Annotated in this window: 382 protein-coding genes, 19 pseudogenes and 2 riboswitches (2 of these 403 cut by a window edge); of the genes and pseudogenes, 183 read left to right on the forward strand and 218 right to left on the reverse strand. The window is 62.7% G+C overall.

The features are described 5' to 3' along the window. Positions 1–176 carry the 3' end of an anti-virulence regulator CigR family protein gene (locus tag INQ47_RS00730; RefSeq protein WP_404700787.1) on the forward strand. The gene continues 298 nt to the left of window position 1, outside the view, so 176 of the gene's 474 nt are visible here — the last part of the coding sequence; the start codon falls outside the window, past its left edge; it ends in the stop codon at positions 174–176. A gap of 81 nt (positions 177–257) precedes the next feature. Here the strand turns inward: INQ47_RS00730 and INQ47_RS00735 are convergent, their stop codons facing one another. Together INQ47_RS00735 and INQ47_RS00740 are read right to left on the reverse strand one after the other, a co-directional pair. Then, positions 258–1,022 carry a hypothetical protein gene (locus tag INQ47_RS00735; protein WP_252459991.1) on the reverse strand — a complete coding sequence of 255 codons (765 nt, stop codon included), beginning with the start codon at positions 1,020–1,022 and terminating at the stop codon, positions 258–260. 64 nt (positions 1,023–1,086) lie between these two features. Then, positions 1,087–2,364, reverse strand: a complete 1,278-nt coding sequence (locus INQ47_RS00740; RefSeq protein ID WP_252459989.1) for a bifunctional O-acetylhomoserine aminocarboxypropyltransferase/cysteine synthase — start codon at positions 2,362–2,364, stop codon at positions 1,087–1,089. Between the two features lie 223 nt (positions 2,365–2,587). Here INQ47_RS00740 and INQ47_RS00745 point away from each other — a divergent pair, with 223 nt between their 5' ends. Next, positions 2,588–2,746 (forward strand): hypothetical protein, encoded by a 159-nt coding sequence (locus INQ47_RS00745; protein ID WP_404700788.1) that lies wholly within the window; start codon positions 2,588–2,590, stop codon positions 2,744–2,746. 114 nt (positions 2,747–2,860) lie between these two features. Here the strand turns inward: INQ47_RS00745 and INQ47_RS00750 are convergent, their stop codons facing one another. Next, positions 2,861–3,856 carry a 5'-nucleotidase gene (locus INQ47_RS00750; RefSeq protein ID WP_004575390.1) on the reverse strand — a complete coding sequence of 332 codons (996 nt, stop codon included), beginning with the start codon at positions 3,854–3,856 and terminating at the stop codon, positions 2,861–2,863. Between the two features lie 142 nt (positions 3,857–3,998). Here INQ47_RS00750 and INQ47_RS00755 point away from each other — a divergent pair, with 142 nt between their 5' ends. Then, positions 3,999–4,484, forward strand: coding sequence for a hypothetical protein (locus tag INQ47_RS00755; RefSeq protein ID WP_274144325.1), 486 nt, complete (start codon positions 3,999–4,001; stop codon positions 4,482–4,484). Between the two features lie 7 nt (positions 4,485–4,491). On the opposite strand, the gene INQ47_RS00760 is transcribed toward INQ47_RS00755, so the two are convergent. Both INQ47_RS00760 and INQ47_RS00765 read right to left on the reverse strand, forming a co-directional pair. Further along, positions 4,492–5,487, reverse strand: a complete 996-nt coding sequence (locus INQ47_RS00760) for a D-2-hydroxyacid dehydrogenase family protein (protein ID WP_404700789.1) — start codon at positions 5,485–5,487, stop codon at positions 4,492–4,494. Positions 5,488–5,646: 159 nt separating this feature from the next. Next, on the reverse strand, positions 5,647–6,546 hold the full coding sequence (locus INQ47_RS00765; RefSeq protein ID WP_404700790.1) for a LysR family transcriptional regulator: 900 nt from the start codon (positions 6,544–6,546) through the stop codon (positions 5,647–5,649). 94 nt (positions 6,547–6,640) lie between these two features. Between INQ47_RS00765 and INQ47_RS00770 the strand changes: the two genes are divergently transcribed. Then, a complete protein-coding gene (locus INQ47_RS00770) occupies positions 6,641–7,816 on the forward strand; it encodes an MFS transporter (protein ID WP_404700791.1) in 1,176 nt (391 codons plus the stop codon). Between the two features lie 52 nt (positions 7,817–7,868). Here the strand turns inward: INQ47_RS00770 and INQ47_RS00775 are convergent, their stop codons facing one another. Beyond that, complete coding sequence (locus INQ47_RS00775; protein WP_404700792.1) at positions 7,869–8,492, reverse strand: glutathione S-transferase family protein; 624 nt, start codon at positions 8,490–8,492, stop codon at positions 7,869–7,871. Positions 8,493–8,689: 197 nt separating this feature from the next. Here INQ47_RS00775 and INQ47_RS00780 point away from each other — a divergent pair, with 197 nt between their 5' ends. Continuing rightward, the gene (locus INQ47_RS00780; protein ID WP_404700793.1) at positions 8,690–8,992 is read left to right on the forward strand and encodes a DUF3077 domain-containing protein; all 303 of its coding nucleotides are present in this window, start codon (positions 8,690–8,692) and stop codon (positions 8,990–8,992) included. A 79-nt stretch (positions 8,993–9,071) separates the two neighbouring features. Then, complete coding sequence (locus INQ47_RS00785) at positions 9,072–9,794, forward strand: hypothetical protein (protein WP_404700794.1); 723 nt, start codon at positions 9,072–9,074, stop codon at positions 9,792–9,794. Between the two features lie 75 nt (positions 9,795–9,869). Here INQ47_RS00785 and INQ47_RS00790 read toward each other — a convergent pair whose 3' ends face one another. The 3 genes and pseudogenes from INQ47_RS00790 to INQ47_RS00800 all read right to left on the reverse strand — a co-directional run bounded on the left by INQ47_RS00790 (position 9,870) and on the right by INQ47_RS00800 (position 12,662). Continuing rightward, complete coding sequence (locus INQ47_RS00790) at positions 9,870–10,421, reverse strand: WYL domain-containing protein (protein WP_404700795.1); 552 nt, start codon at positions 10,419–10,421, stop codon at positions 9,870–9,872. A 361-nt stretch (positions 10,422–10,782) separates the two neighbouring features. Next, positions 10,783–11,008, reverse strand: a pseudogene (locus INQ47_RS00795) (NAD-dependent DNA ligase); the annotation flags it as partial. 229 nt (positions 11,009–11,237) lie between these two features. Next, a complete protein-coding gene (locus tag INQ47_RS00800; protein ID WP_252459977.1) occupies positions 11,238–12,662 on the reverse strand; it encodes a PLP-dependent aminotransferase family protein in 1,425 nt (474 codons plus the stop codon). 325 nt (positions 12,663–12,987) lie between these two features. Here INQ47_RS00800 and INQ47_RS00805 point away from each other — a divergent pair, with 325 nt between their 5' ends. Next, positions 12,988–14,400: an amino acid permease gene (locus INQ47_RS00805; protein ID WP_021783155.1), complete on the forward strand. Its 1,413-nt coding sequence runs from the start codon at positions 12,988–12,990 to the stop codon at positions 14,398–14,400. 3 nt (positions 14,401–14,403) lie between these two features. Here the strand turns inward: INQ47_RS00805 and INQ47_RS00810 are convergent, their stop codons facing one another. Then, entirely contained in the window at positions 14,404–14,583 is a 180-nt protein-coding gene (locus tag INQ47_RS00810) for a hypothetical protein (RefSeq protein WP_404701224.1), read from the reverse strand. Positions 14,584–14,697: 114 nt separating this feature from the next. Here INQ47_RS00810 and tam point away from each other — a divergent pair, with 114 nt between their 5' ends. Next, positions 14,698–15,474, forward strand: a complete 777-nt coding sequence (gene tam / locus INQ47_RS00815; protein ID WP_021783153.1) for a trans-aconitate 2-methyltransferase — start codon at positions 14,698–14,700, stop codon at positions 15,472–15,474. On the opposite strand, the gene INQ47_RS00820 is transcribed toward tam, so the two are convergent. Together INQ47_RS00820 and INQ47_RS00825 are read right to left on the reverse strand one after the other, a co-directional pair. Continuing rightward, complete coding sequence (locus INQ47_RS00820; protein ID WP_404700796.1) at positions 15,464–15,835, reverse strand: DUF2784 domain-containing protein; 372 nt, start codon at positions 15,833–15,835, stop codon at positions 15,464–15,466. The genes tam and INQ47_RS00820 overlap by 11 nt on opposite strands. A 156-nt stretch (positions 15,836–15,991) precedes the next feature. Next, entirely contained in the window at positions 15,992–16,861 is an 870-nt protein-coding gene (locus tag INQ47_RS00825) for a LysR substrate-binding domain-containing protein (protein WP_252459974.1), read from the reverse strand. 243 nt (positions 16,862–17,104) lie between these two features. Between INQ47_RS00825 and INQ47_RS00830 the strand changes: the two genes are divergently transcribed. The 5 genes from INQ47_RS00830 (at position 17,105) to INQ47_RS00850 (ending at position 23,285) form a co-directional block, all read left to right on the forward strand. Then, positions 17,105–18,421: an MFS transporter gene (locus INQ47_RS00830; protein WP_404700797.1), complete on the forward strand. Its 1,317-nt coding sequence runs from the start codon at positions 17,105–17,107 to the stop codon at positions 18,419–18,421. Positions 18,422–18,435: 14 nt separating this feature from the next. Beyond that, positions 18,436–19,827 (forward strand): FAD-dependent oxidoreductase, encoded by a 1,392-nt coding sequence (locus INQ47_RS00835; RefSeq protein WP_404700798.1) that lies wholly within the window; start codon positions 18,436–18,438, stop codon positions 19,825–19,827. A gap of 97 nt (positions 19,828–19,924) precedes the next feature. Beyond that, complete coding sequence (locus INQ47_RS00840) at positions 19,925–20,638, forward strand: YebC/PmpR family DNA-binding transcriptional regulator (protein WP_252459969.1); 714 nt, start codon at positions 19,925–19,927, stop codon at positions 20,636–20,638. A gap of 138 nt (positions 20,639–20,776) precedes the next feature. Continuing rightward, entirely contained in the window at positions 20,777–21,721 is a 945-nt protein-coding gene (locus tag INQ47_RS00845; RefSeq protein ID WP_252459967.1) for a LysR family transcriptional regulator, read from the forward strand. 151 nt (positions 21,722–21,872) lie between these two features. Continuing rightward, a complete protein-coding gene (locus INQ47_RS00850; RefSeq protein ID WP_404700799.1) occupies positions 21,873–23,285 on the forward strand; it encodes a DOPA decarboxylase in 1,413 nt (470 codons plus the stop codon). Between the two features lie 67 nt (positions 23,286–23,352). Here INQ47_RS00850 and INQ47_RS00855 read toward each other — a convergent pair whose 3' ends face one another. Further along, positions 23,353–24,726, reverse strand: coding sequence for an MFS transporter (locus INQ47_RS00855; RefSeq protein ID WP_252459964.1), 1,374 nt, complete (start codon positions 24,724–24,726; stop codon positions 23,353–23,355). Positions 24,727–25,015: 289 nt separating this feature from the next. Between INQ47_RS00855 and quiC the strand changes: the two genes are divergently transcribed. Continuing rightward, entirely contained in the window at positions 25,016–26,923 is a 1,908-nt protein-coding gene (gene quiC, locus INQ47_RS00860) for a 3-dehydroshikimate dehydratase QuiC (RefSeq protein ID WP_252459962.1), read from the forward strand. Between the two features lie 65 nt (positions 26,924–26,988). Here the strand turns inward: quiC and INQ47_RS00865 are convergent, their stop codons facing one another. Genes INQ47_RS00865 through INQ47_RS00875 form a run of 3 tightly spaced genes read right to left on the reverse strand, consistent with a single transcriptional unit; the run spans position 26,989 to position 29,902 of the window. Continuing rightward, positions 26,989–27,657, reverse strand: coding sequence for a class I SAM-dependent methyltransferase (locus INQ47_RS00865; RefSeq protein WP_404700800.1), 669 nt, complete (start codon positions 27,655–27,657; stop codon positions 26,989–26,991). 11 nt (positions 27,658–27,668) lie between these two features. After that, on the reverse strand, positions 27,669–29,021 hold the full coding sequence (gene chrA / locus INQ47_RS00870; protein ID WP_404700801.1) for a chromate efflux transporter: 1,353 nt from the start codon (positions 29,019–29,021) through the stop codon (positions 27,669–27,671). Positions 29,022–29,038: 17 nt separating this feature from the next. Next, positions 29,039–29,902 (reverse strand): diguanylate cyclase domain-containing protein, encoded by an 864-nt coding sequence (locus tag INQ47_RS00875; protein ID WP_404700802.1) that lies wholly within the window; start codon positions 29,900–29,902, stop codon positions 29,039–29,041. A 254-nt stretch (positions 29,903–30,156) separates the two neighbouring features. Between INQ47_RS00875 and INQ47_RS00880 the strand changes: the two genes are divergently transcribed. Then, positions 30,157–30,642: an isochorismatase family protein gene (locus INQ47_RS00880; RefSeq protein WP_252459956.1), complete on the forward strand. Its 486-nt coding sequence runs from the start codon at positions 30,157–30,159 to the stop codon at positions 30,640–30,642. Positions 30,643–30,668: 26 nt separating this feature from the next. Here the strand turns inward: INQ47_RS00880 and INQ47_RS00885 are convergent, their stop codons facing one another. Together INQ47_RS00885 and INQ47_RS00890 are read right to left on the reverse strand one after the other, a co-directional pair. Beyond that, complete coding sequence (locus INQ47_RS00885) at positions 30,669–33,440, reverse strand: amino acid adenylation domain-containing protein (protein WP_404700803.1); 2,772 nt, start codon at positions 33,438–33,440, stop codon at positions 30,669–30,671. A 206-nt stretch (positions 33,441–33,646) separates the two neighbouring features. After that, entirely contained in the window at positions 33,647–34,345 is a 699-nt protein-coding gene (locus tag INQ47_RS00890) for a pirin family protein (RefSeq protein WP_404700804.1), read from the reverse strand. A gap of 186 nt (positions 34,346–34,531) precedes the next feature. On the opposite strand from INQ47_RS00890, the gene INQ47_RS00895 reads away from it, so the two are divergent. Next, positions 34,532–37,036, forward strand: a complete 2,505-nt coding sequence (locus INQ47_RS00895) for a UvrD-helicase domain-containing protein (RefSeq protein WP_404700805.1) — start codon at positions 34,532–34,534, stop codon at positions 37,034–37,036. A 7-nt stretch (positions 37,037–37,043) separates the two neighbouring features. On the opposite strand, the gene INQ47_RS00900 is transcribed toward INQ47_RS00895, so the two are convergent. Then, positions 37,044–41,933 (reverse strand): NEL-type E3 ubiquitin ligase domain-containing protein, encoded by a 4,890-nt coding sequence (locus tag INQ47_RS00900; RefSeq protein ID WP_404700806.1) that lies wholly within the window; start codon positions 41,931–41,933, stop codon positions 37,044–37,046. Positions 41,934–42,115: 182 nt separating this feature from the next. Between INQ47_RS00900 and INQ47_RS00905 the strand changes: the two genes are divergently transcribed. The 3 genes from INQ47_RS00905 to INQ47_RS00915 all read left to right on the forward strand — a co-directional run bounded on the left by INQ47_RS00905 (position 42,116) and on the right by INQ47_RS00915 (position 45,474). Next, entirely contained in the window at positions 42,116–43,042 is a 927-nt protein-coding gene (locus tag INQ47_RS00905; protein WP_404700807.1) for an alpha/beta fold hydrolase, read from the forward strand. A gap of 75 nt (positions 43,043–43,117) precedes the next feature. Further along, positions 43,118–43,537, forward strand: a complete 420-nt coding sequence (locus INQ47_RS00910; RefSeq protein WP_252459949.1) for a VOC family protein — start codon at positions 43,118–43,120, stop codon at positions 43,535–43,537. A gap of 257 nt (positions 43,538–43,794) precedes the next feature. Further along, positions 43,795–45,474: an MFS transporter gene (locus INQ47_RS00915; RefSeq protein WP_404700808.1), complete on the forward strand. Its 1,680-nt coding sequence runs from the start codon at positions 43,795–43,797 to the stop codon at positions 45,472–45,474. 120 nt (positions 45,475–45,594) lie between these two features. On the opposite strand, the gene INQ47_RS00920 is transcribed toward INQ47_RS00915, so the two are convergent. Both INQ47_RS00920 and INQ47_RS00925 read right to left on the reverse strand, forming a co-directional pair. After that, positions 45,595–46,164 (reverse strand): hypothetical protein, encoded by a 570-nt coding sequence (locus tag INQ47_RS00920; protein ID WP_404700809.1) that lies wholly within the window; start codon positions 46,162–46,164, stop codon positions 45,595–45,597. A 41-nt stretch (positions 46,165–46,205) separates the two neighbouring features. Next, positions 46,206–46,592 carry a VOC family protein gene (locus INQ47_RS00925; protein WP_404700810.1) on the reverse strand — a complete coding sequence of 129 codons (387 nt, stop codon included), beginning with the start codon at positions 46,590–46,592 and terminating at the stop codon, positions 46,206–46,208. Positions 46,593–46,753: 161 nt separating this feature from the next. Between INQ47_RS00925 and INQ47_RS00930 the strand changes: the two genes are divergently transcribed. The 6 genes from INQ47_RS00930 to INQ47_RS00955 all read left to right on the forward strand — a co-directional run bounded on the left by INQ47_RS00930 (position 46,754) and on the right by INQ47_RS00955 (position 51,533). After that, the gene (locus INQ47_RS00930) at positions 46,754–46,939 is read left to right on the forward strand and encodes a hypothetical protein (protein WP_252459943.1); all 186 of its coding nucleotides are present in this window, start codon (positions 46,754–46,756) and stop codon (positions 46,937–46,939) included. 150 nt (positions 46,940–47,089) lie between these two features. Further along, the gene (locus INQ47_RS00935; protein WP_004575413.1) at positions 47,090–48,001 is read left to right on the forward strand and encodes a LysR family transcriptional regulator; all 912 of its coding nucleotides are present in this window, start codon (positions 47,090–47,092) and stop codon (positions 47,999–48,001) included. 127 nt (positions 48,002–48,128) lie between these two features. Continuing rightward, positions 48,129–48,725 carry a paraquat-inducible protein A gene (locus tag INQ47_RS00940; protein ID WP_404700811.1) on the forward strand — a complete coding sequence of 199 codons (597 nt, stop codon included), beginning with the start codon at positions 48,129–48,131 and terminating at the stop codon, positions 48,723–48,725. Next, positions 48,722–49,351, forward strand: coding sequence for a paraquat-inducible protein A (locus INQ47_RS00945; protein WP_404700812.1), 630 nt, complete (start codon positions 48,722–48,724; stop codon positions 49,349–49,351). The genes INQ47_RS00940 and INQ47_RS00945 overlap by 4 nt, the downstream gene beginning before the upstream one ends. After that, entirely contained in the window at positions 49,351–50,991 is a 1,641-nt protein-coding gene (locus tag INQ47_RS00950) for an intermembrane transport protein PqiB (RefSeq protein ID WP_404700813.1), read from the forward strand. Before INQ47_RS00945 ends, INQ47_RS00950 begins: the two co-directional genes overlap by 1 nt. Before the next feature lie 11 nt (positions 50,992–51,002). Further along, complete coding sequence (locus INQ47_RS00955) at positions 51,003–51,533, forward strand: membrane integrity-associated transporter subunit PqiC (protein WP_404700814.1); 531 nt, start codon at positions 51,003–51,005, stop codon at positions 51,531–51,533. 13 nt (positions 51,534–51,546) lie between these two features. Here INQ47_RS00955 and INQ47_RS00960 read toward each other — a convergent pair whose 3' ends face one another. Then, the gene (locus INQ47_RS00960; RefSeq protein WP_252459936.1) at positions 51,547–53,301 is read right to left on the reverse strand and encodes a phosphoethanolamine transferase CptA; all 1,755 of its coding nucleotides are present in this window, start codon (positions 53,299–53,301) and stop codon (positions 51,547–51,549) included. Between the two features lie 213 nt (positions 53,302–53,514). Between INQ47_RS00960 and INQ47_RS00965 the strand changes: the two genes are divergently transcribed. After that, positions 53,515–53,670: a DUF2986 domain-containing protein gene (locus tag INQ47_RS00965; protein WP_252459935.1), complete on the forward strand. Its 156-nt coding sequence runs from the start codon at positions 53,515–53,517 to the stop codon at positions 53,668–53,670. Positions 53,671–53,697: 27 nt separating this feature from the next. On the opposite strand, the gene INQ47_RS00970 is transcribed toward INQ47_RS00965, so the two are convergent. Further along, a complete protein-coding gene (locus INQ47_RS00970) occupies positions 53,698–54,072 on the reverse strand; it encodes a hypothetical protein (RefSeq protein ID WP_028698074.1) in 375 nt (124 codons plus the stop codon). A 199-nt stretch (positions 54,073–54,271) separates the two neighbouring features. Beyond that, the gene (locus INQ47_RS00975) at positions 54,272–54,862 is read right to left on the reverse strand and encodes a biliverdin-producing heme oxygenase (protein WP_404700815.1); all 591 of its coding nucleotides are present in this window, start codon (positions 54,860–54,862) and stop codon (positions 54,272–54,274) included. Between the two features lie 162 nt (positions 54,863–55,024). Between INQ47_RS00975 and INQ47_RS00980 the strand changes: the two genes are divergently transcribed. Further along, the gene (locus INQ47_RS00980) at positions 55,025–55,516 is read left to right on the forward strand and encodes a GNAT family N-acetyltransferase (protein ID WP_404700816.1); all 492 of its coding nucleotides are present in this window, start codon (positions 55,025–55,027) and stop codon (positions 55,514–55,516) included. 86 nt (positions 55,517–55,602) lie between these two features. Here INQ47_RS00980 and INQ47_RS00985 read toward each other — a convergent pair whose 3' ends face one another. Next, on the reverse strand, positions 55,603–56,976 hold the full coding sequence (locus INQ47_RS00985; protein WP_252459930.1) for an 8-oxoguanine deaminase: 1,374 nt from the start codon (positions 56,974–56,976) through the stop codon (positions 55,603–55,605). Between the two features lie 235 nt (positions 56,977–57,211). Continuing rightward, positions 57,212–58,594, reverse strand: a complete 1,383-nt coding sequence (locus INQ47_RS00990) for an APC family permease (RefSeq protein WP_404700817.1) — start codon at positions 58,592–58,594, stop codon at positions 57,212–57,214. A gap of 282 nt (positions 58,595–58,876) precedes the next feature. On the opposite strand from INQ47_RS00990, the gene INQ47_RS00995 reads away from it, so the two are divergent. From INQ47_RS00995 to INQ47_RS01010, 4 genes are all read left to right on the forward strand, one after another. Beyond that, positions 58,877–59,719 carry a helix-turn-helix transcriptional regulator gene (locus INQ47_RS00995; protein ID WP_010953510.1) on the forward strand — a complete coding sequence of 281 codons (843 nt, stop codon included), beginning with the start codon at positions 58,877–58,879 and terminating at the stop codon, positions 59,717–59,719. Between the two features lie 42 nt (positions 59,720–59,761). After that, a complete protein-coding gene (locus tag INQ47_RS01000) occupies positions 59,762–61,144 on the forward strand; it encodes an aspartate aminotransferase family protein (RefSeq protein ID WP_103444580.1) in 1,383 nt (460 codons plus the stop codon). Positions 61,145–61,340: 196 nt separating this feature from the next. Beyond that, positions 61,341–62,834, forward strand: coding sequence for an aldehyde dehydrogenase (locus INQ47_RS01005; RefSeq protein WP_404700818.1), 1,494 nt, complete (start codon positions 61,341–61,343; stop codon positions 62,832–62,834). A 152-nt stretch (positions 62,835–62,986) separates the two neighbouring features. Then, on the forward strand, positions 62,987–65,881 hold the full coding sequence (locus INQ47_RS01010; RefSeq protein WP_404700819.1) for an HD domain-containing phosphohydrolase: 2,895 nt from the start codon (positions 62,987–62,989) through the stop codon (positions 65,879–65,881). A gap of 120 nt (positions 65,882–66,001) precedes the next feature. Here INQ47_RS01010 and INQ47_RS01015 read toward each other — a convergent pair whose 3' ends face one another. Then, on the reverse strand, positions 66,002–67,714 hold the full coding sequence (locus INQ47_RS01015; protein ID WP_404700820.1) for an FAD-dependent oxidoreductase: 1,713 nt from the start codon (positions 67,712–67,714) through the stop codon (positions 66,002–66,004). 193 nt (positions 67,715–67,907) lie between these two features. On the opposite strand from INQ47_RS01015, the gene INQ47_RS01020 reads away from it, so the two are divergent. The 3 genes from INQ47_RS01020 to INQ47_RS01030 all read left to right on the forward strand — a co-directional run bounded on the left by INQ47_RS01020 (position 67,908) and on the right by INQ47_RS01030 (position 70,720). After that, complete coding sequence (locus INQ47_RS01020) at positions 67,908–68,684, forward strand: IclR family transcriptional regulator (protein ID WP_404700821.1); 777 nt, start codon at positions 67,908–67,910, stop codon at positions 68,682–68,684. 138 nt (positions 68,685–68,822) lie between these two features. Continuing rightward, positions 68,823–69,875, forward strand: a complete 1,053-nt coding sequence (locus INQ47_RS01025; protein ID WP_404700822.1) for a Gfo/Idh/MocA family protein — start codon at positions 68,823–68,825, stop codon at positions 69,873–69,875. A gap of 29 nt (positions 69,876–69,904) precedes the next feature. After that, positions 69,905–70,720 carry a sugar phosphate isomerase/epimerase family protein gene (locus INQ47_RS01030; protein WP_404700823.1) on the forward strand — a complete coding sequence of 272 codons (816 nt, stop codon included), beginning with the start codon at positions 69,905–69,907 and terminating at the stop codon, positions 70,718–70,720. A 154-nt stretch (positions 70,721–70,874) separates the two neighbouring features. On the opposite strand, the gene INQ47_RS01035 is transcribed toward INQ47_RS01030, so the two are convergent. The 5 genes from INQ47_RS01035 to INQ47_RS01055 form a co-directional block, all read right to left on the reverse strand. Continuing rightward, complete coding sequence (locus tag INQ47_RS01035; protein ID WP_103469077.1) at positions 70,875–72,200, reverse strand: MFS transporter; 1,326 nt, start codon at positions 72,198–72,200, stop codon at positions 70,875–70,877. Between the two features lie 241 nt (positions 72,201–72,441). Beyond that, positions 72,442–74,130 (reverse strand): FAD-dependent oxidoreductase, encoded by a 1,689-nt coding sequence (locus INQ47_RS01040; protein ID WP_404700824.1) that lies wholly within the window; start codon positions 74,128–74,130, stop codon positions 72,442–72,444. Positions 74,131–74,171: 41 nt separating this feature from the next. Beyond that, positions 74,172–74,492 (reverse strand): NIPSNAP family protein, encoded by a 321-nt coding sequence (locus INQ47_RS01045; protein WP_003250862.1) that lies wholly within the window; start codon positions 74,490–74,492, stop codon positions 74,172–74,174. Then, positions 74,477–76,210, reverse strand: a complete 1,734-nt coding sequence (locus INQ47_RS01050; RefSeq protein WP_404700825.1) for an FAD-dependent oxidoreductase — start codon at positions 76,208–76,210, stop codon at positions 74,477–74,479. Before INQ47_RS01050 ends, INQ47_RS01045 begins: the two co-directional genes overlap by 16 nt. A 4-nt stretch (positions 76,211–76,214) precedes the next feature. Then, positions 76,215–77,024: a shikimate dehydrogenase family protein gene (locus INQ47_RS01055; protein WP_404700826.1), complete on the reverse strand. Its 810-nt coding sequence runs from the start codon at positions 77,022–77,024 to the stop codon at positions 76,215–76,217. A gap of 156 nt (positions 77,025–77,180) precedes the next feature. On the opposite strand from INQ47_RS01055, the gene INQ47_RS01060 reads away from it, so the two are divergent. Continuing rightward, a complete protein-coding gene (locus INQ47_RS01060) occupies positions 77,181–77,951 on the forward strand; it encodes an IclR family transcriptional regulator (RefSeq protein WP_404700827.1) in 771 nt (256 codons plus the stop codon). Positions 77,952–78,077: 126 nt separating this feature from the next. Here INQ47_RS01060 and INQ47_RS01065 read toward each other — a convergent pair whose 3' ends face one another. The 5 genes from INQ47_RS01065 to INQ47_RS01085 all read right to left on the reverse strand — a co-directional run bounded on the left by INQ47_RS01065 (position 78,078) and on the right by INQ47_RS01085 (position 83,881). Further along, a complete protein-coding gene (locus INQ47_RS01065; RefSeq protein ID WP_003250871.1) occupies positions 78,078–78,335 on the reverse strand; it encodes a PAAR domain-containing protein in 258 nt (85 codons plus the stop codon). Then, positions 78,332–79,225, reverse strand: coding sequence for a DUF6708 domain-containing protein (locus tag INQ47_RS01070; RefSeq protein ID WP_404700828.1), 894 nt, complete (start codon positions 79,223–79,225; stop codon positions 78,332–78,334). The genes INQ47_RS01065 and INQ47_RS01070 overlap by 4 nt, the downstream gene beginning before the upstream one ends. Positions 79,226–79,374: 149 nt before the next feature. Beyond that, positions 79,375–80,268, reverse strand: a complete 894-nt coding sequence (locus INQ47_RS01075) for a DUF6708 domain-containing protein (RefSeq protein WP_404700829.1) — start codon at positions 80,266–80,268, stop codon at positions 79,375–79,377. A gap of 2 nt (positions 80,269–80,270) precedes the next feature. Continuing rightward, the gene (locus tag INQ47_RS01080) at positions 80,271–83,261 is read right to left on the reverse strand and encodes a T6SS effector BTH_I2691 family protein (RefSeq protein WP_404700830.1); all 2,991 of its coding nucleotides are present in this window, start codon (positions 83,259–83,261) and stop codon (positions 80,271–80,273) included. 332 nt (positions 83,262–83,593) lie between these two features. Further along, positions 83,594–83,881, reverse strand: coding sequence for a hypothetical protein (locus tag INQ47_RS01085; RefSeq protein WP_176683260.1), 288 nt, complete (start codon positions 83,879–83,881; stop codon positions 83,594–83,596). A 164-nt stretch (positions 83,882–84,045) separates the two neighbouring features. Between INQ47_RS01085 and INQ47_RS01090 the strand changes: the two genes are divergently transcribed. Continuing rightward, positions 84,046–84,474, forward strand: coding sequence for a DUF2231 domain-containing protein (locus tag INQ47_RS01090; protein ID WP_339444145.1), 429 nt, complete (start codon positions 84,046–84,048; stop codon positions 84,472–84,474). After that, on the forward strand, positions 84,471–85,763 hold the full coding sequence (locus INQ47_RS01095) for a PQQ-dependent sugar dehydrogenase (protein WP_404700831.1): 1,293 nt from the start codon (positions 84,471–84,473) through the stop codon (positions 85,761–85,763). The genes INQ47_RS01090 and INQ47_RS01095 overlap by 4 nt, the downstream gene beginning before the upstream one ends. Positions 85,764–85,847: 84 nt before the next feature. Here the strand turns inward: INQ47_RS01095 and INQ47_RS01100 are convergent, their stop codons facing one another. Continuing rightward, positions 85,848–87,980: a TonB-dependent receptor gene (locus INQ47_RS01100; RefSeq protein WP_404700832.1), complete on the reverse strand. Its 2,133-nt coding sequence runs from the start codon at positions 87,978–87,980 to the stop codon at positions 85,848–85,850. Between the two features lie 216 nt (positions 87,981–88,196). Between INQ47_RS01100 and INQ47_RS01105 the strand changes: the two genes are divergently transcribed. After that, positions 88,197–88,778 (forward strand): hypothetical protein, encoded by a 582-nt coding sequence (locus INQ47_RS01105; RefSeq protein WP_252459213.1) that lies wholly within the window; start codon positions 88,197–88,199, stop codon positions 88,776–88,778. 80 nt (positions 88,779–88,858) lie between these two features. On the opposite strand, the gene INQ47_RS01110 is transcribed toward INQ47_RS01105, so the two are convergent. The 3 genes from INQ47_RS01110 to INQ47_RS01120 all read right to left on the reverse strand — a co-directional run bounded on the left by INQ47_RS01110 (position 88,859) and on the right by INQ47_RS01120 (position 91,126). Further along, positions 88,859–89,497: a peroxiredoxin-like family protein gene (locus INQ47_RS01110; RefSeq protein WP_404700833.1), complete on the reverse strand. Its 639-nt coding sequence runs from the start codon at positions 89,495–89,497 to the stop codon at positions 88,859–88,861. A gap of 20 nt (positions 89,498–89,517) precedes the next feature. After that, positions 89,518–90,282, reverse strand: a complete 765-nt coding sequence (locus tag INQ47_RS01115; RefSeq protein ID WP_404700834.1) for a hypothetical protein — start codon at positions 90,280–90,282, stop codon at positions 89,518–89,520. Positions 90,283–90,616: 334 nt separating this feature from the next. Further along, entirely contained in the window at positions 90,617–91,126 is a 510-nt protein-coding gene (locus tag INQ47_RS01120; protein WP_176683267.1) for a MarR family winged helix-turn-helix transcriptional regulator, read from the reverse strand. A 195-nt stretch (positions 91,127–91,321) separates the two neighbouring features. Between INQ47_RS01120 and INQ47_RS01125 the strand changes: the two genes are divergently transcribed. Beyond that, entirely contained in the window at positions 91,322–91,840 is a 519-nt protein-coding gene (locus INQ47_RS01125) for a DMT family transporter (RefSeq protein WP_404700835.1), read from the forward strand. On the opposite strand, the gene INQ47_RS01130 is transcribed toward INQ47_RS01125, so the two are convergent. From INQ47_RS01130 to INQ47_RS01140, 3 genes are all read right to left on the reverse strand, one after another. Continuing rightward, positions 91,841–92,749, reverse strand: a complete 909-nt coding sequence (locus tag INQ47_RS01130; RefSeq protein ID WP_252459217.1) for a LysR family transcriptional regulator — start codon at positions 92,747–92,749, stop codon at positions 91,841–91,843. Positions 92,750–92,911: 162 nt separating this feature from the next. Then, on the reverse strand, positions 92,912–93,241 hold the full coding sequence (locus INQ47_RS01135) for a hypothetical protein (protein ID WP_404700836.1): 330 nt from the start codon (positions 93,239–93,241) through the stop codon (positions 92,912–92,914). Between the two features lie 74 nt (positions 93,242–93,315). Next, complete coding sequence (locus INQ47_RS01140) at positions 93,316–93,966, reverse strand: DUF998 domain-containing protein (protein WP_404700837.1); 651 nt, start codon at positions 93,964–93,966, stop codon at positions 93,316–93,318. Positions 93,967–94,165: 199 nt separating this feature from the next. Between INQ47_RS01140 and INQ47_RS01145 the strand changes: the two genes are divergently transcribed. Further along, positions 94,166–94,915 carry a FadR/GntR family transcriptional regulator gene (locus tag INQ47_RS01145; RefSeq protein WP_003247694.1) on the forward strand — a complete coding sequence of 250 codons (750 nt, stop codon included), beginning with the start codon at positions 94,166–94,168 and terminating at the stop codon, positions 94,913–94,915. Between the two features lie 62 nt (positions 94,916–94,977). On the opposite strand, the gene INQ47_RS01150 is transcribed toward INQ47_RS01145, so the two are convergent. The 11 genes from INQ47_RS01150 to INQ47_RS01200 all read right to left on the reverse strand — a co-directional run bounded on the left by INQ47_RS01150 (position 94,978) and on the right by INQ47_RS01200 (position 107,591). Next, positions 94,978–96,558 (reverse strand): aldehyde dehydrogenase (NADP(+)), encoded by a 1,581-nt coding sequence (locus tag INQ47_RS01150; protein ID WP_404700838.1) that lies wholly within the window; start codon positions 96,556–96,558, stop codon positions 94,978–94,980. Positions 96,559–96,616: 58 nt separating this feature from the next. After that, on the reverse strand, positions 96,617–98,170 hold the full coding sequence (gene garD / locus INQ47_RS01155) for a galactarate dehydratase (RefSeq protein ID WP_404700839.1): 1,554 nt from the start codon (positions 98,168–98,170) through the stop codon (positions 96,617–96,619). 77 nt (positions 98,171–98,247) lie between these two features. Next, positions 98,248–99,612 carry an MFS transporter gene (locus tag INQ47_RS01160; protein WP_404700840.1) on the reverse strand — a complete coding sequence of 455 codons (1,365 nt, stop codon included), beginning with the start codon at positions 99,610–99,612 and terminating at the stop codon, positions 98,248–98,250. 104 nt (positions 99,613–99,716) lie between these two features. Continuing rightward, complete coding sequence (gene kdgD / locus INQ47_RS01165) at positions 99,717–100,628, reverse strand: 5-dehydro-4-deoxyglucarate dehydratase (RefSeq protein WP_209965387.1); 912 nt, start codon at positions 100,626–100,628, stop codon at positions 99,717–99,719. A 372-nt stretch (positions 100,629–101,000) separates the two neighbouring features. Beyond that, positions 101,001–101,810, reverse strand: a complete 810-nt coding sequence (locus INQ47_RS01170) for a gamma-glutamyl-gamma-aminobutyrate hydrolase family protein (RefSeq protein WP_404700841.1) — start codon at positions 101,808–101,810, stop codon at positions 101,001–101,003. 469 nt (positions 101,811–102,279) lie between these two features. After that, a complete protein-coding gene (locus tag INQ47_RS01175) occupies positions 102,280–103,062 on the reverse strand; it encodes an amino acid ABC transporter ATP-binding protein (RefSeq protein WP_289711624.1) in 783 nt (260 codons plus the stop codon). Positions 103,063–103,084: 22 nt separating this feature from the next. Then, positions 103,085–104,329 (reverse strand): FAD-dependent oxidoreductase, encoded by a 1,245-nt coding sequence (locus INQ47_RS01180; protein WP_404700842.1) that lies wholly within the window; start codon positions 104,327–104,329, stop codon positions 103,085–103,087. A gap of 16 nt (positions 104,330–104,345) precedes the next feature. Beyond that, positions 104,346–105,056, reverse strand: coding sequence for an ABC transporter permease subunit (locus tag INQ47_RS01185; protein ID WP_339444160.1), 711 nt, complete (start codon positions 105,054–105,056; stop codon positions 104,346–104,348). Continuing rightward, positions 105,053–105,772 carry an ABC transporter permease gene (locus INQ47_RS01190; protein WP_021781693.1) on the reverse strand — a complete coding sequence of 240 codons (720 nt, stop codon included), beginning with the start codon at positions 105,770–105,772 and terminating at the stop codon, positions 105,053–105,055. The genes INQ47_RS01185 and INQ47_RS01190 overlap by 4 nt, the downstream gene beginning before the upstream one ends. 170 nt (positions 105,773–105,942) lie before the next feature. Further along, positions 105,943–106,695 carry a transporter substrate-binding domain-containing protein gene (locus INQ47_RS01195; RefSeq protein ID WP_021781692.1) on the reverse strand — a complete coding sequence of 251 codons (753 nt, stop codon included), beginning with the start codon at positions 106,693–106,695 and terminating at the stop codon, positions 105,943–105,945. A 23-nt stretch (positions 106,696–106,718) separates the two neighbouring features. After that, the gene (locus INQ47_RS01200) at positions 106,719–107,591 is read right to left on the reverse strand and encodes a MurR/RpiR family transcriptional regulator (protein ID WP_252459205.1); all 873 of its coding nucleotides are present in this window, start codon (positions 107,589–107,591) and stop codon (positions 106,719–106,721) included. Between the two features lie 142 nt (positions 107,592–107,733). Here INQ47_RS01200 and INQ47_RS01205 point away from each other — a divergent pair, with 142 nt between their 5' ends. From INQ47_RS01205 to INQ47_RS01215, 3 genes are all read left to right on the forward strand, one after another. Beyond that, positions 107,734–108,759, forward strand: a complete 1,026-nt coding sequence (locus INQ47_RS01205; protein ID WP_103444273.1) for an Ldh family oxidoreductase — start codon at positions 107,734–107,736, stop codon at positions 108,757–108,759. 163 nt (positions 108,760–108,922) lie between these two features. Next, complete coding sequence (locus INQ47_RS01210) at positions 108,923–110,119, forward strand: amino acid aminotransferase (protein WP_103462591.1); 1,197 nt, start codon at positions 108,923–108,925, stop codon at positions 110,117–110,119. Between the two features lie 259 nt (positions 110,120–110,378). Continuing rightward, complete coding sequence (locus INQ47_RS01215; protein WP_209965391.1) at positions 110,379–111,659, forward strand: serine/threonine transporter; 1,281 nt, start codon at positions 110,379–110,381, stop codon at positions 111,657–111,659. A gap of 71 nt (positions 111,660–111,730) precedes the next feature. On the opposite strand, the gene INQ47_RS01220 is transcribed toward INQ47_RS01215, so the two are convergent. Continuing rightward, entirely contained in the window at positions 111,731–112,918 is a 1,188-nt protein-coding gene (locus INQ47_RS01220) for a Bcr/CflA family efflux MFS transporter (protein WP_404700843.1), read from the reverse strand. Positions 112,919–113,246: 328 nt separating this feature from the next. On the opposite strand from INQ47_RS01220, the gene tpx reads away from it, so the two are divergent. From tpx to INQ47_RS01250, 6 genes are all read left to right on the forward strand, one after another. Further along, complete coding sequence (gene tpx, locus INQ47_RS01225; protein WP_252459202.1) at positions 113,247–113,747, forward strand: thiol peroxidase; 501 nt, start codon at positions 113,247–113,249, stop codon at positions 113,745–113,747. 347 nt (positions 113,748–114,094) lie between these two features. Next, on the forward strand, positions 114,095–115,399 hold the full coding sequence (locus tag INQ47_RS01230) for an MdtA/MuxA family multidrug efflux RND transporter periplasmic adaptor subunit (protein ID WP_252459201.1): 1,305 nt from the start codon (positions 114,095–114,097) through the stop codon (positions 115,397–115,399). Further along, a complete protein-coding gene (locus INQ47_RS01235) occupies positions 115,396–118,494 on the forward strand; it encodes an MdtB/MuxB family multidrug efflux RND transporter permease subunit (RefSeq protein WP_404700844.1) in 3,099 nt (1,032 codons plus the stop codon). Before INQ47_RS01230 ends, INQ47_RS01235 begins: the two co-directional genes overlap by 4 nt. Beyond that, positions 118,491–121,598, forward strand: a complete 3,108-nt coding sequence (locus INQ47_RS01240) for an efflux RND transporter permease subunit (RefSeq protein ID WP_404700845.1) — start codon at positions 118,491–118,493, stop codon at positions 121,596–121,598. Before INQ47_RS01235 ends, INQ47_RS01240 begins: the two co-directional genes overlap by 4 nt. Beyond that, positions 121,595–123,085 (forward strand): efflux transporter outer membrane subunit, encoded by a 1,491-nt coding sequence (locus INQ47_RS01245; RefSeq protein WP_404700846.1) that lies wholly within the window; start codon positions 121,595–121,597, stop codon positions 123,083–123,085. Before INQ47_RS01240 ends, INQ47_RS01245 begins: the two co-directional genes overlap by 4 nt. Positions 123,086–123,214: 129 nt before the next feature. Then, positions 123,215–125,302, forward strand: a complete 2,088-nt coding sequence (locus INQ47_RS01250) for a putative bifunctional diguanylate cyclase/phosphodiesterase (RefSeq protein WP_404700847.1) — start codon at positions 123,215–123,217, stop codon at positions 125,300–125,302. Between the two features lie 51 nt (positions 125,303–125,353). On the opposite strand, the gene INQ47_RS01255 is transcribed toward INQ47_RS01250, so the two are convergent. Beyond that, positions 125,354–125,614, reverse strand: coding sequence for a DUF1652 domain-containing protein (locus INQ47_RS01255; protein WP_176683290.1), 261 nt, complete (start codon positions 125,612–125,614; stop codon positions 125,354–125,356). 405 nt (positions 125,615–126,019) lie between these two features. On the opposite strand from INQ47_RS01255, the gene pgm reads away from it, so the two are divergent. The 4 genes and pseudogenes from pgm to INQ47_RS01275 all read left to right on the forward strand — a co-directional run bounded on the left by pgm (position 126,020) and on the right by INQ47_RS01275 (position 131,662). Continuing rightward, positions 126,020–127,657 (forward strand): phosphoglucomutase (alpha-D-glucose-1,6-bisphosphate-dependent), encoded by a 1,638-nt coding sequence (pgm, locus tag INQ47_RS01260; protein ID WP_404700848.1) that lies wholly within the window; start codon positions 126,020–126,022, stop codon positions 127,655–127,657. 78 nt (positions 127,658–127,735) lie between these two features. Continuing rightward, positions 127,736–128,248: a sigma-70 family RNA polymerase sigma factor gene (locus INQ47_RS01265; RefSeq protein ID WP_404700849.1), complete on the forward strand. Its 513-nt coding sequence runs from the start codon at positions 127,736–127,738 to the stop codon at positions 128,246–128,248. Further along, positions 128,245–129,189, forward strand: coding sequence for a FecR domain-containing protein (locus tag INQ47_RS01270; protein ID WP_404700850.1), 945 nt, complete (start codon positions 128,245–128,247; stop codon positions 129,187–129,189). Before INQ47_RS01265 ends, INQ47_RS01270 begins: the two co-directional genes overlap by 4 nt. 67 nt (positions 129,190–129,256) lie before the next feature. Further along, positions 129,257–131,662 (forward strand): annotated as a pseudogene (locus INQ47_RS01275) (TonB-dependent siderophore receptor). Positions 131,663–131,786: 124 nt separating this feature from the next. Here the strand turns inward: INQ47_RS01275 and INQ47_RS01280 are convergent. Beyond that, positions 131,787–132,725 carry a LysR family transcriptional regulator gene (locus tag INQ47_RS01280; RefSeq protein ID WP_404700851.1) on the reverse strand — a complete coding sequence of 313 codons (939 nt, stop codon included), beginning with the start codon at positions 132,723–132,725 and terminating at the stop codon, positions 131,787–131,789. A 148-nt stretch (positions 132,726–132,873) separates the two neighbouring features. On the opposite strand from INQ47_RS01280, the gene INQ47_RS01285 reads away from it, so the two are divergent. Further along, positions 132,874–133,701 carry an amidohydrolase family protein gene (locus INQ47_RS01285; RefSeq protein WP_404700852.1) on the forward strand — a complete coding sequence of 276 codons (828 nt, stop codon included), beginning with the start codon at positions 132,874–132,876 and terminating at the stop codon, positions 133,699–133,701. A gap of 177 nt (positions 133,702–133,878) precedes the next feature. Continuing rightward, positions 133,879–134,619, forward strand: coding sequence for an SDR family NAD(P)-dependent oxidoreductase (locus tag INQ47_RS01290; RefSeq protein ID WP_252459190.1), 741 nt, complete (start codon positions 133,879–133,881; stop codon positions 134,617–134,619). Positions 134,620–134,725: 106 nt separating this feature from the next. Here the strand turns inward: INQ47_RS01290 and INQ47_RS01295 are convergent, their stop codons facing one another. Then, the gene (locus INQ47_RS01295) at positions 134,726–135,142 is read right to left on the reverse strand and encodes a RidA family protein (protein WP_014590706.1); all 417 of its coding nucleotides are present in this window, start codon (positions 135,140–135,142) and stop codon (positions 134,726–134,728) included. Beyond that, positions 135,142–136,461 carry a flavin-containing monooxygenase gene (locus tag INQ47_RS01300; protein ID WP_404700853.1) on the reverse strand — a complete coding sequence of 440 codons (1,320 nt, stop codon included), beginning with the start codon at positions 136,459–136,461 and terminating at the stop codon, positions 135,142–135,144. The genes INQ47_RS01295 and INQ47_RS01300 overlap by 1 nt, the downstream gene beginning before the upstream one ends. Positions 136,462–136,778: 317 nt before the next feature. On the opposite strand from INQ47_RS01300, the gene INQ47_RS01305 reads away from it, so the two are divergent. Continuing rightward, positions 136,779–137,456 (forward strand): DUF1028 domain-containing protein, encoded by a 678-nt coding sequence (locus INQ47_RS01305; protein ID WP_014590707.1) that lies wholly within the window; start codon positions 136,779–136,781, stop codon positions 137,454–137,456. Next, on the forward strand, positions 137,449–138,609 hold the full coding sequence (gene argE / locus INQ47_RS01310) for an acetylornithine deacetylase (RefSeq protein WP_404700854.1): 1,161 nt from the start codon (positions 137,449–137,451) through the stop codon (positions 138,607–138,609). The genes INQ47_RS01305 and argE overlap by 8 nt, the downstream gene beginning before the upstream one ends. Positions 138,610–138,650: 41 nt before the next feature. On the opposite strand, the gene INQ47_RS01315 is transcribed toward argE, so the two are convergent. From INQ47_RS01315 to INQ47_RS01325, 3 genes are all read right to left on the reverse strand, one after another. Next, a complete protein-coding gene (locus INQ47_RS01315) occupies positions 138,651–139,919 on the reverse strand; it encodes a carbohydrate porin (RefSeq protein WP_404700855.1) in 1,269 nt (422 codons plus the stop codon). Positions 139,920–140,028: 109 nt separating this feature from the next. After that, complete coding sequence (locus INQ47_RS01320; protein ID WP_404700856.1) at positions 140,029–142,446, reverse strand: glucose/quinate/shikimate family membrane-bound PQQ-dependent dehydrogenase; 2,418 nt, start codon at positions 142,444–142,446, stop codon at positions 140,029–140,031. A gap of 262 nt (positions 142,447–142,708) precedes the next feature. Beyond that, positions 142,709–143,059: a cupin gene (locus INQ47_RS01325; protein ID WP_176683302.1), complete on the reverse strand. Its 351-nt coding sequence runs from the start codon at positions 143,057–143,059 to the stop codon at positions 142,709–142,711. 117 nt (positions 143,060–143,176) lie between these two features. On the opposite strand from INQ47_RS01325, the gene INQ47_RS01330 reads away from it, so the two are divergent. Further along, positions 143,177–144,082 (forward strand): LysR family transcriptional regulator, encoded by a 906-nt coding sequence (locus INQ47_RS01330; RefSeq protein ID WP_404700857.1) that lies wholly within the window; start codon positions 143,177–143,179, stop codon positions 144,080–144,082. 106 nt (positions 144,083–144,188) lie between these two features. Then, positions 144,189–145,388 (forward strand): MFS transporter, encoded by a 1,200-nt coding sequence (locus INQ47_RS01335; protein WP_404700858.1) that lies wholly within the window; start codon positions 144,189–144,191, stop codon positions 145,386–145,388. A 48-nt stretch (positions 145,389–145,436) separates the two neighbouring features. Here INQ47_RS01335 and INQ47_RS01340 read toward each other — a convergent pair whose 3' ends face one another. Next, positions 145,437–146,048 carry a LysE family translocator gene (locus tag INQ47_RS01340; protein WP_404700859.1) on the reverse strand — a complete coding sequence of 204 codons (612 nt, stop codon included), beginning with the start codon at positions 146,046–146,048 and terminating at the stop codon, positions 145,437–145,439. Between the two features lie 104 nt (positions 146,049–146,152). Between INQ47_RS01340 and INQ47_RS01345 the strand changes: the two are divergent. After that, positions 146,153–147,165 (forward strand): annotated as a pseudogene (locus tag INQ47_RS01345) (GlxA family transcriptional regulator). Here INQ47_RS01345 and INQ47_RS01350 read toward each other — a convergent pair. The 7 genes from INQ47_RS01350 to INQ47_RS01380 form a co-directional block, all read right to left on the reverse strand. Next, positions 147,132–147,983: a CAP domain-containing protein gene (locus INQ47_RS01350; protein WP_404700860.1), complete on the reverse strand. Its 852-nt coding sequence runs from the start codon at positions 147,981–147,983 to the stop codon at positions 147,132–147,134. The pseudogene INQ47_RS01345 and the gene INQ47_RS01350 overlap by 34 nt on opposite strands. Positions 147,984–148,189: 206 nt before the next feature. After that, positions 148,190–148,801: a cell wall hydrolase gene (locus INQ47_RS01355; RefSeq protein WP_404700861.1), complete on the reverse strand. Its 612-nt coding sequence runs from the start codon at positions 148,799–148,801 to the stop codon at positions 148,190–148,192. A gap of 34 nt (positions 148,802–148,835) precedes the next feature. Continuing rightward, positions 148,836–149,753, reverse strand: a complete 918-nt coding sequence (locus tag INQ47_RS01360; protein WP_404700862.1) for an AEC family transporter — start codon at positions 149,751–149,753, stop codon at positions 148,836–148,838. 135 nt (positions 149,754–149,888) lie between these two features. Next, positions 149,889–150,752: a LysR family transcriptional regulator gene (locus INQ47_RS01365; RefSeq protein ID WP_252459178.1), complete on the reverse strand. Its 864-nt coding sequence runs from the start codon at positions 150,750–150,752 to the stop codon at positions 149,889–149,891. A gap of 93 nt (positions 150,753–150,845) precedes the next feature. After that, positions 150,846–151,694, reverse strand: coding sequence for a proline/glycine betaine ABC transporter permease (locus tag INQ47_RS01370; RefSeq protein ID WP_252459177.1), 849 nt, complete (start codon positions 151,692–151,694; stop codon positions 150,846–150,848). Further along, the gene (locus INQ47_RS01375; protein ID WP_404700863.1) at positions 151,691–152,707 is read right to left on the reverse strand and encodes an ABC transporter substrate-binding protein; all 1,017 of its coding nucleotides are present in this window, start codon (positions 152,705–152,707) and stop codon (positions 151,691–151,693) included. Before INQ47_RS01375 ends, INQ47_RS01370 begins: the two co-directional genes overlap by 4 nt. A gap of 94 nt (positions 152,708–152,801) precedes the next feature. Next, a complete protein-coding gene (locus tag INQ47_RS01380) occupies positions 152,802–154,946 on the reverse strand; it encodes a methyl-accepting chemotaxis protein (RefSeq protein ID WP_401101220.1) in 2,145 nt (714 codons plus the stop codon). A 248-nt stretch (positions 154,947–155,194) separates the two neighbouring features. Here INQ47_RS01380 and INQ47_RS01385 point away from each other — a divergent pair, with 248 nt between their 5' ends. Then, positions 155,195–156,514, forward strand: coding sequence for a Na+/H+ antiporter family protein (locus tag INQ47_RS01385; RefSeq protein WP_252459174.1), 1,320 nt, complete (start codon positions 155,195–155,197; stop codon positions 156,512–156,514). Between the two features lie 13 nt (positions 156,515–156,527). On the opposite strand, the gene INQ47_RS01390 is transcribed toward INQ47_RS01385, so the two are convergent. The 3 genes from INQ47_RS01390 to INQ47_RS01400 all read right to left on the reverse strand — a co-directional run bounded on the left by INQ47_RS01390 (position 156,528) and on the right by INQ47_RS01400 (position 161,293). Continuing rightward, complete coding sequence (locus INQ47_RS01390) at positions 156,528–157,535, reverse strand: FecR family protein (RefSeq protein ID WP_404700864.1); 1,008 nt, start codon at positions 157,533–157,535, stop codon at positions 156,528–156,530. Between the two features lie 273 nt (positions 157,536–157,808). Then, positions 157,809–159,578: an acyl-CoA dehydrogenase C-terminal domain-containing protein gene (locus tag INQ47_RS01395; RefSeq protein ID WP_404700865.1), complete on the reverse strand. Its 1,770-nt coding sequence runs from the start codon at positions 159,576–159,578 to the stop codon at positions 157,809–157,811. 92 nt (positions 159,579–159,670) lie between these two features. Beyond that, entirely contained in the window at positions 159,671–161,293 is a 1,623-nt protein-coding gene (locus INQ47_RS01400) for an acyl-CoA synthetase (protein ID WP_019437073.1), read from the reverse strand. Between the two features lie 195 nt (positions 161,294–161,488). Here INQ47_RS01400 and INQ47_RS01405 point away from each other — a divergent pair, with 195 nt between their 5' ends. The 6 genes from INQ47_RS01405 to INQ47_RS01430 all read left to right on the forward strand — a co-directional run bounded on the left by INQ47_RS01405 (position 161,489) and on the right by INQ47_RS01430 (position 168,534). After that, the gene (locus INQ47_RS01405) at positions 161,489–162,895 is read left to right on the forward strand and encodes a sensor histidine kinase (protein ID WP_404700866.1); all 1,407 of its coding nucleotides are present in this window, start codon (positions 161,489–161,491) and stop codon (positions 162,893–162,895) included. A gap of 9 nt (positions 162,896–162,904) precedes the next feature. After that, positions 162,905–163,537: a response regulator transcription factor gene (locus INQ47_RS01410; protein WP_010954406.1), complete on the forward strand. Its 633-nt coding sequence runs from the start codon at positions 162,905–162,907 to the stop codon at positions 163,535–163,537. Positions 163,538–163,717: 180 nt separating this feature from the next. After that, positions 163,718–164,191 (forward strand): MarR family winged helix-turn-helix transcriptional regulator, encoded by a 474-nt coding sequence (locus INQ47_RS01415; protein WP_010954405.1) that lies wholly within the window; start codon positions 163,718–163,720, stop codon positions 164,189–164,191. A gap of 30 nt (positions 164,192–164,221) precedes the next feature. After that, entirely contained in the window at positions 164,222–165,415 is a 1,194-nt protein-coding gene (locus INQ47_RS01420; RefSeq protein ID WP_404700867.1) for an HlyD family secretion protein, read from the forward strand. Beyond that, positions 165,412–166,947, forward strand: coding sequence for a DHA2 family efflux MFS transporter permease subunit (locus tag INQ47_RS01425; RefSeq protein WP_252459169.1), 1,536 nt, complete (start codon positions 165,412–165,414; stop codon positions 166,945–166,947). The genes INQ47_RS01420 and INQ47_RS01425 overlap by 4 nt, the downstream gene beginning before the upstream one ends. Before the next feature lie 840 nt (positions 166,948–167,787). Continuing rightward, the gene (locus tag INQ47_RS01430) at positions 167,788–168,534 is read left to right on the forward strand and encodes an SDR family oxidoreductase (protein WP_404701225.1); all 747 of its coding nucleotides are present in this window, start codon (positions 167,788–167,790) and stop codon (positions 168,532–168,534) included. Positions 168,535–168,541: 7 nt separating this feature from the next. Here the strand turns inward: INQ47_RS01430 and INQ47_RS01435 are convergent, their stop codons facing one another. From INQ47_RS01435 to INQ47_RS01455, 5 genes are all read right to left on the reverse strand, one after another. Next, positions 168,542–170,608: a PAS domain-containing protein gene (locus INQ47_RS01435; RefSeq protein WP_404700868.1), complete on the reverse strand. Its 2,067-nt coding sequence runs from the start codon at positions 170,606–170,608 to the stop codon at positions 168,542–168,544. Positions 170,609–170,670: 62 nt separating this feature from the next. Continuing rightward, complete coding sequence (locus INQ47_RS01440) at positions 170,671–172,332, reverse strand: PAS domain-containing protein (protein ID WP_404700869.1); 1,662 nt, start codon at positions 172,330–172,332, stop codon at positions 170,671–170,673. Positions 172,333–172,389: 57 nt separating this feature from the next. Further along, positions 172,390–173,799: a GntR family transcriptional regulator MpaR gene (gene mapR / locus INQ47_RS01445; protein ID WP_028697280.1), complete on the reverse strand. Its 1,410-nt coding sequence runs from the start codon at positions 173,797–173,799 to the stop codon at positions 172,390–172,392. A 51-nt stretch (positions 173,800–173,850) separates the two neighbouring features. Then, positions 173,851–175,254: a cytochrome c oxidase accessory protein CcoG gene (gene ccoG / locus INQ47_RS01450; RefSeq protein WP_404700870.1), complete on the reverse strand. Its 1,404-nt coding sequence runs from the start codon at positions 175,252–175,254 to the stop codon at positions 173,851–173,853. Positions 175,255–175,375: 121 nt separating this feature from the next. Next, positions 175,376–175,615 carry a DUF3203 family protein gene (locus tag INQ47_RS01455; protein ID WP_021785646.1) on the reverse strand — a complete coding sequence of 80 codons (240 nt, stop codon included), beginning with the start codon at positions 175,613–175,615 and terminating at the stop codon, positions 175,376–175,378. Positions 175,616–175,751: 136 nt separating this feature from the next. Between INQ47_RS01455 and INQ47_RS01460 the strand changes: the two genes are divergently transcribed. After that, complete coding sequence (locus INQ47_RS01460) at positions 175,752–176,270, forward strand: MgtC/SapB family protein (protein ID WP_404700871.1); 519 nt, start codon at positions 175,752–175,754, stop codon at positions 176,268–176,270. A gap of 532 nt (positions 176,271–176,802) precedes the next feature. Here the strand turns inward: INQ47_RS01460 and INQ47_RS01465 are convergent. The 3 genes from INQ47_RS01465 to INQ47_RS01475 form a co-directional block, all read right to left on the reverse strand. Beyond that, positions 176,803–177,702, reverse strand: a complete 900-nt coding sequence (locus tag INQ47_RS01465) for a hydroxymethylglutaryl-CoA lyase (protein ID WP_404700872.1) — start codon at positions 177,700–177,702, stop codon at positions 176,803–176,805. Between the two features lie 19 nt (positions 177,703–177,721). Then, a complete protein-coding gene (locus INQ47_RS01470; protein WP_003247847.1) occupies positions 177,722–178,120 on the reverse strand; it encodes a MerR family DNA-binding transcriptional regulator in 399 nt (132 codons plus the stop codon). A gap of 75 nt (positions 178,121–178,195) precedes the next feature. Further along, a complete protein-coding gene (locus INQ47_RS01475; RefSeq protein ID WP_404700873.1) occupies positions 178,196–179,074 on the reverse strand; it encodes a helix-turn-helix domain-containing protein in 879 nt (292 codons plus the stop codon). 173 nt (positions 179,075–179,247) lie between these two features. On the opposite strand from INQ47_RS01475, the gene pobA reads away from it, so the two are divergent. From pobA to INQ47_RS01490, 3 genes are all read left to right on the forward strand, one after another. After that, positions 179,248–180,435 (forward strand): 4-hydroxybenzoate 3-monooxygenase, encoded by a 1,188-nt coding sequence (pobA, locus tag INQ47_RS01480; RefSeq protein WP_404700874.1) that lies wholly within the window; start codon positions 179,248–179,250, stop codon positions 180,433–180,435. 150 nt (positions 180,436–180,585) lie between these two features. Then, the gene (gene ggt / locus INQ47_RS01485; RefSeq protein WP_404700875.1) at positions 180,586–182,376 is read left to right on the forward strand and encodes a gamma-glutamyltransferase; all 1,791 of its coding nucleotides are present in this window, start codon (positions 180,586–180,588) and stop codon (positions 182,374–182,376) included. A 44-nt stretch (positions 182,377–182,420) separates the two neighbouring features. Then, positions 182,421–183,302, forward strand: coding sequence for a LysR substrate-binding domain-containing protein (locus INQ47_RS01490; protein WP_404700876.1), 882 nt, complete (start codon positions 182,421–182,423; stop codon positions 183,300–183,302). Positions 183,303–183,576: 274 nt separating this feature from the next. Here the strand turns inward: INQ47_RS01490 and INQ47_RS01495 are convergent, their stop codons facing one another. The 4 genes from INQ47_RS01495 to INQ47_RS01510 form a co-directional block, all read right to left on the reverse strand. After that, the gene (locus tag INQ47_RS01495) at positions 183,577–184,176 is read right to left on the reverse strand and encodes an START domain-containing protein (RefSeq protein ID WP_404700877.1); all 600 of its coding nucleotides are present in this window, start codon (positions 184,174–184,176) and stop codon (positions 183,577–183,579) included. A 97-nt stretch (positions 184,177–184,273) separates the two neighbouring features. After that, positions 184,274–185,110, reverse strand: a complete 837-nt coding sequence (locus INQ47_RS01500; RefSeq protein ID WP_003247865.1) for a bifunctional allantoicase/(S)-ureidoglycine aminohydrolase — start codon at positions 185,108–185,110, stop codon at positions 184,274–184,276. Positions 185,111–185,216: 106 nt separating this feature from the next. Then, positions 185,217–186,608, reverse strand: coding sequence for an LLM class flavin-dependent oxidoreductase (locus tag INQ47_RS01505; RefSeq protein ID WP_404700878.1), 1,392 nt, complete (start codon positions 186,606–186,608; stop codon positions 185,217–185,219). Between the two features lie 16 nt (positions 186,609–186,624). After that, positions 186,625–187,605, reverse strand: a complete 981-nt coding sequence (locus INQ47_RS01510) for an aliphatic sulfonate ABC transporter substrate-binding protein (RefSeq protein WP_404700879.1) — start codon at positions 187,603–187,605, stop codon at positions 186,625–186,627. Positions 187,606–187,864: 259 nt separating this feature from the next. Here INQ47_RS01510 and INQ47_RS01515 point away from each other — a divergent pair, with 259 nt between their 5' ends. Beyond that, positions 187,865–188,755, forward strand: a complete 891-nt coding sequence (locus INQ47_RS01515) for a hypothetical protein (RefSeq protein ID WP_252459096.1) — start codon at positions 187,865–187,867, stop codon at positions 188,753–188,755. Between the two features lie 149 nt (positions 188,756–188,904). Continuing rightward, positions 188,905–189,588 (forward strand): TetR/AcrR family transcriptional regulator, encoded by a 684-nt coding sequence (locus INQ47_RS01520; protein ID WP_252459095.1) that lies wholly within the window; start codon positions 188,905–188,907, stop codon positions 189,586–189,588. A 38-nt stretch (positions 189,589–189,626) separates the two neighbouring features. Here INQ47_RS01520 and INQ47_RS01525 read toward each other — a convergent pair whose 3' ends face one another. Beyond that, a complete protein-coding gene (locus INQ47_RS01525; protein ID WP_252459094.1) occupies positions 189,627–190,634 on the reverse strand; it encodes a GlxA family transcriptional regulator in 1,008 nt (335 codons plus the stop codon). Between the two features lie 161 nt (positions 190,635–190,795). On the opposite strand from INQ47_RS01525, the gene INQ47_RS01530 reads away from it, so the two are divergent. Continuing rightward, the gene (locus INQ47_RS01530) at positions 190,796–191,266 is read left to right on the forward strand and encodes an FAD/FMN-containing dehydrogenase (RefSeq protein ID WP_252459093.1); all 471 of its coding nucleotides are present in this window, start codon (positions 190,796–190,798) and stop codon (positions 191,264–191,266) included. Between the two features lie 103 nt (positions 191,267–191,369). Beyond that, positions 191,370–191,582, forward strand: coding sequence for a PLDc N-terminal domain-containing protein (locus INQ47_RS01535; RefSeq protein ID WP_404700880.1), 213 nt, complete (start codon positions 191,370–191,372; stop codon positions 191,580–191,582). 43 nt (positions 191,583–191,625) lie between these two features. Here INQ47_RS01535 and INQ47_RS01540 read toward each other — a convergent pair whose 3' ends face one another. After that, positions 191,626–191,952, reverse strand: coding sequence for a hypothetical protein (locus tag INQ47_RS01540; protein WP_404700881.1), 327 nt, complete (start codon positions 191,950–191,952; stop codon positions 191,626–191,628). Between the two features lie 275 nt (positions 191,953–192,227). On the opposite strand from INQ47_RS01540, the gene INQ47_RS01545 reads away from it, so the two are divergent. Then, a complete protein-coding gene (locus tag INQ47_RS01545) occupies positions 192,228–192,638 on the forward strand; it encodes a RidA family protein (protein WP_404700882.1) in 411 nt (136 codons plus the stop codon). Positions 192,639–192,745: 107 nt separating this feature from the next. Further along, a complete protein-coding gene (locus INQ47_RS01550) occupies positions 192,746–193,618 on the forward strand; it encodes a DMT family transporter (RefSeq protein WP_404700883.1) in 873 nt (290 codons plus the stop codon). Here INQ47_RS01550 and INQ47_RS01555 read toward each other — a convergent pair. The 6 genes from INQ47_RS01555 to INQ47_RS01580 all read right to left on the reverse strand — a co-directional run bounded on the left by INQ47_RS01555 (position 193,615) and on the right by INQ47_RS01580 (position 200,794). Further along, positions 193,615–194,334: a TorF family putative porin gene (locus INQ47_RS01555; RefSeq protein ID WP_252458426.1), complete on the reverse strand. Its 720-nt coding sequence runs from the start codon at positions 194,332–194,334 to the stop codon at positions 193,615–193,617. The two genes, INQ47_RS01550 and INQ47_RS01555, sit on opposite strands and share 4 nt — an antisense overlap. 81 nt (positions 194,335–194,415) lie before the next feature. Beyond that, positions 194,416–194,667 carry a hypothetical protein gene (locus INQ47_RS01560; protein ID WP_252458427.1) on the reverse strand — a complete coding sequence of 84 codons (252 nt, stop codon included), beginning with the start codon at positions 194,665–194,667 and terminating at the stop codon, positions 194,416–194,418. A gap of 169 nt (positions 194,668–194,836) precedes the next feature. Then, positions 194,837–195,793: a helix-turn-helix domain-containing protein gene (locus INQ47_RS01565; RefSeq protein WP_404700884.1), complete on the reverse strand. Its 957-nt coding sequence runs from the start codon at positions 195,791–195,793 to the stop codon at positions 194,837–194,839. A gap of 150 nt (positions 195,794–195,943) precedes the next feature. Then, a complete protein-coding gene (locus tag INQ47_RS01570; protein WP_404700885.1) occupies positions 195,944–198,028 on the reverse strand; it encodes a hydantoinase/oxoprolinase family protein in 2,085 nt (694 codons plus the stop codon). 13 nt (positions 198,029–198,041) lie between these two features. Continuing rightward, a complete protein-coding gene (locus tag INQ47_RS01575) occupies positions 198,042–199,787 on the reverse strand; it encodes a hydantoinase B/oxoprolinase family protein (protein ID WP_404700886.1) in 1,746 nt (581 codons plus the stop codon). A gap of 152 nt (positions 199,788–199,939) precedes the next feature. Further along, complete coding sequence (locus INQ47_RS01580; RefSeq protein WP_176683339.1) at positions 199,940–200,794, reverse strand: LysR family transcriptional regulator; 855 nt, start codon at positions 200,792–200,794, stop codon at positions 199,940–199,942. A 92-nt stretch (positions 200,795–200,886) separates the two neighbouring features. On the opposite strand from INQ47_RS01580, the gene INQ47_RS01585 reads away from it, so the two are divergent. Further along, a complete protein-coding gene (locus INQ47_RS01585) occupies positions 200,887–201,315 on the forward strand; it encodes a multidrug/biocide efflux PACE transporter (RefSeq protein WP_404700887.1) in 429 nt (142 codons plus the stop codon). A gap of 678 nt (positions 201,316–201,993) precedes the next feature. Here INQ47_RS01585 and INQ47_RS01590 read toward each other — a convergent pair. The 4 genes from INQ47_RS01590 to INQ47_RS01605 form a co-directional block, all read right to left on the reverse strand. Further along, complete coding sequence (locus INQ47_RS01590; RefSeq protein ID WP_176683341.1) at positions 201,994–203,013, reverse strand: branched-chain amino acid aminotransferase; 1,020 nt, start codon at positions 203,011–203,013, stop codon at positions 201,994–201,996. Positions 203,014–203,149: 136 nt separating this feature from the next. Further along, on the reverse strand, positions 203,150–204,727 hold the full coding sequence (locus INQ47_RS01595; protein ID WP_404700888.1) for an ATP-binding cassette domain-containing protein: 1,578 nt from the start codon (positions 204,725–204,727) through the stop codon (positions 203,150–203,152). A gap of 170 nt (positions 204,728–204,897) precedes the next feature. After that, the gene (locus INQ47_RS01600) at positions 204,898–205,260 is read right to left on the reverse strand and encodes a hypothetical protein (RefSeq protein WP_404700889.1); all 363 of its coding nucleotides are present in this window, start codon (positions 205,258–205,260) and stop codon (positions 204,898–204,900) included. After that, positions 205,257–205,409, reverse strand: a complete 153-nt coding sequence (locus INQ47_RS01605) for a hypothetical protein (protein ID WP_392462133.1) — start codon at positions 205,407–205,409, stop codon at positions 205,257–205,259. The genes INQ47_RS01600 and INQ47_RS01605 overlap by 4 nt, the downstream gene beginning before the upstream one ends. A 101-nt stretch (positions 205,410–205,510) precedes the next feature. Then, a riboswitch (cobalamin riboswitch) is annotated at positions 205,511–205,727 on the forward strand. A 99-nt stretch (positions 205,728–205,826) separates the two neighbouring features. Here INQ47_RS01605 and cobW point away from each other — a divergent pair. From cobW to INQ47_RS01625, 4 genes are all read left to right on the forward strand, one after another. Then, positions 205,827–206,894, forward strand: coding sequence for a cobalamin biosynthesis protein CobW (gene cobW / locus INQ47_RS01610; protein WP_404700890.1), 1,068 nt, complete (start codon positions 205,827–205,829; stop codon positions 206,892–206,894). A gap of 3 nt (positions 206,895–206,897) precedes the next feature. Beyond that, entirely contained in the window at positions 206,898–210,659 is a 3,762-nt protein-coding gene (gene cobN, locus INQ47_RS01615; protein WP_404700891.1) for a cobaltochelatase subunit CobN, read from the forward strand. Position 210,660: 1 nt separating this feature from the next. Then, the gene (locus INQ47_RS01620) at positions 210,661–211,683 is read left to right on the forward strand and encodes an ATP-binding protein (RefSeq protein WP_404700892.1); all 1,023 of its coding nucleotides are present in this window, start codon (positions 210,661–210,663) and stop codon (positions 211,681–211,683) included. Positions 211,684–211,760: 77 nt separating this feature from the next. Then, positions 211,761–212,351 (forward strand): VWA domain-containing protein, encoded by a 591-nt coding sequence (locus tag INQ47_RS01625; protein ID WP_404700893.1) that lies wholly within the window; start codon positions 211,761–211,763, stop codon positions 212,349–212,351. Between the two features lie 106 nt (positions 212,352–212,457). Here the strand turns inward: INQ47_RS01625 and INQ47_RS01630 are convergent, their stop codons facing one another. After that, the gene (locus INQ47_RS01630) at positions 212,458–212,724 is read right to left on the reverse strand and encodes a hypothetical protein (RefSeq protein ID WP_103469058.1); all 267 of its coding nucleotides are present in this window, start codon (positions 212,722–212,724) and stop codon (positions 212,458–212,460) included. Between the two features lie 341 nt (positions 212,725–213,065). On the opposite strand from INQ47_RS01630, the gene INQ47_RS01635 reads away from it, so the two are divergent. Continuing rightward, a complete protein-coding gene (locus tag INQ47_RS01635) occupies positions 213,066–214,391 on the forward strand; it encodes a sigma-54 dependent transcriptional regulator (RefSeq protein ID WP_252458437.1) in 1,326 nt (441 codons plus the stop codon). A gap of 284 nt (positions 214,392–214,675) precedes the next feature. On the opposite strand, the gene INQ47_RS01640 is transcribed toward INQ47_RS01635, so the two are convergent. Together INQ47_RS01640 and INQ47_RS01645 are read right to left on the reverse strand one after the other, a co-directional pair. Next, a complete protein-coding gene (locus INQ47_RS01640) occupies positions 214,676–216,676 on the reverse strand; it encodes a U32 family peptidase (RefSeq protein ID WP_404700894.1) in 2,001 nt (666 codons plus the stop codon). Positions 216,677–216,876: 200 nt separating this feature from the next. Further along, positions 216,877–217,257: a RidA family protein gene (locus INQ47_RS01645; RefSeq protein WP_404700895.1), complete on the reverse strand. Its 381-nt coding sequence runs from the start codon at positions 217,255–217,257 to the stop codon at positions 216,877–216,879. 136 nt (positions 217,258–217,393) lie between these two features. Between INQ47_RS01645 and INQ47_RS01650 the strand changes: the two genes are divergently transcribed. After that, positions 217,394–218,086 carry a tRNA (adenine(22)-N(1))-methyltransferase TrmK gene (locus INQ47_RS01650; RefSeq protein WP_021785617.1) on the forward strand — a complete coding sequence of 231 codons (693 nt, stop codon included), beginning with the start codon at positions 217,394–217,396 and terminating at the stop codon, positions 218,084–218,086. A gap of 1 nt (position 218,087) precedes the next feature. Here INQ47_RS01650 and INQ47_RS01655 read toward each other — a convergent pair whose 3' ends face one another. After that, positions 218,088–218,348 (reverse strand): DUF2790 domain-containing protein, encoded by a 261-nt coding sequence (locus tag INQ47_RS01655; protein ID WP_021785616.1) that lies wholly within the window; start codon positions 218,346–218,348, stop codon positions 218,088–218,090. A 114-nt stretch (positions 218,349–218,462) separates the two neighbouring features. On the opposite strand from INQ47_RS01655, the gene INQ47_RS01660 reads away from it, so the two are divergent. Beyond that, a complete protein-coding gene (locus tag INQ47_RS01660) occupies positions 218,463–219,395 on the forward strand; it encodes a LysR family transcriptional regulator (protein WP_014590770.1) in 933 nt (310 codons plus the stop codon). A 116-nt stretch (positions 219,396–219,511) separates the two neighbouring features. On the opposite strand, the gene INQ47_RS01665 is transcribed toward INQ47_RS01660, so the two are convergent. Beyond that, complete coding sequence (locus INQ47_RS01665) at positions 219,512–220,663, reverse strand: acyl-CoA dehydrogenase family protein (protein WP_404700896.1); 1,152 nt, start codon at positions 220,661–220,663, stop codon at positions 219,512–219,514. 16 nt (positions 220,664–220,679) lie between these two features. Further along, positions 220,680–221,753 carry an enoyl-CoA hydratase/isomerase family protein gene (locus INQ47_RS01670; protein ID WP_404700897.1) on the reverse strand — a complete coding sequence of 358 codons (1,074 nt, stop codon included), beginning with the start codon at positions 221,751–221,753 and terminating at the stop codon, positions 220,680–220,682. 328 nt (positions 221,754–222,081) lie between these two features. Here INQ47_RS01670 and mnxG point away from each other — a divergent pair, with 328 nt between their 5' ends. The 20 genes and pseudogenes from mnxG (at position 222,082) to INQ47_RS01770 (ending at position 243,669) form a co-directional block, all read left to right on the forward strand. After that, positions 222,082–227,925, forward strand: a complete 5,844-nt coding sequence (gene mnxG, locus INQ47_RS01675; RefSeq protein ID WP_404700898.1) for a manganese-oxidizing multicopper oxidase MnxG — start codon at positions 222,082–222,084, stop codon at positions 227,923–227,925. 18 nt (positions 227,926–227,943) lie between these two features. After that, a complete protein-coding gene (locus INQ47_RS01680; RefSeq protein ID WP_404700899.1) occupies positions 227,944–229,920 on the forward strand; it encodes a cytochrome D1 domain-containing protein in 1,977 nt (658 codons plus the stop codon). Beyond that, positions 229,917–230,573, forward strand: coding sequence for an SCO family protein (locus INQ47_RS01685; RefSeq protein ID WP_404700900.1), 657 nt, complete (start codon positions 229,917–229,919; stop codon positions 230,571–230,573). The genes INQ47_RS01680 and INQ47_RS01685 overlap by 4 nt, the downstream gene beginning before the upstream one ends. Next, positions 230,570–231,235: an SCO family protein gene (locus tag INQ47_RS01690; RefSeq protein WP_404700901.1), complete on the forward strand. Its 666-nt coding sequence runs from the start codon at positions 230,570–230,572 to the stop codon at positions 231,233–231,235. Before INQ47_RS01685 ends, INQ47_RS01690 begins: the two co-directional genes overlap by 4 nt. A 104-nt stretch (positions 231,236–231,339) precedes the next feature. Then, positions 231,340–232,830 (forward strand): ABC transporter substrate-binding protein, encoded by a 1,491-nt coding sequence (locus INQ47_RS01695; protein WP_252459512.1) that lies wholly within the window; start codon positions 231,340–231,342, stop codon positions 232,828–232,830. Positions 232,831–232,842: 12 nt separating this feature from the next. Next, positions 232,843–233,484, forward strand: a complete 642-nt coding sequence (locus INQ47_RS01700) for a SurA N-terminal domain-containing protein (RefSeq protein WP_101196046.1) — start codon at positions 232,843–232,845, stop codon at positions 233,482–233,484. Positions 233,485–233,733: 249 nt separating this feature from the next. Then, complete coding sequence (locus INQ47_RS01705) at positions 233,734–234,267, forward strand: response regulator (protein ID WP_021785608.1); 534 nt, start codon at positions 233,734–233,736, stop codon at positions 234,265–234,267. Between the two features lie 184 nt (positions 234,268–234,451). Then, the gene (locus INQ47_RS01710) at positions 234,452–236,125 is read left to right on the forward strand and encodes a GspE/PulE family protein (RefSeq protein ID WP_404700902.1); all 1,674 of its coding nucleotides are present in this window, start codon (positions 234,452–234,454) and stop codon (positions 236,123–236,125) included. Beyond that, complete coding sequence (locus tag INQ47_RS01715) at positions 236,109–236,888, forward strand: hypothetical protein (RefSeq protein ID WP_404700903.1); 780 nt, start codon at positions 236,109–236,111, stop codon at positions 236,886–236,888. Before INQ47_RS01710 ends, INQ47_RS01715 begins: the two co-directional genes overlap by 17 nt. A gap of 1 nt (position 236,889) precedes the next feature. Next, positions 236,890–237,432 carry a pilus assembly protein gene (locus INQ47_RS01720; RefSeq protein ID WP_404700904.1) on the forward strand — a complete coding sequence of 181 codons (543 nt, stop codon included), beginning with the start codon at positions 236,890–236,892 and terminating at the stop codon, positions 237,430–237,432. Further along, positions 237,419–237,982: a type 4a pilus biogenesis protein PilO gene (gene pilO, locus INQ47_RS01725; RefSeq protein ID WP_103462565.1), complete on the forward strand. Its 564-nt coding sequence runs from the start codon at positions 237,419–237,421 to the stop codon at positions 237,980–237,982. The genes INQ47_RS01720 and pilO overlap by 14 nt, the downstream gene beginning before the upstream one ends. Continuing rightward, positions 237,982–238,488: a hypothetical protein gene (locus INQ47_RS01730; RefSeq protein WP_252459516.1), complete on the forward strand. Its 507-nt coding sequence runs from the start codon at positions 237,982–237,984 to the stop codon at positions 238,486–238,488. The genes pilO and INQ47_RS01730 overlap by 1 nt, the downstream gene beginning before the upstream one ends. Beyond that, positions 238,485–240,350 carry a secretin N-terminal domain-containing protein gene (locus INQ47_RS01735; protein ID WP_404700905.1) on the forward strand — a complete coding sequence of 622 codons (1,866 nt, stop codon included), beginning with the start codon at positions 238,485–238,487 and terminating at the stop codon, positions 240,348–240,350. The genes INQ47_RS01730 and INQ47_RS01735 overlap by 4 nt, the downstream gene beginning before the upstream one ends. Further along, complete coding sequence (locus tag INQ47_RS01740) at positions 240,347–240,826, forward strand: type II secretion system protein (protein WP_252459517.1); 480 nt, start codon at positions 240,347–240,349, stop codon at positions 240,824–240,826. The genes INQ47_RS01735 and INQ47_RS01740 overlap by 4 nt, the downstream gene beginning before the upstream one ends. A 5-nt stretch (positions 240,827–240,831) precedes the next feature. Continuing rightward, positions 240,832–241,206: a type II secretion system protein gene (locus tag INQ47_RS01745; RefSeq protein ID WP_003247965.1), complete on the forward strand. Its 375-nt coding sequence runs from the start codon at positions 240,832–240,834 to the stop codon at positions 241,204–241,206. Beyond that, positions 241,181–241,708 carry a type II secretion system protein gene (locus INQ47_RS01750; protein ID WP_404700906.1) on the forward strand — a complete coding sequence of 176 codons (528 nt, stop codon included), beginning with the start codon at positions 241,181–241,183 and terminating at the stop codon, positions 241,706–241,708. Before INQ47_RS01745 ends, INQ47_RS01750 begins: the two co-directional genes overlap by 26 nt. Continuing rightward, positions 241,705–242,106: a curli production assembly/transport protein CsgE gene (csgE, locus tag INQ47_RS01755; protein WP_101196051.1), complete on the forward strand. Its 402-nt coding sequence runs from the start codon at positions 241,705–241,707 to the stop codon at positions 242,104–242,106. Before INQ47_RS01750 ends, csgE begins: the two co-directional genes overlap by 4 nt. After that, positions 242,103–242,516, forward strand: coding sequence for a curli assembly protein CsgF (locus tag INQ47_RS01760; protein ID WP_003247970.1), 414 nt, complete (start codon positions 242,103–242,105; stop codon positions 242,514–242,516). The genes csgE and INQ47_RS01760 overlap by 4 nt, the downstream gene beginning before the upstream one ends. A gap of 34 nt (positions 242,517–242,550) precedes the next feature. Then, a complete protein-coding gene (locus INQ47_RS01765; protein WP_252459520.1) occupies positions 242,551–243,402 on the forward strand; it encodes a CsgG/HfaB family protein in 852 nt (283 codons plus the stop codon). A 68-nt stretch (positions 243,403–243,470) separates the two neighbouring features. Next, a pseudogene (locus tag INQ47_RS01770) lies at positions 243,471–243,669 on the forward strand (hypothetical protein). Between the two features lie 258 nt (positions 243,670–243,927). Here the strand turns inward: INQ47_RS01770 and INQ47_RS01775 are convergent. The 8 genes and pseudogenes from INQ47_RS01775 to INQ47_RS01810 form a co-directional block, all read right to left on the reverse strand. Beyond that, positions 243,928–244,200, reverse strand: coding sequence for a PAAR domain-containing protein (locus INQ47_RS01775; RefSeq protein WP_004574333.1), 273 nt, complete (start codon positions 244,198–244,200; stop codon positions 243,928–243,930). A gap of 3 nt (positions 244,201–244,203) precedes the next feature. Continuing rightward, complete coding sequence (locus INQ47_RS01780; RefSeq protein WP_404700907.1) at positions 244,204–245,169, reverse strand: hypothetical protein; 966 nt, start codon at positions 245,167–245,169, stop codon at positions 244,204–244,206. A 3-nt stretch (positions 245,170–245,172) separates the two neighbouring features. Further along, positions 245,173–245,694 carry a hypothetical protein gene (locus tag INQ47_RS01785; RefSeq protein WP_227743093.1) on the reverse strand — a complete coding sequence of 174 codons (522 nt, stop codon included), beginning with the start codon at positions 245,692–245,694 and terminating at the stop codon, positions 245,173–245,175. 422 nt (positions 245,695–246,116) lie between these two features. Further along, positions 246,117–247,208: pseudogene (locus INQ47_RS01790) on the reverse strand (hypothetical protein); the annotation flags it as partial. Between the two features lie 794 nt (positions 247,209–248,002). Further along, complete coding sequence (locus tag INQ47_RS01795) at positions 248,003–248,470, reverse strand: hypothetical protein (protein ID WP_404700908.1); 468 nt, start codon at positions 248,468–248,470, stop codon at positions 248,003–248,005. Between the two features lie 50 nt (positions 248,471–248,520). Beyond that, a complete protein-coding gene (locus INQ47_RS01800) occupies positions 248,521–248,844 on the reverse strand; it encodes a hypothetical protein (protein WP_404700909.1) in 324 nt (107 codons plus the stop codon). Continuing rightward, on the reverse strand, positions 248,841–249,416 hold the full coding sequence (locus tag INQ47_RS01805; protein ID WP_404700910.1) for a DUF4123 domain-containing protein: 576 nt from the start codon (positions 249,414–249,416) through the stop codon (positions 248,841–248,843). The genes INQ47_RS01800 and INQ47_RS01805 overlap by 4 nt, the downstream gene beginning before the upstream one ends. Further along, positions 249,413–251,515, reverse strand: a complete 2,103-nt coding sequence (locus INQ47_RS01810; RefSeq protein WP_404700911.1) for a type VI secretion system Vgr family protein — start codon at positions 251,513–251,515, stop codon at positions 249,413–249,415. Before INQ47_RS01810 ends, INQ47_RS01805 begins: the two co-directional genes overlap by 4 nt. 221 nt (positions 251,516–251,736) lie before the next feature. On the opposite strand from INQ47_RS01810, the pseudogene INQ47_RS01815 reads away from it, so the two are divergent. From INQ47_RS01815 to INQ47_RS01840, 6 genes and pseudogenes are all read left to right on the forward strand, one after another. After that, positions 251,737–252,127 (forward strand): annotated as a pseudogene (locus tag INQ47_RS01815) (CsgG/HfaB family protein); the annotation flags it as partial. 342 nt (positions 252,128–252,469) lie between these two features. Beyond that, positions 252,470–252,706 carry a hypothetical protein gene (locus tag INQ47_RS01820; RefSeq protein ID WP_104887726.1) on the forward strand — a complete coding sequence of 79 codons (237 nt, stop codon included), beginning with the start codon at positions 252,470–252,472 and terminating at the stop codon, positions 252,704–252,706. 343 nt (positions 252,707–253,049) lie between these two features. After that, a complete protein-coding gene (locus INQ47_RS01825) occupies positions 253,050–254,960 on the forward strand; it encodes a sigma-54-dependent Fis family transcriptional regulator (RefSeq protein ID WP_404700912.1) in 1,911 nt (636 codons plus the stop codon). Between the two features lies 1 nt (position 254,961). Next, positions 254,962–256,695 carry an ABC transporter ATP-binding protein gene (locus INQ47_RS01830; RefSeq protein WP_404700913.1) on the forward strand — a complete coding sequence of 578 codons (1,734 nt, stop codon included), beginning with the start codon at positions 254,962–254,964 and terminating at the stop codon, positions 256,693–256,695. After that, positions 256,685–257,362 (forward strand): peptidase S8 and S53 subtilisin kexin sedolisin, encoded by a 678-nt coding sequence (locus INQ47_RS01835; protein WP_103444486.1) that lies wholly within the window; start codon positions 256,685–256,687, stop codon positions 257,360–257,362. Before INQ47_RS01830 ends, INQ47_RS01835 begins: the two co-directional genes overlap by 11 nt. Beyond that, the gene (locus tag INQ47_RS01840; protein WP_404700914.1) at positions 257,355–258,647 is read left to right on the forward strand and encodes an NAD(P)/FAD-dependent oxidoreductase; all 1,293 of its coding nucleotides are present in this window, start codon (positions 257,355–257,357) and stop codon (positions 258,645–258,647) included. The genes INQ47_RS01835 and INQ47_RS01840 overlap by 8 nt, the downstream gene beginning before the upstream one ends. A gap of 52 nt (positions 258,648–258,699) precedes the next feature. Here INQ47_RS01840 and INQ47_RS01845 read toward each other — a convergent pair whose 3' ends face one another. Next, positions 258,700–259,953, reverse strand: coding sequence for an MFS transporter (locus tag INQ47_RS01845; RefSeq protein ID WP_129932243.1), 1,254 nt, complete (start codon positions 259,951–259,953; stop codon positions 258,700–258,702). A 251-nt stretch (positions 259,954–260,204) separates the two neighbouring features. Between INQ47_RS01845 and INQ47_RS01850 the strand changes: the two genes are divergently transcribed. Together INQ47_RS01850 and INQ47_RS01855 are read left to right on the forward strand one after the other, a co-directional pair. After that, positions 260,205–261,929 (forward strand): sigma 54-interacting transcriptional regulator, encoded by a 1,725-nt coding sequence (locus tag INQ47_RS01850; protein WP_404700915.1) that lies wholly within the window; start codon positions 260,205–260,207, stop codon positions 261,927–261,929. A 194-nt stretch (positions 261,930–262,123) separates the two neighbouring features. After that, complete coding sequence (locus INQ47_RS01855; RefSeq protein ID WP_404700916.1) at positions 262,124–263,398, forward strand: carbohydrate porin; 1,275 nt, start codon at positions 262,124–262,126, stop codon at positions 263,396–263,398. 59 nt (positions 263,399–263,457) lie between these two features. Here the strand turns inward: INQ47_RS01855 and INQ47_RS01860 are convergent, their stop codons facing one another. From INQ47_RS01860 to INQ47_RS01880, 5 genes are all read right to left on the reverse strand, one after another. After that, positions 263,458–264,468 carry a zinc-binding dehydrogenase gene (locus INQ47_RS01860; RefSeq protein ID WP_404700917.1) on the reverse strand — a complete coding sequence of 337 codons (1,011 nt, stop codon included), beginning with the start codon at positions 264,466–264,468 and terminating at the stop codon, positions 263,458–263,460. Between the two features lie 10 nt (positions 264,469–264,478). Further along, positions 264,479–265,297: an SDR family NAD(P)-dependent oxidoreductase gene (locus tag INQ47_RS01865; protein WP_021782943.1), complete on the reverse strand. Its 819-nt coding sequence runs from the start codon at positions 265,295–265,297 to the stop codon at positions 264,479–264,481. A 34-nt stretch (positions 265,298–265,331) separates the two neighbouring features. Then, positions 265,332–265,853, reverse strand: a complete 522-nt coding sequence (locus INQ47_RS01870; protein ID WP_021782944.1) for a 2,4'-dihydroxyacetophenone dioxygenase family protein — start codon at positions 265,851–265,853, stop codon at positions 265,332–265,334. A gap of 207 nt (positions 265,854–266,060) precedes the next feature. Next, on the reverse strand, positions 266,061–267,374 hold the full coding sequence (locus INQ47_RS01875) for a hypothetical protein (RefSeq protein WP_404700918.1): 1,314 nt from the start codon (positions 267,372–267,374) through the stop codon (positions 266,061–266,063). A 139-nt stretch (positions 267,375–267,513) separates the two neighbouring features. Next, positions 267,514–269,007, reverse strand: coding sequence for an aldehyde dehydrogenase family protein (locus INQ47_RS01880; protein ID WP_404700919.1), 1,494 nt, complete (start codon positions 269,005–269,007; stop codon positions 267,514–267,516). Between the two features lie 403 nt (positions 269,008–269,410). Here INQ47_RS01880 and peaA point away from each other — a divergent pair, with 403 nt between their 5' ends. The 5 genes from peaA to INQ47_RS01905 all read left to right on the forward strand — a co-directional run bounded on the left by peaA (position 269,411) and on the right by INQ47_RS01905 (position 275,741). Beyond that, complete coding sequence (gene peaA / locus INQ47_RS01885) at positions 269,411–270,976, forward strand: quinohemoprotein amine dehydrogenase subunit alpha (protein WP_029611842.1); 1,566 nt, start codon at positions 269,411–269,413, stop codon at positions 270,974–270,976. 48 nt (positions 270,977–271,024) lie between these two features. Further along, the gene (gene peaB, locus INQ47_RS01890; protein ID WP_129932236.1) at positions 271,025–272,455 is read left to right on the forward strand and encodes a quinohemoprotein amine dehydrogenase maturation protein; all 1,431 of its coding nucleotides are present in this window, start codon (positions 271,025–271,027) and stop codon (positions 272,453–272,455) included. A gap of 1 nt (position 272,456) precedes the next feature. Beyond that, on the forward strand, positions 272,457–272,780 hold the full coding sequence (gene qhpC / locus INQ47_RS01895; RefSeq protein WP_004375838.1) for a quinohemoprotein amine dehydrogenase subunit gamma: 324 nt from the start codon (positions 272,457–272,459) through the stop codon (positions 272,778–272,780). Positions 272,781–272,811: 31 nt separating this feature from the next. Beyond that, positions 272,812–273,933 carry a quinohemoprotein amine dehydrogenase subunit beta gene (gene peaD / locus INQ47_RS01900; protein ID WP_404700920.1) on the forward strand — a complete coding sequence of 374 codons (1,122 nt, stop codon included), beginning with the start codon at positions 272,812–272,814 and terminating at the stop codon, positions 273,931–273,933. Between the two features lie 134 nt (positions 273,934–274,067). Then, positions 274,068–275,741: a fatty acid CoA ligase family protein gene (locus INQ47_RS01905; protein WP_404700921.1), complete on the forward strand. Its 1,674-nt coding sequence runs from the start codon at positions 274,068–274,070 to the stop codon at positions 275,739–275,741. A gap of 782 nt (positions 275,742–276,523) precedes the next feature. Here the strand turns inward: INQ47_RS01905 and mobA are convergent. The 3 genes from mobA to INQ47_RS01920 form a co-directional block, all read right to left on the reverse strand. Further along, complete coding sequence (mobA, locus tag INQ47_RS01910; RefSeq protein WP_404700922.1) at positions 276,524–277,099, reverse strand: molybdenum cofactor guanylyltransferase MobA; 576 nt, start codon at positions 277,097–277,099, stop codon at positions 276,524–276,526. Positions 277,100–277,160: 61 nt separating this feature from the next. Continuing rightward, positions 277,161–280,289, reverse strand: a complete 3,129-nt coding sequence (locus INQ47_RS01915; RefSeq protein WP_404700923.1) for a multidrug efflux RND transporter permease subunit — start codon at positions 280,287–280,289, stop codon at positions 277,161–277,163. Between the two features lie 11 nt (positions 280,290–280,300). Beyond that, positions 280,301–281,476: an efflux RND transporter periplasmic adaptor subunit gene (locus INQ47_RS01920; RefSeq protein WP_252460111.1), complete on the reverse strand. Its 1,176-nt coding sequence runs from the start codon at positions 281,474–281,476 to the stop codon at positions 280,301–280,303. A gap of 244 nt (positions 281,477–281,720) precedes the next feature. On the opposite strand from INQ47_RS01920, the gene INQ47_RS01925 reads away from it, so the two are divergent. Both INQ47_RS01925 and INQ47_RS01930 read left to right on the forward strand, forming a co-directional pair. Beyond that, the gene (locus INQ47_RS01925) at positions 281,721–282,422 is read left to right on the forward strand and encodes a response regulator transcription factor (RefSeq protein ID WP_021782954.1); all 702 of its coding nucleotides are present in this window, start codon (positions 281,721–281,723) and stop codon (positions 282,420–282,422) included. Positions 282,423–282,428: 6 nt separating this feature from the next. Continuing rightward, positions 282,429–283,727: an ATP-binding protein gene (locus INQ47_RS01930; RefSeq protein WP_021782955.1), complete on the forward strand. Its 1,299-nt coding sequence runs from the start codon at positions 282,429–282,431 to the stop codon at positions 283,725–283,727. 34 nt (positions 283,728–283,761) lie between these two features. Here the strand turns inward: INQ47_RS01930 and INQ47_RS01935 are convergent, their stop codons facing one another. From INQ47_RS01935 to nrfB, 4 genes are all read right to left on the reverse strand, one after another. Continuing rightward, complete coding sequence (locus INQ47_RS01935) at positions 283,762–284,853, reverse strand: diguanylate cyclase (protein ID WP_021782956.1); 1,092 nt, start codon at positions 284,851–284,853, stop codon at positions 283,762–283,764. 124 nt (positions 284,854–284,977) lie between these two features. Further along, entirely contained in the window at positions 284,978–285,817 is an 840-nt protein-coding gene (locus INQ47_RS01940) for a DUF4434 family protein (protein WP_404700924.1), read from the reverse strand. Then, the gene (locus INQ47_RS01945) at positions 285,817–288,822 is read right to left on the reverse strand and encodes a phage receptor (protein WP_404700925.1); all 3,006 of its coding nucleotides are present in this window, start codon (positions 288,820–288,822) and stop codon (positions 285,817–285,819) included. The genes INQ47_RS01940 and INQ47_RS01945 overlap by 1 nt, the downstream gene beginning before the upstream one ends. Continuing rightward, positions 288,819–290,993 carry a cyclic di-3',5'-guanylate-activated glycosyltransferase NrfB gene (nrfB, locus tag INQ47_RS01950; protein WP_252460105.1) on the reverse strand — a complete coding sequence of 725 codons (2,175 nt, stop codon included), beginning with the start codon at positions 290,991–290,993 and terminating at the stop codon, positions 288,819–288,821. The genes INQ47_RS01945 and nrfB overlap by 4 nt, the downstream gene beginning before the upstream one ends. 192 nt (positions 290,994–291,185) lie before the next feature. Here nrfB and INQ47_RS01955 point away from each other — a divergent pair, with 192 nt between their 5' ends. Both INQ47_RS01955 and ilvA read left to right on the forward strand, forming a co-directional pair. After that, on the forward strand, positions 291,186–291,617 hold the full coding sequence (locus INQ47_RS01955) for a PACE efflux transporter (protein ID WP_003253887.1): 432 nt from the start codon (positions 291,186–291,188) through the stop codon (positions 291,615–291,617). A gap of 181 nt (positions 291,618–291,798) precedes the next feature. After that, positions 291,799–293,358: a threonine ammonia-lyase, biosynthetic gene (gene ilvA, locus INQ47_RS01960; protein WP_404700926.1), complete on the forward strand. Its 1,560-nt coding sequence runs from the start codon at positions 291,799–291,801 to the stop codon at positions 293,356–293,358. A gap of 79 nt (positions 293,359–293,437) precedes the next feature. Here the strand turns inward: ilvA and INQ47_RS01965 are convergent, their stop codons facing one another. The 3 genes from INQ47_RS01965 to INQ47_RS01975 form a co-directional block, all read right to left on the reverse strand. Beyond that, entirely contained in the window at positions 293,438–294,619 is a 1,182-nt protein-coding gene (locus INQ47_RS01965) for a hypothetical protein (protein WP_404700927.1), read from the reverse strand. A gap of 51 nt (positions 294,620–294,670) precedes the next feature. After that, on the reverse strand, positions 294,671–295,150 hold the full coding sequence (locus INQ47_RS01970) for a VOC family protein (protein ID WP_021782962.1): 480 nt from the start codon (positions 295,148–295,150) through the stop codon (positions 294,671–294,673). Between the two features lie 110 nt (positions 295,151–295,260). Then, a complete protein-coding gene (locus INQ47_RS01975; RefSeq protein ID WP_404700928.1) occupies positions 295,261–296,880 on the reverse strand; it encodes an NADP-dependent glyceraldehyde-3-phosphate dehydrogenase in 1,620 nt (539 codons plus the stop codon). A gap of 455 nt (positions 296,881–297,335) precedes the next feature. Here INQ47_RS01975 and INQ47_RS01980 point away from each other — a divergent pair, with 455 nt between their 5' ends. The 3 genes from INQ47_RS01980 (at position 297,336) to INQ47_RS01990 (ending at position 300,578) form a co-directional block, all read left to right on the forward strand. Further along, on the forward strand, positions 297,336–298,490 hold the full coding sequence (locus INQ47_RS01980; protein WP_404700929.1) for a hypothetical protein: 1,155 nt from the start codon (positions 297,336–297,338) through the stop codon (positions 298,488–298,490). 73 nt (positions 298,491–298,563) lie between these two features. Next, positions 298,564–299,682 (forward strand): glycosyltransferase 61 family protein, encoded by a 1,119-nt coding sequence (locus INQ47_RS01985; RefSeq protein ID WP_404700930.1) that lies wholly within the window; start codon positions 298,564–298,566, stop codon positions 299,680–299,682. A gap of 47 nt (positions 299,683–299,729) precedes the next feature. Beyond that, positions 299,730–300,578, forward strand: coding sequence for an AraC family transcriptional regulator (locus tag INQ47_RS01990; protein WP_404700931.1), 849 nt, complete (start codon positions 299,730–299,732; stop codon positions 300,576–300,578). Here the strand turns inward: INQ47_RS01990 and INQ47_RS01995 are convergent. After that, positions 300,543–301,124 carry a LysE family translocator gene (locus tag INQ47_RS01995; RefSeq protein WP_404700932.1) on the reverse strand — a complete coding sequence of 194 codons (582 nt, stop codon included), beginning with the start codon at positions 301,122–301,124 and terminating at the stop codon, positions 300,543–300,545. The genes INQ47_RS01990 and INQ47_RS01995 overlap by 36 nt on opposite strands. A 291-nt stretch (positions 301,125–301,415) precedes the next feature. Here INQ47_RS01995 and INQ47_RS02000 point away from each other — a divergent pair, with 291 nt between their 5' ends. Next, positions 301,416–302,987, forward strand: a complete 1,572-nt coding sequence (locus INQ47_RS02000; protein ID WP_404700933.1) for a TerC family protein — start codon at positions 301,416–301,418, stop codon at positions 302,985–302,987. Here the strand turns inward: INQ47_RS02000 and rarD are convergent. Both rarD and INQ47_RS02010 read right to left on the reverse strand, forming a co-directional pair. Then, positions 302,950–303,837, reverse strand: a complete 888-nt coding sequence (gene rarD / locus INQ47_RS02005) for an EamA family transporter RarD (protein ID WP_252460093.1) — start codon at positions 303,835–303,837, stop codon at positions 302,950–302,952. The two genes, INQ47_RS02000 and rarD, sit on opposite strands and share 38 nt — an antisense overlap. A 33-nt stretch (positions 303,838–303,870) precedes the next feature. Continuing rightward, entirely contained in the window at positions 303,871–305,457 is a 1,587-nt protein-coding gene (locus tag INQ47_RS02010) for an EAL domain-containing protein (protein WP_404700934.1), read from the reverse strand. Between the two features lie 298 nt (positions 305,458–305,755). Between INQ47_RS02010 and hppD the strand changes: the two genes are divergently transcribed. Then, positions 305,756–306,832, forward strand: a complete 1,077-nt coding sequence (gene hppD, locus INQ47_RS02015) for a 4-hydroxyphenylpyruvate dioxygenase (RefSeq protein WP_028697182.1) — start codon at positions 305,756–305,758, stop codon at positions 306,830–306,832. Between the two features lie 22 nt (positions 306,833–306,854). Here the strand turns inward: hppD and INQ47_RS02020 are convergent, their stop codons facing one another. Then, positions 306,855–307,661: a CSS-motif domain-containing protein gene (locus INQ47_RS02020; protein ID WP_252460091.1), complete on the reverse strand. Its 807-nt coding sequence runs from the start codon at positions 307,659–307,661 to the stop codon at positions 306,855–306,857. A gap of 129 nt (positions 307,662–307,790) precedes the next feature. Then, complete coding sequence (locus INQ47_RS02025; RefSeq protein ID WP_404700935.1) at positions 307,791–308,477, reverse strand: type 1 glutamine amidotransferase domain-containing protein; 687 nt, start codon at positions 308,475–308,477, stop codon at positions 307,791–307,793. A 192-nt stretch (positions 308,478–308,669) separates the two neighbouring features. Between INQ47_RS02025 and INQ47_RS02030 the strand changes: the two genes are divergently transcribed. Continuing rightward, positions 308,670–310,733 carry an ATP-binding protein gene (locus tag INQ47_RS02030; protein WP_404700936.1) on the forward strand — a complete coding sequence of 688 codons (2,064 nt, stop codon included), beginning with the start codon at positions 308,670–308,672 and terminating at the stop codon, positions 310,731–310,733. Positions 310,734–310,739: 6 nt separating this feature from the next. On the opposite strand, the gene INQ47_RS02035 is transcribed toward INQ47_RS02030, so the two are convergent. From INQ47_RS02035 to gspG, 7 genes are all read right to left on the reverse strand, one after another. Beyond that, positions 310,740–312,356 carry a response regulator gene (locus INQ47_RS02035; protein WP_404700937.1) on the reverse strand — a complete coding sequence of 539 codons (1,617 nt, stop codon included), beginning with the start codon at positions 312,354–312,356 and terminating at the stop codon, positions 310,740–310,742. Positions 312,357–312,434: 78 nt separating this feature from the next. Continuing rightward, positions 312,435–313,490, reverse strand: a complete 1,056-nt coding sequence (locus INQ47_RS02040; protein ID WP_252460087.1) for a tetratricopeptide repeat protein — start codon at positions 313,488–313,490, stop codon at positions 312,435–312,437. A 224-nt stretch (positions 313,491–313,714) separates the two neighbouring features. Next, positions 313,715–315,130 carry an efflux transporter outer membrane subunit gene (locus tag INQ47_RS02045; RefSeq protein ID WP_103444471.1) on the reverse strand — a complete coding sequence of 472 codons (1,416 nt, stop codon included), beginning with the start codon at positions 315,128–315,130 and terminating at the stop codon, positions 313,715–313,717. After that, a complete protein-coding gene (locus INQ47_RS02050) occupies positions 315,127–318,306 on the reverse strand; it encodes an efflux RND transporter permease subunit (RefSeq protein ID WP_404700938.1) in 3,180 nt (1,059 codons plus the stop codon). Before INQ47_RS02050 ends, INQ47_RS02045 begins: the two co-directional genes overlap by 4 nt. A gap of 12 nt (positions 318,307–318,318) precedes the next feature. Then, positions 318,319–319,560: a multidrug efflux RND transporter periplasmic adaptor subunit MexE gene (gene mexE / locus INQ47_RS02055; RefSeq protein WP_404700939.1), complete on the reverse strand. Its 1,242-nt coding sequence runs from the start codon at positions 319,558–319,560 to the stop codon at positions 318,319–318,321. A gap of 191 nt (positions 319,561–319,751) precedes the next feature. After that, positions 319,752–320,942 carry a type II secretion system F family protein gene (locus INQ47_RS02060; RefSeq protein WP_404700940.1) on the reverse strand — a complete coding sequence of 397 codons (1,191 nt, stop codon included), beginning with the start codon at positions 320,940–320,942 and terminating at the stop codon, positions 319,752–319,754. Positions 320,943–320,953: 11 nt separating this feature from the next. After that, positions 320,954–321,379, reverse strand: coding sequence for a type II secretion system major pseudopilin GspG (gene gspG, locus INQ47_RS02065; protein WP_404700941.1), 426 nt, complete (start codon positions 321,377–321,379; stop codon positions 320,954–320,956). Positions 321,380–321,564: 185 nt separating this feature from the next. Between gspG and INQ47_RS02070 the strand changes: the two genes are divergently transcribed. The 4 genes from INQ47_RS02070 to INQ47_RS02085 all read left to right on the forward strand — a co-directional run bounded on the left by INQ47_RS02070 (position 321,565) and on the right by INQ47_RS02085 (position 326,976). Then, the gene (locus INQ47_RS02070) at positions 321,565–322,158 is read left to right on the forward strand and encodes a lytic transglycosylase domain-containing protein (RefSeq protein ID WP_252460082.1); all 594 of its coding nucleotides are present in this window, start codon (positions 321,565–321,567) and stop codon (positions 322,156–322,158) included. A 172-nt stretch (positions 322,159–322,330) separates the two neighbouring features. Next, entirely contained in the window at positions 322,331–323,782 is a 1,452-nt protein-coding gene (locus INQ47_RS02075; RefSeq protein WP_252460081.1) for a sensor histidine kinase, read from the forward strand. A gap of 304 nt (positions 323,783–324,086) precedes the next feature. Continuing rightward, positions 324,087–325,580, forward strand: coding sequence for a sensor histidine kinase (locus tag INQ47_RS02080; RefSeq protein WP_404700942.1), 1,494 nt, complete (start codon positions 324,087–324,089; stop codon positions 325,578–325,580). Continuing rightward, complete coding sequence (locus INQ47_RS02085; RefSeq protein ID WP_252460079.1) at positions 325,549–326,976, forward strand: sigma-54 dependent transcriptional regulator; 1,428 nt, start codon at positions 325,549–325,551, stop codon at positions 326,974–326,976. The genes INQ47_RS02080 and INQ47_RS02085 overlap by 32 nt, the downstream gene beginning before the upstream one ends. A 14-nt stretch (positions 326,977–326,990) precedes the next feature. Here the strand turns inward: INQ47_RS02085 and INQ47_RS02090 are convergent, their stop codons facing one another. From INQ47_RS02090 to INQ47_RS02100, 3 genes are all read right to left on the reverse strand, one after another. Beyond that, entirely contained in the window at positions 326,991–327,293 is a 303-nt protein-coding gene (locus tag INQ47_RS02090) for a hypothetical protein (RefSeq protein ID WP_404700943.1), read from the reverse strand. Positions 327,294–327,379: 86 nt separating this feature from the next. Continuing rightward, positions 327,380–328,732: a GntP family permease gene (locus INQ47_RS02095; protein ID WP_103462453.1), complete on the reverse strand. Its 1,353-nt coding sequence runs from the start codon at positions 328,730–328,732 to the stop codon at positions 327,380–327,382. A 112-nt stretch (positions 328,733–328,844) separates the two neighbouring features. Next, entirely contained in the window at positions 328,845–329,384 is a 540-nt protein-coding gene (locus tag INQ47_RS02100) for a gluconokinase (RefSeq protein ID WP_252460077.1), read from the reverse strand. A gap of 206 nt (positions 329,385–329,590) precedes the next feature. On the opposite strand from INQ47_RS02100, the gene INQ47_RS02105 reads away from it, so the two are divergent. Beyond that, positions 329,591–330,610 (forward strand): LacI family DNA-binding transcriptional regulator, encoded by a 1,020-nt coding sequence (locus INQ47_RS02105; protein ID WP_252460076.1) that lies wholly within the window; start codon positions 329,591–329,593, stop codon positions 330,608–330,610. 297 nt (positions 330,611–330,907) lie between these two features. On the opposite strand, the gene INQ47_RS02110 is transcribed toward INQ47_RS02105, so the two are convergent. Next, positions 330,908–331,273: a VOC family protein gene (locus tag INQ47_RS02110; RefSeq protein ID WP_401103044.1), complete on the reverse strand. Its 366-nt coding sequence runs from the start codon at positions 331,271–331,273 to the stop codon at positions 330,908–330,910. Positions 331,274–331,342: 69 nt separating this feature from the next. On the opposite strand from INQ47_RS02110, the gene INQ47_RS02115 reads away from it, so the two are divergent. Next, positions 331,343–332,032: a YafY family protein gene (locus INQ47_RS02115; protein ID WP_209965614.1), complete on the forward strand. Its 690-nt coding sequence runs from the start codon at positions 331,343–331,345 to the stop codon at positions 332,030–332,032. Positions 332,033–332,062: 30 nt separating this feature from the next. Here the strand turns inward: INQ47_RS02115 and INQ47_RS02120 are convergent. Together INQ47_RS02120 and INQ47_RS02125 are read right to left on the reverse strand one after the other, a co-directional pair. Further along, a pseudogene (locus tag INQ47_RS02120) lies at positions 332,063–332,161 on the reverse strand (transposase domain-containing protein); the annotation flags it as partial. A 20-nt stretch (positions 332,162–332,181) separates the two neighbouring features. After that, a pseudogene (locus INQ47_RS02125) lies at positions 332,182–332,515 on the reverse strand (IS66 family transposase zinc-finger binding domain-containing protein); the annotation flags it as partial. A gap of 551 nt (positions 332,516–333,066) precedes the next feature. Here INQ47_RS02125 and INQ47_RS02130 point away from each other — a divergent pair. Both INQ47_RS02130 and INQ47_RS02135 read left to right on the forward strand, forming a co-directional pair. Beyond that, positions 333,067–333,744, forward strand: a pseudogene (locus INQ47_RS02130) (PAS domain-containing protein); the annotation flags it as partial. A gap of 117 nt (positions 333,745–333,861) precedes the next feature. Beyond that, a pseudogene (locus INQ47_RS02135) lies at positions 333,862–334,281 on the forward strand (methyl-accepting chemotaxis protein); the annotation flags it as partial. Here the strand turns inward: INQ47_RS02135 and INQ47_RS02140 are convergent. From INQ47_RS02140 to INQ47_RS02175, 8 genes are all read right to left on the reverse strand, one after another. Then, the gene (locus INQ47_RS02140) at positions 334,256–337,528 is read right to left on the reverse strand and encodes a transporter substrate-binding domain-containing protein (RefSeq protein WP_404700944.1); all 3,273 of its coding nucleotides are present in this window, start codon (positions 337,526–337,528) and stop codon (positions 334,256–334,258) included. The pseudogene INQ47_RS02135 and the gene INQ47_RS02140 overlap by 26 nt on opposite strands. 13 nt (positions 337,529–337,541) lie before the next feature. Beyond that, positions 337,542–338,156 (reverse strand): response regulator, encoded by a 615-nt coding sequence (locus INQ47_RS02145; RefSeq protein ID WP_404700945.1) that lies wholly within the window; start codon positions 338,154–338,156, stop codon positions 337,542–337,544. 221 nt (positions 338,157–338,377) lie between these two features. After that, the gene (locus INQ47_RS02150) at positions 338,378–338,620 is read right to left on the reverse strand and encodes a DUF1272 domain-containing protein (RefSeq protein ID WP_252460068.1); all 243 of its coding nucleotides are present in this window, start codon (positions 338,618–338,620) and stop codon (positions 338,378–338,380) included. Positions 338,621–338,686: 66 nt separating this feature from the next. Beyond that, positions 338,687–339,439 (reverse strand): precorrin-4 C(11)-methyltransferase, encoded by a 753-nt coding sequence (cobM, locus tag INQ47_RS02155; protein ID WP_404700946.1) that lies wholly within the window; start codon positions 339,437–339,439, stop codon positions 338,687–338,689. Between the two features lie 34 nt (positions 339,440–339,473). Then, positions 339,474–339,860, reverse strand: a complete 387-nt coding sequence (locus INQ47_RS02160) for a cobalamin biosynthesis protein (RefSeq protein ID WP_404700947.1) — start codon at positions 339,858–339,860, stop codon at positions 339,474–339,476. Then, positions 339,860–340,546, reverse strand: coding sequence for a CbtA family protein (locus tag INQ47_RS02165; protein ID WP_404700948.1), 687 nt, complete (start codon positions 340,544–340,546; stop codon positions 339,860–339,862). Before INQ47_RS02165 ends, INQ47_RS02160 begins: the two co-directional genes overlap by 1 nt. 9 nt (positions 340,547–340,555) lie before the next feature. Beyond that, the gene (locus INQ47_RS02170; RefSeq protein WP_021783823.1) at positions 340,556–340,744 is read right to left on the reverse strand and encodes a CbtB domain-containing protein; all 189 of its coding nucleotides are present in this window, start codon (positions 340,742–340,744) and stop codon (positions 340,556–340,558) included. 92 nt (positions 340,745–340,836) lie between these two features. Then, a riboswitch (cobalamin riboswitch) is annotated at positions 340,837–341,060 on the reverse strand. A gap of 105 nt (positions 341,061–341,165) precedes the next feature. Further along, complete coding sequence (locus INQ47_RS02175; protein WP_404700949.1) at positions 341,166–341,645, reverse strand: GNAT family N-acetyltransferase; 480 nt, start codon at positions 341,643–341,645, stop codon at positions 341,166–341,168. 124 nt (positions 341,646–341,769) lie between these two features. Between INQ47_RS02175 and INQ47_RS02180 the strand changes: the two genes are divergently transcribed. The 4 genes from INQ47_RS02180 (at position 341,770) to INQ47_RS02195 (ending at position 344,833) form a co-directional block, all read left to right on the forward strand. Continuing rightward, the gene (locus tag INQ47_RS02180; protein ID WP_252460063.1) at positions 341,770–342,399 is read left to right on the forward strand and encodes a LysE family translocator; all 630 of its coding nucleotides are present in this window, start codon (positions 341,770–341,772) and stop codon (positions 342,397–342,399) included. A 21-nt stretch (positions 342,400–342,420) separates the two neighbouring features. After that, positions 342,421–343,293, forward strand: coding sequence for an alpha/beta fold hydrolase (locus INQ47_RS02185; protein ID WP_404700950.1), 873 nt, complete (start codon positions 342,421–342,423; stop codon positions 343,291–343,293). Positions 343,294–343,389: 96 nt separating this feature from the next. After that, positions 343,390–344,277 carry a pirin family protein gene (locus INQ47_RS02190; RefSeq protein WP_404700951.1) on the forward strand — a complete coding sequence of 296 codons (888 nt, stop codon included), beginning with the start codon at positions 343,390–343,392 and terminating at the stop codon, positions 344,275–344,277. Positions 344,278–344,572: 295 nt separating this feature from the next. Then, a complete protein-coding gene (locus INQ47_RS02195; protein WP_252460058.1) occupies positions 344,573–344,833 on the forward strand; it encodes a DUF1652 domain-containing protein in 261 nt (86 codons plus the stop codon). Between the two features lie 123 nt (positions 344,834–344,956). Here INQ47_RS02195 and INQ47_RS02200 read toward each other — a convergent pair whose 3' ends face one another. The 8 genes from INQ47_RS02200 to INQ47_RS02235 form a co-directional block, all read right to left on the reverse strand. Next, positions 344,957–345,244: a hypothetical protein gene (locus INQ47_RS02200; protein WP_404701226.1), complete on the reverse strand. Its 288-nt coding sequence runs from the start codon at positions 345,242–345,244 to the stop codon at positions 344,957–344,959. A 168-nt stretch (positions 345,245–345,412) separates the two neighbouring features. Further along, positions 345,413–346,060, reverse strand: a complete 648-nt coding sequence (alkB, locus tag INQ47_RS02205) for a DNA oxidative demethylase AlkB (protein ID WP_404700952.1) — start codon at positions 346,058–346,060, stop codon at positions 345,413–345,415. 159 nt (positions 346,061–346,219) lie between these two features. Next, on the reverse strand, positions 346,220–347,665 hold the full coding sequence (locus tag INQ47_RS02210) for a curlin (RefSeq protein ID WP_404700953.1): 1,446 nt from the start codon (positions 347,663–347,665) through the stop codon (positions 346,220–346,222). Between the two features lie 15 nt (positions 347,666–347,680). Further along, positions 347,681–348,154 (reverse strand): curlin, encoded by a 474-nt coding sequence (locus INQ47_RS02215; protein ID WP_021783814.1) that lies wholly within the window; start codon positions 348,152–348,154, stop codon positions 347,681–347,683. Between the two features lie 15 nt (positions 348,155–348,169). After that, on the reverse strand, positions 348,170–350,401 hold the full coding sequence (locus INQ47_RS02220) for an Ig-like domain-containing protein (protein ID WP_404700954.1): 2,232 nt from the start codon (positions 350,399–350,401) through the stop codon (positions 348,170–348,172). A gap of 32 nt (positions 350,402–350,433) precedes the next feature. Beyond that, complete coding sequence (locus tag INQ47_RS02225; RefSeq protein ID WP_404700955.1) at positions 350,434–351,762, reverse strand: hypothetical protein; 1,329 nt, start codon at positions 351,760–351,762, stop codon at positions 350,434–350,436. A 302-nt stretch (positions 351,763–352,064) separates the two neighbouring features. Further along, on the reverse strand, positions 352,065–352,901 hold the full coding sequence (locus INQ47_RS02230) for a phosphatase PAP2 family protein (RefSeq protein ID WP_404700956.1): 837 nt from the start codon (positions 352,899–352,901) through the stop codon (positions 352,065–352,067). A 2-nt stretch (positions 352,902–352,903) separates the two neighbouring features. Further along, positions 352,904–353,593, reverse strand: coding sequence for a histidine phosphatase family protein (locus INQ47_RS02235; RefSeq protein WP_404700957.1), 690 nt, complete (start codon positions 353,591–353,593; stop codon positions 352,904–352,906). A 277-nt stretch (positions 353,594–353,870) separates the two neighbouring features. Between INQ47_RS02235 and INQ47_RS02240 the strand changes: the two genes are divergently transcribed. The 8 genes from INQ47_RS02240 (at position 353,871) to INQ47_RS02275 (ending at position 363,062) form a co-directional block, all read left to right on the forward strand. Further along, the gene (locus INQ47_RS02240; protein ID WP_404700958.1) at positions 353,871–354,617 is read left to right on the forward strand and encodes a gluconate 2-dehydrogenase subunit 3 family protein; all 747 of its coding nucleotides are present in this window, start codon (positions 353,871–353,873) and stop codon (positions 354,615–354,617) included. A gap of 3 nt (positions 354,618–354,620) precedes the next feature. Beyond that, a complete protein-coding gene (locus INQ47_RS02245) occupies positions 354,621–356,405 on the forward strand; it encodes a GMC family oxidoreductase (protein WP_404700959.1) in 1,785 nt (594 codons plus the stop codon). Between the two features lie 12 nt (positions 356,406–356,417). Continuing rightward, positions 356,418–357,665, forward strand: a complete 1,248-nt coding sequence (locus tag INQ47_RS02250) for a c-type cytochrome (RefSeq protein WP_404700960.1) — start codon at positions 356,418–356,420, stop codon at positions 357,663–357,665. A 266-nt stretch (positions 357,666–357,931) separates the two neighbouring features. Next, complete coding sequence (gene ptxS / locus INQ47_RS02255) at positions 357,932–358,951, forward strand: transcriptional regulator PtxS (protein WP_404700961.1); 1,020 nt, start codon at positions 357,932–357,934, stop codon at positions 358,949–358,951. A 67-nt stretch (positions 358,952–359,018) separates the two neighbouring features. Beyond that, positions 359,019–359,798, forward strand: coding sequence for a sugar phosphate isomerase/epimerase family protein (locus tag INQ47_RS02260; protein ID WP_392521682.1), 780 nt, complete (start codon positions 359,019–359,021; stop codon positions 359,796–359,798). Further along, on the forward strand, positions 359,791–360,741 hold the full coding sequence (locus tag INQ47_RS02265; protein WP_404700962.1) for a sugar kinase: 951 nt from the start codon (positions 359,791–359,793) through the stop codon (positions 360,739–360,741). Before INQ47_RS02260 ends, INQ47_RS02265 begins: the two co-directional genes overlap by 8 nt. Before the next feature lie 55 nt (positions 360,742–360,796). Continuing rightward, entirely contained in the window at positions 360,797–362,089 is a 1,293-nt protein-coding gene (locus tag INQ47_RS02270) for an MFS transporter (protein ID WP_252460038.1), read from the forward strand. Between the two features lie 10 nt (positions 362,090–362,099). Continuing rightward, positions 362,100–363,062, forward strand: a complete 963-nt coding sequence (locus INQ47_RS02275; RefSeq protein ID WP_404700963.1) for a 2-hydroxyacid dehydrogenase — start codon at positions 362,100–362,102, stop codon at positions 363,060–363,062. A 41-nt stretch (positions 363,063–363,103) separates the two neighbouring features. Here INQ47_RS02275 and INQ47_RS02280 read toward each other — a convergent pair whose 3' ends face one another. The 5 genes from INQ47_RS02280 to INQ47_RS02300 form a co-directional block, all read right to left on the reverse strand. Beyond that, positions 363,104–364,069: an endonuclease gene (locus INQ47_RS02280; protein WP_404700964.1), complete on the reverse strand. Its 966-nt coding sequence runs from the start codon at positions 364,067–364,069 to the stop codon at positions 363,104–363,106. 93 nt (positions 364,070–364,162) lie between these two features. Further along, entirely contained in the window at positions 364,163–365,158 is a 996-nt protein-coding gene (locus INQ47_RS02285; protein WP_404700965.1) for an aldo/keto reductase, read from the reverse strand. Positions 365,159–365,254: 96 nt separating this feature from the next. Further along, positions 365,255–366,106, reverse strand: coding sequence for a LysR family transcriptional regulator (locus tag INQ47_RS02290; protein ID WP_404700966.1), 852 nt, complete (start codon positions 366,104–366,106; stop codon positions 365,255–365,257). A 62-nt stretch (positions 366,107–366,168) separates the two neighbouring features. After that, on the reverse strand, positions 366,169–367,353 hold the full coding sequence (locus INQ47_RS02295; RefSeq protein ID WP_404700967.1) for an MFS transporter: 1,185 nt from the start codon (positions 367,351–367,353) through the stop codon (positions 366,169–366,171). A gap of 92 nt (positions 367,354–367,445) precedes the next feature. Beyond that, positions 367,446–368,327 carry a LysR family transcriptional regulator gene (locus tag INQ47_RS02300; RefSeq protein ID WP_021783794.1) on the reverse strand — a complete coding sequence of 294 codons (882 nt, stop codon included), beginning with the start codon at positions 368,325–368,327 and terminating at the stop codon, positions 367,446–367,448. A gap of 185 nt (positions 368,328–368,512) precedes the next feature. On the opposite strand from INQ47_RS02300, the gene INQ47_RS02305 reads away from it, so the two are divergent. Next, entirely contained in the window at positions 368,513–370,156 is a 1,644-nt protein-coding gene (locus INQ47_RS02305) for an acetolactate synthase large subunit (protein ID WP_004576806.1), read from the forward strand. 125 nt (positions 370,157–370,281) lie between these two features. Here INQ47_RS02305 and INQ47_RS02310 read toward each other — a convergent pair whose 3' ends face one another. Next, the gene (locus INQ47_RS02310) at positions 370,282–372,825 is read right to left on the reverse strand and encodes an HWE histidine kinase domain-containing protein (RefSeq protein WP_404700968.1); all 2,544 of its coding nucleotides are present in this window, start codon (positions 372,823–372,825) and stop codon (positions 370,282–370,284) included. 225 nt (positions 372,826–373,050) lie between these two features. Between INQ47_RS02310 and INQ47_RS02315 the strand changes: the two genes are divergently transcribed. Beyond that, positions 373,051–373,668: a dTMP kinase gene (locus tag INQ47_RS02315; protein ID WP_404700969.1), complete on the forward strand. Its 618-nt coding sequence runs from the start codon at positions 373,051–373,053 to the stop codon at positions 373,666–373,668. A gap of 29 nt (positions 373,669–373,697) precedes the next feature. Here the strand turns inward: INQ47_RS02315 and INQ47_RS02320 are convergent, their stop codons facing one another. After that, the gene (locus INQ47_RS02320; RefSeq protein ID WP_021784634.1) at positions 373,698–374,138 is read right to left on the reverse strand and encodes an Lrp/AsnC family transcriptional regulator; all 441 of its coding nucleotides are present in this window, start codon (positions 374,136–374,138) and stop codon (positions 373,698–373,700) included. A gap of 144 nt (positions 374,139–374,282) precedes the next feature. Between INQ47_RS02320 and INQ47_RS02325 the strand changes: the two genes are divergently transcribed. Next, positions 374,283–377,330, forward strand: coding sequence for an aminotransferase class III-fold pyridoxal phosphate-dependent enzyme (locus INQ47_RS02325; RefSeq protein ID WP_404700970.1), 3,048 nt, complete (start codon positions 374,283–374,285; stop codon positions 377,328–377,330). 78 nt (positions 377,331–377,408) lie between these two features. Here the strand turns inward: INQ47_RS02325 and INQ47_RS02330 are convergent, their stop codons facing one another. Together INQ47_RS02330 and INQ47_RS02335 are read right to left on the reverse strand one after the other, a co-directional pair. Further along, positions 377,409–378,533: a mechanosensitive ion channel family protein gene (locus INQ47_RS02330; protein WP_404700971.1), complete on the reverse strand. Its 1,125-nt coding sequence runs from the start codon at positions 378,531–378,533 to the stop codon at positions 377,409–377,411. Between the two features lie 98 nt (positions 378,534–378,631). Then, positions 378,632–379,102 carry a MarR family winged helix-turn-helix transcriptional regulator gene (locus INQ47_RS02335; protein ID WP_103444434.1) on the reverse strand — a complete coding sequence of 157 codons (471 nt, stop codon included), beginning with the start codon at positions 379,100–379,102 and terminating at the stop codon, positions 378,632–378,634. A 197-nt stretch (positions 379,103–379,299) separates the two neighbouring features. On the opposite strand from INQ47_RS02335, the gene INQ47_RS02340 reads away from it, so the two are divergent. The 5 genes from INQ47_RS02340 to INQ47_RS02360 all read left to right on the forward strand — a co-directional run bounded on the left by INQ47_RS02340 (position 379,300) and on the right by INQ47_RS02360 (position 386,627). Continuing rightward, on the forward strand, positions 379,300–380,130 hold the full coding sequence (locus INQ47_RS02340) for a p-hydroxycinnamoyl CoA hydratase/lyase (RefSeq protein WP_103444433.1): 831 nt from the start codon (positions 379,300–379,302) through the stop codon (positions 380,128–380,130). A gap of 76 nt (positions 380,131–380,206) precedes the next feature. Then, on the forward strand, positions 380,207–381,655 hold the full coding sequence (locus INQ47_RS02345; RefSeq protein ID WP_404700972.1) for an aldehyde dehydrogenase: 1,449 nt from the start codon (positions 380,207–380,209) through the stop codon (positions 381,653–381,655). A gap of 90 nt (positions 381,656–381,745) precedes the next feature. Continuing rightward, positions 381,746–383,629 (forward strand): feruloyl-CoA synthase, encoded by a 1,884-nt coding sequence (locus INQ47_RS02350; protein WP_404700973.1) that lies wholly within the window; start codon positions 381,746–381,748, stop codon positions 383,627–383,629. After that, entirely contained in the window at positions 383,626–384,867 is a 1,242-nt protein-coding gene (locus INQ47_RS02355) for a thiolase family protein (RefSeq protein WP_404700974.1), read from the forward strand. The genes INQ47_RS02350 and INQ47_RS02355 overlap by 4 nt, the downstream gene beginning before the upstream one ends. Before the next feature lie 14 nt (positions 384,868–384,881). Then, a complete protein-coding gene (locus tag INQ47_RS02360; RefSeq protein WP_404700975.1) occupies positions 384,882–386,627 on the forward strand; it encodes an acyl-CoA dehydrogenase family protein in 1,746 nt (581 codons plus the stop codon). On the opposite strand, the gene INQ47_RS02365 is transcribed toward INQ47_RS02360, so the two are convergent. Next, the gene (locus INQ47_RS02365) at positions 386,608–387,633 is read right to left on the reverse strand and encodes a formylglycine-generating enzyme family protein (protein WP_404700976.1); all 1,026 of its coding nucleotides are present in this window, start codon (positions 387,631–387,633) and stop codon (positions 386,608–386,610) included. The genes INQ47_RS02360 and INQ47_RS02365 overlap by 20 nt on opposite strands. Then, positions 387,630–389,294: an arylsulfatase gene (locus INQ47_RS02370; protein ID WP_404700977.1), complete on the reverse strand. Its 1,665-nt coding sequence runs from the start codon at positions 389,292–389,294 to the stop codon at positions 387,630–387,632. The genes INQ47_RS02365 and INQ47_RS02370 overlap by 4 nt, the downstream gene beginning before the upstream one ends. Positions 389,295–389,555: 261 nt before the next feature. Between INQ47_RS02370 and INQ47_RS02375 the strand changes: the two genes are divergently transcribed. Continuing rightward, positions 389,556–390,947, forward strand: coding sequence for an alginate export family protein (locus INQ47_RS02375; RefSeq protein ID WP_404700978.1), 1,392 nt, complete (start codon positions 389,556–389,558; stop codon positions 390,945–390,947). 34 nt (positions 390,948–390,981) lie between these two features. Further along, the gene (gene mhpT / locus INQ47_RS02380) at positions 390,982–392,223 is read left to right on the forward strand and encodes a 3-(3-hydroxy-phenyl)propionate transporter MhpT (protein ID WP_404700979.1); all 1,242 of its coding nucleotides are present in this window, start codon (positions 390,982–390,984) and stop codon (positions 392,221–392,223) included. A 16-nt stretch (positions 392,224–392,239) separates the two neighbouring features. Here mhpT and INQ47_RS02385 read toward each other — a convergent pair whose 3' ends face one another. The 7 genes from INQ47_RS02385 to nikA all read right to left on the reverse strand — a co-directional run bounded on the left by INQ47_RS02385 (position 392,240) and on the right by nikA (position 399,048). After that, positions 392,240–393,298: a diguanylate cyclase gene (locus INQ47_RS02385; protein WP_252461161.1), complete on the reverse strand. Its 1,059-nt coding sequence runs from the start codon at positions 393,296–393,298 to the stop codon at positions 392,240–392,242. A gap of 243 nt (positions 393,299–393,541) precedes the next feature. Then, positions 393,542–393,994 carry a four-helix bundle copper-binding protein gene (locus INQ47_RS02390; RefSeq protein WP_252461143.1) on the reverse strand — a complete coding sequence of 151 codons (453 nt, stop codon included), beginning with the start codon at positions 393,992–393,994 and terminating at the stop codon, positions 393,542–393,544. Between the two features lie 105 nt (positions 393,995–394,099). Next, positions 394,100–394,921: a nickel import ATP-binding protein NikE gene (gene nikE, locus INQ47_RS02395; protein ID WP_404700980.1), complete on the reverse strand. Its 822-nt coding sequence runs from the start codon at positions 394,919–394,921 to the stop codon at positions 394,100–394,102. After that, the gene (nikD, locus tag INQ47_RS02400; protein ID WP_252461141.1) at positions 394,918–395,688 is read right to left on the reverse strand and encodes a nickel import ATP-binding protein NikD; all 771 of its coding nucleotides are present in this window, start codon (positions 395,686–395,688) and stop codon (positions 394,918–394,920) included. Before nikD ends, nikE begins: the two co-directional genes overlap by 4 nt. After that, positions 395,689–396,534 (reverse strand): nickel ABC transporter permease subunit NikC, encoded by an 846-nt coding sequence (gene nikC / locus INQ47_RS02405; protein ID WP_252461140.1) that lies wholly within the window; start codon positions 396,532–396,534, stop codon positions 395,689–395,691. Continuing rightward, positions 396,531–397,472, reverse strand: a complete 942-nt coding sequence (nikB, locus tag INQ47_RS02410; RefSeq protein ID WP_252461139.1) for a nickel ABC transporter permease subunit NikB — start codon at positions 397,470–397,472, stop codon at positions 396,531–396,533. Before nikB ends, nikC begins: the two co-directional genes overlap by 4 nt. A gap of 1 nt (position 397,473) precedes the next feature. Further along, positions 397,474–399,048: a nickel ABC transporter substrate-binding protein gene (nikA, locus tag INQ47_RS02415; RefSeq protein WP_404700981.1), complete on the reverse strand. Its 1,575-nt coding sequence runs from the start codon at positions 399,046–399,048 to the stop codon at positions 397,474–397,476. Positions 399,049–399,135: 87 nt separating this feature from the next. On the opposite strand from nikA, the gene nikR reads away from it, so the two are divergent. Next, the gene (gene nikR, locus INQ47_RS02420; protein ID WP_401098608.1) at positions 399,136–399,552 is read left to right on the forward strand and encodes a nickel-responsive transcriptional regulator NikR; all 417 of its coding nucleotides are present in this window, start codon (positions 399,136–399,138) and stop codon (positions 399,550–399,552) included. 47 nt (positions 399,553–399,599) lie between these two features. Here the strand turns inward: nikR and INQ47_RS02425 are convergent, their stop codons facing one another. From INQ47_RS02425 to INQ47_RS02445, 5 genes are all read right to left on the reverse strand, one after another. Continuing rightward, entirely contained in the window at positions 399,600–401,651 is a 2,052-nt protein-coding gene (locus INQ47_RS02425) for a TonB-dependent receptor (RefSeq protein WP_404700982.1), read from the reverse strand. A 78-nt stretch (positions 401,652–401,729) separates the two neighbouring features. Continuing rightward, positions 401,730–402,137, reverse strand: coding sequence for a DUF2946 family protein (locus tag INQ47_RS02430; protein ID WP_404700983.1), 408 nt, complete (start codon positions 402,135–402,137; stop codon positions 401,730–401,732). Between the two features lie 101 nt (positions 402,138–402,238). After that, on the reverse strand, positions 402,239–402,379 hold the full coding sequence (locus tag INQ47_RS02435; protein WP_404701227.1) for a DUF2474 domain-containing protein: 141 nt from the start codon (positions 402,377–402,379) through the stop codon (positions 402,239–402,241). 12 nt (positions 402,380–402,391) lie between these two features. Next, a complete protein-coding gene (gene cydB, locus INQ47_RS02440) occupies positions 402,392–403,399 on the reverse strand; it encodes a cytochrome d ubiquinol oxidase subunit II (protein ID WP_070096038.1) in 1,008 nt (335 codons plus the stop codon). Between the two features lies 1 nt (position 403,400). Further along, positions 403,401–404,816, reverse strand: coding sequence for a cytochrome ubiquinol oxidase subunit I (locus INQ47_RS02445; RefSeq protein WP_404700984.1), 1,416 nt, complete (start codon positions 404,814–404,816; stop codon positions 403,401–403,403). A gap of 288 nt (positions 404,817–405,104) precedes the next feature. On the opposite strand from INQ47_RS02445, the gene INQ47_RS02450 reads away from it, so the two are divergent. From INQ47_RS02450 to cydB (INQ47_RS02470), 5 genes and pseudogenes are all read left to right on the forward strand, one after another. After that, a complete protein-coding gene (locus tag INQ47_RS02450; protein WP_020193613.1) occupies positions 405,105–405,482 on the forward strand; it encodes a DUF2946 family protein in 378 nt (125 codons plus the stop codon). Positions 405,483–405,648: 166 nt separating this feature from the next. Next, positions 405,649–406,038 (forward strand): DUF2946 family protein, encoded by a 390-nt coding sequence (locus INQ47_RS02455; protein WP_404700985.1) that lies wholly within the window; start codon positions 405,649–405,651, stop codon positions 406,036–406,038. Between the two features lie 77 nt (positions 406,039–406,115). After that, on the forward strand, positions 406,116–406,691 hold the full coding sequence (locus INQ47_RS02460) for a putative natural product biosynthesis protein (protein WP_404700986.1): 576 nt from the start codon (positions 406,116–406,118) through the stop codon (positions 406,689–406,691). Between the two features lie 74 nt (positions 406,692–406,765). After that, positions 406,766–407,011 (forward strand): annotated as a pseudogene (locus INQ47_RS02465) (LysR family transcriptional regulator); the annotation flags it as partial. A gap of 303 nt (positions 407,012–407,314) precedes the next feature. Next, entirely contained in the window at positions 407,315–408,424 is a 1,110-nt protein-coding gene (gene cydB / locus INQ47_RS02470) for a cytochrome d ubiquinol oxidase subunit II (protein ID WP_404700987.1), read from the forward strand. Positions 408,425–408,651: 227 nt separating this feature from the next. Here the strand turns inward: cydB (INQ47_RS02470) and INQ47_RS02475 are convergent, their stop codons facing one another. The 9 genes from INQ47_RS02475 to INQ47_RS02515 all read right to left on the reverse strand — a co-directional run bounded on the left by INQ47_RS02475 (position 408,652) and on the right by INQ47_RS02515 (position 418,683). Beyond that, complete coding sequence (locus INQ47_RS02475; RefSeq protein WP_404700988.1) at positions 408,652–409,083, reverse strand: copper uptake system-associated protein; 432 nt, start codon at positions 409,081–409,083, stop codon at positions 408,652–408,654. 54 nt (positions 409,084–409,137) lie between these two features. Continuing rightward, positions 409,138–411,054 (reverse strand): TonB-dependent receptor, encoded by a 1,917-nt coding sequence (locus tag INQ47_RS02480; protein WP_339444236.1) that lies wholly within the window; start codon positions 411,052–411,054, stop codon positions 409,138–409,140. Positions 411,055–411,164: 110 nt separating this feature from the next. Then, entirely contained in the window at positions 411,165–411,545 is a 381-nt protein-coding gene (locus INQ47_RS02485) for a DUF2946 family protein (protein WP_404700989.1), read from the reverse strand. A gap of 127 nt (positions 411,546–411,672) precedes the next feature. Beyond that, positions 411,673–411,963: a c-type cytochrome gene (locus INQ47_RS02490; RefSeq protein WP_404700990.1), complete on the reverse strand. Its 291-nt coding sequence runs from the start codon at positions 411,961–411,963 to the stop codon at positions 411,673–411,675. A gap of 306 nt (positions 411,964–412,269) precedes the next feature. Continuing rightward, positions 412,270–413,748, reverse strand: coding sequence for a PepSY domain-containing protein (locus INQ47_RS02495; RefSeq protein WP_404701228.1), 1,479 nt, complete (start codon positions 413,746–413,748; stop codon positions 412,270–412,272). A 5-nt stretch (positions 413,749–413,753) separates the two neighbouring features. Beyond that, positions 413,754–415,907: a TonB-dependent receptor gene (locus INQ47_RS02500; protein ID WP_404700991.1), complete on the reverse strand. Its 2,154-nt coding sequence runs from the start codon at positions 415,905–415,907 to the stop codon at positions 413,754–413,756. Positions 415,908–415,978: 71 nt separating this feature from the next. After that, positions 415,979–416,368 carry a DUF2946 family protein gene (locus tag INQ47_RS02505; protein ID WP_404700992.1) on the reverse strand — a complete coding sequence of 130 codons (390 nt, stop codon included), beginning with the start codon at positions 416,366–416,368 and terminating at the stop codon, positions 415,979–415,981. A 127-nt stretch (positions 416,369–416,495) separates the two neighbouring features. Next, positions 416,496–417,779: a DUF2254 domain-containing protein gene (locus tag INQ47_RS02510; protein ID WP_404700993.1), complete on the reverse strand. Its 1,284-nt coding sequence runs from the start codon at positions 417,777–417,779 to the stop codon at positions 416,496–416,498. A gap of 31 nt (positions 417,780–417,810) precedes the next feature. Continuing rightward, complete coding sequence (locus tag INQ47_RS02515; RefSeq protein WP_404700994.1) at positions 417,811–418,683, reverse strand: LysR family transcriptional regulator; 873 nt, start codon at positions 418,681–418,683, stop codon at positions 417,811–417,813. A 101-nt stretch (positions 418,684–418,784) separates the two neighbouring features. Here INQ47_RS02515 and INQ47_RS02520 point away from each other — a divergent pair, with 101 nt between their 5' ends. Beyond that, positions 418,785–419,198, forward strand: a complete 414-nt coding sequence (locus INQ47_RS02520) for a VOC family protein (RefSeq protein WP_021784645.1) — start codon at positions 418,785–418,787, stop codon at positions 419,196–419,198. Between the two features lie 158 nt (positions 419,199–419,356). Then, positions 419,357–420,679 (forward strand): cation:dicarboxylate symporter family transporter, encoded by a 1,323-nt coding sequence (locus INQ47_RS02525; RefSeq protein WP_404700995.1) that lies wholly within the window; start codon positions 419,357–419,359, stop codon positions 420,677–420,679. Here INQ47_RS02525 and folE2 read toward each other — a convergent pair. The 5 genes and pseudogenes from folE2 to INQ47_RS02550 all read right to left on the reverse strand — a co-directional run bounded on the left by folE2 (position 420,676) and on the right by INQ47_RS02550 (position 423,697). Beyond that, complete coding sequence (gene folE2, locus INQ47_RS02530; RefSeq protein WP_404700996.1) at positions 420,676–421,581, reverse strand: GTP cyclohydrolase FolE2; 906 nt, start codon at positions 421,579–421,581, stop codon at positions 420,676–420,678. The genes INQ47_RS02525 and folE2 overlap by 4 nt on opposite strands. A 50-nt stretch (positions 421,582–421,631) precedes the next feature. After that, positions 421,632–421,829, reverse strand: coding sequence for a GTP-binding protein (locus INQ47_RS02535; RefSeq protein ID WP_404700997.1), 198 nt, complete (start codon positions 421,827–421,829; stop codon positions 421,632–421,634). Continuing rightward, positions 421,792–422,030: pseudogene (locus tag INQ47_RS02540) on the reverse strand (GTP-binding protein); the annotation flags it as partial. The gene INQ47_RS02535 and the pseudogene INQ47_RS02540, both read right to left, overlap by 38 nt. 33 nt (positions 422,031–422,063) lie before the next feature. Beyond that, positions 422,064–422,465, reverse strand: coding sequence for a transcriptional repressor (locus INQ47_RS02545; RefSeq protein WP_404700998.1), 402 nt, complete (start codon positions 422,463–422,465; stop codon positions 422,064–422,066). 245 nt (positions 422,466–422,710) lie between these two features. Beyond that, the gene (locus INQ47_RS02550; RefSeq protein WP_404700999.1) at positions 422,711–423,697 is read right to left on the reverse strand and encodes a GlxA family transcriptional regulator; all 987 of its coding nucleotides are present in this window, start codon (positions 423,695–423,697) and stop codon (positions 422,711–422,713) included. Between the two features lie 131 nt (positions 423,698–423,828). Here INQ47_RS02550 and INQ47_RS02555 point away from each other — a divergent pair, with 131 nt between their 5' ends. Next, the gene (locus tag INQ47_RS02555; protein WP_392460684.1) at positions 423,829–425,046 is read left to right on the forward strand and encodes an S-(hydroxymethyl)glutathione dehydrogenase/class III alcohol dehydrogenase; all 1,218 of its coding nucleotides are present in this window, start codon (positions 423,829–423,831) and stop codon (positions 425,044–425,046) included. A 58-nt stretch (positions 425,047–425,104) separates the two neighbouring features. Here INQ47_RS02555 and hemB read toward each other — a convergent pair whose 3' ends face one another. After that, complete coding sequence (gene hemB / locus INQ47_RS02560) at positions 425,105–426,124, reverse strand: porphobilinogen synthase (RefSeq protein ID WP_404701000.1); 1,020 nt, start codon at positions 426,122–426,124, stop codon at positions 425,105–425,107. Further along, complete coding sequence (locus INQ47_RS02565; protein WP_404701001.1) at positions 426,121–426,555, reverse strand: DUF4440 domain-containing protein; 435 nt, start codon at positions 426,553–426,555, stop codon at positions 426,121–426,123. The genes hemB and INQ47_RS02565 overlap by 4 nt, the downstream gene beginning before the upstream one ends. Positions 426,556–426,652: 97 nt before the next feature. On the opposite strand from INQ47_RS02565, the gene hisI reads away from it, so the two are divergent. The 7 genes from hisI (at position 426,653) to INQ47_RS02600 (ending at position 435,230) form a co-directional block, all read left to right on the forward strand. After that, positions 426,653–427,066, forward strand: coding sequence for a phosphoribosyl-AMP cyclohydrolase (hisI, locus tag INQ47_RS02570; RefSeq protein ID WP_404701002.1), 414 nt, complete (start codon positions 426,653–426,655; stop codon positions 427,064–427,066). Beyond that, positions 427,063–428,421, forward strand: coding sequence for a dihydroorotase (locus INQ47_RS02575; RefSeq protein ID WP_404701003.1), 1,359 nt, complete (start codon positions 427,063–427,065; stop codon positions 428,419–428,421). The genes hisI and INQ47_RS02575 overlap by 4 nt, the downstream gene beginning before the upstream one ends. A 36-nt stretch (positions 428,422–428,457) precedes the next feature. After that, positions 428,458–428,862, forward strand: a complete 405-nt coding sequence (gene dksA / locus INQ47_RS02580; RefSeq protein ID WP_404701004.1) for an RNA polymerase-binding protein DksA — start codon at positions 428,458–428,460, stop codon at positions 428,860–428,862. Positions 428,863–429,190: 328 nt separating this feature from the next. Then, entirely contained in the window at positions 429,191–431,173 is a 1,983-nt protein-coding gene (gene hflK / locus INQ47_RS02585; protein WP_404701005.1) for a protease modulator HflK, read from the forward strand. Beyond that, positions 431,170–432,186: a protease modulator HflC gene (gene hflC, locus INQ47_RS02590; protein ID WP_129932976.1), complete on the forward strand. Its 1,017-nt coding sequence runs from the start codon at positions 431,170–431,172 to the stop codon at positions 432,184–432,186. The genes hflK (INQ47_RS02585) and hflC overlap by 4 nt, the downstream gene beginning before the upstream one ends. Next, entirely contained in the window at positions 432,173–433,213 is a 1,041-nt protein-coding gene (gene hflK / locus INQ47_RS02595) for a protease modulator HflK (RefSeq protein ID WP_404701006.1), read from the forward strand. The genes hflC and hflK (INQ47_RS02595) overlap by 14 nt, the downstream gene beginning before the upstream one ends. A gap of 67 nt (positions 433,214–433,280) precedes the next feature. After that, positions 433,281–435,230, forward strand: coding sequence for a heavy metal translocating P-type ATPase (locus tag INQ47_RS02600; protein ID WP_404701007.1), 1,950 nt, complete (start codon positions 433,281–433,283; stop codon positions 435,228–435,230). A gap of 137 nt (positions 435,231–435,367) precedes the next feature. Here INQ47_RS02600 and INQ47_RS02605 read toward each other — a convergent pair. The 11 genes and pseudogenes from INQ47_RS02605 to INQ47_RS02655 form a co-directional block, all read right to left on the reverse strand. After that, a pseudogene (locus tag INQ47_RS02605) lies at positions 435,368–435,734 on the reverse strand (molybdopterin cofactor-binding domain-containing protein); the annotation flags it as partial. A gap of 2 nt (positions 435,735–435,736) precedes the next feature. Then, positions 435,737–436,276 (reverse strand): annotated as a pseudogene (locus INQ47_RS02610) (beta-ketoacyl synthase N-terminal-like domain-containing protein); the annotation flags it as partial. A 71-nt stretch (positions 436,277–436,347) separates the two neighbouring features. Continuing rightward, positions 436,348–437,541 (reverse strand): annotated as a pseudogene (locus tag INQ47_RS02615) (efflux RND transporter permease subunit); the annotation flags it as partial. Then, positions 437,541–437,924 (reverse strand): annotated as a pseudogene (locus INQ47_RS02620) (CinA family protein); the annotation flags it as partial. The pseudogenes INQ47_RS02620 and INQ47_RS02615, both read right to left, overlap by 1 nt. 126 nt (positions 437,925–438,050) lie before the next feature. Beyond that, positions 438,051–438,270: pseudogene (locus INQ47_RS02625) on the reverse strand (transcriptional regulator); the annotation flags it as partial. Further along, positions 438,256–438,489: pseudogene (locus INQ47_RS02630) on the reverse strand (GH32 C-terminal domain-containing protein); the annotation flags it as partial. The pseudogenes INQ47_RS02630 and INQ47_RS02625, both read right to left, overlap by 15 nt. Positions 438,490–439,481: 992 nt before the next feature. Next, a complete protein-coding gene (locus INQ47_RS02635; RefSeq protein WP_103462487.1) occupies positions 439,482–439,913 on the reverse strand; it encodes a DUF6691 family protein in 432 nt (143 codons plus the stop codon). 1 nt (position 439,914) lies between these two features. Beyond that, entirely contained in the window at positions 439,915–440,352 is a 438-nt protein-coding gene (locus INQ47_RS02640; protein ID WP_252461399.1) for a YeeE/YedE family protein, read from the reverse strand. 135 nt (positions 440,353–440,487) lie between these two features. Next, the gene (locus INQ47_RS02645) at positions 440,488–441,378 is read right to left on the reverse strand and encodes a universal stress protein (protein ID WP_404701008.1); all 891 of its coding nucleotides are present in this window, start codon (positions 441,376–441,378) and stop codon (positions 440,488–440,490) included. 180 nt (positions 441,379–441,558) lie between these two features. After that, positions 441,559–443,842: pseudogene (locus tag INQ47_RS02650) on the reverse strand (heavy metal translocating P-type ATPase). Positions 443,843–443,847: 5 nt separating this feature from the next. Further along, positions 443,848–444,102, reverse strand: coding sequence for an outer membrane lipoprotein OprI (locus tag INQ47_RS02655; protein WP_252461396.1), 255 nt, complete (start codon positions 444,100–444,102; stop codon positions 443,848–443,850). Between the two features lie 180 nt (positions 444,103–444,282). Here INQ47_RS02655 and INQ47_RS02660 point away from each other — a divergent pair, with 180 nt between their 5' ends. After that, positions 444,283–444,708: a potassium channel family protein gene (locus INQ47_RS02660; RefSeq protein WP_021784687.1), complete on the forward strand. Its 426-nt coding sequence runs from the start codon at positions 444,283–444,285 to the stop codon at positions 444,706–444,708. Positions 444,709–444,917: 209 nt separating this feature from the next. Continuing rightward, positions 444,918–445,487 (forward strand): GNAT family N-acetyltransferase, encoded by a 570-nt coding sequence (locus INQ47_RS02665; protein WP_404701009.1) that lies wholly within the window; start codon positions 444,918–444,920, stop codon positions 445,485–445,487. 51 nt (positions 445,488–445,538) lie between these two features. On the opposite strand, the gene INQ47_RS02670 is transcribed toward INQ47_RS02665, so the two are convergent. The 3 genes from INQ47_RS02670 to INQ47_RS02680 form a co-directional block, all read right to left on the reverse strand. Then, the gene (locus INQ47_RS02670; protein ID WP_392521809.1) at positions 445,539–446,183 is read right to left on the reverse strand and encodes a hypothetical protein; all 645 of its coding nucleotides are present in this window, start codon (positions 446,181–446,183) and stop codon (positions 445,539–445,541) included. A 74-nt stretch (positions 446,184–446,257) separates the two neighbouring features. Continuing rightward, entirely contained in the window at positions 446,258–447,625 is a 1,368-nt protein-coding gene (locus INQ47_RS02675) for an MBL fold metallo-hydrolase RNA specificity domain-containing protein (protein ID WP_252461393.1), read from the reverse strand. Next, positions 447,616–448,542, reverse strand: coding sequence for a universal stress protein (locus INQ47_RS02680; RefSeq protein ID WP_404701010.1), 927 nt, complete (start codon positions 448,540–448,542; stop codon positions 447,616–447,618). The genes INQ47_RS02675 and INQ47_RS02680 overlap by 10 nt, the downstream gene beginning before the upstream one ends. A gap of 182 nt (positions 448,543–448,724) precedes the next feature. Here INQ47_RS02680 and INQ47_RS02685 point away from each other — a divergent pair, with 182 nt between their 5' ends. Next, positions 448,725–449,273, forward strand: coding sequence for a GNAT family N-acetyltransferase (locus tag INQ47_RS02685; RefSeq protein WP_404701011.1), 549 nt, complete (start codon positions 448,725–448,727; stop codon positions 449,271–449,273). Between the two features lie 29 nt (positions 449,274–449,302). On the opposite strand, the gene INQ47_RS02690 is transcribed toward INQ47_RS02685, so the two are convergent. Continuing rightward, entirely contained in the window at positions 449,303–450,229 is a 927-nt protein-coding gene (locus tag INQ47_RS02690; RefSeq protein ID WP_404701012.1) for a universal stress protein, read from the reverse strand. A 288-nt stretch (positions 450,230–450,517) separates the two neighbouring features. On the opposite strand from INQ47_RS02690, the gene INQ47_RS02695 reads away from it, so the two are divergent. Together INQ47_RS02695 and INQ47_RS02700 are read left to right on the forward strand one after the other, a co-directional pair. Next, positions 450,518–450,766, forward strand: coding sequence for a hypothetical protein (locus INQ47_RS02695; protein WP_252461389.1), 249 nt, complete (start codon positions 450,518–450,520; stop codon positions 450,764–450,766). 2 nt (positions 450,767–450,768) lie between these two features. Further along, on the forward strand, positions 450,769–451,566 hold the full coding sequence (locus INQ47_RS02700; protein ID WP_392521816.1) for a helix-turn-helix domain-containing protein: 798 nt from the start codon (positions 450,769–450,771) through the stop codon (positions 451,564–451,566). A gap of 58 nt (positions 451,567–451,624) precedes the next feature. Here INQ47_RS02700 and paaX read toward each other — a convergent pair whose 3' ends face one another. After that, the gene (gene paaX / locus INQ47_RS02705; RefSeq protein ID WP_252461386.1) at positions 451,625–452,548 is read right to left on the reverse strand and encodes a phenylacetic acid degradation operon negative regulatory protein PaaX; all 924 of its coding nucleotides are present in this window, start codon (positions 452,546–452,548) and stop codon (positions 451,625–451,627) included. A gap of 77 nt (positions 452,549–452,625) precedes the next feature. Continuing rightward, complete coding sequence (gene paaY / locus INQ47_RS02710; RefSeq protein ID WP_404701013.1) at positions 452,626–453,225, reverse strand: phenylacetic acid degradation protein PaaY; 600 nt, start codon at positions 453,223–453,225, stop codon at positions 452,626–452,628. Between the two features lie 347 nt (positions 453,226–453,572). On the opposite strand from paaY, the gene paaF reads away from it, so the two are divergent. The 4 genes in view from paaF to paaI are tightly spaced (at most 34 nt apart) and all read left to right on the forward strand, a layout consistent with a single transcriptional unit that may run on beyond the window. Then, positions 453,573–454,346 carry a 2,3-dehydroadipyl-CoA hydratase PaaF gene (paaF, locus tag INQ47_RS02715; protein ID WP_404701014.1) on the forward strand — a complete coding sequence of 258 codons (774 nt, stop codon included), beginning with the start codon at positions 453,573–453,575 and terminating at the stop codon, positions 454,344–454,346. Positions 454,347–454,380: 34 nt separating this feature from the next. Next, complete coding sequence (gene paaG / locus INQ47_RS02720) at positions 454,381–455,172, forward strand: 2-(1,2-epoxy-1,2-dihydrophenyl)acetyl-CoA isomerase PaaG (protein WP_404701015.1); 792 nt, start codon at positions 454,381–454,383, stop codon at positions 455,170–455,172. A 2-nt stretch (positions 455,173–455,174) separates the two neighbouring features. Next, positions 455,175–456,692 (forward strand): 3-hydroxyacyl-CoA dehydrogenase PaaH, encoded by a 1,518-nt coding sequence (gene paaH, locus INQ47_RS02725; RefSeq protein WP_404701016.1) that lies wholly within the window; start codon positions 455,175–455,177, stop codon positions 456,690–456,692. Then, positions 456,685–456,910 carry the 5' portion of a hydroxyphenylacetyl-CoA thioesterase PaaI gene (paaI, locus tag INQ47_RS02730; RefSeq protein ID WP_392521824.1) on the forward strand. The gene runs 215 nt beyond the window's last position, so only the first 226 of its 441 coding nucleotides appear in the window; it begins with the start codon at positions 456,685–456,687; its stop codon lies beyond the right edge, outside the window. The genes paaH and paaI overlap by 8 nt, the downstream gene beginning before the upstream one ends.

Here is a 456,910-nt window from a genome sequence, read left to right on the forward strand (position 1 = left end):
ACCTGGCCCGCGGCAAGCCCCTGCCACCTGGTATCGCCAAGAAACTGGATGGCCGTCTGCTGGGGCAGCTGCCTCACTATGACGGGTATGAGTGGATGCAGGCAGGCGCAGACCTGATACTGGTCGCCGTGGCGACCGGGATCATCTATGAGGTGTTGAACGGGGCGTTCGACTAAGGCCGCAGGTGCGAGCAGTCCGCTCGGTCCCTGCAGGCGCTGGCGTGCCTGCGATGGGCTGCGCAGCAGCCCAATGGTCTATCAACGCCGTCGCAACAAGGCGGCCAGTCCAATGGTCAGCACCACAGCGCACAGCATGGCCAGCCCGATGGTCACGCCAACGCCCCACGTTTCCAGCAGCCCCGCCAATACCAGATAGAACGCAATCACCCCCACCGCGCCGATCGCATTGCCCCGCACCATCGCCGCCATCCCGGCTCGCCCGCCCTGCACATGCGCGAACACCACCAGCGGCCAGGCAATCACCGGAATCGGCGCCAGCATCCCGCTGGTCGCCGGGCCCAGCCAACTGGCCAGGCTGGTGGTGATCATCAGCAGGGAAGTGGCAGATACCATGCGCAACGGGATTTCCCAGTGCCGGTGCCGGGGACGGGCCAAGGTATCAGGTTTGGGCTCGCGGCCGCTGGCGCGGATCAGCACGCCGATCAGCACCAACGCCACTGCAATCGACAGGTACAGGCTGCCCCAGTGGGTAAAGGCATAGGCGGCCAGGCCATAGAACAGCAACGCCAGCAGTACGGCCACGGCGATGCCGAGTGTGCGCGTGGCCAGCAGGTAGACGGTGTAGGTGGCCTGCACCGCCGCCAGGCCGCCCAGTGCGCCGGGCAATGCGCCCAGGGCGAAGGCCGTGCCCTGTTCCAGGCACAGGAAGGTCATCACCAGCGCCGAGGTGATCGGCAGGCCGGACAGCAAACCGCCTAGCAGGCCTCCCCAGCGCCGGGAGGCGAGGGAGATGGCCCACATCAGCAGGGGGGTGATGGTGAGTTTCAGGTAAAACAGGGTCATTGCGGGTGCATCCAGGCTTGATGAAGGTGCGCCCGCCTTCGACATTGGGTTGGGCGCGGAGGAATCAGCCGCGGCTGGCCTCCAAGGCCTGGGCCAGGTCGGCGATGATGTCGTCACTGTGTTCGATGCCGATCGACAGGCGCACCATGTCCCGTGGCACGCCGGCCTTCTCCAGTTCCTCGTCGTTGAGCTGACGATGAGTAGTGGAAGCGGGATGGCAGGCCAGTGACTTGGCGTCGCCGATGTTCACCAGGCGTACCACCAGTTGCAACGCGTCGATGAAGCGCGCGCCAGCCGCCTGGCCACCCTTGATACCGAACGACAGGATCGACGCCGGCTTGCCGCCGGTGTAGCGCTGGGCCAGTTCATGTTCGGGGTGGTCGGGCAGCCCGGCGAACTTCACCCAGGCCACCTGCTCGTGGGCTTGCAGGTAATGGGCGACCTTTAGCGCGTTCTCGGTATGGCGCTCCATGCGCAGGGCCAGGGTTTCCAGGCCTTGCAGGATCAGGAAAGCATTGAACGGCGACAGCGCGGCGCCCGTGTTGCGCAAGGGCACCACACGGCAGCGGCCGATGAAGGCGGCAGGGCCGAAGGCTTCGGTGTAGGTGACGCCGTGGTAGGACGGGTCGGGGGTGTTGAGCAGGGCGAAGCGTTCCTTGTTCTCGGCCCAGGGGAATTTGCCGGAGTCGATGACGATACCGCCGATGCTGGTGCCGTGGCCGCCGATGTACTTGGTCAGCGAGTGCACGACGATGTCGGCGCCGTGCTCGAATGGCCGGCACAGCACCGGGGTGGCCACGGTGTTGTCGACGATCAGCGGCACCCCGTGGCGGTGGGCGGCCTCGGCCAGCGCAGTGATATCGACGATATTGCCGGCGGGATTGCCGATGGACTCGCAGAATACTGCTTTGGTACGCGCATCGATCAGCGCTTCGAGGGCGGCGATATCGTCATGGGCCGCGAAGCGGGTGTGGATACCCATGCGTGGCAGGGTGTGCGCCAGCAGGTTGTAGGTGCCGCCGTACAGCTTGGCCACCGAGACGATATTGTCGCCGGCTTCGGCGACGGTCTGGATGGCGTAGGTGATAGCCGCCATGCCCGAGGCTACGGCCAGCGCGCCAACCCCGCCTTCCAGGGCGGCCATGCGCTGCTCGAGCACGTCGTTGGTGGGGTTCATGATGCGCGAGTAGATGTTGCCGGCAACCTTCAGGTCAAACAGGTCGGCGCCGTGCTGGGTGTCATCGAAGGCAAAGGAGGTGGTCTGGTAGATCGGTACGGCCACCGCCTTGGTGGTCGGGTCGGGGCTGAAGCCCGCATGGATGGCAAGCGTTTCCAGCTTCATGCAATCGTTCCTTGAGCGTGGGTGGAAGCGTTCGAGCATGCGGCGGCGAGTGGGCATGGGTCAAGGAGGATCATTCTGGCGGTCCCTGCGTGGCGTTTGCGGCCACTGGGTCGACAGTAAAGATATGCAAAGTTTCCCTGTGCCATCACACCGCAGCTCTAGAATCCTGCCGCTGCCCTATCAGCTAAGGCAGGCAGCAGATCTAGCCTTGTGGAGCGTTTCAATGAAGTCGAAAAACCTTTTGCGCGCAGCCTTGGTGGCGGCGCTGGTATCCGCCTTGTCGGGTTGCTGGATGTTCATGCCGCCGGGAGGTGACGGTGGTCATGGTGGGGGTGGCCACGGCGGTGGTTTTGGTGGCCATCAGGGTGGCGGCCCGCGCTAAGCTGACCCCGCGATGGACCGCGCCCTCTCGGCCGGGTTGCAAGCGCGTACCCGGCACGGGCGCATGCACCTTGGTCGCCCGAACCGCGCGTGGCACAGCGCCGGTGTTTGCGCCTTAGGGCATGCAGGATGATGCGCTGATCGGCAGTTGATCCTGCTTCACGTCGGGTTCCTGAGGCGAGCGCACTCTGTTCGCCACCCCAAACGGTACATGCACCATCGGCAGGTTCCCCGCTGGCGATTGCAGGTGCGTGCGCTGGTCGTCGAAAAACACATGCGGCTTCAATATCGATAACACCCTGGGTTTATCCATACCGCCTAGAAAAAAGCACTCATCCGGGGATACGCCCCAATCCTTCAAGGTCGTCACCACTCGCTCATGCGAAGGCGCGTTGCGCGCCGTGACGATGGCAATGCGCAGAATCCGCTGGTACGTCGGGTCCTCGGCCAGCTTGCGGTCCTCCAGCATGCGTATCCGCGATAGTTTGCGGTAAAGGTCTGCCAGTGGCCCCGGCGAATGCGGGGTGCCCTTGTGCATGCGCTCGTGTTCCTGAAAGTCGTCCAGGTTGTCGTTGCGCTTGTAAACACTCTCTGCCTCGTCGTCGGCAATCACGCCATCGAAGTCGAAGGCCACCCGCAGCTCAGTATCGATTTCATCATCGTAGATGCGCGTAGGCAGTACACGCCCGGCAGGGTAGTTGGCGTCGATGGCCTTTTGCACATCTTCCTCGTTGGCGCTGAGGAACAACGAGGCATTGAACGCCGGGATGTATTCGTAGGGCGAGCGGCCCGACATGAATGCCGCGCGGGTGATGTCCAACTGATAGTGGCTGATGGAGCGGAACACCCGCAGGCCAGTTTCCGGCGAGTTGCGCGAGAGCAGCACTACTTCCACCGGCAACTGGTCGGGGAACGCCTTGTTGATGCTCAGGAAGCGGCGAATGAACGGGAGCGCCACCCCCCTGGGGAACGGCTCGTCCAGGTTTTGCTCCTGGTGTTGGCGGTAAGCCTCGACACCTTGTGTCTGGTAGATGTCATCGGAGACGGAGAGGTCGAACAGCGCACTCGAGGCAACGCCGATGACCAGTTTTTCTTCAATGGGGTAGGGCATGAAGCGGCTCCTGCGAGTGGCATGAAGGCAAGTGTACGCGCACGTTCTGACGAAAGCCGTCAATTGCGCGACTGATCAGTGGATCCGGTAATGTCATTTTGATAGCTTCTCGCCCCTTACCGCAGTATCCGGATAGTGATTGATGAACCAGCTACATGAACACGGCACCCTGACTCCGCTTGCCGAGGCGAATGGGAACACGATGCACGAGCCCCAGCATGAGGCAGACGCGTCGGCCCAGCAGGCCCCCGGGCATGACGCACTGCAGGCCAGTATCGAGGCGCTGAACAAAAAGCTCGTGGCAACTACCCTGGCCCGTGTGCAGAAGGAAGGGGCGATTCGCAAGCACCTTGAGCAGTGCCAGCAGCAACTGGCCGCCAGCAATCAGGCTCGGGAGGGGCTGTCCATCACGGTGACAACGGCGCTGAAGAAGCTCGCGCTGGCAGCGAGCACCCAGGCAGACCGTGTGGACAGTGTGGAGGCGCGCTTGACCGGCCTGGCTGAGCGCCAATGTAAATGCGTGGCGCAGTCAGCAGCCGGTTGGCCCGCGTATCTGGAACGTCATGGAGTGTCGTTGGTCGCCTTGGCCGTGGCTGTGTTTACGCTGGGGCTGCACCTGCTTGGGTAGTGCAACCTCAAGGCCGCACTGGGTTCAAGCGTTGAAGTGCCAAAGCTTGCGGGTTGGCGACGTTCTTCGGCACCCCTTCGAAAAACGCCAGCACATTGTCGAAGGCGTCACCGAAGTACAGCTCGTAGCCGTTCTTCTCCACATACCCCAGGTGGGGCGTACTGAGTACACGTGGGTGGCGCAGCAGTGGATGGGCCGGGTCGAGTAACGGCTCTTCCTCATAAACATCCACCGCCGCGTAGCCCGGCCGCCCGGCATCCAATGCCTGCAGTAATGCGCCCGGTGCAATCAGTTCCGCGCGGCTGACGTTCACCAGCAAGGCGTCGGGCTTCATGTGGGACAGGTCGTCGAAGGTCACCCCATGGCGTGTCTGATCCGAAAGGCGCAGGTTCAGGCTGACAATATCCGCCTCGGCAAAAAAAGCCTCACGCGAGGCGGCAGCAGCGTGGCCATCGGCTTTGGCTGCGGCGCGGCTGTTGTCGCTGCCCCACACCAGCACGGGCATGTCGAAGGCCTGCGCATAACGCGCCAGGCGCTGGCCGATCTTGCCATAGCCCCAGATGCCCAGCGTCTGCCCGGCCAGCGCCTGGCCCAGGTTGACCTGCCATTGGCCTTGGCGGAAGGCATCAATGGCCGGCACCAGTTGCCGGCGGGCATTGAGGATCAGCGCCCAAGCCAGTTCGGCAGGCGCTACCGGCGATCCGCGTCCCTCGGTCACGACAATGCCACGCGCGGTGCAGGCAGCCAGGTCGAGGTGGCTGGACACCTTGCCGGTCTGGCTGATCAGCTTGAGGTGGGGCAGGCGGTCGAGCAAGGCGGCGTCGATGCGTGTGCGTTCGCGGGTGAGTACCAGGGCGTCGGCATCGGCAAAACGTGCTGCAAGTTGCTCCAGCGTGGCAGGCGGGTGCTCATGAAGGACGCTGACAGCATGCCCGCTCAGCTTGCCGAAGCAATCGAGCGTACGGATTACATCTTGGTAGTCGTCGGGAATGACAATGCGCATGGTGGTCTGGCCCGGGCGGTACAGGGAAGCGTCGAAGATAACCTAACGGGGGGTATCGGTGTCAGATCAGGCTGCAGTCGCTGCACATCAGCACCGGCTCTGCCGCCCAGTGATGCAACCGCCATGCATTGGCGGCCCTGTCGCGACACGAGGCCGGCTCTACTGGCCACCAGATAGCTGCTCCACCAGAAAGTCCACAAACACCCGCACCCGCGCCGGCATCGCCGGGCCGCCGACGAACACCGCATGAATCGGTTCCCGATCACCAGGGTTGTAAGCCTCCAGCAACGGCACCAGCTGCCCGTTGGCCAGGTCATCGGCCACGGTAAAGGTGCCGATACGCGCCACGCCGGCGCCCAGCCTGGCCAGTTGCGCCAGCGCCTCGCCACTGCTGCATTCGATATTCCCTTTAACCTTCAGTGAGAACGTATGCCCGTCGCGGTGAAACGGCCAGTCGGGCATCGCGCGGCGGAAGTTGAAGCGCAGGCAGTTGTGCCGGGCCAGGTCTTCAGGTGCAAGCGGGGTACCGTAGCGTTGCAGGTATTCGGGTGAGGCCACCACTACCTGGCCGGTCTCGCCAATGGCGCGGGCGCTCAACGAGCTGTCCGGCAGATGACCGAAGCGCAGCGCCACGTCGGCCTGGCCGCTGAGAATGTCGGCCACCTCGTCGCTGAGGGTCAGGTCAACCAGCACTTGCGGGTAGCGTGCGCTGAAGGCCGCCAGCAGCGGCACTACGGTCAACCGGGCATGGCCCAGCGCAGCGCTGACCCGCAAGCGCCCGCGTGGCACGCCTTGGTCAGTGATGGCTTCTTCCACTTCGAGCATGTCCGCCAGCACCCGCCGTGCGCCGCGCAGGTAGGCCTCTCCCTCGGGGGTGAGGGTGAGCGCCCGGGTCGTGCGCAGTAGCAGGCGGGTACCCAGGCGCTGTTCGGTGCGGGCGAGAATGCGGCTGACCGCCGAGGGCGTCAGGCCTAGCGCTCGGGCGGCAGCAGACAGGCTGCCCGCTTGCGCCACCTTGGCAAAAATCTCCATCTCGCCGGATCTGCCACTGAAGTCCATTTGTGCCTCTCAAGCAAAGGTGGTTCGCAAAAATGCAGTCTAGTGCGCATTTTAAACGGATCGTAGCATTTGCGGCATAGATAAGGAGCTTGCCATGCGTATCAATCCACCTCTTGTCGCACTCGCCATCGGTGCCTTCGGCATCGGCGTTACAGAGTTCGCCCCCATGGGCATGTTGCCCAGTATCGCTACCGACCTTGGCGTTTCCATCCCTGCTGCCGGGCTGCTCGTCAGTGCCTATGCCATCGGCGTGCTGATCGGCGCGCCGCTGATGACCCTGGCCACGGTAAAAATCCCACGCCGTTACCTGTTGATCGGGCTGATGGCCATTTTCACCTTGGGCAACCTGATGTCGGCCCTGGCCAGCGACTACGCCAGCCTGCTGGTGGCCCGCGTGGTCACTTCACTCAACCATGGCGCCTTCTTTGGCATCGGCTCGATCGTCGCGGCCAGTGTGGTGCCGCCCGAGAAGCGCGCCGGGGCCGTGGCTGCAATGTTCATGGGTTTGACACTGGCCACCATCGGCGGAGTGCCGTTGGCGACCTGGTTGGGTGAAATGCTGGGTTGGCGCACGGCGTTCTGGGGTATTGCCGGGCTTGGCCTGGTGGCGATGACCACACTCTGGTACGCACTGCCCAATGTTGCGTCGCCCAAGGGCGAGGGTGCCATGGCCGAGATCCGTGTGCTGGGCCGCAGGCCGGTTCTGGCGGCATTGTTGCTGACCGTGGTGGGTTCCAGCGCCATGTTCACGGTGTTCACCTACATTGCGCCGATCCTGCAGCATGAAGCGGCGGCGTCCACCCCTTTCGTGACGGCCATGCTGGTGCTGTTCGGTGTCGGCCTGACCTTGGGCAACGTGTGGGGCGGCAAGGCGGCGGACCGCTCGATCGATCGCACCCTGATCCTGTCACTGGCTGGGCTGATTGCCGTGCTGCTGGTGTTTCCGCTGGTACTGGACTGGCCATTGCCGACCGCCCTGGCGATCCTGGTTTGGGGGGCGGCCAGTTTTGCCCTGGTGCCGCCGCTGCAAATGCGGGTAATGGAAGCGGCCAAGGATGCACCCAACCTGGCCTCGGCGGTGAACATTGGCGCGTTCAACCTGGGCAATGCGATCGGTGCGGCGCTGGGCGGCGCGGTGATCAACGCGGGGCTGGGCTACCCGGCGATTTCCCTGGCGGGGGCTGCGATGGCGGCGCTGGGGCTGGTGTTGGTGCTGCTGTTTGCCTGGCGGGGGCGAGGGAGGGTAGCTGCGCGGCAGGTTGCGCTGTAACAGGCCGGAACCTTGGGGCGCTTTGCGCCCCTCGACACACTTCCTGGCGGTACTACGGAGTACCGTTTCGGCCATGCAAGTGATAGGCAGGGCGCTCGCTGAGTCGCTCGTAATAATCGCGCACAGCAGGCAGGTGCGGGTGCTCGAACGGCGTTTCGAACCAGCGGTTGACCGACAGGCCGATAGGGATGTCGGCCAGGGTGAACTGGCTGCCGGTCACATAGGCACCGGTGCTGGCCAGTTGGCGGTCGAGGATGCGCATGTAGCGTGACCACTCGGCACAACCGGCAGCCAGTGCTTGCGGGTCCTGGTGAGCGGGTGAGTGCCTGACCAGCGACATGAACGCGTAGCTCCATGAGCGGTTCAGGTCCGAGGCCTGCCAGTCGATCCACTGGTCGATCCTGGCCCTCGCCTGAGCCTCGCCGGGATAGAACGCGGTGGCGCCGTAGCGGTTGGCCAGGTAGCGGATGATGCTGTTGGATTCCCACAGGGTGAAGTCGCCGTCCTGGATCACCGGGATCATGGCGTTGGGGTTCAACGCGAGGAACTCGGCGCTGTCAGTGACCTTGAAGCCAGAGCCCCAGTCTTCGCGTTCGAATGCGATCTCGAATTCGGCACAGGCCCACATGACTTTTCGCACATTGATGGAAGAGGCTCTTCCCAGTATCCGCAGCATGGTGTTCGTCCTTGTGTGGGGGAAGTTGATCGTCCGCCACTGCCGGGGGCGGGTCAAGGGGCTGAGCGGTGGCTCGGCGCTCCCTGTGCAGGATTCTTGTAGTCCATTTCCTAAAGTGACCGTTTCCACGCCTTTGTCATTGTAATGGGGTAGGCAGCGGCCTAGCCTCTGCACGCGCCTAACCTTGAGGAATGGACATGGACAGCGAAACGCTGAAAAACAGCAGCAAGCCCTCTGTCGTGCGTGCAGCGAGCCGCTTTGGCAATAGCGATGCCGAACTGGTGCAAATGAAACCGCAGCTGCCAATACGCACCGCACTGATGGAAGCTTCGGGCATCATGGGCTGCATCACCGAAATCACTCGCAAGGCCATCGACAGGCCTGACGACCGCCAGGTGATGATTAAGGCCACGTACTACCTGGCCGGGATGGCCAAGTCACTGATCGACGGCCAGCTGCTGCAGATACGTCAGGCGCGCGAAGGCGAGGGCGAAGCCTAGCCAGGCTTGCCTGGGGGGCGCGAACTTGGCACCCTTGGGCGGTTTTTATCGTCTGTAACACGACAGAAGGAAGCATGCATTGAGCTGGGACAAGGTGGGGAAGCTTCTCGTCGCCGTGCTGATCGGCCTGATGGTCCTGTTGGCCGCCTACGCGTTACTCAGGGGCAATCCACGCCTTGAGGCGTCACTCACCTATGCCTACCTCACTTACCCCAGCCAGTTCAGCGAGCGAATCAGCAAGGCCAGCGAGCAACTGAAGTACGAGCAGTTGCAGGGGCAAATCAACGGTATCGTTCAAGGCCAGCTGGGCCATGATCAGGTCGAGCGGCTCATCGAAATGGCGCAGGCACCTTATGCTCAGCTGTTCGCCAAGCCTTTCGAGGCCGGGCTGGTCGACCACCGTACCGGCCTGCTGGTCGAACTGCACAACAGTGGTGATGCGCAGGTTCGGCAGGTGAAAATCCGCCTGCCAGCCAAGGGCCTGGTGCAGGTGCGTGATGCTGCCGGCAACGACACGCTGCTGGAAACCCCCACCGCCCAGGTTGATATCCCGGCCATCGAGCCAGGTGGCACATGCAAGGTGTGGGTGTATTTCGATGCCGACTACTCGCAGATCCGCCATGGTGGGGTCAGTATCAGCCATGCCGATGGTGAGGCCCATGTGCAGGTGTACCGCGAGGTCATCGGTTTTCCGGCTATGGTGGCCCGTTACAGTCGTGAGCTGATGATACTGCTTGGCATTCTGGCGGCCAGCGTACTGGGCCTGGCTTATGCCTGGCTGGCACGTCGTGACCCGCGGTAAAGCGACCTGAGCCATTCAGGCGTCGCGTTTTGGCGATGCCGTAGCGTATCCCGGAACCTACTGACGCCGTTGGCGTTATTGCTTACAGCTCTCTCCATCATGCAGCGCCAGGCTCTGGCGCAATTGTTCAATCATGGCCGCGCGCAGCGCCTGCGGGGCCTGGATGCGGATCGAACCCGCCTGGGACAGTAGCCAGCCCATCAGCGCACGGTTGTCGTCGACGGTGGCCACCAGCGCGGCACCGCCGCTAGCCTGCGGCGTCAGTTGCATGTCGAGGGACAGTGGTGACTGTTCCAGGCGGCGGGCCAGCGCGTCATCGACCCAGGCATACAGTACAACGTGTGCCGGGGGCGCAAGTGTGTCGGGTTGCAGCTGCTGCGCTTCGCCCAGGCTCAAGCCCGGTTGCCAGTACCAGCCATAAGGCATGCCTTTACTGTTGCACTGTAGCGGGAACAGTGCGGCAAGCTCGACCAGGTCGCGCTCGACGGTGCGTTTGCTGGTGGTATGGCCCACGGCTGTCAGGGCAGCCTGCAACTGGGTGGAGCTCATTCCCGGGTGGCGGCCGGGCAGTAACTTGAGCAGTTGCCACTGGCGGGCGATGGTATGGCGGGTCGGGTGGCTGGGCAAAGGGTTCGTCCTTGAAGACAGGCACCAAGCCTGCCTGGGTAGTGGCGTTTAGCTATTGCTCAGCATACCTTTTCCAGGAATGGGATCCAAGTTCCCGGACGCGCTCTTGGCTTGAGGCGTGTCACTGTCTTGCCACAACTACCAATCCCACAAAGGCTCGCTCCCACATGGTACGCGGACCGCTTGCGCGCTGAGTTTTCTGCGCGACTGCGCAGTCCAAGGGGTTGGGCGATGTCCCACAAAGGCCTCGTCTATCGCGTCGAAGACGAGCGTATCGTTGTAGTGGGTGGTATCGGTTGGCAAGCGCGAGCGTAGCGAGGTCTATCGATCTGCTTAGAAGCGGTGAACGCCATCATGGTCATCAACCAAGCGCCGCACGCTGCCAATGCGCCTCGCTTACAATCGCAATGCTCGCACCCGCTTCCCTGATTTCCACTGCTTTCTTGATCTTCGTGCCATAACTGCTGTGCAGCCACTGCTCGTTGCCAATACTGCCAATGACCAGATAGTGGATCTTCTTGCTCACCCCCCGCGGCGATTGAACCCCCACGTTCGACTACCAGTGCTTCGCATGCCTTGCGAGGCCCCATTCCTTTGTTGTCCGGTTAGTTATGGAGTCATCTGAATCAAGCGTCATGCGCTACTGGTAAAAAAGCCAGGTGTTATTTCACCTTGCCATTGCGCCCCGCGAGCCTCCCCCGGAGGCATGGCTGGAAATGATGAGGTGCAGCGGGGAACCTTCGATATCAAGGAACAAACAAGGCGGACAGCGGGCCCTCACAGGAAGGTGTGGCCCAAAACTGATGTGGAGCGGCCTTACATCCCGCCCCGCCGCACATGCTTCACCAGCACCTTCTCCAACAACTCCCACATCGCCGGGTCCGTACTGAACGCCACGTTGAACCGCATCCACCCGGTCGCCTTGGCGTCGACCATGAACAACTGCCCAGGGCCTAGCATGATGCCTTTCTCCAGCGCATCGTCCAGCAACGCGGCACTGTCGGGAATCGCCGGGTGGCGGGTCCAGATGTACATGCCTTCATCCGACTCGGTGAACAGTTCGAAGCCCAATCGATGCAGATGCCGCCCAACTTCCTGATGCGCCTCGGCCAGGCGCTGGCGCAGGCGCTTGAGGTGCTTGCGCCAGCGCCCGTCGATGATCGCCGCATACACCACGCGCTCCATCACCTGCGAGGTGGTCAGGCCTGAGCGCATCTTCAGGTGCAGCAGTTTTTGCATCAGCTCGGGGTTGGCCAGCATGTAGCCGACCCGCACGTTGGGCGAAATGCTCTTGGAATAGCTGCCCACGTACACCACCTGCTGCAGATGGTCGAGGCTGGCCAGGCATGGCTGCGGCTCGGCGACCATGTCGGCGTACAGGTTGTTCTCCACCAGGCGGAAGCCATGCTGGCTGGCAAGCTGCAGCAGGCGGTGCAACTGCGGCAGCGGGGTGCGCGAGCACGTCGGGCTGTGCAGGTGCGGCTGGGTGAAGAACGCCGTCGGGCGGTGGTGGGTGAGCAATTGCTCCAGCTGGTTCAGGTCGTAGCCGGCCGGTGTACGTGGCACGCCTACCAGGGTTGCGCCTTGGGTGCGCAGGATGCTCATGAGGTTCGGGTAGCCGGGGTCGTCCACCAGCACCACATCGCCTGGGCGCACCAGTGTGCGTGCGGCCAGGTCCAGGGCCTGGCTGGCGCCGTGGGTGAGCATCAGCTGTGCCGGGTTGGCGACGATCGACAGCTCTTGCTGCAGGTTCTGGGCGGTCAGCGCACGCAGCTCCATCAGGCCCATGGGGTCGCCGTACCCGGACAACTCCAGCGGGCTGCCGGCCACCTGGCGCAGGCCGCGGCGCAGGCCGTCTTCGTACATCCAGTCGTTGGGCAGCCAACCGCACCCCGGCTTGTAAGGCAACTGGCGGATTTCGAAGATCTGCTGCAGGTACCACTCGGAGTTGAACATTGGTCGACTGGTGTCGGCCTCGGCGTTGTGCTGCTCCAACAGGTCGCCCGCCGCACGGTTGACGAAGAACCCCGCATTGCCACGGCTCACCAGCAGCCCTTGGGCGACAAGGCGGTCGTAGGCTTCGACCACGGTGAAGGTACTCACCGAATAGCTTGCGGCAAAGGCGCGGATCGACGGGACCTTGGCGCCTGGCTTGAGGGTTTGGTTGTCGATCAGCTCGCGCAGCCCATCGATGATCTGGTTGACCAGCGGGGTAGAGGAGTCTGGATGTAATTCGAACATTCGGGGCCTTCAGGGTGCGTATCGCCTGGCGTCTGCAGGGTGTACTGCATGGGCGACCTATACAGTGCAGTGCGAGATTCATGCCACTGTGCATGGCTCTCTGCGTCGGACATTTTTACATTAGGTGCCGGATATCGCCACATAAAGCATGTTCAGTTCGCCTCAGGCAGTCGCCCTGGGGCGCGTCAGCAGGCCGCCATGGAAGGTCTGCGTGTGTTCGTTCACACCATCCTGCCCGCATTAGCACTGATGTACAGGTGAAATCGCCAGCCATCGGGGTTTCACAGTTTTCCTTGGATAAAAAGAAGCACGGGGTACACAACTGATGGACGCAACATCCACAACCACCACCGCGAAAAGCGGGCACGAGAGCAAGCTCAGTGCCTCGCTGAAGTCGCGCCACCTGACGATGATGTCTATCGCCGGGGTTATTGGCGGCGCCTTGTTCGTCGGTTCCGGCAGCGTGATCCACAGTGCCGGCCCAGCCGCTGTCCTGGCCTACCTGGCAGGCGGCATCCTGGTGGTGCTGATCATGCGCATGCTGGGTGAAATGGCAACTTCCTCGCCTGACACCGGCTCGTTCTCAACCTACGCCGACCGCGCCATTGGCCGTTGGGCCGGTTTTACCATCGGCTGGCTGTACTGGTGGTATTGGGTCATCCTCATGGCCTGGGAAGCCTATGTGGCGGGCAAGATCCTGCATGGCTTCTTCCCCGACGTTAGCGTCAACGTGTTCGTGCTGGCCACGACCCTGTTGCTGATCACCGTCAACTTCTTCAACGTCAAGCACTACGGTGAGTTCGAGTTCTGGTTCGCCTTGATCAAGGTGATTGCGATCGTCTGCTTCCTGATCGTGTGTACCGCTGCCGTGATGAACATCTGGCAGTTCGGTGAAGTGCGTGGCATCAGTCACCTCACCGCCGAAGGCTTCATGCCCAATGGCATCACCACGGTGATCGGTGCCTTGCTCGGGGTGATGTTCGCCTTCCTCGGCGCCGAAATCGTCACCATCGCCGCTTCCGAAGCCAAGGACCCGGCCGCGCAGATCGTCAAGGCAACCAACTCGGTGGTCTGGCGTGTGTGCCTGTTCTACGTCGGTTCGATCTTCCTGATCGTCTGCCTGGTACCGTGGAACGACCCGCACCTGGGTGTTTCTGGCTATGGCGCTTACCGCCGTACCCTGGAACTGCTGGGCGTGCCGTATGCCGAGCTGCTGATGAACTTCGTGGTGCTGACTTCGGTGAGCAGCTGCCTGATCTCTGGCCACTACACCGCATCGCGCATGCTGTTCTCCCTGGCCCAGCGTGGCGACGCGCCGTCGTTCTTCAAGATCACCCGCGCCGGTACCGGTGTACCGGTGTACGCGATCATGGGTTCGTGCGCCGTGGCCGTGGTGTGTGCGTTGATCAACTTCAGCGAGACCCTGCGCCCGAAAGACGTGCTGGACACCCTGATGAACACCACCGGCATGATCGCCCTGCTGGTGTACCTGGTCATCGCCTTCTCGCAACTGCGCATGCGCCGCAAGCTGATTGCCCAAGGCAAGGAAGTACGCCTGAAGATGTGGCTGTTCCCGTGGCTGACCTACCTGGTGATCGCGTTCATCGTGGCTGCCCTGGTCACCATGGCCTTCATGCCTGACTATCAGATCCTGGTCATTTCCACCGGTATCGCTGCGGCGGTCGTGGTGGCGATGGGTGTGGTGCACCAGATCCGCTCTGGTAGCAAGCAGCACTAAGCGTTACTCGCGTCTGGAAACGGCCGGCTCCCTTGGGGACCCGGCCGTTTCGCGTTGTTGGGCCTGGGTTTTTTCTGCGGGCATGTGGAAACGCTGGTTCATCCATGGTGAACCGAGCAGGGCGGCCGCGGCGATCAGGGCCAGGATGGCGAGGGCGATGTAGGTCTTCATGGGCGAGCGCATGGAAGGACTGACTTCAAGCATAGGTGATCAGTTCCGGTGTTATCCCTTCGCAACCGTCCCGCTGGGCGACAGATGGCATATGCTAGACACATTGCCCGCCCAAAGGAGCCGCACATGGCCTGGTCCGCCACCCAGTATTCCCTGTTCGAAGATGAACGCACGCGCGCTGTACGCGACCTGATTGCCGCCATCCCGCCACGGCCGGTGCGCCACGCCACTGACTTGGGGTGCGGCCCCGGCAACTCGACCGAGGTGCTGCTGCAACGTTACCCCGACGCCCAGGTGACGGCACTGGACAGCGACCCGGACATGATCGACAAGGCCCGTGAGCGCAAGCGGCTGTGCATCCCGCGTGTGCGCACGGTCATTGCCGACATTGCCGGCTGGACTGCCCCCGAGCCGCAGGACCTGATCCTGGCCAATGCTTCGCTGCAATGGGTACCTGACCACGCCTTGCTGTATCCGCACCTGGTGCGCCAGCTCAGCGAAGGCGCCAGCCTGGCCGTGCAGACCCCGGACAACCTTGACGAACCGGCCCACCGGCAGTTGCGCGAAATCGCAAGCCAAGGCCCCTGGGCGGCGAAGTTCGCCGACTTGCAGCTGCCGCCACGACACAACGCGGCGTTCTACTATGACTTGCTCAGCCCGCTGTGCGCACGGGTGGACGTTTGGCGCACCACCTATCATCACCCGTTGATGGGGGGCGCCGAAGCGGTGGTGGAATGGTTCAAGGGCTCGGCGTTGCGGCCTTATCTGGCCAGGCTTGATGAGCAGGAGCAGGCTGACTTCCTGCAGATGTACCTGCAGGCCATGCAGCGCGATTACCCGCCAGCCTCTGATGGCAAGGTCCTGTTGCCCTTCCCGCGGTTGTTCGTGATCGCTACCCGCTAGGACGGCGCCAGCACCAGGCCACGTAGCCGTAGATGCCGAGGTTTAGTACCAGCACGAGGGTGCCCAGCAGCAGCTGGGTCTGCGGGGTGAGGCCGGCGGGGTAGATCAGTGGCCAGATGTAGTGCTCGACGAAACCGCCCCGGTAACCTGCGTCACCGGCGGCATTGCGCATGCGGTTTTCCCAGGTGGTGAGCGGGCAGCCCAGATGCAGGCATTCCACCCCCAGGCCCCAGGCCAGGGCCGGCAGGTGCAGCAACAGGGCAGGGCGCCAGCGCAGCACCAGCAGGCCGCCGAACAGCACCAGCAGAATGAAGGCCAGGTGCAGCAGCACCAAGGTGTCGGCGGCAAGGCGGTAGAGCATGGGTGAGTGCCCACGGATTGAGGTTATCCCAGCATAGTTGGGTTGCCTGAACTGGCCCCTTCGCGGGCTCGTCCGCTCCCACAGCTTCATCACAGATTGCGGATACTGCGCAGGACCTGTGGGAGCGGGCGAGCCCGCGAAAAGGCCAGCACAGGCCTATACCCTTTCCTCGACCATCTGCAGGAAAGTCGCCACCACCCGGCGCGTACGCTGCTCGCTCAGGCACACCAGGGTCTCGGTCAAATGCCGCTGGCAATCCACTATCGGCAACGCACACACCCGCGCATCGGCACCAAACTCCGCCGCCGACACCACGCCCACACCAATCCCTACCACCACTGCTTCACGCGCCGCTTCCCGGCCCTCCACCTGGATCGCTGCGCGTATCCGCAACCCGGCGCGTTGCATTTCTTCTTCCAGTGTCTGCCGCGTCACCGAGCCGGGCTCGCGCAGCACCAGTGGCGTGTCGTCCAGGTCGGCCAAGCTGATCGAGCCGCGGCTGGCCCATGGGTGGTGGTGGGAAACGAACGCCACCATCGGGTCACGACGCAGCGGCAGGCAATGCAGGCGCTCATCGTCGACATCCCGCCCCAGCAGGGCCAAGTCGGCCTGATAGCTGAACAGCCGCGCCAACGATTCGTCGGTGTTGCCGGTTTCGATCTTCACCTGGATCCCCGGATAGCGCTGGCAGAAGCGGGCGATCTGCGGCAGCACGTGCACCGGCGCATCCACTGCCAGCACCAGGCTGCCGGTCTGCAGTGCACGCGAGTCATGCAGCAGCTCCTGGGCTTCGGCCTCGCAGGCGAACAGGCGCTGGCTGATGCCCAGCAGCCGCTCGCCAAGGTCGGTGAGCTGCACCGAGCGTTTGTTGCGGTGGAAAAGCAATACGCCGAAGCGCTCCTCCAGTTTGCGCACCTGGTCGGACACCGCAGGCTGGGTAAGAAACAGCTTTTCGGCGGCGCGGGTAAAGCTGCCGTGCACGGCCACCGCGTGGAAAGCCTTGAGTTGGGCGTGGGAAACCGACATGACGACCTCAGTAACAAGCTGGGCTTATGTGTGTAATACGATAAATCGATTTTATTTATCTTACAGCAACTGTTTCCATGGATTTCAGCCCGACGCTGGCACCACGAATGCCGCCAGGGCGATGGTGCCTACTCGGCGCCACCTGACCCGATGACAGCCTCGTCATCGCTGTGCGTAACACAAGAACAAGACAGGCGTTTCTTCACATTCTGCCGGCACACTTGAGCAAGAGGTCAGACTTACATGAATCATTCCCTAGCCGCGTTCAAACGCTGGCGCATCCAGATTTTCGCCATCACCTGGCTGGCTTACGCCGCCTTCTATTTCACCCGCAAAGCCTTCTCGGTGGCCAAGCTGGGCATCGCCGAAGACCCAGGTTTCATGCTCGACAAGGCCGCCATGGCCAACCTGGACGCCATCTACCTGGCCGCCTATGCCGTGGGCCAGTTCACCTGGGGCATGCTTGCCGACCGCTTTGGCCCACGCGTGGTGGTGCTGGGCGGGTTGTTGATCTCTGCGGCGGCGGCAGTCGTGATGGGCAGTTATGCAACCTTCCCGATCTTCGCTACCTGCATGCTGGTACAGGGGCTGGCGCAATCCACCGGCTGGGCCGGCTTGTGCAAGAACATCGGCAGCTTCTTCCCGGCTTCGCAGCGCGGGCGGGTGCTGGGTCTGTGGAGTTCCTGCTATGCCTTCGGCGGCCTGGTGGCCTCGCCGTTCGCAGGATGGTGGGCCTACACCCTGGTCGGCACCTGGCATGCGGCGTTTTTCTCCAGCGCGGTAGTGGTGGCGCTGGTGGCGGTGCTGTTCTTCTTCCTGCAGCGCAACAAACCCGAGGACGTCGGCTTGCCGGCGGTTGAGCCCGAGCCGCAAAGCATGGCCCCGGCCGACAACCTGTGCAGCGTGTGGGCGCCACTGCGGGAAATCCTGCGCAACCGCACGGTGTTGACCCTGGGCCTGGCGTACTTCCTGCTGAAGCCGGCGCGCTACGCCATTTTGCTGTGGGGCCCTGTGATCGTCTTCGAGCAGATGCCCTCGGTCGGCAAGGTGGGCGCGGCAATCATCCCGACCGCTTTCGAACTGGCCGGGCTGCTTGGCCCGATCATGATCGGCCTGGCCTCGGACAAACTGTTTGGCGCCCGGCGCATGCCGGCCTGCGTGATCAGCCTGGTGCTGCTGACCGTGACACTGGCGTTGTTCATGGCGGCCATGCACACCGGCAGCGTGCTGCTGGTGGTGGCCTTGCTGTTCGTCATGGGCCTGACCCTGTACGGGCCAGACTCGATGATCAGCGGCGCGGCGGCCATTGACTTCGGCACCGCCAAGGCCGGCGCCACCGCAGCAGGTTTCGTCAACGGCTGTGGGTCGGTGGGCGCGGTGCTGGGCGGGCTGCTGCCAGGTTATTTCGACGGCGTCACGGTGTTCATCGTGTTCGCTGGCTGCGCGCTGTTCTCGGCGCTGGTGTTGCTGCCGCACTGGAACAGCCGGCCGGCCATCAGCCCGCAAGGCACCGACGTGGCACCGAACACCAGCATGGCAATCAAGCCACTGCGTACTTAAAGGAAAGCGAGCGAATGAGACCCTTCTGGCTGCAACAGGCCCTGGATTCGGCGCAGGAGGCGGTATGCCCGCCGCTGCAAGGCGATACCCGTTGCGATGTGTGCATTGTGGGCGGTGGCTATACCGGTCTGTGGACGGCGCTGATGCTCAAGGAAGCGGTACCGGCCCTGGATGTGGTGCTGATCGAGGCCGACATCTGCGGTGCCGGTGCCAGCGGCCGCAATGGGGGCTGTGCGTTGTCCTGGTCGGCCAAGTACTTCACCCTCGAACGCCTGTTCGGGGGGGCGGAGGCGGTGCGGCTGGTGCGCGAGTCGGAGCGCAGCATCACAGACATCGGTGTGTTCTGCGCAGCCAATGGCATCGACTGCGACTTCCGCCTGGACGGCACGCTGTACACGGCCACCAACGCAGCCCAGGTCGGTGCCACCGACGCGGTGATCGCCGCGCTGGAGCACAAGGGCATCAACTCGTTCCGCCGCTTGCCGCTGGAGCAGGTGCAGCGCCTGGCCGGTTCGGCACGGCACCTGGAGGGCTGGTTCTCGCCGGCCGCCGCCACCGTGCAGCCGGGCAAACTGGTGCGCGGTCTGCGCCGGGTGGCCTTGCAGCGCGGCGTGCGCCTCTACGAAGGCACCGCCATGACCGGCCTGGAGCACGGTGCCCCGGTGCAGGTACGCACGGCCCACGGCACGCTGCGCGCCGACCGTGTAGTGCTGGGCCTCAATGCCTGGATGGCGCGCGTCTTTCCGCAGTTCGAGCGCAGTGTGGCGATCGTTTCCAGCGACATGGTCATTACCGAACCGTGCCCCGAACTGTTGCGCCAGATCGGCCTGGACAGCGGGATCAGCGTGCTCGACTCGCGTATTTTCGTGCACTACTACCACAACACCTCCGATGGCCGGCTGATGCTCGGCAAGGGCGGCAACACGTTTGCCTATGGCGGGCGCATGTTGCCGGTCTTCGACCAGCCGTCGCCGTATCGGCGGTTGCTGGGCGAAAGCCTTGGCGGCTTTTTCCCGGCCTTGGCCGAGGTGCCACTGGCGGCCAGCTGGAACGGGCCGTCGGATCGCTCGGTGACCGGCCTGCCATTCTTTGGCCGGTTGGACGGGCAGGGCAACGTGTTCTACGGCTTCGGTTACTCCGGCAGCGGCGTTGGCCCGTGCCACATGGGCGGGCAGATTCTTTCGTCGCTGGCGCTGGGGCTGGACAACCCGTGGACCCGGTCGCCGCTGGTCAAGGGGCCGCTGGGGCTGTTCCCGCCCGAGCCGATCCGCTACCTGGGCTCGCTGATGGTGCGCAATGCCATCCGCCGCAAGGAGCAGGCCGAAGATCGTGGTGTGCGCCCACGAAGGCTGGATGTGCGGTTGGCGCGGTTTGCCGCGGCGGCGGGCAAAGCCGATAAAGGCTGATGAGATTTCTTGTCGATCCCAGGCTCGAGGGCGTATAAAATGCACCCACTTTTGGCCGGTCGCTTCCTGAACCGGCCGCTGAAACAAGAGAGTCGACATGGGCGCACAGTGGAAAGCCAAACATAGAGAAACAGCGGCCAATGCCAAAGGCAAGATCATGGGCAAGCTGTCCAAGGAAATCCAGATCGCGGCCAAGTCGGGTGCCGATCCCGACATGAACCCGCGCCTGCGCCTGGCCATCGTGCAAGCCAAGAAGGCTTCGATGACCCGCGAGACCCTGGATCGGGCAATCCGCAAGGGCGCAGGCCTGGACGGTGATGCCGTGCAATACCATGCGGTGAGCTATGAAGGTTTCGCACCGCACCAGGTACCGCTGATCGTCGAGTGCCTGACCGACAACATCAACCGCACCGTCGCGCAGATCCGCGTGCTGTTCCGCAAGGGCCAGCTGGGTGCCAGCGGTTCGGTAGCGTGGGACTTCAACCATGTAGGCCTGATCGAAGCCACGCCTGCGAGCGCTGACGCTGATCCGGAAATGGCTGCGATCGAAGCCGGTGCCCAGGACTTCGAGGAAGGTGAAGAAGAGGGCTCGACCCTGTTCATCACCGACACCACCGACCTGGACGCGGTGCAGAAGGCCCTGCCGGAGCATGGCTTCACCGTGACCTCGGCGAAGATCGGCTACACCCCTAAAAACCCGGTAAGCGCGGCCAGCCTGAGTGCAGAAGCACTGGCTGAGGTTGAAGCGTTCCTCGAAGCGATCGACGAGAACGATGACGTGCAGAACGTCTATGTTGGCCTGACCGAGTAACAGTCCGGGCCGCGTTGCGGCCTGTTTTGGGGGCAAGCCCGCTCCCGCAGGTTTTTCACGATGCTGAACGATGTGAGAACCCTGCGGGAGCGGGCTTGCCCGCGAACAGGCCCTTGAATTTCACCGCAGGGAGCCTGCATGAACCCCACCTTCGCCTCCCTCAGCCTCGCCCACCTGCGCACCCTCGACCACCTGTTGCAGCTTAAAAACCTCAGCCACGCGGCCGAGCGCCTGGGCGTCAGCCAATCGGCCCTGAGCCGGCAGCTGGCCCACCTGCGCGAAGCCTTCGATGATCCGTTGCTGGTGCGCCAAGGGCGTGGTTATGTGCTTAGCGAACACGCCGAAGCCCTGGTCGAGCCTTTGCGCCAGGTGCTCGAAGAACTGCACGCGCTGCGCCAACCTGCCGTATTCGACCCGGCCCGCTGCGAGCGGCGCTTCTGCCTGGCGGCCTCGGACTATGTAGCCGAGCACATGCTGCCGTTGCTGGTCACTGCGCTGGAGCACGAAGCGCCCGGCGTATCGCTGGAGTATCGCACCTGGCAAGCCGGCCAGTATGCCTTGCTGGCCAGTGGCGAAATCGATCTGGCGACCACCTTGTTCGACGAGTCGCCGCCCAACCTGCACGGACGGCTGTTGGGTGAGGACCGCGCGGTATGCCTGATGCGCCAGGATCACCCGCTGGCCGCGCAGGCCGCGCTCAGCCAGGCCGACTACCTGGCGTACAAGCATGTGCGCATTTCGGGCGGTGGCGACAAGGACAGCTTCATCGATCGGCACTTGCGTGCACAAGGCCTGCAGCGGCGGGTCAGCCTCGAAGTGCCGTTCTTCTGCGCCACGGTACAAGTGATTGCCAACAGTCAGGCCGTGGCCACGGTCCCCGAGCACATCGCCCGGCAACTGAGCCGTTTGCATGACCTGGCCTGGCGACCACTGGGCTTCATCGACCACAGCCAGCGGTACTGGGTTGTGTGGCACCAGCGCCTGCAGGCCTCGGCCGAGCACCGCTGGTTGCGTAACCGGGTATTCGAGTTGTGGCGCCAGTCGCAGTTTGGTGTGCAGGGCGGGCATGCAGGTTCGCCATAGCAGCTATGCGGGAAGCGGGGTTATTCGGCCGGGGATAGGTGCCTAGACTGGGGGCATTGTGTTGATTGTGCGGCTTCTTCGCGGCTGTAGGAGCGGGTTTACCCGCGAAAGGGCCTGCACAGGCAATGGATAACCCTCCAGGAGAGCTAGCGTGACCCCCGAACAATTTCGCCAGTACGGCCACCAACTGATCGACCTGATCGCCGACTACCGTCAGACCGTCGGCGAGCGCCCGGTCATGGCCCAGGTCGAGCCTGGCTACCTCAAGGCGGCCTTGCCGCAAACCGCGCCCCGCCAAGGCGAACCCTTCGAGGCTATCCTCGATGATGTCAACCAGTGGGTCATGCCCGGCCTGTCCCATTGGCAGCACCCGGACTTCTATGGCTATTTCCCTTCCAACGGCACCCTGTCCTCGGTGCTGGGTGACTTCCTCAGTACCGGTCTGGGTGTGCTGGGCCTGTCGTGGCAATCCAGCCCGGCCCTCAGCGAACTGGAAGAAACCACCCTCGACTGGCTGCGCCAGTTGCTCGGCCTGTCTGGCCAATGGAGTGGCGTGATCCAGGACACCGCCTCGACCAGCACCCTGGTGGCGCTGATCAGCGCCCGTGAACGCGCCACTGACTACGCCTTGGTACGCGGCGGCCTGCAGGCCGAAGCCAAGCCTTTGATCGTGTATGTCAGCGCCCACGCCCACAGCTCGGTGGACAAGGCTGCACTGCTGGCAGGTTTTGGTCGCGACAATATCCGCCTGATCCCCACCGACGAACGCTATGCCCTGCGCTCAGAGGCACTGCAGGCGGCGATCGAACAGGACCTGGCTGCCGGCAACCAGCCCTGCGCCGTGGTTGCCACCACCGGCACCACGACGACCACTGCCCTCGACCCGCTGCGCCCGGTGGGCGAAATCGCCCAGGCCAATGGGCTGTGGTTGCACGTAGACTCGGCCATGGCCGGCTCGGCGATGATCCTGCCCGAGTGCCGCTGGATGTGGGACGGCATCGAGCTGGCCGATTCGGTGGTGGTCAACGCGCACAAATGGCTGGGTGTGGCCTTCGATTGCTCGATTTATTACGTGCGCGATCCGCAGCACCTGATCCGGGTGATGAGCACCAATCCCAGCTACCTGCAGTCGGCGGTGGATGGCGAGGTGAAGAACCTGCGCGACTGGGGCATTCCGCTGGGTCGTCGGTTCCGCGCCTTGAAGCTGTGGTTCATGTTGCGCAGCGAGGGTGTCGACGCATTGCAGACGCGGCTGCGGCGTGACCTGGACAATGCCCAGTGGCTGGCGGGGCAGGTCGAGGCGGCGGCGGAGTGGGAAGTGTTGGCGCCAGTACAGCTGCAAACCTTGTGCATTCGCCATCGACCGGCGGGGCTTGAAGGGGATGCGCTGGATGCGCATACCAAGGGCTGGGCCGAGCGGTTGAATGCGTCCGGGGATGCCTATGTGACGCCGGCTACACTGGACGGGCGATGGATGGTGCGGGTTTCGATTGGTGCGCTGCCGACCGAGCGGGGGGATGTGCAGCGGCTGTGGGCACGCCTGCAGGACGTGATCAAAGGCTGAAGCCTGTACGGTACATGTGTGAGCGGGCTTGACCGCGAAGGGGCTGCAAAGCAGCCCCTGCAATCTATCAGTGACTCACTGCCTGAAAGCTACCTTTACGGCTGGCTTCATAGGCTGCCTTTTCCATCGGCTTGGCCTCTGGGTTGCCCAGGTCTTCCATCGCCAGGCGGTGGGTTTCCGGGGCAATGTAGGCCGCCAGGGCGCACACGCCGGTAATGAAGAAGGCCAGCCCACCAACTACCAGCGGAATGTTGTCCGAGCCAGGTGGGGCAACCATTGCGAACAGCGCGGGCAGCATGGCGGTCAGCATGGTGCCGATGTTCTGCGCGATGGCCATGGCCGTAACGCGGTAGCGGGTGTGGAACAGCTCTGGGTAGAAGCTTGGGAATACCGCGTTGTAACCCTGGTAAACCATGCCCCACATGACGATCGAGGCGGCGAACGCCATTGGCACGTTCTGGATGCTGATCGCATACAGGTAGACGAAGGCCAGCAGGCCTGAGCCCAGACAGCCAGCGATCATGGTCGGGCGGCGGCCTATCTTGTCCGACAGGTTGCCCACGAACGGGATCACCAGCACCGCGACGATGTTACCGACCACCGGAATCCACAGGTAGACGCTCTTGTCGAAGCCGATGCCATACGCCGGCTGTACCGCGTAGGCCGCACCGAAGATGGTGGCCACGACCGGGATCACGTTCATCAGAGCCATGAACATCACCAGCACCATGTGCTTCCAGCTGTGGCGGAAGGCTTCGCTGATGGGCGACTTGACAACCTTGTCCTGTTTCTCTTCTTGAACGAACGCTGGGGTTTCGTGCACTTCCTTACGGATGATGAAGCCGGCAATCAGCACGAAGGCGCTCATCAGGAACGGAATACGCCAGCCCCATTCAGTAAAGGCTTCGCTGGGCATGAAGTAAGCCAGTGGCAGGAATACCGCCGCCGCCAGTACCTGACCCGCTTGCACACCTTGCAGGGTGAAACTGGCGTAGTAGCCTCTTCGGCCAAACGGCGCGTGCTCCATGATCATGGAACTGGCACCCGAAATTTCCCCGGCCACGGCAAAGCCCTGTATCAGGCGCAGCACAACCAGCAAGGCCGGTGCGAGGTAGCCGATGTCGTGGTAGGTGGGTAGCAGGCCGACAGCCATGGTCGACAGGCCCATCAGGAACATGCACAGCAGCAGTACGTTCTTGCGACCGCGGGTGTCACCCCAGTGGCCCAGTACGAAGGCGCCGACCGGGCGTGCCAGGTAGCCCACGCCATAGGTGGCCAGCGAGGCAATGATGGCCATTTTCGGGTCGGTGTTGGGGAAGAAAATCTGCGGGAAAATCAGCGCAGCGGCCTGGGCGTAGATGAAGAAGTCGTAGTACTCGAGTGCCGAGCCTATCCATCCACTGGCGGTCGCTTTCTTTGCTTGCGAGCTGGAGTGAGCCATCGTTGTCTCCGTTGTTATTGTTGTTTGCGCAGGTTCCGCCAGAGGTTATGCCAAGGCAGGAGGCAACGGTCGGTGTGCCTGCGTCTGTGGTCCATGTTGACCACGGGGCCGCGGTCTAGCAATTCGCTAAAACGGGTTTTGTGCGATAATCGAACGCAAAACTAACCATTCCGTACAAAGAGATTGAAGCGTCGACTTTACCTGCGAATAATCGATCGTGCCATAAACTGTGACAGGGTTTGTTTGCCCGAATGGCACCGTATTCCTCCAACAACAAGGAACTCCCGCCATGCAGCGTTCGATCGCTACCGTGTCCTTGAGCGGCACTCTGCCGGAAAAGCTCGAAGCCATCGCCGCCGCCGGTTTTGACGGCGTCGAGATCTTCGAAAACGACCTGCTTTATTACGCTGGCAGCCCGCGCCAGGTACGCCAGATGTGCGCCGACCTGGGCATTGCCATCACCTTGTTCCAGCCGTTCCGCGACTTTGAAGGTTGCCGCCGTGACCGCCTGCAGAAAAACCTCGACCGCGCCGAACGCAAGTTTGACCTGATGCAGGAGCTGGGCACTGACCTGGTGCTGGTGTGCAGCAACGTCCAGGCCGACGCCCTGGGTGACGAGCAACTGTTGGTCGACGACCTGCGCCTGCTGGGCGAACATGCCGGCAAGCGCGGCCTGCGCATTGGTTACGAAGCGCTGGCCTGGGGCCGCCACGTCAACACATACCAGCAAGTGTGGAACCTGGTGCGCCAGGCCGACCACCCGGCACTCGGGGTGATCCTCGACAGCTTCCACACCTTGTCGCTCAAAGGTGACCCCAGCGCGATCCGCGACATCCCCGGCGACAAGATCTTCTTCGTGCAAATGGCCGATGCGCCGATCCTGGCCATGGATGTGCTGGAGTGGAGCCGTCACTTTCGCTGTTTCCCGGGGCAGGGCGAAATGGACATGGCCGGTTTCCTGGCGCCGATCCTCGCCACGGGTTACCGTGGCCCGCTGTCGCTGGAAATCTTCAATGACGGCTTCCGCGCCGCACCGACCCGGCAGAATGCTGCCGACGGCTTGCGTTCGCTGCTGTACCTTGAAGAGCAGACCCGCTTGCGCCTGGAGCAGGAAAACACGCCGATCGAACCTGGCGTACTGTTCACCCCGCCGCCGGCCAGCGCTTATGACGGCGTGGAGTTCCTGGAGTTCGCGGTCGACGAAGCCGTCGGCGCGCGCCTGGGCAACTGGTTGAAGCGCCTGGGCTTTGCCGAAGCCGGCAAGCACCGCAGCAAAGAAGTGCAACTGCTGCGCCAGGGTGATATCAACATTGTGCTGAACGCTGAACCGTACTCCTTCGGCCACAACTTCTTCGAGGCCCATGGCCCGTCGCTGTGCGCCACTGCGCTGCGGGTCAAGGACCAGCAAGCGGCCCTGAAGCGGGCCACCGCTTTCCGTGGCCAGCCGTTCCGCGGCCTGGTCGGCCCCAACGAATGCGAAGTGCCGGCCGTGCGTGCGCCCGATGGCAGCCTGCTGTACCTGGTAGAGCAGGGCACTGCCGGCCACACCCTGTACGACACCGACTTCAGCCTGGACAAGAACGCAGCCGCGACCGGCGGCCTGCGCCGCATCGACCACATGGCCCTGGCCCTGCCGGCCGAGTCGCTGGACAGCTGGGTGCTGTTCTACAAGAGTTTGTTCGACTTCGCTGCCGACGACGAAGTGGTGCTGCCCGACCCGTATGGCCTGGTCAAGAGTCGCGCGCTGCGCAGCCAGTGCGGCACCTTGCGCCTGCCGCTGAATATCTCGGAAAACCGCAACACCGCCATCGCCCATGCGCTTTCAAGCTACCGTGGTTCGGGCGTGCATCACATCGCCTTCGATTGTGACGACATCTTCCGCGAAGTGGCGCGGGCCAAGCTGGCAGGGGTGCCACTGCTGGAAATCCCGCTGAACTACTACGACGACCTGGCGGCGCGTTTCGATTTCGACGACGAGTTCCTCAGCGAACTGGCGTACTACAACGTGCTGTACGACCGCGATGCTCAAGGTGGCGAGCTGTTCCACGTCTATACCGAGCCGTTCGAGGAGCGTTTCTTCTTCGAGATCATCCAGCGCAAGGCAGGGTACGCCGGTTACGGCGCTGCCAACGTCGCGGTGCGCCTGGCAGCCATGGCCAAGGCCCGCAGCGGCGCAGCGCGCAAACCGGTGCTGTAGCCTGCCCCGGCCTGCCTTGTGGGGGCGGGGTGAACCCTGCTCCCACAGGATTATTACGGCCCGAATCAGTGACGCTCAGCCACCATCAACAACGACTGCGGCACCGCGCTTTGCGGGTGCTGCGGCTCCTGCAAACCGACCAGTCGCAATCCCGCCATGTCCAACGCATTCAGCCAACTGGTCAGGGTGCGGAAATACCAAGGCATCGGTTGCCAATCCCCGGCAAACCCGGCAAAAGACTCCTCTCGCCAGCCATCCTGATAGTCCCCACCGGCCACGCTCCACGGGTGCAGGGTCTGGATCTCCAGCGCACCGCCTGGCACCAGCAAAGCACGCATTGCCGATAACAGTTCAATGATGTCCTGGTGCAACAGCGCGAAGTTGGCGCAGATCAGGTCATAGTCCTTGCCAACATGCACCTTTGCCTCAGCCAACTGCGCATAGCTGGCCAGGTGTACCTCACCCGCGCCGGCAGCTCGCGCTGCATCAACCAGCGTTCTGTCGCCGTCGACGCCCACGGCCTCGATACCCCGGTCGGCCAGCGCGCGCAGCAGCCAGCCTTCACCGCAGCCCAGGTCGAGCACCCGTTCGGGCTGGCGGCCAAGGATGGCCAGCAGGATGGCCTGGTCAGTGACCTGGCGACGGCTCTCGATGGCGCCGTTGCGTACGGCGTCGATCCAGGCTTGGGCGTTATGCTGCCAACTCTCGAGCAAGGCGTCTTCAGGGTTGCGCATGATCGGCTCCATCAGCGGAAAAGGTGAAGGGCGAGCCCGGCAACGGCGCAGCCGATCAACACGTGTATCACCCCGCGCTTATAGCGGAACAGCGCCACAGCCGCCGCAAGCGCTATCGCAGCCGAGGACCAGTGGAACGCGCCATCGAACCCGGCCGGCCACAGCACGTGGTAGCCGAAGAACAGCGCGAGGTTGAGGATTACCCCCACCACCGCCGCAGTTATCCCGGTCAACGGGGCCGTGAATTTCAGTTCGTTGTGGGTCGACTCCACCAGCGGCCCTCCGGCGAGGATGAACAGGAACGAGGGCAGGAAGGTGAACCAGGTCACCAGGCTCGCTGCCACTGCGCCCGCGAGGAACGCTTGGTTGGCGCCGAACATCGGCTGCAGGTAGCCGCCGACGAAACCGACGAAGGCCACCACCATGATCAGCGGCCCGGGCGTGGTCTCGCCCAGCGCCAGGCCATCGATCATCTGCGTGGGCGACAGCCAGCCATAGTGGCCGACAGCCCCTTGATAGACATAGGGCAGCACCGCATAGGCACCGCCGAAGGTCAGCAGCGCCGCCTTGGTGAAGAACCAGCCCATTTGCGTCAGTGTGCCGTGCCAGCCAAAGGTCGCTATCAGCAGGCCCATGGGCAGAAGCCAAAGCGCCGCCACTGCCAGCAGCAAGGTCACCAGGCGGCCCCAACTGAAGCGGGCGTGCGCGGGGATCGGGGTATCGTCGTCGATCAGCGCCGGGCGCTGGCGGGTGCTGGCTGCGCTGTGCCCCCCACCGGGCGCGAACTGTGCCGGCAGCACCCGGCCGCCGACATACCCCAGCAGTGCTGCAGCCAGCACGATCAGCGGGAAGGGGACGTCAAGCGCGAAGATGGCCACGAACGAGGCCGCGGCAATGGCCCATAACCAGCCATTCTTTAGCGCCCGCGTGCCAATGCGGTGGGCGGCATGCACGACGATGGCGGTCACGGCCGGCTTGATCCCTGCGAAAATCCCGGCGACCACCGGTACTTCGCTCCAGGTCAGGTACACCCACGACAGGCCGATCAGAATGAACAGCGACGGGAGCACGAACAGAGCGCCGGCAATCACCCCGCCCCAGGTGCGGTGCATCAGCCAGCCGATGTAGGTGGCCAGTTGCTGGGCCTCGGGCCCGGGCAGCAACATGCAGTAGTTGAGGGCATGCAGGAAACGCCGCTCACTGATCCAGCGGCGCCGCTCCACCAGCTCCTGGTGCATGATCGCAATCTGCCCGGCCGGGCCGCCGAAACTGACGAAACCCAGCTTCAGCCAGAACAGCAATGCCTGGCCCAGGCCGACGGAGGCGGGTGTTTGCCCGGCAGTTGCTTGCAGGTGTTCAGCCATGCGGTGTGCCCTTGCTTTCAGCCCGTCGCAGCGCGTTGGCGCTTGATTCGGTACATGTGCCCGTCAGCATGGCGCAGTAACATGTCGGCATCGTTGCCGTCGTCCGGAAAGCGGGCCACGCCAATACTGCAGGACGGTGTATCGATGCCGGAAAACTCGGCGCCGAGCGGCTTGGCCATGACCGCGAGAATGTGCTGTACGTGCGTGGTAATGGCCTCCGGCGACGGGCAATCGGGCAACAGCACGGTGAATTCGTCACCGCCCATCCGCGCTACAGTGCCGGCTGCCCCCACGCAGCTTTCCAGGCGCCGGGCCAGTGTGCACAGTACCCGGTCACCCACGCTGTGGCCGTGGTTGTCGTTGATCTGCTTGAAGTCATTGATGTCGAGGAACAGCAAGGCCAGCTTGCGGTTATGACGCCGGGCCGTGGCCAGGGCGGTGTCCAGCCGTTCATTGAACATGGCGCGGTTGGCCAGCCGGGTCAGTGGGTCATGATGGGCGAGGAAGCGCAGTTCGTCTTCGGCCTCGCGCAGGGCGGTAACGTCCCGTGCCACGCCTATACGCGCCTGGGCCTCGTCGGACCAGCAGGCCGCCCACAGTATGTGCACCACGCTGCCATCCTTGCGAAGGTAACGGTTGCAAAAGTCGTAGTGCGGCTGGCCGTTCATCACCCGCATGATCGAGGCGCGCGTAGCCGGGAGGTCGTCAGGGTGCATGTAGCGGGTGATCGGCGTGCCGATCAGTTCGCAGGCCTCGTAGCCCAGCAGCGTCTTGCAGGCATCACTGACGAACACGATCTGGTTGTCCCTGTCGACCACGAATACCGTGTCCAGCATCAGGTGGATCAGCCTGGGGTACAACGCTTGCAGGTCTACGGGCATGGCTCAGGGTGTCCGCGGCAGGGTGACCGATCATAGCCTGAAGGAATACGTCGCAGCTACGGCAGCCTTCATGGCCAGGGTGCCGATTGTCGTCACAGTCCAGTGCCTTGCAGAAGCTACCTTGTGCTGCTCGCCAAGGTATTTGCCCAACTTGCGCCGGCATTGTCGTTGGGGGGGGGAGCAACGATTGGTGATCAAGGCCCGGCGCCACGCGTTATACTCCGCGCCATTTTGCATGATGGTCGGAGTACGCTATGCGACAGGTTTTGCTCATCGTCGATGTTCAGTCCACCTTCAGCCCGCCCGAGTGGCTGGTCGATGGTTTGCGCCGGTTGTCAGCGAACATTCCCACCATAGCCTCGGTCGAGTTGCATGATGAACAGGTCACGCCGTTCGAGCGCCAGCTCGGCTGGCACCCGGCGGCGGAGGACGAGAGCCTGGTCGAGGCCGACCAGGTGTTCGTCAAGCATGGCTATGGGCAAAGTGCCGAAGCTATCGACTACATCCGGCAACTGGGTGTAGAGCGGGTGCTGGTGTGTGGGTTGCAAACCGAAACCTGCGTGCTGGCCGCCGGTTTTGCCCTGTTCGACGCAGGGCTGATGCCCACGCTGGTGACAGACATGACAATAGGGTCATCGCTGGACCGCTCGGGCAAGCTGGGTACCGACCTGTGGAAGCACCACTTCCGCCAGGTCACCACCTCGGCCGAGGTGCTGGCCGAACTGGCCGGACAAGAGTAGTGCATGCGCTGGCGGCTCATCTTCGCTCAGGCAGAGGTGGCGCGTTCAGCTGGATCGGCTCCACGCGCCTGGTGCTGCTTGCGCCTGCGGGTAAACAGCAGGCGCAACAGGGTGTTCCAGCAATAGCTCACCAGTACCCCTCCAGCGAGTGCCAGGGCCACCTCGAACAACGGGTGCCTGAAAACATGCTCCGCCACCGACTCGAACTGGAAATGCGTCAAGTAAATATACAAGGTTGACGAAGCGATCACCGTACCCGCCCGTGCAACCAGGGCGGGCACTGGCACCGAGCGGAACCAGACAAGCGCCAGTATCGCTGGCAGGGCGATGTCGACATAGTGTGTCAAGGCTTGCCAGCCAACATGGGCAACCGCCATCAGGTCCAGCTCACCCACCACCAGCACGGCCACCGCACTGGCCACCCATTTGCGTGAGGTCGTGTCGGCATGGTGCACGGCCATGCCCAGCACCATCACCGCGAGGAAGTGCTGGGGTACCCGGTTGAGCAGGGCACTGGCATCGAATACGAACTGGTTGAGCAACACATCCAGCGCCACCAGTGCACAGGCAGCGATGATCAGCCAGCGAAACGGGTCGGCAAGCAGCACCTGGCGCACGCGCCTGATCGACAGCACCAGGCCAATGATCACGATCATCTGCACCAACACTTCGATGTACCAATAGTTGAACAGGCTGACCTCGCTGGCGGGGAACCAGTTGGAAACCAGCAGCAGCGATTGCCAGTGCAGGCGGTCGAATACCAGCTGGATCAATGCGGTGTACAACAGTGTTGGCACCACGATGGCTGCCAGTGACCTGAGCAGCGTGCGTGCATCACCGCGCGCTTCGATGGCCTTGAGCTGAAAGCGCGCCAGGGCGATGCCAGAGACCAGGAACAGCACCGAGGTTTCGCCGACGATCAGCCAGTGGTCGAACTCGCCCAGGTGGCCGACCACAATCAGGATGATGGCGAGCATGCGTATGAACACCGGCATTTCCATTACCCGCCACGTGCCCTTGGGCGGCGTACTCAGCTCGGCCAGCTGGCACACCGGCAGGGTTTCCCAACGTTCAGGCAGGTGGCCGATGAGCGCCTCGAGCACGCGCGAGGCCTGCACAAACGACAGCGAGTCGCCGCCCAGCTCGACAAAGCTCAACCTGGCGTCCAGGCGCGGCACCTGGAGGATGCGTGCCCAGGCTGTACTCAGCTTTTCGGCCAGGGGTGACAAGGGTAGGTTGATACTGTCGTCAAATGCAGCAGGCAGCGCGCGTTTGTCGACCTTGCCGTTGGGGGTGAGCGGCAAGGTATCAAGGAACACGAACAGCGCCGGCACCATGTAGTCAGGCAACAGGCCGGCGAGCGCCTGGCGCAGTTCGTCAGCTCGGGTGGGCTGCTGTGCGACGCAATAGGCAACCAGCCGGGTCGATGCACTGTCGTGGTTGGCCAGGACCACGCATTGCCCTATGTGCGGGTGACGGCAGATGGCGTTCTCGATTTCCGCCAGCTCGATGCGATGCCCACGGATTTTCACCTGGCTGTCAGCGCGCCCCAGAAAACTGGCGCTGCCATCGGCCAGGTAGGTGCCCAGATCGCCAGTGCGGTAACAGCGGTCGGCCGCGTCAGCGGTGAACGGGTTGGCGATGAATTTGGCTTCGGTCAGCCCTGGGTCGCCCCAGTAACCCCGCGACAGGTAGGGGCTGCGGATCAGGATTTCGCCTGTCTCGCCCTCGCTGACCAGCTGGTTGGCCGGGTTTATCACCAGCAATTGTGCATCGGCAATGCCTTTGCCCAGGGGCACCCGGGCATTGTCCATTTCCGGGTCGAGGGTGTGGAAAGCCATGGCCTGTGGGGTTTCGGTGGTGCCGTAGAAGTTCACATTGACGGCATTCGGTGCGATGGCGCGGACCTGCTGGTACTGCGTCGGGCTGAGTGCATCGCCACCCCAGAACAGGTAGCGCAGGTGGTCGAGAACCTGGCCGTTCAGGTGTGCGCCAGTTTCGATCAGCTTGCCCAGCGGCGGGGTGAGATGGATCACGCTCACACCGTGCTGGTGAAGCCAGCTGGCCAGCCGTGAGGGGGCGGTCAGGGTCGACTGGGCCGGGCAGGCAATGGTCGCGCCAAGCGACAGTGGCGTGAACACGTCGCGGTATACCGGGTCGTGGCCCAGGCCAGAAAGCAGCGAGAAGGTGTCGGCCTGGGTAAAGCCGTGCTGGCGCACATGCCAGTCGATGAAGTGCACCAGCGGTGCGTGGTGGGTGACGATGCCCTTGGGCTCGCCGGTGCTGCCCGAGGTGAAGGTGATGTAGGCCGGCTGCTCGGGGCTGACAGCGGGCAGCGCGACAGGTTGGCAAGGGAAGGCTTGCAGCGCTTCAGCGGGGGCTTCAGGCACCGTGACGACCATGGGTTGGCCGACGTCGACGGTTGCCTCGGCACAGCGCAGGACCACCGCAGGCTTCAGGGTGCTGACGATTTGCTCGATACGCGCGGCAGGGTAAGCGGCGTCAGCCACGGTGAAGGCCAGGCCGGCACGCAGGCAGCCGAGCATGGCGTACACCAGGGCGGCGCTGCGGTGGGTGACGATGACTACACGATCGGTGCCGCTGGCGGCGTTTTTAACCAGAAACGCGGCAATGCCCGCGCTGATCTGCTCCAGTTGGGAGTAGCTGCAGGTTGTGTGCTGGCCAATGATGGCAATGGCCGCCGGGCAGCGGCTGGCCTGCTTGATAAAAGCGTGGTGAATGGCTTGTTCGGCACGGTACTCCAGGCACAGCGTTGGATTCGGGCGCAGGTCCGGCATGATGATCGAGTGCTCCGCAGGAACGTTGGGCTGGCTGGTAGCACAACGCTAGTGCAGGCTGGCTGATGGCGCCAATGTTTGATGGCTGCCTTGCGATAGCCGGGGAGGTCCAGGGCCGCAAGCCAGCCCCCACAAAACCCTGCTGAACCGGGTTGTTCTATGGGGGCAGCCCTGCGCTGCTACATGGATTGTCGCAGGCCGGGTTATCAGGCCACATCCACAAGTACGATCTCGCTGTCCTCGATGGCGGTTACCCGCAGCACCGCTTCCTGCTCGATCGCCACGCCATCGCGCGCCTTGGCCCGCAGCCCGTTGACTTCTACCAGCCCCTTGGCCGGCACCAGGTAACCCCGGCGTGCGGCATCGAAGCGGTACTCGGCGGTTTCACCCGCCCGCAGGGTGGCAGCCACCAGGCGGGCATCGGTACGGATCTGCAGGCTGTCCTCGTCACCCGTGCGGCCGCTGGCCAGGGTCACGAAGCCTTCGCCGCGCTCGCCTTTGGGAAACGGCCGGCTACCCCACTGTGGTGCTTCACCGGTGCGCTCCGGCACGATCCAGATCTGGAAAATACGTGTGTCGATGTCTTCCAGGTTGTACTCGCTGTGCACGATGCCGGTACCGGCGCTCATCACCTGAACATCACCGGCTTCGGTGCGGCCCTTGTTGCCCAGGCTGTCCTGGTGGCTGATCGCGCCTTCACGCACATAAGTGATGATTTCCATGTCGCGGTGCGGGTGCGGGGGGAAGCCGCTGCCGGCCGCGATCAGGTCGTCGTTCCAAACCCGCAGGTTACCCCAGTGCATGCGTGCCGGGTCGTAGTACTCGGCAAACGAGAAATGGTGGTGGGCGTCGAGCCAGCCATGGTTAGCGTGGCCGAGGCTTTCGAAGGGTCGCAGTTGCAGCATGGTCGTGCTCCTTGAATCAGTGGAATGGCGCCATGATGCGCTAAAGAAACATCGAAAATAAGCGTAAATATCGGCTTAAAACAATCTATTTAGTAGATGTTATTTTTTGCTGCGCTTTATTCGCTTCATCGCCTAATCCACTGATCTGCAAGCATTCGCTGGCGATTTTTCGTCGATGCGGCGAACATGCCTGCTGTTTTGATTTTCAACGGAGTGACCGTGGCCCACGAGCAACCCCTGGCCCCCGCCGACCTTACCCCTCCTGCCCAGCTGCCCTGGTTTCGCCGCCTGGCCGCCCGCCTGTTGGGCCGTGGCCTGACCCGCCTGCAAGCCCAGCACCGCGACTCGTGGTTCCTCGGCCACGTTACAGGCCAGCGCACTGGCCATGCTGATGGCGTGCGTGAAGGGTTCGAGCGTGGTCGGGTGGAGGGCTATGAGGCTGGGCGCCAGGTGCTGGTGATCCGCGATACGCGCCCCGACAGCGCCGCCGTGCCAGGCCAGGATGACAACTTGTTCGACGACTGGCGCCTGCCGTTGACGGCCGAGTTGAAAAAGCGCTTCAAGGCCGATGTCGCCCAGCGCCTGCCTGCCGAAGCCCAGCCCAGCCCCGCGCAATGGAAGCTGATCTTCAGTGACACCCCGTCTACCTGCGTTGTGGCAGGCGCCGGGGCAGGCAAGTCCACGTCACTGGTGCTGCGCATCCTGCTGCTGCGTCATTACCTGGGTTACGAGCTGGATGCGATGACCGTGGTCACCTTCACCCGCGAATCGCGCAAGGACTTCATCAAGCGCCTGCTCCAGGTGTTCGCCCTGTGGCAGATCAACCTGCAGCCTGTGCAGGCCCGCGAGCTGGTCCGCACGTTCCATTCGCGCATCCTGCCGCTGGTGCGCAGCCTGCCGGGCTTCGGCCAGGTGCGTGCATTTGAAACACTGGGCCACGAGATGCCTGCCGGGCGTGAGGCCGAGGCCGACAGCAACCCGTTCGACCTGCGCCTGAACGATGCCCAGCGCCAGCAACTGAACCAGTGCTACAGCAGCTTGCTGGGCGAGAGCTCGCGTTTTGCCGAGCTGGTCGGCCAGTTGCGCAGCGAAGCCTTGCAACTGAAGCCGCTGGACCCGAACAACCCTGATGTGCAGAAGCGCGCACAGGTGACCCAATTGGCCGCCCAGCGCGACGAAGAACTGTGCGACGTGATCGAGGACCTGTGGTTCGCCGCTGGCGTCTGGCCGATCAAGGGCATCGAGCCCTGCCGCGAAACGGTCGACATCCGTGGCAGCCGCTTTTATGTGCATGGCCGCCTGGAAGGCCAGGGGCCTTTGGTGGTGCTGGGTTTCGATCCCGCACAAAGTGCGCAGTACCAGCGCCCCGGCGCCAAGCTGACGGTGCGTGCCGAGTGGGCGGTCAAGCGCACGCTGCTGCAGGCGTTCTGCGACAGGCCGCTGATCTGGCTCGACAACTACGCCATGGCCAGGCGCCTGGCGGCATCGTTGGCGGGCGATGCTGTGGCCGGCCCTGGCTTTGAGTACAAGGTCAAGGGTGAACTGGCCCCGGCGCCGCTGCTGGATGCGTTCGTCAGTGCGGCCAATTTCATCGAAAACCTTGGCTTGGAGGTGAACAAAGCAGTGGCGGCGATGAGCTTCCCGTCTGGCGATAGCGATGCACTGTTCTTCGAGGCCCTGGCACTTTACTGGAAAGCCCTGGAAGCGCACCTGCTGGACCAGTCGCCACCGGTGATGAGCTACAACCGCATGTTCGCCCTGTTTGGCGAGAACAACCCGGAAAACCTGCACCTGCTGCCCGATCCGTTGCTGCGGCCGCTGGCGCACCTGATGATCGACGAGTTCCAGGACGTGTCGCCGCAGATCGTCAGCTGGTTGCGTGCCAGCCTTGCTGAAATACGGCGCCGCGGCCCGGCCATGCACACCGGGCGCCATGCCCAGCATTCGTCGTTGCTGTGCGTGGGTGACGACTGGCAATCGATCTACGGCTGGCGTGGCAGTTCGCCCAAGTATTTCATGGAGTTCACCAAGGCATTCCCGTCGCCGGCCAACACGCGGGTGATGCTGGTCGACAACTACCGATGCCAGCAGCAGGTGATCGATGCGGCCGAACACCTGGTCAAGGGCACCCCGGCGATTGCCGGCAAGAAAGCGCGCGCCAGTGGCCCGGCGGCCGAGTTGCCCGGCTCGCCGGTCAAGGTGTTCGACCGTGACGAGGCTGCTTTGGGCGAAACGCTTGTCGAGCACTACCAGCGGGGAGAGACGGTCATGATGCTGTACCGCAAAGGCAGTGACCGGGCGTTGATGAACGAGCACCTGCAAAGCGTGTTGCACGCCGACGCGGCGCTACCGGCCGAGCAGCGCCGGCTGCGTCAGCTGACCTATCACAGTGCCAAGGGTTTGCAGGCCGATGCGGTGTTCATGCTGGGTGACTGCCAGTACCTGACCAGCTCTCCCTACAAGAACCAGGTATACCGCCAGGCCGGGCTGGGCAAGGCAGGTGATACCCAACCGTTCGATTCGGCACAGAAGGACGAAGTGCAGCGCTTGGCCTACGTGGCGGTGACCCGTGCAGTGCGGCACTGCTATTGGCATGTGGAGGCCGCCAGCGGTGACGCCGCAGCGGCTCCAAGGGCGTCCAGCCAGGTGGATGGCAAGCAGGCCTTCTTCGAAGACCTGCGCGGGCAGTGAGTGGGGTTTAGCGGCCGATTGTTTGCGTCTGGCGGGTGAGACTGGTCAGCAGACCCGTTTCAACCTGCTGCTGCTCGGCAGTCAGCGCGTCCACGCCCTGGCGATACTGCTGCTCGTTGATCACGACGCGACGCAGAACGCCTTGAGCATCAACAGGGCTTTCAGGCATGACCGTGGCCAAGGCTCGGAGCACAGAGCTGTCCAGGGACGTCACCGGGTCGGCGGTTTCATCCAGGCAGTAATAGAGATAATCAAGGCCCGGCCGCCAAAAGTCGGTGATCAGGCTGAACTGTGCCGCATGCTCTCGTTTCAAGTACTCGACCCAGCCCGGCTGCTGGGTCAACCATTGCTCCCGAGCGATGGCATCCCTGTCCAGGGAAAGGACCGCAGCTTTCACCATTTCGATGATTGTGTCGTTGATTCTGGCCGTATTGCGGTACAGCATGCCTCGGCTCGGCTCAGGGTAGTCCAGCGCGCTGGCCAACGACTGGCGCAAGGCCAAGCGTACCTCGACATCGTCCACCAGCCCCGTTTGAAGTTCGCAGTCTGGAAAGGCTGAGGGGTCGTCGAGCTCATCATATGGGGGGAGGTTTTCATCGAAGACCCCGTCGAGCAGCGCCTGTTTGCGCAAGGATCTTCTCCAGCTGATGCGGTCGGCCAGTTGATTGACCTGACTGCGTCGATACAACTTGCCATACAGGCTCAGTAGATCAGCCGCTCGACTACCGGCGACGGCTGCCGCTTCGTGGGCCAGCACTTCTATCTCCAGGGCACTGAACGCGTCGGCACCTGCGTCGCCACAGGTTGGCGGGAAGTCGCCGGCCACGGTGGCGAGGCGTTCACGCAGGGCGGTGTCGTGGGCCGCGTCATCCAACAGCTTCCAGACGCGTGCCCTCAGGGCCTCGGCATCACGCTGCGCTTCGGCCGATTGGGCAAGGCGTTCGAGTACCCCCAGCAGCGCTGCGTTTTCACCTTGGTCGAACAGGTCGCTCCACAGTTGCTCCTCGGCACTGCTCGCCTCGCCACGGAAAATGCCTTGCCACAGTGGCACGTCTTCTGCGTGCTCGAATACGTTGACGCCGCTGCTGCTCAGGCGTGCACGTGTCTGGGCTTCCAGGGTGTTGTAGTTGAACAGCCAGCGGCGCTCCGGCAAGTGCGCGGCGACATCGCGGGCAAAAGGGGTACGCAGCACGCCAGGCAAGTCTGGCAGGGTACGAATGCGGTTGGACGAAAGGTTCAGATAGCGCAGTTGGTACTGGGGCTGGCTCATCAGGACTGTCAGGCTGTCGGGCCATTGCTGCAGTTCGCAACGCTCAAGTTCCAGGTGGACAAGACGCGCCATGAAGCGCAGGTCGGGCGCCAGTCGCAGTGGGTTGCCTGACAGGTGCAGTACAGTGGGGTGGATCATGTCCTGAAACTGGGCGGCAAGGCTTTCGTCGAGGGTGATTTGATTGTGGCCCAGGCCGAGGGCATCAAGGGGCAAGCGCGTCAGGAAGCCCAAACTGGTGGTATCGAGTTGCAGCCGGTTGCGGCTGAGCCACAGTAGCCGCAGGCCGGGCATTGCCCCGATGGCCTGTTGGGCGGTGGGTGAAAGGGTGGTCAAGCCATTGTCTGTCAGGCCCAGTTCGCGTAGCCGCGGTGCAGACCTGAGCGCCTCGAACAATGTTTCGGCATCGATGTCCGGGTTGCCGACGATTTCCAGGGTTTCCAGGTTAGGGAAGTTTGCCAGGAAGCTGCCCTCCAGGTGCCGCATCTGCAGCCCCTCGAGCCTGAGATTGCGGATATGCGGCATGCGTGCATTGAAAGCGGGTAGCGCTTCGAGTTGCATACGGTCCAGTACCAGTGTTTCGGCTTGCACGCCGCCTTCACGGCGCGAAGCACTCATCAGTCGCTCGGTGCATTGCTGGCGATCAAAGCGCTCTTCAAGGGTGCGGGCGGTGCTTACCCAGCGGTTGAGATCCCGGTTGAGGGTACGCTGCTCGACTTCCAGCTGGTTGATGGCGCTACCCAGGTCGCCTCCTCGAGCCAGTTCGGCTTGCAGCCCACTGATTTGCTCGCTGCTTAGTTCAGGGTAGAGCGCCCGGAGCCGACGTGCAGCCGGCAAGGCTCGTCCTTGCAGGCCACGACCGCTCAGGGGATAGCCCAGTTGGCCGTTGGCCAACCGCAAAGGGGAGCGGAATCTGGGGTTGATGGGTTGCTGGCCGAGCAGTGAGGCGCAGTGCTGGCGATCACCAAGGGCGAGTTGCAGTAACCGGGCCGGGTCAGCCTGCGGGTGCGCGGCTTGCAGCGCCTGTTTGATGCGTAGGCTGTCGTCGTTGGCCAGGCTGTGCCTGAACAGGCCGAGGAGGGCGCGGTCAAGCCGCGCTCGAGCTTGCAGAAGGCGTGCTTCCTCGGCAATGCGCAGCGGCACCCGTCCGGTTGTCAGGCGTTCCCGTTCAGCGTTGCTGATGTTGGCAAGCAATTCTTCAAGCGCGCTGTCCGGCAGCCCGGGAAACTGCCGGGCGAGGGTTTGTGCGATTGGCGGGCGTGTGGGACGGCGTCTTTGGTGCAGGCTCTCGAACAGCGCCTTGCGATGCTGTTCCAGGTGTTGCGCGAGCTTGTTGTTCAGTGCGGACGCTCGGTGCTCGGTTGGTGTGTCACCGAGCAACTGCTCAATGGCTTCTTCATCCATCTGATCCAGCACGGTCTGGCTCAACTGGCCATTGTCCAGGTCGGTTCGGGTAACTTCGATTTCCACCTGGCCCAGCGTGTCAGGAGGGCCGTAGCGCACCGATTCGCCCCAGGGTTCTGGCCCTTGGTAAACCTTCAGCACCTTCCCCTCGGGCCACCCCGGCAGGCGCAGCAACTCAGGCAAGGCAAAGTTCTTGTACGCAGCCAGCGGCAACCCATGGCGTACACAGTTGATGATCTGTTGTGTCTGATTGTCCAGTTGCAACCGCTGCAGCGTGTCGAGCAACAAGGCGGGTGGACGCAGGCCCGCCGCCTGGGCACGGCGCAGTACGTCTGGATCTGTACCGGTACTGCGCATGGCATGGTCCAGTTCGCTGTCGTCCAGGCCTGCGCCATGGCTGCCGAGGCGGCGCGCGAGCTGTACACGGTCCCATTCCAGAGGCTGTTCATGGGCCAGTTGCCAGCGGGCATCACCATGATGCAGCAAACGTGGGGCATAGGCCTGCGCATCCTCGGGGTGGCGCACGCGCCACTGCTGATCAGCGTCCTGAAACACCTCGTACAGGGTCCCATCCAGCTTCAGGTAGGTCTTCCCGTCGACGTGCACATGGCCGAGCAAATCGGGTTGAGCCCCCTCAGGAATAGCCACCGTGCTCGCATAGGGTTTCATGTCGGGGTGCCAAAGCACTTCCTTGTCTTCATGCCATACACTCTTCAAAGCATCTACAAAGCCAGAGGCCTGGACAACCCTGGCGCCCGCTGCAAAGCCGGCAATCACCCCCGCGTTGATGGCCAACGATTCCAGCTGTGCCAGTGCCTGACGGGTATCTCCTTCTTCCCAGGCCTCGAACCCGGTGAAAACCGAGCTCATCAGGTCGTAAGCAAAAACGCCTAGCATGACCGTGTTCAGCCCCGGCACGAAGAACGCGGCGACATTCAGCACGTTCATCCCCAGGTCGAACCAGTACTTCAGACGCTCGTGGCGGGCGTTGGCGTCGACTTCGGCGGTAGGCACGGCAATGGTTTTTGCGTCGGCCTTCATGCGCGCAAGGTGTGCGTTGTACAAGGTCGTCCAAGGGTCGATTCTGATTGGCGAGAGCGTGAAAGGGATCACTGGCATGATTCGGGGTTTGCGTATGCCCGCTTCATCCTCTTCGAACAGCGCGATCTCCAGCTTTCCGGCGAGTTCTTTTTGCCTGTCCTTGTAGGCGAAATGCACCAAGGCTCGACGAAACTCGCTTTGCAATAGCCGACTGCGCAGGTGCTTGCCCGCTTCCTGACGAGAAGCGAACTCCCTTATCGGGTGCTCGCTGTCGCCAGGGATATGCATGATGCAGGGGTTCTGGCGGTAAGGGTTGTCTGGCCCAATGAACAGTACTTCGTGGACGGGGACATCGAAGAGGTTGAAGTTCCAGCAATGCAACGCCTCGTTTTCATAGGTGGGGTGAGGGCTGCCGTCGCACAGTTGCGCAAGCGCATCGAGCCCGGCCTTGCTCAGCAGGCCTTTGAGCTTGGCGATCAATGCCTGGACCCTCAACGTCTCACGGTTCGCTGCAATCGACAGGCGCTGGATCTCAGCGCGATTGGCGCCTTCATGGGTTGCAAGCAGATGGTCTTGATAGCGTTTGCCAAGGTCCAGCGCCCGACAATGCCTGACGAAGTCCGCCATCGTCAGGCCTGCCAGCGGCGTGTCGCTGCCTGCGGCGTTGGTGAGCCTGCTGTAGGGGCCGACTTCGTCCAGCCCCTCGAAGTTGTGCAGGGCAGCCTCCAGCAAGCTGCGTGTTTGCGGCTGGCCTACCGGGCGAGTAGCCAGCACATCCGCTTCCACGTCCGGGACCAAAGGTGTTTCCACATCGGGAACGCCGACCCAGATGTTGGCCTCTGACTCAAAGGGCTGGAAGACATATTGCGCCCTGTCTACGGGCACATTCACCTTCAACCGCTCGGTCAGCAGAGGGCTGCAGAACGCAATGATGTCCTTGAACTCGCCCAGCGCCTGTTTGACCTGCGCCAGCCGTTTGTTGCGCGTCTGCAACGCGTTGTGCAATTGCTCACGCGTTGGCTCATCGGCAGTGGCATACCACGAGTAAGGGGTGCCATCGTCATCCAGAAATTCCTTGTGCAGGCCCTGCACCACCTTGCGCGTATGCCTGGGATGGAGCGCCTTGCTCCAGTTCGGTAATGATCGTGTTATCTGGCTTTGATGTAACGGTGTCGGGGTTGTCATGGTAACCATCTCTTTTGTGGGGGAGACAGTCCACGCTGATCAAGGCGTCGGTGTGCGGTAGATAGTTGTTTGGCAGCGGTCGGTCCTGCACATGTGCGGGTCGGTGAGGGGCTGGCGGCGAGGGAGGATCTGCGAGAGGGTGGGGCAGGTCATGGTGCAGGCCTCAGCCAAGGAGAATTGCAATGCGTTCGCTGTGCAGCCCGAAAGACCACCTGCTAGACCTCGATGGTATTGAAATAGCGGTCCGTACCTGGGGGGAAGAAGACGGTATTCCCATATTGGCCTTGCATGGCTGGCTGGATAATGCGGCCTCATTCGAGCGGCTGGCACCGATGCTGGACGGCTGCTTCGTGGTGGCCCCCGACTTGATCGGCCATGGCCGTTCTGGCCATCGTCGCCACGACAGTGGCTATTACCTGTGGGAGCATGCCGAAGACATGCTGGCGGTGACCGACAGCCTGGGCCTGGCGCAATTTCATGTGCTGGCCCATGGTATGGGCACCGGTATAGCGTCGCTGCTGGCGGCCATGACCAGTGGCATTGCCAGCATGACCTTCCTCGACGGCATGGGTGCACCGTTCACGGTTGCCGAGGATGACCGCGTGCAGCACCTGGCGCGGGCCTACCGGCTCAAGCGCATGGTACAGCGCAGCCAGTTGCCGGGTTTTGCCGAGCCCGATGTCGGTCGCTTCGACGATCTGGACACCGCCCTGGCGCAACGCCGCGAGCGGCTGGACACCGAACTGTCGGAAGATGCCGCTCGGCTGCTGGCGCTGCGCGACCTGCTTCAACTGGGCGATGGTTATTGCTGGCGCCACGACCCGCGGCTGGTGTTGCCCGAGCCCATGCCACTGACCGAGCGCGAAGCCTGCGACCTGCTCAGCCAGATCCGCTGCCCGTTGTACCTGCTGTTCGGCCGCCAGGGGGCGTTCACCGGCGAGTCCTTTACACGGCGTCAGGCCGCCTTGCCCAGCCAGGCGAAAGTCTCCTGGCACCCAGGCGGACATCACTTCCACCTGGATGCGCCAGACCGGGCGCTGGTCGACCAACTGCTGCGTATCCTGACGCGCCATGAAGGGGGCGTACTGCAACGTTTGGTGAACGAGTAGCTGATTCTGGTCACGTCGCGTGAACCTGCGCTATGGTGGCGAACGATTTTGCAAACACGCCACAAGGAGCCCGGCATGCGACCGTTCACCATCAAGCACATCGACCACCTTGTGTTGCGGGTCCGTGACCTGCCGCGCAGTGTTGCCTTTTACACCGAGCTGCTCGGCTGCTCGGTCAGCCGCGTGCGCGAAGACTTGGGCATGGTGCATTTGGCCACGGGCGCGGCGATGATCGACCTGGTGACCCTGGATGGCCCGTTGGGGCAGCCAGGTGGGGCGGCGCCGGGGGTGGAGGGGCGCAACCTGCACCATTTCTGCCTGCGCATCGAGCCGTTCGACGAGGCCGCATTGACTGCCTATCTGGAAGCCGCCGGGGTAAAGGTGGAGCCTGCAGAGAAGCGTTATGGTGCCGAAGGCGAGGGGCTTTCGCTTTACTGCTATGACCCGGATGGTAATCAGGTCGAGTTGAAGGGGCCGGTAGTGCTTGGCGGGTGAAACCGCCCTCGCCAGAATCGCCAACCAGATATCGCGCAACACCCGGTCCTGCCGTGTCGTCCAGGCCGCCTTCGTGTGCAGGACCTGGCGGGTGGATATCCAGGCAATCCCGATTATGCTTCATTTACCTTGCTGCGATCCGAGGCGGCCCGCCTCGTCGTGCTTCGCGCAAACAAAGCAAGCTCAAGGGCCTGGGTGCGACGGTGAAGTGGTTGTGGGGTGCTCCGGCCTGCATGACAACATGACGGAGGCAACCCATGGCGGTTCTCGACAGCGCATCCACGGGCAGCAGCGCGCCCCAACGCGGCATCACCAAGGAGGAGCGCAAGGTCATCTTCGCCTCGTCCCTGGGCACGGTGTTCGAATGGTACGACTTCTACCTGTACGGCTCCCTGGCGGCAATCATCGCCAGGCATTTCTTTGCAGGCGTCAATGAAACCACCTCGTTCATCTTTGCCTTGCTGGCCTTTGCCGCCGGCTTTGCCGTCCGGCCGTTCGGCGCCATCGTGTTCGGCCGACTGGGCGACATGATCGGACGCAAGCACACCTTCCTCATCACCATCGTCATCATGGGCCTGTCTACGGCATTGGTGGGCCTGTTACCAAGCTACAGTGTGATCGGCGTAGCTGCGCCGATCATCCTGATCACCTTGCGTTTGCTGCAGGGCCTGGCCTTGGGTGGCGAATACGGCGGCGCGGCCACGTATGTGGCTGAACATGCACCCAAGGGCCGACGCGGCTTTTTCACCGCCTGGATCCAGACCACTGCCACGTTGGGGCTGTTTCTGTCTTTGCTGGTGATCATGGCATGCCGCACGGCCATGGGGACGGAAGTGTTCGAAGCCTGGGGCTGGAGGGTGCCGTTCCTGCTGTCGATCCTGTTGCTGGCGATTTCGGTGTACATCCGCATGCAGCTCAACGAGTCGCCGGTGTTCATGAAGATGAAGGCCGAAGGCAAAGCATCCAAGGCCCCGCTGACTGAGTCGTTTGCCCGCTGGGACAACCTCAAGGTGGTGATCATGTCGCTGCTCGGTGGTACCGCCGGCCAGGCCGTGGTGTGGTACACGGGTCAGTTCTACGCGTTGTTCTTCCTGTTGCAGATGCTCAAGATCGATCCACAGACCGCCAACCTGCTGATTGCCGGCTCGCTACTGATCGGCACGCCGTTCTTCATCATTTTCGGTAGCCTGTCCGACCGGATTGGCCGCAAGAAGATCATCATGGCCGGCTGCATCATCGCCGCGCTGACCTACTTCCCGATCTTCAAGGCCCTGACCGAGTACGGCAACCCGGATGTGTTCGTTGCCCAGGAGCAGAACCCGGTAGTGGTGGTGGCCGACCCAGATCAGTGCGCATTTCAGTTCGACCCGGTGGGCAAGGCCAAATTCACCACCTCCTGCGACATTGCCAAGAGCCTGCTGGCCAAGCGCGCCATTCCCTATACCAACGAAGCGGCTGAACCCGGCAGCGTGGCGCAGATCCGCATAGGTGAGCGAGTACTGCCGAGTTTTGACGGCAGCAGCCTGGCAGCGGCGGACTTCAAGGTGCAGAGCGAAGCGTTTACCGCAGCCTTGAGTGGTGCGTTGAAAGAGGCGGGCTACCCGGAAAAGGCCGACCCGGCGAAGATCCACTACCCGATGGTGCTGTTGCTGCTGACCATTCTGGTGATCTACGTGACCATGGTCTACGGCCCGATTGCCGCCTGGCTGGTGGAGCTGTTCCCGGCGCGTATCCGCTACACCTCGATGTCGCTGCCTTACCACATCGGTAATGGCTGGTTCGGCGGCTTCCTGCCGACCGTGGCGTTTGCCATGGTGGCAGCTACCGGGGATATCTATTACGGCTTGTGGTACCCGGTCGTGATTGCCCTGATGACGGCGGTGCTGGGGATCTTCTTCCTGCCTGAGACCAAGGATCGGGATATCAATCACACCTGAAGGTTGAGTTTGCCTGTGCTGGCCCCTTCGCGGGTGAACCCGCTCCTACACAGCTTTCGAGGCCTGTGCAGTATCTGTAGGAGCGGGTTCACCCGCGAAGAGGCCAGAACAGGCGATCAATCAGTCGAAGTAGCCACGTAGCCCGAATGCATACCCGGTATCCACAGCTGTCGCCTCACCCCGGTTCCAGCGCTTCTTCAACACGAACTCGAACGCCGGCTCGTACAACCCGTCGCGCACCAGTGCGCCCGCCAGCACCTCCACGTCGTACCAGCCATTGTCCAGTTCGATGATCGGCCGCCCTGTCACCTGGTAACGCGCCATCAGGTCACCCAGGGTCTTGGGCGTGAAGTGCTGCAGGATGCGCCAGGTGTACAGCATCAGCGCACCGTGCTCGACCCGCAGTACATAGCCATTGCGCCGGTGCTTCAGACGGCTGCCGGCCTCGCGCAGGGCCGGAGTGTGGTTATCGAGGGTGAACAGGATGCGGTAGGGCAGGTTGTCGACACCGGCCAGCGGCAGCACGACACCTTCGCGCACAGCCTGGTCGCCGCTGTCACCGTGGGTGAACGCACGGGCCAGGTCGTCGGGCAGTTGATGGTCTTGCTTGAAGCGCTCGAGCAACTGGATATCGCCGAGCAGAAAGTAGTCGACCAGGTCGTTGAGCACTTCGCTGAATTCGTGGCGCATCTTTTTTCCTTGTGGGTGCGCATTGGGGTAAGGGCAACCGGCTAGTGCTTCTGGGCAATCTGGATCAGGTTGCCGCACGTGTCATCGAACACCGCCACGGTAACCGGCCCCATTGGGGTAGGTGGCCGGATGAACTTCACACCTGCTGCACATAGCCGCATGTATTCGGCCTGGATGTCACGCACGCCGAATGAGGTGGCGGGGATGCCATCCTGCTTGAGCGCGGCCTTGTACACTTTGGCCGCCGGGTGCGCGTCGGGTTCCAGCAGAAGTTCGACGCCATTGGGGTCGTTGGGCGAAGTCAGGGTCAACCAGCGGTACCGGCCCATGGGGATGTCGTGTCTGGGCTCGAAACCGAGTACGTAGTGGTAGAAAGCCAGGGCCTTGGCCTGGTCGTCGACGAGGATGCTGGTGACCACGATCTTCATTAGCGCACACCGCTTACCTGGGCCGATGACTTTCAGTAAAGACGCTCGGGCGTTTTTGACCAGTGGCTGCAGTGCCTCTGGGGCCTGTTTCCAGCTGCGCGGCAGCAGAAGCGCGACCTATCTTTGGCCTGGCCTTAGCAACCCACCAAGGAGTGAAATGCATGCAAGAAGAACCGATGAAAGACCTGCCAGACGCCCATGATGAGGATCAGGCAGATACCACTGAGCCGCCTGCAACGCTGTCCCGGCGTAAGCGCGGTGCGGCTCCAGTTTGCGGAATGCCCTGTGAATCGGGGTACAAGCAGATTGGTGACGACTGCATTCGGGCGAACCCCGGGTTTGAGTGATGCACCGGGCCGGGGCAACCCGGCCCATACAAAAAACCTGTTCAAGGTATAGGTAAATCCTTCAGCTCTCAGCGCCCGCTCAGCGATAGCCAAGGGTAAAGTGTGAGGCGTGATCCCAGTCTGCCCAGACCAGCGTCAGAGAGGTACCCTGTGGCTGCTTATACCTTGCGACAACTGAAGTACTTCGTCACCACCGTGGAAGCGGGCAGTGTGGCCGAAGCGTCACGCCAGCTGTATATCGCCCAGCCGTCCATTTCCACGGCTATCAAGAGTCTGGAGGAAAGTTTCGGTGTACAGCTGTTCATCCGCCACCACGCCCAGGGCGTGTCATTGACGCCCAGCGGCAAACGCTTCTACGCCAAGACCAAGTCGCTGCTGCAGATGGCCCATGAGTTCGAACAGAACGCCCTGGCCGACAACGATACCGTCGCCGGGCAAATCGACATTGGCTGTTTCGAAACCGTGGCGCCGCTGTACCTGCCTCGCCTGATCGCCGGTTTTCGCCAGCGTTACCCGGGTGTGGACATTCGCCTGCGCGACGGTGAACAGCAGGACCTGATCCAGGGCCTGACCGCCGGTACCTTCGACCTGGCGTTTCTCTATGACCACGACCTGGATGGCACCATCGAGGCCGAACCGCTGATGCCGCCGCAGAAGCCCTATGTGCTGCTACCAGAGAACCACCGCTTTGCCGGCCAGGCCCAGGTCTCGCTGCGCGACCTGTGCCCGGAACCGATGATCCTGCTGGACGTGGCCCCTAGCCGCACCTACTTCGTCAGCTTGTTCAACGAGATGGGCCTGGCACCGAACATCGTCTTCAGTTCGCCGTCGATCGAGATGGTGCGTGGCATGGTGGGTCAGGGTTTCGGTTTTTCGTTGCTGGTAACCCGCCCGCACTCGGAATACACCTATGACGGCCAGCGCCTGGCGATGCTCGACATTGCCGAACCGGTGGCGCTGTCGGGGCTGGCTGCGGCGTGGTTGAAGCGAGTCCAGCTGACCAAACCGGCGCAGTTGTTCGTGGAGTTTTGTCGGGAAGAGCTGGCGAAGTTCCTGAACTGAGCCCGCCTCACAGAATAGTTCGCCTTTGACGCGGTGATGGAAGTTTTGTCCAGATGGGCTACACCAAATATCAGGCGCTGTTCCGATTAGCCGCTTGGCCTGATGCAAGGCTACCTGTGGGCAAACCATGATCCAGACGCAAGATCTGATCATCTGCGAGTATTGCGACACGGTGTACCACCGAGCCCCGCTGCTCAAACATCAACGTGCCCTTTGCCAGCGCTGTGGCGGCGTGTTGTACCGGCACAGGTCACTGACCATCGAGCAGCGGTTGGCATTGAGCGTGACGGGCGGTGTCCTGCTGGTGTTCGCCAACTATTACCCGGTCATGACCATCGGCATGCAGGGGCTGACCCACTCGGCCACATTGTGGGACGCCGTGCAGATCCTCAGTCACGGCAGTATCACCTTCATCGCCCTGGTCATGGCGCTGTCGATCATTTTTGCGCCGCTGCTGCAAATTGCCTTGTTGTGCTGGGTGTTGAGTTTTGCCCTTGCCGGCCAGCGTGCCCCCGGTTTCGCCTTGTGCATGCGTGGCCTGGAAAGCCTGCGGCCCTGGAGCATGCTGGAGGTGTGTCTGCTGGGGGCGATGGTGGCGGTGATCAAGCTGGCGGGGCTGCTCGATGTGATCCCCGGTATCGGCCTGCTGGCCCTGGCTGCGCTGAGCATGTTGATCATCCACATTGCCGGCAAGGACATCCGCGACTTGTGGGAACAGGTATGACTACTCCAGCCAATGCGCACGACCTTGGCTTGTGTCTGTGCCATGGCTGTGGTCAGGCCTGCGACGCGCGCAGTGGCGCGCACACCTGCGACCGTTGCGGCGCCGCCATTCACCGGCGCAAGGCCAATGCCATCAGCCGTGGCTGGGCGTTTCTTCTGGCAGCTCTGATTTTCTACATCCCCGCCAACCTGCTGCCGGTAATGCACACCGAAATGCTCGGCAGTGGTACAGACAGCACCATTGGCGGTGGCGTGCTGGAGTTCTGGGAGGCCGGGGCCTGGGACATCGCGCTGATCATCTTCATCGCCAGCGTGGGTGTGCCTGCCATCAAGTTCTTGTCCCTTGGCCTGCTGCTGTTCACTGCCCAGCGTGGTTCTTCCTGGGCCTGCCGGCAGCGTTCGCAGTTGTACCGCTTCGTCGAACTGATCGGTTACTGGTCCATGCTCGATGTGATGGTAGTGGCGCTGGTGGCTGCGCTGGTGCAGCTGCGTGGGCTGGGCACCATCGAGCCGCGCGTGGGCATCTTGTTTTTTGGCATGGTGGTGGTGCTGACCATGTTCTCTGCGATGAGCTTTGATCCACGCCTGATCTGGGATAGCCATGCCAACGAGGGGAGGCCGCATTGATGGGGCAACAGACTGACAAGCGCGAGGGCCCTGGGCAGGTTGAAGTGCGCACCCGACGTTGGAGTGTGTCGCTGGTATGGATCGTGCCGATCCTGGCAATCCTGATCGGCGCTTCGCTGGTGGTGCGCAACTGGATGCAGGAAGGGCCGGTGATTACCATTTCTTTCCACAGTGGCGAGGGACTGGTGGCGCACAAGACCCAGGTAAAATACCGCAGCGTGGTGATTGGCGAAGTGACCACGGTGGACTTGGCCGACGACAAGAAGAGTGTGGTGGCCAAGGTTCAGCTTTCCAACGATGCCCGTTCGTTTGCTACCCAAGGGGCGCGCTTCTGGGTGGTGCGACCGCGCATCGGCGTCGGCGGGGTTTCCGGGGTGGACACGTTGCTTTCGGGCAGTTTCATCGGGGCCGATTCCGGCGACTCGAAAGAGCCGGAAAAGTCCTTTGTCGGCCTGGAACTGCCACCGCCGATCACCTATGACGAAAAGGGCAAGCGTTTTGTTCTTGTCGCCAGCGACCTGGGCTCGCTGGATATCGGCTCTTCGATCTACTACCGCAAGATCCCGGTTGGCGAAGTAGTGTCCTTTGCGCTCCAGGACGATGGCAAGGGGGTAGAGATTGGCGTATTCGTGCAGGCGCCCTACGACACGTTCGTCACTGCTGACACGCGCTTCTGGAATGCCAGTGGCATCGACATGCAGATTGGTGCCAATGGCCTGAAGGTCGACACCGAATCGCTGTCGTCGATTCTGGTGGGCGGGCTGGCCTTTGGCTCGCCCGATTTCGCCGCGCAAGCCGAGCCTGCTGCTGATCAGGCCCGCTTCCAGCTATTCGCTGACCGCGACAGGGCGCTGGCACCGCCCCATGGCCAGGCGCAGTACCTGCAGTTGCGCTTCGACCAGGCCATGCGCGGCCTGTCGGTGGGCGCACCTGTGGAATTCAAGGGTGTGGAGTTTGGCCGGGTCACCTCGATCCAGCTTGACTACGATGCTGCGCGGCAGACCTTTCCGGTAGTGGTCGATGCGGTGATCTATCCGCAGCGGTTAGGGCCGGTGCACCGCAAGATGCTGGCGGTGTTCAAGCACACCGAGGGTGATATGGAAGGTGCGCGGCAACTGATTGGCACTTTTGTCGAACATGGGCTGCGGGCCCAGGCGCGTAGCGGCAACCTGATCACCGGACAGATGTTCATTTCGCTGGACTTCTACCCGGATGCACCCAAGGTGACCTTCGACATGGCTGCCAACCCCATCACGATCCCGACGCTGCCCGGCAGCCTTGAGCAATTGCAGGAACAGTTGCAGCGGGTAGTGGAGCGCATTGCCAAGCTGCCGCTGGAAAGCATCGCCGGTAACCTGGACGGCAGTCTGCGTGAGCTGCGCGCCAGCCTCAGGCAGTTCAATGGCCAGACACTGCCGGACGTGAACGTGGCGCTGGACGAGGTGCACAAGACCCTGCGTACGGCCAACTCGGCCATTTCCGAAGACTCGCCACAGCGCCAGCGAATGAGCGAAACACTGGACGAGCTGGAGCGCATGTCGCGTTCGCTACGTGACCTTGCCGATTACCTGGGCCGCCACCCCGAGTCGCTGATTCGTGGCCGGCCGAAAGCGGCCGGGGCCGCAGACCTTGAACCCTGAGGAGACAGCCGATGCAACGACTGCGCAATGTATGTGTGGCCAGCCTGCTGGTGTGGCTCGGGGGCTGCAGCAGTACGCCGAACAACTACCACACGCTGGTACCGAGCGAACCGGTGCGTGGCAGCGGCCAGCGCATCCAGGTTATCAGGGTAGCCGTGCCGCCCCAGGTCGACCGCCCACAGTTGGTGGTGCGGCAAGGGCAGAGCGGCCTGGCCATCCTGGAGACGGAGTGGTGGGGCGCCAACCTGGTGGATGAATTCCGCAGCGCCCTGCAGGACCAGTTGGGCGGCCCGGCGGGCGCTGGCAAGGCGTCGCTGCGGGTGGATGTGCAGCGCTTCGACACGGTGCCAGGGCGCTACGCCTCGCTGGAGGCCGTGTGGCGCCTCAAGCAGGAAGGGCAGGCCGAGCTGACCTGCCGTACGTCGGTGCAGACTGCCGCGGACAACAGCATCACCAGCCTGGTGAATGCGCACCAGGCCAACCTGCGCAAGTTGGCCGAGGCGGTGCGGGGGAGTGCCCGGCAGGGAAGCTGCCCTGCATGAACCGTGGCCTCATTTACTGCCGGGTGCTGGCTGTTTCCTGTACCCCGTCGGCCTTGTCCCGCGGTAGCTGATCGAACTCGCGCAAGCCATCCTTGCGGTATGGGTCGCCGATCCAGCGTGGCGCTACCAAGAACTGTGGGCTGACCAGGCTCTTGGCCGGTTCATAGAGGTCATAGCTCAACCCGGCCAGGTCAGACAGGGTGTGAATCAGGTGTGAGCTGCTGTACGGGCGGTTGGCCATTGCCTGCAAGTCACGCGGGTGGTCGGCCTGCCAGCTAGGCGAAGTCCACAGCAGGAACGGGATGGTGTACATCGGCCGGGTCGGTGCGCCTTCGTTGCGCCCCAGGCGGTCGTGGTCACCGGAGCTGTACACGTCTTCACCATGATCGGACAGGTACATCAGGAACCCATTGGGGTTGCCTGCCGAATAACGCTTGATCAGGGTCGACACCACATAGTCGTTGTAGCGCACCGCGTTGTCATAGAAGTTATAGGTTTCTACTTGGTCCGCCGTCAGCGTGCCTGGCACGCCCTGCCTGTCGTTGAAGTGTGCGTAGGCGTCCGGGTAGCGGTAGCGGTAGTCCATGTGCGTGCCCAGCAGGTGCACGATGATGAATTTGTTGGGCGCAGGGTCTTGCAGGGCTTTCTCGAACGGTGCCAGCACCACGTCATCGTACTGGCTGGCATTCTGGTTGCGCTGGTTGTTCAGGTACACCGGCGCGTCCGTCTGCTGCGAGAAAGTGGTAAGCATGGTGTTGCGCTTGGTCATGGTCTGCTGGTTGGTGATCCAGAAGGTCTTGTAGCCTGCCTGTTTCATCAGGTTGATCAGCGATGGGGCGCTGAGGAAGCGGTCCGGGTTCTGCTCGTCGCCGAACGTGAGGATCTGCTGCATCACTTCGATGGTGTACGGGCGTGGCGATACCACGTCGCGGAACACGGTCAGGCCCTTGTCACTGGCGGCCAGCGCGTCGAGGTTGGGCGTGGTGTCGCGGTTATAGCCATACAGGTGCATGTGCTCGCGGGTAGTCGACTCGCCCAGCACCAGTACCAGGGTGCGTGGCGCCTTGCCACTGCTGTCACGCAGGTTTTGCAGCGGTGGCAGTGCGGCATTCTGGGCCAGCAGCTTCTGCATGTTGTCCAGCTGCTGGCGATACTGGCGGTAGCCGACCAGCAACTGCCAAGGTACGGCCGGTTCCATGCGCTGCTGCACTTTTTCGAGCGCATCGGCGAAGTTGCGTTCCTGGGTGACCATCTGCTTGTAGAACGGCCACACCAGGTTGGCCACCAGCAATAGCGCGACCACCGGCAGGCGGCTGCGCAACGGCAGGTTGACCGGGCGCACGCGTCGCCACAGCAGTACCGCAACCAGCGTGTACAGCACCAGTGCCAGGCCCAGCCACACGTTGAAGTATTGGCTGAAGTACTCACCGGCCTCGGCGGTGTTGGACTCGAACATCACAAAGATGACGCTTTGTGAAAACTCCTGGCGATAAATGCCGAAGTAGCTCAGGCCAACCAGCGACGCAGCCCACAGCACCAGGCCGATGATTGCCGCGGTGGCGCGGGTGAAGCGCGGCAGCAACAGGACGGGTGCCAGCCACAGGCTGCTGAGGAATAGCGCATCGCGAAAACCGGCGAAGCCGGTAGTCCCGCTGAACAGTAGTAACGCCTGGGTTACGCCGGAGAAATACCAGAAGAACAGCAAGAGCCAGCCCAAGCCGGCCCAGTCCACGCGCTTGTGCGCGGCGGGGGATGTAGTGTGTGACACGTATGCCTCGTCGTACCTTGGCGGCCAGCGGTCGTGCTCGTGGCCGGAAAGGGCGTGACGCTAATCTGCGGACTGTGAAAATAACGTCAACGCGGCGAATCATGTGTCCTGCTGCGGCCTTGGCAGGCATGAACTTGGCCTTTGCCCGCGTTTTCCCCAGGCTGCCGAGGTATGATGGCGGCAGCTAAACCGTACTGACAGGCCCCGTGGACCATGAACCGTCGTAAGAAGATCAAGCAACTGTTGCAGGCGCATGCCAAGAAGGCCAGTGCCAAACTGGCGCCGCGCAAGCCCAAATACATCTGCAAGGCTGACCGCTTGAAGATGGAGGCAGAGGCGGCGGGCGATGCTCACCAGCTGGCCGACTGACACCGCGTCTGCACGCTCGCATGGGCTTCAACGGCGGTAGTAGCGATGCTCGTCATGATGACGCTGGCGCATAGCGCGCTCATGGCGGCGCTCCCAATCACGGCGCCGTTCCCAGTCGCGCCGCCGCTCCCAGTCCCGCCGGGCTTGTTCACGCCGCCACTGTTCGCGGCGCCAGTCGCTTCGGTGGCCATGCCAGCGATCGTCATCATGCGCCAGCAGCGTGGCCGGCTGTTCAACGGCCGCACTGGCCACCCTGGACCAAGGGTTGCCGGCTGGTTGCAACGGTGATTGAACGGCCGGTGCAACTGCCTCGGTGGCTTTCATTTGTGTTGCCGATGCCGTGCCCACCGCCGCGAACGAGAACAGGCCGAGCAGCACCAACCTTGCGACATGTATTTTCATGAGCGTAGCTAACCTCTGATAACAATTGAGCCATCTGGCCAGCAGGTGTGGGGCGAACCTTGTCTCGCGTTCCGCTACCTTTCTGCGCCTCACACATAGACAGGGAATCAAGAAAAAGTTCGCTGCAGCAACAACTTGAAGAACTTTGCCGGGGTGGCTGGTGCTGGGCAGTACCCGCAACAGGTGCCATTGCGCTCAGTCAACTGCCTGCAAATACCTCACGCAGATGCCCCCGATAACTGTCGAACGCAGCAATCGCGCCTGCCACCACCTCTGCTTCTTCCTGTTCCCCCAGCACCAGGCTGTCCAGCCTGGCAACAAACTCGCGCCAATGCAGCGCTCGGCCATCCGGGTGGGGGGCCAGGTGGCGGGCGCCCTTGTCGCCATCCAGTCCAAGACGTTGTGTGTGCCTGAACAAAAACGCCGCCCCCAGGTTCGAACCTTCACTGCAATACAGCCATCCCAGGGCCTGGGCCGAGCTGACGCAGACCGGTTGGGGGGACGTTGGCAGTGGCAGGCCCAGGTCGAGCAGGTCGGCCTCTACCGCCGCGAAACGCGACAGCGCCGCCAGCCCAGGCAGTTGCTGGTTGAGTTGTTCATCCTGATACAACGCCAGCAGGCTGCCATGAAAGCGGTGCTGCACCTGCAGGAAGCGTCCATAGCGCGCGCGGTTCTCGAAAGGCCGCGCTGCCATCACCAGTTGATCAACGCTGTCATGATCCCTGCTGCTGGCCGCTTTCAGGCGTTTGCAGCGGCTTGGTTCGGTGGTGAGGGAAGTTACAGCGGTCATCGGCGTATCCGTGGCAATAGAGCAAGGCTCCCATGATGCTTGCCGTCCTTGGCAAGCAGCAAGCATCACACGCCCGACCTGAGCGAGTTCGCAATGATGGAGCGCAAGGACGATGCTCATTTATCATGGCGGCTGCCTTTACCATTGCCAAGGATACTTGCCATGAGCGCCCTCCAGTTTCGCACCCCCGTCCCCGCAGATGCCGAGCGTTGCTACGCCATCGAAATTGGCGCCTATGAAGGGGATGAGGCAGCCACGCTGGAGAAAATCCGCACGCGTATCACGCAGTACCCACAAGGCTTCCTGGTGCTGGAAAGTGACGGCGAGATCGTTGGTTTCATCAACAGCGGTTGCGCCCACGAGGTCGTGATGTCCGACGAGGCATTCAAAGAGCTGGTCGGCCATGACCCGGCGGCAGCGAACGTGGTGATCATGTCGGTGGTTGTAGACCCGGCCCACCAGGGCAAAGGCTACGCCAAAGTGTTGATGAACGAATTCATCGGACGCATGCACGCGGCGGGCAAGCAGACCATTCACCTGATGTGCAAGGAGCAGCATGTGGCCCTGTACCAGAAGTTGGGCTACCAGTACGTGAAACCGTCGCCGTCGGACCACGGCGGCATGGCTTGGCATGAGATGGTCATGGACCTTTGAGTGGACATCTCGCTGTGTGACAGCGCAGCCCAAAGGGCTGCGCACTATTTTCATTCAAGCCGGCGATGCCGAGCTGATGCCTGGCATCAAGTGCCACTGACCAACTGATGTGCCAGCTGGTTGTGGCGCTCCAGTACGCGCGGCAGGTCGACAGTGGCCAGTTGGCCATCTTTCACTACGACGCGGCCGTTGATCACGCTGGTATGCACCTGTGTCGGGGTGCAGAACACCAGTGCCGCCAATGGGTCGTGGTGGCCGCCGGCATACGCCACATGGCCTAGGTCGAAGGCGACGAAATCGGCAACCATGCCTGGGGCCAGGGCGCCGATATCATTGCGGTTGAGCACTTTCGCGCCACCCAGGGTGGCAATCTCCAGAGCTTCGCGTGCAGTCATCGCGTCAGGGCCGAAGCCCACCCGTTGCAGCAGCAGGGCCTGACGCACTTCACCGATCATGCTGGCGCCGTCGTTGGAGGCAGAGCCGTCGACCCCAAGGCCCACCGGCACGCCGTGGTCGCGCATCTTGCGCACCGGGGCGATGCCCGAGGCCAGCCGCATGTTCGAGCATGGGCAGTGGGCCACGCCGGTGCCGGTGCGGGCGAACAGCTCGATGCCGTGCTGGTCGAGCTGCACGCAGTGGGCATGCCATACATCGTGGCCGACCCAGCCAAGGTCTTCGGCGTACTCGGCAGGGGTCATGCCGAACTTCTCGCGGCTGTACGCGATGTCGTTGACGTTCTCGGCCAGGTGGGTGTGCAGCGACACCCCATACTGGCGCGCCAGCACGGCAGCTTCGCGCATCAGGTCGCGGCTGACCGAGAACGGCGAGCATGGCGCGACCACGATGCGGCGCATCGAGCCGTGGCTGGCATCGTGGTAGTCCTCGATCAGGCGTTGCGACTCCTTGAGGATGTCGGCTTCCTTTTCCACCACCGAGTCAGGTGGCAGGCCGCCTTGGCTCTGGCCCACGCTCATGCTGCCGCGCGCGGCGTGGAAGCGCATGCCGATCTCGGCAGCCGCGTGGATGCTGTCGTCGAGCTTGCAACCGTTGGGGTAGATATACAGGTGGTCGCTCGAGGTGGTGCAGCCGGAGAGAATCAGCTCGGCCATGGCGGTCTGGGTCGACACCGCGATCATCTCGGGGGTCAGGCGCGCCCAGATTGGGTACAGGTTGGTCAACCAGTTGAACAGTTCGCCGTCCTGAGCTGCCGGTACCACGCGGGTGAGGCTCTGGTACATGTGGTGGTGGGTGTTGACCAGCCCTGGGATGACCACTTTGCCGGCCATGTCCAGAACCACGTCGGCGTGCTGCGGGAGGGTATCGCTGGGGCCGACTTGCCTGATCAGGTTGTCTTCGATGAACAGGCCGCCGTTCTTGATCTCGCGACGCTCGCCGTCCATGGTGACCAGCAGCGCGGCGTTTTTGACGAGTAGCGTTTTTACAGGGTTTGTAGATGACATGGTGCAAGCCTGCGCAATACGCATCGGCGATTACCGATGTCATAGGCGCTAGGTATTGTAAGCAAGCTTTTTGCTGATTGTATACAGCCCGGAGCACCAGTGCCGGCCTCTCAGCAGGTAAGACCGCGAAGCGGCCGGCACAGGTTAAACCCATGAATGCGCGCACTGCCTCGGCGCCCGGCCTTGCGTTCCAGCACCGGTTCCCGCGAGGCAAAGGCGCGCAAGTCGTCAGGTGTCACTCGGCCATCTGCAGCTCTGGCAGCTTCACGCGCAACGCCCGGGTCAGCACCAGTAGCACCAACAGGCCCATGCCCATCCAGCACAGACCGATGGTGAACGACAGGCTGGTCAGGCTGCTCCATAGCCACAGCGTGCTGATAAAGCCCAGCCCGGGAATTACGCCGTACAGCAGGCCGTTGCGGCAACCGCGCAGTTTCTGGTCGACCAGGTAGTGCTTGACCACCGCCAGGTTCACCGCCGAGAAGGCGAACAGTGCACCAAAGCTGATCATGTTGGCCACGGTATCCAGGGTGATCACCAGGGCGATCAGCGACAGCAGGCTGACCACCAGGATGGCAGTGGCCGGCACGCGCTTTTTCGTCACCAGCTGGCCGAATGCCCGCGGCAATGCACCGTCGCGGCCCATGGCGAACAGTACGCGCGACACGCTGGCCTGGGACACCATGGCCGAGGCGAAGCAGCCGGCCACGTAGGTAGCGGTGAAGGCGGTTACCAGCAGCTCGCCGCCCACCCGGCGCATCACGTCCACCGAGGCCGAATCCGGGTCGGCGAAACTGCCCCAGTCGGGGAACACCATCTGTGCGCAATAAGACACCACCAGAAACAGCAGCCCGCCGATCAACGACACCGCAAGAATCGCCACGGGAATGCGGTAGGTCGGGTTGCTGGTTTCCTCAGCCATGGTCGACACCGCATCAAAACCGAGGAACGACAGGCACAGTACGGCGGCACCGGTCATGATCAACGGCACGCTGAAGCCTTCGTGGTGGAAAGGGGCCAGCAGCGACACCGGCTCCGCCTGTCCGCTGAGCTTGAGAATGGACAAGGCGACGAAGACGATGATGAACACCAGTTGCACCACTACCAGTATCCAGTTGACCCGGGTGATCGACTCGATGCCGATCAGGTTGAGGAAGGTGACCAGGGCAATGGAGCCCGCCACCCACACCCAGGCATGGATGGTCGGGAAGTATTCCGACATGTAGATACCGATCAGCAGGTAGCTGAGCAGCGGCAGGAAGATGTAGTCGAGCAGCAGTGTCCAACCGGTGATGAAGCCGATATGGCTACCGAAGGCCTTGCGCGTGTAGGTGTAGACCGAGCCGGAGTAGGGGTGGGCCTGGACCATGCGGCCGTAACTGTAAGCGGTCAGCAGCATGGCGGCGAGCGTGAGCAGGTAGGCGGTGGGCAGGTGCCCTTTGGTCATCTGGGTGACCAGCCCGTAGGTGGTGAATACGGCCAGGGGCACCATGTAGGCCAGGCCAAATAGCACCAGGGCGGTCATGCTCATGGACTTGCGGAAGCGGCCGGTGCTGGTGCCGGGTTGCGAGGGTGCATGCGGGGCGGGGCTATGGGCTGTACTTGTTGTTGTATGCATTGCTAACTCCTGAAAAGGGATGCAGGACACCGCGGCAGGCGAGCGGGCTCGCAACCGTTGGGTGTTGTGCAAGGAGGTCGAGCGGGAAGCTCGCAGCGCTGGGGCAGGTCGATGCTCCCACACCCTGCAGGTACCCGGAATCACCCTTTGGGGTGAGCGGCCACTGCCCTTGCCCGGCTCACCCCAAAGGGTGATTCCGGTGCCAGCAGCGCCGTGGGAGTATCTGCTCAACGACGCACCGCACTGGCGGCGGTGCCACTGAAAAGAAACGGCAGGCCCACAGTGACTAATCAACTGCTTTCAGAACAATGGTTCGAGCACCAGGCCAAGGTCACCGAGGCGATCGGCCGGCCGGGCTTTGCCGCCAGCCTGTTTGCGGCATTGGGTGTGATCCGGCCGATCCAGGCGACCACGGTGTACCTGTACCCGCACGACGGCATGCCCTGTGCGCTGTTCGAGCAGGATGACAAGGCGCCTTGGCAGCCCGAGGGCAATGTCAGCCGCTACCTGTCGGGCTTCTACCTGCTTGACCCGTTCTACGGTGCTTGTGTGGAACAGGTCGAATCCGGCTGTTACGGCCTGTTCGAAGTGGCACCCGATCACTTCGAGGTCAGCGAGTACTACCAATCGTTCTACCGCCACTCGCACCTGGAGGATGAACTCAACTACATCCTGCAGGTGGCGCCCGGGCAAAGCTTGGCGGTGTCGCTGGCCTTCACCGACAAGCTGGATGGGCAAAGCCGCACGCGGTTCGGGCTCATCACGCCTTGGGTGCTGGCGGTACTCGGCAAGCATTTTGCCGGGCTGGACAGCCGCGCAGGCCGCTTCGAGAACATCCTCGAGCAACGTATCCATGCCGCCCTTAACAACTTCGGCAGCTCGCTGCTGACCGAGCGTGAATGCCGTATCGCCCAGCTGATCCTGCGTGGCCACTCGACCAAGTCACTGGCTGAGCGGCTGGGAGTGTCGGAAGACACCATCAAGTCGCACCGCAAGAACGTCTACGCCAAGCTCGACATCGGCACCCAGTCCGAACTGTTCTCCCTGTTCATCGATGCGCTGGCCAATGCCCAGGGCGTGCTGGGCAAGGACCCGCTGGAAAGCTACATGGGCAAGCTGCGCTGAACGCCAGCCGCCCTGCAACCCCACCGCAAAGGAAAACCAACAATGAACGCGCCTTTCGCCCCGCAACGCCAGACCCGTGACTACCAGGCAGCCGATGCAGCCCACCACATTCATGCCTTCCTCGACCAGAAGGCGCTGAACGCCGAAGGGCCGCGTGTGATCGTCGGTGGCGAACGCCTGCACCTGTGGGACAGTGAGGGCAAGCGCTACCTGGATGGCATGTCCGGCCTGTGGTGCACCCAGCTCGGTTATGGCCGCCGTGACCTGACGGCCGCTGCGGCCACGCAGATGGATCAGCTGGCCTACTACAACATGTTCTTCCACACCACCCACCCTGCGGTGATCGAACTGTCCGAGCTGCTGTTCAGCCTGCTGCCGGGGCACTACAGCCACGCGATCTACACCAACTCTGGCTCAGAGGCCAACGAGGTACTGATCCGCACCGTACGCCGCTACTGGCAGGTGGTTGGCCAGCCAAGCAAGAAAATCATGATCGGCCGCTGGAACGGCTACCACGGTTCGACCCTGGCGGCCACGGCGCTGGGCGGCATGAAGTTCATGCACGACATGGGCGGGTTGATTCCGGATGTGGCACACATCGACGAACCCTACTGGTACGCCGAGGGCGGTGAACTGACCCCGGCCGAGTTCGGCCGACGCTGCGCCCTGCAACTGGAGGAAAAGATCCTCGAGCTGGGTGCCGAAAACGTTGCCGGCTTCATTGCCGAACCCTTCCAGGGGGCGGGCGGCATGATCTTCCCGCCGGAAAGCTACTGGCCGGAAATCCAGCGTATCTGCCGCCAGTACGACGTGCTGCTGTGCGCCGATGAGGTGATTGGTGGCTTTGGCCGCACCGGCGAATGGTTCGCCCATGAATACTTCGGCTTCGAGCCCGACACCCTGTCGATTGCCAAGGGCCTGACCAGCGGCTATGTGCCCATGGGGGGCCTGGTGCTGAGCAAACGCATTGCCGAGGCATTGGTGGAGCGCGGCGGGGTCTTTGCCCACGGCCTGACCTATTCCGGCCACCCGGTGGCGGCAGCAGTGGCCATCGCCAACCTGAAGGCGCTGCGTGACGAAGGCATCGTGCGCCAGGTGAAGGACGACACGGGGCCGTACCTGCAGCGCATCCTGCGGGAAGTGTTTGCCGACCACCCATTGATCGGCCAGGTGCAAGGGGCCGGGCTGGTGGCGGCGCTGCAGTTCGCCGAGCACAAGCCGACGCGCAAGCGCTTTGCCAACGAGAACGACCTGGCCTGGCAGTGCCGCACCTTTGGTTTCGAGGAAGGGGTGATCATTCGCTCGACCCTGGGCCGAATGATCATGGCCCCGGCCTTGATCGCCAACCACAGCGAGCTGGATGAGCTGGTGGAGAAAACCCGCATTGCCGTGGACCGCACCGCTCGGTTGGTCGGCAAGCTCTAAGCCGTTGCCAAGGGCAACCGGTTTCCCCTGTGGGAGCGGGCATGCCCGCGAACACCGGCGAAGCCGGTGCCATCCACCGTGTCGCCTGATTCGCGGGCACGCCCGCTCCCACAGAGGAGGCGCGGCGCGCTTGCGGACTGTGTGGTACCTGTTACTTGCGCAAGAAGGACCGCCACGACGGTCGCCTGGAGTACAAATGTACACGCTCGAATTCTGGCAACAACGCGCCTCGGACCTCTACCTTCCGGCCCATGCACTGATCGACGGCAAACCCGTCAACGCACAGGATGGCGCCACCTTCGCAGCCATCAACCCCGCCACCAACAACGTAATGGCACAGGTTACCGCCTGCGGCCATGCCGAGGTCGACCTGGCTGTCGCCAGCGCCCGTCGAGCCTTCGAGCAAGGCCCCTGGCCGCGCATGGCGCCGGGCGAGCGCAAGAAAGTGCTGCTGCGCCTGGCCGAGCTGATCATGGCCCATCGTGAAGAACTGGCCTTGCTGGACTCGCTGAACATGGGCAAGCCTGTGATGGACGCCTACAACATCGACGTGCCGGGTTCTGCCCATGTGTTCGCCTGGTACGGCGAGGCGCTGGACAAGCTGTATGACCAGGTGGCGCCCACTGCTGCCAATGCGCTGGCCACCATCACCCGCGAAGCCCTCGGCGTGGTCGCTGCCGTGGTGCCATGGAACTTCCCCCTCGACATGGCCGCCTGGAAGCTGGCCCCGGCGCTGGCTGCCGGTAACAGCGTGGTACTCAAGCCCGCCGAGCAATCACCGTTCTCGGCCCTGCGCCTGGCCCAACTGGCGCTGGAGGCGGGGTTGCCGGAAGGCGTACTGAACGTGGTGCCAGGCCTTGGCGAGCAGGCCGGGCAGGCGCTGGGCCTGCACCCGGATGTGGACTGCCTGGTGTTCACCGGCTCCACCCAGGTGGGCAAGTACTTCATGCAGTACTCGGCGCAGTCCAACCTCAAGCAGGTGTGGCTGGAGTGCGGCGGCAAGAGCCCGAACCTGGTGTTCGACAACTGCCAGGACCTGGACCTGGCTGCGGAAAAGGCCGCTTTTGGCATTTTCTTCAACCAGGGCGAAGTGTGTTCGGCCAACTCGCGGCTGTACGTGCAGCGTGCCATTCACGATGAGTTCATCGAGCGCCTGCAGGCCAAGGCTCGCCAGTGGCTGCCCGGTAACCCGCTGGATCCGGCGAGCCGCGCCGGGGCCATTGTCGATGCCGGGCAGACCGGTCGCATCGAGGCCGCCATTGTGCGTGCCGGGCAAGAGGGCGCGCGATTGGTGTGTGGCGGCCGACGCCTGACCGTCGAAGGTTCGGACAACTACATCGAGCCGACCATTTTTGCCGGTGTCGAGGGCCGCATGAGCCTTGCGCGCGAGGAGGTGTTCGGCCCGGTGCTGGCGGTCAGCGCCTTCGACACGGAAGAAGAAGCCGTGCGCCTGGCCAACGACAGCATCTATGGCCTGGCAGCCTCGGTGTGGAGCGACGACTTCAACCAGGTGCACCGGGTAGCGCGGGCGTTGAAAGCCGGTACCGTATCGGTGAACACGGTCGATGCGCTGGATGTGACGGTGCCGTTCGGTGGGGGCAAGCAGTCGGGGTTTGGCCGCGATCTGTCACTGCATTCGCTCGACAAGTATTCGCAGCTCAAGACCACCTGGTACCAGTTGCGCGGCTGATGCCCTGATCATGGCCCACGTCGCCTGTGTCGCGGTACAAAGCCTTGCACGCTCGTCTGTAAACGTGTTGCCGGCCCGGCAGAACGCTCACGCGCACTCTACACTGCTGCAGACATCAGCCAAGGCAATGTGCCGCACATGGAGTACCTGGGATGGGCTGCGTGTCGACGAGGCGTGTTGTTGGCAATACAGGACGTGGTATTTCACTGCAGTGGCTGGTGGCGCTGGCTATCGTGCTGGGCATGCTGCTGCTCGGCGCCGCCCTGGCCTGGCAGGGCTATCGCGGTATTCGCCAGACCCTCGTGGCTGCTGCTGGCGATGCTGCCCAGCAGGTTGCCAAGACCATCGATGAGCGCGCCAGGCGCCTGATCGAGCCGGCGCAAAGCAGCATCCGCCTGCTTGCCCACAACACGACGCTTCACACCCAGGCACAGCGCATGGATCGGCTGCCACAGCTGGTGGAAATGCTGGACGCCAATCGCATGCTCAGCGCCGCCTATCTGGGTTACCCCAGCGGCGAGTTCCTGCTGGTACGTCGCCTGCGTGACCCGCAGCTGATGCAGCGTTTCGCCGCTCCACCGGGCACGGCATTTCTGGTGCAGAGCGTCAGCCGTGGCGAGGGCGCGAAGGTGCAGGGCGAGTGGCGCTTTTATGATCGGGCGCTGAAGCTGTTGCAGGCCCGGGCCAAACCGGAATATCGCTTCGATCCACGCCTGCGCCCCTGGTTCGCTGAAGCCACGGTACAATCCGCTACTGTGCTGACCCGCCCTTATGTGTTCTTCACCACCCGCGAGGTCGGCTTGACCATGGCCCAACGTAGCGTCGACGGTGGGGCCGTGATCGGCCTGGACGTTTCGGTCAACGACTTGGCCAGTGAGATTCAGGACCTGCGCATGACCCCGGGTACCGAGATCGTTGTGGTCGATGACCAAGGCGATGTTGTGGCTTATCCGGACCCGCAGCGGGCAATCGTGCACGATGGGCAAGGCGTGCGCCTGTCACGTGTCGCCGAGCTGGGCGCTCCCAGCCTGGCGCGGCTATACGCCGACCTGCCGACGGGCAACCAGCCCCAGCCTTATCAGGTGGATGGCCAGACCTGGTATGGCATTCGTGTGCAGCTGACCACTCTGGCCGGGCACGACTTGCAAGTGCTGATTGCCGTACCTGGCCACGAGCTGCTGGTAGGGGCACGCAAAGTCTTGTTCGAGCAGTTGCTCTGGACCGTGGCGCTGATGGCCGTGTTGCTGGTGCTTGGCGGTGTGCTTGGCCGGCGCATTGGCCGCCCGTTGCGGCTGTTGCGTGAACAGGTTCAAGGCTTGGCCAGCTTTGATTTCAGCCGTGAAGTGGGCGTGCACTCGCGGGTTTCCGAGGTGCGTGAGCTGAGCCGCGTGTTGAGCCGCATGGCCGGTACGATTCGCCACTTTCAGGCGATTACCCTTACGCTCAGCCGTGAGCGAAACCTGGAGCGCATGCTCGACGGCGTGCTGAACCATCTGGTGGAGGCTGCCGGGGGCGACGCCGGCGTGGTGTACCTGTACGACGCCGAACAGGCTTTGCTGCGCCTGGCCGCCTCGTGCCGCGGTGAGCAATACCCAAGCGAACTGGCAGTGGATGAAGGCGCACGCCAGCACTTGGCTTTAGCAGTGACCCGGGCCCTCGGCCTGCATGAGCGCAGTCTGGCCGTGGTGCTGTATGATCGTAGTCAGGCACTGTTGGGCATCCTGGTCCTGCAAATGGACGAAGAGCAGGCGCCGGAGCGGGTGGGTGAGGCATTCCGGCGCTTTGTCGAGGAGTTGTCCGGTGTGGCTGCAGTGGCTATCGAGACCCGCCAGTTGGTCGAAGCCCAGCAATGCTTGCTGGACGCCATGATCAAGCTGTTGGCAGACGCCATCGACGCCAAGAGCCCCTATACCGGTGGCCACTGCGAGCGGGTGCCTCAGCTGGCGCAGATGCTGCTGGATCAGGCAGTGGCAGCCGACAGCGGCCCGTTCGCCAGCTTCAGCATGACCGAGGCAGAGCGATACGAGTTCCGTGTGGCAGCCTGGCTGCACGATTGTGGCAAGGTCACCAGCCCCGAGTACGTGGTGGACAAGGCGACCAAGCTGGAGACCCTGTACAACCGCATTCACGAAGTACGCATGCGTTTCGAAGTGCTGTGGCGCGATGCGGAGCTGGCTTATTGGCAAGGCCTGGCCAGCGGCGTCGACCAGCAGGTACTGAAAGCCGCACTGAGCCGAAGCCAGGCCGAGCTGCAGGACGACTTCGCTTTCGTCGCCCAGGCCAACATCGGCGGCGAGTTCATGCAGGACACTGATATCCAGCGCTTGCAGGTGATCGGCAAGCGTCGCTGGTTGCGCCATTTCGATAACCGCCTGGGCATCTCCCGGGATGAAGCGGAACGCCTTGTCGGCGTGCCGCAGCCTGCACTACCGACAGAGGAGCCATTGCTGGCCGACCGCCCCGAACACTGCGTGCCCTGGGGCACCCGCACGCCGCCGGTGGTCAAGGACGACCCGCGGAATATCTGGGGGTTCGACATGCATCTGCCAGGCCACGCCAGCAACTACGGCGAGCTGTACAACCTGTCGATCCGCCGTGGCACGCTGACTGATGAAGAACGCTTCAAGATCAACGAACACATCGTGCAGACCATCATCATGCTCAGCGCGCTGCCGCTCCCGCGCCAGCTCAAGCGGGTACCCGACATCGCCGGCAACCACCACGAAAAGATGAACGGCAGCGGCTATCCGCGCCGTCTGGGCGGGCAGGACCTGGGCGTTGCCGAGCGGGTGATGGCGATTGCCGATATCTTCGAAGCCCTGACGGCAGCAGACCGGCCTTACAAACCCCCGAAGACACTGTCCGAATCGGTGAAAATCCTGGTGGCCATGGCCCGCGAGGGGCACGTCGATGGCCAATTGCTACAGCTGTTCCTCTGCAGCGGGGTATACCGTCAATATGCCGAGCGCTTCCTGCGCACCGAGCAGATCGACGAGGTGGATGTGGCCTACTGGCTTGAGCAGATTCAGGAGCACAGCGCAGCGTGACCTGTGAGCGGAGGGACGACAACGCTGAAAGATCAGACCGCGTGGCGCTCGATTCAAGCGCCACGGCCTTTCCCTGCGTCCTCCTGAAGCGTGCCGACCACCCGTATATTGTGGATCAGCTCACTCATACCCCTGCACCCCGGCAATGTGCCGCCCGGCGACGTAGCCAAAAGTCAGCGCCGGCCCCAGGTTGATACCGCCCGACGGGTACCAGCCACCAAACACGCTGGCCATGTCGGTACCTGCTGCGTACAGACCTGCGATCGGTTGCCCGGCCTCATCCAGCACACGGGCATTGCCGTCGGTGCGCAACCCGGCAAAGGTGCCAAAGCAGCCGGGCTTTACTTTCACCGCATAAAACGGCCCGTGTTCGATGGGCGCTACGCATGGGTTAGGGCCCTTGTGCCGTGGGTCGCCCTGCTTGCGGTTGAACGGCGTGGAACCGCGGCCAAACGCCGGGTCCTGGCCGTTACGGGCATGGCTATTGAAGTCAGTGACCGTGGCGCGCAGCCCGGACGGGTCAATGCCGCAGGCCTGGGCGAGCTGCTCGAGCGTGGCGCCGCGTTTCAGGTAGCCGTTGCGCACATGCGGCCCTACCGGCAGCGGTGCCGGGCGGGCATGCCCCAGGCCATAGCGGCGCAAGAAGCGATGATCGCAAACCAGCCACGAGCACACCTCCTGACCTTGCGGCACTGCAGCGACCATGGCCGACACATAGTCGTAATAGCCATGCGCTTCGTTGACGAAACGCTTGCCGTTGGCCAGCACGCCGATAACGCCCGGTTTGCCGCGCTCGATAATGTGCGGGAAGTGGCCGACGCTGCCGTCGCGATACGGCACCTGTGAAACCGGTGCCCATGCCACTGGTGACTTCAGGTCGGTAGCAACCACACCGCCGGCGGACTCGCCCAGCCGCAGGCCATCGCCAGAACACCCCTTGGGCGGCAGCGCCAGGTTGTCGTGGCCGCTGGCATCGCGCGGTAACAGTTGCTGGCGCCGGGCGTTGTCATTGGGGAAACCACCTGCCGCCAGCACCACGGCCTTGGCGCGGATCAGTTGCTCGCCCTGTGGCGTCGCGACCCACGCCCCGCGCACCTGGCCATCCTCGATCAGCAGGCGTTTGGCCGGCGCCGACGGTTGCAGGTGTACACCCAGGTCCTGTGCGGATTTAGCCAGGCGCGCCACCAGCGCCACACCGTTGACCAGGTGCATGGCCCGACCATGGCGGGCCAGGTGGTACAGGTGGCGGCCAAAGCGCTTGCACACGTGCAGCAGGGCTTTGGGCGAGCGGGTCATGTTAAGGAAGGCGGCAAGGTCGGCACCGGCCATGATTGGCATGCCCATGAACGAGGTTTCGCGCATGGTCTTGCGCAAGCGTGGCAGCAGGGCGCCAACCTCGCGGGCATCGTAGGGCGCGGCGATCACCTGGTGGCCGCCTAGAGCTGCCCCCGGCGTATCGCCATGCATGTCCGGGATGCCGTTGCCGTCGGCAAACTGCAACGCCGTGTACTTCTCGAAAAACGCCACCATGTGCGGGCACGCCTCAAGGAAGGCATCGACGCGCTCGGCATTGTAGTTTGCCCCCAGCTCATGGCGCAGATAAGTCCGCGGTTGCTCGATGTCTTCCTCGATGCCGGCCCTGCGCGCCAGCGGGTTGCGTGGCACCCAGGCCCAGCCGCCGGACCAGGCGGTGGCACCGCCAAACACCGGTTCTTTCTCCGCCACGATCACCTTCTGCCCATGCCAGGCAGCCGTGACGGCCGCCGCCAGCCCGGCGGCGCCAGAACCTATGACCAGTACATCGCATTCGGTTTCGAGAGGAGCGGAAGGCATTGCGGGTTTCCTGTGCTTTTATTAGAACAATGTTCCACATTCTTATCAGCAACGGGTGGTCCTGCAAGGTCAGGTTGGTCATGTCAGGCAAGAACTGGGCGATCACCGGACATTCGAGGTGGCCCGAGCTGCGCTGGCTAGCGACGATGTGGAATCATCTTCTAGAATCCGCAAAAAATCAGGGACCTGTGACATGGCTGGTAGTCAGATCGAACGCGCCTTCAGTCTTGTAGAAAGCCTTACCGGTGAACCCCAAGGGCTGCCGTTACAAACCCTGGCCGAGCGCCTGGACATTCCCAAAAGCGCTGCCCACCGCATGCTCACTGAGCTGGTGCGGCTGGGCTACGTGCGCCAGAACCGGGAAAACAGCCGCTATCAGCTGTCGGCCAAGCTGGTAGCGCTGGGCTTTCGTTACCTGGCCAGCAGCGGTGCCGACATCATCCAGCCGGTTCTTGACCGCCTGGCCCAGGACAGCGGTGAACTGGTGCGCCTTGGGGTGATCGACGATGCCCGGCAAACCTGGATCGCCAAGTCCCAGGGGGCCCGCTCCGGGCTGCGCTATGACCCGGATATGGGGCGCGACGCGCCGCTGTTCTATACCGCCTCCGGGCATGCCTGGCTGGCCAGCCTGGACGATGAGCAGGCGCTGCAGATGGTGTTGCGCCAGGGTATTGCCGACCCCGACCAGTTCGGCCCGAACGCGCCACGCTCCACCGATGAATTGCTCGCCTACCTGCACCGCGCCCGCGAGCGTGGCTATGCCTGGGTCGAGGAGACCTCCGCCATCGGCACCTCAGCCCTGGCCGCAGTGATACGCCGCCCGCAAAGTGACGAGGTGATCGGCGTGCTGAGCATCGCCGGGCCCAGCGCGCGGCTGGCACAGAGCCGCCTTGCAGCGCTGGCACCGCTATTGCTGGCGGCGGCAGAAGAGCTGTCGGCGGCCAGCCCAGCCAGCGAGCTGTTTGCCTGAGGGGATATTCCGGTCGATTACCGCACAGTCTGTTGCGCCCGTTCTTCTGAAAAGCTGAACTTGGTTCTAAATTGTCGATTATGAATTATGGAACCAGGTTTCAGAATTTCATGACAACAATGACAAGAGGACAGGCTGTTGAACGCACCCCTTCGTATTGCCTTGATTGGCGCCGGCATCATGGGCCGGCAGCATTACCAGCACTTGCGCAATGTGCCGCAAGCCCAACTGTGTGCCGTGGCCGACCCCGGCCCGCAGGCCGAGGCCTTCGCTGCCGAGTGCGGCGTGCCCTGCTTTGCCGACCACCGGCAAATGTTGGAGCGAGTGCGCCCCGAGGCAGTGATTGTCGCCAACCCCAACAACCTGCATGTCGCCACCGCTCTGGACTGTGTCGAGGCCGGGGTGCCGGTGCTGGTGGAAAAACCGGTGGGGGTGCACCTGGATGAAGTGCGTGCACTGGTGGAAGCTTCAAACCGCCAGGGTGTGCCGGTGCTTGTAGGTCACCATCGCCGACACAATCCGCTGATCGCCAAGGCGCACCAGGTGATCAACGAAGGCAAGCTGGGCCGTCTGATCAACGTCACCGCGCTATGGCAACTGCAAAAGCCCGACAGCTATTTCGAAACGCCCTGGCGTCGCGAGCCAGGGGCCGGCTTCTTGCTGACCAACCTTATCCACGACCTTGACCTGTTGCGTTACCTGTGCGGCGAGGTGGTGCAGGTGCAAGCCTTCACCCGCAACGATGTACGCGGTTTTGCCAACGAAGACAGCGCCGCAGTGCTGTTGCAGTTTGCCAACGGTGCCCTGGGCAGCCTGACCGGGTCTGACGCGGTGGCTGCTCCGTGGAGCTGGGAGCTGGACACTGGCGAAAGCCCTGTGTACCCGCGCCAGGATGGCCAGCCGTGCTATCTGCTGGCCGGTACCCAAGGAGCACTGAGCATTCCCCAGCTCAAGCGCTGGCATTACGCCGAGGCAGGCTCGGGCTGGCATACGCCCCTGTTGCAAAGCTCGGAAAGCATCCCCGCCGGCGAGGCATTGACCCTGCAATTGCAGCATTTTGTGCGGGTTGCCCGGGGTGAACAGGCGCCGCTGATCGACGCTGCCGACGGGGGGCGCACACTGGCGCTGATCGAAGCGATACGACAGGCAGCCCAAAGCGGTCGGGCTTGCGCGCCCGAGCACATTGGCTGATGCAACCTTACTATTGCTGGTGATGATAAATGACTGATCGAATTTTTTCCCTCGCGGCCCTGACGGTGCTCGAGCTGTCTCCACCGGACATGGTCGAGGCCGCCGCCCGAGCGGGTTACAGCCATGTCGGCCTACGGCTGGTACCCGCCACCGAACAGGAGCGGCATTTCCCGTTGGTAGCCGATGCCGAACTGCGCCGGCAAACCCAGGCGCGCCTGCGCGACACGGGTATCAAGGTGCTCGACCTGGAGATCCTGCGCCTTGAGCCGGCAACCTGTGTAGCCGATTTCGAAGCGATCCTGGCGGTGGGCGCCGGGTTGGGTGGCACTGAATTGCTGGTAGCGGGCAACGACCCCGACGAAGCGCGCCTGACCGAACGCTTTGCCGCATTGTGCGAGCTGGCGGCGCAATACGGCATTCACCCTCACCTGGAGTTCATGCCCTGGACCGACGTACGCGACCTGCGCCAGGCCATGCGGGTGGTGGCCAACGCCGATTGCGCCAATGGCTGCGTGCTGGTGGATGCCTTCCACTTCAACCGCTCCGGCTCTTCGCTGGACGACCTGGCGCAACTGAAGCCGCAGCGCATGCGCTATGCCCAACTGTGTGACGTTGCTGGCCCGGTACCGGCCGACATGGACGAGATCCTGCGCCAGGCGCGTAACGAGCGACGCTTCCCGGGTGATGGCGATGCCGACCTGGTTGGCCTGTTGCGCGCCTTGCCGCCGAGCGTGCCGCTGAGCCTGGAAATCCCCACGCGGCAATTGCTGGAGCAGGGCATCAGCGGCGAGCAGCGCGCGCGCATGGCGCTGGAGAAAGCCAAGGCGGTGTTGGCCACCGTCTGATCGAGCGAACGTGGCGCATGGCACCGTCTACGTCATGTCCGTGGGTCAACCCGCTCACACACCGAACGCTGCATTGTCGTTGTCCGTTTCTCAAGAAACTCCAAGCCAAAAAAAGGGCCCGCAAGGGCCCCGTAGAGGTAAGTGGCTAGCGCTCTCAGGCGCTCTCGACCTTGCGCGGTGCCATGAAATACATCCACACCAACGCCAGGAAGTACATGGCGGGGATCATGGTAAACAGCACGGCATAGTTGTTGTTGGTAGCGGTCAGCACGCTGCCGACAATCTGCGTCATGAACATCCCGCCAATTGCCGCACACATGCTGCCGAAGCCGAATACGGTGCTCACCAGGTGCTTGGGTGTGTAGTCCATCACCAGGCTCCAGATATTCGCCGTCCACGCCTGGTGCGCGCCTACCGCGATCGAGATGGCCGCCACCGCGACCCACAGTCCACTGGCGTTGGCGGCAAAGATGACGCTGAGCATGGTGCAGGCAAAGATCAGCATGGACACCAAGCGCGCTGTCGTGGCTCGCACGCCACGGCCGATCAGCCACGACGACAGGATGCCTCCGCCGATGCTGCCGAAGTCTGCCGTCAGCCAGATGATGATCAACGGGATCCCCATCTGGGTCACGTTGATGCCCAGGCTGTATTGCTGGTTCAGGAACGGCGGCAGCCAGTACAGGTAGAACCAGAACACCGGTGCGGTCATCGCATAGGCCACTGCAAAAGCCCAGGTGCCACGCAGGCGCAGGATACGGCTGAACGGCACGCGGGTCGGCTCGGGCTCATCATCCTGCTGGATGTACTGCACCTCGCTCTGACGCACGCGGGGGTGGTCTTCAGGGTTGTAGTACTTCAATACCCACAGCACGACCCACACCAGGCCCAGGCTGCCCATGGCGATGAACGCAGCCTGCCAGCCCCACACAGCCAGGATCAGCGGCAACAGCGCGGGGGTGACCATGGCGCCAACATTGGTGCCGGCGTTGAACAGCCCCGTTGCAATGGCCCGCTCACCCGCCGGGAACCACAGGCGCACGGTCTTGACGCAGGCCGGGTAGTTGGCGGCCTCGGTCAGGCCGAGGATGAAGCGGCAGACCATGAAACCTGCCGCCGAGGTGGCCAGGCCGTGGGCACCCGTGGCCAGGCTCCACAGCAGTACAGCGAAGAAGAAGGCCCGTTTGACCCCAACCTTGTCGATCAGCCGGCCTTGCAGCAGAAAGCCGATGGCGTAGCCGACCTGGAACCAGAAATTGATGTTGGCGTAGTCCATCGCCGTCCAGCTCATTTCCTTGGCCAGCACGGGCTGCATGATGCCGAGGGCGGCGCGGTCGATGTAGTTCAGGGTGGTGGCGAAGAACACCAGGGCCAGCATGCCCCAACGGGTCTTGCCGACGCCAAAGGCGCCGCGGAGCTTGTCGCCGATCGAGCCCTGGGACATCCGGGGCGCGGCGGGGGGGATCTTGGAGTGGTTCATAGACTGCTCGTTTCTTGAAATTGTATTCAGCTGCGGTGCTACGGGTACGTGACCGCTTCCCAGGCAGGGGGGCACGCAAGGCCGGTGCATGGTGAGCAGTGAAGACAGCAGCGTCAATTCGAGAGACGGGCTACTGTTCGGTTATCGAACGGTTGCGTTGGCCGGCGGGCGCGGCAGCTATTCACGTCACTGGAGGGTAGAAGGCTTTGGCATTGGTTGCCTGATGGGCGCAAAACCGACATCAATGATGTGCACAGCCCGCGCTCAACGCTCTACCGGCCAGATACCCGAAGGTCATCCCTGGCCCAAGGGTAATGCCGCCGCTCGGGTAGTACCCACCCATCACGCTGTGCATGTCGTTACCCACTGCAAACAACCCAGGTATCGGCTGCCCTGCGTGGTCCAGTACGCGGGCCGAGGCGTCTGTGTCCAGGCCGGCGAAGGTGCCAAGGCTGCCTGGCAGCAGTTTCACCGCATGGAACGGCCCCTTCAGCAACGGCCGAAGCGACGGGTTAGGTGCCTGCTGCGGGTCGCCTTGGGCCTGGTTGTAGGCCGACGCGCCACGCAGAAAGGTTGGGTCTTCACCTTGTGCCGCATGATGGTTGAAACCCTCCACCGTGCGCTGCAACTGCTCGGCGTCGATCCCGCAGCGCTGCGCCAGTTGCGCCAGGGTAGCGCCGCTGTGCAAATAGCCACTGCGCTGATAGAAGCGGGTAGGGAAGGGAAAGGGCTTGGCCCAACCGATGCCATAGCGTCGTTGCGCAGCATGGTCGCAGATCAGCCAGGCCTCCGGCTGCTCAGCCTGCGGCGTGGCGGCGAACAGCGCGTTCATGAAGTCGTGGTAGCAATCGGCTTCGTTGACGAAGCGCCGACCATCGCGGCGCACGGCGATGAAACCGGGCTTCGCGCGGTCGATCAGGTGTGGAAAATGGCCGAAATGGCCATTGCCGCGCGGTACCTGCGATACCGGCGCCCAAGCGCCCCCGTGGGCGCCTGCCGCAGACACCTGGCCACCCGCCTGTTCGCCCAGGCGCAAACCGTCACCGATATTCTCCCTGGGCGCAGCGGAGTAATGCTGGTCACCGTCTGGCGCGTGCGGCATCAGTTGCGAGATACGCTGGCGATCATGTGGGAAACCACCACACGCTAGCACCACACCACGCCGTGCGTAGATCGCTTGGCCATCGGCAAACAGCGCGCCGTTGACCCGTTCTTCGCACAACAACAGACGGTTGGCCGCTTTCTCGGTCAGCAATGTCACGCCACGATCAAGGGCGCTGCGCAGCAGGCGCGCTACCAGCGCGTTGCCATTGACCAGATGCAGGCCGCGACGGTGCAGCAGCAGGTCTCGGCCATGGCGCAGCAGGCGCTTGCCAACATGCAGCGCTGCCTTCGGCGAGCGTGTGGCGTTGAAGAAGGCAGCCATGTCGGCGCCCCCGGCAATGCCCATGCCGGCCAGGCTGACAATGTCCAGCGGCGGGCGCAACTTGTGCAGCCAAGGCCCTAGCCGGCGCCCGTCGTAAGGTAATGCACACAGCGAGCGACCGCCGCGTGCACTGCCATCGCCTTCACGCATGTCGGGCATACGGCTGCCGCACTGGAACTGCACGGCAGTGTGTTGCTGGAAGAACGCCACCATTTCCGGACCATGGCGCAGGAAGGCGCGTTGACGCGGGTCCAGCTCGCGGGTGTGGGTTTGCGCACGCAGATAGCGCTCCGGGGCATCGTCGGCTTCGACGATGCCTTCGGCGATGGCCAGGGGGTTGCGCGGTATCCACAACCAGCCCCCCGACCAGGCGCTGGTGCCGCCCAGCTGGCCGGCTTTTTCCGCGACGACCACTGTCAGGCCATGATGCGCGGCGGTTACGGCGGCAGCCAGGCCAGAGGCGCCGGAGCCGATGACGAGTACGTCACATTCAAGGGGGGGCATGGAAGGGGTCCGCTCGGCTGTTGGAGGAGGTGGCGTGTGGCTTACTGCAGCGGTGAGAAACCGGTCGGGCGCAGCAGCCGCGATTGCAGGCGCAGTACCGCGCCCAGCTCGCGATTGCGTCGCGAGAATTCCGCCCAGCGCGAGTCTGCCGCCATGGCTGCGCGGCGTGCCATGCGGTCGTCGAGGCTGGCATAGCCCCAGATGTGCACCACTTGGTTGACGTCGCCGAACTCGCTGGTGAAAAAGCCCACCAGGTTGCCCAGGTGTTCGCTCTGCACCTCGAGTGCGTGGCTTTGGTACAGGGCCAGCCAGTCGGCCATTTTCAATGGGTCGAGGGTGTAGGTTCTCAGTTCGTAGTACATGCCGGGTTCTCCGTATGGGTAGCCGGCGCCTGCAGGCGCGCGGTGATGTGGTTGGCAGCAAGCCAGCCGAAGGTGAGGGCAGGGCCCAGGGTGATGCCGGGGCCGGGGTAGGTGCCTTTCATCAGTGAGTTCATGTCGTTGCCGACCGCATACAGCCCGGGAATGGGCAAACCGCTGCGGTTCAGCACGTTGGCATCGGCGTTGGTCACCAGGCCACGGGCTGAACCGAGGTCGCCGGTGTGAATGCGGATGGCATAGAACGGCCCCTTGGTAAGGGGTGCCAAGCATGGGTTGGGCGTATGTTGCGGGTCGCCCATGTAACGGTTGTAACTGTTGCCGCCTTTGCCAAATGCGTGGTCGATGCCATTGCTGGCATCGCTGTTGAACTGTGCAAGTGTTTGCGCAAACACCTGTGGATCGACGCCGATGGCCAGGGCCAGTGCCTGCGATGTGGTGGCCCGGTACAGGTAGCCTGCGTCGATCAACGCCTGGTTGTTGACGGGTTTGGGCCGCGCCAGGCCAAGCCCGTACCGGTTCATTGCCTCGGCATCGCAGACCAGCCAGCAGCTGGCAATGCCGTTGGCGAACATGGTGTGCACGAAGTGGTGGTAGGAGTCGGACTCGTTGACGAAGCGCCGCCCGGCTTGGTCTACCGCAATCACGCCCGGCTTGGCGCGGTCGGTGACCAGGTGCGGGAAGCGCTCACGTTCACCATCGGCATGACGCAGTTCGGAAACCGGTGCCCAGAAAAAGTTGGCCGCCAGGCTCTCGCCCTCGGCTGCTGCCACGGCTTGGGCAAGGCGCAGGGCGGCTCCGTCGTTGGCCGGTGGTGACAGGGTCAGGTGCGGCGCCTTTTGAGCAGGGCGGTAGCCGGCGGCCATTGCGCCTGCTGCGAATCCGCCCATGGCGCACACCACGCCACCACGGGCCATTACCCGCTCACGGCGGCCCTCGCGCTGTACGACCACGCCCGTGATCACGCCGTGCTCGGCGATCAGCTCCACGGCTTCGCTGCGCAACCACAACTGCGTGCCGTGGGCGAAGGCGCTGGTGGCCAGGCGGGCGATCAATGCGTTGCCGGTGGTAAGCCGGGTGCCGCGTGGGTGCTGCAGGCGGTCGCGCGCGTAACGCGTCATCAGCTTCAGGCAATGCCACAGCGACCTGGGTGAGCGGCGAATGCTGAGGAAATGCTGGATATCCACCCGGTTGACCATCATGCCGCCGAACAGCAGCATGCCGGGCGGAGGCATCTGCAGATCCTTGAAGCGTGTACCCAGGTGCTTGCCGTCGTATTCGACCATTTCCAGCGCCCGGCCGAACTGAGTGGCACCGGGTGCATCTGGGTAATAGTCGGGTGAGAGTGGGCGCAGGGCATAACGCAGTTCGGTGTTCTGCTCCAGCCAGCGCAGCGCTTGGTGGCCATGCTCGATGAAGGCATCGCCCAAGGCGGGGTCGTAGCCGTCGCCGATGACCTGCTTGAGATAGGTGCGCATTGCCTCGGGGGAGTCCTTGGCGCCGGCTTCACGGGCTTGGTCGGTGCCGTACAGCCACACTGCGCCGCCAGAAATCGCCGAGGTGCCGCCAAAGCGTTCGGCCTTTTCCACCACCAGTACCTTCAGCCCACGGCGGGCTGCGGTGGCGGCAGCGGCAAAACCACCGGCACCGCTGCCCAGCACAACCAGGTCGAAGCTGTTGTGTGTGTGCTCCAGAGTCGTCATGGCCTCAGATCTCCAGCGGTGTGACGCCCATGAAGGCGCCAAGGTGGCCCAGTTGGGCGAAGGCCATTTCCGGGCCAGTCTGGATCCTGCAACCTACTTGCCGCGCGCGGTTCAGCAGCGGGGTTATCTCGGGTGAGGTGACCACGTCGGCGACCAGGGTGTCTGGCAGCAGGGTAGCCAGCACGGCGGTGGACAGCGGCAGCTCTGCGCGGGTGCCCATGCCGACTGGGGACGCGTTGGCCACCAGGTCGAAGTCTTCCAGCCCACTGAACTGTGTGCTGACCGTGAGCCCGGGGAAGGTGTTGCCGAGCAGTTCGCATACAGCACCCATGCGTGCTGTGCTGGGGTCGCTGAGGGTAATGCTGGCGATCCCTGCCTCAGCCAGTGCATAGGCAATGGCACTGCCAACACCGCCGCAACCGATCACCAGTGCCCGTTTGCCCGCCGGCTTGAAGCCATGCTTGTGCGCAGCGCCGAGGAAGCCAGCGCCGTCCACGTTGTCGCCCAGCAGGCGTCCGTCGTGCTCGCGACGTATCACATTGACCGAACCCAGGGCAGCTGCGCGCTCGCTCAGGCCGTCCACGCGGTTGGCCAGCGCCTGCTTGTAAGGCACGGTGACCACGCAACCGCGTAGGTTCTGCCAGCCACGCAGGGTATCCGCAAAGCTGTCCAGCGCCGCCTCGTGCAGGTCGATGGGCAGCATGGCGAGGTTGCAGTTGTTGTGGTTGAGCCAGGTGTTGAAGTTTTCCGGGGACTTCACCTGGGCGATGGGCGAACCGACGATGGCGACCAGTTCAGTGGAACCTCGAATCATGCTGACCTCCTTATTGGCGTTGTTATGGAAGCAAGGGTGAGGCAGAGGGGCGTGGGCAACAATGCGCCAAGCGGCCACTTAATGCGATAATCGCAGTCATGATCCGGTTATCGCAGTAATCGGCTGTTTTTGTGCCTCTGGTAGCGAGTCGAATGCATGAACACACCCGTCATCCATCCCCGTGACCTGATCGCGGGCTTGCAGAAAGGCCTGGCGCTGATGCAACTGTTCAGCGCCGAGCAGCCGCGTCTGAGTGTGCCGCAGGCGGCCAGGTTATCTGGCCTTACGCCCAGTGCGGTGCGGCGGTTTCTGCTGACCTTGGTGCATGAGGGCTTTGCCGAAACGGACAGCCGTGAGTACTGGCTGACCCCCAAGGCCTTGCGTATCGGCCAGGCTTATGTGGACTCGGCGCAACTGCCGCGCATGCTGCGGCCGATTGTTGAACAGGTGGCGCGGCAGACCCAGGAGCACGTATCGGTGGGTACCCGCGATGGCGATGAGATCATCCATCTGGTGCGTAGCCGGTATAGCCATGTGGCGTCTTTGTCGATCAGGCCGGGCTCGCGGGTACCCATGTATTGCACGGCCGGCGGGCGGGTCTGGCTGGCCTGGCTGGATGAGGGGGAGCGGGACGAATACTTTGCCCGTCACCCGCTGCGGGCATTGACGCCTTACACACTGACAGACCGGGCGCAGCTGGACGCTGAGCTGCTGCGCGTGAAGGGGCAGGGGTTCTGTATCGTTGATCAGGAATATGAAATCGGTATGCGGGTGCTGGGGGTGCCATTGCTGGGGCGGGCCGGTCAGTTGAAAGCGACGCTGACCATCACTACTCATGCTTCGCGGTTGAGTATTGATGAGATACGGTTGCGGTATTTACCGACCCTGTATGAGGCACAGGCGTTGCTTCGGCCAGTGCTGGATTGACGCAGACATGGCGCAGTTTGCGGGCTGGCGCCATGGATGTGAGAACGGGTCACCCGGAAAGGTGGCTTTGCTCGCCTTTTGGGCCGCTGGACGTTCAGCATCCGGCTCGGTGGCTGGTAGTGGCTTTCAATCAATGAGCCAACCCTGGTCCCCCTCGATCAAGGTCCCTCCATGACTGGTAGTGTCACCCTCCCTTGCTGCGGGGTGGCCCTCGATGATTGTGCAGGCAGCGCCGGTTTCGATAACGGCGCCACAACTGATGCGATCGCCCACACGAGCGACGGCCTTGCCATCCACGAATGTTGCATTTGCGCCGGTTTCCACAGTGCCTTCGCCATGGAGCGGGCAGCTATGACGATGGCCTACCAGTACGATGGGTTTCATTTGCGCTTCCTTTTGCCGGGTTGAACGGGGGCTTCTTCGAAGGCCGCTGGTGGCGGTGGCGCTGCTCGGACGTTGAACAGGCGGCAGATGCCATACCAGCAGAGGGCGACGGAGAGGTTGTAGGGAAACAGCACGGCCCAGAACGGCAATTGCCAGTTCTTTTTACCCTGCATTTCACCGGGCTCGCCGGTTCGCCAGGGGGCATAGTGGCGCCAGGCTTCTGCCGGGGTCAGGCAGATGGCGTGCAGTGGCTTGTGCCACCAGTTGGGTTCACCGGGCGGGGGGAGTTTGTCCGGGCCGTGGTCCATGAAGTGGCGGAGGTATTCCCATACCTCGGCCACATGCTTGACGCCGGGTTCGGTGGGTTCGTTGCTGTCGACCCAGAGGCAGTCTTTTTGATGCAGGCTGCCGTCTTCCCGGCGGGGGGCGAAGGCGAGGGCATAGCTGGTGCTGAATGATGAGCCGCCGTATTCGGTGCGTTTGAAGATGCCACCTCCGGTGTTGGCCCATTCGAATACGAGTACCTTGCTCAAACGTTGGTAGTAGATTTTTTGGGTCGCCCGATTGAAGCAGAAGCTTGATAGGCGTTTTATGAAATATATTCGATAAATGAGGAAAGGTAGGAAAGTGAAAGGCATAAGCAAGAATCCGGTCGCCAGTAATGGAGCGGATTCGTACATGTGCCATATATCTCTGGAGAGTAAGTGTGGGTAAAAGCCGGAAATTGATAAAATAATTATCGCGCAATACAGCTTTCCCATGAAGACAGAGTCTGTGACCCATGGATTCCTTAAGCATAAAATGGTGTCAGATAAGCTTAATAGTTGTCCTGTGATAGAGGGCTTGTGTCCAGAGTCTGACATTGAGTTGAATATCCAGATGGTTGCCATGATCAGCGCTCCAGACGAAAAATTGACAAGGTCTCAGCCATGGCCGGGAAGTCGCGGGTGCATGGCGCGTTGGTGTAGTGCACCGTCAGGATGTGTACGCGTGAGCTGCAGACAGGGCCCGGAGGTAGCGCTGCTGACGGAGGCGTCGCTCATGTACGCTTCCTTCGGGTTGAATGCTCTGGTGCCTCCTCAAATGCTTCGGGAGGCGGTGGCGCTGCTCGGACGTTGAACAGGCGGCAGATGCCATACCAGCAGATGGCGACGGAGAGGTTGTAGGGGAACAGAACGGCCCAGAACGGCAATTGCCAGTTCTTTTTGCCCTGCATTTCACCGGGCTCGCCGGTTCGCCAGGGGGCATAGTGGCGCCAGGCTTCGGCCGGGGTCAGGCAGATGGCGTGCAGTGGCTTGTGCCACCAGTTGGGTTCACCGGGCGGGGGGAGTTTGTCCGGGCCGTGGTCCATGAAGTGGCGCAGGTATTCCCACACTTCGGCGACATGCTTGACGCCGGGTTCGGTGGGTTCGTTGCTGTCGACCCAGAGGCAGTCTTTTTGATGCAGGCTGCCGTCTTCCCGGCGGGGGGCGAAGGCGAGGGCATAGCTGGTGCTGAACGATGAGCCGCCGTATTCGGTGCGCTTGAAGATGCCACCTCCGGTGTTGGCCCATTCGAATATTAGTACCTTACTCAGACGTTGGTAATAGATTTTTTGGGTTGACCGATTGAAGCAGAAACTTGATAGGCGTTTTATGAAATATATTCGATAGGCTAAGAATGGGAGGAAGATGAAAGGTGTAATTAGTGTAAGGAGGATAAAGGTATGACTAAAGGTGTATGGGTTCCAGGCTTCACTGGTTAGTAAGTAAGGGTAGGTGAAGACAACGAGCGCAATGGTCATTGCACAGTACAGCTTTCCCATAAAGACTGAGTCTGTTACCCAGGGGTTTTTCAGGCATAAGGTGGTTTTTGACAAGCTTGATAGTTGCCCGCCAATAGCGGGCTTATGCCCTGAACTTGAGCCTGAATTGAATATCCAGATGGTTGCCATGATCAGCGCTCCAGACGAAAAATTGACAGGGTCTCATTATCTTCGTCCAGGCCTTGATTGGCGTTGTAGGTTAGATGAAGTGAGACATGATTTTGGTTGGCTAGGGTGTTTTCGAAATGTAGAACTAAGCCAGCATCTACGATGTGGCCGGTCGGGCTGATTGGAAAAACGTCAATTCCTTGATCGTCACGGAGGGAACTCAAACTTCCTGACCATTCACTTACGCCTAGCCTGAACGCAGGCAGCAGCACTGTGAATTCTACGGTTGGTTGGGATGTGGCTACTTCGTTATGTGTGATAGCTGTCCAATTTGGCGGCGACCAGTGGTTGTTCTGATGCCATCGGGTGTCGACTTTAGTTATGCCGAGGGATAGGGCCTGCTCGGCGGATAGTAGCTTGGGTCCGTAATGTTCATTGTGCCAAGCCTTAATTTCTGTTTGCAGTGAGGTGAAAGCAGGAAGTTTTTTGTCAAAGTCCAAGTTGATATCAGCGTGCGACTCTCCATCATTGATGCGATTACCGAATATGCTACGTGCTGCCCACAGTTCTATTGGGCTGTGAAGGTGCTCATGTGCCTTGGCGTGCAGGTAGAGGCCTCCTGCAATGATGGCTACTCCTACGAGGACAAGGGCCGCCGCGGCCCATCCGGCAAAGGGCACAACCGATGTCACGCCCGCGATTGCAAGTCCTGCTTCAAGGACGACAGCGGAACCGACAGCCATGGTGAAACCACCAGTCAACGTGTAATCGGCAGCCGCTTGATTGCCGTTCGCTTTCTGGCGCCTTGCTTTGGAGATATCAGAAAGCAAGCTAAATGCAATTGCCGGGTAACCGGCTAAACGCGCAAACAGATTGCTACTCAAAAACTTGATAACCCCATTGCCAAAGGCCATGCCCGGCGCTGTGGCACTTAATCTCAGCATGACGGCCTTTTGCGTTGCCCGTACGCTGACCAACGTTGCCGCCGCTGCACCAATCACCCCGAAAACAGATGAAGCGAACCCCAGGGTGTATTCCGGTGCATCGCTCTTCTGCAGGCTGTTGTAGGCCGTCTTGAGCGATAAGATGTTGAACCACAGCATCCCCGCGTTTAAACCACCACCACCGCCGGAGGTGAGCAACCCAAGGAAGTTGGGTTTCACCCGCGCAGTGGTGGTCAGCTCGATCGACACCGTGCGGCTACCCGAGATGCGCAACGCTTTCATCTCTTCCACCTGCGCCATGCCGCTCTTCAAATACCGCTGCACCTCCTGGCTAAATGGATTTTCCGTAATGGCCTGCTCGGTGATGCGATAGCGCGCCGCCAACAACCCCAGTGCTTTCTCGGCATTGGCCTCACGCGCTGCCAACTGCACCTGCTGGCGCAGGCCATGGCTGGCATCCCAACGGGTCTGGCCACGCACGCGCTTGAGCACCACGGCATTGACCGACTGGGCGGTGAGGTCGGTGATGTCCGCCATGGCCGGGAAGCGCCCCGCCAATCCCTCGATCACGTTGTCGCTGGCGCCGAACAAGGAGCCGATGGCGTCGGCTTTGTCCTTGAACGGGTTGAACGGCGCCAAGGCGGTGTAAAGCGGGCTGTCGTGCTGGTCCAGCCATTGCTCCAGGCGTTTGAAGCGTCGGTCATGATCTTCGGTGCCGGGTGTCGGCTGGCCCATCGGGTAAATCAGCAAGGCCAGTGAGATTTCCAGACCGCGGGCGGAGGTGCGTTCGTCGCGGTCATAACAGGCCAAGGCGGCTGCCAGGCTGTAGGGGTTATCGATGTGTTGGGATTCGGCCGTCGCCAGCCAGGCGTCATGATCGTTGCTGGCTTGCAAGGCCAGGTTGCGCAGGGCGGCAATCCGTCGTTCCAGCGCGTCGCGTTCGGCGAGGAAGCGCCGGTATTTGTCGACATCGAGGCGCTGTGCCAGGCGTGCGCCATTGGGGGAGTAATCTTCATGGGTGAGGGCCTGGAAATGGGACTCGGCCGGCGACAGGGCAGGCCCTCGGCGTGACGTGCCCAACCTGAACGCGGCCAGTTCCGGTGAGGGGGCATCCGCCGGGTACAGGCTTTCCAGCGTCTTGTTCAGCAGCATGGCGACCAGGTTGCGATGGTGAAAGTCGCGGCTCTGCGGGCTGAGCTGCTCGGCATCCAGCCGGTAGCATGCCGGCACGCGCTCCTGCTCGGGAGGTTGGGCGGGTTTTGTGTGCTCCAGTTGCTCGGCCGGCATCAGGTCACGCAGTTGATGCTGGTAAGCCGAGACCGACAGGCTCAGGTCCAGGGCCATGCCTTCGGCGTCGGCGAGCGCTACCACCACTGGCACTTTCGGCTGGGTCCAGGGGTAGTGGCGGGCGATGGCAGTGAGGTTGCCGATGGGCAAAGTTTCGGTGATCGGGTCGCTGCTCCAGGTCAGCGGCATGCGCCGCTCGGTTGGCTTGAAGTCTTCGACCCAGGTTTGCAGGGCGCTCACTGGCAACATATGGGGCTGGGTGGACGGCGCCTGGTTGCCGCTCACCAGTTCGGCCATGTCCAGCTGGCGCATGTGCCGTTTGCGCAGGGCTGCCGAACCGGTGATACGGGCGGTGATGGCGTTGGTCCACAGGTGCGGGCTGTAGCCGATCCACACTTCCTTGGCGGAGTCCTGACAGGTGTCGGCCCACACCCAGCCCATGCTCTGGCCGGACAGGTAGCGCTCACGCCGGTGGTAGTCCTCCAGCCCTTGGTAGCGCAGCTCCTTGTAGAGGCCCGCGCCGACGTGCTCGTGAATGACCAGCTTTTCGCCCTGAGGGCCTTTCATGAACACGTAGACATAGCCTGGGCGCAAAGCGCGGAGGGTGTAGGCCGAGTGCTGCAGCGTGGGGAAGCCTTGTTCCAGGTTGAAGCCTGCATCGACATAGCGGCAGGCGGGGGCGTCGCCGGTGCGGGGTACGATGGCGTAGCGCACTGGCAGGATGGGTATGCGTGCGCTGCAGGCTGGGCCGGAGGTGGCGCGGCTGACGGAGGCATTGGTCATGCGAGCTCCTTGCTCAGAGAGACAGTCTTTTCGAACCAGAGACGCACTGCGGCAACTTTCAGTACTGACAAGACTGAAATGCCGTTATTCATACTGTGCTGGATTTCAGGCTCGAATCTATGCTGTAAGAAGTTTCCTACTTATTTGCTGAGATGAGCGGGCGATCAAGTATCTGTAATTCAAGTGAAAGACAATGCCTCGAACGCTGCTTTTGGGTCGAGGCTGAAAGTGTAAGATTTTATTTGAACGTATATGTATTGCGTTCGCGAAATATCGTGTGAAAAGTTGCAGTGTTTTTGTAGGAAGTTTCGTACTTTAAGATTGTTATATGTTCAGTTTTTGCACTTGGCCAGCACTACCTGGCAAGTCCTGGGCGTGCCTCCCGAGCGGCTGGCATAACGCACGCAGTTGTTCAGCGATTTCTGTTGCGCAATGCTCAATGTATTGCCCCAGGCCAGGCCGCCTTCACCGATAGTGGGGACGGCCTTGGCGAAGCAGTTGGAGCCCACTGCAGGCGTGGCGTAGCGTGCCTGGCTGGCTTTGCTGGAGCAACCAGCGGTAAATGCCAGGCTGAGGCAGAGCAGGGTAGCCAGTGCCCAGGACGCATGTGGTCTGCTCATGTATTCCCCTTCTGCGCTTGGCAGCAAATGCCTTGCAGGATATTTCATTACAGCGAAGCGGTGAACTATCTCGGCGTCAAGAGGCTCCTTTGCTAAGCGCACCCTGCGCTTACCTGATGGCGCAAGACCATCAGCCCTGGGTCACTGAATGAAAAGGAGGCACCGTGACCGCATCAGATCAAACCCTCTACCGCTGTACGCCCAGCCCGCTGCATGCCTTGCTGCTGGCAGGCAGTGTGCCGTTGTTCCTTGGCGCGCTGTTGAGCGATCTCGCCTACTACAACAGCTACCAGATTCAGTGGAGCAACTTCGCTGCTTGGCTGATCGCCGGTGCCTTGGTGTTCTGTGGGCTGGCACTGTTGTTCGCGCTGGCCAACCTGATCCGCGCCGAGCGCAAGGGCGGGCGCGCTACGTTGTACTTCGTACTGCTGCTGGTGACCTGGGTGCTTGGGCTGATCAATGCCTTCGAGCATGCCAAGGACGCCTGGGCGGTGATGCCTTCTGGGCTGGTGTTGTCGGTAATCGTGACAGTGCTCGCGGTGGTGGCCGCCTGGATCGGTTTGAGCAACCTGCGCTCAGGAGGTGTGGCATGAAGCCTTTGCATGCGTTCAGCCTGTTGAGCGTGGCGCTATTGTTGGGTGCCTGTGGTGGCGACGGCGAGCCGACCCAGGCCCATGGCCCGGACCCGAAGCTGCCGGAGCCTCAGCGCGGCTTGCTACCAAATATGAAGATTGCGCAGCCGGTTGCCTGGGGTGAGCTGAAACCGACCGTGCCGGAGGGCTTCAGTGTCACGGCCATTGCCACCGGCCTGAAAATCCCGCGTCAGAGCCTGGTGCTGCCCAATGGCGACATTCTGGTGGCTGAGGGTAGGGGGGGCAGCGCGGCCAAGCTCAAGCCCAAGGATGTGATCGCCAGCCAGATCAAGGCCAAGGGCAATACCCAGGTCAAGGGTGGCAACCGCCTGACCTTGCTGCGCGATGCTGACGGCGATGGAAACTACGAGCTACAGGCCGTGTTTGCGGAAAACCTCAACGCACCGTACGGCTTGGCCTATGCCAACGGCAAGCTGTATGTAGCCAACCAAGATGCGCTCGTGCGCTTTGACTACCAGGAAGGCCAGACCCAGGCCGACGGCCCGCCAACCAAGATCACCGACCTGCCGGCCGAGATCAACCACCATTGGACCAAGGCGCTGACCATCAGCCCGGATGGCCGCTTCTTGTATGTGGGTATCGGCTCGAACAGCAATATCACCGAGCGCGGCCTGGAGGTGGAGATCGATCGGGCCATGGTCTGGCAGGTCGATGCCGAGACCGGGGCGCACCGACCCTATGCCACCGGCTTGCGTAACCCGACGGCATTGACCATTCAGCCGCAGACCGGGCAGTTGTGGACGGTGGTCAACGAGCGGGATGAGTTGGGCCCTGACCTGGTGCCCGACTACCTTACCTCGGTGCGTGAGGGTGGCTTCTATGGTTGGCCTTACAGCTACTGGGGGCAGCATGTGGATGAGCGGGTGCGGCCGCAGAACCCGGACAAGGTGGCGGCGGCGATCAAGCCGGATTACAGCCTGGGTTCGCATGTGGCTGCACTGGGTGTGGACTTCTCGACCCCGGCAATGGGCGAGCGCTTTGCCGACGGTGTATTCGTGGGCGAGCACGGCAGCTGGAACCGGCCTAACCCGGTGGGTTACAAGGTGATTTTCGTGCCGTTCAGCAATGGCAAGCCTGCAGGGGAGCCGATCGACTTCGCCACTGGCTTTCGCGGTGAGGATGGCAAGACCCGGGGGCGACCGGTTGGGGTGACGGTGGACCCGCGGGGAGCGTTGATCATTGCCGATGACCTGGCGAATACGGTGTGGCGGGTGACGCGTAATCGCTGAATGCTATCTGATCAAATCGTCAAAGCTTGCTGGCGATGGGCCGCAGAGCGGCCCAATTGCTGAATGACAGGCATTGCGCGTGGGTCAGAAGCGGTAGTTGAAGCTGGCTTCCAGCGTGCGCGGTGCCCCTGGGGTGATCAGGTCGACCGAGCCATGTGCCGAGGCATAGTAGTCACGGTCGAACACGTTCTTCAGGCGCAGCGCGGCATCCCACTGCGGCACGCTGTACAGCAGCGCAGCGTCGAAGGTGGTATAGCCTGGCATCACCACCACATTGTCGAGTGCTGTGTAGCGTTCGTCGACGTAGTTGGCTCCGGCGGCCACACGCCACTCTGGTGTCAGGGTACGTACCAGCCAGACGTTGGCGCTGTTGCGCGGCGTCAGGGTAGGTGTCTGGCCTTCGTTCGCCACGCCATTGGTCTTGCTGTTGGACTTGGTGATTTCGGCGTCCAGGTAAGCGTAACCGGCATAGATCTGCCACTTGTCGGTGAGATGCCCGCTGACGGTGGCTTCAAAGCCATCGGTACGCTGTTCGCCAGCCAATACGGTCAGGTTGGGGTTGGCCGGGTCGGCAGTCTTCATGTTGGTGCGCTCAAGGCGGAACACTGCGGCGGTCAGTGACAGGCGGCTGTCGAGCAGGTCCCATTTGGCGCCGATTTCATAGTTGGTGGTTTCTTCCGGCTCCAGGTGCTGGTTGCTCGGGCTCACCGCGAACACTTCGCCCGAAGGCTGGTAGCTGCGGCTGACCGACACGTAGTAGGACTGGAATGCGTCTGGCTGGTAGACCAGGCCGGCACGCGGGCTCCAGGTCTTGTCGGTACGATCAAGGTCGATGTTCTGCACGCGGTCGTCGTCGTACTCCTGGCCAAAGATGTCATAACGCACACCGACCAACGCCTTCCAGTGCGCGTTCAGCTCGATCATGTCCTGCACGTACAGACCGGTGGTCTGCTGGAAGTTGGTGCCCTTGGAAGACAGGTTGGCGGCATGCTCCGGTATCGGCACCAAGGCATCGCGGTAAACCGGTACCTGGGCCACGTTGGTCTGGCTCAGCACGCGCTGGTATTTGTCCTGAAAGCCTGCTTCCACGCCATACAACAGGTTGTGCTGCATGCCCGCCAGTTGCGCCTGTTGCTTGAGCTCCGTCTGGTTGAACACACCGTACTCATCGCGGGCGACGTTGCCGCGGTTGAGCTTGATCAGCAGTTCACCATTGGGCGCGGTGACGAAGCGCGTCGGGCTGCTGTCGGCCAAGGTGTTGTTGCGGTCCAGGTCGTAGCGGTAGTAACGGCTGGTGTTGGTCAGGGTGAAGTTGTCGTTGATGCGGTAGTCCAGGCTGGCTGTAAGCGAGAACACCTCGCTGCGGACGTAATCCTGGTCAGCATCGCCAGAGCCGAAGCGCTTGTCGCGGTCCACGTCCACCGGGCGGTTGCCCAGGGCCGGTATGCCGAAGTCGATCAGGCGCTTGTCGTACAGGTAGGTGGCGCCCAGGTTCAGTTCCAGGTCGTCCGAGAGACGGAAGTAGGCCGACGGTGCGATGGCCTTGCGGTCGATGTAGCCATCATCGCGGAAGGTGTCGCTGTCTTCGAAGGCACCCGTTACGCGGTAGGCCTGGTTGCTTTGCGGGTCGGCCCAGCCGGTGTCGAATTGGGTTCGGCGTTTGCCTTCGCTGTCGAAGTTCATGCCGACTTCGCGCTTGGGTGTGAAGCTTGGTTTCTTGCTGATGCTGTTGATCAGCCCGCCCGAGGAGCCACGGCCATACAGCACCGCGGCCGGGCCCTTGATCACCTCGACGCGCTCGATGTTGGACAGATCGCGAAAGTACAGGGCGTCGTCACGCACGCCGTCTATGTACATGTCGCCAATGGCGCTGAATCCACGGATGGTCACCTGATCGCGTTGGCCGTCGCCGTTGGACAGGCCGATGCCGGGCACGTTCTTCAGCACGTCTTCCATGGACTGTGCGCCTTGGTCCTTGATCACGCTTTCGGGAACGACGTTGACAGTTTGCGGGATATCGCGCAGCGGCGCGTCGATCTTCATGGCGCTGCGGCTTTCACTGGCCTTGTAGCTTTGCTGCTCATAGACGCTGGTGACGGCGGTGGCGGGCAGAGCGAGGCTACTTTGCGTATCGGTTTGGGCGGCAGCGTGTACAGCAGGCACAACGAGCAGGCCAAGCATGGAAATGGATGCTGTGGCAACAGACTTTTTTGCCATTACAGGCGACTCTTTGTTGTTATCGGGAGTCACGAATAGTAATGATTTGCAAATGTAAAGCAAGTGTAAAGAATTCGTATTAGCTATAACAGTGGTTTCGGCGCCGAAATGCGTCGCGCGCCGGAAGGGCCGGCAAGGCGGCAGGTAATGGCTATGCTTGATACCGCGTGAACCTTTCACGCGCCTATTCGGACTTGATCACAGGGAAGCACGCCTATGAACCCCATTCGTACTCTCGCTCGTGCTGTAGCCCTTGCCACGCTGGCCTCTGCTGCCAGCTTCACGGTACAGGCTGCCGGTATCCCCATCGGGAGCGAGGCGCTGGAAAGCCATGTCACCACACAGGTAACGGCTATCGACCTGGTCACCCGCCAGGTCACGGTGAAAGGCCCTGACGAGAAGAAGGATGTGACGTTCCAGCTGACCGAAAAGGCCAAAGCGCTGCCCAACCTGAAAGTCGGTGACCAAGTCGACATCTACGTGACACGCGCGGTGGCCTATGTGCTCAATCCGGAAGTGGGTGGGGCGCCGAAAGCGACTGAAGAGTCCGGTACCATCCGTGCAACCGAGCAAAACCCCAACCCGGGCGGCGAGGCGTTCCGCCAGGTCAAGGTTACCTCTCAGATCAAGAAGATCGACCTCAAGACGCATGAGGTGAGCTTGTTGCCGCCGGAGGGCAAGCTGCAGGTGGTCAAGGTCGAGAATCCAGACCTGCAGAAACGCATGAAGAACCTCAAGGTTGGCCAGACGGTCGACGCGATCTACACCGAAGTGCTGCGCGTCGAAACCTCGCGCTGACCTCAGCCGTTGCCGACCTCGGTTACTCGCCTACGATCGGCCATTTGCGGTCGGGGCAGCCCGGTGCCTGGGAGCGGGCCTCAGTGGCCCGCGGCTTCGATCAAAGCCTGGGGGTCGGCACGCTCGGAGTAGTCGACATTGACGAAGGCATGGCGAATGCGGCCATCCTGGCCGATGACGAAAGCGCTGGCCATCGGCAGGCTGAGGTCGTCGCATTCGTTCAGTGCCTTGAGGTCGGCGCCAAGTGCTCGGTATACCGCCTCCAGTTCTGGCTCCAGCTCGAAGACGATGCCGTACTGGCGCGCCAGCTGGTTGCCCGGATCGCTCAGCAGTTGGTAGCGCACGCCCAGGGATTCGCGGGTTTTCAGGGTGGCAGCGCGGCTCTGGGCGGAGACGGCGACCAGCGTGGCACCGCTGGCGGCCAGATCGCCTGCCATCTGCTGGTATTCGCTGAGCACTACATTGCAGAACGGGCACCACAGGCCGCGGTAAAACACCAGTACCAGCGGGCCGCGTGCCAGCAGGGCCCGCAGGTCCACGGCCTTGCCATCGGCATCCTCCAGCACGGCCAGCGGGGCGTTGTCGCCGGCTTTGAGCACGTGGTCCTCAGGATGCCTTGCGATCAGGGCTTGCAGCGAGGCGCCAAATTTTTCCAGCACCTCGGTGGGCAGTTGGGCCATCTGCTGTTTGACAGCGTCGAGTTTTTCCTTGAGTGACATGCTTGTTTCCTTGTGATGGTTCACTGGGGCAGGCTTCGGGTAGCACGGGTTTGTATGCGCTGCGAGGCCTTGCAGGCCGGGGGATGGCGCTGAAACAGCTGAAGTACCCAGTCGGGACGGGTCTTGCTGGCATCATTGAGCCAATTGGCGACCGAGTCCTGGGCATATTTCTCGGCTTCGGCCAGCAGCGGTACCAGCAACGGCTCGGCCACTTCTGGATGTTGCTTGAGCGTGGCAATGTGCTCGCACCAAACGCCGCGCGGGCGCAGGATCTCGATGCAGAACCGACGCACCAGTGGGTCTGCATCGCTGGTATGGCGGCCAAGTAGTGCCAGGGCGGCTTCAGGGTGCTGGGCCAGGCGCGGGCGCAGGGCAATCCAGGCCCATTCACGCACGCCGAAATGCTCATCGCGGGCGAAGCGAAACTGCGCCAGCAGGGCATCTTCCACAGGCTGCGAGCGTGCAAGGTACGCCTGGGCGAACGCCGCCCAGCTGCGCACGGTATCGGACGGGTGCGTGCAGCATTGCTCGAACACCTGCTGGCGCAAAGGCTCGGGGGCCTGCTCTAGCCACTTGCCCAGCGCCAGGCCAATGGCCGCCACTTTTTTTGACAGGCCCAGTGCCTGGGCCTGGTCTGCACTGGCAGCGAGGTGCTCTACCAACGCTGCGGGCAGTTGGCCTGCCAAGGCGTTGACCAGGGCGGCTTGATCCACCGCCAGGCATTCGGCCAGGTTGCGGGTTGGGAGTTGGCCAAGGTCGATCAGGGACTTTCGGTCGTCGCTCATTGCTGAGGTTCCATGGCGGTGGCACGGTGCACTCGATGACCGGCCAGGCACGTGCACAGCCTCGTTGATGTGCACATCCTCCAGTGGACGGCCCAGTGCCGAATCTTCGATGGGCGAAAGCTGAAACCCTCGATGGCCAGTGGCTGTCTGGCAAGGCGGCGGATGAACAGTCGCCGGTAAAGTGCCGCTGGCAGGCAGGCCTCGAGCCAAGGTTGGCGACGACTTGACTGGTCGTGTTCGCTATGTACCCGGGGCTTCCTGCCAAGCCGGGCCGATACGCTCTGATTCTGCAACATTATCCACCTCCATGTGGTCTTGCGGGTGTGCCTTGGGTTCAGTGCTTGTCCGGTGGCAGTGCCAGGGCAGGACTGGCCGAGAGTGCCTGTAGCGTGATGGACAGGGCGTCGCGTTGCGTGTTGTCCAGTGACTGCATGATCGTACCGATCCAGTCGGTGTGTTCTGCGAATACGGCGTCGAGTACCGCTATGCCTGCCGAGGTTAGGCTGATGCTCAGCTTGCGACGGTCATGGGCGTCCTTGCGGCGCTTGATAAAACCATCACCCTGCAGGCCGTCGAGCAGGCCGGTCACGGTACCTGAGGTGATTGCCAGGCGCGTCGCCAGCTCCAGCGGCGCCAGGCGGCCGCCTGCGCCTTGCAAGGTCAGGAGGATTGCGAACCGCCCTTCCGACAGGTTATGGCGGGCCAACCGTGCGGCGCATACCCGGTTAATGGCCGCTGCAGCGGACAGGAGTTCGAAACACAGGCGCACGTTCTGTCTGGCGTCAGCGGGGGCCTCGGTCAGTGCATCGAGCATGATGTGATGCTTGTTCTCAAGCGTATTCATAAGGCGCAGTTTATCTTGGTGCCTTACTAAGTCAACAGCACAGATGTCTCAGGGTGAAGACAGCATGCGCACGCTGGACAAAAGGGATGTTTCACTATGCAGGGTACGAATAGTTCAAGTGCAGGATTTTGATTTCTATCAGTACTGGGGAATGCACCATCATGGTGGCCATCGATACCTTGGATGAGGACTGCCATGTTCAGTAAATCAATGCTTCTGCTGGCGCTTCCTGTGGCCATGGCGTTGCTTGCCGGTGCCGTGTTGCCGTTTCAGGCCGCAGGTAATGCTGCGGCAGGCCGGGCACTTGGGCACTGGCTGTGGGGGGCTTTCACATCGTTGACGGTAAGCATGCTGGTGGTAATCGCTGCCCTGCTGATTATTCGGGTGCCGGCGCCAGACATGGGAAAGGCCTTGCAGGGGCCCTGGTGGTTGTGGATTGGTGGCGTGCTGGGGGCAATGTATGTAGCCGGCGCCGCAGCACTCACCCCTAAACTTGGCGCAGCAGGGTTCCTGGTACTGGTGGTGGCAGGGCAGATCATCACGGCAGTGCTTGCCGACCACTACGGGGTGATGGGGTTGGGTGGCAAGCCGCTCAGTCTGGCCAGGGTGGCCGGCGTGGTGCTGATCCTGTGCGGAGTAATGCTGGTACAGGGCACTTGGGCGACGGCGTCACCGGCCCCTTCCACGGCAGCTGTGAAAGGGCAGGAAAACTGATCAGCGCCCTGGTTGGCTGCACGCCCATACGGTTTCGCGCAGCCAGCGGTGCCCGGGGTCACTGTCCTTGCGGTTGTGCCAGGCTTGCTGATAATCGAACGAGGGGATGGCCAGTGGCGGCGTGAACTGGCGCAGTGTCTTGTGCTGGCGCAACGACCCCACTGCGCGGCTGGCCACCGTCAGGATCAGGTCGGTGCCGGCCAGCACTTCGACTGCCGCACTCCAGTGCGGCAAGGCCAGGGCAATACGGCGTTGCAGGCCCCGGGCGGCCAGTGCGCGCTCGATTTCATCGAAAGCATCCGGGCGCATGGCCATCAATACATGTGGGCGTGCCAGCCAGTCTTCCAGGGCCATGCCGCCGCTGGCAGGCAGCACCTGGCGATCGGCAACGCTGATGAAGCGATCCGCAAAAAGGGGCTGGACGGTGATGTCCTGAGGCAGTTCGGGGAACAGGCCCAGGGCCAGATCCAGTTCGCCATCGAGCAACTGCGCCAACATGGTTTCACGGCTGGCCTGGCTGATGGCCAGGTCCACCCCGGGCGCGACTTGGCGCAGGTGGCGCAGCAAATGCGGCAGGATGATGCGCGAAGCGTAGTCGGACAGCGACAGCCGGAATCGGCGCTGGGCCCGGGCTGGGTCGAACAGCGGGGTGGCCAGCAGGCTGTCGAGATTGCTCAGTGCATCCTGTAGTGGTTGTGCCAGCGACTGGGCGCGTGCAGTGAGGGCCATGCGGCCGCCTTGGCGTACCAGCAAAGGGTCGTCGAAGTGTTTGCGCAACTGCGCCAAGGCGTGGCTGACCGCTGGTTGGCTGCGGTGCAGACGCAAGGCTGCACGGGTCACGTGCTTTTCGCTGAGCAGGGCGTGCAGCGCGAGCAGCAGGTTGAGGTCGATCTTGCGCAGTTCATCCATCGGGTGAATGGCCTTGGTCAATTCTGGCTGCTTGAATCAGCTTATCAGATGCTTGAGTGTTGCACGCGCTTACAAACTGCTGGCGATAGAGGCCGCTTCGCAGCACATGGACTCTACTAAATGACTTTATATTTGCTCAGTAATTTACTGATAAAAATAGAATTATCTTCTTGCGGTCGCATGCTGAACACACTGCTCAAAGTAAGTCCGCTTTATCGCTGCCGGCTTGAGCCGCGAGCGGCTGTTGTAGGTTTGTTCGGTAATGCCGAAGGCAGTCATGCGCATCCACGGTTTGGGAAACTTACGCACCTGAAGCTTCTTGCGTGTGGCGTACAGCGTTACCCCGGAAAGCTTGGCCTGCTGGGCCTCGGCGGCTATCTGCGCGCCCCAGCCGCAGGTGTGGCGATCGTTCTGGCTCAGTGCCCTGGCCTGGGCGCCGAAAGCGAGGGTGGCCAGCAGGCAGCCGGCCATCGTTGCTAGAATTACTCGCATGTTGCTGTCCTAAGCATCTGAAAGAAAACGGAGTTTGCCTTCGCTTTCCGGTGCTGTGGGCCAGCAATTTGCCGTCAGGTCACCGCCATGCGCAGAGGATTGGCCGCGGGCTTGTGCAGGCTCGTCCAGGCCAGGCTGGCAACCCAGGCTACCGACACGCCATAGTTGAGGCGTTGATACAGGCCGAACAGCTGGCCACTCTGCGCCGCCTGGCCCATCAACGCGACGGTGGTGATCGCCAGTACCACGCAAGCCAGCGAAAACAGCGCCAGAGCGGGGGAGCCGGCAATACGGTTGCCCAGCCATGCCCATAGGGCGCTGGCCAAGGTCAGCGAGAGGAACATCAGCAGGCCAAACAGGTTATGCAGTTGCTGCGAGGTAGATGGCTGTGCCGGTGCACAGCCCTGGTCGCAGGGGAACCAGCCGGTGCCCAAACTGCCCATGCCATGCAGCAACACCAGGCCCGCACTTAGCAGCGCCAGCTTCGAGCTGTGCCAGCGCCGCACCAGGCCCCAGGCGAACAGGGTAAACAGCAGGGCTAGAGGGTAGTTGTTGACCCGTGGCGACCAGCTGTGGGTGGGCGAGCCGGCCGCGCCAAGCTGGCTCATGGCCTGTTGCAGGTGGTCATAGCCAGGGTAGGCCTGGGCGGTGAGCCATACGCCCGCCAGCAGCCATAGGGGGATCAGCAGGCCACTGCCGAGCAAAAGGCGGTCGAGGGTTTTCATACTGCAGATTCCTTCCATGGATCAGTGAGCGTGAAGGCATACAGTACAGTCTCGCGCAGACCATGGGCCAGTGATTCTGCGCGTTTTTTCATGGGCCAGGGTCTACAAAGATGGGCAATAAATACCGCACCGGGTGTATGTGATCGTACAACCGCTTGCGCTATGATGAGCGCTGTCTTTCAAGGTGAAATACAGGGCAATGACAGAGCAGCAGGTACAGGCAAGGACCCGGCGCAAGCCGCGCAGTCTGGCCCAGGAACTGGTCACGGTGCTGACCGAACGCATTCGCAGCGGCCAGCTCAAGCGCGGCGACAAGCTACCGACCGAATCGCAGATCATGGCCGAAGAGGGCGTCAGCCGCACGGTGGTGCGTGAGGCGATTTCGCGGTTGCAGGCCGCCGGGCAGGTAGAGACCCGCCACGGCATCGGCACCTTCGTGCTGGATGCGCCGGCTACGGGCGGTTTCCGTATCGACCCGGCCACGGTGGTCACCCTGCGCGAGGTGCTGGCGGTGCTGGAGTTGCGTATTGCCCTGGAGATCGAGTCGGCCGGGCTGGCGGCCCAGCGGCGAAGCGACGAAGCCCTGGCCGGCATGCGGGCGGCGCTGGACGAACTCAACGAGGGGGCGGCCCACGCCACTGATGCGGTGTCAGCGGACTTCCAGTTCCACCTGCGCATTGCCCAGGCCAGCGGCAACCACTACTTCGCCGACATCATCAACCACCTGGGTACCAGCATCATACCGCGCACCCGGCTGAACTCGGCGCGCCTGGCCCATGATGACCAGGCGCATTACATGAGCCGCCTGATGCATGAGCACGAGGCGATCTATGAGGCGATTGCCCGGCGTGACAGCGAAGGGGCGAAGATGGCCATGCGCATGCACCTTAGCAACAGCCGCGAGCGCTTGCGCCAGGCGCATGAGGCGGCGGAAGCGCAAGGGACCTGAAGCCATTACAGTCAAAAGAAAAGCCCTGTCGTGCGCAGGGCTTTCCTGTTTCTGGCAACCAGTCAGATCGCCCCGTCACTCCACTGCCCGTTCACCAACCGCCGCAGCCCCAGCGGGTTGCCGTCGCGCAGTGCCTCAGGCAGCAGCGTCTGCGGATAGTTCTGATAGCACACCGGGCGCAGGAAGCGGTCGATGGCCAAAGTGCCGACCGAGGTGCCACGCGCATCGGAGGTAGCCGGGTACGGGCCGCCGTGCACCATGGCATCACAGACTTCGACACCGGTCGGGTAGCCATTGACCAGGATTCGCCCGACTTTCTCTTCCAGCAGCGGCACCAACCAGGCGAACGCATCGAAGTCGTCCGCCTCGCCGATCAGCGTCGCGGTCAGTTGGCCACGCAGGCCTAGCAGCGCGTCGCGCAACTGGTCGTTGTCTTGCACCTCTACAGCCACGGTGGTGGGACCAAACACTTCCTCCTGCAACAGCGGGTCGGACTCGACCAGCAGGCGTGCATCGGCCTTGAACAGCTGAGCGCGCGCCTGGTTGCCTTCCTGCGCCTGGCCGGCCACATGCTCGATACCGGCATGGGCATGCAGGTGTTCAAGGCCGCCAACGTAGCTGCGCAGGCCGCCAGCGTTGAGCATGGTTTGCCCGGCTTGCTGGTCCAGGTACTGGCCAAGGTCGGCGAGCAACTGGCTGTACTGTGGCGACTGCAAGCCAATCACCAGCCCAGGGTTGGTGCAGAACTGCCCGGCACCCATGCACACGGACCCCGCCAACTCGCGGGCAATGGCCTCGCCACGCTTGGCCAGGGCGCCCGGCAGGATGATGACCGGGTTGATGCTGGACATCTCGGCAAATACCGGGATTGGCTGCGGGCGCTCAGCGGCCATGCGGCAAAGGGCATCGCCGCCTCTCAGCGAGCCGGTGAAGCCAACCGCCTGGATGGCGGGGTGCTTGACCAGCCACTCGCCCACGCCGCCACCAAACACCATGTTGAACACGCCCTTGGGCATGCCGGTACGCTCAGCGGCGCGCACGATGGCGCAGCCGACCAGGTCGGCCGTGGCCATGTGGCCGCTGTGCGCCTTGAACACCACTGGGCAGCCTGCGGCCAGGGCGGCGGCGGTATCCCCCCCGGCGGTGGAGAAGGCCAGCGGGAAGTTGCTGGCACCGAACACCGCGACCGGGCCCACGCCGATGCGCATCTGGCGCAGGTCTACGCGTGGCAGCGGCTGGCGCTCGGGCAGTGCCAGGTCGATGCGCGCGCCGAGGAAGTCGCCACGGCGCAGCACCTGGGCGAACAGGCGCATCTGCCCGCTGGTGCGGCCGCGCTCGCCCTGGATACGGGCGGCGGGCAGGGCGGTTTCGCGGCAGACGATGGCGACGAAGGCGTCATCCAGTTCGTCGAGTTCAGCGGCGATAGCGTCGAGGAACTCGGCCCGACGTGCCGGGGCCAGTTGGCGGAACTCGGCGAAGGCAGCGGCAGCGGCCTTGGCGGCCTGGTCCACTTCGGCTTCGGTGGCCTGGGTAAAGCTGTAGGGCAGGGCTTCGCCAGTGCTGGCGTCCAGGCTCTGCAGGCGCTGAGGGCCAGCGGCACTGCGCTGACCGGCGATGAAATTATGGCCGAGGATTTCAGGCATGGGGTGCTCCTGTGGGCTTGAGGGTGGAGTGTGTGAATGCGTGGTCAGGGCTGCGGCATCAGGTAATGGGCGCCGGGTTGAACAGGGTGATGTCGTTGTGCAGCCGGTGTTGTTCGGCCCAGGTCTGCTTGCGGCCGCTGGCCACGTCCAGGTAGTAATGGAACAGCTCCCAACCCAGCTCCTCGATGGTCGAGCGACCACTGGCGATGCGACCGGCGTCGATGTCGATCAGGTCGGGCCAGCGTTGGGCCAGTTCGCTGCGGGTACACACCTTGACCACCGGTGCCATGGCCAGGCCATAAGGGGTGCCGCGGCCGGTAGTGAAGACGTGCAGGTTCATGCCAGCCGCCAGTTGCAAGGTGCCACAGACAAAGTCGCTGGCCGGGGTGGCGCAGAAAATCAGGCCTTTGCGGTTGACCCGCTCTCCTGGGCCGAGCACCCCCTGGATAGCGCCGCTGCCCGACTTGACGATCGAACCCAGCGATTTCTCGACGATGTTCGACAGCCCGCCTTTCTTGTTGCCCGGCGTGGTGTTGGCGCTGCGGTCGGCGGCGCCTTGCTGCAGGTAGCGGTCGTACCAGTCCATTTCGCGCACCAACGCGTCGGCAACGTCCTGGTTTTCTGCGCGCGAGGTCAGCATGTAGATCGCGTCGCGCACCTCGGTCACTTCAGAGAACAGCACGGTGGCGCCAGCACGGACCAGCAGGTCGGAGGCATAGCCCAGTGCCGGGTTGGCGGTGATGCCCGAGAAGGCGTCGCTGCCACCGCATTGCATGCCGAGGATCAGTTCGCTGGCCGGGACCGTTTCGCGGCGGCGCTGGTCCAGCTTCTTCAGGCGGGTTTCGGCCAGGTCCATGATCTGCTCGATCATTTCGACAAAGCCAAGGCTGGCATCTTGCAGGCGGTACAGCCATGGGTCGCTGAGGTCCACCGACGGGTCGTTGTCGTGCATCACTTGGCCGGCTTGCAGTTTTTCACAGCCCAGGCTGATCACCAGTGCCTCGCCGCCGAGGTTGGGGTTGCGCGCCAGGTTGCGCACGGTGCGGATCGGGATGTAAGCGTCGCGGGCATTGATTGCCACACCGCAGCCGTAGCTGTGGGTAATGGCCACCACGTCATCGACGTTGGGGTATTTGGGCAGCAGTTCGTTGCGAATGCGCTTGACCGCATGTTCCAGCACGCCGGTCACGCATTGCACGGTGGTGGTGATGCCGAGGATATTGCGGGTGCCGACAGTGCCGTCGGCATTGCGATAGCCCTCGAAGGTGAAGCCCTCCAGCGGCGGCAGCGGCTGTGGCACGGCGTCGCAGCGCGGCAGGCTGTCCAGTTCCGGGGCGGCCGGCATGGCCAACTGGCTTTCCTGTACCCAGCTGCCTTGGCGCAGGTCTTCCAGCGCGTAGCCGATGATTTGCCCGTAGCGGCGTACCGGCTCGCCCTTGGCGATGGCCACGGTGGCCACCTTGTGACTTTGCGGCACGTCTTCGACCAGGGTCAGGCCGTCGGCAAAGCGGGCGCCTTCGCCCAAGCCGCCGTCGTTGACGACCACCACGACGTTATCGTCGTCGTGCAGGCGGACGTAGCGGGGCGAGTCGGAATGTTCGATCAACTGCATGTTTGGGCCCTACTTGTCAGGTTCTCAGGCTTTTGTACATCCGCCCGCGCCGGGTGACCCGGCGCGGGCGTGTTCTTTCAGTGACGTGAGCTGGCCAGTTCGCCGTCGGTGGCAGGCTCAGCGTGTGGCTTTGGGGCGGCATCACGCAGCTCGATGCGCTTGATGGGGCCGACGATAACCAGGTAGCTGAATACCGCGACCAGCGCGTTGGCACCCACGTACACAAGCGCCCACTTGAACGAGCCGGTGGCGCTGATGATGTAGCCGATCACGATAGGGGTGGTGATCGAAGCGATGTTGCCGAAGGTGTTGAACAGGCCACCGGACAGCCCGGCGATCTGCTTGGGCGAAGTGTCCGCTACCACCGCCCAGCCCAGCGCACCGATGCCCTTGCCGAAGAACGCCAGCGTCATGAAGCCAACCACCATCCACTCGGCATCGACGTAGTTGCAGAACACCATGGTGGTGGACAGCAGCAGGCCACAGACGATCGGCAGTTTGCGCGAGAAGGTCAGCGAGTTGCCGCGGCGCAGCAGCCAGTCGGAGATCACGCCACCCAGTACGCCACCGATGAAACCACACACCGCTGGCAGCGAGGCGATGAAGCCGGCCTTGAGGATGGTCATGCCACGTTCCTGCACCAGGTACACCGGGAACCAGGTGAGGAAGAAGTAGGTGATGGCGTTGATGCAGTACTGGCCCAGGTAGACGCCCAGCAGCATGCGGCTGGTCAGCAACTGCTTGATGTAACCCCATTTCGGGCCGTCGCTGCCGCGCTTCTGGTCCATGTCGACCAGGCCGCCGTTCTGCTCGATGTGCTCGAGTTCGCTTGGGCTGATGCGCGGGTGTTGGCGCGGGTTGTAGATGGTCTTCAGCCACACCATCGAGAAGATGATGCCCAGCACACCCATGACCATGAACACGTGCTCCCAGCCGAAGCTGAACACGATCCAGCCCATGATCGGGGCGAACAGTGCAGTGGCGAAATACTGCGCCGAGTTGAAGATGGCCGACGCCGTGCCGCGTTCCTGGGTCGGGAACCATGCAGCGACGATGCGCGCGTTACCCGGGAATGACGGGGCTTCGGCGAAGCCCACCAGGAAGCGCAGGGTGAAGAGGGTGACCACGGCCCAGGCAACCGGAAGGCCACCGACAAAACCCTGCAGCAGGGTGAACAGCGACCAGGTGAAGATGCTGAAGGCGTAGACGTTCTTGGAACCGAAGCGATCGAGCAGCCAGCCACCAGGAATCTGGCCAGCCACGTAAGCCCATCCGAAGGCGGAAAAGATATAACCGAGGGTTACGGCGTCAATGCCGAGGTCTTTCTGCAGGCTGGAGCCTGCGATTGCAATGGTCGCGCGGTCGGCATAGTTGATCGTGGTCACCAGAAACAGCATGAACAGGATCAGGTAGCGCACATGCGTTTTCTTAGTCGCTTGCATGCTGGCAATACTCCCACTAGTTATTTTTGTGCGGGCTCACGAATTGTAACCGGAGTGGGGCAGGCCCACTCCGGGCGCGGCATGTGGCAGGCCGCGGGTAGCGCTTACTGCGGGCCCATCTTGTCCATCAGCGCGGCAAGCATCTCGTACTCTTCGGCGGTGAGGTCGGTCAGTGGGGTACGCACCGGGCCTGCGTCATAACCGGCAATTCTGGCGCCAGCCTTGACGATGCTCACGGCGTAGCCGGCCTTGCGGTTGCGGATGTCCAGGTACGGCAGGAAGAAATCGTCGATCAGCTTGGCCACGGTGGCGTGGTCGTCCCGAGCGATGGCGTTGTAGAAGTCCATGGCGGTTTTCGGCACGAAGTTGAACACCGCGGAGGAGTACACCGGTACGCCCAGGGCCTTGTAGGCGGCCGCATACACTTCGGCGGTCGGCAGGCCACCCAGGTAGCTGAAGCGCTCGCCCAGGCGACGACGGATCGACACCATCAGCTCGATATCACCCAGGCCGTCCTTGTAGCCGATCAGGTTCGGGCAGCGCTCGGCCAGTTTTTCCAGCAGGTCGGCGTTCAGGCGGCAGACGTTACGGTTGTACACCACCACACCGATGTTTACCGATTTGCACACCGCTTCGACGTGGGCGGCGACGCCGTCCTGGCTGGCTTCGGTCAGGTAGTGCGGCAACAACAGCAGGCCCTTGGCACCCAGGCGCTCGGCTTCTTGCGCGTATTCGATGGCCTGACGGGTGGAGCCGCCGACACCGGCGAGGATCGGTACCGAAGTGGCGCAGGTATCAACCGCGGTCTTGATCACCTGGCTGTATTCGCTGGCGGCCAGGGAGAAGAATTCACCGGTACCGCCGGCGGCGAACAGCGCGCTGGCGCCGTAGGGGGCCAGCCACTCAAGGCGCTTGATGTAGCCAGCGGGGCTGAAGTCGCCCTGGGCGTTGAAGTCGGTGACCGGGAAGGACAGCAGGCCGTGGGAGAGGATGGATTTGAGTTCTTGTGGAGTCATTGTTGTTGGCATCCTGGGGCGCTTGGGTGAAGGGTGTTGTCTTGCGTTTGAGGTAAGTTATCGTACAACCTATTCGATGACTAGTCCTTTTTCGGAATTTTGTGTTCTCGCCAGGGTGGCCGTCTGGATATGTGTGTTGTGGCGCAGATCGAGCGCCGCCCGCGCGGCGCTCGATTTCACAGGCGCAGCAGGTACGACGACAAACACATAGCAGTCATCGTATCTCTTGAGGGGAAGGAAAAAACGATCGCGGAGACAGGCACAAGCCCGCCGCCCGATTCCACGGGAAGTGTTCTGGGACCAGCAGAGGGTGACCGGGGAAACGGGGGCGGCCTTGCGCCGCCCCGCGATCAAAGCAGAGGAAACTGAAGGTCAGGCCGCGTGCTGACGCTTGGTTTGCGCCTTGCGCACCTGGGCCCGGCAAGCGTCGCCGAAAGCCTGGAAGATCTTTATCGAGTCAGGGTTCTTCGCCGCTTGCCATTCGGGGTGCCACTGCACGGCGAACAGGAACGGCGAAATGCTTGGCGCGTGAATCGCTTCGACCAGGCCGTCTTCGGCACGGGCGATGGCTTCAATACCGGCGCCGAGCTTGTGCAGGCCTTGGCCATGCAGCGAGTTGACGCGAATCTCGTCGGTACCCAGGGTTTCGTGCAGCCAACTGCCCGGCTGGATCTTCACCCCATGCACCTGGGCGTACTGCACTTCGACCGGGTCTTCCGGGTTTTCCCGGTGGTCATTGAACCCAGGTTCGGCATACACCTTCTGGTAAATGTCGCCACCCAGGGCCACGTTGATTTCCTGCATGCCACGGCAGATGCCGAAGATGGGCAGGCCACGCTTGATCGCTGCCTTCACCAGCGGAATGTCGAACAGGTCGCGGTTCTGGTCCTGGCCTTTGCCTGGGGTCTGGTTTTCCTGGCCATACAGGGCTGGGTCGATGTTGCTGCCAGCGCCAGTCAGGTACACGCCGTCGGCCATGTCCAGGTAGGTCTCGAGGTCTTCAGTGCCGAAGCAGGTGGGCACCAACACTGGGACGCAATCGGAGAACTCGACCAGCGGGCTAATGTATTTGTGGGTCATGACCTGGTAGTCATGGCCTTTGCGCTCTTGGGTGCCCATGGTCATCAGGACGACAGGTTTGCGCAGGGAAGGTTGCTTGTTGCCAATGTTGCTGTTGGACATATGTCACCTTGGGACAGGTTCGACCTGTCGTTGTTGTGCAGGCGCACGGCGCGGGGCCCTGAGTGCTGCCTGTGGCCCCGAGCACTGCCGGCTCGTCAGAGGCGACGATTCCGGTCGGGGCTTGTAGATAGCTTGCCAGAGCCGTTCGATATGTCAAACGACGGAAGAGGGCTTTAACGCGGGGAATACGCCGTTTTTTGGGGGCTGAAACCGATGCGGGCCTGTGGCGGCGTGGGTTTGGCAGGGGCTGCGGTCAATAATATTTAACGATGCAGTTGGCTCATTGCAGCGGTGCAATGAATAGGTAACTTGAAGTCACCTCGGTCCTTGTGGGAGTAACTGCCTTGCTCAACGTCTAAAAGCTGGCGCGATCCCTGTGGGAGCGGGCTTGCCCGCGAACACGGGCGAAGCCCGTGCCATCCACGGCGGTGTCTTCTTCGCGGATAAACCCGCTCCCACAGGCTTTCAATCAATGCAGTATCTGCGCCAGGAACCCCTTGGCCCGCTCGGTGCGCGGCTGGTTGAAGAACACCTGCGGCGGGCTGTCCTCGATGATCTGCCCCCCCTCAAGGAACAGCACCCGTTCGGCTACCTGCCGGGCAAAGCCCATCTCATGGGTGACGCACAGCATGGTCATGCCCGTGCCAGCCAATTGCACCAGCACATCCAGCACTTCAGCGACCATTTCCGGGTCAAGCGCCGAAGTGGGCTCGTCGAACAGCATGATCCGCGGCTTCATGCATAGCGCCCGGGCGATTGCCACGCGCTGCTGCTGGCCGCCGGACAGCTGGCTGGGGTATTTGTGCGCCTGGCTTTCGATGCCGACTTTGCTCAGGTACATGCGTGCCCGCTCCTCGGCGTCCTTGCGTGACAGCCCGCGCACGCTGGTGGGGGCCAGCAGGCAATTGTCGAGCACGCTCATGTGCGGGAACAGGTTGAAGTGCTGGAACACCATGCCGATGTCGCTGCGTACCTGTGCCGCCTCGCGCGTGGTGGCCGCCAGGTCGATGCCGTCCACCTGGATGCTGCCCTGCTGGGCGACTTCCAGGCGGTTGATGCAACGGATCAGGGTCGACTTGCCCGAGCCGGACGGCCCGCACAGCACGATGCGTTCGCCTTCGCGCACCTGCAGGTCGATGTCGCGCAGTACGTGGAACGCGCCATAGTGCTTGTTCAGGCCTTCGATGCGGATCAGCACCGGACGCGGGTCGGGTTCGGGGGCAAGGGTGGCAAGGCTCAGTGGTGCGGTCATCTTGTTGTTCTCCCGCGTGGGTTCAGTCGAAACGGGTCGCGCTGTAAGGCGCGGGGTCGGTGAAGGGGGGCTCGCCAGTGAGCAGCTCGGCCAGCAGCCGGCCGCAGACTGGGCCCAGCGTGAGGCCGTGATGGGCATGGCCGAAGTTGAACCACAGCCCTGGGTGGCGCGGCGCCGGCCCGATCACCGGGCGCATGTCGGGCAGGCAGGGGCGGCGGCCCAGCCAAGGCGTGTCGTCCAGGCGCTCGCCGAGGGCCGGGAACAGCTTGCGCGCCAAGGCCTCGCAGCGGCCCAGTTGAATCTGGTTGCCGGGCGCACTGGCTGCGTCGAACTCGATGCCGGTGGTCAGGCGCACACCGCGCGCCATCGGCGCCAGAACATAGCCGCCTTGCGTGTCGCAGATCGAGTGCTCCAGCTGAGCGCCGTCACGGGTGCTGTAGTGCATGTGGTAGCCCCGCTTGATTGCCAGCGGGATCTGGTAACCCAGGCCGCTGAACAGGTCGGCCGACTGTGGACCGAGGCAGGCCACCACTTCGTCGGCAGTGATCGGGCCGCGACGGCTCTCTACCCGCCATTGGCCATTGGCCTGGCGCAGGCTGCGCGCATCGCCATGCACAAACTGCCCGCCGCGTTGCAGGAACAGCGCCGCATAGCCACGGGTGAGCGCGCCGGGGTTGTTCACGGTTTTCGGGTCGAGCCAGTGGATGCCACCGACCACGGTGGCGTCCAGCTGGTGTTCACGAGCCTGCAGTTGCCCGCATTCGAGGATTTCGAATTGCAAGCCGTAGCGGCTCAGGCCCTTGGCATCGGTTTTTGCCTGCTCGAACAGCGCTGGGTCGCGGAACACTTCGATCCAGCCTTTGGCTTGCACCAGACCTTCCAGGCCGGCAGCAGCGATCAGCGCGTCATGCTCTTCGACACAGCGCTGCACCAGCGGCAACATATCGGCGGCGGCCCCAGCCAGACGCCCGGGTGCCGACTGGCGCCAGTAGCGCCACAGCCACGGTGCGGCCTTGGGCAGGTGCGCCAGGCTGTAGCGCACATCGGGCTGGCGGTTCAGGCCGTAGCGCAGCAGTGCGCTCAATTGCCGTGGAAAGGCATAGGGGATGACACTGGAGCGCTCGATCAGCCCGGCGTTGCCATGGCTGGTGCCGCTGCCCGGTTCGTCGCGGTCGATCAGAATTACCTGGCGCCCGCGTGCCTGCAGGTGCAGCGCGGTGCTGACGCCGACGATGCCGGCGCCAAGGACAAGGGTCTGGCAATGCATGAAACGTATCCTTCGGTCAGTTCAGGTGGCGGCCCAGGCGGCCTTCCAGGTGTTTCAACAGGCGCCGCACCAGTTCGACGATCACCAGGTAGAGCACGGCGGCCCACAGGTAGATCTGGAAGTCGAAACTGCGCGAGAAGGCCAGTTTGGTCACGCCCATCAGGTCGTAGATAGTCACCAGCGAGGCGATCGCGCTGGCCTTGATCATCAGGATCAGTTCGTTGCCCAGCGGGCCAATGGCCACCAGCAGCGACTGCGGCAATATCACCTTGAAGAAGGTGGTCGAGCGTTTCAGGTTCAGCGCCCGAGCCGCTTCATGCTGGCCAGGCGCAACCGCCATCAGGCTGCCGCGGAAAATCTCAGCCTGATAGGCGGCGGTGTTCAAGGTGAACGCCAGCAAGGTGCAGAACCACGCTTCGCGGAAGAACCACCACAGGCCGACGTCCTGCCAGAAGCCCTTGAGCGAACCCAGGCCGTAATACAGCAGGAACAATTGCGCCAGCAGCGGCGAGCCGCGGAAGAAGTACACGTAGCCGGCAGCCATGCGCTGCAGCAACAGGCTGCGAGACATGCGTGCAAGGGCCAGCAGAAGGCCGAGCACAGCGCCCAGGCTGAAGGAAATTGCCACCAGCTTGGCGGTTACCAGCAGGCCGTCGATGAAGCGTGGGCCGTAGCGCTCCAGCAGGTCGGGGTCGAGCACCATTGCCAGCAGTTGATCGAAGCTCATGCGCGTGCTCCTTGCAGGTGGCGGTTGCTGCGCCGTTCGATGTAGGCGAATACGCGCCCGGACAGTGCCGCGAACAGCAGGTAGCCCAGGCAGGCGACGCCGTAGAAGAACATCGGCTCCTTGGTTACGCTGACCGCCAGGTTGGTCTGGCGCATCAGGTCGACCAGCGAGATGGTCGACACCAGCGAGGTGTCCTTGAGCAGCGACAGCCAGTTGTTGGACAAGCCGGGCAGGGCGATGCGGGTCAGTTGCGGCAGCAGCACCTTGAAGAAACCGGTGCGCTTGCTCAGGCCAAGCGCCGAGCAGGCTTCCAGTTGGCCCTTGGGCAGGGTCTTGAAGGCGGCCAGCCAGATCTCGCTGGAAAACGCGGCGAACACCAGGCTGAAGGCGATCATCGCGGCGAGGAAGGTGTTGATGATGAACTCACCTTGATAACCCATGGCGGCGAGGATCTTCTGCGCGGCGATCTGGCAGCCGTAATAGATGATCAGCAGCGTCAGCAGCTCGGGCAGGCCGCGGAACACGGTAGAAAAGGTGGTGGCCCAGGCCCGTGGCAGGCGTTTGCGTGAGCGCGCCGCCAGCGCGACCACCAGGCCCAGTGGCAGGCCAATGGGCAGGCAGGCCAGGGCCAGGGAAACGGTAACCAGCGCGCCGGCCAGCAACGCTTGGCCCCAGCCTCCGCTGGCGAAAGACAGCAAGGACAATTGATCGAGCATGACGAACCTCTTGGGCAGGTTATGCGGCCTTGTGGGAGCGGCCTTGCGTCGCGAAAGGGCTGCGTAGCGGCCCCAGGGTTTATGCAACTGCAGAGATTATCGGGGCCGCTACGCGGCCCTATCGCGACGCAAGGCCGCTCCCACAGGGCGTTTGCACAACTTCCTGAAGATCAGTTGTAGATATCGAAAGCAAAGTACTTGCTGGCGATCTTCTGATAGGTACCGTTGGCCACGATCTGCTGTAGCGCGGTATTCAGGCGCTGGCGCAGGGCTTCGTCGTCCTTGCGCACAGCGATGGCGGCATCGGCTTTGGTGTCGGCCACGTCGCCAAGGATCTTGCAGCAATCCCCACCGTTCTTGTTCATCCACTCGTGCAGCGGGAATTTGTCGGCAATCACGCCGTCCAGGCGGCCGGCCGCCAGGTCTGCGTTGGCTTCGTCCATGGTCGGGTACAGTTTTACGTCGGCACCGGCCTTGCCATACACGTCTTCGGCGTAGATGGCCTGGGTGGACGAAGACTGCGCACCGACGGTGTAGCCGACAAAGTCGGTCTGGGCGCTGTCGATCTTGCTGTCCTTGGCAACCGCCACGGTCAGTGGCGTGCGGTAGTAGTGGTCGGTGAAGGCGATCTTCTTGCGTCGCTCTTCGGTGTCGATCATCGACGCCACGACCGCGTCATACTTGCGCGCCATCAGGGCGGGGATGATGCCTTCCCAGTCCTGGGCCACCAGCGTGCATTCGACTTTCATCTGCTCGCACAGGGCGTGGGTGATGTCGATATCGAAGCCATGCAGCTTGTTATCGGCGTCTACATAGTTGAAGGGCGGGTAGGCACCCTCGGTGGCGAACCGCAGGGTTTCAGCGCTGGCGGCACCCGCCAGCAGCAGGGCGCACGCACCCACCAAGGCCATGGACTTGTTCATCTCTGCACCTCATTGCACTCTTGCTATTGTTGTTTGCCCGTCGACCACGAGGTGTAGCCGACGAATTCGTTATGTAGAGCGGCAGTTGCTTCCAAGCGTTTTTCAACATCTGGCCCGAGCTTCTTGCAGACCTCGTTGACCATCAGATGCACCCACGACAGCATCGTCGAGGTGGATTCCCAGAACAGGTTGAACTCGGTGGGGATGCGGAACACCTCGTCGGCATTGGCATCTGCCCAGTCACAGAAGGTGTCGGTCACCAAGGTGACCGCGATGCCAGCCTCGCGCGCCTTCTGGCACAGCATCAGGGCATGGCGGGAATAACGGCGCGCCTCGAACACCACCAGGGTGCTGTCTTCGGCACGGCCCAGCAGCACTTCGCCGAAGTGCCCGGCGCTGATGTCGACCAGTTGCACGCCATCGCGCAGGTATTGCAGCAGGTGGCTCATGCACATGGCGATGCCACGCTCGGTCTGGAAACCGGCGATGAACACCCGCGGTTTGCTTGCCAGGCGTTGCGCCACGTTGTGCCAGGCCGGGCTCTGACGGTACTCGTGTACGCGCACCAGGGCGGCGATTTCCAGTTCCAGGCTGCCGGCGTTGTCGCTGGCGTCCTGGTTCTGGCGGTAATCTTGCAGGCGATCACCTACCAGCCACGGGCCATCGCCCAGATCGTTCTGCAGGTCTTGCTTAAGCGCCTTGAGGTGGGCATAACCCAGTGAGCGACAGTAGCGCCCGACGCTGGATTCGCTGACGCCCAGCTTGGCGGCAATGCTGGCCGAGGTCTGGAACGGCAGTTCGTGCAGGTTGGCAAGCATGTAGGTGGCGATCTTGCGACCCGAGGCAGCGGCCCCTTCGAGGCTGTTTTCCAGGCGTTGCTTGATCAGTTGGCTCATGCTGCGGCTCCAGGGGTGAGGCATGGGAAGAAAATGAATGTTTTCTGTCATCAAGTCAACATTTGACAGATTGCTGTCACATGAAGGAAAGTTTTTGTCGTTGCAACGCTGTAGCCATTCCAAAATCAACAAGGAGCTTCAGATGTCCGCACCTTCCACCAGCACCGTTGTGCGCATGCCGTTTACCGAGCTGCAAAGCCTGTTGCAGGCCATTTTCCAGCGCCATGGGTGCAGCGAGGCCGTGGCCCGGGTGCTGGCCCACAACTGCGCCAGCGCCCAGCGTGATGGCGCCCATAGCCATGGGGTGTTCCGCATGCCCGGTTATGTCTCGACCTTGGCCAGCGGCTGGGTCGATGGCCAGGCCACGCCACAGGTCAGCGACGTGGCCGCCGGTTATGTGCGTGTCGATGCTGCGGGCGGTTTTGCCCAGCCGGCACTGGCGGCGGCCCGTGAGCTGTTGGTGGCGAAGGCGCGCAACGCAGGCATTGCTGTGCTGGCGATCCACAACTCGCACCACTTCGCTGCGTTGTGGCCGGATGTAGAGCCGTTCGCCGAAGAGGGCCTGGTAGCCCTCAGCGTGGTCAACAGCATGACCTGCGTGGTGCCGCATGGTGCGCGCAAGCCACTGTTCGGTACCAACCCCATCGCTTTTGCTGCGCCTTGCGCTGAGCATGACCCGATCGTTTTCGACATGGCCACCAGTGCCATGGCCCATGGCGATGTGCAAATTGCCGCGCGTGCCGGCCAGCAATTGCCGGAGGGCATGGGGGTGGACGCCGATGGCCAGCCGACCACCGACCCAAAGGCGATTCTGGAAGGCGGGGCCTTGCTGCCATTTGGCGGGCACAAGGGCTCGGCGTTATCGATGATGGTCGAGTTGCTGGCGGCGGCGCTGACCGGCGGTCATTTCTCCTGGGAGTTCGATTGGTCCGGGCATCCGGGGGCGAAAACGCCATGGACCGGGCAGTTGATCATCGTCATCGACCCAGGCAAGGCCGAGGGCGAGCGCTTTGCCCAGCGCAGCCGCGAACTGGTGGAGCAGATGCAGGCAGTCGGGCTGACCCGCATGCCGGGTGAGCGGCGCTATCGTGAGCGTGAGGTGGCCGAAGAGGAGGGGGTGGCAGTGACCGAGCAAGAGTTGCAAGGCCTGAAAGAGCTGCTTGGCTGAGCCGGCCCTTTCGCGGGTTTACCCGCGAAGAATCCAGCACTCATCCCCGGCCATGCAATGTTGCATAGACAACCTTGCACAATAGTGGATGTTCCTGAGCCCGCTCTCCGGGTATGCTCAGGGCTGACTTTCCGTACCGTCCTGATCCAAGGAGCTGCACGCTGTGTTCAAACATGTCGATGCCTATGCCGGCGACCCGATCCTCTCGTTGATGGAAACCTTCAAGGCCGACCCGCGCGCCGACAAGGTCAACCTGAGTATTGGCCTGTACTACGATGAGGCCGGCGTGGTGCCGCAACTGGCGGCGGTGGATGCGGTGGAAAAACGCATTGCCGGTCAGGACCACGAAGCCTCCCTGTACCTGCCGATGGAAGGCCTGGCCAGCTACCGCCAAGCCATTCAGGCGCTGCTGTTCGGTGCCGATCACCCGGCCGTGACCGGCGGCCGGGTGGCCACCGTACAGACCGTGGGTGGCTCCGGCGCCCTGAAGGTCGGTGCCGACTTCCTCAAGCGCTACTTCCCGCAGTCCGAAGTCTGGGTCAGCAACCCGACCTGGGACAACCACCGCGCCATCTTCGAAGGTGCAGGCTTCAAGGTGCACACCTACCCGTACTTCGACCAGGCCACCCGTGGCGTGGACTTCGACGGCATGCTGGCCACCTTGCAGAGCCTGCCGGCCAACAGCGTGGTGCTGCTGCACCCGTGCTGCCACAATCCTACCGGTGCCGATCTGGAACAGCACCAGTGGCAACAAGTGGTCGAAGTGGTCAAGGCGCGCCAGCTGATCCCGTTCCTCGACATCGCTTACCAGGGCTTCGCCGAAGGCCTGGTGGAAGACGCCTACGCTATCCGCGAAATGGCCCGTGCCGGCGTGCCGTGCCTGGTCAGCAACTCCTTCTCGAAAATCTTCTCGCTGTATGGTGAGCGGGTGGGCGGCCTGTCGGTGGTGTGCGATGACGAGGCCACTGCCCAGAGCGTGCTTGGCCAACTGAAGGCCACCGTGCGCCGCAACTACTCCAGCCCGCCCAACTTCGGCGCCCAGCTGGTTGCCGGCGTACTGAGCGATGCTGGCCTGAATGCCCAGTGGGCCGAAGAAGTCGAAGTGATGCGCAAGCGTATCCTCGACATGCGCCAGGCGCTGGTCGATGCCCTGGCCGTGCTGCTGCCGGGCCAGGACTTCCAGTTCTTCCTGCGCCAGCGCGGCATGTTCAGCTACACCGGCTTCAGCGTCGAGCAGGTACGTCGCCTGCGTGACGAGTTCGGCGTTTACCTGATCGACAGCGGCCGTGTGTGCATGTCCGGCCTGCGCCCGGCCAACCTGCAACGGGTTGCCGAAGCGTTCGCTGCCGTTCAGAAGTAACCGCAGGGCCGTGAAGCGGCCCGCTGCAGGTTGTGCAATACCCCTACAGGAGCGGGCAACCCGCTCCTGTATTTTTTTGCGCCACGTCATCCAGTTGCACTCTGCTTGTAAAGACAAGTGCAACCGCTCCTCGGAAAAGGGCTTCGCAAGTGCTACCTTTCCGTGCACAATCGCGCCCCTCTTTTCCGGTTGAGTTGGGCGAAAGGTCTATTTCGCCATTCTCAGCCTGTTGCAGTCTTGCGAGTGGAGCTTCACCGGAATGAATGAGCAGGCCCCAAGCGTTGAACAACGCTTTGCAGAATCGACCCCCGCCACCCTAGGCACTTGGGCGCGTCAAGACACCACCTGGATGCTGGGCCTGTTCGGCACAGCCATCGGCGCCGGGACACTGTTCCTGCCGATCAACGCGGGCCTTGGCGGCTTCTGGCCGCTGCTGATCCTGGCCGTGCTGGCCTTCCCGATGACCTATTTCGCCCATCGCGGGCTGACCCGTTTCGTCCTTTCCGGGCGCGATGGAGGTGACATCACCGAAGTGGTCAAGGAGCATTTCGGCGTCACCGCCGGCGCCTCGATCACCGTGCTGTACTTCTTCGCGATCTTCCCGATCCTGCTTATCTACAGCGTGGCGCTGACCAACACCGTGTCCAGCTTCATGGAACACCAGCTGCACATGCAGCCGCCGCCACGGGCAATCCTGTCATTCGTGCTGATTCTTGGCCTGCTGGCCATCGTGCGCTGCGGGGAGCAGGCCACGGTCAAGGTCATGAGCCTGCTGGTCTACCCGTTCATCGTTGCTCTGGCGTTGCTGGGCCTGTACCTGGTGCCGCACTGGACCGGTGGCATTCTCGACAGCGCCACTCAGGTGCCGCCGGCCTCGGCCTTCCTGCACACCCTGTGGCTGGCCATTCCCGTGATGGTGTTCTCGTTCAACCATTCGCCGATCATTTCGGCCTTTGCCGTCGACCAGAAGCGCCGTTACGGCGAGCACGCCGACGAGCGCAGCGGCCAGATCCTGCGTCGTGCCCACCTGCTGATGGTTGCGATGGTGTTGTTCTTCGTGTTCAGCTGCGTCCTCACCCTGAGCAGCGCCCAGCTGGCCGAAGCCAAAGCGCAAAACCTGTCGATCCTGTCGTACCTGGCCAACCACTTCAGCAACCCGACCATCGCGTTCGCTGCGCCGTTGATCGCCTTCGTGGCCATCGCCAAGTCGTTCCTTGGCCACTATATCGGTGCCAGCGAAGGCCTGAAGGGCATCATCGCCAAGACCGGCGCGCGTCCGGGCGCCAAGGCCCTGGACCGCGTGGTCGCTGCACTGATGCTGGTGGTGTGCTGGATCGTTGCCACGCTCAACCCGAGCATTCTCGGCATGATCGAGTCGCTCGGCGGCCCGATCCTCGCGGTGCTGTTGTTCCTCATGCCGATGTACGCCATTCGCCGTGTGCCATCGATGCGCAAGTACAGCGGTGCGGCCTCCAACGTGTTCGTCGTGGTGGTAGGCCTGGTTGCGCTGACATCGGTGGTGTACGGCCTTGTAAGCTGATTCACCCGTTTCATTCAAGAATGCCCGGGTCGCTTGTCGCCACCCGGGCATTTTTTTGCCTGATCAAGGTTTCAGCAGCGTTGCATTCCATCGTCCTTGGTGCATGCAAGTAGCCACCACCCGCATAGGCTGGCCACCACGAACAGCACGCCCAAGCCCGCCGGTAGCGCGCTTTCGAAGCCTGTGACCAGACTGCTCGTCAAACCGGCACCGGCGAACAGCAATGTCGTATTGAGCGACGCTGCCGCACCTGCCTGACGCGGATAGCGCGCCAAAGCCTGGGTCGTTGCGGCGGGGCGTACCAGGGTTGTCCCGGTGGTACAGGCAATCATCGGCAGTAGAACACCTACCACAGATAAACCTGCTACCCGCTCCCACATCAAAAGGGTGATGCCCGCAGCACTTATAAGCAGGAAGCCTGCTTTTATTTGAACCTGCGGGCTTACGCGACGGTTCAAATAGGTCGCAACCATGCCGCCGGCGATGTATGCCAACCCATAGCCGATAAAGACCAGAGAGAATTGATAGGCCGTCAGCTCCAGCCTGCCCATCAGCAGCAAGGGCGCTATGACGATAAAGGAAAAATGGCAGGCAAAGGCGAGGCTGGACAGCATGGAATGCGCGAGATAGTCCGTGTCTCGCAGCATCACCCGATAACTGGACATACTTGGCGCCCGGTCGCGCGCCGCAGGTGTGTCATGAAGCAGCACATACGATAGAAGTGAAACGATTGCAGCGATGATCACGAATACCGTAAAGCTTGCCTTCCAGCCAAAAGACTGTTGAAGAAAAGCACCTGCCAGCGGTGACAGGGAGATGAACAACCCGCTCGCGCTTGTTAACAGGATGCGCATGGCATTGCGTTGTGTACCGCTGTAGAGGTCCTGCACAAGCGCCTGGCCTAGCACGAGGCTGCCGCAACCCAGGGCCTGCACCAAGCGAAAGGCCATGAACGTTTCATAATGGGTTGAAAATACGCAACCGAGCGCCCCCACAATGGATACGCTCAACCCAGCGAGCAACAAACGCTTGCGCCCGATGCCATCCGACAGTGAGCCGATCACCATTTGCGCCATGGCCACACCGACAGCAAAAAAGCTCAATGAGTACGCAATCTGTTTTGTGTCGACCCGAAACTCATCTGAGAGCGCAGGGAATGATGGGAGGATTACGTCCAGAGGAAACACACCCAGCAGACATAACAGAATCAGCAGCGTCGAGCACAGGTGGCGCCGAAGCGAACCAGCTGGGCGGTGCACGTTGCTAACCACGAGCCAGGCTGGCCGGTTTTTCAGGTCTCGTGTTGGTAGCGTTCATCTATGCATTCCCGTTGTTGTCAGGCGTCTGATGGTAGCGCTGCCTTGAGGATGCACAAGCCGAACTGAGTGGCGAAACTTCTGATAGCGTTGTAGGTTCCTGCCGAGGGCTTATCGGCAGCCGTGAAGCAACTGGCCGTGATAGCGGGGCTTGTCATTTTGTCCACAAAAATCGTCCGGCAATAGAACAATTTCACCTGCCCCCATAGGCACCCGGCTGCCTTCATGCTTAACTCAGTGTCCTTTTCAAACCCCGCATAAGGATTTCGTCATGGCTCAAGTGACTCTCAAAGGCAACCCGGTCCAGGTCAACGGCAACCTGCCACAGGCCGGCGCCCAGGCTCCGGCTTTCTCCCTGGTAGGCGAAGGCCTGGCTGACAAGTCGCTGAAAGACTACGCCGGCAAGCGTAAGGTGCTGAACATCTTCCCGAGCGTCGATACCCCGACCTGCGCCACCTCGGTGCGCAAGTTCAACGCCCAGGCCAACGACGTCGCCAACACCGTGGTGCTGTGCATCTCGGCTGACCTGCCGTTCGCCCAGGCACGCTTCTGCGGCACTGAGGGGCTGGACAACGTGAATAACCTGTCGACCCTGCGTGGTCGCGAGTTCCTCGAAAACTACGGTGTAGCCATCGCCGACGGCCCGCTGGCCGGCCTGGCCGCCCGCGCCGTGGTGGTGGTGGACGAGAACGACAAGGTGCTGTACAGCGAACTGGTTGGCGAAATTGCTGACGAGCCGAACTACGACGCGGCGCTGGCTGTACTGAAGTAAGGATTGCGTGGGGCAGGGCGGGCGTCTGTAGCCTGTGATGGCCTCTTCGCGGGTAAACCCGCTCCTACAACGTGCGGCACAGGTTTCAAAGGCTGTGACATCCCCGTAGGAGCGGGTTCACCCGCGAAAGGGCCAGACCAGGCAACCGAACCTTCAGGCCCGCCACCGCTCCAAGCAACACCCTGTAACGGCCCGGAACACGTTCCGGGCCGTTTTCATTTAAAATTCCGCCTCTTGGCAACGTCAGGCAAAGGTAAACCTCTGGTAAAGGCCCTTTGCTAAAACGATGGCAGTGCTTATCGTTCATCCTCCCCAAGTCGTCATTCCGAACAAGGTTCGTTCAACCCATGCAAGCGTCCAATTCCCGTTCCCTCCGTCGCTGGCTCGTCGGCCTGCTGATCCTGCTGCTGGTGGCTGCACTGGCCTGGTGGCTGTGGCCCGCAGCGACGCCTGCGCATAAAGAAGCCAGTGGCGGGCGCGGTGGCAAGGGCATGATGGGCGGTCGGCCAGGTTTTGGCGGCTCCAGCGACCCGGTGCCGGTGCGCGTCGTACCGGTTCAGACAGGCGACTTCCCGCTCTACTACAAAGCCTTGGGCACGGTCACCGCGACCAATACAGTCAATGTGCGCAGCCGTGTGGCTGGCGAGCTTGTGAAAATCCACTTCAAGGAAGGCCAGCGCGTCAAGGCCGGCGACCTGCTGGCCGAAATCGACCCGCGCCCTTATCGCATCGCCCTGCAGCAGGCCGAAGGTACCTTGGCGCAGAACCAGGCGCAGTTGAAGAACGCTCAGGTCGACCTGGCCCGCTATAAAGGCCTGTACGCCGAAGACAGCATCGCCAAGCAAACCCTGGACACTGCCCAAGCCCAGGTTGCGCAGTTCCAGGGGCTGGTCAAGACCAATCAGGCACAGGTCAACGACGCCCGCCTGAACCTCGATTTCACCCAGATCCGTGCGCCGATCAGTGGCCGGGTGGGCCTGCGCCAGCTCGATCTGGGCAACCTGGTGGCCGCCAACGACACCACCGCGCTGGTGGTGATCACCCAGACCGAGCCGATCAACGTCGCCTTCACCCTGCCGGAAACCGAACTGAGCACTGTGCTGGAGCGCTACCGCAGTGGCGCCAGCCTGCCGGTCGAGGCCTGGGACCGCAGTGACAGCAAGCTGCAGTCCACCGGTGTGCTGGGCAGCATCGACAACCAGATCGACACCACCACAGGCACACTCAAGTTCAAAGGCCGCTTCGAGAACAAGGACCTGGCCCTGTTCCCCAACCAGTTCGTCAACGTGCGCTTGCTGGCCGACACCCTCAAGCAGGTGGTCATGGCGCCGGCCGCGGCCATCCAGTTTGGTAACGATGGCACCTTCGCCTATGTGGTCAACGAGCAGAGCACCGTCAATGTCCGCAAGCTGAAGGTGGGCGCCAGCGATGGCGAGAACAGCGTCATTCTCGACGGCCTGAAGGCCGGCGACCGCCTGGTGCTGGAAGGCACCGACCGCCTGCGCGAAGGCACCAAGGTGGAAGTGGTCGAAGACAGCTCGCAAGTGCCGACCAGCCCAGGCCAGCACCTGCAAGGGCAGGAAGCCAAGGGCGCGGCCCAAACAACAGGTGAAGCACAACCCGGCAACGCAGCAGGCAAGGCGGGCGCATGAACCTGTCGCGCCTGTTCATCCTGCGCCCGGTCGCCACCACGCTGAGCATGCTGGCCATCGTGCTGGCTGGCCTGATCGCCTACAAGTTGCTGCCGGTATCCGCCTTGCCACAGGTGGATTACCCGACCATTCGCGTCATGACCCTGTACCCCGGCGCCAGCCCGCAGGTGATGACCAGCGCCGTCACCGCGCCACTGGAGCGCCAGTTCGGCCAGATGCCGGGCCTGGAACAGATGGCCTCGACCAGTTCTGGCGGCGCGTCGGTGCTGACCCTGCGTTTCAACCTCGACATGAACATGGACGTTGCCGAGCAACAGGTACAGGCCGCGATCAACGCCGCCAGCAACCTGCTGCCCAGTGACCTGCCGGCACCGCCGGTGTACAACAAGGTCAACCCGGCCGACACCCCGGTGCTGACCCTGGCCATCTCCAGCAAGACCATGCCGCTGCCCAAGCTCAACGACCTGGTCGATACCCGCGTGGCGCAAAAGCTTGCGCAAATCAGCGGCGTGGGCATGGTCAGCATTGCCGGTGGCCAGCGCCAGGCGGTACGCATCAAGGTCAACGTCGACGCCCTGGCGGCCAATGGTTTGAACCTGGATGACGTGCGCACGCTGATCGGTGCCTCCAACGTCAACCAGCCCAAAGGCAACTTCGATGGCCCGACCCGGGTGTCGATGCTCGATGCCAATGACCAGCTGCGTTCTCCCGAGGAGTACGCCAACCTGATCCTGGCCTACAACAACGGTGCGCCGCTGCGCCTGAAAGATGTGGCTGAAATTGTCGACGGCGCCGAAAACGAGCGGCTGGCCGCCTGGGCGAACGAAAACCATGCTGTGCTGCTGAACATCCAGCGTCAGCCGGGTGCCAACGTGATCGAAGTGGTCGACCGCATCAAGGGCCTGCTGCCGTCGATCACCGACAACCTGCCGGCCGGCCTCGATGTGTCGGTGCTGACCGACCGCACCCAGACCATTCGCGCCGCCGTCAAGGACGTGCAGCACGAACTGCTGATCGCCATCGTTCTGGTGGTAATGGTCACCTTCGTTTTCTTGCGCCGCTTCAGCGCCACCCTCATTCCGTCGATTGCCGTGCCGCTGTCGCTGATCGGGACGTTCGGGGTCATGTACCTGGCCGGGTTTTCGGTCAACAACCTGACACTCATGGCCCTGACCATCGCCACCGGCTTTGTGGTCGATGATGCCATCGTCATGCTGGAGAACATCTCCCGGCATATCGAAGAGGGCGAGACGCCCATGCAGGCGGCGCTCAAGGGCGCCCGGCAGATTGGCTTCACCCTGATTTCGCTGACCTTCTCGCTGATTGCGGTACTGATCCCGCTACTGTTCATGGCTGACGTGGTCGGACGCCTGTTCCGCGAGTTCGCCATCACGCTGGCAGTGGCTATCCTGATTTCCCTGGTGGTGTCCCTGACCCTGACGCCGATGATGTGCGCGCGTCTGCTCAAGCGCGAGCCCAGGGAAGAAGAACAAGGCCGCTTCTACCGTGCCAGTGGCGCCTGGATCGACTGGCTCATCAAGCACTACGGCAGTGCCCTGCAGTGGGTGCTCAAGCACCAGCCGCTGACCCTGCTGGTGGCGGTGGCCAGCCTGGCGCTCACGGTGTTCCTGTACATGGTTGTGCCCAAGGGTTTCTTCCCGGTGCAGGATACCGGGGTGATCCAAGGTATTTCCGAGGCGCCGCAGTCCACCTCGTTCGCCGCCATGAGCGAACGTCAGCAGGCCCTGAGCAAGGTCATCCTGCAAGACCCGGCCGTGCAAAGCCTGTCGTCCTACATTGGCGTAGACGGCGACAACGCCACGCTCAACAGCGGTCGCCTGCTGATCAACCTCAAGCCCCACGGCGAGCGCGATGTCAGCGCCAGCGAAGTGATCAGCCGCCTGCAGCCGCAAGTCGACCGGCTGGTGGGCATCCGCCTGTTCATGCAGCCGGTGCAAGACCTCAGCATCGAGGACCGGGTCAGCCGCACCCAGTACCAGTTCAGCCTGTCGTCACCGGACGCCGACCTGCTGGCGCAGTGGAGCGGCAAGCTGGTGCAGGCGCTGCAGCAGCGCCCGGAACTGGCCGATGTGGCCAGCGACCTGCAGGACAAGGGCTTGCAGGTGTACCTGGTGATCGACCGTGACATGGCCAGCCGCCTGGGGATCAGCGTGTCGCAGATCACCAATGCCCTGTACGACGCCTTCGGCCAGCGGCAGATCTCGACCATCTACACCCAGGCCAGTCAGTACCGTGTGGTGTTGCAGGCCAAGGACGCCGCCACGATCGGCCCGCAGGCGCTGGAATCGATTCACGTCAAGGCCGCCGATGGCGGCCAGGTGCGCCTTTCGGCGCTGGCGCGGATCGAGCAGCGTCAAGCCCAGCTGGCTATTTCCCACATCGGCCAGTTCCCGGCAGTGACCTTGTCGTTCAACCTGGCCCACGGCGCGTCGCTGGGCGAAGCCGTGCAGGTGATCGAGCAGGTGCAGAAGGACATCGGCATGCCGCTGGGTGTGCAAACCCGCTTCCAGGGTGCGGCCGAGGCCTTCCAGGCGTCGCTGTCGAGCACCTTGCTGCTGATTCTGGCGGCGGTGGTGACCATGTACATCGTGCTGGGGGTGCTGTACGAAAGCTACATCCACCCGGTCACCATCCTCTCGACCCTGCCGTCGGCGGCGGTCGGTGCCTTGCTGGCCTTGCTCATCAGCGGTAACGACCTGGGCATGATCGCCATCATCGGCATCATCCTGCTGATCGGTATCGTCAAGAAGAACGCGATCATGATGATCGACTTCGCCCTGGAGGCCGAGCGCCATCAGGGCATGAGCCCGCGCGATGCCATCTACCAGGCGGCGCTGCTGCGCTTCCGGCCGATCCTGATGACCACCCTGGCCGCGCTGTTTGGTGCGGTGCCGCTGATGCTTGCCACCGGTTCCGGCGCCGAGCTGCGCCAGCCACTGGGCCTGGTGATGGTCGGCGGGCTGCTGGTCAGCCAGGTGCTGACGCTGTTCACCACCCCGGTCATCTACCTGTACTTCGATCGCCTGGCCCGCCGCTGGCGCCCGGCCACTGACGTGAAGCAGGCTCAGGCATGAACCTGTCCGGGCCTTTCATCCGTCGCCCGGTGGCGACCATGCTGTTGAGCCTGGCGATCATGCTGCTGGGTGGGGTCAGCTTTGGCTTGCTGCCGGTGGCGCCACTGCCGCAAATGGACTTCCCGGTGATTGTGGTGTCGGCGAACCTGTCTGGTGCCAGCCCCGAGGTCATGGCTTCTACCGTGGCCACACCGCTGGAACGCAAGCTGGGCAGCATCGCCGGTGTCACCACGCTCACCAGCAGCTCCAACCAGGGTTCGACACGGGTAATCATCGGCTTCGAGATGGGCCGTGACATTGATGGCGCAGCCCGTGAGGTGCAGGCGGCGATCAACGCAACCCGCAACCTGCTTCCCAGTGGCATGCGCAGCATGCCCACCTACAAGAAGATCAACCCGTCGCAGGCGCCGATCATGGTGCTGTCGCTGACCTCGGATGTATTGCAGAAAGGCCAGCTGTATGACCTGGCCGACACCATCCTTTCACAAAGCCTGGCTCAGGTGTCGGGGGTAGGGGAGGTGCAGATCGGCGGCAGTTCGCTGCCGGCCGTGCGCATTGCCGTCGAGCCGCAACTGCTCAACCAGTACAACCTGTCGCTGGACGAGGTGCGCACTGCGGTGTCCAACGCCAACCAGCGCCGGCCCATGGGCTTTGTCGAGGACGCCGAGCGCAACTGGCAGGTGCGGGCCAACGATCAGCTGGAAAGCGCCAAGGACTACGAGCCGGTGGTGATTCGCCAGCAGAACGGCACCATTTTGCGCCTGTCTGACGTGGCGACCGTCACCGACGGCGTTGAAAACCGTTACAACAGCGGCTTCTTCAACGACCAGGCAGCGGTGCTGCTGGTGGTCAACCGCCAGACCGGCGCCAACATCATCGAAACGGTCGACCAGATCAAGGCGCAGCTGCCGGCATTGCAGTCGCTGCTGCCAGCCAGCGTGCAACTGAACGTGGCCATGGACCGCTCGCCCGTGATCAAGGCCACCCTCAAAGAGGCCGAGCACACCCTGCTGATCGCCGTGGTGCTGGTGATTCTGGTGGTCTACCTGTTCCTCGGCAGCCTGCGCGCCTCGCTGATCCCCAGCCTGGCGGTGCCGGTATCGCTGGTGGGTACGTTCGCGGTCATGTACCTGTGCGGTTTCTCGCTCAACAACCTGTCGCTGATGGCGCTGATCCTTGCCACCGGGCTGGTGGTGGACGATGCCATCGTGGTGCTGGAAAACATCTCCAGGCACATCGAGAACGGCCAGCCGCCGATGAAGGCGGCCTTCCTGGGCACCAAGGAAGTGGGCTTCACCTTGCTGTCGATGAACGTGTCGCTGGTGGCGGTGTTTGTCTCCATCCTGTTCATGGGCGGCATCGTGCGCAACCTGTTCCAGGAGTTTTCCATCACCCTGGCAGCGGCGATCATCGTCTCGCTGGTGGTGTCGCTGACCCTTACGCCGATGCTCTGCGCCCGCTGGCTCAAACCGCACCAGGCCGAACAGAGCCGCCTGCAGCGCTGGAGCGACAAGCTGCATCAGCGCATGGTTGCTGCCTATGACCGCAGCCTGGGCTGGGCCCTGCGCCACAAGCGCCTGACCCTGCTCAGCCTGCTGGCCACCATCGGCATCAACATCGCCCTGTACGTGGTCGTGCCCAAAACGTTGATGCCCCAGCAGGATACCGGCCAATTGATGGGCTTCATCCGGGGCGACGACGGCCTGTCGTTCAGCGTGATGCAGCCGAAGATGGAAATCTACCGCCGCGCCTTGCTGGCCGACCCTGCCGTGCAGAGCGTTGCCGGTTTCATCGGCGGCAACAGCGGTACCAACAACGCCTTTGTGCTGGTGCGCCTGAAACCGATCAGCGAGCGCAAGATCGATGCGCAGAAAGTGATCGAACGCCTGCGCAAGGAACTGCCCAAAGTGCCCGGCGGGCGCCTGTTCCTGATGGCCGACCAGGACCTGCAATTGGGTGGCGGTGGGCGTGACCAGACCTCTTCGCAGTACCTGTATACCCTGCAAAGCGGCGATCTTTCGGCATTGCGGCACTGGTTCCCCAAGGTGGTCGCGGCGCTGCGTGCACTGCCTGAGCTGACCGCCATCGACGCCCGTGATGGCGCCGGTACCCAACAGGTGACGCTGGTGGTCGACCGTGACCAGGCCAAGCGCCTGGGCATCGACATGGACATGGTCACCGCAGTACTGAACAACGCCTACAGCCAGCGGCAGATCTCCACCATCTACGACAGCCTCAACCAGTACCAGGTGGTGCTGGAGATCAACCCGAAATACGCCTGGGACCCGAGCACGCTGGAGCAAGTGCAGGTGATCACCGCCGACGGCGCCCGGGTGCCGCTGTCAACCATCGCCCACTACGAGAACAGCCTGGCGAACGACCGGGTCAGCCACGAAGGCCAGTTCGCGTCGGAAGACATCGCCTTCGACGTCGCCGAGGGCTACAGCCCCGACCAGGCCATGGCGGCGCTGGAGCGCGCGGTGGCCAAGCTGGGCTTGCCCGAGGAGGTGATTGCCAAACTCGGTGGCACTGCCGATGCCTTTGCCAAGACCCAGCAGGGCCAGCCATTCATGATCCTTGGCGCACTGCTGCTGGTGTACCTGGTGCTGGGCATTCTGTATGAAAGCTACATTCACCCGCTGACCATTCTCTCGACACTGCCTTCGGCGGGCGTCGGAGCCTTGCTGGCGCTGTACGTCACCGGTGGCGAGTTCAGCCTGATCTCGTTGCTGGGGCTGTTCCTGTTGATCGGGGTGGTGAAAAAAAATGCCATCCTGATGATCGACCTGGCCTTGCAGCTGGAGCGCCATCAGGGCTTTTCGCCGGAAGAGTCGATACGCCGGGCCTGCCTGCTGCGCCTGCGGCCGATCCTGATGACCACCCTGGCGGCGATCCTTGGCGCATTGCCGTTGCTGCTGAGCCAGGCTGAAGGCGCAGAAATGCGTCAGCCGCTGGGCCTGACCATCATCGGTGGCCTGGTGTTCAGCCAGATCCTCACCCTTTATACGACGCCGGTGGTTTACCTGTACCTGGACCGCCTGCGCCACCGTTTCAATCGTTGGCGCGGCGTGCGCACCGACGCCGCTCTGGAAACCCCGCTATGACTTTTGCCCAGACCCCACTTCATCGTGCCCTGCAAGCACTGGCCCGTGGCCGTGGTTCGCGCCTGCTCGGCGCCGGGTTGTGCCTGGCCTTGCTCAGTGCCTGCACCCTGAGCCCCGATTACCACCGCCCCAAGCTGAACAGCACGGCGGCGCAGTTCAAGCATGCCGAAGGCTGGACCCAGGCCTCGCCCTCCGACGCCATCGCCCGCGGCGCCTGGTGGGAGATATACGGTGATGCCGGGCTCAATGCGTTGGTCGAAGAGCTCAACCGCAGCAACCAGACCGTGGCGCAATCAGAAGCCCAGTACCGCCAGGCCCAGGCACTGGTGCGCAGCAGCCGCGCGGCGCTGTTCCCCAGCCTGGACCTGAGCGCCAGCAAGAACCGCTCGGCGCAGGGCACCGGCAGCTCCAGTTCCAGCCTGTCCAATAACAGCAGTGGCATTCGCAACACCTACAACGCCCAGTTGGGCGTGAGCTGGGAGATCGACCTGTGGGGCAAGCTGCGTGAAACCCTGAATGCCAACGAGGCCAGTGCCGAAGCCAGTTTCGCCGACCTTGCGTCGATCCGCCTGAGCCAGCAGTCGGAACTGGTGCAGAACTACCTGCAATTGCGGGTTATCGATGAGCAGAAGCGCTTGCTGGAAGCCACCGTGGCGGCTTATGAACGCTCACTGCGAATGAACGAAAACCAGTACCGTGCCGGGGTCGCCGGCCCGGATGCCGTGGCCCAGGCCCGCACCCAGCTCAAAAGCACCCAGGCTGACCTGATCGACCTGATCTGGCAACGTGCGCAGTTCGAAAATGCCATCGCCGTGCTGCTGGGCAAGGTTCCGGCCGACTTCGCCCTGGCCGACAGCAAGGCTATTCCCGCGTTGCCGCAAATACCGGTTTCGCTGCCTTCGCAACTGCTGGAGCGACGCCCGGACATCGCTGCAGCCGAACGCAGCGTGATGGCGGCCAACGCCAACATCGGGGTGTCGCGGGCAGCCTACTTCCCGGACCTCAGCCTGAGCATGAGTGGCGGATATTCCAGCAGCAGCTTCAGCAACTGGATCGAGCTGCCCAACCGCTACTGGTCGGTAGGCCCGCAGTTGGCGCTGACCCTGTTCGACGCCGGCAAACGCAGCGCCGAGGTCGACCGCACGGTGGCCGTGTATGACCAGACCGTAGCGCAGTACCGCCAGACCGTGCTGGACGGCTTCAAGGAGGTGGAAAACCTGCTGGTTCAACTGAAAGTGTATGGCGATGAAGCCAGGGTGCGCCAAGAGGCGCTTGATGCCGCCCGTGAGTCGTTGCGCCTGACCGAGAACCAGTACCGCGCCGGGCTGATCGGCTATCTGGATGTGGTCAACGTGCAAACCACGGCGCTGAGCAACGAGCGCAGCGTGCTGAACCTGCTGCAAGGGCGCCTGGTGGCCAGTGTGCAACTGGTGGCTGCGTTGGGCGGCGGCTGGGATGCAGAGCAGGCGTTTGCCGAGCAGAAATGACCATGTGCAAAGGGGGGCATTTGCAGTTATTGGGTCCATTCCCATCCGCAAAAACCCCGTGCGTTTCGCTTAAGCTTGAGTACAATCGTCAGCTTTTGCCGGCCCCCTGTTCCGGCGCTGGAACTCTCAATGCTGACCGGTAGCTACTCTTCTTCGCTGGTGTTGATTTCGCTGTGCGTGGCGATCCTGGCATCCTATACCGCTCTTGACCTGACTGGCCGCATCGCCACGGCCAAGGGGCGCGCTGCCTACCTGTGGATGGGCGGCGGTGCATTGGCCATGGGCATCGGCGTGTGGTCGATGCACTTCATTGGCATGCTTGCCTTCAGCTTGCCCATCGACCTGGGTTACGACCTGGCCCTGACCGCGTTCTCGCTGCTGATCGCTGTGCTGTCCTCGGGCTTTGCCTTGTGGCTGGTCAGCCAGCCGAGCCTGCCAGCGCTCCAGCTGGGGTTCGGCGCGCTGATCATGGGCGCCGGTATCGCCTGCATGCACTACACCGGCATGGCCGCGCTGCGCATGCTGCCGGGTATTGATTACGACCCGACGTTGTTTGGTGCTTCGCTGCTGATTGCCGTAGGCGCCTCGGCGGCAGCATTGTGGATCGCCTTCCGCCTGCGCGCACACACACCCTATGTACGGCAGATCCGTGGCCTGGCGGCAGTGGTGATGGGCTTTGCCATCGTGGGCATGCATTACACCGGCATGGCAGCGGCGAACTTCCCCGAGGGCAGCTTCTGCGGCGCGTTGGGGGGCGGGCTGCAGGGTGACAGCCTGGTTTACCTGGTGCTGATCACCACGCTGGCAGTACTGGCAGTGGCTCTGCTGACTTCGGTGCTGGACGCTCGCCTGGAGGCGCGTACTGCCGAGTTGGCCCGTTCGCTGACCTTGGCCAACCAGGAGCTGACCCAACTGGCCCTGCACGACACCCTCACCGATCTGCCCAACCGTACCCTGCTGGCCGATCGCATCGAACAGGCTATCGCCAAAGTGGCGGAGCAGGGCGGCTGTTTTGCCCTGATGTTCATTGATCTGGACGGCTTCAAACCGGTCAACGATGCCTTTGGCCATCATATTGGTGACCTTCTGCTCAAGGCCGTGGCGGCCCGCCTGCGCGGCCACTTGCACAGCCAGGACACGCTGGCACGGATTGGTGGCGACGAGTTCGTTCTGCTGGTGGAACTGCAGGAACCGAACGATGCCATGGACGTGGCGGTCAAGCAGGTCAACCTGGTTTCCCGGCCTTTCCGCGTGGCCGAGCACGACCTGCAACTGTCAGCGAGCCTGGGCATCGTCCTGTACCCGGGCAACGGCCAGGACCAGCACGAGCTGCTGCGTAACGCCGACGCGGCCATGTACCATGCCAAGAGCGCTGGCAAGAACGGTTACAGCTTCTTCGATGTGTCGATGAACAGCAATGCTCGCCAGCAGTTGCAGTTGCTGCAGGACTTGCGTCTGGCGCTGGAGCAGCGCCAGTTCAGCTTGCATTACCAGCCCAAGTTCGACGCCCATACCTGCCAGCCGATTGGTGCCGAAGCGCTGCTGCGCTGGGAGCACCCGCAGCAAGGCCTGCTGCTGCCTGACCGCTTCATCGGCCTGGCGGAAAAGACCGGCCTGATCATCCCCATTGGCGAGTGGGTACTCATCGAGGCCTGCCGTCAGATGCGTCAGTGGCTGGACCAGGGCCACCTTGGCTGGCGCATGGCGGTGAACCTGTCGGCTATCCAGTTCTGCCACGCCGGCTTGGTCGACAGCGTGGCCCGTGCCCTGCAGCAGAACGGCTTGCCGGCCAACTGCCTGACACTGGAAATTACCGAAACCACCGCCATGCACGATGCCGACGCCAGCCTGACTGTGCTGCAGCGCCTGTCCGACATGGGCGTGGACTTGTCCATTGATGACTTTGGCACGGGCTATTCCAGCCTGATGTACCTAAAGCGCCTGCCAGCCAACGAGCTGAAAATCGACCGCGGTTTCGTGCGCGACCTGGAGCAGGACAGTGACGATGCAGCGATTGTCTCGGCAATTGTCGCACTGGGCCAGGCGTTGGGCCTGCGTATCGTTGCCGAGGGGGTTGAAACCGACAGGCAGCAGGACTTCCTGACTCGCCTGGGCTGTGATTCGTTGCAGGGCTACCTGCTGGGCCAGCCCGTGCCGGCCGAGCAGTTCATGAGCAAGTTGCAGGCCGTGGGCCCGGAATTCACGGCTGCGGGCTAGGCGCTGTATGAGAAGCCTTGATACTCGGTGATACTGCGTTGGGAACAGACCCTAGACTGCATCACGCAAAGTAAAAGCGGGTATGAAGGCATCCATTTCCGCCTCGACGGCCTCGATGATGCGCTCTACATCGGCAGCGGGCATGATCGCTGCACAGGGAATGCCGGCAATCGCCAGCAGGGTCTCACCGCTGGCCCGGTCGAACAGCCGCGCGACCATGCTGCGTGGCGCATCCATGCTGGCCTCGAAACCCAACGGATGGAAATGCCAGCGCATCACCTGGCAGGCGTTGGGGAACGTCATCTTGTTCATGCCAGCCTCCTTGTCCGTACCTGGACGTGATGAGCGGATGGCCACATTGATGCGGCCGCCGGGAAAGTAAAGATAGCACCTGCTACGTGCGATTTTCGGTTGCAAGTACGACAAATGTGCCAATGCATGACAGTGGTCACATCCTAGTCATTGGCGCAGTGTGTCGGCTGGCCGCATGGCAAACGTTTTCTCGGCCGCAAGGTATCAGGTAACCGTTGAGTTTCGTGGTTTTCGCTGATGTTCGACGTGCAGGTTTTTCAGACGAGCGGCTCGGGGGCGGGCAGGCGATGGAAAGCCATGGGCACCGTGCACTGGCTGTTTCTTTGATGCCCCCATCGCACGGCATTGCAACTCTCAGTACACTGCACGCTCCAACACCAACATCCGTTGAACTCGAGGTTTTGCATGACGCTCAGTCCTTTGGCAGGCAAGCCGGCTCCGACCAGCGTGCTGGTTGATATTCCCCGGCTGCTCACCGCCTATTACACCGGCCGCCCAGACGCTGCCGTGGCGGCCCAGCGTGTGGCCTTCGGCACCTCGGGGCACCGGGGCACTTCGCTGGAACTGAGTTTCAACGAGTATCACGTCCTGGCCATTACCCAGGCTATCTGCCTGTACCGCCAGGAAAAAGGTATCGATGGCCCGCTGTTCATCGGCGCCGATACACACGCCCTGTCGGCCCCGGCTACCGCCAGCGCCCTGGAGGTGCTGGCCGCCAACGGCGTGCAGGTGATGCTATCCAAGGATGACGAATACACGCCTACGCCGGCGGTTTCCCACGCCATCCTCTGCCACAACCGTGGCCGCACGCAGGGCCTGGCTGACGGTATCGTCATCACTCCGTCGCACAACCCGCCGCAAAGCGGTGGCTTCAAGTACAACCCGCCCAACGGCGGGCCGGCCGACAGCGACGTGACCAAGTGGATCGAGGGCAAGGCCAACGAGCTGCTGGCGGCTAACCTGTCCGGCGTCAAGCGCATGGACCATGCCCAGGCGCTGCAAGCGCCGACCACCCACCGCCACGACTACGTCAGCACCTATGTGGCCGACCTGGAAAACGTTATCGATTTCGATGTGATCCGTGGCGCCGGGTTGCGCCTGGGCGTCGACCCGCTGGGCGGGGCAGGGGTGCGCTACTGGTCGGCGATTGCCAAGCACTACCAGCTGGACCTGGAAGTGGTGAACACCGAGGTCGACCCGACCTTCCGCTTCATGACCGTCGACTGGGACGGCCAGATCCGCATGGACCCTTCCTCGCCGTATGCCATGCAGGGCCTGATAGGCCTGCGTGAGCGCTTTGACGTGGCCTTCGCTTGCGATCCGGACCACGACCGCCACGGCATCGTCACCCCTGATGGCTTGCTGCAACCCAACAACTACCTCGCCGTGGCCATCGACTACCTGTTCCGCCACCGCCCGCAGTGGCGCAGTGACGCCGCCGTGGGCAAGACCGTGGTCTCCAGCGGCCTGATCGACCGCGTCACCCAGCGCCTGGGCCGTAAGCTGTACGAAGTGCCGGTGGGCTTCAAGTTCTTCGCCCAAGGCCTGTTCGACGGTTCGCTCGGTTTTGGTGGCGAAGAAAGTGCAGGGGCTTCGTTCCTGCGCCGCGATGGCTCGGTGTGGGCCACCGACAAGGACGGGTTGATCCCGGCCTTGCTGGCCGCCGAAATGACCGCCCGTACCGGGCGTAACCCGAGCCAGGCTTATGCCGACCTGACCGACGCGCTGGGCAAGCCGTTCGCCACCCGTGTCGAGGCCAAGGCTGATGCGCGGCAGAAGGCGTTGCTGAGCAAGCTGGCGCCAGAGCAGGTGAAGTCGACCGAGCTGGCCGGTGAGCCGATCGTGCAGATCCTCAGCCATGCTCCAGGCAATGGCCAGGCGATTGGCGGGCTCAAGGTGATGACGGCCAATGGCTGGTTCGCCGCGCGCCCGTCGGGTACTGAAGACATCTACAAGATCTACGCCGAAAGCTTCATCGACGAGGCGCATTTGCAGCGTCTGGTGCAGGAAGCACAAGTGCTGGTAGATGAAGCAATTGCCTGACCGGTAACAAACCGCTTGGTTCTGTGGCGTGATGTAAATTAGAATAAATCTTATTTACTCCGCCGCAGGACCCACCTCATGATCGACGCCGCGCCGCCACCGGAGCCTGGCCTGCCTGCCCTGTACCGGGAGCATCGCGGCTGGCTGGAAACCTGGCTGCGCCGGCGTATGGGCAATGCCTGGGATGCCGCCGACCTCAGTCAGGATACTTTTCTGCGCATTCTGGCCAGCGCCCAGCCGCTGGCAGACATACGCGAACCGCGCGCCTATCTGCTGACCGTCGGCAAGCGCCTGCTGAGCAACTTCCACCAGCGACGTAGCCTGGAGCAGGCCTACCTTGATGCCTTGGCGCAGTTGCCCGAGCAACACGTGCCGTCGCCAGAGCAGCGCTGGGTACTGCTGGAAACCCTGCAGGCACTGGATGAATTGCTCGACGGCCTCAAGCCGGCGATACGCAAGGCCTTTCTCTGGCACCAGCTGGAAGGTTTGGGCTACGCCGAGATTGGCCAGCGCCTGGGCGTTTGCCAGCGCTCGGTGAAACGCTACATGGCGCAGGCTTACGAACATTGCCTGTTGGCCGAGTTGCAATGAGCCCCCACTCCCCAGAAACCCGCGAAGCGCTGCGTGCTGCGGCCCGTTGGCTGGCACTACTGGATTCTGGCGACGCAAGCGAAGCTGACCTGCTGCGCCTGGCGCAATGGCGCGCCAGCAGTCCCCTGCACGAAGACGCCTGGCAAAAGGCATCGCTGCTGCGAGCGCGGTTTGCCGGGTTGCCCGGCGCATTGGCGATGGCCGCTCTGGACCGCCCGGATGCCGGTCGTCGCGCGCTGCTTAAACAAGCCTTGGGTGTGTCGGTGTTGTTGCCGGTGGCCTGGCTGGTGAGCCGTGAGCTGCCGCTGGATGCCTGGACCGCCGACATGCGCACCGCAGTAGGAGAGCGTAGGCAGGCTCTGCTGAGCGACGGCACCTTGTTGCAGTTGAACACCGACAGTGCGGTCGATATCCAGCTGGGGGCAGGCCGCGTGGCACTGCTGCGCGGTGAAGTGGCCGTCAGCGTGCCCGCTAACCTGAGCCTCACCTTGCAGGTGCCTTACGGCCGGGTGGTGGTCAGTGAGGGCGAGGCGTGCCTGCGCCTGCTTGATGAGGCCTGCCGGGTGTCGGCGATCAAGGGTGCAGTCAGCCTGCAACCGCTGCGTGGTCCAGCCGTGATGCTACAGGCCGGCCAACAGGCCAGTTTGCAGGCGGCCGGCGTTGGCCCCGTCAAAGCCTTCGACGAATGGCAACTGGGCTGGCGCGAAGGCGCACTACGGCTGGACGACCGCCCGTTGGGCGAGTTGCTGCACGAACTGCGCAGATACCGCCCCGGCGTACTGCGCTGGGCACCAGAACTGGAGCGCTTGCGTGTGACCGGCACGTTCCGCCTTGACGACACCGACCGGGTGCTGGCCCTGCTCGCCGCCAGCCTGCCTTTGCAGGTGCAGACCCGCACGCGTTATTGGGTGAGCCTGACCGCACGAGAAAATCGAGCATGAGGCTGTCCCCTTTTTTTCACTCGCCGGTCATTACCGGTAGGAGAAAATAAAAGGGGAGCCTTGTTCAATGCCTGCAGTAAAATCTTGCCGCCTGCGCCCACTGGCGCGCGCAGCACATCCATTGTTCGCGATGAGCCTGCTGTTGTGTGCGCCCACCTGGGCCGATGAGCCGGCCCGGCGTACGTTCCAGGTAGCGCCAGCCAGCCTGGGTGCCGCTTTGACCCATTTCGCCGACCAGGCCGGTGTCAGCCTTTCACTGGACCCGGCATTGGTAGAGGGCCGGCAAAGTAACGGCTTGTCCGGTCGTTACAGTGTCGATGAAGGCTTCAGCCAGTTGCTGCGCAGTAGCGGCCTGCAGGCGCTACCGGTGGGTGAGGGGGCCTTCACCCTGATGGCAGCCCCCCAGGCCAGTGGCGCTCTGGAAATCGCCCCCACCAGCATCGTCGGCGGCCTGGCCGCAGGCAACGAAACGCCGCCGTATGCCGGTGGCCAAGTGGCACGCCAGGGGGCGCAAGGCTTGCTCGGTTCGCGCGACTTCATGGAAACCCCGTTCAGCATCACCAGCTACACCAGCGACCTGGTCAAGAACCAACAGGCGCGCACCTTGGGCGAACTGATTGCCAGTGACCCTTCAGTGCGTGCGACCAACCCGGCGGGCGGGCGATTCGAGCAGTTCACCATTCGCGGCTTCAGCCTGTTCAACAGTGATGTGGCCTACAACGGCCTGTATGGCATCTTGCCGACGTATTCGATCGACATGGAAATGGCTGACCGGGTCGACATCATCAAAGGCCCCAGCCAGTTGATCAACGGCATTTCGCCGCGTGGCAGCGTGGGCGGCGGTATCAATGTGCAGCCCAAGCGAGCCGCTGACAAGCCGATCACCGAATTCACCGGCAGCTACGCCTCGGCCGGCCAGGTTGGCGGCGCAGTGGACATCGGCCGTCGCTTTGGTGAAGACCAGCAGTTCGGCGTGCGCTTCAATGGCGTGAAGTAGGCCGGTGACACCGAATGGGATCACCAGCGCGTCGACCGCGAAATGGCGGTGCTGGGCCTGGATTTTCGAGGCGAGCGCCTGCGGCTCTCGGCAGACCTTGGCCACACCGAACGCGACACCGACGCCCCGCAGGAGCGTGTGCTGGTCGGTGCCAATGCCAAGGTGCCCAATGCCAATGATGTACGCCACAACTACGCCCAGGCCTGGAGCAAGGCGCGTACCAACGACACCTTCGGTGCGCTGAACGCCGAGTACGATATCAGCGAGTCGCTGCTGGCCTATGGTGCGGTCGGCGCGCGCAAGAGCAACCACGACTTCCTGCGCCATAACGTGTCGATCACCAACGATGCCGGCGATTTCACCGTGCAGCCGCGTGACTTTACCCGGGATGAGTCGGTGCGTACCGCCATGGCCGGTTTGCGTCACTGGTTCCATACCGGGCCGGTGAGCCACGAGCTGAACCTGGCCGCCAGCTATTACTACATGGACTTCACCAACGGCGGTGCGCGCTATGCATCGGCGCCGAGCAACCTCTACAACCCGGTGGCCGCACCGACACCCGCTACGCCAACCCGCCTCGACCCCGAGGTCTACACGGAAAACCGCTTCTCCGGCGTGGCCCTGGCCGATACCCTTGGCTTTTTTGACGACCGCCTGCTGTTGACCCTGGGTGCGCGCTGGCAACGGGTGCAGGTGGATGACTGGAGCGACGGCGTCAAAGGCGATACGGGCTATGACGAAGAAAAGGTCTCGCCTTCTGGGGGCGTATTGCTCAAGGTCACCGATCAGCTCTCGTTGTACGCCAACTACATGGAGGGCTTGAGCCAAGGCAAGATCGCCCCGTCGACCTCGATCAACGAAGACCAGATCTTCCCGCCGTTCACCAGCCGCCAGATCGAAGTGGGGGCCAAGTACGACCTCGGCCAGGTGGCCTTTACCGCCAGCGCCTTCCGCATTCGCCAGCCTGCCTACGAGACCAACCCCGCCTCGCGGGTATTCGGCCCCAATGGCAAACGTGACAACCGCGGCATCGAGCTGAGTGTGTTCGGTGAGCCGGTGCAGGGCGTGCGGGTGCTGGGCGGGCTGATGTATATCGACAGCGAGCTGACCGACACCGTCGGCGGCGCCTACGATGGCAACCGTGCGCCGGCCACGCCCGAATACAACGTCAATCTGGGGGCTGAATGGGACGTGCCAGGGGTGAACGGCCTGACCTTAACAGCGCGCGGCATTCACTCCAGCTCGCAGTACCTGGACCAGAACAACAGCAAGCGGATCGACGGCTGGGAGCGTTATGACCTGGGGGCACGGTATGCCTTCAAGGTGGACGCCACCGAGGTTACCTTGCGGGCCAGTGTCGAGAATGTGCTGGATGATCGCTACTGGAGCTCGGCGGGGGCGTCGGATGACAGTGAGCCGGGGTTGACCCTGTCTACGCCGCGGACCTATCTGCTCTCGGCCACGGTCGGCTTTTAAACTGAAGCCTTGTATACCCACCGGGAGCGGACATGCCCGCGAATCTGCCGACTCGATGCATTGCACCGGCTTCGGCAGTGTTTGCGGCTGAAACCTTTCCCACAGGGGGCGGTTGCGTAGATGATCAGCCCGGCGTCAGCGCCCGCCCCAGCTTCTGCGCCTGCCCCTGCAACACCCGCATCAACTGCAGCGCTGCATGCGATGGCGGCTCGAAGCGCGAATAGACGAAGCTGATATCGAAGTGAATATCATCGGCCAACGGCACCACCGCGAGCCCGCTGTCCTGTGCAACGAACTCGTCGATCACGCTGATGCCCATGCCTTGTTTGACCAACGCCACAGCCTCGTTGGCATTGGTGAACGACAACAGTGATTTCAGCTGTAGCCCGCGGCGCCCGATGTGTTCGGCCAACAGCTCGCCAAACGGCATGTCGGGCCGGAACAGCAGCAACGCATGGCCCTCCAGCTGCTGCAAGGTCAGCGCGGGCTGACCGGCCAAAGGGTGACCCGGCGGCATCACCACTACCATGCGTCCACGCATGAATGCTTGTGAATGCAGGTGGTCGTGCACCACCGGCAGGGCGGCTATCGACAGGTCGACCTTCTTCGACAAGATCTGGTTGGGCATTTCGCCCATCAGCGAGGTTTGCCACTCGATATTCAGCGACGGTGATTCACGCTTGAGCTGGGCCAGAGCCATCGGGATCACCACCGTGGACAACGATGCACTGCACGAGATACGCAACTTGCGCTGGCCGCCAGCGCCCAGTGCGAGTGCGCATTCGTTGACCTGCAACGCTGCCTGGTACACCCGCTCGACCTCGCGAAACAGCACCTGCGCTTCGGCCGTCGGCACCAGGCGGTTGTTGACGCGCTCGAACAGCGGGTAGGCCAGGCGCGCTTCGATGTACTGGATCAGCTTGCTCACCGCCGGCTGCGACACATACAGCAATTTGGCCGCCGCGCTGATCGAGCCCGTCAGCATCACCGCCCTGAACACTTCCATGTGCCGCAGCTTGAACAGCATGGGGCTTGCGTTTGCGCCTTCGTTGCCAAGCAGCATGTGTATTACCTTTGGTTATGGTTTTCGCCATCTGGGTATGTGCGTCAAAACCGGCCACACAGTATTGTGAACCCCAGCCTAACTGCCCTTGTGGCGCACAATAACAAGATCTGCAGGCAAGCGCAGTGGCGCTTGACGGGAGTGCTGCGTGAACATATTTGACGAAGCGAAAATCGATTGCCATAACCATTTGTTTGACCCCGCCCGTTTCCCCTATCACCCCTATGCACCCTATGCGCCCTCCGGCCAGGAGGTCGCCACCCAGGCGCAGTTCACCCGAGTGATGGACGCTTACGGCGTGCAACATGCCTTGCTGGTGGGCCCCAATAGCGGCTACCACACCGACAACCGCTGCCTGCTGCATGCCTTGGCCAGCGGGCAGGGGCGGTTCAAGGGGGTGGCGGTGGTCAAGGCGGACGTCGACCTCGATGCGCTGGCGGCGTTGCAGGCGCAAGGCGTGGTGGGTATCGCCTTTAACCCCGCGCTTTACGGAGTAGCCAGCCTAAAGGGCGTTGACGGGCTGTTCGGCAAGCTCGCCGAGCTTGGCATGTTCGCCCAACTGCAGGTGTGTGACGACCAGTTGCTGGACCTGCACGGCCTGCTGCAAGGCTCACAGGCTCGTCTGTTGATTGACCATTGCGGCCGCCCGGATGCCGCTGCCGGTGTGCAGCAAGCCGGCTTCCAGGCGTTGCTGCGACTGGCCGACAGTGGCCGCGCCTGCGTGAAGCTATCAGGCATGCAGAAGTTTGCCGCAGCGGATGCCTTGTTCGAACAGAGCAGTGCATACGTGCAGGCCCTGCTCGAAGCCTTTGGCGCCCAAGCCTGTGTGTGGGGTTCGGACTGGCCGTTCATTCGCCAGCCCGCGCGGGTGGACTACGGCCCGCTGCTGAAGTTGGCCGAGCGCCTGATGCCGGATGCCCGGCTGCGCCGCACAGTGATGTGGGACACCCCTCGCCGATTGTTCGGGTTTGCCTAGCCCTTCTGTTGTTTGCCATTCCAACAACAAGCGCGCAATCGTGATGAACACTGAACAGAACACCCGTCCCGGGCGGCATCCTCCATGGCCTGGAGGATCGTATCGGATATTGCCCCAAAGGGCATGTGACCTGCGTCGCTTGCCGGATATTTCTTCTGTCGAAAATGGAGCTAAACAATGAGCCAGTACCTGCAAGGCCAAACCGCTATCGTCACCGGTGGCATGCGTGGCATCGGCCTGGCGATTGCCCGCCGCTTGCATGTCGCCGGCGCCCAGGTGGTGATCTGGGACCTTACCGTCGATGGCTGGAACAGCACGGAAAACGGCTTTGAGCCGGTGCTGCGCCAGGCAGTGGATGTGTCGTCGCTGGCCTCGGTGGAGGCAGCTTTTGCCGCGACGCTGGCGCGTTTGGGGCAGGTGCAGATTTTGGTCAACAATGCCGGCATCAACGGCCCGGTGGTGGCGTCTTGGGAGTACCCGCCAGAGGCCTGGGACAAGGTCATCGCCATCGACCTGAACGGTGTGTTCTATTGTTGCCGCACCGCCATCGCGCACATGCGTGAGCGCGGCTACGGGCGCATCGTCAATATCGCCTCCATGGCCGGCAAGGAGGGTGTGCAGTACATCTCGGCCTATTCGGCAGCCAAGGCCGGGGTCATCGCCTTCACCAAGGCGGCGGCCAAGGAGCTGGCGCAGGATGGCGTGCTGCTCAACTGCGTGGCACCAGCGATGGTCGAGACGCCGCTGATGGCCGAGATGACGGCTGAGCACATTGCCGCGAGCAAGGCCAAGATCCCCATGGGGCGCTTCCTCAAGGCCGAGGAGATCGCCAACATGGTCAGCTGGATCGCCGGGCCTGAGTGCAGCTTTACCACTGGCTTTGTGTTCGACCTCAGCGGCGGGAGGGCGACCTACTGAATGGGCTGGGCGTGCCAGTACCCCAGCGCTTGCACGCTGCGGCACAAGCAACCCAGGCGTGGCTGGACGGCAGGTGGCAGTCACCACCCGCCATTCAGGCCTGCGATCATTGTTGATCGGGCACCACGGCGATCACGTCGATCTCCATCAGCCACTCGGCCTGGGCCAACCCGGCCACCACCAACCCGGTGGAAATCGGGAACACGCCCTTGAGCCACTTGCCCACCTCTTTGTACACCGGCTCGCGGAAGCGCGGGTCGGTGATGTAGGTGGTGGTCTTGACGATGTGCGAGAGGTCCGAGCCGGCTTCTTCAAGCAGTTGCTTGACGTTCTTCATCGCCTGTTCGGTTTGTGCGCGCGGGTCACCCAGGCCGACCAGCTTGCCTTCGAAGTCGGTACCGACCTGGCCGCGCACGTAGATGGTATTGCCCGCCCGCACGGCCTGGCACAAGTCGTTGTCCAGGGTCTGGTTGGGGTAGGTTTCCTTGGTGTTGAACATGCGGATGCGAGTATGGGTAGGCATCAGTGGGCTCCGAGGGTGCTGATATTGCTGATCTTGGCGGTTTGCTGCTCATCCGCGGCGCGTTGCTCGCGGTCGCGGTAGGCGGTGTAGGTACGCTGCGTGGCGATGTGGCCGGCGACGTGCTTGGCGTCGTGCCACACCCCCCAGATGAACGATGAACCACGGCGCGACAACCACGGCAGGCCGAGGAAGTACACGCCCGGTTCGCGGGCCACACCACGCTGGTGCTGGGGCTTGCCGTTGGCATCGAAGGTGTCTACCTGCAGCCAGCTGAAGTCCACACCGTAACCGGTGGCCCAGATGATGCTGCTGACGCCGGCCTTGGCCAGGTCCAACTGCTGCAGCGGGTTGCGCATGCACTCCGGGTCGGCCAGGCGCTGGCGGGCTTCGGGCTCTAGCGGCAGGTCCAGGCCGTTGCGTTCGATGTAGGCATCGGCCGCGTCCAGCAGGGCCAGGTAGTTTTCGTCGCCGCGGTTGATGTTCTCGACCAGGTTGTCCTGGAAGCGCGCTATGCCGTTTTCGAACGACTGGGTCAGGCCGACCAGGGTCATGCCCTGGTGGGCGAGGGCGCGGAAGTCCACGGTGTGGCCACCACGGGCGCCGCTGACCGCGATGGTCACATGCTCGCGACCGGGCTTGGCAATTTCTGCGTCCCACTCGCCCAGTACGCCCAGCCACCAGCAGAAGTCGCGGTTGCGGTAGGCACGCGGTGGGCGGTCGTGGGCGCCGACTGACAGGTACACCTGGCGCCCGGCGCGCATCAGTTCCTCGGCAATCTGCACGCCGGAGGAACCGGCACCGACCACCAGCACCGCGCCTTCAGGCAGTTGCTCTGGGTTGAAGTAAGCGGCGGAATGAATCTGGTGCAGGTTGCTGTCTTTCGGCGCGATGGCCGGGATCACTGGCTTCTGGAACGGGCCGGTGGCGGCGACTACGCGGTTGGCGCGAATCACGCCTTCATTGGTTTCGATGGTGAAGCCTGGGCGGTCGCTGTTACGCACCACGCGCTTCACTTCAATGCCGGTGCGCACGGGCAGGTTGTACTTGCGTACGTACTGCTCGAAGTAGTCAGCCACCTGGTCCTTGCCGGCGAACGCATCGGCGTCGAGGTTGAATTCCAGCCCCGGGAAGCGGTCGTGCCAGGCCGGGCCGTTGGCGACCAGCGAGTCCCAGCGGCCGGTACGCCAGGCCTGCGCGATGCGGTTGCGCTCCAGTACCAGGTGCGGCACGCCAAGCTTGCTCAGGTGTTCGCTCATGGCCACGCCGGCCTGGCCGGCGCCGACGACGAGGGTGTCGATTTCGAGGTTGTTCAGTGTCATGTCCGAGCCCTTGTTCAGGCGGTTATTGTCAGGTCGGTTTGGAGGACCGCCGTTGCCTGGAGCCAGACTAGGGATGCTGTGGAAATGGCGAAAATAGTATTTAGCTGGTGCTTGCCGATAAAACGGCGAAGGCCTTGATTTCTCTGGTCTGTGGGGTGGGTTGCCCGGGTGGGTGACAGGGTTTTTCGAGCGGGTGCAGAGATCGGGCCCTTGAGCATAGTTTTTTCCTGCCTACCCCCTCGGAAAAAGGTCGTTTCGCCCACCCGAAGGTTCCACTCAGAATGCCGTGTATCGCACAGCACAACAGGAACCATGACATGACGTTCTCCATCATCGGTCGTTGCCAGGAAACCGGCCAGGTCGGTATTGCCATCAGCTCGTCGAGCATCGCCGTGGGTGCCCGTTGCCCCTGGGTGCGTGCCGGTGTGGGCGCGGTCTCTACCCAGAACATCACCCTGCCGGCGTTGGGCCCGCAGATTCTCGATGCCCTGGAGCATGGCCAGTTACCGCCTGCCGCTGCGCTGGACAGGGTGCTCAGTGCCAATGGCTGGAGTGAATACCGCCAGGTCACGGTGATCGACAGTCACGGCCAGGTGGCATTGTTCACCGGGCGGGAAGCACTGGGCACGCACCATGCAGTGGCCGGCGAACAATGCGCGGCGGCTGGCAACCTGCTGTCCTCGACCCAGGTGATCGAAGCCATGGTGCTGGCCTTCGAGCAGGCCGGTGGCCACCTGGCCGATCGCCTGCTGGCAGCCATGCACGCGGCGATGGCAGCGGGTGGCGAAGCCGGGCCCGTGCACTCGGCAGCGCTGAAGATTGCGGGCGAGCTGACCTGGCCGCTGGTGGACCTGCGCGTCGACTGGGCCGATAGTGACCCGATCGGCGTGCTTGATGGCCTGTGGCAAGCCTATCGCCCCCAGATGCAGGATTACGTTACCCGCGCCCTCAACCCGACCGCCGCGCCAAGCTATGGGGTGCCGGGCGATGAGTGAATTTGCCAGCCGCGCGCTGCTGGCCCGGCTGATCGGCTTTGCCACGGTGAGCCGCGACTCCAACCTGGCGCTGATCGGTTTTATCCGTGATTACCTGGCCGAGTTGGGAGTGGAATGCGAGCTGTTCCATAACCCAGAGGGCACCAAGGCCAACCTGTTCGCCACCATCGGCCCCAAGGATGTTGGCGGTGTGGTGCTGTCTGGCCATACCGATGTGGTGCCGGTGGATGGCCAGGCCTGGACGGTCGAGCCGTTTGCCCTGAGTGAGTGTGACGGCCACCTGTATGGCCGCGGCACGGCCGACATGAAAGGCTTTATCGCCTCGGTGTTGGCTGCTGTGCCCGCTTTTCTTGCCCAGCCGTTGCGCATGCCGGTACACCTGGCATTTTCCTATGACGAAGAAGTTGGTTGCCTGGGCGTGCGCTCGATGCTGGCTGCCCTCGAACAGCGCCCGTGTAAACCACGGCTGTGCCTGATCGGTGAACCTACCGAACTCAAACCGGTGCTGGGGCACAAGGGCAAGCTGGCAATGCGCTGCCAGGTACAGGGCGCAGCGTGCCATTCGGCGTACGCGCCGTATGGTGTGAACGCCATCGAGTATGCGGCGAAACTGATTGGCAAGTTGGGTGACATCGGCGATGCCCTGGCACTGCCGGTTCATCACGATGAGCGCTTCGATCCGCCGTTCTCCACGGTGCAGACCGGGGTGATCAAAGGGGGCAGGGCGCTGAACATCGTGCCGGCCGAGTGCGAGTTCGATTTCGAAGTACGCGCGCTCCCTGGGTTCGAGGCGCAGGCGGTGGCCGACCAGCTACAAACCTATGCCGAAGCCGAGTTGCTGCCGCGTATGCGCAAGGTCAATACCGCCAGCGCCATTCGCCTGGAGCCGCTGAGTGCCTATCCGGGGCTGGCGACTCCGGAGGACAGCGAGGCTGCGCAGTTGGTGGCGTTGCTCAGTGGCTCGGATGCGTTTGGTACCGTAGCGTTTGGTACCGAAGGTGGCCTGTTCGACCAGGCGGGCATCCCCACCGTGGTGTGCGGGCCTGGCAGCATGGACCAGGGCCACAAGCCGGATGAGTTTGTCAGTGTCGAACAGTTGCGGGGCTGCGATGCCATGCTGCTGAGGCTGGTGGACTACCTCAAGCAGGCTTGATGGTTGCGACGGTGGATGGGCCGCAGCGCGGCCCCGGTGACTCAGAAGGTCGCCTTGACCTGCAGGCCAACCACCAGTGCGTTGTCGATGTCTTTGCCCGAAAACGCCCCTGGCTCGATGATGTATTGCACATCCGGGCGCAGGTTCAGCCATGGCGTGGCCTGGTAGCCGTAGCTCAGTTCGATCAACTGCTCGGCGCTGTCGATATCCGGGAACTGCTGGCCCGCGTTGAAAGCGGCATCTTCCAGCACGTCGCGGCTACGCGGGTTGGGCACGGCCCGGCCGTAACCCAGTGCCACGGTATCCTTCGGGCGGCCTTCGAACGGTTTGTACAGCACCACGCCGGCGCCATACCACTTGGTGAACGGCGAAGCAGCCTTGCTTGACGCCGAGTACTGGCCGAAGGCGTGCAGGCTTCGGCCTGGGGAGGCCTGGTCGTTCCACACCGCCTGGTCGACCAGCAGGTAATGGCCACCTCGGCCGGGCACTTCATCGTCGCTGCCGATGCGTTTCACATCGGAGCTGTCGTAGTAGTAGCCCAGCTTGTACTCGCCTGGCAGTTCACCTTGCAGCTTGTAGATAAGCTCTACCGGTACCACGGTGCCGGTGGTGTGTTTGGGCCCCAGGTGCCAGGCGCGGCTTGAGTTGCCGTTGCTTTCGGGGTCAACGTTGAACGCCGCCACGCGCAGTTGCCAGGCAGGCGACAGGTCGTACTTCACCCGCACACCGAGGTGGGCGTTGGGGTAGTTGGCCCAGCCACTGCCGCCGGACATGTTCAGCGGGTGGCCGCAAAAGCCGGCGTTCATGAAATTGCACAGGATGCCGCTGTCCAGGCCGCCGAGGTCGTTGCCCATGGCCATGTAGCCGAGCTTGACGTTGAGCGCCGGGGTGAACAGCGTGCGCTCGTAGCTCAGCTCGGTCAGGCGGGTGTAGAGGCCGCCGTAGTTTTCCTGGATCGGCAGGCGGTTGCCTACCAGGTCTTCCGAGGCGCTGTTACCGCGGCGGTCGTTGATGGTCAGCTGAACCTTGCCGCCGTTGTCCAGGCCGTACAGTTTCGACAGGTCGAACTGCACGCCCAGCTTGACGTTCTGCGAATAGCGCGCCGAGCGGTGCAGGCCACCGTGGGCGTTGTAGGCGGTTTCACCGCTGTAGTCGCCGGTGATCTTGACGCCGTCTTCTTCGAGTTGGTGACGCAGGCCGCCCCAGTCACCGGTCAGGGTGCTGCGGGTCAGCAGGTCGTCGTTGGCAAGGGCAGTGGTGCTGGCCAGGGCCAGCAGCAGGGTGGGGGTGATGCGAATTGCGGATGGCATTACAGAATCTCGGATTGTCTTTGAGGGGCATTCGCGGGCAAGCCCACTCCTACAGGGCCGGTGTAAGCCTTGTAGGAGCGGGCTTGCCCGCGAAGCAGGCGACGCGGTCTTACGGCAGAGCGTAAGAAATCACGTAGTCGCCACGATCAGTCGACTGGCGTGCACCACCAGCAGTGATCACCACGTACTGCTTGCCGGTCTTCGGCGAGACGTAGGTCATCGGGCCGCCCTGGCTGCCTACTGGCAGGCGAGCCTTCCAGATTTCCTTGCCGTTGCTGCTGTCGTAAGCGCGCAGGTAGAAGTCCTGGGTACCGGCGATGAACACCAGGCCACCTTGGGTCGACAGGGTGCCGCCAAGGGTTGGCAGGCCGATCTTGATTGGCAGGTGCATGCGGATGCCGAGCGGGCCGGTGTCTTCAACGGTGCCGACCGGTACCTGCCAGGCTACCTGGCGGGTCTTCATGTCGATGGCGGTCAGGGTGCCGAACGGCGGTGCCTGGCATGGAATGCCGGCGACCGACAGGAAGCGGTTCTTGTTCACGGCATACGGGGTGCCCTTGAGCGGTACCGCGCCCATGCCAGTGTTCAGTGCTTCGCCACCGGATGCTGCACCACCTTTGTTCAGCGAAGGAATCATCTGGATCCACAGGCCCAGACGCATGTCGTTGACGAAGATGAAGCCATGTACCGGGTCGGTAGAAATGCTGCCCCAGTTCATGCCACCCAGCGAACCCGGGAAGCTCAGCGACAGGTCGGTGCCCGGCGCGGTGTACAGGCCGTCGTAGCGCATCTTCTTGAAGTCGATGCGGCACAGCAGCTGGTCATATGGGGTGGCACCCCACATGTCCGATTCGGTCAGGGTCTGCGCGCCAATCTGCGGCATGCCCACCGACTTGGGCTGGGTAGCGGAGTACGGCTCGTTCGGGATGTTGCTTGGCTTGACCGGTACTTCGTCGACCTGGGTCAGCGGTTTGCCGGTGGCGCGGTCGAGCACGTAGATCTGCCCGGCCTTGGTGCCGATCACCACCGCAGGTACCGACTGGCCGTCGTCCTTGGTGAAGTCGATCAGGCTTGGCTGCATGGGCAGGTCGAAGTCCCAGAGGTCGTTGTGCACGGTCTGGAACACCCACTTCTGGTTGCCGGTGGTGGCGTCCAGAGCCAGCACCGAAGCGCCGTAAGTGTGGTCCAGTTTGCTGCGCTCTACGCCGTAGATGTCAGTGGACGACGAACCCATCGGCAGGAACACGGTGTTCATCGCCGGGTCGTAAGACATCGGCGCCCAGCTGTTCGGCGTGCTGCGCACATAGGTGCTGTCGGCCTGTGGTGCCTGGCGATCTTCCGGGTTGCCCGGGTCGAAGGCCCAGCGCATTTCACCGGTGATCACGTCAAAACCACGGATCACGCCACCTGGCATGTCGGTCTGGACGTTGTCGGCAACACGGCCGCCGACCACTACGGTAGTGCCGGCCATCAGTGGTGCCGAGGACAGCTGGTAGTAGGAGTCCGGTACATCACCCAGGCCGGCCTTGAGGTCGACCTGGCCATTGTTGCCGAAGCCCTGGCAGAACTCGCCGTTGTCGGCGTCGACGGCAATCAGGCGGCCGTCGATGGTGTTGGTCAGCAGGCGACGCTGGCAGTTGGCACCGGCTGGTACGCTAACGCCGGTGATCGGCGAGCTGTTCGGCTGGGTTGGCTGGGCGATGGCGGCAGTGGCGTCGAAGTAGGCCATGCCACGGCAACGCTGCCAGACCTTGGACTGGGCGTTGATTTCGTTCTTCCACAGCTCTTTGCCGGTGTCGGCATCGAGTGCGATCAGGTTGTTGTGCGGGGTGCAGATGAACACCTTGCTGCCGATCTGCAGCGGGGTGAGCTGGTCTTCGGCACCGTTGCCGTCACTGATGGCGACGTCGCCGGTGTGGTAGGTCCAGGCCACTTTCAGCTTGTTGACGTTATCCCGGTTGATCTGGTCAAGCGCGGCGAAGCGGCTGCCACCTTCGGTGTTGCCGTAGTGGGCCCAGTCTTTCTGTTCCTTGCCGGTTTCGACCGGGGTCATGCCAGGGCCTTTGCCGTTGGGGGCAACGCTTGGGTGGGCAACGAACATGTTGCCGACAGCGATCACCAGCACCACGGCCATTACCCCGGCGACGCCGTACGCACCGCGCCCGGCGCTGGCGCCATTGGCACGCGCCAGCAGCGGGTAGACCAGGGCCACGACCATGCCGATTGCGCCGAACATGAACAGGCGCGAGAACAGCGGCCAGAACACCAAGCCGGCATCGATCAGCGCCCAGATGACAGTACCGACCAGGAACACGGCATACAGCCAGGCGCCGGCCTTCTTGCGCCGAGCAATGAGGACACCGGCGATGGCCATGGCCAGGCCGCCGATCAGGAAGTACCAGGAACCGCCCAGACCGGCGAGCTTGACGCCGCCAGCAGCCAGGAGGAGGCCGAGCAGGGCGATGATCACGCCCAGGCCGACCAGGATGAAGTGTGTGGCGCCAGAGGCGCGCGGTGTTTCTTTCATGCCAGGGATCTCAGCAGGTGGAATGCGCGCAGTTTAAGCCCTTAGCTTGCTAATTAACAAGTTGGTACATAATTGAGCGAGGCTGATTGTCGCAGGGCTGAACTTACGAAGATGTGACTAAAAGTATAGATAAGGTGCTGAAAAGCGCATTGAACGGGGCGTTTATGACGCCTCTTCGATTTGTATTCGGGCTTTGCTGGTAAGCCGAACCTTGCACGGCGACGTGACAACTGCGCCTTGTGCACGGGCAGGCGTGGCCCCTTCATGCCGGCCATGGGGTGCTGCTGCTATAGAACACCGCGAGCCAGATGGTGGCTGTGCCGGGCGCGGTCCATTCCACGCGGTGGCGGTGGTGCGGGGGGATGTCCAGACAATCGCCCGGCGCCAGCAGGCGGGTGTGGTGCTCGTGCTCGAAACGCAGGGCGGCAGCCCCCCTGAGCAACATGATCCACTCGCCTTCGGCCTGGTCGTACCAGAAGCCGGGTGGGCTTGCCTGCCCGCTGGAGACGATACGCTCCACGCGCACGCCTGGGCGGCTGAGCAATTCGTCGACACGTTCGGCGCTGGCGGGATCGCAGGGCGGTAGGGCGGTCAGCAGGTTGTTCAGGGTCATGGCAAGCCTCCGTGGAATTGGGTTGATTTCACTATGGACGCTATTGCCGTGGGGCGCGCTGCTTGACCCGCCCGGCTGTTTGTAAGAACTTTCCGGTTTTTGGAAGACGGGCTGAACATGGACAAGCTGCTGGCGATGAAAATGTTCGTGGCCACTGTCGATGCCCAAGGCTTTTCTGCTGCCGCGCGCAGGCTAGGGCTGGCGACATCGTCGGTGACACGTCTGGTCGATGCCTTGGAAGCGTCGTTGGGCGCCACCTTGCTCAACCGTTCGACGCGCCAGGTCAGCCTGACCGAAGCCGGCGCCCGTTACTACGAGCGGGCACGGGGCATTTTTGAAGCACTGGACGAGGCTGATGCCAGCATCGCCGATCGCGGCGAGGAGCCTGTCGGTGTACTGCGCCTCAGCCTGCCAGTGGAGTTCGGCAGGCGGGTCATCGCCCCGCACCTGGGGCCGTTTCTGGCGCAGCACCCGGCGCTGGAACTGGACATCGACCTCAGCGACCGCCTGGACGACTTGCTTGACGGGCGCTATGACCTGTCGATTCGTCTGGGCGACCCCTCGCCCAATGACGAGCTGGTGTGCCGCCGGCTCGGCGGTTTTCAGCGTTGGCTGGTGGCCAGCCCGGCCTACCTGGCCGGGCGTGAGCCACTGCAGCATCCCCGGGAGTTGCTCGACCATGCCTGCCTGCGCTTTCGCTATGGGCAGAAAGCGCGCCCCTGGCGCCTGACCTGTGGCCAGGACAGCCTGGAGCTGGACGTAAACGGGCCACTGCGCAGCGCCAACGCCGACATGTTGCGTGAAACGGCACTGGCAGGCAGTGGTATTGCACTGCTGGCGGACTGGCTGGTACGCGACGATGTGCTGGCAGGGCGCCTGCAGCGGGTTTTCCCCGACTGGCAGGCCAGCCCTGGCACAGCCAATAGCAGCATCAACGCCTTGTATATGCCCAACCACCGGGGCTCACGGCGGGTAAACGCATTCATCGACTTTTGCGAAAATTTGCTCATACGCGGCAATTAGTGTTGCGCTGTGCGCAAAGCCGCATTGCGCCACCGCCGGATTCTCGGCGATGGCGTGCATGGGTAAGGTGGCCAGCATCTCCCCATCCCTTGTCGAGGAACTTCGCATGAACCCCTCCCTTGCGACAGCGCAACCGGCAGCCGCCAGCCTGAGCCGGGCTCTGGTAGTGCTGCTGGCGTTCTGCTGCGGCGCGATCGTCGCCAACATCTACTACGCCCAGCCCATCGTCGGGCTGATCGCCCCGGACCTGGGGCTGTCCACCGAGCATGCCAGCCTGATCGTTTCTCTCACTCAGCTGGGATATGCCCTGGGCCTGTTGTTGCTGGTACCGCTGGCCGACCTGCTGGAAAACCGCCGCCTGATGGTGGCCACCGCGGTCCTGGCGTGCGTCAGCCTGCTGCTGGCGGGCACCAGCAGCAGCGGCCAGGGCCAGCTGTTCCTGGGTTACGCACTGCTGATCGGCTTCAGTTCGGTGTCGGTGCAGATGCTCATCCCGCTGGCAGCGCATCTGGCGCCGGAGCAGCAGCGTGGTCGTGTGGTCGGTAACATCATGGGCGGCTTGCTGCTGGGCATCCTGCTGGCGCGACCGCTGTCGAGCCTGGTGGCCGACCACTTCGGCTGGCGTGCGGTGTTCATCGGCGCCGCAGGGGTAATGCTGGCGATCATCCTGTTGCTGGTGTTGACCTTGCCGCAGCGGCGTCCCGAGCACAAAGCCAGCTATGCCGGGTTGATGCTGTCGCTGCTCACACTGCTGCGTCGTTATCCGCTGTTGCGCCAGCGTTCGTTTTACCAGGCACTGATGTTTGCAGCGTTCAGCCTTTACTGGACGGCGGTGCCGATGGCGCTTGCCGGTGAGCATGGCCTGTCACAAAGCCAGATCGCTGTGTTCGCCCTTGTCGGCGCGGTGGGTGCCGTTGCTGCGCCCATGGCCGGCCGCCTGGCCGATGCCGGGCATGCCCGCGCCGGCTCGCTGCTGGCGCTGTTGCTGGCGCCAGCGGCCTTGTTGCTGGGGCTGACAGTGCCGGGTTACAGCGTGATTGGCCTGGGCCTTACCGGCGTGTTGCTGGACTTTGCGGTGCAGATGAACATGGTCATCGGCCAGCGCGAAGTGTACGCACTGGACCCTGCCAGCCGCGGGCGGCTGAATGCGGTGTACATGACCAGTATCTTCCTCGGCGGGGCGCTGGGGTCGGCGGTGGCCAGTGCGCTGTTCGGCCAGTTTGGCTGGCATGGCGTGGCACTGGTGGGGGCGGGGTTGCCGGGTGTGGCGCTGGTTGTGTTTCTACTCAAAGCACGCCGGGGTTGAACCGGAACGCGATGGAGGGCACGGGCTTTGCCCGTGTTCGCGGGCCCGCTATCGGCCAAGCGGCAGCGCCAGGCCAATCAAGGCAAACAGGCTGCCGCAGCAGCGATTGAAACCTTTACCTCCCTTGGCCAGCCAAGGCCGAATGCGAAACGCCAGGCGTGCCAGCAAATACTCGACCAGGAACTCGACGCTGGCAAAGGTCGCGGCCATCACAGCGAACTGCAGCACCAGCCCTCGCTGTGGGTCGATGAACTGCGGCAGGAAGGCACCATAGAACAGCAACACCTTGGGGTTGGCCATGGCCGAAAGCAGGCCCTGGCGAAACAGCCCGGCATTGCCGCGCCGCGCGCTTTGCTCGGTCAGTTCCAGTTGCAGGCCTGGGCTGCGCCACAGTTGAATGCCCAGCCAGATCAAATAAGCCCCACCCACCCACTTCAGTACGCCCAGCACCGACGCCGAGGTTTGGAGCAGTGCGCTGAGGCCGAACATGGCCAAGGCGATGAGGGCGCTGAAACCCAATACCCCGCCCACGATGGTGAACAGCGTTCGTCGTGCGCCATATAGCGCGCCATGGGTCAACGCCAACAGGCTGTTGGGCCCTGGGGTCAGCGACAGACCGATGCTGGCCAGCAGGTAGATGAGCCAGGTGTCCAGTGCCATGTTGAAAAATACCTTGTTCGAGAGAGGGCGCCAGTCTATGGCGCAACGCTCAAGCTGGAAGAGTATTATCTGGTCATACAAGGGTCTTTTCTGGACGTGGTTTCATGCCGCCCGACATCCGTTTGCTGATCATGCCGTTACCGGATTTTGCCTTGCTGCCGTTTGGCGCCTTTCTCGACAAATTGCGCTTCAGCGCCGACGACGAGGACTACAGCCAGCAACGCTATTGCAGTTGGACGGTGGCGGGGCTCAGCCTTGAGCCGATACCGTCGAGCAGTGGCGCGGTACTGCAGGTCGAGGCTATTGCTGATCAGCTCGAGCTGAACTGTTTCGACTACCTGGTGGTGTTTGGCGGCCGCAGTGCCATGGCCACCGCAGCGCTGGCGCCACGTTACCAGGCTTTGCTCAGGCAGGCCGCCAAGGCGGGTGTCAAGCTGGTGGGGGTCGACAATGGCGCCTTCCTGCTGGCGGCCTGCGGCCTGCTGCAGGGGCACAAGGTGGTGGTGCACTGGCGTCACGAAGCCGAGTTTCGTGCTGCTTTTCCGCAGTTGCAGCTGCTGCGCGAGCAGTTGTACTGCATCGATGGCAACCGCATCACCTGCGCCGGTGGCACTGCCGCCATCGACCTGGCCGTTGCCCTACTGTCACGTGCTTGCGGGCGAACCCGTGCGCTCAAAGGGCTGGCTGACATGCTGGTGGACGAGACCCGCGACAGCCGTCACGCCTTGCGCTCGCTGGAGCTGGGTGTCGGTCAGGGGCGCCAGGTGCAGCGGGCGCAAGCACTGATGCGTCATCACCTGGGCACCCCGTTGGCCGTGGAGCAACTGGCGGCGGAACTGGGCATCAGCCGGCGTCAACTGGACCGGCAGTTCCAGGCCAGCCACGGCATGAGCGCCAAGGCCTGGTGGCTGGAGATGCGCTTGCAGCAGGCGCGCTGGCGTTTACTCAACTCCAGCCACAGCCTGGCGCAGATTGCCGATGAGGTGGGCCTGGGGGATGCCAGCTACCTTGGCAAGTGTGTGCGGCGTCGGTTTGGTTGTACGGCCTTGCAGTTGCGTGCAGGCAATTGCCCCTTCACCTGACCTACTGCGGCGTCCCGAACACGCCTGTCCAGTAGATCCCGGCATCACTCTTGGGGTCTACCGCATACGCAGCGCCCAGTTCCCGGAAGGCCGGATTCATCAGCGTGGCGCAGTGCCCCGGGCTGTCCAGCCAGCCGTTGACGACCTTTTGCGCGGTGTCACGCCCGGCAGTGATATTTTCGCCGATCTGCTGGTACAGGTACCCGGCCAGTTCCGCCCGGTCACCGGGTGTGCGGCCATCTTTGTCGATGTGGTCGAAGAAGTTCTGGTTGGCCATGGCCCGTGTGTGGTTGGCGGCGACCCCGGCCAGCACTGTACTCCAGCTAAGTGCCGGGGCGGCGGCAAACGGCTGGCCGCCGCATTGCCGTGGCACCCTGCGCGCGGCGTTGACCTCCTGCAGCACCTTCTGCCCCTCGGCCTGCCAGTCGCCCAGGCGGCCGCTGAGCAGCGGCCGTGCCAGCACGATGCGCCAGTCGCGGCCCTCCTGGCTGACGCCGATATCGACGAATTGCGGGTCGAGCACCACCTGGCAGAAGCTTTCCTCAATGGCATGCATGGCGGCGCGTGCATCGCGTGGCCCCGACAGGCTGATGGCCTGGACGCTGACCATGGGGTAGGCGGCGCGGGTCATGGCCTGTTGCAGGTCGCGGGTGCCCTCTGGCGACAGCGCCAGGCGTGTGTCGCTGTTGAGCGGCGGCAGTTCCAGCGACGCCCCGCCACCGCAGGGCTGGGCCTTGCTGCGGTAGACATTGATCGAATCGATCAGCTGCGCCTCTTCGCCGGTGGCTGCCAGCGCCCCGGTCGAAACGACCAGGCCCAGCGACAAGACGACAACGGATGTCAGGACGCGCATGTGGATCTCCCTTTGACTGGCAGCGTCGTGGTATGCGCTGCTCATCCTACACAAGCCCGCGGCTTTTGGCCCGAGGTCGTGCAAGGCAATGAAAACGCCGGCAATCGTTACTGGCGGCAAAAGAGGGGGTAGACCCCTGGCCGGTGGAAAAGTGCGGTCAGTTGCCAGTCATTCGTATCTGGCCGGCGTTGTCAGCCGTTTACGCGTCAATGGGCCAACGCCTGGTTCGGCTTGTAGAACAGGAAGTGGGCCGTCTGCGCGGTCTTGCGATAAGCCTTGGCCCAGTCGGGGTGCACCGTGCGGTCGTGGAAGTACAATGCGCCACCGGTGGGGTCTTTCAACTGCTGGTTCAGTGCCTTGCGTGCGATCTCTTTGGCAACATCGTAGCGTTGCGGCTCCTCGACCTGGTCCGGGCGCCCGTCACACCACCAGGAGAACTGACAGGCCTTGGTCTCCACACCCTGTTTGACAACCCCGCAGATGGTATCGGGAAAGCCATCGTGGCCCAGGCGGTTGAGCACCACACTGGCCACTGCGGTCATGTCTTTGGCGTCGGCGCCTTTGGCTTCCCAGTAGAGGGTACGAGCCAGGCAGGTGATGCTGTCATCCAGCGGCGCCTTGCCAGCCGGGTCCACTGCCTGAGCTTCGCCGGGGGTCAGTTTCTCCGCTTTTTTGGGGGGAGGCGCATCTTCAACGACTTTTTCTTCAAGCACTTCGGCCTTGTCCTCGGCAACGGCGGCTTTGGCCGGGTCAGCGGCAAACAGGGGGCCTGTGAGCAGGGCCGAGGTCAAGCCGATCAGCATGCAGTAAAGGCGCATGGGTGAACTACCAGGCGGTGGGCAGAATTTCAGTCTAGCCAAGCGTAAGCATTAACACCAAAGGCAGGGTGGCGGCGGCAGCCACGGTCTGCAGAGCGATGATGGTGGCCATCAGTGGCGCATTGCCGCCCATTTGCCGGGCCATGACATAAGATGACGAAGCGGTGGGCAGCGCCTGGAACAACACCGCCACCACCGCAGCCTGGCCACTCAGGCCGAGCAGCCGGCAAAGGCCCCAGGTGGTCAGTGGCATGACCAGGAACTTGAACGCCGATGCTGCCATCAGCGGCCGTACCTGCTGGCCGAGGCTGGCGCCACCCAGTGCTGCGCCGACACACAGCAAACCCAGAGGCAGGGCGGCGTGGCCCAAGGCCTTGACCGTGGCGTCGATACCGGCTGGCAAGCCCAGCCCCGAGACCCGTAGCATCAGCCCGCCAGCGCAGCCGACGATCAACGGGTTGGCGAAGATCGCCCGAAGCACTGTGGCAGGGGAACTGTGACGGGCGCTGAAGCGGGCAAACACCAGCACGCAGAGCAGGTTGACCAAGGGCACGATGGCCGCGTTGGCCACCGCCGCCAGAGCAATACCGGCGCTGCCGTAGATGCCCGCAGCCAGGGTGGCGCCGATGTAGTTGTTGAAGCGGATACCGCCCTGAAACACCGAGGTGAAATCGGCACCATCATGATTTGCCGTGCCCTGATACAGCACCAGCAACACGGCACCTGCCAGGGTCGAGAGCATCAGTGCGCCGGCCATGCCCAGCACCGGTATGCCATCGAGGTTGGCGGTGGCCAGCCCATGAAGGAACAGCGACGGCAGCAGTACGTAGTAGCTCAGGCGCTCGGCGCCAGGCCAGAAGCTCTCGGCAAGAAAACCGCGAAGTCGCAGGAAGGTACCCAGGGCAATCAGCAGGATGATGGGTAGCAGGGTGGTCAGCAGCAAGTGCAGCATGGTCAGCATTCCGTGGTCGGGTACGGGCATAGACTACGGGTGCGGATCAATCTGGAAAAACGTTGTTTTCTTCAGTGACCGTTGAGGAAAAATGCATGTTGGTGGGTGCTCGTCTCGCCCTGGAGCAGCCCGGCTTCAGGCTTCCAGGGCAGTCTTCAACACCGCGCTCAAATGCCGCCGCTGGCTTTTTTCATGCTCCAGCAACACTACCCGCCGGGTCAGCTGCGGCTCGCCAAACGGCAGGCAGGTGGCGGGTGGCAAGCGTTGCAGGTCGTCATCTGCCATGGGGATGACCGCCACGCCCAGGCCCATCACCGCCATGCGCGCCAGGGCTTCCTGGCTGTCCAGTTCCATCAGTTCGCTCACCTGCACATGCTGGCGGCGTAGCTCCTGCTCGATCTGCCGGCCAGCCCAGGCACGCTTGTCGAAGCGCAGGAAAGGCTGGCTGGCCAGCAACTGCGGCACGCTATACCCGGCCAGCTCAGGGCTGGCAATGGCCCAGAAACGGTCCTCGAACAGCGGCGTGAAGTCCAGGTTTTGGGGGTAAGGGCTGACCGGCTCGGTAGTGATCGCTGCATCGAGTTCACCGTCTTCCACGCGCCGCGCCAGCTCCGCCGACATGCCCGAGGCCACGCTGATGTGTAGCTGCGGGTGGTGAGCCTTGATCCACACCAGCGCCTTGGGCAAACGCCGCGCCAGCACCGTGTGGATCGCCCCCAGGCGCAAGCGGCCGCGCAGGCTTGGGCCGCTGGCCAGGGCATCGGCCAGTTCGTCATAGGCAGCCAGAAGGCTCTCGGCGCGGGCCACCGCCAACTGGCCGGCTTCGGTCAGCACCACCTGCCTGCGGCTACGGTCGAACAAGGCCACCTTCAGTTCGTCTTCGAGGGTTTTGATGTGCAGGCTGACCGCCGAGGGGGTGAGGCTTAGCAGGTCGGCAGCGCGGGCAAAGGTGCCGTGGCGGGCGATGGTCACCAAGGTGCGCAGGGCTTTCAGGGACATGCGGTTGAGGTCCGGTTCTCAGCTGACAGAGGCGTATTGTCAGGCCCGGCCCTCTCGCAGCACAAGGCTGCTCCCAGGCCTTGGCCGCAGGGCTCAGCGATTGCTACGCCCATAGGCCTGGCTGATCCGGTCGATCACCATCGCCAGGGCGACAATTGCCAGCCCGGCCTCCACCCCTTGGCCAACATTCAAGGTCTGGATCCCCGCCAGCACATCCTCGCCCAACCCACGGGCGCCGATCATCGACGCCACGACTACCATCGACAAGGCCATCATCACCGACTGGTTGAGCCCGGCCATGATACTTGGCAGCGCCAGGGGCAGGGCGATGCGCCGCAACCGCTGCCAACGGCTGGCGCCAAGGCCGTGTGCCGCCTGTAACAACGAGGGGTCGATCTGGCTCAAGCCCAGTTCGGTCAACCGCACCAGCGGCGGCAGGGCGTAGATCAGCGTGGCGAACACGGCAGGCACCTTGCCCAGGCCAAACAGCATCAGCACCGGGATCAGGTAAACGAACGCAGGTAGCGTCTGCATCACATCGAGTACTGGCAACAGCAGCCGTCTGGCCAGCGGGCGGGCGGCCAGCAGGATGCCCAGCGGTACCCCCACCAGTACGCACAGGCCGGTACTGACCAGCACCAGGGCCAGGGTCTGCAGCAGTTTGTCCCACAGCCCGAGCATACCGATCAGGGCCAGCAGCGCGACCAGCACGGCGCTGCGCAGCAGGCTGCGGCTGGCGTGCCAGGCCAGCAGCCCCACCAGCAGCAGCAACAGCCACCAAGGCAACAGACGCAGCAGGTTCTCCAGGCCGACCAGCAGTTGCAGCAACTGGTCAGAAAAACCGCGCAGATGGTCGCCGTAGTTCAATACCAACCAGTCGACCAGGCGGTTGACGCTGTCGGCAAAGGAAAACTGCAGGGTTTGCGGGAAACCGCTGCTCACAGGCTGGCCTCGACCTTGGCGGCGATGTCCGCCGGCAGCCAGGCTTTCCACACCTCGCGGTTATCGCGCAGGAAGGTGAGGGCGGCTTTGCGCGGGGGCGTGCGTTTTTCGCTCATGACAGCCAGGGCCTTGTTCAGGCGATCGATGGGCAGGTTGACCTGTTCGAACACGCTGACCAGGTCTGGGTAGTTTTCGCGGAAGGCTTTGGACACGCCAATCGACAACTTTGCCGGCAGCGAGCGGCTGCCCTTCGGGTTGGGATTGGCGGGGTCGGTGAGGGTGGCCCAGGCCTGGGCATCGAACGGTGGCTCTTCCAGCCGGATGAGCTTGTAGCGCCCCATCAGCGGGGTCGGATTCCAGTAGTAGAACAGCACGGGTTTGCCACGGCGGATTGCCGAACCGATCTCGGCGTCCATCGCGGCGCCGGAGCCACTGCGGAAGTTGCTGTAGAGGCCATCCAGGCCATAGGCCTTGAGCTTCTGGCTGTTGACGGTTTCAGACGTCCAGCCGCTCGGGCTGTTGAGAAAGCGCCCTTTACCGGGCGATTCGGGGTCAGAAAAAACCTGCGGGTAACGCTTGAGGTCCTCGACACTGTGCAGCTCCGGCGCCACGGGCTTCAGGTTGCGTGTGGCATCGCCCTCGATCACATAGGCCGGTACCCACCAACCTTCCTCTGCATTTTTGACCGTATCGCCCAGTGCGAACACCTGGCCGGCCTGTTCGGCCTTGACCCAGGCAGGGCTGCGCCCGGCCCATTCCTCGGCGATCACTTGCAGGTCATTGCGCGCCAGGGCCACCTCCATGCTGACCGTGCTGCCAGGCAGGGTGTCGGTACGGTAGCCGTAGCCGCGCTCCACGATCAGCCGCAAGATCTCGGTAGTGAGGGCGCCGCTTTCCCAGCCGATGGCACCAAAATGGATAGGTGCAGGCTGTTCTGCCGATGCGGCGCTGTCCGTGCTGGCCAGGCCCACCGTCAACAGCAGCCCGGCCAGCAGCGCTGGAATTCGCTTCATGTAAACCTCGTCGTTCGCACCCCTTGGCGGTGGGGGCAAGTGTAGACGACGAGGTTTTGTCGGTTTCAGGGCCACTGGCGTGGCCCCGTTTGCTTCAGACGCGGAACTGGTCCATCAGCGCTTGCTGCTGGTTGGCCAGGCTGTTCAGCGATTGGCTGACCCGCGCCGACTCGTTGGCCTGGCCAGACAGTGATTCAGTGACATCACGAATGGTCGCCACGTTGCTGTTGATTTCCTCGGCTACCGCGCTTTGCTCCTCGGCGGCAGAGGCAATCTGCAGGTTCATGTCGGTGATCACCGTCACCGCCTGGCCAATGCGCTGCAATGCCGTGACGGCTTGGCCGACCTGCTCCACGCCACCTTGGGCCTGGCGGTGGCTGTGGTCCATGGCGCCGACCACTTCGCGGGTGCCGTTCTGCAGTGCTTCGATGACCTGACGGGTTTCTTCTACCGACTCCTGAGTGCGCTGGGCCAGGTTGCGCACCTCATCGGCGACCACGGCAAATCCACGGCCGGCCTCACCGGCGCGGGCAGCTTCGATGGCAGCGTTGAGCGCCAGCAGGTTGGTCTGTTCGGCGATCGAGCGGATCACTTCCAGTACCGAGCCGATCTTCTCGCTGTTCTGCGCCAGGCCTTCTATTTCGGCCATGGTGTCGCTCATGTTGGCGGCCAAGGCACCGATGCTGCTGGTGGTGCGGTCGATTACCGCCAAGCCCTCGCGGGTGGCCTGGTCGGCATCGCGTGCAGCCTGTGCAGCCTGGGCGGCGCTGCGGGCAACGTCCTGGGCGGTGGCGCTCATTTCATGCGAGGCGGTGGCCACCTGGTCGACCTGGCGGTACTGCTGTTCCATGCCGGCGCTGGTTTCAGTGGCAATCGCCGAGGACTGGTCGGCCGTGCCTCGGGCGGCCTGCACCGAGCTTTTGACCTCGGCGATGGTTGGCTGCAACTTGTCGAGGAAGCGGTTGAACCAGCCGGCCAGTTCGCCCAGTTCGTCTTGCTTCTGGTAGGTCAGGCGACGGGTCAGGTCGCCTTCGCCGCTGGCAATGTCCTTGAGCATGGCGGCCACGCCAAGGATCGGCCGGGTAACGCCGCGGGCCATCAGCCACACCAGCAGCAGGCCGGCAATGGCTGCGGCCAGGCCCAGGCTCAGTTCCAGCAGGGTGCCACTGGTGTTGAGCGCGTCCAGTTCCTGCTTCAGGGTTTCGGCCGGCCCGGTCAGGGCGTTTTCCGGCACATCCAGCAACACGCCCCAGGGTTGGGCATCCGGGATTGGCCGGAATGCCGCCAGCACCTTCAAGCGCTGACGGTCGTGGAGGATGGTCAGTTTGCCATCGGCCAGCTTGCGCACCAGCTCGGCGCCTTTGGTCGGGTCTACCTGGTCGAAGCGCTGGGCCAGCTTGCTGGCATCGGCGCTGTAGCCTGCCAGCAGGCCGACCGGGGTGAGAATGCCGACCGTGGTGCGGCCTTCGTAGAGGCTGCGGCTGGCCTCCTGGCTCAGTGCCTGCAGGCTGTTGAGGTTGATGTCGATGGACAGGGTGGCAATGATCTTGCCGTTGACCGCCAGCGGGAACACGATGCTGGTCATCAGCACCTGCTGGCCGTCGATGTCGTAGAAGTAGGGCTCCACCACACACACCTTGCCGGATGTGCGAGGGCACACCCACCAGGTGTTGGCCGGCTGGCCGCTGGGGCCGATCTCGGTGTTGGCCATGTCATGTTCGGGCAGGGCCATCGAGGTCAGCTGGCCTGCGCGTGGCTGCGACCAGTACAGGGCAAAGCGCCCGGTTTCGTTGCTGCCCAATTCTGCCTTGCCGGCAAACAGGCTGTCCTTGTCGTCCAGGGCATTGGGCTCGAACACCAGTGACAGGCCGAGCAGGTCGGGGTTGGCTTGCAGTGCGGCGCGCACCTGGCGGGTCATGTCCTCACGCAGGTCGAAGGCATCGAGAAAGCGCTTTTCGGCCTGCTCGCGCAGGAACAGCACCTGGCGGGCGAAGCCGGCGCCGTACTGGTAGGCATCCATGAACTGGCGGCGAATGTTCAGCGCTTGCACTTCACCTTGTGATTCGATACGTGACTGCGCCGCCTCGGTCAGCATCTGCATGCTGCTGGCCTTGACCAGGTCCGAACTGTGATCCATGCGGTACAGCGACAGGCCGACGAGCAAGGTGACGATAGCGGCCAGACAGAGACCGGCGAGCAGGGTGATCTTCCACTGGATGGAGAGTTGTCGCAAAGGCATGGGGGCGGATCCCTTTTTTGGCAGTAAGGGTTATGGCTTCATCTGCGGTGGGGCCGGGAGGTGCCAAAGCTCTCCAGCCAGGCACCTCGCTGCCTCTCACGGTATCGGCCCATGCCGTTTTTTCTTTATTCAAACATTCAATTTAAATTCGACCGCCCGTTAACGCGCCGCATCAAGGCGCTTTTGACATCTGCCGCCTACTGCTTCAGAGTTCGCGCTTTTTTCTGTCGTAATGAGGTAAGCCAACCATGAATGCAGTGATCGCCGCGGTCGGCATCATGCTGATACTCAGCCTGTCCCGCGTGCACGTGGTCATCGCCCTGATCATCGGCGCCCTGGTCGGTGGGCTGGTGGGCGGCCTGGGTATCGAAGGCACGCTCAAGGCCTTCAACGGTGGCCTAGGTGGTGGTGCCACGGTGGCTTTGTCCTATGCACTGCTGGGTGCCTTTGCCGTGGCAATCGCCAAGTCTGGCCTGGCTCATGCGCTGGCCGACCGCGCCCTGGCCATGATCGATCGGCGGGGCGACGCCAATGGCGGCAAGCTCAAATGGCTGATGATCGGCCTGATGCTGGTGGTGGCCGTGTCGTCCCAGAACATCCTGCCCATCCACATTGCCTTCATCCCGCTGCTGGTGCCGCCGCTGTTGTACGTGTTGACGCGCCTGCGCATCGACCGCCGGCTGATCGCCTGTGTAATCACCTTTGGCCTGATCACCCCGTACATGTTTCTGCCGGCAGGCTTCGGCAATATCTTCCTCAACGAGATCCTGCTGGCCAACGTTGCCCGCGCAGGTGTCGATGTGAGCGGCGTCAACGTCACCCACGCCATGGCCATCCCGGCAGCCGGCATGCTCGTCGGCCTTCTGGTGGCGGTGTTCATCAGCTACCGCAAGAAGCGTGACTACGACCTGACGCGCATCCAGCAGGTGGAGCAGGTGAGCGTGCAGTACAACCCGCTGACCTTGCTGGTGGCCGGGCTGGCGATCGCTTCAGCCTTCATCGTTCAGCTGTTGCTGGACTCGATGATCATCGGCGCCATGGTCGGTTTCCTGATCTTCTCGCTGTCGGGCATCGTCAAGTGGAAAGATACCGACGACCTGTTCACCGAAGGCATGAAGATGATGGCCATGATCGGCTTCATCATGATTACCGCGTCCGGCTTTGCCGAGGTGATGAAGGCCACCGGTGAGGTGATGAGCCTGGTGGAAACCTCAGCGCAGTGGATCGACCACAGCAAGGGCATCGGTGCCTTGCTGATGCTGTTGGTAGGCCTTTTGGTGACGATGGGGATCGGCTCGTCGTTCTCCACCGTGCCGATCCTGGCCGCGATCTTCGTGCCACTGTGCGTGCAACTGGGCTTCGACCCGTTGGCCACGGTGTGCATCATCGGTACTGCCGGTGCATTGGGCGATGCGGGTTCGCCGGCCTCTGACTCGACCCTGGGCCCGACCTCGGGCCTGAACGTGGATGGCCAGCATCACCACATCTGGGACACCGTGGTGCCGACCTTCATCCATTACAACTTGCCGTTGATGGCGTTCGGCTGGTTGGCAGCGATGACCTTGTAAGGCGGGGAGGGCGTCAGCCCTTGTCGGGCGGCGGTGAGATGCGATTGAGCACGGTGCTGCCGTCCTTGCTGCGGGTCAGGTAGACCGGTAGGACTTTGGGCAGGTTGTTGACCAGGCGCCCCACTTCACGGGTGTTGTAGATGCCGCTGATGCGGATACGGCCGGTGCTGGCATCGGCCAGCAGCAGCGGAGCGTCGAGGTAGCGGTTGATCACCGGCAGCGCCTGTTCCAGGCTCAGGTTGTCGAGCACCAGCTTGCCGCTGCGCCATGCCAGGCTGTTGCCATAGTCGTCGCTTTGCTCCAACTGCGGCTCGAAGTCGCCCTTGTGGTAGCTGGCCTGCATGCCAGGGCCAAGGCGGTAGCCACCGGCACTGCCCTCACTGGACACCAGTACTGAACCTTCCACCAGGGTGACCTTCACCTGGTCTTGGTACTTCCACACGTTGAACTGGGTGCCGGTGACCCGGGTCTGGCCACTGCCGGCACGCACGATGAACGGGTGGCTGCTGTCGTGTCGCACCTTGAAGAACGCCTCGCCGCGCTTGAGCGTGACCTGGCGCTGGTCCTTGTAGTTGAGGAAGGTGAGCTCGGTGTGGAGGTTGAGCTGTACCGTGCTGCCGTCGCTGAGCTCCACGGTCTGCATGCGGTCACTGGCTTCAAAGTGCTGGTAGTGGTTGGGCAACCAGCCCTGTTCCCACCCCATCCAGCCGGCCAGCGGCAGCACTGCCAGGGCGATGGCTGCAGCAGACGCCAGTGGCCGCCAGTTGCGAGGGCGGGCGGCGTGTTTGGCGGGTGGGTTGAAGTCGATGACGGTGGCGCTGCGCGGCAGCAGGTCGGCGGTTTGCCAGATCTCCAGCATCGCCTGGTACTCTTCGGCATGCCGCGGGTCGGCCGCCAACCAGTCAGCGAATTCTTCATGCTCGGCCTGCGTGCAATCTTCGGCGTGAAGGCGCATGCACCAATGCGCTGCGGCGTCGGTGATGGCATCGTCTGGGTTGGGATTGAGGCGGTCGTGGTTCATTGCGGCTCCGGGTTTTGCGCATTCTACCCTTGCGGGAGGGCTCCCGAGAACCAATGTAATGGCGAATGACTATCAGTTGTGCCGGTTTTTCGTCGGATTAGCCATGGTTTTTCAGCGTTTGAGAACCCTTTGCGGGCACAAGACGATGTCTGCAATCGCTTCTGGAACGGGCTGATGCTGCGAAGAGGTCAGTGAGTACAGATTCGGTAGCCTGCACCGGCCTCTTCGCAGCACACGGCTGCGCTTGCAAAAAGCGCGTCAGTGACACATCGCTCAGAACTGTGCAGCCTCTAGCCCATAAAGGCTGCCACTGCCGGCCCGAATACTCGCCTCCAGCCCCAGCCCTCGCGGCAAGACCCGCTGGAAATAGAACGCCGCACACGCAAGCTTCGCGCCATGAAACGCCTCATCCTCCTCACGTTTGGCCAACGCCACCGCAGCCATCCGCGCCCACATATATGCGTACGCAGTCAGCCCGAACAGCTGCAGGTATTCAACCGCGACCGCGCTGACCAGGTTGGCATCTTCGCCTGCCTGCTCCCGCAGCCAGTTGCTGGTGGCCTCCAGCCGCGCCAGGCTCGCCTGCAGGTCCTCGCGGTACAAGGGCGCATCCACACTGAAGGCTCGCACTTCGCTGGCAAAGCTGGCCAACGCCTGACCACCGTCGGCCAGCACCTTGCGCCCCAGCAGATCAAGGGCCTGGATGCCGTTGGTGCCTTCATAGATCTGTGCAATGCGCACGTCTCGCACCCGTTGCTCCTGGCCCCATTCGCGGATGTAGCCATGACCGCCATACACCTGCTGGCCAAGCACGCAGCTTTCCAGACCGTTATCGGTGAAGAATGCCTTGGCCACTGGCGTCAGCAGTGCCACCAGGCGCTGGGCATGCTCGCGCTCGCCGGCGTCCTCGGCATAGCGCGCCACGTCCAGTTGCTGGCCAACGTAGACGGCGAACGCCCGACCCGCTTCGGTGAGGGTGCGCATGGTCAGCAGCATGCGCCGGACATCGCCATGGTGGATGATCGGGTCGGCCGCCTTGTCGTGTGCCCGCGGGCCAGTCGCTGCGCGGCTCTGCAGGCGCTCGTTGGCGTAGCGGGCGGCGCTCTGATAGGAGGCTTCGGCACAACCGATGCCTTGTATGCCGATGGACAGGCGCTCGTAGTTCATCATGGTGAACATCGCTGCCAGGCCCTTGTTCGGCTCGCCCACCAGGTAACCGATGGCACCATCAAAGTTCATGACACAGGTCGCCGAGGCCTTGATGCCCATCTTGTGTTCGATCGAGCCACAATGGACAGCGTTGCGCGCGCCCAGACGGCCATCGGCCTCGACCAGGAATTTGGGTACCAGGAACAGCGATATGCCTTTGGCACCGGCGGGCGCATCCGGCAGTTTGGCCAGCACCAGGTGGACGATGTTCTCGGTCAGGTCCTGCTCGCCGCCGGTAATGAAGATCTTGCTGCCACTGATGCGCACACTGCCATCGGCCTGAGGCTCGGCGCGGGTGCGGATCAGCCCCAGGTCAGTGCCGGCATGGGGTTCGGTCAGGCACATGGTACCGGCCCAGCGGCCTTCATACAGCGGTGGCAGGTAAGTGGCCTTGAGGGTTTCGCTGGCGTGGGCATCGATCGCCAGGCAACTGCCGGCGCTCAACGCCGAATACAGGCTGAAGCTGCAGTCGGCGGCGTAGAGCATCTCTTCGAACAGCACGCCGAGCATCTTTGGCATGCCCATGCCGCCGTGTTCCGGGTTGCCGCCCAAGCCGACCCAGCCACCTTCGCGGTAGGTGTTCCAGGCCTCGCGGAAGCCATCAGGGGTGGTGACCTGGCCTGCGTCGAAGCACACACCTTGCTCGTCACCGTTGCGGCTGAGCGGGGCAATCAGCTGGCCGGTGACTTTGGCAGCTTCTTCGAGAATGGCGTCGGCAGTGTCGGCATCGATGCGTTCGGCCAGGGCGGGCAGGCGGGCCCACAGGTCCGAAGCGTTGAACACGTCATGCAGGACGAAGCGCATGTCGCGCAGGGGGGCGGAATAGGTGGTCATCGGCAGCTCTTGCAATAGTGGGGGATGGTTGGGCGTGCGCTGAACCTTCAGGCGCAGCCGTGTGCGGCGCCTGAAGGGGAGCGGCTAAGGCATCAGAGGGCCTTGGCCCGGTCGCGCAGCACGTATTTCTGGATCTTGCCGGTCGAGGTCTTGGGCAGCTCGCCGAACACCACGGTCTTCGGCACCTTGAACCCGGCCAGGTGCTCGCGGCACCAACTGGTGATGTCGGCTTCACGGGTGTCCTCCCGGCCTGGCTTGAGGGCAACGAAGGCACACGGGGTTTCCCCCCATTTTTCATCCGGGCGCGCCACCACGGCGGCTTCCAGCACTGCCGGGTGCTTGTACAGGGCGTCTTCGACCTCGATGGTGGAGATGTTCTCGCCACCGGAAATGATGATGTCCTTGAGCCGGTCCTTGATCTCGATATAGCCGTCGGCATGCCACACGGCCAGGTCGCCGGTGTGGAACCAGCCGCCACGGAAGGCTTCGGCGGTGGCTTCAGGGTTTTTCAGGTAGCCCTTCATCACCGTGTTGCCGCGCATGAAGATTTCGCCCAGGGTATCGCCGTCGCGGGGCACCGGCTGAAGGGTTTGCGGGTCGGCGACCATCAGGCCATCGAGGGTCGGGTAGCGCACCCCTTGGCGAGACTTGATCCGGGCACGCTCTTCCAGCGAAAGCGCGTCCCATTCGTCATGCCAGGCACACACGGTCACCGGGCCGTAGACCTCGGTCAGGCCATAGGTGTGGGTGACCTTGATGCCCATTTGCTCCACGGCGCCGATGACCTTGGCCGGTGGTGCAGCGCCGGCGACCATGGCCTGCACCGGGTGCTCGATGGCTGCCTTGGCCGCCTCGGGCATGTTGACCAGCGCATTGAGCACGATCGGCGCACCGCACAGGTGGCTGACTTTGTGCTCGCGGATCAGGGTCAGGATTTTCTGCGGGTCGACCCGGCGCAGGAACACATGGGTGCCGGCCAGCGCGGTGATGGTCCAGGGGTAGCACCAGCCGTTGCAGTGGAACATCGGCAACGTCCACAGGTACACCGGGCGGTGGCCCATGGCCCAGGTCATCTGGTTGCCCAGTGCGTTCAGGTAGGCGCCACGGTGGTGGTAGACCACGCCCTTGGGGTTGCCGGTGGTGCCGGAGGTGTAGTTCAGCGAAATGGCCTGCCACTCGTCATCGGGCCATTCCCAGGCAAACTCCGGGTCGCCTTCGTTGAGCAGTGCCTCATAGTCCAGTTCGCTGACTGCGCGGCCTTCGCCGTACTCCGGGTCATCTACATCAACCACCAGCGGCGGGTGTTCAAGCAGTGCCAGAGCACCTTCGATGACCGCATGGAACTCGCGGTCGGTGATCAGCACCTTGGCCTCGCCATGCTGCAGCATGAAGGCGATGGCCTCGGCATCCAGGCGCACGTTCAGGGTATTGAGCACGGCACCGGTCATGGGTACGCCGAAGTGCGCCTCGAGCATGGTCGGGGTGTTGGGCAGCATCACTGCCACGGTGTCGCCGCGGCCAATGCCACGGCCGGCCAGGGCGCTGGCCAGGCGCCGACAGCGTTGGTAGGTTTCTTGCCAGTTGCGGCGGATGGCGCCGTGGATGACGGCCGGGTAGTTGCCGTAAACGGCAGCGGTGCGTTCGATGAAGCTCAGCGGGGTGAGGGCGACATGGTTGACGGCAGCGGGCATCAGGCCCTGGGCATAGATCGACATGCGGTAATCCTGTAAGGGAGGCAGACGCAGCCTGTGCACCTGGCCCCCGATGGCTGATTGTTAGCTCTGTTCAGGGTGCAGTGGGGGCGGACGGTGGGCCGCCCCCTCTGTCGCAGTTTTACGCGAGTCGCTATGGTATTAGGAATATCGACTATAGCAATATAGTAAAACTACTATAAAAACAGGCCGCCTACTGTGGATGACACTGCTTACCCCTTGCTCACCAAAGACCCACAACCCAGTCTGTTGCTGGCCAGTGATGCAAGCCCGCTGGCACTCAACCCGGCACTGCAGGCCTGGGTCGCTGAAGGGCCTGAGCTGGCTCGCTGGCTGCCGGCCAATTGCGCTGCACTGGTACGTGCCTGTCTGCGTCAGCATCGGGCGATCAGCGATGTCGAAGTGCAGGTCGGCGAGCGCATCGTGTTGTGGACGTTCATGCCGGACAACCAGGGCCAGCAGGTGCTGGGCCGCTGCCGTGATGCCAGCGAAGAGCGCCATGGCGCACGCGAAGCCAGCCGCGCCCGGCGCCTGTATCGGCTGATCATCGAAAACACCACCGACCTGATTTCCCGGCACAGCCCCGATGGCCGCTTTCTCGATGCCTCACCGGCAGCCTACCGCCTGCTCGGCCTGTGGCCCGAACAACTGCGTGGCATGCCTGTACATACCCTGCTGCATCCGCGCGAACGGCGTCAGGTACTGCGCCAGGCCGCTGCCGCGCTGGACCAGGACGGCTATCACACCATGACCTGCCGGGTACGCCAGGCGACAGGTGACTACCGCTGGTTCGAAATCGCCAGCCGGGCGATCCGCGAGACCTACACCGGCGCGGTGGTGGAGGTGGTCAGCGTGTCCCGCGACATCACCTTGCGCATCGAAGCGCAGGAAAGCCTGGCGCACAGTGCCCGCCTCGCTACCCTGGGCGAGCTGGCCTCGGGCATCGCCCACGAGATCAATCAGCCACTGGCCGCGGTGGTCAACTATGCCAACGCCAGTCAGCGTTACCTGCAGGGCCTGGAACGTGACCCCCAGGCTCGCGAGCGGGTAGGCCAGGGCCTGCAGCGTATCAGCGAGCAGGCCACCCATGCCGCCGAAGTGATCCGCCGCCTGCGTGCCTTCCTGCGCAAGGGGCCGCGACGCCTGGAGGCGTTGGATGTGGCCGAGCTGGCTGGCGAAGCCATGCGCCTGTGCGCCTGGGAAGCCGCGCGGGACCAAGTGCAGGTGGAACTTCGCATGAGCGCTCAACTGCCCTTGGTGTATGCCGACCGGGTGCTGCTGGAGCAGGTGCTGCTCAACCTGCTGCGCAATGCCATCGATGCCAATCGCGAGCAGCAGGGGGAGCGGCCGTCACGTATCCTGCTCTGCGCTGCGCGCGATGGCGATGGGGTGCTGGTCGAGGTAGCCGACCAGGGCCCGGGCGTGGCACCGGAGCGGCTGGATGAAATCTTTACGCCGTTCACCACCAGCAAGGCCGACGGCCTGGGCTTGGGCTTGAGCATGAGCCGCAGCCTGATCGAAGGCTTTGGTGGCAGCCTGTGGGCGCGGGCGGGTGACGGCGGCGGTCTGGTACTGTGCTGCCGGCTGGCGGTCAGCAGGGAATAAGGGGAGGCAGTGTTGCAAGCAAAAGTGTATGTGGTCGATGACGACCAGGGGATGCGCGACTCTACGGTCTGGCTGCTGCAGTCGGTGGGCCTGCAAGCCTTGCCGTTCGCCAGCGGGCAGGCGTTTCTCGACGCATGCGTCGATGATGGGCCCGCCTGTGTGCTGCTGGATGTGCGCATGCCGGGGTTGGGTGGGTTGGCTGTGCAGCAGGCGATGCGTGAGCGTGGCCTGATGGTGCCGGTGATCTTCGTCAGCGGTCATGCCGATGTACCGATCGTGGTGCGGGCATTCAAGGCCGGTGCCTGCGACTTCATCGAAAAACCCTACAACGACCAGTTGCTGCTCGACAGCGTTCAGGCTGCGCTGGAGCACGCCGGGCTGGCGCGACAAGGCGATCAGGCGCTGGCCTTGGTGCAGGCGCGTATCGATGGCCTGACGCCGCGTGAGCGAGACGTGTTCGTACCCTTGGCCCAAGGGTTGAACAACCGCGAAATTGCCGAGCAGTTGGGCATCAGCGTCAAGACCGTGGACCTGTACCGGGGGCGGGTGATGAAGCGGTTGCAGGCGGGCAGCCTAGCAGAACTGGTGGGAATGGCGATTGCTTGTGGGGCGGTGGAGGCGTTGGGCCTGCGAGCGCGTTAGCTGCCTTTACGCACACCCTTGCAGGCGCGGCCTTGTGTGTAGCAAAGGGCCGCAATACGCGCCTGCTGAGAGCGGTGAGACAGGCAGAAGTCATGAAATATTTCATAGCTTGCTAATGAAGGCTTTGACATTCACTGCCTAGGCAGTAATATTTCTACACACTTAACTGAGCAGTCAACGATGGCCCATTTTTCCCCCGAAAACTTCCAGACCTGCGCCATCGGCATGTTGCTTGGCCGCGCAGCGATCCTCAAAGACCGCATTCTTGACTGGCACCTGGAGTCAGAGGGCGTCACCGCCGCACAGTTCAAAGTGCTGATCATCGTCACCCAGTACCAGGTGGATACCCCGGCCGAACTGTGCCGTTACCTGGGCCTGGACAGCGGTTCGATGACCCGCATGCTCGACCGCCTCGAGCAGAAGGAACTGATCGTGCGCAACCGCTGCGCCGACGACCGGCGCCAAGTGCGCCTGGCACTCACTGCCGACGGCCAGCGCCTGGCCAACCGCCTGCCGGAAATTGGCGCCGCCGCCATGAACGAGTTGTGCGGCGTGCTGGCACCAGAGGAGCTCAAGACCCTGGAAGGCCTGCTGGCCAAGGTGCTGCTCAGTGCTGGCGACCCGTTGACGATCCGCCGCTTCGGCGACCGTTGAACCCTGTAACGAATTATCCAAGGTATTGTCATGGCTACTCCCACAGACACCCCGACTCCCTCCGCCGCGCCCGAGTCGTCACGCAAGCGCAAGGCCTGGCTGCTTGGCCTGCTGTTGCTGCTGATCCTTGCCGGGGCAGGCACCTGGGCCTGGTACAGCATTGTCGGGCGTTGGCACGAAAGCACCGACGATGCCTACGTCAACGGCAACGTGGTGGAGATCACCCCGCTGGTCGCTGGCACCGTTACCAGCATCGGGGCCGATGACGGCGACCTGGTCCACGCCGGCCAGGTGTTGCTGCAATTCGACCCGGCCGACAGCGAGGTGGCCTTGCAGTCCGCCGAAGCCAAGCTGGCACGCACCGTGCGGCAGGTGCGCGGGCTGTACAGCAACGTCGACTCGCTGAAGGCTCAACTGGAAACGCGCCAAGCTGAACTGCGCAAGGCGCAGCAGGACTTCAACCGGCGCAAGGTGCTGGCTGACAGCGGTGCGATTGCTGCAGAAGAACTGTCCCATGCCCGCGACGACCTGAGCGTTGCCCAGGCTGCCGTCAACAGTGCGCGCCAACAGCTCAGCACCAGCAGCGCGCTGGTCGACGACACCGTGGTGTCCTCGCACCCCGACGTCATGGCTGCTGCTGCCGACCTGCGCCAGGCCTACCTCGACCACGCCCGCACCACGTTGGTCGCGCCGGTCACCGGCTACGTCGCCAAGCGTACCGTCCAGTTGGGCCAGCGCCTGCAGCCGGGCACCGCGACCATGGCGGTAATCCCGTTGGATCAGGTGTGGATCGATGCCAACTTCAAGGAAACCCAGCTGCGTGAGATGCGCATCGGCCAGCCGGTGGAAGTCACCGCTGATTTGTACGGCAGCGAGGTCAAGTACAGCGGCACGGTCGACAGCCTTGGCGCGGGCACCGGCAGCGCCTTTGCCTTGCTGCCGGCGCAGAACGCAACTGGTAACTGGATCAAGATTGTCCAGCGAGTACCCGTGCGCATCCACCTCAGCCCCGACCAGCTCAAGGACCACCCCCTCCGTATCGGCCTGTCCACCGTGGTTGAAGTCGACCTGCATGACCAGAGCGGCCCGGCTTTGGCCCAGCAGCCACCGCAGAAGGCCAGCTACACCACCCAGGTGTATGACCACCAGCTGGTCGAAGCCGATAACCTGATCGCCCGGCTGATTCACGAGAACAGTGCAACCGGCAAGACGGCGCAACGATGAGCAACAACGCCGCTGCCCAGTTCACGCCGCCGAGTCTGCTGCTGACCACCATCGGCCTGTCGCTCGCGACGTTCATGCAGGTGCTGGACACCACCATCGCCAACGTGGCCTTGCCGACCATTTCCGGCAACCTGGGGGTGAGTTACGAGCAAGGCACCTGGGTTATCACCTCGTTCGCGGTGAGCAACGCTATCGCCTTGCCGCTGACTGGCTGGCTGAGCCGGCGCTTTGGTGAAGTGAAGCTGTTCATCTGGGCCACGCTGCTGTTCGTGCTGGCGTCGTTCCTGTGCGGTATTGCCCAGTCGATGCCCGAGTTGGTCGGCTTTCGCGTCTTGCAGGGCGTGGTCGCCGGGCCGCTTTATCCGATGACCCAGACACTGCTGATTGCTGTCTATCCCCCGGCAAAACGGGGGATGGCACTGGCGCTGCTGGCGATGGTCACGGTGGTGGCGCCGATTGCCGGGCCGATTCTTGGCGGCTGGATTACCGATAGCTACAGCTGGCCATGGATCTTCTTCATCAACGTGCCCATCGGCCTGTTCGCTGCTGCGGTGGTGCGCCAGCAGATGCGCACGCGCCCGGTGGTCACCAGCCGCCAGCCGATGGATTACATTGGGCTGCTGACCCTTATTATCGGCGTTGGTGCCTTGCAGGTAGTGCTGGACAAGGGTAACGACCTGGACTGGTTCGAGTCGTCATTCATTATTGTCGGCAGCCTGATCTCGATTGTATTCCTGGCGGTATTCGTGATCTGGGAGCTGACCGACCGGCACCCGGTGGTCAACTTGCGCCTGTTCGTGCACCGCAACTTCCGCATTGGCACTATCGTGCTGGTTGGGGGATATGCCGGGTTCTTCGGTATCAACCTGATCCTGCCGCAGTGGTTGCAGACGCAGATGGGCTATACCGCGACCTGGGCAGGCCTGGCGGTGGCGCCGATCGGCTTGCTGCCGGTGATCATGTCGCCGTTCGTGGGCAAATATGCGCACCGGTTCGACTTGCGGGTGCTGGCTGGGTTGGCGTTCCTGGCGATCGGCACCAGTTGCTACATGCGTGCCGGTTTCACCAGCGAGGTGGACTTCCAGCACGTGGCCTTGGTGCAGTTGTTCATGGGGATTGGTGTGGCGTTGTTCTTCATGCCGACGTTGAGCATTCTGCTGTCCGATCTGCCGCCGCACCAGATTGCCGACGGTTCGGGGCTGGCGACTTTCCTGCGAACCTTGGGCGGGAGTTTTGCGGCTTCGTTGACCACCTGGATCTGGATTCGTCGGGCGGACCAGCACCATGCTTACCTGAGCGAGCACATCAGCCAGTTCGACCCGGCGACGCGGCATACCCTTGAGCAGTTGGGCGGCGCCAGCCCGCAGAGTTACGCGCAGTTGGAGCAGATACTCAATGGGCAGGCTTACATGATGTCGACGGTGGATTATTTCACCTTGATGAGCTGGGTATTTGCCGGGTTGATTCTGCTGGTGTGGTTCGCCAAGCCGCCCTTTACCGCCAAGGCGGGCCCGGCATCGGCGGGGCATTGAGTGCTCTCGCTCTCGCTTCGGCTTTTGATTTTGCTTCTAAGCGTGCGATAGCCCAGGCGCCGCGGATTGCGACTTCAGGAGGCCGAGCGCAGGGCTTGCGAAGGGAGGTGACGGGCATGGATGCCCGTCAAGCGCTGGGCCCCAGGATGGGGCCTGCAGCGCGGTCCTCCCGGGAGCAAGCCCGAAGCGAGGGAACCCCGGAGCGTAGCGCAGGGGCCGGATGATAGGAGCCAGCGTTTTTTGGTTACTTTTTGTCGCGTTTGACAAAAAGTGACCCGCCGTAAGGGCGGAAAGGTGACTATGCGCCACCTGCGTGAATGAATACCTACTCGATATGAATGCCCACATCCAAGAAGCAAGAAGCAAGAAGCAAGAAGCAAGAAGCAAGAAGCAAATTCTTCTGTTTTGACTCAGCGAACAGTCCATTCGCGATGGCGACGCTGACTCACCTTTTCGCCCTTACGGCGAGTCACTTTTTGTCAAACGCGACAAAAAGTAACCAAAAAACGCTGCGCTCCCATCATCCGGCCCCTGCGCTGCGCTCCGGGGTCCCCTCACTCCGGCCTTGCTCCCGGCAGGACCGCGCTGCAGGCCCCATCCTGGGGCCTCAGCGCTTGACGGGCATCCATGCCCGTCACCTGCCTCCGCAAGGCCTGCGTTCGGCCTCCTGAAGTCGCGAAGATCAAGATCAAGATCAAAAGCCAGATCAACAGCCAGATCAACAGCCAGATCAACAGCCACATCAACAGCAGAGGGTTGGCTGTGCTGATCTTTGTCATTCCAACGCAGCGCCATTTCGCCTATTGTCGATGCTCCCTTCCCAAAACCATTGGCAAACCCATGGAGAACGTCATCGTCATCACCGGCGGCAGCCGCGGCATCGGCGCCGCCACTGCGCTGTTGGCCGCCCGCCAGGGCTACCGCATCTGCATCAACTATCACGCCGATGACCAGGCCGCCGAAACCATCCTCAGCCAGGTACGCGCCCTGGGCGCCGAGGCCATCGCGGTGCGCGCCGACGTCAGCGTCGAGGATGAAATCATCCAGCTGTTCCTGCGCGTCGACGATGAACTCGGCCCGGTCACCGCACTGGTCAACAACGCCGGCACCATCGGCCAGCAGAGCAGAGTCGAGGACATGTCCGAGTTCCGGCTGCTGAACGTCATGAAAACCAACGTCGTCGGCCCCATGCTCTGCGCCAAGCACGCCCTGCTGCGCATGGCGCGCCGGCATGGCGGGCAAGGCGGGGCCATCGTCAACGTATCATCGGTAGCCGCACGCCTGGGTTCGCCCAACGAATATGTCGACTATGCCGCCTCCAAGGGCGCGCTCGACACCTTCACCATCGGCCTGGCCAAAGAAGTGGCAGGCGAGGGCGTACGCGTCAATGGCGTACGACCAGGCTATATCCATACCGGTTTCCATGCGCTTTCTGGCGACCCGGATCGCGTCAGCAAGCTTGAACCTTGCTTGCCCATGGGCCGAGGAGGGTATCCCGAGGAAGTGGCCGAGGCCATCCTCTGGTTGCTTTCGGACAAAGCCTCCTATGCCACCGGCAGCTTCATCGACCTAGGCGGCGGGCGCTGAGCGCCCGTCAAGGTTCCAGCAGCTCGCGAACCCGCTCTGCCAGTGCTTCCAGTTCGAACGGCTTGGTCAACACCAACGTACCTTGCAGCGGTTGGCCGTCGCTGAACGCCGCACTCTCATCGTAGCCGGTGATCAACAGCACCTTGAGGTCCGGGTAGCGCTCACGGCAGCGTTCGGCTACCTGGCGGCCATTCAGGCCGCCAGGCAGGCCGACATCGCTCAGCAGTAAGTCTGGCCGTTCGCCGCTTTGCAGGTGGGTGAGGGCAGACGGACCGTTCTCGAAGGCGTCCACCCGATAGCCCAGCTCTTCCAACACTTCGCCGATCACCAGGCGCAAGGCAGTCTGGTCTTCAACCAACAGAATGCGTTTTGCAGCCTCGCTGCTTCTTCGCAAGGGCGCGCGCTGAGGTTTGCTGACTGGCGCCTGGGCTAGCTCATGGTGGCGGGGTAACAGCAGCTCGATGCGGGTACCCTCGCCAGGCACCGAAAGCACCCGTAATTGCCCACCCGACTGGCGCACGAAGCCATAGGTCATGGACAGACCCAGGCCGGTGCCCTGGCCCATCGGCTTGGTGGTGAAGAACGGCTCGACTGCGCGCTCAACGACTTCAGCCGACATGCCGTTACCGTTGTCGACGATGCTCAGACGCACGTACTCGCTGGCCGGCAGTGCCAGTGCCAGGGCCTGCTCGTCGTCAAGCTGCAGGTTGTCGCCAATGATCTCGATCACACCACCAGCAGGCATGGCATCGCGCGCGTTGATGCATAAGTTGAGCAAGGCGCTTTCCAGTTGGGGAGGGTCGATGAAGGTCGGCCACAGCTGGCTGGCGAAGCGGCTGCTCAGGGTAATCGCCGGGCCGATGGTACGGCGAAGCAGGTCTTCCATGCCAGCCACCAAAGTGGCCACCTGCGTGGAGCAGGGTTGCAGGGTCTGCTGGCGGGAGAACGCCAGCAGCCGGTGCACCAGCGACGAGGCCCGCTGCGCCGCGCTGCTGGACAGCTCAAGCAAGGGTGCCAGGGCGTCGAAGCGTGACTGGTCCAGGCGTTGACGCATCAGCTCCTGAGCACCAAGGATGCCGCCCAGCAAATTGTTGAAGTCGTGGGCAATGCCGCCACTGAGCTGGCCTACGGCCTCCATCTTCTGTGCCTGGCGCAGCGCCGCTTCGGCCTTGGCCAAGCGTTCCTGCTCCTGCACCCGTTCACTGATGTCATAGGCGAACAGAAACGCGCCCTGTACCTCGCCTTTGGGGTCGCGCAAGGCGTTGAAGCGCAACTCGTAATGGCGCAGCACGGGGGGCTTGCCAAAGGTGCCGATTTCGATGAACTGCTCACCTGCCAGGGCGCGCTGCCACATCGGCAGAACGGGCGTCTGGCCAGCGGCGCCATCTTCAAACAACCCGGGCAGGTATTCGCCGATTTCGGGTGTCCTCCCGTACAGCAGGTGGAAGTCATGCCTGGCCTGGCGATTGACAGCCAGCCAGCGCAGGTCCTTGTCGACCACGTGCACATTGACCACACTGTGATCGACCAATTCGGCAAACAAACGGCGCTCCGCCAGTGCGGCAGTCACCCGTTGTTCCAGCTCTTCGTTAAGGCGCTGCAGGGCCTGCTCTGCACGCCGGCGTTCGGTCACATCCTTGAACAATACCGCTACCTGGCGTTTCTCGGCAGGCTCTATGCGAAAAGTGGTCACTGACAGCACACGGCCGGTAGCAACCAGTTCCTGCTCGAAGTGCAGCGGTTCGCCGGTGCGAAGCACCGCGCCATAGCGGGCCACCCAGTCATCTGCCTCATCAGGCACCATCTCGCGCAGTTTTTGCCCGACCACGTTGGGGATGCCGGCGTGTTTGGCATAGGCTGCGTTGGCCAGCACATGCACGTAGTCACTCAGCGGGCCATGGGGGCCGTCGAAGAATTCGATAATGCAGAAGCCTTCGTCCATGGTGTTGAACAGTGAGCGATAGAAGTCCTGGTCGTGCGCCTGGTGGCTTGCAAGCCGTTGCTCCAGCAGTGTGTTCTGTCGCTGGAGGTCTTCGACTTGTTGGCGCAGTGAGTTCAGATCACGAGAAGGCATGGCTGCGTCCGGCCAATGAAAAGTCCTGACTTTAACGTGTTCACCTGTAGGCGAATAGCCGCTCAGTGCGACTGGGCGGTGCTCCCCAGCAGCCGTTCAAGCGCCTGGGCAAGTGCCTGAAGATCGAATGGCTTGGCCAGCAGTTCGGTGCGCCGGTCGGGCCGCGCATTTGCCGTACTGTGCGCAGGGTCATGCCCTGTGATCAGCAGCACCGCTGCATGTGGTGCAATACTTCGACAGGCGTCCGCGAGTTGGTAGCCATCGATACCCCCTGGCAGGCCGACATCGGTGATCAGCAAGTCCGGCGCAGGGGCTTCCTGCAAGGCCTTGTATGCCTGGCGGCCATCTTCGAATGCCTGAACTTCATGGCCCTGGTCCAGCAATACCTCCAGCATGACCAGGCGCAGGGCCGGCTCGTCTTCCACCAGCATCATCTTGCACCCGCGCTGCTGAAGCGAGGCCGCAGGCGCAGGCCCCTCGACGTGGGGGCAGGGTGAAGCGGCGGCGACGCTTTCATCGCGGGGGAGATACAGGTTGATGGCCGTACCCTGGCCAGGGGTGCTATCGATGACCAGCTGGCCCCCGGATTGCCGCACAAAGCCGTAGACCATGGACAGCCCAAGGCCAGTGCCCTGGCCGAGCGGCTTGGTGGTGAAGAAGGGCTCAGGGGCGCGCTGCATCACTGCTTTGGACATGCCCATGCCAGTGTCTTCAACGCGTATACGCAGAAACTGGCCAGCGGCCAGGCCCAGCTGTCTGGCTTCGGCGCCTTGCACTTCGACATTGGCGCAACCGATGCTCAAGGTGCCGCCAAGCGGCATGGCGTCACGGGCGTTGATGCACAGGTTGAGCAGCGCATTTTCCAGTTGCTGTGCGTCTATTCGGATGGGCCATAGTCCGGCATGTGTCTGGTCGTGGTAGTCGACATAGGGGCCGGTGGAGCTGCTGATCAGGTCGTGCATACCAGCCACCAGTTGCTGCACATCGACCCGTTGCGGGACCAGCGTCTGCTGCCGTGAGAATGCCAGCAAGCGCTGCACCAAGGCTGCGGCGCGTTGGGCATTGTGCCGGCTGAGTTCAAGCAGCTGCGCGGTGTCCGCCACGCGTTGCTGCACCAGACGCTGCCCAGCCAGTTCCAGGGCGCCAAGGATGCTGGCCAGCAGGTTGTTGAAATCATGGGCTATCCCGCCGGTCAACTGGCCGACTGCCTCCATTTTCTGCGCCTGGCGCAGTGCTTCTTCGGCCTGCTGCAGGCGTTCCTGTTCGGTCACGCGCTGCGTGATGTCATAGGCGAACAGGTAGCCGCCCTGAATTCGCTGTTGAGTATCGAGTAACGGGTGGTAGCGAATTTCGTAATGGCGTGGTGCGTCGTCCGGCCCGAAGGTGACGGTGTCGATGAACGCTTCCCCTGCCAGTATGCGCGGCCATATCGGGGCCAGGCGGCCCATGATGTCGGGTTGACCGGTCAGGAACTGGGGTACGTAGTCACCAATCTGCGGCACGAAGCCTCGGTAACGCTCGAAGGTTTCGCGCGCCGTGCGGTTGATGGCCAACAGGCGCATCCTGCGGTCGGCAGCAAACACGTTGGCCGGGCTGTTGTCGAGCAGTTCTCCAAGCAGCCGGTCATGCGCCTGAACGCTGTCTTCGCGTTCTGCCAGGCGTGCTTCCAGTTCTGCGACACGCGCTTGCAATCGGGCATAGGACGTAAGCGTATCTGGCTGCATGACGAGGGCCTGATGATCGGATCGAGCAACTATAGTTGCCCCTCTGGCCCCTTGCTGTCAGAACGAGCGAATGATCCGCCCGAGGGTTTCCATGGCCTGTTCGGCGCCGTCATGCCAAGGGCTGCCGTAGTTCAGGCGGATGCAATTGCCGAAGCGTCGGGTGGGCGAAAAGATCGGCCCAGGGGCGATGCTGATGCCTTGGGCCAGGGCCATGTGGAACAGCTTGAGGGCGTCCATCTGCTCGGGCAGTTCAAGCCACAGGAAGTAACCGCCGGAGGGCTGGCTGACCCGTGTCTGCGCCGGGAAGTGGCGGGCGATGGCTGCCAGCATGTTGGCCTGCTGGCCCTCCAGGGCGTAGCGCAGCTTGCGCAGGTGGCGGTCGTAACCGCCGTGTTGCAGGTAGTCGGCGATGGCCGCCTGGGCCGGCATGGAGGCACAAAGGGAGGTCATCAGTTTCAATCGCTCGATCTTCTGCGCAAAGCGCCCGGCGGCCACCCAGCCAATGCGATAGCCCGGTGCCAGGCTTTTGGCGAACGAGCCGCAGTGCATGACCAGCCCCTGAGTGTCGAAGGCCTTGGCAGGTTTGGGCGCCTGTTGCGAGTAGTACAGCTCGGCGTACACATCGTCTTCGATCAACGGCACCTGATGGTGCGCCAGCAGCTCCACCAGCGCCTGTTTCTTGGCCTCCGGCATGCTTGCACCTACCGGGTTCTGGAAGTTGGTCATGCACCACACGGCCTTTACCGGGTGCTTTTCCAGGGTCTGCGCCAGCACCCCCAGGTCCATGCCCTCGCGCGGGTGCACGGGGATTTCCACCGCCTTGAGCTTGAGCCGCTCCAGAACCTGCAGGCAGGCATAGAAGGCGGGGGCCTCGATGGCGACCAGGTCGCCCGGCTGGGTCACTGCCTGCAGGCACAGGTTCAGGGCCTCCAGTGCGCCGTTGGTGATCAGTAGCTCTTCCATCGGCAGCATCAGCCCACCGACCATGTAGCGCAAGGCTATCTGCCGACGTAGCTGCGGGTTGCCAGGGGACAGATCGGTCACCACCATGCGCGGGTCCATGCTGCGGCTGGCGCTGGCCAGTGAGCGCGACAGGCGTTGCAGCGGGAACAGCTCAGGGCTGGGGAAGGCTGAGCCGAAGGCAATGGTGTTGGGGTCCTTGATCGAGTCGAGGATCGAAAATACCAAGGCGCTAACGTCGACATCGGTAGACTCGCTTACCGGCTGCAGCGCCTGCGGCTCGCTGAACTGGCGCGGAACGTGGGCGTTGACGAAATACCCGGAGCGCGGCCGGGCCCGGATCAGCCCACGCCGCTCGAGCAGGTAGTAGGCCTGGAACACGGTGGACGGGCTGACCCCGTGGGTCTGGCTGGCGTAGCGCACGGACGGCACGCGCTGGCCGGGGCCCAGCACCCCGGAGCGGATCAGTTCGGCAATGTCGTCGGCGAAGCGTTCGTAGCGTTTCATTCTGGCCTTCTGTCGAAGCCTGGGCAGGCAAGGTGTCGTGAGTGTAAGGGATCAGCGGTTCATGGGGGCGACGAAGCGACTGTGCGCTATGCTGCGGATAGTGGGGTCGTCACGCTCGCGGATTTCAAAGCTCAGCGTCTGCGAACTGCTGGCCGGGCGCTCGGCCAGCATCGCCACCGACACCGGCAGTTCGCTCATTTCACCAGCAGGGATGACCAGTGCGCTATTGCCCTGCAGGGTGAAACCGTCAGCGTCCAGCAGGCGCAATTGATAGTGCTGGGTACGTTCGGTCTTGTTGATGACCTTGAGCAGGTAAATGTTCTCGATCTGGCCTTGAGCGTTTTCACGGAACAGGCCGCGGTCCTTGATCACATCCAGCGATACCATCGGGCGCATCTGCAGGGCTACCACCAGTGCCCCGATCATGACCAGCAGTGCGGCAGCGTAGCCCAGCAGGCGCGGGCGCAGCCAGTGAGTGGTACCGCCTTGCAGGCTGTGCTCGGACTTGTAGCCAATCAGGCCGCGGGCGTAACCCATCTTGTCCATTACCCCGTCACAGGCATCGATGCACGCGGCACAGCCGATGCAAGCCATCTGCAAACCATCACGAATGTCGATGCCGGTGGGGCACACCTGCACGCACAGCGTGCAGTCGATGCAGTCGCCCAGTCCCTGGGCAGCGACATCACTGCCTTTCTTGCGCGGCCCACGGGCCTCGCCACGACGCGGGTCGTAAGCGACCGCCAGGGTGTCCTTGTCGAACATCACGCTCTGGAAGCGCGCATACGGGCACATGTGCAGGCACACCGCTTCACGCAGCAAGCCGGCATTGATGTAGGTAGCGGCCGTGAAGAACAGTACCCAGAACAGTGCCACACCGCCCAGTTGCAAGGTGAGCAATTCTGCGGCCAGTGGCCGGATCGGGGTGAAGTAGCCGACGAAGGTCAGCCCCGTGAGCACGCCAATGGCCAACCACAGGCTGTGCTTGAGCGTGCGACGGGCCAGTTTGTTCAGGCTCCAGGGCGCCGCTGCCAGCTTGATGCGCTGGTTGCGGTCGCCCTCGGTAACCTTTTCGCACCACATGAACAGCCAGGTCCAGGTACTTTGCGGGCAACTGTAACCGCACCAGACGCGACCGGCGTAGACGGTGATGGCGAACAGGCCAAAGGCACAGATGATCAGCAGCGCCGACAGCAGGATGAAGTCCTGTGGCCAGAAGGTGGCGCCGAAGATGTGGAACTTGCTGTTTCCCAGGTCCCACAGTACGGCCTGGCGGCCGTTCCAGTTCAGCCAGGCCGTGCCGAAGAACAGCACGAACAGGGCGCCGGCAAAGCCGATGCGCAGGTTACGGTAAAGCCCTGTGAAGCTGCGGGTATGGATGCCGCTGTCGATGCGTCGCGGTTGGGGGCTGGCTGGGGCGGTGGCGATCTCTGTAAAAGGGATTCTATCGTTCATGGTTCGCTGCTCATCAGGCCTCGATCAGGCATGAGCACTATGGCGCTGAAGCTGTTATCAGCACAGGTTCAGATTTTACGATAAAAACCATATCAGATTTGCCGCATAGCCCCGCCAGGCCTCATATCACCGAGCCTGGCGCGCTGGCCTTCAGATGCCTGCGGCTATCCACCGCACCCGCCACGGTCAGTGTATCGGCTTCGGTTTCCGTGATTGGCACGCGTTGGCCGGCCAGAATGGCCACCGACATGCGCAACTGCTCGTCGGTGATGATCTCGATGTCCGGGCCTTCGCCCTCGATGCGCAAGCCTTCGCCAATCAGCGTGCAACGGCGGGTGGTTTCGTCGATTTCAATGGGCATGGTGGGATCCTCCTGGGGTGGTTACAGGGTGGACCGCGGTCAGGGGCCAGTTGCTGCATCAGCAGGCTGAGCGGCACTTTGCACTGCGTGCAGAGGTCAACCCTGAAAACACATGCTCAGGCAGGGGAGCACTGCGATGGATGTCATCTGGCAAGCAATCCAGGCCGAATTCGCCGATGTCACCGATGAGCGCGAGGTCACGCAAATCCTTGTGCGCTTGCTGATGGCTGCTGTGCTTGGCGCAATACTGGGCTTCGAGCGTGAACACAAGGGCAAGTCTGCCGGGGTGCGTACCCACATGCTGGTCTCGCTGGGCGCTGCCCTGTTCATGCTGTCACCCAGCATGGCGGGGGCCGATGACCAGGCACTCAGTCGGGTGATCCAGGGCATCGTTGCCGGTATCGGGTTTCTCGGTGCGGGTACCATTCTGAAGGGCAACTGCCAGGACACCAGCCATGTGAAAGGCCTGACGACCGCTGCCGGGCTATGGATGACGGCTGCCATCGGTACGGCGGCCGGCATGGGACGCGAAGCCACGGCGCTGATCAGCACGGTACTGGCCCTGCTGGTACTGGGCACGATGCCGTTGCTGGTGGAAAAGGTCGAAGGGCAGGATGAGGAGAAGCAGGAGGAGGAAGAGGGCAGGAAGCACTGAGGGGAGCCGAAGCTCCCCTCAAAGCGTTGTTGCCTGCTCTTTTTTTATTATTGGGACCGGCCTATTGTTGTTTTTGTCGGCTTGTCCTGGTGCTGCGGGCGACCCCCATGCGGGGTCAAGAGCAAACGTATTTTTTTGAGCGCTGACCTGCTGTCATCATCGCTGATCCGAACCTGGCTGCCGCTACCTTGAGGTAGTTTTATTGTTCTGTGCCAGACCGCGGGGCGAACCCCTGAAAAGCGTGTCGACTCCAAAAAAATCTGCTTGCTACGCCTCTGCCGTGTTGTTCTTGTTATGTCAGAGCCGTTGCCTGTTGTTTTTATTGGGTATCGCGTTTTTTTTGTTGTTGTACCAGAGATATAGCAGGGTGCGTGCCAACTTTTGAAAACCCTTTAAAATCAATGAGTTAAGAATTTTGGTCGACACCACCCAGCCTGAAATTCTGCCGGTTTGTTTCCCTGTTACCCGATTTTTTGCTGTGAAATGTGCGGGAGGTAACACTTCACCCACACCAATGTGACACCCGTGTGACCTATTGAGCGCTGCACGCCCGTGCTACCCGCGACCCGTTGTCGCGGCCCAGCACGCTGCTGATGCGCTGGCCGGCGGCTATCAGCCGGCCCAGGTCGATGCCGGTTTCAATGCCAAGCCCTTGCAGCAGGTACACAACATCTTCGCTGGCGATATTGCCGGTAGCACCCTTGGCGTAAGGGCAGCCGCCCAGCCCGGCTACCGAGCTGTCGAATACGCTGATGCCTTCGAGCAGGCTGGCATAGACGTTGGCCAAGGCCTGGCCGTAAGTATCATGGAAGTGTCCGGCCAACTGCTCGCGTGGTACCTGGGCCGACACCACCTCAAACAGGCGTCGGGTGTCGCCTGCGGTACCGGTGCCGATGGTGTCACCCAGCGAGACCTCGTAGCAGCCCATGTCGTGCAGGGCGCGGGCTACCGGGGCCACTTGCTCGGCGCTGACCTTGCCCTCGTAAGGGCAGCCAAGCACACACGACACATACCCGCGCACGCGCACGCCGTGGCTGCGCGCAGCGTCCATGATGGGTTCGAAGCGCTTGAGGCTTTCGCTGATCGAGCAATTGATGTTGCGTTGCGAGAACGCTTCGGAGGCGGCAGCGAACACCGCTACTTCCTTGACCCCGGCAGCCAGGGCGTCCTCAAAACCACGCAGGTTCGGCGCCAGCGCGGCATACGTCACACCGGTACGCTGCTGGATGCCGGCGAATACCTCGGCAGAGCCGGCCATCTGTGGCACCCACTTGGGGGACACGAAACTGCCCACTTCTATATAGGCCAGCCCCGCTTCGGTAAGGTCGTTGACCAGGCGTACCTTGTCGGCGACGCTGATGGGCTGGGCTTCGTTCTGCAGGCCGTCGCGGGGGCCGACTTCGACCAGACGGACGTGTTTGGGCAAGGACATGGCGGGTTTCCTGTGGCGTTCAGCGGTTGTCTTTGTTGTTCAGGGTGGCGGCCAGGGCTTGTTCGCAGCGTTCCTGGGCGGTGTCCAGTTCCAGTTGCATCTGGTGAATGTCCAGCATCTGCTGCTCCAGTTGCGCGCGGCGCTCGGCGATCTTCGCCAGCATGCTGTTGAGCTGTTTGAGGTTGCCGCTGGTGGGGTCGTACAGTTCGATCAACTCGCGGCACTCGGCCAGGGAAAAGCCGATGCGCTTGCCGCGCAGGATGAGCTTCAGGCTGACCTTGTCGCGCGGTGAGTAGATACGTTCCAGGCCACGACGCTCAGGGCTGAGCAGGCCCTGTTCTTCGTAGAAGCGGATAGCGCGGGTGGTGATGTCCAGCTCGCGGGACAGGTCGGAGATGCTGTAGGTCTGAGTGCTCATGCTCGGGCTCGACGTGGGGTATGCGGATATCCTGAGGGCAGGTTGACGTATACGTCAAGAAGAGGCCGGCAAGGATTATTCAGACAACCCTGATCTGCGATACCCATTGGGCGTTTGCCCACTCAAGCGCTTGAACCACCGGGCGAAGTAGGTCGGGTCGGTAAACCCCAGGCTATCCGACAACTGCCCGATGCTCATACGCGTGTAGATCAGGTTACGTCGCGCCTCCAGCAACAACCGCTGGTGCACCACCTGCAACGCAGTCTGACCACTCAGCGTCCGGCACAGCTGGTTCAGTTGCAAGCTCGGAACATTCAGCCGCGCGGCAAACTCTTCGACCGAGAGATGCTCGCGGTAATGCGCCTCGACCAAGCGCAAGTACTGCCCCAGCAACAGGCGGTCACGTTCATCGCGGTTACGCGGCGCCAGCCCTAGCTGCTGGCGGCGGCTGATCCACACCACCAGCGCGGTCACCAACGCTTCGAGCATCGCTGCGCGTGCCGGGGCACTGCCCTGGTACTCCCGCTGCAAGGTGTCGACCAGGCTGTGCAGGTGCACGCGGTCATGGCCCAGGGGGTAACACGCTGGCTGGGCCAGCACCGTCAGTGGCGCGCCCAGGCGCTGTTCCAGGTTAGCTACAAGGGCAGTACCAAAGGTCAGGACATAGCCCTGGATATCGGCGCTGAAGCGAAAACCATGCACGGTCATCGGCGGCACTACCTGGATCGCCGCTTCGTCGATGGCACTGCGCACCCCCTCGATCTCCACCTGGGCCTGGCCACGCTGTACATACAGCAGCTGGAACAGCTCGGCATGCTGGTGCGGCTTGATCTCCCAATGATGCAGGCGGCTGCGCGCCGGGATCGATTCGCAGTGCAGCAGGTCGGTGCCGGGCCAGGCCTGATTTTCGCCATACAGCTTGAACAACGGGACGCCGGGGAGGGTGGATTTCATTCTGGGCTGACCTGTCCGTTAATCGAACGCTTTTCGTAAAAGTGCAGGTTTTTTATGGAATAGCACACTTAAGCGGCATTTTTTGCCATTAAAAATGCAATGGCAAACCCTAACAGCAGATGCCGCCCCGCTGCCAGTTCCGGGCCGGTATCGTCCGAACAGAGACAACAACAATGAAAACTCAGGTTGCAATTATTGGTGCAGGTCCGTCTGGCCTGCTGCTGGGCCAACTGCTGCACAAGGCCGGTATCGATAACGTCATTGTCGAACGCCAGACGCCGGAATATGTGTTGGGCCGCATTCGCGCCGGAGTGCTGGAGCAAGGCACGGTCGACCTGCTGCGTGAGGCCGGCGTGGCCGAGCGCATGGACCGTGAAGGCCTGGTGCACGAGGGTGTCGAACTGCTGGTTGGCGGGCGCCGTCAACGTCTGGATCTCAAGGCCCTGACCGGGGGCAAGACGGTGATGGTGTACGGCCAGACCGAAGTCACCCGTGACCTGATGCAGGCCCGTGAAGCCAGTGGTGCGCCGATCATTTATTCCGCCAGCAATGTCCAGCCGCATGAACTGAAAGGCGAGAAGCCCTACCTGACGTTCGAAAAGGATGGCCGGGTGCAGCGGGTTGACTGCGACTATATCGCCGGCTGCGACGGCTTCCACGGCATCTCGCGGCAGAGTATCCCGGAGGGCGTGCTGAAGCAGTATGAGCGGGTTTACCCGTTTGGCTGGCTGGGCCTGCTGTCGGACACACCACCGGTCAATCACGAGCTGATCTACGCCCACCATGAGCGCGGTTTTGCGTTGTGTAGCCAACGTTCGCAAACACGCAGCCGCTACTACCTGCAGGTACCTTTGCAGGACCGGGTCGAGGAATGGTCTGACGAGCGTTTCTGGGACGAACTGAAAGCCCGTTTGCCCGCCGACGTGGCGGCTGACCTGGTTACCGGCCCAGCCCTGGAAAAAAGTATTGCGCCGCTGCGCAGCCTGGTGGTCGAGCCCATGCAGTATGGTCACCTGTTCCTGGTGGGGGACGCTGCGCACATCGTCCCTCCTACCGGTGCCAAAGGCCTTAACCTGGCAGCCTCGGACGTCAACTACCTGTACCGTATTCTGGTCAAGGTATACCACGAAGGGCGCGTCGACCTGCTGGCGCAATACTCGCCGCTGGCACTGCGCCGCGTGTGGAAGGGCGAGCGCTTCAGCTGGTTCATGACCCAACTGCTGCATGACTTCGGTAGCCACAAGGATGCCTGGGACCAGAAGATGCAGGAAGCTGACCGTGAGTACTTCCTGAGCTCGTCGGCGGGGCTGGTGAACATTGCCGAGAACTATGTGGGGCTGCCGTTCGAAGAAGTGACCTGATCTGTCATTGCGCAAACCTGGCACACACGCAGAGAGCAACGGCTGAATTGGTCAGCGAATGGCTTGCCGGTAATTACACCAAGGCTTGAAGTCGAGACTGCCTATGACCGACAGTACTTCGCTGAATAGGTGAAGGCAGGACGCATGACGATGAAATATCCCACCCCGCTGATCAGCGTTCTGTGCTTGCTGGCTGCCAGTGACTGGGTCGGGGCCGACCAGGTATTGCCCGCACCACCGGAACTGGCCTCCGGCTACCGTAGCGGTTTGCAGCCGGTGCACGCCAGCCGGCACATGGTCGCCGCAGCCAACCCGTTGGCCAGTGAAGCGGGGCGGGCGATGTTACGTGCCGGCGGCAGTGCGATTGACGCCGCCATCGCCATGCAAATGGTGCTGACACTGGTCGAGCCGCAGTCCAGCGGGATCGGCGGCGGGGCGTTCATCCTGTACTGGGATGGCAAGCGCGTACAGGCATTCGACGGGCGTGAGGCTGCACCTGCGGCGGTGACGGACGCGCTGTTCCTGCAAGCCGATGGCGCCCCCATGCCGTTCCGGGCGGCGCAGATCGGTGGGCGCTCGGTCGGCGTGCCCGGGGTGCTGCGTGCCCTGAAAAAGGTCCACGAGCAGCACGGCAAGTTGCCCTGGCACGCCCTGTTCGCCCCGGCCATCACCCTGGCACGCAACGGCTTCGCGGTTTCCGAGCGCCTGCACACACTACTGGCCGGGGACCCCTACATTGCCCGCTCACCCGCCATGGCCCGTTACTTCCTGGATGAACAGGGTAGGCCGCTGGCCGTGGGGACGATCCTGCGCAACCCTGAGTTGGCACAGACCTTGGAGCAGATCGCCGCACGGGGGCCCGAGGTGTTCTATAGCGGTGAAATTGCCGAAGCCATCGTCGCCAAGGTGCGTAGCCACGCCAATGCCGGGTATCTGTCGTTGCAGGACTTGCAGCAGTACCAGGCCAGGGAGCGCGAGCCGTTGTGCGGCCCCTACAAGGCCTGGCAAATATGCGGCATGCCGCCACCGTCATCGGGTGGGGTGACCGTGCTACAGACCCTAGGCCTGCTCGACGCTGTGCAGCGCACCGCGCCGCAACGCGACCTGGCAGCGCTGCGACCGCTGGCTACCTCGTCCCCGGCCCGCCTGGAAGCCCCGCCCTTGGCCGTGCACCTGATCGCCGAGGCCGAGCGCCTGGCCTACGCCGACCGCGCTCAGTACCTGGCCGACAGCGACTACGTGCCCGTCCCGGTCAAGGCCCTGACCGACTCTGCTTATCTGGCCAGCCGCGCGGCGCTGATCGGCGAGCACAGCATGAAGCGCGCCCGTCCGGGCCACCCGCAAGGAGCGGACCTGGCACTTGCGCCCGACCGCTCGCCACTGCGTATCTCCACCTCTCACCTCAGTGCGGTGGATGACAGCGGCCAGGCACTGGCCATGACCACCTCGGTGGAGGCCGCATTTGGCTCGCACCTGATGGTCAAGGGCTTCCTGCTCAACAATCAGCTGACCGATTTCTCGTTCATCCCTCACGAGCACGGCAAACCTGTGGCCAATCGGGTGCAGCCGGGCAAACGGCCGCTGTCGGCCATGGCGCCGACCTTGGTGTTCTCGCGTGCCACTGGCGAGTTTGTCGCGAGCCTCGGTTCGCCGGGTGGTTCGCAGATCATCGGTTACGTGAACAAGGCACTGGTCGGCCTGCTGGATTGGCAGCTCGACCCGCAACAGGCCGCCGGCCTGCCCAACTTCGGCAGCCGCAATGCCGGCACCGAAGTGGAAGCAGGGCTGACCAGCCCGGCGCTGATCCGCCAGTTGGCAGCCTGGGGCCATGAGGTGACACCGATGACCATGACCAGCGGCATGCAGATCATCCAGCGCAGTGGCGAAGGTTGGTCAGGCGGTGCCGATCCTCGGCGGGAAGGAGTGGCCCTCGGTGACTAGCCGTGATAGAACGCAGACTTGCCATTCAATAGTTGAATATCCAGATGTCCATCAGCGTGAAATCGAATAGGGCTCTGTTCGACCTCGACCTGCTGCGCGCCATTGTCGTGGTGGCCGACTGCGGCAGCTTTACCACCGCAGCTGCGCGACTGCATTCGACCCAGTCGACGATCAGCCAGAAGGTGCGCCGCCTGGAAGACATGGTCGGCCACCGCCTGTTGGTGCGGGGCAACCGTGATGTGCTGCCGACCGACGCCGGGCAGACCTTGCTCGGCTATGCCCGACACATGCTGGCCCTGAACGATCAGATGCTTGAAGCCCTGGCCGGGGCGATGGTGGGCACCACGGTACGGCTTGGCGTGCCCGAGGACTTCGTTGGCGGGCGTACCACCAATGCGCTGTCGGCATTCAGCCGGCTGCACCCACAGGTGAAGCTCGAAGTGACTAGCGGCTTGTGCCGCGACCTGAGCCAAGCCTACGACAATGGCGAGCTTGACCTGGTGCTGCTCAAGCAACGACGCAACAGCCGTGAGGGCGTGGCCTGTTGGCCAGAGCGTCTGCAGTGGATCGACAGCGCGCGCACGCCTGCCTTCGAGCTGGACCCGATCCCGTTGGTCACCTTTCCGCCACGTGGCCTGTATCGCGAGGACATGATCAACGCCATCGAAGGCATGGGCCGGCGCTGGCGCATCAGCTTTACCAGTTCCAGCCTCAGTGGCATCCAGGCCGCGGTCGCCGATGGCATGGGTATCAGCCTGCTGCCGCCCAGGGCGGCCACCGGTGAGCACAGGGTGTTGGGGGCCGGGCAAGGGCTGCCGGAGATCGACAGCTATGAGATCGTCATCGTGCACCGGCCGACGGCGGATGTGATGGTCAAGGCGTTGGCTGAGGTGATGACACAGTTGCTGGCGGGCGGTGGGATCTGACGATCTGTGGGAGATGCTCTTGCACAGCGCTCAAAGCCAGCACGATCACTGTGAGGTTGCCCGGCGAATACAGGTGAAGCCCTTTGCCTTCCATCGCGCAGCCTGCATCGCGGGCAAGCCCGCTACCACACCCGTCACGCTCCCTTTTCGCGCGGACCTGATTCAAGGCCTCGATGCTTGCGCACATCCCGCGGTTTTTATTTGCTGTAGTACGTACCGTGGTACGGCGTGATCTTCCAGAGCGAAGCCCGGCGGATGGCGGCGACCAGCATACTCAAGGTTGGCGCTCAGCCACCGCTCGCAAGGTACGCAGCGTCACCACCGCTATATCCACCATTAGCCGGTTGGCCAGCCAGCTCGGCACATCCCCGGCAGGGGCGGCCTGCAACTGGTAGGTCACCTCGGTCACCCGTTCACCCAGCGGCTTCATCCGCCACTTGCCACTCAGGTGCCGTACCCGGATCAGTCCTTCAACCTTGGGGATCCTGTCGGGCTCGGCGCTCAGGTGGCGCACCAGGGTACCGTCGGCCAGGCGTTCGCTGGTCACTTTCAGCACCATGTCCCGCGGCCTCGTTGGCCATGGTGGGTTGGTGGTCAGGTATACCCAGGTGCTATCACCTTCCACATCCAGCAGCCGCAGCTGGTCACAGGCGTACAGCCACTTGCAGGCTACGCGCAGGTTATCCTGCAGGTCAGTGAGCGTGCGCACGCTGGCTTTCATGGTGCTGACACCACGAAACTGCGGGTAGGGCGAGGCGCTTGGGTCCTTCAGGTACACGCGAATGCCTTCGCGGTCGTAGGCCAGGTTCCAGCCATCGGTGGCCAGGGCGGAGGTGCACAGCAGTAAGGTCGCGATCAGCAGGCAGCGGTTCATGGCTGTACCCTGCAGGGGTGGGTGTTTTTCAGTATGCGTGGCAAACAGAAAGCCCGCCAGGTTGGCGGGCTTGCGGGCATCAGCCTGGGCTTAGCGCTTAGCGCTTAGGGTTCAGCGTCAGGTGTACGTGACGGTTCACGTCCTTGTACAGCAGGTAGCTGAAGTTGCCTGGGCCGCCGGCGTAGCAGGCTTGCGGGCAGAAGGCACGCAGCCACATGAAGTCGCCGGCTTCCACTTCGACCCAGTCCTGGTTCAGGCGGTACACTGCCTTGCCTTCCAGCACGTACAGGCCGTGTTCCATCACGTGGGTTTCTGCGAACGGAATCACACCGCCCGGCTGGAAGGTGACGATGTTCACGTGCATGTCGTGGCGCATGTCGGCCATGTCGACAAAGCGGGTGGTTTTCCAGCGGCCTTCGGTGCCCGGCATCTCGATGACGGTGGCGTTGTCGCGGTGGGTGACGAAGGATTCCGGTACATCCAGGCCTTCAACCTTCTGGTAGTGCTTGCGCAGCCAGTGGAAGGTGACGTTGGACTTGCTGTTGTTGCGCAGGCTCCACTCGGCGCCCGGGGCCAGGAAGGCGTAGCCGCCAGGTACCAGGGTGTGGTGTTTGCCTTCGACGGTGATGTCCAGTTCGCCTTCGACGATGAACACCACGGCTTCCGCATCGGCGTCAAGCTCAGGGCGCTCGCTGCCGCCTTCCGGGGCCAGTTCGACGATGTACTGGGAGAACGTTTCGGCAAAACCGGTCAGCGGGCGGGCGATGACCCACATGCGCATCTTGTCCCAAAAGGGCAGGTGGCTGGTGACGATGTCACGCATCACGCCTTTAGGGATGACGGCATAGGCTTCGGTGAACATGGCACGGTCAGTCAGCAGCTCGGTTTGAGCCGGGTGCCCACCGTGTGGGGCGAAGTACGAATGGTTCGACATGGACGATCTCGACTTGTTGTTCTCTCCCCATGCCTTGAACCGCACCGGCCGGTGCGGCGCAGGGGATGTGGTCACAGAATAGGGTCGAGCATGTGCTATCCACAAATTAAATGTTGGAATACTCGGTATTTGATTGCTGAATGCCGACCTGGCGCCCAGCGTGCTGTTCGGGCAGCTGGCCGCCGCGGCCGAACAGCTTGTGGCGCAGGGGACCCTCGATGTAGCTCAGCGGGTAGCGGCCACGCCGTTGCAGCTCGGGCACCAGCAGGTCGACTACATTGGCCAGGTCGTCCGGTTGCACGGCGTAGGTCAGGTTGAAACCGTCGATGCCGGTATGGTCCAGCCAGGTTTCCAGCTGGTCGGCCACTTCGCTGACAGTGCCGATCAGCACGGGGCCGCGACCGCCCAGGCCAACGAATTCGGCGGCTTCGCGTACGGTCCAGCGGCGAGTGGGGTCGGCGGCGGTAAAGGCTGCGAGGGCGGCACGGCCAGCATCGTTCTCGACGTACTCGATCGGTGCATCGGGGTCGAGGCCGGCGAAGTCGATACCGGTCCAGCCTGACAGCAGCGCCAGGGCAGCGTCCAGGTCGACATAGCGGCGATAGTCGTTAAAGCGGGCCTCGGCCTCTTCCCGCGTGGGGGCGACGATCAACAGCACCTGGGCGTAGATCAGAACTTCGTCAAGGCCACGCCCGGCCGCTTCGCAGGCCTGGCGGATGCCGTCGGCGTAGCGGCGCAGCACCGTCGGCGTTGGCCCGCTGATGAACACGCATTCGGCATGCCGTGCGGCAAACTGCTGACCGCGTGCCGACGCACCGGCCTGGAACAACACCGGGGTGCGTTGCGGCGACGGCTGGCACAGGTGCATGCCGGGCACCTGGAAGTGCTCGCCCACATGGTTGATCGGGTGTACCCGCGAGGGTTCGATATAGCGCCCACTTTCACGCTCCAGCAGCACGGCGTCGTCGTCCCAGCTTTTCTCCCACAGCTTGTACAGCACCTGCAGGTATTCCTCGGCCAGGTCGTAGCGTTGGTCGTGGCCCAGTTGACGCGCCAGGCCGAGGTTGCGCGCAGCGCTGTCCAGATAGCCGGTGACGATGTTCCAGCCGACCCGGCCATTGCTCAGGTGGTCGAGCGTGGACATGCGCCGGGCGAAGGGGTAGGGGTGTTCGTAGGTCAGCGAAAAGGTGACACCGAAGCCCAGGTGCTCGGTCACCCCGGCCATCGCCGGCACCAGCAGCAGCGGATCATTGACCGGCACCTGCACGCCACCGCGCAGGGCGGCTTGCGGGCTGCCTTGATAGACGTCGTAGATACCCAGCACATCGGCGATGAACAGGGCGTCGAACAGGCCGCGTTCGAGCAGGCGGGCCAGGTCGGTCCAGTAGCTCAAGCGGTTGAACGCCATACTGGTGTTGCGCGGATGGCGCCACAGTCCAGGGGACTGGTGGCTGGCAGCGTTCATGCTGAACGCGTTGAAGCGGATCGGGCGGGGCATGGTCAGCGCGCTCCGTTCAAGGCAACACGGAAGCCGGGTAGACCGCTTCGGCCACCTGTAGCTTGCGTGGAATCAGGCCCAGGCCCTGGAAGGTGTCCGCCAGCTTCTGTTGTTCGGCAACGATCTGCGGGGTGATAGCGACGGCGTTGTAGCTGCGCCGTTCGCTGGCCGCTTCCAGCACCTGGGTGCTGATCCCCAACTGCGGTGCCAGCAGCGCGGCAACTTCGGCAGGCTTGGCGTTGGCCCACTGGCTGACCTTGCCCAGCTCGGCAAAGAAGGTTTTCAGCAGTGCACGGTGCTCGTCGGCATAGCGGGCTGTGGACAGGTAGAAGGTGCGGTTGTTGGACAGGCCGCTGCCGTCGCGCAGGTTTCTCAACCCTGGCTGGCTTTCTGCGGCGGCGAGGAACGGGTCCCAAAGGGTCACGGCCTGCACACTGCCCGATTGCAGGGCGGCCACGGCATCGGCGGCATTGTTGACGTAGGCGGGGGTAATGTCCTTGTAACTGAGGCCAGCCTGCTGCAGGGCTGCGGCCAGCAGGTATTGGGCATTCCAGCCGCGGCCGGTGGCCACGCGCTTGCCTTTCAGGTCCTGCACACTGGCCAGGTGGTCTTGCTCGCGCACGACCAGGCCAATGCCGCGTGGGTAGGGTTGTTCGGCGGCCAGGTAGACCACAGGCTTGCCGGCGGCCTGGGCGAACACCGAGGGGGCATCGGCTGCGTGGCCGAGGTCGATGGCGCCGGTGCTCAGTGCCTCCAGTAGCTGGGGGCCGGCGGCGAACTCATGCCAGCTGACCTTCACACCTTGCGGTGCCAGGGCCTTCTCCAGGTCGCCGCTGCCTTTGAGGATGTTGATGCTGTTGAATTTCTGGTAGCCGATGCGCAGTGTCCTGGCGTCGTCGGCAATGGCTTCGGACCAGGGCAGCAGGGCGCTGGCGACGCTGGCCAGTAAACCGCCGATCAGCAGACGGCGTAGTGGAGAGAAGGCATGTTTGGGCATGGGCATTGCTCCTTGAATCGGGTGAGAGGCGATCTGCCCAGACTAAGGAGGTGGCGTTTGGCTTTCAATTTATATATTCCGGTTTGTTAGATTGTTTAGTTATTTTTATATCATTTAGTTTTTAGTGGCTGGGTGCCTATCGTTGTTGGAGGCGCCATGGGCTGAGATCGGTGGGTCCTGCAGCACCCGTTTGTGCAGCTTTCGATATTTTTTTCACATTCGCTTGCTAGGATCCGCAACGATTCCGAGGAGCCCCTTCATGCCGCACATCCTGCGCAAGCGCAGCGCCCGCATCGCCTTGACTGCCACCTCCGGGCTGCTCGCGGCCACCTTGGGCTTCTTCGCGTGGCAGAGTTTCTACCCGGTCCAGGCCGCTACCGGCTGGGATGTTGAGGTGTTGCATCGCGACGTAACCAAAGCCGCCTCGCTGTTACCGCAAGCGGATGGCAGCCTGCTGGTCAGCCGTGAACTGGATGACGGCCGGGGCAGCATCCTCAAGATCACGGCTACGGGCGAGCGCGTCGTGCTGATCGATAACCTGTCCAAGCCCGATGGTATGGTCGCGGCACAGGGTGGCTGGGTGTTCAGCCAGGAAGGTGGCCTGGCACCTGTCAGCCTGTCCCGCGATGGCCAGGTCACCCGGCTGTTCGACGGCGAGAGCGTGCAAGGCCTCTGGAACGAAGGCAACTATCTTTATGCCATCGAAGACCGCAAGGGCAATGGTCGCCTGATGCGCTATGACTGGAGCAGCGGGCAGCTGGATGTACTGCGGTCCGGCCTGACCGAAACCGAAGGCCTGACCCGCTGCAGCGACGGCCGCCTGCTGTACACCGAAAAGGCCAATGGCAGGGTCCGCTCCCTGTCCGACGATGGCAGCGACCCGGTGGTGGTCGACGGTCTGCGTAACCCTACGTTCTTGTATTGTGATCAACGTGGCCTATGGATCAGCGAGGACAACACACACCGTGCGCGCCTGCTGCGCATCGATGCCGATGGCAGCCAGCAAACGGTGCTGACTTTCCTCAAGGCTCCCCAGGCGATCATCGCCGATGGTATCGGGGGTTATCTGCTCGCTGAAGGTGGGCGTAACCGCGTGCTGCGCCTGACTCCCGCGCCGGCGCCCGCGACTGTGACTGCCCAGCGTAACTGACTGTGCGCCTGGCTGATGATCAGTGCCCGCAGGCTGACCGCGCTGCTCGAGCCCAAGGCATCATGGCTACCCGACCAACAGCGCGCTTCCCTGCATGGCCGCGCTAACGGATAATCCCCCGCATTCCAATAAACAGCCTGTGAGTGGGTATGAGTGATTCCGTAGTCGGCCTCGGCCAGCCTGAAACCGAAGGGGTGCGCAAAACGCGCAAGAACAACCCTGAGAAAACACGCGAGGACATCCTCCAGGCCGCCATCAACGAGTTCGTTCAGCAAGGGCTGGCCGGCGCCCGCGTCGACGCCATCGCCGAACGCACCGCCACTTCCAAGCGCATGATCTACTACTACTTTGGCAGCAAAGAGCAGCTGTATTGCGAGTGCCTGGTGAAGTTGTACGGGGATATCCGCAAGACCGAGCAGAGCCTGGACCTGGAGTCGTTGCCGGCTGAGCAGGCGATTCGTCGGCTGGTGGAGTTCACCTTCGATCACCACGACCGCAACGTGGATTTCGTGCGCATCATCTGCACCGAAAACATCCACTATGGCGAGTACGTCAAGCAGTCGCCGGCCATTCGCGAAATGAGCAGCCTGGTGCTGGAGGCCTTGGGCAACACCCTGCGCCGTGGCGTTCAGGAAGGCGTGTTCCGCGCCGGCATCGAGGTCATCGACCTGCACATGCTGATGAGCTCGTTCTGCTTCTACCGGGTGTCGAACCGCCATACCTTTGGCGAGATCTTCCAGATCGACCTGTCTGATGAGCAGGTAAAGCTGCGCCATAAAGCCATGATCTGTGATGCGGTGTTGCGGTATATCCAGCTCGAACCTCGTATCTGAGATTTCTCGAGCGCCTGGGCTGACTCAAAGAGCCTCGGTCACTCGCCCAGCCGTTGCTCGCGCGACGGCGGGTAGCCGAAATACGCCGCATAGCACTTGCTGAAGTGCGACACCGAGACAAACCCGCAGGCCACTGCCACTTCCATCACCGACAGGTCGGAATACTGCAGCAGCCGGCGGCTCTTGGTGATGCGCAGCTCCATGTAATAGCGCCGGGGCGACGTGCCCAGCTGGGCCTGGAACAGGCGGTCGATCTGCCGCCGCGAGCGCCCGCTATAGGCGGCCAACTGGTCGAGGCTGAGGGTTTCCTCCAGGTTGTTTTCCATCAGCTCGACAATGGTGCGCAGGTGCAGGCTCATGGACTTCTTCGCCCCCGGCCCCACCTGGCGGTAGCGCGCACCGGAAAATGACAGGATTTCCTCGACGCCTTCGGCCAGGCCATCACCGTACAGCCGCCGCACCAGGCCCAGCATCAGCTCCATGGCGCCATTGGGGCTGGCGGCGCTGAGGCGGTCACGGTCGAGGGTAAAGCTGGCCGGGGTGATGCGGGTTTGCGGGCTGCGCTCGGACAGGCTGGCGCGTTGCTCGGGGTGGATGCTGCAACCGTAGTCGTCCAGTGCCCCGGCGCGGCCAAGGAACCAGGCGCCGTTCCACAAGCCGCCCAAGGCCATGCCGTGGGCCGCGCAATCGTCCAGCAGGCGATCGAGTTCCGGGTACTTCAGGGGGGTGCGCAAGCCGCCACAGACCACCAACAGGTCCAGCTCCTTCAGTGCCGCAGCGGACAGCTCGGTGGCTACCAGCTCCAGCCCCAGGTCGCTGAGCACCCGGTCGCCGTCCAGCGACAGCGGAGTGAACTGGAAGCTGTCGGCACGTAGCAGGTTAGCCGTGACCAGCACGTCCATGGCCACAGTGAAACTGGCCATCGAGAAGTGTTCGAGCAGGATAAAGTCGACCCGATAGGGCGCCTGGACATTGGCGCTGCTTGTTTTCAGCCGTAGCATGTTGCTGGTGCTGGTCTTTTTGCTGAACTGGCGTGGCGTGGGCACTCTGGACTCCGCTTCCTGGCTGGCCCGCAGAGTGTGGACGGTGCCCGGAGGAAAGACAATCTCCCTGGTGGCGGTGTCGTATTACAGGTCGTGTTCAGGCAACCTGCCTGTCCTGATGCTTTGCCGCTATGCTGACGTTCCCGTCATTGAGGATGCCCCTGATGAAATATGCCGCTGTAGTGTTGCTCAGCCTGTTGCCGTTGCTGGCCAACGCCCTGGAGCAGGGCGACAAGCTCGCCCCGTTCACACTGCTCGACCAGTACGACCAGGCCTACAGCCTTGATGCCGACACGCAGATTCTGCTGGTGGCACGCGATATGGACGGTGCCAAGCTGGTCAAGGCGGCACTGGCCGAGGAGCCCAAGGGCTACCTGGAGGCACGCAGCGCCGTATTTGTGGCCGACATTCAGCGCATGCCTGCACTGATCAGCAAACTGTTCGCTGTCCCAGCCATGCGCGATTACAGCTACCGGGTGCTGCTCGACCGAGAAGGGCGAGTGGCCAGCCGTTACCCCGGGCAGGATGGCCAGGTGCAGTGGTTGCAATTGCAGCAGGGCGTGCTGGTCAGCCAGCGGGCGTTTACCGATGCAGCGGCGTTGAAGGCTGCACTGGCGAACGCACCAAGGCAATGAAGCCCTATCGCCGCGCCTGCAAAGAGGCGTGGCGAGTCAAATCAATCTGAACCCTCAGCGCTTGCAGTAACCCAACCCATTACATGCCATTGGGAGAGCGCTCATGGAAATCGGTACAATCTGGATCATCATCGCGGCCCTGGTCATTCTGCTGGAGATCTTGGCCATCTGGCACATCATCGGCAGTGAACGGCGTGCCGAGCGCAAGATGCTGTGGATCGTCTTCGTGGTCTATGCACCATTCCCCGGTTTGCTGTTCTGGGCCTGGCGCGGGCCGCGGGCGGTGAAGGGCAGGGCGGTGCTGCAGGAGAAATGAGGTTTGCGGCCTCAGGCGCGGGGGCGCCTGAGGCCGTCGAGGTTCATTTGGGCAGGATGTCGAAGCGTATGGCCGGCCCCAGCCCGTCCACCATCAGGCAGCCGTAGAACTTCACGGTGGACAGTACGCGCAGTTCCTTGAGCGCGTCATGGATGTAGTCGCGGACCAGCTTTTCAGCTTCCCGCTTGCGGTCAGCGAGGGTGGTGTTATTGAGCGTGATCATGCCAAGCAGCGTGGTTTCAATGTGCTCGACGGTGTCCAGGCCGAGCTTTTCCCGCAGGTGCAGACGTGCCTGTGCCGCATCGGTTTCATCGCGTGGAGCGTTCTGCGGCTTGATGGTATAGGCCAGCTGAAAATCAAATTTGCTCATCGGTTTTTCCTTGTTGGTTAAAGGCCTCCATGCCGGGCTTTGCAATCTTGGCTCTGTACGAAAAGCCTTGATACTTGTTCATGCTGCGTTGAAAACAGCCTGACCTGCGTCTCAAGACTTTTCGTACAGAGCCTACGGCCTTACAGCCTCCGCGCAAACACACGCGTGGTTCTGACATGACGGTGTTTTGTACGAAATGTCCTACTTCGTGCTTGACCTCGAGTTAGCTTAAGGTCCGATACTCCGGTGCTCTTCCAACCGAGCGAGGGCTTGTCGTGACCCCATCAAGCGCATTCCAGCTAAGCAACCCCGAAGGTCTCTACGACCCCAGTGGCAACGCCTACTCCCATGTCGCCGAAGTGCGCGCTGACAGCCGTCTACTGTTCATCGCCGGTCAGGGTGGGGAGGAGAGCAATGGCCGGTTGTCACCTGTGTTCGCCGAACAGGCTCGCCAGGCACTGGCTAACCTGGAACTGGCCCTGGCGTCGAAAGGTGCCAGCCTGGCCCAGGTGTTCAAGCTGACCCTGCTGATTGTCGAGCACTCCGAAGCGCGCCTGCGCCAATGGGTGGCCGAGGCCGACAGGGCCTGGGGAACGCGCATGAAACCGACCTGCACGTTGATACCGGTGCCCCGGCTGGCGCTGGACGGCATGCTGGTGGAAATCGAGGCAGTCGCTGCGGTGTAGTGCAGTCAAATCAGTGGTGGCGCCAGGGAATTACTCTGTTGTATATCGATGCAGGCACCATCGGCACTGCTGCTATAACAACAATCCCACTCAGAGGTGACCACACCATGAGCACCGGCACGAGCACGCTTACTGACCGCAAGACCAGAGCCTGGCTTTGGCCTGCGCTGTTCAGCCTGGTGGCATTTGCTGCCAACTCGGTGTTCTGCCGGCTGGCGCTGAAAGACGGGGCCATCGACCCGGTATCCTTCACCATGGTACGCCTGGCCAGTGGTGCGCTGTTCCTGCTGTTGCTGATTCGCCTGCGCCAGCCGGTGCACACCATGGGCGGCAATTGGTGGGGCGGCCTGGCCCTGTTCCTGTACGCGTTCCTGTTTTCTGCGGCGTACCTGCAACTGGGGGCAGGGGTGGGGGCGTTGTTGCTGTTCGGTGCCGTACAAATCACCATGTTCGGTTTTGCCTGGTACAGGGGCGAACACATCACGGTACGCATGCTTCTGGGTATGCTGATCGCCTTTGCCGGCCTGCTGGTGCTGCTGTTGCCCGGTGCTTCGGCACCGCCGTTGGCCAGTGCCTTGCTGATGGCACTGTCCGGCGTGGCCTGGGGTGTGTATACGCTACTGGGCAAAGGCTCGCCCAGGCCGCTGGCCGACACTGCCGGCAATTTTGCCCGCAGCCTGCCTTGCCTGGTGTTGCTGCTACCGATGCTGTTGCTGGGCGCCGGCCCGCACCTCACGCCGCCTGGCTTGGCGTATGCCCTGGCTTCGGGTGTGCTGGCCTCAGGCGCAGGCTACGCCGTGTGGTACGGCGTGGTCAGGCAGGTCAGTGCACAGCAGGCGGCGACCCTGCAACTGAGTGTGCCGGTGATTGCCGCACTGGGCGGGGTTGCCCTGATCGGCGAGCCGGTGTCGTTGCGTTTGTTGATCGCCTGTGTGGTGGTGTTGGGCGGTATTGCACTGGCGCTGGCGCCGCGCCGTTAGAAGAAGTTGCGCTGGGCCTTGAGGGTGACCACGCTGTCGCAATAGGTGTTGATACCTGAGTACGCATCGCAGCCGTCGCCACTCAGGCTGGAGTTGCTGTAGATCAGGTTCAGGTCGATGCCCAGCCAAGGCCGCGACAATTCCAGTGACCAATCGGAAAAGGTATTCACCTGGCTGCCATCACCAATGGTGAACGGCGTGCCCAGGCGGTGGTGGGCGAGTTTGACGCTGAAGTCGACGTCGAACATCGGCAGATGGCCGAAGTCGGCGAACAGCGTGCCCGTGCGGTTGTCGGGGTTGTCACGCAGTGCTCCGCCGAAGCGGCTGCCCAGCACCGAAATACCCCCATACAAGGCGTAGCTGTCGGGGCCTGCGATATTTGGCTGACTGTAATGGATCAACCCTACCTCGTAGCCCAGGCTGCTGTCGAAATGGTGCTTGTAGCCCAGGTAGCTGTCCAGGCGCAGGGTCGAGTTGTGGGTGACCCCCATGCTTGGGGCGTACTGGCCCAGGTACCAGCCATTGGGGTGGCTAAGGTCGAGCCCGCCATGGAATGCGCCGACGGCGCTGGGTGAGATAAGCCCTTGCGCCATGCTGCGCGAGGGGGTAGTGCCGAGTGTGAAGTCGAAATCGCCCAATTGGCGTTTCATCTGCTGGGCTAGCGACACGGAGCTGAAAAGCAGCGCAGCACTCAGCAACAGAAGGGGCCTGATCATGGTCTCCGTCCTGGAAGGCTTGCGGTTAAGCGGTAGAGGATACCTGCGCAAGTGGAGGGAGGGAACCGCCGGCTAGCCCGTTCAGCCTTTGGTCGAAGGTTCAGCGTCGGCAGCTTCGGTCACGACAGGCAGGTTACCGGCACGCAGGATCACCCGCCGTTGCTGCTCGTAATTGTCCAGCGACAGGCCGCGGCGCTGTAAGGCTTCCAGTTGCAACTGGCGGGTTTCCTCGGCGGTGTACGGGCGCAGTTCAGGGTGGCTGGCACAGCCGCTGATCACGGCGATGGCGAAAACGAAAAGGGTGGCGGAAAGCTGGCGGGCCAGGGCATTCATCGGTTAGCTCCAGGGCAGGCTAGTAGGCAGCGAGGGGATGGAGCTAGGTTATGCGGCCACAGCGTTCGGTAGAAATTGCCCTGCTCGATAGTGACTATCGACGGTTCCGACGAAGCTCCCTTAAATCGCATCCCGGACGCACAGGGTCCATCCGCTTTACGCTGCTTTATCAGTGCGGACGCGTAGCCCGCACTTCGCTCGCCGTGCACCCATACTGCTGGCGAAACGCGCGGGTGAATTGCGCCTGGTCGGCAAAACCCCAGCGAAATGCCAGTTCGCCGATGGCCAGGTGGCAATGCGGGTCGCGCAATTTCCGGTGCACGGCCTCCAGGCGTTGACGGCGTACCCACTCGCCAAGGGTGTAGGGTGTGATCGCGAACAGCTTGTGCAGATAACGCAGCGACAGCCCACAGGCGCTGGCGATGGTTTGTGGCGACAGCTCGGGGTCCCCCAGGTTTTGCTGCACATACTGCTCGACCCGCGTCAGGTGCAGGGTGCTGAGGTTGCTGCCTTCGCTGCCCAGCACGCGCTCATCCTGTTGCAAGGCCAGCAGCAGGGTGGCAGAAGCCTGTTCCAGCAGTAAATGTCGGGCGGCTGCGGGGCTGGTGTCGAAATGGCGGGCACACAGGTCGAGTTGCTCAACAAAGATGCGCCCCAGGCCCTGACGGGCATCGAAGCAATGCCGGGTATAGCGCTTGTGCCCCAGCAGGTTGGCTTTGAGTGCACGCTCGGGCAGCTTGAGCACCCACAAGTCGTTCTGCGTGCCGTAGTGGAAGCGGTAGGGTGCATCGCCGCGCTCGACGATGAAACCGCCAGGGCTGCAACTGATTTGGTGGCCGTCCTGTTCGAAGTGCACCTCGCTGCCATGCGGCACGGTCACCAGATAGAACGCTTCATGGTCCTGGCCAATGTGCGCTTTGTTGCGCGAGTAACCCAGCTGGCTGGAGCGCAGGCGCGACAGGCTGAGCGGCGTGCTCGGCGTACTCCAGCGCTGCAGGTGGCCATCGAACGGCTGTCCGGCAGCAAATTCAAGGCTCAGCGGAAAATAGGTGTCACTGATGGCTTCGGCCCAGCGTACCTGGCGCTCTGGCTGTGGCCAGCCGTGGGTCGAGAGTTCTGTGGGCATGGGGTGGGTCCTTTTTCAAAGAGGGCAGCATTGAAAAAAGGAACTGCAGGCAAGCTACTCAAGCAGCTCTTGTTATTGTACGAACCGCCCGGCAGCGCAAAACTGCCGGGCGGTTATCTGGCCCATGATCGGCGCGCGCCGACCGCAAGATCAACCCCCGCGTGTCACCCGGTAGGTGGCCGAAGGCTCCAGGCGCGCCTGCCAGCCGGGTGGCAGGACAATGTTGGTGGTGTCTTCCTCGATCACGCAGGGGCCATGCACGGTCTGCCCAGGCAACAGGTGGTTGCCGTTGAACACCGGTGTGGGCTGCGATTCACCATCGGCACTGAACAGCATCGGGCGGACGGATTGCGCGGTGGGGGCGGGGGGCTCGGCCGGCCCCTGCAGCTCGGGTTGCGGCGGGCGTGGCAGGTGGCCGATCACCGAGCACTCCAGGTTCACCAGCTCCACCGGGCTGGCGGGTTCGCTGTACGAGTACAGGGTCTGGTGGCGGCTGTGGAAGCGGCTGATCAGCGCGGCCAGCCCTGCCTCGTCCATGCTGTGCTGCTGCAAGTCCACACTGCACTCATGAATCTGCCCCAGGTAGCGCATCTCCAGGGTGTAGTGGCAGCTGCTGGCCTGGTCGCCAAAGCCGTCTTCGCGCAGGTTGGCCAGGCCTTGCTGACGCAGTTTGGCGAGGGCCTGGTTGAGTTGCGCCAGGTCGACGTGCCCGGCGTCCAGGCGCATCGACAGGCTGGTGAGCTGGTCGTAGCGCACGTCGGACAGGATCTGGCCGAACGCACACAAGCCCGAGGCCACCTTGGGGATCAGCACGGTGTGCATGCCGATTTCTTCGGCCAGGCGCACCACGTGCATGCCCGCCGCACCGCCTGCGCCGATCAAGGCGAAGTCACGCGGGTCGTGACCGCGCTCGATCGATACGCGGCGGATGCCGTTGACCATGTTCAGGTTGACCAGGGTGGTGATGCCGAATGCCGCGCGTTCCACACTGATGCCCAGCGGTTCGGCGACCTTGCTCCGGATGGCGTCCAGCGCGGCCTGGCGGTTCAGGCGGATACTGCCGCCCAGCAGTGCGCCGTCGGGCAGGTAGCCAAGAGCCAGGTTGGCGTCGGTGACCGTGGGTTCGCGGCCACCCTTGCCGTAGCACACCGGCCCAGGCATGGCGCCGGCGCTGCGCGGTCCGACCTGGAGCATGCCAAACTCGTCCAGGTGGGCGATGGAGCCACCGCCGGCACCCAGGGTCTCCACCTGGATCATCGGCACGCCGATGCGCTGGCGCAGGAAGTCCACGTCCTTGCTGAAGTTGGTGCGTCCGGCGTTGGTCAGGGTGATGTCGAACGAGGTGCCGCCCATGTCCACGGTAATGACGTTGTCGATACCGAACGGCCTCGCGACCGCCAACCCGGCTTGTGGTGCCGAGGCCGGACCGGAGTTGATCGCGTTGACGGCGCGCTCACGCATCAGGTGCCCGGGCGCCAGCCCGCCATTGGACTGGAAGTAGCGTACCGGCTGCTGTGCGCCAAGTTCCTGGAACAGGCTGTCGATACGCGCCACGTAACGTGCCATTACCGGGCTGAGGTAGGCGTTGACCACGGTGGTGGAGGTGCGGGTGTATTCGCGGATCTGCGGGAACACCTCGCAGCCGGTGCAGACGAATACCTCGGGCAGGGCAGCCCGCACCAGTTCGGCGGCCCGCTGTTCGTGGCTGGGGTTGCGTACCGACCACAGGAAGGAAATGGCCACGGCCTGCACGCCTTCGGCACGGAAGTAGTCGATGGCGGCATGGATGGCGGCTTCGTCCAGCGGGCTGTGCTCGCGACCATCGCCAAGGATTCGGCCACCGATCGGGCGGCGCAGGTGGCGTGGGGCAAGCATGTGTGCCGGCGGGTAGTGGGCGTCGTAGCGGTGGCCCTCTTCTTTGTGGCCCAGGCGGATTTCCAGGCTGTCCTCGTGCCCCTCGGTGCACAGCAGGCCCACCTTGACGCCGGTGCGCTCGATCAGCGCATTGAGGGCTACGGTGGTGCCGTTGATGCACAGGTCACAGTTGGCGATCAGTTCGGCCGGGCTGCGCCCGGTGGCGTCGGCGATCTGTGCCAGGCCGGCGCGAATGGCCAGGGAGCCGTCCTGCGGCGTGGACGGGGCCTTGAACAGCTGCACGCCGCCGTCGCGATCGGCCAGGATGAAATCGGTGAAAGTGCCGCCGGCGTCTACGCCCAGGCGATATTGGTTACGCATGCGTGTTCTCCGGTTAGCGCGGGGCGCGGGCAAGGCGGGTGGCTGTTTCGTCTAGTTGGCCATCGGCATCGAGGACCACGCCATATTCCAGGGCTGCGCCTTGTGGCGAGACCAGGCCGTTGCGCACGTCCTCCAGTACTGCTGCGACCCGACGGCGCAGCGGGTCGCCGTAGCCACCCCCCCCTGGGTTGATGTTGATGATGCGTTCGCCGGGCTGCAGGGTGAGCATGGGGTTCTGCGTGTAGTGGTCTTCGCGGCCATCGGCGTGGCGATGGATCAGCCGGCCCAGTTTGGGCTCGAGCAGGGCATTGCGAGCCCCGGCGGCACCGGCAGTGGGCAACTGGCGGCCCTCGCCGAAGCCGACCACGGTCATGGCGTGGTCCAGCGGTTCGATCTCCAGGCGGGTGCCCGAACCACCGCGCAATTCACCGGCGCCACCACTGTCGGCCATCAGGCTGTAGCGGTGGATCAGCACCGGATAAGCGTGTTCGAGCAGCTCGATGTCACCGCTCATCAGCGCCCCGAAGCAGCACAGCGGGCCGCAGGCGTGCCAGCCATCCATCACCTTGTTGGCACCGGCGCCGGATATGATCGAGGCCAGCACCATCGTCACGTACTCGCTATTGCCGTTGCGCGGGTCGCGGCCGGCAATGTTGATGCCGCTGGTATGCCCCCAGGAGGCCGTTACCCGCTGTGGCGAGGCCTGTTCCAGCGCAGTGCGCACGGCATCGGCGAGGGTTTCCATCGGCGTGGTGGTGCAATTGACGTGGGGCGCGGGCTCCTCGGCATTGCACAGCGTGCCCCTGGGGCCGACATCGACCGTCACGCAGCGATACAGGCCTTCGTTGTAAGGCGGCGCCACCTGGGCGAACATCATCAGCCCCAGGTACACCCCGGATACCGAGTTACCCTCATAGGAATTGATGAAGTACGGCACCTGCGGCGGGCTTTCGATGCGTACATGGGCCTGGTCGCCACGGATCTGCACATGGGCGGTGATGGCCAGTTCACCCAGGCCGTGGCCGGCATCTTCGAGCACGGCGGTGCCGCTGTAGTCACCATCCGGCACATCGCGCAACAGCGCCCGCATGTGTCGGTTGGCCATGTTCTTCAGTTCGGCGATGCAGGCACGCACCTGTGCCACGCCGTATTTGTCCAGCAGCTCCAGCAAGTGCCGCTCGCCGACCTTGCAGGCGCCATACTGGGCATTGAGGTCACCTTCCTGATAAGGGCGGGCGCGCATGTTGGTGAGCATGAAGTTGATCACGTCCTCACGACGCTTGCCCTTTTCCCACAGCTTGACCGGTGGAATGCGTAGGCCCTCGGCGTAGATCTCCTTGGCATCGGGGTTGTAGCCCGCCGGCACCGGGCCGCCGATGTCGGTCAGGTGGCCCTTGCAAACGGTCCAGAACACCAGCTCGCCTTGGTAATACACAGGTTTGTACATGCAGCAGTCGAGAATATGGCTGCCCTTGTAGGCGGGGTCGTTGTGGTAGATCACGTCGCCTTCGGCGATGTCGTCGCCGAAGAACTCTGCCACGCACTTCATGGCCGGGATCAGCGAGCCCAGGTGGATGGGAATGTCCTGGCCCTGCAGGATCATTTCCGGCAAGTGGTCGAACAGCGAGTTGGAATAGTCGTGGGCCAGGTTGAACACACTGGAGCGCCCGGTCTTTTCCAGGGTCAGGGTCATTTCGCGTTGCGCTGTCTCCAGCGCACCCCGGACAACCGCAAGGGTGATCGGATCTACTGTCTGCATAGGTCACCAACGTTTGTTCTTGTGCTTTGGGTGCGTGCCGCAGCGGGGCGGCTCGTGGTGACAGGCTAAGGGGCAGGGTGGGGGGAAGGCTTGTCGCTGGGTGTACCGGTTGTTGTGTCTGGGCGCACTTCAAGTTCGGGCGGGTAACACAACTATTGCCCCAACATCTGTCGCACCAGCCATTGCCCGGCCGGCCCCAAGGCACGCCGGCTCGACCAGGCCACATCCATATCCACCCGCCTGGGGTAACCCGCTATCTGCAACTCCACCAGCTCGTTGCCAAACCGTTTTACCAGCGCCCTGGGCAGTTCGGCCCAGCCAAACCCGCGTACGGCGAACTCCAGCAGGGTAAGGTAATCCGGTGCCGACCACGCTTGGCCACGGCCATGGTGCAGGCTGGGGGCATAGGTCTTGATATACAGCTGTCGTGCGTTCTCCAGATGCTGTGCCTGTACTTGCGGCAGGCTTGCCAGCGGATGCTCGCTGGCGACATACACGCCGAACTCTGCCTGCTCCGGCAAACGCGCCACGGCCACGTCGGCGGGGTAGCCGGGCTGCGTGGCAAGGATGCCGACATGGGCCAGGCCCTGCTGGATCATCTCGATTACATCAGCGTCCTCCGCCGGGCCGCAGCGTAGCTCGGTATGGGGGTAGTGCTGGGCGAAACGAGTCATCACCGCCCCCTGGAACGTTACGCTGTAGCTGTCCGACATCACCACAGATACCAGCGCCTCGACATTTTGCGCCAGTCGCACTGCCAGCGCATCGAGCTGGGCGCTGGCATCGAGAATCGCCTCGACATGGCTCAGTACCTGCCTACCCGCTTCATTCAGCGTGGGGTGGCGGCCACTGCGATCAAACAGCGGGCAGCCGATATCGGCCTCGAAATTGGCAATGGCGATGCTGACGGTGGACTGGCTTTTGCGCAGCTTGCGCGCCGCCGCAGAAAACGAACCTAGCGATGCGGCTTCGGTAAAGGCGACCAGAGCTTCGGGAGAGTAACGCATGGTATTGATAAAACCGATGGTATCTATATCGCGAGTATCAGTTCTATCAAAGAGAATGGGAAGCACGACTCACGCAATGGATGGAATTTGCAATGAAAAACGTGTCTTTCACCGAACGCCTGGTCCACGCCGTTGGCTATGAAGTTCTCGCGGTACTGCTGTGTGCGCCGCTGCTGTCCTGGGTCATGGGCAAGTCGCTGGCAACGGCGGGCGTGCTGGCGGTGACCCTGTCGGTAATCGCCATGCTGTGGAACATGGTCTACAACGCACTGGTCGATCGCTGGGTGCAAACCGAACGCATCAACTGGAAGGCCAGTACGCGTTTCGTGCACGGTCTTGGCTTCGAAGCCGGCCTGGTGGTGTGGTGCCTGCCGATGGCGGCTTGGATGCTGGATATTTCGCTGCTGCAGGCGTTCATGGTGGAGCTGGGCTTCTTCGTGATCATCCTGCCCTACACCGTGGTGTACAACTGGGCGTTCGACAAAGCCCGGCACCTGCTGGTGCAGCGGCGCTTGGCATGATTCTGTCACCCGACGCGGTTCACTGATCGGGGGTGGTCACAGGTCGGTGGTTGGGCACAGGCCGTCGTAGGAGCGGGTTCACCCGCGAAAGGGCCGGCCCTGCTGGTCAATCTCCACCCGCCGTTCACCGTCGCTGCCGCCACCGTATTCGCGGGTAAACCCGCTCCTACCACGGTGGTGGACACACCTCGTGGGTTGGACACAGGCCGTCGTAGGAGCGGGTTCACCCGCGAAAGGGCCGGCCCTGCTGGCCAATCTCCACCCGCCGTTCACCGTCGCTGCCGCCACCGTATTCGCGGGTAAACCCGCTCCTACCACGGTGGTGGACACACATCGGGGTTGGGCGCAGGCCGTCGTAGGAGCGGGTTCACCCGCGAAGAGGCCGGTCCTGCTGGCCAATTTCCACCCGCCGTTCACCGTCGCTGCCGCCACCGTATTCGCGGGTAAACCCGCTCCTACCACGGTGGTGGACACACATCGGGGTTGGGCACAGACCGTCGTAGGAGCGGGTCCACCCGCGAAGAGGCCGGCCCTGCTGGCCAATCTCCACCCGTCGTTCACCGTTGCCGCCGCCACCGTATTCGCGGGTAATCCCGCACCTCAAGGTGGCCGTGTAAACCTACGAAAAACGGGGCATGCCATTGCTGGCATGCCCCGTTTTCATACAGCTGATGCGACTCAGGCGACCTTGACGATCCAGCCTGCCGGTGCTTCTACATCGCCGCTCTGGATGCCGGTCAGCTCGTTGTAGAGCTTCTGGGTAACCGGGCCGACCTTTTCCAGGTCGTGGAACACGTGCAGCTTGCCGTTGTACTCGATGCCGCCGATCGGGGTGATCACGGCTGCGGTGCCGCAGGCACCGGCTTCGACGAAGCGGTCCAGCTTGCTGATCTCGACATCGCCTTCGATCACGGTCAGGCCCAGACGCGATTGCGCCAGCTCCATCAGCGAGAGGCGGGTGATGCCTGGCAGTACCGAGGCCGATTTCGGGGTGACGAACTCGTTGTTGGCGGTGATGCCGAAGAAGTTGGCCGAACCGACTTCCTCGATCTTGGTGTGGGTCAGCGGGTCGAGGTAGATGGCATCGGCGAAGTTGGCCTTCTTCGCTTCAGCGCCCGGCTGCAGGCTGGCAGCGTAATTGCCACCGACCTTGGCCGCGCCGGTGCCCTGCGGGGCAGCACGGTCGAAGCTGGAAATCTGGAAGCTGTGCGGCTTCATGCCGCCCTTGAAGTACGAACCAACCGGGATGGCGAACACCGAGAAGATGAACTCGGGGGCGGTGCGCACGCCAATGTTGTCGCCGGTGCCGATCACGAACGGGCGCAGGTACAGGGCGCCTTTGCCGTGCGGTGGCACGAACTTTTCATTGGCCTTGACCACTTGCTTGCACGCTTCGATGAACACATCGGTCGGCACGTGCGGCATCAGCAGGCGTGCGCAGCTGCGCTGCATGCGGGCAGCGTTCTGGTCCGGGCGGAACAGGTTGATCGAGCCGTCCTTGCAACGGTAGGCCTTCAGGCCTTCGAAGCACTGCTGGCCATAGTGCAAGGCCGTGGAGCCTTCACTGATGTGCAGTACGTTGTCTTCGGTCAGGGTGCCCTTGTCCCACTCGCCATTGCGCCATACGGACAGGTAGCGTTTGTCGGTCTTGATGTAGTCGAAACCCAGCTTGTCCCAATTAATGCTTTCGTTGCTCATGACACCCTCATTGTCTTGCAAGTGCCCGATCGCTCGGGCTGCTGTTATATGCGCACCATGCCACCTTAAACCATCCTTGGCGGATCGGGAACGGCCAGTCACGAATTGATAGGCTGCGATGCTTTTTTTTCGGTTTCTACAACCGCAAGTACTCATCCAGCGCCAGGTTTTCCAGCAATACCGCATCATGGGACGCCACTATCAGCGCCCCGCGAAACTGCCCAAGCATGCGTTCCAGGGCTGTCAGCGAAGGCAGGTCCAGGTGGTTGCCGGGTTCGTCCAGCAGCAACAGGTCGAGCGGCCGTTCGCGGTAAAGCACGGCGGCCAGCGCCGCCTTCATACGCTCACCGCCGCTAAGCAGGCCACTGGGCAGTTCGATACGGGCCGCATCCAGGCCCAGTTGCGCCAGGCGGCTGCGCAATTTCCCCTGGGCCAGCGTCGGGTTGGCTTGGCGTAGGTGTTCGAGCACGCTACGGTTGCCTGCCAGTGTGCTGCAGTGCTGGTCGAGCAGGGCGGTCTCACCACTGAGGCGCACATTGTCGGGCGATGCCGGCAATTCCCCATTCAGCAGCCTGAGCAGGGTGGACTTGCCACTGCCATTGGCGCCGATCAGCCCTACGCGCTGGCCCAGGCACAAGCGCAGGTCAAACGCTTTACGGGTGCCATGGGGCAAGCAAAGTGCCTGCAAGGCCAACACTTCTCGGCCCGGATGACGCTGAGGTGTGGGCGCGTGCAAGGTAATAGCGCTGTCTTGCTCCATCTCGCGGGCGGCGTCACGCACTTTGCCCATAAGCGTTTGCCGAGCATCGCGATGGTCGCGGCGCTGCTTGCCGGCAGTGGCCTGGCTGCGCTCCTGCTTGCGGTCGACCAGAATCTTGGCCTGGTTGGCGTGCTTGGCTTGGCGCCCGGCCCGAGCCTGATGGCGCTCCAGGTCTTCGCGTTGGCGCTGCAGTTCACGGGCCTGGCGTTGCTGCTCCTGCTTCAGCCGGGCAAGTTGCTGCTGGGCCTGCGCCGTCTGGTTGGCTTTTTGCGCACTATAGAGGCTGTAGTTGCCACCATAGGCCTGCAAGCCCAGGCTGGATAGTTCGACAATGCGTGCCATGTGCGTCAGCAGGCTGCGGTCGTGGCTGATCACCAGCAAGCCACGGTCCCAGGCTTCGATCATGCTCAGCAACTGGGCGCGGGCGTTGCTGTCCAGGTGATTGCTTGGCTCGTCGAGGATCAGGTAATCGGCACCGCTGAGCCACGCGCCAATCAGTGCCACGCGCATGGCTTGGCCACCGCTCAGGGTCCGAGCGGGCTGGCGCCAGTCAAGTTGACCCAGGCCGTGGCCCTGAAGCTGCAGCTGCAATTGCTCGCGCATATCCCAGCGCTCGCCAACGGTGTCGAAATCCTGGGGCTCGATGCTGCCTTGCTCGATGCGCTCCAGCGCCGCAATCACCGGCCCCACTTGGGCCAGGTCGGCCAGCGTGGCGCTGCGCTCGATGACTTGCTGGTCCAGCAAATGGACAGGCCCGAGGCGCCGACATTGGCCGCTGCTCGGTTCACGCTGGCCGGCAAGAATCTGCCCTAGCAGGCTTTTGCCCACGCCATTGCGCCCGACCAGGCCGGTGCGGCGTTGGTCGAAGGTTTCGTTGAGGTTGCTAAACAGCGGCCTGCCATCAGGCAAGGCCAAGGAGACGCTGTCCAGCGTCAGAATCGACGTGTTCGTCATGCACAACTCCACAAATGCCGCGACATCTCCGGTACGAACCGGAGGCTGAAGACTGGCCGTCGAACGGACGGCGGCATCAATGGCGCATTGGACGAACACCTCGTAATTTAGAGAATGCGTAGCCTAACGGCCCTCTGGGGCCGGGTAAAGCACCGGCTGCCGGTTGGGGCTCAGCGCTGCGTCTGCAAGCGTTTGGCCCAGTCTCCGCCGTGGCCGTGCGCGCAGGCTTCTTCACTGTCGAATCGCACATGCCAGGCCGGATGGTCCAGCTCAATGCCGGCTTGCTCCAGCGCCAGAGCGGTAAGTGCCAGCATGCGCGCCTTCGCATCACCGACCACGGCCGCTGCCTTGTCGGCCTCTTGCTCGAATACCCAGGTAATACGCAGGCTGCTCGGAAAGTCCTCCGGGTCGAGGCGATGAGTAAGCCAACTGAAGCCGACAATCTCCGCCTTGGCGGCTTCGCAGGCATCGGTCAGGCACGCGACCAACTCCCGCTCCAGGCGGCTCATCTCGCGTTTGCCCAATGCCTTCACGGGTTGGCCTCGTCATCGATCTGCTGGCAAAAGCGCAGGCGGTTGCCGAACGGGTCCCGCCCTTGCATCTGCAGAAAATCCAGGTAAAAAGCCTTGGCCTTGTCGGCCGAGAATATGCGCAGTACAGGTATGGCGGGGGCGAGGGGCATGGTGCGTCCTTGACCGTGGATAAAGGCGCCACTGTAGCGCACTTGCGCCCAGCGTTGTCGACCGGCCCCGCAGCAATGGTTGACCACCCGCCAGCCACTGCGTAGCCTTGCCACTTCGAGGTTCTTCGGCATGGCCGGAGCTAAGACGGGAACGCGGTACAAGCCGCGGCTGCCCCCGCAACTGTAAGCACCGACAACGGATCGACACAGCCACTGCGCCAGCGCGCGGGAAGGCGTCATCCCGCCAGCCCGCCGTTCAACTGAACGGGGCATGGAACGGTGCAAGCCAGGAGACCTGCCTCGTCACGTTTTCGACTTTCAACCGGGCGGGGTGATCCGGTGGCGAACAAGCCCGGCCGGCCTGGCCTGCGGCTGTCGTCCTGCATGCCCGCGCCACACTGCCAAGGGCAATGCGACATGAAAACACTGGCCAAGCTCCCCGTCACCATCGTCACCGGCTTCCTCGGCTCGGGCAAGACCACCTTGCTGCGCCACATGCTCGACAACGCCCAGGGCCGCCGCATTGCGGTCATCGTCAACGAATTCGGTGAACTGGGCATCGATGGCGAAATCCTCAAGCAGTGCAGCATCGGTTGCACCGAGGAAGAAGCCAGCGGCCGCGTCTACGAGCTGGCCAACGGCTGCCTGTGCTGCACCGTGCAGGAAGAATTCTTCCCGGTGATGCGCGAGCTGGTGGCCCGCCGTGGCGACCTCGACCACATCCTCATCGAAACCAGCGGCCTGGCCCTGCCCAAGCCATTGGTACAAGCGTTCCAGTGGCCGGAAATCCGCAACGCCTGCACCGTCGATGCGGTCATCACCGTGGTCGACAGCCCGGCCGTGGCCGCTGGCACCTTTGCCGCCTACCCGGACCAGGTCGATGCCCAGCGCAAGCTCGACCCTAACCTGGACCATGAATCGCCCCTGCACGAGCTGTTCGCTGACCAACTGGCCAGCGCCGACCTGGTGGTGTTGAACAAGGCCGACCTGATCGACGCCGAAGGCCTGGCCAAGGTGCGTGCCGAGGTGGCCGAAGAACTGCCGCCGGCGGTGAAAGTGATCGAGGCCAACAGCGGCAAGCTGCCACTGGAGGTGCTGCTGGGCGTGGGGGCCGAGTCCGAGGCGCATATCGATGGCCGCCGAACCCACCACGATTCCCACCACGACGGCGACGATCATGACGATCATGACCACGACGCTTTCGACTCCATCTCCATTGACCTGCCTGAAGCCGACGAAAGCCTGCTGCTCGATGCATTGACCCAGCTGGTGGTGGAGTTCGGTATCCTGCGCGCCAAAGGCTTCGCCGCCATCCCGGGCAAGCCGATGCGCCTGCTGGTACAAGGCGTGGGCACCCGTTTCGACAAGCACTTCGACCGCGCCTGGCGCGCCGACGAGCCGCGTATCACCCGCCTGGTGCTGATTGGCCAGGACCTCGATGCCGCCCAGCTGGAAGCGCGCCTGCGCCAGGCGCTGGGCGCCTGACCCATGCACCTGCTGCGGACCCAACCCGGTGGTTTCGTACCGGATGACAGCATTGCCGACCTCGGCCAGACACCCGCCGAGCTGGTGATTCTCTGCAGCGGCGATTCACACCTGGCATTGCTCGCCGACACCGCCGAGCAATTGCCCGAAGACTTTCCCAGCCTGCGCCTGGCCAACCCGATGCAGGTGCAGAACCATGCCTCGGTCGACCTGTATGTCGACCAGGTGCTGCGCCACGCCAAGGTCATCCTGGTGTCGCTGCACGGTGGCGTTGGCTACTGGCGCTATGGTGTCGAACAACTGGTCGAGCTGGCCGCCCGTGGCGTGCAGCTGATTCTTGTGCCGGGCGATGACCGCCCGGACCCGGAGCTGACCTGCCTGGGCAACGTCCGCGGTGAGCAGGCCGAGCGGCTTTGGCATTACCTGCGCCAGGGCGGCAAGGCCAACGCCATCAACCTGTTCAACTGCCTGGCCAGCCAATGGCTGGGCCGCGACTATGCCTGGGACGAACCGCAGCCTTTGCCGCGCACGGCGGTGTATCACCCCGCCAAGGGCAGCGCGACCCTCGAGGACTGGTACCCACACTGGCACCCCGAGCAGCCAGTGGCGCCGCTGCTGTTCTACCGTTCGCACCTGCAAGCGGCCAATACCGCGTTCATCGACGTGTTCTGCCAGCGCCTGCAGGCTGCCGGCCTGAACCCGTTGCCGATCGCCGTGGCCAGCCTCAAGGAAAGCGCCTGCCTGGAACAGGTCGAAGCCTGGCTGGACGAGGTCGGCGCCGAAGTGCTGGTCAATACCACCGGTTTCGCCTTGTCCAGCCCCGAGCGCCCCAACCTGCGCCCGTTCCGCCGCGACATCCCGGTGCTGCAGGCCATCTGTGCGCAGGACAACCAGCCTGGCTGGGAAGCCAGCGAGCAGGGCCTGGGCGCGCGCGACCTGGCCATGCACATTGCATTGCCGGAGCTGGACGGGCGCATCATCACGCGCCCGGTCAGTTTCAAGGACATGGCCTGGCGCAGCGAGCGCAGTCAGTCCGATGTCGTCTGCTACCGCGCCCACCCCGAGCGCATGGACTTTGTCGCCGAATTGGCCCGCCGCTGGGTCGAGCTGGCCCGCCTGCCCAATGCCCAGAAGCGTGTAGCCCTGGTGCTGGCCAACTACCCGACCCGCGATGGCCGCATTGGCAATGGCGTCGGCCTGGACACGCCCGCCGCCGCACTCAACATCCTCAAGGCGCTGCAGGCCGAAGGCTACCCGCTGGCCGAATTGCCGGGCAGCGGTACGCAACTGATCCACCAGCTGCTCGGTGGAGTGACCAACGACCTCGACCACCTCGACCAGCGCCCCTGTGCCCAGAGCCTGAGCCTGGCCGATTACCAGGTGGCCTTCGAGCGCCTGCCGCAGGCCAATCGCCAGGCAGTGCTGGAACGCTGGGGGCCGCCCGAACAGGACCCGATGTACCGCAGCGGCCGGCTTATGATTGCCGGCCTGCGCTTTGGCTTGACCTTCGTCGGTATCCAGCCGGCGCGGGGCTACCAGGTGGACCCCAGCGCGGTGTATCACGACCCTGACCTGGTGCCACCGCACGGCTACCTGGCGTTTCACTTCTGGCTGCGTCACGCATTTGCCGCCGATGCGGTGATCCACGTCGGCAAGCACGGCAACCTCGAATGGTTGCCCGGCAAAGGCGTCGGGCTGTCGGAGCAGTGCTGGCCGGACGCGCTGCTGGGGCCGCTGCCGAACATCTACCCGTTCATCGTCAACGACCCGGGCGAGGGCGCCCAGGCCAAGCGCCGCACCCAGGCGGTGATCATCGACCACCTGATGCCGCCGCTGACCCGTGCCGAAACCTATGGCCCGCTGCGCCACCTGGAACAACTGGCCGACGAATTCTACGAAGCGCAGCTGCTCGATCCTCGGCGTGCCCGCGAGTTGCAGCGTGACATCCTCGAGCTGGTCAAGGCCAACCACATTGACCGTGAGTTGCAACTGGAAGGGCAACTGGACGATGCGGCGCTCTGGCTGCCGCGCCTGGATACCTACCTGTGCGACCTGAAGGAGTCGCAAATTCGCGATGGCCTGCACGTGTTTGGTCAGTCACCTGAAGGGCGGCTGCGCCTGGATACGCTGCTGGCGTTGTTGCGGGTCGAGCGTGGCGACGGCCGTGGCGGCAATGCCAGCCTGCTGCGGGCTTTAGCCAAAGCACTGGTGCCGGGCTGGGACCCGCTCGATTGCGACCTTGGGCAGCCGTGGCAGGGCATGCGCCCTGAACAGCTGCAGGCCATGAGCAATGAACCCTGGCGCACCTGTGGCGATACCCGCGAGCGCCTTGAGCTGTTGGCACTGCAGGTGATTGGGCAGGCACTGGAGGGCACAGTACAGTTACCCGATCTGAGTGAGTGGCAACCGGTGCACGCTGTCGTGCAGGCCCTGTGTGAAGCGGTCGCACCCAGCCTGGACGCCTGCGGCACGGCTGAAATGCATGGCCTGCTGGCGGCACTGGCCGGGCGCTTCGTGCCTGCCGGCCCCAGTGGTGCGCCAAGCCGAGGGCGCCTTGATGTGCTGCCCACCGGCCGCAACTTCTATACCGTGGACGTGCGCAACCTGCCCACCACCACGGCCTGGCGCCTGGGCTTCGCCTCGGCCAGCCTGATCCTCGAACGCCATCTGCAGGACCACGGCGATCACTTGCGGCAGCTAGGCCTGTCGGCATGGGGCACGGCGACCATGCGCACCGGCGGCGACGACATCGCGCAGGCCATGGCGCTGATGGGCGTGCGGCCTGTCTGGGCCACCGGCAGCCAGCGCGTGGACGACTTCGAAATTTTGCCATTGAGCCTGCTCGACCGCCCGCGGGTGGACGTGACCTTGCGCGTTTCCGGCTTTTTCCGCGATGCCTTCGGTAACCTGATCCGCCTGTTCGACGCCGCCGTGCAGGCAGTGGCCGCGCTGGACGAACCTGACGACCTCAACCCCCTGGCTGCCCGCGTGCGCAGCGAGCGGGCCGCGCTGCAGGCTCAAGGTGTGGACGCCGAGCAGGCCGCGCGCCAGGCTGGCTGGCGGGTGTTCGGTGCCAAACCCGGTGCATACGGTGCCGGGGTGCAGAACGCCATCGACGGGCGCTTGTGGCACAGCCGCGACGACCTGGCCGAGGTCTACCTCAACCACGGCGGCTATGCCTACGGCGGTAACGACGACGGCACCCCGGCCCGCGCCCAGTTCGCCCAGCGCCTGGCCAAGGTGCAGGCGGTGCTGCAGAACCAGGACAACCACGAGCACGACCTGCTCGATTCCAACGATTACTACCAGTTCCAGGGCGGCATGCTGGCGGCCTCGGAAACCCTGTCCGGGGCGGTGGTGGCCAGCTACCATGGCGACCACAGCCAGGCCGACCGACCGCGCATCCGTACCCTCAAGGAAGAGCTGAACCGGGTAATCCGTGCCCGTGCGCTCAATCCCAAGTGGATCGACGGGGTCAAGCGTCACGGCTACAAGGGTGCCTTCGAGATGGCAGCGACAGTCGACAACCTGTTCGCCTTCGACGCCACCACGCACCTGATCGACGACCATCATTACCAGGGGCTGGCCGATGCCTACGTGCTCGACCCGGCGACCCGCGATTTCATGCGCGAGCACAACCCCGAGGCTTTGCGCGACCTCACCGAGCGCCTGCTGGAGGCCCAGCAGCGCGGTTTGTGGCAGGCGCCGGGCGACTACCGCGAAGCCCTTGAGGAACAACTGCTCGACGGCGAGGAACAGGCTTGAAATGAGTGAACCCGTACAATTTCCGCTGGCGGCCGTGGTCGGTGCAGACGACCTCAAGCTGGCGCTGTGCCTGACCGCCATCGACCCCAGGATCGGTGGTGTGCTGATCGAAGGGCCGCGTGGCATGGCCAAGAGTACTCTGGCCCGTGGCTTGGCCGACCTGCTTGGCGAAGGCCCGTTCGTCACCTTGCCATTGGGCGCCAGTGAGGAGCGGTTGGTCGGCACCCTCGACCTGGATGCCGCGCTAGGGCAGGGCAAGGCGCAGTTTTCCCCGGGCGTGCTGGCCCAGGCCGACGGCGGTGTGCTGTATGTCGATGAGGTCAACCTGCTGCCCGACACCTTGGTCGATCTGTTGCTTGACGTGGCTGCCAGCGGCACAAACCGCGTCGAGCGTGACGGTATCTCGCACCGGCATAGCGCCCGCTTCGTACTGATCGGCACCATGAATCCGGAAGAGGGCGAGCTGCGCCCGCAGTTGCTCGACCGTTTCGGCCTGAACGTGGCGCTGGAGGGCTTGCCGGAGCCCGAGGCCCGGCAGCAGATCATTCGCCGCCGTCTGGCCTTCGACAGTGACCCTCAGGCGTTCTGCGCACACTGGGCCCAGGCCCAGGCGCAACTGCGCGAGCGCTGCCAGGCGGCGCGCCAGGCCCTGGCCGACATTGCCCTGGATGACCAGGCGCTGGCCTGGATTACCGAGCGCTGCTACGCCGCTGGCGTGGACGGCCTGCGCGCCGACCTGGTGTGGCTGCGCGCTGCGCGCGCCCACTGTGCCTGGCGCGGCGCTGCGGCTATCGAAGAAGTGGATGTCGAGGCGGTGGCCGAATTCGCCTTGCGCCATCGCCGCCGTATGACGCCCCAGGCCAACCCGCCGTCGGCGCCACCGCCGCCTGAGCAGCAGCCCCGTCATCAAAGTGTCGACAACCCTGGTGAACAGGGCGGGCAGGGCGACTGGGGGGCATTGCCGGCACAGCCGGTGGCCAGTGGCGCCCGCCGCGAGGTGCCGAACTGGGCAAAAAAGCCCTGAGCATCCCCCAGCCACCAGCCAAAGGGGCGGATGCCAGAGCGGGCACAGGCAAGCAGAACGGTACCCGCCGTGGCCCCGTGCATCATGCGGCGGCCGGCCGGGTAGCCTGGCTGCCGACCTTGCTCAAAGGGCGGCCGCGTCAGCGACAGGACCTGTGCTGGCAGCAGCGCAAGGGCAGGCCTGCAGAGTTGTGGCTGGTGATCGTCGATGCCTCGGCTTCAACCCGGCGTCATCAGGCGCTGGCGCAGACCAAAGGGTTGCTGGCGGCATTGTTCGACCAGGCCTATCGCCAGCGCGCCCGCTTGGCCCTGCTGACTGCCAGCGGGCGCACGCCACAGTGGCAGCGCCACGGGCTGAAGGCATCGGCCGCCTTACAACCCTGGTTGCAGGCCTTGGGGGCAGGTGGTGGCACGCCGTTGTTAGCCGCACTGGAGCAGGCGCGGCACTGGCTACAGACGCGGCAGCGAGCGCATCCGCAAGAGGCCTTGCGTTGTCTGGTGTTCACCGACGGTCGCCTGCAGCACAGCAATACCGTGCAGCCGATGCCATGCACCACGTTGTTGGTCGATATGGAGCTGGCGCCAGTGCGCCTGGGGCGCGCGCAGCGTCTGGCAGAACAATTGCATGCCGATTACCAGCATTTGCAACAATTCAAGGTGGTGGATTGAAAGGGCGGTTTGCGACACTATGTCGCAATCAGAAAAGTTGTCGCAACAGCAACAGAGAAGTTGTACAAGTGCGTGACAGTGCACGCACTTGCTGTGCTGGCCGATATTACTTTGGCATCGACCACGGTTGCAGGTCGTAACCCTTTTCACACAATTCGGCGCGCACTTCTTCGATCAGGCTGGCCCATTGGGTCGGGTCGGAGTAGATGCGCGACGACACCTGCTTGGCGCCGATGCGGGTGCTGGTCCGGTCGATCACTGCCAGGCTCAGTTCACCAGTACCGTTGGGCGCATCCCAGGCTACGCACTGGAAAGGTTCGAAGGCGTGGTCGGCAATCAGCAGTGCTTCGTTGACACGGAGCGGGGCATTCATGGTTCGGTCTCTCTATGGTCCCAAACATCGAAGTGAAGTCCGCGTTGCTTCAAAGTCGCCTCATGTATCGCGAAGTGCAGCGCGGGGTTGTGTGTACTGATGCTCGTTGTTAGTGGGTAAGTCACACATTGGTTGTAAATTTTTTTCCAGGGGCGCCGCTGTTCTTGCCTGCGCCGCCTTGTGATGTCGATAAAGTGCGAAAATTCCCGTAGTGGTTTGTAAAAAAATGATTCGGCAGACAAACGGTACTGGGAACCGTCAACTTCGTTGCTACTGTTAAACGAGCGCCACAACTTGCTGTTTTACTTCAAAAAACCAAAAACTGGCGCCAAGGACCGGTCATGCAGCAGCCTGCCGCTCAACGCCGTTTGCTTATCGTCGACCCCTGCGACGATTGCCACCGTTTGTTACCTGGCCTGCGCAACGCAGGCTGGGATGTGGACAGCTGTATGCTCGGGGCTGCACTGGACCACACGTGCGATGTCGGGCTATTGCGCTTGCAGGCCTCGCACCTGAGGCACCCGGACGCGGTCAAGGACATGATCAAGCGCAGCAACACCGAATGGATTGCCGTGCTCAGTGCCGACCAGCTGCGCATGCCGGCGTTCGGCGATTTTGTATGTGAATGGTTTTTCGACTTCCATACCCTGCCGTTCGACGTTTCCCGTGTGCAGGTAACCCTGGGCCGGGCCTTCGGCATGGCACGCCTGCGCGGCAAGGGGGCCGTCAAGGTCGATGAGACGACCCATGAGTTGCTCGGCGAAAGCCGGCCCATCCGCGAGTTGCGCAAGTTGCTGGGCAAACTGGCACCCACCGAATCGCCTGTGCTGATCCGCGGTGAGAGCGGCACCGGCAAAGAGCTGGTGGCGCGCACCCTGCACCGCCAGTCGCTACGCAGCGAGCAGCCGTTCATCGCTATCAACTGCGGGGCGATCCCCGAGCACTTGATCCAGTCCGAACTGTTCGGCCATGAGAAGGGCGCCTTTACCGGTGCCCACCAGCGCAAGGCCGGGCGTATCGAAGCGGCCGATGGCGGCACGTTGTTCCTTGATGAAATCGGCGATTTGCCGTTGGAGTTGCAGGCCAACCTGCTGCGGTTCCTGCAGGAGAAGCACATTGAGCGGGTGGGTGGCAGCCAGCCAATACCGGTGGATGTCCGGGTGCTGGCGGCCACTCATGTGGACCTCGAGCGGGCCATCGAGCAAGGGCGTTTCCGCGAAGACCTGTATTACCGCCTGAACGTCTTGCAAGTGGTTACCGCGCCGTTGCGCGACCGGCATGGTGACCTGTCGATGCTGGCTAGCCATTTCGCCCATTTCTACAGCGTGGAAACCGGGCGTCGGCCACGGTCGTTCAGCGACCATGCCCTGGCGGCGATGGGCCGACATGACTGGCCGGGCAATGTACGCGAGCTGGCCAACCGTGTGCGCCGCGGGCTGGTGCTGGCTGAAGGGCGGCAGATCGAGGCGCAGGACCTGGGGTTGCAGTTGCTTGACCCGGAACAACAGCCGCTGGGCACGCTGGAAGAATACAAGCACCGCGCCGAGCGCCAGGCGTTGTGCGATGTGCTCAACCGGCACAGCGACAACCTGAGCGTGGCGGCCAAGGTGCTGGGCGTCTCGCGGCCGACGTTCTATCGGTTGCTGCACAAGCACCAGATACGCTGAGCGCAGGCCGCTGTAGGAGCGGGTTTACCCGCGAATGGGCCAGGCCTGCTGGCCAATCTCCACCCGCCGTTCACCGTTGCTGCCGCGACCGTATTCGCGGGTAAACCCGCCCCTACAGGGAACCACAAGCCCGTGTAGGAGCGGGTTTACCCGCGAAAGGGCCGTGCCTGCTGGCCAATTTCCACCTGCCGTTCACCGTTGTCTCGGCTACCGTATTCGCGGCTAAAGCCGCTCCTACAGGGAAACCACAAGCCCGTGTAGCGAAGAGGCCCTGCCAGGCGAACTCAGTGCGGCCCGCGCGGGATGGTCTTGAGCAAGTCTTCCGGGCTGATATGCCCCACCACCTGGGCCACCGCGCTGCCCGGGGTCGGCAGGTCGATGATGTGGCTCTTCATCTTGCCGATCACATGCATCTCGCACGGCTTGCAGTCGAACTTCAGGGTCAGCACTTCGTCACCCTGAATCAGCTGCATCGGTGCCACCTTGGTGCGCACGCCGGTCACGCCCTTGGCCTGCTTGGGGCACAGGTTGAAGGAGAAGCGCAGGCAGTGCTTGGTGATCATCACCGGCACTTCACCATGTTCTTCATGGGCTTCATAGGCCGCATCGATCAGTTGCACGCCGTGGCGGTGGTAGAAGTCGCGGGCCTTCTGGTTATACACGTTGGCCAGGAACGACAGGTGCGACTCGGGGTACACCGGCGGTGGCGTGGTCTCGGCCTTGCGCCCGCCACGCGGATGCGCCTGCACGCGTGCTGCTGTCAGTGCCTCAATGGCCTCGCGGCGCAGGGCCTTGAGCTGCGAGTTGGGAATGAAGTACGCCTGCGGGGCATCCAGTTCGATGCGGTCGGCGTGGTACAGGGTGGTGCCCAGCTGGCCCAGCAGGTCATGCAACTGCTCCAGTGCCTGCTGCGGCTTGTTGGCTACGCCGAACGGGCCGTCCAGGGCCGCTTGCACGCTCACGCCTTCTTCACTGCTCAGGGTCAGCATCAAGCGCTGCTCGCGCAGGACGGCGTGCCACTCCACGCCGACCCGGCGTTCGGAGGAGGTGCGTTGCAGGGCCTGCTGCCAGTTGTGGTCGAGGTTGCGCGACAGCGGGTGGTTGGGCCGCAGCTTGTGCAGGCCTTCGGGCATTTCGTTGGGCTCGACGCGATAGCGGTAGCGCTTGTGGCCGTCTTCTTCGAATTCGCCGCGCGGTTCGGCGATGTTGGCGCGGAAGCCCACCACTTCGCGCTTGACCAGCACATTGAGGCCGTCGCCGTTGGTCAGCGGTACGTCGGTGACCACTTGCATGTCACGCTTGCCGACCTTTTCCACTACGCCCACCGGCAGGCCGGTGAAGGTTGGCGAGTCGAAGGCGCCGATATCGACCTTGCGGTCGGTTACGAAGTAGTCGGTGCTGCCGCGGTGGAAGGTTTTGTCCGGGTCGGGCAGGAAGAAGTGTTCGGTACGGCCGCTGGACGCGCGGGCGTACTGAGGGCGGTCTTCAAGGATGGCATCGAGCTCTTTGCGGTAATGGGCGGTGATGTTCTTCACATAGCCCATGTCCTTGTAGCGGCCCTCGATCTTGAACGAGCGCACGCCGGCATCGACCAGGTCAGCCAGGTTGGCGGTCTGGTTGTTGTCCTTCATCGACAGCAGGTGTTTCTCGAACGCAACCACGCGGCCCTGGTCATCTTTCAGCGTGTAGGGCAGGCGGCAGGCTTGCGAGCAATCACCACGGTTGGCGCTGCGGCCGGTCTGCGCATGGGAAATGTTGCATTGGCCGGAGAACGCCACGCACAGCGCGCCGTGGATGAAGAACTCGATGGCAGCATCGGTTTCGGCGGCGATGGCACGGATTTGCTGCAGGTTCAGCTCACGCGCCAGTACCAGTTGCGAGAACCCGGCCTGGTCGAGGAACTTGGCCCGTTCCAGGGTGCGGATGTCGGTCTGGGTGCTGGCATGCAGCTCGATCGGCGGGATGTCCAGCTCCATCACCCCGAGGTCCTGCACGATCAGCGCGTCAACGCCGGCATCGTACAGCTGGTGAATCAGCTTGCGCGCCGGTTCCAGCTCGTTGTCGTGGAGGATGGTGTTGATGGTGGTGAACACGCGTGCATGGTAGCGATGGGCGAACTCGACCAGTTCGGCGATATCGCTGACTTCGTTGCAGGCGTTATGGCGCGCGCCAAAGCTCGGGCCGCCGATATAGATGGCGTCAGCGCCGTGCAGGATCGCTTCACGGGCGATGGCCACGTCACGGGCAGGGCTGAGCAGTTCCAGGTGATTCTTTGGAAGGGACATGTCGTTATATTTTCGGGCTGTCACGGTTTAGGCGGGCATTGTAGCGGTGAAACGGGCTGGCGGCATCATTGGGGTGCCGAGAGGTGCGGGATTGGCTGCGGGTACGCGCAACTGTGGGAGCGGCCTTGCGTCGCGAAAGGGCCGCAGAGCGGCCCCGGCGGTTTTGCGTTGGGGGCGCTGCGCACCCCGACAAGCGCAGCTCAGCGCTTGGCAGCCATCGCCGTCACTTCCACACGCATGCCTTCAAAGGCCAGTGAAGCCACACCCACCGCAGCACGCACCGGCCAAGGCTTGCTGAAGAAGCGCTGGTACACCTCGTTGAACGCTGCGCGGTCGGCCATGTCGGTGAGGTAGATGGTCAGGTGCAGCACGCGGTCCATACCGCTGCCGGCCTTTTCCAGGGCCACTTTCAGCGCCTGCAGGGTGCATTCGCTCTGCTCGACGATGCCGCCCAGTTCCAGGCTGCCGTCGGCGTGGGTCGGGATTTGCGTGGTGATCAGCACGCCGTTGTACTCGGCAACGTCCGAGGAAATCGACTCGGCGTCCGGGTCCGGGGTGTAGATGATGTCTGCATTTGCCATGGTGTGTTTGCCTTGCAACGGAAGGAAAACGGCAAGCCTACGCGAGCGCACCGGCCCGGTCGAGGGTACCTCGGTGTTTGAAATGCGCGGCGTTCGCCGTCAGAATCGCGGCCGATTGCAAAACCAGGGGTTTACGTTGAACGAACAGACTTTGTCCAGGCGCCTGGAGCGCGTGGCCGCCCATGTACCGCAGGGCGCGCGCTTGGCCGACATTGGCTCGGACCACGGCTACCTGCCGGTGGCCTTGATGCTGCGTGGCGTGCTCGAGGCCGCTGTGGCGGGTGAGGTGGCACAGACGCCGTTCGCCTCGGCCCAGCGCAATGTGCACAAGAACGGCCTGCAAGAGCGGGTCACCGTGCGCCTGGCCGATGGGCTGGCAGCGGTCGAGCCGCAAGACCGTATCTCGGTGGTGAGCATATGCGGCATGGGCGGCGACACCATGTGCGAGATACTCGAGGCCGGCAAGCAGCGCCTTGGCGGCGTCACGCGCCTGGTACTGCAGCCCAATGGTGGTGAGCGCGAGCTGCGCCAGTGGCTGGCGGGCAATGGTTACCAGATCGTCAGCGAAGAGCTGCTGCGGGAAAACCGCTTCGATTACGAGATCATCGTCGCCGAGCCGGGCAGGGTGATGTATAGCGCTGAACAGCTGTACTTCGGCCCCGTGTTGATGCAGGAAAAAAGCGAGGCGTTTGTGGTCAAGTGGCGGCGCATGCTGCGGCAGAAGCAGCAGACCCTGGCCAATTTCCAGCGGGCCCGCGATGCGGTGCCTCAGGCGAAGATCGACGATTTCAATCAGCAGGTGGGCTGGATCACCCAGGTGCTGGCCTGACTCACTGCTGCGAGCAGTTGCCCATTTCCCGGTAGTCGATTTCGCGCTTCTGGCCCTGATGGTCGACGTACACCATGTGTGCGGTGCCCACCTGGCAGTCGGCGGCGTTACTGGCCGGGGTGATGGAAATGACCTTGGCCACGTCCAGCGGCATGCCGTATTCATAGTGGCTGCTGACGGGCTGGTTGTCGCCGGCATCGGCAAAAGCACCGAACGAGGCGAAGGCAGCGGCAATGGCAAGGACAGCGATCGAGCGTTTCATGACAGGCTCCTTTTTTAATGGATGGCTAATGATCTATTCATTGGTCATCCACAATAAATGGGCTAAAACGTGATAGATTCCTGCTTTTAACGCAACAATAAGGAGCGCACCTTCATGGACATGCTGCATGCCATGCGTACCTTCACCCGTGTGGTGGAATGTGGCAGCTTTGCTGCAGCTGCCAATGCTCTGGATATTTCTGCAGCGCAGGTTTCGCGCATCGTTGCCGAGCTGGAGAACCAGCTGCAGACCCGCCTGCTGCACCGCACCACCCGGCGCTTGCGCATGAGCGAGGCGGGTGAGCGGTTTCTGGAGCGTGCGCGGCAGATCATGCTGCTGACCGAAGAAGCCGTGGGCGAAGCGCGAGGTGCGCACCTCACGCCTCGCGGCCATCTGCGTTTGCACTGCCCACACGGCATGGGGCTGTTGCTGATGCCGCTGGTGGCCGGCTACAACACGCTATACCCGGAAGTGGTGATCGAGCTGACGCTGTCGCAGCGCAACCCCGACCCGCTGGCCGAAGGGCATGACGTGGTGATCACTGTGGACGGTGCGCTGCCGGATTCGCAACTGATCGCTGTGCCGCTGGGCAACATTTTCAGCATCCCCTGCGCGGCCCCCGGCTACCTGGACACCCACGGTGTACCGGAGCGCCCGGAAGACTTGCACGGCCATCGCTGCCTGCGCATGGCTTACCCGATGTACGAAGGTGACTGGGTGTTCCCGCAAGGGGTTGACCAGTGCGTGATCGCGCCAAACGACAGTTTCTCTACCAACGTCGCCGACGCCATGCTAGTGGCCAGCGAGCTGGGCATGGGCATTGGCCTGCTGCCGTTCTACACCGCCAGCGAGGCGATCGGGCAGGGGCGCTTGTGCCGGTTGCTGGCACCGTATCGGCTGCGGGAGAGTGCGCTGTATGCGATGTATCCGTCACGCCACTACCTGGACGCCAAGGTGCGCACCTGGATCGACTACCTCAAGGAACAGCTGCCGGCGTTGTTCGAGGGGCATGCCAGGGTGGTGGATGATGCGCGGTATTGGCGCTGAGGCGAGAAGTTTGCCGCGGTGACATTCCTGTGGGAGCGGGCGCGCCCGCGAACACCGGCAAAGCCGGTGCCAGCCACAGCGTCGCCCGCTCCCCCAAGAACCGCGTTGCCTTTGCGTTACAGCGGATAGTTTTTCAATTCCCGTGCAATCAGCATGCGCTGGATCTCGCTCGACCCTTCATAGATCTGCGTAATCCGCGCATCCCGGTAATAGCGCTCCACCGGGTAGTCTTCCAGATAACCGTACCCACCATGCACCTGGATTGCCATCGAGCACACCCGCTCGGCCATTTCCGAAGCGAACAGCTTGGCCTGTGACGCTTCCGACAGGCACGGCTTGCCGGCGCTGCGCAGGCGGGCGGCATGCAGGATCAGCAAACGTGCGGCGTTCACCTGCACCTGCATGTCGGCCAGCAGGTTGGCGATGCTCTGGTGTTCGTTGATCGGCTTGCCAAACTGTATGCGGTCACGTGAGTAGACCAGCGCTGCTTCGAATGCGGCGCGGGCGATGCCCAATGCCTGGGCGGCAATGCCGATACGGCCGCCTTCGAGGTTGGACAGGGCAATGGCCAGGCCCTTGCCACGCTCACCGAGGATATTGGCCGCAGGAATGCGGCAGTTGTCGAAGGTGACCGCGCAGGTGTCGGAGGCGCGGATGCCCATCTTGTGCTCGCTGCGGTCAACCTTGAACCCAGGGTTGTCAGTTGGCACCAGGAACGCCGACAGGCCTTTCTTGCCCAGCTCCGGGTCGGTCACTGCGAAGACGATCGCCAGGCCTGCACGGCGGGCATTGCTGACGAACTGCTTGGCACCGTTGATGACCCACTGGCCATTCACCAACTCGGCGCGGGTGCGCAGGTTGTGCGCCTCGGAGCCGGCCTGTGGCTCGGTCAGGCAGAAGCAGCCAATCACCTCGCCACTGGCCAGGCGTGGCAGCCACTGCTGTTGCTGTTCGGCGGTGCCGTAGGCCAGCAGCGGGCCGCAACCTACCGAGTTGTGGATGCTCATCATCGCCCCGGTGGCGCCGCAGCCGGCGGCGATCTCTTCTACTGCCAGGGCGTAGGCGACATAGTCGGTGTAGCTGCCGCCGAAGTCTTCGGGCACCACCATGCCCAACAGGCCCAGTTCGCCCATCTTGCGCACCACGCCATCATCGATCCAGCCGGCCTTTTCCCAGGCCTGGGCATGGGGTGCGATTTCGCCACGGGCAAAGTCCCGGGCCATGTCGCGGATCATGATCTGTTCTTCGCTCAGTTCGAGGTCTTGCATCTGTGTACTCCCGGGCTCACAGGCCTTCGAAGAATTGTTCGACCCGCTGGCTTTGAAGCGCGGCCAGGGTCGGCGGGTTCCAGCGGGGCTGCTTGTCCTTGTCGATGATCAGGGCACGCACGCCTTCGATGATGTCGCCGTGCTGGAACCACTGGCGGTCCAGGTGCAGTTCCATGGCAAAGCAGTCGTCAATGCCCAGCTCGCGTCCCCGGCGCAGCATCTCCAGCGTAACCGCCATGGCCAGAGGCGAGCGGGTTTCCAGCTGATCGGCGGTGGCCATCGCCCAAGCGTGGCTGTCGCCAATGCTCACCGCACGCAGTTGCTCGACGATGGCTGGCAGGTCGGGCAGGGCGAAGAAGTGGTCGATGACCGGGCGCAGCTTTTCCAGTGGCGCATCCTCCAGTACCTGGGTACCGAGCCTGGCCAGCAGGTTTTGCAGGTCCTTGAGCGGGTGGTCGCTGAAGTCGAGCTGGTCAAGGCCCTGGTCGAGGGCGGCGAGCTGGTCGCTGGCCAGGTACCAGTCGGCCAGGCCGCAATACAAGGCGTCGGCCGCCTGGATCTGGGCACCGCTGACACCCAGGTAAATGCCCAGCTCGCCGGGGATGCGCGAGAGGAAGTAGCTGCCGCCCACGTCCGGGAAGTAGCCGATGCCAACTTCGGGCATGCCCAGCCGGCTGCGCTCGGTGACCACGCGCAGGTCGCAGCCCTGGGCCAGGCCCATGCCGCCACCGAGGGTGAAGCCGTCCATCACCACCAGTATTGGCTTGCGGTAGCGGTGGATGACCAGGTCGAGGGCGTACTCTTCGACGAAAAAGGTTTCATGCAGTGTGTCGCCGGCCTTGAAGCTGTCGTACAACGAGCGGATATCGCCACCGGCACAGAAGCCCTTGGGGCCTTCGCCGCGCAGGACCACGGCGCGCACGTGCGGGTTGTCGGCCCACTGATCCAGGTGCTGACGCAGGCTGCGCACCATGTCCAGGGTCAGGGCATTGAGACCGGCAGGGCGGTTCAGGGTCAGGTGGCCGACCTGGTTGCGGACCTCGGCCAGTACGTGGTCGGTTGCTGCCGCGGTATGAGCGTGCGCAGTCATTGCGTTCTCCCTGCTTTGTTATTGATTTTCCAAGTGAAGTCTGGAGTTCGCTGGAGGATCGCAGGATCCTGGCATGCGAATTTGCCTTGCACAATCGACAATTGTGCAAGGGTATCGTGCGTTTTTACCTTGTGCGAGCCCAGCGCGCGCCTTGTGGAGTAGCCATTACCCCACGGGACGACGTCCCCCGATTCGGGGGAACCCGCTGGGGGATCCTCCCCAATCCGTTGCGGTTGACCGCACAAGTTACTGACAAATATGGAAGTTTTCTTCTGGCACACACCTTGCTCCAGCTCCTCGCAGAGATCCTGTGTCCCGGAGGTGCAGCATGTCGACGCCGCTCAAAGGCCCCATCCTGTCATCACTTGTACTGGCCTTGCTTGGCTGGGAAGCAACCAGCGAGGCGGCTGTGCAGTGCCAGCGCACCCTGGTCGCCAACGTGGTGGCACTGGATCAGCCACTGATGTTCAACCGCCTTGGCGCGCAAAATGCCAACGGCATGATGTTTGCCCTTCGTGAGGATGTGGTGGACGACAAGCAGGTCCCCCTCAGCAAGGGCGGGGCCGCAGTACCGGGCAAGGTCACCCTGCGCCCGGACAAGCGCCCGCGGCCTATCGTGCTGCGTGTGGCTGCCGGTGACTGCCTGACGGTCAACCTAACCAACCTGCTGGATTACAAGGCGAACCCCAACAAACACGGTATCGAGGCCGAAGTGCCCGAGGGTGACGCAGAGGCGCCGGAGGTTGAAAACGAAGGCGGCGAAGGCTTTGTCGCCGACGAACAGGTCGCCGAGCGCATGGTCGGCTTCCAGGTCAACGGCATGCAGGCGGTGAACAGCATTGCCGATATTTCCGCCTATACCGGGCGCAACGGCAACTTCTTCGTCAGCCCCGGCAGCACCCGCAGCTACACCTTGTATGCCGAGCGCGAAGGCGCCTTTGCCGCCACCAGCAAAGCCGCTACGTTCGGCGGCGAGGGCACGGCGGGCAACGTCTCCAATGGCCTGTTCGGCCAGGTGGTAGTGGTGCCCAAACTGGGTCGTACCTACCGCAATACCCTCACCGAAGAAGAAATGCGCCTGGCCACCACCGGTCGAACTGCCACCGGCCAGCCCGTGATCGACTACGAAGCCCGTTATCCGCACGTCGAGCCGTGGATCGCCGAAGGCAAGGCCGGCAAACCGATCATTGCCATGGTCAACGGCAACGAGATCATCAGCAGCGAAACCGATGCCATCGTCATGGGGCCCAACCCCGACGGCAGCTTCCCCGGCGCCACTTACCCGCTGGAAAGCACGGGCAAACGCAACCCGGCGCTGCCCAACCGACTGGAGGCGTTCCGTGATTTCGCCTCGCAGTTCGCCGACGAGGTTGCCGGTACCCAGGCCTTCCCTGGCTACTGGGCCGACCCGGTGATGGGCCATGTGCTGGAGCCTACGCGCGATGCGTTCATGATCAATTACGGTTCTGGTGGCATGGGCGCCGAAGTGGTGGCCAACCGCTTGGGGGTGGGCCCGATGCACGATTGCCTGTCGTGCGCCTATGAAGAGTTCTTCCTCAGCGCCCACACGGTTGGCGATATCGGCACCCTGGTGGATGTACCGGCAAACGTCGGCCTGGAACACATCCGCCCGGGCGAAGTGCCGCCGGCCAGTGCCGTCGGGGTCAAGGCCAGCATGGCCCTTTACCCCTCAGAGCCTGCCAACGTGCACCACAGCTATATCGGTGACTTCACCAAGTTCCGCAACACTCACAACGGGCACGAGCAGCACATCTTCCACTTGCACGGCCACCAGTGGCTGTTCAACCCCAATGACGACAACTCCGACTACATCGATGCCCAAGGCATCGGCGCCGGCGTCGGCTACACCTACGAAATCGCCAACGGCGGTTCGGGCAACCGCAACCGCGTTGCCGGCGATGCCATTTACCATTGTCACTTCTACCCGCACTTCGCCCAGGGCATGTGGGCCATGTGGCGGGTACATGACGTGTTCGAAGAAGGCACGCGCCTGGAGGTAAGCGGGCAGGGCGAGAATGGTTTCCACAGTACCCCGTTCGCCCTGCGCAGCGGTAAGCCGGCCGTTGGCGCCCGGGCCCTGCCCGATGGCGAGATCATTGCCGGTACGCCGATTCCGGCCATCGTGCCGTTGCCCGGCAAGGCCATGGCGCCCATGCCCGGCAAAGTCGTGGTCGTGCCCAAGCTCTCCGAGGCGTTGGTCGCCGCCAACGATGATGACCACGAAGACGAGGATGATGACGACCACGCCAGTGAGGCGCCCGTGCGCAAGGCCGTGGGCTCGCTGGCGCTGGTCGACCGCACCGAGGCCAACCGCAATGCCGACGGCACGCTGAAAAACCCAGGCTACCCGTTCTGGATCGGCGGCATGGAAAGCAGCGTCGGCAACCGCCCGCCAACCCCGCCCCTGGACATGCTCGACCCGGCCCTGGCCCGGCAACTGAAAGACAGCGGTAAAGCCCTGTGGGCCAACCTGGATGCGAACCAGGTCGATGGCTGGGACGGCGGCCTTGGCCGCCATGCACTGGACGGTGTGTCCGCCGGTGGCGTAGCGGATACCACCACCACCAAACTGGACTTCACCAAGGTCGTGCACAAGGCCAAGCCCATCTACCTGCCTGAGGAGGGCACCGATGTGGAGCAGGCAGCCATGCAGTTCCACGCCATGGGTGAACACCCCAGCTATGCACTGATCCCCGGTAACCAGCCAGTGGCCAAGGCGTTCCGCACCAACGGCGCCTTGCCGACTGCGGGTGCGCCGTACTACGAGCCCTGCATGGATGACCGTGGAAAACGCCTGACGCAGTCCTCCGGGCTCGGTGAGTTCAACAGTGGAGAGAGCCTGACGGGTGTGAACTTCCGTGGCGCCTCGGCCTTCACTGCCGACCGCCCACGCATCTACAAAGGGGCCAACATCCAGTTCGACGCGGTGTACAACAAAGTGGGCTACCACTTCCCGCAGGCACGCATCATCGCCCTGTGGGAGGACGCCTGGCCGGTCATTACCAAGCAGCGCCCACCAGAGCCGCTGGTGATGCGCATGAACACCTTTGACTGCGCGATGTACCAGCACACCAACCTGATCCCGAACATCTATGAGATGGACGATTACCAGGTGCGCACCCCGACCGACGTGATCGGCCAGCACATCCACCTGCCCAAATGGGACCTGACCGCCGCCGACGGTTCGGCCAACGGCTGGAACTACGAAGACGGCATTCTTTCGCCCGGTAGCGTGGTCGAGCGCGTGCATGCCATTCGTACTTATAACGGTTGCACCGAAGGTGATAGCCGCGATGGCACTGCTGCCTGCCCGGAAGCCAGGCAGCACCCGTACTTCGGCCGCTTTGGCCGCGCCGACTGGCTGGGCGCACGTACAGCCATGCAGCGCTGGTTCGCCGACCCGCTGGTGAACGTGCATAACGTCGACCGCGGCCTGGGCACCATCTTCACCCATGACCACCTTGGCCCATCGACCCACCAGCAAGTGGGCCTGTATGCCACCGTGCTGGCCGAACCGGCCGGCTCCACCTGGTACCACGCCGAAACCGGCGAGCAGCTGTATAACCCGGCCACGCGCCAGGACGGCGGCCCGACCTCGTGGCAGGCGGTGATCCAGACCGGCGACCACGATGGCGACGGCAAGAACGACAGCTACCGCGAGTTCTTCCTGGAGTACAGCGACTTCCAGCATGCCTATGAAGCTGGCGTGTATGTAGGCGCAGGGCCGGACGGCATTCCCAATGCCCAGTCGTACCCGGCCACCGCCGACAGCTTCCGCTATGCCATCAACCCGCCCGTGCGTGGCAAGGCGTCGAGCCTGCTTGAGGCCATCGTCGAGGAACGTGGTGGGATCAACCCTGGCTGCCCAAGCCGGCCATGCCCGCAGGCGATCTCGGTGGATGACCCGGGGATGTTCGTCGTCAACTACCGTAACGAGCCGCTGGCCCTGCGCGTGTACGACCCGAACAAGGTCGGCCCGGACGGCAAGCGTGGCATGCAGGCCGACGGCCTGGCCGGCGACCTCAGCTATGCTCTGCAAACCCGTACCGACCGCGCTATCCCGGCGATGAACCTGTCGCCATCGGCGATCACCTCGGCAGTCGGCCCCACCGGCGGCACCACGCTGTTCCCGCCACATATCAACACGGCCGGCGCCGAGCCGGGCGACCCGTTCACCCCATTGCTGCGAACCTATTCCGGTGACAACGTGCGCCTGCGCATGCACGCCGGTGGCCATGAAGAGGAGCACAACGTCACCCTGCACGGCGTGAAATGGCTGCAGAATGGCTCTGGCTTTGGCAGCAGCTCCAACTCGGGCTGGAAGTCGTCGCAAATGATCGGCATCTCCGAGCAGTTGGGCTTCATGGCGCCGGTGTCGATGATCTCCAGTTCGGCAGCCACCAACGGCGACTACCTGTACTCGCTGGACGCCGCCCTGGAAGGCTACTGGAACGGTATCTGGGGCATCATGCGCAACTACACCGCGCAGCGTGCCGACCTGTTCCCGCTGCCCAACAACCCGCAGCCGGTGGCCATGCGCAACACCGTGAACTTTAACGGCATCTGCCCGAAAACCACGGCCAACCCCAACGGCATCGGCACCCGCACCACGGTCAAGCGCAACTACGAGATCGTCGCGGCGCTGGCCAACGACATCCTTGAAAACCGTAACGGCGTCAGCATCAATGACCCGGCGGGCATCGGCCAGCATGTCGGAGGCGCGCTCAAGGCCAACGGTGGCACCCTGGTGTTCAACAGCCGCAAAACCGCCATCCCGCTGGTCAGTGGGGTAGACCCTGAAGATGGGGCGACCTTCACCATCGGTGGCCACAGTGCGCCGCTGCATGACCCGACCGCGATCCTGTACGTGCGCAAGGCTGACCTCGATGCCACCACCGGCAAGCTCAAGCCGGGTATTCCGGTAGAGCCCCTGGTACTGCGCGCCAATGCCGGCGACTGCATCAGCATCACCCTGGAGAACCGCTTGCCACTGGTGATGCCAGACCTGTCGAGCACTGCAGTGATGCACAACGTGGTCAAGCGTGACCGCTTCGACAGCGAAGGCTCCACCGCGTTTGCCAACAACCTGATGCGGCCGTCCAGCCACGTGGGCCTGCATGCGCAGCTGCTGGCCTACGACATCACCAAGTCCGACGGTGCCAACGTTGGCCTGAACCCGGTGCAGACCGTGCCACCGCGTGCCGGCACCAGCGGCGCTTACCCTACCAAGGAGTACCAGTACTACGCCGGCCACCTGGAGCGTGAAGGCAAACCGGTGTCGCAACTGGGCCGCACAGTGGACAACATCAAGACCACGCCTATCGAGTTCGGTGGCCTCAACCTGACCCCGTCAGACTTCATCAAACAGCCGCAGAAAGGTCTGGTGGGTGCCATGAGCATCCTGCCGCAAACCGCCACCTGGACCGAGGATACTGCGACCCGTACCCAGGCCACGGTGAAGGTCAGTGGCCAGCCGGACTACCGCGACTTCGTCACGGTGTGGCAGCGCGCACTGAACATGCGCTGGGCCGACGGTCGTCCGGTAGAAGGTATCAATGTTGAAGGCAACGGCGCTGCCGGTGACCCGCAAGACAACGGCAACATGGCTGTCAACTACAAGACCGAACCGTTGTGGCTGCGCTTCGGCATGGCGCCCGACTCGCCATTCGGCCGCGCCAATGGCCTGGGCTTTGGTGATGTACCCAACGCCCACATGGCCTACGCCAACGCCCTGGTCGGTGGCGACCCGCAAACCCCGGTGCTGTACGCCAAGCCAGGGCAACCGGTGCGCAACCATATCGTGATGCCCAGTGGTGGCAGCCGCGGCATGGTCTACCAACTGGACGGGCACGTATGGCCGCTGCACAACTACCAGGCCGAGAAGAGCGATGCGGACGGTTACCCGATGAGCATGCCTGGTATCGGTTCGGTGCGCTTTGGCTACAACCCGATGGCCATGTACATCGGCGCGCAGGAAAGCGTACTGCCAGCGGCGCACTTCAGCTTCATGCTGCCGAGTGCCGGCGGTGCCAACGCGGTGGCGGGTGACTACCTGTTCCGCGACTATGCCGCCTACGGCAACCTTTCGGGGCTGTGGGGGATCTTGCGGGTGACCAACGAAGCGCCGCCGGCAACGGCCCCGGCGCAGTGACGGAAGGGGAACGCGAGCATGAACAAAAAGACTCGCCCTGCTTACCTGGGGGTAGTGTTGGGGGTGGCGCTGATCGGCCTGGGCGTGGCGTACGAAAAGCTATGGTGCGACCCGCGCGAGCTGTTGCAGGAACGGGCCAATCCGCAGGCCTTGCACCGGCTCAGCCGGGACGGCGTAACCGTGGAGTTCGAGGCCCGGCCATTGGCCGGAGGGGAACTGAAGGAGGGCGATTTCGCCAATATCCGCTTCAAGCTCAGCGACCAGACCAGTGGTCAACCGCTGTCGGGCATGGCCCCGGGGGCCTGGATCGACCCTGTGCAGTCGGCCCCGGCGGGGGACCGCGAGCAGAGCTGCAAGGCGCGGGTTGCGCTGTTTCTCAAGAGCAGCATTGGGGCCCGGCCGCTGCTCGACCTGAACAGCTACTTCTTGCTGATGTTGAACAATGACGCCAGCCTCACCGTGATCGACCCGACGGTGTCGGTGGGGGGCGTGACCAGCACCATGGCCCGCATCGAGCTGCCAGGCCGGCCCATGGACTGGGCGGCCATCAGCGATGACAAGCAGGTTTTCGTGTCGATACCAGAGCGGGGCAAGGTTTCGGTGATCGATACCGAGACCTTCACCCGCGTGGCCGACCTGGATGCCGGTGACCAGCCGCTGCGCGTGGCCCTGCAGCCGGACCAGCTTCGCCTGTGGGTCGGCAACAACAGCAGCGACCCGGCCAAAGGCGGGGTAACAGTGATCGACGTGCCGGGGCGCAGCGTCCTGAAACACTTCAACACCGGTACCGGGCACCACGAAATCGCCTTCAGCGCCGACTCGCGCTATGCCTACGTCAGCAATCGCGACAGCGGCACCCTGAGTGTCATCGACATCCCGGAAATGCGCCTGGCCAAGACCATCAAGGTGGGCCCGCACCCACTGTCGGTCAGCTATTCGGCGCTGTCCCAGGCCGTGTACGTGGTCGATGGTGAGGAAGGCAGCGTAAGGGTGTTCGATGCCCGCAGCCACCAGTTGCGCCACACGGTCCAGGCCGAGCAGGGCCTGGGGCCGATGCGCTTCAGTCAGGATGGCCGCTACGGCATCGTGCTCAATACTCTGGAGAACCAGGCCCTGGTCATAGACGCCAGTACCGACAAGCTGATCCACCACGTTCCGGTAGCGGCCGAACCGTACCAGCTGACGTTCACCAAAGGCTATGCCTACGTGCGGGGCCTGGCCTCACCGAGAGTGAGCATGATCAATCTGGCCAGCCTGGGAGAGGGGCGCTCGCCAATCGTGCAAAGCTTCGAGGCCGGCCCGGCAGCGCCGCGCCAGGCCGGTGACCTGCCACTGGCCCAAGGGCTGTCGGTATCGCGTGATGACAATTCGGTGTTCGTGGTCAACCCGGTGGACAACAACACCTACTTCTACACCGAAGGCATGAATGCGCCGATGTCCGGCTACAACAACCGCGGCCACCAGGCTCGCGCCGCCCTCGTCGTTGACCGCAGCCTGCGGGAAGTGGCCCCCGGCGTGTATGGCTCGACGGTGAAGCTGCCCATCGCCGGCAAGTTCGATGTGGCCTTCCTGCTCAACCAGCCGCAAATCATTCATTGCTTCAGCACCGAGGTGGCCGCAGGGGCCAATGCCAGCAAACCCAAAGGCGCGCGTGCCGAGTTCATCGGCCTCGACCAGCCGCTGCCGCAGCACAGTGACTTCACTGCGCGAGTGCGGATTGTCGGTGACGACGGGCAGCCGCGCCTGGGCCTGAACGACTTGAGCCTGCGCTACTTCCTGGCGCCATCGTCGATGCCGCGCAACCTGCAGTTGCAAGAGGTGGGCGAGGGGGTCTACCAGGCGGCGCTGAACTTCCCTGAGGCCGGTGCCTGGTACCTGCATGTGCAGTCGCCCTCGTTGGGGCGCAAGTTTGCCGAAGAAAACTACACCAGCCTGCGCGTCCTGCCGGCTGCTGCAACCAATGCTTCCCAGACTGACGTGAGGAATGTGCGATGAACGCCAAGCATGCTTGCACACTGTTGGCCCTGAGTCTGGCATTTGCCAGCAACCTGGCAATGGCCCACGCCGGTCACGACCATGACGGCCACGCCGGGCAACCGCCGGCGGCGCATCAGGAAAAGACCAGCGTGCGCTTTGCCGATGTTTCCCTGCTGAACCAGGACGGCATGCCGGTACGCCTGGAGAAAGACCTGGTGAATGACCATCTGGTGGTCATGGGCTTCATTTACACCAGTTGCACCACGGTATGCCCGGTGGTGTCGTCGATCATGGGCAAGGTCCAGCAGCAACTGGGCGGCCGGGTAGGCGAGGAGATTCGCATGGTGTCGATCAGTGTTGACCCTCAGCGTGACGACGCCAAGCGCCTGCAAAATTATGCCAAGGCATTCCAGAAAGGGCCGGGCTGGAGCTGGCTGACCGGTACCCCATACGCCATCACTGAAACCCTGAAAGGGCTGGGCAGCTTCAACGCCGACCTCAGCCAGCACCCGCCGCTGATATTGGTGGGTGACGGGCGTAGCGGGCACTGGACGCGTTACTACGGCTTCACCGACCCGGCTGTATTGATCGAGGAGATCAACCGCCTCAGTGCCCGCCGGGTACATGCCAAGAGCACCGCCATCGCCGACCATCACGAGGTGCAACCATGAGCACTGCTACCGCCCACCGCGCTGGCATGCGTGCTTTCGACTGGCTGGTGCTGGGTGGCTGCCTGTGGATCCTCACGTCGGTGGCGTTCGCCCACGAAGGCCATTCGCCGCAACCCCCCGAGCCGCAGCCGGCACCGCAGGCGATGGCCAGTGGTGGCGGTACACGCGACGCCAAGACCTGGTTCACCGACACCGTGCTGAAGGACCAGAATGGCCGCGAGCTGCGCTTTTACAGTGACGTGCTCAAGGACAAGGTGGTGATGCTTAACGTGATCTTCACCCACTGCACCGATGCCTGCCCGCTGATTACCCGCAAGCTGCGCGAGGTGCGCGAGGCCATGGGGCCAGCGCTGGCCGGCCAGGTGACCTTCGTGTCGATCAGCAGTGACCCGCTGAACGACACCCCCGAGGTGCTGAAGGCGTTCGCCGCCAAGCAGGGGGTGGATGGGCCGAACTGGTTGTTCCTGACTGGCGACAAGGCCAACGTCGACCTGGTACTTGGCCGTATAGGGCAGTTCCTGCCGAGTCCCGAGCAGCATTCGACGCAGCTGATTGCCGGTGATGTTGCAGGTAAACGCTGGAGCAAGATTCGCCCGGATGCACCGCCAGCGGCCATTGCCCAGCGCATGCAGCTGCTGACCCAGCCGCTGGCCGGTCGGTGAGTATCATGGGCCGCCTGGGGAATTGGCCTCTGTGGCATCAGCTTTTGCGGGCGCGGCCTTGCGTCGCGAAAGGGCTTGCGATATGGCTCACATGCGCGCTTGGCATGGCATCTTCGACCTCAGCCTTGGCCCTGGACCTGACCGACCACGAACAAGCCGGCAAACGCCTTTACCGTGAGGGCGTTTCCAGTAGCGATGCTCAATTGCAAGCCCGGGTGGGCGCCAGCGATATCACAGTCCCCGCCAGCGTGCTGCCCTGTGCCAGTTGCCATGGCAACGACGGCCGTGGCCGAGCCGAAGGCGGTGTGCGCCCCCCCGGCCTCGACTGGCAACGCCTGGCACTCGGCCAGGGCATGCGTGAGGCCAACGGCCGTCGCTACCCGGCCTATACCGACAGCAGCCTTGCGCGGGCCATCCAGCAGGGCATTGACCCGGCTGGCAATCGCCTGGATCCGGCCATGCCACGCTTCGAACTGACCTTGGCCGACCAGCGCAACCTCACCGCCTATCTCAAGCGCTTGGCGCAAGAACGCGACCCTGGTGTGGAGGAGGGCGTGCTGCGCCTTGGCACCCTGCTGCCCGCGAGCGGTCCGTTGGCCGAGGCCGGGCAGGTAGTGCGTGCGGTGCTGGAAGACGGCGTGGATCAACTCAATCAACAAGGCGGCATTCACGGGCGGCGCGTGGAACTGGTCGTGCTTGACCCAGGTGCCGACCCGGTCAGTGCCGAACGCGCCTTGCAACAATTGCTCGAGCAAAAGCGGGTGTTTGCCCTGATCGCGCCATTGGCGCCCATGCTCGACCAGCGCCTGACGACCTTGCTGGCGCCACAGAACGTGCCGATGGTCGGCAGCACCCCGCGCAGCGGCGGCAGCGAACAGATCTTCGACCCGCTACCTGGCTTGCCCGAGCAGTTGCTGAGCCTGGCAGAGCATGCCCGTGGAGCGCTGGGCCTGGCCCCGGATGAGTTACGTGTAGTGTTTGCCGGTAACGAACACGCAGCCTTGGCCGAGCAGGTACGCGAGCGTTTACGTCAGCAGGGCTGGGCGCCACCCGCTATCCAGGCTTTCGACGGCCAGGCCGTGGACGGGCAGGGCATCGTCTTTCTTGGCCGCGCCCAGGCCTTTGCCGAGTTGGCGACGGCGTTGCAGGTGGCCGGCCGCGAGCCTTACCTGTTTGCCGCCTCCAGTCAGGTAGCCGGCGCTGTGGCGCGTTTGCCGGCGCAGTGGTCGCAACGGCTGTTTCTGGCCTATCCCTACGTGCCAGAGGACTGGACCGAGCAAGGCCTGGCTGCGCTGACCGGGCTGCAGCAGCGTCAGGGCCTGGACCCGCGCCAGGCGTCATTGCAGGTCAATACGCTGTGCGCGTTGCGCCTGCTGAGCGAAGCGCTGAAGCAGATTGGTCGTGATGCCAGCCGCGAGCAACTGATTGCTGCGCTCGAAGGCCTGCACGATGTGCCCACCGGCCTGACCCCGGCACTGGGCTTTGGCCCTGGTCGCCGCCAGGGCATGGCAGGTGCCCACGTGGTGGCTGTGACCCTGCCCGGGCCGCGCTTTACTGCGGTCACCCCCTACCGGCCAGTGCCGGTCAGCCCTTGAGCGGAGGTTGTCATGCGTATCGTATGGTTGTGCCTGTTGCTGGTGCTGACCAGGGCGAGCTGGGCCGATGTGCCGGCGGCGCGGGTCAATGGTGTCGAGATCGGGTTGATGCGCCTGGAGCGCTACTTCAGCGAGTACCTGGACGCCCAGGGTCGTGCGGTGACCAGCATCCGCAACCCAGGCCTGTACAAACGCCTGCGTGACCAAGCGCTGGACGAGCTGATCGACAAGGAGCTGTTGTGGCAGGAAGCGCAACGCCAAGGCATAGCCATCAGCGATGAACAAGTGTCGGCGCAGATTGGTGAAATGGAGGCGGCATTTGGCAGCCCGGCGTTATTCGAAAGGCGGCTGGCAGAGGCAGGCTTCGATAGGGCACAGTACACTGAATACACCCGGCATGAGATGGCGGCCCAGCAGGTGTACGCCCAGCTCAGCGCAGTCGACGCGCCGAGCCAGGGCGAAGTGGAGGCATTCTATGATGCCAATCAGGAGAGACTGCAAGGAGCGCAGAACCAAAGTGATAATCCATCGGTCATACGCGAACAAGGCCTGGCCTTGGCCAGGGCAACGCTCATCGGTCAGCGGGAGGCGCAGGCGCGCCAATCCGTGCGCCAACGTTTGCGCGAGTCCGCCAAAGTGGAGATCGCCAACTGAGACCGTTGAGGGCGCTTGCCCCAATCCTGGGGAATTAAGACTTGGCAATGTGCCATCATTTTCCCCGCTTGTGGGGAACGGGTGGGGTGCGCCTGCTCAGCGTATGTCGGTTACTGGCCGGCACCCTAGTAAAATCAGTGGCTTACAGTGGTGCAACATGACTATTCACGCCTGGCACGAAGCCTGCTCAAGTCTCTACAAGGGCGTACTTCGCAGACCGGGGAACCGGGCAGTATTTGGGAGTCGACCTTGGTGAACAGAGTATTGGTAGTCGATGACGAACAGACTCTTGCGCAGAACCTGCAAGCGTACCTGCAGGCGCAAGGCCTGGAAGTTCATGTTGCCCACGACGGTGCCAGTGGTATCGAACAGGCTGAAAGCCTGGCACCGCAAGTAGTTGTGCTGGATTACCGCCTGCCCGACATGGAAGGTTTTCAGGTTCTGGAGGCTGTACGCAAGAACAGGCAATGCCACTTCGTGCTGATCACCGCCCACCCCACCGTCGAGGTGCGTGAGCGGGCCGCCGAACTCGGTGTGAGTCACGTCCTGTTCAAGCCGTTCCCACTGATGGAACTGGCGCGTGCGATCTTCGACCTGCTGGGCATCGAGCGCCGGCGCAGGGCCACGGACAACCCGGCCGAAGGGTTCGTCGAACGACGCCAGAACAGGAACGAATCGTTCCCCCTGCAGTTGTACGATGGAAGCTGGGTGTTGGCCGACCGCCGCCGTAATGGCGCCAAGCCACCAGAGCCCGACGACGATCAACTGCTCACAGGGGAATAGCGGCGCCCGCACCCCCTGGTAGAGCCAGCCTGCGACGCGCCCCTGAGCGGAGTCGCAGGCCATGCCAGAAGCATTCGATGCAACCCCGGAATCTGCAAAGCCTGCACCGACGTCTTCGCGGGCATGCCCGCTCCAACAGGATGTATGCAGCCCACAGACCTGTGATGTACCTGTGGGAGCGGGCATGCCCGCGAAGAACCCAGAAAAAATTTCCGCCTACCCCCGCGAACTGCTGGCCCAGGCCCGTTTGCAAGCCACTGACGAGCGCCTGCTCGACTGCCTGGAACGCCTGGCCTGCGACACCCCCGACACCTTCACCCGGCGCCTGGGCCTGACCCTGCATTATCCGGTACTCGACAGCCACAGCCTGCTGGCCAGCACCCCACGCTTCGACAAGCTGGCCTTGGCCCAGTGCATCAAGCGCGAATGTGTGCTGATCGAGCACGGCGGCCAACTGCTGGGCGTGTTCGCCGACCCCTTCGACCACGCCCGCCTGGCCTGGGTCGACGATGTACTGCAAGGCGCGCCGCTTTACCTGGCCCACGCCGCCGACCTGGCCACCTTTCTGGCCCGTCATGAAGAAAGCTTCCACGCTGTCGATGCCCTTGACCACGACGCCGAAGCCAGCAGCGAAAGCGACCCGCTGCAACGCCTGTCGCTGGCCAGTATCAGCGAAGACCAGAGCCGCGTGGTCAAGCTGGTCAACTCCACCCTGTACGACGCCCTCAAGCTGCACGCCAGCGACATCCACCTGGGCATGACCGGCCAGGGCCTGACCATCAAGTACCGTATCGATGGCGTGCTCAACGGTGCTGGCAAGGCCAGTGGCAGCGCCTTCGCCGACCAGGTGATCTCACGCATCAAGGTCATGGCCGAGCTGGACATCGGCGAAAAGCGCGTGCCCCAGGACGGCCGCTTCAAGGTGGCCGTGGGCGACCGGCAAATCGACTTCCGGGTGTCGATCATGCCTAGCATCTTCGGTGAAGATGCCGTGCTGCGGGTGCTCGACAAGCAGGACTTGTCCGACCGGGTCAGCGGCGTGCAGCTGCAAGCCTTGGGCTTTGCCGACGAGACCTTGCGCGCCCTGCGTCGATTGGCTGCAGAACCCTACGGCATGATCCTGGTCACCGGCCCTACAGGCAGCGGCAAGACCACCACCCTGTACGCCATGATCAGCGAGATCAACCATGGCGTGGACAAGATCATCACCATCGAGGACCCGGTCGAGTACCAACTGCCCGGTGTGCTGCAGATCCCGGTCAACGAGAAGAAGGGCCTGACCTTCGCCCGCGGCCTGCGCTCGATCCTGCGTCACGACCCGGACAAGATCCTGGTCGGCGAAATCCGTGACCCTGACACCGCCCAGATTGCCGTGCAATCGGCGCTCACTGGCCACCTGGTGTTCACCACCATCCACGCCAACAACGTGTTTGACGTGATTGGCCGCTTCAGCCAGATGCAGGTCGACCCCTACAGCTTCGTTTCCGCGCTCAACGCGGTGCTGGCCCAGCGCCTGATTCGCCTGGCCTGCCCGCACTGCGCCACGCCCTGCGAACACGATGACGACACCCTGTATGGCTCAGGCCTGACCCGCGAGGGTGTGGCCGGCTGGACGTTCGTCCGCGTCAAGGGTTGCGGCCAGTGCCGTGGCAGTGGCTACCGCGGCCGCAGTGCGATTGCCGAACTGCTGCACCTGGATGACGACCTGCGGCAAATGATCGTGGAGCGCCGCCCGCTGGCGCAGATCAAGACGCTTGCCTGCCAGCGCGGTCTGCGCCTGCTGCGGGCCTCGGCCCTGGACCTGGTCCGCGATGGCCGCACCACCCTTGAGGAGATCAACCGTGTCACATTCATCTGACCGTTACTGCGCCGTAGTGGGCGCCGAGGGTGTCGGCCTGGGTCGCTGGCACAAGAACCACCACCAATGGCTGGGCAGCCGCGCGTTCAGCAGCGACGCCACCCAACCGGCCTGGGATGCTGCCGTCGACGGGCTGGCCGCGCTGCTGGCCGAGCATGCGGTGCGTGGTGCCCAGTTGCGGGTGCTGCTGTCCGCCCGCTACAGCCGCTTCTGCCTGGTGCCCTGGAGTGACGCCATTGGCCACCCTCGCGAGCTGGACGCCTATGCCCGCGCTTGCTTCGAAAACCTCTACGGGCAGCCGTTGGACGACTGGCGCATCGTGCTGTCACCGGAGGCTGCCGGTGCCGCCCGCATCGCCACGGCACTGCCCGAAGCTTTGCTGCAACGGCTGCAGGCACTGGGCCAGGAAAGCCGCCTGAGCCTGCGCTCGGTGCAGCCATACCTGATGGCTGCCTACAACCGCTGCTGTTCACAGCTGGAGCAGGGTGACTTCCTGTTCGTGCTGGCCGAGCCGCGCCGCAGTGTATTGCTGCTGGCCGCCGGCGGTGCCTGGCAGCAAGTGCTGGCACAAGGCTGCGCTGACAGCGACCAGGCCCTGCAAGCACTGATCGAGCGTACCTGTGAGCTGTACGGCGAGCACCTGCCACGGGTGTACCTGCATGCCCCGGGCCGCTGCGACGTGCCGCAACTGGCGGCCGTGCAACTGTGCCAGCCGGCCATTGAAGCCGACCCGCTGTGCGCCATGTGGCGGGCGGTGGCCTGACATGCGCCGCCTCGACCTGGAATTCCAGCCACGGCGCAGCGGACCGCTGGTTTGGTCGCTGCTCGTCCTTGCCAGCGCCATGGTCGCCGGCCTGGTGCTGCTGCAGCAACGCTTGCAGACCGAGCAAGTGGCGCTGGAAGCCAGCGTCCATAGCCTGGAACTGCAACTGGGCCGCCGCCCGGCCAGCGTCGAACCCAGGAACAGCGCCGCCAGCCGGGAGCAGGCTGAGCGCCTGGCACAAATGCGCAGTGTGTCGCAGCAACTGCAACGCCCTTGGCAGCAACTGTTCGCCATGCTTGAAGCCATGCCGCAGGACGACGTCGCGCTGCTCGGTCTGACGCCGGATGCGCGCAAGGGCCAGGTGCGCATTGCCGCCGAGGCGCGCAACCTCGAAGCGATGCTGCAGTACCACCAGCGGCTGGAAGCCAGTGACGAGCTCAGCGACGTGTCGCTGCTCAACCACGAGGTGCTCGCTGCGCGGCCCGAGCACCCGGTGCGCTTCACCCTCACCGCCACCTGGGAGACCGGCCATGCGCGCCCTTGAATCGTTCAGCAGCCTGATCCTCCATGAGCGCCTGCGCGTTGTCGGCCCGGTAGGCCTGGCTGCCGTAGCCGTAGGCCTGCTCGCCATTGGTGTGGGGTGTGCCGGTGTGCTGCCGCAATGGCAAAGCGTACGCGAACTACGCGCCACCGAAGCGCAGGCCAGCGTACAGGTAGGGCGTGTCAAGCGGGGTGAGCTGAAGATTGCGGCCCAGCCCGAGCAGCAGGCCCTCGACAGCCTGCGCCAGCAACTGCCCGGGCAGCCCCAGGCCAGCGAACTGATCGAGCGTCTGTACCGCCTGGCCAGCGCCGAGCGCATCAGCTTGGCCCGTGGTGAATACGCGTTGGGCATCGACCCCAAGACCGAGCTGGCCCGCTATCAGATCGTGCTGCCTGTGCGCGGCAGCTACCCGCAGATTCGCGGCTTTATCAAAGGCCTGCTCAAGCAACTGCCGACCCTGGTGCTGGAAGACCTTGAGCTGCAACGCAAACGCATCGGCGACAGCGAGCTTAATGCCCGCCTGCGTATGACCCTTTACCTGTCGAGGTCGTGATGAACACACAACGTGCAGTCATCTGGGCCGGATTCCTCGGCGTTAGCGCGGCACTGGCCTGGGCACCGGACCATTGGTTTGGCCAGGACGATGGCGTCGCGGCCTTCGCGGGTAAACCCGCTCCTGCAACAGAAAGCGCTGCGCCCATCGTAGGAGCGGGATTGCCCGCGAAAGGGCCGGAGCAGGCCTCCCGCGACCTGTTCCCAACCCAGCAATGGACCCAGCCCAAAGCCCTGGCCACGGTCATCGAACAGCCCGTGGTCGTCGCGCCAGTACTGGCACCCGCTCCGACCGCCCCAGCCCTGCCATTTGAATTCATCGGCCGCATGGGTGACCGCGACGACCTGCAGGTCTTCCTGCAGAGCGGCGAAAAACTCTACGTCGTGCGCCAAGGCGACGTGATCGAAGACACCTATCGCCTCGATCGGGTATCGGCCAGCGAGCTGAACCTGGTCTACCTGCCTTTGCACCAGTCGCAGACCTTGTCTGTCGGGAGCGCACCATGATGTCGTCAAAGCTGTGCAAGCCTGCTCCGTTTCTGCTCGTTGCGCTGTGCGTGGCCATTGCCGGTTGCGGCTCCAGCGCGGTACGCAAGGACAGCGATCAATTGATGAAGGAGGGCCAGTACGAAGCCGGCATCGCCCGCCTGGAAGAGGCGTTGCGCGACGACCCGCGTGACACAGAGCTGAACATCGCCCTGGCCCACAGCCGCCAGGCGGCTGTCGAGGCCCTGATTACCCAGGCCGACAGCGACCGCGTCCGTCACGACTTCGCCAACGCCCGCATGGGCTATGGCCGGGTGCTCACCCTGGAGCCGAACAACCGCCGTGCCCAGGAAGGCATTCGCCAGCTGGAGCTGATCCGCACCCTGGACGAACGCGTGGCGCTTGGCCAAGCAGCGCTGCGCCAGGGCGACCTGTTCGGTGCCGAACGCTACATGCGCGAAGTATTGCGTCTGGACCCGCAGAACCAGAAGGGCATGACCCTGCGCAGCGACATCGAAAACGTGCAGGCACGCACCGCGCAGCCGTACCCGCAATTGCGCAGCAAGCTCGAGCGGCCGGTAACCCTGGAGTTTCGCGATGCCAACCTGAAGACCATCTTCGAAGTGCTGTCGCAGGTGGCCGGCATCAACTTCATCTTTGACAAGGACCTGCGCCCGGACATGAAGGCAACCATCTTCGTGCGCGAGGTGCGCATCGAGGACGCGATAGCGCTGCTGCTGGAGCAAAACCAGCTGCGCCAGAAGATCGTCAACGACAACACCGTGATGGTCTACCCCGACTCGCCGCAGAAGACCAAGGACTACCAGGAACTGGTCATGCGCACCTTCTACCTGACCAGCATCGATGCCAACACCGCGCTGAACATGGTCAAGACCATGCTCAAGACCCGCGACGTGTTCGTTGACGAGCGCCTCAACACCCTGACCATGCGCGACACCCCGGACGCCGTGCGCATGGCCGAGAAGCTGCTGCAATCGCAGGACCAGTCCAACCCCGAGGTGGTGCTGGAGGTGGAAGTGATGGAAGTGGCCACCTCGCGCATCCTTGACCTCGGCCTGCAATGGCCCAACACCTTCGGTGTGCTGAGCAACGACGGCAAACCGGTCAGTGTGCTCGACCAACTGAGGGGCATCGACTCCGGCCGCATCAGCATTTCGCCGTCGCCGCAGGCCAAGATCAACGCCCAGGACAAAGACATCAACACCCTGGCCAGCCCGGTGATCCGTGTCAGCAACCGCGAACAGGCGCGCATCCACATCGGCCAGCGGGTACCGATCATCAGCGCCACCTCGGTGCCGTCAACCCAAGGCCCGGTCATTACCGAGAGCGTCACCTACCTGGACGTCGGCCTGAAGCTTGAAGTGCAGCCCACCGTGCACCTGAACAACGAAGTGGCGATCAAGGTGGCGCTTGAGGTGAGTAATGCCACGCCGCTGGAAGCCACGCGCCAGGGCACCATTCCGGTTCAGGTCGACACCCGCAACGCGCAGACCAGCCTGCGCCTGCATGATGGCGAAACCCAGGTGCTGGCCGGCCTGGTGCGCAACGACCACAACGCCAGCGGCAACAAGATCCCCGGCCTTGGCGACATCCCTGGCCTGGGCCGGCTGTTCGGCAGCAACAAGGACGACATGAGCAAGAGTGAGCTGGTGCTGGCGATCACCCCGCGTATCGTGCGCAACCTGCCGTACCAGAGCCCGTCGGACATGGAGTTCTCCACGGGCACCGAGTCGGCCATGCAGGTGCGCCAGATGGCGCCACTGCCGCCGATGGACATGCCCGGTAACGCGCCGGCCACTGATGCACCGGTCGTGGACAGCCAGATGGCGGTCGTCCCGACCAACGTGAGCCCACGGCCATGAAAGCCCGGCGCCGCATGCACGGCTTCAGCCTGATCGAGGTGGTGCTGACCCTGGCACTGCTCGGGCTGCTCGCCAGCATGGCCGCGCCGCTGACCGAAACCGTGGTACGCCGCGGCAAGGAGCAGCAACTGCGCGAGGCGCTGTACCAGATTCGCGACGCCATCGATGCCTACAAGCGGGCCTTCGACGCCGGCTACATCGAGAAGCGCCTGGATGCCAGCGGCTATCCGCCGAACCTGCAGGTGCTGGTAGAGGGCGTGCGCGATGTGCGCAGTGCCAAAGGCGCCAAGTTCTACTTCCTGCGGCGCATCCCGCACGACCCGCTGGTGGCAGCAAAGGATGAAGACGAAGGCGGCTGGGGCCTGCGCGCCTATGACAGCAGCCCAGACAACCCGCGCGAAGGCGAAGACGTGTTCGACGTGTATTCCAGGGCCCGCGGCAAAGGCCTGAACAACATCCCTTACGGGCAATGGTGACAGCCATGAAACGCAGCAAAGGCTTCACCCTGATCGAACTGCTGGTGGTGATGGCGATCATCGCCACGCTGATGACCATTGCCATGCCGCGCTACTTCAACAGCCTGGAAAGCTCGCGCGAGGCCACCCTGCGTCAAAGCCTGGCAGTGCTGCGCGAGGCGCTGGACCACTACTACGGTGATACCGGCCACTACCCCGATTCGCTGGAACAACTGGTGGAACAACGTTACCTGCGCAACACGCCGGTCGACCCGATCACCGAGCGCAGCGATGCCTGGCAGCTGGTGCCACCGCCCGAGGGCGTGGCCGGCGGCGTGGCCGATATCAAGAGCGGTGCCACAGGGAGGGCGCGTGATGGCAGCCTCTTCGCTGAATGGTAAGGCCAGTGGCGGCTTCACCTACCTGGGTGTGCTGCTGCTGATTGCGGTCAGCAGCGTGGCCCTGGCCGCCACCGGCACGATCTGGGCGAGCGCCGCCCAGCGCGACCGCGAACGCCAGTTGCTGTGGGTTGGCGGCCAGTATGCCCAAGCCTTGCGCAGCTACTACCGCGCCTCGCCAGGGCTGGCCCAGTACCCCCAGGATCTGGCCGACCTGCTACAGGACAACCGCTTCCCGCAGGCCAAACGGCACATCCGCAGGCTTTACCCTGACCCGATCAGCAACAGCGACGAGTGGGGCCTGCTGCGCTCGATCGACGGCCGTATCACTGGCGTCTACAGCCGCTCGGACGCCACCCCTTTCAAGCGCAGTGGCTTCAGCGCCGAATGGAGCGGGTTCGAGGGGCTGGAACACTACAGCGACTGGCAGTTCGTCGCCGAGCAGGCCTTTACCGAAAGTGCACGCGGTGTGCAGACGAATGCGGGCCCGGGAGACACGCCATGAAGCGCCTGGCTGCGCTGTGCCTAGGCCTGCTGCTGATGGCAGGGGTGGCCACCTGCGCCAAGGCGGGTGCCGAAGACGAGATGCAGGGCTTTATCGTCGATAACACCATCTCGCACATCGGCCACGACTTTTACTACTACTTCGCCGACCGCCTGCGTGCCACCAGCCGCCTGGACTTCAACCTGGTGGTGCGCGAACGCCCGGATGCCCGCTGGGGCAGCCTGGTGACGGTGGAGTTCGAGCGTGAAGTGGTGTACCGCCGGTTCCTGCCACCGAACACCACCGAGCTCAAAGACGAGGCCGTCGCCGCCGCCGACCTGGTCAAGCAGCAGATCATTCAACGCAAGCTGCAACGCCTGCTACAGGACACCACCGACTTGGAGAGGGACGAGCTATGAACCACCGCATTCCACGTTGCATTGCCGCCTGCCTGCTGGCCAGCGCCTGTGCTGCCCAGGCCACCGAGCTGGTGTACACCCCGGTCAACCCGGCCTTTGGCGGTAACCCGTTGAACGGCACTTGGCTGTTGAACAACGCCCAGGCGCAGAACGACTACGACGACCCGGACCTCAAGGACCGTGCCTCGGCCTTTACCGGCACCACAGCCCTAGAGCGCTTCAGCAACCAGCTGGAGTCACGGATGTTGTCGCAGTTGCTGGACAACATCAGCAACGGCAACACCGGCAGCATGGCGACCGATGCGTTTCTCATCGACGTCATCGACGATTCCGGGGCCTTGAGCATCAAGGTCACCGATCGTGCCACAGGAGAGATTTCGATCATTGAGGTCAGCGGCCTGAACCCCTGAGAGGGAAGGGCTTTTATGTTGGGGAGAGAACACCATGAAACGTCTGCTGAGCACGCTGCTGATCCTCACCGCCCTGGGCCTGCAAAGTGGTTGCAGCCTGCGCGAACCCATGTCGGCCGAACTGGACTCGGAAACCCCGACCCTGACTCCTCGGGCCTCGACCTACTACGACCTGATCAACATGCCACGGCCCAAAGGCCGGCTGATGGCCGTGGTGTACGGCTTCCGCGACCAGACCGGGCAGTACAAGCCCAACCCGGCCAGCTCGTTCTCCACCAGCGTCACCCAGGGCGCGGCCAGCATGTTGATGGACGCCCTGAGTGCCAGCGGCTGGTTCGTGGTGCTGGAGCGTGAAGGGCTGCAGAACCTGCTGACCGAGCGCAAGATCATCCGTGCATCGCAGAAAAAGCCGGATGTGGCGGAAAACATCATGGGCGAGCTGCCACCGTTGCAGGCCGCCAACCTGATGCTCGAAGGCGGCATCATCGCCTACGACACCAACGTGCGCAGCGGCGGCGAAGGTGCCCGCTACCTGGGGATCGACATCTCCCGTGAGTACCGAGTGGACCAGGTCACCGTCAACCTGCGCGCCGTGGACGTGCGCACCGGGCAGGTGCTGGCCAACGTGATGACCAGCAAGACCATCTATTCGGTAGGGCGCAGTGCCGGGGTGTTCAAGTTCATCGAGTTCAAGAAACTGCTGGAAGCCGAGGTGGGGTATACCACCAATGAACCGGCGCAGTTGTGCGTGCTGTCGGCGATCGAAGCGGCGGTGGGGCACTTGCTGGCGCAGGGGATCGAGCGGCGGTTGTGGCAGGTGGCGGGGGACCCAGCTGATGGCAAGGCCACGGTGGACAAGTTCTTGAGCCAGAATCTGCAGCCTTGAAGCATATTCAACGGCTCCTGCGCGGTCGATGTGTGGGCCTTGTGTCGCGATAACGCAGCCATCCACCGTTGTTCGCGGTTCGTTCGGGCGTGGATTACGAAGATGCGCTGGTGCACCTGTCCACGCTGCTGAAAGGGGCGTTTGCGACCAACCTCAAGGCGCTGGACTGGCCAAGGGTTGGATTCGGCCAAGGCGGTGGTGGAGGCGTTGCTGGATGGGGTTGAGAGGCAACCGTTGGCCGGGCGCGGGAATGCGGTGCAGGATTGAGGGCGGGGCGTCCAGGTGCTTGGCGATCAGGATTGGGCGCCTGTGAGATCGAACGCCGCCCGCGCGGCGCTTCGCGCGGCAAGCCCGCGCACATTTGTTTCGGTCCGGCCACTTCTGTGTGGTTATCTTTATCCGCCTCGTTTGTCCGATCCGATATCGAGGGTTGCTCCGCTGATCGTCAGGTGCGGGCGCATTGGCAAAAGATTAATTGGCCCGAAAACAATGTGTGGAGCAAGCCCCCGAAGATCCGCTGCGCGCTCATTCATCTTTGGCGTAAGGTCCCGAGCAGGTGGATGAAACCCTGCATCCACACGCAAGCTCTGCCGGCTCGAACACCAACGCAATACCGTTGCACAGCACACCACGATCACCGCCAGATACCAGTGCAAATGTCCCACCATGAAGCGGGCAGGGCGCATGATCACCAAGGATGCATTGCGGCCGCCCGTTGACAACCATCCCGCTTCCTTCCCCCATCCGGCCTCCGCCACTGTGAGGGTCGCCTTTGCGAATTGCGCCTTTTCTGGACATCGCTCAATCCTCTGCACTGTTCTGCACGACGGCTTCGTAAAGCCCAGCCGGTACGGCATCGGGATCATACTTGCAGGCCGCAGCCAGGAAACGCATCAGTAACTCATCCGGCTCGAAGCGCATGCCTGGCGGGCAGGTCAGCTGAGCGTAGGGCGTCTTCATCAGTGGGTGGTCGATGGAAGGGTTTGGCAGGCCCATCGAGCGCCGCAGGTTGAGAATGGCCAGGATTTCGGCAGGGTAGACGGCTTCAAAGGGCGACCCGAATTCGAAGCTGCCGGAGTCGAGTTCGCGGGAAGTCAGGGCGATGCGTTCAACGTGGGTATCGCAGGCGGTGACCAGCATCGGCATCAGCTTGTCGGGGTCGGGCTCGCGCCAGTGAGCGACCAGCTGGCCCCAGGCAGGGTCGCGGGGCAGGGCGTGTTTGTCGAGGTCTAGCGGTTTGTCTAGCCAGTCGCCGATGATGGTCAGGCCAAAAGCGGCGTAACGTAGGGTGGTGCCGATGGGCAACGCGTGGCCATCGCGGATGCCGTATCCGTTTTGAATACCCGCAAGCACAGCTTGGTGAAAGGGCTCGATCAGCGCGAATTGGCCGATCGCGAGTGTGCATAACATGAGGTGAGCGATTCCGTCCAGGTCGCCGACAGCGTGATCTTCAGTACCCTCAAGTCGTTGGACTTGGATCGCTTCAGCGACCAACATTTTTGTGATGCCGTGAACAAAAAACGGCGAAGCCGGCCCGAATGGATGCTGCGGTGCAATCTGTAGCCCTTTTCCAATATTATTCATGCCTGCTCTGAATACTTGGTTGCAAGCGAGGCCAATGGTTTTCCCAGTGGCGAGGTAGGAGGCCAATAGGTCTTTCCTTACGAAAAGATCTTGTTTGGCCCAGTCATTTATTGTTTTAAGGCTGATTTTAAGTTTGTCTTTTATGTGGACTCGGCAATCCTTTATTGCGCCTGCTCTGGACATCGCTCAATCCTCTGCACTGTTCTGCACGACGGCTTCGTAAAGCCCAGCCGGTACGGCATCGGGATCATACTTGCAAGCCGCAGCCAGGAAACGCATCAGTAACTCATCCGGCTCGAAGCGCATGCCTGGCGGGCAGGTCAGCTGAGCGTAGGGCGTCTTCATCAGTGGGTGGTCGATGGAAGGGTTTGGCAGGCCCATCGAGCGCCGCAGGTTGAGAATGGCGAGGATTTCGGCAGGGTAGACGGCTTCAAAGGGCGAGCCGAATTCGAAGCTGCCGGAGTCGAGTTCGCGGGAAGTCAGGGCGATGCGTTCAACGTGGGTATCGCAGGCAGTGACCAGCATCGGCATCAGCTTGTCGGGGTCGGGCTCGCGCCAGTGAGCGACCAGCTGGCCCCAGGCAGGGTCGCGGGGCAGGGCGTGTTTGTCGAGGTCTAGCGGTTTGTCTAGCCAGTCGCCGATGATGCTCAGGCCAAAGGCGGCGTAACGTAGCGTGGTGCCAATCGGTGGATTGTGACCATCTCTCACACCGTAGCCATTGTTAATGCCGGAGAAGACTGCATCATGGCAAGGTACTACCACCGTAAATTGTCCGGTTGCCAGGGCGCATAGCATTACATGGGTGATGCCATCCAGATCATCAAGGCCGGTTCGGGAAGTGCCTTTAAGATTCTCGATGATTACGCTGTTTCCTACTAATAGCCTCAATATGCCCGTAGCCAGTGTTTGGGGCGCTTTCGCGTATGGGTTTTCAGCGGCTTGGAGTAGACTGTCTCCTATGCTATTCATGCCGAGCCTGAATACTTCGTCGGTGGCAATAGCGATGCTGTCATTCCCTTGTATGTAATCAGTGATTCTGCGTCTTTCAAGTGATGCGTCAGATGATGCCCAATCGCGAATGTTTCTGAGGCTACTGGTTAGTCGAGATCTAGAGGTTGATGCCATTTTCGTCACCAGGTATTTATCTGAATTCCGGTCGAGTTGCCCGCAACCTTGTTTAGCTGTCCGCTAGGAGCAAGAAACACCTGCGCGTGAAGGTATGAGATTTTTCCGCTGCTCATTGCATTGCGCAGATGTGTTGCTTTGGCTGCAATCTCAGGCATTGCTACCTTCAGGTTGTCGATGTTCCAGCCTCCCTTCCTTCGTGCTATCAGTCTTTGTATACGCTCCACATTCGCACTTCCGCCTGCCATTTGTGTGTTCAGGAACCCAGGCGTCCTGCTTTTTCCAAGGGTCGTCTTCACTTCTATCACCAACAACGTCCCCGCCTCGAACTTCAGCTCGTTCAGCGGCGCCGTGCCTTTCAGCCCATCAATGTGATGGCGCATTTCCTGCGTCGTCGGATTTCGTACCGTCATCGAAGGCGGAGGCGGTACGTACACCAGCATGTCGATGCCTTGGTCGCTCTTGTTCTTCAAGCCGAACTGGCTGGGCCGGGAGGGGTGGGTACTCATGCCGAGGATGTTTTCGGGCTTGACCTTCCAGTGACTGACCAGAGCCGCTGCCAAGGCTTCTTCGCCGGCATCGGCGACGACGCGGGTCAGGCTACCGCCCATACGCACTGGGCCGACGCTGTGCTGGATCAGTGCCACCAGCCGGTCACGCAGGGTGGTGGCCATGAAGGCGTAGTCGGCCTTGCCGCCGACCACGTCGAGTGCGACCTGGCTGGCATTGCGGTCTACCGAGTGCAGTTCGCGGGCAGTGACCGATAGCTCACCTTCGCGGGTGCGGCGCTGGATGCGGGTTTCCAGTACGGTGACTTCGCCAGCGCTGCGGTTGCCCAGGCGACGGACGTCTTCTTGCGACAGTGCGGCGTTGTCCAGGCGCACGGTAGTGATACTGCCGGGCCGCAGCTTGTGCATCAGCCAGCGGGCGCCGCCCATGGCGGCCGGTAGCAGCAAGGCCAGGTTGATGGCCATGAATACTTGCTTGCCACGTGCCTCGGCGGTGTCTGGGTTGGCCAGGCGCGCCAGGTCGGTGAAGAACTGCTCGCCGATACTCAGGCCTTCGCCGGTGATCATGCGGCTGCTGCCATCGATCATGGCGTCTGCTGCCATCGATCATGGCGTCTGCTGCCAAGGCGGCTTCCAGGGCGACGAAAGCATAGCGGCCGCGGGTGAGGGCACCCTTGACACCCCGCACCACAGGGATGACTGCCAGAAGCCCGAGGGCGAATTCGCCCGCACCGATAACGCCTTGCCACAGGCGTGCGCGGCCCTTGGCTTCGGCATAGTGGCGGGCCAGCTGTTCGCAGGCCAGGTTGATTGGGTACAGGCCGCTGGGTGTGTGCCAGGTGTAGGGCGGACTGATGCGCTGGGTGCCGTGCTCGTCGATGTATTCTTCCCGTTGCGCTTCGCGCCACTCTACGTGGGTGAAGGTGGCGAAGTAGATCTTGTGGTCGGTGAACAGGAAATTGCTGTGCAGGGTGAAGCCGAAGCCTTGCTGGTCGCGCTTGCCCATGTGGTCGAGTACTGGCGGGGCCAGTTCGTCCAGGCGGATTTCATCGTCGATGCATACCAATTGCAGCTTTTCGCGAGCGGCAAAGGCGTAAAAATCTGCCAGCCAGGCATTGCCCAGCGTATCGCCAGCATGTTCCAGCACTTGCTGGAGGAAGGTGTCGCGGTGATTGCGTGCAGGGTCGCGGATCCAGGGGTTGTTGCGAAACCAAGCGGGGCCAACGCCGTTCTGGGACGGAATGCCCAGCACCTGGTCGCAGCCATCACCACCGTCGAGCGAAAACATTGCACCGGGAAGAGAGCACGGCACGCAAATGTCTGGAGGAATGGGTAGCGCCCCGTTGAGTGCGGCATGACTCAAGGCTTGTAAAGCAGATGATTCAAACATGCGGGCTCGGCTCCTTGAGTGCCTGTTGATGAGCTGCAAGTTGGCTTGCCAACGCATGGCGTCGCTCGCTGGGCGAGTCGGTGGCCTCCAGCGCCTTCACCCAGGGAGTGAACAAAGGGTTGAGGAAGAAGTAACGACCGAATGCTATGGCCAGGAGGACATGCAACAGCACTCGGCTGCGGGACAATTGGGACAGCTTGTGCAGGTCGTCGGAGGGCTGCGGTAGCCGTTTGCCGTAATAGCGATAGGCGCGGATTTCGTTTCCGTTAAGCTCCACGTGGTCGATGACGGGCAGCGCATAGCGGCTGCAGGCATCCGACTCATAGCGGCAATAGCACGCATGATATGCGTCTTCAGGTACGCCACGCAGGGCCATCAGTTGTTCCAGCGATCGCCACCGGCGGTCTTGGTCGCGGTCGTCATCGGTCCAGCGCAACATCCCCAGTGTGATGTCGTGCATGGGGGTAAGCTGACGCTCCCACCGTGAACGGTGATTTGCCGCCTGCATGGTCAGCAGGTCAAGTTGCTCATTCTGGGTGAGGCCAGGTGCTTGTCTGATTGACCACACCGATTCGCACGGGGATCGGCCCACCACCCCAGGCCTAACAATAAATGGCTGAGCACGAGCAAGCTGTACTCCTTGCCGCAGGTGTAACCGTTTTTGCTGACGAGCGCCCCCGCTTTGGCTACGAAGGGAGGAACATCCTCGCCGCGGGTATGAAAGCGTGGAAGCGAACCATTCAACGTCTCTAGCAGGAAGTCAGACAGCCTGCGGTTGGTTGACCACAGTACCGCCCCTTGTAGTGCATCCAGATCCAGACTTTGCAGAATCATCCCGACACCTCATGGCGCAGTGGCAGCCAAGCCAGGCAGCCCTCCCGTTCGCTGCCATGTTCTGCTTGCTCAAACAGCGGCTGTGCGCCGAGCGCAAGCCCGGTGCGCGCATCGTGGAAATAGAGCCTGCGTACCCGTCCGTTGTCGAACAGCCGGCCCAGGATGTCTGGGCGGTAGGTCAGTGAGGCGACGTACAGGCTTAATGATTGGGGGGCACCAAGCCTCAAAAAATAACGACGTCGTCCTGCCTGAGCTTTGCCAAAGCGGCGCAGGTGCCGTGCGAGCGCTTCAAGGGGCAAGGCGGCCTCGATCACGGTACCGGTGAAACGCCCCTTCAGTGCGCCTAGCCACGCGTCCACTTCGCTGCCCGCGATCAGTTGGAACAGTATTGGGGCATGCCTCTCCAACCCGGCGTCATATTCCAGATACCACAGGCTGTGGTGTTGGCTGGCATGAAACTCCAGCCTACCCAGCAGGTCCGGATTGGCCGACGCTTCGGCAAGCACGAACAGGCTTGCGTTCACGGTCCCCGTGCACAGGCTTCCCTCAGTTAGTTGGCGGTGCAGGCTCATGCGTCATCCTCACCGGCAAAAGGGCACTCTTCAATCAGCGGCGAGCCCTCGCGGACAGCGGCTTCGATGGCATCGAGTTGGGCCTGTACCGGTGTCTGGTAGGTGACGTTGCCTTTGAAGCGGATGTTGGGCGCTTCGATGGTGATGCCGTCGGCATCGAAAATGATCTTGCCGCTCGGACCACGGATGTGGATCCGTTCCGTACCCTGAAGCATGTACGCCCGGGTCAACAGGCGTTGCGCCGTGCGGGCCTCAATGGCACGCGTGCCTTCGATAACAAGTGACTGGTTGCCGCCGATGTTCAGGCTGTGGTCGGCGGTGATCTTGGTGCGGCTTGAGTTACCGACCGTGTGGATGTCGTTGCGGTCGATCCTGGTGAAACGGTCCTGGTGAACATGATCGCGACGGTCCCGGCCTGTTTCGATTGATTCGTCACGCGCGATGCTGGTGGTGTGGTCCCGGCCTGTTGCAGTGGCGCGGTCGTTACCGACATTGAGGGTCTGGTCGTGCTTGACCTTGGTGTTCATATCCCTTTCTGCATGCATGAACACTTCTTGGCGACCCAGTTCATCTTCGAATCGCAGTTCGTTGAAGCCATTTCCCTTGTGGGTCTGGCTCTTGATGGTCATGCGGGTCTTGTGTTCCGGCAGGTCATAGGGCGGCAGTTGATCCCCGCAGTAGGTGCGTCCGGTGATCATTGGTTGGTCGGGGTCGGCGTTGACGTACTGGATGATCACATCCTGGCCGATGCGCGGGATGGCCATCGAGCCCCAGCTGCCGCCGGCCCAGCCTTGCGACACGCGTACCCAGCAGGAGCTGAACTCATTGTTGTTGCTTTCCCGATCCCATGGGAAGCTGACCTTGACCCGCCCCCATTCGTCGCAATAGATCTCTTCGCCGGTTGGACCGACAACGGTAGCCATCTGTGGGCCATCGATACGAGGCCTGTCCAGCGGCGCGGGTCGCCATTCGATTCGGCCGGGCACCAGCACGGCTTCCTGTGTGTAGCGTGTACTCTGATCGGCACCGCTTGCTTCTTCCTGCAGACTGGTGAATTGGCTGCCTTCATGGTGCACACGCATCACGCGCCAGTGTGCGTTGAGATCTTTGCGGGGATGCTCGACAAGGGTGAAACCCAGGCCGGGCTGCAGCCGTACATCGTCGCCTTCAACCTCAGCAATGCAGGCATCATGACGCAGGGCGGTGAGACGGTTGGCTGTGAAGGGCACGCCAACCGCATCACGCTTGTAACGGCCGGGGTAGTCGAAACGCTCATAGTTCCGGGACTGATGGGTGATACGACTGTCGGATGCTCGATGTTCCTGCCGATACTGTGGGTTAGTAAAGGTGTAGTCACGTTGCACCTGCCGCGCAGTACGAACCTGTTCGCTGTAACGCAGGCGCTTCAGGCAAGGCCTGGCCTGATCGCCACCGCCCATGGCCCGGTACAGTACCTGGTCGGGACCGATCTCGTCCTGTTCGAAAAAGCCTTCATTGTCTTCATCGGCAGTTGTTGCCCATCGGCTGATCTGTCCCAGCGTCAGTAGCCGGTCGGTGATGACCAGTTGATGGTGTTTCGGCGTGTGCTCGAAGCAATAGACGAAACCCTCTTCGCCCGCCAGGCGGGCGATGAAATGGAGGTCGGTTTCACCGGCCTGCACACAGAACTCGCGTACCTGGTGCTCACCGATGCTTCTGATTTCATAACGGCTGATGCCTTGACGCTGCAGCATCAGTTCAAGGATTTGCGGTACGGTTTTTTGCTGGAAGATGCGCCAGTTTGAACGCAACTCGGCCCGGGCCAGCGTCGGCTCGACCAAGGCGTGGTAACGAGTGCGGTAAAAACCGGTTTCGCCCTGGCTGAACGTGCTGATCAGACCGTGCACGAAGCGCAGTGGGCGTTGCCCTTTCCAAATAGTGAACAGCGCCGGTTTATCGAGCAAATTACCGAAGTCGGCGTCATCCTCGTGACTGATCAATTCCAGCCTCAGCTGGAAGGGTGCGCTGATGGCTTCGTCAAGTTCGAATGAAACTACCTCGAATTCATGATCACCGGCCAAGGGCTGGAAGCTGAAACGCAGATCGGATTGTCGGTACATGGCATGTCCTTGCTGCGCGGGGCACAGCCCTGTGGGCGCGGCAACGTGGAGTAGCGTTCAGGGTGAGGGTGTACTGGAAGGGTACGAGCGCCGTGGAGGGATGGAAATAAACGGGGTGTTGATGATTTGGCGCCAAGTAGGAAGCTTCTGATACTTGTAAATCAGTGTTTATCTTCCTTGCTCAACCCTAACGGGCTCCATCAACCAGATGAGGCCCAACCGACACCAACGTGCGCAGCGGCGGCGAAGGTGCCCGCTACCTGGGGATCGACATCTCCGGCGAGTACCGGGTGGACCAGGTCACCGTCAACCTGCGCGCTGTGGACGTGCGCACGGCAGATGCTGGCCAACGTGATGACCAGCAAGACCATCGACTCGGTAGGGCGCAGTGCCGGCGTGTTCAAGTTCATCGAGTTCAAGAAACTGCTGGAAGCCGAGGTGGGGTATCCCACCAATGAACCGGCGCAGCTGTGCGTGCTGTCGGCGATTGAAGCGGCGGTGGGGCACTTGCTGGCGCAGGGGATCGAGCGGCGGTTGTGGCAGCCGGCCAGGAGTGCGATCAGGCAACAGAAGTGTTACTGCGCATGCCCTCAGCTTGAAACCCTTCCCTGACCTCGGTAGTCTTTGCCCGCTGCTGTCAATCCAGCAGTCGGGTTTGGTCACCCGCAATCATCAAGGCGCACAAGCGCCCGCTCTGCGATACAGTTGGCGCTTTTTTGTGCCCGGCTGTTTCGTTTTATGGCGGCTGTGCGTGGGGCGCCTCCGTGCGCGCCGGTTTCCTTGATTCCCGGTTGACCAACCCGCGTACAGTCGCCACCCATTCGTTTGGTCACGTTGTGTGGCGACTCCAGTGAATCAAGGAGCGACACAATGACAAAAGGCTTACCTGATCCTCCTGTACGCGCCACCACGGCGGCCTCCAGTTTCTCCACCTGCGAATGCAGCCATCCACCGTTGTTCGCCGTTCGTTCGGGCGTGGATTACGAAGATGCGCTGGTGCACCTGTCCACACTGCTGAAAGGGGCGTTTGCGACCAACCTCAAGGCGCTGGAACTGGCCAAGGGCACCTGCCGTGATCTGTTGTTGAGCAATGACCATGGGTTGGATTCGGCCAAGGCGGTGGTGGAGGCGTTGCTGGATGGGGTTGAGAGGCAGCAGCTGGCTGGGCGGAAGGCGGCGTCGAGTACCTGACGGGGCTTGGCTATTGGTGATATCGATCGATATCCCTGATTGACCTCGAGGGCCTCTTCGCGGGCTCGCCCGCTCCCACAGGTACAGCGCAGTCCTCAGGCTTGGTGCGAACCCTGTGGGAGCGGGCAAGCCCGCGAAGCAGGCGACGCGGTGGATCGCACCGGCGAAGCCGGTGATCGCCGGCAAGCCAGCTTCCACAGGAATTGCGCCAGCTTCAAGTAACCTGGCCAGCTACACCCCAATCCATCCACTACCAGATGACGCCCAGCCATTTCTCCCGCACACTGCGGAAAATTCCCAAGCCCGTACCCCGTCACATTGCGGGGCACAGCCGGAGTAGAAAATGGCGCGACAACTAATAACAAACGCCCACGACCCGCTGCACGAATCCCGCGAGGCCCGGTTGAAGCTGGCCAGCGAAGGCGAACTACCGCTGGGCATGCTGCGTGATGAGATCGACGCCTCCTGGCGCCGCAGCCTGGGCCACGGCCTGGACTGCCTGCAAGGCGAACAGGTCGGCCTGGGCCTGGAACAGGGCCATGACCTGCGCCTGCTGCTGGAGCGCAACCGCCTGCTGATCGATGCCGTCGCCCCTGAACTCGACTATCTGGTCGCGCGCCAGGGCAAGGCTGGCATCGTCATCCTCGGCGACGCCCAGGCCAACGTGCTGGCCATCGAAGGCCAGAAGCACGTGCTGCAGCGCGAGGGCCTGCGCGATCTGCACCCGGGCAGTTGCTGGAGCGAATCGCTGCGTGGCACCAACGCCATCGGCACGGCCGTGGTCGAAGGCCGGCCGACGCTGATCAACTGCGGCGAACACTACCTTGACCGCCTGAGCCCGTTCTCCTGTACTTCCGTGCCATTGCGCGACCCGCGCGGCGAGGTGATCGGCGTGCTCGACATCACCCGCGAAGGGGTGATGGCGCAACCGCAGGACAGCCTGTCGACCCTGATGCTGGCGGCCGGCAACATTGAAAGCCGCCTGTTTGGCCTGTGCCATCCGGAACAACTGGTGCTGGCCTTCCACAGCCGCCCGCAGTACCTCAACAGCGCCTGGCACGGCCTGTTGGCCCTGAGCCTGGACGGTGAAGTGCTGGCCGCCAACGACAGTGCCTGCCAGTTGTTGCAGGTGCCGCGCCATGAGCTGATTGGCCGGCGCAGCACTGACCTGCTCGGCGAACGGTCACCTGCGTTTATCGCGCGTCTGTGGCAGGGCGGTGTGAGCAGTGTGCAGACGGCCAAGGGCGAGTTCCACTTCCGTGCCTTGCAGCTGCCACGCCATAGCCGGGTCAATGGCAGCACACCGGCAAGCAAGCCAGCGCTGGGCAAGCAGTCGCCAGCACTCGAGGCCCTGGCCGGTGGTGATTCACGGCTGGCGCGCAACCTGCGCATGGCTCGCCAGGGGCTGGGCAATGGTTTGCCAGTGCTGCTGCTGGGCGAAACCGGTACCGGCAAGGAAGTGGTCGCTCGCGCCTTGCACCTGGCCAGCCCGCGTGCCGACAAACCGTTTGTGGCAGTCAACTGCGCGGCCATTCCTGAAGGGCTGATCGAGTCCGAACTGTTCGGCTATCGCGAGGGCGCCTTCACCGGTTCGCGCCGGGGCGGCATGGTCGGGCGGCTGATGCAGGCCCATGGTGGCACGCTGTTCCTCGACGAAATCGGCGACATGCCGCTGGCCCTGCAAGCACGCCTGCTGCGGGTGCTGCAGGAGCGCCGCGTAGCACCATTGGGGGCGGGCGACGAGCAGGACATTGACGTGGCGCTGATCTGCGCCACCCACCGCGACCTCAAGCGCCTGGTCCAGGAACAACACTTCCGTGAAGACCTGTACTATCGGGTAAACGGTGTGTCGCTGCGGCTGCCGGCCCTGCGCGAACGCGACGACCTGGCGGCGATCATCCAGGGCCTGCTGGACAAGGCCGATGCGCGTGGCGTAACCCTCGACCCGGCGTTGACCGCGTTGCTCGAAGGCTTCGACTGGCCCGGCAACATCCGTCAGCTGGAAATGGTGGTGCGCACCGCGCTGGCCATGCGCGAGGATGGCGAGCAGGTGCTGACCCTCGATCACCTTACCGACTGCCTGCTGGACGAACTGGCCAGCAGCACAGCGCCCTCCGGCAGCCTCAAGGACAATGAACTGGAGCAGATTCGCGGTGCTCTGGCGCGCCACCAGGGCAACGTCTCGGCCGCCGCCGAGACGCTGGGTATCAGCCGGGCGACGCTGTACCGCAAGCTCAAGCAGTTGCGCGGCTGACGTGGGCGGCCTGTTCGCAAGGCTGGTGGACTCCAGCGACCCTGTACTCATGCGCCAGGCGTTGGCCTGGCTGTATGGTTTCGTGCGCCCACACCGGCGTGCCATCGGCCTGTTGCTCGGCTTGTCGCTGGGGGCATCGCTGCTGGCACTGGCGCAACCCTGGCTGGTCAAGACCCTGATCGACGAAGGGCTGCTGGCCAAGGATTACCAAACGCTTTGGCACATGGCGGCAATCATGATCGGCGCGGGCCTGCTGGGCACTGTGCTGGCCGGCGTCAACCGCTACCTGCATACGCGCCTGTCGGGGCGCATCCTGTTCGCCCTGCGCGACGACCTTTACCGCCATCTGCAGCAGTTGTCGCCAACTTTCTACGGGCGGCGGCGTATCGGCGACATTCTTTCGCGGCTGGATGGCGATGTGGCAGAGATCCAGCGCTTTGCCGTGGACTCGCTGTTCTCGGCGGTGTCGGCGGTGATCGGCCTGGTGGGCGCGGTGACGTTGATGCTGATGCTGTCGTGGCAGTTGTCGCTGTTGCTGGCGCTGCTGGTGCCGATCGAGGTGCTGTGGCTGCGCTGGATGCGGCGCAAGGTGGAGCGCGAAGTGCGCAACTTGCGTGAGCGCTCGGCGGATGTGTCGTCTTTCCTGGTCGAGACCCTGCCGGCGATGAAGTTCATCCAGGCGGCCGGCCAGCAAGGCCGTGAAGCAGGGCGCCTGGACCAGCTTGGGCAAGGTTACATGCGCCAGTTGCTGAAGGTGCAGGTGACCGAATTCTTCACCCAGGCCATCCCCGGCACATTGACCTCTTGGTGCCGCGCCTGCGCGTTCCTGGTGGGTGGTTGGTGGGTTATCCAGGGCACCTGGCAGTTGGGCGCGCTGATCGCTTTTTCTACTTACATGGGCATGGCGGTTGGGCCGGTGCAGAGCCTGTTGGGCTTGTATGTGGCGGTGCAGCGCATGGCTGTCAGCCTGGGAAGGGTGATGGAATTGAAGCAGGAAGCGGTAGCGGTACATCAGACCGCCAACCCGCAGCCCATCCCCGATGGCCCCGGCGAGTTGCGCCTGGAGGCGCTGAACTTTGCCCATGAGGGGCGCCAGGGTGCGGTACTGAAAAACGTGCAGGTGAGCATCCCGGGTGGCCTGAAAGTTGCCATCAGCGGTGCCTCCGGAGTGGGCAAGTCAACCCTGATCGACCTGCTGCAGCGCTTCTACGACCCGGACGCCGGGCGCATCCTGCTGGACGGCGTCGACCTGCGCGACCTCGACCTTGTTGCATTGCGCAGGCAAATCGCTGTGGTCAGCCAGGACATCGTGCTGTTCCGTGGCACCCTGGCGCAGAACCTGGCTTATGGCGTGCCCGAGGCCAGCCGTGATGAACTGGAACGGGTGGTGCGCCTGGCGCGGCTGGACAGCCTTGTCGACAGCCTGCCGCTGGGCCTGGATGGCTTGCTGGGCGAGCGCGGCCAGCAGTTGTCCGGGGGGCAGAAACAACGCATCGCCATTGCTCGTGCAGTGTTGCAGGCCCCGGTGATCCTGGTGCTGGACGAGGCCACTTCGGCGGTGGACGAAGCCACCGAACGTGAAGTGATCGCGGCCATCGACCAGCTGTTCGCCGGTCGCACGCGCATCTTGATCAGCCACCGGGCTTCGACCCTGGCCGATGCCGACCTGCACCTGCAACTGCATGATGGCCAGTTGCAGGTACTGGCGCAGGAGGTGATCAAACATGGGCACTGACGTACGCGTTGGCATCATCGACAGTGGCTGCTCGCCGGAGCAGGCCAACGGCTTGCTGGATGCCCGCCGTTTCTGGCTGGAAGACGGCCAGTTGCGCGAAGGTGAAATGCTCCCCGACCCGCTTGGGCACGGCAGTGCGGTGCTCGCCAGCTTGCAACACGAGGCCGGTCCGGTGTCGGTGCTGGTGGCCCAGGTGTTCAGTGACCAGGCCAGCACCAGTGCGTTGCAGGTGGCTGCCGCATTGCTGTGGCTGGTGGAGTCGGGGGCCACGCTGATCAACCTCAGCCTGGGCTTGCAGCAGGACCGGCCCGTGCTGCATCAGGCTTGTGCCGAGGCGCTGGCGGCTGGCGTGCTGTTGTGTGCATCCAGCCCGGCACAGGGTGGGCCGGTATACCCGGCCAGCTACCCTGGGGTGTTTCGACTGACCGGTGATGCGCGTTGTGCGCCCGGCCAGTGGTCCTGGCTTGGCACCCGGCAGGCGGACTTTGGCGGTTATGTGGGGGCGGGCGGCCGAGCGGGTGCGAGCTTGGGCTGTGCGGCTTTGAGCGGAAGGATTGCGGCTTTGCTGCGTGACGAGCCGGGTAGGGGGCGCCAGCAGGTCCATGACTGGTTGCGCGATCACGCGGCGTTCATCGGCCCAGAGCGACGGGGTCCCAGCCATGCTTGAGCCGCGCATCGTGGTGCTGGGCGCCGGCCCTGCGGGTGCAGCCACGGCCATTGGCTTGCGGCGGCTGGGTTACACCGTGACGGTGGTGTCGGAGTGGCGCCGTTTCGCGGCAGTTGAAGGCGTTTCGCAGCGGGTGCTGGAGGGCTTGCGGCACGCAGGCCTTGGCGGGGCCTTGAGCCAGGCGGCCATGCCGGCCACCCGCCAGGTGCACTGGAACGGCCAGCACCTACACATGAACCAGGAGTTTTTGCTCGACCGGCAACGCTTTGACCAGGCGCTGCGCGAAGACCTTCAGCGCGCAGGCGTGCGTGTGGTCGAGGGCCGGGTGCGTGAGGTCGTGCAGGGGGGCGGTCATCATGTGCGCCTGGACGATGGGCAGGTGCTGACCGCTGATTTCCTGGTTGAGGCCCGAGGCCGACAGGCGCCCCTGGCCGCAGACCGACTGCGTGGGCCGGAAACGGTCAGCCTGCTCAATGTCTGGCAGGGTAGCCCCGGTGCACCTGCGTCGGCGGTGGAGAGCCTGGAGGATGGTTGGGCGTGGATGGCACGGCTGGAAGATGGCCGCTGTTACTGGCAAGTCACCCAGGACGCTGCCGGGCTGCCGGGGAAAGCTGGGTTGGCAGCTTACTGCGTGGCGTTGCGGGGCCGCAGCGCGTTGGTAGCCGAGCTGTTCGACGGTCAGGCATTGATACCGGGACAGGTGCATGCACGTAGCAGTACCGCCATTCTGGCGGGTGAATGTGTCGGGCAGGACTGGATCCGGGTGGGGGATGCTGCCATGGCCGTTGACCCGCTGTCGGGCAACGGGATTTTTCAGTCGCTCTCTTCGGCATTGCAGGCGCCGATGGTGATCAATACGTTGCTGCGCAGGCCTGAGCGGGCCGAATTGGCGCGGCAGTTTCACCAGCAGCGGGTCGAGCAGCTGTTCTTGCGTTTTGCCCGCATTGGCCGGGATTTCTATGCCCAGGAACAAAGCCGGGTGGGGCAACCGTTCTGGGCCCGGCGCCAGGGTTGGCCGGATGCGCAACCCCTGCACCTGAGCACGGACTGGCGAGCGGTGCGAGTGGCACGCCAGCCAGTGTTGCGTGACGGGCTGGTGGATGAAGCCGAGGTCGTGGTGACGGCGGACCAGCCGCTGGGGGTTTGGCATTTGCAAGGTGTAGAACTGGCACCGATAGTTCGCGGGCTTCATGCTGGCCTGGCGCTCAGTGCTGTGCTTGAGGGACAGCAGGTTGAGCATCAGAAAATGGTGCGACGTTGGCTCACAGAACAGGGCTATACCTGAACCCCGGGGCTGCATGGCGTCCCCAGGATCCCGGCTCGGAGCCTCTGGACCGCTACTCGCTTACCGCCGTCAGGTTGCTGCGCCCGACTGCGCGCAGGGGGGCAGTTTCAATCAGCCCCAACCCCAGCACTCCAACAACGATTGCGCACCCTGCTTGTAGCAGCAACGGGGCGCCAAGACCATGAATGTCCGCCAGCCAGCCGCCCAGCACCGGACTGAGCACGCCGCCGACCACTTCACCCATGCCCATCACCAGCCCGACGCAGGCGGCAATGCGATGAACCGGTACGGTTTCTGATGGAATGGTGGCCATGAAGATCGGCGCCACTCCGCTGGCCGACCAGGTGATGAACAACACCGTGCAAAGCATCCAGAACGGCCCTTGAAAATACAGCGCTGCCAGCGGCGTGAGCGCCCCGATCAGGGAGAACACCACCACTACCAGGCGCCGGCCCAGGCGGTCGGAAAGCGCAGGCACGATGAAACTGCAGAGCGTGGCACTGGCACCCAGCACGCTCATCAAGATACCCATTTCGGTAGAGCCGAACTGCCGCTCGTTCATGTAGTACACCGGCATGAACGCCCACCCCAGCACCATCCACGCCACGTAGAAACACGCGATGAGCATGCTCAACCAGACGTTGCGATAACGCAGCAGTTCTAACAGCGAACCTGCTGCGACGGGCTGCGAGGCGGACGGTGTCGTCGGCTGGGCAATGACTACCTCCCTGGGCTCGCGTACGTACTTCCAGATCATGCACGCGGCAATCAACCCGGGGATGCCCGCGACGATGAATGCAAGGCGCCAGTGGTAGTGGCTGGCCAGGGCCACCAGGAGCAGGGGCGCGATGCATGAGCCCAGCAGGTTGCTGCCAAAGTTCTGCATGATGCCCATGTTGTGGCCGCGGCGGCTTGCCGTGGAGTTCATCGCCATCAGGGTTTGCGAGATAGGCAGTATCGGGCCTTCGGCCACCCCCATCAGCAGGCGGGCAGCCAGCAGCATGAAGAAGGTGCTGGCCAGCCCGGAGAAGAACGAGCACACCGAAAACACGATCACGGCCACCAACAGGTAAGGCTTGCGGCGCCCGCTGCGGTCGGAACGGGCGCCAAGCAGGTACCCGGACAGTGCCCAGGTCAATGACAAGGCCGATACCAGCAAGCCGATCTGGGTGTTGCTCAAGGACAGGTCGGCGGCCACGAAGGGCGCCAGGAAACTCATTGCATTACGGTCGAAGAAAACAAAACCGAAACTGAGGCTGAGCACGAACAGCAAGCGGTTTTCGTAGGAAGAGAACCAGCGGCGCATGGTGTATCTCCTGCATGATTATTGTTATTGGAATACGCGACGTTCAAAGGCGTCCGCCTGCAGGTGATAGCAAACGCTAGGCCAATTGCGCAGGCCAGCCCCAGGCCCTTGCATACAAGGCCTTGAGCCGGGGCTGGAGCGGCGCAAGCCTTGATCTTTGTTGATCAAGCTGGCAAAAGTTGATGATCAAATATCGGCCTGGCCATCGCGTGACACCGCCCGTGCGCAGAACAAGAACAATAGGAGAAGGTATGAGTCGTTCATCCATCGCGGCACCCCGCGAAGCTGTGTCGCGTTCCCCTCAGGCCTATGAAACCAGTAGCCCGACCCCGGCCGACCTGCGTCGCTACCTGCGGTTTTCAGATGAGGATGCGCGTATCTGGCTGGACGACCAGAGCATGGTCATGCTGCATTCCAGCGCGCTGGGTGCATTGCGCCGCGAGTTGATCGAAGGCGCGCGGCGCATCCTGATGCGCATCGGTTATTCGGCGGGTAGCCAGGATGCCGCGCTGGTACGCAAGCGCTGGCCGGCATCGGACGAGCGCAGCTCGTTCATTGCCGGCGGCCGGCTGCATGCGTTGCAGGGTGTGGTGCGGGTGGAAACGGTCGACCTTGACCTGGACATCGAACGCGGCCACTTCCACGGGGAATACCTGTGGCACGACTCGCGTGAAGCCCATGAGCACATAGCCCACTACGGGGTTGGCGACGAGGCTGCGTGCTGGATGACCCTCGGCTACGCCGCCGGTTATGCCAGCGCCTTTATCGGCAAGCTGGTGGTGTACCGTGAGGTCGAGTGCGTGGCCGCAGGCGGCCGCTGCTGCCGGATTGTCGGCGATACGGCAGATCGCTTGCCAGATCATGAGCACGGCGCCGAGCAGCGCTACTGGGACCCTGCGCACTTCATTCAGATGAACTCGATCTGGTCGCCCTCCGAGGGCGAGGCGGTACAACCTGCCTGCACGGCCAGCAGCTTGCCGCTGCAGGACGACATGGTCGGTATTTCTGCTGCTTTCAGCGTTGCCCGTCATCAAATTGCGCAAGTGGCACCCACCCGAGCCACGGTGCTGTTCAGCGGTGAGTCGGGCGTTGGCAAAGAGGTGTTCGCAAAGGCGCTGCATCGGCTCAGCCCGCGCGCCCAACAACCGTTGGTGGCGGTCAACTGTGCGGCTTTACCAGAAAGCCTGCTGGAAGCTGAACTGTTCGGTGCCGAAAAAGGCGCCTACACCGGTGCAACGCAGGCGCGTACAGGTCGTTTCGAACGGGCCTCTGGCGGCACGCTGTTCCTGGATGAGGTCCAGGCGTTGAGCATGAGCGCCCAAACCAAGCTGCTGCGCGCCTTGCAAGAGGGAGAAATCGAACGGGTGGGCGGCAACAGGCCGATCAAGGTCGACTTGCGGGTTATTGCTGCGACCAACGCCAACTTGCGCGAAGCGATTGCTCGCGGCACCTTCAGGGAAGACCTGTTCTTCAGGCTGAACGTGTTCCCCATTCACCTGCCTCCGCTGCGTGAGCGCCGGGATGACATCCCGCTGCTGATGGAGCACTTTTTCAAACACTTCACCCAACTGCACGGCAAGCAGGTCACCGGGTTCAGTGCCCGGGCCGTGGAAGCGCTGCTCAACTACAGCTACCCCGGCAACGTGCGAGAGCTGCAAAATCTGGTGGAGAGAGGTGTGATTGCGGCACCCGGGCAAGCATCGATTCGTACCCAGCACCTGTTCCCCTGCGGTGAGCAGGCGCCCCGCGCCGGGTTGGGCGTGGGCGGTGACGGCAGCCTGTGCAAAGCGGCCAGCGAGCCGGACCCGCAGGGCACGCCCATGGCCGAACTCAAGCACGCCATTCACAACCAGCAACTGGAGCAATATCGGCTGGTGTTGCAGGCCTGTAATGGCAATCTGTCTGCCGCAGCTCGGCAACTGGGTATCAGCCGTCCGCAGCTGGCCTACCGACTGAAGGCCCATGGGCAGGGGTGAATTGATGATCGAGCTTGATCAAAGCGGATCAATTTGATCAAGCCAGGCAACGAATACTGTTGGCACAACCCCATGATACAGGGCGTTTCGCCGCGTCCCGGGGGCTGGCACAGCCCTTGCGATGCACCAGGCGCGACTTCCTGAAGCGGTAGTTTCAGGTCGCACTTCATAACAACAAAAACAGAGAGTGCATCATGAATGCTCAACCGAGCGGCACCTGGGTGCCTGACGTTCGCGTTACCGCCTTGTCCATTGCATTGACCGCCTTTGCGTGTGCTGCCCACGCACAGGAGGCGATCAAGCTGGACCTGCAAGTGTGGAACCTGTCGGTGAAAAACCTGGATACCGGCCCTGACCCTTACCACTATGCCAACAGCGGCAACGTGTTTGCCGGAGTCGAGGGCGACCTTGATGCATTGGCCAACATCGCCGGGGCATCGTTCAGCCTGCAGTACGTGTTCTTCCCGTTCATGCGTGGCGAGGGGCAGCCTGCCCAGGACAGTTGGCAGGGCAAGGCCGGGAGTTTCTTTGCCGGGGCACCGATGCACAACGACATCGATACCGGCTACCTGGCTCGCTTTACCTGGAACCAGCGCCTGTTGCAGGACCGCCTGGAACTGGCAGTGGGCCGCAGCAATGCCCGTCAGCACTTCTACATGGCCAACTGTGAAAACGTGATCACCTGCAACGACCCGGTCATCGATAACTCCACCGGTATCCTGCCGTACCCCTACGGCAGTTGGGGTGGCTACACCCGATACCGTTTCGATTCAGGTTACTACCTGCACAGCGGGGTGTTCGAATCCAACCCCCAGCACTACTTCAAACGTACCAAGGGATTTGACTGGGACCCGGGGGACGCCAGCGGTGTCACCTGGCTGGCCGGGGTAGGGGCGAAAGCGGATTTTACCCAGGACCCTTATGCGTACCATTACGAACTGAACGGTTTTCATAACACCGGCGAACAGATCGACCCCATGGATGGCCGCTTGCGCAGGGGGAGCGATGGGCTGCTGTTCAAGTTCCGCCAGACATTGGCCAGAGAAGGCGAGGTCGCCGTGCCCGAGCGGGGTTGGCAGGTGTTTGGCGCCTGGTCCTGGAGCGTCGATGACATGCAGCCTTTTTCCCATTTCGCCGAAGTTGGTGTGACCCGCCTTGGCCCGTTCGGTCGGCCGCAGGATACGCTCAACCTCAAGGCCAGCTACCTGCGCCTGGGTGCGCGCCAGGCAGCCTGGCAAGAGCACGCGCGGCTGCTTGCCACCGGCCGCGATGAGCGTACGCGTCGAGGTGTATCACGCATCGAGCTGAACACGCACTGGCAAGTCACCCGCAACCTCGCACTGGAGCCCAGCGTGCAGTACATCTTCAACCCGGACAACTTCTACAACCCCAGCGCGCCAGTGAGTGGCGACGGTGCGGTAATAGCCCTGGAGGTCATGTACAACCTCGGTTCCGCGCTCGGTTTGTAGGCCCTGAACGCAAACCTCCCGCCGAAGCGGGAGGTTTTTACCGGTGATGGCTGAAGGGATCAGGCCTGCTGGGGGGCAACCATGACCTTGCATTGATGCTGGCGTTGGCGCAGGGCTTCGAATGCCAGGGGCATTTCGGCTAGCGACACCGTTTCGCTGACCATCGTCAGTGGGGGGGCATCCGGGCCGTCCAGCACATCTACAGCGGCGCAGAACTCGTCCATGTTGAAAAACGCCGACATGATCAGGTTCACCTCCTTGGACACTGCCTGGAACGGCATGAATTTGTCCGCGACCGTGCACAGCCCAAGCACCACAACCGTGCCCCGTGGGCGCACATGGTCGATAGCCTGTGCAATCAGGCCTGGGCGGCCGACACACTCGAAAACGATGTCGGCCGCGCTGCCCAGGTTTTGCGCAATACACGCTGGCAGTGCGCCGTCGCCTACCAGAAAGTGCGTCGCCCCAAGATGCAACGCGCGCTCGCGCTGCCAATCGCCCAAGTCGGTGATGGCGACGGTGGCTGCACCCAGGCGCCTGGCCCAGTAGGCCACTGCCAGGCCGATAGCCCCTGCGCCCAGAATCAGTACCTTCGCGCCAGGCTTGAGCCCTGCCCGCATCACACCGTGCAAAGCCACGGCAAGGGGCTCGGCGAGGGCGCTGTCCTTGAGCCCGACACTGCTCGGAATAACCCGGCACTGGTGGCCCTTGGCAGTCGCCCACTGCGCAAAACCACCCCCCTGCAAGCTGAACGCGGGGCACCAGGCAGGCTCACCGCGCAGGCAACTGGCGCACTGCCCACAACCGCGCAAAGGTGCCACGGCCACGGCATCGCCGACTTTCAGGTTGTTTACCTGCTTGCCACACTCAACCACACGGCCGCTGTACTCATGGCCCAGCACGCTGCCTGGGGCAATATTGAAAGCCGGGTCCTGGGTCATGTGCAGGTCACTGCCGCAGATGCCGCAGCGACACACCTCTATCAGAACTTCGTCGGCAGCGGGCACAGGCATCGCAACCGTGCCCAATTGCAAGGGCTGGTTCAGGCCCTTGAACAGAATTGCTTGCATCATTGCCTCCTCAGTCCACCCGGCCGAGCATCTGCCCGCCGTCAATGACAATCTGCGCGCCCGTGACGTAATCCGAGGCAGGCGAGGCCAGGAACAAGGCCAGGCCCTTGATTTCCTCGGTGGAGGCGATCCGATGTTGCGGCACTCGCTGAGCGAAGGCCGCACGGTCGGCCGGGTTGCGCAAACGGCCCCCGGCGATGTTGGTCACGAACGGGCCAGGCGCGATCGCGTTTACGTTGATGCCGTAGCGGGCCAGTTCCATCGCGGCCTGCCGCACGAGTGACGCAGCGCCGGCCTTGGCTGGCATGTAGGGGGTGCCGACGATGGCTTCATTGATGATCGCGGCATTGGAGGTTGTGACGATGATGCGGCCCTGACCACGCGGTTTCATCAAGCACACTGCCGCACGCAGGGTGGTGAACACCGAGGTGAGGTTGGTTGCAAGCACCTTGTCCCAGTGCGCTTCGTCCAACGTCTCCAGTGCGCCTTCAGCGCAGCGCTGGCCCTCGCTGTCCAGAAAGCCGGGGCCAGCGTCGATGCCGGCGTTGGCGAACACAACATCCAGTCGGCCATAGCGCTCGCCGATGCGTTCGAAACAGGCATACATCGCCTGGCGATCGGTGGCGTCCACCACTTCACCGTGCACGGCGAAACCCAGCGCGGTCAACCGCGCTACGTGTTCTTGCAGGCGTTCGTCGTCCACGTCAAGCAGGGTGACCTGCGCCCCTGCTTCGGCCATCACTTCGGCATAGGCCAGACCAATGCCGCTGGCGGCGCCGGTGACCACACAGGTCAAGCCTTCGACGGCAAATCGTTCCCAGTACTTCATCTGCGCCTCCCTGTCTGTCGACTGCTGCACCCGCTCACAGGAACAACGCCTGGTTGATTGGCAGCCCGTGTTTCTCGCAATGGCTCACGTAATGATTGATGAACCAGAACACATCGGTGGTTTCGGTGTGCTGGCCGTGCTCGTCGAAAAACTCGATAGGCCCGTGAATCCAGAACAGTGCCTTCATGCCTTGCGGGTCATCGGAATACAGGGTGTGCGCCGTGCCTGGGGTTTCGAAGACAAAGCTGCCGGGCTTTGCGACCCAGTCGTACTCGTAATATCCCCAGGTGCCCTCCAGCGTTACTGCTGACACCGCTGCGCGGTGCCGGTGGGTGCCGATGCGGCCGCCGCCCTTGACCCAGAGAATGTTGCACACGCTGCCGGTTCGTACATCGAAGCTGAGGTGGCGTATGGCGGCGCAATCGCCGAACGGGACCCAGGGTGATTCATCCTCGCCGGTGCCGATGTGCCCGCCATGCAGGCCATAGCGGTCGACGATGGCGGCATGGGGCTCAGGCGGCAGTTGGACAATGCTTGGCTTCAGGGTGGTGTTCATGAACAGGCCTCGATGTGTTGTTTTTATGGTCGAGCGTTGGCTCGCGAGGATCTTTTGCACAGCCTGTGCCAAGCCCTGAAAGGCCTGATTTACGCAGGTTAGAGCGGGTTAAGGTGGTGAGAATTCATGCAGCTTGGCAGGCTTGATGATTAAATTTGATCAAGCGCGGTGGTGCAGAAGGGGCGCGCCGCGCCCCGCTATTGCAGGTCAGAAGAAGGTCCCGACAATTAATTGCAGGTAAGTCCCGGTATCCCGCCCACCCAGCTGCGTACCGCCATTGGCAGCACTGCGCTCCGGCTTGTAGAACCCCACCACCGGGCTGATCAGCAGGTGGTCGTTGACCATCCATTCCACATACAGGTCCAGCTCGCGCCCGCCAAGGTTGCCCTGGTCGGTGTCCAGCGTGTCGAAGTCGAAGTACAGTGCGCCGACGGTCAGGTTGTCCCGTGGCTTGCCCTTCAGCGCTACATGGTGCACTTGGCTGTTCTTGTTGAACGGCCCGGCATAGTTGGCTGCCACTTCACCCTGGAACCAGGTGCCGTAGCCCCGGCTCAGGCCATAGAACAGCGGGTCGAAGCCTTCTGAGAAGCGGCTGTAGCGATAGGTGGCGGTAGGTGACCAGGGCAATTGGGAGAAGGTCCAGTTGCCCTCCAGGTACCAGGCATTCTCGCGCCCGCCGGTCTTGTCCTGGGTCACGTACTCGGCGGCCAGCTCCAGGTCTTTGACGCCCAGGTTGCCGCGCCCGCGCAGGCTGGCGGTGTCCATGCCGTCGCGGTGTTCCAGGCCCATGATCTGCGCGTAGCGCTGGTCCACGTCGAGGCCGCGGATCCAGCTCAGGCCGACGGTACCGGTGTCGGCGACGTGCTCCAGGTTGGCGACCGCCAGGGAAGTGTCGGCCTGGTAATGGTTGTCGGACTTCAACCACATCAGGTCACCGCGCCAGCCCTGGTTGCCGCCCAGGCGCAGCACGGCGGTGCGGTCGAAGGCCTTGCGTGCGGCCAGGTAGTAGGCACCGCCGCGGTCGAAGTTGGCCCCCAGGTCGACCTTGCCCAGGTTGACCGGGTCACCCTGGATCAGGAAACCATCACCCAGGGTGACGACCTGGCGGCCACCGGAAATGTCGACGCCATCTTCACCCAGCGCCGGAAACAGGTTGGCCGAACGCCAGCCCAAATACAGGTCTTCGACGGCGGTGCGGCGTTCGTCGCCCAAGGTCAGGCCGGCGGCGTCGCCATCGCCCCAGGTGGCGGAACTGAGCAGGCTGAAGGCGCCGTAGAGGGTGCCGCTATCGGCCAGGGTCTGGCTGCCGCTGAGGCCGTATTTTACGTAGCCTTCCTGCCAGGCGGTGCTGCCGGGTTGGCGGTTGCCGGCCTGGTTGAAGCTTTCGTCGCTATGGAAGACGCCGAACAGGGCTTCGAGGTCGGCGTTGAGGCTGGTGCCATCGTGGTTGTACAGCTCGTAGGCTTGGGTGGCGGGGGCGGTTAACAGCAGGGCCAATGTGCAGGCGAGTGTGTGCCTCATGGGTTTGCTCCATGGTTTTTATTGTTGTTTTTTTGTTGCCTGTGCCGGCCTCTTCGCGGGTGAACCCGCTCCTACAGGGCATGTGATACCTGGTGTAGGAGCGGGTTTACCCGCGAAGAGGCCGGTACAGGAAAAAAGATCAGAGCTTGATCAACACCGATTTCAGCTCCGTGTAATGCTCGATGGCCGCTGAACCCATCTCACGACCAACGCCAGACATCTTGTAGCCACCAAACGGCAGTGCCGGGTCGAGCGCGCTGTGGCAGTTGACCCACACCGAGCCGGACTTGATGCGCGGGATCATGCGGTGCACCGCGGCCAGGTCGTTGGACCAGATGCTTGCACCCAGGCCATAGGGGTTGTCGTTGGCCATGCCGATCACTTCGTCGATGTCATCGAATGGCATCGCCACCAGCACCGGCCCGAAGATTTCTTCCTGCACCAGGCGATGACGCTGGTCCACATCGACAATCACCGTCGGCTTGACGAAGTAACCAGGCCCGAAACCTTCACCCCCGCAGGCGATGGTGGCGCCCAGTTCGCGGCCAAGCTCAATGTAGCCAGTGACGCGGTCCTGCTGCTTGGCTGAAATCAACGGGCCCATCTGCACCGCCGGGTCCAGCCCGTTGCCCAGCTTCATGGCATTGGCGATCCCGGCGATGTCGGCCACCACGTTGTCGAAGTGCTTGCGGTGCACATACAGTCGCGAGCCTGCGCAGCACACCTGGCCCTGGTTGAAGAAGATCGCCGTGGCCGCACCGGCTGCGGCTTCCTGCAGGTTGGCGTCGGGCATGACGATGGTCGGCGACTTGCCGCCCAGTTCCAGGGTGACGCGGGTCATGTTGTCCATGGCCGCCTTGCCGATCAGCTTGCCGACCTCGGTGGAGCCGGTGAAGGTCAGTTTGTCTACGCCGGGGTGGCAGCTGAGCGCGGCGCCGGCGTTCAGGCCGGTACCGGTAACCACGTTGAACACACCGGCCGGGTAGCCGGCCTCGTCGACCAGTTCGGCCAGCTTGAGCACGCTCAGTGGGGTTTCATCGGCAGGCTTGAGCACCACGGTGCAGCCGGTGGCTAGTGCCGGGCCGAGCTTCCAGCAGGCCAGCAGCAGTGGGAAGTTCCAGGCGACGATGGCGCCAACCACGCCCACTGCCTCGCGGCGCACGAAGCCGTGGAACTGGTCGTTGGGCATCAACGGCATGGACGCTTCGACGGTGCTACCCTCGATCTTGGTGGCCCAGCCCGCCATATAGCGCAGGAAGTCGATGGCCAGTTGCACGTCCATCACCTGGGCCACGGCGGCGCTCTTGCCATTGTTCAGGCATTCCAGTTCGGCCAGCTGGCGCGCATCGCGCTCCATCAGGTCGGCCAGGCGCCACAGCAGGTTCTGCCGCTCGCGTGGGCGCATGCGGCTCCAGGGCGAGTCGTCGAAGGCCTGGCGTGCAGCGCGCACGGCGCGGTCGACATCTTCGGCCTCGGCGGCCGGCACTTCACCCAGCACCTCGCCGGTGGCCGGGTTGCGGAACGACAGGGTGCGACCGCTGGCGGCGTCCTGCCAGTCGGCACCGATGCGCATCTTCAGCTTGCGTTCGAGAAAGGCGCGGGTGGCGGGCAGGATGGGCAGTTCGGAAAGCATGGGGCTGTGCCTCTTGTCATTGGATGTGACGGGCACTGGCGCAATGGCCGTGCCAACCTGGGCAGATGGCCGCAAAGCATTGTGGGCGTTGGTTTTTGCCTAAGCGCAAAGTTGCGATTGCCAGGTTGCGCTGTTGCACATTGAGACGGTGTGAGACGGTGGTGAAACAGTGGCTGTTCGGCCTCTTCGCGGGCCCTGTCTCAACATGAAACACCCTGTCGCGAAATGGCACGCTGCAAATGGCCATCCCGGCTCCTGGCCAAGCCACGAAAAACGCTTAACAGGCTGAAAGGAAACGCTTTTACCCTAACTGGCACAGTTCCTGTATCACAACCGTCACATGCACACCTGCTGTACCAAAGCGTGCGAAAACGATAAGAACAACAACCGTGGAGGTCTGACCTTGAAGACGACTCGACTCCGGCGGCATGCGGGCAAACTGGCGCTGGTCGCCGCCGCGCTGCTGAGCACCCAGGCCATGGCGGCCGAGCAGGGCCCGAGCCTGTTGCAGAACAAGTGCATGGGGTGCCATATCCCCGAAGGCAACGACACCTATAGCCGCATCAGCCACCAGCGCAAGACACCGGAAGGCTGGCTGATGAGCATCGCCCGCATGCAGGTGATGCATGGCCTTCAGATCAGCGACGACGATCGTCGCACTCTGGTCAAATACCTGGCCGACAAACAGGGCCTGGCGCCCAGCGAAACCGATGGCGTGCGTTACGCCATGGAGCGTCGGCTCAATACCGTCGAGCACTTCGACACCCAGCTCAGCGAGACCTGTGGCCGTTGCCACTCGGGTGCCCGTGTCGCTTTGCAACGGCGCCCGGCCAAGGAGTGGGAACACCTGGTCCACTTCCACCTTGGCCAATGGCCGTCCCTTGAATACCAGGCCCAGGCGCGTGACCGCGACTGGCTGCCGATCGCCCTGCAGCAAGTGGTGCCGGACCTTGCCAAGCGCTTCCCGATGGATAGCGCGGCCTGGGACGAATGGCAGAAGGCCAAACCCAAGGCGGACGTACTGCCGGGGCAGTGGGCATTCAGCGGCCATATGCTGGCCAAGGGCGATGTACGTGGGGTGATGAGCGTCACGGCCGGAGAGGGCGATACGTTCAAGGTCGAGGTCAAGGGCGCTTACGCCGACGGTACACCGTTCAACGGCAGCGGCTCGGCCATCCTGTACAACGGTTATGAATGGCGGGGCAATGTGAAGGTTGGCGATGCCAACCTGCGCCAGGTGTTCGCCGCGCTGGATGGCGAAATGAAAGGCCGTATGTTCGAAGCCGATCACGATGAGCGCGGCCTGGACTTCAGCGCCGTAAAAGAAGGCAAGGCGCAGTTGCTGGCGGTACAACCGGCGTTCATCAAAGCCGGAGGCGAAAGCGAAATCACCCTGGTTGGCAGCGGCCTGACTGGCAAGCCGGACCTGGGCGCCGGGGTGGAAGTGACCGAAGTGCTGGAGCAGACCCCGACCCTGGTAAGGGTCAAGGCCCGCGCCGCGGCCGATGCCAGGCCAGGGCTGCGCGAGGTGGCGGTAGGTGCGCTCAAGGGCGTGAACCTGGCGGTTTACGACAAGGTCGACGAAGTGAAGGTCGTGCCGGCGTTCTCCATCGCGCGCATTGGCGAGAACGGTGCCTCCGTGCCGAAAGTGCAGGGGCGTTTCGAGGCCGAAGCCTGGGGCAAGGATGCCAATGGCCAGCCGCTGCGTATCGGCTACCTGCCGGCCAGCTGGAAGGTCGAGCCGTTCAACGAGCGTGCTGTCGAGGATGAAGACGTCAAGTTCGCCGGGCAGATGCAGGCCGACGGTGTGTTCGTGCCAGGCGGTGCCGGGCCCAACCCTGAGCGCAAGATGATGACCAACAACGCCGGTAACCTGAAGGTCATCGCCACGCTGGCCGACGGTGGCCAGACCGGCGAAGGGCACATGATCGTCACCGTACAGCGCTGGAACAACCCGCCGCTGCCGTAACGGCAGGCTGCAACGGTTTTCCAACGGATCGATTATCGGGAGGTCGCCATGGGCGTACTACTGAACCTGGTCGAACGCAACCTGCACGAAGTACAGGTTGATGCCGACCGCATGCTGTTCCATATCCCCAGCAGTTCGCTGTTCACCGCTGACGCGGTGACCGGCGGCATCATCGACACCTTGCGCCAGCAAGGCTGCTCGGCCGAGGAGCTGATGCAGCGCCTTGGCCAGCAGTTTGCCGGCGAGGATATCCAGGACACCCTGCGCGAACTGATCGCGCTGGAGCTGGTCAGTGACGGCTCGCCGCTGACCCCGGAAATCGCCCTCAGACAGGTCGAGCGCACCGCGCTGAACACCGTGGTGCTCAACGTCAACACCGGCTGCAACCTCAGCTGCACCTATTGCTACAAGGAAGACCTGGACAAGCCTTCCGCCGGCAAGAAGATGAGCACCGCCACCGCCGAAGCCTCGGTGGAGATGCTGCTCAAGGAATCACCCAACGAGCAGCGCTACAGCGTGGTGTTCTTCGGTGGTGAACCGCTGTCCAACCGGCCGTTGATCGAGCACATGGTGGCTTACTGCGAGCGGCGGTTCGCCGAGGCGGGCAAGCAGGTGGAGTTCATCATGACCACCAACGCTACCTTGCTGACCGAAGAAATCATCGATTGGCTCAACGCCCACCGCTTTGGCCTGTCGATCAGCATCGATGGCCCCAAGACCGTGCACGACCGCAACCGTATCACCGTGGGCGGGCAGGGCACCTATGACGTGGTGCGACGCAAGGCCGACCTGCTGCTGTCGCGCTACACCAGCCGGCCGGTGGGCGCGCGGGTTACGCTGACCCGTGGCATTACCGACGTTGAAACCATCTGGAACCACCTGTTCAACGAAATGGGTTTTGCCGAGGTTGGCTTTGCCCCGGTTACCTCCGGCGACATGGCCGACTTCAACCTCACTGGCGAAGAGCTGGTGCAGGTCTTCGCCAACATGAAGGCACTCGGCCGGCGCTACCTGGAGGCGGCACTGGAGCACCGCAACATCGGCTTCTCCAACCTGCACCAGTTGATCACCGACATCCACGAAGGCCACAAGAAGGCCCTGCCGTGTGGCGCCGGGTTGAAGATGCTGGCGGTGGACCACGAAGGTGAGCTGAACCTGTGCCACCGCTTCACCGGCTCCAGCCTGCCCACCTTCGGTAACGTGCACCAGGGCGTGAAGCAGGCGCAGCTCAACGACTTCCTGTCGCAGCGCCTGGACCGCAGCAACACCGGCTGTGAAAGCTGCCGTATTCGCAACCTGTGCTCCGGCGGCTGCTACCACGAAAGCTATGCGCGCTACGGCGACCCGCAGCACCCGACTTACCACTACTGCGAACTGATGCGCGACTGGGTGGACTTCGGCATTGAAGTCTACAGCCGCATCATGGCCGTCAACCCGGCCTTCATCGATCGCTACATCACCCCGCGGAAGGCGCATTGACATGAAGCACTTGAAGCCCCTGAACAACAAGGCGCGCATCCTGGAGCAGGCCGCCGCCGAAGACCGTGTCGAAGAAGTGATGGCAATGAGCGCGGTGGCCGGCTGCACGGCCACTACCGACCCGGGCTGGGAGGTGGACGCCTTTGGCGGCGTGAGCTCGCTGTGCCAGCCGATGGAGGCTGACCTTTATGGTTGTTCCGACCCTTGCTGGTGGCCGGCCCAGGTGCCGGACATGATGAGCACCTACCAGGACTGGAACGCCCAGGCGTCCAACTCGGCAGAGGACTGGCGCAACCTCGGTACCGTGTTCCCGAAAGACAAGTGACGGCCCAACAAGAATGACAAGGGGAAACCGCATGAAAGCTGGACGCTGCGCGCCATTGGCGCTCACCATCGCCGCCATGGCTTGCGCCGGGCAGGCACAGGCCGACGACACTGGCCCGGCACTCAAGGCTGGCCACGAATACATGATCGTGACCAACTACCCGAACAACCTGCATGTGGTCGATGTGGCCAGTGACACGGTCTACAAGAGCTGCCGGATGCCCGACAAGTTCGGCCCTGGCACCGCAATGATGGCGCCGGACAACCGCACCGCCTACGTGCTCAACAACCATTACGGCGACATCTACGGCATCGACCTGGACACTTGCAAGAACACCTTCCACGCCAACCTGTCCAGCGTAGTCGGTGAAGTCGGCCGGTCGATCTATTCGTTCGCCATCAGCCCAGACGGCAAAGAGGTGTATGCCACGGTCAACCCGACCCAGAGGCTGAACGACCATTACGTGGTCAAACCACCGCGGCTGGAGGTGTTCAGCACCGCTGATGGCCTTCAGGCCAAGCCCGTACGCACCTTCCCGATGCCGCGACAGGTGTATCTGATGCGCGCCTCCGACGATGGCAGCCTGTACGTTGCCGGGCCGGACATTTACAAGATGGACGTGAAGACCGGCAAATACTCGGTGGCCCTGCCGTTGCGCAACTGGAACCGCAAAGGCTACAGCGCCCCGGATGTGCTGTACTTCTGGCCGCACCAGAGCCCGCGCCATGAGTTCACCATGCTGTACACCATTGCCAAGTTCAAGGATGACAAGCAGGACCCGGCCACCGCCGAACCGCTGTATGGCTACCTGAGCATCGACCTGAAGACCGGCAAGACCCACACCCAGGAGTTCGCCGACCTGACCGAGCTGTACTTCACCGGCCTGCGCTCACCCAAGGACCCGAACCAGATCTACGGCGTGCTCAACCGTCTGGCCAAGTACGACATTAAACAGCGCAAGCTGATCAAGGCGGCTAATCTGGAGCACACCTACTACTGCGTGACGTTCGACAAGAAGGGCGACAAGCTTTACCTGGGCGGCACCTTCAACGACCTGGCGGTGTTCAACCCGGATACGCTGGAAAAGGTGAAGAACATCAAGTTGCCGGGTGGTGACATGTCTACCACGACGCCGCAGGTGTTCGTTCGCTAAAACGGTGTGTGCTTCTTCGCGGGTAAACCTACAAAGGACGGCGCCACATTTGAGGCCGGTGCAGGTTTTTGTAGGAGCGGGTTTACCCGCGAAGAGGCCAGCACAGAAAACACAAGAACAACAAGAGAACGCCCATGCCCCAGCCAAGCTACTCCCAGGGCAACCAGGACAAGCCCCTGCTGACCCAATGCATTGGCGACGCCTTCGACGCCACCGTGGCCCGCTTCCCCGACCGTGAGGCGCTGGTGGTGCACCATCAGGCCCTGCGCTACACGTGGCGGCAACTGGCCGATGCCGTCGACCAGCACGCCCGCGCGCTGCTGGCCTTGGGCGTGCAGCCCGGTGACCGTCTTGGCATCTGGGCACCCAACTGCGCCGAGTGGTGCATTACCCAGTTCGCCAGCGCCAAGGTTGGCGCGATCCTGGTCAACATCAACCCGGCCTACCGCTCCAGCGAACTGGACTATGCCCTTGGCCAGTCCGGCTGCCGCTGGGTGATCTGTGCCGACGCCTTCAAGACCTCCGACTACCACGCCATGCTGCAGGGCCTGCTCCCGGGCCTGGCCAGCGGCCAACCGGGCGCACTGATCTGCGAGCGCTTCCCTGAGCTGCGTGGCGTGATCAGCCTGGCGCTGTCGCCACCGCCAGGGTTTATGGCCTGGCACGCATTGCAGGCCCTTGCCGAGGTTGTCAGCGGCGAGGCCCTGGCCGCACGCCAGGCACAACTGCGTTGTGACGACCCGATCAACATCCAGTACACCTCAGGCACCACCGGTTTCCCCAAGGGAGCCACCCTTAGCCACAGCAATATCCTCAACAACGGGTACATGGTCGGTGAAAGCCTGGGCCTTACCGAGCACGATCGGCTGGTGGTGCCGGTTCCGCTTTACCACTGCTTCGGCATGGTCATGGCCAACCTTGGCTGCATGACCCACGGCAGCGCACTGATTTACCCCAGCGATGCCTTCGACCCGCTGGCCACGCTGCGCGCAGTAGCGCAGGAAAAAGCCACTGCGTTGTATGGCGTGCCGACCATGTTCATTGCCGAGCTGGACCATCCGCAGCGTGGTGAATTCGACCTGTCGAGCCTTCGCACCGGGATCATGGCCGGCGCGACCTGCCCGATCGAGGTGATGCGCCGGGTGATTGGCGAGATGCACATGGCCGAAGTGCAGATTGCCTATGGCATGACCGAGACCAGCCCGGTGTCCTTGCAGACCGGTGCCGCTGACGACCTGGAGCGTCGCGTGACCAGCGTCGGTCGTACTCAGCCCTGGCTGGAGAGCAAGGTGGTGGACGCCGAAGGCAACACTGTCCCGCGTGGCGAAATCGGCGAACTGTGCACCCGCGGCTACAGCGTGATGCTGGGTTACTGGAACAGCCCAAAAGCCACCGCCGAGAGCATTGACGCAGACGGCTGGATGCACACCGGCGACCTGGCGGTGATGGACGAGCAGGGCTATGTGCGTATCGTCGGGCGCAGCAAGGACATGATCATTCGCGGCGGCGAGAACATTTACCCGCGCGAGCTGGAGGAGTTCTTCTTCACCCACCCGGCGGTGGCCGATGTGCAGGTGATTGGCGTGCCGTGCAGCAAGTACGGTGAAGAGATCGTGGCCTGGGTGCGGCTGCACCCGGGGCATACTGCCAGCGAGGCAGAGTTGCGTGAGTGGGCGAGGGCAAGGATTGCGCACTTCAAGGTGCCCCGGTATTTCCGTTTTGTCGACGCGTTCCCGATGACGGTTACGGGCAAGGTGCAGAAATTCCGGATGCGGGAGATCAGTGTCGAAGAGCTGTCTGCCAGATGACCTTTTACGCGCGCAAGGTGAAAGCAACAGCCTTGTGCGCGGTAGCCTGTAGGAGCGGGTTTACCCGCGAAAGGGCCGGCCCTGCTAGCCCGTATCCCTGGTCATTCACTGTTGCCGCCGCTACCGTATTCGCGGGTAAACCCGCTCCTACACCTGATCGGTGGCGGACACACATCGGTGGTTGGACACAGGCCGTCGTAGGAGCGGGTTTACCCGCGAAGGGGCCGGCCCTGCTGGCCCGTACCCCTGGTCATTCACTGTTGCCGCCGCCACCGTATTCGCGGGTAAACCCGCTCCTACACCTGATCGGTGGCGGACACACATCGGTGGCTGGACACAGGCCGCGGTAGGAGCGGGTTTACCCGCGAAAGGGCCGGCCCTGCTAGCCCGTACTCCTGGCCATTCACTGTTGCTGCCGCCACCGTATTCGCGGGTAAACCCGCTCCTACACCTGATCGGTGGCGGACACACATCGGTGGTTGGACACAGGCCGTCGTAGGAGCGGGTTTACCCGCGAAAGGGCCGGCCCTGCTAGCCCGTATCCCTGGTCATTCACTGTTGCCGCCGCCACCGTATTCGCGGGTAAACCCACTCCTACACCTGGATTGGTGGCGGACACACATCGGTGGTTGGACACAGGCCGTCGTAGGAGCGGGTTTACCCGCGAACACCGGCAGAGCCGGTGCCATCCACCGCGTTGGTTTCTTCACGGGCATGCCTGCCCCCACGAGATCACCACAGTCCTGAAGTGTTATGGATTACCTGTGGGCGGTGTCATGCCCTCAGTCCTGCAGCCGTTCCGGGCTGTTGAAGTTGCTTAGCCGGCGATCACTCTCGGCGCACTCCAGCCCTTGCACCGCCTCGCGCAGCAGGGCCTTCTGCAAACTTCGCTCACCCGCTGCCCAGGCCTGCTCCAACACCGGCAACACCCGCTTGGGCAGGACGCTGAACATCGGCTGCCAGAAACCACCCTGACGCACCATTGCCGCGCTGTTACCGGCCACTGCCAGCCGCAGCAGGCCCTCGATCAATTCGCGATCAACCAGCGGCGCATCGCAAGCCAGCACCACCACCCACCCATGACGCGCCACCCTGAGCCCGGCAATCACCCCCGCCAGCGGCCCGGGGAAGTCGGCTTCTGCATCGCCCACCAACCGGTCGGCGTACGCCCGGTAAGCCGCCTGGTTGCGATTGCAGGAAATCACCAGGTCATCGCTCAGTGGCCGCACCACTCGATGAACATGTGCAATCAACGGCTCGCCTTGCCAGTCCACCAGGCCCTTGTCACGGCCGCCCATGCGCTGGCCGCGGCCACCGGCGAGAATGAGGATGGAGCAGGGGGGAAGTGCATCAGGCATGAAAAAGGGTTCCGGGCAGTCATTGCCGGGAACCCTCCCATTTCACGCCGGGCTTGTCCAGTCAGCTTTCGCGGGGGACGGGTTGCCCGTCGCTGTGATGTGCCTGGCGTCGCCCGGACAATCGCATCACCACTACGAAGAACACCGGCACGAACACCACCGCCAGGGTGGCGCTGAGCATGCCGCCGATCACCCCGGTGCCAATCGCCTGCTGGCTGGCCGAGCTTGCGCCGCTGGCGATGGCCAGGGGCACCACGCCGAGGATGAACGCCAGCGAAGTCATCACGATCGGCCGCAGGCGCAGGCGGGCCGCTTGCACGGCGGCGTCGGCGGCGTCCACGCCCTGGTCTACCAGATGCTTGGCGAACTCGATGATCAGGATGGCGTTCTTCGCCGACAGGCCGATCAGGGTGATCAGGCCAACCTTGAAGAACACGTCGTTGGGCATGCCGCGCAAGGTCACCGCCAGCACCGCACCGAGCACACCGAGCGGAACAACCAGCAGCACCGCAGTCGGGATCGACCAGCTTTCGTACAGCGCAGCCAGGCACAGGAACACCACCAGCAGCGACAGCGCCATCAGCAGGGGGGCCTGGCTACCGGACAGCCGCTCCTGCAGTGACAGGCCGGTCCATTCCAGGCCGGTACCGGCCGGGAGCTGCGCCACCAGCCGCTCGACTTCGGCCATGGCCTCGCCCGAGCTGTAGCCGGCGGCTGGCTCGCCTGAGATCGATACCGCCGGGTAACCGTTGTAGCGAGTCAGTTGCACCGGGCCGCTGACCCACCGGGCCTGAACGAATGCGCCCAGTGGCACCATCTTGCCGCTGTCGTTGCGCACGTGAATGTTCAGCAAGTCCTCGACCTGGCTACGCTGGTCACCTTCGGCTTGCACCACCACTCGCTGCATACGGCCCTGGTTGGGGAAATCGTTGACGTAGCTGGAGCCCACGGCCACGTCCAGCACCGTGCCGATATCGGCAAACGACACGCCCAGTGCATTAGCCTGGCGGCGGTCGATTTCCAGTTGCACCTGCGGGCTCTCCGCCAGCGAGGCTTCGCGCACGTTGGTCAGCATCTTGCTTTTGCTGGCGCTTTCGAGCAACTGGTCACGGGTTGCCATCAGCTCGGCGTGGCCCATGCCGCCACGGTCCTGAAGGCGAAATTCGAAGCCGGTCGACTCACCGAGGCCGTCGATGGGCGGCGGCAGTACCGAGTAGGCTATCGCGTCCTTGAGCTGGGTGAAGGCCATGGTCGCGCGGTCGGCGATCGACTGGGCGCTGTCGTCGGCGCTGCGCTCGGACCAGTCCTTGAGGGTGGTGAAGGCCAGCGCCGCGTTCTGCCCGCTACCGGAGAAGCTGAAGCCCAGGATCAAGGTGGTGTTGCCCACGCCTGGCTCTTCGGTGTTATGCGCCTCGATCTGCGCGGCTACCTGTTCGGTGCGCATGCGGCTGGCGCCCGGCGGCAGTTGAATGTCGGTGATGGTGTAGCCCTGGTCTTCGGTGGGCAGGAACGCCGTAGGCAGCTGGCTGAAGCCGTAGCCCAGCACCGCCAGCAGCACCGCGTACACCAGCAGGTAGCGGCCGCTGCGCTTGAGCGCTTGCACCACCCAGCGCTGGTAGCCGTTGCTCATGCTTTCGAAGCGGCGATTGAACCAGCCAAAGAAGCCTTTGCGTTCATGGTGCTCGCCCTTGGCCACGGGTTTTAGCAGGGTGGCGCACAATGCCGGGGTCAGGCTGAGGGCGAGCAACGCCGAGAACAGGATCGATACCGCCATCGACAGCGAGAACTGCTGGTAGATCACCCCCACCGAGCCTTGCATGAAGGCCATGGGCAGGAATACCGCCACCAGCACCAGCGTGATGCCGACGATTGCACCGCTGATCTGGCTCATGGCCTTGCGCGTGGCTTGCTTGGGCGGCAAGCCTTCTTCGGCCATGATGCGTTCGACGTTCTCCACCACCACGATGGCATCGTCGACCAGAATGCCGATGGCCAGCACCATGCCGAACAGTGTCAGCACATTGACCGAGAAGCCCATGGCCAGCATCACGGCGAAGGTGCCCATCAATGCCACTGGCACGACCAGGGTCGGGATCAGCGTGTAGCGCAGGTTCTGCAGGAACAGGAACATGACTGCGAATACCAGCAGCATGGCCTCGAACAGGGTGTTGATGACCTGCTCGATCGACACCTTGACGAACGGCGAGGTGTCGTAGGGGATGTCGTACTTGACGCCTTCCGGGAAGTAGCGCGCCAGGTCCTGCATCTTCGCCCGTACCAGGGTGGCGGTTTCCATGGCGTTGGCGCCGGGCGACAACTGCACGCTGAAGGCGGTGGCCGGTTTGCCGTTCAGGCGCGTGCCGTACTGGTATTCCTGGGCACCGATTTCAACCCGGGCGACATCCCCGATGGTGACCGTTGAGCCGTCCGGGTTGGCACGCAGGACAATCGCAGCAAACTCTTCGGGGCTGCTCAACTGGCCTTTGACCACCACGTTGGCGGTGATTTCCTGGGTGCTGCGGCTGGGCAGATCGCCGATGCTGCCAGGGGCGACCTGGGCGTTCTGCGCGGCGATGGCTTCGGCCACATCGTTGGGCGTGAGGTTGAAACCGATCAGCTTGCGCGGGTCGATCCAGATGCGCATGGCCCGTTCGGAGCCATACAACTGGGCCTTGCCGACGCCCTTGAGGCGGCGGATTTCGTCCATCACGTTACGTGCAAGGATGTCCGACAGCGCGGTTTCATCGAGCTTGCCGTCTTCGGAGGTGAGGGTCGCCAACAGCAGGAAGCCGGTGGACACTTTCTCTACCTGCAGGCCCTGCTGGGTGACTGGGCGTGGCAGGCGCGACTCGACCACTTTCAGGCGGTTCTGCACATCGACCTGAGCCAGGTCCGGGTGGGTGCCCGGAGCGAAGGTGGCAGTGATGGTGGCGCTGCCCAGGCTGCTCTGCGACTCGAAGTACAGCAGGTTGTCGGCGCCGTTGAGCTCCTGCTCGATCAGGCTGACCACGCTTTCGTCCATGGTCGCCGCCGAGGCGCCTGGGTACACGGCGTAGATTTCCACCTGCGGCGGTGCCACGTTGGGGTACTGGGCCACCGGCAGCTGCGGGATGGCCAGCGCGCCTGCCAGCAGGATGAACAGTGCGACCACCCAGGCGAATACCGGGCGATCGATGAAGAATTGCGGCATGAATCAGGCCCTCACTGGCCGGTATGCTGTGCGATGGGTGGGGCAGCGGGTGCGTTGTCAACCTGCACCTGGTCACCGGCCTTGACGTGCTGCAGGCCCTCGACCACCACCCGCTCGCCGGCCGACAGGCCCTCGCTGACGATCCAGCGGTCGCCTTGGGCGCTGCCCAGTACAACCTGGCGGTCGCTGACCCGGGCTTGCGGGTCTACCACCAGCACCTTGGGCACACCGGCGCTGTCGCGCAGGATGGCGCGTTGCGGCACGCTCAGGCCCTTGGGTTGCACCGCTTGCTCCAGGCGTACCCGCACGTAGCTGCCAGGCAGCAGGTCGAGGTCCGGGTTGGGGAACTCGCTGCGCAGGGTGATCTGGTTGGTGCTGGGGTCGACGCTGATGTCGGAGAACAGCAGCTTGCCCGGCAGCGGGTAGGCGCTGCCGTCATCCTGGATCAGCGTGGCGCGTGCCTGGCCGTCGCCCACCTGCTGCAATTCGCCAGCGCGCAGGGCGCGGCGCAGCGCGTTGAGCTCACGGGTAGACTGGGTGACATCGGCATGGATCGGGTCCAGCTGCTGGATGGTCGCCAGCGGGGTGGTTTCGTTTTGCCCGACCAGCGCGCCTTCGGTGACCTGGGCGCGGCCGATACGGCCGGAAATCGGCGCGGTCACGGTGGCATAGCCGAGGTTCAACCGGGCGCGCTCCAGCGCCGCCCTGGCTTCGGCCACTTCGGCATCGGCCTGCAGGAAACTGGCCTTGGCGTTGTCGTACTCCTGGCGGCTGACGGCTTTATCGTCGACCAGCTCGCGGTAGCGCTGTTCTTGCAGGCGCGCCTGGTAGCGGGTGGCCTCGGCCTTGGCCAGCGTGGCGCGGGCGCTGTCGTGGTCGGCCTTGAACGGCGCCGGGTCGATCAGGAACAGTACATCACCCCGCTTGACGTCGCTGCCTTCGCGGTACACCCGCTTGAGCACCACACCTGCGACCCGCGCACGCACTTCGGCGGTGCGTGGCGCGAGGATACGGCCGCTGAGTTCACTGCTGATGGCCAGTGGCTGCAGTTGCAGGGTTTCCACGCGCACTTGCGCAGTGGGGGCCTGTTCGTCTGGCTCGGCGCTGTCGCTGCAACCGGCCAGGGACAGGCTCAGGAATGCCATGAGCGCCAGCGGGCGCAGGCACGGGGAGAGGGTAGTAGGCATGCGGATCTTCCGATGATGACCGTGTATATGCTAAGGCAGACGCTGCCTGGGCGGCTGTTAATACCTGTAGGGCGAGTGTGAAAAAGTGTGAAGAATGATCCTGTCGAGTGGTTGGGTTCTATATTCTGCATGGGCCTGTGCTGGCCCTTTCGCGGGTGAACCCGCTCCTACGGGGCCTGCAGGAGCGGGTTTACCCGCGAAGCGCTCGCCACAGGCTTACTTCAACCCAGACGCCCAAGCACCTATGCCGAACATTTTCCTGGTCGAAGACGACAGCGCCCTGTCCGAGTTGATCGCCAGCTACCTGCAACGCAACGACTTCCATGTCCAGGTGATCGCCCGGGGCGATCATGTGCTGGACGAGTACCGTCGGCAAAGGCCTGACCTGGTCATCCTTGACCTGATGCTGCCGGGCATCGATGGCCTGCAGCTGTGCAGGCTGCTGCGCCAGGAGTCGCAGACCCTGCCAATCCTTATGCTGACGGCCCGCGACGACAGCCATGACCAGGTGCTTGGCCTGGAAATGGGGGCCGACGACTACGTGACCAAACCCTGTGAGCCACGCGTGCTGCTGGCCCGTGTGCGCACGTTGCTGCGCCGCAGCAGTGTCCACGAGCCGCGCCTGGAAAACGACCTGATCCTGATCGGTGGCCTGCGCATCGACCTGGCTGAGCGTACGGTGAGCTGGCGCGGCGAAGAGGTGGAGCTGTCCAGCGGCGAGTACAACCTGCTGGTGGTGCTGGCGCGCAATGCCGGTGAGGTGATGAACCGCGACCGTATCCTGCAACAGTTGCGTGGCATAGAGTTCAATGGCACCGATCGCTCCGTTGATGTGGCCATTTCCAAACTGCGGCGCAAGTTCGACGACAACGCCGGCGAAGCGCGCAAGATCAAGACCGTGTGGGGCAAGGGCTACCTGTTCAGCCGTGTCGAGTGGGAGTGCTGACCGGCCATGCTCAAGATCCTGGTGCGGCTGTACCTGGTGATCATCGTCGCCTACGCCGGCGCGTTGCTGTTCATCCCTGACACCATCGTCGGCCTGTTCCGCGACCGGTTCATGGCCTACAACCTGGACCAGGCCAAGGGTGTACAAGCGTTGATCGTGCGCCAGTTCCGCCAGGCCCCGCGTGAGCAGTGGCCAGCGGTGGAGCAAGAGCTGGCCAGTGATTTCGCGCCGCTGCAACTGCAGCTGCTGCGCATGGACCAGGCCGGTTTGAGCGATGAAGAGCAGGCGCGACTGGAGCATGGTCTGCACGCAGTGCGCATTGCTGAGTGGGGCTATTACGAAACGGTGCTGGCGCCGCTGGACAGGGAGTGGCTGGTACGCCTGCATTCCCCGCCAGACCCGCTGGACATCAACGTGCTGTCGTGGGGTGTAACCGTATTGATCGGTGCAGCCATGTTAGGCTGCCTGCTGCTGTGGGTTTGGCCGCACTGGCGTGATCTGGAGCGCCTCAAAGAGACCGCTCGGCGCCTGGGCCAGGGGCAGATGGCCGAGCGCACGCACATTTCGCCTCACTCCAACATTGGTGAACTGGCCGGGGTATTCGACACCATGGCCAGTGACCTTGAACGCCACGTCAACCAGCAGCGTGAGCTGCTCAATGCGGTATCGCACGAGTTGCGCACGCCACTGACCCGGCTGGATTTCGGCCTGGTGCTGCTGTTCGACGAAGTGCCGCCAGCCAGCCGCAAGCGCCTGCTGGAGCTGGTCGGGCATGTGCGCGAGCTGGATGAGCTGGTGCTGGAACTGCTGTCCTACAGCCGGTTGTACAACGCCGACCAGGCGCGGGAGCGGGTGGAGGTATCGCTGCTGGAACTGGTCGACAGTGTGCTTGGCGGCTTCGCCGAGGAACTCGATGGCCGGGGTATCCAGTGGGAAGTGCGGGCCGAGGGTGAGTTGCCGCGCTTTGTACTGGACCCGCGGCTGACGGCGCGCGCGGTGCAGAACCTGGTGCGCAATGCCATGCGCTATTGCGATGAAAGCCTGTTGCTGCGCTTGCGCCTGGAAGCCGACGGCGCCTGCCTGCTGACGGTGGAGGATGACGGGATTGGCGTGCCTGTGGAGGAGCGCGAGCGGGTGTTCCAGCCGTTCTATCGCCTGGACCGCAGCCGCGATCGCAACACCGGTGGTTTTGGCCTTGGGTTGGCAATCAGCCGGCGGGCGATCGAGGGGCAGGGTGGCACCTTGACTCTGGCGCAGTCGGCGCTGGGTGGGGCGCAGTTCAGGATTCGTTTGCCCGCCGGATGATAGGTTGGCTGCACCCGCGAAGGGACCGGGCCTGCTAATCCTGCTCTGCCAGTTGGCTGGACCACAATACAAAGCGATCCTTGCCGGTGTGTTTGGCTTCATATAGCGCCTGGTCGGCGCGGACCAGTGCTGTAGTCAGGCTCTCTCCCCGGTCAACCCTGGCCAGACCAATGCTGATGGTGACCGGGTGCTCGCCAACGTCCTCGCGCACGCGCTGGCACAGCGCTGCCACTCGCTGCTCGGCTCCTTGCTGATCCAGCCCTTCAAAGAAGATCGCAAACTCTTCACCCCCCAGCCGGGCAAACGCTTGATCGGCCATGCTCGCCTTGATATGCAGGGCCACGCGCTTGAGCACTTCATCGCCCACGTCATGGCCGAAGCGGTCATTGACCCGCTTGAAATTGTCGATATCGATCATCGCCAGGAACTGCCCGGACGTCGCCATCCGCAGTTGGCGGTCGGCCTGGGCCATGAACGAGCGGCGGTTGGGAATGTTGGTCAGGGCATCGACGTAGGCTTGCTCCAGCAACACCTTGGACAGGTAGAAATTGTGCAGCTTGGTTTTGCGGATCTGCAGGTAGCTGTAGCTGACCAGGCCGCTTAGAAACACGGCATAGCTGATCAGCATGGCGCCTTCGAGCCCGTCGGGCGCTATGCGGGTGTGGTAGAACGGACAAAGCACCACCCAGGTGATGACCATGGCGCAGAAGAATGACCAACGCCGCACCGGCAGCACCGACATGGCATACAGCACGGTGGATACCCCCAACACCAACCACACCGGGCGCAGGGCTATCGGGATGCCTTCGATCACCAGGCGCATGCCCAGGGTGATGACGGTAATGAACAGCAGGTTGAGCACGTCGAAGTGATGGCTGCGGCGGGTGAAACGCAGCACCACGATCAGGCCGCCGAGCAGGGTGATGAACAGAAAGGACAGCCAGGTGAAGCCTTGGCCGCCGAGGAAGCTGACGATCAGGTCGAAGACCAGCCAGATCAGGACGCTGATGCAGAACACCAGCAGGCAGAACGAGCGCATGGACTCGAATTCGTGCTGGCGGAACTCGGCGCGCAGGGCAGCAGGCGCGACCTGCTGGCGTACGTGTGCTTCGATGGTCTTGAGCATCGGTGGGCTCCTGAGGCTACTACTTTTTCAGGCCTGGACCTTTCGCGGGTAAACCCGCTCCTACAGGGACCGTACGGTGTGGGGGACCTGTGGGTTCACCCGCGAAGAGGCCGGCCCTGGCGACTCATTGCTGTGGCAAGACACCTTGGGCCCAGGGCCGGTAGCGCAAGGCAAACACTGCCTCGGCATGGCACCCGCTACCCAGCCGGGGCTCGGCAGGCTCTGCCCGAAACGCCTGACCCGGTGCGCTCACCTGGCGGAATGCCTCGCGCACCACTCCCACCCGGCACGGTAGGGCCTGCTCATAGCCCTGACGTACCAACACCGGCAAACGCCCGGTGCCGGCGCCATCCTGCCACCACACAGTCAAGCCCAAGCCGGCCAGTTGATCCAGCCAGACGGCATTGACCCTCGGCGACAGCTTGCCTGTGCTGAAGGCGCTGATATGCAACGGTTTGTCCAACTGGCGGTTGAAGGCCTGTAGCTGGCTGTACAGCGCATCACGCCGTTCGGCCTCGCGTAGATGCTGGTCGTCCAGTTCCATGGGCAGGTACCAGCCATCCACTGGCAACTGCCAGGCCTGGCGCAGTTGCTGGTACTGGCTGAGCGAGCGCCCCAGCTGCGCTTTCCAGTAGCTGTTCAGGCCTTCGCCATCCAGCTCGTCGAGGCGCTGGTAGTAGGCCGGGTCCATGTACAGCCCCAGCACCAACTGCAGGCCTTCGGCACGCGCCGTGCGCAGGCTGTTGGCCAGCCAGCCTTTGGCTCCGCCGAAATCGCTGTCGCCATAGGCACTCCATTGCACGATCAGGGTTTTGCCACCTTGGGCCGCGGTGGCCTGCCACAGGTGCTGCCACTGGGCGGGCGTGACGCTGGCATCGCGGTTCAGGGGTTGGTAGAACAGACGCTGGTCAGCTGTGGCCGGTAGGCACAGGGCCAGCAGGCAGAGGGTGATGAGCGCACGCATCAGAAGGTCATCTCCGCACCGACCAGCACGCCGTTGGCGCGCTCGTAAAGGTTACCGCCCAACGATTGCTGGTACTCGGCACGCACTTTCAGCGAGCCGCGGTAGGCGTTGTAGCGGTCGTCGTCGAACCACCATTGCCAGCGCACGCCAACCCCGGCGCGGGCGTCCTGGCGCCAGTCGTTGCTGGGGTCCTGGCTGGAGAACTCGACAAAGCCGTAGGGCATGAGGGTTTGCGGCGAGCTGCCCGGCAGCTTCCAGGCGTGGCCCTGCTGGTAGCGCGACAGCCAGGCATGATCGCCGGCACGGGTCCACCAGGCAGCATCAAGGTAGAGGAACCGTTCGTTCCAGTCGTCCTCATCGATGCGCCAGTCGTTGCGCCAGCCTCCCTGGTCGAGGAACGAGGCGGTGGCGCGCAGCAGCAGGTCATTGCTCGATTCGGCGTGGTGGCGCAAATCGCCCCAGTTGCCGCCGACCTTGGCCGGGCTCAGCAACTGGCCAAGGCTGAGGCCGCGGTAGTGGGTTTCGTCGATCTGCCGCTGGTGGTAAAGCTCGGCATACAGGTTGAGGTTGGCCTGGCCGAGCGGTTTGTAGCGCAGGCCGACACCGGTACCCATGCTCTGGGCATAGTCGGTGCGGCTTTGGCCACCGAACAGTACCCGGCCATACACTGACAGGGTGCTGCCATTGCGGCTTGGCTCCTCGCCAAGAGCATGGTCCCACATGGCCAACTGCACGTTCTGCGATTGCGCCCGGCGCGAGCTGCCGCTGCGCTGGCCGTTGTCGAGAAATTTGTCGTTGGTCGAGGTGCCGGCCGGCGACCAGGTGCTGGCCAGGGTAATGGTGTCGCGACGTGACAGGCTCTCGTGGGCGCGGCGCTGGCGGTACTTGCGGGCCTCCAGGCTGCCGTATTCGTCATCACCGTCGACCAGGTTCTGCTCTACGTCGAGGATGCGGCGCAGTTCGCGGCGTGCCGCAGCGCTGTCTGCATGTTCGTCGTAGCGCAACGCAAGTGTTTCGCCAAGGCGGTAGTCCTCGGGGAAGTCGTGAGTGGCGCGCTCAAGGTAGGGGATCGACTGCATGCGCTGAGCCTTGTCCGTCGAGCCAGCCAGGCGCATGCCGTAGTCGGCGCGATAGCGCGGCTGGTCGGGAGCCAGGCGCACGGCTTCGGCTAGCCAGGCGGTGCTCTGCGCACTGTTGCCGGCCAGTTGCGCGGTGCTGGATGCGGCGTAGTAGTGATCGGCGCGCGGGTTGTGCGCCAGGGCCTGGCGCTGGAAGCCCAGCGCGGTCTGCGGGTCACCTTGGCGCTGGGCGATGGCGGCGCCCAACGCCCAGTCGTCGGCGCTTTGGTGCGCGGCAGCGTCCCAGTAGCGGCGCGCTGCATCAGCGTCGCCTGCATTCAGCGCGCCGCGTGCGGCGGTGAGGCGGGCATTATCGGTAAAGGCGCGGTCTGGCAGGCTGCGCCAGATGGGCCGGGCGGTTTCGGAGTCGCCGGCCGCTTCGAGTGCGTAGGCCAGCGGCAGACGATTGCCAGGACCGCCCAGGCGCTCGGCAGCCTGGTAGTAGACCACCGCCTCACCCGGCTGGTCGGGCATGGCGCAACGGCCCAGGGCGCGGTACTGGCCCGGCTCGCTCGGGCTGGCCGGCACTGCCTGGCGCACGGCATCGCACTGGCCGGCCTCGGCCAGCCGTCCGAGCAACTGGGCGCGGGTGTTGGCGTTGACCCGGGGTATCAGGCCGAGCATGCGGCGGCTATCCAGTGGGCCGTCGTTGCGGGCATACAGGTTGCCCAGACGCTGTAGCAGCGATGGGTCGAGGCGGCCCAGGTGGCGGTCGTAGGCCTGCTCCAGCAATTGCCGTGCGTGATCGCCGTAGCCCTGTTCGGTCAACAGGAAGGTGGTTTGCTCCAGTGCGGCGAGGTCGCCGGTCTGCCGATAGCGTTGTTCCCATTCTGCGGCGGTGCGCGGCTGCGGGGGTGGCGGTGGGGCGCCATACAGGCGCTGCCTGAGCACGGCATAAGCCCGTGGGTCGGTACTGGCGGAGCAGCCCTTGAACTGTTCCCGGGCCAGGTCCGGGTCTTGATGTGACAGCCAGTCGACCGTTTCGAGGCAGGGGCGCTGCAGGTCGTTGCTCAGGCGCCGCACCAGCGCCGCATCGTCGCCTTCGCGGGCCAGTTGCCAAAGTTGCTGGCGCTGTTCGGGGTGCTGCAGCTGATCAGGCGGTAGCGACTGCAGCCAGCGTTGGGCTTGTTGATGGTGGCCGACGGCAATGGCGCGGTTGGCCATGGCCAGCCGCGCCTGGTTGGCCGCTGCGGCGGAGGGGGCGTGGGCCAGCAGCGCAGTCAGGCCCTTTTCGTCGACTTGCTGGATATAGGCATTGGCCAGGCGTTGCCAGTCTTCGGCAGGTAACTGGCCTGTGTCGGCCAGCGGCCGCAGTTGCTCGATGGTTTCTTTCCAGTTGCGCAACTGTTCGGCAAAGTTGGCCCGGGCCAGGCGCAGTACCTGGCCGTCCTCCCCGGGCGGCAGCTGGTTGAGCCATTCCAGTGCTTTGGCAGCGCCTCCAAACTTGGCCAGGCTCAGGCTGTAGGCCTGCCACAGGCGTATCCGGTGGCTGCCGTCGCTGGCGCCCAGCCATTGCTCCACCTGGCTGGCCGGAGGCGGGTCCTGCTCGATCCAGGTCAGGCGCAGCTCCAGCAGGGCGTCAGCGTATTCGGGGCTGTTGCCTAGCTGCTCGGCCAGCGCTTGGGCCTCCTTGTAACGGCGCTGGTGGGCCAGCGCTTCGACCAGCAGGGCGCGGGCTTCGTCGTTGTTCGGCACCCGGCCCAGCACATGGCGGGTCAGGCGCTCGACTTCAGCCCAGTTGTCTTTCCTGGCCTCGCGATAACTGCGGTCCATGAACGGAAAGCTGGTGAACCGCTGGAAGTCGGTCATCGGCGCCGAAGCGGCAACGGGCAGGGCGGCGGAGCATAGCAGCAGGCCAGTAAAGGTGAGGGAAAAACGCGGCTTCATGCCACCTCCCGGGTCAGATCAATCGCTACTTGCTGTTCACTGGCCTGTTCGATCAGGGCCTGTTCCAGCACCTGTCTGGTGATGATGCCGCGGGCGATCAGGTGCTCGCCGAGGCTTTGGTGTTCGGGGTCGAAGTCGATCAACGCCTGGTTGAACAGGGTGACAGGGACCATGCCGCGCACCTGCAGTAGCGCGCCTAGCATCACTTGATGATGGCAGACCCGTTCCAGCAGCGCTTCGTCGTCCTGGTGGCGTTCAAGCACGGCCAGCATGTCTCGGGTTTCTTGATGCTGCCAGCGGCTTGGGTAGTGGTAGCGAAGGCCGAGCGTTACCCGGCCTTGGGGAGCCAGGCGTGCCTTGACCGGGCGCTTCAACTGGCGGCTGATTACGCCCAGCGACACCTGGCTGACCGGGCTTTCACTGGCCAGGATCAGCGTGTCGCCGTCTTCGTCCACTGGCAGTACGCCATAATGGGTGGCCAGCTTGCGTGGCAGTTTGGCGATCAGTTGCGGGTCGAGTTTGAAGGGGTTCAGCGGTGCCCAGGGCAGGTCCAGTTGCTCGGCCAGGGTGGCCACCAACTGCTCGCTGTTCAGCCAGCCACGCAGTAGCAATTCGCGGCCCAGTCGCCGACGAACCGGGCTGGTGATTGCCTGCTGCAGTTGTTCGTCGCTGATCAGGCCCTTGGCCACCAGGCGCTGGCCCAGTGGTGTGCGAGCCGGGGTGGCGATGGCGGGGAACTCGTGGGTGGTCTTGTCCCAGGCTACGCGCCGCGAATCTCCCATTTCCATTACCTGGCGCAGGGCACGCAGGTTGGCAAAGAAGTTGACGAAGTTGCTCCACATCATCCGCGGCGCCGACAGCAAGCCCTCGCCGATGCCATAGAAACGGGTGACGAACCAGGCGCGCTGGAATAGGCGGTTGAGCAGCAACAGGCCGTTCAGCCACAGCAGGTTCGACAGCAACCAGCTGTCGCTGAGGATCGACATGAAGCGCCACGACTCCGGCGCAATCACTGTGACTAGCCACATCGCCAGCAACACCAGCAGTAACAGGTTGACCAGGAAGCTCAGCAGGTAGGCAAACAGCCCGCGGCGGTCACGCCAGAGGAAGTAGTTGAGCGCACCTTTGCGGCTCCAGCCGAGGTTGCTGGTGCCCTGGAACACGATGCCTACAATCCAGCGCGACTTCTGTCGGATGGCATGCTGCCAGTCACGCGGGAAGTGCTCGCGCACGCAGATCACCTGGGAGAATTCGCGGCTCATGCCCGGGCGCCATTCCTGCTTCAGGGTCAGCGCCGGATCGGTGATGGAATAGCGGGCGAAAATGCACTTCATGCCCTTTTGCTTCAGGCGAAAGCCGATGTCGTAATCTTCGGTCAGGCTCTGTACGTCAAAGGCGATGCCGTCACCGTCCTCGAGCAGTGCGCTGATGGCGCGGCGGCTGAAGCAGGTGCCGACGCCGGCACTGGGCACCTGGCCGGTCAGCGCTTCGCGCACGATCACGTCCTTGCCGTGGTTTTCGGCAAACTCGTCGACATAGTGGCCGGCAGTAAAGCCCTTCCACTCCGGTGCGTAGGGATACACCGGGATCTGGATCATGTCCTTGTTCGGCAGCAGGTAGTTGAACAGGCGCAGCTCCATGGGCGAGATCACGTCTTCGGCGTCATGCAGGATGAAGCCGGCGAACTCAATGCCGGCGTCCTGCTGGAAGCGCAGCAGCGCGTCGATGATGTTGTTCAGGCAGTCGGCCTTGCTGGTGGGGCCGGGGCGGGCGCAGACCACTTTGTGCACGTTGGGGTAGTGCAGGCACACCGCGTCCACGTCGGCCTGGGTTTGCGGGTCGTTGGGGTAGGTGCCGACAAAGATCTGGTAGTTCTCGTAGTCGATGGTCGAAGCGGCCAGGCGGGCCATTTCACCGACCACGCCGACTTCGTTCCAGGCAGGGACCATGATGGCCAAAGGTTTTTCCGGGACTTCGTACAAGCGCTTTTCATCGGCCTTTTCGAACTTGCCGTAGATGCGAAAACGCCGGATCAGTGTGCGCCCCCAGTAGCACAGATCGATGAACAGGTCGTCCAGGCCCAGCAGGAACATCAACGAGGCAAGGGTGATCGCCAGGAGCTTCAGGCCGAACAGCAGGTAAGTGAGAAAATCGATAAATGCCAGGCTCATGTGTCAGCCACCGACAGGGCAGAGTGGGCCATCGTCTTTTCCTCGCTCGTTCCTTCGACGAAGTTGCAGGAGATGTCACTGTCAGGTACGGAATAGATACAAGCAGCCGAACGCGGGGTTGTCCAAATTTCGGGCTTTTTCTTGCGAGCCACATCTTGTAGCTTTACAGGTCGTTCATTCAGGGAGCTGAACATGCAAGGCAAGGCCCGCAAGATCGTCCAGGCCATTCTCTATGAGGCCATCGCCGTCGCCTGCGTGGCGCCTGCGCTGGAGCTGGCGTTCGGGGCCGGCATGGCGCAGTCGACCGTGTTGTCGGTGCTGATGTCGGGCATCGCGATGAGCTGGAACATGGGCTACAACTGGGTGTTCGAACGTTGGGAAGCGCGTCAGCACAAGCGTGAGCGCACCTTCTTGCGGCGCCTGCTGCATGCGCTGGGCTTCGAGGGTGGGCTGGTGGTGATTCTGCTGCCACTGGTGGCGTACTGGCTGGACGTGAGCCTGTGGGCGGCACTGCTGACCAACCTGGCGCTGTTCGTGTTCTTCTTCGTTTACGCCTTTGTCTTCCAGTGGGGCTTCGACAAGGTGTTCGATGTGCCGCTTTCCGCGCAGCAGGCCAAGTGTTGACTTTCGGCCGCGAGGCAGGCTAAGTTCCTGCACCATGAATACATTCCCGCACGTGAACGCCATTATTATTACCGCCATTATCAGCTTGGCGGGCTAGCGCGTACGTGCACCGAACCCGCCCTGGAGGCGGGTTTTTTCTCTCTGACTCCTGGGCAACGTGAAAATAGCCAAGGAGTCATCGATGACCAGCTTCAGTGTCCCTCGTACTACCGCCACCCCTCAGCAACTGCTGTCGGAGCAGGTGCGGCGCATTCTTGCCGCGCCGGTGTACGACCTGGCCATCGAAACGCCCCTGCAAGCGGCTCCGGCCTTGTCTGCCACCCTGGGCAACCAGGTGTTGCTCAAACGCGAAGACCTGCAGCCTACGTTTTCGTTCAAGATCCGGGGGGCCTATACCCGCCTGTCGCGTCTGATCGATGTGCAGCGTCAGCGCGGCGTGATCACCGCTTCGGCGGGCAACCATGCCCAGGGCGTGGCCTTGGCGGCATCGCACCTGGGTATCAAGGCAACCATCGTCATGCCTACCACCACGCCATCGTTGAAAGTGGAAGGCGTGCGTTCGCGCGGCGGGCATGTGGTGCTGCATGGCGAGAGCTTTCCGCATGCGCTGGCCCACGCACTGAAGCTGGCCGACAGCGAAGGCGCTACCTTCGTGCCACCGTTCGATGACCCGGATGTGATCGCCGGGCAGGGTACCGTGGCCATGGAAATTCTCCGCCAGCGCCCGGGGGCGCTGGACGCTATCTTCGTGCCCGTGGGCGGTGGGGGCTTGATCGCCGGTATCGCCGCCTATGTGAAGTACCTGCGTCCTGAAGTGAAGGTGATCGGCGTCGAGCCGGTGGATTCCAACTGCCTGCAGGCTGCCATGGCCGTCGGCGAACGCGTGATCCTGCCGCAGGTCGGCACCTTTGCCGATGGCGTGGCGGTGGCGCAAATCGGTGCCCATTGCTTCGAGCTGTGCCGCCACTTCGTCGACGAGGTGGTGACAGTGAGCAGTGACGAGCTGTGCGCGGCGATCAAGGATATCTACGACGACACCCGTTCGATCACCGAGCCGTCCGGGGCCTTGGCTGTGGCAGGTATCAAGAAGTACGTGGCGCGTGAGGGTGTGCGGGGGCAGACCCTGGTGGCCATCGACTCTGGCGCCAACGTCAATTTCGACCGCTTGCGCCATGTGGCCGAGCGGGCCGAACTGGGTGAGCAGCGCGAGGCGATCATCGCCGTGACAATTCCGGAACAGCCGGGCAGCTTCCGGGCCTTTTGCCAGGCACTGGGCAAGCGGCAGATCACCGAATTCAACTACCGCTTCTACCCCGGCAAGGAGGCGCGCCTGTTCGTGGGCGTGCAGACCCACCCGGTGCACGACCCACGTGAGCAGTTGCTGGCCAGCTTGCGGGAGCAGGGGTACAGCGTGCTGGACCTGACCGACAACGAGCTGGCGAAGCTGCATGTACGCCATACCGTGGGCGGGCATGCCGCGCCAGGGGCTGATGAGCGGGTGATGCGCTTCGAGTTCCCCGAACGGCCAGGGGCGTTGCTGGGGTTTCTGGAGCGGTTGGGCAAGCGCTGGAACATCAGCCTGTTCCATTACCGCAACCATGGTGCGGCGCAGGCGCGGGTGTTCGCCGCTTTGGAAGTGCCAGCGGACGAGCTGGCGGGCTTGCCGTTGACGCTGGATGAGATGGGGTATCAGTATTGGGACGAGACTGACAACCCGGCGTACAGGCTGTTCCTGGGCTGACGCACACGTGTGGGCAATGCAAGCGTGTCTAGCCGCTTGCTTGCCGCCTTTGATCGCTGCGTGAGCCAACGAATGGGTTTCAACGCTCGCGCATGAAAAAGCCGGCAACGAACTTGCGGAACGTTTCCAGGCTTTTGAAGTCGGCGTAGCGCTTGAAGTTCTCGGCATCCGGCTCGGGGCCGATGGGCTGTTCCAGCAGCGATACTGACAACACCCGGTCCTGGTCCGAGGTCAGCACCAGCTCATCCATCACCTGCCCACCGATCACCGGGCGACGCATCTGCACTTTCACGCCTTTACTGGCCATCCAGTCGATCAGCGACACCAATGCCTTGAGCGGTTCGCGCTCTTCATCGCGGTACACCGGGAACAGGTGCGCGCGCGACAGCACGGGCACACTGGCCACATGGATCAACTCATAGAAATGGCTACCGGCGCTGGTCGGCGAGTAGATCATCAGCGCCAGCAACGGCCCGGTGGTGCGGCTTCCGCCCCAGTACAGGTGATGCCCCTGGAAATCGAAGCCTTCCTCGCTGCGGTTGTTGAGCAGCTTGCGCCCTTTGATCTGGTCGACGCAGTCCAGCAGCAGGCCGTGGCGGCGATGGTTGCCAAACACAGAGGCTTCGCGCAGACGGGACTTGAGCATCATCATGTGCTTCATGTCCAGGCGTGTTTCCAGGTAGTTGCTGGCGGGCACCCGCTCCAGCAGCGGATAGCGGCTGGCCACGCTGCGCAACTCGGCAAACTGTGTGGTCAGGTCTTTTTTCAGATGGGTGGCATAAAGGTTGAGCCCGCTGGTTTCGATCCAGGTCAGCAGCAGTGACAACAGGCGCTGCTGTTCGCGTTTGTCGTTGCCATCGCCGGCGGCACCGGCCGTGCCAGCACGGAAGTCGCTGATCAGGCGCAAGGGTGTGTCGGGCGGCAGCCAGGCGGCGGGTGGGACAGGGTCATTTTCGCGTTCGGCGGCTTCCCGCTCGTCCTTGGTGAACGGGCAGCCTGGCGCGTGCTCGGCAGTGCCTGGGTTGTTCTTGAGGAAGAGCGTACCGGTGCTGCCGTTGAGGGTGACGTTGAGCACCGGCAAGGCATCGTTGCGGCAGTCGCAAGCCAGCCACTGGTTGGCGTTGCGCACTTTCATCAGTAGCTGGTTGGCCTGTAGCAGGCGCGGGCCGGCGAGGCTGCCGGTGGCAAAGCCGACCAGCAGTTCCTCTTCAGCGGGGGTCAGGCTGCGTACCTGGGTGGCGGTTTTGTCGATGATTCGCATGAAGCAGCTCCAAGCTACGAGCCCCAAGCTTCAAGCAAAGTCGCGTTGCTTTCAACTCGCCGCTTGGCTACCGCCGAACATCTTCGCGGCACGGGCGCGAATCTCATCGGGGGTCAGGTCCTCTTTGTGGGTGGAAACGAACCAGATGTTGCCAAACGGATCTTTCAGGGTGCCACTGCGGTCACCGTAAAACTGGTCGGTCAAGGGATGTAACTGGATGCCCCCGGCGGCCAAGGCTTGGGCGTAGACCTTGTCGCAGTCTTCAACATACAAGTGCAGACCTACACCCGCACCGCTGAGTTTCTGGCTGGCGGTGAGCCCGCCTTCCATGTCGCAGGGGTCGCCCAGCATCAGCGAAGAATCGCCGATTCTCAGTTCGGCATGGCCAACGCGACCGCCCGGGGCATCGAGGCGGAACATTTCCTTCGCACCAAAAGCTTGCTTGTAGAATTCGATGGCCTTGGCGGCGTCGTTGATGGCCAGGTAGGGCGTGATGCTGCGCTGGCCTTCGGGGATGGGTTTGACTGCCATGTTCGACTCTCCTGTGCAATGGGCGCCGAAGGGCGCCCTGTTGCTTAGAGTCGTTCGCCCAGATGGAAAATCGACAGTGACGCTAGATCGATTGTCTATAAGCGCGGCGGTCAGAAGATGTAGTCGGTGGTCAGGAAGCTCGACTGGCGGTTGCGAATGATCTCGCTGATCAGCGCTTTGTTGGCCTCCTGGAAGCGTGTGGCGACCAGCGTCCGAATGGAGAACACACGCAAAGCGTCATGCACGGACAGCGTGCCCTCGGCGCTGTTCTTGCGGCCATTGAACGGGTAGGTGTCCGGCCCGCGTTGGCACTGAGCGTTGATGTTGATGCGCCCGACCTGGTTGGCGAAGATGTCGACGAGGCTGCCGATGGTGGCCGGGTCGTTGCCGAACAGGCTCAGTTGCTGGCCGTAATCGGAGTCCAGCACATAGTCGATCACCGTCTGCAGGTCGCGGTAGGGCACCACCGGTACCAGCGGGCCGAACTGCTCCTCGTGGTACACGCGCATTTCCCGGCTGACCGGGTACAGCAAGGCCGGGTAGAAGAATGAGCCACGGCTTTGCCCGCCATTTTCGTTGAGCACGCGTGCACCCTTGGCCGCCGCATCGGCTACCAGGCCATCGAGGTAGTCAACCTTGCCGGGCTCGGGCAACGGCGTCAGTGCCACGCCAGGCTCCCAGGGCATGCCGGGCTTGAGCGCGGCCAGTTTGCGCTGGAACTTGTCGAGGAAGGCCTCGACCACATCCTCGTGCACGAACAGTATCTTCAGCGCTGTGCAGCGCTGGCCGTTGAACGACAGCGCCCCGGTGACGGCCTCTTCGACAGCGTTGTCGAGGTCGACTTGGGGCAGCACGATGCCCGGGTTCTTGGCGTCCAGGCCCAGTGCGGCGCGCAGGCGATGCGGGCGGGGGTGCAGTTTCTTAAGGTCGCTGGCGGCCTTGTGCGTGCCGATGAAGGCGAATACATCGACCTTGCCGCTGGCCATCAGCGCGCTAACCGTTTCCCGGCCGCGTCCATAGATGACATTGATCACGCCTGCCGGGAAGCTGTCGCGGAACGCTTCAAGCAAGGGGCGAATCAGCAGTACGCCAAACTTGGCCGGCTTGAACACCACAGTGTTGCCCATGATCAGCGCCGGGATCAGTGTGGTAAAGGTCTCGTTCAGGGGGTAGTTGTAGGGCCCCATGCACAGTGCCACGCCCAGCGGGACGCGACGGATCTGGCCGAGGGTGCCTTGTTCCAGTTCGAAGCGGCTGGAGTGTCGGTCCAGGTCCTTGAGGGCGTTGATGGTGTCGACGATGTAGTCGCAGGTGCGGTCGAATTCCTTCTCCGAATCCTTCAGGTTCTTGCCGATCTCCCACATCAGCAGCTTGACCACGGCCTGGCGCTGTTCACGCATGCGTGCAAGGAAGGTTTCGACATGCTGGATACGCTCGGCCACGCGCATGTTCGGCCAGGCGCCACGGCCTTTGTCATAGGCCTGCACGGCGGCATCGAGGGCGGTAAGCGCGGTATCGGCATCCAGCAGCGGGGCGCTGCCCAGTACGACCTGATGCTCTTCGTTGCCTTGTTTGAGCCACACCGGGCTGCGCACCGTGGCCAACGGGCCGTCCCAGCGCCTGAGTTCACCGTTGACCAGGTAGTCGCGTTGTTCCAGTGGGGCTCCCAGGCGCCAGGTTTCCGGGATGTTCTCGGCGCTGGGGAAGAGTGAATCGAGCAAACGGTCCATGGGTACTGCACCTCACATCAAAGGGCGGTTTTCAAGTCAGGTGAATCGTTTCATCTAGAGCATGCACTGGCTGCCGGAAAAACACCAGTCTGGCTCAACATGGCCGCCCATGCCTACTGGCAAGCAGTCGGCGGCCTGACGGTCGTTTATGCTAGAGAAGGCGTCAAAGGTTATTCATTGATAGCAAAGTGGGCGGCGGACGCTTGATGGGCACGGTTATAGCAAAAGTGATGCAGAGCATCGGTTTGATGCGGGGATTTTGACGCCATGAAACTTGATCTAAAGTCAGCCAGAAGCCGCTTGCCAAAGCGTTTGCAGGCATCTTAAATTGTTACTGAATGTGATAATAAAGTTTCAAGTAAAACAATAAAAATCAAAGTGTTAAGTGTTTTTGCGGGTTTTTTCTCTTGTTCCGATTGGCCAATAGTGCACTTCAAAAGGACGTCGAAGAAGAAATGAAAAAGACCTTGACGACTGTGGCGCGCAAGCTCCTGTCGCCCTCCATGCGCTACGAAATCAGGCTGTTGGCCAGCAAAGTGCGAGAAATGTTGGCGCGTGCCTGTCTCTGGCGTTGGGAAGTTGCCAGGTTTCGCCCGCAACAGGAGAGCCCGTACGAAATCCTCTACATCGGCCGCAAGCAGCAACGGGAGATGGCCAAGCTGCTGATCGGTGGCAAGGGCCAAGGCAGCGCATCGATCGTAGACGGTGCAAATGCCACGGCGGCTGCCAGCCATGTAGTGGTCATCAGCGAAATGCCCACGTCGGGGGCGCTGTCGGTGCCGCATTACCTGAGCGCCGTGGTGCCGTTGGGGCGGTCGCTGGACGACATCACTGCCCGTTACGACAGCGAACTGCGGCGCAGTATTCGCAAGAACCGGCCGCTCTATCACATGCGCCAAACCCTTTCGGACGAAGAAATCGCCATGGCCGACCGGGATCTGCTGCGCCCTTATGCTTCGGCCCGGCAGGGCATTCATGCCGCGCAGTTTCCTACCGAAGAGGTGTTCCGTATTGCCAAGAGTGTCGGCCGGCTTGACTTGATCATGCTGGGCGATGAGGTAATTGGCTGCCACCTGGGGTGTGAAGTGGTACGCGGCGGCAAGCGTTACTGGAGCACGTTGCGCTTTGGTTATTGTGAAGCGGTGTTTTCCGATGCGAAGAAATTGCGCGAGGTGAACTCGATCACCACCTTCATGGCGCTCGAATGGGCATTGGAGCAGGGCTTCGATTATTACGATATCGGCCTGTGTCTGGCGCGCCCGGACGACGGCCTGTTGAAGTGGAAGCGCCGCCGCGGTGGTGATATCGACTCGCTGGGTAACCATGCGTACCTGTTTGTCCGTCTGCCCAAGACCGGTACGGCAAAGTTCTTGTGGGATACGCCGATGTTCGCGGTCGAAGGCGACAAGCTGACGTTGCATCTGGGGCTGCCGGATGGCCCAAGCGATGAGGAAGTTGCCAGCCGCTATCACGAAATGGTGTTTGGTGGCCTGCACAAGATTTATCTCTATGGAGGCAGCGGGGCTGGCGAACCGTTCGTGGAAACGTTGCGCAGCCGTTACGCCAACTTGCAATCACCGCCCACCATGGAAAGAGTCACGAGCGATTGAGTGACAGCCAGGGATGCATTGATCTGGCGCCTGGCGCCGGGGTCCAGACTTCGTCATCAGGGGAGGACGCTTCATGGGAAGCGACATCTCGCAGTTCAGTGCATCGCCCGCAGCCAGGCAACACAGCTGGACCTTGGCCGCCTACCGCTACGTGTTGCGCAAACGACTTGGCAGAAAAACGGCGATCGACATCAAGAACCTCGCCACCAAGAGCTGGGACATCGCCCCGGGCGAAGCCACGGTTTCACCGCCGGCCTTTTTCCTCCCCGGCCAGATGGAGCGAGTGACGGGCTGGGAAGGCAAGCGGTTTTACCCCTATGTGCACCCGGCGCAGACCATGGCGGGTGGCGTCAATACGTTGCAAGGACCAACCCGCGGCTACCTGATCAAGGATGTGTGGCTGGTCGATGGGGCGTTGTACAAGGGCAAGGCCAGCCATTGGCTGTCACAGAAGCCGAGTACCTTCCCGACCATCCTCATCGACAATGAAATTGACCGCGCCGCGATCTATTGCACGCAAAACGGTAACGCTTGGTTCGGCACCTGGCTGATGGAAGATTGCCCGACCTATGCGCTGGCCTGCAACGAAGGCATCCCGGTGACCACCGCCCCCTCTGCCAGGTATCCACTGTTTACCCAGGCTCCGGCCTATGAGGACTGGCTGGACATGAAGCCTTTGCGCCTGCGCAGTGCGTTCTTCCGTGAGCTGGTGCTGTTCGATGACCAGAGTAACAACCGCAGCCGGCATGCTCGCTACCGAGCCATGGGTGACAAGCTGCTGTCGCATGTGTCGTACACGCAGCACCCGGGGGTTTTCCTGTTGCGGGGCGGTGATGGTGACCTGCGCCTGTTGCGCAACGAACTGGAGCTTGCCGAGCACTTGCGCACTACCCGTGGCTTTCGCATCATCAACCCGCTGAAGTCCGATATTCCGAGCATTGTCGCGGCGTGCGCCGGGGCTAAGGTGGTCATCGGGGTGGAGGGTAGCCAGTTGGTGCATGGCGTGAATGTGCTCCAGGCTGGCGGCTGCCTGCTGACCTTGCAGCCGCCGAACCGTTTCGTCAGTTACTACAAGTACCTGACGGATCGTGATCACCAGCATTTCGGCTTTGTGGTTGGCCTGCCGGAAGGCGATGGTTTCAGGATTGATATTGGCGAAGTGGAGCGCACGTTGGATCTGTTCCCACGATAAGTGTGTAGTATCCGTGCATACGTCAGCGGTGGGCAGGGCAGCAGAGGATGATCGAGGTCTCACGGTTTTGGCGCGACCCTGCCTTGCCGTTCGTCGAAGCCCGACGGGTAGGGGACGGGCGCAAGGTGTGCTACGCCGCGCACTCCCACGAGAGCTTCTCCATCGGTGTCATCACGGGGGGGCGTAGCACTTACATCAACAGTGACCAGTGCGTTGAGGTTGGGGCGGGTACCACGGTGTTGATGAACCCGGGCGTGGTGCATACCTGCAACCCTGTCGCCGGGGAAGCATGGTCTTACCTGATGCTGTTCGTCGATCAGCCTTGGTTGAGGGCATTGGGTTTTACCCTGCCAACGCAGACCTGGAGCCGCTCGCCTGTGTTGTATCGGCGGCTGTTGCAGGCCTTTGCCGACCTGTTCGATGCCAGGCTGCCTGATCGTGAAGCCCGCCTGGCGGCCCTGTTCGTCGAGTTACCGGGCATGCTTGGCGGTAATGCCAGCGAGATTGACCAGGGCAATCCTCGGCTGGATGCAGCGGCAGCTTTCATACGTGCCCATCGCAGTGACCCGCTCAGCCTTGAGGATATCTGCGGGGCTTGCGGCCTGTCTCGGTCCTACCTGATTCGTGCCTTTCGCCAACGCTTTGGCCTGACGCCGCATGGCTACCTGCTAGATCAGCGCGTGCAACTGGCCCGGGCGCAGCTGCGCCAGGGCCGGGCCATTGCTGACGTTGCACAGGAGGCCGGGTTTGCTGATCAGGCGCACCTGCAGCGGGCATTCAAACAGCACCTGGCGGCGACACCGGGGCATTACAGAAACGCCGTCGCTAGCCTGGGCGCTCCTGCAGGAGCCGGGCAAGCCTTAAAGGATCAGGTAAACCGCGCTGGCGAGCAATAACACGGCCAGGCTCCGATTGAGCATGCGCAGGTGACGTGGGTTGTCCAGGTACTGGCGAATCACACTGCCGGCCCAGGCCCAGCAGGCCACCGAGATGAAACAGATTGGGCCGTAGATCCAGGTAAACAGCCACAGCAAGTGCTGTTCTCCTCCGGTGTAGGCTCCCACCCCGGCAACGGCTGCCAACCAGGCTTTGGGGTTAAGCCACTGCATCGCTGCGCCGTGCCAGGCTGAAGGGGCATGGGTAGGCTGTGCGTTGTTCAGGTTACCGTCGTCACTGGCCAGTTTCCACGCCATGTATAGCAGAAACGCCACACCGCCCCAGTGCAACATCAGGCCCAACAGGGGCCAACGCAACAGCAGTTGATGCAGGCCCAGCCCTACCAGCACCAGCAACAGGCAGAAGCCCAGCGTGGCGCCGGCTACATGTGCCACGCTGGCGCGCAGGCCATGGCGGGCACCACTGCCAAGTGCGACGATGTTGACCGGGCCGGGGGAGATCGAAGCCGCAAGCGCGAAGGCGGCCATGGACAGGTATAGGCTCATGAGGAAGATCCGCGTGGTTGGGGAGGCGTTATCCTCGCGTGGCTGGCATTCTGATGTATTGAACAAAAGTACCTGCGCACGACTCGCGCCTGCAGGGCTGATGGCGATGCAGGGTTGTTACAGGTTTTGTAATAGTTTTGCGCTACTACAGAAACCTGCTGTGCTTGTAGCATCGTTCTCCCAATTTGTTATCAAGGTCTATATGAGCACCTTCGCGGAGCCCCCCAGTCTTCGGCCTTTCTGGCCATCCTTCCCCCGTCCTTGTGACGTGCCCCTCGTGAGTACCCGCTAATGGAATGGCTAGCCGACCCCACGGCCTGGTTAGGCCTGTTGACGCTTATCGTCCTCGAGCTGGTGCTGGGTATCGACAACCTGGTGTTCATCGCCATCCTTGCCGACAAGTTGCCGCCCCATCAGCGCGACCGCGCGCGGGTCATTGGCCTGAGCCTGGCGCTCATCATGCGTCTGGGCCTGTTGGCCAGCATTTCGTGGATGGTCACCCTTACCGCGCCGCTGTTCGAAGTGTTCGACAAGAGCTTCTCTGGCCGTGACCTGATCATGCTGTTCGGTGGTGTGTTCCTGCTGTTCAAGGCCACCATGGAGCTGCATGAGCGCCTGGAGGGTCACGTGACCCAGGCCAGTGGCACGCTGCGCCATGCCGCGTTCTGGCCGATCGTTGCCCAGATCGTGGTACTGGACGCAGTATTCTCGCTGGATGCCGTGATCACGGCGGTGGGCATGGTCGATGAGCTGTCCGTGATGATGATCGCGGTGATCTTCTCGATCGGTATCATGATCGTTGCCAGCAAGCCGCTGACCCGCTTCGTCAACGCCCACCCCACGGTGATCATGCTGTGCCTGGGCTTCCTGATGATGATCGGTTTCAGCCTCACCGCAGAAGGCCTGGGTTTCCATATCCCGAAAGGCTACTTGTACGCGGCCATCGGCTTCTCGATCCTGATCGAGATGTTCAACCAACTGGCCCGTGCCCGCCGCAAGCGCAGCTTGCAACAGCATCGGCCGTTGCGCGAACGGACTGCCCATGCCGTGCTGCGCCTGCTGGGCGGCCGCCGGGTCGAGGCTGACGAGGTAGGCGAGGAAATTGCCGACCTGGTCGAGGGCGGCGGGGAACAGGTGCTGTTCGACCGGCGTGAGCGGGTCATGATCAGCGGCGTGCTGAACCTGGCTGAGCGGCCGATTCGTACGGTGATGACTGCCCGTGCCGAGGTTGACGTGATCGACCTGGCGCAACCGGCCGACGCCACTGCCCAGGCCCTGGCCAATTCGCCGTACTCGCGCCTGCCGCTGATCCGCGATGGTCGCGTGGACGAGCCCTTGGGCTTTGTGCACAAGAAGGAACTGCTGAAAGAACTGCTCTCGGGCAACCAGCCCGACCTGGAAAACATGGCCCGGGCGCCGTTGAACCTGCTGGAGAGCTTCAGCATCCTCAATGCCCTGGAGCAAATGCGCGCTCAGTCGACCCATATTGCCTTCGTGGTCAACGAGTTCGGTGACTTCACCGGGCTGCTGACCATGACCGACATCCTTGAGTCGATTGCCGGTGAGCTGCCGGATGCCAGCGAAGTTGAAGGCCCAGGCATCGTTCAGGAGGGGGAAGGCTTTGTGGTCAGCGGCGCGCTGAACCTCAGCCAGGTGCAGGCGCGTACTGGCTTCAGTGCCCGTGCTACCGAGGATTACCAGACCCTTGCGGGCCTGGTGATGAGCTTGCTCGACCGTCTGCCGATGGTCGGTGACCGGCTGGCCTGGAATGGCTGGATGCTGACCGTAGAGGCGGTTGAAGAGCGACGGGTGCGCCAGGTTCGGCTCACACCGAACCGCGACGCTGACGTAGCAGGTGCTTGAAGCCTTCAAGCACCAGCACCAGTACCGCGGCCCAGATTGGCAGGTAGGTCAGCCACTGATCCGGGCCGATGGTTTCGCCCAGCAGCAACGCCACGCCCACCAGCAGCACGGGTTCGACGTAGCTGAGCAGGCCGAACAGGCTGAATGGCAGCATGCGGCTGGCCAGTACGTAGGCGATCAGCGCCGAAGCGCTGATCGCGCCAAGGATTGGGATCAACACGTAGAGCCCCGGGTGTGCTTGCAGGTCGGCGCTGGACAGTGGGCTCTGGATCACGAAGTACAGCGCCCACGGCAGCAGCAGGCACATGTCGCACCACAGACCGCCCAGGTGGTCGGTGCGGCAGCGTCGGCGCAGCACGAAGTAGACCGGGTAGCCCATCGTGACCAGCAGGGTCTCCCAGGCAAAACTGCCATTTTGGTACAGCTCGTGGCCCACGCCCAGCGCGGCGCAGGCCACGGCAACCGTCTGCAGGCGTGACAGGCGCTCGCCATATACCAGCCGCCCGGTCAGGACCATGGCCAGTGGCAGCAGGAAGTAACCCATCGACACTTCCAGGCTGCGCCCATGCAGGGGCGCCCAGAGAAACAGCCACAGCTGCACCCCCATCAACCAGGACGTGCCGACCATGCCGAGCAACAGCACCGGTGTGCGTTTCACCCGGCCCATCAGTTCACCCACCCGCTTCCAGTCTTTCGAGACAAGCATGAACAAGGTGAGGCACGGCAGTGTCAGCAGGGTACGCCAGCCAAAGATTTCTTCGCCATCGAGTGGCTTGAGCAGGGAGGTATAGAAGTACATCACAGCGAACAAACAGGACGCCATGACCGATGAAACAATGCCTTTTGACACGAATGCCTCGAATACGGGAATTGAGCGGGTTGATCAGCCGCGCATGATCTCAGGGGGCGCGCCTTGCGGCAACTGCGTTGCGCCCGGGCGAGTGGCCAGGGCTTCGAGGAACTGGGCGGCTGGCATGGGCCTGGCGAACAGGTAACCCTGCTGGAAGTCCACCCCGTGCGCGGCCAGGTAGTCGCGCTGCATGGCGGTTTCCACACCCTCGGCGACGATGCCCAGGTCCAGCTTTCCTGATAGCTCGATGATGGTCTCGAGAATGTGTACTGACAGCGCATCGGCGCCGATCATGGCAACAAAGCTCTGGTCGATCTTCAGGTAGTCGACCTTGAATTGCCGCAGGTAGTTGAGGCTCGACTGGCCTGTGCCGAAGTCGTCGAGGGCGATCATCACGCCCATGGCGTGCAGCTTTTCGAACAGCTCAAGGGTGACCGGCGTGGGCTCGATCAGCTTGCGCTCTGTCAGCTCCAGGGTCAGCACCACCCGGCCGGGCGGAAAGTGCTGCAGGAATGTGCGGCAGTCATCCAGCAGGCTGAGGTCGCGGCAGTGGTCAGCGGTGATGTTGACACCAATATGGAAGCCGTCTTCCAACAGGCCGGCATAGGGCGCCAGGCTTTGCGCGGTATGTGTCAGCAGCGCGCGGGTCATGGCGACAATCTGCCCGCTGTGTTCGGCATAGGGGATGAACAGGTCGGGGCGAACCAGGCCCTCTCGCGGGTGGTGCCAGCGCATCAGCACTTCCGCGCCAGCCCAGCGGTAATCGCCCTTGCGCACCACCGGCTGAAAATACGGCAGGAATTCATCGGCCTGCAGGGCACGCTCCAGTTCGGCACGCGGTGAGGTGGCGCGGCGAATCTGCCAGCGGCACACCAGCGCCGCCAAGGCACCCAGTACCAGCAGCAGACTGAGCAGGCCAGGGTAGTGGCTGCGTAACAGTTGGCCTTGCTTGTCGGCACTGTAGCCGCCCTGCACGCTGAAAGGGTAGCGGGTTGAGCCAATCAGCACGTTGGCGCTGGGGGCGGCAGGGGATACGCCTTTGTGGACCACCCCGTCCTTGCCCATCCAGGCGTCGCCCACGCGGATCTGCAGTTCTTCATCGGGACCGATCAGGCGCAGTGCAGTCAGCAGGTGGTCGCCATCCACCGTGGTGATTGCACCGTGGTCGCCGTCGCTGGCACGGTAGACCAGCAGCGGGTGGCCCGGCGTAACCGAGTTGCCGTCCATCAGCCATAACTTGCCGTCGACGTAATCGCCAGGATTGACCGGTTCTTCGAACTCGCCGAACAGCGAAGTGCAATAAAGGTTGTTGTGCCTGAACAGGTTGGTCGAGCGCACGAAGGCATTGCGGGTAACCTGGGCCCGTAGCATAAGCTTGACCTGCTCGCATGGGCTGTCAGTCAGTGGAAGCAGCGAATTGGCGGCACGGGACAGGTCGTCGAGAATGTGTTCGACGTGCTCCAGTGCCTGGCGGGTGGTGGCCTGGCTGCTGGCCTGCATTTCACGCTCGACCTGCCAGTTCATCACGGCCAGGCCGCACATGACCGGCAGCACGCCGACGACCCAGGGCAACAGCGTGCGCCAGCTGAGTGTGGCGCGGCGTTTGACGGTAAGGGGCATGCTGACCTGACTATCATGAAGTAAAACGAGAGGATAGCCGTTTGTCGGCGCGTACGAGTAACTAAAACGCGACAAACCATTTTACGCAATGTAGAATCGATTTACGAATACAACAATAAGGTCCTTCACTTCCGAAGGATCAAGCCCGCCGAGAATGGGTCCATATGACATACCATGGGTTCAAGCTGATCATAGGTGATTACCTCGCCCGTAGCGTGCGGGGCATTCCGTGCTCACCGCCGTTCCTGTTCCACATCCCACGCAATCAATAATTTTCGCTGCAGATGAGAACACGAACATGGCTGATATCTTCGAAAATCCAATGGGCCTGATGGGCTTCGAATTCATCGAACTGGCTTCGCCGACCCCAGGCGTACTTGAGCCTGTATTCCAGATACTGGGCTTCACCAAAGTGGCCACCCACCGTTCCAAGGATGTGCACCTGTATCGCCAGGGTGACATCAACCTGATCCTGAACAATGAACCCAAAAGCATCGCCTCGTACTTCGCCGCTGAACACGGCCCGTCGGTGTGTGGCATGGCCTTCCGCGTGCGCAATGCCCATGAGGCTTATGCCCGCGCCCTGGAACTGGGCGCCCAGCCGGTAGAAATCGAAACCGGCCCGATGGAACTGCGCCTGCCGGCGATCAAGGGCATCGGCGGGGCACCGCTCTACCTGATCGACCGCTTCGAGGAAGGCAGCTCGATCTACGATATCGACTTCAACTTTATCGAAGGCGTGGATCGCAACCCGGTGGGGGCTGGCCTGAAAATCATCGACCACCTCACCCATAACGTTTACCGCGGGCGTATGGCCTACTGGGCCGGGTTCTACGAGAAGCTGTTCAACTTCCGCGAAATCCGCTACTTCGACATCAAGGGCGAATACACCGGCCTCACTTCCAAGGCGATGACTGCTCCTGATGGCATGATCCGCATCCCGCTCAACGAAGAGTCGTCCAAGGGCGCGGGGCAGATCGAAGAGTTCCTGATGCAGTTCAACGGTGAAGGTATCCAGCACGTGGCCTTCCTGACCGATGACCTGCTCAAGACCTGGGATGCCCTGAAGGGGCTGGGCATGCGCTTCATGACCCCGCCACCGCAAACCTACTACGAAATGCTCGAAGAGCGCTTGCCTGGCCATGGTGAGCCGGTCGACCAACTGCAAGCGCGTGGCATCCTGCTCGATGGCGCCTCGCAGCCCGAAGACAAGCGCTTGCTGCTGCAGATCTTCTCGGAAACCCTGCTTGGCCCGGTCTTTTTCGAGTTCATCCAGCGCAAAGGTGACGATGGCTTTGGTGAGGGCAACTTCAAGGCATTGTTCGAATCCATCGAACGTGACCAGGTACGCCGTGGCGTGCTGAGCACAGACTGACCGCCCTGGAGTACCGTCGTCGTCATGCTCGTTCGGCGGCGGTACCCCGCCTGTTTGCACGTGCCCTGAACAGGGCCAGATAAACGATCGAGCCGGTCACGATCCCCACCAGCATCAGCGAGGGTGCGATCTGCAGCACCGACTGGCGGATTTCCTGAGCGGTGAAACCCTCCGGGTAGCCACCTTTGACCGTGTAGCCATATCTGGCCGACATTGCGCTAGTAAAAAACTCGGCCTGTGAAGGGCGTTCAAGGCCGCGGCTGTCACCATTGCTCCATATGTAGCGGTCGCCAAACTCGACCAGCAGTGTCAGCCCATCCTGAAAGCCATCCAGTTCGTTGCGAATCTGCATGGCATAGGCTGTCACGATCACGCCATTGTTCTTGCCTTTTTGATGAAAGTCGACCAGCAGCTTCTGGCGCGTGTCAGGAGGGCCGTAGGACAGTGCGACCCGCTGGCCGGACAACGCGAACGATGAATAATGCTCCAGCGAACCTGAAGCCGTGCTGCAGTAAGGTTGATTGTCTTTGAGTAAGGTCAATGACCTGACCATGGAGCGAATGGCAACCTGGTCCTGCAAGGCACTTTTGACGTCGTCGCAAGCTTGCCCTGCAAATGGCAGGGTACGCAGGGCCGTCTCGTGCATTCTGTCCAGTGCATTGTCGACGCTGAACACCGCCTCCTGAACGGAGATGTCCGCGTTTTCCGCAAGTTTTGCTTCCAGCTGGAAAGCCATCACCAGCAAACCGGAAACCACAGGCACCAGCGCCACTGCAATGAGCAGCAGCAGCTCCACCATGCTGCGCCCTGCGTGCATGATTTTCGACATAGGCTAATAGTTCTCCGCTCTGAAACTGTTCGTGGTGAACAGCTGAGCCCTGAGCCTATGTATTTGCTGTCCGGGCTGCTGTAGTCCGGCTGCAGTTGAAACGGTAGGAAATCGAGCGCCTTGATGTAGCTAACTGCCGTTGAGCTTTTTAAGCACTGCTTCGGCCAGCAAGGCAGTGGAAGCGGGGTTCTGCCCGGTGATCAGCCTATCATCGTCGACCACGTACGGCTTCCACGGATCATCATGTTTGCTGTACTCACCGCCGCGAGCCCCAAGTTCGGTCTCCGTCAGGAACGGCACTTTGTCGTCCAGTTCGACCAGTTTTTCCTCTATGTTGGAAAAGCCGGTCACCTTGCGGTCTTTGAGGAGCAGGCAGTTGTTACTCAGCTTGATGTTCAGCAGGCCGACAACGCCGTGACAGACTGCTGCGACAATGCCACCTTTTTCGTAGATTTTGCGTGCCAGTTCCTGCAACGGCTGGTTATCGGCGAAGTCGTACATCACCCCATGCCCACCGGTGTAATAGATGACGCTGTATTCGTCGGCCTTCACCTGGCCTGGGGCCAAGGTACTGCCCAGGCGCGTCATGAAGCGCTTGTCGTCGTACCACTGCCAGTCCAGGTCAGGGGCCATATGCAGGCTTTTCGGGTCGACGGGAACGTAGCCGCCCTGCGGGCTGACATAATCGACCGTATAGCCGGCCTTTTCGACTTTCTCGACAAAGTGTACGGCTTCACCCAACCACAACCCGGTTGCCCGTTTGAGGGTTGGATACTTCGCGGTATTGGTCAGCACCACCAGAATTTTCTTGCTCATGACCCTGCTCCCGTCGGCAACCTGAATGGGCCTGTGCTCCCTGGCCCGAGGGAAAACCTAAATAGCATAGCTGTCACCTGCAAGTACGCCATGGCATGCAGTATATGCTGTGCTAACTTGAACAGATTCCACGGGCGAGCCTTGGGCCTGGCGACACCGTGGTCAACCCTGAGCATTGCTGGAGTCACGATATTGGTCGCAAACGGTACGCCACGCGAGCCTGCACCGCAGGTCATCCTGCATTCGCCTGCTTTGCCATCGATCGAGCCGATGGGCGAGCGGATAGCCCAGTTCGACTGGTGGCGTACCTCGCTTGGGCCATTGTCGCGCTGGCCTGCCTCGTTGCGCATTGCCGTGGACATGATGCACTTGTCGCCCTTTCCGTGTGCGGTGGTCTGGGGGCCAGACCTGTGTGTGGTGCATAACGACGGCTACCGGGCGTTGCGGGCATTACCGGATGCGCTGGGCATGGCGTTCGATACCCTGTGGAATGATATCTGGCCAGCAGTGGGGCCCTGGGTGTTCAAGGCACTGGAAGGCCACTCGAATTTTGTCGAAGACCCACCCCTGCGCATCGTCCGCAGTGAGGGCACCGAACCGCTATGGTGTGCATTCGGTTATGCACCCCTGCACGATGAACTCGGTAACGTGGCCGGGTTTCTGCATACGGTGATCGAGACCACAGCCAGCGTCGAGGCGCACCGCCATTGGCGTGAACAGGTCCAGAGCTTTGAACGCCAGGTTGAGCACCATGTGGCCGAGCGAGAGCAGTTCTGGTTGCTGTCGCGCGAAGCGATGATGATGCTTAGCCCTGAATTGAGACTGCATGCTGCCAATCCGGCCTGGTACCGCATTCTGGACTGGACACAAGAGCAGGTGCAGGAGATGTCGGTGATGGAACTGGTGCACCCGACAGAGCGTGCCGAAGTGCGATTGGCAGTGTCCGCGCTGCTGCAATGCAGCCAAGCGGAGCAGTTGGAGATCCGGCTGCGACACCGCGATGGCCACTACCACTGGTTTCGCTGGCGCGCGCGGTTTGACGGCAGCCTGCTGACTGCGGTTGGCCGGGACATCACCGCAGACCGTGAAGAGGCGGCGCGTCAGGCAGAGGCGCTGATGCGCAATAGCGAGCGCATGGAGGTGGTTGGCCAGTTGGCAGGTGGCATGGGCCATGAAATGAACAATTTGCTGTCCGGTATCGGTGGCAGCCTAGAGCTGCTGCAACGGCGCCTGCAGGAGGGGCGGCTGGAGCGGGTGGGGGCCTACGTGGATGTTGCGCGCGACTCGGTGCAGCGGGCCATGGACCTGACCCATCGGTTGATTGCATTTTCTCGCCATCAGCCATTGGCCCCTCGGCCACTGGACTTCAATCGGCAATTACCTCTGAGCGAACCTCTGTTGCTGCGGGCCTTGGGGGCAGAGATGCGTTTGCACTGGCAACTGGATGTTACGCCCTGGGCCGTGAGCCTGGACGTGCCCCAACTCGAGAATGCCTTGATCAATTTGTGTGCAAATGCGCGTGAAGCGTGTCTGGAGCAGGGCAATGTCACCATCAGCAGCGTCAACGAACGGCTGACAGCCTTTTTCCCGGACGAGGGGGGCTTGCCGCCAGGCGACTATGTGGCCTTGCATGTCGAGGACGATGGCCATGGCATGTCAGCAGTGGATATCGCCAGGGCTTTTGAACCGTTCTACACCACCAAGCCGCTCGGTCGTGGGGCCGGGCTTGGTCTGTCGATGGTGTATGGCTTTGTCCGTCAGTCAGGCGGCTATGCCTGGATCGAGTCGACGCCGGAACAGGGCACCAAGGTTTCCATGCTTTTCCCGAGGAGCCATGAGCAGGTTCCCGCTGAGCCTGAGCCAGTAGCCTTTTCGCAGCGCATGGCACGGGGCGAGCGCCTGCTGCTGGTGGATGATGAGCTTGATCTGCGCGCGGTCATGCGCGAGTACCTGACTGAGCGTGGTTTTGACGTCACGGATGTGGGCGATGCCAATACCGCACTGGAGCGCTTCCGCCATGGCGGCCCTTTCGATCTGGTCATAACCGATATCGGTTTGCCGGGTGGATTCAGTGGCCGGCAAGTGGCCAAGGCCATGCGCATGCAGCTTGCACAACAGAAAATTCTGTTTATCACCGGTTATGCGGACCAGTCTATCGAAGCGCAATTGCTCGATCAGCCTGGCACTGCATTATTGAACAAGCCGTTTTCGCTGGCACACCTTGCCGATGAGGCGCTACGCATGCTTGACGCGTAAGGCGCTTCAAGGGTTGCCTAGAATCTGTGTCACTTGAGCCTGCAACTGCTGCAACTCGAACGGCTTGCAGATCAGGTGCATGCCAGCGCCCAGGAAGCCTTCACGGGCCATGGCTGTTTCCGCGTAACCGGTGATGAACAGCACCGGTAATTGTGGCCGCAGGCTGCGGGCAATTTCTGCCAGTTGCCGGCCGTTCATGCCGGGCAAGCCCACATCAGTGACCAGCAAATCCACCGGTTGTGCCGAGCGCAGCAGCTTCAGGCCCTCGTTGGCGTCGGCTGCGCTTTGGCAGGGGAAGCCGTTTTCGCGCAGCGCCTGGCAGAGCAGTTGGCGCACATGGGGATCGTCTTCGACAATCAGCACGTGTCGGCTGCAGCCGTCTTGCCTGGGCGGCACAGGCTTGCTGGATGACAGGGCCTGGCCGAGATGGCGCGGCAAATACAGCTCCACTTGGGTACCCTGGCCAATCTCGCTGCTGAGGGTGATATGCCCGTGGGACTGCTTGCTGAAGCCGTACACCATGGACAACCCCAGGCCAATGCCCTGGCCGGTCGCCTTGGTGCTGAAGAACGGTTCGAAGGCGTGCTCCAGTGTGCTCTGTGCCATGCCCTGGCCGCTGTCGATGATCCGCAGGCGCACATAATCGCCAGTGCGCAGAACGCCGCCAGCGGCCTGCTCGGTGGTGATGTGATGATTGTTTGCCTCGATGCGTAGCCGGCCACCGTTGGGCATGGCTTCGCTGGCATTGAGCAGCAGGTTGTCGAGGGCTTCTTGCAACTGCTGGTCATCCGCCTCCACGGGCCACAGGTTTTTGGCCGCGTGCACTTGCAGGGTTATTGCCGGGCTCAGGCAGGCCTTCAGGCGCTTTACATCGAGCAAAGTAGGCAGGTCTATACGTTGGCTGTGCAGCGATTGGCGGGAAGAGAAGGCAAGCAGGCGGTGGGTCAGGCGGGCGGCGCGTGAGACGGCCTCGCGGCCCATACACAGAACGCCATCCAGGCCGTCGCCGCGGCCTTGGCGCAGGCGTCGCTGGATAAGTTCGAAACTGCCGCTGATGCTGGTGAGCAGGTTGTTGAAGTCATGGGCGACGCCGCCGGCCAGTTGGCCGATGGCCTCCATCTTGCGTGCCTGGTAGCGGGCGAATTCACTGTGCTCCTGCTCCTTGCCTGGCGTTGAAGGCTGGCCGTCCAGGCGCTGCTGCATGCCATAGAGCTGGTCACGGGTAACGTACTGTCGCCGGCGGTTGCGCAGCGCGGACCGGGTCATGTGCAGCAACTGGGCATTCTCGAAGGGCGCGACCAGCCAGAGAAGATTACCCACCGGATGATGACTCACGCAAGCTGCCGACCAGGCACCCTGGGTCACCAGCACAATGGGCAAATCCGACCAGCTCGGTTGCTGGTCGATGAATGCCTGTAGCAAGGCACTTGGGCCTTGGTTGAACACCTGCTCGGCAATGATCGCCAAGCCTGCGCCTTCGGCCAGACGCGCCTGCAGGTTGGCCAGGTCGACCGCGCAGAGGCTGTTGATGCCGGCAGAAGAGAGCAGACGCGAGGTGTCCGCCGCCAGTTCTGGCGGTGCGAGGATCAAGGCACGTTCATCCAGCGCCAACGAACTGGCCAAAACGACTCTCCTTTAGGGTGGCCTGATACCCACTGGACCTTGCTACAACCTCAGGGTTCAACTGAATCCAGGTTCTGCCTACAGGCCTTGTTGCAGTGCAGGGTCGTCCGGGTTTTGGCGCTCCAGCTCGGCTAGCGATACTTGCACGTTCTGCAGTTGGCCGGACTCTTTCCAGTACTGGATCAGCAGCACCCGTGCCCGGCGATTGGCTGGCTGGCGATTGAGTATGGTTTCCAGTTGCTTCTGGGCGGCGTCGAGCTGGTCCAGTTCATGCAGGGTGACCGCCAGTGTGTAGCGGTAGTCGGCGTTGTCCGGGTCCAGTTCCACGGCGCGGGACAGCGCCAGCAAGGCATACTCACGCTGTTCGTGGCGATTGAGCCAAAGCCCTAGCTCATACTGCAGAAAGGCCGAGTCGGGGCTCAGCGCAAGTGCTTTGCCCAGGACCTGGCGGGAGGCATCGTGATGGCCCTGGCGCTCGAGCAGACGTACCTGAGTCGCCAAGGCTTCAAGGTTGCCGGGGGCGACCGCGAGCGCACGGTGCAGGGCCGCCGCGGCGTGCGTGTAGTCGTTTTCGTGCAGGTAAAGGCGCGCCAGGTGCACCTGGGCGTCGGCATCTTCGGGTTGTTGCTCCAGGGCCTGTTGGTATTGTTCCAGTGCTGACTGCAGCGGGCCGAAATAGAGGCCGATGGCGTCGGGATCGAGGCCCAGCAGGGCATCCACGGCGGCAAAGCGCACGCTTTGCTCGCCGTCGTCCAGCAGCGGGCCGAGTACCAGGCTGCGCTGTGCGGGCGGTAACAGGCGGCGGATACTGGCAATGGCCGCTCGGCGCACCAGCGGGTCGGCCTGTTCCAGGTCCTGTCTGGCCAGTTTCAATGCCTGCGGCGAGGGGTAGTTGGGCAATTCGGCGTAGAGCGCCGCCCGGCGGATGGCAGGCAGGTCGTTACGCTGCAATTGCTGGTACAGCACCCGTGCGGCACCGGGCTGGCCGTCGTGGGCAAGGCGCAGCGCCTTGGCGTAGCTGTGTGCAGGCAAGTTCGGCGGGCTTGGCGGGGTGTCGCGCCACAGGTAGCCGAACAGGGCCGATACCAGAACCAACAACAGCAGGGCGATCAGGTAGCGGTTGCGTCTGGGCATCGGACGATCCGTGGCGGCGGGAAGGGCTGAGCTTGGGCCAGCCGGGGGGTAAATGCAACCGAGCCGGCCAAGCCGCTTGCCATGAGCCAAGCCTGCGCTGGCATTCCATGCATTGTGTATTGTTGTAAATAAATGGCAAACGTAAAAAAGCCCCGTAGACCATGGCCTGCGGGGCAAGAGGTTGGGGGAGGAGCCAACCAAAGGAGCCGTTGAAACGGGGTGTGTCAGTGTGCGCTGGCCACCGTCTCCGGTTGCCAGCCGCCGCCCAGGGCCTTGTAGATCGAGACGATGCCGCGGTACAGCTCGACTTCACCCTGAGCTTGCGCATCTTCAGCACTCAGCCGCTCACGCTCGGCATCGAGCAGTACCAGGTAGTCCACGGTACCCTCGCGATATCGAATCGAGGCCAGTTCTGCTGCCTTGCGGCTGGCATCGCTCTGGCGCATCAGCGACAGCAGGCGCTGCTGGGTCTTGTCGTAATCGCTGAAGGCATTGGCCGACTCCTCCAAGGCCAGCAGCACCTGCTGTTCGTAGTTGGCCAGTGCCCCTTCGGCATCGGCCTTGGCGCCGCGCAGGCGGGCCCGCACGCTGCCCAGGTCGAAGGCTGCCCAGGTAATGCTCGGGCCCAGCGCCCAGGCGTTGGCCGCCGAAGAGCCGATCTGCGAGCCGCGGGCGGCGGTAAAGCCGAGGAAGCCACTGAGGCTGACACGGGGGAACAGGTCGGCGGTGGCCACGCCAACGTTGGCGGTGGCGGCCGCCAGTTGGCGTTCGGCGCTGCGGATGTCCGGGCGACGGCGCAGCAACTCACCCGGGTCACCCACCGGCAACGCCTTGGCGATGGCCGGCAGCGCCTTGGGCGACAGGTCTACGCTGAGCGCGTCAGGGCGCTGGCCGAGCAGGGTGGCGATGCGGTGCCGAGCCCGAGCCTGTTCGGCTTGCAGTTGCGGTACGGTGGCTTCGACCCCGGCCAGGCGCGCATCGGCACGCACCACGTCGAGGTCATTGCCCACGCCGGCATCGCGCAGGGTTTCGGTAATGGTGCGTGATTCCTGCTGGGTCTTCAGGTTGGCCAGGGCAATCTTTTCGCGCAACTGGGCACCGCGCAGTTGCCCGTAGGCATCGACCAGTTCGGCGATCAGGCTGACCTGCAGCTGTTGCAGGTCGGCGGCGGCCGCCGCTTCCTGGGCTTCGCTGGCTTCGATCTGGCGCTGGATGCGGCCGAACAGGTCAAGTTCCCAGGCCATGTCCAGGCCCAGGTCGTAGCGCTCACTGTTCACTCGCTGCGTGGTCTGGCCGGGGATCTGGCCCTTGCCGAGATCGCTGCTGGCACGGCTGGTGACCACCGGGAACGGGTCGTTCTCGGCGTCTTCGCGGATCGAGCGGGCCGATTTCAGGCGGGCGAAGGCAACGCGCAAGTCACGGTTGCCGTCCAGCGAAGCCTGCACCAGCTGGTTCAGCACCGGGTCGTCGAACTGCTTCCACCACAGGCTCTCGAAGCGGCTTCGGTCGTAGGCCTTGGCCTGCACATCGCTGCCCAGTTGTGCAGGTTCGGTAGCTGGCGCCTGGTAGTCCGGGCCTACCGCACAGGCCGCCAGGGCCAGTGCCAGCAGGCTTGGGGTCAGGGGTTTGAGCAGGTTCATGCGTGGTTCTCCAGCACTTGAGCGTGTTCAGCCTTGCGGACCTGGCGACGCTCGACGAAACGGCGGATCAGGAAGAAGAACACCGGGGTCAGGAACAGGCCGAACACGGTTACGCCGATCATTCCCGAGAACACCGCCACACCCATGGCATGGCGCATTTCCGAACCTGCACCGGAGCTGAACACCAGGGGCACCACGCCCATGATGAAGGCGATCGAGGTCATCAGGATCGGCCGCAGACGCAGGCGGCAGGCTTCCAGCACCGCAGCCAGCGGGTCGAGGCCCTTGGCCTGTTCATCCTTGGCGAATTCGACGATCAGGATCGCGTTCTTGCACGCCAGGCCCACCAGTACGATCAGGCCGATCTGGGTGAAGATGTTGTTGTCGCCACCCGATACGATCACACCGGTGATGGCCGACAGCAGGGTCATTGGCACGATCAGGATCACCGCCAGTGGCAGGCTCCAGCTTTCGTACTGGGCGGCCAGCACCAGGAACGCCAGCAGCACGCACAGCGGGAACACCAGCAGCGCGGTATTGCCCGAGAGGATCTGCTGGTAGGTCAGGTCGGTCCACTCGAAGGTCATGCCGTTGGGCAATTCCTCTTTCAGCAGCTTCTCGATTGCAGCTTCCGCCTGACCAGAGCTGTAGCCCGGTGCGGCGGCACCGTTGATCTCGGCAGTGATGAAGCCGTTGTAGTGCATGACCCGGTCCGGCCCCGAGGTATCGCTGACCTTGAGGAAGGTCGCCAGCGGGATCATCTCGCCAAGGTTGTTGCGCACCTTAAGTTGGCCGATCTGCTCGGCATCAAGGCGGAACTGCTGCTCAGCCTGGACGTTGACCTGATAGGTACGGCCGAAGCGGTTGAAGTCGTTGGTGTACAACGAGCCCAGGTAGACCTGCAGGGTGTCGAAGATGTCGGTGATCGCCACGCCGTGGGTCTTGGCCTTTTCCCGGTCGATGGCGGCATCGACTTGTGGCACGTTGACCTGGTAGCTGGTGAACAGGCCGGCCAGCTCTGGCACGTTGTGGCTCTTGGCGATGATGTTCTGGGTTTCTTTATACAGCGCTTCGTAACCCAGGTTGCCACGGTCTTCGATTTGCAGACGGAAGCCGCCAATCGTGCCCAGGCCCTGTACCGGCGGCGGCGGGAAGATCGCGATGTAGGCGTCCTGGATGTCGGCGAACTTGGCATTCAGCGCGGCTGCGATGGCTGCCGCTGACTGGCTCGGGTCCTTGCGCTCATCGAATGGCTTGAGCGGGGTGAACACGATGCCGCTGTTCGGGCTGTTGGTGAAACCGTTGATAGACAGGCCCGGGAAGGCCACCGAGTCGGCCACGCCAGGCTGCTTGAGGGCGATTTCGCTCATGCGCTTGATCACCGCTTCGGTACGGTCGAGGCTGGCCGCGTCCGGCAGTTGGGCGAAGGCCACCAGGTACTGCTTGTCCTGGGCCGGCACGAAACCGGTCGGGGTGGACGAGAAGCCCAGGTAGGTAAGGCCCATCAGGCCGGCATACACGAACAGGGCGATGCCGCTGGAGCGGATGACCCGGCGCACGCCACCGACGTAGCGGTTGGACGCACGGTCGAAGAAACGGTTGAACGGGGAGAACAGCCAGCTGCCCAGCAGTTTGTCGAGGAACCGCGAGAAACGGTCCTTGGGTGCGTGGTGCTCCTTGAGCAGCACCGCGGCCAAGGCTGGCGACAGGGTCAGCGAATTGAACGCCGAAATGACGGTCGAAATGGCGATGGTCAGGGCGAACTGCTTGTAGAACTGCCCGGTCAAGCCGGAAATGAACGCAGCAGGTACGAACACCGCGCACAGTACCAGGGCGGTGGCGATGATCGGCCCGGTCACTTCGCTCATGGCTTTTTGCGTGGCTTCCAGCGGCTTCAGGCCCAGCCCGATGTTACGTTCGACGTTCTCTACCACGACGATGGCATCGTCCACCACGATACCGATGGCGAGCACCAGCCCGAACAACGACAGCGCGTTGAGTGAAAAGCCGAACAGGTGCATGACCGCGAAGGTACCGATCAGCGAGACCGGCACAGCCAGCAGCGGGATGATCGAGGCGCGCCAGGTCTGCAGGAACAGGATCACCACCAGCACCACCAGCACCAGGGCTTCGAACAGGGTGTGCACCACCGCCTCGATGGATCCGCGTACGAAGATGGTCGGGTCATAGACGATGCTGTAGTCCATCCCTTCCGGGAAGTCCTTTTTCAGCTCGGCCATTTTCGCCCGCACTTCGTCGGAGATCTCGATGGCATTGGAGCCTGGGCGCTGGAAGATCGGGATGGCCACCGCCGGCTGGTTGTTCAGCAGCGAGCGCAGGGCGTACTGGCTGGAGCCGAGTTCGACCCGGGCGATGTCCTTCAGGCGGGTGATTTCGCCATCGGCACCGGCGCGGATGATGATGTTTTCGAACTCTTCCTCGTTGACCAGGCGGCCCTGGGTATTGATCGACAGCTGGAAGCTGGTCGAGCCTGGGGCAGGCGGTGCGCCCAGCTGGCCGGCGGCCACCTGGCGGTTCTGCTCGCGGATTGCGGCTACCACATCACTGGCTGTCAGGTTGCGCGAAGCGGTCTTGTTCGGGTCCAGCCATACGCGCAGCGAGTAGTCGCCCATGCCGAACAGCTGCACGTCACCTACGCCGCCCAGGCGCGCCAGCTCGTCCTTGATGTTGAGGATGGCGTAGTTGGACAGATAGAGCATGTCGTAGCGGTTGTCCGGCGAGGTCAGGTGCACGACCATGGTCAGGTCAGGCGAGGCCTTGTCGACGGTGATACCGATACGGGTCACTTCCTCGGGCAGCTTGGGCTGGGTACGGGTGACGCGGTTCTGCACCTGCACCTGGGCGTTGTCCAGGTCGGTACCCAGGGCGAAGGTGATGGTCAGCGTCAGCTTGCCATCGGCAGTGGACTGGGAGGACATGTACAGCATGTTCTCCACACCGGTAATGGCCTGCTCCAGCGGCGCGGCAACGGTTTCGCCGATGACCTTGGGGTTGGCGCCGGGGAAGTTGGCGCGCACCACCACGGTGGGCGGTACCACTTCAGGGTATTCGCTGATTGGCAGCTGGAACAGCGAGATAGAACCCGCAATCAGCAGCACCAGCGAAAGCACCGCGGCGAAGATCGGCCGGGTAATGAAGAATTTCGAGAAGTTCATCGGTAGGGTCCCTTAACCGCGTGGCGCCTGGGCGCCGGCGACTTTCACGTTATTGCCCGCCATTTTCGGCGCCGGGTTGCTGGCCTCCAGGGCCTGACGCTGCCGTGCGAGGGCGGCGAGGGTTTGCTCGCTGGCCATCGGTGTTTCCTCCGGGGTTACCGGTGAACCAGGGCGCACGCGCTGCAGGCCCTTCACCACGATGCGTTCGCCCTTGTCCAGGCCGCTGCGTACGATGCGCAAGCCTTCAAGTTTCGGCCCCAGTTCCACGGTGCGGTAGGTGGCTTTGTTGTCCTTGCCCATGACCAGCACAAACTTCTTGCCAAGGTCGGTACCCACGGCTTCGTCGTTGATCAGCATGGCGTCGTACTGGGCGCTGCCGACCAGTTTCAGGCGCGCATACAAGCCTGGTGTGAACTCGCCGTCGCTGTTGTCGAATACCGCGCGGCCGCGGATGGTGCCGGTGCGCGGGTTGACCTGGTTGTCGACGAAGTTCATGTGGCCCAGGTGCGGGTTGCCGCTTTCGTTGGTCAGCCCCAGGTATACCGGGGTGCTCTGGCCACGCTGGCCTTCACGGGCCAGCTGGGTGTACTTGAGGTACACGCGCTCGTCGGCGTCGAAGTAGGCGTAGACCTTGTCGGTGGACACCACGCTGGTCAGCGGGGTGACATCGGCTGTGACGATGTTGCCGGCGGTGAACTCGGCGCGGCTGACACGGCCGCTGATGGGCGCAGTGACGCGGGTGAAGCTGAGGTTCAGGCGCGCCAGGTCGAGCTGGGCCTGGATTGCATCGACCCCGGCACGGGCCTCGGCAGCGGCACTGCTGCGCGATTCGGCCAGTTCGGCGGAGATGGCGTTGCTGTCACGCAGGCGCTCGCCACGACGGGCTTCGTTGGCGCTGCGGATGGCGGTGGCCTTGGCCTGCTGCAACTGGGCTTCGAGGCGGCGTACTTCTGCCTGGAACGGGCGCGGGTCAATCTGGAACAGTAGGTCGCCTTTCTTGACCTGGGCGCCTTCAGTGAAGGCCACCCGGTCGATCTGGCCGGAGACCCGCGGGCGCACTTCGACGGTTTCCGGGGCTTCGAGGCGGCCGGTGAACTCGTCCCATTCGTTGATCGGTTGCTCGATCACCTTGGCCACAGTTACTTTGGGCGCGGCGGGAGCCTGCACGGCGTCGGGGGTTCGACCGCAAGCGCTGATCACCACCACTGCCAGGGCAGCGAGGGGAAAGCGCAAGGGTTTGAGTGATTGTTCCATGGAGAACTCCGCCAATGTATTAGTAGTGGGCGGAGTGTGAGTGTGTTGCGCGTGAGGTACGAATCGAACGGGGCGAAGGTTAATATCACGCTGAATGATAGGTGGGGATCAATTATCGATGGCGGCCATGGTTGGGCGCAGCGTACTGCCTGTGCAGGCACCCCGTTACGCGAGAGCCTGGGCCTGGCCATTCAGTGAATGCTTGAGGCCAGCTCGAAGATCGGCATGTACATGAGGATCACGATCAGGCCGATCAGCAGGCCGATGAAGGTCATCAGCAGCGGCTCGAACAGTTTGACGAACCACTCCACCCAGCGGCCGATTTCCTGGTCATGGAAGTCGGCGCAGCGCTCCAGCATCTCACCCAGGTTGCCGGACTGCTCGCCAGCCCTCAGCAAGCGCAGTGAAACCGGCGTCACCAGGTGCCCGGCCGCCAGTGCATCGGAGAGCGGCAGCCCTTCGCCCACCCGCTGGCAGGCCTGCTCCAGGCCCTGCGCTGCTGCGTTGCCGAGCAGGCCGCGGGCCATGCCCATGGCGGTGAGGATGGGAATGCCGCCTTGCAGCAGGATGCCCAGCGAGCGATAGAAGCGCGCCAGCTCGTACATCATCAGGCGCTGGTGCAGTGCTGGCAGGCGCCGCAGTTGGCAGGAGGCCCAGTACCGTACACGCGGGTGCCGGCGCAGCAGCCAAAGCGCCGCGCCCCCACCGACGCTGCCCAGCGCCAGTGAGGATTGCTGGGCATGCAGAAACAGGCCGATCTGCATCAGTACCCGTGACAGCCAGGGTAGCTCGCTGCCCATGCCCTCGAACACCTGGCTGAACCGCGGCACCACATAGCCGAGCAGGAACAACACCACACCACCCCCCACCAGCAACAGGAGTAACGGGTAGACCGAGGCACCCACCAGTTTCTGCCGGACCAGGTCCAGGCGCTGGCGATAGCTGATATAGCGGGTGAGGGCGTCGCCCAGAGCACCGGTGCGTTCACTGGACTGCACCAGCGCCACATACAACGGCGGGAATACCCGCGGTTGCTGGCCCAGAGCCTGGGACAGCGAGCGTCCCTCGTACAACTGGCGCACCAGCTCGGCGAGCACCTTGCGCGCTGTCGCTGCCGGGCTCTTTTCCGCCAGGCTTTCCAGTGCGTCGATCAGTGGCAGGCCGGCATTGAGCAAGGTTGACAGTTCCTGGCTGAACAGCACCAGGTCGAACGCCGCTTCACGGCGCCAAGCCATGCCGCTCAGGGCGCCGCCGCTGCTGCGCAGGCTGAGCACACGCAGGCCTTGGTCTTCGGCCTGGCGGCGGGCCTGGTCGGCGTCCTCGGCGTCGATCTGCAACTGCACCACACCCTGCCTACCCAGGGCCTTGAGGTTGTAGCGCATGGCCACTCTCCTTACTGCCAGCTGGTAATTTCGGCGTTTTCCCCATCGCCACCCGGCTGGCCGTCCTTGCCCATCGACAGCAGGTCGTACTCACCGCCGTTCTCGCCGGGTTGCCGGTAGATATACGGGCGGCCCCACGGGTCTTTTGGCACGGCCTTCTGCAGGTACGGGCCGGTCCAGCGAGCCTCGCCACTGGGGGCGACCACCAGTGCCTGCAAGCCTTGTTCGCTGTTGGGGTAGTGGCCGACCTCCAGGCGGTACAAGTCCAGGGCCTTGCTCAGCCCCTCGATCTGCGCCCGCGCAACCTTGGCCTCGGAGCGGCCTAGCTGACTGAAGTACTTGGGCGCGACGATGCCGGCCAGCAGACCGAGTACCACCAGTACCACCAGGAGTTCAAGCAGAGTGAAGCCACGTTGCGGGTTGGTTCTGCGCTGCATGGTGAAGCCCTCCACTGCTATGGGGACAAGCGTTGACATGCACCATGCAACAGCCGTGCACGTCTGCCCCGGGGCCTTGCGCCATGGGGCACAGGAAGCGGCACAGTGCTTGCGTCGTGGTGACTGTCCTCGGGTTTTCCGGGGCATTTCCCCCACATCGGGGCCACGACGAAGAGGCGACCGGCATGCGTGGACTCATCCTCGGTTTGATCTGGCTGGCGGCAGGTGCTGCCCAGGCCGATGTGTACATCTCAATCGATGCCAAGGGGGGCTACGTGCTGAGCAATGTCCATAGACCAGGGCGCCACTATGAGAGGGTGATCAACGAGCCGCTGGCCCAGGGTGGGCCGGTCAAGGCGCAAATGATCACTGGACGCCCTTACGCCGAGGTAGTCGCCACGGCTGCGCGCATCCACAACGTGCCGCCGGCGCTGCTGCACGCGGTGATCAAGGCCGAGTCCGGCTACAACCCCAAAGCCCGTTCGCGGGCGGGGGCAGTGGGGTTGATGCAACTGATGCCGGATACCGCCCGCGAGATGGGGGTGCAAGACCGGCTGGACCCTGAAGACAATGTGCAAGGCGGGGCACGCTACCTCAAGCAGATGCTCACCCTGTTCGACAACGACATCACCTTGGCCGTAGCGGCCTACAACGCCGGCCCGGATGCTGTATTGCGGCGCGGTGCCGTGCCGCCGTTTGCCGAGACCCGGCGCTATGTGCCCACGGTGCTGCGCGAGTATCGCAAGTTGCAAGGGTTGACTGATGATTCGTCGTTGTAACAACTGGCTTGCAGCTTCCGTATTCCACAGGGGCCGCGCCACCCTCGGCTGTATCGGGCAGGTGAAGTGAGGAGGGAATCAGTACCCTTCGGCGGATGCCATTAATTTAATACCATGGTTTCCCCAAGTCTGGGCTATAACCTTCTAAAGGTGCCCAACTGAGGTGTCCGTTATGGACGTCGCCCCTCGTTCCGACACTATTGACGTGCCTGCCGGTAGCGAGTTGGCCGTCCTGCGCAAGCCGTTCAACCTGCTGCGCTGGTATGCCTGGGTCAGTCTAGCCATCATTCTCTCGGTGGCTGCCGGGCTGGGGCTGATTTCCAGCCGCTTCATCATCGACGAGAGCGTCGAGCGTGACGCGTTACTCACCGCACAGTTCATCACCTCCATCGCTGATGCCGAAGTGCGCCATGTGTCGATCCCCAATGTGCGGACCATGGGCGAACTGCTCGATCCGCGCACTGACCGCAATAACTTGCCCGACGTCGACCCGGAAGCCCGGCGCATGGCCCGCGGCGAGTTCCTTGACCATATCGCTCACCTGCCCGACATTCTGCTGGCCAATATTTATGCTTTGGACCATACAGTGATCTGGTCCACCAACCCGGCACTGATCGGCAAGCTGATTGAAGGCGACGAAGACTTGAATCGGGCTTTCGAGTACAAGATGCGGGTTTCGGCCAGCTACCACAACTTCGAACAGGCCCGCACCGAGCAGAAGTTCATCACCCCGCCCAAGCAACTATTCATCGAGAACTACATTCCGCTGTTCGATGCCGATGGCGACCAGGTCACAGCGATGGTCGAGATTTACAAGGAACCCCATGACCTGATCGTACGCATCGAGCGTGGCCTGATCCTGATCTGGTTGGCCATCACGGTCGGCGCTGCACTGGTCTATATCGGCCTTTACGGCATCATGCACCGCGCCGCACGGCTGCTGGCGGTGCAGCAGAAGCGGCTGATCAACAGCGAAACCTACGTGGCACTGGGTGAGGTGTCGTCGGCAGTGGCCCATAGCCTGCGCAACCCGCTGGCCAGTATCCGCTCAAGTGCCGAACTGGCCCAGGCGTTCGACGAAGGCCCGGCGCAGAGCCAGGTCAACGACATCATCAACCAAGTCGATCGCATGTCACAGTGGATCCGCCAGATGCTGCAGTCACTGCGCCCGCTGAATGACGAGGCGTTGGCGGTGGACTTGCCGCAGGCGCTGGAGGAGGCCCTGCAGACCTACGCTGTGCCGCTGGCGCGCGGCGGAGTAAGCCTGGACCTGCAACCATTACCGGCCGTGCAGGTGTTGGGGCACCCGGTATTGCTGCGCCAAGTATTCAGTAGCTTGATCGCCAATGCCTTGGAAGCGATGGAGCAGGGCGGGCGGTTGCGTATCGAAGTGATACGTCACAACCGGCGCAGCCTGACCTTGCGCCTGTCCGACAATGGCAAGGGCATGAACGGCGAACAGCAGCGTATGGCCTTCCGGCCATTCTTCACGACCAAACCAGGTGGGCTGGGGGTGGGGCTGGTGCTGGTGAAACGCATCATGGAACGCTTCGGCGGTTCGGTTCGGCTCAGCAGCAGCGAGGGCCATGGTACAAGGGTTTCGTTAAGTTTCCGACTGGCCTGAAAGAACCAAGACACATTAATAAAGTGATGTAAGATATTGATATAAAAGGTAATAATGTTTTGGGTCAAAATCACCCAGATGTGGGGAAGGCTCCTCAAAATTAATCTAGAAAGTTATTTCAACTTACTGATAAATAACGGTTTTAATAGGTAATAGTCCTGCTGGCTGAGTTTTTGCAGCGTAATTTGTGAAGCGCGACACACGACAAAGGGCAGCTGCGACTGCCGGGTGGATTGCTAACCATTGGCTACTGCCATTGGCCTTGATGCAGTTCTGAACGTACGCCCTGCGCGGGAACTACGCGATGCAGATGCTGGAAAACGAAGCGCCCGAAAAGGCCAATGCGACCGCCAGCGGACTGGCCGTACCCTTGCGTGAATTCAACCTGCTGCGCTGGTTTTCGGTTATCAGCCTGTTGATCATCACCACGGTGGCCGGTGGGCTGGGTTACGTTTCGACGCGCTTCGTGGTGCGCGACAGCGTGCAGCGCGATGCCATGCTCACCGCGCAGTTCATTCAGGCAATGGCCCAGGCCGAAGTGCGCCATTCGCAATTGCCGCCGGGCACCACCATGGGCGAGTTGCTGGACCCGCACCTGGACCTGCAGCACCTACAGTTCACCCCGGCGTTGGCCGAAGCGACCCGGGTCGAGTTCCTCGATCATGTCGAGCACCTGCCGGACACCTTGCTGGCCAACGTTTATGCCCGCGACCGCACCATTGTCTGGTCCACCAACGCAGAGCTGATTGGCAAGCGGATAGAAGTTGATGGTGATCTTGAGCGCGCCTTCCGCTCGCGCAAGGCGGTGTCGGCCAGTTATCACAAGGCCGCCGAGGATCGCGAAGAGCAGAAGTTCCAGCGCGCACCGCGTTACCTGTTCATCGAGAATTACATCCCGCTGTTCGACAGCCAGGGCGAGCAGGTACTGGCCATGGTGGAAATCTACAAGGAACCGCAGGATCTGGTCCGGCGCATCCAGCGCGGCTATTTGCTGATCTGGGCCTCGACCCTGGTAGGTGGCGCGTTAATTTACTTCGGGCTGTTCTGGATCGTGCGCCGTGCGGCGCACATGCTGCACCTGCAGCAGGAGCGGCTGGTGGCAAGCGAAACCTATGTGGCGCTGGGTGAGATGTCTTCGGCAGTGGCTCACAGCATGCGCAACCCGCTGGCCAATATCCTCTCCAGCGCCGAACTTGCCCAGGAAACCGCCAACCCTGCTGCGCAGAAGAACATCACTGACATCATCAGCCAAGTCGACCGCATGTCGCGTTGGGTGCGCGACCTGCTGGTGTCGTTGCGTCCGTCCAGTGAAGAACCCGAGGCCGTGGACCTGGTGGCGGCCATCGAAGACACCCACCTGGCCTTCGCCCACCAGATCGAACGCAACGGCGTGCGCTTCCATTTCGAAGGGCCTGACGTGCAGTGGGTGGTCAGCCAGCCGCTGCAGCTCACGCAGATTCTCAACAGCCTGTTCTCCAACGCCCTGGAGGCCATGCCCGCTGGCGGGATGCTCACTGCCCAGGTGAATGTGCAAGAAGGCCTGCGTGCCGAGTTCGTGCTGACCGACACCGGTAAAGGCATGAGCCAACAGCAGGAGCGGATGGTGTTCAAACCGTTCTTTACGACCAAGCAGGGTGGCCTCGGTGTAGGCCTGGCCCTGGTCAAACGCATCATGGAACGTTTTGGCGGCTCGGTCAGCCTGAGCAGCCGCGAAGAGGAAGGAACCCGCGTCAGTCTTACATTCAATATTGCAGCGGGAGGGGAACATGGAGCACAGCATCCTGGTCGTCGAGGATGATGAAATCCTTGCCGACAACATTCGCACCTACCTCAGCCTCAAGGGCTACGAAGTCATGGTGTGCCACAGCGCAGAGCTGGCGCTGGAGCAGATCAAGCGGGCGCAGCCTGACGCGGTGCTGACCGACAACTCGCTGCCAGGCATGAGCGGGCACGACCTGCTGCGTACCCTGGTGGCCCAGGCGCCAGGCCTGAAAGTGATCATGATGACCGGCTACGGCAATGTCGAGGATGCCGTGCAGGCGATGAAGGAGGGCGCCTTTCATTACCTGACCAAGCCGGTGGTACTGGCCGAGCTCAAGCTGACCCTGGACAAGGCTCTGGCCACCGAGCGTATGGAGCGCACGTTGTCGTTCTATCAGGAGCGCGAGGCGCAGAAGTCCGGGTTGCAGGCATTGATCGGCGAGTCGCCGGTAATGCTCACTCTCAAGCACACCCTGCGCCAAGTGCTCGATGCCGAGCGGCGCATGGCCAGTGACGACCTGCCACCGGTGCTGATCGAAGGCGAGACCGGTACTGGCAAGGAGCTGGTGGCCCGTGCCCTGCATTTTGATGGTTCGCGCAGTAAAGGGCCGTTCATCGAGTTCAATTGCGCTTCGATCCCTGCCAACCTGCTTGAGGCCGAACTGTTTGGCCACGAGAAGGGCGCGTTCACCGATGCCAAGGAGCGTCGGGTGGGGCTGGTGGAGGCTGCCGATGGCGGCACCTTGTTCCTTGACGAGATCGGCGAAATGGACCTGGTGCTGCAGGCCAAGCTGCTCAAGTTGCTGGAAGACCGCAGCATCCGCCGGATTGGTGCTGTAAAAGAGCGCAAGGTCGATCTGCGGGTGATCAGCGCCACCAACTGTAACCTGGAACAAATGGTGCAGCAGGGCAAGTTCCGCCGTGACCTGTTCTTCCGCCTTCGCATTATCGCCTTGAAGGTGCCGCGCCTGTATTCGCGTGGGCAGGACATACTGCTACTGGCGCGGCATTTCCTTGCCCACCATAGCCGCCGTTATGGCAAGCCGAACCTGCGCTTCTCTGCCGAGGCCGAAAACCTGATGCTCGGTTATAGCTGGCCTGGCAATGTGCGTGAATTGCGCAACATGCTGGAGCAGACCGTGTTGCTGGCGCCGAACGAAGTCGTGCAGGCGCATCAGTTGAACCTGTGCATGACCTTGGTTGACGAGCCGTTGGCGCAGCAGCCGATGGCGGCCATGTTCGAAATGCCGCGGCACGAGCCAGAACCGGGTACAAGCCTGCCTGACATGGAGCGTGACCTTGTCTGCAAGACCCTGGACCGCACCGACTGGAACGTGACCAAGTCAGCGCGGATGCTGGGGTTGTCGCGGGATATGCTGCGTTACCGGATCGAAAAACTGGGGCTGACCCGGCCCGACAAGCGTCAGTGGTAGTACAGGCAGGGTCGTCAACGGTTACCTGTGCCCGAGCTGCCTTCTCCTTGCCGGCCGGTACCTTCCGACCCACTGCCATCCATCCCCGGTAGATTGCGGTTGTCATTCTGCATGGCTGGCGGGCTTTGTGGTTCGTTGCCCTGTATGCGCGGGTCGGTATCCCGCGGCAAGGGCTTCTCGATCGGGTTGAGGGTGCTGTCCGCGCCTGGCTGTGGCGCCGTATTGTGCGGGTCGTCGGGGTAGGTCGGGCCTGAGCCGACAGCAAAGGCCAGCGGCGAGGTGAGCAGGGCAATCGACAGGATGATTGAGCGGGGCATGGCAGGCTCCTTTGCTATACGGGTAGGGCTCATACATCCCTTTGGCCTTACCCGAAACGTGAAGGTGCCATTACCCCGATCAACGGTCACACCACCAGTGACAGCAACATGATGAAAATGATGCCGACGATGGACAGGATCGTCTCCATCATGCTCCAGGTCTTGAAGGTTTCTGCCACGGTCATGTTGAAGTACTGCTTCACCAGCCAGAAGCCGGCGTCGTTCACATGGGACAGGATCAGCGAGCCGGCACCGGTGGCCAGTACCAACAGCTCACGGTTCACCCCCGGCACCAGATCGATCACCGGCGCCACGATGCCCGCGCCGGTAATGGTGGCGACGGTGGCGGAGCCGGTTGCGATGCGGATCACCGCCGCCACCAGCCAAGCCAGCATGATCGGCGAAATTTCCGCCTGCACGGCCATTTGCCCAATCACGCTACCCACACCGGTGTCCACCAGCATTTGCTTGAAACCACCGCCAGCGCCGACGATCAGCACGATGGCGGCAGTCGGTGCCAGGCTCTGGTCGAGCATCTTCATGATCTGTTGGCGATTGAAGCCGCGGGCCGAGCCGAAGGTGTAGAAGGCCAGCAGCAGGGCGGCGAGCAGGGCGGTGATCGGGTGGCCGATCAGGTCCATCCACTGGCGCACGATGTGCTCGGCAGGCAGCACCACGTCGGCGAACGTTTTCAGCAGCATCAACGCGACCGGCAGCAGCACGGTGATCAGTGTGATGCTGAAGCTTGGCAGGTTGCCCTGGTCGGACTCCTTGGCGATCTGGTCCATCAGCTCCTGGGACGGGTTGCCCGGGATGTAGCGGGAGATGAAGTTACCGAACAGAGGGCCGGCGATGATCGCGGTGGGCAGTGCGACCAGCAGACCATAGAAGATGGTCTTGCCAATGTCAGCATGGAAAATGCCGATTGCCAGCAAGGGGCCCGGGTGTGGTGGCACCAGACCGTGCACCACCGACAGGCCGGCCAGCAGCGGAATGCCGATTTTCACCAATGAGACGCCGGAGCGCCGGGCGACGATGAACACCAGTGGAATCAGCAGTACAAAGCCGATTTCGAAGAACAGCGGGATGCCCACCAGGAAGGCGGCGAACATCATCGCCCAATGCACGTTCTTCTTGCCGAAGGCGCGGATGAGCGTTTGCGCGATCTGGTCGGCGCCCCCGGAGTCGGCCATCAGCTTGCCGAGCATGGTGCCCAGGGCAAGCACGATACCGACGAAGCCGAGTACGCCGCCAAAACCGTCCTGGAACGATTTCATGACCTTGGCCACCGGCATGCCGGAGGTCAGACCCAGGAAACCGGCCGCGAGGGTGAGGGCGACGAAGGGGTGAACCTTGAAGTGGGTGATCAGCAGGATCAGCCCGACGATGGTAACCATCGCGTCGAGCAGCAGGAAAGTATCAGTAGCCAGTCCGAACATGGTTTGAAGGCCTCGGTCTTATCGTTGTTTTGGGCGTAGCTTTTTTGGAGTCTTTGCCCGCTTTACGGGTCGGGGTAGCGCTGTCTTTGGTGAGACGGAAAAACCGCCGAGGTCAGGCGGTTTGCGCCAGGCCCGACTCACCGCAGCGCTTTAGCCAGCGGTCTACCGCTTCGGCCAGTGCTTCGATCGGTTGGGTGGCGTCCAGTGCAAGCGTCAGTGGTTCGCCGCGTGGCGATTCCAGGGCAGCGAACTGGCTGTCGATGAGGCTGGCCGGCATGAAGTGACCTGGGCGAGCCAGCACGCGTTTTTCAGCCTCGGCAGGCGACAGTTCGAGGAACACGAACACCAGCCCGGGCATGGCTTCGCGCAGGGTATCGCGGTAGCGGCGCTTGAGTGCCGAGCAGGTCAGGATCGGGCGTTCCCCGGCCTGGGTGGTGGCTTGCAACTCTTCACCAAGGCGGACCAGCCAGCCGGCTCGGTCGCTGTCGTCCAGCGGGATGCCAGCGCTCATCTTGCGGATGTTTTCGGCAGGGTGGAAAGCGTCGCCTTCGATCAGGCGGCCGCCGCTTCTGGCAGCGATGGCGGCGCCGATGCAGCTTTTGCCGCAACCGGCCACGCCCATCACCACAATGGCGGACAGGGGAGAATTCATCAGTACCTCCTGCGGGTGAGATAGCGCTGTCTCGCCATTGACGAACAGCCACCTCCCCGGTGTTATTGGTCTTGTCCTTACGCAGTATGGACGCCTGGTGGCAAGCGCGTGGTGGCTGCTACCAAAGATTACATTGCCTGCATCCTGAGACAGCGCTACCTTAGTGGCCGTTCCCTATCCTTGCAAGTAGTAAAATTACAACATTCATGTCCCGCACCGGCTCCCGTACTACAGGTCGTCCCACCCTGGCCGAAGTTGCCAGGCTTTCCGGGGTTTCCCCGATTACCGCTTCGCGCGCTTTGCGTGGGGTCAGCACGGTTGCGCCTGACCTGGTGGAAAAGGTCATCGCCGCAGCGGCGAGCCTCGGCTATGTGGCCAACCCGGCGGCCCGTGCACTGGCCTCGGCACGCAGCCAGTCGGTGGTGGTGTTGATCCCGTCGTTGTCCAACCAACTGTTCATCGACACCCTGGAGGCCATTCACGAGGTCATGCGCCCGCGTGGGCTCGAGGTGCTGATCGGCAACTATCACTACGACCTTGCCGAAGAAGAGAACCTGATCCGCAATTACCTGGCCTATCAGCCTTGTGGCATTTTGTTGACCGGTTTCGAGCGTAGCGATGCTGCCAGGCAGATGCTGGCTGCCAGCGGCGTGCCGTGTGTGCACATGATGGAGCTCAACGGCGAGACAGGGGCTTTGTCGGTCGGTTTCTCGCAGCATCAGGCCGGACGTGCTGCTGCACGGCACCTGATCGAACGCGGGCGCAAGCGCCTTGCATTTATTGCCGCGCAGCTGGACCCGAGGGTGATGCAGCGTGCCGAGGGTTTCCGTCAGGCGCTGGCAGAGGCCGGTTTGCAGGCCGCCGAGCTGGAAGTGTTGGCGCCGGAGCCATCGTCGATTGCCTTGGGCAGCGCGCTGTTCAGCCAGCTGATGCAGCAGGCGCCGGATGTCGACGGCATCTTCTTCTGTAACGACGACCTGGCCCAAGGCGCGGTGCTGCAGGCCTTGCGTCAAGGGGTGGAGGTGCCACGTCAGGTGGCGATGGTCGGTTTCAACGATTTGCCGGCTTCGGCGCATATGGTGCCGCGGCTGACCTCGATTCGCACGCCACGGGCTGCGGTGGGGCGGGGCGCAGCGCAAGCGCTACTGGCGTTGCTGGATGGCAAGCGGGTGACGAATGCGCAGCAGGATCTGGGCTTTGAGTTGATGGTGCGCGAGAGCACCTGAGAGTGCCCGCCAAGGCCTTCTCGCGCGACTTCCACAGGAATGATTGGCCCAAAACAGATGTGGAGCGGGTTTACCCGCGAAGCCGGCGACGCGGGGCATGGCACCGGCTGTGCCGGTGTTCGCGGGTGAACCCGCTCCTACGGGGGCGTTAACGGATGGATCTTGGTAAGCGTCCGGCGAACACTCAGCAGAGCGGAACCTGACGCATAGTGTACACGTGAGTCAGTTTCGCGTGCTTTGGCATGACTGAAGGAATGCGAGGCATGGACATTTTTCGAATCCATGCCAAGAATCAAGTCAATCAGGCATGCACACTCGTAGTCGATGGCCATCCGGATCGAGTGCCACGAATGTCAGACCAAACACTGCGTGGTGAAGCGCCTGCTCAATGTGGACGCCTTCAGCCGTCCATTTTTGATGAAGATCTTCTACCTGCGTTTCCGTCTCAACCAGAAAGGCAACCTCGGTACGATGACCGCTACCTCCGCTTTTGTAATCCTTGGCATTGGTCGACCAGAGGCCCAAAGCCGTACCATTATCAAGCAAGAACGAAACATAACTGGGGAATGCCGACTGCGGCTTCCGTTCAAGCAACTTTTCATAAAAGGCACAGCTTTTCTGAGGGTCTTTTACGTACAACAGGAATAGGTTTGGGCTTGCCATGAAATATCCTCGAACATTGAGGCTCAGATGCTATTCGACTCTGCTGACAAAAAATGTCAGCATTGACGCATGACCCGTACTCAACGACTTCTTTCTCTCGTACAAATTCTGCGCGCGCGCCGTCATCCAGTGACTGGACAGAGGCTTGCGGAGGAGATGTCAGTAAGTCTGCGCACTGTGTATCGCGATATTGCTACATTGCAGGCTCAAGGCGCCGACATTCGGGGTGAGGCTGGTATCGGCTACATACTCCGTCCAGGATTCGTTCTCCCACCTCTTATGTTCAATGAGCAAGAGCTTGATGCACTGATGCTTGGCATGCGTTGGGTAGCACAGCAACCTGACGCGTCGTTGGCTCAAGCAGCGCTCGACGTATTGTCAAAGGCAGAAGCGGTACTACCATCAGCTGTTGCTGGTAGATTGTTCAAGACGCCATTATTCGCTGCATCCTCTCAATCTCGTGGTGCATATGGGTTTGACGCCAAGTGCTTACGCGATGCCATACGGCTGGAGACGAAAATTCGCTTAGTCTATGTGAGTGAAAAATCCGTAGAGACGGAGCGTACCGTTTGGCCGCTGGGAATTGGATATTTTGAAGATATGGAAATCCTAGCTGCATGGTGTGAATCTCGCAGGGACTTCAGGCACTTCCTATTAAATCGAATTCAATCCCTAGTACTCCTCGATGCTGACTTCAAAAACCAAGGAGGGTGGCTGCTGGCCAAGTGGCGAGGCTCGCGTTTGGATGTAGTTCCATGAACTAATTTCAATGGGGCAGGCATAGATGAGTCAGGCCAGCCTCCACTGGTGAGGCAGCAGTTGCCCGATCATACTGGCCCGCTGCGTCGGCAGCCGCGTCAGCACATCTTTGAGATAGGCATACGGATCATGCCCATCGCAAGTTTCTAGGTCGGGATACCTTTATCGATGACCTGCGCTGGCACTGGCGAATGAACTAGGGTTTCGCACTGACGGCGGGCCCACTTACCACGCTTATGTTGCTCGACGGTAAATACGCCCGGCGTGTAGTCCAGCTTCTTGCTGACGTCTTCACCAATGGGTTGAAGTCGGCAGCCACAGGCGCACAGGGTGTTTTCGGGTTCGTGACGAATTAGGTTACGCGGAAACTGCCTGAATCTTCTTGCTCATCGGCTCGACCTGAGACTGCAACTGCAACGCCTGTGCTACCTAGGCACGAAGCTGTTCCGGGGTCATCTGGTCGAGGTTGGGCAACGAAGTCATGCCGCCGATTGTCCCAGAGCAGGTACTGGACGACGACATGTAGAACGGCCAAATGGCCGGCGTTTACAGCATGCTGATCACACCGCCTGCACCGAGCAGCCTTCGGGATCTGAGGCTGGCCATTTCACCGTGATCATTTGCTCGGCCATGGGTAACTCGATGATCACTGACGCCTCAAGGGTGATCGCGTCCGCTTAAAAAGACGCAGACACCATCGCCCTTAATGCTGGAGTCCGGAAGGTGAGCTCCCCGGGCGCTACGGATTTTTCGCCTTGCAAGTGATCGCAAGGAAACCGGCCTGCCTAAAGACAGGCGCTGTAGGTGTAAGAGCGACCTTGTTCGCGATGCGCCGCGCGAACGGCGCTGGATCTATCAGGCGCCACAAATGCCACGACTTGCCAACGGCGATCTATGCTCAGAAAACCGCGCATAGGGAGCCCCGCGTCATGTTCGATTTCCATCGCAAGTCTGATTTGGCAGAAATCCAGCGCAGCCGCCAGGCGTTGGCCGATGCGCAAAGCAAACTGGCTGCTATCAGCCGTTCCATGGCGATGATCGAGTTCGCCCCTGACGGTACTATTCTCGACGCTAACGAGCGCTTCTGCCAGGCCATGGGCTACAGCGCCGACGAGCTGCGAGGTAAGCACCACCGGCTGTTCTGTGAGCCGGACTATGCAAAAAGCGCCGAATACCAGCAACTGTGGCGCGAGTTGGGGCAGGGCAAGGCAATCAGCGGTACGTTCGAGCGCATCGACAAGGCGGGGCGCGAAGTCTGGCTGGAAGCCAGCTACATGCCAGTGCTGGACGAGCAACGGCAAGTCACCAGCGTAATCAAGGTGGCATCTGACATCACCCAGCGGGTGGTGCTGGAGCACGAGAGCGAAAGCCTGCTCAAGGCCATCAGCCGTTCCATGGCGGTGATCGAGTTCACCCCGCAAGGCCGGGTAATCAAGGCCAACCAGAACTTTCTCGACACCATGGGCTACCGCCTCGATGAGGTGGTTGGCCGCCACCACGGGCTGTTCTGCCTGGCGCATGAACGCGAATCGGCCCAGTACCGCGAGTTCTGGGCTTCTCTGAACCGTGGCGAGTACCATTCACACCGCTTCGAACGCGTCAACAAGCAAGGCCAGACCGTTTTCCTGGAGGCCTCCTACAACCCGATCTTCGACAGCAAGGGCCGTCTGTGCAAAGTGGTCAAGTTTGCCAGCGACATCACCCAGCAGGTCTGCACCCAGCAAAGCGCCGCCCATGCCGCCCATGCCAGTTCGGTGCAAACCGATGCCTGCGCGCGCAAAGGTACCGAGGTGGTGCAACAGGCGGTGCAGGTAATCGAGCAGATTTCCCAGGAGCTTAACGACGCAGCGCGCAGCATCGATGCGGTGAACAAGCAGTCGGATGTGATCGGGCAGATTGTGCTGACCATCCGTGGCATTGCCGACCAGACCAACCTGTTGGCCCTTAACGCAGCCATCGAGGCTGCACGTGCCGGCGAGCACGGGCGCGGCTTTGCTGTGGTGGCCGATGAGGTGCGCAACCTGGCCGCGCGAACCAGCAAGGCCACCCTGGAAATTGTCGATGTGGTGCGGCAGAACCACGACCTGTCGCTATTGGCAGTGGCCAGCATGCAATCGAGCCTCAACCGCACCGGTCACGGCGTGGCGCTGGCCAATGAGGCGGGCACGGTGATCATGGAAATCCAGCAAGGCTCACGGCACGTCGTGGATGCCATCAGCCAGATCAGCTCGACGCTGCAATTGCATTGAGCGCCTCGCGCATCTCGTCAAGCAGTGCCTGCAGGCTGACTTGCAGTTGCGCGCGTTGTTCGGCAGTCGGCAGCCCTTGTGCGTGGGCGTGTTCGATAGCTTCACAGTCTTTGACCACGGTGCGCACCCTGATCATTTTGGCGCCACCCTTGATGCGGTGGGCCAAGGCACGCACTGCGTCATCAGGGGCGTCTGTTGCCAAGGCGCGCAGGGCGGCCAGGTCTTCACCGACGCTGATCGACAATTGCTCCAGCAAATGCCGCGTCAACTGTTCGTCGTCCTGGGTCAGGTGGCGCAATTCGGCCAGGTCGAACCCACTATGGCAGGGGGGCGGTGACGGCTGCTGAGGGCGCACCTGGGGCAGATGGGTCTTGAGTGTGCGCAGGCCAATCGGCTTGAACAGGCATTCGTCCATACCACTGGCCAGGCAGCGAGTACGCTCCTCGGCCTGGGCGTTGGCGGTTACCCCAAGAATACGGCCTGCCGGCAGGCCGCGCTCGACCTCCAGGCTGCGAATGCGCCGGGTGAGTTCATGCCCGTCCATGACCGGCATGCTGCAATCGGTAATCACCAGGTCGAAGCGCGCGTCCTGCCAGCGTGCGAGGGCGATTTCGCCATTTTCCGCCAGTGTCACGTGGTGCCCCAGGGTTTGCAGTTGCCGTTCCAGCAATAGCAGGTTGGCCGGGTAGTCGTCGACCACCAGGATATTGAGCGGGCCGCTGCTGCTTTCAGGCGCCGTGAGTTGCTCTTCCGCTTGTGCCGGTGCTGCGCAGACGGGCAACTGCAGGTTGACTTGCACTCGGGTGCCAACGCCCTCGACGCTCTGAAGGCTCAAGGAGCCGCCCATCAGTTCGGCCAGGGTACGGCTGATGACCAACCCCAAGCCAGCCCCTTGACGTGCCCTGGGGCCATCGACCTGAACGAAGGCATTGAACAGCCTGGCCTGGTCGGCGGGGCTGATGCCGATGCCGGTGTCGCGCACATTCAGCTCGATTGCCAGAATGCCGTGGCCGGCAACTTTGGGTAGCAGCAGACATGCCTGCACTTCACCACGGTCGGTGAACTTGATGGCGTTGCTGATCAGGTTGGACAGAATTTGCTTGAGTCGCAATGGGTCAGCCAGCACCCATACCGGCTCTGCAGGCAGCTCGCCCTGCAGATGCAACCCTTTGGCCCGGGCATTGCCTTCGAACACCCGCAGCGTGGCGCGCACCAGTTCGACCAGATTGGTAGGCACCGGCTGCAGGCTGATGTGCCCGGATTCGATACGAGAAATGTCGAGAATATCGCCAATCAGCTCAAGCAGGCCAATGGCTGAATCATGGGCGGTCTGCAGGGTCTGGGAGTCGCTGCGGCCGCTGCGGCTATCTTCCAGGGCCAGTTCCAGCAGACCGATCACGGCATTCATCGGGGTACGGATTTCATGGCTCATGGTGGCCAGGAAGGTGCTTTTGGTCTGGCTGGCCTGTTCGGCATCGTCCTTGGCCTGGCGTAACTGCTCCAGCAGCCCGCGGCTCAGCGCAAGCTGTGCCTGCAGTGCGTGCTGTGCCTCGGTTCGCTGGTTGATCAGCTTGCGCAGGTAGCTGTTCCAGAACACCACCCCGGCCAGCAGCAGGGCCGACAGCACGAGCACCTGCAAGGCCAGGGTGCGGTAGTCGCGCCATGGGCTGTCGCTCACCAGTGTGCTGGTACGCCAGCGGTTGATCAGTTGGTCGAGTTCTTCAGGCGGAATGCTTAGCAGCGCCTTGTCGAGAATGGCCTGCAACTGGGGCTGGTCGGCGGCTACCGCAAAGGCGGCAATGGCCGGGGCGTCGTCGAGCACGCCGGCGATGCGCAAACGTTCCTTGAACACATGGCTGATGTAATAGGTAGCATTGATATGGCTGCTCAGGGCCACGTCGGCAACACCGTTGGCCACGGCCTCCATCTGGGCGAGGGGGTTGTCAACTTCGACCAACTCGGCCTGTGGGTATCGCTGTTGCAAAACGGCCTCCTGTGGTGAACCGCGCACCAAGGCGATGCGCTTGCCATCCAGGTTCTTGGCCTGTGCAGATGATTCGCCGTCGTCGCGGGTGACGAGCACGCGCGGGCTGACCAGGTAGGGGCGGGTGTAGCGCAGTTGCTTCAAGCGGTCGGCGCCATAGCCCAGCGCGCCGATCATCTGTGCTTCGCCGTGGACCAGGCGGTCGATCATGACCTGCGATGAAGCACTCTCGACCGGTTTGAATTGCAGCCCCGTGCGCAATGAGATCTGCTTGAGCAGGTCCAGGGTGATACCGCTAGGGCGGTGCTGAGCATCATTGAACGTCAAAGGTGCCAGCGAGGTATTGACCAGTACGCTGATAGTGGGGTGGGCGGTGATCCAGGATTCTTCTTCTTCGCTCAAGGCAGTGAGGTGGCGCTGCAGCAGCAGGCTGGTGTTACCACTGCTCCAGCGGCGCAGAATGTTCAGACGTTCGCTTTCGCTAATACGTGACAGCGCCTTGTCCACCAGCCGATGCAAGCGCGGGTTGTCGCTGGCGATGGCGAAGGCAAAAGCCTCTGGGGCCAGTTGGGAGAAATGGTCGATTTTCAACGTGCCCTGAAAACTTTTGCCGATCATGTAGTCGGTGCTGATGGCATCGCCCAGATAGGCGTCTGCCTCGCCCAGCACGACGGCAGCGAGCCCGGCCAGGGTCGAGCGGTACAGGCTCAGTTGCGCCTTGGGGTACTGGGTGCGAACGCTGGCGGCCGGCAGGTAGTGATCGACCATCGCCAGGCGCAGGCCGGCAAGGTTGGGCGTGCTTTTCAAGCTGCGCCCCTCGAGGGTGACGATCACTGGCAGGTCGTCGGCATAGGGGGTGCTCAGGCTAAGCTGGGCGTCCGCCGCTTCGAAAGCGTTGGAGCTACCCAGCAAGTCGATACGGCCATCACGCAGGGCAGTGATGGCCTCGTGACGGCTGTCAAAACGGCGTACTTCAATGGGTATGTCAAGCTGTTCGCCGATGATGCCGGCGTAGTCTGCGCTCAACCCCTCATAGTCATGCTGACTCACATTGATTTCGAACGGGGGGTAGTCGGGGCGCGCACTGCCCAGTACCAGGCGTTGGTGTTGTTTCAGCCAGTGGCGATCCTCGCCGGATAACGCCAGCGGGGCAGCGGCACTGATTGAGCGTGCCAGCAGATGGCGTGGCTCGCTGCTGGCCTGCAGCACCATGGAGTTGGCCAGACCTAGAGCCATAAGGACGCTCGCCAGCAGCTGTTTCATGGCAGCCGAGCGCTCAATAGACGCTGTTGCGCTTGGCCAGGTCGACCATTTCCACCAGCGACTCGGTCTTGAGCTTTTCCATGATACGGCCCCGATAGGTGCTGATTGTCTTGGCGCTGAGGTTCATGCAAGTGCCGATGTTCTTGTTGTTTTCGCCGCGTGCGAGGCGCCGCAGCACTTCCATTTCCCGGTTGGAGAGGCTGGCCAGGCGCACAGGCTCGCTCTCCAGCGAGTTGCTGTTGACCGACATTTGCGGAAAGGTCGAATAGCCCTTGATCAGGGCCTTCAGGGCAAACAGCAGGGCCTCGTGGTCCTCTTCCTTGGTGACGAAGGCACCTATCCCGGCATCCAGGCAACGGCGTACATACAGATCGGTGGCCTGGCCGGTCAGCACCATGATCTTCGGTACCGGCTCCAGGCTCTGCAATCGCTTGATGACTTCCATGCCGTCCAGGCCAGGCAGGCCGATGTCGAGGATGACCACGTCCGGGCGCAGTTCGCGGGCTACCTGAGCCACTTCACTGCCATTGCCGACCTCGCCGACGACATGGAAGCGCTCGCGCTCGAGCAGTAGGCGCAAGGACAGCCGGACAATAGGGTGGTCGTCGACGATCAGCACGGTTGTCATGAGGAAAACTCCTGTAGGGATGTGGTCCGCTTCCTGGAACACTCAGGAATACGTCTGCAAGTGGGGTTATCGGAAGCGCTGCACGATACGACCATTCCCGAAGTTTGGTAATGCCGAGTATAGAAGTGTTGAAATCCTCAGTGCTTATTGTTGAAAAATCCTACAAGAAACAGGAAAGACATCACCCTGAAACAGCGGTGATGCCGATTCTTTGCAGTTGCTCAGGCGCAGGCTGCGTGCGGTTTGTGTATACGCAGTGTGGAGGCAGGGTTGTTGGCCAATGCCTGCCCGACCCGCGTCGGGCGGGCTACCAACTGCCCGGTACAGTTCGGGCAGCGGCCTTGGAAGCGGGTATCGGCACAGGTACGGCAGAACGTGCATTCGAAGGAGCAGATCAGGGCGTCGGGGCTGTCACCCGGCAGGTCGGTATCACAACACTCGCAGTTGGGGCGTAACTCCAGCATGGGCATGACTCCTGTTCACAGGCGGGAACCTGGAGTCTGCTACGCCCGAGGCAAGGCTGGCAATGTTCAGTCGCCAGGGCGATACAGGTGGGCATGCCCGGTACGGTACAAGGCCGATTCGGCGAACGGCGTATCCCCCAGTACGTGGCCTACCAGGATCAGCGCCGTGCGCCGGAAATCCTTGGCCGCTACGCGTTCTACGATATCACCGAGGTTGCCGCGCACCCAATCCTGGTCTGGCCAGGTGGCCCGATGCACCACCGCAACCGGGCAGTGCGCGCCATAGTGCGGCACCAACTCATCGACAATGCGCGACAGGTGCTTGACCCCCAGATGAATTGCCAGGGTGCTGCCATGGCGCGCCAGGTCGGCCAACTGCTCACCAGGCGGCATGGGCGAACTGTCGCCATAACGGGTGAGGATCACCGTCTGCGCCACTTGAGGCAAGGTCAGCTCGCAGCCGAGCAGGGCGGCGCTCGCTGCCGTGGCGGTAACGCCGGGGATGATCTGGTAATCGATGCCCAGCGCCTGCAGGTGGCGGATCTGCTCACCGATGGCGCCGTACAGGCTGGGGTCGCCGCTGTGCACCCGGGCCACATCCTGACCTTGTTCGTGCGCGCTGCGCATGGCAGCGATGATCTGTTCCAGATGCAGTTCGGCGCTGTTGATCACGGTTTCGGCCTGGTGGCCTTCGAGCACGGCGGCGGGTACCAGTGAACCGGCATAAATGATCACCGGGCACTGACGAATCAGCCGTTGGCCCTTGACCGTGATCAGCTCCGGGTCGCCGGGGCCGGCACCGATAAAGTAGATGGTCATGCTAAGTCCTGGCAAGAAAGAGGGTACGAAACGTTCAGCAGGCCAGGGCGAGCGTCGCTGGGCCCAGTACCTGGCGCGTCAGCAGCAACCTGGCTGTACCCTGCCTCTGGCTGGCCAGGGCCAGTGCCGCGCTCTCGGCTACGCCCCAGCAGCCGCTGTGCCGGTGGGCAGCGGCGGATCGGTGGCTGAGCAGTGGTTCATAGGGTTGCAGTTGCGCGCCATGGTACAGCACCAAAGGCAAACCTAGGTGCTCTGCCAGTTGCAACAACCCGGGCTCGTCGGCCTTCAGGCTGATGCTTGCGATGCCGCGCAGGTCAGCCAACGCCAGGCCCTGATTGTCCAGGGCCTGGTGCAGCAAGCGTTGCAAGGTATCTGCCGGGCAACCCCGGCGGCAGCCAAAACCGGCGTAGAAGGCAGGCATCAAGCCTGGCTGGAACGGCGGAACAGCCAGGCGCTGAGCAGGCCCAAGGCCAGCCAGAAGGCGGCGTTGGTCAGCCAGGAGGCGACTTTGAACTGGGTTTCCAATGCTTCGGGGGCCAGGCTTTCGTGCACCTCAGGTTGCGGTGCACCGATGACATGAGGCATGACCAGCAGCACGGCGCCCAGTGCCTTCAGCAGCCAGTGGCGGGCGAATACCAGCAAGGCCAGGCCCACGGCTGTGGCACTGGCTGTACCGACCCACCAGGTCTGGCGTTGCCCCAGGTCGGCGGCTGCAGTACCTGGCAGTTCTGGTGGCAAGCCCAGGGTTGGGGCCAGGCAGAACACGGCGAAGCCAGCCAACCCCCACAATGCGCCAGTGGTGGCGCGTTTGGGCTCGCGAAGGCTGTACAGGGCGGCGAGGATCAGGGCGAAGCCGACCGCGACCACCAGGTTGCCGCCTGTAGTGGACAGCACGCGCTGCCAGCCGTCTTCCGGCGACCAGGCTTCGGCGCTGTGTTCATGAGCGGCCACTTCGCTACCGTGTTCGTGGTGTGCGGCCGGGGCCGAGGACTCGTAGGTTTCCGCCTCCAGAATCAGCGGAGCAACCCAGAAGCTTTGCAGCAAGGTCAGCAACAGGGCTGCAAGGAGCCCGCTGAAGCCCGCAGTACGGGCAATGCGCGTGATCATCAGGCGTACTCAGTGGCAGGGGAAGGCGGCGCTGTGGCGGGTGTCGTGGGCGGCGTTGTGCACGGCCTCGATGTGCGAGAACCCGGCAAAGTAGACCAGGCACAGACCCAGCAAGCTGGCACCGACGGCGATGGTTACACGCCGGCTGAGGGTAACGGGGGTAGCAAGGCTGTGTTGTTTGGCGCTGGTGACGGGCATGACGCGATCCTCTGCTTTTTGTGGGCAACGGGCGAGCGCGGCAGCCCCGGACGTGGTCGCCCAAGGGAATGCAACAGCGCCCGCCCACCGCGGGGTGTTCATGAACGTCAGGCCGGTCTCCGGGCTTGCGAGGAAGAGCTGGGCTCCTGGAACGCGTCACCTTCCCATGCCGTACTACAAGGCACAGTGGTACAGACGCTTCACTCGCTTACCGTTGCGGGGGCAGCACCGGCATTGTCCGGCCCTGCAGAAGGGCCTGGGACGCACCGGTTTCCCGTTTCACCCCGTGAGGGGCACCTGAACGCGAGGCATAAGGAGAGCATGGGGCGGGCTTGGCGTCAATGTCATACACAGCGCGAGGCTGTCGAACAGCAGGTACGACAGGCTCAGGCCCGCAGGCAGAAGTGCAGGAACCGGGTGTTCACCCGCGGGCGAATGCCGCCAGCTTGTCGCCATCCAGCCGGTAACGCACCCACTCATCCTGCGCTTCGGCCCCCAGTTTCTGGTAGAAGCCGATCGCTGGCTCGTTCCAGTCCAGCACGCTCCATTCCAGGCGCCCGCAGTTGTTCGCCACCGCTTCGCGGGCAATGTGCTGCAACAACTGTCGGCCGGCGCCATCGCCGCGTTGCTCGGGGGTTACGTACAGGTCTTCCAGATAGATGCCATTGCGCCCGAGCCAGGTCGAGTAGCTGTAGAAGTACACGGCAAAGCCGATTGCACGGCCATCACGCTCGCACATCAGGGCGTGCACAGTGCTGCCTTCGTCGAACAGGCTGTGCTTGATGTCGGCAAGGGTGGCGACTACCTCGTGGCGAGCGCGTTCGTACTCGGCCAGTTCGGTGATGAAGGTGAGGATCTGCTCGGCATCGGTACGCACGGCAGGGCGAATGGTGAGGCTCATGGTGACGGCTTCCTTGGTCCGGATTGTCGATACAGTGATGTGTATCTACGTAATTTAATCAAACTGTACCAGTCGCTGGGAAAGGCGACTCCGGTAGTGTGACAGCACCTATAAAGAAAGTGGAATGCCCGCCATGCTTGCCTCTGCCGACCTGCTGACCGCCTTTGTGCTGTTTGCCTTCGTGTCTTCCATCACGCCAGGCCCCAACAACACCATGTTGCTGGCCTCGGGGGTGAACTTCGGCGTGCGCCGCTCGGTCCCTCATGCCTTGGGTATCAGCTTCGGTTTCATGATGATGGTGCTGGCCGTCGGCCTGGGGCTGGGTGAGGTATTCAAGGCCTGGCCGCCACTTTACACGGTGCTGCGCTACGCTGGCGCCGCCTATCTGCTGTACCTGGCCTGGAAGATCGCCACTTCCGGGCCGGTCGGCACGGCCTCGTCCAGTGCCCGCAAACCGCTGGGCTTCTGGGGGGCAGCGGCGTTCCAGTGGGTCAACCCGAAGGCCTGGGTGATGGCGGTGGGGGCGATTACCACCTACACGCCCGCGCAGGGCTATGTAACCAACGTGATCGTCATTGCGGCCTTGTTCGCTTTGGTCAACCTGCCGAGCGTGGGGGTATGGGTGATGTTCGGCAGCGCCCTGCGCAACCTGTTGCAGCATTCGCGCTGGCTGATGCTGTTCAATGTCGTGATGGCCCTGTTGCTGGTGATTTCACTGTACCCGCTGCTGTTTGTAGAATCAGCGTTTTCCTGACCCCGAGAGTACAGTAAGCCGATGCAGTTGATTCCCTGGTCCCACGAATGCGCCGAAGGTTTCACCCTGCGTGGCTGGCGAACCCCGGCCAGTGGCAAACCGCTGCTGCATTTCCTGCATGGCAACGGCTTCTGTTGCCTGACCTACCAACCGCTGCTGATGCGCCTGGGCGAGCATTTCGACCTCTGGCTATGCGACGTTCAAGGCCATGGCGACAGTGACCATGGCGGGGTGTTTCGCGGCTGGAACCGCACCGCCGCCTTGGCGGTGGAGGCCTTTCAGGGCGGACGTAGCGAGTATGGCGACGTACAGCGGTTTGCCGTAGGCCACAGCTTCGGTGGCGTACTCACTGGGCTGATCCTGGGCAGTGAGCCGCAACTGTTCGCACGTGCCGTGCTGCTCGACCCGGTACTGTTCAGCCGGCGCATGATCGGCGTGATGGGGGCGGCAGCCCTGGTCGGCCTGCATCAGCGCCACGGCCTGGCCCGCAAGGCTGCCAGCCGCCGCAGCCACTGGCCCGATCGCGAGTCGGCGTTGGCCTCGCTGGAAGGGCGCGGCATCTTCAAAGGCTGGACACATGCGGCACTGCAGGCCTATGTCGAGCATGCCATCGGGGATTGTGGCGAGGCTGTGGTGCTCAAGTGCCGGCCCAGCCGTGAAGTGGAAATCTTCAGCTCGTTCCCTAAACGCATGTGGGCCAGCCTGACTGCAATCAGGACGCCGACACGGGTGTTGTATGGCGAAGACACCTATCCCTTTGTGCCACACTCGGTGAATCGCCTGGCGCTGTTAAACCGCAATGTGACCGCACGGCAAGTTCCCGGTGGGCACTGTTTCATGCAGGAAGACCCGGTCATGGCGGCCGAGCAGGTGCTCGGTTTCTTGCAGGGTTGACTGTTCTGCAGGTGGGACGAAGCATGCCATTTTAGTCAGCTACCGCTTGATTGGCATCATTGATAAGGTTATCTCAACCAAGAGAGGAGCCTTCTCATGAAAAAGATTCTGGGTATCCACCGCAGCCCTCACGCCCATTGGGTGGGGGATGGTTTCCCGGTGCGCAGCCTGTTCACTTACGACAACTTGGCCAGCCGGATCAGCCCGTTCCTGCTGCTGGACTACGCCGGCCCGCATGATTTCGCCCCGACCCAGGCACGACGCGGTGTAGGCCAGCATCCGCATCGCGGCTTCGAGACGGTGACCATCGTCTACCAGGGTGAACTGGAGCACCGTGACTCTACCGGTGCTGGCGGCTTGATCGGCCCTGGTGACGTGCAGTGGATGACGGCTGCCAACGGCATCATCCATGAAGAGTTTCATTCCCCTGGCTTCGCCCGCAGTGGTGGCACATTGGAAATGGTCCAGCTGTGGGTGAACCTGCCGGCGCGGGACAAGCGTGCAGCGGCCGGCTACCAGACGCTGCTGGCCGGCGACATTCCGGTGCTAGCGCTGGACGGTGATGCCGGGAGCTTACGGGTGATTGCCGGTGACTACCATGGGCACCAGGGGCCGGCGCGGACCTTCACGGCGATGGATGTGTGGGATTTGCGGCTCAACGTCGGCGCGACCCTGCAGTTGCCGGTTGCTGCCGGTCGCAATGCGGCGCTGGTGGTGTTGCGTGGTAACGTTCGAATCAATAGCGAGCGCGAAGCAGGCCCGTCCAGCCTGGTGCTGCTCGACCGGGAGGGTGTAGACGTAGCCGTCGAGGCGCTGGACGGCGCCAGTGTGCTGCTGCTCAGCGGTGAGCCAATCGATGAGCCGATTGTCGGCTACGGCCCGTTCGTGATGAACAGTCAGGCGGAGATTGCCGAGTCGTTTGATGATTTCCATGCCGGGCGGTTTGGGCAGATGCAGGATGAGAGGGGAGGTGCCGCGCACTGATCCTGTTGATTGGGTGGCCTGCCCCGGCCCTTTCACTGGCAGGCCATCTCCCCAGCGACCCGGCTGGATCCTGGCCAATGCGTTGTCGTCCGAGACCACTCGTCGTCAAGTCTGCAATTGCATTCGAACCTACGGCGCACGCAGAGAATCTTCCACTAAGGTGCTAAAGGATTCCTCGCAAGCTCATTGCCCGGGCGCATGGACAGCTGGCCGAGCATGCGCAATATCAATTGGCGCCCCGCCCGACATAGGCGTACTTCCATACAACAGGCCATCCCACAGAGAGGGTCGTAACATGTCGTTGATAGGCGTTTCCATGCTAGAGATGCGGCAACTGATCGAGCAGGCCTGCTTGCCAGATCGCTGTGAAGTGAGTTGCCCGGACGGCGCCAACCTGACCATCCGCCTGGGCCAGGGCCAGGATCTCGATCAAGGCGTGACCCTCAGTGGGGTCGCCCTGCAAGATCTCAACAGTTGTCGTGATCTGGTCAACCTGGTGGAGCAGCTGCATGCGCTGCGTGACAGCCACCCGGCGTCACTCAAGGCCATTGCCTGAGCGCACCTGTCGTGCCCGGGTCAGCTCAGGCTGGTCCGGGCTCTTGCATTCTGGCTGCTGAATAGAGCGCGCAGGTATCAGCCCTGGCAGCCATCAGCGCCGCCCGGGTTGCCGCTGTTGGGCTTATTGCAGTTCCAGCAGCAGGTTCAGGCCACCGTCGCCGCACTTACACTTGTCACGGACCACGCCATGGTAACTCCGTCCATCCCAGATGAAGGCCACACTGTGAGCGCGGTCGATCTTGTCGGGCAATGGGGGGCAAATGTGCAAGCGCAGCCCTGGGAGGCCTTGCAGGTTGAGGGCGGCCAGCTGGCATTGGCATTCTACACTTTGCGCCACGGGGCCGAACAGGGTGTCGCGTACGTAATCGAGCTGCAGCGAGGCATTGGGGGCGCGGCCAGGCATCTTCATCGGTACATGGCTCCGCTGCAACGGCTCGAAGAACCAGGCGGGTTTGGCATGGCAGGCTCCAGACAAAAGTAGGCGGCTTATCATTCGAAGCTTGCCTGGCCAAGATGTTCAATGTGTTTCATGTGGGTTCATCTTGTTCTGCGCTGGGCGGCAGAGGACTGACCCTGTTCAGGCACCTGCCTTGCGCAAGGTCAGGTTGATCCGCCGTTCGCCCAGGCGCGGATGGACACCGGGCTTGATCGGTAGCACGCCGTGAAAGCGCAAGCGGTCTTCGCCGCCCCAGACCAGCACATCGCCGTGGCTCAGTGCAATGCGCTGAGCCTTGTCGGCACGCTGCAGGCCGCCAAACAGGAACACCGCAGGTAAACCCAGCGACACCGACACGATCGGTTGGCCGAAATCCTGCTCGTCGCGGTCCTGGTGCAGGCTCAGGCGTGTGCCTGGCAGGTAATGGTTGACCAGGCAGGCATCCGGCACGAAACCGTCAAACCCGGCCATGGCTGCCGCGCGGGAGGCCAACGCGAGCAGAACCGGGGGCAGGGTGGGCCAGGGCTGGCCACTGAGTGGGTCGTTGGGGCTGTATCGGTAGCCGTGTTGATCACTCACCCACCCCAACGTACCGCAGTTGGTCAGCCCTACTGCCATGCGCAGGCCTCCGGGGGTGTACATGTGCCGGAACGGCGCGGCACGCAACACCGGACGCAGGGCATCGAGCAGCGCCTCGGTTTCGGCCAGGGCGAAGCCAGGCAGCAGCACGGTATGGCTGGCCAGGCGTTGCGGCTGGGGGCCGAACAGGTCGAGGTCGGACTGGATCATGCTGCTGCACATCTTCGATCGGTTTGCCATTGTACCTCGACAGATACAATCCAAGGGCTTGCACGTGCTGACCGGATCGAAAGCTTGCAGAGGGCGGGACAACAGAAAAAGGAACCGCGGCACCAGGGAGAGGAGCACCGCGGTTCAAGGGGGAGCGGTTTACTGCTGGGTCACAGTGGCCAGGTTCGCGTTGCCCAGCTGGGTGATGGTGGCGGATTGGGCGACACCGCTCTGGTCGACGAACGCCATGTTGCCTTGGCCTCCCTGGGTCACGTAGGCGACGTTGATGTTGTCAGTCTGTTTGATGGTGGCTTCGTTGCCGCTTCCGTAAAGTTGGTTGGTGTAGCTCTGGTTGCTATAGCCGGACTGGTCGAGGGTGATGGTATTGCCGGTGCCCTGGCTGCTGCCGTAGGCATAGTTGTCGGTACCACGCTGGTCGGCGATCAGAATGTTGTCAGTGCCGTTCTGTTCGAAGTACAGCTCGTTGCTGACGTCATCCTGCTTGGTCGACATCTGGTTGCCTTTACCTGTCTGGGTCAGCGTGGCCAGCTGGTCAGCGCCCTTCTGGGTCAGATTGACGCCGTTGCCATTGCCGGTCTGGTTGATGGTGGCGTTCTGGTTGGTACCGAACTGGCCTCCCATCTTGGCGCCTTTCCAGTTACTGGCGGTGATGCTGTTGCCATTGCCTTGGGTGTTGATGGTGAGGTTGAGGTTTTCACCATTCTGATAGGTGAAATGCAGGTTGTTGTTGCCGGTCTGGGTGATGGTGGTGTTTGAATTGTTGGTTTCGAACTGGTCCGACCAACTGGCGTTGGCATTGCCTTGCTGCGACAGGCTGACCTTGTTGCTGACGCCGAAGCTCTGGTCGATATAGCCTTCGTTCAGCTGGCCGGTCTGGACCACGGAGGCCTGGCTACCCACCTGTGTGTCCTGCCACACTTCCACCGAGTTGCCACCCCCGTATTGACCAATGGCAATGGTGCCACCGGTGCCGTCACGCTGGTCGCCATAGGCCCAGTTGTCGTGGCCATCCTGGTAGATCTGGATATCGCCATCGACATGGTTCAGGTGTTCGGTGGTGGCGTAGTTGTCATGGCCGGTCTGGTTGACGGTGCTGCGATTGTTGCTGCCACCGAAGGTCTGCTCGATGAACGCCTCATTGCGCTGGCCGGATTGCCAGCTGGTGGCTTTGCTGCCTTCCTGGCTGTCCTGCCACACGGTGGATCTATTGCCGACGCCTTGCTGGGTTTGCAGCGACTCGTTGTTCGACCCTATCGACTGGCTGGCGAAGGCATCGTTGTAGCTGCCTGCGGCCTGCTGGGTGATCTGGCTGCCGTTCTCGAACAGTTGCTCAGCGTAGCCGGCGTTGTACTGGCCGGTGGCGCTCTGCTGAATATCGCTGGTGCTTTCGGCCTGCACGGCGAGGTGGTTGTGCCCCTTGCCAGTCTGGGTCTGGGTGGCCGAGGCGAAGGATGCCTGGCTCTGAGAGACTTCGGCGATGTTTTCCTTGCCGTCCTGGGTCTGGGACGAGGTGCTGTCAGCAGCCATGGCCTGACCTGCGAGGGCCAGGACGATAGCGGCACTTAACGGAGCGAGCTTGTACATGTGGTGCCTCCAGGTCTATCGGTATTGGGTGATCTGAACATGCTGGCCATTGCCAGCCTGGGTCACGGAGCTGTTGAGCCCCGAGCCGGACTGCACGATGCTGGCGCTGTTGTCGTTGCCGATCTGCTCGATGGCGGCGCTGTTGCTGCTGCCGCTCTGGCGAATCGACGCGCTGTTGCCATTTCCCTGTTGGCTGATGATGGCCATCAGGTCACTGCCTTCCTGCAAGATGTACGCTTCCTGAGCACCGCCAGACTGGACGATACGGCCCAGCAGGGCCTGACCGTTCTGGTCGAGGGCGGCGCGGTTGCCTGACCCTTGTTGCTCGATCACCGCAGCCTGGCCGGCACCAGCCGGCAGCAGGCGGATGATCACTGGTTCGCCGAGGTCGTTGCCGGGTGCGAGGTCGGCATTGTCCATCAGGTCCTCTGCCCAGCAGGCCTGGCCTACCAGGGCCAGGCAGAGCAACAGGGAGTACAGCCGTTTCATCGAAGCCTCCGGCTTTTACTGCACGATGACGTTGACGGTGCGCGTGGTGCCTTGGCTGGTGGTGATCGTCGCCGTTGGTGCCGCAGTCGGGATGATCGTGGTGCTATTGCTGACCACCAGGCGCCAGCGCCCGGTCAGCGCTACCGTGGTCGTACCCAAGGTCTGGACACCGGTAGTAGTGGTTACCTGCACGGTCACGGTATTGCCGGTAGTCACCGACGAGGTGCCACTGATGTCCCAGTTGTAACGGTTGTTGGAGCGCGCCGTTACTGTGGCTGTCGTGACGGCGAAGGTTTCAGCGGCAGGCCGAGGCGACACGTTGACGGTGACCGTACCTGGGGTGGACAGCCCCCCCAGCGAGTCACGAGCCTGGTAGGTGAAGGTGGTGGTGAAGGCTGTGGTTACAGTGGCCGGTGGGGTATAGGTTACGGTCGTGCCGTCGGTGCTGACCGTGCCGCGGCCGGCGGCCGGCTGGGTGATGTTGGTCACGCTCAGCGGCACGTTGCCTTCTGGGTCGGTGTCATTGGCCAGCACGTTGATGGTCAATGGCACGCCCAGGGTGGCGACGGTCTCCGGGTTGGCAGTCGGTGCCTGGTTAGGCGCGACGTTGATGGTGACCGTGGCCGGTTCCGACTTCAGGCCCTTGGCATCCATCGCCCGGTAGCTGAAGGTGGCTACCAGCGGTTGTGTGGCCCCGCTCGGCGGCGTGTAGGTCACCGAGGTGGTGCCGTTCATCACTACGCCGCCAAGGCCGGTCCCGGGTTGGGTCAGGTCGCTGATGGTCAGCGGCACGTTGCCATCCGGGTCGCTGTCGTTCAGCAGCAGGTTGAGTGTGATCGGTACACCGACACTGGTGTTGCCGACATCGGCCTGGGCCAGCGGTGGCTGGTTGGCGGCCTCGACCGGGGCGTTGCCGACCACGATCACCGGCTCCACATCACTACCGCCGCGGGCAGACTTGACCGTGACGGTGGCGGGCGGTTGCGCCAGGTCGTTGACCGTGATGCTTTGCAGCGTGCCCGATTTCGACATGCGGCCGTAGCCTTGGGCGAGCAGGTCGGGGACCGCTACTTCGTCGCTGGAGCTGGCCTCGATCAACAGGCGTTTGTTGGCCCAGTCATAGCGTGCGGTGCTGACTTTGACCACGTCGCTCAGCTTGCTCGAGAGCGCAGTCGGCTGGGTGCCGCCGACTGCGTTGCTGGCGGTGACAACCACCACCTCTGGTGGCGCCGACTGGTTGAACTGCTGGCTGAAGAACAAACCGTTGTTGTCCGAAGTCAGGGTGAACTGACAAGGCGAAGGCGGCGTGCCGATCAGTGCCAGGCCATTGCGCATACACAGGCTGGCCTCACTCGGGGCCTTGGCGAACACTTCCACGCGGGTGCCGCTGCCGTTGCGCGAGTACGTGGCGCGCTCCAGGGTGACCGGGGTTTGTGCCCGCTGGTCCAGCACCTTGCCAGACACTGTGAACGTGTTGGTCTGAATGGTCCCAGCGGGCCCTTCGATGCGCACGAAGTTGGTATTGAAGGGGCTACCGGTTACCGCTTCGGTGATATTGGGGTCGCCGATGTAGGTTTCGGTGGTACCAGTGTCAGGGTTGACCTCTGTATACGGCCCGCCAACCCCCTTCAGCCAAGGGCCGATCGCACCCTCTAGCGCCCCCTGGAAGTTGCCCGGAGCGCCAATGCCTATGTCCCGGGTGATGTTGATCGCGCGACGTCCTGCCGTGGTGACGTTGACCGTCTCCACCCCGTAAGGGTGCGTGATGGTGTAGGTGCCGGTGCGTGGGACCGAAGCACGGATACGGATGCGCGCGAAACTTTGCTGATCACCGTCTACCGGGTTCTCAGCAGCGAAGGCTGCTTCTAAACCGGCAACGTAGACCTCCAGCTCATAACCGCTGTTACCTACTTGTGGTATCGAGGTTTCGGCCAGGAACCAGAACATCTCCGGTGGCCAGTTATCTGGAAATACCAGCGGCAGGGCATCGTCATAGACACCGGGCTCGGGCAACAAGGTGCACATGTAGGCCGGCGCCCCTGGCGCGCCTGGCGCACGGGTGCTGGTGGCACGTGACTGGCACAGCTCCAGGGATTGGTCGAGGCTGTCCTTGTACCACATCGGATAGCCACCTGTGGCGAAGGTGTAGGGCCCCGGGTCGACATCAGACAGCGCGGCGAATGCGGCGCTGGTAACGGTAAGAGAGAAACCGGCGGCCAACAGCGCACGGCGCGACCAAGTGTTCATGCTGCCTCCTTGAAGGCTGAGCCTTTGTCTGTTCATGGCACCAGCACCACGTCTTCGGTGTCGCTGCCACCGTTGGCGCTGGTGACCTGCACCTTGGCCGGCGGAATGGGCGAGAGGGTCATGCTCAACGTCTTCACGGCGCCGGTACCGCCCAGGTTGCCGATCAACGTGCCGTTGCCGGTATGTGCGGTAAGTACTGGAGGTGTGGTTTCGTCACTGGTGCTGGCCACCAGGGTCAGCTCGCCAGTGGACAGGCGGTACTGGGCCTGCGTGATGGTGACCAGGTCGGTCAGTGGCAGGTCAGTGGTGGCCACGCTGCTGGTCGGGACGGCCACGCTGTTGTCAGCGGACAGTGTGACGATGGTTCCGGCCGCCGGGTTGAGGGCTGACTGGCCGTACCAGGCGCCAGTGCCATCGGCTTCGGTAAGGTTCAGGTTGGGTGTTTGACTGGTCAGGGTGACAGTTGCCGGAGGTGGCGGGGCCATTACGAAGATGTCTTGCTGGGCGATCAGGTCGCCGTTCTCGGTATGGCGTGAGTAAGTGCTGCGTTGTGGCATCAGCGGGGTTGGCAGGGCCACTTCGGAAAGCTTGCCCGACACAGCGAACACCTCGGTGCGCAGGTCGATGCCACCAGGGCCTTCGATGCGTACGTAGTTGGTGTTGAATGGGCTGCCGGTGACCTGCTCTTCCAGGTTCGGGTCGCCGATGAAGCGCTCGTTGCCTTCGGTGTAGGGGCCGTTGACACTGCGCAGGAACGGCCCGACATCGCCCTTGAGTGCGCCGGTGAAGTCGCCTGCGCCGGCGATGCCGATGTCGCGGGTCATGTTGATCGCCCGGCGCCCTGCGGCGGGTACATCGAACACTTCGACCCCATAGGGGTGGGTGACTACGTAGGTGCCTGCAGTGGGTACGTCGACCCGGATACGGACCCGAGCGAAGCTGACCTGGTCACCCTCGACGGGTTCTCCTGCTGCGAATGCCGCTTCGATCGCCGTGCCGTAGCTGAGGTCGATGCCACGGGCGGCGTCGACGATTGCAGCATCGGCAGTGAACCAGAACGCTTCGTCAGGGAAGTTGGTGGGGAAGTCGATGGGTTGGGTATCGTCGAACACACCGGGCGTGGGCAGCAGCGTGCACATGTATGACGGTGCGCCGGGCGCGCCGGCGACCCGGGAGCTGACCGCCTTGGTCAGGCACAGGTCGAGGGTACGACCGTGGCTGTCCTGGTACCAGGCGGGGAAGCCGCCGTTGGCAGGAACGTAAGCGCCTGGGTCGACAGCGTTCAAGGCGGCCTGCGCCGGGAGCTGGAGCATGCCGGCGAAAATCGCCACTGCCAGCGGGTGGGGTATCGGTCGGTGCATGAGTCAATTCCTCCTGCAAACGGGCCCATGGACTTGGGGCGTCTGGGAGGAGATCGGCAAGAGCTGTGCCAATATCTGAAAGTTGCGCTGCAGGCCTTGGGAGGCAAGGGGCGAGCCTATCCGCGGGGGATTTTGCAAGCCGCTGGCGGTGGGCAGCGTTCCCCCAAGGTTGGGGATTGGGGGCCGGTAATTTCAACCCGGTTTTCGATGCAGAGCCGAGTTCTGAATTCAGTCAGGATCAGGCAGTAGGCGCGGCCGGTTATTCTTGCGATCTGCAACCGCGTGCTTTGCGTGACTTTTTCTCATGGCTGTTCTGACCACGCCTGCAAGTGCTGCGGCGCAGCATCAGCTATGACCGGGCTATGTTCAGCCGCCTGCAGTGCGATGCGTCCATAGAAGAGCAATGCAGTTGCCCAGGTTGTAAGCCAGACAAAGATTCCGGCCCAGAACGTATGAGACATATAGTGCCAGCCCTGTAATACTCGGGTAGTGCCATACACGAATCCGATCAGCAGGATGGCAACCAGTAACTTGCGAGCATGCGCCCACCGGTGGCGCAGGGCCACGAAATACAGCGCCAACAGCGTAAACCCGCTGGACGCATGGCCGCCCGGCCAGCAACGGCCATCGCCGGGCTTGCTCCATAAAGAGAAGTTTTCGAACCATTCGACCCGGGCTTGCGAACCGCCATACAGTGTGGTTTCCACAGGGCAATACACGCTGGTATGGCTTTTCAGGTAGTGAATCACGGTGGTGCTCAGTGCGAACGCTACCACCACGAACAACAGGTCGCGCCGATATTGGGTGGTAAAGCGCAGCACCGGTGCAATACGGACCTTTTCCAGTACCCGGGCAAGGCCCAGTTGTGGGTGGCTGGCCAGGCGCGGCCAGATGAACGAGAGCAAGCTGCCTATGACGGCCAGTTCACCTGTCCAGTCCGGCAGGATGCGTGGCCATTTGTGGGTGACTTTCTCGAATAACGGGTTGTGCAGCAGCGGGAACTGGCCAGTGGCCGGGTCAAGCAGCAGGTTGCTGATCCAGCGATCTAAGTCTGTGAGGTCGAAGGCCATGAACACAATGGCGGCCAGCAATAGCGGCAGCAGCAGGTTGTTGCGGTAGAAGGTGGCGCGGGAGGGCATGTTCAGAGTTCCTTGGCATCAATGAGTGTGTGCCATTCACTGGCCGCCATTTGGCCCAGCACCTTCGTCTTGCCATCGTTGCCACGCGTGATGAACAGGGCGCCGGCATAACTGTTCGATGTTGCGCTAGCAGGTGCTTTGAGCGCCTGCTCCAGTTGTTCCATGCAGCCGCTGTGGCTGACCAGCACGAGGTTGTGGCCACTTCGCTTGAGGGCAAAGGCCTTTTCGGCAAAGTGGCCGTCACATTGATTAAGCCAGTCTTGTGTGGCAATGGTTTTACCGAACATGGCTTGTGCGGTCTGCCGGGTTCGCACCTCTGGGCTGGTCCAGACATCAGCCTCGCCCAGGCCAAGGTGTTGCAACCCGAGGCCTACATCGGTGGCCGCCTGCCTGCCCGCGACGGTGATGCCGCTGGGGTCATTCAGGCACGCATCACTGGAGCGGTCGCAGCGTTCGGCATGGCGCAGTACGACAATCACCGAGCCTTTTGCCCAATCGGTATACAGCCCACTGTGCTGCAGGTGATGGGGATTGCCCAGGTTGGGGATGGCCGCGCGCTGCTGAGCCCAGGCTGCCGCTGCGCCGAGCAATAGCAGCAGGCACAACACCACCCATTGCGCTGCGCCCCAAGGCCATCGGTATATCGGCCCAAGCCGTGAAGCGGGGGAGTCGTCGATCACGTCGTGCAGCATGTTTGCCACTCCAGTCAGTCTGCTCCATGCGAGAGCGTCGGCACTGTAGGCAGTGGAATGTCGGCAGAGGGTGAGGCGGGTGTGAAAAAAGCCTTGCGCTGATGGGCGTGCGGTGGAGGTCAAGCCGGGTGAGAGGGTAAAAATGAAACCGGTTTCAAAACATTTCTGAACGCGCTAGATTATTCGGCTGTCTTCTTGATGGCCTATCAAGATCACCTCTTTATTGAAAATCAGATGGCGCTTATCAAGGCCACCCCAAAGCCGATGAGGATTCGCAATGCCTGAGCATGCCCCAGACAACCCGCGCAGGGATTTTCTGCGCAAGACCTTGACCCTGATCCCTGTCGTTACAGTGGCCAGTACAGGGCTTGGCGTGGGCGCCAGCCAACTGCTTGCGGCCCCGCAACCGCATCAGCAACCGAAAGTGCCGGCCACGCCGCCTGCGGGCAACTATCAACCGACATTCTTCAGCGCCGAAGAATGGGCTTTTTTACAAGCTGCCGTTTCCCGCATCATCCCGGCCGATGAGCTTGGCCCAGGGGCACTCGAAGCGGGCGCCGCCGAATTTATCGACAGGCAAATGAACACCCCCTACGCGACTGGCGCACAGTGGTACATGCAAGGGCCGTTCAACGCCGACGCCCCGCCCGAGCTGGGCTATCAGCTGCAGCTCAGCCCGCAACAAATCTACCGCCTGGGCATCGCTGCCGTGGACAGCTGGTGCAAGGCCAATGGCGGACAGGTTTTTGCTGCGCAAGATAGCGCTACCCAGGACCGCATTCTCAGTACGTTGGAGGCAGGAGAGGTGGTTTTCGAAACCGTTCCGGCCAAGGTGTTCTTCAGCCTGCTGGTGCAAAACACGCGCGAAGGGTTCTTCTGCGACCCGATTCATGGCGGCAACAAAGGCATGGTCGGCTGGACCCAGATCGGCTTCCCCGGCGCCCGCGCCGACTTCATGGACTGGGTCGAGCGCAACGAGCCTTACCCGTTCCCGGCTGTATCGATCCGTGGTGAGAGGGCCTGAGGCATGGCGACTGTGTTGAACAAAGTGGATGCGGTGATCGTCGGCTTCGGCTGGGCCGGTGCGATCATGGCCAAAGAGCTGACCGAGGCCGGGCTGCACGTGGTAGCCCTGGAGCGGGGGCCGATGCAGGATACCTACCCCGAAGGCAGCTACCCGCAGGTGATCGATGAGCTGACCTACAGCGTGCGCAAGAAGCTGTTCGTCGATGTGTCGAAAGAAACCGTCACTGTCCGCCATAGCTTGAATGATGTGGCATTGCCCAATCGCCAGCTGGGCGCATTCCTGCCGGGCAAGGGCGTGGGTGGCGCAGGCCTGCACTGGTCGGGTGTGCACTTCCGGGTCGACCCCGTCGAATTGCGCCTGCGCAGCCACTATGAAGAGCGCTACGGGCGCGCGTTCATTCCCGAAGGCATGACCATTCAGGACTTCGGCGTCAGTTATGAAGAGCTGGAGCCCTATTTTGACTTTGCCGAAAAGGTCTTTGGCACTTCAGGCCAGGCCTGGACCGTAAAAGGCCAGGTGGTCGGTGAAGGGAAGGGCGGCAACCCCTATGCGCCAGACCGTTCCAACCCGTTCCCGCTGCCCGCGCAGAAGAACGTTGTATCGGCAAGGCTGTTCGAAAAGGCTGCCACCAGCCTGGGCTACAAACCCTACAACCTGCCGTCGGCCAACACCTCAGGGCCATACACCAACCCCTACGGGGCGCAGATGGGGCCGTGCAACTTCTGTGGTTTCTGCAGCGGTTACGTGTGCTACATGTACTCCAAGGCCTCGCCCAACGTGAACATCCTGCCGGCGCTGCGCCAAGTGCCCAACTTCGAGTTGCGGCCCAATGCCCATGTGCTGCGGGTGAACCTGGACGACCGCAAGCGCAAGGCCACCGGCGTGACCTACATCGATGCTCAGGGGCGCGAGGTGGAGCAACCGGCAGAGCTGGTGATTCTGGCGGCTTTCCAGTTCAACAACGTGCGTCTGATGCTGCTTTCCGGCATTGGCAAGCCTTACGACCCGGTGAAGAACGAAGGTGTGGTCGGGCGTAACTTCGCCTATCAAAACATGGGTACGGTAAAGGCGTTCTTCGACAAGGACACCTACACCAACAACTTCATCGGCGCGGGTGGCAATGGTATTGCCATCGACGATTTCAACGCCGACAACTTCGATCATGGCCCGCACGGCTTCGTCGGCGGTTCGCCAATGTGGGTGAACCAGGCCGGTAGCCGGCCGATTGCCGGCACCTCCAACCCGCCGGGCACGCCGGCCTGGGGCAGTGCCTGGAAGAAGGCCACGGCCGACTACTACACCCACCAGGTGTCGATGGATGCCCACGGCGCACACCAGTCCTACCGTGGCAATTACCTGGACCTGGACCCCACCTACCGCGATGCCTACGGCCAGCCGCTGCTGCGCATGACGTTCGACTGGCAGGAAAACGACATCAAGATGAACCAGTTCATGGTCGACAAGCTGAGCAAGATCGCCCAAGCGATGAACCCCAAGGCCATTGCCGTGCTGGGCAAGCAGGTCAAGGACCACTTCAACACCACCAGTTACCAGACCACCCACCTGAACGGCGGGGCAATCATGGGCACCGACCCCAAAACCAGTGCACTGAATCGCTACCTGCAAAGCTGGGACGTACACAACGTGTTCGTTCCGGGGGCTTCGGCGTTCCCGCAGGGGCTGGGTTACAACCCGACCGGGCTGGTGGCCGCGCTCACCTACTGGTCGGCCCGTGCCATCCGTGAGCAGTACCTGAAAAACCCCGGTCCGTTGGTCCAGGCTTGAGGAGCGATGAGCATGAAGACACTGTTGATCGCAACCCTGGTGCTGGGTGCCGGCGCGGCTGTGCAAGCCGCAGCGAATGACGATGCGCAGGTGCGCCTGGGCGAGTACCTGGCCCGCGCCGGTGACTGCGTGGCCTGCCATACCGCCAAAGGCGGCAAACCCTTTGCCGGCGGGTTGCCGATGGAAACGCCGATTGGCACGGTGTACTCCACCAACATCACCCCGGCGGCCAGTGGCATTGGCCAGTACAGCTTCGAAGACTTCGACCAGGCCGTGCGCAGGGGTATCGGCAAGGACGGCAGTACGCTCTATCCGGCCATGCCATACCCGTCGTATGCGCGGGTCAGCGAGCAGGACATGCAGGCGCTGTACGCCTATTTCATGAAGGGCGTGGAGCCAGTCGAGCAGACGAACAAGGCCTCTGACATTCCCTGGCCGCTGAGCATGCGCTGGCCGCTGGCAATCTGGCGCGGTCTGTTCGCACCAGAGGCCAAGCCCTGGCAGGCATCGGCGACAGCTGACCCTGTGGTGAACCGCGGTGCGTACCTGGTCGAGGGCCTTGGGCATTGTGGTGCTTGTCATACGCCGCGGGCGCTGACCATGCAGGAAAAGGCCCTGAGCGCGGCCGATGGCGAGCAGTTTCTGGCCGGCAGCGCGCCGCTGGAAGGCTGGGTTGCCAAGAACCTGCGTGGCGATCACAAGGACGGCCTGGGCAGTTGGAGCGAAGCGCAGTTGGTGCAGTTTCTCAAGACTGGGCGCAGTGATCGCAGCGCCGTGTTCGGCGGCATGAGCGATGTGGTCGAGCACAGCATGCAGCACATGAGTGATGCCGACTTGACCGCTATCGCCCGCTACCTGAAAACCCTGCCGCCGAGCAATCCGGATGACCAGCCGCATGTCTACGACAAGCAGGTAGCCGATGCGCTATGGAAGGGTGACGACAGCAAGCCTGGGGCGGCGGTGTACATCGACAACTGCGCGGCCTGCCACCGCACCGACGGGCAGGGCTACACCCGCGTGTTCCCGGCCTTGGCCGGCAACCCGGTGGTGCAGACTGCGGATGCCACGTCGCTGATCCATGTGGTGCTTGCCGGTGGCACGGTACCGGCAACGCACACTGCGCCGTCGAACTTCACCATGCCGGCTTTCGGCTGGCGCCTGAGCGACCAGGAGGTTGCCGAGGTGGTGAATTTTATTCGCAGCAGTTGGGGGAACCAGGGCAGTGCCGTCACGGCCAGTGACGTGAAGTCGCTTCGCTGACGTGTATTTCTGCGCCCTCGCCCGTAGGAGCGGGTTTACCCGCGAACACGGGCGAAGCCCGTGCCATCCCCTAACGTAATCAGATTCCAGAGTAAGCTCTGTTCCATATATATAAATCTAAAAATATCAATGTTTTATGCAATATTCTTAATGTGATTTAACATTTCCTGACTTCGCGCCCGACCAACGGCATGTTGACGAACCCGCGCATTTTTGCTGTATTGAAACCGGTTTCATAACCATTAAAACAATCATAAGGAAAACCCATGGCCGACGCGCCTGCCCATACCCGCGAACGGGTCACCATCAGCGAAGTGGCGCGTGTTGCTGGCGTTTCCAAAGCCACCGTCTCCCGTTACATCGGTGGCGACCGCCAATTGCTGGCCGAAGCCACGGCCAAGCGGCTGGAAGAGGTCATCGAACGCCTCGGCTATCGCCCCAACCAGATGGCTCGCGGCCTCAAGCGCGGCCAGACGCGACTGATCGGCATGCTGGTGGCCGATATTCTCAACCCCTATTCAGTGGCCGTGATGCACGGCGTGGAAACCGCCTGCCGTCAGCATGGTTACAGCCTGGTGGTGTGCAACACCAACCGCGACGACGAGCAGGAGCGTCACCACCTGGTGGCCCTGCAGAGCTACAACGTCGAAGGGTTGATCGTGAACACGCTCGGTCACCACCCCGGCGAACTGCTCAACCTGCGGCGTGACATCCCCATGGTGCTGGTCGACCGCCAATTGCCCGAGCTGAATGTGGACCTTGTCGGCCTGGACAATGCCGACGCAGTCGAGCAAGCCCTTGACCACCTGCAGGCCCAGGGCTACCGCGACATCCTGGCGGTCAGCGAACCCCTTGATGGCACCAGTTCACGCCTGGAGCGGGTGCAGGCGTTCGGCGCGTCGATCAGCCGCCGGCCAGGCATGCGTCAGCAGGTACTTGAAATCAGCGCAGGGCTGCAGGGCCAATTGGCTTCGTTTCTTGCCCACAGTGGCCATGGTCCGCAAGCCATCTTCACCTTCAACGGCGTTGCCACCTTGGCGGTGACCCGGGCCCTGCTCGAGGCCGGGCGCAACCTGGTTGCCGATGTCGGGCTGATCGCCCTCGACGACCTCGACTGGTACCCCTTGGTCGGCAAAGGCATCACCGCACTGGCCCAGCCCACCGAGCGTATCGGCGTGGCGGCATTCGAAAGCCTGCTCGGTCGCCTGCGCGGCGACAGCAGCGCAGCACGGCGTATCGACTTCAAGGCCAACCTGATCATCCGCGGTTCAACCCAACCCCAGTAAGAAACAGCAGGTTTGCGCCTGCTGCTGTTGATTAAAAAATGAAACCGGTTTCATAAGGACAAGAACAATGCACGCGAACCCCGTTTCCATCAGTCTCTCCAGCTACGGCGCCGACTTTGTGCGCCAACGTGGCCAGGAGCAGTTTCTGGACCTGCTGGCCGCCGCTGGCGTCAGCCGCGTCGAACTGCGCGAAGAATTGTTCGCCAGTGCACCGGACGCCGCTGCGCTGGGTAGGGTCATTGCCGCGCTGCGCCTGGAATGCCTGTACTCCACCCCCCTTGAACTGTGGACCGCGCAAGGCGTGCCCGACCCGCTACTGGTGCAGAAGCTGGAAATTGCCCGGGCGCTTGGCGCGGTGGCGCTGAAGGTTTCCCTGGGGCACTTCGATGAGCACTGCGATGTGATGGCCCTGGCGTCGCTGTTGCCTGCGCAGGGGCCTCTGTTGCTGGTGGAAAACGATCAGACCGCACAAGGTGGCAGGCTCGAACCGATGCTGCAGTTCTTCCAGCGCGTCGACCCGCTTGGGCTGCGCCTGGGTATGACGTTCGATATCGGTAACTGGCAGTGGCAGGGTGAGCCTGCGCGGCAAGCTGCAAGGCAGTTAGGCCGTTGGGTGCGCTATGTGCATTGCAAGGCTGTGCAGCGTCGGGCCGATGGCCGTCTGGTTGCCATACCGCCGCAAGCGGCGGACCTGCAGGAGTGGGCAGCGCTGATGGCCGAGTTTGCGCCGGGCGTGGTGCGCGCCGTCGAGTACCCCCTGGTGGGCGACGACCTGCTGGCGCTGACCCGGGTCCAGGTACGTCACCTGTCTGCACTGGGCGCGGCGCAGGAGCTGGACCATGCATGAACATGACGTGCTGTGTTTTGGCGAGACCATGGCCATGTTCGTTGCCGAGCAGGCCGGCGACCTGGCCGGTGTCGGCCAGTTCGGCAAACGCATCGCCGGCGCCGACAGCAACGTGGCGATCGGCCTGGCGCGGCTGGGTTTCAAGGTACGCTGGCTGAGCCGGGTTGGTGACGATTCGCTGGGCCGTTTCGTGCTCGACAGCTTGCGCGGCGAAGGCCTGGACTGTGCCGGCGTCGAGGTGGATGCCAAGTACCCGACGGGTTTTCAGCTCAAGGCCCGCAGCGATGATGGCAGCGACCCGGCAGTGGAGTACTTTCGCCGCGGTTCGGCGGCCAGCAGGCTGTCACCTGCGATGTTGAGCCCCGTTTGGCTGCAGGCTCGCCACGTACACGCTACCGGTATTCCGCTGGCGTTGTCGGACAGCTTTCGGGCGCTGTCCCACGCGCTGCTGGACGGGATGCGCGCAGCCGGGCGCAGCATATCGTTCGACCCTAACCTGCGCCCCTCGCTGTGGCCCGATCAAAGCAGCATGGTGCGTGAAATCAATGCCTTGGCGGCGAAGGCCGACTGGGTTTTACCGGGGCTGGAGGAGGGGCGGTTGCTGACCGGTCAGCACACCCCGGCCGATATCGCCGCGTTCTACCTGGACCAAGGGGTGGAACTGGTGGTGATCAAGCTGGGCGACGCGGGCGCCTACTTCCGCAGCGCCAAGGTCGAAGGGCAGGTAGCCCCCGTGCCAGTCAGCCGCGTGGTGGACACCGTCGGTGCAGGTGATGCCTTTGCCGTCGGTGTGCTCAGCGCGCTACTGGAGGGCCGTGCAGTAGCCGAGGCGGTAGCGCGCGGCAACTGGTGCGGCAGCCGTGCCGTGCAGTCACGAGGCGACATGGAAGGGCTGCCGCTGCGTCATGAACTGGAGGCCTACGACCTGCGCAGAAGCGCATGAGCCGACCCCGAATCACCTGTTGCAACAAAAACAACAAGCTCAGGAGAAACAAACCATGCAAAGCCAAAGCCTGGCACCTCGCCGCTGGTGGTACATCATCCCGATTGTGTTCGTTACCTACAGCCTGGCGTACCTGGACCGCGCCAATTATGGCTTCGCCGCCGCCTCCGGCATGGCTGAAGACCTGCACATCACCCCGGTGATGTCTTCGCTGTTGGGGGCGCTGTTCTTTCTCGGTTACTTCTTCTTCCAGGTGCCTGGCGCCATCTACGCCGAAAAGCGCAGCGTCAGGAAGCTGATCTTCGTCTGCCTGATCCTGTGGGGCGGCCTTGCCACGCTCACGGGCATGGTCAGCAACGTCTACATGCTGATCGGTATCCGCTTCCTGCTCGGGGTGGTGGAGGCTGCGGTGATGCCGGCCATGCTGGTGTACCTGTGCCATTGGTTCACCCGCGCCGAGCGCTCGCGCGCCAATACTTTCCTGATGCTGGGCAACCCGGTGACCATTCTGTGGATGTCGGTGGTGTCGGGTTACCTGATCAAGCATTACGACTGGCGCTGGATGTTCATCATCGAAGGCCTGCCCGCTGTGATCTGGGCGTTCTTCTGGTGGCGCCTGGTGGATGACCGCCCGGCCCAGGTGAAGTGGCTGAGCGAGCAGGAGAAGGCCGCCCTGGCGCAGGCGCTGGCTGCCGAGCAGCAGGGTATCAAGCCGGTGAAGAACTACCGCGAAGCGTTCCGCTCGCCGCAGGTGATCATCCTGGCGCTGCAGTACTTCTGCTGGAGCATCGGCGTGTATGGCTTCGTGCTGTGGCTGCCATCGATTCTCAAGCAGGCGGCGAACGTCGATATCGTGCAGGCCGGCTGGCTGGCCTCGGTGCCCTACCTGGCGGCGGTGCTGGCGATGGTGGGCGTGTCCTGGGCGTCCGACCGCCTGCAAAAGCGCAAGCGCTTCGTGTGGCCGCCGCTGCTGATTGCCGCCGTTGCGTTCTATGGCTCTTACGCCTTGGGCAGCGAGCATTTCTGGCTGTCGTATGCGTTGCTGGTGGTCGCCGGCGCCTGCATGTACGCACCCTATGGCCCGTTCTTCGCGATCGTGCCCGAAATCCTGCCGGCCAACGTCGCAGGCGGCGCCATGGCGCTGATCAACAGCATGGGTGCGCTGGGCTCGTTCGGCGGTTCGTGGCTGGTCGGCTACCTCAATGGGGCTACGGGCGGGCCCGGTGCCTCTTATCTGTTCATGTGCGGTGCGCTACTGACTGCAGTGGCGCTAACCGCTGCGCTCAATACCTCCCAGACGTCAGGCCGGGCAAAGCGCGATAGCTCGCGTCTGGCCATGAACCATTAGGAAACCTGCAATGAAGAAGCGAATCGTCCTGTATAAACGCCTGTCCGACGACTTGATGGCACGCCTGCAAGATCGCGTCGAGGTGACCTGGGTGGATACCACCCAGCCCGATGGCCTGGCCCGCCTGCGCGATGCGCTGCCGGGGGCCCACGGGTTGCTGGGGGCCAGCCTGCGCCTGGATGCCAGCCTGCTCGACCTTGCCCCGCAACTGGAAGTGGTGTCGAGCGTTTCGGTAGGCGTGGACAACTACGATATTGCTGAACTCAGCAGGCGTGGTGTGATGCTCACCAACACGCCCGACGTGTTGACCGAAACCACCGCCGACACAGGCTTTGCCTTGATCCTGGCTACCGCCAGGCGGGTGGTGGAGCTGGCGAACTGGGTGCGTGACGGCCGCTGGCAGGCCAACCTGGGGCCGGCGCATTTTGGCAGTGATGTACACGGCAAGACGCTAGGCATCGTCGGCATGGGCCGCATTGGCGAGGCCCTGGCCCGGCGCGCGGCCGCTGGTTTTGGCATGCGCGTGCTGTATCACAGCCAGCGTGCCAAGCCGGAGGTGGAAGCACGCTATGCCGCATGCCAGTGCAGCCTGGATGAGCTGTTGCAGCAGGCAGACTTCGTTTGCCTGACGGTACCATTGAGCGCCAGCACCGAAGGCCTGATAGGCGCGCGGGAGCTCGCGTTGATGAAGCCTGAGGCAATCCTGGTGAACATCTCACGCGGGCGTGTGGTGGATGAGCAGGCGCTGATCGAAGCGCTGCGGGCCAGGCGCATCCGCGGTGCGGGGTTGGACGTGTTCGTGCACGAGCCGCTGCCGACCGACTCGCCACTGTTGCAGCTCGATAACGTGGTAGCGACCCCGCATATCGGCTCGGCGACCGAGGAAACCCGCCAGGCCATGGCGCGTTGCGCGGTGGACAACCTGCTCAGCGCGCTGGCCGGTGAGCGGCCGGCAAACCTGGTCAACGGCTGACGCGCGCCCCTGCCACAAGGGCCGCGCAGCCTTTGAAACGATCAGCGGCAGTTACCTGCCTTGCGATAGCCTGCTGCCTGCGCTTCACCTTCGTTAGCGAAGGAAACCTGGTTCTTCGCTGCAACCTGGTTGTAGCCCGGGCAGCCGACTGACAGGTGATAGACGTGGCTGTTGCGGTTGCCAAGCACGGCGCCGACCGAACCGGCGCTGGCCAGGCTTGGTTTGGCCTCAGGCTTGGCCGCTTTTACCGGCACCGCCTGTACCACGCCGCTGCCAACCGGCTTGTAGCCGGCAGTCCACTTGCGTTCGCCGCTTACAAACGGGTTGGTATGGCCCATGATCGCGGCAATGCGCCGATCGCGTTCTTTCTCCCAGGCCGACACCGGGTGTTGCTTGTCCCAGGCCATCAGTAGCTGTTGCTGTTGGCGCGACATGCTCAGCTTGTAGCGGTCGAACATGTAGAACGTGGTGCGGGCTACCAGGCCTTTGACTTCGTCACGCGGTTCGGCGGTGCGCTGGACGAAATCGACCTTGGTGGTGCATTGGCCGTATTCGCCGGCATTGCCAGTGACCATGCCGTAGTTGAAGTTGCTGCGGTCACCGTTGACCTCACCCACGGCGGGGTAAAGGTTGAACAGGTCGGCCTCCATTGCGCGGAACACCGGGTCGTTGTCCACGCAGTGCTCACGGCCGCCGTTCTTCCAGCACTGGCGCTGGTTGCCGAAGGTGTGGGCGGGCACGATGTGTTCCCACTCGGTACGCTCGGCGCGGTTCTGCTGCTTGCGCGTTTGGTAACCACACGAGGCGGCATCGATGCGCCCGCCAGACTTGCCCACCCAGGTCCATTTGCACCCGCAGTACAGGTCGCCCATGGCACTGCTGGCCTGGTCCAGGTAGACCTTTTGCTTAGCCACCACTTTGGCTTCGGTGAAGGTGGCCGGCGGGTTGGCCAAGGCGGGGAGGGTAAAGGAAAATAATAAGGTTATGGCGTAAAGCAGTGATTTCATGGGGAAAACATATTTCAGGTTGGGCCGCGCATTGTAATGGTTTCCGCGAGGCTGACCAGCTCGCGGAGCCATACCAACTGCTGCAAGCCCGCGCTACTTGAAGCCGGTGACCGCGTGGGGAACGTAAGGGGCCTGCAAGCGCGCCACCTCGTCCTCGCTCAGTTGCAGTGACAGTGCGCCCAGGGCATCGTCCAGGTGGGCGGGCTTCGAGGCGCCGACGATAGGGGCGCTAACGCCGGCCTTACCCAGCACCCAGGCCAGCGCAACCTGGGCCATCGGCACACCCCGTTCGTTGGCGATCTGCTCGACCACATCGATTACCCGGCCGTCCTCCACCTCGGTCTTTTCATAGAACGACTGCCCGGACACATCGGTGCGCGTGCGCTCGGTCTGCTGCCCATGCGGCCGGGTCAGGCGGCCGCGCGCCATGGGGCTCCAAGGCATCAGGCCGACGCCTTGATCCAGGCACAGCGGAATCATCTCTCGCTCTTCTTCGCGGTAGATCAGGTTGAGGTAGTTCTGCATCGACACAAAGCGGCTCCAGCCGTGGCTGGCGGCTACCTGTTGCGCCTTGGCGAACTGCCAGGCATACATCGACGATGCGCCGATGTAGCGCGCCTTGCCGGCCTTGACCACATCATGCAGGGCTTCCATGGTTTCCTCGATGGGAGTGTGGTAGTCCCAGCGGTGGATCTGGTACAGGTCGACGTAGTCTGTGCCCAGGTGGCTGAGGCTGGCGTCGATGTTGGCCATGATCGCCTTGCGTGACAAGCCTTGCTCATTGGGCCGGCTGGCGCCTTCCCACATGTTGGCAGGGAAGAACACCTTGGTGGCGATCACGGTTTCTTCGCGGCGGGTAAACTCCCTCAGGAGTTTGCCGAGGATGATTTCCGAGGTGCCGGCGGAATAGCTGTTGGCAGTGTCGAAGAAGTTGATGCCTTGCTCGACGGCATGGCGAATGATCGGCCGGCTGGCGTCTTCGCCCAAGGTCCAGGGGTGAGTGCCGGCGTCGGGTTCACCGAAGGTCATGCAGCCCAGGCACAGCCTTGAAATGTCCAGCCCGGTGCTACCCAGCTTTACGTACTGCATCGTCGTCTCCTTCAAGGGCGTGAGTGATGGAGTTAGCCTAACGCTGGCAGGCTTGGGCGAAAATTCCGTATTGATGCAGGCGCCATCTGCAAGAATTCACAAGCGTAGCATCGGCCGCACCTGCTGCTGAAGGAAGTCGGTAACCGCCTTGATCCGCGGTGTGGCGCGCACATCTTCATGCACTGCCAGCCAGATTTCGATGCTCATGGTCTGTTCGGCGCTGCCTGCTTCCTTCAGGCCGTGTTCCTGTGCCATGAACGCGGGCAGGCAGGCGATGCCGATGCCGCCGGCACAGGCTTGGGCCTGGATGCGCAGGTCATTGCTGTGCAATGCGAACGGCTGCTGGCCGGCCTGGAGGTTGAGCCATAGCTGTTGTGGTGAACGGGCCTGGGACTCGTCGTAGCCGATGTAGCGCTTTGCCGTTGCGCAGGCCAGGTAACCGGGCGACGCGTACAGCCGGTAATCCAGGTGCCCCAGCAGGCTGACCACCAGAGTTGGCTCTGTCGGCCTGGCCAGGGCGATGCTGATGTCCGCTTCGCGGCGGGCCAGGGATGCCTTGGATTTGCTGCCTACCAGTTTCAGGCGCAGCTGTGGGTAGCGCTGGTAGAGCTCGCCCAGGCGCCGGGCGACGATACTGCCCAGCAGCGCCGGTGGTGCCGAGAGCACCACTTCACCTTCCACTGCCTGTTGGCCGGCGCTGGCGAAATGCTCCAGGGCAAAAGAGGACATGGCCATCTGCTCGGCGAGTTCCGCCACACGCTGGCCTTCGTGGGTGAGGGCATAGGCGCGGGGGCGCCGGTCGACGAGCTTGAGCTTGAGCGAAGCTTCGAGCGAGGCGATGCGCCGAGCCACGGTGGCGTGGTCGACACCCAGGGTCTTGGCGGCGGCCGACAGCGAGCCGGCCGAGCTGAAGGCGGAGAAATGGCGCAGGTCTTCCCAATCGAACATGAATGACTCGGCAGTGGCGGGTGCATAACGGGGTAGGGTAACCGTTTATTACCAGGCCGGCTTCAATGCCCGCCTTTCATCCGCCGCGCCACCAGGTAGATGCCCAGGCCAACCAGCGCAGTCGCGGCGCCGATGTACCCGGTGCTGGTCCAGCCCATGCCGGCAGTGATCGCCATGCCTCCCAGCCATGGCCCCAGGGCATTGGCCAGGTTGAACGCCGCATGGTTCGACGCCGCTGCCAGGCTTGGCGCTTCATGGGCAATGTCCATGAGGCGAATTTGTAGCGGTGCCGCCAGGGCGATCATGGTGCCCACCAGGCCGATGCCGAGTAGCAGGCTCCACAGCGCCTGGGCGGCGAAGGTAAAGAACAGCAATACGGCAATCGACCACATCAGTACCAGCCCCACGGCGCGGAACTGCAGGCGGTCGAACAGCTTGCCGCCCGCGATGTTGCCGACGATGCCGCCCACGCCGAACGCCGCCAGCCCGAACGGAATCCACTGTGGCGACACCTGGGTCACTTGCAGCATGGTCGGTGCCAGGTAGCTGAACACGCAGAACATGCCGGCAAAACCTATCGAGGCAATGGCCAGCGCCATCCATACCTGTGGGAGGGCAAAGGCCTGTAGCTCCTTGCGCGGGTCGCTGCGTGTTTCGTCGTGGCGCTGGGGCACGAAACGCCAGACCAGGGCGATGGTGCACAGGGCGATCGCGCCGACCAGCACGAATGCCGAACGCCAGCCGAAGTACTGGCCCAGGAAGGTGGCAACCGGGTTGCCGAGCAACATGGCCAAGGTCAGGCCCATCATCACCCGGGCAACCGCCCCCGCGCGCTGATCCTTGGCCACCATGCTCGAGGCCACCACTGCGGCAATGCCGAAGTAGGCGCCGTGGGGCAGGCCGCTGATGAAACGGAATGCGACCAGGCCACCGAACGAGGGGGCAAAGGCAGTGGCCAGGTTGCCCACGGCATACAGCAGCATCAACAGCAGCAGCATGTGCTTGCGCAACAGTTTGGCACCGAGAATGGCCAGTGTCGGGGCGCCAACCATCACCCCCAGCGCATAGGCGCTGATGGCGTGGCCTACCTGCGGCTCGCTCAACTGCAAATTGCCGGCAATGTCGGGCATCAGGCCCATGATGGCGAATTCGCCGGTGCCGATGGCAAAGCTGCCCAGTGCCATGGCGGCTTCCATCTTGGCGACGGTGCTTTTACTGGGTAGCGGGGGGCGTTCCTGGACTGACATCTGTATCCCTATTGAAACATGCTGAAACGTTCAAGGCGGGATGATAGTCAATCGATGGCTGCAACGTCGAGGACGCTGCCCCCAACTGGCCCTCAGCGCTCCAGGTAATGCGTCTGTGCAGCAAAGTCGATGAACCGCTTGCTGGCCAGCGACAGGTATTCCCCCGAGCGCCAGCACAAGCGGAAACTCATTTGCTGTGCCGGCCGGAAGGGCACACCGACGATACCTGGCGTACGTTGCTGCACCGAGCGCAGCAAGGTCGCCACCCCCATGTTGTCCAGCGCGGCCTGCACCACCAGCGAGACGAAGTTGCTCTGTAGCGCCACCTGGTAAGTAATGCCATGTTCGGCGAAGAACGCATCCAGAAGATGGCGTTGAACGAAGGTGCGATCAAACACCACCATGTCGGTATTGCGCAGGTCTTCGGCGGTGAGGAAGGCTTTGCCGGCATAGGGGTGATCAGGGTGCATGCACGCCAGCATCTCGTCGCTGCCCAGCAGGATCGACTCCTTGTCGGGCGGCACACGCCGGGACTCCAGCAGCGCCAGGTCGATTTCCCGTTGCTCCAGGCGGTGGCCAATGTCCTCGGCACTGCCTTCGAACACGGTCATGGCAATGCCCGGGTACAGCTGGCGGAAGGCGTTCATCAACCCGGGGACGTAGTGCAGGCCGAACATCGGCGGAATACCCAGGCGCACTTCACCACGCTTGAGGTCGGCCATGTCGCGCAGTTCTTGTCGGGCAATGTCCATTTCGCGCAGGGCGGAGGCAATGCGCGGCAAGAACTGCTCGCCCTCTGCCGTGAGAATCACTTTGCGCGTGGTGCGGTTGAACAGGGTTACCCCCAGTTCTTCTTCCAGCCGGGTAACGGCCATGCTCAGCGCTGGCTGGGCGATGTGCAGGTGCTGCGCGGCCTTGGTGAAGCTGCCTTGGCGGACGATTTCGACACAGCAGCGCAATGCCTTGAGGTTCATTGAGGGGTGCTACCTTTCATGCGAGATGCATTTATAACGAACTGTGATGCTAAGCATCATAACAATATATTTATTATTATTAACCAGAGGGCCTACGATGCGCGCCACTGAGACATCCTGCAACATCTCAGTCACGCAGTTTAATAAATCTGCAATCCCACAAAGATTTTGAGGTAGTACCCCAAATGGCCAAGGCCGCCGATGTCGTTGTGCAATGCCTGGAAAATGAAGGTGTCGAGTATGTATTCGGCATCCCCGGTGAGGAAAACCTCGACCTGCTCGAATCCCTGCGCAAGTCGAAGATCAAGCTGGTACTGACCCGTCACGAGCAGTCTGCAGGTTTCATGGCTGCCACCTACGGTCGCTTGACCGGCAAGACCGGCGTCAGCCTGTCGACCCTCGGCCCTGGTGCCACCAACCTCGTGACCGCCAGCGCCTACGCCTACCTGGGCGGCATGCCGATGATGATGATCACCGGGCAGAAGCCGATCAAGAAGTCCAAGCAGGGTCGCTTCCAGATCATTGACGTATGCGGCATGATGGACCCCATCACCAAGTACACCCACCAGTTCGCCTCGGCCGACAACATCCCGGCCCGCATGCGCGAAGCCTTCCGCCTGGCCGAAGAAGAAAAGCCGGGTGCGGTGCACCTGGAGTTGCCGGAAGACATCGCCGCCGAGCAGACCGACGCGCTGCCGATCCCGCGCAGCCTGCACCGCCGCCCGCTGGCCGAGCACGTGGCCATCGAAGCCGCTGTAGAAAAACTGCAGAACGCGCGTAACCCGATCCTGGTGATCGGTGCCGGCGCCAACCGCAAGATGACCGCCAAGGTCCTCAAGCAACTGATCGACAAGACTGGCATCCCGTTCATCACCACCCAAATGGGTAAAGGTGTGGTCGACGAGCGCCACCCGCGCTTCTTGGGTAACGCTGCCCTGTCGTCCGGTGACTTCGTGCACCGCGCCGTCGAAGCCGCCGACCTGATCATCAACATCGGCCACGATGTGATCGAGAAGCCACCGTTCTTCATGGTCCGTGGCGGCACCGAAGTCATCCACATCAACTTCCGCTCTGCCGAAGTCGATGCCGTGTACTTCCCGCAGGTGGAAGTGATCGGCGACATCGCCAACGCCGTGTGGCAGATCAGTGAAGCACTGAACGACACTTCGCACTGGGACTTCACCCGCCTGATGGCCATCCGTGAAGCCAACGAAGCACAGATCGCCGAAGGCGCCGACGACGACCGCTTCCCGGTCTACCCGCAGCGCATGGTCGCTGACATCCGTCGTGTATTGCCGTCCGAAGGCATCGTCGCCCTGGACAACGGCATCTACAAGATCTGGTTCGCCCGCAACTACAAGGCGCACAAGCCGAACACCGTACTGCTGGACAACGCCCTGGCGACCATGGGCGCCGGCCTGCCATCGGCAATGGCTGCGCACCTGGTGCACCCGGACCGCCCGGTAATCTCGGTGTGTGGCGACGGCGGCTTCATGATGAACAGCCAGGAACTGGAAACTGCAGTACGTCTGGGCATGCACATCACCGTGGTGATCCTGCGTGACGACGGCTACGGCATGATCCGCTGGAAGCAGGCCAACATGGGCTTCACCGACTTCGGCCTGGACTACGGCAACCCGGACTTCGTCAAATATGCCGAAGCCTACGGCGCCAACGGCCACCGCGTGGAAAGTGCCGAAGGCCTGCTGCCGCTGCTGGAGCACTGCATCAAGACCCCGGGCGTGCACGTGATCGACTGCCCGGTCGATTACAGCGAGAACGACCGCATCCTCAACAGCGAGCTGCGTGAGCGCGCCCTGGCGGTGTAAGCCCTGACAGGCCGGCGCCGTCCTTTTTCAGGGGCGGCATTGCGCTGCAAAAGGCCCGTATAGCTGACAGTGATATGTCGGCTTTACGGGCTTTTTCATGGCACAAGGCTGCCTCTGTATCCCACTCACCCCAGATCAAGCAGGCCTTGCAGGCTGGCCAGAATGGCATTGGCGTCATAAGGCTTGCGCGCGACGGGCACATGCTGCAAATGCTCGGGAATGCTGATGCCTTCGCCATAGCCGGTGGCAAAGAGGAATGGGACCTGCCGGCGAACCAGTTCATCCGCTACGGAAATGGAGGTTCCGGTGCCCAGGTTGACGTCCAGTATTGCCGCGTCCGGTGTGTGGCTGCCAAGCAGTTGCATGGCTTGGTCCTCGGAGCTGGCGGTGATCACGTCCTTGATTTGCGCATCATTGAGGATTTGCTCCAGGCCTACTGCGATCACCAGTTGATCCTCGAGTATCAGCACACGCAACCCCGAGCACGCTGAAAAGGCACCGTTTGCATGGGCCAGAGGCGTGGCCGGGAGAGCGGTTTCTGGCGCTTCGGCTACGGAAAGGTGCTTGGCCGGGATTCTGAAAAAGCCTTGCAGGCCTTCGGGGTGATATTCCACCGTGCTGGTGCCACCCAGGTCGAACGGGATGCTGCGGTCGATCAGCACCGTGCCGAAGCCGCTGCGGCTGGGCGGGCGTACCGTTGGCCCACCACTTTCCCGCCAATTGATGGCACAGGCGTGGGTGGCGTCGATTGCCCAGCTCACTGAAAGCTTGCCGCCGGCCCGCGATAGCGCACCGTACTTGGCCGCGTTGGTGGCCAGTTCGTGCAGCACCAGCGCCATGACCGAGTACGCGCGCGCATCGAGGATGACGTTCGGGCCCTGCAATTCGATCACGCTGGCAGCCGTGCGATAGGGCGAAAGCTCGGCCTCCAGCAGATTCGTCAGGCGCCCGCCACCGTCACCACGCACCACCTGGTCGTGGGCCAACGACAATGCCTGGATACGCCCTTTCAGCGTTGCCACATAGTCCTGCAGGGTCTGGCTCTCCGGGGTCGGATGGGCAACCAGCGCACCAATCAGCGACAGGATGTTCTTGACCCTGTGGTTGAGCTCTTCGTTGAGCATGCGCTGGCGCACTTCAGCCTTGGCGCGTTCACTGGCGAGCAGCTCGCTGTTGTGCAGCACCACTTCTACGATAGCGGTACGGACGGCATCGCCAAACTGGCGGTCCTGCTCGGTCCAGGGTAGCGATTGCTGGTGAACGGTTTCTTTCCAGATGGCGAAGCTTTTGCGTGGCGTCAGGCGGTCGCCCAACGCGCCGCTGTCATAGGTCTTGTTCGGGTCCCCGGCCCAGTCGAGTGTCTCGACCACCTCCTTGCGGAAGAAGATCAAGTAATCCCTTGGGTGTTGCGACATCGGGATGATCAGCACACCCGACACATCATTAAAATACGCCTGGGCCGACGGGAGCACTGTCGACAGGCGATTGGACGCCCAGATTCGGCCTTCGCTGACCATGTCTGCCAGGCGCAGCAGATCAGGCACGGCCGTTTGGGGCGGCGCCAGCCCTGCGGACGACCAGCGGCCTAGCAGTGACATGCCGATGCCGTCGCAGGGAATCAGCGACATCAACCGGGGCAGGCGTGCGTGGAAAAACCCATCGATGTCCGCAGCCTGGTTGGCGTCGCGCAGCATGCTGTCCAGCGCTTTGTGGATGCGCACGGCGGCTTCGAGTTTTTGCCGGCTACGCAGGGTCTCGATATGCAGGGAGAAGAACTCACCGAACATTTCGGCGGCCACACGTTGCCCCATGGCCAGCGTGCGCGGTGCGTAGTGATGGCAGGCAATCATTCCCCACAGCTCGCCGTTGACGATGACGGAAATCGACATCGAGGCGCCCACGCCCATGTTGCACAGGTATTCGCAATGGATCGGCGAGACGCTGCGCAGGTGCGCGTAGGACAGGTCGAGCGGTTCGCCCGAGGGGTCGAGCACCGGGTGGATGGCGACCGTTTTGAACTGGGCGTCGGAGATTACCCGGATCGGGTTGCGCAGGTAGAGCGCGCGGGCCTGCTGGGGGATATCGGAGGCCGGGAAGTACTGGCCCATGAAGCTCTCGAGGTCGCCACGCTTGGCCTCGGCAACCACCTTGCCGGCGCCGTCTGCTCCCAGCTGGTAGATCATTACCCGGTCGTAACCGAGCACCGCCCTGACAAAACGGGCGGCGTCGCGGAACAGCTTGCTGGTCTGGTCGATTTCGCGCAGTTGGGCAATCAGCGTGCGGGCGAGCTCGATCGGTTCGGCGATGCTCGCGCCGGCGGGTTCGAATTCGAGGATTGCCGTGCCTTTGTACAAGTGGGCGGTGATGTCGACGGCCTCGCCGTTGGGCAGCTTCACGCCGAAACTGAGCGCGGGCCGCGAGGCGTCCCGGGTACGGGCAAGTGCGTTGCGAAGCGTATGCGCGACCTCGTCGCCCAGCACCGCGTGCAGTTTCTGACCATTGATATCGTTTGTTACACCCAGCACTTGTGGGGCGTTGACCGAATGGCGCAGCACCACGGTCGCCGAGGCATCACAGGCCAGCAGGCAGCCATGGGGCTGGATGCTCCCGGGAATCTGGATGGGCTCCCGGTCGCAGTTGGTCAGGTTAACTTGGGGGTCGTAGGTCATTGGCCCGTGCCTGTGGGTAAGGGGAGGCGGGCAGCAGGTCCGCCATCGTGCGTCAGCCTAGCAGGCATTGCACGCCTTGGGGATGGCGGGCCGCTCCAGTCCAGGGCAGTGCGCTGCTGCTGATGAGTCAGCTTTGGAGTACAGATGTGCTCTTGTCGAGAATCGCTTGAAGGCAAGCTGCGATCAATGGTCTCATCCCGCGCTTGAGCCAACTGGTATTGCAAGATGAACCGCCCACTGTTTATTTCCATCGATGGGCCCAAGGGTACCGGCAAGACCACGCTGCTGGAGGCCGTCACTCAAGCCTTGCGGCTGGACGGGAACAAGGTGATCCGCCTCTGCGAAAGAAAGAATGACCCTCACCGGGGCGAGACCATGGCCTTGGTCAACCAGCTCTCCAGAAGCCCTTGCCAGGACCTTGAGTTCAAGGTTTGCGAGCGCCTCGCTGAAAGCCGCGCCTGGATTTCCCGGCATGTACTGCCCAGGCAGCCCGCTGACAGCATCATCCTGATTGATCGCTGGTACCCCTCTGACGCCGCGTTTCGCCGCACAGTGCCGTTTGACAAGATCCTGCGCCTGAACCTCGAACGGAACGTGCAAGTACCCGATCTGCATGTCGCGGTGGTCACAACGCCTGAAACCTCATGGGCAAGGGCCGCGGCGCGCACACGTGGGCTGGGCAGTACGGTGATCCATAACCTGGATGAACAAATTGCCTGTACCGAGGCGTTCGAGCGTGCAGTTGCAGAGCAAGGCTGGGTGCTGTGCCGCAATGAAGGGACTGTCGACGAGGCAACGCGGCAGGTCGTTCGCGAGATTCAGGGCGTGCTTCGACACCTCTGAGGCAGGGGTGAATACTGCCTTTGCAGGTATCAGGCGCCCTGCCGGTCGATGTCACGGCGCAGGACTACCGACGTGGTGATGTCATCCACCGATTCGTGACGTGCCACGTTGTCGCGCACCTGGTTGAGGTCGTCGATCGTCCGGGTCTCCACTTCAACCACAAGGTCAAGCTGACCGCTCACCGATGAAACCCGTCGCACGCGCGCGTCCGTTGCCAACTGGTCGAGCAACCCCATGGCAGGCGTGCGCTGCAACGTCACCAGCAAGATGGCGCGTATGACGTTGGCGTCTATTTCGCCGATGTCAGCGCGATAACCGCGAATGATCCCGCTGCGTTCAAGGTTGGCTACCCGCTCGGTGGTGGCGCTTCTGGAAAGGCCTATGCGGCCGGCTAATGCCTTGAGCGCAATGCGCGCGTCCTTCGAAAGTACCTCAAGAATCTCACGATCTTTAGCGTCCAGGTCACGCATTCCACCTCCTTGATATGCTTGCCGTCATTATGCCGGCCGGTACCGGCATAATGCCTGTTGCGCCCGACCGTATGCAGGGTGTCCGTTTCGGCGGTGCATGACAAGCTATTGCAAAAACAATTCGCGCGCTCGGAACCTGATGATATGACAGACCTTTCCCACCCGGCACCTCGGTTTTCGGCAAGCGATGCAGAGGGCCTTGCAAAAGATTTCTTCAATGTCACCGGCACTGCAACGCCCCTGGATGGGGAACGTGATCGCAATTACCGGCTGGAGACTGGCGTAGATGCAGGCTGGATACTGAAAATCGTCAATGCCAGCGAGCCCAGGGTAGAAAGCGAGTTTCAAACCGCGCTACTCGATCACCTGGCCGTGCATGGCGCGCATTTGGGCGTGCCGCACCTGCGGGCCAGCGTGACTGGCGACTACCTGCCGTCTGTGGCCAGCAGCACCGGTGAAAAGCACGCCGTGCGCCTGGTCAGCTGGCTGGCCGGCACGCCACTTGCCAAGGCCAGTCGTTCCCTGGCGCTGATGAGAAACTTCGGCCAGGCACTCGGTGAACTTGACCGTGCCCTGCAGGGCTTCATGCACCCGGGCGCAGTCCGCGACCTGTACTGGGACTTACGCCACGCTGCGCGTTCCCGCTCGCGGCTGCACTGCATCAAGGACCCTGATCGCCGGGCCATTGCCGAGCGCTTCATCGTCCGGTTCGAACAGGCTGTACAGCCGAAGCTGGCGTCCCTTCGGGCCCAGGTGATCCACAACGACGCCAACGACTGGAACATCCTGGTCGATCCCGAAACGGCCGGAAACGTGACTGGCTTCATCGATTTTGGCGATGCCGTGCACACCGTTCTGATTGCCGAGGTCGCGATCGCCAGCGCCTACGCCATTCTCGACATGGACGACCCGATCGGCGCTGCGGCTGCGCTGGTGGCCGGCTTCCATGAGAAGTACCCGTTGCAAGCGCAAGAGCTTGATGTGTTGTTCAACCTGATAGCCATGCGCTTGGTCATCAGCGTCACGTTCTCCGCTTCCCGGCAGGACCAGACCGACGACAACCCTTACCTGGCGATCAGTGAAGCGCCTGCCTGGCGCCTACTGGAGCAGCTTGATTCGATGAACCCACGATTGGCCACCGGCATTCTGCGCAAGGCCTGTGGTTTCGATGCCATCGAAGGTGCGGCGGAGGTCCGCCGCTGGATTGCCGACAACCACAAGTCGTTTGCCGACCTGGTGCGCCCGTCAGCCGCCATTCTCGACAAGGTGATCGCGCCGTTTGGCGATGCCAGCCATGAGATGACCATCGCCTCGGCCCAGCAGCGCCCGGCAGATGCGACGCGGTGGTGGAACGAATTCTCTGCCGCGCACAAGGTGCCGCTGGCCATCGGACCATGGGGCGAGATACGTGCCATCTATACCGACAGCGCCTTCGAGTCTCGCTTCATCAAGGGGCAGCACCGTACCCTGCATATCGGGGTAGACCTGGTGATGCCAGCGGGTACCCCGTTGTACGCACCGATCGCCGGCACCGTCAGAAGCGTCGAGGTCGAGCCAGGCCCGCTGGGGTATGGCGGCCTGGTGATGCTTGAGCATACCCCACCCGGTTGCCCGCCCTTTCTGACACTCTGGGGGCACATGGCCCACGAGGCGCTCAGCCGTTTGCAGGTCGGTGACAAGCTCGAAGCCGGCGACCTGGTCGGCTACATGGGCAGCGATCACGAGAACGGCGGCTGGATTCCCCACCTGCATCTGCAGGTGGTCACCGATACCCGGCTGAGCGCGTGCGAGGTCATTGGCGTGGGTGAGCCAGCGTACCGCGACGCGTGGGCCGACCTGTTCCCCGATGCTTCGGCCCTGGCCGGTATCCCGCCAGAGACCTACAGCCAGCAGGGGATGACCAAGGCCCAGATCATTGCCAGGCGCAAGGAACTGCTGCTCCCTAACCTGTCCATTTCGTACACCGATCCGATCAAGTTCGTGCGCGGGGATGGCGTATGGCTGATCGACAACTTCGGGCGGGCCTACCTGGACTGCTTCAACAACGTCTGCCACCTGGGCCATGGTCATCCCGACGTGGTCGAAGCCTTGACCCGCCAGGCTGCGCTGCTCAACACCAATACCCGCTACCTGCACGACAACATCGTCGAATACGCCGAACGCCTGACCGGCACTTTGCCCAAGGGCCTTTGCGTAGCATCCTTTGGCTGCTCGGGGAGTGAGGCCAACAGCCTGATGCTGCGTATGGCGCGCAACTACACAGGCAGTGATCAGGCGATCGTGCTGGATTGGGCCTACCACGGCACCACGCAGGAACTGATCGATCTGAGCCCTTACAAGTACAAGCGCAAGGCGGGCAAGGGCAGGGCGGCGCATGTTTACGAGGCCGTGGTCCCGGACAGCTACTACGCCCCCGAGCACTGGCCCGTGGAAGCGCACGGCAAGCGCTTTGCCGAGTCGGTGGCAGAGCAGCTGGATGCCATGCGCAAGGCAGGCAAGCGCCCCGGGTTTTTCATTGCCGAGTCGATCCCGAGCGTGGCGGGGCAGGTGTTTTTGCCCGAACACTACCTCGAGGAGGTGTATGCCATGGTGCGAGCCGAAGGTGGGCTGTGCCTGGCCGATGAGGTTCAGGTCGGGTTTGGCCGGGTCGGCAGCCACTGGTGGGCATTCGAGACCCAGGGCGTGGTCCCGGATGCCGTCAGCATGGGCAAACCCATTGGTAACGGCCACCCGATGTCGGCGGTAGTGACCACGCGCGAGGTTGCCGATGCTTTCAACAACGGCATGGAGTATTTCAATACCTTCGCCGGTAACCCAGTGTCATGTGCAGTAGGCCTGGCGGTGCTCGATGCAATCGAGCGCGACCAGTTGAAAGAAAACGCCTTGAATGTCGGCCATTACCTGCTCGATGGTTTGCGCAAGCTTCAGCAGCAGTTCGACGTGATTGGTGATGTGCGCGGGTTGGGCCTGTTTCTCGGCGTCGTGCTGGTTACCGACCGCCAGTCGAAGGCGCCAGCCACGGTCCTGGCCAGAAAAGTGGCGGATGGCGCCCGGGAGCGTGGTGTGTTGATCGGCACCGAAGGCCCGCATGACAACGTGCTGAAAATGCGGCCTTCGATGATTTTCAGCCGGGCCAATGCAGACTTCCTTCTCGAGGTGCTGAAAGACAGCTTCACAGCGGCGCTTAAATAGCGTTTCAGCGCGGGCAGGGCGTGCGCATGTGCACGCCCTGCGGCGCACCTATCTGGCGAGCCGGGCAGGTTGCCAGCATCAAGCGCCTCTGATGCTCAGGCCTTCGCGAGCCTGGCCATGCAGGCCGGAGGCTTCTGGCAATGCCGTGACCTTGATCGCACGCACCGGCACGGCGAACTTGGCGCCGATCTTCGAGAACCGCTCCAGCAGCCTGAAGTTGATCGCCTGCTGAATGTCCATGTACAGGTTGTAGCCTGGGTCTTGGACGATATAGACACACTCGAACTCCAGCGCCTCTTTGCCGAAGCCGCGCAGGTGAGCGCGATCGAAACGCGCCTGCTCCTGGGTCTTGATGGCGTCTTCTACGATGCCTGGCGCTTTCTTCACAGCCTCGGTGGGCGTGTCGTAGGAAAGCCCGAACTCAAACACGATGCGACGTTCCTGCAGGCGCTTGTAATTCTGGATGGTGCTGCTGATCATGCTGGCGTTGGCCATGACGATCTGTTCGCCGCCGAGGCTGCGGATGCGTGTGGTTTTGAGGCCGACGTGCTCAACGGTGCCCGCCAGGGGCCCGATGACGATGAAGTCACCGATCTCGAACGGCTTGTCCACGGCGATCGACAACGAAGCGAACAGGTCGCCAAGGATATTCTGCACAGCCAGCGCCACTGCGATGCCGCCCACGCCAAGGCTGGCGACGAAGGCGGTGATGTTCACCCCCAGGTTCGACAGCATCGCCAGCACCACCACAGACCACAGCAGTACCCGCGCGCCCCAGGCCGAAAGGGTAGCCAGCGCGCTGCCCTGGTTCAGGCCGTCGGTGCGGTGGCGGGCGAAGTAGCGGCTCAGACCCAGGCCGATGGCGCGGTTGGCCCACAGGCCAATCTGCAGGGCCGCGACCACGAACCACAGGCTGCTGACCCTGCTCAGCCAGCGCTCGGGCAGGTCGAGCATGCTCAAACCCACCAGCAATGAGGCCAGTAACAACAGAAAGTTGCTGGTGCCGGAAAGCACCTTGGCCATTACCTGGCTCAATGGGCCTTCGTGTTCGGACCACCGCCGTATCCGGCGTATCAGGAAACTGATTGCGGCACGGGCGACCAGGAAGGTCACGATGGCGACTGTCAGCGCCACCAGCAGATTGAGAATGGAGATGCCAAATACGGTGGTGTCGCTGAAAAACGCGATGATGCGGTCGTTCATGAGTACCTCGCCTCTGGGTTGATTTGCCAAGGTGCTTTCTTGGGACGTCAAAGAGGCGCTACAGGTCGATCGGATTTCACCGCGCGGGGCAGACGGAGTCAGTCTCTGTAGATTTTTTTCAATAACCGCAACAGTTCAGTCCTCTCGTCATCCGACAGGTTGGATGTCGCCTGGTGATCGCTGTCAGCGGCGATGTGTTTTAACTCCTTCAACAGGGCTTCGCCCGATTTGCTCAGGAAAATCCCGTACGAGCGCTTGTCCGGTTTGCACCGCACGCGCACGGCCAGCGCGCGCTCTTCCAGTTTGTTCAGCATTGGCACGACTTGCGGCGGTTCGATAGCCAGCGCACGCGCCAGGTCGGCCTGCATCAGCCCGGGATTCTGGTCGATGATCGCCAGGGCGGAAAATTGTGCCGGGCGCAGGTCATGGGCCGAGAGCCGAGCGATAAGGTTCTGAAACAGCTTCAATTGCGCGCGTCGCAAGGCGTAGCCGATCAAGTCTTCAAGCACCCCTTCTCCCACAGGAGCAGCCACGCAAGCGTCGTCGGTAGTACGGGCAGACCTAGCCATCAGGGTTCATGCTCCTCGATCATGGGTAAGAAAGTTACCTATTTTGCCTGTCCTTCGGCGATCCGGCTAGTGCAGGTCGGGCAAAAAGGCAGCGCGCCAACCTTAGCACAAAGATAATTTTGTTAATGGTTAATTGACATAACTAAATTGACCCGTTAGCGTGAGCCCATCACCCCGAACAACAAGAGTGCAGAACCATGAGCAAATACGAAGGCCGCTGGACCACCGTGAAGGTCGAACTGGAGTCGGGCATCGCCTGGGTGACCCTCAATCGCCCGGAAAAACGCAATGCCATGAGCCCCACCCTGAACCGGGAAATGGTCGACGTGCTGGAAACCCTCGAGCAGGACGCCGACGCTGGCGTGCTGGTACTGACCGGTGCTGGCGAGTCCTGGACCGCCGGCATGGACCTGAAGGAGTACTTCCGCGAGGTGGACGCCGGCCCGGAGATCCTCCAGGAAAAAATCCGTCGCGAAGCCTCGCAATGGCAATGGAAGTTGCTGCGTCTGTATGCCAAGCCGACCATCGCCATGGTCAATGGCTGGTGCTTCGGCGGTGGCTTCAGCCCACTGGTGGCATGCGACCTGGCGATCTGCGCCAATGAAGCGACCTTCGGCCTGTCGGAAATCAACTGGGGCATCCCGCCTGGCAACCTGGTCAGCAAGGCCATGGCCGATACCGTTGGCCATCGTCAGTCGCTGTACTACATCATGACCGGCAAGACCTTCGATGGCCGCAAGGCTGCCGAGATGGGCCTGGTGAACGACAGCGTGCCGCTGGCCGAGCTGCGTGAGACCACCCGCGAGTTGGCGCTGAACCTGCTGGAAAAAAACCCGGTGGTGCTGCGCGCCGCGAAGAATGGTTTCAAGCGCTGCCGCGAGCTGACCTGGGAACAGAACGAAGACTACCTCTACGCCAAGCTCGACCAGTCTCGCCTGCTGGACACGACAGGTGGCCGCGAGCAGGGCATGAAGCAGTTCCTCGACGACAAGAGCATCAAGCCAGGCCTGCAGGCCTACAAGCGCTGAGTCGCACCGCGGGCGGTGGTGCGCCGCGCCAAAGCCCGCGGGTATTTCTCTATAACGACAACAAAGAGGAATGAGCATGTTGCAGGTGCCTTTGCTGATTGGCGGGCAGTCGCGCCCCGCCAGTGATGGACGAACCTTCGAGCGCTGTAACCCGGTGACCGGCGAGGTGGTGTCGCAAGCTGCTGCCGCCACACTGGCTGATGCTGATGCCGCCGTGGCTGCTGCCAGCGCGGCGTTTCCGGCCTGGGCCGCCCTGGCGCCGGGCGAGCGGCGCAGCCGCTTGCTGGCAGGTGCTGATCTGTTGCAGGCGAGGGCTGGCGAGTTCATCGCCGCTGCCGGTGAAACCGGGGCCATGGCCAACTGGTATGGCTTCAACGTGAAGTTGGCCGCCAACATGCTGCGCGAGGCAGCAGCCATGACCACGCAGATCACCGGTGAAGTGATCCCCTCGGACGTCCCGGGCAGCTTTGCGATGGCCCTGCGCGCGCCTTGCGGCGTGGTGTTGGGCATCGCGCCGTGGAACGCTCCGGTGATACTGGCCACGCGTGCCATTGCCATGCCGCTGGCCTGCGGCAACACCGTGGTGCTCAAGGCTTCGGAGCTGAGCCCGGCGGTCCATCGGCTGATCGGCCAGGTGCTGCACGATGCAGGCATCGGCGACGGCGTGGTCAATGTCATCAGCAATGCGCCGCAGGATGCACCGGCCATCGTCGAGCGGCTGATCGCCAACCCTGCGGTCCGCCGGGTCAACTTCACCGGCTCGACGCACGTCGGGCGCATTGTCGGCGAACTGGCGGCCCGCCACCTCAAGCCAGCGCTGCTCGAACTGGGCGGCAAGGCGCCTCTGTTGGTGCTCGACGATGCCGACCTGGACGCCACGGTCGAAGCGGCGGCCTTCGGTGCCTACTTCAACCAGGGGCAGATCTGCATGTCCACCGAGCGCCTTGTGGTGGACAGCCGTATTGCCGACGCCTTCGTCGACAAGCTGGCGGTGAAGATCGCCGGGCTGTCTGCAGGTGATCCGCAAGCCAGCACCTCGGTGCTCGGCTCGCTGGTCAGCGCAGCGGCCGGCGAGCGCATCAAGGCACTGATCGACGATGCCGTGGCCAAGGGCGCGCGCCTGGTTTGTGGCGGCCAGCTGGAGGGCAGCATCCTGCAACCGACCTTGCTCGACAACGTCGATGCCAGCATGCGCTTGTACCGCGAGGAGTCCTTCGGCCCGGTGGCGGTGGTCCTGCGCGCCGAAGGCGACGAAGCCTTGCTGCAGTTGGCCAACGACTCGGAGTTCGGTCTGTCATCGGCCATTTTCAGCCGCGACACCGGCCGCGCCCTGGCCTTGGCCCAACGGGTGGAGTCAGGTATCTGCCATATCAACGGCCCGACCGTTCACGATGAAGCGCAGATGCCGTTTGGTGGGGTCAAGTCCAGCGGCTACGGCAGCTTCGGCAGCCGCACGGCCATCGATCAGTTCACCCAGTTGCGCTGGGTCACCCTCCAGCACGGCCCGCGACACTATCCCATCTAACCGCTGCAGGCCCAGGCCACCGGCAAGATGACCGTCGCCCGTAATACCGGGCGGCGGCAGGATGTACAACAAGAACAAGGAGCAACCTGCGTGAATAACGAAGCCCGCTCAGGGTCGACCGACCCTGGCCAACGTCCGCGCTACCGCCAGGTGGCCATCGGGCATCCCCGGGTGCAGGTCAGCCACGTCGACGACGTGCTGCGCATGCACCCTGTCGAGCCATTGGCGCCGCTGCCGGCGCGTCTGCTCGAACGCCTGGTGCACTGGGCCCAGGTGCGTCCGGACACCACCTTCATCGCGGCACGTCAGGCAGACGGTGCCTGGCGTTCGATCAGCTACGTGCAGATGCTCGCCGATGTGCGCACCATCGCCGCCAACTTGCTAGGGTTGGGCCTCAGTGCCGAGCGCCCGCTGGCGCTGCTTTCCGGTAACGACATCGAACACCTGCAAATCGCCCTCGGCGCCATGTATGCCGGTATTGCATATTGCCCGGTGTCGCCGGCCTACGCGCTGTTGTCGCAAGACTTCGCCAAGTTGCGCCATGTCTGCGAGGTGCTCACCCCCGGAGTGGTCTTCGTCACTGACAGCCAGCCGTTCCAGCGCGCCTTCGAGGCGGTGCTGAAGGATTCGGTCGGCGTGATCAGCGTGCGTGGCCAGGTCGCAGGTCGCCCCCATATAAGCTTCGACAGCCTGTTGCAACCGGGTGACCTGGCGGCGGCCGATGCGGCTTTCGCCGCCACCGGGCCGGACACCATCGCCAAATTCCTCTTCACCTCGGGCTCGACCAAGCTGCCCAAGGCGGTGATCACCACCCAGCGCATGCTGTGCGCCAATCAGCAGATGCTCCTGCAGACCTTTCCGACGTTCGCCGAGGAGCCGCCGGTGCTGGTGGACTGGCTGCCGTGGAATCACACGTTCGGCGGTAGCCACAACCTCGGCATCGTGCTTTACAACGGTGGCAGCTTCTACCTCGACGCCGGCAAGCCAACCCCACAAGGCTTCGCCGAGACCCTGCGCAATCTGCGCGAGATTTCCCCCACGGCCTACCTCACCGTACCCAAGGGCTGGGAGGAGCTGGTCAAGGCACTGGAGCAGGACCCCGCGCTGCGCGAGGTGTTCTTTGCCCGCATCAAGCTGTTCTTCTTTGCCGCCGCAGGCCTGTCGCAAAGCGTCTGGGACCGGTTGGACCGGATTGCCGAGCAACACTGCGGCGAACGCATCCGTATGATGGCCGGCCTTGGCATGACCGAAGCTTCGCCATCGTGCACCTTCACCACCGGGCCTTTGTCGATGGCCGGCTATGTCGGGCTGCCGGCACCTGGCTGCGAAGTGAAGCTGGTGCCGGTGGGCGACAAGCTCGAGGCGCGCTTCCGTGGCCCGCATATCATGCCGGGCTACTGGCGCTCGCCGCAGCAGACCGCCGAGGCGTTCGACGAGGAGGGGTTCTACTGTTCGGGCGACGCGTTGAAGCTGGCCGATGCCAGGCAGCCCGAGCTTGGCCTGATGTTCGATGGCCGTATCGCAGAGGACTTCAAGCTCTCGTCCGGGGTATTCGTCAGTGTCGGCCCGCTGCGCAACCGCGCAGTGCTGGAGGGCTCGCCTTATGTGCAGGACATTGTGGTCACCGCGCCGGACCGCGAATGCCTGGGCCTGCTGGTGTTCCCACGCCTGCCCGAGTGCCGGCGGCTGGCCGGGCTGGCAGAGGATGCCAGCGATACCCAAGTGCTGGCCAACGACACCGTGCGCAGTTGGTTCGCTGGCTGGCTGGAGCGATTGAACCGCGATGCCTTGGGCAACGCCAGCCGTATCGAATGGCTGTCGCTGCTGGCCGAGCCGCCGTCGATCGACGCTGGTGAAATCACCGACAAGGGCTCGATCAATCAGCGCGCTGTGCTGCAGCGGCGCGCCGCTCAGGTCGAGGCGCTGTACCGTGGCGAAGACCCCGACGCATTGCACGCCAAGGTGCAGCCTTGAGCGCGGCCGGGCTGTGCACCGTCTTCGAGGACACGGCCATCGTCCAGATGGTGCGCACACCCTGGGTCGACCTGAATGGCGCATTGGCCGCGATCTCGCCCATCGACCTGGGCATTCAGGCCGGCCGTGCGGTGCTGGCACGTGCAGCTGCCGCTCCTCAGGCGGTAGACAGCGTGCTCGCCGGCAGCATGGCCCAGGCCAGCTTCGATGCCTATATGCTGCCACGCCATGTCGGCCTCTACTGTGGCGTGCCGCAGGCGGTACCGGCACTGGCGGTGCAGCGTATCTGCGGCACGGGGCTTGAACTGTTGCGTCAGGCCGGTGAGCAGCTGCGCAGTGGCGCCCGCCAGGTGCTGTGCGTGGGCGCGGAGTCGATGTCGCGCAATCCGATCGCGGCCTATGAACACCGGGGCGGTTTTCGCCTGGGTGCACCGGTCGGGTTCAAGGACTTTCTCTGGGAAGCCCTGTACGACCCGGCTGCCGGTGTAGATATGATCGGTACCGCCGAAAACCTGGCCCGTGCCTATGGCCTGGCCCGTGAAACAGTGGATGCCTGGGCCCTGCGCAGCCATCAGCGGGCCCTGCAAGCCCAGGCGCAGGGCTGGTTCGACGAGGAAATCGTCAGCGTCACCGCGCAGGCACTGGAGGCAGAAGGCTGCCAGCCACGCGGCATTGCATTGCCGCGTGGCGTGAGTGAGGTCAGCCAGGACAGCCACCCACGGCCTACCGATGCGGCTGCACTGTCTCGGCTGCGCCCGGTGCACGCCGGTGGTGTGCAGACGGCTGGCAACAGTTGTGCGGTGGTCGATGGTGCGGCGGCAGCCTTGGTCACGCGCTACTCCGATTGCACTCATCCGCCTTTGGCGCGCTTGCTGATGGCCACGGCCGTTGGCGTGCCGCCGGGCCTCATGGGCATCGGGCCGGCGCCGGCCATTACCTTGCTGCTCGAGCGCAGCGGCCTGCGCCTGGAGCAGATCGACCGCCTGGAAATCAACGAGGCCCAGGCCGCCCAAGTGCTGGCGGTGGCCCAGGCGCTCGAACTCGATGTGGACAAGCTCAATGTCCATGGCGGCGCTATCGCCCTCGGTCACCCATTGGCCGCTACAGGTCTGCGCCTGGTCCACACCTTGGCCCGTCAATTGCGCGACGGCAACTTGCGCTATGGCATCGCAGCGGCGTGCATCGGCGGTGGCCAAGGCATGGCGCTGCTGATCGAAAACCCCCATTTCATTGCCTGACCCGGAGGTATCCGATGACCTGGAAGGCGCCCCTGCGCGACATGCAGTTCGTCTTGCAACACTGGCTGCGGGCCGATCAGGCCTGGGCGCAATTGCCGGCGTACGCCGACGTCGACCTCGACCTGGCAGCCCAGGTACTGGAAGAGGCGGCCCGTTTCTGCGAGCAGGTGCTGGCCCCATTGAACAGCTCGGGCGATCGCCAGGGCTGCCAGATGGCGGGCGGGGAGGTGCGCACCCCGGACGGATTCCCGGCGGCTTATCGCGCCTATGTCGACGGTGGCTGGCCGTCCCTGGCATGCGCCCCGGCGCTTGGCGGCCAAGGGCTGCCGCTAGTGCTGGAGGCGGCCTTGCAAGAGATGCTGTTCGGCAGCAACCATGGCTGGGCCATGTATACCGGCATTGCCCACGGCGCCTACCTGTGCCTGAAAACCCATGCATCGGCCGAGCTGCAGGCGCGCTATCTGCCTGGCATCGTCAGCGGTGGCACCTTGCCTACCATGTGCCTGACCGAACCCCAGGCCGGTAGCGATCTCAGCCTGTTGCGCTGCCGCGCCGTGCCCTTGGGCGACGGTAGCTACGCGGTCAGTGGCAACAAGCTGTTCATCTCTGGCGGCGAACACGACCTGACCCGCGACATACTCCACCTGGTGTTGGCCCGGTTGCCGGATGCGCCGTCCGGCAGCCGCGGGCTTTCGCTGTTGCTGGTGCCGAAATGGATGGAGGATGGCCAGCGCAATTCGCTGTACTGCGACGGCCTGGAACACAAGCTGGGCATCCGTGGCAGCGCCACCTGCGCACTACGCCTGGAGGGCGCCCGCGGCTGGCTGGTGGGTCAGCCCCATGGTGGCCTGGCGGCGATGTTCGTGATGATGAATTCCGCGCGGCTGCATGTTGGCTTGCAAGGGTTGGGGCATGCCGAGGCGGCCTGGCAACAGGCCCGCGATTATGCCCTGGAGCGGCGCCAGATGACTGCCCCGGGTCGGGCCAAGGGGGGCGCCCAAGGCGCCGACCCGATCCACCTGCACCCGGCCATGCGGCGGGTCCTGCTGGAGTTGCGGGTGCGTACCGAGGGGATGCGCGCGCTGGCCTACTGGACGGCCCAGTGGCTGGATATCGCCGACGCCGCCGTCGAGCCTGCACAACGGGCGAAGGCCGCGACATTGGCGGCGCTGCTGACGCCCATCATCAAGGCGGCCTTCACCGAGCAGGGGTTCAGCCTGGCAAGCCAGGCCTTGCAGGTGTTCGGTGGCTATGGCTACACCCAGGAGTTTGCCATCGAGCAGACCTTGCGCGACAGCCGCATCGCAATGATCTACGAAGGCACCAATGAGATACAGGCCAATGACCTGATGCTGCGCAAAGTATTGGGTGATGGGGGGGAAGGTTTCGCCCTGCTGTTGGGCGAATTGCGTACCGAGGCTGCTAGGGACGCTGGCGCAGCCGCCACCGCGTTGGGCAGCGCGTGCGACACGCTGGAGGCAATGCTGGCCAAGGTGCTGTCGATGACCGCGGGCGATCCCGAATTTCCGTACCGCGCCGCGGGTGCCTTCCTGCAGTTGTGCGCAACGGCGCTGCAGGCCTTCGCCTGGGCCCGCAGTGCCCGTTGCATCCAGGTGTTGCCAGAGGGGGCGGCGCAGCGCCGGGAAAAGCAGGAAAGCGTTGGGTTCTTCCTCGGCTACCTGCTGCCCGACCTCGACCGGCAGGTGGCGGCCATCGACGCGGCCGCCACGCCGTTGCCATTCATTGCCGAATCGTTCTGAAACCCACGTGCGAGGTTGTCATGAACACCGGCTGCGGTTGGCGTGCCGAGGGGCGATAGCGCATGCAGCGGTCCGCCGAACACAGGTGCGAACCGCCCTTGATCACCGCCACCGGCACGCCGGGGTCTGCCGGGTCGAAGCTGTCACTCAGGGCCGGGCCTGAGGGGTCGAGCTTGGCGTCGCGCTGTGCGTCATGGCCTGGCCGATAGCCCGTGCGAGTCAGCTCCCAGACATTGCCGCCGGCATCGAACAGGCCAAAGCCATTGGCCGGGAAGCAGCCCACGGGTGATGTACCGGTAAAACCATCCTTTGCCGCATTGCGATAGGGGAACTGGCCCTGCCAGGTATTGGCCATGAGCTTGCCTTTGGGCTGCTCGGTGCTACCCCAGCTGAAGTCGGCATCGGTCAGGCCACCGCGCATGGCGTACTCCAGCTGCGCCTCGCTGGGCAGTTCGCGGCCTGCCCAGCGGGCATAGGCCTGGGCATCTTCCAGGGCGACCTGCACCACCGGATGATTGTCCAGCCCGACCAGGCTGCTGCCCGGCCCTTGCGGGTGTCGCCAGTTGGCGCCGGGCACGAACTGCCAGCCGGGGCTGAGCACGTCCGCACCCTGATGAAACACCATCGCACCCGGAACCCGCAGCGCGTCGGGCAGGGCAGGGTCGTCCTCGATTCGGGTACCGCGCTCGGCATGGGTGACATACCCGGTGGCCTTGACGAAGCGCGCGAACTGGGCGTTGGTGACCGGATGCACGTCAATCCAGAAGCCGGACACCTTGGCAGGGTGAGGCGGGCCTTCTTCGTCGTAAAAGCGGCTTGAACCAAAGCTGAACTCGCCGCCAGGCACGTGCACCATGCCGTCCCGCCAAGGGCCTTGGCGCTGCGCGGGCAGGCCGCTGTAGCCCGTGCACAGCAGCGCCGGCGCCGGGGCTTGCGGCCACACGGCATAGGCGGCGGCGAGCAGGCCGGCGGCGAGTGCTGCGCAGCCGGCTGGCCGGGCGATCATTGCTGCTTGACCAGGATCGGGCTGGCCGGGCGGCCGTCGGCATCGACCGCGATGTTGCCGCGTTGGGCATAAGCCTTCCAGTCGCGCAGCATCAGCGCAACCTGCTCGGGGTGCCCTGCGCCGATGTCGTGGTGCTCGCCAGGGTCCTTGCGCAGGTCATACAAGTGCCAGCTCGGCTTGCTGTCGGTGGCATCCCACACCAACTTCAGCGGGCCCTTGCGCAACGAGGCGCTGCCGTTGATTTCCCAGCCCAGGGCTTCGTCATGGGCGTGGATCTGGCTGTCCTTGCCTTGCAGGTAGTTCAGCGCCGATGTGCCTTGCGGCGGCACGATATCGCGGTCGCGGTACTTGACACCGGGCATCGGCGCACCGGCCAGTTGCAGCAGGGTCGGCATGATGTCGCGGACGCTGGCCAGCTCTTCGCTGCGGCCGGCCTTGATGGTGGCCGGGTAGTAGACAAAGGCCGGTACGCGGATGCCGCCCTGGTAGGTGGTCATCTTGTAGCGACGGCTGGGCAGGGCACTGACCTGGGCCCAGGCCGAGCCGATCATCAGGAACGAATCGCGGCGGCCATAGTTGTCCAGACGGTTATCGAAGTTTGCCTTGATCCACTCGGGATCGACACGGGTGGCGTTCTCCGGACCGTTGTCGGACATGAACAGGATCATCGTGTTTTCCAGCTCGCCGGTCTTGCGCAGGTGTTCCACCAGGCGCCCCACCTCGGCGTCCAGGGCTGTGACCATGGCGGCGTATACCTCCATGGTGCGCGCGGACTGGCGTCTTTGTTCATCGCTCAGCGATGCCCAGCTCGGCACACCTTCCAATTGTGCTTGCAGGGGGAAGTCGGCGGGCACCAGGCCGGCTTCACGCTGGCGCTTCAGGCGTTCGTGGGCGATGACTTCGTAGCCTTGGTCGTAACGGCCTCGGTACTGCGCCAGGTACGCATCCGGCGCCTGTAGCGGCCAGTGCGGCGCGGTATAGGCGGCAAAGGCGAAGAACGGTTTGTTGCTGGCCTTGCCTTGGTCGATCGCGTCGATCAGGCGGTCGGTGTACCAGGTGGTGGAGTAGAAGTCGTCGGGCAGCTCGATCGGCTCACCATTGTGGCGATAGGTGGCGCTGTAGTTCGACTGCAGGTCCATATTGGCCTGCTTGAAGTGCGCCGCGCCGCCTTCTAGCAGCACGTAGGCCTGGTCGAAGCCGCGGTTGTGTGGCTGCTGGGCCGGTTGCATGCCCAGGTGCCACTTGCCGGCGATGTAGGTGCGGTAGCCGGCGTCATGCAGCAGTTCGGCGAGGGTCGCGACATTGGCACCGAGCACGCCTTCGTAGCCGGCGCGGACCTCTGCACCGGCCGGCAGGCGCTTGCGCGTCTCCGACATCATGCCCAGCCCGACCAGGTGCGGGTCGTTGCCGGACATCAGCATCGCGCGGGTCGGCGAGCAACTGGGCGCCGCGTGGAAGTCGAGCATCAGGCGGCCGTCAGCCAGCAGTTTGTCCAGGTTGGGCGTCTGGATTTCGCTGCCCAGGGCCGACAAATCGGAAAAGCCGAGGTCATCAGCGACCACCAACAAAATGTTTGGTTGTTTAACGGTTGGTGCGGCCATGGCGTGGCTGGCACCGAGCATGAGCACGCCGAGGGCGGCAAGGGGGCGGAGGCAATTCATGGGGGGGACTCTTGTTTTTGTAATGGGCTCAAAGTAGCGCATGGCCTATGAATAGACCGTACGCCCTGGATTCTAGCGACGGATGAATGAATGCCGCAGCCGCGCGCTGCAGAAGTGTGCGATTAGCGAACGCTTGATACTGATCATTCCTCGTACACGTGAAGAACGCTATTGACGGCGTATATGGTTAACAAAAATAATCGTTAATAGAGTTATCCAGTTTGTAAGAACAATTATAAAAACAAGTGAAGGGAAATTCTGATGATCAAGCCGTTGAACGGGGTATGCCTGCCCCTCATAGTGCTTTCGCTGTGCCAGTCCGCCCACGCGGCCAGCCCGCTCGAAGAGAGCCGGCCGGGGAGGCCAGGGGCCCCTCGCTGGATCGAGGACTATCGCTTTCTCGACGACCCCGCCAAGGCCACGGCCCCCTTCGATGGCCTGCGCTACCATCGGCTGTCAGAGTCGGCCTGGCTGCAACTCGGGGCTGAGGCCCGCTACCGGGCCGATGCTTCGGACAAACCCTTCTTTGGCCTGCGCGGGCTGAACGACGATTCCTATCTGCTGCAACGGCTGCAGGCCCATGCCGACTTGCACCTGTTCGACGATGCCGTGCGAACCTTCGTCCAGGTCGAGAATACCCGCGCCTTCGGCAAGGACTTGTACTCGCCCAATGATGAAAGCCGCAATGAAGTACGACAGGCCTTCGTCGATTTCAACTACGACTTCGCCGCAGGGCGCTATACCACGCGCTTAGGTCGCCAGGAGATGGGCTTTGGCGACCAGATGCTGGTCACCTACCGCGACTCGCCGAACATCCGCCTGAGCTTCGACGGCGTGCGCGCCAGCCTCAACCTCAAGGACGGACGCAAGCTGGATGCATTCGCTGTGCGCCCGCTGAAAATCGGTGAAGACAGTTGGGACGACGGCAGCAACAACAACATCAAATTTTACGGGCTCTACGGCACCTTGCCGCTGTCGGCGTCCTGGAACATGGACCTGTTGGCCTTTGACCTGGAAACCGACGACCGTAGCCTGGCCGGCGAGTCGGGTGACGAGCAGCGCTACACCTTCGGCACGCGGCTGTTCGGCCGCCATCAAGCACTGGACTGGAGCTGGAACCTCGTTGGGCAGACCGGCCACCTGGGTAACGCGTCGATCCGCGCCTGGGCGCTGTCGAGCGACAGCGGCTTCACCTTCACCCACCCCTGGCAACCGCGCCTGGGCATGCGCATCGATGCCGCGAGCGGCGACAGTGACCTGGGCGACGGAAAAGTCGGCACCTTCGACCCGCTTTACCCACGCAATGGTGTCTATGGCGAAGCCAGCCTCACCACCCTGAGCAACATCATCGTGGTGGGGCCGACCTTCGGCTTCTCGCCCTGGCGCACGCTGCGCATCGAGCCGGGCATCTTCGAAGTGTGGAAACAGCGTGAGGAAGACGGCGTGTACATGCCCGGCATGAGCATGCTGGCCAACACCCGTGGCACGGGGCGCCATGTCGGCACCATCTACCGCGCCAGCACGCGCTGGCTTGCCACTCCCAACCTGACCCTGGACCTTGACCTGAAGTATTACGACGTTGGCTCGGCGATCAAGGATGCCGGCGGCGAAAATTCGTCGTTCGTCACCGTACGTGCCACGTTCCGCCTTTGACCACCCGACCGACAACAACAACAGAGGGCCACACATGCATCATTCATCTGCATCATCGGGCAAGGCCGTGCTCACCATCGGCTTGTGTTTTCTCGTTGCCTTGCTGGAAGGGCTGGACCTGCAGGCCACCGGCATCGCCGCGCCGCACATGGCCAAGGCATTCAACCTGACCCCTGCCATGCTTGGTTGGGTATTCAGTGCCGGGTTGCTGGGGTTGCTACCTGGCGCGCTGATCGGCGGTTGGCTGGCAGACCGCTTGGGCCGCAAAGCGATCCTGATCGTGGCGGTGCTGTTGTTTGGCGGCTTCTCGCTAGGGACCGCCCATGCCCAGACCTACGATTCGCTGTTGATCGCGCGGCTGATGACAGGGCTCGGGCTGGGGGCGGCGTTGCCGATCCTGATCGCCCTGGCCAGCGAGGCGGCGCCCGAGCGTCTGCGCAGCACAGCGGTCAGCCTGACTTACTGTGGTGTACCGCTGGGCGGGGCGGTTGCGTCGCTGATCGGCATGGCCGGCGTGGGCGACGGCTGGCGTACGGTGTTCTACGTCGGCGGCATCGCACCGATCGTGATCGCCTTTGTGTTGATGATCTGGCTGAAAGAGTCCCAGGCATTCCGTGCCCAAGGCGTTGCCAAGGCGGGCAGTGAGGGTGTGCTTGCCCAATTGTTCGGGCCGCAGCAGGCAAGCCGCACGCTGTTGCTGTGGGTGGCGTGTTTCTTCACCTTGACGGTGCTATACATGTTGCTCAACTGGCTGCCGTCGCTGTTGATCGGCCAAGGCTTCAGCCGGCCGCAGGCGGGCGCCGTGCAGATCCTGTTCAACCTGGGTGGGGCGGCGGGTTCGTTCCTGACCGGCCGGATGATGGACCGCGGTTTTGCCGGGCGGGCGGTATTGATCGCCTACGCCGGCATGCTGGCGTCGTTGGCAGGGCTGGGGCTGTCGAGCAGTTTCGGTCTGATGTTGCTGGCCGGGTTCACTGCGGGGTATTGCGCCATTGGTGGCCAGTTGGTGCTGTACGCGCTGGCGCCGACGCTGTATACGACCCAGGTGCGCGCGACGGGCTTGGGCGCCTCGGTGGCGGTGGGGCGCCTGGGTTCCATGGCCGGCCCTCTGGCGGCCGGGCAGATCCTTGCAGCAGGCGCAGGTGCGGGGGGGCTGCTGATGGCCGCGGCTCCGGGGCTGGTGCTCGCGGCGTTGGCGGCACGTGCGCTGCTGAAACACCGAGCCCGCACGCAAAGCCCGGAGGCGGGTGAGACTGCGGCCCAGGACCCTGCATAGCAACTCCCTGGATGGGCTAGTGCTGCTTGCGCAATGCCTCCTGCTCCGGTTCGGCGACCGTGACCCGGTTACGGCCCGATACCTTGGAAAGGTACATGGCGCTGTCTGCGCTGCTGAGCAAGGCGCTGAGCTCGGTGGCAGGGGCCTTCGCGAACGCTAAACCTATGCTTGCGGTGACCGGGTGTTGCTCATTTACACGCAGTTTGGCTATCAGGGCCCGCAGGCGCTCGGCAACCTCAATCGCCGTGTCTGGCGGCGTATTGGGCAGCAGGATGGCGAACTCCTCGCCGCCCAGCCTGCCGGCAATGTCGTTGTCACGCAGGCTGGCACTGATCGCTGCACCGATGCGCTGCAGCACCTGGTCGCCTGCGGCATGCCCGAACGTGTCGTTGATCTGTTTGAAATAGTCGACGTCCAGCATCAACACGGCCATGAATGCACCTGCGTCCTTGCACCGGGCGTGCTGCGTCGACGCGTTGTCGAAAAAAGCACGTCGGTTGTTCAGGCCAGTCAGTTCGTCCGTGCACGAGGCCACCATGGCCAGCCGATGCGCGCGTTGCATTTCGTGTTTCAGGCGCCAGGCCGTCGTCAATGCCGAGGACAGGCTTTGCGTCGCGCTGACCACGAACCAGGCGAACACCAGCACCGCCAAGGCTATCCCTTGTTGCAGCGTGGAAGGTTGCAACAGTAGCCAGCCCGTAGAAGGCAGCAGGACCAGGCCCATCGACACCAGGGTCATGTTGCGGTAGGAGGAGTAGCATGACACCGCGCTGACAGACATGCCGACGGCAAACAGCATGATCAGCGTCTGCCCCAGCGCGTCGTCGGCGGGCATTACGGCAAAGGCGCCCCAGCCCCAGATAGCCGCCGACAGCATCAGCGTGACCCAGTAACGCCACTCCCAGCGTTCGGCTGTGCGCTGGTTGGCCGGTGCTCGCAGATAGGCGAAGAACATGGCGGTACGCACGCCGGTCGACAGGCCCAATAACGTCATCCAGACGATGACCCTTTGCTGGTCGAAACGCTCCCAGCCCAACCAGCACAGCATTATGGCGGCCAGGAAGCTGCCAAGCACCGCAGGCGCTGACTGGACGAACAGTTGCTCGAGCCGATCCGTCCGTACGTAATGCGCTATATCATCATGAGGATCAAGGTCTGTCATGGCTGGCGCTTCGACTGGTGAACGGTAGAAGATTCTGGCACTTTGCCGGCACCCTGGAAAAGGTTTATGGCGTTCACGTGTGATGCCGTTCGCCACGTTCGAGTGCCAGCGGCAGCAAGCGTTGCGGCAGTGTAATGACAATATTGGTCAGCGGGATCAGGCGGCCAGGGCCTTGCATTCCTTCAGACAGGCAGCGCAGGAGTCTGCACACGCCTTGCATTCGGGATGCTCGTTTTCGTGTTTGCGGCACTGCGTTTCACAACTGGCACAGACATCAGCGGCCACCTTGGCCATGGCCGGCGTGAAGCGGGAGCCTTGCAGGGCCAGCTTCATCAACGCACTGCAGGTAGCCAGCAGCTCGCTGACGGACTGGGCACAGGCCGCCATTTGCGTGTCACCTTGACCAAGCAGTACCAGACAGTGCGCCAGGCACGCCTCACCGGTCTTCTGGCAATCGCTGCTGCTGTCTATCAGCCCGGCAAACGGCCTGGCGCCGGCAGTGCCATGGTCATGTTGATGTGCGTGCTCATGAGTGGCGGCCAGTGCAGAACTGGTCATCACCACGGCTACGGCACCCGCGACGGTCTTCAGCATTTCACGTCGTTGCATGGATCATTTCCTTGATCGAAGTCGGCCTTGGTTGCGCACGGCTGCGCGCGCAGATCAGTATCGCGAACATAGACTGTTTTCCGAGAATCCGAAAGCCAGGTGGTGTCAGTGTGCAGCTGTTGGCAAGCCTTGCGGCGATGGCCTCTTCTGCGGGCGTGCAGGCAACACCGCCGACTGCAACTGCCGGCCTACGGGGTGCGCAAAGCACAGGTCGTGCGTGACGGGGCGTTCCTCCACGATGCGCCCGCCGTGCAGCAGCACGACCCGCTGGCAGAAGTACTGCACCAGGCTCAGGTCATGGCTGATCAGCACGAAAGCGGTGCCGCTGCGCTGGCGTAGCGCTTCCAGCTGCTGCAGGACCAGCAACTGCAACAGCCGGTCCAGGTTCGACAACGCTTCGTCGAGTACCACCAGCTGCGGCGAGGCGGCCAGCGCCCGGGCGATGTTGGCACGCTGCAACTGGCCGCCACTCAACTGTTGCGGCAGGCGTTGGGCATGCTCGGCGCGCAGGCCCATTTCCTCCAGCAGTTCAAGGGTGCGCGCCTGCCGGGCGGCTTCATTCATGTCGGTCAGGTGGCGCAGCGGTTCGGCGATGCTCCAGCCGATGCTGCGCTGCGGGTTGAAGGCACCAGGGGCGTCCTGGAACACCAGTTGCACCGTGCGCTGAAAGTTGCGCGCCTGCTCACCTTTGAGCTGGCTGACATCCTGGCCGGCAAAGCTCACCTGGCCCTGGGCCGGTTTTTCCAGCCCGAGCAGCAGCCGTGCGAGCGTGCTTTTGCCGCTGCCGCTGCTGCCGAGCAATCCGATGGATTCGCCGGCGTGCAGTTGCAGGTCGATGCCGTCGAGTACCTGCAGCCAACCGCGTTTGCGCAGCAGCCCCCCTGTACGATAACGGTGGCCAACGTGGTGAACGTGCAGCAGGCTCATGGTTGGCTCCGGCAAAGGACTTGGTGGGCGTGGAGGAGGGTGCGGGCAGTGGCACTGGCGGGGCGCTGGAACAGCTCATGGGCCGGTTGGCATTCAACAATGCGGCCGGCCTCCATCACCGCGACCTGGTCTGCGCAGCGCGCTACCACACCCATGTCGTGGGTCACCAGCAATACCCCCAGCCCATGCACCTGCACCAGCTCCATCAGCAGGTCGAGAAAACGCGCCTGGCTCAGGGCATCGAGGTCGCTGGTGGGCTCGTCAGCCAGCAGGAATGGGGTTTCGGCCATCAGCGCCAGGGCGATCATCATCCTTTGCAGCATGCCGCCGCTGAGCTGAAAAGCGAACGATTGCAGCACCCGCTCAGGGTCTGCCAGGCCGACAGCAGCCAGGCAGTGGGCCATCCGCGCCCGTGCTGCCGCGCCGGTGATGCCTCGCTGCCTGAGCGTTTCGATGGCATGGCTGGCCATGTTGCGCACCGGGTTGAAGGCGCTGCGCGGGTTTTGCAGCACCAGGCTGGCCAGGCGACCTCGGACACTGCTTGCAGCCAGCGGTTGGCCGTCGAGCAGCAGTTGTCCTTGGGTGCGGACAATGTCAGGCGGTAGCAGGTCGAGTAAGCCAAGGCAGCTGAGGGATTTGCCCGAGCCGCTGGCACCTACCAACGTGCAGACTTCGCCGCGGCGCAGCTGCAAGTCAACGCCATGCACCAGCACGCCGGCCTGGGTTTCTATGCGAAGGCCACGGATTTCAAGCACCGATGGACTCATTCAGTGACGCTCCTGTGTCGGGTCCAGGCGGTCGCGCAGCGAATCGCCCAGCAGGTTGAAGGCCATCACCGAGAAGAAGATCATCAGCCCTGGCAACAGCAGCAGCTGTGGCTGCGTCCAGATGAATTCCTTGGCATCGTTGATCATCACGCCCCATTCGGCGGTGGGGGGCGCCACCCCGAGGCCAAGGAACGACAGGCCGGAGACGTGCAGCATCATGTGGCCGATGTCCATGGTTGCCAGCACCAGCAATGGGCCGGCGATAGTGGGCAGCACATGCTGGCGCAGCCGCGCCCAGCGTGAAGCGCCGGCCAGGCGTGAAGCCAATACGTACTCGCGGCCACGCTGGGCAATCACCAGGCCGCGCACCATGCGCGCATACCAGGCCCAGTGGGACAGGGCGATGGCGATGATCACGTTGCTCAGGCCGGTGCCCAGCAAGGTGACGAAGAAGAATGCCAGTACCAGCGTGGGGAAGGTCATGAACATGTCGCACAGGCGCATCAACAGCAGGTCGGTGCGCCCGCCGACGAAGCCGGCCACACCGCCGACCGCGAGCCCCAGGGCCAGTACCAGCGCCAGGGTCAGCATCACGCTGCCCAAGGACAGGCGCGTGCCGACGATCAACCGCGAAAGCAGGTCGCGCCCGAGGTGGTCTGTGCCCAGCCAGTGACTGGCGTCTGGCGTCTGCAGGCGCTGGCCGAGGTCCACCAGGTTGGGGTCATGCGGGGCGATCCAGTGGCCGAACAGCGCCAGCACCGCCAGCAGGCCGACCAGGGCCAGGCCGATCATCAGGCTGGAGCGGCGCAGCAGCAATGGCTGACGCAGGGCAGCGTGCACACTCATGCGTTCACCCCTTCCAGCCGGCTGCGAGGATCAAGCCAGGCGTAGCATACATCGACTATCAGGTTGCAGATCATCAGCAGACCGGTCAGTAGCAGGGTGAAGCACTGCATCACCGGGAAGTCGCGGTTCAGCACTGCCGACACCGCAAAACGACCAACGCCGGGCCAGGCGAAGATCGTCTCGATCACCAGTGCGCCGCCGATCAGTTCGCCGATGTGCATGCCGGTGGCCGTCACCAGCGGCAGCCAGGCATTGCGCAGGATATGGTCACGCCAGACGTGCCGTTCGGGCAGGCCGCGGGCACGGGCATAGGTAACGTGCCGCTGCCCGCCGGCATCCAGCAGGCTGGCACGCAGCAGGCGGGCGTTGATCGACATCGACATCAGGGCGATCGCCAGCACCGGCATCACCAGGTGCCCGGCCCCTCCACGTCCCAGCGGCGGCAGCCAGCCCAACCACAGGGAAAAAAGCGCGATCAGCAGAAACGCCAGCCAGAAATTGGGCATGGACACACCCAGGAAGGTCACTGCCCGCACGACGTGGTCCGGCCAGCGCCCTTGCCAGCGGGCCGCCAACAGCCCCAAGGGGATCGACAGCAGCAGCGTACAGGCTAACGCCAGTCCGCCGAGCTGCAGGGTGGCGGGCAGGTAGTAGAGCAGGTCATCGAGCACTGGACGGCCTGTGATGTAGGAGATACCGAAGTCCAGATGCACGGCGTTCCACAGCCAGCTCAGGTATTGCGCATACAGCGGGCGATCCAGCCCCAGGGTATGACGGACTTCGGCAATGGCGGCGTCGGTCGGTGGAATGTGCGAAAGCCGAAGGTAGTCCAGCGCCGGGTCCGTGCTGCCCAGGTGCAGCAGCACGAACACCAGCAACGAAGCGCCAAGCATGACCGGCACAAGCAGCGCCAGGCGCAACAGGATGTAGCGCAACATGTCAGTCTCCCTGTTTTGGCGTCATGGTTTCGAACGGCACATCGAACAAGGTGCTGCCGAACTGGACCTTGGCCACCGAGTCTCGGCGTACGCTGATGGCAGTGAGATGCGAGATGGGCAGGTAGACGGCTTGTTCGTGCAAGGTGGTGAGGATGAAGCGGTACTGCTCGGCACGCTGCTGTTCGTCGGTGCTGGCCAGCACTTGGCCAATGCGCTTGTCCAGTTCGTCCTTGATTGCCAGCCCACGTTGGGCCATGTAGTCGGCATGGCCGGCGTAGCGCATGGAGCTGACGAACGAATGCGGGTCGTAGGGCGCGCCCCAGGTGTCGGCGAAGATCATGCCGAAGTCGCCGTCGCGCTGGCGCCGCATCAAAGCCCCTTCTTCAACCGCACGCAGGTCGATGTGGATGCCGACTTTCGCCAGCTCGCCCTGAAGCACTTCGGCCAGGCTCTTCTGCAAGGCACTTGTGCCGAGAAATACCAGCTCGATGGCCAAGGGTTCGCCGTCTTTACTGCGCACAGACGCGCCTGGGGCCAGCCTCCACCCGGCAGCATCAAGGGCGTGGGTGGCGCGCGCCGGGTTGTAAGGGTAGGGCTTGAGGCCGATATCGGCATAGGGCATGTTGCTGGCGAACAGGGTATCTGCCCGGGGCTCAAGGCCGTAGAGAATCTTGTCGATGATGGCTTGCTTGTCCACCGCCTCGTTGATCGCCTGACGTACCGCCAGATCACGGGTAGCACCACGGCCTGTGTTCATCGCCAGGGTGCGGGTGGCCAGCGGTGCCGACAGTGCGGTGGCATAGCCCTGGTCACGCAGGCGCACGAACGTGCCGGCCGTGATCTCGCCGGCGGCACCCTGGATCAGTTCGACCTCGCCGGCCTGCAGGGCCAGCGCGCGGCTGTTGGGGTCTGGAATGACCTTGACCATGACCTCGCCGTAGGCTGGCTTGGGCCCCCAGTACTGGGGGTTGCGCACGAAGCGGTCGTATTCGCCCAGGCGTGATTCGGCGCGTACCCAGGGGCCGGTACCGGCCGGTTGGCCGGGTTTGGCCTGAGGCGAGGCAAAGCGCAATGGGCGAACCTGGGCCAGCTCCATCAGCGTCGGGTAGTAAGGGTGCTTGAGGACCAGGCGCAGGGTCAGGCGCTCAGGCGCTTCAACGTGGTCCAGTGTGGTCACCAGTTCCATCCAGCGGTGACGCTGAGTGTTGGCCAGGACGGCATCGAGGTTGGCTTTGGCCGCGGGCGCATCGAAGGGTGTGCCATCGCTGAAGCGCACGCCGTCGCGAAGGGTGAACGTGTAGGTCTTGCCGTCGTCCGAAACCTGCCAGGCTTCAGCCAGCCATGGCTCCAGCGTACCCGCGGCGGTATAGCGCACAAGCGGCTCATAGACCATGGCCTGGGCGTACATCTGGTTGGGGGAATAGCCACGCGGGTCGAGCGGCCCGGCATTCACGGGCCAGGAGTACACCAGCTGCGGCCCTTGTTCGGCGGCGCGGCTGGCTGGCGCAGCAACGCACGCAGCAAGCAGAAGGATGCCCCACAGGGCGGGCTTTCGTTTACCAGGCTGCTGCTTCACACTGCGTTCCCCACTTTCACGGAGGCCGTAGGCTAAAGCGTGGTGGGTATGATGTCTACGTGAAATCATCTTACCGGAAGTTACAGAATGCAACGAATCACCATCACGCTGGATGAAGACCTGCTCGACGTCATCGATCGGCGGGTGGCGACCCAAGGCTACCAGGGCCGTTCGGAGGCCATCCGCGACCTGTTGCGTGCGGGGATGCGCGAGTCTGAAGCCTTGCCGGACGATGCCGCCTGCGTGGCCGTGGTCAGTTACCTGTACGACCACAGCACCCGTGAACTGCCCAGACGGCTCAACCAGACCCTGCACGCCCACCACGATCTGACCCGATCCACCCTGCATGTGCACCTGGATGCCGGCCACTGCTTGGAGGTCTCGGTGCTGCAGGGCGAAAGCGGCCGAATTGGCGAGTTGTCTCGCCAATTGATGGTTGAGCGCGGCGTGGAACATGGCCAGGTGCAGGTGATCCCGGCTCCGGGGCAGCCGAAGGTGCGCTGAGACGCTGCGTCACTTGTTCGTGACGCGATTGGCCCAGGGGCCGTTACTCAGAAGTCCAACGTCAGCCCGGCATACAGGGCACGACCGTCACCCGGGGAGTGCAGGGCAGCATCCGCACCGTCCGGGTCGTACCACACGTACTCGTAGTAGCGGTTTGTGAGGTTCTTCAACTGCAGGTCCACGCTCATGGTTTCGCTGAGCTTGTACGTCGCGCCGAGGTTCATCAGTACGTAGCCGCCATACGTACCTTGGGTGTTCTCCCGCTCCAGGTAGTAGTTGGTCTGCCCGTTCGCCCAGGCAGTCAGCTGCAGCGCGGGAGTGGCCTGGTAGCTGATACCGGTGTTCCACAGATGGTGTGGCACGTGATCGATTTCCTGGCCCTTGCTGCCTGGTAACGCGCTGCTGGGCTCAAGGATCTTGGAGTACTGCCAGGAGTAGGACATCCATACCTCGGTGCGTTCGTCCGGGTGCAGGTTGACCTGCAGGTCATAGCCCCAGCGGCGTGTTTCGCCGACGTTGTCCGACTCGCCGCTCGGGTCGTTCAGGCGACGGCTCACTTCGCCAGAGGCGTCCTGACGCCAATAGGCCACGCGGCCATCGACCCAGCTGGCCGGGGTGAACTTGATGCCAGTTTCCCAGCCTTCGTTGATCGAAGGGTCCAGGTCCTCGTTGCGCGGCGGCACCTTGTAGGCTGCGGCGCCCGTCCCGACCTGGAAGGTGCGGCCCCAGTTGGCGTAAACGCTGGCGAACTTCCACGGCGAATAGACAATGCTGAGCTTGGGCTGCTTGATCAGCCCGTAGTCGTTGATGTCGTAGTTCTGCCCGGTCATCTTGTTGGTGAAGTCACCACTGATTTTGTCCACCCGGTAGGCCGGTACGATCTTCAACGATTCGAACGGCTCGATCTCCGCCTGCACGTAGGCACCGACCGTGTTGAAGTCGAAGTCCTGGTCGCGTGTCTGCGCCTGGCGGACGCGATTGATTGTGCGGTATCTCTCGCTGCGGTTCTCCTGTTTCTGCACATCGCTTCCGCCTTCAAGGGCAAACGCATGCAGCCAGTCCACCTGTGGTCGCCAGGTCAGCGAGGTAATGGCACCGTACTGATCCTCGTAGGTGTCGCGCTCCTGCTGTGAACTGGTGCGCCAGTACTGCGTCCAGCGACGGTCGTCATAGGTGTTGAGGTAGGTCTTGGCCGACCAGGACAGGGTCTCGGCCAGGTCGGTGTCGAAGTGCACGCTGACCTGGTTCATTCGCCGCGTGCCTTTGTCCGTAGCGTTGTAGTCATTGCTCATGCGCGGATGATGGCGGGCGTCATCCTCGGTCAGGTAGCCGGCCTCCTGGGCTTCTGACTCGTAGTGGCGGGCGATCAGGCCAAGGCGATAGCTGCCATCGTCAGGGGTATAGAACCACTTGCCGCCGAAACTGTAGCGTTCGGTGTCGGCATGGTCGCGATAACCGTCGACCTGCTGGCAGGCGAAGAAGTAGTTCTGCGTCCAGTTGCTGGTCTCGATGCCCTTGGCCAGTTGCACCTCGCGGGTGTTGAAGCTGCCGTAGCGCAGGCGCGCCTTGTTGTAGTTGCCGCCGGTGCGGGTGTTGATGTTGACGTTACCGGCGATGTTGTTCAGGCCATAGCGCGGGTCGCTGGTGCCGCGCACCACTTCGATGCTGTCGATGTCCATGGGGAACACCGAGTCGATGAAGGGCATGTTGCCGTCGTTGGTGTTGCTGGGGATGCCATCGATCAGCAACTTGACCGCGTTCACTTCGCCTTCGCCATTGAAGCCGCGAAAGGACAGTTTGCCCGAGGTGGTGCCCTGGTTGAACTCAGTCAGCATCACCCCGGGGGCGCGGCTGAACAGTTCCCAGCTGTAGGTCACGGGCATTTTTTCGAGGATATCGCCCCCCAGGATGTCCACCGAACTGAGCACGCTGCTGGTGGCCAGCGGGCCGCTTTCGGTACTGGTCACGTTGACCGCGCCAAGGGTGAGGGTGGAGTTTTCAGCAGGCAGAGTTTCGGCAACGGCCAGCGACAGGGGGCTGAGGCTGAACAAAGCGAGCACGGGCAGGACAGCGCGTGCGGTGCAACGGAACGCAGGCATGGAAGGTTTCCTGGTCAGACAGTCGGGCAAGGCTGCGCACCGCAGGTCACGGGGCAGCTGTGGGCAATCAGGGACGGGTCAGGCCAAGGGAGAGGCGCGGGGGTTCAGCTTTGGCCACTGCTCGCGTGGCAGTAGCAACCTGTGGTGGTCACCGAGCAGGAGTGCATCGGGCCAGTAGCGGGGGAACAGGTGGCGATAATAGTCGCTGGTCAGCAAGGCATGCCCGGCGTGACCACAGCAGCAGTCGCCCGCCTGGTGTTTCATGTCCGGCTGATCGTCCAGTTGCGGCAGCTCGGCCTTGAGCTGGGCCAGCAGTGACTTGGGCAGGCTCTGTGCACCGTGCAGGCTGCAAAAGCTGCCGAGAATCAGCGATTGGCTGTCGATGCGGGGTGTTTGCAAGGCACGGTCAAGCGGCATCGCCAGCAGGTTGAATAGCACGGCGAGGCAGGCGAACAGACAAAGATGTGCACGTGCACGTGAAAGCATGAGTCACCCGAACGAATATGGCGCGCATTAAGCCGCATCCGTTGCGGGCTGTACAAGTTCCGTGGTGCGCCAATTTGTCGCAGGCGCGCCACGGCGATGGCTCAATGGCTGCGCATGCCGGCGGCCATCATGAACAGTCGGATCAGCCAAGCGAACAGACCCAGCGCCGCCACGCTGCCTGCCCAGATCAGCAGCAGCCAGGTAAGTCGGCGCCACATCGGTTGCTTCACACTGGGTGTCATCACGTTGTGCTCCTAGTGATAGCCGTCTTCATGAGTCACCTTGCCGCGGAACACGTAATAGCTCCAGAACGTGTAGCCGAGGATGATGGGCAGGATGAACAGTGTGCCTACCAGCATGAAGCCTTGGCTCTGGGGCGGCGCTGCGGCTTCCCAGATGCTGATCGACGGCGGGATGATGTTTGGCCACAGGCTGATGCCCAGGCCGCTGTACCCCAGGAAAATCAGGGCCAGGGTCAGCAAGAACGGCGTGTAGTGCGCGTTGCGCGCCACGGCACGTAGCAGCCCGTAGCACGTTACCAACACCAGGATCGGCACCGGCATGAACCAGAGCAGGTTGGGCATGCTGAACCAGCGGGCAGCGATTTGCGGGTAGGCCAGCGGTGTCCACAGGCTGACCACGGCGATCACCACCAACAGTACCAACGCCAACGGCCTGGCAACATCGTGCATGCGCTGCTGCAGCGGCCCTTCGGTCTTCATCACCAGCCAGGTGCAACCGAGCAGGGTGTAGGCGACCACCAGGCCCAGCCCGCAGAACAGGCTGAACGGCGTGAGCCAGTCGAGCGCGCCTCCAGCGTATTTGCGCTCGACCACCTTGATGCCTTCGATAAAGGCGCCCAGGGCAACTCCCTGGGAAAAGGTCGCGACCAGCGAGCCCCAGATGAAGGCCTTGTCCCAGAGGTGGCGCTTAGCGGGTTTGGCCTTGAAACGGAACTCGAAGGCCACGCCCCGGAAGATCAGGCCGATCAGCATCAGGATCAGCGGTAGGTAAAGCGCCTCCAGCACCACCGCGTACGCCAGCGGAAAAGCGCCGAACAGCGCTGCACCGCCGAGGATCAGCCAGGTTTCGTTGCCGTCCCATACCGGGGCGACGGTGTTCATCATCACATCCCGGTCACGCGCGTCCTTGACGAAGGGGAAGAGCATGCCGATCCCCAGGTCGAATCCATCCATCACCACATACATCATCACGCCGAAGATGATGATCACCGCCCAGATCAGTGGAAGGTCGATGCCCATTTTAGTTCACCTCTGCCTGGTAATCGTCGGCGGCGGACAGCGGCCGTGCCGGAGTATGTTGCTGGCCTGGACCGCCTGGGGTGTGTTGGTCGCCCTCGCCAGGTTTTGGTCCTTTGCGCACGAGGCGCATCATGTAGCCGAGGCCGGTGCCGAACAGGGCGAAATAGACCACCACGAACGCGACCAAGGTGATGCTGAGCTGGGTGGCGTCATGGTTCGACACACCATCGGCAGTGCGCTGCAAGCCGTACACCACCCACGGCTGGCGGCCGATTTCGGTAGTGAACCAGCCGGCGAGAATGGCGATCAGTCCCGACGGCCCCATCCACAGTGTCAGGTACAGGAACGGGCGCGAAGTGCAGAGCGTGCCGTGCTTGCGCAGCCACAGGCTCCACAGGCCGACGAAGATCATCAGGAAGCCGAGGCCGACCATGATCCGGAACGACCAGAAGACGATGGTCGAGTTGGGCCGGTCTTCAGGCGGGAACTCCTTCATCGCCGGTACCTGTTTGTCCAGGCTGTGGGTCAGGATCAGGCTGCCGAGGGCGGGGATCTCGATCTTGAAGCGGGTGGTTTCGGCCTGCATGTCGGGGATGCCGAACAGAATCAGAGGGGTCGGTTCACCCGGTTTGTTCTCCCAGTGGCCTTCGATCGCCGCGATTTTCACCGGTTGGTGCTTGAGGGTGTTAAGCCCATGGAAGTCGCCAATCACGGCCTGGATAGGAGCCACGACCAGCGCCATCCACATGGCCATCGACAGCATCTTGCGGATGGCTGGGTTGTCACGCCCGCGCAGCAGGTGCCAGGCCGCCGAGGCGCCGACGAAGAACGCCGTGGCAACGAATGCGGCTGTAGCCATGTGCATCAGTCGGTAGGGGAATGAGGGGTTGAAGATGACGGCCAGCCAATCCACCGGAATCACCCGGCCATCGACAATCTCATAGCCTTGGGGCGTCTGCATCCAGCTGTTGGAGGCCAGAATCCAGAAGGTCGAGACCAGCGTGCCGAGCGCCACCATCACCGTGGAGAAGAAGTGCAGGCCACGACCGACACGGTTCCAGCCAAACAGCATGACGCCAAGGAAGCCTGCCTCCAGGAAGAATGCGGTGAGCACTTCATAGGTCAGCAACGGGCCAGTAATGGCACCGGCGAAGTCGGAGAACCGGCTCCAGTTGGTGCCGAACTGGTAAGCCATGACCAGGCCGGACACCACGCCCATGCCGAAGTTGACGGCGAAGATTTTCGACCAGAAGTGGTAGAGGTCACGGTAGACCTGTTGGTTCGAACGCAGCCACTGCCCTTCGAGCACTGCCAGGTAACTGGCAAGGCCGATGGTGATGGCAGGGAACAGGATGTGGAAGGAAACAGTGAAGGCGAACTGGATTCGAGCCAGGTCTAGCGCCTCGAGCACGCTCATGATGATGGAGCCTCACAGGGTGGCGCACCTCGGCGCCGGTTTCGGGAAGCAGAGCCCGGGTCCTGGCCGGCTCAGCGTTGGTTTCTGGGGGAATTACTCGGGCCATTGCGATGGCGGCGCCACTGTAAGGACGGTGGCGAGTGTGACCAACTGCGACAATCTGTCCCTGCGGGCCACCTGCGCGGGTGAATCGAGGCGAACTGCGCCGGGTGTGACGGCTTGTCGCAGAGTGGGGAGGGCGGAGGTGATGCTTCTAAGGGGCCGATTTCGATGCTAAAGTCGCCGCCCATGAACCGTCTGCCTTCAAACCGTCCCCTCATTGCCTGGGCACTGTACTTCTGTGTCCTGTTCAATGTACTTGGCTGTGGCCTTGCCCACGGGCAGGCATTGGGGCTAGCGCTGAATGGCTTCGGCGGTGCGTTCTGCAGCCTCGGTGGCGATACCGGCTCACTGAAGGCCAAGCAGGACGGCGCCCTTGCGGGCGACCTGAGCATTCCGTTCAGTTGCCCGATGGGCTCGGCGGCTTTTCTTACCCTGGTATTCCTGATCGGTGTCGCTTGGCTGCTGGCCAGTGCCAACCGCCGCCCGATAATGCGCGAGGTCCGCAGCCAAGCGCCTCCGCGCTATTGCTGGCCTTCGTCCAACCCTCGCGCTTCACCTCTCTGACGCTACCTGCGCCTAGGCGCCGAGGCAGGCCTGTGCCTGCCATTAACACGCCGGATCCACGGTGCATGCTCAGGTATGCGCCTGCCGGTTGGTTTGACCGTCGTTGGAGAGAAGCCCTCATGACCTGTCGAATCTCCACGCCCGCGCTACCTGGCGAGGCGTGAACATGCGCCATTGCGGCCTGCGCGCACGCACCTGGGATAACCTCTGGGTCGCCGCGCTGCTCGCCATGCTGCTCAAGGTGCTGGCATTGCCCATGGCCAGTACCCTGGGCGACCTGAGCCTGGCGCAGTTGCTGGCGGGCAGTTATTGCTCGTCGGGCGGCATACAGCCGGCCATGCTGGACAAGGACGGCAACCTTAGCCCGAAGACGTCCGCCCTCGGGCATTGCTGCTGCGCCCAAGGCGGCCCTGCACCACTGCCTGCCTCGTTGATCCTGGCCGGCTTTGCCCTGCCTGTGCTGCCTGTCGACCAGCAACCCGCTGTTCTGGTGCATTCGCCCCGGCACTGCTGGCCGTCGATCAACCCCCGTGCCTCTCCGAAAGCGATCGCCTGACCTGCAAGGACCCAGGCCGCACCCGCTAAAAGCGGGGCGTCGGCCTGCCGATGGCTAGCCGTACCCAGGAGCACACGATGTCTCGTACCCTGAACGCTTCAGCGTTGCTGGAACCCTCCCTTCGCCCGTCGCGCACTGGCGACTTCCTGTTGCCGTTTCCCGATTACCCCTGCAATGCCCGCAGCTTCGTCAACCTCGATGCGCGCCTGCTGCCTTACTGGCACACGCTATTCGATGTTTGCCCAGGCTTGCTGAAGCTCGACCCGCCAGAGGGGCTTGAGTTGTTCCGACGCTTCATGACTTGGGCCTACCGACACCATCCGGCGCTGGATTGGACGTACTACATCAGCGTTTGCCGCTGGTTGCTGAGCTCGCCGTACCAGGCCCGGGTGACCGAAGAGCATATTGAGGCGTTCATGGTGGCGGCAGCTGCGCTCTGGGTAACGACCGATGTGTCCCAGGCCCGTGGCCTGATCCTCGCGTGGCAGCCCATGATCGAACGGATCGTGGAGTGGAAGCCGGGGTTCCGTTCGAGCCAGTTCACGGCCCTGGAGGGTGAGGGCCTGCCACCACCGTCCTGGGAGTTCTCCTGGAGCCCGCTCGATGGCAAAGGCGCAGGTAGCTTCAGGCGCTGGCTGCCGGTGCCCGGCTAAACCTTGATCAGTTGACGGCGGCCGGCCGCCGTCCTTGCACCCTTTGCCCAAGCTCCAACATGAGGTTACCGACAATGGATGTACTTCAAGCCATGCGCGCGTTCAACTGCGTGGTTCAGGCTGGCAGCCTGACGGGTGCGGCCGAATACCTGGACACCACCACGGCCAGCGTTTCCCGGATGCTGTCTAACCTGGAGACTCACCTGCGCATTCGCCTGCTCAACCGCACCACCCGACGCATCGCGCTGACCGAAGCCGGCAAGCGTTATCTGGCGCGCTGCCGGCTCATTCTTGAGCTGGTAGAAAAGGCCGAGAGTGAGGTGCAGCAACAGCTGCTGGACCTGCCCGCGACCAGACAAGCCCACGATCTGCGCTGCTAAGGCCATTACGCCGCGCAGGGTGCGACAGACCGTCACACCAGGAGCCGGGGCAGTATGCAGATGCCCATGTCATGGGCACGTGCCTGGGTGTGTGGCGCAAGGTCGCAGTTGGGGCCGTTGCTGCCTGCGCCTAGCATGGCGGGGTGCCTGTCTTGCCGTTTTCCCATCCACGGTGCAGTACAGGCACACGACAACGGCCCTCCAATCGGACGGGCCGTTTTCTTGCCTGCAGGAGGGCCAGCCATGGATCACGAACTGCTCAAATTCATATGGTGGCTGTTGATTGGCGCATTGCTGATCGGCCTGGTGATAGTCGAAGGCCTGGATTTGGGGGCGCGAGTATTGTTGCCATTCATGCAGGGGCAGAGCGGAGCGGCGCTGCAACCGGTTCGACCCGCGAGCCTGCCCAGGCGTATCAAGCTGCTGTGGTTGCTGGCGTTGTCCTGCACGCTTTCGGCGGCCTGGCCTACGGTCGGCTGGTTGCCTGGCCTGGGCGGGTTAATCGGCGTGCTTGCGTTGAGGTGTGAACCCTGTGGGCAGGCCACCCGGTCGCTGTGGACCTGGACTGCGCAGGTTATCGGGCTGATGCCCGCGATGCTGATCGGAGTCGTGCTCGGCAACCTGTTGCTCGGTATGCCATTCAGTCGCTGTGCTGGGCAAGTGAGTCATTTTCATGGCACGTTGTCCGGGCTGCTTAGGCCTTTCGCGCTGCTGGTGGGGCTCGTCAGCCTGAGCATGCTTTGCCAGTTGGGCGCCACCTGGGCCATGCTGCGGGGGGCCGGCAGCCTGCGCCCGGCCGCACGCCAGCTGGCATGTCGCGCAGGGGTCGTGTTCTTGATCAGTTTTTCAACGGCTGCACTCTGGTTGGCGGCAGACCTGCGCGGTTACACGCTTGCCGGTGGAGGCCATTCTGCTGCCTCGTGCATGCCGGACCAGTGGGTGGTGCTGCCGGGCAATACTGGCTGGCAGGCCAACTTCCGTGCATGGCCTGTTGCCATTCTGGCGCCAATGCTCACCGTCGGCGGCACGATCTTGAGCCTGTACGCCACAGCCCGGGGGCGGGCAGGTCTGGCGGTGGTCGCAAGCGCGCTGGCGATCGCGGCGATGCTGTGCTGTGTCGGCGTTGCACTGTTCCCCTTCATCGTACCTTCGAGCGTGCAACTGTCGGCAAGCATGACCGTATGGAATGCCGCAAGTGGCGAAAAGACGATGGGGATGATGCTGATCTTCGCCAGCGTGCTGATGCCGATGTTACTGGCTTATACGGTAGGCGCCGGTCTAAGGAGCCGGAATCGGCTGTCTCAGGTCGCTGTCGTGGACAGCTTTCAGCACAGCACCAGGCCGATCCTGTAGGTGGGCGCGGGGAAAAAACCAAGGCGTTATCAATAAGGCTTGCTCGGCACCCGGTGGGATTGACAGGCGTACCCGCGAGGACAGCGCAGGTGCATCGCTGGCCTCGCCAGCCCGAACGCTTCTCGTCCATCAGGGCGAGTCGCATGCCAGTCGCTGCGAAAGAAGGCGGTGCCGACGAAAGGGCCGACGGCTTGCGGATAGCGAGTGCCGGCCCTTGGAGAAGGGGATCAGTGATTGCCGTGAGCGGCATCCTTGTCGACCTTGACCACCCCCTGGAACAACGCGAACTGCTTGACCCGATCCACCGGCTGGTTGCTTTCGGCCTGAAGCACTGCCTGACTCAACTGCTGGGCGTCCTGCTCGGCGAGCCCGGCGCTGCGCAGGGTCGCCGGGTCGAGCAGCGAATCGCCTGCGCACAACACCACGCGCCAGCCGTGGGGCCCTTTACGCAGCAAGGCGCGGCCGCCACGCTGGTCTTGCAACCAGCCGGCTACCGCGTGGTCGCCCTGGACGGTAACTGGGCCAACGTCCAGCGGCGCATCCGGGCGTTCGAAGTTGTGTCGCATCAGTTGCTGAATGTTCTGCTGCTCGCTGGCGGTATCGGCCACGGCCAGCAGTGGGCTACAGGCTAGCAGCAGGGCGAGAATCGGTGCTTTCATGCGCGTATTCCTTGAAAGGGCTGCCGGTGCAGGCCGGCAGCGTCAGGGGAGGGCTCAGAAGCCCATCTTCACACCCAGTTGCGCCGAAGTGCCGGGCATCGGGTAGTTGGTGCGGTAGGCGTAGTCACGGTCGAACAGGTTTTCCACGGCGACGAACACTTCGCCGACCTTGCCCAGTGCGGGTACGGCATAACCTACGCGCATGTTGACCACGGTGAAGCTGTCGACCTTGGAGAAGTTGCTGGCGCCGGCGGTGCGTTCCTCGGCCAGCACGTACATGTCTTTCTGGTACTGCGCATCAGCCGACAGGCGCCATGGCCCGGTTTCGTAGGTGGTGCCCAGCGACAGCGATTTCTGCGGTGCGTAGGGCAGGGTCTTGAGCGAAGGGTCGAGCCAGGTGAACCCGACGAAGCTGCTCCAGTTGCTGGTCCAGCGTTGCTGCCAGGTGGCCTCGGCGCCCTTGATGTTGTAATCACCCAGGTTGATATACGACGGGCGCGACACCGACGGTGGGAAGGCAAACAGGTAGCGGTCCTGCAGCTTGTCCTTGAACACCGCCAGGTCGAGGGTAGCGCTGTCGATCGGGTTGAAGCGCACGCCCAGCTCCTGGTGGTCGACTTTCTCGGGCTTGAGGTCTTTCCAGGTTTCGCCGAGCGCCGGAATCAGGCTCGACATCACCGAAGCTTCCAGGCCGGGGTAGTTGATGCCGCGCGAGGCGTTGGCGCGGAACTCGACATTGTTCGACGACAGTAGCAGGCCTGCGTGCGGGGCGGTGGCGTTGTCGAACACGTTGTGCTCATACGTGCGTACGCCGGCCGACGGGGTCAGGGTCCAGGTGTCGTTGAGGGCAAAGGCATGGCTGACGGCGACGTGCGGCGATGTCACGCGCAGGGTGGGCGCGTCGAACTTCGCTTGTGGCGCCGGGGCGATGCGTTTGAAGTGGACTTCGCCCTTGCTCTCGTCGATGTCCAGGCCCAAGGCCACTTCGCCGCCTTGCCAGGGGCGCAGTTGTTCTTCCCAGCGAATGCCTTGGAGCGTGAAGTCACTGATGGTGTCGCCGTCCAGGCCGGTCTGGTCAAGGGCCGAACCTCGGCCTTCGTTGTGGTAGACCTTGAGGCTGCCATCGCCCCATTCGTGATTGTGGGCCAATGACAGCGAAGCGAGCGTGCCGCGGGTATTGAACTCGCCATTTTTGGTTTCCGGCAGGCCTTTCTGCCCGGGGTCGGAGACCTGGTTGTTGGCGTGCAGCACCAACAAGCCAGTGCTCCAGTTCTCGTTCAGCCGATAACCCAAGCGCGCCATGCCATTGTTCAGCCGGCCATCACCGTCACTGCGGTCACCGTCCGAGTGGGCTGCCCCCTGGGCCAGCAGGTAGTCGAAATCGCCTTCGCGGCCAATCAGGCTGGCTTGTTCGGTGGCCGTGCGGAAGCTGCCGCCGGTGAGTTGCAGCTCCCCATGGTGGTTGTCGCCCTGCTCGGCAACCTTGGGCGTCAGGTCGATGGCCGCGAAGGTGTTGCCGAACTTCTGCGGCTGCGGGCCTTTGTACACGCTGATGCTCTGCATCGCGTTGATCGGCAGCAGGTCCAGCAGCGGGTGGCCCCAGACGCCCATATAGAAGGGAACGCCATCGATGTAGGTCTTGATCTCGCTGCCCGGGCGGCTGGCACCCATGCCGCGTATGTACACCGCGCCGCCTTCGGCACCGCCGAACGAGCCGACCGGGTTGAAGCGCGACACCACCACGCCGGGTGTACGACGCAGCGCGGAGGACAGGTCGAGCGCGTTGAGGTCGCGGATCTGCTCCTGGCCGACCACGGTGGTGAGGCTGCCGAAGCTGTCGACCGTGTTCTGGTCGATGACCGAAGTGCCGACCACCGTGGTTTCGGGCAGCTCCACGCTGTCGGTCTGGGCCAGTGCGGTACCACTGGAAAGGGCGAGTGCGGCTGCGCAGCAGATTGTCTTGTTCTTCATTGCTCTGGGTATTCCTGAATGCAAAAGTTGCAAGGCGAGCCGTGGTCCGCGCACTCGGCGACACCCCATGCGAATAAGCGCCAAGGGCGTGGTGCGGCTATCGGGCTGATTCAGGGCAGGGCGGGGGAGGCACGGGGATTGGCTGCAGGCCAGCGTAGGCGAGGCCAGGTGGCGGGGAAGATGGGAAGTAAGGGCTTGCAGGCTTGTCGGGCGAATGCCACGCCCAGCAGTTGCAGGGTGATGGCCAAGCCCGCATGGTTGCACAGCGGGCAATCGATGGTGGATACGCCAGCCGAGGTGGCGCCGAGCCCTTTGTCGAAACTGACCGCGCTGGCCGCAGTCGCTATGTGGCCACAAAAAGTGCCACCTGCACCGTTGAGCATCAAGCCGCCGGCCTGACCATGCCCCAGGCCGCAATGCAGCACTGCGAACAGCACGCAGGCGTAGAGGCCCCAGCTGAGTGTGCGGCGACGTCCTGTTGCTCGATGCATATCCTTTGCCCGGTGTTCGCTGTGATTGAAAATGGCGAGGTGCGAGTCTAGCAACGCCGCCCATCATGGTTAGGTGCGACCAGGTTGCCAGGGGCGCACAGTACCTGGCGCGTCCCTGGCGCACGAATCACTTGGACATGTAGTCGATTACGGCCTTGTAATCGTCGGCGGTGCAGTCCATGCACAGGCCGCGCGGCGGCATGGCGTTGAAGCCTTCGGTGACGTGCTTCACCAGAACTTCGTTGCCTTGGGCCAGCCGTGGCTTCCAGGCCTCGTGGTCACCTTTCTTCGGCGCCATTGGCAATTGCCCGTTGTGGCACATCTGGCAAGCGCGGTTGAAGACCGCCTCCGGGTCCTGGGCTGCTTGAGCCAGGCTGGCGGTTGCCAGGCAAGCAAGCATTGCCAGTGTTTTCTTCATGACCGACCTCTCAGTTTTTTTATTGGAAGGCAGAGTCTAAGAGCGTGGTTATCCCTGTCAGGTGCGACGTTCTGACGCATGTACGGTGTCAGGGCTTCATCTACCGGTTTGGCTGGCAGGGTGCGGCGAACTGTCGCAGGGTGGCGGCTTGCAGGTGCCGTGCTACGTTGAAGTTGATCCGGTGTTTTACTCTTGGCAGGGTTTTCATCGGGTCAAACAAAAGCCGGGGCGCATTACCGTCCCGGCTTTTGCTTTTTCAGTGATCAGCGGCAATCGCTCAGGCCGCTGCGAAACACGAAAGGAGGCTCAACCGCGAACTTGAGCGGTCATTCTGCGTAGCCTTCGCCAGCCTAGTACGACGCCGCTGAGTGAAACCACCAGGCCGCCGATGCTCAAGGCGATGATCAGGCCTTCACGTAACACCGGCCTTTGCAGCAGTGGCTGCAGATCCCAGCTGTGCAACAGGTTGAACAGCCAGCGACCGGCGCGTTGCCTGGCATCGTGGCTGGCGACCACTTCTGCGCTGGCCGGGTCGAGGTAGACCCACGTGCTGGCGGGGTCGTCGAAGCGCAGACGCAGTACCGGCAGTGGGCGGCTCTGGAAGCCGTACATGCTCTGGGCGTCACGGGTGAAATAGTAGGCGTCATAGTGCCCTTGCCAGTTGGCCTGTACCACGACGCCTGCCGCCATCGCACGGGCCGCTGTCAGCAAGCGTCGTTCGGATAAGGCCCGCGCCGGCGGCGCGCCGGCTTCCAGAATCCGGCTATCGCCGGCGGCATCGCGGGCAACCAGGAAGGTGTCGCCGCCTAGGCGTTGCCACTGGATTTCGACAGGGTTGAACCCAGGCTCCCGGCCCAGGCTGGCCATGGCCTGGGCAACCGTCTGGCCGATGTCCATCGCCCGTAGCGGCCCCTGACGTAGCGCCTGGGGGGCCAGCTGCGAACGACTGTCGGTCACACCCCAGGGGCGCATCGACATGAGTCCGCTGAATACCCACAGCACCAGCACCGTGCCGAACAGTAGCCCGCCGATGTGGTGCCAGCGCAGCCAGCCGCCAGGGTAGGGGCTGCACGAGCCGCTGCGATAGCGCTTGCGCAGCCGCAGGCGCAGTATGCCAACGGTCATGCCCAAGAGCGCCATGACCGTTGCGGCCAGGGACAGGCCGATCACCAGGGTACGCCAGCCGTTGTCGAAACCGAACCCGCCCCGTAGCGGATAGAGCCAATGCAGCCATGCACCGACCCAGTTCCAGGCACGCTCCTGGGCGGTGGCGTCACGCACCACTTCGCCGGTGCGGCTGGACAGGTAAAGCCAGGTGCCGGCTGTATCGTCTACCTGCACGTGATGCAAGGGGCGGTCGCCATCCAATGCCCTGGAGTGGGTCCACATGTCCTCGTCCACGGTGCCTAGGTAAGCCAACCTGGCGGCGTCACCGGCATACTGCCGGGCATTGGCCAGGGCCCAGGCTGCGTCGGCCCGAGCCAGAGGCTCGCCGCTGGCGGCATCGAGGATGACGCGGCGACCGTCGGCCAGTTCCAGCAGGTAGTGCGCGCGCCCGCCGAGGCTGGTCAGGCGCAGCGCCTTCAGCGGCTGTTGCGCCCAATGCTCGGGCAACTCGGCGCAGCACCCCGCCGGCAAAGCCGGCAGGTGGGCCAGGCGCTCGGCCGGTGTCAGCTTGGGGTAACCGACGTACAGCATGACCACCCCGGAGACGAACCACAGCGCCATGAACAGGCAGGTGACGATGCCCAGCCAGCGGTGCCACAGGTACAGCTGGCGCTTCACGCTCATCAGTAGCGCCACTGCACAGCGACTTCCAGGCTGCGCGGTTCACCCAGGTAGTACTGGGTGTTGGTCTGATGGATGAAGCGGGCATACACCTCGTCGGTGAGGTTGCGCAGCCGCGCGCTGACTTGCACGTGTTTGTCCAGGTCGTGGGTCATGGACAGCCCGTAGACGGTGTATGACGGTACCCATGCGGTATTGGCGGTGTTGGCGTACACCGATGAGACGTAGCGGGCATCGGCCCCTACCTGCCAGCCGGGCGCCAGGTCGTAGGTCAACCAGAGGTTGGCCACGCGGTCGGGGATGTTCACCGGGTTCTTGCCCTTGCGCGAGTACACCACGCCGCTGATGGTCTCGTTGAATTCATCGTATTCGGCATTTACCCAACTGAAGTTGCCTGCCGCCAGCAGCTTGGGCGTGACCTTGAACGAGGCTGCCAGCTCGATGCCGGTGGAGGTCTGCTGGCCCGCCTGCTCGGTGGTGTTGGGCACGGTCGAGGAGGGCACGGAGATATCCTTGCGCACGATGCGATACGCCGCTGCCGTGGCCGAGCCGCGCCCATCGAGAAAGTCGAACTTGCTGCCTACTTCGACCTGACGGCCGGTGCTCAGGTCGAAGTCACCGACCTGGCTGATCGAGGCGCTGGTCAGGGTACCGCCTGGTGGTTCGGCCGAGGTGCTGTATTGGGTGTACAGGCTGACGTTGGAGGTCAGGTCATAGACCAGGCCCAGGCGACCGGTGATGGCGTCCCAGCGTCGGTCGAGCCTGGTTCGCGCCACATGGTCGACCACGTCGAAGTCGATATGGTCGTAGCGCAACGCGGTGATAAACGACAGTTGATCGGTCAGGCGGGTACGGTTCTCGACGAAGGCCGAGGTGGTGTCGGTGGTGGTGGTTCTGCCCTTGGTCATGGGCGCGTCCATACCGGGGATATCGAGGAAGTGCCCGGGTTCGAAGCCGTTCGGGTCAACCGTGTCGAACGCCCCCTTGGACAGCGGGTAGTTGGTTTGCTGGTTGGTGTTGTAGTCCATGCCGAACGCCCAGTCGCTGGCCAGGCCGAATAACTGGCCCTGATGGGTCAGCTCGAGCCTGTCGCCGTTGACCTCCTGGTCGTGCCGCTGGCGATAGCCGCCCGAGCGAGCGATGGCGCTGTTGTCGGCGTTGTAGCGATACACCTCAAGATTGCGGTAATCGCGCTGGCCGTTGTAGTGGTAGAAGGTGTTACGCAGTTGGGTGTTGTCGTCGAAGCGATAGTCAGTGATCGAACGCAGCCACCGGGTGCGCTGCTCGTAGCGACCGTCTTCGACGTTGTAGTTGTTGAAACGGTTGTGCTTGTCGATGTGCAAGGTACCGACCAGTGGCTGCAATACCGGTGTGCCCCAGTAGGGGCTGTCCTCTTGCTCTTCCAGGTATTCGATGGCCAGCGTGTGCGAGAGCTGATCGTTGATGTCGCTAAGCAGCGAGAAGGCCAGGTTGCCGGCCCCATTCTCCTGCCGATCGATATAGCCGTTGGTACTGGTGCGGCTGTAGTCGAGGCGGGCATAGTGGCGCGGGCCGTCGCCCGTGTTCAGCGCCTTGTTGAAGGCGACCGACGTTTCCATGGTGTCGTAGCGTGCATAACTGACGCGCCCTTCGAAGGTGTCTTCGTCACGGCTTGCCAGCCGGGTGATGAAATTGAGGCTGCCACCGACAGCGCCGCTGCCGTTGAGGAATGAGGATGGCCCGCCGAGCAATTCGACGCGGTCGTAGATCCAGGCGCCCACCGGGCGCGCCGCGCCGCCATACTGCAAATTGATGCCATTGAACAATTGGCTGATCTGGGCACCGTTGAACCCTCGATACGACACATATCCCCCCCAGCCGGGCGGAGCCGAGGCGTTAACCCCGGGCAGTGCATTGGCGGCGTCCTGGAAGTTACGTGCGCCAATGCGCTCCATGGTCTTGCGGTCGGCAACGCTGACGGAAGCGGGGTTCTCCCTGGCGCTGAGGTTCAGCCGCGAGCCGCTTTCGATGGGGCGATCAAGGTCAAGGCGGGTTGCCTCCGTGGGTTGATTGGCTGTGGCCGTGACATTACTGGCCGGCAGGGTCAGGGTGTCATCCTGCGCCCAGGCACAGGTTGCGCTGCCAACGAGCAGCGCCAAAGTGGTCATGCGGAACATGCAAGGCTTCCTGGCTGAAATCGGTGAGCACACGCCCGCTGCCGATCAGGCGGCACGGGGACGTGGCGATGTCAGAACGCGAGAAGCGAAGCAGGAGAGGCGCGGGGATTGACCAGTGGCCAACGCTGCTTGGGCAGGCGTGGCGGAGGTTGGTTGGGTAAGGGGCTGCCCGACTCGCCGGCGAGCAGGGTCAGCAGGCCGAAAAATACGGCCAGCAGCGTGGCGCTGAACAGGCTGGCGATCACGCAGTCACCGCCAGCAGGCAGGGCCGGATCGCTTAGGTCTTGCTCACCTTGGTACATGCCGCTGCGGTCAGCCGTGCACCAAGCGGCATCATCCATGCCAGCCAGGCGCAACCCGGCCATTTGCCCATGGCCCATGGCGCACAACAACGAGCCGAACAGGATGCTGAAATACAGCACCCAGGCGACCTGTGATCGTGTGTGGTGGGCCAGCTTCATGACGGGACTCGGCGTGACAACGGAATGATCAGGTTTGGAGTTGGCGACGGATTCTACATCTTCTGAAGCATCTGAACAGGGGGACTTTTCAAGCGCGAATATTCAATCGGGTGCAGGCGCACGAGACTTAGTGGACACCTATGAGTTCGGCAGCAAGCGCGCGGAGTTCGTCCTTGTCCTGTTGAAGCACAAGCCCACTGCCCGCGTGTGCAAGCAATCGCGCGGCATGCCGGCTGCAGGCGGGCCGAAATGCATGGGGGTTGATGTGCGCCAGGCTGACAAGGGCTTTGATCAAGCGCAGATTGACCTCGTGCAAAGCTGCGCCGTCCCGGCTGATCGGTGCAAAGAAATCGTCAAACAGGTCATCCGCCACCAGTGCACGCACATAGACCTGCGCGCATTCGTTATCCGTACTCTGCGCCACGGGATGCAGTTTCCCCCAACACGTCAAGCACCGAATGCCGCGCCCAATGATGTCGATGGCTGTACCGGGATCATTTACCGCAGGGGACAGCGCTCGCGAGGCAATCTCGGACAACACCGAAAGCCCGAAGCGCGGGTCATGCTCGAACGTTCTCCTGAGGCCGATGCTCAAGGCAGCGAAAATATCGATGTCCAGCGCGCCATTGTCATCGAGCGGCTCACCGTTCACGGCCAAGGCCCGCGCAACCACCATACCCTCATGGACAAAGGTGCCAGGCAGGACTTCGAGATAAATTCGAATCTTGGTGTCCGTCGCAATCCTGTTTAGCGTAAGGCCATCGATGTGCTGTACATAGCCTGTCTGGCCGCTTTTCACTTCATGGGCTGCCCCAGAAAGCTTGAGGTCAGGCGGGTAGGCTGCACCGCCCAGATAGGGGTGTTCAACACGCTGCTCGATGGCTTTGATCACAGCTTTTTCGACACGGTCGATCGTCTCGCCCACGCGCCCTAGCTTGGAGAGGTGATCAATCCAGCGCAGCAAGGTGTAAATGATCAGGACCACAACCGCAATCGTCACGGTGAAAAGCACTACACGACCTTGTGTACCGTAGGCTCCGGTACTCAGTGCAATGATACCGACGAGGCTGAAGAGAAAGGACCCGATGAAGGTCGCCAGAGCGTTCTGGGTCGTGGCGTCCTCCATGACCAACGAAGTGGCGCGCGGGGTTACGCCACTGCTGGCGGCACTGTAGGCCGAGACCATTGTACTCAGCGAAAACGTTGTGACGGCCAGCATGCTCGAGGCGATGATGCCCAATATCTTGTCAACCGCATCTGCACCGATACGGGCAGGCAAGGTGACGGGGACCGCATCCTTGAGCACCACGGCCACCAACGCTGTAACCACTCCCAACAGGGAGAAAAGCGTTGCTCTGAACCAGAGACGCTTGGCAATTCTCGTAGCCAACCAACGCCAGCGAGCTATCATGAAGACCTCCTGTTGCCGAGAGTGTAGGCCCTTATGGGAAGTTGCAGTTATTCATAAGCTGTTCCTTCAATACCTCCACAGCTTTAGGCCTTCTGGGGGTGGACTTGTAAAGCAGGACGACCTGGCGCATGTAGCTGTCAGCCCCCGACACGGGTGTTGCATGTACGTCGTCAGTCTTCAATCCCGCCCAGTACGGGACAACAGAAGCCCCCATGCCTTTTGCGACCATGATGTGGATTGCATCTAGCGCATCGAGATTACACAGCACATCGGGCTGCAGGTTATTGTCATCCAGGTATTGCTGTGCAATCTGCCCACCCCAGGCATTTGAGTCATATCGAATCAGGTTTCGCCCAAGAATCGTCGAGCGGACGTCGCTTTTGTCAATGGGGTCTTTGGTCAAAAGCATCAGGGGTTCTTCTCGAAGCACCTGCATACGCAAGGTTTTAGGGACAGTGAAGGGCGGACATACCATGATTCCCGCATCAAGCGCTCCGGAAGCCACGTGTTCGTAAAGACTGCGCGAGTCCCCTGGCGTGATGCGCAGCCTTAATTGCGGGGCAATGCTTGATAGCTGATTCATGGCCTCCGGCAATATGCCTGTCAACGCCGTAGAAATCGCGCCGATCTTGAGATAACCGGATAGGCAACTGGTGTCCAGATCTTCTTTCAGGTCTGCTGCCCCCTGGATCAGATCTCGAATTTTCGGCAACAACGACAGGCATTTCTCGGTCGGTTCGACAGCATGTGCGCTGCGGTTCAGGAGTTCGCACGCCAGCGATTTCTCGAGTGCTTGTATACGTTGGCTGACTGCAGGTGCTGTCAGGTTTTCCCGTCGAGCCGCCGCTGCAATCGAGCCAGTTTCTATTACTGCCATCAGGCTTTCGAGAAATCGAGTGTCCAAAACATTTCCTTTCGCTGAGAGATGGAAAAATGCGCTTTAGCACGTGTGCGAGGCTACGTTAACCTCCCCAAAAGTTCTATCAGAAACCCAAGAGGTTAGTTGTGAAATCGTTATTTCATGTTTCATACCATGTTACAGATCTCGAAGCATCTCGTAACTTCTACGGTAACATTCTCGGCTGCAAAGAAGGCCGCGCGAGTGAAACTTATGTGGATTACGACTTCTTCGGTCACCAGATTTCGCTTCACAAAGGTGTTCCTTTTCCAACGACCCGTACTGGTAAAGTCGGCGACCATGAAGTGTTGATGCCGCATATCGGCTTGGTGCTGCATCTGGATGACTGGTTCGCGATGGCAGACCGCCTGGCGTTTCATGGTGTGCAGTTCGACATACCGCCGGTTGTACGATTCCCTGGCCAACCTGGGGAGCAGCGAACGATGTTTTTCCTGGATCCCAGTGGCAACCCGATCGAGATCAAAGGGTTCAAGGACTTTGAAGGTGTATTTGCCACCTGATTGGCATAAACGTCCGGGACGCGCCTCCCGCTTTGTCTGCGTGAGATAAGAGGCGTGTATCGGTGAGTGGCCCTTCAATAAAAATAACAGGTTCCAACGAAGTGTTTGGCATTTTTGCCGGCCAATGTACAGTCCAAATTATAATAACTGGAGGACGTATGGCAAAGACTAGTCTGGTGACTAGAATTATTTTAGGGCTTGTGCTCGGGGTTGTAGTGGGGGCACTTCTCAATTTCTTTCCCGAGTACAAAGCCTGGATAATCAGCAGCCTTTTGCAACCCGCCGGCGATATTTTCATCAAGATGATGAAGATGATTGTCATACCCCTCGTGTTCGCGTGCATGGTCGGCGCGATCGCAGGCAATGGTGATAGCAAGGCGATAGGGCGGGTAGGGGTTAAAGCCTTGTTCTACTTCTTCGTCGTGACCAGCATCGCAATTGTGTGCGGCTTGTTGGTTGGCAATCTCGCGCAGCCAGGCGTAGGTGCCAACTTGACGACCCTGGCAAATACCCAAACGCTCTCGCTTCCCTCTACCTCGGAGAGCACAGGGTTTGGTCAAGTCATCCTCAACATCATCCCGGACAATATCGTCGGTGCAATGGCGCAAGGAAAACTGCTGCCTGTCCTGTTCTTCTCGGTCATGTTCGGCTTTGGGCTAAGTGCTCTGGACAAAGAGAAGAAAATGCCATTGATCGCGGTAGTCAATGCCATTTCCGCGACGATGTTCAAAGTGACGCATATCGTGATGCATTACTCACCCATCGGGATTTTTGGCCTGATCGGCGTGACGGTCGCCAACTTCGGGCTTTCCGCATTGCTGCCTCTGGCAAAACTGATTGCCGTCACCTACATCGCGGTCATTCTGTTCGGCGTGGTCGTGCTGGGCGGCATCGCGAAGGTTGCAGGGATCAACATCTTCGACCTGATCAAGGCGATCAAGGATGAGTTGATCCTGGCGTTCAGTACTGCCGCCTCGGCGACTGTCATGCCCCAGCTGATTGAAAAGGTCGAGGCCTACGGTGCGCCGCGTTCGATTGCTACGTTGGTTATCCCTACGGGTTATTCCTTCAATCTGGATGGCGCATCGCTTTTCGTGGGCATCGGCACGCTGTTCATCGCGCAGCTCTATGAAATTCCCCTGAGCCTGGCCGACCAGGCGATGCTGATCATCATCATGGTGCTGACCTCCAAGGGCGCAGCCGGCGTTCCGGGGGCCATGTTCGTGATCTTGACCGCTACGCTGACCAGTGCCGGTCTGCCTGTGGAAGGTATTGCGTTCATCGCCGGAGTCTATCGCTTGATGGACATGCCGATCACGGCGCTGAATGTCTTGGGCAACGCACTGGCGCCTCTGGTTGTGGCGAAGTGGGAGAACCAATACCGGATGCCTGCTGCCCCGATGGTAGCTGCCGAGGAGCGTTCGCAGGCGACGACGGTTGCTGCGGGCGTTTTCGTCGAAACCGTCGACAAACCGGCTTAGCCAGGGGCCTGCGGGGTAGACCAGGCTGAGGCGTCGTGCGGGTGCAGGCTTTCCAGGTGGCGGACGTGCACCTGGGTATCGCGATAAGCGCTAAGGCATACCTGTATGCGCCGCGCAGCGTCCTCGACGAACATCAGGTTCTGCCCGTTGAGCGCCGCAAAAGCCTGTTCGTCGGCCCGTTTCACGGCGGTCTGAACCGGCGTGCGCAAAGCGCCTTCGACTTGGTCGATCAAGGCCAGCAACCCGAGATCCGGGGCATCGGCAGGCACCGCGACGCGCACCCGAGCTTCGCTACGTTGGCTGTGAGGCGTCGCCAGCGACGCGTTGCTGCGCAGCCACTGCGCGACGGCGCTGGCTTGGAGCAGTGGCTGGTCCTTGAAGGTTCGCAGGAAGCCGTCCTCAATCAACTGCCGGGAGAGAGCGGCCGAGCACGGGCAGGTCGAGGAGTAGCCGATCCTGACCTCGATACTCAGGTTCAGCGCCCCGCCGACCTTCGTCGCGAGCACGTGAACCGGGTACGACTTCCAGCCAGAGAGGCCCTCGGTCACCAGTGCAGGGCGGCGAACCAGCAGGTCGAAATCCAGGCGCAACCTGGCATTGCGGCTTTCGCAATCCTGATGGCTGTCGATCATCTCCTGCAACAGCGCAAAGAGGCTTGCCGGCGACACCGCCGCAGCCTGCCCCCATGCGTCCAGCAGGCGATACAGCCTGGACATGTGAATGCCTTTGACGTGCGGTGCCGGCAGGTCGACCTGAACATCCGCCCGGGCGTGCAGTTCACGCTGATAGGTCGGTTCCTGGATCCTTACCGGCAGGTCGATACCCTGCATGCCGACCCATTGCAGCGGGCTGAGGCTGGGGGCCAGGTCGGTGACGGAAACATCGGGTAATGCTGAGCTCATCATGTATATCCAGTGGTGGGAGCCTTGCATGTGGCAGCAAGGCGTATGAATCAGTAGTAATTTTTGGAGCGCACCACCCCAGGCCATTCGCTCTCGACTAGCGCATTGAAGCGGTCAGGCAGGAAAGGTCGGCGTGCGCGGTAGACGAAGCTGGCGATGCCGTATCTTCCGTTTTGGGTGTGGGGGTGCCGCGCATTTCCTGTAGCCGAGCAGAAGGTCTTCGCACAAGGTGCAGCAAATGCAGCCATTGCTCATCTCCACCAGCTTTTCGTCGGTGCGCGATAGCTCGGCGCCACCATCACGTATCAGTGCGGCATCGATGTTCACGTCGCTCATATCGTTGACGATCAGCGCGACTCGCCGGCTCCGAGGAAGCCGGAAAGTACAGTGACGGGCAGCCGCGTGGCTTCGTTGGTATGGGGGGCAGGGGGGGCATCGGGCGGCCTCAAGATAAAGGGTGGTGGGCATGCGTGCGGCTCTGTTCAGTCCTCGTCTGTATCACGGCAAGTACAGGCGGCGCATTTACCGTGCAGCTCAATGACCGAGCTGCACAGCGTAAACACGTTCTGTTTCATCCAGTGCGCCAAGGCCTGGTTCAGGTGCGGTACGTTGAACTCATCGACATGGCCGCAGCTGTCGCAGATGGCGAACGCTCTGAAACCCGCTTCGCACTGGCTAGGGCAGGTGCAGCTGACATAAGCGTTCAAAGACTCCAGCCGATGAATCAACCCTTGCTCGGCCAGGTGGCCCAGCGCGCGGTAGATCTGCGTCGGCGCCCTGACACCTTCATTGCGCAGGCTGTCCAGAATGTCGTAGGCACTGAGAGGCTTGTCGGCTTGCTGAAGCGCCGTCAGGACACGTTGCTGATTGCTGGTCAGTTGCATGCAGGTCTCCTTCCGTTGGCGGGCAGTCTTCATTTTGTTCTGGATTTTGGATGTTATAAAGTAACAATAATAGAATGGCTAGCGAAATTGCCCGAGGCTTCGCTGGATTGCAGGTCAATGGGAGTCCATATGGGGCGTCGCCGGGTGCTGAAATTACTGCTTGCATGCCTGGCATTGCCGTTGCCTCTTGCAGCGCAAGCCGGGCAGGCGTGATCCACGCTGCGTGTCCTTCAATGGCACAGGCATCATTGTGCGCGGGATCGCTCCCGGTAGCGCCGTGGAGTGAGCTTGAGGTTGCGCTGGAACACCCGGCGCATCTGCTCTTCCGAGCCGAAACCGCACTGGTCGGCAATGCGCTTGAGTGCAGTGTCCTCGTCCACCAGTAACCGCCTTGCCTTCTCCATCCGCGCGCGCTCGATGAATGCCAAGGGTGAGCAGCCCGATTCCTTGTGGAACAACCGGCGCAAGTTCCGACTGCTCATGTTCGCGCGTTCGGCGAGCACCTCCAGGCTCAGCGGGCGATCAAGATTTTGCAGGATCCATAAGCGTAGGCGCCTGATCGCGGAGTGCGGGGTCATCTGGCTGTCCAGATGCTGGCTGAACTGCGACTGGCCACCCGGGCGCTTCAGGAACACCACCAGCTCGCGGGCAATTTGCAGGGCCATTTCCTGGCCGAGGTCTTGTTCGACCAAGGCCAGGCTCAGGTCGATGGCAGCTGAAACGCCAGCACACGTCCATATGCGCCCTTGCTCGATGAAGATGGCATCGGCATTGACATTGACCGCGGGGTAATCATTGGCCAGCTTACTGGCGACGCTCCAGTGCGTGGTGACATGCAGGCCGTCTACGACCCCTGCTTGGGCAAGGAAAAATGCCCCCGAGCAAACACCTACCAGCCGATCGATGCGAGATGCGGCCTGCCTGCACCAGTCGACGATCAGCCGCTGCTCGGCAATCGCCGTGCCAATGTCACGCGCGCCGACAATCAACGCGGTATGAGGGCGTGGACTCGTACGAAGATCGTCGGCTTCCAGGGAGATCAAGGTGTCCGAACCTACCAAGCCTGGTTGTGGCGCCACCAGATGCAGGCTGTAGGTCGGAGGCAACCCTTCGGCCGCCTGACGTTTGTTGGCGTAGTCAAAAACGGTGAGTGCACCTACAGCCTCGATTGATTTGAAACCGGGGTAGATGACTATGTGCACCCTGCGTTGAGAAGTGGCTTCGTCAGACATTCGCAATCGAACTCCTTGGGTACTTGCGGACAGATTTCGTACGGATCCGGCCACTTTCGGCCGCGTGGTCTGGCGCACGGAATTGTGCAGGTTAATGTTCTTAAGCGTTATAACATTACACGGAGAAGCACATGAAAACACGCGCAGCTATCGCCTGGGGGCCCAATCAACCTCTTGAGTTCGAAGAGATCGACTTGCAGGGGCCGAAAGAGGGCGAGGTGCTGGTTCGCATCGTCACCACGAGCCTTTGCCACACCGATGTATTCACCCTGTCCGGTCGGGACCCGGAAGGGAAATTCCCTTGCATCCTGGGGCATGAAGGCGTCGGAATCGTCGAGGACGTGGGGCGGGGTGTCACCACTGTCAAGCCGGGCGATCACGTGATCCCGCTGTATACGCCGGAGGATCCGAACTGCCCGTTCATCAAGTCCGGCAAGACCAACCTTTGCCAGACCATCCGCAAAACCCAGGGGGAAGGGCTGATGCCCGATGGCACCAGCCGTTTCTCCTACAAGGGCCGCACGATCTTTCATTACATGGGCACTTCCACATTCAGCGAATACACGGTCCTGCCGGAAATCGCCGTGGCCAAGATCGACCCTGCGGCACCACTGGCCAAGGCCTCGATCATGGGCTGTGCGATTCCTACCGGGATCGGTGCGGTGCGCAATACCGCCAAGGTGCGGCCCGGTGACACGGTCGCGGTATTCGGCCTGGGCGCCGTCGGCATGGCGGTCATTCAGGGCGCGGTGTTACAGGGGGCGGGGCGGATCATCGGGATCGACGTCAACCCGAATAAGTTTCCGTTGGCCCTTTCCCTGGGGGCGACCGAGTGCGTCAACCCAAGGGATTTTCGCGAGCCGCTGCAGAACGTGATCATCGATATGACCAACGGCGGTGTGGACTTCTCGTTCGAATGCGTCGGTAATGTGGAATTGATGCGTGCAGCCCTTGAGTGCTGCCACAAAGGGTGGGGCGAAAGCATCATCATCGGCGTGGCAGGGGGCGGGGAGGAGATCGCCACGCGGCCTTTCCAGCTGGTAACCGGTCGCGTCTGGAAAGGCAGCGCGTTCGGCGGGGTGCTGGGGCGTTCCGAGCTGCCGGGGATGGTGGACGAGTGGTTGCGCGGGGAAATCAATGTCGACCCCTACATCACTCATAACATGGATCACGAGTCGTTGAATCATGCGTTCGATCTACTCAAGCGCGGCGAAGCGATTCGCTCAGTCATTCATTATCGGGAGCGCGAGACTCTAAGTCATGATTTGCCTGGCGTGATTCTTGACCGTGCCGGGCGCGTGATTGCCAAGCCAGCACCCGAGCGCTCGGCGCCCAACCTTTTGACATGAAACTCTGAAAGGGCGGACGCATTCACACCATCGATGTGAATGCGTCCGCCAAGGCCGTTCAACCCCGCTTCAACCGCGTGGCGGCCTCCAGAGCGAAGTAAGTCAGGATGCCGTTGCACCCCGCACGTTTGAACGCCATCAATGCCTCCAGGATGACCGTGTCCGGATCCAGCCAGCCCTGATTGATCGCTGCCTTGAGCATCGAATATTCACCGCTGACCTGGTAGGCGAATGTTGGCACGGCAAAGGTTGCCTTGACCCTTTGAATGATGTCCAGATAGGGCATGCCGGGCTTGACCATCACCATGTCGGCGCCTTCTTGCAGGTCCAGTGCTACTTCGCGCAGGGCTTCGTCGCTGTTGGCCGGGTCCATCTGGTACGTGCGCTTGTCGCCTTTGAGCGTGGCCGCCGAGCCCAGCGCGTCGCGGAACGGGCCGTAGAAGCCGGACGCATACTTGGCGGCGTAGGACATCAGACGCACATCGCTGAACCCGGCCAGGTCCAGCGCGGACCTGAGCGCGCCGATGCGCCCGTCCATCATGTCCGAAGGTGCCAAGGTGTCGATGCCGGCCTGGGCCTGGACCACGGCTTGGGCTGCCAGTACCTGCAAGGTCTCGTCATTGGCCACGCGGCCTTGGCGCAGCACGCCGTCGTGGCCATGGTCGGTGTAGGGGTCCAGTGCGACGTCGCCGATCAAGCCAAGGTTGGGGAATGTGGCCTTGAGCAACCTGGCGGCGCGGCAGATCAGGTTGTCCGCGTCGAGGGCATGGCTGCCCTCACTGTCCTTGCGCTGCGCCGGGGTAACGGGAAACAGGGCAATGGCCGGAATGCCCAGCTCGACCGCCCGACCTACGTGATCCGGCAATTCGCTCAGGCTCACCCGTACCTGGCCCGGCATGGCAGTGATCGCCTCGCGTGTACCTGAGCCTTCCTTGAGAAAGACCGGCCAGATCAGGTCATCACAAGACAGGCTGTTTTCAGCTACCAGACGACGCGTCCATTCGTCAGCGCGGTTACGGCGCAGGCGCGTGGCCGGGAAAGAGCCCGTTGAGTTCGGGAAGTGGTCCACGGCTTTCATGCCTCGATGGAGGAATGGTGGCCGGTGATCAACCACTGCTGGTCGATCCGCTCGAAGGTAAACAAAAAGCGCGCTGGCACTACCCGTTGCTCGCCGTCTTCGCGGTAGACAAAGGTGTACTGGCCGCCGACCACCACGGTGCCCAGCTTGCGGCTGACGCGTTTTTTGAACAACTGGATGTCACAGACCAGCCCGTCGTTGGCGAGGAAATTTTCGAAATAGTTGCGACGGCTGTCATCGCAGTCACGCACTTGGTTGGACAGGGTCGGTACCAGGATCGCATCCGGCGCATACAGCGCCAGTACCTGATCCACATCACGGGTAGCCACAGTAGCGGCCCAACGGTAGAGCGCTGCTTTGGCACCTGCCAGGCATGCCAGTTCGGTGTCGGCGTAGGTTTCGGTGGAAGGGGCGGGGCGTGTTTCAGTCATGGCGTTGTACCTGCGCGAGTCGAAAAGATGAACAGTAGGGGCGTAATCTGCTAAGTTAACAGTGTTATAACATAACACTTAAGACAGGTTGCAAATCATGTTCCTTACCCTTGAGCAGGCAGCAGCGGATAGCCGCTTTGCCTTGACCGATGTGCTTCGCCACATACCCTGGAGCCCCCAGGGGCTGATCCCCGCCATCACTCAGCAGCATGACAGCGGCGAAGTCCTGATGCTGGCCTGGATGAACGAAAAGGCGCTGCTGGAAACCCTCGAGACCCGGCGGGCATGCTACTGGTCACGTAGCCGTGGATGCCTGTGGCGCAAAGGCGAAAGCTCGGGGCATGTCCAGCATGTACACGACGTGCGGCTGGACTGCGATGGCGACGCGCTTTTGTTGCTGGTGGATCAGACAGGTGTCGCCTGCCACACAGGGCGTCGCAGCTGTTTCTACAACGCGATCCAGGGTGATCAAGTGGTGGTGACGGGCAACCCCGCCGAGGTGGGCGCATGAGTCAAGTCATCATTCGCAACGCCCGCCTGGTCAATGAAGGTGCCATACAGGAGGCCGATGTACTGGTCGCCCATGGCCGTATCGAGAAAATCGGCCGCAGCATCGCGGGCGTCAATGCGCCGCTCGAAATCGATGCCCGGGGCCAATGGTTGCTCCCCGGCATGATCGACGACCAGGTTCATTTTCGTGAGCCTGGCGCTGCGCACAAGGGCACCATGGCCAGTGAGTCGCGCGCAGCAGTGGCGGGCGGTATCACCAGCTTCATGGACATGCCCAACACCAACCCGGCCACGCTGGATCTTGCCGCCCTGCACGACAAGAAAGCTCGCGCCGCCGCCACCTCGGTTGCCAACTACGGTTTTCATTTCGGCGTGAGCAAGGACAATCTCGATACCGTGGCGGCCCTCGATCCACGTGAAGTGGCGGGAGTGAAGGTGTTCATGGGCGCCTCCACCGGCGACATGCTGGTAGACGACCCCAGGGTGCTGGAGCGCCTGTTCGCCAGCGTGCCGACCATCCTCCTGGCGCACTGCGAGCACACCCCGTCGATCCTGGCCAACGAAGCGCGCATACGTGAGCGCTACGGCGATTTCATTCCGCCGGCCATGCCGCCGGCCATGCACCCGATCATTCGGGATGCCGATGCCTGCCTGCGCTCTTCGAGCCTGGCGGTGCAGCTTGCCAAGCAGTTCGGCACACGGTTGCATGTGCTGCACCTGACCACCGCCCAAGAGCTGAAGTTGTTCCAGGCCGGGCCTTTGCAGGGCAAGCAGATCACCGCCGAAGTGTGCGCGCACCATCTGCTGTTCGATGACCGTGACTATGCCCGCTTGGGCCACCTGATCAAATGCAACCCTGCCATCAAAACCCGGGAAGACCGGGACGCGCTGCGTCAGGCTCTGCTGTGCGACCGCATCGACGTCATCGGTACCGATCACGCACCCCACACCTTGGCGGAAAAACAACGCCCTTATGCCTCGGCGCCATCAGGCTTGCCGTTGGTACAACATGCACTTCCCGCGCTCTTCGAGCTGGTGGAGGAGGGCGTGCTGACAGTTGCCCAACTGGTGCGCAAGACCAGCCACGCCGTCGCGGATCTGTTCGCCATTTCGGAACGCGGTTACCTGCGTGAGGGCTACTGGGCGGACATGACGCTGATCGAACGTCTGCCCGAGCCCCGCGCTGTCAGCCTCGACCCGGTTCTGGCGCACTGTCAGTGGACACCGTTCGTGCACCATCGTTTTCATCACCGAGTTGCTACGACATTGGTCTCCGGGCAACTGGCCTGGCATGAAGGCCGGCTGGTCGAGGGCTGCCAAGGCTTGCCGCTGGCGTTCAATGCACGACGCGGTTGACCTCCATTTCCTTTCATTGACCCGAGCGCACCTGCAATGACCGAACAAGAGCTACTATCCCAACCGGAAGACGCCTACATGGACGCTGCCCAGCAAAGGTTCTTCCGTGAGCTGCTGCTTGCCCAACGCAATGAGCTTCAGCAACGCATCGCTGAAGAATTCGAAGCGATCCGCGACTTCGAGCCCACCAGCGATCCCTCCGATATCGGCACGGCGGAGGAGCATCGTCATTGGCAATTGAGGCTGCTGGAGCGGGAGAAAAAACTGCTGGACAAGATCGACGAGGCCCTGGAGCGCGTTGCCCGTGGCGAGTATGGCTGGTGCAAGGAAACTGGCGAACCGATTGGTCTCAAGCGGTTGCTGCTCAGGCCAACCGCCACCCTGTGCGTGGAGGCCAAAGAACGCCAGGAACACAATGAGCGGCACATGCGCGACGATTGAGGGTGTCATGCGCCGCCATAGGCTTCATCAGCACTTAGCCACGGTAGATGCCCCCGGGTATGCTCGCGTTCGAGGTAACCGTTGTTTTGCGCATTCGCCCAGGGGCCTGCGTATCACGCTGAACACAAGTTTTTATCCCGATGCCTAATGGGAGGGGACGCCCTGTCCCAGGAGCGACTCAATAGCTCAGCCGTTATCAGCCACGCCGGTTCTGGCGCTGGATGAACAGATTTTTTACATCTGTTGTTATAACGTTACCGAATATGTCGCAAATGAACGATAACGCCTTCGGGAGCCGATTCGCGACGCCTGGTATTGCTGGAGTCTTATGATAGTCGATCTAGAAACCGAGGCCACCGACCTCGATGGGCTTCCCCGTTTTCAGCGCTCAAAAGTTCACACGCGCAGGCTAGTGCTTTTGACGTACGTGGCGCTAGCAATCGCCACGCTGCTATTAACACTGCAAGGATTGGTCGGGGAGTTCAGCCCTGACTCCTACTGGTTCGTCCTCTTGGCGGTCAATGGCTCGGCGCTGTTCCTGCTGGCGGCAACAGCGCAGTCGGCTTGGCGGGTGGCCAGTTGGCGTACGATCGCGCTGGGGCAGGTCCCCACTCCGCTGGTATTCTGGCGGGGTGATGCAAAGGATTCAGTCGAGTCCGCATCGCTCAGCCGTTTTGAACGCTGGTGCTGGCAGGTCAGCGAAACCTGCCGGCGGCAACTTCACAAGCTGGGCGCTGAGACGCCCTGGCTTGTTGGCTTGGCAGTGCTGGCGCTGCTGTTGGTCAAAGGCGCTTGGCGCTTTGACTTGGCTGTACCGCTGCCTGCCGGCCAGGTGACCTGGGTTGCCATCGGTATACTGGCTGTGTTCGCGTTCTGCCTGGTGGTGGTGGAGCGCCACTTGATGGCGGAAAGCGAAGCGACATGGCCTGAGGCCAGGGCGCTTGCGGCTGTGTTGCGCCTGGTCATCGCAGTGCACGTGTTGTCCATTGGCTGCCTGGTGTGCGTAGACGGCGCACGGCTGTGGCCGGCACGATTGGCAGTATTGATCGGTGTGCTACCTGGGTTGGCAGCGCTCGAGCTGCTCGTGCGAGCAGTTTTGGCGATATTCCGCCCCCCACGACCTCGCGAGGAGCCTGCGCTCGTGGCTCGTAGCCTGATCGGCGACCTGCTGCAATGGCCACCCCGGCCGATGACAATGCTGCAGAACGAATTGCACCAGCGTCTAGGCATCGACTTGCGCCAGGTATGGGCCTTCGCCTTCATGCGACGGGCGTTCCTCCCGGTGGCGGCATCGGTGGCGCTGGTCGGTTGGTTGCTGACTGGCATCGTGCAAGTGCCCATGAACAATCGCGGCGTATACGAGCGCTTTGGCAAGCCCGTCGCTGTATATCAACCGGGCTTGCACATCGGGCTGCCTTGGCCTTTTGGCAAGGTGCTGAGTGTAGACAACAGCATTGTCCATGAGTTGGCTACCTCTGGTGCAGATGACGCGGCAGATCCACTGACCGCTGCCGAAAGCGCGGCCCCGGCAACGGCGAATCGGCTCTGGGATGCGACTCACCTAAGCGAGAATTCGCAGGTGATAGCCGGTGCCGACGGTGGGCGACAGGGCTTCCAGATCGTAAACATGGACGTGCGATTCATCTACCGTATCGGAATGAGTGACGCGGCAGCGCTAGCGGCCACCTACCAGAGCACTGATATTGCACAGCTGCTGCGCAGCGTTGCCAACCGCGTGCTGGTCCACGATTTCGCTGGACGATCGCTGGACGGCTTGTTAGGCACCGAGCGTGAATCACTGGGGCGCGACATCGGGCGTGCGGTGCAGGCTGACCTGGACCGCATTAACAGTGGCGTAGAGCTGTTGGCAACGTCGGTGGAGGCGATTCATCCGCCGGCGGGCGCGGCCAATGCCTACCATGCCGTGCAGGCGGCGCAAATCACCGCACAGGCGCTCGTTGCGCGTGACCGCGGGCAGGCCGCACAGAAGCTCAACAAGGCGCGCCTCAACGCCACATCGCTGACCCACAAGGCCACCGCTGACGCCCATGAAGTGCAGACCAGGGCGAGTACCGCCGCGCTGCGTTTCGAAGCCGAACGCACTGCCTGGCAGCATGCTGGCCAGGCTTTCATCCTCGAACAGTATCTGGAGCGCTTGTCCCAAGGCATGAAGGGGGCGAGCAGCCTGATCATCGATCACCGCCTGGCTGCACACCAGGCACCGACGCTGGACCTGCGCAGCTATGCAGTGCCCGTCGATCCCTTGCAGCCAAAACCCGCATCCGCACGCCCCCAGGAGCGTAAAAATTGAGCGCCCATACTACACACGACCATCACCACAGCCACGATCATGATGATGGCCATGACCATCATCATGATGACAGTCACGCGCATGCCCGTCCGGCCTGGCTACGCATTGGCATGGCTCTGCTGCTGGTCCTGGTGATGGGCGCGACGGCGTGTTTCGTGCAGGTTCGAGTCGGTGAGGCAACCGTGATCACGCGCTTCGGCAACCCGTCGCGAGTGCTGACCGAGCCTGGGTTGGCGTGGCGTTGGCCGGTGCCCTTCGAGGCAGCAGTCCCGGTCGACCTGCGCCTGCGCACAACCTCCAGTGGTCTGCAAGATGTGGGTACGCGCGATGGTTTGCGCATTATCGTGCAGGCCTATATTGCATGGCAGGTGGCGCCAGACCCACAGAGCATCCAGTTGTTCATGCGGGCGGTGCAGAATCAACCTGACGAGGCTGCGCGGCAGATCCGCACCCTGGTGGGCTCGGCGCTCGAAACCACCGCCAGTGGTTTCGAGCTGGCGGACTTGGTCAACGTCGATGCCAGCAGGGTGCGCATCGATGCATTCGAACAGCGCTTGCGTGAGCAGATCGAGCAACAACTGATCAACACCTATGGGGTGCAGGTGGTGCAAGTGGGCATGGAGCGCCTGACCTTGCCCAAGGTCACCCTCGACGCCACCGTTGACCGAATGCGTGCCGAACGCGAGACCATTGCCACCGAGCGCACTGCCGAAGGCAAGCGTAAGGCTGCCGAGATCCAGTCGGCCGCCGAGCGAGATGCCCGAATCCTGGAAGCGGACGCCACCGTCAAGGCTGCCCAGATCCAGGCCCAGTCCCAGGTGCAGGCGGCGGAAATCTATGGCAAGGCGTACGCCGGGGCACCGGAGCTCTACACCTTGCTGCGCTCGCTGGATACCCTTGGATCGGTCATCAACCCGAGTACTCGACTGGTATTGCGAACCGATGCTGCGCCGTTCCGCGCCTTGGTGGAAGTGCCTACGCTACCTGCTGGAGCCAACCATGACCATCAGTGAGCATTTGACGTCCCGGTTGCCGGATGGCCCTTGGCTGCAGACAGGACGCATCGGCTTTCTGGCGTTGTACGTCGTGACGCTGATGGCGGCAGTGGGCTGGCTGTTCGAAAATGTCCGCCAGGTGGGGCCTGAGAGCCGCGCGGTGGTGCTTCGCCTGGGGGCCGAAGACCGCATTCAGAATGCTGGCTTGCTGCTTGCTTGGCCGCAACCTTTCGAGCAAGTCGTGATACTGCCCTCGGCAGGACGGATTACGGAACGTCGGGTTGAAGTGCTGCTGCGCTCAGAGCTTGCGCGAAAATCGGACAAGGACGGCACGCTGGCCAGCGATGCCACCGCTGGCTCTGGCTATTTGTTGACGGGCGACGCTGGAGCCGTACAACTGGATGTCCGGGTGTTTTATACCGTCACCGGCCCATACGCCTTCGCTCGCCAGGGGCAACACGTCGAACCCGCCCTGGACCGCCTGGTAGAGCGAAACGCGGTGCAGATCTGTGCCTCGCGTGACATGGATGCCATCCTGGTCGCGCGTCCTGAGCTGGTCGGCGGCGACGCCCGGTTGGCTGAGCTCCGTGCGCAATTGCGCGGCGACCTTCAGCAAGGCATCAACAATAGCCTTGCACATCTGCGAGCGGCTGGAGCGGACCTTGGGATCAAGGTGGTACGAGTCGACATTCAGTCTTCTTTGCCTTGGTCAGCCGTCGGCGCATTCAACGCAGTGCTCACCGCGAGTCAGCAGGCCGAGCAGGCTGTGGCAAAAGCCCGTAACGATGCTGCTCGCCAACTGCAACAGGCCACCCAAGCTGCAGACCGCACAGTACAAGTGGCACAAGCCGAAGCGCGCGAGCGGCTATCCCAAGCCCAGGCCGAGACCGCCACCATCGTTGGTCTGACGCATCAGCAGGATCCACAGCTATTGCAGCGCCTTTACCGTGAGCGGGTACCGGCGATCCTCGCCCGCGCAGGGTCGGTCACCACCGTCGACAACGATGACGCCGGACACATGATTCTGCAGGGGCCCAAGCCATGAAAGCAGTGCCTTTGCTCAATGTCGGCCGGCCTGCTTCGACCTATTTTCATTTCTGGAGCTGCTTGCGATGAGTACTCATCATTGCCATGGCCACCATCACCACGCCCATTCGCACCTTACGTCTGGCTTGTTATCCCAGGCCGAACGGCGTGCTGCCGCACGACAGCTGGTCCTGGCGATGCTGGCATTGGGGTTGTTGGGGCTGGGGCTCGTCTGGCGCTGGCTGGCGCCGACCCAAGAGGGCGTCAGTCAGTTGCTGCTGGGCGTCGCCTCCTTGCTCGTGGCTATCCCAGTGTTACGCTCGGCGTGGTACAGCCTGTTGCAACCTAGTCTTCACGGCATCACCGACCAGCTCATCGGCTTAGCCATGTTGGGCGCCTGGGCAACGGGTGACCTCGCGACAGCGGCACTGTTACCGATCATCATGATTTTCGGCCATGTCCTGGAGGAGCGTAGCGTGCTCGGCTCGCAAGAAGCGATTGCCGCACTTGGACAGCTGACCCGTAGTCGTGCACGTCTTATCAATGCCGATGGGCAGGTTCTTGAGGTCGATAACGCAAGCCTCAACCCTGGCGACCAAGTCGAAGTCCGTGCGGGTGACCGTGTACCAGCCGATGGACGCATTCTGGAAGGCCAGGCCAGCCTTGATACCGCGCCCATCACGGGGGAGTCGATTCCCCAGGAAGTGACGACCGGGATGGATATCCATGGAGGGTCGATCAATCTGGATGGCTTGCTGCGGGTAGAGATTACGCGTGTTGGCGATGATTCTACCTTGGGCAAGGTCATCGCCCTGATGCAGCGCGCCGAACAAGCCAAGCCGCCCATCACGCGCTTGCTCGAACGACACGCCGGGCGTTATCTGGTACTGGTGCTACTGATTGCCGCCGCGACCTGGTTCGTTACCAAGGATGCCCAGGCCATGTTGGCCGTTCTGGTCGCCGCCTGTCCGTGTGCATTGGTTCTGTCGGCACCGGCGACAGCGGTGGCAGGCATTGCCGTCGCCGCCCGGCACGGTATCCTGATTCGAGGGTCTGCCTTCCTTGAGGAGCTAGCCGACCTGTCTTCGTTGGTGATCGACAAGACCGGCACACTGACCTACGGCAAACTGCGTCTGCGCAGCGTGGTTGGTCTATCGAGTACGTTGTCGCAGGCCGATATCATCAACCTCGCCGCAAGTCTTGGTGCGGCCAGTAGCCATCCGGTCAGCCGCGCTCTGGCGGCATTGGTACCGCATGACCACCATGTGCCGCTACTGGATGTCCATGAACGCCAAGGCTTTGGCGTTGTGGCGCACACCGCGAAGGGAAAAGCTGCGTTGGGGCGACCGGAGCTTTTCGATGAATTGGGCATGATGGTGCCTCCAGTTCCCGAACATGATGGCCCAATCGCGGGCTTGGCGCAGAATGGGCAATTTCTGGGTTGGCTGTTGCTGGCCGACAACGTGCGCGCAGAGTCTGCCGAGGCCATGCAGCAATTGCGTGAGCTAGGCCTGGAGCGTCAGTTGCTGCTGAGCGGTGATCGCACCCGTGTGGCTGAATCCATCGCTGCACAGGTCGGTATCACTCGCGTGGTGTCCGAAGCATTGCCCGAAGAGAAATTGCGCCAGGTCAACCATGAGCTTCAGGTTGGCTTCCGCCCCTTGGTGGTGGGTGATGGCATCAATGACGCGCTGGCGCTCAAGGCGGGTGTCGTGGGGGTGGCGATGGGGGCGGGCGGTGCTGATATCGCGCTGGCCGCAGCGGATATCGTGCTGATCAACGGTGATCTGCGGCGCTTGGGCACCTGCATCCGTCTCAGCCGTCTTTGCCGTCGCACGCTCCAGGTGAACGTGCTGATTGGCTTGGGCTGGACCTTGGCTATCGTGGGGGCAGCAGCTTTCGGTTTATTGGGAGCGGCGGGGGCCATGGTCGCAGCGCTGTTGCACAATTTCAGTACATTGCTGGTGCTCAGCAACTCTGGGCGCTTGTTACGTTATGACGAGCGGGATGTGGAGAAGAGGGAAATGTCAGCATAATGTGCTGGCATCCAACGCTGATGAGGATCTAACTGCATAGTCAGTTTTTTTCCAAGGGGGACGCAAACCCCAATGCCTACTTTCGTTGACGCATATAACGCAGGCATGCGGGTGGGGGGAGGGCTCCCCCCGCCCAGTCACAGCACCTTGTCGAGCGTGATCGGAAACTCCCTCACACGCTTGCCCGTGGCATGGTAGACAGCGTTGGCCACCGCGGCTGCCACCCCGACGACGCCGATTTCGCCCACGCCCTTGGACCCCAGCTCGTTGACGATGTCGTCGTGCTCTTCAACGAAGATGACTTCGATATCCCCGCTGTCTGCGTTGACCGGGATGTGGTACTCCGCCAGGTTGTGGTTGACGATGCGGCCTAACCGATGGTCGGTCAGCGCGGCTTCGTGCAGGGCCATACCCCCCCCAGACCACGCCTCCCAAAATCTGACTGCGCGCGGTTTTCGGGTTGACTACCCGTCCGGCCGCCACGGCGCTGACTACCCGTACTACCCCCCCGCAGCGCACGCTGTGACGGGTGCCCCAAGTGGGCCTTCGAAACCGTAGCGTATGGAGACATGACCCGCTGCCATATTGGCCAGGAACGATGGCGCCGTGAAGGGCGACAACTTGCGAGGGCCACGTGCGTCAGTAGTGCGCACCGCCTCTGCGATGGCGCCGAAGCCTCCGACGCCTGATGCGATGATGGTGGCGGTGCGCGCGCGTTCAGCCTGACGCTCGGGATGCCAGCCGGCTTGCTGCAATGCTTCATCCGCTGCTACCAGCGCAAACTCGATGAACCGATCCATTTTCTTGCGTTCCTTGGCGTGGATGACACGCTCGGGCTGATAACCTGCCGCTGGATCCTCATCCAGCGTAGGTACGCGCCCACCCACTGACACGCCGGTGCCTTCGACGATATCGGCTGCAAGGGCGCGAATCCCGGACTGGCCAGCCAGCAATCGACGCCATACCTCCTTTACGCCGCAGCCCAGCGGGCTGACAACGCCGGTGCCGGTCACCACGACGCGCTTTTGACTAACGTTGTGATTCATTTCGACCTCTCTTGGATCATGAGCGCACCTCGAACTGCATCGTTGGTGCGCTGTTTGAAGGCAATGCGTACTCAGGCGCTGTGTGCAGCTTCTGGCTTGGCAATGCGGCTAGTGGGGTGGATCTTGAACCAGATGGCGTACATCGCCGGCAGGAACACTAAAGTCATGATCGTGCCCACGAACGTGCCTCCGATCAGGGTGTAGGAAGGTGCCCCAGAACACCGAGTGGGTGAGGGGGATGAAGGCCAGGATGGCTGCCAACGCTGTGAGCAAGACTGGGCGCGCGCGTTGCACTGTGGCCTCGACCACGGCGTCGAAGGGCGCAAGTCCTTCAAGCTGGTTGTGGTCAATCTGCCCGATCAGGATGAGGGTGTTGCGCATCAGAATCCCGGAGAGCGCGATCAAGCCGACTAACGCGTTGATGCCGAACGGTTGGCCGAACAGCAGCAATACGGGTACTACGCCGATCAACCCTAGCGGTGAAGTCAGAAACACCATGACCATCGCCGAGATAGAGCGCACCTGCAGTATGATGATCAACAAAGTCAGGGCAATCATGATCGGCAGGAGAGGGACGATAGCCTGGCTGGCCTTAATTGAAGCTGCTGCGACACTGAGGCGGACGTCAGGCCAACCGACTGCAGGCGATCTTGATTCAGGGAGAAGTGAAGCGTGGGAACAAGCGGGCCCCAGTCGGTATTGACGGTCTTCATCATGGGGCTCGCCTGCAGCACGTTTTGGACACGTGCTGCAATCTGGCGCAGTTGCGAGGCATCCGGGCCCATCACCCGATAGGCGACCGGGTAGGGGGAGTAGGGCCCGAATACCAGTTGTGTTACCCGCACTTGAGCGCCGGGTGCCAGACCTTCGGAGGCCGCCTCCCGGAGACGATGCTTGAGGGTCTCACGCGCCTCCTGGTTTTCGGTCAGGACGACAATCTTGGCAAAGGACGGGTCGGGCAACTCAGGGGCCATTGCCAGGAAGAAGCGGGGCGGGCCTTGGCCGATGTAAGTGGTGACAATCTTTGCCTCCTCTTGCTGACGTAGCCAGGACTCCACCTTGATCGCAGTGATATTTGTCTGTTCGATGGAGGTGCCATAAGGCATCTGCAGCTCCACAAGCACTTCTGGCCGGTCGGAGGTCGGGAAGAACTGCTTCTTTACCAATCCCATGCCAAGCACGGCGGCCACAAATGTCGAAACCACGGTGCCTGCCACGAGCCATTTATGTGCGATCACCCAGCCCAACAAAGCGCGGAATCGGTTACGGCTATCGGTTCGCCGGCAAATGCCCACGCAAAGCCAAGAGTGCCGGGTAGAACCCCAGATGCTGGGTCAGGCCCGGCTACACCCGTAGTTGCGATAACGACATTGGCATCGCTGTCCTTCAACGCCCCGAGGGCCATCTCCCATGCGACTGGTTCGCTAGTCAGCCCGTACCGTTCGATGGTTTGCGCGCTTACACCTAGCAGACGCTTCTTGGCGGAGGGCGAATACAAGACGTAGCCGCTTTCCAGTACCTCGCCTGTGCCTGGGAATGCCGCTAGCAGAGCGACCATGCAGCCTGCTGTGCAGGATTCGGCAGTGGTAAGTACCAGATGGTGGTCTTTGAGGTAGCCGAGCACGGCCAATACGGGATCCGCTGCCATTGACTGGTGGATCAACGCCGTTGGCACTGCTGATCTTATTCATGAGCGCCTGTCCGCTTTACTGATTCTTATAGTGATGCCCTGACCACCAACGGACAATCAACTGGCTGGGCTCCCGATACCTCACCCCATGGCGCTGAAGATCAAGCCGTCCGGACGGTGCGACAGCATTAGGTCGATGTTCTGGTCAGTGGGCGGATTGCTTAACAGGTTGAGGATAAAGACATTCCAGCCGGCTTGCTGCGCGGACCGCGAATGGTGTGGTCGCAGTGTCCAGCGCGAACACACCGATGGTTCGCGACTGGAGGTTGTCGCCGCGCATCCTGCGCGCCGACAGGCTCGGTACGCCCAGACTGTCGGGCCGCGGATAGAGGCGACTGCTGAGGCTGAAGTGCCCGTTTTCGTCGAATACCTCGATGGAGGAGCGATCGAGGAACACGCGCAGTTCAAGTCGCTCTTGTGTCGGGTCTATCGATACGCTGCGCTGGCCTGTGAATTGCGCACCCGAGCGGCTACGGTTAAGCACCAGGCGATGCAGTGATGCATCGTAGTAGTCCACGCATTCTGACATGGCATATAATTTAACATAATATGCATTATGAGCACCTTCGTATGAAGGTACCGGGCCGTGGGTTGGCCAGATTGGAAGCCCGTTCGCAGTGCGATTTTCGCGGACGCGAAAAATGACCAGTTCAGCCGGCTCCAGGTGTTGCTACCAGCAACACGCATCAGCTCCGAAGTAAGTCGCTGCAGACAGCTCTGCCGGTGGTTTTTCACGGTGAAAAAATCCACGGTGAAACTTCAGATCCCAGATCGCACTACGATTTTCGCGGGCACCGAAATTACGGTCGCCGTTGGCTTTTCGGCCGACGTTGCGTCATTTGCCCCAGTACCTGGTCCAGTTGCGGCGCGAGGTTGAACACGTCCAAGTCTACGCCTAGAACTGAATCGGCTTCGTACGGATGCCGCGTGCCAGCGAACAGATTCGACGCAGTACTTATTCATCTGTCCAACTCAAAGCCTGGTGCCAGGCTCTGTGAAATCGCACGAAACTGGCTGGCCAGGTCGTTAGGAATTGCGTTTTACAGATCAGACAAGCAGTGTCCATTATCACGCGGCTTCAGGCGCAGTCGCAGATGCCCATCAGGATCATATTCAGATCTGGGGAACGCGGGTCAGCCTTAACCAGAAGCGACTTGAGAAACAGCTCTCAAGCGAGCGCCGGATTCCTCACAGATGGCCAGTAACGCGTTGTATCTGGGGAACTTTTCGCTCTCACCTCAAGCACTTGAGCTGCCTGCAGAAATGTCCGGGCTTCCTCTATAACCCAAGTACTGGGCAGTCGGACGTCATCCATCATATGGCGCCTTAAGTGGACCTTTGCTTGAGCTGTTGCTGTTAGCAACAGCCTGCGGCCGCATAGCATAGCGGGATAAGCTCTGGTACCCTGCCCTTATAATATGAATTTAAGGAATAACTCTACTAAATATTCATTTAGTAGAGTTGCACTCAGTAAGTGCCTGGTAATGAGTTCGATCAAGACTAATTTGTGTATCGTCAAACCCTGCCCTGACGACTGCGAAAGTTTTCCGCAACATTGAACAACCCCATACCGACGAGCATCGCGATCACGAACAGCCAGGCTTGCCAGTACCCCCCGGCGAGCAACACCAGCGCCGGCCCCGGACAAACGCCGGCAAGCCCCCAGCCTATGCCAAAGACGAGGCTCCCGCCGACAAGTCGACGGTCGATGTCACGCCTGGCAGGCAGCTGTATCTTACCTCCCAGCACAGCCGTGGTGTGACGCCGCGCCCAGGTCATAGGCAACAGTGCGGCACCTATCGCACCCACCATGACCAGTGCAAGCGACGGGTCCCACTGCCCGGCAATGTCGAGAAAGCCTAACACTTTGGCGGGGTTTGCCATGCCGGATAGCAGTATCCCCATGCCGAATAGCAACCCTGCAATGAAGCCACTGATCCGCTTCATTTCAAGCTCCTGAAAAAAGATGCCTGACCACAAAGACCGTGGCAAAGCCGGCAGCCATGAAGCACAGAGTCGCCACTGCCGAACGGGGCGACAGGCGTGACAGGCCACAAACGCCATGGCCACTGGTGCAGCCACCGCCATAGCGAGTACCGAGACCTACCAGAACTCCCGCGACTATAAGCAGCCAAGGCGCCATACTGAAGTGAACCGGAGGCATTGCCGAGAACAGTTGCCATGAAAGTGGCGCGGCAATGAGTCCCAACAAGAAGCACACTTTTTCACCCCGCCCTTCCCCACCACTTTGCAGCAGAGAGCCGAGCAAACCGCTGATGCCCGCGATGCGCCCGTTCGCAACGGCGAACAGCCCAGCGGCCAAACCGATCAGTGCCCCGCCTGCCAATGCCGACCACGGCGTGAAGGCAGCCATATCAACAAACATCTCAGCGCTCCATTGTCGAATTAGAGACAAAAACAGATTCCATCTTAACGCTAGAGAGCGACCTCATGACACTTCCCTGCACACGGTGCCCGCGTTCAAGCCTGCTGCGGAAACGATAGAAGCGAGACAATAAAGTCAGCTGACCGGCGCAGACCTGATCGTCAGGATGCTGCACGGTGCATGGCTGACAAGGCGCTCGGTGGTATCGCCGATCACCTTGGCCCAATGCCTGGCCTGCACAACGCCGACCACCACCACATCGATCTTCAGCGTGGCGATGTAGGACTTGATCACGCGCAGGGGCGCGCCTTCGCTGAAATGCCGGTGCGTATGGGCAACGCCATGTGCATCGGCCAACGCATCGAAAGGCAACTGCAATGACTCGCGTAACTGGTTCGCCCAGGGGCCTGAAAGGTCAGGGTTGGCCAACATGGCGATGGGCAGGTCGTAAGCCGAGAGCAAGTGCAACTGGCCCTTGCATTGAGTCGCCAGTTGCTGACCTGCCGCGACCAAGGCATGGTTGAGGGCGTCGTTGTGTGACGACGGGTTGGCGACATCCACTGCGACCAGAATGTTCTGGGGGATGGCTGGGGCATCCCCCGGCACGAACAACAACGGCGTTTCGCTCCCATGCAGCAACACTTGGTCTAGCGAGGTCCGGGCGATCTGGTCGAGCAGGGAGTGGCCCGGGCAGTCCTTGATTACCAGATCAGATGCGTAGCGGGCAATGCAGGCTGGCAGTTGATCGCGCGGATTGGAGGTTTCTACGGCCTCGAAACCTGGCCGAGCCCCAACGAATCGCTGCTCATCCAGCAGCGCTTTGAGTTCGGTGCTGAAGTGCACGAATGAGACCGAAGGTAGCGGGTCCTCCTGCAATTCATGACGCAGGCGCATTTCGCCCGATTCGTGGATGCCCAGTACTTGCAAACTTGCCCCCGACGCCGCAGACAATGCCATGGCCCGGGACAGCGCAGCATTGGCTCGGGCCTCGGTCATGATTAGCAGAATCCGGCGATACGGCTTCATGGGGCACCTCCCCGGCGCGGCTGTTGGGTTGCATGCGATTGTCATTATCGAAGCAGGTGCAGGTTCGTTTTTGATAAATATCAAGGCTCCCAGACGCCACCTTGCACCTGGTAGTGCTGAGCGTTGCTCTATTGCCATGGACGGTGTCAAGGGCGCCGAACTGTTTCGCCAGGCACTGACTCAGCGCTTGTCCAGATAGCGATACAACGCTTCCTCCTGGTCGAAGTGCAATTGCGCAAGTGTGTCCAGACGGATGAGCTGGTGCTGGATATCGTCAGCGCTTGGGCTGGCCGCTGCCTGGACAAAATCTTTGCTCATTCGCGACAGCAACTGGATCTGTCGGAAAATTTCGCGGTGGCAGTGGCTCATTGCCGAAAGGGGGTCATCACCAGCCATGTAGCGGCTCAACAATGGATACAAGCGTTGTTCATCATCCCGCTCGTGACGCTCCAGTAGCTCATGCAGGGCGGCGACGAGGTGATTCAGGTCGGTCCGGGCCTGCACGGTGGGTCGACTGGAAAAATCCCCGGCCATCTGGCTCAGTTCGGTCAGAAGCCCCTGCAGTTGCCGATGTTCGTCGCGCATGCGCTCCAGGTTCGCTACCCCAAGCCCGCTTCGCCCGTCCCCGGCCAAGGGGCCAAGGGCGCGTAACGCATTGACGATGACCAGCAAGTCGATGCCTTCCTGCAGTAGCGCTCCCATCACCGCTGGCAAGTAACCTGCAGCAGCGGCCAGCATGGCCAGCAACGACAGGGTCATGCCCACCCATACGCCCTGGCGGGCGATGTGCACCGCATGCCGGGCGATGTCCAGCGCCTCGATCAAACGGTCCAGGCGGTCAACCAGCAAAACTACGCCGGCTGCCTGCGCCGAGGCGGTGACGCCGGCAGCACCCATGGCAACCCCGACATCGGCAGCAGCCAGCGCCGGCGCATCATTGATGCCATCACCAACCATCAAGGTCTGACCTTCGCGGCAGCCTTGCTGCACCAGCCGGATCTTGTCCGCAGGCGAAAGGCCTGAATGCAGCTCGTCGATGCCTGCCGTCAGCGCGATCATTTCGGCCGTTTGTGGGCGATCGCCCGTAAGCATCACGATCTTCTCGATGCCACGCGCACGGAGCCGGCGCAGGGTCTGGGGCGTTTCCCGGCGCACATCATCGGCCAGCCGCAACAGCGCTTTCAATTCACCGTCCACCGCCACGAAACTACCGCTGCTGGCCAGATAGTCTAATTGCTGCAAGCGCGTCCGTGCCCACGCCCCCTCGTCCTTGCCATCCTGTACATAAGCCAGCGCGCCCACGCGCACGGCTTTGCCCTGAACTCGCCCGGCAAGCCCCTGGCCCGGGCTTTCCTGGACGTTTTCCGGCGTTGATAGCGGCAAGCCTCGCGAACGGGCAGCCATCAACGATGGCCTGTGAAATTGGATGGGTGGATGCCTGGGCCAACGATGCGGCCCGCTGCAGAATCTGCAGCGGTACCCCCTCCCCCTTGACCTCGATCGATTGCAGTCGGGCATGGCCACTGGTCAGGGTGCCGGTCTTGTCGAGAAATACCTGGCGAACCCCGGCGAGCGCTTCCAGCACTGCACCATCGCGCACCAGAATGTTGCGCCGTGCCGCACGCGAGATACCCGACAAGATGGCAATCGGCACCGCCAGAATCAGCGGGCATGGCGTGGCGACAACCAGAACAGCCAGTACCCGCTGAACGTCGCCGCTGATCCACCAGGCGAGCCCAGCGACCAGCATCGTCAGCGGAATGAGCGCCAGCGCGTAGCGGTCGGCCAGGCGCACGAAAGGTGCCCGTGACTGGCGTGCCGCCTCGGCCAGGCGCACGATGCCCGCATAAGTGCTTTGTGCCGCCGTATGCGTGGCCAGCAGCCATATCGGCGCGCCGGCGTTGCACACCCCGCTGGCTACGTGTTCGCCAGCATGGCGCGTTACAGGTAACGATTCGCCGGTCAGCGCGGCCTCGTCCAGGATGGCCTGGTCACTTTTCAACTGTCCGTCGACCGGCACGATATCCCCCAGACGCACCAGCAGGGTCTGCCCAGGCTGAACCTGATCCACCGCAACCTCGCGCAGCCCATCGTGTTCCTGGACCCAGGCACGCTGGGGCGCACGCTGGATCAGCGCGCGCAATTCGCGCTCGGCGTGGCGCAAGCTGAAGGCTTCCAACGCACGGCCGGTGGCCAGCATGAACGCAACCAGCGCGGCGACCAGCATCTGCTCGAGGATCAAGGCTGCGCCGATCGACAGCAGGGCTATCAGATCGATGCCCGCCTCCCCCATGGCCAGGCGTCTGGCCATTTCCACCACCAGTACCAGCGCCATGAAGGCTCCGCCAGTCGCCCAGGCCAGCGCCGCCCAAGCGGGCTGTTGCGCCAGGTAGGCCAAGCCGCCAGTCAGCAAAGCCAGCACACACACCAACAACAGGCAGGAGTCCAACCATCGCTGTGCCATGGCGGCTACTTGCGTCTGGGCTGCTGCAGCAATTGTTGAACCTGATCCTGAGCCTGGGTCGCCCTGCGCAGTGCCTCGTTGGCAGTTTGCTCTACCAGATCGATGCGGTAGCACACCTGATCGGCACGCAACCGCGCAGTGGCAGCATTGTCCTCTGCTGACGCCAGGCGCGCATCGTATTCCTCGGTGTGCCAAGGGCTGCAGCCTGACCCCGTCGCCAGTAACAGGCTCGTCAACCCCAAAAGCAGATAGCGTTGCATGTCCATACCCTCGTGCGTGCCAAGTCACCCTGAGTATCGGTAACGCCGCCTGCAGCAGCCTGACATTTGTCAATCGCGTGCTGAGTTCCCGCCGTTGCTGCGGCAGGCCAATGAGCTACCATCCATGCGTTGGTCGACAACTTGAAATGAACCGCCACACAGGGCAAGAGTACCTTCGCGATGCTCACTGTCACGCTGATCAACATGCTGGTTGTGATCCTGGTGGTGATCATTCACTACGAATGTCTGCTGCGCCTGAATGACTGGCTACCCCGCCTCAAGCTCTGGAGCCGGTTTCGCATCGTAGCGGGCGTGTTCGGCGCACTGCTGGCCCATGCGCTTGAGGTCTGGTGCTTTGCCCTGGTGTATTACCTGATGGCCCATGCCGACGGCTGGGGCACGCTCAGCGGCAATTTCGACGGGAGTTTCCTGGACTGCGTGTACTTTTCCTTCACCACCTATACCACCATTGGTTTCGGCGACATCACCCCAAGCGGGCACCTCAAGTACCTTACTGGCCTGCAGGCATTGACTGGCCTAGTGCTGATCACCTGGACCGCTTCGTTCCTCTTCCTGGAAATGCAGAAGTACTGGAAAGCCAAATAATGGAGTACCGGGTGCGGCGGTGACCACAAGCCGGCTGCCTGTTTACCATCGGCCAATTGGGCTGTGCGAACCGGCAACATCCGCTCTTCCCTCAAATTGACAGCAAAATCCAGTTGCCAGCCGAGCAATTGACAACTGTCAAGTCGGTGCAAGGCCATGCAACGAAACTGTATCTCCACTGTTCATTCCAGACGTGTGAGGATACCGCCATGGCTCCAGTCAACCCCTCCCCTCAACCTGCCACCACCTCGTTTCCGGTGCCATCCGGCGAGCATTGGATCGATGCTCTGGACAATGGTACCCATGTACTGATCAGGCCGTTGCAAGCCAAGGACAGGCAGCGCGAAAGAGCCTTCATCGAACGGTTGTCACCCGAATCAAGGCACTTTCGCTTCCTGTGCCAGATCAAGGAGCCCGGTGAAACCATGCTCGACCAATTGATGGCGGTCGATCAGGACCGACAAGCGGCCTTCGTCGCCCTCGCGCATGTCGACGGCGAACTGCAAGAAGTGGGCATTTCCCGTTACGCTGCCTGTGACACCAAGGATGAATGCGAATGTGCGGTCACGGTCCTCGACAGCTGGCAACACCATGGCCTCGGCCGCTTGCTGCTCAAGCACCTGACTGATCATGCACGGGCAAAAGGCTTTCGGCAGATGTATTCGATCGATTCCGCCGCCAATCAGGCAATGCGTGACATGGCCAAGGCAGCAGGATTTACCACGACCACCGACCCTGATGATCCGAGCCAGGTAATCCACCGGCTTATACTGAGCTGAACCAAAGCCGCCGCGGCATGACTTGTCCTGACGCGGCGGCAAGCATCTGATTCAAGGCATGGTTGCCTGAGGCTCCTCGGGCAACAGGTCGAACTGTTTGAGGCAGCGCTGCTCATCATCGGGTGTGAGTACCTTCAAGCCGCTCACCTCCTGCATGGGCGTTTCGAACAAAGCCATGCGCAGCACCCCGTTGCGCTTCATGAAGGTCTGTGCCAGACACGTGCACACCGGTTTGCCGACAAGTGCGGAGAGTTTTTCATCTTCGGGTACGTCCACTTGAGCCTGCAGGTTGGCTTCGCAGTTCGCCACGATCTGCGTCACTGAGCGTCCTGCCAACCACAAGGCGCCTGTGCCCAGCAGCCCCAGGCACAACAGCACCACCAGCAGGATGTTCGACTCCCGGGCCACTGAGCGAAGGAACGCCAGCCTGGCCTGCCAGCCTGTCTCCTGGCCGTTGAAAATGGCCCGGCCGACAGTGCGCTTCACGCCTCGCTGCACCGCCCAGCCTAGCGCCACACTCAGGGCAAGCAAGGCCAGTATCACGGCCGGATCGTGCATGGGCAGGCGCGAGGTCGGGCTTAGCCCGCGGTAGGCCGATGCGGCGAGTAGCAAGACCAGAATCGCCACGATCCAACCCAGGCTGCCCTTTGGTCGATGCATCCAGGCTCTGAGTTTTGCCCTTGCCTGTGTGTTCATGAATACCTCCTGCGCCTACCCAGGCTCTGTATGAAAAGCCTTGATACTCGTTGATGCTGCGTTGAAAACAGCCCCTAGCGCACTGGGTCGATGGCAACCGTTTCCTGATACTCAGGCACGCACACCTGCCAGCCGAGTTCGAGGCTGATCCGCCGCCGCAAGGTATCGGCAGCGTGTGGCTCGCCATGAATGACATAGGTCTGACGGGGCGGCCGGGTGAACCCGCGCAACCATTCCATGATTTCGTCGGCATCGGCGTGCGCAGAAAGATTCTCCATCGCATGCACCTGTGCACGGATGGGCACATCCTCGCCGTGCAACCGCACACTGTGGGCACCCGCTACAATATCGGCTCCCCGCGTACCCCCGGCTTGAAAGCCCGAGAACAGAATACTGTTGCGAGGGTTGGGGGCCAGCGCCTTGAGGTGGTGTAGCACCCGTCCGCCGGTCGCCATGCCACTGGCGGCGATGATCACTGCGGGCTCGCGCAGCTGGTCCAGGTGCCTGGACTCATCGACCGTCCGGATGATGTGCGTGCCTCTGCACATGGCGGCGCACTCGGCTGCGGTCAGCCGATGTTCACTGCGGTACTGCTGATACAAGACGGTGGCGTCAGTGGCCATCGGGCTGTTCAGGTAGACCGGGATATCAGGGATCAGCCGGTCGCGCTTGAGCGTGTACAGGTAGTACATGAGCAGTTGGGCACGGCCGACGGCGAATGACGGCACGAGGGTAATGCCGTGGCGCAGGAGCGTTTCGTTGATGATCTTGGCCAAATACTGCTCGGTTGATTCGGCGGGATGCTGGCGATCCCCATAGGTAGATTCGATCAACAGCACGTCGGCCGTCCTGACCAGCTCAGGCGCACGCATGATCGGATCCTGAGGGCGCCCGAGATCACCCGAAAACAGCACGGTCTGCCCCTCGGCGCTGATCTGGACCGTGGCCGCCCCCAGAATATGCCCGGCGGTACGCAACAGTAACTCCATGCCCTCGGCGATCATGGTCACCTGATGCAACTCTACGGGGTGAAACAGTGCCAGGACCCTTTTGGCATCCTGTTCTGTATAGAGCGGTTGCGCCGGTGCATGCTTGGAGTAACCGTGGCGATTGGCATGGTCGGCCTGCTCTTCCTGCAGCCGCGCACTGTCGAGCAAGAGGATTTCCGCCAGGGCGCAAGTCGCCGGCGTGGCGTAGATCGGCCCGCGGTAGCCTTCCCGAACCAGCACCGGTAGATAACCACTGTGGTCAAGGTGGGCGTGGGTCAGCACCACTGCATCGAGCGCCCGCAGCGCCGGGGGCAGTGGCTGCCAGTTGCGAAGGCGCAGTTGCTTGAACCCCTGGAAGAGTCCGCAGTCGACCAATATCCGCGTGCTGTCACGGGTCAACAGGAATTTGCTGCCGGTCACGGTGCCGGTACCGCCAAGAAAAGTCAGTTGCATGGCCAAGGCTCCCAACTTTCGGCTATTTGGGGATGAACTGTGAGCACGCTGCACGGTGGGCGGCTGACGATACGCTCGGTGGTGTCACCCAACAGTTTGTCCAGGCCTTTGGGCTGTACCACGCCCATCACCACCGCGTCGATGTCCAGTGCTGCGACCTGTTCACGGATCACCTGTACCGGGCCTCCTTCCATGAAATGTCGGCGGTCCGGCGCGACGCCTTCGGCATCGGCCAGCGCCTCGAAAGGCTCCTGCAGTGCCTCACGCATCTCGTCGATCCACGCCTGGGTGACATTAATGTCCGAGGCGAATACCCCTGCCAGGTTGTAGGCCGATAGCAGATGCAGGTGCGCGTCACACTGCAAGGCCAGCGCCTGGGCAGCACGAATCAGTCCACGGTTGAAGCACGCCTGCACAGCAGGCGTCTCGCTGAACGCAGTATCCACTGCGACCAGCACACGCCGCGGCAATGAGGTGGCCGCCGCCGGCACGAAATGGCTGACGCCTTTGAAACCTCGCATCAGCGCACAATCCAGTGGGGTGCCGAACACGCGCACCAGGGCCGATGCGGCTTCGCTGTCCTTGATGACCATATCGGGCTGCAGTTCACTGATGTAATCGATCGCCTGGTTGCGGATATCCTCCGCATTCAGGCTGTCGACCGTCAGCGTTATACCGCTGCCGCGATGCCGTTCGACCAACCCCTTCAATTGCAAGCGATAGTGCTCGTACTGGCGGTTGATGTCGGCCTCGTTCAGTCGCTCTTCGCGCAGAAGGTGCTTATCGCTCGGCTCGAACAAGCCCAGTACATGCACGCTGGCGCCGCTGACATGCGCCAAGGCAAGGGCTCTGCGCAAAGCGGCGGAATGCAGATCTACCTCGGTCAGCAGCACCAGCAATTGTCGATATTGCCCCATGGTGAACCTCCGCGCTTGCGTCAGTGGATGTGATGCTGACGATGTTCCGCGCGCAGGGTCGATGTTGCTTGATGCAGATCAGAAAACTGCTACCCAGCCTGAACTTGATGATTGTCAGAACCGAACCGGCCCGGCACGTTAAAACGGCTGCACCAGGCAATGATCAGGTAACGGGAGGCGCCATGAACGGGCAGCAAACAGCACAGCCAAAGACCTGCGAACACTGGGTCGAAAACCTCGAGGACGGTTCGGCGGTGCTGATCCGCCCTCTACGCGAGGAGGACCTCGAACGGGACAAGCGCTTTCTGAGCACAATCACTTATGAATCACGGCGTTTTCGTTTCATTGCCGGACTCAGCGGCGGCTTGCCCAGCCTGGACACGCAATGCATGCCCGTTGACTATCACCAGCGCATGGCCTATGTCGCCTTGGTTCATGTGGACGGTAAATTGCAACAGATTGGTGTCAGCCGTTATGCAGGCATACCTGGCAGTCAACGTTGCGAATGCGCAGTGGCGGTCAGCGAAGAGTGGCAGCGCAAAGGGTTGGGCAAGCGCCTGATGCAGCACCTGATTGCAGCCGCACGACGCAATGGCTTTCAGTGCATGGTTTCCAGGGATCTGGCCAGCAACTATGCCATGCACCGGTTGGTCAAGGCACTGGGCTTCACCTCACGCTACCCTGGCGGGGATGTGAGCGAGATCCAACACGAACTTGACCTGCGGCCTTGAAAAGACAAGGCCCTTTCGGGCCTTGTGCTTCAGCCTTGGGAACGCTCCGGGGAAATCACCAGCACACTGCTGGACAACCGATGCAAAACCCGCTCGGCAGTACTGCCGATGAACCAGCCGATGGCATGGTGGTGATAACTGCCCATGACCAGCACGTCGATATCATTGTTATCCATGAATATCGCCAGGGCCTTTGCCGGGTCGCCTATGCGCATGTGGCGGTGCTCGGCAGCGATCCCGTTGCGTTCGGCAAGCTCCTGGAAGGCTGCACTCTGAGCGTCATGCAAGGTCTGGGCGTGGTTCGAATCGAACAGGAACGAATGTTCCCGGCTGCCGCCTGCGTCCAGGTACATGGAACCCAAGTCGTAGGCATACAGCAACTCGATCTGGGCATTGCACTGCAATGTCAGTTTCAGCGCTTCGCTGATGATCTGGTCGTTGAAACCTTCGAACTGATCCTCAGGCCTGGACAGGTCCACCGCCGCAAGAATCCTGCGTGGCAACGCGTGGCTGGCCTTGTGTACCAAGTGCAAGGGGGTTCGCGTTTCACGCAGCAACTGGATATCCAGCGAGGTGAACATTGCGCGCATCCACCAGGGCTCATGCTCGAACGCCTTGATCTGAATGGCGAACGGCTGCTCACGCAAGTGCACCAGGATCTCGTTCAAGGGTTGCTGTACCCACACCACTTCGGTTGTGACGATGACACCACTGCGCCGCATCGATGTCGCCTGGGTTTCCAGCCATTCACGGTGCTGCTGCACGTAACCCTCGCGCATGACTGCCAGCGCCTGGTCATTCACCAGGCCCGCCGTGGCAAGCCCTTCCACGTAGTCGAAAGCGACAATGTGCAGCGCCATCCCCTTGGCCTTGGCAAGCGCGGCAGCCCGGTCATAGACCGGGGTTCGGCGCATCAGGGGAGAGGCGATCAGCAGCAGTCTTTGCGGAGTTTCCATGGCACACCTCTGAGGTTGCGATATGTAGCTCAAGCATCTGCCACGCAGGTCTTGCGAATTTGATGTTTATCAACTGGAGCGCCTTCTGACAAACGGCATTGCCCATGGCGCAAGAACCTGACGCAGATCAATGTCTCGACCCTTCGCTGGCGCACCCTGTACCCAGATCAACAACAACTTCAGGCGCCGCAGGCGTGCCATGGCGATAACGCCCTGAGCTTCACCTGCGCTGCCGGCAGGGACGCCTTCATTCTGCATTGTCTATCGATACATGCTCTGGAGGCCCTGATGAACATTTACGTCGAGAAGAACACTGAGCAGGGACGCTGTTGGGTGCGCATGGATCACTGGCGGGTGAGTTTCAGTACGGCTGCCGAAGCCGAGCGGTTTGTCGAGCGACTTACAATCCGCCTCAATGCCCCCCACTCGCGTGACATGCTGGCCGATTGGTCGCCCCATACCGGGGATGCCGCCGGGCACGGTGCGCTTAATGGCACTGGGGCCCAAAGCGGCCTCCGAAGTGCAAAGGAGGCCTGAAGATGCCTGGCCAGCTGAAGGTCGTACTACTCGACTCGTCCAACGAATCGTGCAAGGCAAACCCTATTCACCTGAAACCGCTGGCGAACCACTGCAGGGATTGCCGGGTCAGCGGCCTGTGCCTTCCCACCGGCCTGCCGGTTGACGACGACAGCTGCCTGGGCGCGTTGATAGGCCCACGCCTTCGCGTTCGCAAGGGCGCCGCGCTTTTCAATGCCAACGATCCGCTGACCATGCTCTATGCCGTTCGCTGCGGCAGTTTCAAGACCAGCCTGAACACCGCCGAGGGGCAAGGCGTGGTGATCAACTTCTGGATGCCGGGCGATGTACTGGGCCTCGATGCCATTGCCACAGAGCACCATGTCTGCGACGCCATTGCCCTGGAAGACAGCGAAGTCTGCCCAGTCCCCTATCGCCGCTTGCAAACCCTGGCGCGTGACTTTCCGGTCCTGCAGCAAAGCCTCAATCGCTTGATGAGCCGGGAGATCGTGCGTGAGCACGGGCGTGTGCTGATGCTGTGCAACCTCACCGCAGAACAGCGGCTGGCCAGCTTTCTGGTGGGGCTCTCCAGGCGCTTCGTCAGCCGCGGTTATTCTGCCCATGGCTTCATGTTGCGGATGTCCCGAGAAGACATGGCTTCGTACCTGGGATTACGCCTGGAAACCGTGTGCCGATCCATCGCGCACCTGCGGGCGCTGGGTCTCGTCGACCTGCATGGCAGGTTGGTGGAAATTCTCGACATGCCTGCACTCATGGCACTGGAACAAGGCGGCGGTGAATGTGAGGTCAAGGGCCCCTGAAGGCACCCGGTTCGACGCCGTAGATGTTGGCCACAGCGCTGTCACGCAAGCACTCCCCTCAGGCCAAACCGCCAAAACGCTTGTAGAAACTCTCGCTCACATCCGGCAATGGGCCATCTGCTGTCTCCAGCGCTGCATTCAGCCATTCTTCGGCCTTGGCAAACACCAGTCGATAGAGGTTGCGGCACAACTGTCGCGCAGCCCTTCCCTCCCAGTCCCCTGGCAGCAACTCGTCGGGTAGTTGCGGGTCGCGCAGCAGCAGGCGACGGTACTCGTGAATCAGCAGCGTGCGTGCCAGGAAGCAATCTTGAGCATCGAGCAAGGGCTGCTCTTTCAAACCTTGCCACAGTGGCCTGAACAGCTGGATAAACTCGCTGTATTGCTGCCCCAGTTCGTCGATACGCCAGCTTTCCCGCACCTGGGCGCGCATGGCCTTGGACGCGAGTACCTCCTGGGTGTGGGTTTCGAAGACGATGCTGTCGTCGCTGGCCTCAAGATCACGCAAAGTGGCCGCCAAGTCGGCACGGTCTGCCCGTGGGCAACCCAGCAGGTTCGGCGCCATGACACCAAAGCCCTGCCACTCCAGCTCTTCACGCACGGCCTTGCGTTTACCCGCCTCGAGTTGCGACAGCAACACCAGCGTCCAGGCCCCGTCCCAGGCTGGCTGGCTCGGGCTATAGACGCGCTTGAAGGCTTTTTCGAAGCGCCGACGGCCAGTGCCTGTCAGGCTGTAATAACTGCGTCGCCCCACCTTTTCTGCAGTGAGCCAACCTTCTTTGGTCAGGCGAAAGATCGACGTGCGTATCAGCCGTTCATTGATGCCGATCGGTTCCAGCAGGTTGATCAGGCTACCGAGCCAGACTGTACCGCCGTGCGGCTCGATGGCATCGCCGTACAACGTGATGATCAGGGAGCTGGCGCGGATCGGCGTCTGCTCCTGAAAGCGGGTGATCAAGTGGTTCAGTGGGGCTAGATTGCTCATGGGCGAACTGTGCGCGGATAAAGCTCCGACTATACCTGTGCGGTGGGCCGCCTGGCCATTGCGTGTCGCTGCCAGGCTCATGCGCTCGCCTGGCCCTTGGGCCTGACCCCGGTGTCTTCCATGCGCGGGCGTCCCGGCTCTGCCTCGGCCAGAGGCGGGCATTCGACCATGCTGTTCATGCAGCGCTGCGCCAGGTGCTGGTACTCCGCCGTCCCGCGCTGTTTCCAGGCCAGTTCCTGCTCGCTCAGTGGGCGTTTGACCTGGGCTGGCGACCCCATCACCAGGCTCTGCGCCGCGCATTCGAAGCCAGCTTTGACGAAGGCGGTGGCCGCGACGATGCTGCGTGGTGCGACATGGGCGCCATCCATCACCACGGCGTTCATGCCGATCAATGAATCTTCGCCCACGCGACAGCCGTGCAGCACCGCGCCATGGCCGACGTGCCCGTTACGCTCCACTACGGTATCGCCCCCCGGGAATCCATGCATCACGCAGGTGTCCTGCAAGTTGGCGCCCTCCTCCAGCACGATGCGGCCGAAATCGCCCCTGAGCGATGCCAGTGGGCCAATGTAGCAGCGGGGGCCGACGATGACGTCGCCGATCAGGACTGCGCTGGGGTGTACGTAGGCTGTCGGGTGAACCACGGGCGTCAGGCCGTCCAGTCGATAGCAAGGCATCGCATCACTCCTGAAATGATTTGAAATGTCAGTCGATCTTGTATCAGAAGCTGTTTGATCGTCAATTGTGTATCGCTTGTGTTGATCTAATGCTGTCAGACAAAAATCAGCTGAAAATACCCGTAAATACACAGGTTAAACGATTCATCTGCAAATATTGCGGTGGAGCGGTGATCGCTGGAGAACACATGATTAGATACGTAAATCTATTTTGTATGTTGCATCTATGTATCACATAGAGCATATACTGGCCTCACCTGGTCGTGATCCCGCATTACGCCCCTGCAAACAATTCCAAGAAATGCCGGCCCCGCGATGTGCCGTGCGTGCAGCCAGAGGAACCCGAGATGCCGCGATATATCGATGTGCAGGCGCCCGAACACGGCGTTCAGCTCATTACCCTGCAACGGCCCGAGGCCTTGAACGCCCTGAGCACCGAGTTACTGGCACAACTGGCTGCTGCGTTGCAGGTTGCCGGGGACGACGAGCGTGTCCGAACTGTAGTGATTACGGGCAGTGCCAGGGCTTTCGCCGCAGGCGCCGACATTGGCGAGATGGCCGATCGCGACCTGGTCGGCATCCTTAATGACCCCCGCGTAGCGCATTGGCAAAGCATCGCTGCATTCGCCAAGCCGCTGATTGCCGCAGTCAACGGCTATGCCCTGGGTGGCGGCTGCGAACTGGCAATGTGCGCCGACATCCTCATCGCCAGTACCGACGCCCGTTTCGGCCAGCCGGAAATCAACCTGGGCATCATCCCCGGTGCTGGCGGCACTCAGCGCCTGTTGCGTGCCGTCGGTAAGCCGTTGGCCATGCAGATGGTGCTGACGGGGGAGCCCATCACTGCCCATCGCGCCCAGCAGGCCGGCCTGGTCAGCGAAATTACCCAGCCCGAACTCACCATAGAACGCGCCATGCAGGTTGCCCGCAGCATCGCCGCCAAAGCGCCGCTGGCCGTGCGCCTGGCCAAGGAGGCGCTACTGAAGGCCGGTGATACCGACCTGGCCAGCGGCCTGCGCTTCGAGCGCCATGCCTTCACCTTGCTGGCTGGCACCGCCGACCGCGATGAAGGCATCCGCGCCTTCCAGGAAAAACGCCAGGCCCGTTTCCAAGGGCGCTGAACTTCATTCTCTCGACTGACGGAGCGAGCCTGTCATGACTTTCCAGCACATCTTGTTTTCCATCGAGGACGGCGTCGCCCTCCTTTCGTTGAACCGCCCCGAGCAGCTGAACAGCTTCAATACGGCCATGCACCTGGAGGTGCGCGAAGCGCTCAAGCAAGTGCGCCAGAGCGGTGAAGCGCGGGTGCTGCTGCTGACGGCTGAAGGCCGCGGCTTCTGCGCCGGCCAGGACCTGTCCGACCGCAACGTTGCCCCAGGCGCCGAGATGCCAGACCTGGGCCAGTCGATCGACAAGTTCTACAACCCGCTGGTGCGCACCCTGCGCGACCTGCCATTGCCGGTGATCTGTGCGGTCAACGGCGTGGCTGCCGGTGCCGGTGCCAACATTCCCTTGGCCTGCGACCTGGTGCTGGCCGCCCGCTCGGCCAGTTTCATCCAGGCCTTCTGCAAGATTGGCCTGGTGCCGGATTCCGGCGGTACCTGGCTGCTGCCGCGCTTGGTCGGCATGGCCCGGGCCAAGGCACTGGCCATGCTGGGCGAGCGCCTTGGCGCCGAACAGGCCGAGCAATGGGGGCTGATCCATCGTGTGGTGGATGATGCCGCGCTGCGTGACGAAGCCCTCACCCTCGCCCGCCAGCTCGCCGCCCAGCCTACCTACGGCCTGGCACTGATCAAGCGCAGCCTCAATGCCAGTTTCGACAACGGTTTTGAGGAGCAGTTGGAACTGGAGCGCGACCTTCAGCGCCTGGCCGGGCGCAGCGAGGACTACCGCGAAGGGGTGAGCGCCTTCATGAACAAACGCACGCCAGCCTTCAAGGGGCGCTGAACATGGGCGCACTCGCAAGCAATGTGCAGGTGGCGGTGATTGGTGCCGGCGCCATGGGCGCCGGTATCGCCCAGGTCGCGGCCCAGGCCGGCCACCCCGTCAAACTCTACGATAACCGCCCGGGTGCTGCCGCCCAAGCGGTGACGGGTATCGATCGCCAACTGGCCCGGCTGGTGGACAAAGGAAAGTTACTGGACGCTGAGCGCGAAGCGATCAATGCCCGCCTGTGCCCGGTCGATACACTCGAAGCCTTGGCAGATGCCGGGCTGGTGATTGAAGCCATCGTCGAAAACCTGCAGGTGAAGCAGGCGCTGTTCAGTCAGCTCGAAACCCTGTGCGCGGCCGACTGTATCCTTGCCAGCAATACTTCGTCACTGTCCATCACCAGCCTCGCCGCTGGCCTTGAACGCCCGCAGCACGTGGTCGGTATGCACTTCTTCAACCCGGCACCGCTGATGGCGCTTGTCGAGGTGGTGTCGGGCCTGGCAACCGACCCTGCAGTCGCCGCATGCATCTACGCCACTGCCCAGGCCTGGGGCAAGCAGCCGGTCCATGCGCGCTCTACACCGGGCTTCATCGTCAACCGGGTAGCGCGGCCGTTCTATGCCGAAAGCCTGCGCCTGATGCAGGAAGGTGCCGCCGATTGCGCCAGCCTGGATGCGCTGATGCGTGACGCGGGTGGCTTCCGCATGGGGGCGTTCGAGCTGACCGACCTGATTGGCCATGACGTCAATTACGCGGTCACCTGTTCCGTATTCGATGCTTTCTATGGCGATTTCCGCTTCCAGCCTTCGCTGGTGCAGAAGGAACTGGTGGACGCCGGTCGCCTGGGTCGTAAGACCGGCCAAGGCTTCTATCGCTATGCCGAAGGCGTAGAGCGCCCGCAGCCGGCCGAACTGCACAGCTCCGCCGGCGCAGAGGCCTGCGTTGTCGAGGGCAACCTGGGGGTGATGCAGCCGCTGGTCGAGCGCCTGCGCCAAAGCGGTATTGCCGTGACCCAACGCGCCGGTAGTGGCCTGATTCAGGTGGGCGATGCCACCCTGGCCCTGTCCGATGGCCGCCTGGCGAGCCAGCGCGCCCGCGAAGACGGCCTGCGCAACCTTGTGCTGCTCGACCTGGCGCTGGACTACAGCAGCGCCACGCGCCTAGCCATCAGCTGGTCAGCGGATACCAGCGACAACGCCCGTGACCAGGCTGTAGCCCTGCTGCAGCGCGCAGGCTTGAAAGTGACCGGCATCGCCGACCTCCCCGGCCTGGTGGTGCTGCGCACCGTGGCAATGCTCGCCAACGAGGCTGCCGATGCGGTGCTTCAGGGCGTCGGCAGCGCCGCCGACATCGACCTGGCCATGCGCGCCGGCGTCAATTACCCCCGCGGCCCGCTGGCCTGGGCCGCAGACATCGGCCTTGCCCACACCCTGGCCGTGCTCGACAACCTGCAGCGCAGCTATGGCGAGAGCCGCTACCGCCCTTCCCTGTTGTTACGCCGCTGTGAAGCCAAAGGAGGCACCCTACATGACTGAAGAGCAACTGGCACAAGCCTGTGCCGACGCCATGTACGCCCGCGACCCGGCCACTCAGGGCCTGGGCATCAGCCTGCTGGATGCCGGCCCAGGCCGGGCCAGCCTGCGCATGCCGGTGCGTGCCGACATGATCCAGGGCCACGGCACCTGCCATGGCGGTTTCCTGTTCGCTTTGGCTGATTCGGCGTTTGCCTTCGCCTGTAACAGCTACGACCAGG

This window comes from Pseudomonas sp. 3HC3 (assembly GCF_044904505.1).
GTDB lineage: Bacteria > Pseudomonadota > Gammaproteobacteria > Pseudomonadales > Pseudomonadaceae > Aquipseudomonas > Aquipseudomonas putida_Y.

What these genes read in the sequence shown, in the direction of transcription:
- INQ47_RS00735 (WP_252459991.1), bottom strand. Translation starts at nt 1,022, where the DNA reads ATGACCCTGTTTTACCTGAAACTCACCATCACCCCCCTGCTGATGTGG.
- INQ47_RS00740 (WP_252459989.1), bottom strand. Translation starts at nt 2,364, where the DNA reads ATGAAGCTGGAAACGCTTGCCATCCATGCGGGCTTCAGCCCCGACCCG.
- INQ47_RS00745 (WP_404700788.1), top strand. Translation starts at nt 2,588, where the DNA reads ATGAAGTCGAAAAACCTTTTGCGCGCAGCCTTGGTGGCGGCGCTGGTA.
- INQ47_RS00750 (WP_004575390.1), bottom strand. Translation starts at nt 3,856, where the DNA reads ATGCCCTACCCCATTGAAGAAAAACTGGTCATCGGCGTTGCCTCGAGT.
- INQ47_RS00755 (WP_274144325.1), top strand. Translation starts at nt 3,999, where the DNA reads ATGAACCAGCTACATGAACACGGCACCCTGACTCCGCTTGCCGAGGCG.
- INQ47_RS00760 (WP_404700789.1), bottom strand. Translation starts at nt 5,487, where the DNA reads ATGCGCATTGTCATTCCCGACGACTACCAAGATGTAATCCGTACGCTC.
- INQ47_RS00765 (WP_404700790.1), bottom strand. Translation starts at nt 6,546, where the DNA reads ATGGACTTCAGTGGCAGATCCGGCGAGATGGAGATTTTTGCCAAGGTG.
- INQ47_RS00770 (WP_404700791.1), top strand. Translation starts at nt 6,641, where the DNA reads ATGCGTATCAATCCACCTCTTGTCGCACTCGCCATCGGTGCCTTCGGC.
- INQ47_RS00775 (WP_404700792.1), bottom strand. Translation starts at nt 8,492, where the DNA reads ATGCTGCGGATACTGGGAAGAGCCTCTTCCATCAATGTGCGAAAAGTC.
- INQ47_RS00780 (WP_404700793.1), top strand. Translation starts at nt 8,690, where the DNA reads ATGGACAGCGAAACGCTGAAAAACAGCAGCAAGCCCTCTGTCGTGCGT.
- INQ47_RS00800 (WP_252459977.1), bottom strand. Translation starts at nt 12,662, where the DNA reads ATGTTCGAATTACATCCAGACTCCTCTACCCCGCTGGTCAACCAGATC.
- INQ47_RS00805 (WP_021783155.1), top strand. Translation starts at nt 12,988, where the DNA reads ATGGACGCAACATCCACAACCACCACCGCGAAAAGCGGGCACGAGAGC.
- INQ47_RS00810 (WP_404701224.1), bottom strand. Translation starts at nt 14,583, where the DNA reads ATGCGCTCGCCCATGAAGACCTACATCGCCCTCGCCATCCTGGCCCTG.
- tam (WP_021783153.1), top strand. Translation starts at nt 14,698, where the DNA reads ATGGCCTGGTCCGCCACCCAGTATTCCCTGTTCGAAGATGAACGCACG.
- INQ47_RS00820 (WP_404700796.1), bottom strand. Translation starts at nt 15,835, where the DNA reads ATGCTCTACCGCCTTGCCGCCGACACCTTGGTGCTGCTGCACCTGGCC.
- INQ47_RS00825 (WP_252459974.1), bottom strand. Translation starts at nt 16,861, where the DNA reads ATGTCGGTTTCCCACGCCCAACTCAAGGCTTTCCACGCGGTGGCCGTG.
- INQ47_RS00830 (WP_404700797.1), top strand. Translation starts at nt 17,105, where the DNA reads ATGAATCATTCCCTAGCCGCGTTCAAACGCTGGCGCATCCAGATTTTC.
- INQ47_RS00835 (WP_404700798.1), top strand. Translation starts at nt 18,436, where the DNA reads ATGAGACCCTTCTGGCTGCAACAGGCCCTGGATTCGGCGCAGGAGGCG.
- INQ47_RS00840 (WP_252459969.1), top strand. Translation starts at nt 19,925, where the DNA reads ATGGGCGCACAGTGGAAAGCCAAACATAGAGAAACAGCGGCCAATGCC.
- INQ47_RS00845 (WP_252459967.1), top strand. Translation starts at nt 20,777, where the DNA reads ATGAACCCCACCTTCGCCTCCCTCAGCCTCGCCCACCTGCGCACCCTC.
- INQ47_RS00855 (WP_252459964.1), bottom strand. Translation starts at nt 24,726, where the DNA reads ATGGCTCACTCCAGCTCGCAAGCAAAGAAAGCGACCGCCAGTGGATGG.
- quiC (WP_252459962.1), top strand. Translation starts at nt 25,016, where the DNA reads ATGCAGCGTTCGATCGCTACCGTGTCCTTGAGCGGCACTCTGCCGGAA.
- INQ47_RS00865 (WP_404700800.1), bottom strand. Translation starts at nt 27,657, where the DNA reads ATGCGCAACCCTGAAGACGCCTTGCTCGAGAGTTGGCAGCATAACGCC.
- chrA (WP_404700801.1), bottom strand. Translation starts at nt 29,021, where the DNA reads ATGGCTGAACACCTGCAAGCAACTGCCGGGCAAACACCCGCCTCCGTC.
- INQ47_RS00875 (WP_404700802.1), bottom strand. Translation starts at nt 29,902, where the DNA reads ATGCCCGTAGACCTGCAAGCGTTGTACCCCAGGCTGATCCACCTGATG.
- INQ47_RS00880 (WP_252459956.1), top strand. Translation starts at nt 30,157, where the DNA reads ATGCGACAGGTTTTGCTCATCGTCGATGTTCAGTCCACCTTCAGCCCG.
- INQ47_RS00885 (WP_404700803.1), bottom strand. Translation starts at nt 33,440, where the DNA reads ATGCCGGACCTGCGCCCGAATCCAACGCTGTGCCTGGAGTACCGTGCC.
- INQ47_RS00890 (WP_404700804.1), bottom strand. Translation starts at nt 34,345, where the DNA reads ATGCTGCAACTGCGACCCTTCGAAAGCCTCGGCCACGCTAACCATGGC.
- INQ47_RS00895 (WP_404700805.1), top strand. Translation starts at nt 34,532, where the DNA reads ATGCCTGCTGTTTTGATTTTCAACGGAGTGACCGTGGCCCACGAGCAA.
- INQ47_RS00900 (WP_404700806.1), bottom strand. Translation starts at nt 41,933, where the DNA reads ATGACAACCCCGACACCGTTACATCAAAGCCAGATAACACGATCATTA.
- INQ47_RS00905 (WP_404700807.1), top strand. Translation starts at nt 42,116, where the DNA reads ATGCGTTCGCTGTGCAGCCCGAAAGACCACCTGCTAGACCTCGATGGT.
- INQ47_RS00910 (WP_252459949.1), top strand. Translation starts at nt 43,118, where the DNA reads ATGCGACCGTTCACCATCAAGCACATCGACCACCTTGTGTTGCGGGTC.
- INQ47_RS00915 (WP_404700808.1), top strand. Translation starts at nt 43,795, where the DNA reads ATGGCGGTTCTCGACAGCGCATCCACGGGCAGCAGCGCGCCCCAACGC.
- INQ47_RS00920 (WP_404700809.1), bottom strand. Translation starts at nt 46,164, where the DNA reads ATGCGCCACGAATTCAGCGAAGTGCTCAACGACCTGGTCGACTACTTT.
- INQ47_RS00925 (WP_404700810.1), bottom strand. Translation starts at nt 46,592, where the DNA reads ATGAAGATCGTGGTCACCAGCATCCTCGTCGACGACCAGGCCAAGGCC.
- INQ47_RS00930 (WP_252459943.1), top strand. Translation starts at nt 46,754, where the DNA reads ATGCAAGAAGAACCGATGAAAGACCTGCCAGACGCCCATGATGAGGAT.
- INQ47_RS00940 (WP_404700811.1), top strand. Translation starts at nt 48,129, where the DNA reads ATGATCCAGACGCAAGATCTGATCATCTGCGAGTATTGCGACACGGTG.
- INQ47_RS00945 (WP_404700812.1), top strand. Translation starts at nt 48,722, where the DNA reads ATGACTACTCCAGCCAATGCGCACGACCTTGGCTTGTGTCTGTGCCAT.
- INQ47_RS00950 (WP_404700813.1), top strand. Translation starts at nt 49,351, where the DNA reads ATGGGGCAACAGACTGACAAGCGCGAGGGCCCTGGGCAGGTTGAAGTG.
- INQ47_RS00955 (WP_404700814.1), top strand. Translation starts at nt 51,003, where the DNA reads ATGCAACGACTGCGCAATGTATGTGTGGCCAGCCTGCTGGTGTGGCTC.
- INQ47_RS00965 (WP_252459935.1), top strand. Translation starts at nt 53,515, where the DNA reads ATGAACCGTCGTAAGAAGATCAAGCAACTGTTGCAGGCGCATGCCAAG.
- INQ47_RS00970 (WP_028698074.1), bottom strand. Translation starts at nt 54,072, where the DNA reads ATGAAAATACATGTCGCAAGGTTGGTGCTGCTCGGCCTGTTCTCGTTC.
- INQ47_RS00975 (WP_404700815.1), bottom strand. Translation starts at nt 54,862, where the DNA reads ATGACCGCTGTAACTTCCCTCACCACCGAACCAAGCCGCTGCAAACGC.
- INQ47_RS00980 (WP_404700816.1), top strand. Translation starts at nt 55,025, where the DNA reads ATGAGCGCCCTCCAGTTTCGCACCCCCGTCCCCGCAGATGCCGAGCGT.
- INQ47_RS00985 (WP_252459930.1), bottom strand. Translation starts at nt 56,976, where the DNA reads ATGTCATCTACAAACCCTGTAAAAACGCTACTCGTCAAAAACGCCGCG.
- INQ47_RS00990 (WP_404700817.1), bottom strand. Translation starts at nt 58,594, where the DNA reads ATGCATACAACAACAAGTACAGCCCATAGCCCCGCCCCGCATGCACCC.
- INQ47_RS01000 (WP_103444580.1), top strand. Translation starts at nt 59,762, where the DNA reads ATGAACGCGCCTTTCGCCCCGCAACGCCAGACCCGTGACTACCAGGCA.
- INQ47_RS01005 (WP_404700818.1), top strand. Translation starts at nt 61,341, where the DNA reads ATGTACACGCTCGAATTCTGGCAACAACGCGCCTCGGACCTCTACCTT.
- INQ47_RS01010 (WP_404700819.1), top strand. Translation starts at nt 62,987, where the DNA reads ATGGGCTGCGTGTCGACGAGGCGTGTTGTTGGCAATACAGGACGTGGT.
- INQ47_RS01015 (WP_404700820.1), bottom strand. Translation starts at nt 67,714, where the DNA reads ATGCCTTCCGCTCCTCTCGAAACCGAATGCGATGTACTGGTCATAGGT.
- INQ47_RS01020 (WP_404700821.1), top strand. Translation starts at nt 67,908, where the DNA reads ATGGCTGGTAGTCAGATCGAACGCGCCTTCAGTCTTGTAGAAAGCCTT.
- INQ47_RS01030 (WP_404700823.1), top strand. Translation starts at nt 69,905, where the DNA reads ATGACTGATCGAATTTTTTCCCTCGCGGCCCTGACGGTGCTCGAGCTG.
- INQ47_RS01035 (WP_103469077.1), bottom strand. Translation starts at nt 72,200, where the DNA reads ATGAACCACTCCAAGATCCCCCCCGCCGCGCCCCGGATGTCCCAGGGC.
- INQ47_RS01040 (WP_404700824.1), bottom strand. Translation starts at nt 74,130, where the DNA reads ATGCCCCCCCTTGAATGTGACGTACTCGTCATCGGCTCCGGCGCCTCT.
- INQ47_RS01045 (WP_003250862.1), bottom strand. Translation starts at nt 74,492, where the DNA reads ATGTACTACGAACTGAGAACCTACACCCTCGACCCATTGAAAATGGCC.
- INQ47_RS01050 (WP_404700825.1), bottom strand. Translation starts at nt 76,210, where the DNA reads ATGACGACTCTGGAGCACACACACAACAGCTTCGACCTGGTTGTGCTG.
- INQ47_RS01055 (WP_404700826.1), bottom strand. Translation starts at nt 77,024, where the DNA reads ATGATTCGAGGTTCCACTGAACTGGTCGCCATCGTCGGTTCGCCCATC.
- INQ47_RS01060 (WP_404700827.1), top strand. Translation starts at nt 77,181, where the DNA reads ATGAACACACCCGTCATCCATCCCCGTGACCTGATCGCGGGCTTGCAG.
- INQ47_RS01065 (WP_003250871.1), bottom strand. Translation starts at nt 78,335, where the DNA reads ATGAAACCCATCGTACTGGTAGGCCATCGTCATAGCTGCCCGCTCCAT.
- INQ47_RS01070 (WP_404700828.1), bottom strand. Translation starts at nt 79,225, where the DNA reads ATGGCAACCATCTGGATATTCAACTCAATGTCAGACTCTGGACACAAG.
- INQ47_RS01075 (WP_404700829.1), bottom strand. Translation starts at nt 80,268, where the DNA reads ATGGCAACCATCTGGATATTCAATTCAGGCTCAAGTTCAGGGCATAAG.
- INQ47_RS01080 (WP_404700830.1), bottom strand. Translation starts at nt 83,261, where the DNA reads ATGACCAATGCCTCCGTCAGCCGCGCCACCTCCGGCCCAGCCTGCAGC.
- INQ47_RS01085 (WP_176683260.1), bottom strand. Translation starts at nt 83,881, where the DNA reads ATGAGCAGACCACATGCGTCCTGGGCACTGGCTACCCTGCTCTGCCTC.
- INQ47_RS01095 (WP_404700831.1), top strand. Translation starts at nt 84,471, where the DNA reads ATGAAGCCTTTGCATGCGTTCAGCCTGTTGAGCGTGGCGCTATTGTTG.
- INQ47_RS01100 (WP_404700832.1), bottom strand. Translation starts at nt 87,980, where the DNA reads ATGGCAAAAAAGTCTGTTGCCACAGCATCCATTTCCATGCTTGGCCTG.
- INQ47_RS01105 (WP_252459213.1), top strand. Translation starts at nt 88,197, where the DNA reads ATGAACCCCATTCGTACTCTCGCTCGTGCTGTAGCCCTTGCCACGCTG.
- INQ47_RS01110 (WP_404700833.1), bottom strand. Translation starts at nt 89,497, where the DNA reads ATGTCACTCAAGGAAAAACTCGACGCTGTCAAACAGCAGATGGCCCAA.
- INQ47_RS01115 (WP_404700834.1), bottom strand. Translation starts at nt 90,282, where the DNA reads ATGAGCGACGACCGAAAGTCCCTGATCGACCTTGGCCAACTCCCAACC.
- INQ47_RS01120 (WP_176683267.1), bottom strand. Translation starts at nt 91,126, where the DNA reads ATGAATACGCTTGAGAACAAGCATCACATCATGCTCGATGCACTGACC.
- INQ47_RS01125 (WP_404700835.1), top strand. Translation starts at nt 91,322, where the DNA reads ATGTTCAGTAAATCAATGCTTCTGCTGGCGCTTCCTGTGGCCATGGCG.
- INQ47_RS01130 (WP_252459217.1), bottom strand. Translation starts at nt 92,749, where the DNA reads ATGGATGAACTGCGCAAGATCGACCTCAACCTGCTGCTCGCGCTGCAC.
- INQ47_RS01135 (WP_404700836.1), bottom strand. Translation starts at nt 93,241, where the DNA reads ATGCGAGTAATTCTAGCAACGATGGCCGGCTGCCTGCTGGCCACCCTC.
- INQ47_RS01140 (WP_404700837.1), bottom strand. Translation starts at nt 93,966, where the DNA reads ATGAAAACCCTCGACCGCCTTTTGCTCGGCAGTGGCCTGCTGATCCCC.
- INQ47_RS01145 (WP_003247694.1), top strand. Translation starts at nt 94,166, where the DNA reads ATGACAGAGCAGCAGGTACAGGCAAGGACCCGGCGCAAGCCGCGCAGT.
- INQ47_RS01150 (WP_404700838.1), bottom strand. Translation starts at nt 96,558, where the DNA reads ATGCCTGAAATCCTCGGCCATAATTTCATCGCCGGTCAGCGCAGTGCC.
- garD (WP_404700839.1), bottom strand. Translation starts at nt 98,170, where the DNA reads ATGCAGTTGATCGAACATTCCGACTCGCCCCGCTACGTCCGCCTGCAC.
- INQ47_RS01160 (WP_404700840.1), bottom strand. Translation starts at nt 99,612, where the DNA reads ATGCAAGCGACTAAGAAAACGCATGTGCGCTACCTGATCCTGTTCATG.
- kdgD (WP_209965387.1), bottom strand. Translation starts at nt 100,628, where the DNA reads ATGACTCCACAAGAACTCAAATCCATCCTCTCCCACGGCCTGCTGTCC.
- INQ47_RS01170 (WP_404700841.1), bottom strand. Translation starts at nt 101,810, where the DNA reads ATGTCCAACAGCAACATTGGCAACAAGCAACCTTCCCTGCGCAAACCT.
- INQ47_RS01175 (WP_289711624.1), bottom strand. Translation starts at nt 103,062, where the DNA reads ATGACCGCACCACTGAGCCTTGCCACCCTTGCCCCCGAACCCGACCCG.
- INQ47_RS01180 (WP_404700842.1), bottom strand. Translation starts at nt 104,329, where the DNA reads ATGCATTGCCAGACCCTTGTCCTTGGCGCCGGCATCGTCGGCGTCAGC.
- INQ47_RS01185 (WP_339444160.1), bottom strand. Translation starts at nt 105,056, where the DNA reads ATGAGCTTCGATCAACTGCTGGCAATGGTGCTCGACCCCGACCTGCTG.
- INQ47_RS01190 (WP_021781693.1), bottom strand. Translation starts at nt 105,772, where the DNA reads ATGCTCGATCAATTGTCCTTGCTGTCTTTCGCCAGCGGAGGCTGGGGC.
- INQ47_RS01195 (WP_021781692.1), bottom strand. Translation starts at nt 106,695, where the DNA reads ATGAACAAGTCCATGGCCTTGGTGGGTGCGTGCGCCCTGCTGCTGGCG.
- INQ47_RS01200 (WP_252459205.1), bottom strand. Translation starts at nt 107,591, where the DNA reads ATGAGCCAACTGATCAAGCAACGCCTGGAAAACAGCCTCGAAGGGGCC.
- INQ47_RS01205 (WP_103444273.1), top strand. Translation starts at nt 107,734, where the DNA reads ATGTCCGCACCTTCCACCAGCACCGTTGTGCGCATGCCGTTTACCGAG.
- INQ47_RS01215 (WP_209965391.1), top strand. Translation starts at nt 110,379, where the DNA reads ATGAATGAGCAGGCCCCAAGCGTTGAACAACGCTTTGCAGAATCGACC.
- tpx (WP_252459202.1), top strand. Translation starts at nt 113,247, where the DNA reads ATGGCTCAAGTGACTCTCAAAGGCAACCCGGTCCAGGTCAACGGCAAC.
- INQ47_RS01230 (WP_252459201.1), top strand. Translation starts at nt 114,095, where the DNA reads ATGCAAGCGTCCAATTCCCGTTCCCTCCGTCGCTGGCTCGTCGGCCTG.
- INQ47_RS01235 (WP_404700844.1), top strand. Translation starts at nt 115,396, where the DNA reads ATGAACCTGTCGCGCCTGTTCATCCTGCGCCCGGTCGCCACCACGCTG.
- INQ47_RS01240 (WP_404700845.1), top strand. Translation starts at nt 118,491, where the DNA reads ATGAACCTGTCCGGGCCTTTCATCCGTCGCCCGGTGGCGACCATGCTG.
- INQ47_RS01245 (WP_404700846.1), top strand. Translation starts at nt 121,595, where the DNA reads ATGACTTTTGCCCAGACCCCACTTCATCGTGCCCTGCAAGCACTGGCC.
- INQ47_RS01250 (WP_404700847.1), top strand. Translation starts at nt 123,215, where the DNA reads ATGCTGACCGGTAGCTACTCTTCTTCGCTGGTGTTGATTTCGCTGTGC.
- INQ47_RS01255 (WP_176683290.1), bottom strand. Translation starts at nt 125,614, where the DNA reads ATGAACAAGATGACGTTCCCCAACGCCTGCCAGGTGATGCGCTGGCAT.
- pgm (WP_404700848.1), top strand. Translation starts at nt 126,020, where the DNA reads ATGACGCTCAGTCCTTTGGCAGGCAAGCCGGCTCCGACCAGCGTGCTG.
- INQ47_RS01265 (WP_404700849.1), top strand. Translation starts at nt 127,736, where the DNA reads ATGATCGACGCCGCGCCGCCACCGGAGCCTGGCCTGCCTGCCCTGTAC.
- INQ47_RS01270 (WP_404700850.1), top strand. Translation starts at nt 128,245, where the DNA reads ATGAGCCCCCACTCCCCAGAAACCCGCGAAGCGCTGCGTGCTGCGGCC.
- INQ47_RS01280 (WP_404700851.1), bottom strand. Translation starts at nt 132,725, where the DNA reads ATGCTGCTTGGCAACGAAGGCGCAAACGCAAGCCCCATGCTGTTCAAG.
- INQ47_RS01290 (WP_252459190.1), top strand. Translation starts at nt 133,879, where the DNA reads ATGAGCCAGTACCTGCAAGGCCAAACCGCTATCGTCACCGGTGGCATG.
- INQ47_RS01295 (WP_014590706.1), bottom strand. Translation starts at nt 135,142, where the DNA reads ATGCCTACCCATACTCGCATCCGCATGTTCAACACCAAGGAAACCTAC.
- INQ47_RS01300 (WP_404700853.1), bottom strand. Translation starts at nt 136,461, where the DNA reads ATGACACTGAACAACCTCGAAATCGACACCCTCGTCGTCGGCGCCGGC.
- INQ47_RS01305 (WP_014590707.1), top strand. Translation starts at nt 136,779, where the DNA reads ATGACGTTCTCCATCATCGGTCGTTGCCAGGAAACCGGCCAGGTCGGT.
- argE (WP_404700854.1), top strand. Translation starts at nt 137,449, where the DNA reads ATGAGTGAATTTGCCAGCCGCGCGCTGCTGGCCCGGCTGATCGGCTTT.
- INQ47_RS01315 (WP_404700855.1), bottom strand. Translation starts at nt 139,919, where the DNA reads ATGCCATCCGCAATTCGCATCACCCCCACCCTGCTGCTGGCCCTGGCC.
- INQ47_RS01320 (WP_404700856.1), bottom strand. Translation starts at nt 142,446, where the DNA reads ATGAAAGAAACACCGCGCGCCTCTGGCGCCACACACTTCATCCTGGTC.
- INQ47_RS01325 (WP_176683302.1), bottom strand. Translation starts at nt 143,059, where the DNA reads ATGACCCTGAACAACCTGCTGACCGCCCTACCGCCCTGCGATCCCGCC.
- INQ47_RS01330 (WP_404700857.1), top strand. Translation starts at nt 143,177, where the DNA reads ATGGACAAGCTGCTGGCGATGAAAATGTTCGTGGCCACTGTCGATGCC.
- INQ47_RS01335 (WP_404700858.1), top strand. Translation starts at nt 144,189, where the DNA reads ATGAACCCCTCCCTTGCGACAGCGCAACCGGCAGCCGCCAGCCTGAGC.
- INQ47_RS01340 (WP_404700859.1), bottom strand. Translation starts at nt 146,048, where the DNA reads ATGGCACTGGACACCTGGCTCATCTACCTGCTGGCCAGCATCGGTCTG.
- INQ47_RS01350 (WP_404700860.1), bottom strand. Translation starts at nt 147,983, where the DNA reads ATGCGCGTCCTGACATCCGTTGTCGTCTTGTCGCTGGGCCTGGTCGTT.
- INQ47_RS01355 (WP_404700861.1), bottom strand. Translation starts at nt 148,801, where the DNA reads ATGCGCCTTTACTGCATGCTGATCGGCTTGACCTCGGCCCTGCTCACA.
- INQ47_RS01360 (WP_404700862.1), bottom strand. Translation starts at nt 149,753, where the DNA reads ATGCTGCACTTGCTGCTGACCACCCTGCTACCCATCATCCTGCTGATT.
- INQ47_RS01365 (WP_252459178.1), bottom strand. Translation starts at nt 150,752, where the DNA reads ATGTCCCTGAAAGCCCTGCGCACCTTGGTGACCATCGCCCGCCACGGC.
- INQ47_RS01375 (WP_404700863.1), bottom strand. Translation starts at nt 152,707, where the DNA reads ATGAAGCGAATTCCAGCGCTGCTGGCCGGGCTGCTGTTGACGGTGGGC.
- INQ47_RS01380 (WP_401101220.1), bottom strand. Translation starts at nt 154,946, where the DNA reads ATGCCTTTGCGACAACTCTCCATCCAGTGGAAGATCACCCTGCTCGCC.
- INQ47_RS01385 (WP_252459174.1), top strand. Translation starts at nt 155,195, where the DNA reads ATGAATGCAGTGATCGCCGCGGTCGGCATCATGCTGATACTCAGCCTG.
- INQ47_RS01390 (WP_404700864.1), bottom strand. Translation starts at nt 157,535, where the DNA reads ATGAACCACGACCGCCTCAATCCCAACCCAGACGATGCCATCACCGAC.
- INQ47_RS01395 (WP_404700865.1), bottom strand. Translation starts at nt 159,578, where the DNA reads ATGACCACCTATTCCGCCCCCCTGCGCGACATGCGCTTCGTCCTGCAT.
- INQ47_RS01400 (WP_019437073.1), bottom strand. Translation starts at nt 161,293, where the DNA reads ATGTCGATCTATGCCCAGGGCCTGATGCCCGCTGCCGTCAACCATGTC.
- INQ47_RS01415 (WP_010954405.1), top strand. Translation starts at nt 163,718, where the DNA reads ATGGCCCATTTTTCCCCCGAAAACTTCCAGACCTGCGCCATCGGCATG.
- INQ47_RS01420 (WP_404700867.1), top strand. Translation starts at nt 164,222, where the DNA reads ATGGCTACTCCCACAGACACCCCGACTCCCTCCGCCGCGCCCGAGTCG.
- INQ47_RS01425 (WP_252459169.1), top strand. Translation starts at nt 165,412, where the DNA reads ATGAGCAACAACGCCGCTGCCCAGTTCACGCCGCCGAGTCTGCTGCTG.
- INQ47_RS01430 (WP_404701225.1), top strand. Translation starts at nt 167,788, where the DNA reads ATGGAGAACGTCATCGTCATCACCGGCGGCAGCCGCGGCATCGGCGCC.
- INQ47_RS01435 (WP_404700868.1), bottom strand. Translation starts at nt 170,608, where the DNA reads ATGCCTTCTCGTGATCTGAACTCACTGCGCCAACAAGTCGAAGACCTC.
- INQ47_RS01440 (WP_404700869.1), bottom strand. Translation starts at nt 172,332, where the DNA reads ATGCAGCCAGATACGCTTACGTCCTATGCCCGATTGCAAGCGCGTGTC.
- mapR (WP_028697280.1), bottom strand. Translation starts at nt 173,799, where the DNA reads ATGAAACGCTACGAACGCTTCGCCGACGACATTGCCGAACTGATCCGC.
- ccoG (WP_404700870.1), bottom strand. Translation starts at nt 175,254, where the DNA reads ATGAACGATAGAATCCCTTTTACAGAGATCGCCACCGCCCCAGCCAGC.
- INQ47_RS01455 (WP_021785646.1), bottom strand. Translation starts at nt 175,615, where the DNA reads ATGCCCATTGAAATCGACGAAACCACCCGCCGTTGCACGCTGATTGGC.
- INQ47_RS01460 (WP_404700871.1), top strand. Translation starts at nt 175,752, where the DNA reads ATGGATGTCATCTGGCAAGCAATCCAGGCCGAATTCGCCGATGTCACC.
- INQ47_RS01465 (WP_404700872.1), bottom strand. Translation starts at nt 177,702, where the DNA reads ATGTCCTTGCCCAAACACGTCCGTCTGGTCGAAGTCGGCCCCCGCGAC.
- INQ47_RS01470 (WP_003247847.1), bottom strand. Translation starts at nt 178,120, where the DNA reads ATGAGCACTCAGACCTACAGCATCTCCGACCTGTCCCGCGAGCTGGAC.
- INQ47_RS01475 (WP_404700873.1), bottom strand. Translation starts at nt 179,074, where the DNA reads ATGAAATCCACCCTCCCCGGCGTCCCGTTGTTCAAGCTGTATGGCGAA.
- pobA (WP_404700874.1), top strand. Translation starts at nt 179,248, where the DNA reads ATGAAAACTCAGGTTGCAATTATTGGTGCAGGTCCGTCTGGCCTGCTG.
- ggt (WP_404700875.1), top strand. Translation starts at nt 180,586, where the DNA reads ATGAAATATCCCACCCCGCTGATCAGCGTTCTGTGCTTGCTGGCTGCC.
- INQ47_RS01490 (WP_404700876.1), top strand. Translation starts at nt 182,421, where the DNA reads ATGTCCATCAGCGTGAAATCGAATAGGGCTCTGTTCGACCTCGACCTG.
- INQ47_RS01495 (WP_404700877.1), bottom strand. Translation starts at nt 184,176, where the DNA reads ATGAACCGCTGCCTGCTGATCGCGACCTTACTGCTGTGCACCTCCGCC.
- INQ47_RS01500 (WP_003247865.1), bottom strand. Translation starts at nt 185,110, where the DNA reads ATGTCGAACCATTCGTACTTCGCCCCACACGGTGGGCACCCGGCTCAA.
- INQ47_RS01505 (WP_404700878.1), bottom strand. Translation starts at nt 186,608, where the DNA reads ATGCCCCGCCCGATCCGCTTCAACGCGTTCAGCATGAACGCTGCCAGC.
- INQ47_RS01510 (WP_404700879.1), bottom strand. Translation starts at nt 187,605, where the DNA reads ATGCCCAAACATGCCTTCTCTCCACTACGCCGTCTGCTGATCGGCGGT.
- INQ47_RS01515 (WP_252459096.1), top strand. Translation starts at nt 187,865, where the DNA reads ATGCCGCACATCCTGCGCAAGCGCAGCGCCCGCATCGCCTTGACTGCC.
- INQ47_RS01520 (WP_252459095.1), top strand. Translation starts at nt 188,905, where the DNA reads ATGAGTGATTCCGTAGTCGGCCTCGGCCAGCCTGAAACCGAAGGGGTG.
- INQ47_RS01530 (WP_252459093.1), top strand. Translation starts at nt 190,796, where the DNA reads ATGAAATATGCCGCTGTAGTGTTGCTCAGCCTGTTGCCGTTGCTGGCC.
- INQ47_RS01535 (WP_404700880.1), top strand. Translation starts at nt 191,370, where the DNA reads ATGGAAATCGGTACAATCTGGATCATCATCGCGGCCCTGGTCATTCTG.
- INQ47_RS01540 (WP_404700881.1), bottom strand. Translation starts at nt 191,952, where the DNA reads ATGAGCAAATTTGATTTTCAGCTGGCCTATACCATCAAGCCGCAGAAC.
- INQ47_RS01550 (WP_404700883.1), top strand. Translation starts at nt 192,746, where the DNA reads ATGAGCACCGGCACGAGCACGCTTACTGACCGCAAGACCAGAGCCTGG.
- INQ47_RS01555 (WP_252458426.1), bottom strand. Translation starts at nt 194,334, where the DNA reads ATGATCAGGCCCCTTCTGTTGCTGAGTGCTGCGCTGCTTTTCAGCTCC.
- INQ47_RS01560 (WP_252458427.1), bottom strand. Translation starts at nt 194,667, where the DNA reads ATGAATGCCCTGGCCCGCCAGCTTTCCGCCACCCTTTTCGTTTTCGCC.
- INQ47_RS01565 (WP_404700884.1), bottom strand. Translation starts at nt 195,793, where the DNA reads ATGCCCACAGAACTCTCGACCCACGGCTGGCCACAGCCAGAGCGCCAG.
- INQ47_RS01570 (WP_404700885.1), bottom strand. Translation starts at nt 198,028, where the DNA reads ATGCGTAACCAATATCGCCTGGGCGTAGACGCCGGCGGCACTTTCACC.
- INQ47_RS01575 (WP_404700886.1), bottom strand. Translation starts at nt 199,787, where the DNA reads ATGCAGACAGTAGATCCGATCACCCTTGCGGTTGTCCGGGGTGCGCTG.
- INQ47_RS01580 (WP_176683339.1), bottom strand. Translation starts at nt 200,794, where the DNA reads ATGCGTTACTCTCCCGAAGCTCTGGTCGCCTTTACCGAAGCCGCATCG.
- INQ47_RS01585 (WP_404700887.1), top strand. Translation starts at nt 200,887, where the DNA reads ATGAAAAACGTGTCTTTCACCGAACGCCTGGTCCACGCCGTTGGCTAT.
- INQ47_RS01590 (WP_176683341.1), bottom strand. Translation starts at nt 203,013, where the DNA reads ATGAGCAACGAAAGCATTAATTGGGACAAGCTGGGTTTCGACTACATC.
- INQ47_RS01595 (WP_404700888.1), bottom strand. Translation starts at nt 204,727, where the DNA reads ATGACGAACACGTCGATTCTGACGCTGGACAGCGTCTCCTTGGCCTTG.
- INQ47_RS01605 (WP_392462133.1), bottom strand. Translation starts at nt 205,409, where the DNA reads ATGCCCCTCGCCCCCGCCATACCTGTACTGCGCATATTCTCGGCCGAC.
- cobW (WP_404700890.1), top strand. Translation starts at nt 205,827, where the DNA reads ATGAAAACACTGGCCAAGCTCCCCGTCACCATCGTCACCGGCTTCCTC.
- cobN (WP_404700891.1), top strand. Translation starts at nt 206,898, where the DNA reads ATGCACCTGCTGCGGACCCAACCCGGTGGTTTCGTACCGGATGACAGC.
- INQ47_RS01620 (WP_404700892.1), top strand. Translation starts at nt 210,661, where the DNA reads ATGAGTGAACCCGTACAATTTCCGCTGGCGGCCGTGGTCGGTGCAGAC.
- INQ47_RS01630 (WP_103469058.1), bottom strand. Translation starts at nt 212,724, where the DNA reads ATGAATGCCCCGCTCCGTGTCAACGAAGCACTGCTGATTGCCGACCAC.
- INQ47_RS01635 (WP_252458437.1), top strand. Translation starts at nt 213,066, where the DNA reads ATGCAGCAGCCTGCCGCTCAACGCCGTTTGCTTATCGTCGACCCCTGC.
- INQ47_RS01640 (WP_404700894.1), bottom strand. Translation starts at nt 216,676, where the DNA reads ATGTCCCTTCCAAAGAATCACCTGGAACTGCTCAGCCCTGCCCGTGAC.
- INQ47_RS01645 (WP_404700895.1), bottom strand. Translation starts at nt 217,257, where the DNA reads ATGGCAAATGCAGACATCATCTACACCCCGGACCCGGACGCCGAGTCG.
- INQ47_RS01655 (WP_021785616.1), bottom strand. Translation starts at nt 218,348, where the DNA reads ATGAAACGCTCGATCGCTGTCCTTGCCATTGCCGCTGCCTTCGCCTCG.
- INQ47_RS01660 (WP_014590770.1), top strand. Translation starts at nt 218,463, where the DNA reads ATGGACATGCTGCATGCCATGCGTACCTTCACCCGTGTGGTGGAATGT.
- INQ47_RS01665 (WP_404700896.1), bottom strand. Translation starts at nt 220,663, where the DNA reads ATGCAAGACCTCGAACTGAGCGAAGAACAGATCATGATCCGCGACATG.
- INQ47_RS01670 (WP_404700897.1), bottom strand. Translation starts at nt 221,753, where the DNA reads ATGACTGCGCACGCTCATACCGCGGCAGCAACCGACCACGTACTGGCC.
- mnxG (WP_404700898.1), top strand. Translation starts at nt 222,082, where the DNA reads ATGTCGACGCCGCTCAAAGGCCCCATCCTGTCATCACTTGTACTGGCC.
- INQ47_RS01680 (WP_404700899.1), top strand. Translation starts at nt 227,944, where the DNA reads ATGAACAAAAAGACTCGCCCTGCTTACCTGGGGGTAGTGTTGGGGGTG.
- INQ47_RS01685 (WP_404700900.1), top strand. Translation starts at nt 229,917, where the DNA reads ATGAACGCCAAGCATGCTTGCACACTGTTGGCCCTGAGTCTGGCATTT.
- INQ47_RS01690 (WP_404700901.1), top strand. Translation starts at nt 230,570, where the DNA reads ATGAGCACTGCTACCGCCCACCGCGCTGGCATGCGTGCTTTCGACTGG.
- INQ47_RS01695 (WP_252459512.1), top strand. Translation starts at nt 231,340, where the DNA reads ATGGCATCTTCGACCTCAGCCTTGGCCCTGGACCTGACCGACCACGAA.
- INQ47_RS01700 (WP_101196046.1), top strand. Translation starts at nt 232,843, where the DNA reads ATGCGTATCGTATGGTTGTGCCTGTTGCTGGTGCTGACCAGGGCGAGC.
- INQ47_RS01710 (WP_404700902.1), top strand. Translation starts at nt 234,452, where the DNA reads ATGCCCGCGAAGAACCCAGAAAAAATTTCCGCCTACCCCCGCGAACTG.
- INQ47_RS01720 (WP_404700904.1), top strand. Translation starts at nt 236,890, where the DNA reads ATGCGCCGCCTCGACCTGGAATTCCAGCCACGGCGCAGCGGACCGCTG.
- pilO (WP_103462565.1), top strand. Translation starts at nt 237,419, where the DNA reads ATGCGCGCCCTTGAATCGTTCAGCAGCCTGATCCTCCATGAGCGCCTG.
- INQ47_RS01730 (WP_252459516.1), top strand. Translation starts at nt 237,982, where the DNA reads ATGAACACACAACGTGCAGTCATCTGGGCCGGATTCCTCGGCGTTAGC.
- INQ47_RS01735 (WP_404700905.1), top strand. Translation starts at nt 238,485, where the DNA reads ATGATGTCGTCAAAGCTGTGCAAGCCTGCTCCGTTTCTGCTCGTTGCG.
- INQ47_RS01740 (WP_252459517.1), top strand. Translation starts at nt 240,347, where the DNA reads ATGAAAGCCCGGCGCCGCATGCACGGCTTCAGCCTGATCGAGGTGGTG.
- INQ47_RS01745 (WP_003247965.1), top strand. Translation starts at nt 240,832, where the DNA reads ATGAAACGCAGCAAAGGCTTCACCCTGATCGAACTGCTGGTGGTGATG.
- INQ47_RS01750 (WP_404700906.1), top strand. Translation starts at nt 241,181, where the DNA reads ATGGCAGCCTCTTCGCTGAATGGTAAGGCCAGTGGCGGCTTCACCTAC.
- csgE (WP_101196051.1), top strand. Translation starts at nt 241,705, where the DNA reads ATGAAGCGCCTGGCTGCGCTGTGCCTAGGCCTGCTGCTGATGGCAGGG.
- INQ47_RS01760 (WP_003247970.1), top strand. Translation starts at nt 242,103, where the DNA reads ATGAACCACCGCATTCCACGTTGCATTGCCGCCTGCCTGCTGGCCAGC.
- INQ47_RS01765 (WP_252459520.1), top strand. Translation starts at nt 242,551, where the DNA reads ATGAAACGTCTGCTGAGCACGCTGCTGATCCTCACCGCCCTGGGCCTG.
- INQ47_RS01775 (WP_004574333.1), bottom strand. Translation starts at nt 244,200, where the DNA reads ATGTCCAGAAAAGGCGCAATTCGCAAAGGCGACCCTCACAGTGGCGGA.
- INQ47_RS01780 (WP_404700907.1), bottom strand. Translation starts at nt 245,169, where the DNA reads ATGTCCAGAGCAGGCGCAATAAAGGATTGCCGAGTCCACATAAAAGAC.
- INQ47_RS01795 (WP_404700908.1), bottom strand. Translation starts at nt 248,470, where the DNA reads ATGCACGACATCACACTGGGGATGTTGCGCTGGACCGATGACGACCGC.
- INQ47_RS01800 (WP_404700909.1), bottom strand. Translation starts at nt 248,844, where the DNA reads ATGATTCTGCAAAGTCTGGATCTGGATGCACTACAAGGGGCGGTACTG.
- INQ47_RS01805 (WP_404700910.1), bottom strand. Translation starts at nt 249,416, where the DNA reads ATGAGCCTGCACCGCCAACTAACTGAGGGAAGCCTGTGCACGGGGACC.
- INQ47_RS01810 (WP_404700911.1), bottom strand. Translation starts at nt 251,515, where the DNA reads ATGTACCGACAATCCGATCTGCGTTTCAGCTTCCAGCCCTTGGCCGGT.
- INQ47_RS01825 (WP_404700912.1), top strand. Translation starts at nt 253,050, where the DNA reads ATGGCGCGACAACTAATAACAAACGCCCACGACCCGCTGCACGAATCC.
- INQ47_RS01835 (WP_103444486.1), top strand. Translation starts at nt 256,685, where the DNA reads ATGGGCACTGACGTACGCGTTGGCATCATCGACAGTGGCTGCTCGCCG.
- INQ47_RS01840 (WP_404700914.1), top strand. Translation starts at nt 257,355, where the DNA reads ATGCTTGAGCCGCGCATCGTGGTGCTGGGCGCCGGCCCTGCGGGTGCA.
- INQ47_RS01845 (WP_129932243.1), bottom strand. Translation starts at nt 259,953, where the DNA reads ATGCGCCGCTGGTTCTCTTCCTACGAAAACCGCTTGCTGTTCGTGCTC.
- INQ47_RS01850 (WP_404700915.1), top strand. Translation starts at nt 260,205, where the DNA reads ATGAGTCGTTCATCCATCGCGGCACCCCGCGAAGCTGTGTCGCGTTCC.
- INQ47_RS01855 (WP_404700916.1), top strand. Translation starts at nt 262,124, where the DNA reads ATGAATGCTCAACCGAGCGGCACCTGGGTGCCTGACGTTCGCGTTACC.
- INQ47_RS01860 (WP_404700917.1), bottom strand. Translation starts at nt 264,468, where the DNA reads ATGCAAGCAATTCTGTTCAAGGGCCTGAACCAGCCCTTGCAATTGGGC.
- INQ47_RS01865 (WP_021782943.1), bottom strand. Translation starts at nt 265,297, where the DNA reads ATGAAGTACTGGGAACGATTTGCCGTCGAAGGCTTGACCTGTGTGGTC.
- INQ47_RS01870 (WP_021782944.1), bottom strand. Translation starts at nt 265,853, where the DNA reads ATGAACACCACCCTGAAGCCAAGCATTGTCCAACTGCCGCCTGAGCCC.
- INQ47_RS01875 (WP_404700918.1), bottom strand. Translation starts at nt 267,374, where the DNA reads ATGAGGCACACACTCGCCTGCACATTGGCCCTGCTGTTAACCGCCCCC.
- INQ47_RS01880 (WP_404700919.1), bottom strand. Translation starts at nt 269,007, where the DNA reads ATGCTTTCCGAACTGCCCATCCTGCCCGCCACCCGCGCCTTTCTCGAA.
- peaB (WP_129932236.1), top strand. Translation starts at nt 271,025, where the DNA reads ATGGGCGTACTACTGAACCTGGTCGAACGCAACCTGCACGAAGTACAG.
- qhpC (WP_004375838.1), top strand. Translation starts at nt 272,457, where the DNA reads ATGAAGCACTTGAAGCCCCTGAACAACAAGGCGCGCATCCTGGAGCAG.
- peaD (WP_404700920.1), top strand. Translation starts at nt 272,812, where the DNA reads ATGAAAGCTGGACGCTGCGCGCCATTGGCGCTCACCATCGCCGCCATG.
- INQ47_RS01905 (WP_404700921.1), top strand. Translation starts at nt 274,068, where the DNA reads ATGCCCCAGCCAAGCTACTCCCAGGGCAACCAGGACAAGCCCCTGCTG.
- mobA (WP_404700922.1), bottom strand. Translation starts at nt 277,099, where the DNA reads ATGCCTGATGCACTTCCCCCCTGCTCCATCCTCATTCTCGCCGGTGGC.
- INQ47_RS01915 (WP_404700923.1), bottom strand. Translation starts at nt 280,289, where the DNA reads ATGCCGCAATTCTTCATCGATCGCCCGGTATTCGCCTGGGTGGTCGCA.
- INQ47_RS01920 (WP_252460111.1), bottom strand. Translation starts at nt 281,476, where the DNA reads ATGCCTACTACCCTCTCCCCGTGCCTGCGCCCGCTGGCGCTCATGGCA.
- INQ47_RS01925 (WP_021782954.1), top strand. Translation starts at nt 281,721, where the DNA reads ATGCCGAACATTTTCCTGGTCGAAGACGACAGCGCCCTGTCCGAGTTG.
- INQ47_RS01930 (WP_021782955.1), top strand. Translation starts at nt 282,429, where the DNA reads ATGCTCAAGATCCTGGTGCGGCTGTACCTGGTGATCATCGTCGCCTAC.
- INQ47_RS01935 (WP_021782956.1), bottom strand. Translation starts at nt 284,853, where the DNA reads ATGCTCAAGACCATCGAAGCACACGTACGCCAGCAGGTCGCGCCTGCT.
- INQ47_RS01940 (WP_404700924.1), bottom strand. Translation starts at nt 285,817, where the DNA reads ATGCGTGCGCTCATCACCCTCTGCCTGCTGGCCCTGTGCCTACCGGCC.
- INQ47_RS01945 (WP_404700925.1), bottom strand. Translation starts at nt 288,822, where the DNA reads ATGAAGCCGCGTTTTTCCCTCACCTTTACTGGCCTGCTGCTATGCTCC.
- nrfB (WP_252460105.1), bottom strand. Translation starts at nt 290,993, where the DNA reads ATGAGCCTGGCATTTATCGATTTTCTCACTTACCTGCTGTTCGGCCTG.
- INQ47_RS01955 (WP_003253887.1), top strand. Translation starts at nt 291,186, where the DNA reads ATGCAAGGCAAGGCCCGCAAGATCGTCCAGGCCATTCTCTATGAGGCC.
- ilvA (WP_404700926.1), top strand. Translation starts at nt 291,799, where the DNA reads ATGACCAGCTTCAGTGTCCCTCGTACTACCGCCACCCCTCAGCAACTG.
- INQ47_RS01965 (WP_404700927.1), bottom strand. Translation starts at nt 294,619, where the DNA reads ATGCGAATCATCGACAAAACCGCCACCCAGGTACGCAGCCTGACCCCC.
- INQ47_RS01970 (WP_021782962.1), bottom strand. Translation starts at nt 295,150, where the DNA reads ATGGCAGTCAAACCCATCCCCGAAGGCCAGCGCAGCATCACGCCCTAC.
- INQ47_RS01975 (WP_404700928.1), bottom strand. Translation starts at nt 296,880, where the DNA reads ATGGACCGTTTGCTCGATTCACTCTTCCCCAGCGCCGAGAACATCCCG.
- INQ47_RS01980 (WP_404700929.1), top strand. Translation starts at nt 297,336, where the DNA reads ATGAAAAAGACCTTGACGACTGTGGCGCGCAAGCTCCTGTCGCCCTCC.
- INQ47_RS01985 (WP_404700930.1), top strand. Translation starts at nt 298,564, where the DNA reads ATGGGAAGCGACATCTCGCAGTTCAGTGCATCGCCCGCAGCCAGGCAA.
- INQ47_RS01990 (WP_404700931.1), top strand. Translation starts at nt 299,730, where the DNA reads ATGATCGAGGTCTCACGGTTTTGGCGCGACCCTGCCTTGCCGTTCGTC.
- INQ47_RS01995 (WP_404700932.1), bottom strand. Translation starts at nt 301,124, where the DNA reads ATGAGCCTATACCTGTCCATGGCCGCCTTCGCGCTTGCGGCTTCGATC.
- INQ47_RS02000 (WP_404700933.1), top strand. Translation starts at nt 301,416, where the DNA reads ATGGAATGGCTAGCCGACCCCACGGCCTGGTTAGGCCTGTTGACGCTT.
- INQ47_RS02010 (WP_404700934.1), bottom strand. Translation starts at nt 305,457, where the DNA reads ATGCCCCTTACCGTCAAACGCCGCGCCACACTCAGCTGGCGCACGCTG.
- hppD (WP_028697182.1), top strand. Translation starts at nt 305,756, where the DNA reads ATGGCTGATATCTTCGAAAATCCAATGGGCCTGATGGGCTTCGAATTC.
- INQ47_RS02020 (WP_252460091.1), bottom strand. Translation starts at nt 307,661, where the DNA reads ATGTCGAAAATCATGCACGCAGGGCGCAGCATGGTGGAGCTGCTGCTG.
- INQ47_RS02025 (WP_404700935.1), bottom strand. Translation starts at nt 308,477, where the DNA reads ATGAGCAAGAAAATTCTGGTGGTGCTGACCAATACCGCGAAGTATCCA.
- INQ47_RS02040 (WP_252460087.1), bottom strand. Translation starts at nt 313,490, where the DNA reads ATGCCCAGACGCAACCGCTACCTGATCGCCCTGCTGTTGTTGGTTCTG.
- INQ47_RS02045 (WP_103444471.1), bottom strand. Translation starts at nt 315,130, where the DNA reads ATGAACCTGCTCAAACCCCTGACCCCAAGCCTGCTGGCACTGGCCCTG.
- INQ47_RS02050 (WP_404700938.1), bottom strand. Translation starts at nt 318,306, where the DNA reads ATGAACTTCTCGAAATTCTTCATTACCCGGCCGATCTTCGCCGCGGTG.
- mexE (WP_404700939.1), bottom strand. Translation starts at nt 319,560, where the DNA reads ATGGAACAATCACTCAAACCCTTGCGCTTTCCCCTCGCTGCCCTGGCA.
- INQ47_RS02060 (WP_404700940.1), bottom strand. Translation starts at nt 320,942, where the DNA reads ATGCGCTACAACCTCAAGGCCCTGGGTAGGCAGGGTGTGGTGCAGTTG.
- gspG (WP_404700941.1), bottom strand. Translation starts at nt 321,379, where the DNA reads ATGCAGCGCAGAACCAACCCGCAACGTGGCTTCACTCTGCTTGAACTC.
- INQ47_RS02070 (WP_252460082.1), top strand. Translation starts at nt 321,565, where the DNA reads ATGCGTGGACTCATCCTCGGTTTGATCTGGCTGGCGGCAGGTGCTGCC.
- INQ47_RS02075 (WP_252460081.1), top strand. Translation starts at nt 322,331, where the DNA reads ATGGACGTCGCCCCTCGTTCCGACACTATTGACGTGCCTGCCGGTAGC.
- INQ47_RS02080 (WP_404700942.1), top strand. Translation starts at nt 324,087, where the DNA reads ATGCAGATGCTGGAAAACGAAGCGCCCGAAAAGGCCAATGCGACCGCC.
- INQ47_RS02085 (WP_252460079.1), top strand. Translation starts at nt 325,549, where the DNA reads ATGGAGCACAGCATCCTGGTCGTCGAGGATGATGAAATCCTTGCCGAC.
- INQ47_RS02090 (WP_404700943.1), bottom strand. Translation starts at nt 327,293, where the DNA reads ATGCCCCGCTCAATCATCCTGTCGATTGCCCTGCTCACCTCGCCGCTG.
- INQ47_RS02095 (WP_103462453.1), bottom strand. Translation starts at nt 328,732, where the DNA reads ATGTTCGGACTGGCTACTGATACTTTCCTGCTGCTCGACGCGATGGTT.
- INQ47_RS02100 (WP_252460077.1), bottom strand. Translation starts at nt 329,384, where the DNA reads ATGAATTCTCCCCTGTCCGCCATTGTGGTGATGGGCGTGGCCGGTTGC.
- INQ47_RS02105 (WP_252460076.1), top strand. Translation starts at nt 329,591, where the DNA reads ATGTCCCGCACCGGCTCCCGTACTACAGGTCGTCCCACCCTGGCCGAA.
- INQ47_RS02110 (WP_401103044.1), bottom strand. Translation starts at nt 331,273, where the DNA reads ATGGCAAGCCCAAACCTATTCCTGTTGTACGTAAAAGACCCTCAGAAA.
- INQ47_RS02115 (WP_209965614.1), top strand. Translation starts at nt 331,343, where the DNA reads ATGACCCGTACTCAACGACTTCTTTCTCTCGTACAAATTCTGCGCGCG.
- INQ47_RS02140 (WP_404700944.1), bottom strand. Translation starts at nt 337,528, where the DNA reads ATGAAACAGCTGCTGGCGAGCGTCCTTATGGCTCTAGGTCTGGCCAAC.
- INQ47_RS02145 (WP_404700945.1), bottom strand. Translation starts at nt 338,156, where the DNA reads ATGACAACCGTGCTGATCGTCGACGACCACCCTATTGTCCGGCTGTCC.
- INQ47_RS02150 (WP_252460068.1), bottom strand. Translation starts at nt 338,620, where the DNA reads ATGCTGGAGTTACGCCCCAACTGCGAGTGTTGTGATACCGACCTGCCG.
- cobM (WP_404700946.1), bottom strand. Translation starts at nt 339,439, where the DNA reads ATGACCATCTACTTTATCGGTGCCGGCCCCGGCGACCCGGAGCTGATC.
- INQ47_RS02160 (WP_404700947.1), bottom strand. Translation starts at nt 339,860, where the DNA reads ATGCCTGCCTTCTACGCCGGTTTTGGCTGCCGCCGGGGTTGCCCGGCA.
- INQ47_RS02165 (WP_404700948.1), bottom strand. Translation starts at nt 340,546, where the DNA reads ATGATCACGCGCATTGCCCGTACTGCGGGCTTCAGCGGGCTCCTTGCA.
- INQ47_RS02170 (WP_021783823.1), bottom strand. Translation starts at nt 340,744, where the DNA reads ATGCCCGTCACCAGCGCCAAACAACACAGCCTTGCTACCCCCGTTACC.
- INQ47_RS02175 (WP_404700949.1), bottom strand. Translation starts at nt 341,645, where the DNA reads ATGAGCCTCACCATTCGCCCTGCCGTGCGTACCGATGCCGAGCAGATC.
- INQ47_RS02180 (WP_252460063.1), top strand. Translation starts at nt 341,770, where the DNA reads ATGCCCGCCATGCTTGCCTCTGCCGACCTGCTGACCGCCTTTGTGCTG.
- INQ47_RS02185 (WP_404700950.1), top strand. Translation starts at nt 342,421, where the DNA reads ATGCAGTTGATTCCCTGGTCCCACGAATGCGCCGAAGGTTTCACCCTG.
- INQ47_RS02190 (WP_404700951.1), top strand. Translation starts at nt 343,390, where the DNA reads ATGAAAAAGATTCTGGGTATCCACCGCAGCCCTCACGCCCATTGGGTG.
- INQ47_RS02195 (WP_252460058.1), top strand. Translation starts at nt 344,573, where the DNA reads ATGTCGTTGATAGGCGTTTCCATGCTAGAGATGCGGCAACTGATCGAG.
- INQ47_RS02200 (WP_404701226.1), bottom strand. Translation starts at nt 345,244, where the DNA reads ATGAAGATGCCTGGCCGCGCCCCCAATGCCTCGCTGCAGCTCGATTAC.
- alkB (WP_404700952.1), bottom strand. Translation starts at nt 346,060, where the DNA reads ATGATCCAGTCCGACCTCGACCTGTTCGGCCCCCAGCCGCAACGCCTG.
- INQ47_RS02210 (WP_404700953.1), bottom strand. Translation starts at nt 347,665, where the DNA reads ATGTACAAGCTCGCTCCGTTAAGTGCCGCTATCGTCCTGGCCCTCGCA.
- INQ47_RS02215 (WP_021783814.1), bottom strand. Translation starts at nt 348,154, where the DNA reads ATGAAACGGCTGTACTCCCTGTTGCTCTGCCTGGCCCTGGTAGGCCAG.
- INQ47_RS02220 (WP_404700954.1), bottom strand. Translation starts at nt 350,401, where the DNA reads ATGAACACTTGGTCGCGCCGTGCGCTGTTGGCCGCCGGTTTCTCTCTT.
- INQ47_RS02225 (WP_404700955.1), bottom strand. Translation starts at nt 351,762, where the DNA reads ATGCACCGACCGATACCCCACCCGCTGGCAGTGGCGATTTTCGCCGGC.
- INQ47_RS02230 (WP_404700956.1), bottom strand. Translation starts at nt 352,901, where the DNA reads ATGCCCTCCCGCGCCACCTTCTACCGCAACAACCTGCTGCTGCCGCTA.
- INQ47_RS02235 (WP_404700957.1), bottom strand. Translation starts at nt 353,593, where the DNA reads ATGCTGCACGACGTGATCGACGACTCCCCCGCTTCACGGCTTGGGCCG.
- INQ47_RS02240 (WP_404700958.1), top strand. Translation starts at nt 353,871, where the DNA reads ATGCCTGAGCATGCCCCAGACAACCCGCGCAGGGATTTTCTGCGCAAG.
- INQ47_RS02245 (WP_404700959.1), top strand. Translation starts at nt 354,621, where the DNA reads ATGGCGACTGTGTTGAACAAAGTGGATGCGGTGATCGTCGGCTTCGGC.
- INQ47_RS02250 (WP_404700960.1), top strand. Translation starts at nt 356,418, where the DNA reads ATGAAGACACTGTTGATCGCAACCCTGGTGCTGGGTGCCGGCGCGGCT.
- ptxS (WP_404700961.1), top strand. Translation starts at nt 357,932, where the DNA reads ATGGCCGACGCGCCTGCCCATACCCGCGAACGGGTCACCATCAGCGAA.
- INQ47_RS02260 (WP_392521682.1), top strand. Translation starts at nt 359,019, where the DNA reads ATGCACGCGAACCCCGTTTCCATCAGTCTCTCCAGCTACGGCGCCGAC.
- INQ47_RS02265 (WP_404700962.1), top strand. Translation starts at nt 359,791, where the DNA reads ATGCATGAACATGACGTGCTGTGTTTTGGCGAGACCATGGCCATGTTC.
- INQ47_RS02270 (WP_252460038.1), top strand. Translation starts at nt 360,797, where the DNA reads ATGCAAAGCCAAAGCCTGGCACCTCGCCGCTGGTGGTACATCATCCCG.
- INQ47_RS02275 (WP_404700963.1), top strand. Translation starts at nt 362,100, where the DNA reads ATGAAGAAGCGAATCGTCCTGTATAAACGCCTGTCCGACGACTTGATG.
- INQ47_RS02280 (WP_404700964.1), bottom strand. Translation starts at nt 364,069, where the DNA reads ATGAAATCACTGCTTTACGCCATAACCTTATTATTTTCCTTTACCCTC.
- INQ47_RS02285 (WP_404700965.1), bottom strand. Translation starts at nt 365,158, where the DNA reads ATGCAGTACGTAAAGCTGGGTAGCACCGGGCTGGACATTTCAAGGCTG.
- INQ47_RS02290 (WP_404700966.1), bottom strand. Translation starts at nt 366,106, where the DNA reads ATGTTCGATTGGGAAGACCTGCGCCATTTCTCCGCCTTCAGCTCGGCC.
- INQ47_RS02295 (WP_404700967.1), bottom strand. Translation starts at nt 367,353, where the DNA reads ATGTCAGTCCAGGAACGCCCCCCGCTACCCAGTAAAAGCACCGTCGCC.
- INQ47_RS02300 (WP_021783794.1), bottom strand. Translation starts at nt 368,327, where the DNA reads ATGAACCTCAAGGCATTGCGCTGCTGTGTCGAAATCGTCCGCCAAGGC.
- INQ47_RS02305 (WP_004576806.1), top strand. Translation starts at nt 368,513, where the DNA reads ATGGCCAAGGCCGCCGATGTCGTTGTGCAATGCCTGGAAAATGAAGGT.
- INQ47_RS02310 (WP_404700968.1), bottom strand. Translation starts at nt 372,825, where the DNA reads ATGACCTACGACCCCCAAGTTAACCTGACCAACTGCGACCGGGAGCCC.
- INQ47_RS02315 (WP_404700969.1), top strand. Translation starts at nt 373,051, where the DNA reads ATGAACCGCCCACTGTTTATTTCCATCGATGGGCCCAAGGGTACCGGC.
- INQ47_RS02320 (WP_021784634.1), bottom strand. Translation starts at nt 374,138, where the DNA reads ATGCGTGACCTGGACGCTAAAGATCGTGAGATTCTTGAGGTACTTTCG.
- INQ47_RS02325 (WP_404700970.1), top strand. Translation starts at nt 374,283, where the DNA reads ATGACAGACCTTTCCCACCCGGCACCTCGGTTTTCGGCAAGCGATGCA.
- INQ47_RS02330 (WP_404700971.1), bottom strand. Translation starts at nt 378,533, where the DNA reads ATGAACGACCGCATCATCGCGTTTTTCAGCGACACCACCGTATTTGGC.
- INQ47_RS02335 (WP_103444434.1), bottom strand. Translation starts at nt 379,102, where the DNA reads ATGGCTAGGTCTGCCCGTACTACCGACGACGCTTGCGTGGCTGCTCCT.
- INQ47_RS02340 (WP_103444433.1), top strand. Translation starts at nt 379,300, where the DNA reads ATGAGCAAATACGAAGGCCGCTGGACCACCGTGAAGGTCGAACTGGAG.
- INQ47_RS02345 (WP_404700972.1), top strand. Translation starts at nt 380,207, where the DNA reads ATGTTGCAGGTGCCTTTGCTGATTGGCGGGCAGTCGCGCCCCGCCAGT.
- INQ47_RS02360 (WP_404700975.1), top strand. Translation starts at nt 384,882, where the DNA reads ATGACCTGGAAGGCGCCCCTGCGCGACATGCAGTTCGTCTTGCAACAC.
- INQ47_RS02365 (WP_404700976.1), bottom strand. Translation starts at nt 387,633, where the DNA reads ATGATCGCCCGGCCAGCCGGCTGCGCAGCACTCGCCGCCGGCCTGCTC.
- INQ47_RS02370 (WP_404700977.1), bottom strand. Translation starts at nt 389,294, where the DNA reads ATGAATTGCCTCCGCCCCCTTGCCGCCCTCGGCGTGCTCATGCTCGGT.
- INQ47_RS02375 (WP_404700978.1), top strand. Translation starts at nt 389,556, where the DNA reads ATGATCAAGCCGTTGAACGGGGTATGCCTGCCCCTCATAGTGCTTTCG.
- mhpT (WP_404700979.1), top strand. Translation starts at nt 390,982, where the DNA reads ATGCATCATTCATCTGCATCATCGGGCAAGGCCGTGCTCACCATCGGC.
- INQ47_RS02390 (WP_252461143.1), bottom strand. Translation starts at nt 393,994, where the DNA reads ATGCAACGACGTGAAATGCTGAAGACCGTCGCGGGTGCCGTAGCCGTG.
- nikE (WP_404700980.1), bottom strand. Translation starts at nt 394,921, where the DNA reads ATGAGCCTGCTGCACGTTCACCACGTTGGCCACCGTTATCGTACAGGG.
- nikD (WP_252461141.1), bottom strand. Translation starts at nt 395,688, where the DNA reads ATGAGTCCATCGGTGCTTGAAATCCGTGGCCTTCGCATAGAAACCCAG.
- nikC (WP_252461140.1), bottom strand. Translation starts at nt 396,534, where the DNA reads ATGAGTGTGCACGCTGCCCTGCGTCAGCCATTGCTGCTGCGCCGCTCC.
- nikB (WP_252461139.1), bottom strand. Translation starts at nt 397,472, where the DNA reads ATGTTGCGCTACATCCTGTTGCGCCTGGCGCTGCTTGTGCCGGTCATG.
- nikR (WP_401098608.1), top strand. Translation starts at nt 399,136, where the DNA reads ATGCAACGAATCACCATCACGCTGGATGAAGACCTGCTCGACGTCATC.
- INQ47_RS02425 (WP_404700982.1), bottom strand. Translation starts at nt 401,651, where the DNA reads ATGCCTGCGTTCCGTTGCACCGCACGCGCTGTCCTGCCCGTGCTCGCT.
- INQ47_RS02430 (WP_404700983.1), bottom strand. Translation starts at nt 402,137, where the DNA reads ATGCTTTCACGTGCACGTGCACATCTTTGTCTGTTCGCCTGCCTCGCC.
- INQ47_RS02435 (WP_404701227.1), bottom strand. Translation starts at nt 402,379, where the DNA reads ATGACACCCAGTGTGAAGCAACCGATGTGGCGCCGACTTACCTGGCTG.
- cydB (WP_070096038.1), bottom strand. Translation starts at nt 403,399, where the DNA reads ATGGGCATCGACCTTCCACTGATCTGGGCGGTGATCATCATCTTCGGC.
- INQ47_RS02445 (WP_404700984.1), bottom strand. Translation starts at nt 404,816, where the DNA reads ATGAGCGTGCTCGAGGCGCTAGACCTGGCTCGAATCCAGTTCGCCTTC.
- INQ47_RS02450 (WP_020193613.1), top strand. Translation starts at nt 405,105, where the DNA reads ATGAACCGTCTGCCTTCAAACCGTCCCCTCATTGCCTGGGCACTGTAC.
- INQ47_RS02455 (WP_404700985.1), top strand. Translation starts at nt 405,649, where the DNA reads ATGCGCCATTGCGGCCTGCGCGCACGCACCTGGGATAACCTCTGGGTC.
- INQ47_RS02460 (WP_404700986.1), top strand. Translation starts at nt 406,116, where the DNA reads ATGTCTCGTACCCTGAACGCTTCAGCGTTGCTGGAACCCTCCCTTCGC.
- cydB (WP_404700987.1), top strand. Translation starts at nt 407,315, where the DNA reads ATGGATCACGAACTGCTCAAATTCATATGGTGGCTGTTGATTGGCGCA.
- INQ47_RS02475 (WP_404700988.1), bottom strand. Translation starts at nt 409,083, where the DNA reads ATGAAAGCACCGATTCTCGCCCTGCTGCTAGCCTGTAGCCCACTGCTG.
- INQ47_RS02480 (WP_339444236.1), bottom strand. Translation starts at nt 411,054, where the DNA reads ATGAAGAACAAGACAATCTGCTGCGCAGCCGCACTCGCCCTTTCCAGT.
- INQ47_RS02485 (WP_404700989.1), bottom strand. Translation starts at nt 411,545, where the DNA reads ATGCATCGAGCAACAGGACGTCGCCGCACACTCAGCTGGGGCCTCTAC.
- INQ47_RS02490 (WP_404700990.1), bottom strand. Translation starts at nt 411,963, where the DNA reads ATGAAGAAAACACTGGCAATGCTTGCTTGCCTGGCAACCGCCAGCCTG.
- INQ47_RS02500 (WP_404700991.1), bottom strand. Translation starts at nt 415,907, where the DNA reads ATGTTCCGCATGACCACTTTGGCGCTGCTCGTTGGCAGCGCAACCTGT.
- INQ47_RS02505 (WP_404700992.1), bottom strand. Translation starts at nt 416,368, where the DNA reads ATGAAGCTGGCCCACCACACACGATCACAGGTCGCCTGGGTGCTGTAT.
- INQ47_RS02510 (WP_404700993.1), bottom strand. Translation starts at nt 417,779, where the DNA reads ATGATAGCTCGCTGGCGTTGGTTGGCTACGAGAATTGCCAAGCGTCTC.
- INQ47_RS02525 (WP_404700995.1), top strand. Translation starts at nt 419,357, where the DNA reads ATGGCAAAGACTAGTCTGGTGACTAGAATTATTTTAGGGCTTGTGCTC.
- folE2 (WP_404700996.1), bottom strand. Translation starts at nt 421,581, where the DNA reads ATGAGCTCAGCATTACCCGATGTTTCCGTCACCGACCTGGCCCCCAGC.
- INQ47_RS02535 (WP_404700997.1), bottom strand. Translation starts at nt 421,829, where the DNA reads ATGGCTGCATTTGCTGCACCTTGTGCGAAGACCTTCTGCTCGGCTACA.
- INQ47_RS02545 (WP_404700998.1), bottom strand. Translation starts at nt 422,465, where the DNA reads ATGCAACTGACCAGCAATCAGCAACGTGTCCTGACGGCGCTTCAGCAA.
- INQ47_RS02550 (WP_404700999.1), bottom strand. Translation starts at nt 423,697, where the DNA reads ATGTCTGACGAAGCCACTTCTCAACGCAGGGTGCACATAGTCATCTAC.
- INQ47_RS02555 (WP_392460684.1), top strand. Translation starts at nt 423,829, where the DNA reads ATGAAAACACGCGCAGCTATCGCCTGGGGGCCCAATCAACCTCTTGAG.
- hemB (WP_404701000.1), bottom strand. Translation starts at nt 426,124, where the DNA reads ATGAAAGCCGTGGACCACTTCCCGAACTCAACGGGCTCTTTCCCGGCC.
- INQ47_RS02565 (WP_404701001.1), bottom strand. Translation starts at nt 426,555, where the DNA reads ATGACTGAAACACGCCCCGCCCCTTCCACCGAAACCTACGCCGACACC.
- hisI (WP_404701002.1), top strand. Translation starts at nt 426,653, where the DNA reads ATGTTCCTTACCCTTGAGCAGGCAGCAGCGGATAGCCGCTTTGCCTTG.
- INQ47_RS02575 (WP_404701003.1), top strand. Translation starts at nt 427,063, where the DNA reads ATGAGTCAAGTCATCATTCGCAACGCCCGCCTGGTCAATGAAGGTGCC.
- dksA (WP_404701004.1), top strand. Translation starts at nt 428,458, where the DNA reads ATGACCGAACAAGAGCTACTATCCCAACCGGAAGACGCCTACATGGAC.
- hflK (WP_404701005.1), top strand. Translation starts at nt 429,191, where the DNA reads ATGATAGTCGATCTAGAAACCGAGGCCACCGACCTCGATGGGCTTCCC.
- hflK (WP_404701006.1), top strand. Translation starts at nt 432,173, where the DNA reads ATGACCATCAGTGAGCATTTGACGTCCCGGTTGCCGGATGGCCCTTGG.
- INQ47_RS02600 (WP_404701007.1), top strand. Translation starts at nt 433,281, where the DNA reads ATGAGTACTCATCATTGCCATGGCCACCATCACCACGCCCATTCGCAC.
- INQ47_RS02635 (WP_103462487.1), bottom strand. Translation starts at nt 439,913, where the DNA reads ATGAAGCGGATCAGTGGCTTCATTGCAGGGTTGCTATTCGGCATGGGG.
- INQ47_RS02640 (WP_252461399.1), bottom strand. Translation starts at nt 440,352, where the DNA reads ATGTTTGTTGATATGGCTGCCTTCACGCCGTGGTCGGCATTGGCAGGC.
- INQ47_RS02645 (WP_404701008.1), bottom strand. Translation starts at nt 441,378, where the DNA reads ATGAAGCCGTATCGCCGGATTCTGCTAATCATGACCGAGGCCCGAGCC.
- INQ47_RS02655 (WP_252461396.1), bottom strand. Translation starts at nt 444,102, where the DNA reads ATGCAACGCTATCTGCTTTTGGGGTTGACGAGCCTGTTACTGGCGACG.
- INQ47_RS02660 (WP_021784687.1), top strand. Translation starts at nt 444,283, where the DNA reads ATGCTCACTGTCACGCTGATCAACATGCTGGTTGTGATCCTGGTGGTG.
- INQ47_RS02665 (WP_404701009.1), top strand. Translation starts at nt 444,918, where the DNA reads ATGGCTCCAGTCAACCCCTCCCCTCAACCTGCCACCACCTCGTTTCCG.
- INQ47_RS02670 (WP_392521809.1), bottom strand. Translation starts at nt 446,183, where the DNA reads ATGAACACACAGGCAAGGGCAAAACTCAGAGCCTGGATGCATCGACCA.
- INQ47_RS02675 (WP_252461393.1), bottom strand. Translation starts at nt 447,625, where the DNA reads ATGCAACTGACTTTTCTTGGCGGTACCGGCACCGTGACCGGCAGCAAA.
- INQ47_RS02680 (WP_404701010.1), bottom strand. Translation starts at nt 448,542, where the DNA reads ATGGGGCAATATCGACAATTGCTGGTGCTGCTGACCGAGGTAGATCTG.
- INQ47_RS02685 (WP_404701011.1), top strand. Translation starts at nt 448,725, where the DNA reads ATGAACGGGCAGCAAACAGCACAGCCAAAGACCTGCGAACACTGGGTC.
- INQ47_RS02690 (WP_404701012.1), bottom strand. Translation starts at nt 450,229, where the DNA reads ATGGAAACTCCGCAAAGACTGCTGCTGATCGCCTCTCCCCTGATGCGC.
- INQ47_RS02695 (WP_252461389.1), top strand. Translation starts at nt 450,518, where the DNA reads ATGAACATTTACGTCGAGAAGAACACTGAGCAGGGACGCTGTTGGGTG.
- INQ47_RS02700 (WP_392521816.1), top strand. Translation starts at nt 450,769, where the DNA reads ATGCCTGGCCAGCTGAAGGTCGTACTACTCGACTCGTCCAACGAATCG.
- paaX (WP_252461386.1), bottom strand. Translation starts at nt 452,548, where the DNA reads ATGAGCAATCTAGCCCCACTGAACCACTTGATCACCCGCTTTCAGGAG.
- paaY (WP_404701013.1), bottom strand. Translation starts at nt 453,225, where the DNA reads ATGCCTTGCTATCGACTGGACGGCCTGACGCCCGTGGTTCACCCGACA.
- paaF (WP_404701014.1), top strand. Translation starts at nt 453,573, where the DNA reads ATGCCGCGATATATCGATGTGCAGGCGCCCGAACACGGCGTTCAGCTC.
- paaG (WP_404701015.1), top strand. Translation starts at nt 454,381, where the DNA reads ATGACTTTCCAGCACATCTTGTTTTCCATCGAGGACGGCGTCGCCCTC.
- paaH (WP_404701016.1), top strand. Translation starts at nt 455,175, where the DNA reads ATGGGCGCACTCGCAAGCAATGTGCAGGTGGCGGTGATTGGTGCCGGC.